Consider the following 456,585-nt stretch of genomic DNA (forward strand, 5'->3'; position numbering starts at 1 on the left):
CGGCGACCTCTACACGGCCTACACGTTCGTGGCCGTGCCCGCGCTGGTGTTCGGGGCCGGGGCGCTGGGCTTCTACGCCCTGCCGTACACGGTGGTGGTCTATCCGCTGGTCTTCCTGGTGCTGGCCCGGATGTGGTCGGTGTCGCACGTGCACGGGTTCGTCACTCCGGCCGACTTCGTCCGGGCCCGGTTCGGGTCGCCGACGCTGGCGCTGATCATCGCGATCACCGGTCTGGTGGCGACCATGCCGTACATCGCGCTGCAGCTCGTCGGCATCGAGGCGGTGCTGAAGACGATGGGCGTCACCGGGCACCTGCCGATCATCATCGCCTTCGCCATCCTGGCGGCCTACACCTACCAGTCGGGGCTGCGGGCGCCGGCGCTGATCGCGTTCGTCAAGGACACGCTGATCTACATCGTCATCCTGGCGGCGGTCATCTACATCCCGGCCAAGCTGGGCGGCTGGGGGTCGATCTTCGACGCGGCCAAGGCCAAGTTCGACGCGACCCCCGCGCCCGGCGACGGCATCACGCTCAACGCCAACAACCAGCTCCAGTACGTGACGCTGGCGTTCGGCTCGGCGCTCGCGCTGTTCCTCTACCCGCACAGTCTCACCGGCGTGCTGGCCTCGAAGAACCGCGGCGTCATCAAGCGGAACATGGCGGCGCTGCCCGCCTACAGCTTCCTGCTCGGCCTGATCGCGCTGCTCGGCTTCATGGCGATCGCGGCGGGCACCAAGGGGGTCGTGGGCGCCAACGGCAAGGTGGACAACAACACGATCATCCCGGCGCTGTTCGACCAGATGTTCCCCGACTGGTTCGCGGGCGTGGCCTACGCGGCCATCGGCATCGGCGCGCTCGTCCCCGCGGCCATCATGTCGATCGCGGCGGCGAACCTGTTCACCCGCAACATCTACCGCGAGTACCTGCGCAAGGACGCGACGGACGCGCAGGAGGCCAAGGTCTCCAAGCTGGTGTCCCTGGTGGTCAAGGTGGGGGCGGTGCTCTGCATCCTGCTGCTCGACCCGCAGTTCTCCATCGACCTGCAGCTCATCGGCGGCGTGATCATCCTGCAGACGCTGCCGTCCGTGGGGCTGGGCCTCTACACACGCTGGTTCCACAAGGGCGGCCTGATCGCGGGCTGGGCGCTGGGCATGAGCGCGGGCATCTGGATGCTGTACATGGTCCCGAACCCGGCGACCGGCAAGGCCCACTTCGGCGGGTCGGCGTTCGGGCTGTCGAACCTCGGCCTAGACACCAAGATGACGATCTACGCGGGCTTCGTGGCGCTGGCCGTCAACCTGATCGGGGCGGTGCTCGGCACGCTGCTGTTCCGGGCGCTGAAGGTGGCCGACGGAGAGGACGCGACGTCTCGGGAGGACTACTTCGCCGACGAGGGCGACCCCAAGGTCAAGGACGTGGACCTGGCGGCCACGCACTGACCGCCTTCCAGGCCGGCTCTGGCCGATTCCCCACCGGGAACCGGCCAGGGCCGGTCAGGCGCCTACGTGGTGGATGAGGGTGCCCGGCGCAGCCGGGCCGGGTCGACTTCGGTCACGGCCGTCTTCCCGTCCAGCTCCCAGCCCTTCCCGTACGCCGCGGCGAAGGCTTCCTCGCCCAGCGCGGCCCGCCCTCGGCGGGTGAGCTCGCGAACCTGCTGATCGGTGCGGTCGTGAGTGCCGCGCAGCCGGGAGGCGGCGCCGAGCAGGACGGCCGACTCGTGATGCCGCCCGTGCGCCTGGGCGAGCGCGGCCACGGTCACCGCCCCCATCGACAGGATGGGCAGGTCCCGGGTCTCCAGCGCCGCCGCGTACGCCTTCTCCATCATCTTCTCCGCGCCGGCCAGGTCGCCCAGCTCCAGGCAGAGCGCGGCCCGCACGTTGCCGGCCAGCGCCCGCGCGTGGTGACCGGGGAACGTGGTGTGGCCGCGCAGAGCTCGTTCGGCGTCGTCGAGCAGTGCCCGCGCCCGGTCCAGGTCGCCGAGCCGCACCCGGAAGGCGGCCTCCCACGCGTCGACCAGGGCCGGCATCTCCGGCGAGTTGGTGCGCAGCGCCCGCTCCTGGGCCGAGTCGATCATCGCGATCGCCGAGTCGGTGTCGCCGCGCCGCAGGTGCAGGTCGATCCAGCGCAGGTCGCTGAACACCTCGTCGCTGAGGCTGAGCGAGCCGAACTCGCCGGCCAGCGACCGGGCCTCGCGCAGGTCGGCCAGCGCGCCGTCGAGGTCGTCGTCGTACTGCCGCTGCTGGGCGCGCATCGGCAGCGCGGTGGCCTGGCCCCAGCGGTCGCCGGCCTGCCGGAAGCAGGCCAGGGCCGCCTCAACGTCGGTGCGCATCTTGTCGAGCTCGCCGGCGTTCTCGGCGACCTGGGCCCGGAACATGCGGGCCAGCCCGGACAGCCACACGTCGTCGCCGGCGGCCAGGTGCTCGAAGATCGCGAGCGCGGTCTCCTCCTCCCGCAGGAACGCGAGCGTGAGCGCGATGAGCGCGCCGTACGGGCCCGGGAGCCGCGGGTTCGCCAGCAGCCGGCCGGCCAGCTCGCGTAGCCGCGTCTGGTCGTCCGCGGTCTCCTCGGCGGTCATCCCTGGCCGGGTGTCGACCCGGTTGATCAGGTAGATCGCGTGGGCGTGGTCGCGGTCGGGCGTCGGCTCGCCGCCGGGCACCGCCAGTGCCTCGCCCAGCCAGTAGGCCGCGTCGGGGTCCCGGCCGAACATGTGCCAGTACCAGGTCAGGTTCAGGGCGAGAGCGACCGCGCCGGGGGCGTCGCCGGTGTCGCACCGCCGGCGCAGGGCGGCCAGCGTGTTGTCGTACTCGGCGCTGATGACTCGCATGGCCGCCAGCTGGCCGGGTCCACGCAGCAGCGGGTCGTGCCGGGCCATCAGCTCGGCGAAGTAGCCGGCGGCCAGGTCGCGGACGGTGCCGAGGTCGCCCGCCTCGGCCAGGCGACCGGTGCCGTACTCGCGTAGCGTCTCCAGCATGCGGTAGCGGCCCGGGTCGGGCGCGAGCTGCAGCAGCGACCGGTCGACCAGGCCCGCGAGCAGCTCGGGGAGCTCGGCGGCCGGCACCGCGGTGCCGGCGCACAGCGCGGTGGCCGAGGCCGGCGTGACGCCGCCGGGCAGGATCGAGACGCGTTCGGCGACCGTACGTTCGTGCTCGCTCAGCAGCTCCCAGCTCCAGGCGATGACCGCGCGCAGCGTGCGGTGCCGGGGCAGCGCGGTGCGGCTGCCGGTGGTGAGCAGCCGGAACCGGTCGGACAGCCCGTCGGCCAGCTCGGGCAGCGACAGCGTCCGCAGCCGGGCTGCGGCCAGCTCCAGCGCCAGCGGCATCCCGTCCAGGCCGCGGACCACCCGCCGGACCTCGGGCAGCGTCGTCTCGTCCACATCGAAGCCGGGGCGTACGGCTGCGGCCCGCTCGGTGAACAGGCGTACCGACGCCGCCCGCCGGGCCTGCTCGACGCCGTCGTCCGGCCCGGGCAGCGCGAGCGGGCCGAGTGGCACCAGCGCCTCGCCGTCGACCGCGAGGGGTTCGCGGCTGGTGGCGAGCACGCGCAGCCCGGAGCAGCGGGGCAGCAGTGCCGCGACCAGGTGGGCCACGGCGTCGATCAGGTGCTCGCAGTTGTCGACCAGCAGCAGGCTCTCCCGGCCGCCGAGCCGGTCGGCGAGTACGTCCAGCTCGTCGCCCTCGGCCCGCGTCCGGGCCTCGAACATCGCGCCGCCGCGCAGCCCGATCCCGGCGAGCACGGCCGCACCGACCTTGGCCGGCTCGGTGACCGAGGCGAGGTCGATCATCCAGGCGCCGTCGCGGTAGTCGTGGCGGTGGCGGCGGGCGGCCTCGACGGCCAGGCGCGTCTTGCCGGCGCCGCCGGGACCGAGCACGGTGACCAGGCGCCCGGCGGCGAGCAGCGTGTCGATCCGGGCGAGGTCGTCATCGCGCCCGATGAAGCTGGTCAACGGCGCGGGCAGGTTACTCGGCCTGGGCTTCGCCACGTCGGCGGCGGGCCGCTCGGCGCGCAGCAGGCGCAGGTGGCGCTCGTGCAGGGCGGTGCCCGGGTCGGTGCCGAGGACGTCGGCCAGGGTTTCGCGGACCCGCTCGTACAGGGCCAGGGCCTCGGCCTGGCGGCCCTGGGCGGCGAGCGCGTCCATGAGCAGCGCGGCCGCCCGCTCGTGGACGGGGTGCTCGGCGAGCAGGGCGGTCAGGCGGTCGGCGGCCGCGTCGGCACGGCCCAGGGACAGCTCGGCGACGGCGAGGTCGGCGACGGCCTCGACCGAGGCGTGGGCCAGCCGGGTCGCGGCGGCGGGCGCCACCGCGGCGACGACCGCGGGCTCGGCGCCGGGACGGTCGCCCCACAGCGCCACGGCCTCGCCGAGCACGGCCGCCGCGGCATTCGGGTCACCGGCGCGCAGGTGGTCACGGCCGGCGGCGGCGAGCCGCTCGAACCGCAGCGCGTCCACGTCGGCCGCGTCCACGGCCAGCCGGTAGCCGCCCGCGACCTGCGCGACGTCGCCGGCCGAGCCGAGGGTCCTGCGCAGCCGCGAGACGAGGGCCTGGAGGGCGTGGGCGGGGCCGGTCGGCGGGTCCTCGGCCCAGATCGCGTCGACCAGGACGTTCGGCTCGACCGCGCGCCCGCCGGCGAGCGCCAGGCGGACGACCAGACCCTGCGAGCGCGCACCCGGAACGGGCAGAGCGGTGTCACCGCGAGACACCTGGAAGGCGCCGAGCAGCGTGACGCGAAGCCGCGCATCCCCGTCCATCTCCCGATCTTCGCGCACGCACCCTCGAGTCCCCAAATCACGGCAGGTCACGGACGCTACCTCCGCTCCCGTCACGCCGCCATGAGAAGCCTGCCGGGGGCTCGAACGCGTCGCAGGACGGAAATGTCAGCGCCATGTGTGCCCCTGTGAGTGCCGTGTGTGCCCCGTGTGAGCGGCCCGGTTCAGGCTTTGCATGCCTGAAGAGGCGAGCTTTTGAAGGGGGTTCTTGTGCATGACGTAGTGATCGTGGGCGCCGGCCCGGTTGGTCTGTTCCTTGCCTGTGAGCTTGGCCTAGCGGGCTGCTCCGTCCTGGTGCTCGAGCGGGAGCCGGAGCCGCGCTCCCCGTGGAAGGCGGACCCGCTCGGGATGCGGGGCCTGTCCGCCGCGTCGGTCGAGGCGTTCTACCGCCGCGGGATGCTGCACCCGCTGCTGAAGGCGTCGGGCGTCAACGACTACCCCGGCGCGGAGGAGCCGGCCCGCCCTCGTGGCGCGGGCCACTTCGCCGGCATGATGCTCGATCCGGCCAAGGTCGACGTCGCCGCCCTGCCGTTCCGGCTGCCCAGCCCGGCGATGGAGGGCGTGATGACGAACCTCGAAGCGGTCGAGACGGTGCTGTCCGAGCGGGCGTTCACGCTCGGCGTGGAGGTCAGGCGCGGCGTCACGGTCTCCGCCATCGCGCAGCACGACGAGATCGTGGTCGCGCGAGCCGGCGAGCACGAGTACGCGGCGCGCTGGCTCGTCGGCTGCGACGGCGGACGCAGCGCGGTGCGCGGGCTCGCGGGCTTCGACTTCGCCGGCACCGAGCCGCAGCTCACCGGCTATGTCGTGCTCGCCACCATCGCCGATCCCGAGAAGCTGCGCCCCGGGTTCAATCTGACGCCGACCGGCATGTACCTCCGGACGCCCGCGAAGGGCTACATCGGCATGCTGGACTTCGACGGCGGCGCGTTCGATCGCTCGCGGCGGCCGACTCGCGAACATCTCCAGGCGGTTCTGCGCCGGGTATCCGGCACCGACGTGACGCTGAGCGACGTCCATCTCGCCTCGAGCTTCACCGATCGGGCGATGCAGCCGACGACCTACCGGCAGGGGCGCGTCCTGCTCGCGGGCGACGCCGCGCACATCCACTCTCCCCTCGGGGCGCAGGGACTCAACCTCGGCATCGGCGACGCCATGAACCTGGGATGGAAGCTCGCGGCGACCGTACGTGGGGACGCGCCGGACGGCCTTGTCGACACCTACACCCGCGAGCGCCATCCGATCGGCGCATGGGTGCTCGACTGGACGCGCGCCCAGGCGGCGGCCATGAAGCCGGATCCGCATGCCCAGGCGGTCCAGGCAGTGATCCGCGACCTGATCGGGACCCGTGACGGAACGACCTACGTGTTCGAGAAGGTATCGGGATCGTCGATCCGCTACGACCTCGGCAGCGAGCAGCCGCTGGTCGGCCGGAACGCCCCGGACCTTCGTCTTGAGGACGGCACTCGCCTCGGCGACCTGATGCGGGACGGACGAGGCGTCGCGCTCGATTTCAGCATCGGCCGAGGCCTCCACGGTTCGGCGACGGGCTGGGAGAGCCGGGTTCGGTATGCGGCCGGGCCGGCGAGAAACGACCTCGGATCGGGTGCCGTGCTCGTCCGGCCTGACGGCGTGGTCGCCTGGGCCGGCGATCGTGACCCTGATCGTGCGGCTTTCGAGCGGGCCGCCGGCCAGTGGTTCGGTCGTCCGGAAATCTAGCCCCGCCCAAGATCGACACCTTCCTTTCCACAACCGAGTTCTAGGAGCGCACATGACCATCAACCTCCGACCGGGAAGCACCGTGATGTTCACCGGCGATTCGATCACCGACTGCCAACGACTGGAGAGCGAGGACCGTCTCGGGTTCGGCTACCCGCTGCGCGTCGCGGGCGAGTGGGGCCTCCGACACCCGAACCGGCCCGTGACCTGGCTGAACACCGCCATCGCCGGCGAGAAGGTGATGGACCTCGAAGCCCGATGGCAGGCCGACGTGCTCGACGCGCGCCCGGACGTGGTGTCGATCCTCGTCGGCGGCAACGACGTGGCCTGGCACTCCTACGACCCGGACGGCTACGTGATCACCGCGGAGGAGTACGCGGCGGGCTACGACCGCCTGCTCGCGCCCCTCGCCGAGGCCGGCGCCGACCTGATCCTCATCGAGACGTTCCTCCTGCCGATCAGCGGCCTCGTCGAGGTCGGCGATGTGCACCTCGGCGAAGAGGTCCGGAAGGAGTGGCGGGCCGACCTGGACCCGAAGATCCAGGTCGTGCGCGAGCTCGCCCGCAAGTACGGCGCGCACCTGCTCGCCGCCGACGGCATGTTCGCCGGGCTCGCCGCGACGACCGGGCCGGAGTACTGGGCCGCGGACGGCGTACACCCGACGCCGGCCGGTCACGCCGCACTCGCGGCGGCCTGGCTGCGCCTGGTCGCGTGAGCGAGCCTCGCGAGCGGGCGTCCTAGACGGGGTTCTTCGCCCGGCGACTCACTCCGCTAGCCGTCGCCGAGATATCCGGGGTTGGCCACCTCCAGCTTGGCCCGTACGGCGGCCCTGAGCGCCTCGACCAGAGCCGAGTCGTCGAGGCGGCCCTCACGCACCGCCGCCGCCAGCTCCGCGTCGTCGGCCACCCCCAGCCCGGCCAGCCGCCGCTCATGCTCCTCCGCCTGGGCCGGGCCCAGCTCGATCTCCCGCTCGACCATGCCGAGCACGTTGATCGCCACGCGGGTGTGGAACCGCACCCGGCCCTCGACCGCCGGCAGCACGTCGTCGGCCAGGAAGTCGCGGACGGCCGCCACCAACCGGGCCGCCGAGGGAACGTCGTGCGGGGCTGCCATGAGGAACTCCTTTGTGCGTTGGTCGCCTGCTCATTCGCTCGGGGGGTGCCCTCATCGACCACGACCGAGGCGGATTTCTCAGGATCCCACGTGCCACGTAGGCCGCCCGGAAGATCGGAAACCCCGGGCGGCGGTTGCGCAGTGAACGCACGGCGAGGTGCGGCGCGGTGGCCGCCGTGTAGGGGTGCGGCGCGGTGGCCGCCGCGTCGAGGGGGTGCGGCGGCTCGCGGGTGCCGGTGCTTGTTCCGGGTGACCCGCGGTGTCCGCTCGGCCAGGTCGAAAACGGTTCACCTGTACCGGCGCCCCGGCCTCTGATGAGACCGGGGCGTCATCGCGTGCGGGCTTTGGTGCCTCAGGGCCCCCGACTGAGGCGTGTCGAGATTATTCCTGTTAGTCCGTTTTGTATAGCTTTTGTAGATGACGTCCCGATTCAGGGACGGGCCAGTCGCGAACTATGTCGCCCCTGCCCGCGTCCAACCCTTCATGATCCATGTGGCCCTCTCCCTGACGCTGGCCCTGTCCCCGGCGACAGTGACCGAGATTCCGAAGAACTTCCTGCTCATGGAGCGCGCCGCGCGCACGCCTCTGAGCTCCACCGATGCCGCTGAACTGAGTTACGAGATCAGCGACAAACTCACCACGCCGTTGGAGCTGAACCCGTGTGAGCACCGGCGCGCCGTCGATGGCGGCCGGCTGGCGGCCCGCACGATCACGCTCGGGACCAGCGCCCCCAGCTACTCCTCCGAACAGCTCATCGTCTACAAGAGCCCACGCGCCGCCCACGCCGCGCTCACTCGTCTGCGCGCCGAGGTGAAGCGATGCGGGCGCAAGCGCGACCCGTCGTCGCGCGAACTCTCGATCCAGTGGCGGACGAACAAGGTCAAGGTGGGCGATGAGGCCCTGGGCATGGGGTACCAGACCCGGCAGGACGGCTACGAGGACCCGAAGGGCACCGGTCTCGTCGCGCGCAAGGGCAGCGCACTGATGATCTACACGACCGACGAGGGAGACTACTTCCCCGGCGGCCTGACCAAGCAGGCCAGGAAGATGGCGGCCAAGGTGTGCAAGTTGCCCGGCGTGTGCTGAACGCGACCGAATCCGTTGACCGGGCAACGATTATCGGTTGAGATCCTGTCATGAGCTTCGCCGTCCCTGACAGCGTTCGTCCCATCCGCGATGCCGTACACGCCTTCATGACCGAGCGGGTCGAGCCCGCCGAGAACGTGCTCCACCAGGGCGGGCCCGCGGCCGGGGCGGCGCTCGACGAGCTGCGCGCCGAGGCCAAGAAGGAGGGCTTGTGGGCGCTCGGCCACCCGCGCGAGCTGGGCGGGGGCGGGCTGCCCTTCCTCGACTACGTGTACGTCAACGAGGTGCAGGGGCGTAGCGAGTTCGGGCAGATCGCGCTGGGCACGTACACGCTGCAGGACTCGCTGATGCTGTACGAGCACGCCTCCGCCGAGCAGCGCGAACGCTACCTGGATCCGCTGGTGCGGGGCGACATCTCGCCGAGCTTCGCGATGACCGAGCCCTCCGTGTCGAGCAGCGACCCGACGCAGATCAGGACGGCCGCCGTTCTCGACGGGGACGAATGGGTGATCAACGGGCACAAGTGGTTCACGACCGGCGCGTCCCGGGCCGCGTACACCACCGTGATGTGCCGGACCGAGGACGGCGCGGCGCCGCACCTGGCCTTCTCCATGATCCTGGTGCCGACCGACACGCCGGGCTACGACATCATCCGTGAGACGCCGGTGCTGGGGCTGGACGGGGCGCACTGCGAGGTCCGCTACGACAACGTCCGGGTGCCCGCCTCGAACCTCCTGGGGCGGCGCGGCCACGGGTTCGTCATCGCGCAGAAGCGCCTGGGCCCCGGGCGGATCTTCCACTGCATGCGCTGGCTCGGCCAGGCGCAGCGGGCCTTCGACCTGATGTGCCGCCGGATGCACGAGCGGACCGCGTTCGGTGAGCCGCTGGCGGCCAAACAGCTCATGCGGCAGCACGTGTTCGACTCCTACGCCGAGATCCAGGCCGCGCGGCTGCTCACGCTCGACGCCGCGCGGGCCATCGACTCCGGCTCCGACGCCAGGGTCGAGATCGGCGCGGTCAAGGTGGTGGGCTCGCGCATGCTGCACAACGTGATCGACCGGGCCATTCAGGTGTACGGCGCGGCGGGGCTGACGTCGGACACCCCGCTGGACCGGATGTACCGGCACGCCAGGGCCGGGCGGATCTACGACGGACCGGACGAGGTGCACATCGACTCCGTGGGACGGCGGATACTCGGCACCTACGCGGCCGGCGGGAACTGGGAGTTCGGGCTGCGATGACGCGAGCGGTCCACTCGATCGTCGGTGAGGTCTTCGGGCCCGGCGCGTCGGTGCCCTTCAGCGCGCGGCTCCCCGGCGGGGCCTCGCGCGAGACGTGGGCGCTCGACGTGCTCGACGGGGACGAACGGCACGAGCTGATCCTGCGCCTCGACTCCCCCGGCGCGGCCCTGGAGGCCGGTGGCAGCCTGGCGAGCGAGGCCACGCTGATGCGGGCCGCCGCCGGGGCCGGGGTGCCCGTGCCGCGGATCGTGGCGGCCGCTCCGTCGTACATCCTCATGACCCGGGTGGCGGGTGAGACGATCCCGCGCAGGATCCTGCGCGACGAGGCGTACGCGGACGCCCGGCCGCGGCTGGCCGCCCAGTGCGGCGAGGCGCTCGCGGCGATCCACCGGATGCCGCTGTCCGCGCTGCCACCCGCCGCGGACGATCCGCTGCGGCAGTGGCGGGAGGTGCTCGATCAGGCCGGGGAGCCGCATCCCGTGTTCGAGCTGGCGTTCCGGCGGCTGGCGGCGACCCGGCCGCCGGGGGCGCGGCGGAGCGTGGTGCACGGCGACTTCCGCAACGGCAACCTGATCGTCGGCCCCGAGGGCATCCGGGCGGTGCTCGACTGGGAGCTGGCCCACGCGGGCGATCCGGTCGAGGACCTCGGCTGGCTGTGCGTGAAGGCGTGGCGGTTCGGCTCGCCGCTGCCGGTCGGCGGGTTCGGCGGCTACGACGACCTGGTCACCGCGTACGAGAAGGCCGGTGGGCAGCCCGTCGACCGTGACGCGCTGCGCTGGTGGGAGACGTTCGGCGTACTCAAGTGGGGCGTCATCTGCGTCATGCAGACGATGCGCCACCTGCGCGGCGGCGCGCGTTCCGTCGAGCTGGCCGCGATCGGGCGCCGGGTGTGCGAGAACGAGTGGGACCTGCTGCGGCTGCTCGGCTGAAAACCCGTTGCGAGCGCCCGTGTACCGAACGCACCCTGGTCGGGTGGCCATCCTGGAGGCGACTCATCTGGTCAAGCGGTTCGGGCCCGTGACGGCGGTCCGTGACCTGAGCCTCACCGTCGGCGAAGGAGAGGTGACCGGGCTGCTCGGGCTCAACGGCGCGGGCAAGTCGACGACACTCCACATGGTGCTCGGCCTGATCACGCCCGATTCGGGGAGCGTCCGCCTGTTCGGCCAGGACCTGGCGCGGCACCGGATCGAGGTGCTGAGCCGGGTCAACTTCGCCGCCAGTTACGTGGACCTGCCCGGGCCGCTGCTGGTGCGGGAGGTGCTCGACGCGTTCGCCCGCCTCTACGCGCTGCGGCGGCCGGCGGCACGGGTCGACGAGATGGTCGAGCTGTTCGAGCTGGAGCCGCTGCGCGGGCGCCGGATGATGGATCTGTCCTCCGGGCAGCGCACCCGGGTGCAGCTGGCCAAGGCTCTGCTCAACGCGCCCCGGCTGCTGGTGCTCGACGAGCCCACGGCCAACCTCGACCCCGACGTCGGCGACCGGATCCGCGGCCTGCTGTCGCGCGTGGCCGAGGAGAGCGGCAGCGCCATGCTGATCACCTCGCACAACATGCGCGAGGTCGAGCGGATGTGCGACCGGATCCACTTCATGGCCGGCGGCCGGATCGTGGCCACCGGCACCGCCGGCGAGCTGGCCAGCCGCTACGGGGTCGACGACCTGGAAGAGGTGTTCCTGAAGGTGGCCCGCGGATGACGGCCCTCACCCTGCCCCCGCTCAGCCTCGCCGCCCGGCGCAGCCGGATCTCCGGCGTGATCCGGCGTGACTTCGCCGCCCTGCGGCGCAGCCCGATCAGGATGTTCGAGATCCTGTTCTGGCCGACCATCGAGCTGCTGCTGTGGGGGTTCGTCACACTGTTCCTCAGGACGCAGCAGGTGCCTTTCGTGGTGGCGTTCCTGATCGGCGCGGTGCTGCTCTGGCAGGTGCTGCAGAAGGCGAGCAACGAGATCTCGCTGGCCTTCCTGGAGGACATCTGGGCGCGCAACCTGCTCAACGTGCAGGTCAGCCCGCTGTCCAGCGTCGAATACCTGATCGGGCTGATGCTGTTCTCGCTGGGCAAGGTGGTGTTCGCGGTCGCCGTGATGGCGGGGCTCGCGCTGGCGCTCTACGGGTTCGGGGTGACGAGCCTGGGCGTGGGGCTGGTGCCGTTCATGGGCATCCTGCTCCTGCTCGGCTGGTCGCTCGGGCTGATCGGCATCGCGGCGGTGCTCCGCTTCGGGGAGAACGCTCAGGTCATCGCCTGGTCGTTGGTCTTCTTCGTCCAGCCGCTGGCCGGGATCTTCTACCCGCTGTCGGTGCTGCCCGAGCCGGTGCGGGCCGTGGCGTGGTTCCTGCCCGCCTCGCATGTCTTCGAGGGGATGCGGACGGTCATGGCGGGCGGTGCGCTGCCGTGGGACCGGATGGTGTGGGCGATGGGGCTCAACGCCGTCTATCTGGCCGGGGCGCTGGGGGTGTTCGGGTGGGCGCTCAACTACGCCCGGCGGCATGGGAGGCTTTCCCGCTTCGGTGACTGACCGCCGCGACGATCACGTCCACCAGGCCCTCGACGACCTCCGCCCGATCCACCTCGGGATGCTCCAGCCACCAGTCGCCCGTGGTCTGCACCATGCCGACGAACGCGTGGCCGAGCACCTGGGCGCGTACCGGCTCCGGCACCACCCGCTCGGCGGCCAGCACCCCGCCCAGCTCCTCGCCGAGACTGCGCACGAGCGCGGTCATGTGGGAGCGCATCCGGGTGTCCTCGGCGCTGGCCCGGTGGAACAGGAACCGGTAGAGGTTGAGGTTGGCCGAGATCAGGTCCAGGTAGACGGTGATCGTCGTCCTGGCCCGGCCGCGCAGGTCGGTCGCGACCTCGGTGAAGGCCGGGCGCAACTGCGCGATGACCGTGCGCACGTGGCGGTCGGCCAGCGCCTCGTAGAGGCCGCTCTTGTCGCCGAAGTGGCGGTAGAGGATCGGCTTGGTGATGCCGGCCTCGGCGGCGATCGCGGCCATGGACGCCTCGGGGCCCTCGCGCAGGATGACCCGGTCCGCCGCGTCCAGCAGCGCCTTGCGCCGATCCGGGTCCCGTCCGCTCATCCGCCCAGGATAGATCGCCGCCTGTGTGGCGGCGGTCATCCGGTCGGGGCGGATCGCCGGGTACGCGGCAGCAGCGCCGACAGCACCAGCAGGACGCCGATGACGGCGTACAGGCCGGTGACGCCGGCCAGGGTGCCCGGCGGCTCACCGGCGGGCACCGCGAAGCTCGGCAGTCTGCCCGCCAGGTCCAGCGCCACGTCGAGGTCGAAGGCGAACAGCGCGGCGACGGCGGTGAGCGGCAGCCCGCAGGCCAGCGCGGCCAGCGGCGACAGCCACGACCAGGCGGCGAGCAGCACCACGATGGCCGCCACGGCCGTCAGGTAGCCGAGGCCGACCGGCGCGGGCCGGAAGGCGGCGTACGCCGCCCGCAGGGCCCTGGCCCCCGCCTCGGTCAGGTAGTACACGAGGGGCAGCGCGGCCAGGCCCGCCACGACGCCGATCAGATGACGCACCTCACGGGACACAGCAGCATCGTCCCCCGGCCGCCCGCCTCCCATGTCGGCCCGCACCGACTATTCCGCGCCGGACGGGCTCGTGGAACGGCCGCGCGGCCTCTCCAGGAGTTAGGTTCGAAAACATGACGATCTCCCCCCAGTCCGGCACCGGACCCGGCTCGATCACCCCCGACGGCTCCCCCGTCGAGTTCTACACGTTGTTAAGGCCCCGAGGGGAGGCGGAGATCGTCGGACAGGTGACACCGTCCGGCGGGTCCGTCCTGGAACTGGGGTCGGGCGTCGGCCGGGTCACGCACGCACTGCTGGAGCACGGCTTCGAGGTGGTGGCCGTGAACGAGTCTGCGGAGATGCTGGCCCGCATAACAGGCGCGCAGACCGTACGGTCCCGGATCCAGGACCTGCGACTGGAGCGGAGATTCGACGCGGTCATGCTGGCGTCGTTCCTGGTGCACACGACCGACGAGGACGGCGCGCGGGCGCTGCTGTCGGCCTGCGCGCGGCACGTGGCACCCGGCGGGGCGGTGCTGATCGAGTGGACGCCGCCCGAGACGCACGACGCGCAGCAGGTCGGCAGGGGCAGGACCGACGGCGACATCACGATCACGCTGGTGGCGCGGGAGGAGGTCGGGCCGGGGCTGTTCAGCGCGACCATGCGGTACGCGCACGGGGATCGGGTGTGGACACAGTCGTTCACGTCCCGGCGGCTCAGCGACGACGACCTCCGCGCGGCCCTCACCGAGTCCGGTCTCCATCTGGACCGCTTCCTCACCGACGACCGCAGGTGGGTGCTGGCCGTCCCCGCCGCATAGCCGGGCCAAACGTCCGGCAAATTCTCGCAGGCGTTCCGGCAATTATGCGCGGCACAACGTTAAAGGTCTGACCACGTTTATCGCCTCCGCGAGCACCGTCCTGCTATTCTTGCTCCCTTTTGCGCTCAGAGCCGGTTTTCCGGTGAAATTGCAACAGTATTTGACGGCCTTGACATGGGGTGGCGCCAGAGGTTGTCTGAAGTGTGCCTAGATTGCCGTGGGCCGGCACATTCTGGGACGCCAAAGGCCGGAGTAGATCGAGGTAGATCTCTGCGAAGGGGACGCCTATGGCAACGTATGAGTATCGCTGCCCCGATTGCGGAAGATTCGACGTGCACCTACCGATCGGGAGCGCCACGGCGGCATACGAATGCCCCGCATGTCACCGCCCATCGCATCGAGTCTTCTCCTCGCCGTACCTCAGCCGGGTGCCCTCGGTGGTCGCTGCCGCGCTCACCCGCGAGGAGCGGAGCCGGGAAGTACCCGAGGTTGTCACGAGCACGCCTCCCAAGCGGCGCGAACAGCCGCCGCACCCGGCGCTGCCACGTCTGCCCCGGACTTGAACAACAGAACCAACGCGGCCACGTGCGTGTGAACCGATCACACACGCGGCTCCGCCGATCCGGGCGCGGCGACCGTCACACGGGCGTCCGGCGTGAATGATGCCGCCGCACCACAACACCAGGAGGTGCGTGGCTCATGGGAGCCGTCGGACTTCTCTATGTGGGCGCAGTGCTCTTCATCAACGGGATGATGCTGCTGAAGAAGATCGATCCACGCGCGGCAGGCATCTTCAACCTCTTCGTCGGAGGCCTGCAGGTGATCACGCCCACCGTGCTGATCATCACCAATCCCGGGAACCCCGCCCAGATCCTCGGCGCGTCCGGGATCTATCTGTTCGGTTTCACCTACCTGTACGTCGGGATCAACCTGCTGGGCGGTTTCGACTCCACGGGAGTCGGCTACTTCTCCCTGTTCGTGGCCATCATGGCGCTGGGATACGCGTACGCGAACTTCCGGCTCCTGGGCGATCCGGCGTTCGGGGTCATCTGGCTCTACTGGGGGTTCCTGTGGTTCCTCTTCTTTGTGCTGCTGGGTTTGAAACACGAGCAGATCACCAGGTACACGGGCTGGGTCACGGCGATCCAGGGATGGGTCACGGCGGCGATCCCCGCCTTCATGATCCTGACGGGGTACTGGCGGAACACGAACCTCATCGCCTTCATCCTCGCCGTGTTCGGCGTGGTGGTCTTCATCGGGCTGTGGCCGCTGACACGAGGGCGTGAACCCGCCGCGGCGGCACCGAGCTCGAGCGATGAGGCGATGGGCGCCGGTGACCGGAGGCACCGCCCTCGCTGGACCTGACGAGAAGGCCCGCGACGTCTGCAAGGAGGTGGTCGATGCGCGCATCCCTGACGGCACCCGTATCCAAAGAAAGGCATTCATCATGCCGAACGTCGTATTCAGCATCGATCAATCGATGTCCATGCGCGACCAGAAAATTCCGGGACACAATCGATGGCACCCAGATATTCCGGTGGCCGACATGGTCCGCCCCGGAGATGAGTTCCGAGTCGAATGCCGGGAATGGACCGACGCCCAGATAGGTAACAACGATTCCGCGAACGACGTACGGGACGTCGACCTGAGCGTCGCGCACGTGCTGAGCGGACCCATCGGGGTGGACGGAGCCGAGCCGGGCGATCTCCTGATCGTCGACATCATGGACCTCGGCGCGGTTCCGCAGCAGGTGGGGAACGCACCAGGACAGGGCTGGGGGTACACCGGTGTGTTCGCCAAGGCGAACGGCGGCGGATTCCTGACCGACTACTTCCCCGACGCCTACAAGGCGATCTGGGATTTCCACGGCCAGGTGGCCACATCCCGTCACCTGCCAGGTGTCCGGTTCACCGGCATCACCCACCCCGGGCTGTTCGGCACCGCGCCGTCGGCCGAGCTGCTCGCCTCCTGGAACCGCAGGGAGCAGGCGCTCATCGACACCGATCCGCGACGGGTCCCGCCGCTCGGCCTGCCACCGCTGGCCGACAACGCCATCGCCGGTACGGCGAGCGGCGAGGTGGCGCGGCGGGTCGCCGCCGAGGGCGCGCGTACCGTGCCGGCGCGGGAGAACGGCGGCAACCACGACATCAAGAACTTCACCCGCGGCGCCAGGGTCTTCTACCCGGTCCTCGTGAAGGACGCGAAACTATCCGGAGGCGACCTGCACTTCAGCCAGGGCGACGGCGAGATCACCTTCTGCGGCGCGATCGAGATGGGCGGTTTCATCGACTTCCACGTCGACCTCATCAAGGGCGGCATGGAGAAGTACGGTGTCACCACCAATCCGGTCTTCCAGCCCGGAAACGTCGAGCCGCGCTACTCCGAGTTCCTCTCGTTCATCGGGATCTCGGTCGACCACGACACCGACACCAACTACTACCTCGACGCGACGGTGGCCTACCGCAGGGCCTGCCTCAATGCCGTCGAGTATCTCAAGAAGTGGGGCTACACCGGCGAACAGGCCTACCTGATCCTCGGCTCGGCCCCGATCGAAGGACGGGTCAGCGGAATCGTCGACATTCCCAACGCCTGCTGCTCGCTCTACCTGCCCACCGCGATCTTCGACTTCGACATAACCCCGAACGCCGAGGGACCGGCCAGGAAGAAGCGCGGGCAGTGCGCCGTGACGAGCTGACCGCCACCGCATGCGACGGCCTTGAGGGGTGATCTTCCTGATCGAGCGACGCCTGAAAACGAGAACGGCCACCACGCGTGTGGGGACGAACACCGATCGCGCGGTGGCCGCGATCCACGGCACATCGCCGCCGAACCCCTGCGGCGATTAATATCTTGCCCTATTTATCCCCAAGAGTCGTTTACCGCGCCAGAGTGCGATCCGATCGACCAGCGCGCCTTCCACCCCAGGCCAGAGGCCGTTTTGCCCCCGCCTACCCAGGGTTGTCCAACCGCCGCCATCGCTCTGCCAAGAGTCAACCCAGGGTGCCCAGCCCGAAAAATACGCAAAAATCTGGCTATCATCACGTGTATTCGCAAACCCCGACATGTCTACCGAAACGGGGCAATTCCACACAGGTGCGCGCGCCTGCCGCTCCGAAGGATTGATCAATGAACAACGACGCCGTGTGGGTCCGAAGCGTGACCGGCATCCAATTGCACCACACCACCGACCTCCAGGACGCCAGCCGATTCCTGGGCAACGCGGTGATGGCGCTGCGGGCCGCGCACGTACGAACCGGCGATGACCGGTACGTCGACCTCGCCGCCCAGCTCAAGACCATGGTGGCGGAGACGCGAACCCTGGAGACCCAGGCCAGGGACCGCATGCACGGGCTGCACTCGGCAGACCCCGAGCAGTTCGTCCGCTGCCGCGAAGGCGAAGACCCGTGGCCCGACGAGATCCAGGCGGGATTCGTTCCGCGCCACACCTGCAACGATCAGTGCCTGTATCACGACCACGACGTTCTCAACGCCATCATGCAGTGCATCTGCGGGCGCCCCCCGTGCCGGGCATGCGCCATCGCCGGCATGCCGTAAGGCGAACCGCATTCATTTTGCCCGCCCCATAAGCGGCGGTGATTGAGCGCGCGTACGGCGGCGCCTAGATTCCCAGTGCTCTTTAGGAATCTCCTCTGGCGGTCCACCGTGAAACACAACCGTTCCAGCCTGGCCTACCAAGCCCGTTACGCGCTCACGCACCCGCACCGGGTCCTGCCGCATCTGCGCCGGCTGACCCGCGACACCTGGCTGCGGTTGCGCAACCGCGACCACGTCTCCTACTACCGGGCGGTCATGAAGTCCGACGCCGCCTGCAGCCCCGAGGGTGCGGTCGGCTCCCACACGCACAGGCGCTGGCTGGCGCTGGGGCGCATGCAGTTCGATTATCTGAAGAAGCACGGCCTCAAGCCCGGCTTCACGATGCTGGAGATCGGCTGCGGCAATCTGCGGGCCGGCCGGCTGTTCATCGACTACCTGGACACGGGCAACTACTACGGCCTCGACATCTCGCCCGACATCCTCTTCTCCGCGCAGGAGACGGTCGTCGCGAACGGCCTGCGCGACAAGCTGCCGCACCTGACCCCGGTCCGCGATCTGCGCTTCGCGTTCCTGCCCAACGGCCACTTCGACGTGGTGCACGCCCACAGCGTCTTCTCGCACTCACCACTGAACGTCATCGAGGAGTGCTTCGCCCACGTGAGCCGGGTCATGAAGCCGGACGGGTGGTTCGACTTCACCTTCGACCGCGCCGACGGCAAGGAGCACCACGTGCTGCGCGAGGACTTCTACTACCGCACCGAGACCCTCGTGGCTCTGGCGGACCGGTACAGCCTGGACGCGACCTTCATGGACGACTGGGAACAGCTCCGGCACAAGCAGTCGAAGATCCGTATCACCAGGAGGACGTAGGCGGCATCGCCTGGGCGCTCAGACCCGCGCCCTTTACAACGTAGATTAAGTAGCGGCCGGCCACGACCTGGCCGGCCTTTGGGGCATCGCCGTCGGCGGCCTGCGCGGCCGCGAGGGTCCTTGTGCCCTGTGCGCAGCATCCGGTGGCAGGCGATGCCTGCCACCGGATGATGTTCTTCGCCCACCTGATCGCGCTCACCGTCCACCGCCTGGCCTGCCAGAACCCGGCCTGTCCGGTACGAACGTTCGCCCCGCGCGTCGCAATATGCGGTGTTCCATGTGTCGTTCACGTCCCGGCGGCTCAGCGACGACGACCTCCGCGCCGCCCTCACCGAGTCCGGTCTCCATCTGGACCGCTTCCTCACCGACGACCGCCGGTGGGTACTGGCCGCACCCGACGCCTTTACAAAGTAGATTTCATGCGGCGTGACAAGCCGGTCACTCAGATGCGCGAACATCCATCGTGAGTTGGGACGCACCGAGTTGCCGGTATCGGCGGCGACGTCGGCGCAGCCGCTCGGCTGGCTCCTGGCGGAGCAATGTCGCAAGCTCCTCGCGTATCACTCCCCCGACTCGTCGGCAGAACTCCTCCGGCGCGTCAGCGGCGTCGGGTGATTCCGGCACGACCCGGTCGACGATTCCGTCTTCGTGAAGGTCCATGGAACGGACCCGTTGGGCCTGAGCGATCTCCGGAGCGCGGCGCTTTGTGCGATGCATGATGATGCTGGCGCCCTCGGGCGGCAGCGGGGCCAGCCAGCCATGCTCAGCTGCCACGACTCGGTCGGCGGGGAGCAGGGCGAGTGCCGCCCCGCCGGATCCCTGCCCCAGTAGGAGGGCGAGGGTCGGGGCTCTTAGCATGATCATGTCGGACAGGCAACGAGCGATCTCTCCAGCGAGGCCGCCTTGCTCCGCCGCAACGGACAAGGCCGCACCCGGGGTGTCGATGACGGTCAGCACGGGCAGGTTGAGATCTTCGGCCAGCCGCATTCCACGGCGCGCTTCACGCAGGGCCTCAGGGCCCAATGCGTGTTCCGCGTTCTGCATGCTCCGGTCCTGCCCGAGCAGGACGCACCGCGCCGGCCCGAACCGTGCGAGCGCAACGAGGAGTCCTGGATCCGCCTCCCCCTGACCGGTGCCGTTCAGCGACACGACATCGGTAGCGGCGTACCGGAGAAGTTGTCGTACACCTGGACGTCCGGTCATCCGTGACCGCAGAACCGACTCCCACGCCGGCGTGTCAGGCAGGTCGACAGAGACCTGCGGTGGCGCCGGGTACGGCTCCACCCGAGCCCCGTCGCCGCGCAGCACGGTGAGGACGCGAACCACGATGTCCGCGATCTGCTCCGGCTCGGCAACCGCGTCGATGAGGCCGCATTTGACCAGGTTCTCCGCGACCTGCACCCCTGAGGGGAATGGCCTGCCGTACAGCCCCTCGTAGACCCGCGGCCCGAGGAATCCGACGAGTGCTCCCGGCTCCGCCACGGTGAGGTGCCCCAGCGATCCCCACGAAGCGAAGGCACCACCGGTGGTGGGATTCCGTAGGTATACCAGGTACGGCAAGCCGGCAGCCTTGTGCTCGGAGATTGTCGCTGTGATCTTCACCATCTGGACGAAGGCGATGGTTCCCTCTTGCATGCGGGTGCCGCCCGACGCTGGGGCGGCGAACAGCGGCAGCTTCTCCGCAGTCGCCCGCTCAATGGCATTGACCAGGCACTCAGCGGTGGCCACGCCGATGGAGCCGCCGAGAAATGAGAACTCACCAGCGACGACCGCGACCTTGTGCCCGCGGATGGTGCCTGAGCCGGTATGAACTGCCTCCTCAAGGCCGGTTCGGCGACGCGCCTTGGCCAGTTCCGCACCGTAGGCACCCGATGCCGCGAACGTGGTCCGAACCGGCTGGTCCCACGACGTGAAGGAGTCTTCGTCGAACACGAGGTCGATGAGTTGCCGGGCACCCAGCGCCCTGGTCATGCGGAGCTCCTGGTCGTGGCGCGGTGGTCGAGATCGTCCAGCCATCCGCGGACGATCTCGTCGTGTTGCCCCAATAGCGGCGGGGCATCGTGGTGTTCGCGCGCGCCGGCATGCGCGTTGTCGTCGAAGCGCAACGGGGGGCCGGGGAGCTGGATACGGCCGACCAGTGGATGATCGACGTCGATCAGCAACCCTTGGGAGGACGTCTGCTCCCAGGCGAACACGTCGTCGAGGGATCGGACCTTGCCGGCCGGGATACCGGCACTTGTCAGCAGGCCCAACCAGTACTCGGCGGGTGCGGTGGCAAAGACCTCTTCGATCTTCGCCACGAGCCTGTCGTGGTGGGCGAGACGGTCCGCGTTGGTGGCGAAGCGCGGGTCGAACGGATCGAGCCCGGCGATGGGCGCGAACCGCTGCCACAAGGATTCATTGCCGACGGCCACTTGAACCGGCGCGTCAGCAGTGTGGAAAAGCCCGTACGGGGCGATCACGGGATGATGATTGCCGTTCGGTGTCGGCACCTCGCCAGCCACGGTGTAGCCAGTGCCCTGAAACGCGTGCACTCCCACTATTGCGGCGAGGAGACTGGTGCGCACGACCCGCCCTCTACCGGTTTTGGTGCGTTCGTGGAGGGCTGCGAGTACACCGTACGCACCGTACATCCCAGCGAGTAGATCGCCGATCGGGACGCCGACCTTCGTCGGCTCCCCGGCGGCCGGGCCTGTCAGGCTCATCAGCCCCGCCTCGCCTTGTGCGATCTGGTCGTAGCCCGCGCGCCCGCCTTCGGGCCCGTCGTGGCCGAACCCAGTGATCGACAAGAGGACCAGCCCGGGGTTGATCTCCTGTAGCTGATCGATCGAGAACCCGAGCCGATCCATCACGCCCGGCCGGAAGTTCTCGCACAGTACGTCGGCGTGCTTCACCAGACGGCGCAGCAAGGTCTGGCCTGTTTCGGTCTTGAGGTCGGCGGTGACCGATTCCTTGTTACGGTTGCACGACAGGAAATAGGTCGATTCACGGTGATCATCGTCGCCGACGAACGGCGGACCCCAGCCCCGGCTGTCGTCACCGCCGTGTGGTGACTCCACCTTGATCACACGCGCCCCGAGATCGGCGAGCATCATCGTCGCATGCGGACCGGCCAACGCGCGGCTGAGGTCGATCACGGTTATGTCGGCGAGAAGATCCGCCACTATCAGCTCCTCGTTGTGCGGTAGAGGGATCGCCGCTCGCCGGAACGGCGTGGGCGCGGCCGACCCGGGACGAAGCCCAGAGCCGACCCATCCCACTGCGCCCGGTCTGGCGGGTCAGGCCAGACCGAGCTTGTCCGCCAGCGTCGGTCCGACGTAGGTGACTTCGTACTTCGCGTTGATCCGATCCTGTTCGGCAGGGTCGGCATCCTCTGCGAGGTGCTCGTTCTCCGCGAAGAGCCCGTCGTAGCCACCCGGGGTCATAAGGTTGATCACCCTTACGGGCGGCTGGTTCTTGCGGATGTTGTCGAAGGTGTGCGGCACGTGGGGCGGGATGGAGATGAAGTCGCCTGGATAAAGCTCATGAATCTCGTCACCGCATTGAACTGCCAGGACGCCGTCCAGGACATAGAAGGTGTCGTCCTGGTTGGCGTGCCAGTGCAGCCCCGGACCGGTCAGATATTCGATGGTCATCTCGAAGAAGTCGAATCGCCCCCCGGTTTGGTCGCCGGTCGCCTTGAACAAGGACGGTCCTTGCTTGTAGCCCGTGCCTTCTGAACTTCGGACAATGAGGGCTTTCGCGGTCTGTGACATGATCGACACCTTTCTGGGTGATCGGTGGCACTGCGTTCAGGTCGTTTGGACCGCTGCCGTCGTGGAGATCGGTAGGGGGGTTCTGGGCTGTGGCAGCGGTGGATGCCGGCGGTGCCATTCGGTGATCTGCTGGAATTGGTGGGCCAGTGCGAGCAGAGTTCCCTCTTCCCAAGCGCGCCCGACAAGCTGAAGGCCGACCGGCAACCCGTTGTCGTCGAAACCGCAGGGAATGGTGAGGGCGGGCAGACCGGCGATGTTGACGGGCGCCGCATATCGCGGCCCTGCCTCGGGATCATGTCTGTGTCCCGCGGCGTCCATCAGAGGCGCCGTGCGTTCGCGGGCAGGCAGCGCCAGAACATCGACTTGCTTGAACAGCTCCCGCAGTTCAAGGCGCAGTCGGCGGCCGACGCGCTGAGCGTCGAGATAGTCCGGCGCGGGTGTGGCGAGTCCGGCCTCCAGCCGTTCACGCACCTGAGGAAGGAAATCGGCGCCACGCTCCTTCAGAAGGTCCCGGTACTGCGCCGCCGCCTCGCAGCGCACCAACACGTGACTGGCCTCCGCTGCGGCGTCCCAGGCGGCGACCGTGGCGTCCATGGAACGAACACCGAGACTTCCGAGCACTCGCAACCCGTTGTCGAGGACTCTCGACAGGTCGTCCGGCAGCGGCGACCACAGATCCCTCAGGATGCCCAGCCGCACAGAACGAACGGAACGCTCCAGCCCGGCGACGTAGCGGCCCACGCCCCGGTCGACCGAGGTCGGATCCAAGCGGTCGTATCCCGCTATCGCCTCGAGCAGCAACGCGCAGTCCTGCGCCGAGCGAGCGATGGGGCCGACGTGGTCAAGCGAGGTCGCCAAAGGCGTCACCCCGCGCAGCGGCACCAGTCCGTACGTCGGCTTGAGCCCGACAACGCCTGCCCAAGTCGAGGGGTTGCGAATCGATCCAGTCGTATCGCTGCCTATCGCGCCCGGCACAACTCCGGCGGCCACCGCTGCCCCTGAACCCATGCTTGAGCCGCCCGCGAACCGCTCCAGGTCCCACGGGTTGCGTGTAGGACCAAAGTGATAGGAGTTCACTGGTCCATACGCGAATTCGGGCAGATTGGTCTTGCCGAAGATAATCGCGCCTGCCGCGCGGAGCCGGGCGACGACGGTCGCGTCGCGGTCGGGCACGAAGTCGCTCATGACCATCGCACCTGCGGTTGTCCGCTCTCCCTTGGTCCAGCAGGAGTCTTTCACCGCGATCGGAACGCCGTGCAGTGGGCCCCGGACCGTCCCGCGAGCCAGCTCGGTTTCGGCCGCTCGCGCGTCGGACAGGATCCGTTCGGGCGACAGGCTGATGAACGCGTTGAGCTGTGGTTCGAGCCGCTCGTAGCGCGCGAGCAGCGACTGGCACAGTTCGACGGACGACACCCGGCGATCGGCCAGCAACTCGCCGATCTGCGAGATGCCCAGATAGGCGGGTTCGCGCGCGCGTTGCGCGGCACGCGCGCCGTCGGTGTCGTTCATGTGATGACCGCTATCGCGTTGATCTCGATCAGCATGTCCGGCGACACCATCTTGGTGATTTCGAGCAACGTCGAAGCCGGCGGCGGGTCACCGAAGTACTCACGCCTGACCTTGTGGATCTGCTCGAAGTGCTCGATGTTGCGCACGTAGACGTCCACGCGGACGATGTCGGCCAAGCTGCCGCCGGCCGCTCGCATCGCCTCGGTGAGGTTGTCGCACACCTGCCGCGTCTGCGTCTCGATATCGCCGACCCCGACGACGGATCCATCGGCTCCGCGAGCGGTCATGCCCGAAATGAAGACGAGTCGGCCGCGGGCCTCAACCGTGATGGCTTGGGAGAAATGGCCGCTTGGCCGGCTCAAAGCGCTGCTGTGCACCTGTTCACGTGTCATCCCGTTTTCCTCGTTCTCTTCCGGCACTGTTTCGTACTGCGGACTTCGGTATCAGTCGTCAGTGATCGTGTTTTCAAGGACGCCCACCTTGTCGATCTCTACTTCGACCTTGTCGCCGGGCTTCATCCAGATCGCGGGAGTGCGCCGCGAGCCCACGCCCGCAGGAGTGCCGGTGACGATCACATCGCCTGGCAGCAACGTGGTGATCGTGGAGATGTACTCGATCAGGCGTGGCAGCGTGAAGATCATCTGCTCTGTTGTCGCATGTTGCACGACCTCGCCGTTCAACCGGCACGACAGTGTCATGACCGTGTCGGGGGGCACCTCGTCGGTAGTCACCAGCCACGGGCCGAAGCCACCTGTGGATGAGAAGTTCTTTCCCGCGGTGTACTGCTGTGTGTGGCGCTGCCACTCGCGTACCGAGCCGTCGTTGTAGCAGCTGTAGCCGGCGATATGGCGCCATGCCTCCGCCTGTGGGATACGACGGCCCATCTTGCCGATGACCACGGCGATCTCGGCCTCGTAGTCCAAGGTGGCGGACTCCCGTGGCCGCACGATTGCGGCCTTGTGGCCGACCTGGGACTCGCAGGTACGCAGGAACAGCGCGGGGTTGGCGTTCCTGTCGAGTCCTGCTTCGATCCTGTGGTCCTCGTAGTTGAGCCCTACGCAGACAATCTTGCTGGGATTGGGGATCACGGGCAGCCAGGACACCTCAGACTCCTGGTAGTCGGGCGGGCCGTCCAGGTGAGCCATCGCGTCCACCACTCCGTTTCCCGCGAGCAGTGCCTTGAGATCTGGGTATTGCCTGGAGTAGCGGCGTCCGAGATCGACGATGCCTGCCGGGGTGACGGCCCCGTAGGTGACCGTATCGGCGATCCTGAACGTGGTGAGCCTCATGCCAATCAGTCCTTCATTTCTCACTTGACGCGTAACTTGACTTGGTCGCGGTGCGTCACCGCACCATGTCGCAGAGCACCGAATGCGCGTCCATCTCGAACTCGCAGTCCGCGACCGGTGGGCTGGCCACATGCCAGGTGAGGCCGTGGACGCCGACCCCATGGGAGACCAGGTCGTCATAGATCAGTGGGCCGATGTCGTGGACGGAATAGGCCTGCACGCTCCGGACATCACGCCAGGAGAAGCCCAGCGCACTAAGGCGTCGTTCCTGCTCCGTCCTGACGTAGCAGAGCTTCTCCCGCATCGCGTCCAGCGAAGTGTCGTTACGCCGCACGATGTTGTCGTGGTATTCGCCGCCGTCCTCTGGCGCCTCAGCACCGCCGGCGACCACGAAACTGCCGCTGGTTCTGGCAGCCGCGGGCACGGTGTAGGAGAAGGCGTAAAGAGAGGGCGATTCGGGTTTGCCGACAGCAGGACATACGTTGGTGCGCGCCACGGGATTCACGCCATGGGCGTACAGGCCCCAGCGCTCCAAGGTCTCCACATACCTGCGATTGAATTCGACGAAGGCCTGCTCATCGAACTGACCAGGTGATCGCAGTTCGCATGCGCAGAACGCCGTCGTGGGACGGCCGATCGACCGGAGGTGCGCCTCAGCCGCGGCGAGCCCTTCGAAAAGCGGCAACGGGCGTTGGAGGCGTACTCGCTCGATCTCGAAACCGGGCTCTGGCGCGACGCCGCCCGAGAACTGGAAGACAGACGGGAGATACCGATATCCCCCGGGTGCGAATACGGGCAGCTTGGTGGTGGTGGGCATGGTGGATCAGTTCCTTCTGCTTGGTGATGGATCCGCATTACTGCCCCACGGCTTGTGGCGACCTCGACACCCGGCCTCCACATGCACGGGCTGCTGACCTCGCTACCGGGTCCGTGCCGGCCCTGGGTCATCCGCCGCCAACTCGTCGCCGGCTCCCTCGCCGACGTGGATCCGTCGACGCCTGCGCCGGTCGAGGAAGAAGAAGACGGCGAAGACCGAACCCGCCGCGAGCAGGAAGACGTACGACATAGCGTCCACGGGCGGCGCCGGCGCATTCACCAGGCCGTTGATGTAGACCCATGACACCCCCACGGCCCCCAGCACGGCCAGCGCGACCAGCGCGAAACGCGCCCTGTTCTCGCGAACGACCAGCACGATCGCCCCGACGCACACGAGGACCCAGGGGATGACCCACATGTAGACGGTCACGGTTGAGAGCGCGGGGAACACTTTGGCCAGCAGTTCGTGGGGGTACCGCCACACCAGGGCAAGGAGGAAGCCCATCGACAGGAGCGACAGGCCGATGATGGCCATGCTGGGGGTCTTGAAGCGCGGGTGGATGCGCGCCGCCACACCCGGGAGCAGCCCGTCGGTCGCCAGTGTCGCGACGAAGCGCGACCCGTAGTTCACAAAGGCGATCAGTGAGGCCAGGTTGGCGATCGCGAGAACAAGGTCGGTCGCCGTGGCGAAGGGTGTGCCGAGACCGGCCTGTTGCGCCAGGGCACCCGCGGGCGATCCACCCGCGCTGATCGCATCCGCCGCCGCGATCAGACCTGGCACCTGCAGGACAGTGGTGATCAGGTAGATAGCACCGAGTACGACGGGAATGCTCATGACCGCCACCGGTACGTTGCGTTTGGCGTCGCGGGTTTCGGCCGCCAACGCGGCAGAGCTCTCAAAGGCCACCAAGAACACCGCGCCTGCCGCGACGCCCTGGAAAATGCCGCTCAACGAGGCTCCCTTGAGCGAGAGCTGGGCTCCCAGGTCCAGGCCGGTATGGACGGCGGAGGCGATCGTTATCAACAGCACGATCGGCACCGTGGCCACCGTGAGAATCACCGCGCTGCGAATAGAGGCGTCGAGCCCTCGATAAGCGAGCGCCGCCGCGGCGAGCATCGCCACGCTCGTGAGCGCGGTCATGACGGGAGCATCGAGTCCCGACTCGACGCCAACAGCAATGAGGAAGCTCCCCGCGTAAATCCCGGTGAGCATCAGAACGCCGGCGATGAGCGTGACGTAGCCGAGCAGTAGCGTCGCGCCCACCAGCAATCGCGCCCACGCGCCGAACACGTGGGACATATAGGAATACAGCGAACCCGTAACCACGAATCGACGGGCGAACGTGATGACGGCTATCCCCACGCAGCCCGTCGCCGCCGCCGCCAGCAGCGCGCCCAGCCAGCTACCGTTGCCGGCCGTAACGACCAGCAGGAAGGGAACGGTCGCCAACGCCACCGCCGGGGTCTGCGAGGCAAGAGCGAAAGCGACGATCTTACCGGGGCTCAGAGAGCCTTTCGCGAGCCCCTGCGCCTCGTGATGTACTTCGTCGACGACTGGCTGCGAATTGCTCTTTCTCTCATGACCTGACATATCTCCTCCTCAGGCTGGGCACACGAGATCGCGACCTGCGATGTCAATGCTGTGGCTGATCACCGCGTCGACCAAGGATTCGATCTTGGCGAGTGCTGTGGGATCGGTGAGCTCGCCGGAGGGATCGATTAGCTCGAAAACGTTCGGCAGAGCAACAAGATCGTCGTTGATGAGCTTCGCCCCGCTCCGGGTAGTAACGAAACGAAGATTCTCTTGCGCCCAGACGGCACCAAAAGCTGCCGGCGACGCACTCACGGTCGCGACCCACTTGTTCTGGAGGCTGCCGTTCCCGTCCGGTCGGGACAGCCAATCAAGGGCATTTTTCAGCACACCCGGTATGCCGCCATTGTATTCAGGCGTCGAGATCAGAATCGCGTCGGCGGACTCGATGTGGGAGCGCAGCTCCTGCACCGTCGCAGGCCACCCCTCTTCTTCGACATCTTCCGAGTAATGCGGGAGCTCACCGATGGAACAGATCTGGACCTCGACCTGTGTTCTCGCGCAAGCGGCGGCGAACCGTGCCGCCGCGCGAATCGCAGCGCTGTTGGTGGAACTCGCCCGCAGGCTTCCGGACAACATCGCGATCTTGAGCATCTTCTCAGCTCCCTACAAGCTTGCAGCTCACCTGCGCGGCCCGCCCTGAGCGAGGACGGGGCCTGTGGCCGCATCGACTGCGGATACAGGTCCTACGATGCGGAATGGCCGCTCGGCTCGGCATCTGGAAGATGCCGTATTTTTGGCGGTTATCCACGCGCTGGTTTCCCGTCGAACGTCCAGAAGGTGCCGTATCCGTTGGGTCGACCTCTACGGCGGGAGAGCACTTCGTCGTAGTGCGACAGGGACGAAGAACAGGCCCGGCTGCAGTACGCGCATGCCCGCTCACTTTGTGCGACGCCGCAGGACTACGCCGGATAAGGTGCGGGGTCAGTGCCGATAAGGCTTTCTCCAGATGCGCCCGGCTGCGCCCTAACGGCGTGAACTCCATCGTCGGCGTCGACGTGACGCCGGAGACGCTCGTGCCCGGCCGAGCCAGGGCGCTATTCGTGCAGGGTGAACCTACTGGTAGTCGCGGCCCTGCGGTTCCGTCGACCATCGGTCAGCGGTACGGCGGGCGTTCAGCGGAGTCGGCGATGAGAGTCACGCCAGCCGCAGTGAGCGAGTGGCGGCATCGCGTTGGCGTCGGGATGGCTGGAGGTCAGTCCGCTGTCCCGAGAGGCCGTCCCTACGCGACCGTGGGCAGCCGGAGCACGAAGCGGGCGCCGCCGATGGGCGAGTCCTCGACGCGGAGGGTCCCATGGTGGGCCAAGGCGATGTCGCGGGCGATCGCCAGGCCGAGACCGCTGCCGCCACGGTCGCGGCTGCGCGCGGCGTCCAGCCGAACGAACCGTTCGAAGATCCGTTCGCGGTCGGTCTCCGCGATGCCCGTTCCGTCGTCGGCGACGGCCAGTTCGACGCCATCGCCATCGCTGCGTACCTGGATGTGCACCGCTTGCTGGGCGTGCCTGAGAGCGTTGTCGAGCAGATTGGCCAGCAGGCGGTTGACGTGGCTGCGGACGGCACTGACCGTCACCCCGTGTTGGAGTTCCAGGCGGATCTCGACACCGTACGACCGCCGGGAGATCTCGGCCCGGACCAGCTCGGCCAGGTCCAGCGCCTCCCGCTCGATGGGCGCGGTCGCCTCCACCTGGGCTAGCAGCAGCAGGTCAGTGACGATCGCCTCGATCCTGTCGACGCCCCGCAGGGCGTGCTTCAGCAGGTCAGAGAGGTCGGTCTGCTGAGGATGCAGCATGGCCTCCTCCAGCTCCACCCGCAGTCCGGCGAGCGGTGTGCGCATCTCGTGGGAAGCGTCCGCAGCGAACTGCCGTGTCCGCTCAAGTGCACGGTCCGCGTATTCCTTGGCCCGTTCCGCGCTTCCCCAAGAGCCGGCGACCGTCCGCACGAACTGGCCTGGCGTCTTGGCCGTGTTCGCCCAGGAGGCGTTCACCGGTCGGGGAAGAACCCAGCAGGTCATGTGATCGGAGTAATGGACTCCCTCGACCGTGACTGCCTGACATGCGTGCTTGTCCATCTCGCCGTTCCTCCTTCAGATTCTTGCGGGCCTTCTCCGGTCACCATCCACGCTCCGGAACGGCTTGTCGGGCTACCGTCGGATTGGGCGCGATCTGTATCGGTTGGCTGCCGATCACCGCAATAATCTGGACATCTGCGCTTCAAGGCTCTTGAGCTGATGTCAATGGCCAGGTGCGTGTGACTCTGATCCACTCTCCACGTGGACGGGCATGGTCCGCATCGGCACGATGCCTTACCTTCTGGAGTCGGCTGTCACTGTGAGTAAGCGTCGGACGTCTGCAAAGTGCCGTATATAGGAGCTGATCACCTTGTCTACGCTGGTAAGAGGGTCACCGTGACCCGCTCCTGGATCGGCCGGCGACATGGGCGCTAGGTTATGATGTGGACCGAAATGTAGGTTTTCGTCTACACCTTGGCCGCCCCTAGGGCCCAGGCGCGTGATCAGAGGGCGATCTGTGACAACGACAGAAGCGACCGATCAGCGATTGCCCTTCGTCGGCCGCCGCGAGGCGCTCGAGCGCCTCGTCACTGCCCTGTCGCGGGCGCGAGAAGGGCGACCCACCACGGCTCTGGTAAGCGGCGAGCCTGGCATCGGCAAGTCAACCCTTATCGAGCAGTTCCGCCGCCTGACCCCCAATGCGACATTCATCATCGGCAACTGCCTCAATCTTGGTGATGCCCCTTCCTACGCGCCCTTCGTCGGCATCCTTCGATCGTTGGTCCGGCGCATCGGTCTGGACCACCTGCGCGCGTCGCTTCCTGCGAACATCGTGAGCGCGCTCGCCTGGCTCCTGCCGGATTTCGCCGATCCGTTGCCTACTTATGAAGGCACTCGCGCACGGATGTTCGACGCGTTCCTCACGCTGCTTGAGTCCTTGACGCAAGACATGCCCCTGGTCCTGATGATCGAGGATGTGCACTGGGCGGACCAGTCGACCTGGGACCTCCTCACGTACGTGGTCAACAACGCGGACGACACGCGCCTTCTCACCATCATCACCTACCGTGATCTTCCCATTGGCCACCCCCTTCGGGGTCCTGTGTCCGAGCTGGGACGCCACCACCACGTCGTCAAGGTTGAGTTGCGAGGGCTGGGCCGCGCGGATGTCGCACTTCAGAGCACGACGATCCTGGGTCGACCACCCGATTCCGCGCTGCTCAACGACATCATGCGCCGCAGTGGTGGGAACCCCTTCTTCGTCGAGGCGATTCTCGATCACTCCGGTGCGGGCGAGCCCAGCGGCTCGATTCGTGACCTGCTGATCGCGCCGATAGAACGGCTACCAGGCCCGACCCAGCGCGTCCTGCATATTGTGGCCGTAGGCGGCTCAGAGGTCGGGCACACCGTACTGGGCAAGGTGGCGGGCATCTCCGACGAAGACCTGGACGAGGCATTGCGCCCCGCGGTCCATGAGGGCGTCTTGTTGACGACTCAGGACGGGTACCGGTTCAGGCATGCCCTCATCGCGGAGGCCGTCCATGACGTGCTTCTGCTGCCCGGCGAAAGAAGACGACTGCACCGTCGGTACGCCGAGGCGATCGATGAGGACCCGCGACTCGCTCCACCCGTGATGTGTCACGCGGCCGGCGAGGTCGCTCGGCACTGGGCGGCGGCCGGCGAACCGATCCCGGCGCTCGTCGCGACATGGCGAGCGGCGCAGGAGGGGCGTGATCTGCTGGCGCACCCTGAGCGACTCCAGATGCTTCGGCGGGTTCTTGAACTGTGGTGTCTGGTCGACCATCCCTCCGAGATCATCGGCGTATCACGCGCCGCGGTCCTTCGCGACATCGTCGAGGCCGCGGATGAGAGCGGTGACATCGAACTTGGCATGTCCATCGCGTCGGCGGCGCTGGAGGCCGCCAAGTCCGAGGACACCCCAGAGCTCGCCGCTCAGATCCTTGAGCGACGGGCGCGCATCCGCTCGCGCCTCGCCATGGGAGGCGCGACAGGCGACCTCGAGGACGCCCTGCGGTTGCTTCCCGAGGACTCTCTCACTCCGCTGAGAGCGCGTCTGCTCGGTCACCTCGCACACCGCCTCTGGGTGGAGGGCAAGAACCAGGCGGCTCGGTCACTCGCCGAGAACGCGCTCAAGGTAGCCAGCGACGTTGGCGACGCGTACAGCGAAGCGCACGCCACGATCACACTGGCCGGTCTCGCCGCTCAGGACGGCGCCACTTGGGACGGGGCCGCTCAGGACAGCGCCACCAAGACGGCCATGGCCGACTTCGCTACGGCCAGAAGGCTCGCGGAGCAGCACGCGGTCCCGATGCTCGTCGTGACATCCCACATCTCCGAGTCGTGGGTTCTGGAGACCATCGGCGAATCCGCTCGGGCCGCCGACAGCGCGCGCGCCGGTGTACGGCGAGCGGGGGAAGCCGGTCTGGCTCGAACCCTCGGGGTCCGTTTGGCGGGAACCCTGTCCGAGTCACTGCTGTCGCTGGGCGAGTGGGATGAGGCCCTGGAGGTGCTCGCACATGCGATCGACCTGGAGCCGCCAAAGGGGTACCGCGCCACGATCCTCGCGATTCACGGCGAGATTCTGGCTGCTCGCGGCAATCTGGCGTCGGCGGAACAGGTACTCGACGAGATCCGGGGTCTGTCCAGCGGCAGGTTCGAAACGGCGGCGAGCCAGTTCACTCAGGCGACATTCGAGGCGCGGCTCCGGCTGGCACAGGACGACCCGGGCGCCGCCCTGACAGCGGTGTTGGACGCGATCGAGGCCTTCCCCGTCCATAGAGCGCCTGCGCGTGCCTGGCCTTTGCTGGTCACTGGCGCACGCGCGTACACAAAGTCAGAGGTTCAAGCACGGCCGCTTACGCAATCCCAACTCCACACGACTCCTTGGGAGGACACCTTCGCGGCCCTGCGGACCGCCGCTGCGGCGACCGCCGTCAAAACCGACGTAGATCGTGCGTGGAGCGCGTCGTTCGCGGCGGAGACGGCCCCGCGATCGAGACGGTGCGAGGTACGAGAGGCGGAATTGGCGGCTTGGGAGCGCCTCGGCCGACCGTACCAGCTCGCTTGGGCATTGGTGAGGTACTCCGAGGCCCTCCTCGGCAAGCGCAATCAGACAGCGGCCGCCGAGCTCCTGCACAGGGCGATCGGCATCGCCGAAGCCCTCGGCGCCGCCCCCCTCATCGCAGCGGCCGGTTCGATGGCGGCTCGGGCGCACCTCTCCTTGGCGGAGGAACCCACCGTACGCACCCCCGCCCCTGCCAGATCGGAGCTGGGCCTGACGCCACGAGAGGTGGAGGTGCTCCGCTTGGTGACGGAGGGGCGTACCAACCGGCAGATCGCCAGCGAACTATTCATTTCCGTCAAGACGGCGGGTGTGCACGTCTCCCGAATATTGATGAAAACGGACGCCGCCACCAGGGGAGAAGCGGCGGCCAAGGCACACCGGCTCCACCTCTTCGACGACCCGATCTAGTGGATCACAGAGCCACTACGTGCGCCGCAAACGCGAATCCTTCATCTGAGATCCCAAAATTACTGGGAAATACTGGAACTCTTGCTACGCTCGCGCCATGAGTGACCGGCTGGACGATCTCGAGAAGCGGATCGACGAGCTCCGAGCCGGTGTGCGCAGGGCCATGCGGGTCAAGGACACGGCGACGGCCAGGACCCTGCGCGCCGAGCTCCGCGGCGTGGAGCGTACGTGGGACGCCCTGGTGAGCGCGGGCCCGGCCAGTGAGCCGGACCCCGAACCCGTGGCGCCGCGGCTGGTGACCGTGCGCCAGCAGGTGCACCAGGGCCTCACCCTGCTGGGCGCCTGCGCGCAGCCGAGGCTGATCGTCGCCGTGGGCATCGCGTTCTGCGGCGGCACGCTGCGCAGCAACCAGCTCACCAGCCTGCGCCGCGACGAGGAGCGCTCGTTCAAGGCCTCCCCGTACGGCAGGCCGTACTACTTATGCGCGGCGCTGACGGATCGCCTCTCCCCCGCCCGGGGCCTGCTGACGGTCAGCACCTGGCCACGGGCTCAACGGATGGTGGGCCCGCTCAGCCCCCGCGTCGACTTCCTGACCTGCGCCATCGCGGTGGCCGGGCAGCTCGATCCCGATCACGCGGAGCTCGGGGATATCCAGCCGGGGGCGGCGCGGCTGCTGTCCAGGATGGCGCGCAACATCCCCGGCGCCGCCGACGGCGATCTGGGGCCGCCCGACCCCGGCCGGGTGATCGAGGCGGCGCGGGCAGAGCTCGCGGTGCACGCGGAGCGCGACACGCACGACCGGGCTGAGCTGGCCGAACGCGCGGCATCGCAGCTAGGTGACGCCGCCGGGCTGTTCGGCGCCGCTACGCTGAGCACGGTCGCGAAGAAAAGGATCACCGGGTGAGAGCGATGGGGCAGCAGGCCGGCACCGGCCGCTCACGCGCAACAGCGAGCGCGACGGCGAGCACGAAGCCAACCGCGACAGCGAGCGCGGCGGCAAGCATGACGCCAACCGCGACAGCGCGCACATCACGTGAGCGCACCAGCGATACGAGAGGCGGCCGATGAACCGGCTTGACGCGCTGCGAGGCACGACGCCACCGAAGCCGCACGACGCCCGCGCCATCGCCGCGCTCGCGGCGAACCCCGGCTGTTCGCGCAGAGCGCTCATGGACGGCGCCGGGATCGACAAGGACGCCGCCGCCCGGCACCTGGGCTTCCCCGCGCCGTTCGGCCAGTCGCCGTTCGCGATCACCCGCGGGAACATGTTCGAGGCGCTGGTGAAGGCTGACGGATGCGCCGAGCTGCTGCGCATGCTGCGGGAGCAGCTCGGGCTGCCGATCGCCGAGGTGGCCTACCACGACGTGGAGAACGTCGGCGCGCACCTGCGCCACGCCCACACCAGGGCGCTGTTCGACCGGGCGGTGACCGAGGGGCAGGACGCGGGGACGGTCTACGACCATCCGCTGCTCAGCCTGGAGATCGCCGGGCACGCCGCCTACCTGGAGCCGGACGTGGTGGCCTTCCAGCTCGGCGGGCGCTTCCACATCGTGGAGATCAAGTCGTTCGCGGTGATCGACGGGCAGGCCGACCCGGCTGCGGTGGCCGCGGCGGCCCGGCAGGCGGCGGTGTACGTGCTGGCGCTGCGCCGGCTGCTCGGCGAGCTGGGCCACGACCCGCTGCGGGTCTCGCACGAGGTGGTGCTGGTCTGCCCGGAGAACTTCGCCAACCGGCCGGTCGGGTCGCTGGTGGACGTACGCCCGCAGCTCGCCGTGCTGGAACGCCAGCTCGACCGGATGACGGGCCTCGACCGGCTGCTCGACGCGCTGCCCGAGGACCTCACGTTCGACCTGGTGCCGGGCGAGGACGGGCTGCCGACCCGGTCGGCCGCCGAGCTGGCCGACGCGCTGCGCGGGGCCGACGCCCGGTACGCGCCCGACTGCCTGTCGACCTGCGACCTGTGTTTCTTCTGCCGCGACGAGGCCCGGCAGGAGGGCGCCTCCGACCTGCTGGGCCGCCACGTACGCGACGAGCTGGGCGGCGTCGCCTCCGTCGGCGAGGCGCTCGGGCTGGCCGACGGCTCCCGCGACCCGGCTCCGGGCCAGGAGGAGATCGCCCGGCTGCTGCGCAACGCCGAACGCCTGCGCAGAGAGTGCCTGACGTGAGCCTGCTCACCTCGCTCGCCCGGCTGCGGGCCCTCGACGAGGGCATCGCGCAGCCCATCGCGACCGTCCGGCACTGCCATCTGTCGGCGCGGCCGATGGTGTTCATCCCGCTCAAGCTCTCCGGCGAGGCCGCCGCGCCGCTGGCCGCCATGCTCGGCACCGACCGCGCCGAGCCCCGGCTGCTGGTGGTGACCCAGCCGCGCAACCGCGATCTGCGCTTCGCCTGGACCGCCGAGCTGGCCGGGCTGCTGGTGCCGTACGTCCAGAGTTTCCTGGTCGAGACGGAGACGGTGGAGCGGAAGAACGCCGATCCGTACGAGCGGGCGCTCGACGCGCCACAGTTGATCATGCCGAACCAGGCGGGCGTGGCGTTCACCCGGCTGCTCGGCAGGTCCACCCGGTTCCGCCGGGCCGACGGGCCCTACCCGGTGCCCACGGGGGTTCCGCTGCTCGGCAGGTGGCTGACCTGGTTCGCCGAGCGTGCCGGATATCCGGGGTCGTCGCTGACGATCGCCGCGACCGAGGAGCTGGGCCGGCACTGGGCCAGCGGGCAGAGCGGCCTCGAGGACGCCAACCTGGCCGCGCTGCTCGCCTGGATCACCGACGGGCCGAGCGACGACGCCGAGGACCCGCTGATCTGGCCGCCCGCGGGACCCGTCACCGATCCGGGGTTCGACGCCGAGGTGCTGGCGCCGGCGATCGAGAAGGGCTCGGCCGAACGCGTCACCGAGGCCCTGCGCACCCAGCTCGAACCCACCTGGCGGCTCATGTGGCAGGCGATCGACCTGCTCGGCGGCCTGCCCGAGGGGGCCGGCGTGGCGCAGCGGTGGGAGCAGGACCGAGCCTCGTTCAGCGGTCTGGCCGCGCAGATCGAGGACGGCTCGCCGCCGCAGGCCAGGCATGACGGCGCGATCGCCGCCGCCGGGCGGCTGGCGCGCATGGAACGCGCCCAGGCCGCCTACGAGGTGCAGCGCGCCTATGACGACCCGCTGGTCATGGCCGAGTACCGGCTGACCGGCGAGGCGTTCGCGGGCGAGGTCGTGGAGACCGAGCCGGAGAACTTCGAGGGCGAGGGCCGCTCGCGCAAGCTGCGCCCGCTCGTGGTGGTCAAGACCGACGATCCCGTACGGCTGGCACCCGGCGCCGCGCTCGGCACCCCGCAGCGGCGCGGTCAGGGCGCCCAGCTCGTGGAGGCGAGCGACGGCCTGGTCACCCTGAAGATCACCAAGGGCATGGGCCGCGGCAAGACGCCCACTCCCGGCGCGGTGCCCGAGGTGGGTGAGCGGGTCTGCTACACCTCGCTCACCGACGACTTCCAGGGCGCGCCGAGCCTGCCCGACGCGGAGGCGACGCCGTGGACGCACGGCGGCCCGCCGCAGGAATACCGCCCCACCGACGAGGACGCCCGGGAGGAATGGTCGTGACCGCGGACGAGGCCAGTCCGGAGCAGGTCATCAGGAACGTGCTCGCCGACCTGCCGAGGCATCGCGGCGTGGTGGTCGACTCGCCGCCGGGGGCGGGCAAGTCCACGCTCGTGGTCCGGGCCGCGGCCCACCTGGCCGAGACCGGCGAGCCGCTGATGATCGTCGCCCAGACCAACGAGCAGGTCGACGACCTGGTGGCGCGGATCTCCGAGCGGCATCCGCATCTGACGGTCGGGCGGCTGTCGGCCAGCGGCTACGTGCCGCCGCTGCGCCTGCTGGAGCTGCCCGGCGTCATGGTCGGCACGAGGATCCAGGATCTCGGCGACCCCGACATCATGATCGCCACATCGGACAAGTGGGCGTGGATCTCCGGCCGCACGTGGCCGTGGGCGATCGTGGACGAGGCGTACCAGATGCGCTCGGACAAGCTGCTGCGCATCGCCGGGCTGTTCGAGCGGGCGCTGTTCGTGGGCGATCCCGGCCAGCTCGACCCGTTCTCGATCGTGGACGGCGACCGCTGGTCCGGCCTGTCGTGGGACCCGCTGCAGAGCGCGGTCTCGGTGCTGCTGCGGCACAATCCCGACCTGCCGGTGCACCGGCTGCCGGTGTCGTGGCGGCTGCCCGCCTCGGCAGCGCCGGTGGTGTCGCGGGCGTTCTACCCGTTCACCGGGTTCCGGTCGGGCACCGGGGCCGGCGAGCGGCGGCTGGAGCTGACCACCGGCGGCATGGGCACCGTGCACGACCGGGCGCTGGAGGAGGCGGCCCGCTCCGGCTGGGCGCTGCTGGAGCTGCCCAACCGCCACACCGTGCGCACCGACGGCGAAGCCGTGCAGGCGGTCGCGCTGCTGGCCGAGCGGCTGCTGCAGCGCGGCGCGGTGGCGGGCTCGGAGCAGGGCGAGCGGCCGGTGACCGCCGACCGGATCGCGGTCGGCGCGGCGCACCGCGACCAGGTGGCGGCGATCAGGAACGCGGGACTGCCGCCGGAGATCACCGTCGACACCGCCAACCGGCTGCAGGGCCGCGAGTACGACGTGACGATCGTGCTGCACCCGCTGTCGGGCCGCCGGGACGCCACCGCGTTCCACCTGGAGTCGGGGCGGCTGTGCGTGCTGGCCTCGCGGCACCGGCACGCGTGCGTGGTGGTGGCCAGGGCGGGCATCGCCGAGCTGCTCGACGCCCATCCCTCGGCGGAGCCGGTCCGGCTGGGCGTGCCGGTGAAGTTCCCCGACGGCTGGGAGGCCAACCAGTCGGTCCTGGAGCACCTGGCCCGCCACCGGGTGTAGTGACGACCACGAAGTGAGGCATGTGTGACATCCGTCTACGTTCTCAACGGCCCGAACCTCAACCTGCTCGGCACCCGCAAGCCGGAGGTGTACGGCACCACGACGCTGGCCGACGTCGAGGAGATGTGCCGCGAGGAGGCCGCCGGGCTCGGCCTCGACCTCCGCTTCCACCAGTCGAACCACGAGGGGCAGCTGATCGACTGGATCCACGAGGCCGGGGCCGAGGTCAAGGCCGGGCGGTGCGTCGGCGCGGTGTTCAACCCCGGCGCCTACACGCACACGTCCGTCGCCCTGCACGACGCCATCGAGGGCGTGGAGCTGCCGGTGATCGAGCTGCACATCTCCAACGTGCACGCGCGCGAGCCGTTCCGGCACCACTCCTACATCTCACCGGTCGCGCGGAGCATCGTGGTCGGGTTCGGCGTGTACGGCTACGTGCTGGCCCTGCGCGGCCTGCACCACGTGGCCACCCAGAAGTGATCAGCGACAAAAGTGATCAGCGGCAGAAGGGCGCCATGCCCATCGCCGACTTGACGCCGCCGGTCAGGTGGCCGAGGAAGCGCTGGTCGCCGGTCCACGCCTGCACCTCGTGGCCGAGCGTGGTGACCCATGACCGCCCGCCGTCGTAGTACTGGCACCAGGAGACCGGATGGTCCCTGCCGTGCCCGGGATGGCCGAGGTTGCCGCCTGCGGGTGCCCAAGGGGACGGCCGTCACGTTCGCCAATCCGGCGGACAACGCCTTCACGCACGCCGCCGTCTCGTTCTTCGAGTACGAGTTCGACAGCGGCATGCTGATGCCGGGGCAGTCGTTCACCCACACGTTCGCCACGCCCGGCGAGTACTTCTACCGAGATGCGGGCCAGTGCTCCCGCCTTCAGGCGGGATGGTGTAGGCCCGCGGGTGAGTGCCCTCTGGGGCGCGAGCGTGCAGCGACCGGAACTGCTTGCGATGTCTCAATCACGTACAGTAAGGTTTTCGTGATCGAACTGGCAAGCGACAACCAAGCTGGCCGTGAGATCACTTCCTGGATTCATCGGTACAACGAGGCCGCCGGACGGGCGGTGACAGGACGTGGAGACTTACCGGTAGGCGGGTCGGTGAAGCGTCAAGCATCCTGTTCCACAGCTCGTGCTGCTTACGCGGCATGGACTGCTGCGTAAGTAGCACGGGAATCCTCGCTTCTTCAGGGCGAGGAGCACGTCAAAACGACGCGATCTTCCCGCAGAGCACCGGGAAGATCATCGCCTACTGACCGAGATACGTCGGCCGGATCGAGGGGGGCAGCGGGCCCTTGTTGCGCCGCCCCTGCCCCGCCTCCTCCCAGGCGTGCGCGAGGATGCCGACGCTGCGGCCCAGCACGAACAGCCCCCTGGCCAGCGGCGCGGGGAAGCCGAGCTCGGCGTAGACGACGGCGGTCGCGCCGTCGATGTTCATCGGGACCGGGCTGATCAGCTCCTCCACCTCCTTGGCCACCCGCAGGTGGTCGCCCGCGACGACACCGTCCGCCACCGCCTGCTCCACCAGGCCGAGCAGCGGGTCCCGGCGCGGGTCGCGGGTGTGGAAGCGGTGCCCGAACCCGGGCAGGTATTTGTCGCGGGCCCGCCAGTGGGCCACCGTGGCCGCGGTGTCGCCGTCGGCCAGCGCCTCCTCCAGCAGTTCCACGCACTGCTCCCCCGCGCCGCCGTGGACGTCGCCCAGCAGGTTGACGCCGGTGGCGACGGCGTTGTTCAGCCCGACGCCGCAGGTGATCGCCATCCGCGCGACGGCGATGGACGGCGCGTGCGGGCCGTGGTCGACCGAGGAGACGAGCGCGGCCTCCAGCAGCGCCGCCCGCCGCGGGTCGGGCAGGTCGCCACGGAGCATGAGCCAGATCATCTCCGCGAACCCCACCCGGCCGATCAGCTCCTGGACCGGCCGGCCGCGCAGCTCGATGACGTCCGGCTCGATCCTGGAGACGGCGGTGCCCCACCAGTCGGCGGCCTCACTCATGGGCGTACTCCTCGTTGTGGGAGCCGAGCAGCGGCGGGGCGGCCGGGGGACGCAGCGGTTCGTCGTCCACGAGCACGCCGTTACCGGTGACGGTCAGGCGGCGGTCGCTCCCGTCGGGGAACCTCAGGTCGGTGAGGAAGCCGCGGTGCCGTAGCTGGTCGAGGGCCAGCGCCTGCGGGACGGTGAGGACGCGGGCGGCGGGCACCCCGTGACCGGACAGCAGTTCCTCCCACTCCCGCGCGGTCCTGGCCCGCAGCGCGCCGTTGAGCTCGGCGTTCAGCGCCTTCCGGTGGAGTTTGCGCGCCTCGGGGACGGCGAAGCGCGCATCGGCCACGAGGCCGGGGCGCCCGATCAGCCGGCAGAGCGTCTCGAACTGCGTCTGCTGGTTGGCGGCGATGTTGAGCGGCCCGTCGGCGGTCTCGAACGTGCCCGACGGCGCCGCGGTGGCGTTCTGGTCGCCCATCGGCTCCGGTTCGACGCCGCTGACCAGGTAGTTGGACACGGTCCAGCCCATGGCGGAGATCGACGCCTCCAGCATGGACAGATCCAGGAAGCTGCCCCGCCCGGTGCGGTGCCGTCCGGCCAGCGAGGCGCAGATCGCCATGGCGGCCATCAGCCCGCCGACCGTGTCGCAGACCGGGAAGCCGACGCGCATCGGCACTGTGTCGGGGGTGCCGGTGACGCTCATCATGCCCGACAGCCCCTGGATGATCTGGTCGTAAGCGGGCGCCCCGCTCATCGGGCCGCTCTGCCCGAAGCCGGAGATCGCGCAGTAGATCAGCCGCGGGTTGAGCTCACGCAGCCGGTCCCGGTCGTAGCCGAGCCTGGCCAGCACCCCGGCCCGGAAGTTCTCCAGCAGGACGTCGGCGCCGGTGACCATCGCCTCGAACGCCACCCGCCCCGCCGGGCTCTTCAGGTCGAGCTCCACCGACTTCTTGCCCGCGTTCTGGGCCAGGAAGGAGGCGCCGAGCCGGTCCCGGTTGAGCTCGTCGTCAGGGCCGAGGCGCCGGGCCAGGTCCCCGCTGCCGGGCAGCTCGACCTTGACGACCTCGGCGCCGAACAGCATCAACTGGTAGCTGCAGTAGGGTCCGGCGAGCACGCTGGTCAGATCGACGACCTTGACACCGTCCAGTGGCAACTGCTGCATTCACGATCTCCCTTTAGGTCAGGGGATGGTCGAACCCGCGCTCCGACATGCGCCCCGCCACCTCGCCCAGATCCGCGACGAACTCCGCCACCCGCTCGTCCGTGAAACGCACGGTCGGGCCGCTGAGCGTGAGCGCCGCCACGATCGCCGCCGAGCCGCCGGTCACGGGCACCGCGACGGCGGACAGACCGGGCTCGCGCTCGCCGTGGCTGACCGCGTGACCGTCGGCCGCCGCCTGGGCGACCCACTGCCGCAGCGTCTCCAGGTGCGCCTCGCCGTGCGGAGAGGAGCGGGCGATCCGCGTCAGGAGCCGCACCGGCGCGTCCCTGAGCAGGACCTTCGATGAGGCGCCCGCCCACATCGGCAGCTCGTCGCCGACCCGCACCACGTGGCGCAGCGGCTGCGGGCTCTCCTGCTGGGCGATGCAGACGCGGTGGACGTCCCTGGCGACGTAGAGGTTGACGGTCTCGCGTTGCCGGGCCGCCAGGTCGCGCATGAGCTTGACGGTCTCCGGCGGCAGCTCCCACGCGCTTCGGGCCAGGTGCGCCCAGCGCCACAGGGCGGGCCCCGCGGTGTAGCCCTTGGGCGCGGCCCACAGCAGGCCCATGTGCTCCAGGGTCTGCAGCAGGCGCAGCGCCGTCGTCTTGGCCAGGCCGGTCTCGTCGACGACCTCGCGGATCGTCAGGATCCGCCGATCCTCGCCGAGCAGGGACAGGATGTCGAACGCTCGCTGGACGCTGCGCACGCCACCGGACTCGCCGGATTCTGCCGGGAAGTTCGCAGGCACGGGTCCTCACTTGTCGGTCGAAGGTGAACTCCTGCTCACCCTCTCATGCGGTCCGTACGCTAACACTCGGTCCATTATACGGTCCAGACGTTCCACTACGCGGCTCCTCTTGCGCGGACCGGAATGTCCTCATACTTTGAGCAAGTCCACAGTGCGGTTCTGATGCACCACCTAGTGGAGTCGAGATGGATGCGATCTACCAAGCGGGCTGCCTGGTCGCCGGGACGTGGCTGACCGACGGCCCGTCGGCCGAGCGGGCCGGCCCCTACCTGCGGCGGACGGTCAGCCGGGCCCGCGCGGCGACGCCGGACGACATCACGCGGGCCCTGGCCTACGCCGGGCGGGCGGCCGGGTCGGTGGCGCGGTTGGCCCCCGCGACCAGGGCCGCGATCCTCGAACGCGGCGCGGCCGAGGTCACCGCCCGTAGCACGGAGCTGGCCCGGCTGCTGGCCGTCGAGCTCGGCAAGCCGCTGAAGGACGGGCGTGGCGAGGTGCTGCGGGTGGCCGACACGCTGGCGGTGTCGGCGGCCGAGGCCAGGGCGCTGGGCGGCGAGGTGCTGCCGGTGGCGGGCTGGGCCCGCGGCGTGGGCAACACCGCGCTGACCTGCCGCGCCCCCGCCGGTCCCGTGCTGGCCATCACCCCGTTCAACGCCCCGGCGAACCTGCTGGCGCACAAGCTCGGCGCCTCCTTCGCCGCGGGCAACACCACGATCGTCAAGCCGCCCCCGCAGGCGCCCGGGGTCTCGACGGAGCTGGTGCGGATCCTGCTCGACGCCGGGATGCCGGTCGAGGCCGTACAGGTGCTGCACGGCGGCGCCGACGTGGGCGCGCGGCTGTGCGCCGCGCCCGAGATCGCCGTGATCAGCTTCACCGGCGGGGTGACGGCGGGCGCCGCCGTCGCCCGCGCCGCCGGGCCCAAGCGGGTGCTGCTGGAGCTGGGCGGCAACGCCGCCACGATCGTGTGCGAGGACGCCGACGTGGCCGAGGCGGCGCGGGTCTGCGCGCGCACCGGCTACAGCAACTCGGGGCAGAGCTGCATCTCGGTGCAGCGGGTCTACGTCCAGCGCGGCAGGTTCGAGGAGTTCGTGGCCGCCCTGACTGCCGAGGTGAAGGCCCTGGTCGTGGGTGATCCACTGGACCCGGCGACGGACGTCGGCTCGATGGTGGACGACGACGCCGCCGAGCGGGTGGCCCGCTGGGCCGGCGAGGCGGCTGCTCAGGGCGCCGTCATCACGACCGGCGGCGGCCGGTCGGGGGCGGTGATGGAGCCGACGGTGGTCGCCGCGCCGCCCGCCGACGCCAGGCTGGTGCGCGAGGAGGTGTTCGGCGCGCTGGTCGCCGTGCTCCCCTACGACGGCTTCGAGGAGGTCATCGAGGCGTGCAACAGCAGCAGGTACGGCCTGCAGGCCGGTCTGTTCACGCATGACGTGCGGCGGATCGTCCAGGCGTGGCGGGAGCTGGAGGTCGGCGGGCTGGTGGTCAACGGCTCGTCGAACTTCCGCCTCGACCACGTCCCGTTCGGCGGCGTCAAGGACTCCGGCATCGGCCGGGAGTCGCCGCGCTGGATGATCGAGGACTTCACCGTGACCAAGACCCTCCTGCTGCGGGGCCTGACCATCTGGGGAGAAGAATGACCGCCACCTCCGCGCACGCGCTCGTCGCGCAGTTAGAGGACCTCGGCGTCTCGCACGTCTTCGGAACCTGCGGCCACACCAACATCGCCGTGCTGGACGCGCTCGCCGACAGCCGGATCCGGTTCGTCATCGCCCGGCACGAGCAGGCCGCCGCGCACGCCGCCGACGGCTACGCCCGCGTGTCGGGCGAGCCGGGCGTGCTGCTCGTCCACGTCGGGCCCGGCCTGACCAACGCCACCACCGGGGTGCTGACCGCGGCGCTCGACTCGGTGCCGATGGTGGTGATCTCCGGCGACGTCCCCTCCTACTACCACGGGCGGCACCCGCACCAGGAGATCAACCTGCACGCCGACGCCGACCAGGCGGCCGTCTTCCGGCCGTTCGTCAAGCGGGCGTGGAACGTGCACCGCGCCCAGGACCTCGGCCGCGCCGTGGAGCGCGCCTTCTGGACGGCGACGACGGGACGGCCGGGGGCGGTGCTGGTCAACGTGCCCATGGACGTCTTCTCGCGGGCCGCCGAGCCGTACCCGCCCGTCAGCCGCGCCGAGCCGCCCGGCCTGCCGGCGGAGGTCGCCGAACGGATCGCCGCCGCGCTCGCCGGGGCCGAACGGCCGCTGATCTACGCGGGCGGCGGGCTGCGCGACGACGCCGAGGCGCTGCTCCGCCTGGCCGAGCACCTCGACATCCCGATCGCCCACTCGCTGATGGCCAAGGGGACCGTGCCCGACGCGCACCCGCTGGTCCTCGGCATGACCGGGTTCTGGGGGCTGGAGCTCACCAACGACTACGCCCGGGACGCCGACGTGGTGCTGGCGCTGGGCACCCGCTTCGCCGAGACCGACTCCAGCTCCTGGGATCCCCGCTTCACCTGGACGCTCGGCGAGCGGAGCAGGCTGCTCCAGATCGACATCGACCCGGCCGAGATCGGCCGCAACTACCCGGCGGAGATCGGCGCGGTCGCCGACGCCGGCCTGGCCATCAGGGCGATCGCCGGAGCGGCCACGTCGCATCCCGCGGCGAGCCGTCCCGCGCTGCGGGAACGGATCCGCGCGGCCAGGTCGGAGCTGTTCGGCGCGAGCAGGGAACGCGGGCGCGCCGACGACTTCCCGCTGCGGCCCGAGCGCATCCTGGCCGACCTGCGCGACTCGGTGCCGCCGGACACGATCCTCGTCACCGACGTCGGCTGGAACAAGAACGGCGTGGCGCAGTGCTACGAGCTGCCGCCCGAGGGCCGGTTCATCACCCCCGGCGGCGCGTCCACCATGGGCTTCGGCCCCGCCGCGGCCGTCGGCGCGCAGCTCGCCGCGCCGGGCCGGACCGTGGTCGCGCTGATCGGCGACGGCGGCATGGGCGCCCAGCTCCCGGCCGTGCCGCTGGCGGTGGAGCTGGGCGCGCCGGTGATCTTCGTGGTGATGAACAACCGGTCCCACGGCACGATCTCCGACCTGCAGTCCGCGCACTTCGGCCGCAGCCACGGCTGCGACTTCACCGACCCCTCCGGGCGGCCCTACAGCCCGGACTTCGCCGCCCTCGCGCGGGCCTGCGGGGCCGACGGGCACACGGTCACCGCGCCCGAGGACCTGCGTACGGCCCTGCGCAAGGCGGTGGCCGACCGGCGGCCGGCGGTGATCGACGTGCCCATGGTCAACGAGCCCGTCCCCACCCCCGGCCACTGGAACATCAAGGACATCTACCGAGGCGTCTTCCCCGTCTGAAACCGTTGCCCGTTCGCTCTTTCCTCTGGTGACCCCTGGCCGTATAACTAACGTACTAGTTCGTGCATTACGCGGTCGTATCCCGAAAAATCCCCCCAAAACGAGGTGAACCGTGTTGTCCGCGAGATTCCCCGTCGCCGCCGTGTCGCTCATCATCACGCTGGCCGCCTGCTCGGCGCCTGGACAGCAGCCCGGCACGAAGACCGATGCCACAGGCCCCATCAAGGTCGCCAACATCAACGCGCAGAGCGGCCAGCTCAGCTCGCTCGGCAAATGGGAGAGCAAGGGCGTCAAACTGGCCGTCGACGAGGCCAACAAGGCCGGCGGCGTCAACGGGCGGCAGATCCAGCTCGACCTGTTCGACGACCAGGGCGACCCCACGGTCGGCACGAACCTGGCCAGGAAGATCGCCGGCGGGGGCTACGTCGCCATGCTCGGCACCGCCGAGAGCGCCGTCACCCTGGCCATGGCGCCCATCCTCAAGGACGCCGGGATCCCGAACATCACCTCGGGACAGTCGCCCAAGCTCGCCGCGCTCAAGAGCCCGTTCCTGTTCCTCAACGCGCCGACCAGCGTGACCTACGACGAGACGCTGGCCAAGTACCTGGTCGACGGCAAGGGCCACAAGAAGATCGCGCTGATCAGCAACAACGGCACGTACGGTGCGGGCGAGCACGACGCCTTCCTGGCCGCGCTCAAGACCAGGAACGTCACCCCCGTGGCCGACGAGGCCGTCACCCCCGACCAGAAGGACTTCAGCGCCTCCCTCACCACGATCCGGCAGAAGGACCCCGACGTGCTGTTCATCGGCGCCGAGGAGGTCGAGTCAGGGCTGATCGCCAAGCAGGCCCGCGAGCTGGGGCTGAAGGCGGTCCTGGCGGGCGGCGCGCCGATGGGCACCGACGTGTACGTCACCACCGCGGGCGCGGACAACGCCGAGGGCTCGGTCATCAGCTCGCCGTACCTCAGCAACGACACGAGCGAGGCGAGCAAGACCTTCGCGGCCGCCTACCAGGCCGCGTTCGGCGAGGCCGCCGAGCTGCACGGCGCCAAGGCCTACGACGGCGCCAAGATCCTCATCGAGGCGCTCAAGCAGACCAAGGGCGCCGGCGGCCGGCCGCTCGCCGACGCGATCCGCGCGGTCAAGCGTGACGGCCTGCTCGGCGACTTCGCCTACGACGACTCCGGGGTGGGCATCCACGCCACCCAGATCGGCCTCATCAAGGCCGGGAAGATCATCGCCGAGTCGGCCGGCTAGGAGAACCGTGCAGGTCTTTCTGCAGACCCTCATCGGCGGCGTGACGTTCGGCGCTGTGTACGCGCTGGTCGCCATGGGCTTCTCGATCGTCTACCGCACCATGGGCCTGGTGAACTTCGCCCACGGCAACGTGGTGATGATCGGCGCCTACGCCGCCTCCAACCTGTACATGTTCGCCAAGCTGCCCTTCCCCGTCGCGGTCGCGGTGGCGATCGCGGTGACCGGGCTGATCGGCCTGGTCATCGAGCGGGTGCTGCGCCCGCTGGAGAACAAGGACTTCGACCTGATGCTGATCGGCACGATCGGCTTCGGCACCGTGCTGGAGGCCGGGGCGATCCGGGTGTTCGGCGCGACCGGCCACGCGGTGCCGTCGCCGGTGGCGACCGCGCCGCTGGACGTCGCCGGGATCAAGATCCCGACCTACAGCCTGGTGGTCATCGGCGTGGCGGCCGCGGCCACCGTGCTGCTGGGGATGTTCCTGCAGCGCACCAAGCGGGGCGCGGCCATGCAGGCGGTCGCGATGGACCACGAGGCGGCCACCGCCGTCGGCATCCACGTCGGCCGCAGCAACGCCATGGCCTTCGCCATCGGCGCGGGCCTGGCGGCGCTGGCCGGCGGGCTCATCGGGCCGATGCTCTACGTCAGCCCCACGATGGGCGGCTCGCTGGGCATCAAGGGCTTCGCCGCCGCGATCTTCGGCGGCTTCGGCAGCATGCGGGGCGCGATCGCCGGCGGCATGGCGTTCGGGCTGCTCGACTCGTTCGCGGCCGGCCATTTCCAGGAGTACTCGGAGCTGGTGACATTCCTGGTCTTCGCCGCCATCGTTATGGTCCGCCCCACCGGCATCTTCGGAGAGACGACGGTGAACCGAGCGTGAAACGGCTGATCCCCCTCATCGCCGCCGCCGTGGCGGCCTGGCTGCTGCCGTACGGGCTGGGCGGCTACGCGATCCACGTCGTCGACGTGGCGATCATCTTCGCGGTCCTCGGCATCGGCCTCGGGCTGGCCATGGGCGTGGCCGGGCAGATCAACCTGGCGCAGATCGCCTTCTTCGGCGTCGGCGCCTACGCCGTCGCCATCCTCACCACCCGCGCCGGGCTCGGCTTCTGGACCGCCGCCGCGCTGGCCCTGCTGGCCGCCGTCCTCGTCGGGCTGCTGGTGGGCCTGCCCGCGCTGCGGATGCAGTCGCACTACCTGGGCATCGTCACGCTCGGGCTGGCGCTGGCCTTCGTCAACTGGATCACCAACGCGACCGTCGCCGGGCGGGCCGAGGGCATCAGCGACATTCCGGTGCCGCCGCTGTTCGGGGTGGACCTGTCCAGCGAGTACCTCTTCTACTACGTCGAGCTGGTGGTGTTCGCGCTCGCGCTGGCGTTCGCGCTGTTCCTGACCCACTCGCCGCTCGGCCGCAGGCTGCGCGCCATGCGCGACGACGACCTGGCCGCGGGCGCGCTCGGCGCGGAGATCCCGCTGCTGCGCATGACCGCCTTCGTGCTGTCCGGCCTGTACGGCGGCATCGCCGGAGTCCTGTACGCCGGGCTGATCCGCTTCGTGGCACCGGAGACGTTCAGCATCGCCAACATGTTCCTGCTGCTGGCCATGGTGATCATCGGCGGCCGGCGGAGCATCCTCGGCTGCGTCGTCGGGGCGGTGGCGCTGTCGCTGGTCAGAGAGGCGCTGCTGGACGTGTCGGCCTACGCCCAGCTCGGCTACGGGACCGTGGTCGTCCTCGTGGTGGTCTTCGCCCCCACCGGCCTGGCCGGGCTGCCCGCCCGGCTCCGCCGCCGCCGGGCCGCCGGGGCCAGAGCCACCTTGGGACCCTTCCAGGCGTACGAGCGGGCCGACACGGATGCGAGCACGGGCACAGACGCGGGTGCGGATGCGAGCACGGGCACGGGCGGCGACCTGCTGGAGATCGACGGGGTGACCATGCGGTTCAAGGGTCTGACCGCGCTCGACCAGGTGTCGCTCACGATCACGGCCGGCGAGATCCGCGGCGTGGTGGGGCCCAACGGGTCGGGCAAGACGACCCTGTTCAACGTCGTGAGCGGCTTCTACACGCCGACGTCGGGCCGGATCCTGTTCCGGGGGCGGGAGGTCACCGGCGCGGCCCCGTACCGGCTGTCGCTGCTGGGAGTGGCCCGCACGTTCCAGAACCTGCGGCTGTTCGGCGACCTGACCGTCCGCGAGAACGTCCTGGTCGGCCTGGACCGCACGCGGACCCGCTGGGTCTGGCGCTATGTCGCGCTTCCCTGGAGCGTGCTCGGGTTCGAACGTTCGCTGCGGGAGCGGGCCGGGGAGCTGATCGACCGGTTCGGGCTGCGGGACTTCGCCGACGCCGCGCCGCGCGCGCTGCCGTACGGGATCCAGCGGCGCATCGAGATGGCCCGCGCGATGGCGATGGCGCCCACGCTGCTGCTGCTCGACGAGCCGGCGGCCGGGCTCAACGGCGAGGAGGTACGGCAGCTCGCCGAGATCGTCCGTTCGATCAGGGACTCCGGCGTGACGGTCGTGGTGATCGAGCACAACATGGGCCTGGTCATGTCGCTGTGCGACCGGGTCACCGTGCTGTCCGGCGGGAAGGTCATCGCCGACGGCGCCCCCGCGGACGTCGCCGTCCAGCCCGACGTGGTCGCGGCCTACCTGGGCGACTCGATGGCCGCCCCGTCCGAGTCCGCCGTCGAGGAGGCCACCAGATGAGCACGCTGATCGTCGAGGGACTGTCGGTGCACTACGGCGGGGTGCGGGCCGCCCACGACGTGAGCTTCACGGTGGAGCCCGGCCAGTCGCTGGGCATCATCGGCGCCAACGGGGCGGGCAAGACCTCCACGCTCAAGGCCATCATGGGCCTGGCGCCCCGGCAGGCCAGGCGCATCGGCTTCGGCGAGCACGACCTGCTCCGCGCGCCCGCGCACACCCTGGTCCGCCACGGCATCGGCTACGTCCCCGAGGGACGGCACGTCTTCCCGGGGCTCTCCGTGGAGAAGAACCTGCTGCTGGGCGCCTACACCGGAAACTGGAAGCGGACGCCGATCGGCGAGGTCTTCGACCTGTTCTCGGTGCTCGGCGAGATGCGGCACCGCCTGGCCGGGGCGCTGTCCGGGGGTCAGCAGCAGATGCTGGCCATCGGCCGCGCGCTCATGTGCCGCCCCCGGGTGATGCTGCTCGACGAACCGTCGATGGGACTGTCGCCGATCCTGGTCGAGGAGATCGTGACCGCGCTGAAACGGCTGAACGGCGACGGGCTGAGCATCGTGCTGGTCGAGCAGAACGCCAAGCTCACCTTCGACGTCACCGCCACCTGCCTGGTCATGGAGAACGGGGAGATCGCGGCCACCGGCACCTCGGCCGCCCTGCGGGTCGATCCCCAGGTCCGGCGCATCTACCTCGGCTTGTGAGCTTGTGAGCGCTGGTCGGCGATCACGGCGACCCGGCCGCTCAGGGCCTCGGTGAGCGGCGGGAAGCGGGTGAGCACCTCGGGGTCGTGACCCGCCACCACCAGGTGCGGCCCGTCGGCGAGCTCGTTGATCCGGTCGAAGGCGCCGTACATGCCGGTCATGCTGTGCAGGATCGGGAACGGCCGGTCGTCCTCGATGTTCTCGAAGAAGTGGCTCGCGTCCGAGGCGATCACCACGTGGCCGCGCGCGGTCCGGATCCGCACCACCTGCATGCCGGCCGTGTGGCCGCCGACGAGGTGGACGCTCAGCCCGGGGACCACCTCGGCGTCGCCGTCGAGCAGGTCCATCCTGCCGTCCTTCTCCGCGGCCCGCAGGTGCGCCACGTCGTCCTCGTCCATCAGCCAGCGCTCCCTGGCGACGCGCCGGGCCCAGGGGCCGGTCCAGTAGTCGAGCTCGGCGCGCTGCAGGACGTATCGGGCGGTGCCGAACTCGCGGGCCGTGCCGGTGTGGTCGTAGTGCAGGTGGGTGAGCACCACGTGATCGACCGCGCCGGCGGGCACGCCCAGCTCGGCCATCGTCTCGGCGGGCGCGGCCAGGTAGTCGAGGCCGTCGATCTTGGCGGCGCGGGCGCGGCTGATGCCGGTGTCGACGACGACGGTGTGCCGGTCGGAGACGGCCAGCCAGGTGTAGTAGGCCGTCGGGTGCGGCTCACCCGCCCGCCCGTCGTGGCCGAGGAAGTGCTCGCCGCGCCGGGCGTCGCGCCGCGCGTACTGGATGGCGTAAACGCGGAACTCACCGCCCGAGGACGCACCCGCGCCGCCGCCCTGTCCCCCGCTCACGCCCTGCCCGCCGCTCACGCCGCGCCCGCCGCTCATGCCTGCCCGCCCCTCACGCCCTGCTCGCCGTCGGCGCGGGGGTGGCGGGCCTGGCGCCGAGCTGGTCGGTGGGGATCCGGTACGTCTCCCGCGCCGTGGCCACCGCGGCCACATTGATCAGGCACACCACCGCGGTGAGCACCGAGACGCCCAGCCAGCTACCCCGGCCCGTGCCGGCCACCGCCGTGGCGACCGTGGGCGCGAACCCGGCGATGGCGAAGCCGATCTGCGTGCCGATCGCCATCCCGGACAGCCGCACCCGGGTGCTGAACATCTCCCCGTAGAACGACGGCCAGACCCCGCTGGTCGCGCTGTGCACGACGCCGAACATCAGGATCCCCACCACGAAGATCAGCGGATAGCCACCGGCCGAGATCGCCCAGAGATAGGCGAAGATCAGCACCGCGCACCCCAGCGAGCCGCCGATGAACACCGGCTTGCGCCCCACCCGGTCCGACAGCGCCCCCCACAGCGGGATCGTGATCACCGCCGCGACATTGGCCAGCACGCCGACCCACAGCATGGGCGCCCGCTCCAGCCCCACCGTGTTGACCGCGTACGACAGCGCGTGCACGGTGAAGATCGTGCTCACCGACGCGATGACCGCGGCCACGACCACCCGCAGCACGTCCGCCCGGTGCTCGCGGAACAGCACGGCCAGCGGCATCTTGGCGACACCGTTCTCGGCGACCTCGCGCTCGAAGGCGGGCGTCTCCTCCAGCGTGCGCCGGATCACGAACCCCACCGCCGCCACCACGATGCTCAGCCAGAACGGCACCCGCCAGCCCCAGCTCAGCAGCTGGTCCTCGGGCAGCGCGGCGATCGGCAGGAAGATCGCGGTCGCGATGATCTGCCCGGCCTGGGTGCCGTTGAGCGTGAAGCTGGTGTAGAACGCACGCCGTCCGGCCGGGGCGTGTTCGAGCGTCATGGAGTTGGCGCCCGCCTGCTCACCCGAGACCGAGAACCCCTGCATCAGGCGCAGCACCACCAGCAGCACCGGGGCCAGCACCCCGACCTGGTCGTAGGTGGGCAGGCAGCCGACCAGGAACGTCGACAGGCCCATCAGCACCAGCGTGGAGACCAGCACCTTCTTGCGCCCGAACTTGTCCCCTATGTGGCCGAGCACGAACGCGCCGACGGGCCTGGCGAGGTAGCCGACGCCGAATGTGGCCAGGGCCAGCAGCGTTCCGGTGCCCGGAGCGGACGTGGGAAAGAAGATCTTGCTGAAGACCAGGGCGGCGGCGGTGCCGTAGATGAAGAAGTCGTAGTACTCCAGGGCGCTGCCGATCCAGGCGGCGATCGCGGCCTTGCGCGGCTTGCCCTGGGGGGTGGGTGCGTCGGTCACGGGGGCTCCTCCCGGGTGAGAATAGCCCCGAAACTAACTCACTGGTTCGTACATTACAAGGGTGTGAACGACCCTTCTCCAGAGCGGCCGTGATCGTGTGCGGCGGTTCGGCCGCAGGTCACGTGGACGCGCCCGCACCGCGCAGGTAGGCGACGGTCAGCTCGCCGACCATCGCGCGCAGCCGGGCACGGTGCTCGGGCGCGGTCATGTCGCGGCCGAACAGTGCCCCGAACGTGTGCTGGTTGGCGACCCTGAAGAAGCAGAACGCGCTGATCATCATGTGCACGTCGATGGCGTCGGCCTCGGTGACGAAGTCGCCGGACTCCTGCCCCGCGTCGAGGATGCGGGAGATGAGGTCGAGGACGGGCGCGCCCAGGTTGGCCAGCAGCTCGGACTTGCGGATGTGCTCGGCCTCGTGGATGTTCTCGATGCCGACCAGCTTGATGAAGTCGCGGTGCGCGTCGTGGTGGTCGAAGGTCAGCTCCGCCAGCGTACGGATGGCCTCCACCGGCGCCAGGTGCGCCACGTCGACGGTCCGCTCGGCGGCCCGCACCTCGGTGTAGGCCTTCTCCAGGACGGCGATGTAGAGCTGCTCCTTGCCGCCGAAATAGTAGTAGATCATGCGCTTGGTGGTGCGCGTCCGCTCGGCGATCTCGTCCACCCTGGCCCCGGCGTATCCGTGCCGCGCGAACTCCCGCTGCGCCACCTGGAGGATCTCCGCCTTGGTCCGGTCGGCGTCACGCTGGCGTTCGCCGCCGGCGCGGGCGAGTGGCTGCGAGGTCATGGGGCTCCATGGTCAGGCCGACGGGGTCACGTTCATGGTAGATGACCCTTGTCCTCCCCAGGCGTGCTGTGCGGCCAGGCGTACGGGTGCGTTGGCGGCGCCGTAGCCCTGGTAGCCGCCGACGCGCTGGACGATCTCGAAGAACACCCGTCCGGCCGTGATCGTGTACAGGTGGAGGAACTCCCCGTGCTCGTCCCTGTCGTACAGCAGGCCGAGCTCCCTCAGCTCGGGTGGCGCGTCGTACCGGGCGGCCAGATCGTCGTAGTAGTTGGCGGGGACGGGGAGCAGCAGGCCGGGGTGCGCGGCGCGCAGCCGGCGGGCGGTGGCCACGATGTCGTCGCAGGCCAGGGCGATGTGCTGCCAGGGGATGTGCTGGGCGCCGACCTGGTTGATGTTGAGCACCATCCGCAGGGCGCCGTCCTCGCTGGACATCGCCTTGCTGCGCAGCAGGCCGTAGGGGTCGGGGACCTCCAGGCTCTCCTGGGGGCGCAGGCCGAGGACGCCGCGGTAGAACAGCGCGGCCTCGTCGAAGTGGTGCCTCGGCTGGGTGAGCGCCACGTGGTCGATGTGCGTGATGCCCCCGGCGGCCGGTGCACGGGCGGCTCCCTCGGCGCGGGTTCTGAAGTCGTCGGTCCAGCTCGAATGGTCAGGATGGTCGGTGCGGCAGAAGAAGAGCTCGGTCCCGTCCGGTGCGGCGATCGCGTCCAGCCTGGCGTCTCGCGGGGCGCGGTGGCGGGGCAGCACCGGCGACAGCAGCGACTCGGCGCGCTTCACGGAACCGGCCGGGTCGGGGCTCTCCAGGCCGATCGCGGCGAGCGCGGGCCCGTCTCCGGTGGCGTTGAGCAGGATCCGGGCCTCCCCTTGTTCCCACAGCTCGACCGGCTTTCCGGCGTGCGTCCCGGTGCGTACGAACCCGAGAGCGGCCAGCAGCCCGCGCAGCTCGGGGGCACGGCCGGGCAGCTCACCAACCGGGACAGACGGCCCGAAGTCATGGCCGGACGCCCCGCCGACTGGGACGGGCGGCTCACCGACTGCGACGGGCGGCTCGCCAACTGGGACGGGTGGCTCGGCTGTGGGGACGGACAACTCGGCGAACGCGAAGCCCGCCGGGATGACCGGGGGCGGGATCGGCGGGGTCGCGCCGCACCGCCGGGCGGCGGCCTCCTCCAGGGCGATGAGCGACCGCATGGCGTCCAGGGACGTACGGCCCGCGTCGGCCTGCCGGAAGCCGTCGTTGAACACCTCCAGCGACAGCGGCCCGGCGTACCCGGTCTCCAGCACGTGCGTCACCAGCCCCGCCAGGTCGAAGGTCCCCTGGCCGGGGAAGCAGCGGTAGTGCCTGCTCCACTGCAGCACGTCCATCGCCAGCAGCGGCGCGTCGGCCAACTGGAGGAAGAACACCTTCTCGCCCGGGATCGCCTCGATGCCGATCGGGTCGGAGCCACGCGACAGGATGTGGAAGCTGTCGAGACAGGTGCCGAGGTTCGGGTGGTCGGCCATGCGCACGATCCGCCAGGCGTGCAGGTACTCGTTGACGTGCCTGCCCCAGGCCAGCGCCTCGTAGGCGATCCTGATGCCGTGCCCGGCCGCGCGTTCGGCGAGCAGGCGCAGTTGTTCGGCGGCCAGCTTGTCGTCGTCGATCGCGTCGGGCGACACGCTGGAGCAGACCAGCAGCAGGGTGGCGCCGAGGCGTTCCATCACCTCGAACTTGCGCTCGGCGCGGCGCAGGTTACCGGCCAGCACGTCGACCGGAACCGCCTCGAAGTCGCGGAAGGGCTGGTAGAGATCGATGCCGAGGCCGAGGTCATGGGCCCGCGCGCGTACCTCCTCCGGGCTCAGCGGGGAGACGAGCAGGTCGTTCTCGAAGATCTCCACGCCGTCGAAGCCCGCGGCGGAGATGGCGGTCAGCTTCTCCGCCAGCGTGCCGCTGACCGAGACGGTGGCGATGGACTTACGCATGTGCGCGACCTCCGGTCAGGCGTCGATCAGGGCGGTGAGGTGGGTGAGCATCCGTTCGGGGTCGGGCTCGCGGCCGGTGAACAGGCGGAAGGCGTGCGCGGCCTGGAAGACCACCATGCCGCCGCCGTGCATGGTGCGGCAGCCGAGCGCCCCGGCCCGGCGCAGCAGTTCGGTCTCCAGGGGCCGGTAGACGATGTCGGCCACCCACAGCTCCGGGCGCAGCAGCTCCACGGGGAGCGGCAGCCCGGGGTGCTGCGCCATCCCGGTGGGGGTCGCGTGCACCAGCCCGTCCGCCGCGGCGAGCAGCCCGCCCAGCTCGCGCTGGGCCGCGGCGCGGATCCGGTCCGGCCCGAACCGGCCGGCCAGGTCGGCGGCGAGCGAGGCCGCCCGGTCCTCGGCGGCGTCGACCAGCACTACCTGGTCGGCGCCGAGGGTCAGCAGGGCGTGCGCCACCGCCGCCCCCGCCCCGCCCGCGCCCAGCTGCACCACCTGCCGGGTTGGCGCGTCGGGCAGTCCCCGGGCGAACGACTCCGCGAACCCGGTCCAGTCGGTGTTGTGCCCCACGGCCCGCCGCCCCTCGAACACGACGGTGTTGACCGCGCCGAGCATCGCCGCGTCCGCGGACAGCTCGTCCAGGAAGGGGATCACGGTCTGCTTGCACGGGTGGGTGATGTTGAGGCCGTCGAACCCGAGCCGCCGCGCCGTGCGGATCAGCTCCCCCGCGGCGTCGGCGCCCAGCCCCAGCTCGCCGATGTCGAGCAGCCGGTAGACGTAGCGCACGCCGTGCGCGTCCGCCTCGCGCTCGTGCAGCGCGGGGCTGAACGACGGGCCGATCCCGGCGCCGATCAGGCCGATCAGATAGGAGCTCATCCGCTCTCACTCTCCTCCGGTGTCCTTCAAATGTACGAACTAGTACGTTCGTACGCTAGACCGGAAGGAGTACCACCCGTGAGAGCCGGGTCACTCAGGAAGCCCGGACGGGCCGGATCAGGCGGCGCCAGACGTCGATCACCAGGACCGGCCGCATGCCCGCCGACAGGTAGAGGTCGAGCGCGGGCGTGGTGTTGTTGGAATCGACGTGCAGCAGAGTCCCCCGCCGCCCACGCGCCGCGTCGGCGGCGAAGGCGTGCCGGAGCAGGAAGCGCCCCAGTCCCTTGCCCCGATGCTCGGGCAGGACGGCCAGCGTGGCGACATAGCCGCAGTCCTCGTCCGGCACGAACTGGTTGTTGCCGACCACCAGCGCCGCCGGCCGGCCGTCGATCCTGGCGACCGCGAGCTGGCTCCAGTCGGTGACGCTCTGCGCCTGCCGGCGCTCGAGCCAGTGCTCGTAGTCGACCTTGACGAAGCCGAAGTGGTCGGCGAACGCCTCCTGCTGGACCTGGTGCGCCTGCCTGCGGACGGCGTCCGTCTCCCCGCTGTGGAGGGTGAGCCCCGAGATCGGGGCGGGCGGCTCGACCGGGCCTTCGTGGTCGATGCGCATGCGGTGGAAGCTGGTGCCGGGCGCGAAGCCGTAGGCCTTGGCGAGCGCCTGCTTGCCGGTGTCGGCCCGGTAGATGCCGATGTCGACGGTGGCGGCGTCGTGGCCTCGGGCCAGCGCCAGCTCCCCGGCGCGGTCGAGCACGAGGCGCCACAGCTCGTCCGCGAGCCCCTCGACGCCGGGACGCACCAGGATCTCCGTGTCGATCATGTCGCTGTCGCCCTTGGCGCATACCCAGGCCCAGCCGACGAGCGTGCCGCCGGCGTCGTGGACGAGCCAGCCGTCCGTGTCGAGGTCGAAACCCGGCTCCGCCAGCTCGTCGGCGATGTCGTCGACCGTGGCGTCGGGAACGCCGATGACGGCGAGGTCGCAGGCCGCGACGAGCTCGTGGATGGCGGGCGCGTCTTCGGCCCGTGGACGGCTGAACCTGTGGGCAGCGGACGGCTTCATGGCAGCGATTTTCCCGAATCCGGACGCCCCGCGCCTCCTATTTTCGGTGCGGTGGATAAGCTGAGGCCGTGCTCGACAAGACGCCGTTGCGCATCGACGTCGCCACACCGGACGCGACGACGATCCGGCTGGCACTCAGCGGCGACCTCGATTTCGACACCGCCGCCGATCTGACGGGGCTGACGTTGGACGCCGGATACCGCCGGCTCGACGTGGATCTGTCGGAGCTGGCCTTCATCGACTCCTCCGGCCTGGCCGCTCTCGTACGGCTCCAGCGGCAGGTCGAGGGCGCCGACGCCGTGCTGCGCGTGGTGGCGTTGACGCCCTATCTGCGTAACCTGATGCGGATGACCGGGCTCGACAAGCTGTTCAGCCTGCCGCCGGGCTGACCGCCTCCTCCTGCGCGGCGGCCCCGGCTGACGGGCCACCGCGCAGCGGGATCTCCTTGACGAAGACCGCCAGCACCGGCACGACCACGGCGAACACGATGGCCCACCAGAAGACGCCGGAGATCGACACGGCGAGCGACTCCAGCAGGCCGGTGCGCATCCGCGGCGGCATCTGGCCGAGCGCCGCCGGATCCAGCCGGCCGCCGCCCTTGGCGATCCTGTCCGCCGCCTGCGCGCCGAACCTGCCGGTCAGCTCCGAGGAGAAGTGGTTGTTGAAGACGGCGCCGAACAGCGAGACACCGAACGAGCCGCCGATCGACCGGAAGAACGTGGCGGCGCTGCTGGAGACGCCGAGGTCCTTCTGCTCGACGCTGTTCTGCGCGATCAGCATCGTGGTCTGCATGAGGAAGCCCATGCCGAGGCCGAGGACGGCGATATAGATCCCCGTCTCCCAGCTGGGCGTGGTGACGTCCATGGTCGACAGCAGCCACATGGCCACGGCCATGCCGACGCCGCCGAGCACCGGGTAGATCTTGTACTTGCCCGTGGCGGTGATGGCCCGGCCGACGAACAGCGAGACGACCATGGCCGAGGCCATCATCGGCAGCAACAGCAGGCCCGAGTTGGTGGCCGACGCGCCCTGGACGGTCTGCTGGAACAGCGGCAGGAAGTTGATGGCGCCGAACATGGCGAAGCCGAGCAGGAAGCCGACGCCCGAGATCAGGGCGAAGTTGCGGTTGCGGAACAACTGGAGCGGCATGATCGGCTCGGCCGCCCGGCCTTCGACGAAGATGAACACCGCCAGCGAGACCACGGCGGTCGCGGCCAGGGCGAGGATCTGCCAGGAGCCCCAGGTGTACTGGTTGCCGCCCCAGGTCGTGATGAGGACCATCGCGGTGATGCCGATCGACAGCAGGATCGCGCCCAGCCAGTCGATCCGCACCTGGTTGTGCAGCTTGGGCAGCTTCAGCTTCAGTGCCAGCAAGGTCAGCGCGATGGCGCCGACCGGGAGGTTCACGTAGAAGGCCCAGCGCCAGTCGAGGTTGTCGGTGATGAAACCGCCCACCAGCGGGCCGGCGATCATGGCCAGCGACATGACGGCCGCCATGATGCCCTGGTACTGGCCGCGCTCGCGGGGCGGCACCAGGTCGCCGATGATGGCCATCACGTTGACGATCAGGCCGCCCGCGCCCAGCCCCTGCAGCGCGCGGAACCCGATCAGCTCGGCCATGCCGCCGTCGGTGCCGCCGAGCAGGGAGGAGCCCGCCATGCCGCAGAGCGCGGAACCGATCATGAAGACCACGATCGAGATCATGAAGATGGTCTTGCGGCCGTACAGGTCGCCGATCTTGCCCCAAATGGGGGTGGAGACGGTCGTCCCCAGAACATAAGCTGTGACGACCCATGACAGATGTGTCAGGCCCCCGAGCTCGCCGACGATGCGCGGCATCGCCGTACCCACGATCATGTTGTCGAGCATGGCCAGGACCATCGCGAGCATCAGCCCGGGCAGGACGACCATCACCTCACGCCGTCGTCCGACTGCCTCCGCCACCACGCACCCCCTGGTGAGAGCTTGCTTACTTGCCGACCGGCAAGCATAGAATAAGCTAGATACCCTCTCTGCCGGCCGTCAAGTCGAAATTGGTGCACATTGCGGGAAGACACCCGGAGCAGGATCCAGGAGATCGCGCTCAAGCTCTTCACCGAGCAGGGTTACGAGGCGACTTCGCTGCGAGAGATCGCGGAGGAGCTCGGCGTGACGAAGGCCGCGCTCTACTACCACTTCAAGACCAAGGAAGACATCGTCGCCAGCCTGGCCGACATGCGCGTGGCCGACATCGAGGAGCTCCAGACCTGGTTCAGGAGCCTGCCGAAGACGCCGGAGACGCGCCGCGAGCTCGTCCTGCGTTACGCCGCCAAGCTGACGAACCCCCGCTATCTGGAGGTCGCCCGCTTCATGGAGCGCAACCAGACGGCCATGCGCGACCATCCGAAGATCCATCGGATGCGCGAGGTGATGCTGGAGCTGACCGACGAGCTCAACGACCCCGGCGACCCGCTGGCCGTCCGCATCAGCCGCTCGATGGCGCTGTTCACGCTGCACGCCGGCAAGTGGATGTCGCAGGACAAGAAGCTCACCGACGAGGAGATCAACGAGGCCGCCATCGAGGTCGCGCTCCGCCTGATGGAACCCTAGAGACGATTGGGGCGGGCCGGATCGGGCAGGAGGCATTGACGCGTCCGGACGGAGACGGAGGAGGTGCGGTGGAGGCCACGATAGCGCTCCGGCTGCCCAGGGATGCGGCGAGCGTCCCTCTTATCAGGCAGATGTTCGACGGCACGCTCAGGTCGCTGGGAGTGGAGCCGCAGATCCGCGACGACATCGAGCTCATGCTCACCGAGGCGTGCGCCAACGTCGTCAGACACGCGGGCCCGAGTGACGAGTTCATGGTGTGCGCGGGGGTGTACGACAAGCTCTGCGTCATCCGGGTGATCGACATGGGCGGCGGCTTCGACCCGCCCAACATCAGCGAGGCACCCCTCGGCGCCGAGTCCGGCCGGGGGATCCAGATCATGCGCGCGCTGGCCGACGACATCCGCTTCACCAACCGGCACGAGAACGGGTCGGTGGTGTGCCTGGAGAAGCGCCTGCGCTTCGCCCCGGGCGCGGCCGGCCCGCACTTCATGGCGAACTGAACTCCCTCGATCCCCCAGACGGGCGTACGGGCTCATGCTTGCGGTGAGACCGCGCCAGAACCGGCTCCGCCTCGGACCGCCGGGCGGTCGATCCCGCCAGCAGCCCCAGCGTGATCAGGACGACCACGGAGATGAGGAAAACGGCCACGAACCCCAGGATGAGGACGATCACCAGCGAAGCGATCGTGCTGAGCGCTGCCAACATCCGCCGGAGATGCCCCGAGAACCGGATCTTATGCGGGAGAATCGGGTAGATCGCGGTTACCGCGGCGTCACATCCAGCCGCCCCGGCAGCATGTCGAGGCGGCGCAGGATGACGCCCTCACGCAGCGCCCACGGGCAGACCTCCAGCCGATCGACCTCGAACAGGTCCATGGTCGCGTGGGCCACGATGGCTCCGGCTGCCAGTTGGAGGGCCCGCCCGTCGGACACGCCGGACAGCCCGGCCCGCTCGGCCGAGCTCATGGTGGTCAGCTTGACGGCCCAGTCGGCCATGTCCTGCCGCGACAGCGACCGGGAGACGTAGAGGCCGTCGTTGGTGGGCGCGGCCCCGGCGATCCTGGCCAGTTGCTTGAAGGTCTTGGAGGTGGCCACGACCCGGTTGGGCTCGCCGTGTCTGACGATGCCGCCGACCGTGCGAGCGATCTCGGCGCGTACGTGCCGGCGCAGCTTGCGCACCTCGTCGGCGGTCGGCGGGTCGGCGCCGAACCAGTCGCGGGTGAGCCGCCCCGCGCCGAGCGGCAGCGAGACGGCGACGTCGGGCTCCTCGTCGACCCCGGCGGCGATCTCCAGCGAGCCGCCCCCGATGTCGAAGGCGAGCAGCCGCCCCGACGACCAGCCGAACCAGCGCCGCACGGCCAGGAACGTCAGCCTGGCCTCGTCGCTGCCGGACAGGACCTCGATGTGCACGCCGCAGCGGTCGTTGATCTGGTCGAGCACGTGCTCGCCGTTGGCGGCCTCGCGCACGGCCGAGGTGGCGAAGGCCAGGAAGTTCTCGACGCCCTTGTCCTCGGCGATGCGCAGCGCCTCCTCCACGAACTCACCGAGCCGCTCGATGCCGTCCGCGGACAGCTCGTTGTGCTCGTCGAGGTGCTCGGTCAGCCGCAGCTCCTCCTTGTGCGAGTAGGCGGGGAGGGGCCGCGCGCCGCGGTGAGCGTCGACGACGAGTAGATGGACGGTGTTCGAGCCGATGTCCAGCACGCCGAGTCGCATGGGCAAACGCTACCGGTCAACGGTCTGTACGGCGAAGCCGAGTCCCAAGTGGCCGTGCGGCGCGACTGTCCTGCCCGCCGGGGCCATAGTCTGATCGCATGTCACGAACCCTGCGACTGTTGATCACCGGCGGCGGCACCGGTGGTCACACCTATCCGGCCCTGACGACCCTGTCGGCCGTCCAGCGACGTCAGGTGCCGCACGACGTGCTCTGGGTAGGCACCGCGAACGGCCTGGAAGCCAGGATCACCGCCGAGAACGGCATCCCGTTCAAGGCCATCACCACCGGCAAGCTGCGCCGCCGGCCCAATGTCAGGGAGCTCGGCACCAACATCGTGGACGTGTTCCGCATCCCGGTGGGCGTGGTCCAGGCGATCGGGCACGCCGCCCGCTACCTGCCCGACGTGGTGCTGTCGACCGGGGGTTACGTGGCGGTGCCGATCGGGGTGGCGGCCAAGCTGATCCGCCGGCCGCTGGTCATGCACGAGCAGACCACGGTGGTGGGGCTGGCCAACCGGATCCTGGCCCGGCTGGCGACGCGGATCGCGCTCTCGCACGAGTCGTCCCTCGCCTACCTGCCGCCGTCGGCGCGCGCGAAGGCCCTGGTGACCGGCAACCCGATCAGGCCGGAGCTGCTGCAGGGCAATCGGGCCGCGGCCTACGACCTGTTCGGGCTGACGTTCGAGGTGCCGCTGATCTACGTGACGGGCGGCGCGACCGGCAGCAAGCAGATCAACACGCTGATCGCGGAGATCCTGCCGCGGCTGCTGCCGCACGCCCAGATCGTGCACCAGTGCGGGCCCGCCTGGATCGACCAGATGCGCGCCATCGAGCTGCCGCCGGACCTGGCCGATCGCTACCACCCGGTGCCGTACGTGGGCGCGGAGCTGCCCGACCTGTTCGCCGCGGCCGACGTGGTGATCTCGCGCAGCGGCGCGGGCACGGTGTCCGAGCTGACCGCGATCGGCAAGCCCTCGGTGCTCATCCCGCTGATCCCGACCGGCGGCGACGAGCAGCGCAAGAACGCGGGCTACCTGGCCTCCGCAGGCGGGGCCCGCGCGCTGCTGGAGCCGCACCCGACAGGTGACCAGTTGCTGGCCGAGCTGATGCCGCTGCTGGCCGACCCGGGCCTGCGCGCGACGATGGCCGAGGCGGCCCGCGAACTGGGCCGGATCGACGCGGCCGACGCTCTGTGCGACGTGCTCCTGGAGGCCGCGAACCAGCGCCGGCTCGGGGATCCGGCCTGACCGGCCGGGCTCAGGGCTCCAGGTAGCGGAACGCCTCGTGGGCGGAGCTCACGCTCCGCCGCAGCGCCCGCTCCAGCTGGTCGGCGTCCTCCGCGAGCCGGGCGATCTCCGGTACGGCGAAGCCGTCGGCGCCCGACTCGGAGACCAGTTCCTCATACTGGTGGAGCCGGCCCCGCAGCTCCTCGATCTGGTGGTGGGCCCGGTAGGCGAGCTCGGCTTCGGCCACGTTGACGGCGTACCGTTCCAGCGCCTCCACCCGGGCCACCACGGCGTCCTCGCTGCTGTCGAGCGCCCGCGCGAGCGGCTCGGCCACGGCGGCGACCTCCGGCGTGATCCCCTCCGACATGGTCTCGCGGTGCTTGGTCCGCAGCGCCGACAGCTTGGCCAGCAGCCGGGCGATCTCCCACTCCTGCGCGGGCAGCATCACGGCGTTGCGCACGTCGTCCAGCAGCCCTTCGACGTTGACCGCCGAGTGCGTCACCGTGGCCACGGCCCGCCGGGCCCGGGCGAGCAGCCTGCGGGAGGACTCGTCGAGGTCGACGGGGAGCACGTACCGGCCCTCGTACCAGCGCAGTTGCTCGTAGACCTCCCGGTCGACGGTCATCTCCTCGTCCTCGTCGAGGTCCCCGCGCAGGAAGGCCACGAGCAGGATGGGAACGGCGATGAGGCCGAGCACCAGCAGGCCGCCCGTTCGGGGGCCACCGGCTCCGACCAGCAACAGGGTCAGCGCGATCAGGGTGATCACCGTCATGGCCACGCGCCCGGTCTTGCCGGAGACCCTGGAAGGCTGAGGGTCGGGCACCCAGCCGCGGCGCATCCTGATCAGGAGACGCTCGCTTTCCTTGATCAGCTGGGCGTCATCCTCCGGGACACCTGGATCGACTACCACATCCGCCACAAAGTCGGATTTTATGGGATGTCACCCATTCAAGTGCCGGAATGCCTCGTGTGCCGAGGTCACGCTGTCGCGCAGCGTCTCCTCCAGCCGGTCGGCGTCCTCGGTGAGCCGGCTCAGCTCGGGCACCGCTGAGCGGTCGGCACCCGACTCGGCCAGCAGTTCCTCATAGCGCGGCAGCTTGGCGCCGAACCGCTCGATCTGGTGCCGGGCCCGGAAGGCGCGCTCGGCCTCGGCCACGTGCCCGGCGTAACGTTCCAGCGCCTCGACGCGGGCGAGCACCGCCTGCTCGCTGCTCGCCAGCGCCTCCCCCAGCGGCTCGGCGACGGCGGCGACCTCGGGCGTGAGCCCCTCGGCGACGACCTCCTCGTGCTCGCTCCGCAGCGCCGACAGCTTGGCCAGCAGCCGGGCGATCTCCCACTCCTGCTCCGGCAGCATCACCGCGTTGCGCACGCCGTCCAGCAGGCCCTCGGCGTTGACGCGCGACTCCATGACCGCCTCGACGGCGGCGCGGGCGCGGGCCAGCAGCGCGCGGGCGCCCTCGTCGAGATCCTCGCCGAGCACGAACCGCCCCTCGTACAGGAGGGCGTTCTCGTAGACGTCCAGCTCCCGCGCGCGCCGCCGCGCGGTCTCCGTGTCGGTGCGCGGCCTGAGCAGCACGCCGACCACGAGCAGCGCGGCCACGGTCATGACGACCACGAAGGAGGTGTACCGTCCCTCCAGGAAGAAGCCGAACCCGGTGGCGACCGCCCACAGCGCGGCCACTCCGGCCGCCGCGCTCGCCACGATGCCGAGCGTCGGGTCATACCGCCTCTTGCGGACCGGCGCCCACCCCGTCCGCATGCCCAGCAGCAGCTCGCGGTGGCCGCGCAGCAGCTGCGCGATCTCGTCTGGCACCGCCGGATCCACCATGACCTTCGGACAGGGCACGTAAGGGATCCTATGTGGCGGTCTGTCAGAGTGTCAGCTTTCCAGGTAGCGGAACGCCTCGTGCGCCGAGCTCACGCTCTTGCGCAGCAGCCGTTCCAGGGCGTCGGCGTCCTGGGCGAGCTTCTCGATCTCCGGTACGGCCAGCGCGTCGGCCCCCGACTCGGCCAGGAGCTCCTCGTAGCGCGGCAGCCGGGCCCGCAGCTCCTCGATCTGGCTGCGGGCGTGGTAGGCGCGCTCGGCCTCGGCCACGTGCCCGGCGTAACGTTCCAGCGCCTCGACACGCGCGACGACCGCGGCCTCGCTGTTGGCCAGGGCGCGGTCCAGCGGCTCGACCACGGCCGCCACCTCCGGCGCGATGCCGCGGGACAGCAGCGCCTTGTGCTCGCCGCGCAGGGCCGCGAGCTTGGCCAGCAGCCTGGCTATCTCCCACTCCTGCTCCGGCAGCATCACGGCGTTGCGCGCGTCGTCCAGCAGGCCCTCGGCGTTGACGTGGGAACGCAGCACGCCGCCGATCGCCCGCTGCGCTCTGGCCAGCACCAGTCTGGCCTCAGCGTCGAAGTCGTCGGGCAGCAGGTAGCGCCCGTCGTACCAGCGGGCCTGCTCGTAGACGCCGCGCTCCCGCGGCCGGCCGTGCTGCGGCACCTCGTTGATGGAGGCGATCTTGACGAGCACGATGAAGACGAAGGAGCCCAGCAGCACGAACCCGATCGGCGCCGCATGCGAGGCCAGCAGCAGGGACATCAGTGCGACGACCACGGGCGTGGCGGCCAGCAGCATCATGCTCGACGGCCGCCGCCGCTCGGGCGGCGGGGCGGCGGGGGGTACCCATCCTGCTCTGATCCTGGACAGCAGCGGGGCGTTGGCACGCAACATTCCGGCGACCTCCGGGGGTACTCCCGGATCGACGACCACACCCACGCTCTGTCCTGGCACCCTGGCGCCCCCAACGCTCGTGATGTCCGGATACTACGGAACATTTCCCATGAGCGGCAGCCTCGCCGAGGACAGTCGGGGGAACCACCTGGTGCGCCCGCCGAGCACTTCCATGATCGACGGCACCAGGACGAGATGGACCACTGTGGCGTCTACCAGCACCGCAGCGGTCAATCCCAGGCTCATGACCTGCAGTGCGCGATCATGGAACGTGCCGAGCGCGGCGAAGACGCCGAACATGATCGTAGCCGCGGCGGTAATAGCCTGAGCGCTCCCGGTCGGCATCCGAGCGGCGTAGGGCCAGTGCGGCGGCGACGCAGGCGACCGGGATGGCGGGCAGCACATAGCGGTGGTCGAAGTCCAGTGCCGCCACCGGCGCGACGAGCAGGAACATCGCGAACGCCCACGGCAGCAGGGCCGGGCGGCGGCGGCCTATCGCCCCGGCCGTGCCCGCCAGGAGGATCACGCCGAACAGCGTGCCGTGCAGGAACCACGGGTACGGGTAGGCGGCGAGGACCGACCCGAACGGCTCGACCGAGCTCATGCCGCGGATGGCCGGGTCGTACTCCTTGCGTACCTGGCCGATGAGGCCGTGCTCCTCCGGCAGCCGCCACGAGCCGTGCGGGAAGGTCGACATCGCGGTCACCCGCTTGGGGTGCTGCACCGGCTCCCAGGTGAAGGCCAGCGAGGTGTCCTCGACGATCTCGCGCAGGTAGTCGAGCGGCTGGGCGGCGATGGCCTTGACGGCGAACGACCGCGCCAGGTCGTTGTAGGCGAACCGATCGCCGGGCAGCCGGTTGAGGGAGGCGCCGGGCGCCCAGACGTACTCGGAGGCGGCGTCGACGACGGTGCCGTTCGGGCAGAGCCTGGCCTCCGCCGCCGGCGGTTTGATGATCGAGCAGTCGGCGAACGTCATCGTCCGGGCCCAGAGGGCGACGCCGTCGCCGCCGCTCAGCGCGAACCTGCCGTGATACTGGGCGTACCAGCCCGCGTAGGCGAGCAGCGGCAACGCCCCGGCGAGCACCAGGGCGACGACCCGCCGCCACGGGGTGCGGCGCAGCAGCAGGTAGAGCGCGGCCAGGCCGAGCAGCGGCACGGCGGCCGTGCGGGTCAGTCCGGCCAGCGCGAGCAGCGCCCCGGCGAACGCGGCGGCCCGGGGCGACACCTCCTGGCGCCACATCAGCACCGTGAGCGCGGCCATGACGAGGAAGATCACCTGGAGGTCCGAGAGCACCGCGTGCTCCAGCCGCAGGAACGCCGGATCGAACAGCACCGGCCCCGCGGCCAGCGCGGCCCCCCAGCCGGGTAATGACCAGCGGCGCAGCAGCACGTAGATCAGCACGCCGACGCCCAGGCCCATCGCGTGCTGCACGCCGACGACCAGCTCGACGCTGTGGAAGGGCCGCAGCAGCCACAGGAACCACGAGTAGCCCGCCGGGTGGAAGGCCCCCTGCGGGCGCATGTGCACGGCCGTGTTCAGGTAGGTGAACGAGTCGTACCAGTAGACCTGCGCGGTGTCGTACCCGAGCATGACCAGCACGCGCAGCGCCGCGGCCAGCACCAGGACGATCCCGAACAGGCGGTGACCCGCCCTCCCCAGGACGGGATCGGCCAGGCGGGGCCGCGCGGGCGCCACAAGAGCGGCAACCATGACATCTCTCCCCCGTGAGAGGCCGGGCGAGTCCCGGCCACAGGGAGGGCAGTCCACCGAGTCGGCGCTAACCTGAGCGTCACCAAAAGTGGTTATGTCCGCGTTATGCCGGCTGGAGCAGACTGTCGGGACTTTCGATCTTCACAGGGGATCTTCACAGGGGGCGACATTGCGGGTGCTGGTCGCGGAGGACGAGCGCATGCTGGCCGACTCGATCGCCGAGGGGCTGCGGGGCGAGGCGCTGGCCGTCGATGTGGCCTACGACGGCGACGGGGCGCTGGAACGGCTCGGCGTGCACGACTACGACGTGCTGATCCTGGACCGGGACCTGCCGCTGCTGCACGGCGACGAGGTGTGCCGGGCGGTGGTCGAGCGGGGGTTGCCGGTCAGGGTCCTGATGCTGACCGCCGCCGGGGATGTGCGGTCGAGGGTGGCGGGGCTGTCGCTGGGGGCCGACGACTATCTGCCCAAGCCGTTCGCGTTCGAGGAGCTGGTGGCGCGGGTGCACGCGCTCGGCCGCCGGGCCAGGCGGGCCGACCCGCCGATGCTGGAACGCGCCGGGGTACGGCTGGACTGGGCGCACCGGCAGGTGTTCCGCGAGGGCCGCTACGTGCCGCTGGCGCGTAAGGAGTTCGGGGTGCTGGCCGAGCTGCTGCGGGCGCAGGGCGCGGTGGTCTCGGCCGAGGAGCTGCTGGAGAAGGTGTGGGACGAGCACATCGACCCGTTCACGAACACGGTGCGGACCACGATGATGAAGCTGCGCAAGAAGCTCGGCGACCCGCAGGTCATCGAGACCGTGCCGGGATCGGGGTATCGCATCGTATGAGCGTCCGTCTCCGCTTCGCCCTGGCCTGTGCTGGGGTGTTCTTCGTTCTCGGCAGCCTGCTGTTGACGGGCGTCTACTTCCTTGTGCGGCAGAACCTCGAGTACCGCGCCGGCCTCATCACCCCGACATACTTCACCGCGGGTAACGGCTGGTACATACACAGGTACGACGACTATTACGAGATCACGCGGAATCGGGTGCTCCACGTCCGCACCGTCTACCAGCGCGACACGCTGTCCAACCTGCGCACCATCGGCGCGCTGGCGGTGCTGGCCGCCACGGGCGGGGCGTTCGGCGTGGGCTGGCGGGCGGCCGGATGGGTGCTGCGCCCGGTCAAGTCGGTCACCGAGACCGCGCGCCGGGTCGCCCAGAGCCACGACCTGACCGACCGGATCGACTACGAGGGGCCGAACGACGAGCTGAAGGAGCTGACCGGCACCTTCGACACCATGCTCGGCCGCCTCGCCCGCTCCTTCGACAGCCAGCGGCGCTTCGTCGCCAATGCCTCCCATGAGCTGCGCACCCCGCTGACCATCAACAGGACGCTGGTCGACGTGGCCGTGCGGCGGCCCGACGCGACCGACGACGTCAAGCGGCTCGGTGAGTCGCTGCTGCTGGTCAACGCCCGCAACGAGCGGCTCATCGACGGCCTGCTGGCGCTGGCCGAAGGCGAGCAGGCGATGCTGGACCGGCGCCCGTTCGACCTGACGGATGTGGCCGAGCACGTGCTGGACCAGGCGGCGGAGGAGGCGGCCGGGCGGGAGGTGACGATCCACCGGCTGCTGGACTCCGCGCCGACGACCGGCGAGGCGGTGCTGGTGGAGCGGCTCGTCCAGAACCTGGTGGAGAACGCGATCAGGCACAACCAGCCCAAGGGCGAGGTGTGGGTGACCACCCGGCGGCGCGCCGAGCAGGTGGAGCTGGTCGTGGCCAACACCGGCCTGCACGTGCCGCCGTACGAGATCGAGACGATCTTCGAGCCGTTCCGGCGGCTGCACGGTGACCGGCTGCGCTCCGACCGGGGCAGCGGCCTCGGCCTGTCGATCGTGCGCGTCATCACCGAGGCCCACCGCGGCACGGTCGTCGCCCGGCCGCGCGACGAGGGCGGCCTGACGATCACGATCGAGCTGCCGGTGGACCGGTCGGCCGCCTGAGAGCTGTTTCTAGGGCGTGCGTACCTCGCGCATGACCGCTTCCGGGACGCCCGCCCGCAGGAGGATCTCCCAGCTGTCGGACCGCTCGAAGAACATCGACTCCAGCAACGGCCGCCACAGCGCCGGATCGACGCCGTCCTCGGCCAGCCCGCCGACTATCCCGGCCCGGTCCTGGAAGGGCATGGCCGGGCCCTCCAAGGTGAGGGCCCGCAGCACCAGGTCGAGCAGCCGCCGGCTCCTGAGCGTCTGGAAGGCGGTGACCGCGGCGATCGCGTCGGCGTAGAGCGCGACGCGCGCCTCAGCGCTCGAGGGGCGGTTCATCAGCACCTCCTCGACCAGGCGGGTGCAGCTCACCACCTGGCCGGACGTCCGCTGCACGACGATCAGGCCCGGGTGCGCCTCGTCGTCGGCGTGCAGGGAGTCGGTCAGCAGGTCGGCGTCGACGTTGAGCAGGTAGGGCCGTTCCTCCAGGGCGTAGGACCTGTAGCGGCCCAGCGTCCTGGTGCGCCTCACGGGCTTCGCCTGGCCGAACCACCAGCCCGCGCCCTCGAACCCCCACGACTCGGCGCTCCCGCCGAGCCGGATGTCCCGCTTGCCGCCGTCCACCACCCTGCGCGCGGGCAGGGCACCGATGAGGCCGGTCCAGCCCTCCCCGCCGAGCTGGCTCTTCCACAGATGCGCGTACGAGCTCCACCGGGCGAAGTCCCCCGAGTCCTGGAGCAGCTCCGAGACGCTGACCGGTTTGTCCGACGCGGCCACCACCAGGAGGGTGAGGTTGGCCGCATAGGCGGCCAGGCGGCGCGGCACGGGATGCCGCACCGGGCGGAAGGCGAGGAAGGAGCGGCGCGGGCGCTCGTGGAGCGACTCGCGCAGCAGCGCGCTGAGCAGCGTCACGCTCCTGGCCCGGACCTCGGCCGGCAGCGCGCCCAGCAGCTCCATGGCGAAGCCGACCGTCGGCCCCCGCTCGGCCAGGCAGGAGAACGACGTGACGGCGTAGAGCAGGTCGTCGTCGACCAGCTGGCCGGCCAGATCCTCGTCGCGGCCGTGCCGCCTGACCAGGTCACGCAGCGCGTACACGGCCAGCCAGGCCACCAGGAACTCACCGAACGTGGCGTGCAGGAACTCGTAGTCCCGCGTGTGGTTCGCGTGCACGAAGAAGAACCGCTCGATCGCCCGCCGCGCCCAGCCACCCTCGTCCTGCTGTTCCTCGCCTGGCGCCCCGCACAGGGCGGGCAGGTCCCGGTCGAGGGCGGCCTCCGAGACGACCGCCCGGCCGCGCACGAACATCGACAGCGCCACGGCCCCGAGCCGCACCAGCTCCCGGTCCACCAGCCCGCGCCGGCGGGCGGGCGGCAGCGCCCGCGTCTCGGGGTTCTTGCCGATCTCGCGGTCGGCGACGCCCCTGATCAGCGACTCGTAGAGCTGACCGCGGCCGAGAACCGCCTCGTCGCGCTGCACCGCGTTGTCGGCGGCGTCGTGGATGGCCAGCAGCAGCAGGAGCAGCGGCTGCCTGGCCAGCTCACCCTGGGCCAGCGCGACGTCGGCGGGCAGCGGCGTCCTGCCGCGTCTGGACAGGACGGGGCGGTTGGTCTCCGCCCAGATCTCCAGCCACTGGCGGACCTGCTCTTTCTCGAACGGCTGGAGCTCGAGCGTGAGCACGCCCTGGGGGAACCTGACCCGGTCGGCCACGACGGTCCGGCTGGTCACGATCACCGCGACGGGCCGGCCGAGCCTGGACTGCTCGTCCTGGAACTCCTGGACCTGCTCCAGGTAGTCGTAGCGGTTGGTGTCGGCGGCCTGGAGCAGCTCGTCGAACCCGTCGAGCATGACGACGGGCAGCATCCCCTCCGCCGCCTCCACCAGCTCCTGATATTTCACCTTCTCTGGGAGTACGGGGGAAATGCCCTGCTCGATCTGCGAGATCACGGACGACTCGGCGGCGACGTCGCGCAGCTCCACCTTGATCGGCAGGAACTCCGAGGAGGCCAGCCGGGCCGCGAGCACCTCGGTCAGCTTGGTCTTCCCCGACCCCGGCTCGCCCAGCACGACCAGGGGCGCCTGGGTGGCGTGCGGCGAGGTGAGGTGCCCCACCAGGAACGCCTCCGCGTCGCTCAGTTCCAGCCGGCTCTTCCACCAGCTCTTCACGGCCGGCGCGCACTCGCCCGTCATCTCCGCGACCTTGCACCGGGGGCTGATGTACCCCTCGCCGAGCAGCGGCAGCGTGACGTCGTCCGGCGCCCTGCCGACGGCCATGAGCGACTGGTCGAGCGCGGCGGCGGCCAGCCTGACCAGATGGATCATCGGCCGGTCGCCCACGCGGGGCGGCGCCAGCTCCGCCAGCAGCCGCGCCACGCGCGACAGTCCCGGGGCGAACGTCTGCGTCTCGGTGACCAGGCTCCACATGCGGAACTCAGGGCTGTCGAGCGTGAGCGAGCGGTAGTCCTCGTCGTAGATCCGCAGGGCGTGCGCCGACGGCCCCTCCACGAGCAGCACGGGGACGCGGAGGCGTTCGTCGGCCGAGAGCTCGTCCCACACCGCCACCTCCCGCACGTACACCGCCACGGCCTCCGACATCCGCCGGTAGTGGTGTTCGACCGCCTCGCGGGTCTCGGCGTAGGGGCGGTGCGGCTCGGGCCTGGGCAGCGGTTCGGTGAGTAATTTCGCCACCAGTTCGGCGAACGCCGCCGCGCGGGTGCCGCCGGCCGCGCGGTCCCGGTCGAGCCGGTCCAGCCGGAACGGCAGGCCGGCCCGGCCGAGCGCCTCGAAGTAGGACGAGACGATCACCACGGCGTGGACGGCGGCCAGCCGCTGGGTTCGGGCGAACCGGCCGGCGCCGCTGCGCCATTCGGGCACGCGCCGCACCACGTCGTTGCCGTAGCGGACGGCGTCCTCCTGCAGATCGCGCAGGCCCAGCGCCAGGTCGGCGCCGCCGGCGAGCGCCCATCCGGTCAGAGCGGCCGTCGCGGCGAAGTCGACCACCTTGACGAGCCTGCTGTCCTTGCAGCCGAGGATCTTCAGTGCGTCGGCGTAGCTCAGGGTCTCCGTCATCACGGTCTCCGAAGAGCGTGGGAATTCCCATCATGTCGCGTTCCATCGCCCTCAGGGAGGGTTTAGCCGGATCGGGCTCAGAGGGCGTCGGCGATCTCCGTCAGGGCCGCCGGGTCCTCGATCGTGGAGGGGGCGCGGTAGTCGCGTCCGGCCGCGATGTCCCGCATGGTGGCGCGCAGGATCTTGCCGGACCGGGTCTTGGGCAGGCGGGACACGACCACTGCGCGGCGGAAGGCGGCGACCGGGCCGATGCGGTCGCGGACCATGGCCGAAAGCTCGCGCTCGATGTCGGCGGGGTCACGGTCGGCGCCGGCCTTGAGCACCACGAAGCCGACCGGGAGCTGCCCCTTCAGCTCGTCGTCGACGCCGATCACCGCGCACTCGGCCACGTCCGGGTGGGCCGCGATGACCTCCTCCATCGCGCCCGTGGACAGCCGGTGGCCCGCGACGTTGATGACGTCGTCGATGCGCCCCATGACGAACAGGTAGCCGTCGCCGTCGATGAAGCCGCCGTCGCCGGTCAGGTAGTGGCCGGGATAGCGGGTCAGGTACGACTCGGTGAAGCGGGCGTCGTCGCGGTAGAGCGTCGGCAGCGCGCCGGGCGGCAGCGGCAGCCTGATCGCCACCGCGCCCTCCACTCCGGGCTGGCACTCCTCGCCCTCCGGGTCCAGCACGCGCACGTCCCAGCCGGGTACGGGCTTGGTCGGCGAGCCCGGCTTGATCGGCAGCGGCTCGATGCCGACGCAGTTGGCCGCGATCGGCCAGCCGGTCTCGGTCTGCCACCAGTGGTCGATGACCGGGATCCCGAGCAGCTCGGAGGCCCAGTGGTAGGTGTCGGGATCGAGCCGCTCCCCGGCCATGAAGAGGTACCGCAGTCCCGACAAATCCCATTTTTGCGCGAAATTTCCGGATGGGTCGTCTTTTTTGATGGCTCGGAGCGCGGTCGGCGCGGTGAACAGGGTCCGTACCCCGTGCGTGGCCACGACCCGCCAGAACGCCCCCGGGTCGGGTGTCCCGACCGGCTTTCCCTCGTACAGGACGGTCGTGCACCCGGCCAGCAGCGGCGCGTAGACGATGTAGGAGTGGCCGACCACCCAGCCCACGTCGGAGGCCGCCCAGTAGACCTCGCCCGGCGCCGCGCCATAGACGTGGGACATGCTCCAGTGCAGCGCGACGGCATGCCCGCCGTTGTCCCGCACGACCCCCTTGGGCACACCGGTGGTGCCGGAGGTATAGAGGATGTAGAGCGGATCGGTGGCGGCCACGCTCACGCACCCGGCCGGCGCCGCGTCGCGCACGGCCTCGGCCCAGTCCAGATCCCGCCCCTCGACGAGGCCGGCGGGCGACTCGGGCCGCTGAAGGATCACGCAGCGCGCCGGCCGATGCCCGGCCTGCTCGAGGGCGGCGTCGAGCAGCGGCTTGTACGGCACGATCCGGGTCGGCTCGATCCCGCAGGAGGCGGAGAGCACCACCTTGGGCTTGGCGTGATCGATCCGTATGGCCAGCTCGTTGGCGGCGAACCCGCCGAACACCACGGAGTGCACGGCGCCGAGCCGGGCGCAGGCCAGCATCCCGATCACCGCCTCGGGCACCATCGGCATGTAGATCACCACGGTGTCCCCGGCGACGACGCCGAGATCCCGCAGCATCCCGGCGGTCCGGGCCACGGAGTCGAGCAGCTCGGCGTAGCTGTAGCGCCGCACGACCCCGGTCACCGGACTGTCGTAGATCAAGGCGGTCTGCTCACCCCGCCCGCCGGCCACGTGCCGATCGACGGCGTTGTGGCAGGTATTCAGCCGCCCGCCGACGAACCAGCGCCCGTTGTCGAACACGGTCGTGGGGGCCACATCCCACTCGATGCCCTGGGCCGCCTCCCCCCAGAACGCCTCGGGCTCCACGATGCTCCGCTGGTAGACCGCATCATAAGCACTCATCATCCGATCAGATCAGCGCCTCACCCCCAGGCGCAAGCCCATCGCCTATCCGACGTGCACCTGAGGCCGGCGGCCGGGCTCCTGCTCGGCCAGGCGCAGGACCTCACGCGTGAGCGGCGGCACGTCTCCCCCGCCGAACAGCAGGTATCTCAGCAGCGCCCAGACCGGATTGCCCTCCGCCCAGTGGAAGTACACATGGGGACGGCGGCCGGTCGTGTCGCGCAGATGCAGCAGGATCGCGGCGATCGTGTTGGCCACCGCCGCGCTCCGCACGGTCAGCACCCTGTAGCCGTGACGCTCCTCGCCCCGCACGACCACCTCGGACTCGAACTCCGAGGTGTCGCCGAGCGTGACCTCCAGGAACAGCATCGGCTCGTCGTCGGGCAGGTGGTGGTACTGGCGCGTCTCGCGGTCCTTCTCGGCGTACTCGGCCTCGTCGCGCGCGTCGGGCTCGTTGGCGATGATGCGCAGATCGCCCCGCGGCAGCCCGTCGATGAGCCGCTTGGCCTCCTCGTCGAGGGTCAGCCCCGTCACCCGCAGCTCGGTGGAGCGCGTGGCGCGGGAGATGATCGAGGTGACGATGATCGCGACGACGAAGAACACCGCGATCGACAGGCCGTCGGGGCGTTCGATCACGTTGGCGGCGAAGGTGTAGGCGAGGATGACCGAGATGAGGCCGAACGCCGCCGCCCTGCCCCGCCGCCCGGCGCGCGCGACCGAGATGGTGACGGCGACCGCGGCCGACAGGATCAGCGCGAGCACGCCGGTGGCGTAGGCGCCGCCCTGCGACTCGACGTTCGCGCCGAACACGATGGTGATGACGAACGAGATCGCGGTGAACACCAGCACCAGCGGTCGTACGGCCCGCGCCCAGTCGGGTGCCATACCGTAGCGGGGCAGGTAACGCGGCACGATGTTGAGCAGGCCCGTCAGCGCCGACGCACCGGCGAACCAGAGGATGGCGATGGTGCTGATGTCGTAGAGGGTGCCGAACCAGTCACCCAGGTAGGTATGCGCCAGGTACGCCAGGGCGCGCCCGGCCGCCTGCCCGCCCTCCTCGAACTCCTTGTGCGGGATCAGCACGGCCGTCGCGAACCCGCTGAACATCAGGAACACGCTCATGATCAACGCGGCCGTGGTGAGCAGCCGCTTGGCGCCCTTGACGCGCTGTTCGAGCTCGCCCTCGATCTGCGGCATCACGGCGACGCCCGTCTCGAACCCGGACAGGCCGAGCGCCAGCTTGGGCAGCGCGAACGCGGACAGCGCGATCATCGCGAGCGGGCTGGAGTGCCCGGCGGTGAGGGCGTCCTGCCAGTCGCCCACCAGCTCCGGGTGGGCCATCACCTGGGCGACGGCGGTGCCGATGACGACCACGTTCAGCACCAGATAGACGGCCACCAGCGCGATGGCCAGGCCGATGGCCTCGCTGAACCCGCGCAGGAAGATCGCGCCGAGCGCGGCGATGAGCAGCAGCGTGATGGGCACCTGCTGGCCGGCGAGCGCGCGCGGAAAGAACGGGTTCTGCAGGATGTGGGCGGTCGCGTCGGAGGCCGACAGCGTGATCGTGAAGATGAACGCCGTCGCCACGAACCCGAGCAGCACCAGCACCAGCAGCTTGCCCCACCAGCTCGGCAGCAGCCGCTCGAGCATGGCGATGGAGCCCATGCCGTTGGGACTCTCGGCCGCCACCACACGGTAGGTGGGCAGCGCGCCGAACAGCGTCAGCGCCACCAGCATGAGCGTGGCGATCGGCGACAGCGCGCCCGCCGCCAGCGCGGCGATGCCCGGCTGGTAGCCGAGGGTGGAGAAGTAGTCGACACCTGTGAGGCACATGACCTGCCACCAGGAGTGACGTTTGCCGGGATGTTCGTCGTGCATCCCGGACGTCGGCTGCAGCCCGTGTAGCAGCCAGCTCCGCATGGTCACCGGTCGGCCCCTTCTCTCCTGGTCAGATCCGGAGACCCTATCCATCGGAGCGGCTCTCGCGCATGCCGGGCCCTACCAGACCGGAAAATCGGGGGACATTTCTTGATTCATCCCGGTACGGTGATTCACCAGGGTGGCTCTTTGGGTGTGCTTCCTTCTCATTCTTTCAAAATGAAATCAGCGTGCCCGCTCTCCACCTCAAAGAGGTCGCGCGGTGTCGCCGCGCGACCTCTCATCAGTTCGGGGGGTTGGCTTGATGAACGGTTCCGGCGAGATCCTGCTCCGCCGTACGCGACTGGTCGCGCCCGCGCTGCTGGCCGCCGATCCGCGCACGCCCGAACCCATGGGCAAGCTGCCCAAGCGCCTGACCATGAGGCGGGCCGACGTGCCGTCCGGGATGGCGGCGCTGGAGTTCGAGCTGCTACAGCTCGGCTTCCTGGTGTCGGCGGACCTGTATCGGGCCCTGGCGGCGCTGTCCATGGAGGAGCTGGTACGGGCCGGGCGGCGGCTGCTGCACCTCCTGCGGGCCGAGGTGGGCGCGGCCGTCACGCACATACCCCTTTTCCGGGGATTTCCGAACACCGTCCCCGCCGACACCCTCGACTTCTACGTGCGGCGGGTGTTCTCCCTGCTGGTGCAGGAGCCGCAGCGGCCGTGCGTCCTGTGCGGGGACGTCGGCACCGTCCACGCCGTGTCGCCGTGCGCGCACCTGGTGTGCCGTTCGTGCTGGGACGGGGCCGACTTCAGTGCCTGCCCCATCTGCCACCGCCGCATCGACCTGGACGACCCGTTCCTGCTCCCGTCGGAGGGGGACGCGATCGTCGACCGCGGCGCCGTCACGGCGACCGGGCTGCTGCGTCTCGCGGACGACCCCGCGGCGAGCTGCCGTGACCTGGCCGTGGACCTGATGAACCGCCGCACCCCCATGCCGCCGCACGACCGGGCCGACCTGGAGGCGCTGCTGGAGGGGTTCTGGCCGGCGTCGGGCGCGTGGGTGCCGGAGACCGTCCCGGTCAAGGAGACGCGGGCCGTCGTGCTCGCCATCGCGCTCCGCCGAGGCGCCCCCGAGCTGCTGCGGAGCCATCTGGAGACGGCCACGGACGTGCTGCGCCTGCTGTACGTGCTGATGGACGCCGACCCCGGGCTGCGGATCCGCCCGCGGCGCCGCCTGTCGCTGCCGCGCGCCGTCCGCCGGATGCTGCTGTCGTGCCTGGACGCCATGCCGTACGCGATCGAGGACCTGTTCCGCTACGGCGAGCAGTGGAAGCGCATGGCCGAGGTGCTGCACCCCCACGAGCACCACGCCCGCTACCCGAACGCCGCGCTGGCGTTCGCCGCGCTGCGCGGCACCCGGCTCGACCCGGAGACGGCGTTCGGCCGGACCCTGCTGGATCGGGCCGCGCGTCGGCCGGAGCTGCGGGTGCGTGACGGGCTGGTGCGGGCGACGTCGTTCGCCGGCCGTGTGGAGACGGCCCTGACCGACGGCCGCCACTCCGACGCGGTCGACCTGCTGGCCCACCGGCCCGGCGACCTGATGCGGCGGCTGTCGCACCTGCTCCGCCTCTCCCCGGACCTGCTGGAGACCTTGGTCCCCGCCGACCTGGAGACCTTGGCATCCGCCGACCCGGACCTGCCGGCGACCAGGGTGCCCGTCGGCGCCCCGATCGAGGCGGGCGGGTTGGCGCGGGTGGCGGCGCAGGTCGCGCCCGGCGTGCTCATCGCCACGCTGGGGCAGCTGCGCACGCCGCCCGGCGGGCTGCGGCTGTTCCTGCCGCGCGGTGGCACGGCGCGCTTCCACACCCGGCCCGACGACCGGCCGCCCCTGCCGGACGAGGTCGTGCTGACGGCCGAGCGGACGCTGGCCGCCGAGCTGCTGCGCCGTACCGGCGAGCTCTCTCCGCTGCGCCGGGTGCTGCTGGACGAAGGACTGGCCGACCTGATCGCGCCGACGTCCGAGCGGACGGCGGTCAAGGCACTGGTCCGGCTGCCGCGCGGCAGCACTCAGCCCATCCCCCGCGGCGACCGGCTCCGGTTCTTCCTCCACTGGGCCCAGCCGAAGGGCACCCGGGTGGACCTCGACCTGTCCGTGGCGGTCTTCGACGAGCGCTGGGAGTTCGTCGGGCTGTGCGACTACACGCACCTGCGGCTGGGCAAGGCCGTCACGCACTCCGGCGACCTGACGTCGGCGCCCGAGCCGCTGGGGGCCTCGGAGTTCATCGACGTGCACGTGCGGGCGTTGCGCGGCCGCTACCTGGTGCCGATCGTGTTCAGCTACAACGACGTGCCGTTCGAGGAGCTGGCACGCGGGTTCGCCGGGTTCATGGAGCAGCCGGAGGGGCTGTTCGACCCGCTGGCCGTGCGGCAGCGCTTCGACCTGACGGGGCAGGCCAAGATCCTGGTCCCGCTGGTGGCCGACCTGTGGACGCGGACGATGCGGTGGGCGGACTTCAACCTGTCCGCCGCCGGCTACGGGCACCGCGTGGCCGACAGCGCCGGCGAGCTGAGCCTGCTGGGCGCGGCGCTCGAGCAGGCGTTCACGCACCGGGTGACGCTGTGGGAGGTGGGCTGCTGGCACGCCGCCGCGCGAGCGGCCGAGGTGCTGGTGCGGCGCCACGACGGCTCGCTGGTCCGCTACGAGCGGCGGCCGGGCGAGGACGCGGCCGCGTTCGCCGACCGCCTGATCGCCCGCGCCGACGCCCCCGCCGTCGCGCGGCCCGCGTCGTTCGACGGGGTGGAGCTCGCCCTGCTCATCCACGGCGACCTGCCCCTGCCCAGCGGCTGCGCGACGTACGCGCTGCACCCGGACGGCCTCGGCGATGTGCGGCTGCTCGGGGCGGCCTACCTGCTGAGCGAACTGTCCCCCGATCCTGGGAAAGTGTCCGCGTGAGCGATGATCTGATCCTTTCGGTGGTGGTGGGGTCGCGGGCCTACGGTCTGGACACCGACGACTCCGACACCGACCGGCGCGGCGTGTTCGTGGCGCCGACGGAGGAGTTCTGGCGGCTGACCAAGCCGGTGACGCACCGCGACGGGCCACTGCCGGAGCAGTTCTCGTGGGAGGTCGAGCGGTTCTGCGGCCTCGCCCTCGACGCGAACCCCACGGTCCTGGAGTGCCTGTGGTCTCCCCTCACGGAGGTGCTCGCGCCGGAGGGCGAGCGGCTGCGCGACCTGCGCGGGGCGTTCCTGTCCCAGCGGGCGCACCAGACGTTCATCGGTTACGCCGACGCCCAGTTCCGCCGCCTCGACCCGGTCGCGCCGAAGTGGAAGCAGGCGATGCACATGATCAGGCTGCTGCTGAGCGGCCTGCATCTGGTACGCCACGGCGAGCCCCTGGTCCAGATGGGCGCCTACCGCGACCGGCTGCTGGCGATCAAGCGGGGCGAGGTGGCGTGGGCCGAGGTGGCCGCCTGGCGGGCCGAGCTGACCACCGACCTGGCCGAGGCGCCGAGCGTCCTGCCGGCGGCGCCGGACCGGGAGTCCGTCGAGAAGTACCTCGTGGCCGTACGGAGGGCCCATCTACAGTGAACCTTCCTGCCTGGCTGCCGGAGATCCCCGGCGAGCAGCCGTACCCCCTGGTGTTCGCCACGGTGAGCGGCGCGCACCTCTACGGCTTCCCCTCGGCCGACTCGGACGTGGACCTGCGGGGCGTGCATGTGCTGCCGCTGCGTGAGATCGTCGGCCTGCGCACCGGCCCGGCGACCCTGGACCGGACCTGGACGCGCGACGGCGTCGAAGTGGACCTGGTCACGCACGACCTGGCCAAGTTCTGCGGGCTGCTGCTGAACCGCAACGGCTACGTCCTGGAGCAGCTCCTGTCCCCCTTGGTCGTGTCCTCCTCCGAGCTGCACGAGGAGCTGACGGCGCTCGCGCCCGGCTGCCTGACGCGGCACCACGCCCATCACTATCTGGGGTTCGCGCGCACGCAGTGGCGGCTGTTCGAGAAGAACGGGGAGCTCAAGCCGCTGCTCTACACCTTCCGTGTCCTGGCAACCGGTATCCACCTGATACGCACCGGGGAGCTGGACGCCGATCTGACGCACCTGTTCGGGTACGTCCCGGCGTACGTGCCGGACCTGGTGGCCGCCAAGCGGGACGCCGAACACGGCCGCGCGCCCGCGATCGACGCGACGGGCGACGACGTGGCCTCCCTGACCGCCTCGCTGGAGGCGGCCAGGGACTCCTCACCGCTGCCGGAGGCCGCCACGGTCAGGGACGCCATGCACGACCTGGTGGTCCGGGCCCGCCTCGCCACCGTGTGAGCGGGACACCGGACCGGGGTCAGGCGTTCGCGGGCGGCGCCGACAGGACGAGTCTGACGGCGAAGTTCCGGTAGCCGGCCCGCTCGAAGGCCCTGGCCATCGGGACGTTCCCGGCGTCAGTGTCGGCGACGATCCGGTCGGCGCCGCGTTCGGCGTGCGTCCGGGTGATCTCACCGAGCAGGTCGTCGGCGTAGCCGTGGCCGCGGTGCTCGGGCACCACGCCGAGATAGCCGACGACAGGCCCGCCGCCGTTGGCCGACGGCAGCGCCACGCCGGCGAGGTCGCCGTCCGGCGTGTACGCCAGGCGCCACCAGTCCCGCTCGCCCGGCATGCTCCGGTAGTCGGCTATGTCCTCGCGGGCCTGCGCCTCGGGGCTGGTCGTGGCCAGGGCCTGCTGGGTTTGGTGGTCGAGCGTGCCGACCGCCACGCGGCAGAACGCCTCGACGAACGCCTCGTCGTCGGCCTCCGCCCGGAACACCAGCCGGCCCGAAGCCGCCGGTACCGGCGTGCCGCGGGTCCATTCATACCGGAGCCGTTCGAGCTCGTCGGTCAGTCCGGCTCCCGCCCCGGCCTGCCACCGCCAGGCGATGGCGGCGGTGATGTCCGGGTCGTCCCGCCAGCCGTTCACCACGAACACGTGATAGGCGGGCGCGTCGCCGTACTTCTCGTGGGCGTGCCGCAGCAGTTCGGCGGCCAGTCCCACACGGTCGGGCACCGACGGGTGGACCCAAAGGCAGTCGAGCGCGAGTGGGCGGTCGCCGTCGGGGAAGCCCCACCAGACGGCGCGGGCGAGGATCTGGCCGTCCTGTTCGGCGACCCAGATGCGGTCGTGGTGGTACTGGCCGTTCTTGAGGAAGGGGAGCAGCCGGTCGGGGTCGGCCCAGCTGATGGGCTCGTCGACGGCGCAGTCGAGCAGCAGGTCGAGGTCAGTCTCGACCGTGGAGCGGAAAAGCACGGTTCCTCCGAAGAGTTGAAGCGGACGCGTGGAGCGCCCGGAAAACGCGGACCATCTCAACGCCTCCCTTCTTCCGGACTTTTCGCGGTCGGTGGGACTTTATCGCAAATGTGGTGCGAGTTCCGACAGGATAAGGACGTGGGCTCCAACGAAGAAGACACGCTTCCGCTCCAGCCTCCCATCCGGCTGCCGTCCGACGGCGAACTGGTGGCGGCCGTACGAGAGGCTCCCCTGGCGACCGGCCTGCTGGCCGGTGAAGCCGCCGACGCGGCGTTCCCGCCGGACACGGTAGAGGTCCTGCGGGACGGTTCCGACGACAAGGTGCTCCAGGTATGGGCGGAGGACTGCCGCCTCACGCTGGGCACCGACGAGGCGCTGTTCATGGAGGTGGTACGCCTCTTCCTGGGCGGCGGCCCGCTGACCGACGACGTGCCCGCCGCCCTGACGGACCTCGGCCTGGTATCCCAGGTGCCGCCGCACACCCTGACCCCGCTCGGCCTCTGGGCGGCCGGGCAGGTGATCGGCACGGCGACCGGCCAGGACATCCCGGTCATGGGCGCGCTGGCCGGCCAGGACGCCGGCGCGCTGCTGCACGGCCTGCGCTCCTACCCCGAACCGGAACGCGACGAGGAGCTCGCCGGCTGGCTGGCCGATCGGGATCGGGACGAGGCGGCGGCCGAGATCGCGGCCGCGCTCGCCGAGGCGAGCCCGCTGAGCCGGGCGGTCGGCGTGGAACTGCTCGCCACGGGACTCGGCGACGAGGGCACGCGGGTGCTCGACGGGCTGCTAGGCGAGCCGAAGCTGGGCGCCGTCGTGGCCGCCCGGCTGGGCCGCGAGGAACGGCCCCCGACGCCCGAGGAGATCGCGTGGGCGTTCGTGGACATGGCCGCGGCGCTGCTGGAGTTCGGCGGGGAGACGGCCGAGGTCATCAAGTCGGTCTCCCAGGGCATGGAGAAGGACGAGCAGGCGAGCACGATCGCCCTGCTGGCCCTCGGCGACCATCCTTGGACGGAACGGGTGCTGCTGGTGTTCATCGACCACCATCCGGACGAGCGCGTGGTGGCGGCGGCCCGCAAGGCGCTGCGCCGGCACGGCCTGATGGACGCCCGCGGGTAGAGTCTCCCAAGATGACGAATCACACGATCACCCCGCGGCTCGGCACGCTCGGCGCGTACTCCTGTGACTGCGACGCCGACCTGCCTGACCTCATGTCCGCCGAGCTGCACGCCTCGGAGACCAACCAGTGCACCGCCTGCCTCGGCTCGGCCGAGCAGCCGGTGCTGCCCGGCCTGGCGCCCGGCATCCTGCCCGGCCTCTCGCCCGGCCTGATGCGCTCCTGCACGGCCTGCGTGGCCACGGGCCGCCGCAAGGAGCAGATCGTCTGGGAGCTGGCCCACGCCGAGGCCGAACAGGTGATCACCATGAACCTGGTGCGGGGTGTGGTGGCGGAGTTCGCCGGTCCGTTCCACCTGTCGGAGGTCGCGGACACGGTCAGGTCGGGCCTCGGCCTCCCGCCCGGCCGGCTGCCGGTGGGGCCACGGGTCCGCGACCTGCTCCTGCAACTCCAGGCGGCAGGCGAGATCACCATGCTCTCGGCTCCGGACGAGCTGCTGGACGGCGCCGACGTGGTTCTCTACCGCGATCCCCAGTGGGCCCGCACCTCCGGCCTTTAGCCCGGCACCTCCGGCTTGTAGCCCGCGCCTCCGGCCCTTGGGACGCACCTCCGGCCTGAAGACCTCACACGCGGCAGAGGATCTCGCCGTGGGTGATCGACAACCAGCCGTCGTCCGCCGCGGCCCACTTCAGCCAGCCCTCGGAGATGCGCCGCAGGTCGTCCTGTGTGGCGGCGCCCGTGGCGAGCGCCTGCTCGGCCAGGGCTGACCGCCTGATCCGGTCGGCCCACATCCCGCCCCACCAGGCCCGGTCTTCCGGCGTGGCGAAACACCAGGTGGACGAGGTGGCGGTGACGTCGTCGAAGCCCGCGGCCCTGGCCCACGACAGCAGGCGCCGCCCGGCGTCCGGCTCGCCGCCGTTGCTCCGCGCGATCCGCTGATACAGCGCCAGCCACTCGTCGAGCTCCGGCAGCAGCGGGTACCAGGCGAACGCGGCGTAGTCACTGTCACGCGCCGCCACCAGTCCGCCCGGCTTGGTCACCCGCCGCATCTCACGCAGCGCCCGTACGGGGTCGCCGACGTGCTGGAGCACCTGGTGGGCGTGGACGACGCAGAACGTGGCGTCGGGATGGTCCAGCGCGTGCACGTCGGCGACGGCGAACTCCACGTTGCCCGCGGCTCCCACTCCGGCCCTGGTCAGCTCCAGCGCCTCCGCGGTCACCTCGGACGCCGTCACGTGCCCGACCCGGCCCGCCAGGTCGGCCGTGATGGTGCCGGGCCCGGCACCCACGTCCAGCAGCTTCATGTGCGGCTTGAGGTGGGGCAGCAGGTAGGCGGCCGAGTTCTCGGCGGTGCGCCACCGGTGGGAGCGCAGCACGGACTCGTGATGGCCATGGGTGTAGACGGCGTCCATCGAAACTCCTTCGTCTCGCGTCAATGAGACCGACATTAGCTCTAATCTCATCATGCAAGAAGATATGTCTCATTATATGAGCATGATCTGGTACTGATCATGCCGTTGACACTCGTAGACTTTGTCGCGACACATTGCGCATCCGGAGAGGGCACTGGTCGTGGGAGAGGTCCGGCCGATCGTTCAGGTGGGAGATCCGGTGCTGCACGCACCCTGCGAGCCGGTCACCCGGTTCGACGGGGCACTGGCGGCGCTGGTGGACGACATGTTCGCGAGCATGTACGCGGCCGAGGGCGTGGGCCTGGCCGCCAACCAGATCGGCGTGCCGCTGCGGGTGTTCGTGTACGACTGCCCCGACGAGAACGGCGACCGGCACAAGGGCGTCGTGGTCAACCCGACGCTCGACCTGCCCGGACTCGGCGAACGGCACCTCGACGCGGGCGAAGAGGGCTGCCTGTCGGTCCTGGGCCAGTACGCCCCGCTCCCCCGCCCCGACCACGCCACCGTGCACGGCTTCGACGCCGACGGCGCGCCGGTCACCGTCGAGGGCACCGGCATGCTGTCCCGCTGCCTCCAGCACGAGACGGACCACCTCGACGGCTACCTCTACATCGACCGTCTGCCGGCCAAGCGCCGCAAGCAGGTCCTGGCGGCGTACGAGCAGTCCCGCCCCGTGGGGCTGGGCTCGTCAACGGCCCACCAGACGCCGTAACGGCGCCCGCCCCCGTACGGTCGGACCAGACGCCCAAGATTCTGGACACTTCACTCGAAGGATCTCGATACCCACTGGCCGCCCGGCCAGAGTCGAGGTCATGACAGACGTCTCCTTTCCTGCTGCTGGCCTGACCACACGCCCTCCCCTGACCGAGAGAGCTACGTCGGAAGGCGTACCGCCCGCGTCGCCCATGAGACGACGACAATCTCCTCGTCGTGCCTGAACCTGCTCAAGTAGGAAGCACGTCGCGCCCAGGCCCGGCCGAGCAGCCGCGGATCACGCCATACGGTCCAGCGCGCAGCGAATCGCCGCGGGACATCACTCGGGCGCACGCATTGACGACACAGAGGAGACAGGTGCTGTGACCGCTGTACGGTTCTCGGTGCTGGGCCCCTTACGGGTGGAGCGCGACGGGAGGACGATCTCCGTCCCGGGCGGCAAGGTCCGGACTCTGCTCGCGACGCTCCTGCTCCGGCCCAACCAGATCGTCCCGCTCGACCTCCTCACCGAACGGCTGTGGGGCCACCGGCCGCCGAAGCAGCCGCTCCGGGCCCTGCGGACCGACCTCGCGCGCCTGCGCCGGAGCCTGGACCTGGGCCCGTTGATCCTGACCGAGCCGGGTGGCTATGTCGCCCGGCTGCGGCCCGAGCAGCTCGATCTCCTCGAATTCCAGGAGTTGGTGCGGGCGGCCGACCAGGCGAAGGCGGCCACGCTGAAAAGCCGGCTCCTCCGCGACGCCCTGCGGCTGTGGCGCGGCCCGGTGTGCGCCGACGTGGAATCCGAGGCGTTCCACCGGATCGACGTCCCGCCCCTCGCCGAGCAACGCCTTCATGTCCTGGAACGCCGCATCGACCTCGACGCCCAGCTGGGCAAGGCCGCCGAGCTGACCGTGGAACTGCGGGCCTTGACCGCCGAGCATCCCTTGCGGGAGCGGTTCTGGGCCCAGTTGATGACCGCCCTCTGCCGGAGCGGGCGGCAAGCCGAGGCCCTCGAGACGTACCGCACCGTTTCCCGCCTCCTCAAGGAGGAGCTCGGCATCGGCCCCAACGCCGAGCTGCGCCGGCTCCACCAGGCCATGCTCACGGGCCACTACCAGAACGAAGAGCACCCCGGCGCCTCGCGAGCCGGAGCCGGCCGGCAAGGCCGCGAAGACCCGGCCGAGCCAGCCGAACCGGCTGAGCCGTCCGAGCCGTCCGCGGCCCAAGAGCCCCGTCGAGAGCAGGGGAACCTGCCGGAGGACGCGCCCGCGTTCGGGGCGCTGTTGCGGGCATGGCGGAAGCGGGCGCGGCTGACGCAGGAGCAGTTGGCCGAACGTGCCGGCCTGAATGCCCGGACGGTACGCCGCTGGGAGCGCGGCGCCGCGCCCCGCGACTCCTCCGTCCAGCTCCTGGCGGAGGCGCTGGAACTGGACGGCGCGGAACAGGCCGTGCTGGCCCGGGCCGCCGACGCCCTCGCGGCGGAGACGGCGCAGGTCGTACCGGACAAGGACCATGAAAGGCCCGCGCCCCCGCGGCAGTTACCCGCCGACGTACCCGTGTTCGTCGGGCGCGCGGGCGATCTGGCCGCTTTGTCCGCCGAGGCGGAGACGACCGCGGTGGTGATCATCGCAGTCTGCTGGCCGACCGCAGGGTGCTGGTCGTGCTGGACAACGCGGTCAGCGAGGCCCAGATACGACCGTTGCTGCCCGGCAGCGCGGGGTGCCACGTGCTGATCACCAGCCGGCGCAGCCTGACCGGGCTGGACGCCACGCCTGCGCTGTCGCTGGACGTGCTGCCGGTGGCCGACGCGATCGCCCTGTTCACCCGGGTCGCGGGCAAGGATCGGGTGGCTGGCACGCCGGCTCCAGGTCGCCGACGGCCTGAGGCAGCGAGCGCACGGACCCACTACCGTGGGGGTGTGATCACAGTGGAGGACGTGCGGCGGCTGGCGAGCACGCTCCCGCGCTCGTCGGAGCATCTCATCAGGGACCGCGTCAAGTTCCGCGTCGGCTCGATCGTCTACGTGGCCTTCTCGCATGACGAGACCCTCATGGGCTTCGGCTTCCCCAAGGAGGAGCGGGCCGCCCTGGTGGCGGCCGAGCCGGACAAGTTCCAGTTGCCGCGCGAGTCCGATATGCGGTTCAACTGGGTCGTCGCGCGGATGGCCGCCATCGACGCCGACGAGATGCGTGAGCTGGTCATCGAGGCGTGGCGGCTGGCGGTCCCGAAGAAGGTCTACGCCGCCTACGTCAGCTCAGCCGGTCCACACCGAGTGCGCTGATCAGCAGGCGTTCCTTGCGGTTGCCGAGCAGGCGGGCCGTCCAGTCGACGAAGCCCCCGTCGCCCAGTTCCACGCCGTCGGCGTAGATCTTGAAGCACAGCCCCGAGTAGTAGCCGCGCCCGGACTCCCGTCCCGGGTCGTCCGTCGCGTCCAGCCCGGCCGTCACGTGCGCGAAGCGGGGGTCGAGGACGGTGACGCGGACCTCCGGCTCGGCGATGCCGCAGGCCCGGACGGCGTCCGTCAGCAGGCGCAGGTGCTCGGCCAGGTGACGGCGTTCGAACGCCAGATTCCCGGTGTCGCGATCGGCCGACACCAGCGCGAACAGGCCGAAGTGCGCGTACGCGCCCGCGCCCGCGAAGTGCTGCGCCCGCACCACGCGCTGGAAGGCGGCCAGCCGGACCGGGCCGGGCGAGCCGCGCCGCCGGACGGCCGCCTCCAGGGCAAGGGCGTTCGTCGGGTCGGCCGCGACCTCGGTGTTCCTGATCGTGCTGATCACCTTGTTCTGGTCCACAGTGGCCAGCGCCGAGTGCGCGCCGAGCGGCGCGACGGGTGCCGGCGTGACCAGCTCGAAGTCGGCCGGTACGACCGACAGCACCGCGTCCTCGGCCCGGCGCAGGCGCTCGAACGGCACCACGGACGGCCCCACGAACCGATCACTGGTGTAGCGGCGGAACACGTCGGCCGGCGCCAGACCACGCGCCCTGACCCGCATGACTTCGAGCAGCAGCGTGGTGAGGTCGGCGCCGGAGAGCCGCTCGGCCAGCACATCGAGGATCTCGGGACCGCCCGCCTGCCGCAGCACCCGCCCCAAAGCTGTTGAATCATCGCCCATTGGACAAGCATGATCGTGATCATGGCCGAACGCGACTGGAATACCTGGCACGACGCCCGGCGCGACCGTGATCTGGACCAGGGGGCGGGACGCGCCCGATCTGGTGCCGGCGATCTGCGAGTGGTTCGAGGAGGACGGGTTCGAGCGGGTCAGCCTGGACAGCGACGGCCGCTACGGCGTCGGCGTGCACCGCTACGCCGGCTCGCCCAGGCCGCTGGAGCCGGGCGTGCGGATGTTCACCTTCCGGGCGCCCTGATTCCGTACGTGGACCCCATGGCGTTGCCTTGCCCAAGTCGACTTTCTACGCTATATCGTAATTATGGAAAAGCGTAGGAGGGTGCGATGAGCGAGGAAAGACTCGCCGAGCTCGAGGCCCGGATCGCCCGCCTGGAAGGGCTGGCCGACACCGCCGGCCCACCGCGACGACCACCGGACTCGCCGTCCCTCATGGGGGTGATTCATGAGATGCGCCGCCAGGCGGAGAAGCAGAACGGATCCGGGACGGTCGGCTACGTCGGAGCCGTGCGGTTGCCCGACGGCGAGCGGTTCTGGGCCAGGGAACTCCCTCTCGCCGAGTTGCTGTCGGCCGACTGGGCGCGGGTCGCCGACATCCTGGAGTCTCTCGGCAGCCAGCCGCGGCTGGCGCTGCTCGGCGCGCTCATACGACAGGGCCGGTGCACCCGGGCCGACCTCCAAGAAGCCCTTGGCGGAGACGGCGAGCAGGCCACGAGTGGCCAGCTCTATCACCACCTGCGCGCGCTGCAGAGCGCCAGGCTGATCAGACAACGGCGGCGTGGCGACTACGAGTTCGCGCCCGAGGCCGTGAGCCAGGTCCTGACCATCCTCGCCGCCGCGCTCAACCTGGCCACCGACCCCCCACTCGGCCCCCCTGTCGATCTCCCCGAATCGGAATGACCAACGTCTCTTGCGCCCCATCAAAGATCTAGAGACAGCTCAGGAGACGCTCCGGTAGAGGCCCTGGGTCAGCTGCGTGACGCGCTTGACGGAGGAGCTCCAGGTGCCTCCCGCCGGGTGGGCCGTGAGCACGGCCATGATGAACCGGTCGTCCTTGCCCAGCAGGCCCGTGGTGTGCAGCACGGGACGGCCGTAGTCGGGCACGCCGGACCCGGTGGCCCGCGACGCGACCCCGCTGATCGACAGGTCGGCCCCGGGGGCCCGCAGCGGGACCGGGTTCGCGGCGGCCCCGGTGCCGCACTTGGTGGGCGCCACGTCGCCGAACCCCGACCAGCCCTGCTTGACCGCCCACGGCTTGGGCACCGCGCGCGGGATGCCGAAGTACTGGTCGAATCCGTCGGTGCCGCACGGCGTGGAGTTGCGCAGGTGCCCGAGGATCGTCTCCCGCACCCTGGGCGCCGCCGTGTCGAGCAGGTAGCGGTACGTACGCACGATGTCGTACGCGCTCAGTGACGTGTAGCCCCAGAACCCGGGCTTGGACGCGGGCGGCGGCGCGGTGTCGGGCAGCCCGAGCCGGCGCGCCGTCCGCTCGACGATCGCGCCCTTGCCGCCACGGTTCCAGAACGTGGTGGCCGCGTGGTCGTCGCTGGAGCGCAGCATGACCTTGAGCAGCCGGGCGTCGTTCGCCGGGACGGTCTTGCGCTTCTCCAGGTAGTCGATGGCGATCAGGAGCTTGACGACCGAGGCCGAGCGGAACTTGCGGTGCGCGTTGCGAGTGGCGACGAACTTCCCGGCCTTCCTGTCGTAGACCAGCCACGATGCCGTGGTGCCGGCCGGCACGACCGGGGGCGTGACCGTACGGGGGCCGGACGAGGCGGCGGAGGCCGAGGGCCCGGCGACGCATACGGCTGCGAGGGGTACGGCTGCCGCGACGGCGGCCCAGGGCTTGGTTCGCATCCGACATAACTACCAGAGTCTTGACGTTCCAACAGAATCGGGTATAAACACAGATGAAACCACACTGAAACGGCGGTGAATCAACATCATGTACGCCGAGGAGCGGCAGCAGGAGATCCTTCGCAGGGCCCGGGCCGCGGGCCGTGTCGACGTGGTGTCGCTGGCCGGCGAGCTCGACGTGACCACCGAGACGATCCGCCGCGACCTGACCGTGCTGGAACGGGCGGGCGTGCTGCGCCGGGTGCACGGCGGCGCGATCCCCGTGGAGCGGATGGGGTTCGAGCCCGCGCTCGCCACCCGCGACGAGGTGATGACCGCGGAGAAGGAGCGCATCGCCAAGGCCGCCCTGGCCGAGCTTCCGGAGGACGGCTCGGTCATCATCGACGCGGGCAGCACCACCGGCCGCCTGGTGCAGATCCTGCCCGCCGACCGGGAGCTCACGGTCGTGGTCAACTCGCCGCCGCTGGCGACCGTGCTGGCCACCCGCGCCAACCTGAGCGTCATCATGCTCGGCGGCCGGCTGCGCGGCCGGACGCTGGCCACCGTGGACGACTGGGCGCTGCGGCCGCTGGCACAGCTGCACGTGGACGTGGCGTTCATGGCGACGAACGGCTGCTCGGTCGCCAAGGGCCTGACCACGCCGGATCCGGCCGAGGCGGCGATCAAGCGGGCGATGGTGACGGCCGCGGAGCGCAGCGTGCTGCTGGCCGATCACACCAAGTTCACCAACACCTACCTCGCGAGCTTCGCCGAGCTGAGCGAGATCGACGTGGTGATCACCGACACGGGCCTCGACCTCGCCCTGGCCGCCGAGCTGTCCGGCGCCGGCCCGGAGGTGGTCCGCGCATGATCCTCACACTGACGCTCAACCCCAGCCTGGACCGCACGATCGAGATCGCCTCGCTCGACCGGGGCGCGGTCATCCGGGCCGCCGCCGCCCGCCTGGACCCCGGCGGCAAGGGTGTGAACGTCTCCCGCGCCCTGCTCGCCAACGCGGTCGCCTCGCGGGCCGTGATGCCGTACGGCGGCGACGAGGGCAGGCAGCTCGTCCGCCTGCTCACCCTCGAAGGACTCGACATGGTGACGGTCCCGGTGACCGGCACGACCCGCTCGAACGTCACCCTGGCCGAGCCCGACGGCACCATCACCAAGATCAACGAACCCGGTACCGCCCTGTCCCCCGGCGAGCTCGACACGATCGCCGACACCGTACTGGCCGCCGCGCACGAGGCCGACTGGGTGGTGGCCTCCGGCAGCCTGCCGCCGCAGGTGCCCGCCGACGTCTACGCCAGGCTCTGCCGCCGGTTCGCCGGGGCGGGCATCCACGTCGCCGTCGACACCAGCGGCCCGGCGCTGGCCAGCGCGCTCGCCGCCGGCCCCGCCCTCGTCAAGCCGAACCTGGACGAACTCGCCCACGCCACCGGCATGCCGATCCGCTGTGTCGGCGACGTGGTGGAGGCCGCCGGCAAGCTCCGGGCGGCGGGCGCGCGCACGGTCCTGGCCAGCCTCGGCGCCGACGGCGCGGTGCTCGTCCAGGACAACGGCATCTGGTACGGCCACGCCACGGTGACGGAGCCGCGCAGCTCGGTCGGGGCCGGGGACGCCATGCTGGCGGGCTTCCTCGCCGGTGGCGCGACCGGCGAGGAGGCCCTGGTGGAGGCGCTGGCCTGGGGCGCGGCGGCGGTCTGCCTGCCGGGCAGCCGGATGCCGGGACCGGCCGACATCCGCCGCGACGGGATCCACACCGGCCCACCCCTCCTGACCCGCCCCCTGGAAGCCCCCGCCGACCCCACCTGACTTCGACATACCGGCACCTGCTCATCCCCCCAAAGGAGCACGTCCAATGGCCGAAACCTACACACCCCCGGTCTACGGGACCGGAGCCAAGGCCACCATCCAGCGCATCGGCGGCCACCTGGCCGGCATGATCATGCCGAACATCGGCGCGTTCATCGCCTGGGGGCTGATCACCGCGCTGTTCATCCCCACCGGCTGGCTGCCCAACGCGACGCTGGGCGCGATGGTCGACCCGATCATCAAGACGCTGCTGCCCATCCTCATCGCCTACACCGGCGGCCGGATGGTCCACGGGCAACGCGGCGCGGTGGTGGGCGCGGTCGCGGCGATGGGCGTCATCGTGGGGTCGGACATCCCGATGTTCCTCGGCGCCATGATCATCGGCCCGCTCACCGCCTTGATCCTGAAATATGTGGACAAGTTCACGGAGGATCGCACCAAGTCCGGCTTCGAGATGCTCGTCGACAACTTCACCGCGGGCATCGTCGGCGCGGTCATGGCCATCGTGGGGATGTGGGCCATCGGCCCGGTCGTCCGCGTCGTGACCACAGCCGCGGGCAACGCGGTCGAGTGGCTCATCGTCAACAACCTGCTGCCCATCGCCTCGGTCCTGATCGAGCCGGCCAAGGTGCTGTTCCTGAACAACGCGGTCAACCACGGCGTGCTCGGGCCGCTCGGCGTCGCCGAGTCCGTCAAGGCCGGCAAGTCGATCCTGTTCATGCTGGAGTCGAACCCGGGCCCAGGGCTCGGCCTGCTCATCGCGTACCTGCTGTTCGGCCCGCGCCCGCTGCGTCCGAGCACGCCCGCCGCGATGATCATCCACTTCTTCGGCGGGATCCACGAGATCTACTTCCCGTACGTCCTGATGAAGCCGCGTCTCATCCTCGGGGTCATCGCGGGCGGCGCGGCCGGCGTGTTCACGTTCATGATCACCGGCGCCGGACTGGTGGCGACGCCTTCGCCGGGCAGCATCTTCGCCTACATGGCGGTGACGCCGAAGGGCGGCTGGCTCGGCGTGATCGCCGGCATCGTCGTCGCCACGGCCGTGTCGTTCGCGGCCTCCTCGCTCCTGCTCGGCTTCGGCCGCGGCGAGAAGGAGGAGCCACCGGAGGACACCCCGCAGGCCGCCGCCGACGCCCCGGAACCCCCGGCGGACCGCATCGAGGAAACCGGCGCGAACGACCACGAGACCCAGGCCCAGCCCGTCGCCAAGGAGGCGTGAACCATGGCCAGCATCGACAGCAAGGACATTCACAAGATCATCGTGGCCTGCGACGCGGGCATGGGCAGCAGCGTCATGCTCGCCAGCCAGCTACGCAAGCAGCTCAAGAACACCGGCGTCGCCGTGGAGCACACCCCGGTCAACGAGATCCCGGCCGACGCCGACGTGGTGGTCTGCCACGCCGGACTGGCCGCCAGGGCTCGGGCCTCGGCGCCGGACAAGGTGCTGGTGCCGTTCCAGATCTTCCTCGGCGACCCGGCCGTGACGAAACTGGTCGCCACCATCAAGAACGGCGGCACGGTCGATGCGTGACGACCTGCTCGATCCGCGCGCCGTACTCCTGCACGAAAGCGCGGCCGACCGGGAAGAGGCGATCAGGAGGTGCGGGCGCGCCCTGGTGGACGTGGGCGCGGTCGCCGAGCCGTACATCGACGCCATGCTCGAACGCGAACAGTCGATCTCCACGTACGTCGGCGAGGGCGTGGCCATCCCGCACGGCACCGCGGCGGCCAAGGAGGTCGTCCGGCACGACGCGATCTGCGTCGTGCGCTTCCCGGACGGCGTCGACTGGGGCGGCGAGCCCGTCACCCTCTGCGTCGGCATCGCCGCGAAGAACGACGGGCACGTGCGGTTGCTGGCGGCGCTCGCCGACATCCTGCTCGATCCCGAACGCGCCAGAACACTCCGCGAGGCGACGGAGGTCGGCCAAGTGATGAAGGAGCTGACGTGAAGGTCGCCCGATTCCACGCCCCAGGGGACATCCGCGTGGAGGACGCGCCGGAGCCGGTCGCCGGTCCCGGCGAACTGAAGATCCGGGTACGCAACTGCTCGACGTGCGGCACCGACGTGAAGATCTTCAAGCACGGCCACCACCACATCCGCCCGCCCCGGGTGATGGGCCACGAGATCGCCGGCGAGGTGGTCGGCACGGGCGAACGCGTACAGGTGATCGCGGCGATCCCGTGCGGCACGTGCGAGGAGTGCCGCCGTGGCCGCCGCACCGTCTGCCCGAACCAGGAGTCCATGGGTTACCACTACGACGGCGGCTTCGCCGAGTACATGGTGATCCCGGCGAAAGTACGGGCCGTGGACGGCGTCAACGCCATCCCGTCCGGCGTCGGGTTCGCCGAGGCGTCGGTGGCCGAGCCGCTCGCGTGCGTGCTGAACGGCCAGTCGCTGGCGCGGGTCGGCGCGGGCGACGACGTGGTCGTCATGGGCGCGGGCCCGATCGGCTGCCTGCACGTGCGGCTGGCCCGGGCACGCGGCGCCGCGCGGGTGTTCCTGGTCGACGTGAACGCCGAGCGGCTCGCGATGGCGGCGGATCTGGTACGCCCGGACGCGGTCGTCGACACCGACGCGGTGGACCAGGTGCTCAAGCTGACCGGTGGCCGCGGCGCCGACGTGGTGATCACGGCGGCGGCGTCCGGCGCGGCCCAGGAACAGGCCCTGCGGATGGCGGCCCGGCAGGCCAGGATCAGCTTCTTCGGCGGCCTGCCCAAGGACGCCCCGATCATCGCCCTGGACTCGAACCTGGTGCACTACCGCGAGCTGACCATCGTCGGCGCGAACGGCTCCAGCCCCGCGCACAACGCCGAGGCGCTCCGGCTGATCGCCGACGGTCTGGTGCCGGTGGCGGACCTGATCACCCACCGGCTGCCGCTCTCCCAGGTGCTCGACGGGATCGACCTCGTCAGCCGGGGCGCGGCCATCAAGGTCACGATCGAGCCCTGAGGGGGTTGTGATGGCACAACGAACGGTGACGGTGGCATCGGCGAGCGGCCTGCACGCGCGGCCCGCGAAGCTGTTCGTCCAGGAGGCGGTGCGGCTGGGGGTGCCGGTGCGGATCCGGGTGGGCGAGAAGTCGGTCCCCGCGAACAGCATGCTGGGCGTCCTGTCGCTCGGCGCCACCAAGGGCACCGAGGTGACGCTGGAGTCGGACGCGCCGGGCGCGGACGCGGCGCTGGACGCGCTGGTGGCCCTGCTCGCCCAGGACCTGGACGCGGAAGAGGCCCTCGATGGCTGACCCCGGCCGGCCGGCGAGTGCGGAGCTGGCAGGGCTGGGGGTCAGTCAGGGGCGGGCCGCGGGGCCGGTCCTGCGCATGGCGCCGCCGCCCGTACTGCCCGGCCCCCGGCAGGTCGCCGACCCGGCCGCGGAGGCCGCGATGGTGGTGAAGGCGCTGGAGTCGGTCACCGCGGACCTGCGGCAACGCGCCGCCACCGCCGCACGGGACGCGAGCAGCGGCGACGCGGCCCCAGCGGGCGGTGGCGGCGCGGCGTCGGCGGGCGGTGGCGAGGCGGCGGAGATTCTCGACGCGCTCGCCATGATCGCCGACGACCCGATGCTGCGTGAGGACGCGGAGGCCGCCGTCCGCGACGGCCTGGACGCCCCCCACGCCCTCGACGCCGCCTTCACCCACCACCGCGAGACGCTGGCCGCGCTGGGCGGCTACCTCGCCGAACGCGCCGCCGACCTGGACGACCTCAAACACCGCGCCATCGCCGCCTGCCTGGGCCTGCCGATGCCCGGCATCCCCGCCCCCGGCCACCCGTACGTCCTGGTGGCCGAGGACCTCTCCCCCGCCGACACCGCGGGCCTCGGCACGGACGTGGTGGCGCTGGTGACCGAGAAGGGCGGCCCGACCAGCCACACCGCGATCCTGGCCCGTGGCCGCGGCCTGCCCGCCGTGGTCGCCTGCGCGGGCATCACCGCCCTGGCCGACGGCACGGTCATCTCGGTCGACGGCAAGACGGGCCGGATCGGCGTCGGCCTGACGGACGAGGCCGTGGCCGAGCTCCGCCGGAACGACCAGGAGGAGCGCGACCGCCTGGCGAAGAGCAGCGGCCCCGGCAGGACGGCCGACGGCCACCCGGTCAAGCTGCTGCTCAACATCGGCTCGGCCGCCGACCTCCGGCCGGGCGCGGAAGGCGTCGGGCTGTTCAGGACCGAGTTCCTGTTCCTGGACCGCAAGCAGGCCCCGTCGTTCGAGGAGCAGGTGGCCGCCTACGCCGAGGTGTTCGCGCGGACCGAGCTGGTCGTGGTGCGCACGCTCGACGCGGGCACGGACAAGCCGCTGCCGTTCCTCGGCCTGCCCTCGGAGCCGAACCCGGCGCTCGGCATCCGGGGTCTGCGCGTGGACCGCGTACTCCCCGACGTCCTGGACACGCAGTTGGACGCGATAGCGGAGGCGGCCCGCGCGACGGGTGCCGACGCGTGGGTGATGGCCCCGATGGTCACCACCCCGGCCGAGGCCGCCGGCTTCGCCCGCCGGGCCCGCGCCCGGGGCCTGACGCGGGTCGGCGCGATGGTCGAGGTGCCCGCCGCCGCCCTGCTGGCCGACCGGCTGCTGGAGGAGGTGGACTTCCTCAGCATCGGCACCAACGACCTCAGCCAGTACACCTTCGCGGCCGACCGTCAGCACCCCGGCCTGGCCGACCTCCTGGACCCGTGGCAACCTGCCCTGTTGAAGCTCATTGCCTCCTGCGCGGACGCGGGCCGCGCCGCCGGCAAGCCGGTCGGCGTCTGCGGCGAGGCCGCCGGTGACCCCCAGCTCGCTCCGGTGCTGGTGGGACTGGGGGTGACGAGCCTGTCCATGGCGGCGGTGTGCCTGCCGTCCGTACGCGACGAGCTGTCCCAGCACACCCTGGAGGGCTGCGGGAAGCTCGCCGCGCGTGTCCGGTGACGGTCAGGGGCGCCGGCGGAGTTGCGCGTCGGACAGCTCCGGGGGCTGCCAGCCCTCGTCGCCGGGGTTGACGGTGACGCCCGGTGACACGATGGCGTCGATCCTGTCGAGCACGTCGTCGCTGAGCCGCACGTCGGTGGCGGTGAGCTGGCTCTCCAGGTGTTCCATCGTGCGCGGGCCGATGATGGCCGAGGTGACCGCCGGGTGCCTGATCGTGAACGCCAGGGCCAGCTCGATGAGCGTGTGCCCGGCCTCCTCGGCCAGCACGGCGAGCTGTTCGACGGCGTCGAGCTTGCGCTGGTTGACCGCCAGCTCCATGTCCCAGCGGGCGGGCAGCAGGCTCGCCCGGCGGCTCTCGGGCAGCTCCTGGCCCTTGCGGTAGCGGCCGCTCAGCCAGCCGCCCGCCAGCGGGCTCCAGACGATCGCGCCCATGCCGTACTTCTGGACGGTGGGCAGCAGGTCGGCCTCGATGCCGCGGGCGAGCAGGGAGTACGGGGGCTGTTCGCAGACGAAACGTTCGAGGTTGCGCCGCTCGGCCGCCCACTGGGCCTCGACCACGCGGTGCGCGGGGAAGGTGGAGCTGCCGATGTAGCGGACCTTGCCCTGCCGGACGAGGTCGGTGAGCGCGCCGAGCGTCTCCTCGATGTCGGTGGCGGGGTCGGGGCGGTGGATCTGGTAGAGATCGATCCAGTCGGTGCCGAGGCGGCGCAGGCTGTTCTCGACGGCCTGGAAGATCCAGCGCCGCGAGTTGCCGCCCTCGTTGGGGCCGTCGCCCATGACGCCGTGGCACTTGGTGGCCAGGACGACGTCGTCGCGCTTGCCCGACTTGGCGAGGGCCTGGCCGACGAACTCCTCCGACTGGCCCCGCGAGTAGACGTCGGCGGTGTCGATGAAGTTGATGCCCGAGTCGAGGGCACGGTCGATGATGCGGGCCGATTCGTCGGCCGACTCCTCGCCGATCCAGCCGAACATCATCGCCCCGAGGCAGAGGGGACTGACCTTGAGACCGGTACGTCCAAGTGTGCGATATTCCGTCATTTCCTCACTCTTGCATGACGGCCTCGTCGATCGGCACATCACCGGAGACGAGTTCCAGCACCTGCCGGACGCGCGCGCCGGTGGCCAGCAGCTCCGCGACGACGGCCGCCACGTCGTCGCGCGGGACGGTGCCGCGAGGTACCGAGGGCGCCAGGCGTACCCGGCCCGTGCCGGGGTCGTCGGTCAGCCCGCCGGGGCGCACGATCGTCCAGTCGAGGTCACGGCGCCGCAGGTCGTTCTCCGCCTCGGTCTTGGCCTGGATGTAGGCCGCCCACACCTCGTCGCCGCCCGGCCTGGGCGGCCGCCCCGCGCCCATCGAGGAGATCTGCACGAACCGCCGTACACCCGCCCGCTCGGCCGCGTCGGCCAGCAGGACGGAGGCGCCCTTGTCGACGGTGTCCTTGCGGGCGACGCCGCTGCCGGGGCCGGCGCCCGCGGCGAACACGACGGCATCGGCGCCTTGGAGAATCTCCGCCACCTCCTCGATCCCGGCCCGTTCCAGGTCGCACAGCACGGCCGCGGCTCCGGTGGCCTCGACGTCGGCGAGGTGCGCGGGGTTGCGTACCAGGCCCACCGATCCGGCGCCGAGCAGCCGCTCCAGCCGCAGTGCGATCTGCCCGTGGCCGCCCGCGATGATGACGTTCATGCCGGTCATGGTGTCATGGAGCCATGACGGAGTTCCCGCACGCACCCACACCGGCGTTTCTCTTCGACCTCGACGGTACCTTGATCGACAGCGTCTACCAGCATGTCATCGCCTGGCGGCAGGCCCTGTCGGGGCTGGGCATCGATCTGTCGGTGTGGCGCATCCACCGCCGCATCGGGATGAGCGGCGGCCTGTTCGTGAGCGCGCTGCTGCGCGAGACCGGGCTGAAGCTGACGGCCGAGCAGATCGACGAGTTGCAGACGATCCACGGCGACGCCTACACCGAGCAGATCGACTCCGTCCGCCCGCTGCCGGGCGCCGCCGAGCTGCTGAGCGAGCTGTCCTCGCGGGGTGTGCCGTGGGCGATCGCGACCAGCGGTTACGCGCGTACGGCCCGGCTGGCGCTGGGCATGCTGGGCCTGCCGGAGGACACTCCGATGGTCACCCGCGACATGGTGCGCAGGGCCAAGCCGGACCCCGACCTGTTCCTGGCGGGTGCGGCGCTGCTGAACGTGGATGTGCGGCATGCGATGGTGGTAGGTGACAGCGTCTGGGACCTGCTCGCCGCCCGCCGCGCGGGCGCGCTCGGGATCGGGGTGCTGTCCGGCGGATACGGCCGGGAAGAGCTGGAGCGCGCGGGTGCCTTCCGCGTCTACTCCGATCCCGCCGACATGCTGCATCGGCTCGACGAGCTGGGCGTACGCCAAAGCGACTGAAAAAAATCGGAATATCCAGCCGAACCTCTACCGCTGGATCATGCGTATCCCCCACAGAGGAGCTTCATATGGACTTGGCAGACATCGGTGTCACCGGCCTTGCGGTTATGGGCAGGAACCTGGCGAGGAACCTGGCGAGACACGGATACGCGGTGGCCGTGCACAATCGCTCGGCCGGCCGTACGCAGCAGCTCGTCAAGGAGTTCGGCGGGGAGGGCACGTTCGTACCGTCGGAGGAGCTGGCGGGCTTCGTGGCCTCGCTGAAGCGGCCGCGACGGGCGATCATCATGGTGAAGGCGGGCGCGGGCACCGACGCGGTGATCGACCAGCTCGCCGAGCTCATGGAGCCGGGCGACATGATCGTCGACGGCGGAAACGCGCACTTCGCCGACACCCGGCGGCGCAAGGCGGCGCTGCGCGACAAGGGGATCCACTTCGTCGGCACCGGCATCTCCGGCGGCGAGGAGGGCGCACTGAACGGCCCGAGCATCATGCCCGGCGGCTCCACGGAGTCTTGGGACGCGCTCGGCCCGATCCTGCAGGACATCTCGGCCAAGGTCGACGGCGTCCCGTGCGCGGTGCACGTGGGCCCCGACGGCGCCGGACATTTCGTCAAGATGGTGCACAACGGCATCGAGTACTCGGACATGCAGCTCATCGCCGAGTCCTACGACCTGCTGCGCCAGGCGCTCGGCGCCACTCCGGCCGAGCTGGCGGAGGTGTTCCGCGAGTGGAACCAGGGCGAGCTGGAGTCCTACCTGATCGAGATCACCGCCGAGGTGCTCGACCAGGTGGACGTGGCCACCGGCAAGCCGTTCATCGACATCGTGGTCGACCAGGCCGAGCAGAAGGGCACTGGCCGCTGGACCGTGCAGAGCGCGCTCGACCTGGGCGTGCCGGTGACGGGCATCGCCGAGGCGGTGTTCGCCCGCGCGCTGTCGGGCCACCCGGAGCAGCGGGCCGCCGCCGCGTCGCTGGAGGGGCCGAAGCTGTCGGGCGTCGGCGGGCGCGAGCTGATCGAGGACGTACGGCAGGCGCTGTATGCCTCCAAGATCGTCGCCTACGCGCAGGGCTTCGACCAGATGGCCGCCGCGTCCAAGGAGTACGGCTGGGACCTGGAGCTGGGCGCCATGGCCACGATCTGGCGGGGCGGCTGCATCATCAGGGCCCGCTTCCTCGACCGGATCCGCGCCGCCTATGACGCCGACCCGGCACTGCCGACGCTGCTGGCCGACCCGACGTTCGCGGCGGCGGTGAACCTGGCGCAGGAGTCGTGGCGGCGCGTGGTGACCACCGCGGTGCAGATCGGCGTGCCGACGCCGGGCTTCTCCTCGGCGCTGGCCTACTACGACGGGCTGCGCCGCGAGCGGCTGCCCGCCGCGCTGATCCAGGGGCTGCGCGACTTCTTCGGCGCGCACACCTACCAGCGGGTGGACCGGGACGGCGCCTACCACACCGACTGGTCCGGCGACCGCGCCGAGCGTCCCGCGTAGTTCTCGTCAGCGGCCGTGCTAGACACGGTCGTGGTTCAGCGACTGTGTTTCAACGGCTGTGTTTCAACGGCCGTGTTTCAACGGCCGTGTTTCAACGGCCGTGTCTTAGCGGCCGTGTCTTAGCGGCTGCGGAAGGTGGCCGGATTGGCCACGGCGGTCACGAGGCAGAAGCCGATCGGCCCGGTGGCGTCGTGCAGGGTGCATTGCCCTGTGGCGACGCCACCGTGGCTGAGATGCCCGGTCGCCTCCACGCCGATCAGCTCCCCCTCGGGGACCCGGCCGAGCGTGAGCGTGTAGTCGGCGTTGATGAAGTGCAGGCCGCCGGTGTCGGCGTTGCTGAGCGGGCTGGCGAAATCAGCCGCGAGCGCCACTCTGGTGAACGGCGTGAGCGGCTCGTCGTCGACGAGCGGATGGGTCTCGCGCAGCCAGACCCGGTTCGGGCCCGGCTCGCTCCAGTCGGTCAGCCGCCACAGCTCGAACGGCGGCTCCCACGCCCCGCCCGTCACCGGCGGCTCCGACGGCGGCGGCTCGTCCCACGCGGGCGTGTCGTTCCGCTCGCCGTCCGGCTGCTCGCCCTTCCTGAGAAGTACGGCACTGGCCCGGCCGATCACGCCCTGGTCGGTGCGGATCGTCACGTCGGCCACCCGGATCCTGCGCCCGTCCCTGACCAGCGCCGTCTCGACGGTGACCGGGAGCAACGGGCTGTTGCGGAACAGATCAACGGTGAGCCGGGCGAACCGCAGGTCCGGCTCACCGTGCTCCTGCTCGACGGCCATGGCCGCCAGGCCGCCGAGCAGGCGGCCGTGGAGCATGTCGGGCGACCAGGGGCCGCGGGCGTGCGGGGCGGGCACGAACTCGCCCCTCTTACGCGTGAAGAACGCTGACGTCACAGAACGAGATTCTAGAGGGTGGTGAGGCGCCGCCCGAGCCTGCGCATCCGTTCCTTGAGCTCGACCGGCTCCAGCACCTCGAAGTCGAGGTCGAGGAAGGCCACGACCACGGCGATCAGATGCAGGTCGTCGCCGCGCAACGTGAGCACGCAGGTGTCGTCGCCGACCGGCTCGACGACGCCCGACGACGTACGGCTCGCGACCTGGCCGGCCGGGGCGTGCAGCAGGACGCGAGCCTGGATCGGCCACATCTCGTGACCCAGTCGGCGCTCGACCCAGGCCGCGACATCGCCGCCCGGCGGCTCACGCGGCGTGAAACGGGGACCGTTCGGCGTGCGGAGGCGCAGGCGGTCGGCGCGGTAGATGCGCCAGTCCTGCCGGTCGACGTCCCAGCCGACCAGGTACCAGCGGCGGGACCAGTTGACCAGCGTGAGCGGCTCGGCCCTGCGCTGCGCGGTGGCGCCGTCGTGGCCGGTGTAGTCGAAGCGGAGCTGCTCGTGGTCGCGGCAGGCGGCGGTCACGGCGCTCAGCACGTCGGAGGCGACGGTCGGGCCCTCGCGGGTGATCGGGACGGTGTGGGTCTGCAGCGCGTTGACCCGGTGGCGCAGCCTGGCGGGCAGCACCTGCTCCAGCTTGGCCAGCGCGCGCAGGGAGGTCTCCTCGATGCCCGTCACCGTGCCGCCCGCGGCCGTGCGCAGGCCCACCGCGACGGCCACCGCCTCGTCGTCGTCCAGCAGCAGCGGCGGCAGCTCGGCGCCCGCGCCCAGCCGGTAGCCGCCGGAGACGCCGGGCGTGGAGTGGACCGGGTAGCCGAGGCTGCGCAGCCGCTCGACGTCGCGGCGTACGGTCCTGACCGCGACGCCGAGCCGTTCGGCCAGGTCGGCGCTGGGCCAGTCGCGCCGCAGTTGCAGCAGGGACAGCAGACGGAGCAGCCTTGCGGAGGTGTCCAACACGTGCGCCATTGTGGCCTGATCCTGGCCACAATGCTGCCTAGCTTCGGGGCATGGAGAAATTCGTCATCGATATCCCGCAGGCCGCGTTGGACGATCTGGCGGAGCGACTGCTCCGTACTCGCTGGCCCGACGCTCTGGAGGGGGTCGGCTGGTCGTACGGGGTGCCGCCGGAAGCGGTCCGCGAGCTGGCCGATCACTGGCTGGACGGCTATTCCTGGCGCGAGCACGAGGCCAGGCTGAACGCCCTGCCGCAGTACACGACCGTGATCGACGGGCAACGCGTGCACTTCGCGCACATCCGCTCCCCACGCGAGGACGCGCTGCCGCTGCTGCTGACGCACGGGTGGCCCAGCTCGTTCGCCGACTTCACCCGCGTCATCGAACCGCTCAGCCGCGACTTCCACCTGGTCGTCCCGTCGATCCCCGGCTTCGCCTTCTCGGGGCCGACGACGGAGACCGGCTGGGGCGTGCGGCGGATCGCCGCCGCCTGGGCGGAGCTGATGAGCAGGCTCGGATATCCGCGGTACGGCACCCAGGGCGGCGACTTCGGCTCGCTGATCTCCCCCGAGGTCGCCCGGCTCGACCCGGAGCACGTCGTCGGGGTGCATCTGAACGCGCTCACGACATTCGCCAACGACGACATGACCGGGCTGACCGAGGCCGAGGTGGAGCGGGCCAAAGGGGTGGAGCGCTGGCACCGCCACTACTCCGGGTACGCCATGATCCAGGGCACCCGCCCGCAGACCCTGGCCTACGGCCTGGCCGACTCGCCCACCGGCCAGCTCGCCTGGAACCTCGACGCCTACGCCTCCTGGGGCCAGGACGTCGGCGGCCTGTCGCGCGACGACATCCTGACCAACGTGACGATCTACTGGCTCACGGACACGGCGGGCTCCTCCGCCCGCCTCTATCGCGAGGGCGCCTCGGCCTGGGAGCAGCCCGCCGAGCCGGGCAAGACGCCGACGGCCGTGGCGGTCTTCCCCGGCGACAGCACGGTGCGCCGCTACGCCGAGGTCGTGCACAACGTGGTGCGCTGGTCGGAGTTCCCCGCCGGCGGCCATTACGCCGCGCTTCAGGCGCCTCTGCTGCTCGCGGCCGACGTGAGGGACTTCTTCACGGCGCTGAGCCCCTGATCCATGCGGCCAGGATTGGATCAACGACGGCCCGGTGGCGTAAGCTCCCACGCGTGCGTGATTCAGCTGAGGACCCCCGGCCCGCCCGTGGCGCGGTGCGGGAGATCCACTCGCTCGACCGGGCCGCGACGCTGTCCTACTCCCCCGACCTCGACGGGCTGGCCGATCCCGGCGAGATCGTCTGGGCCTGGGTGCCGTACGAGGAGGACCCGGAGCGTGGCAAGGACCGGCCGCTGTTGATCGTGGGCCGCACCGGGCGCAGGCTGCTGGGCATGATGCTGTCCAGCCAGGGCGACGACGGCCCCGACTGGCTGGAGATCGGCGTGTGGGGGCGCGACGGCAAGACGTCCTACCTGCGGCTGGACCGCGTCTTCGTCCTGGACGAGGACGACATCAGGCGTGAGGGGGCGGTGCTCGACGGCGGTCGCTTCGCCCGCGTGGCGAGCCATCTCATGAAGGCGCACGGCTGGGCCGCCGGCGGCTGACCGGCCGCCGCGCCCCGAGGCCGGGCGCACTCCTCCTGGCTGCGATCATGAGGTCATGCGTGTTGCGGTGATCGGCAGCGGAATCGTCGGAGCGGCCGCGGCCTGGCGGTTGAGCGGGCGCGGGGTGTCCGTGACGGTGGTGGACGGGGCCTTCAGCGGGCGGGCGACGGAGGCGGGCGCGGGGATCGTGTGCCCGTGGGTGGATCATGCCGACGACGACGCCTGGTACACGCTGGCGCGTGAGGGCGCTCGCCGCTATCCCGAGCTGGTGTCGGAGCTGGGCGAGGACATCGGGTACGCCCGGGTGGGGGCGCTGCTGGTGGCCCAGGACCCGGCCGAGCTGGAGCCGGTGCGCGCCCTTCTGCTGCGCCGCCGTCCGGAGGCACCGGAAATGGGCGACATCACGGACGTGGCGGCTCCGTCGGCGCTGTTTCCGCCGCTCAGCGCGGGTCTGAGCGCGATCCACGTGCCGGGGGCCGCTCGGGTGGACGGGCGGGCGGTACGTGACGCCCTCCTCCGCGCCGCCGTCCGCCGGGGCACCGAGCTCCGTACGGGGACCGCGACCCTCACCCCCGGCGGCGCGGTGCGCCTCCACCCCACCACCGACTCGCCCTGCCCGGAGCCGAGCACGGGGGCGCCGGTCGGAGAGACACCGGCCAAGGGGCTCAGGGCGCCGGCTCGGGGAGACGGGGTGCCGGTGGAGGCCGATGTGGTGATCGTGGCCGCCGGGGCCTGGAGCGGGGAGGTGTGCCGGGCGCTGGGGGTGGAGATCCCGGTGTTCCCCAGGCGCGGGCAGATCGTGCATGCCACCCTCGACGGCGTGGACACCGCCTCCTGGCCGATCGTGCTGCCGCGGAGCGGGCCGTACCTGCTGGGGTTCCCCGGCTCGCGGCTGGTGGTCGGCGCGACCGTGGAGGACGCCGGGTTCTCGCCGTACGTCACCATCGGCGGGATCCACGAGGTCCTGGCGGCGGGCCTGCGGGTGGCGCCCGGTCTGGACGGCGCGAGGGTGGTGGAGACGCGGGTGGGCCTGCGGCCGGTGCACGCGGCGGGCACGGCGCTCATCGAGCGGCTCACCGAGCGGGTGGTGGTGGCGACGGGCCTGGGCGCGTACGGCCTGACGGCGGGGCCGTTCACCGGCGAGATCGCCGCCGCGCTCGCACTGGGCGAGACCCCGCCCATCGACGTCCACCCGTACGCACGCACTCCCGCCTGAGCCCGCCCGACACCGCCCGGCCTGCGGCCGTACCCGAACGTGAGCAAGGCGCCCGCACGCCCGCGGTCCCGTTGTGTGCCCTTTCGGTATTGCCGCGACGGAGAGTCAGCGGACTCTCGGCTCGTACGAACCGAGAGCCGGGTAACCGTCCTCCATCCAGGCGCACATCCGCCAGTTCAGCTGCCACAGTCGCTCGCGGTCGGTCGTGTAGAGGGCGTACGTCTCGGCGAAGAACTCCTTGTTGGAGCTCTGCCCGTACGCGGTGAACGGCACGAAGCCGACTCGACGCGCGTAAGCCGCGAACCTCGCCAGAGTGAATCCAGGCGCTGCCAGCCCGGGAATGAGCGTGTGGCGGCCCAGCAGTACTTCGGTGACCAGGACGACCTTGCGCTCCTGGTCGGGGAGCAGTTTGTCCAGGTCTCGGGCTGCGGTCATCGTGGGCCCCGCCGTGGCGACGGCCGCCTTCTGTGCCTCCGCATAGCGGTTGAGAAGCGTCTCGGCGTTCGGGGGCACGTCCGTTCTGAAGGCCTGCCAGCAGGCGTGCGCCGCGTCGGAGAAGGTGTCGTTGGCGTCGGTGTACGCGCCGTAGGCGAGGGTCCAGGCGGTGAAGGCGGCGACGAACTCGTTGGTGGTCGACAGGGAGCGCAGGTACATGTCGAGCCGCTCGTAGGCGGTCCGCGGCTTGTCGCGGAGCTTGGCCAGCGCCCGAACGGCCTGCTCATGGGGGCACATGGTGACCACGTGGCCGATCTCGTGCAGGACGGTCGCGTCCCCGCCGGGCCCGCTGTCCCCCGGCGGGCCGCATGCCATACGCACCATTTCCTGAAAAATGACGTCATAGCAGTGCAGGTGCGGTGTCGGCTCGGCGGGCGGACCGTCGAGGTCGTCGCCGCCCTCGCCGACGTGGGTCATGCCGCCGTGGAAGCTGGCCACCTGGTCGGAGGTCAACGCGAAGTCGCGGATGAGCGAGGTGCCGGTGAGCGCGTCGCGGTCGCCTGCCGGGATGCGGTCGAGCACGGAGGCGATCTGGCCGAGTTCGGTGGCGGTCCACTTCTTCTCGGCGCGTTTGGCGCCCGGTGGCCGATCGCCCACGCCGCCGAGCTGGAACGCCTGCTTGAGCAATGCCTTGCGGTCGTCCACGGAACGTGCCCGGGACAGCCACCCGGGCAGCGGCCGATCCGCGCCGTCGCCGAGCCGCTCGGCACGCACGCAACCGTTGTGGTCGGTGATCAGCTCGTAGCGCGCGTACCCGCCCGGGACGGGGATGGTCAGCGGCCAGACGGCGCCCCGAAGTTTCAGCGGCGCGCCCTTGAGCATCATCTGAGTCGTCCGCAGGATGGCGTAGTGGACGGCGTCGCGCTCGTGTGCGGGCACGAAGGAGAGGTCTGTCGTGTACCCCTCCCCCTTGATGACCTCGCTCACGTTCGCGTATGTCGCGGGCAGCCCGTACTGCGGCAGGGCGTACCGGTACAACGTCAGCCCCGGCCCGCTGCCGCCCCCGAGCAGCAGATGCACGACCCGGCGCGTCAGCACGGGAAGCGCGACGTCCTGATCCAGGTCCTGGTGAGTGAGCGCGCGTAATCTGATGACGCCGTCCGCGCAGGGGCGAACGGTGACCGCGCAGCGGCGCAGTCCGGCGAGTATGCGATCGCGGACCCGGTTGTCGGTGAGGCTCATGGCGGGCCATCTGTCGAGCAGCGCGCGCAGGTAGGCGCCGAAGACGCGCTCCCAGCCGGCCCCCAGCTCGTCGCCGTCCTCCCCGGTCAGGGCGACACCGGCCAGCTCCGCCGACGTGATCGGGCTGATCTCCAGCCATTGGCTGAGGAAGTCGCCGAACGTGAAGGCGTCTTTGTCGTGGTCGTATGTGGTGCACGCGGCGACGAGCAGCGCGGCCATGGCTTTGAGGCGCTTCGTCCGGGCCTGGCGATCGACAGCCACCCGGCTGTCGGCCAGGGCTTGCCGGACCTCGATCAGCTTACTGAGCACCGCACGCGAATCGGACAGTCCCGGATCCATGGATACCTCCCTCGCTGGAACGTTCCCGACGGTAACCGCCTGGGGCACGGTTTCCTATGCCGTGACCGGAACCGGCCACTGCATGGCGAGGAGTCGTGCTTCGAAGGGTGCGAGGTCGATCGCGCCCATCGCATGCTCTCGCTCATCGACGGTCGCGTGCGACGACCACAGCGCACGCCCGGAACCACAGAAGGCGATCCTCTGATGACGTTCGGAAAGATTCACCGCCACCAGAACCGCGTCTTCTCCGTCGCCGCGGAGGTAGGCGAGATGGTCCGGGTGGGCGGAGAGCACGGTGATGCCACCTCGGCGCAGGGCGGCCAGCTCTCGCCGGAGCGTCAGGAGTTCTTGGACGAGGCGGAGAACCGAGCGGGAGCTGAGTTCCTGGCTCTCGACGCTGAACCGTCCCGCCCACGACGGTATGGGGAGCCATGGCTCGACGTCATCGGGCGTGAATCCGGCGTGCGTTGGCGTCGCGCGCCATGGCATGGGCATCCGCTGGGGGTCCCTGCCGAGCCCGAGGCCGGGCGCGCGTAGTTCGGCGCAGTCGCGGGCATGCCCGCCGTCGACCGGGGCGTCGGGTAGACCGAGTTCGTCGCCGTAGTAGAGCGTCGGCGTTCCCCTGAGCGTGAGCAGCAGGGCCAGTGCGCCGGGGACGCGGTCCGGTCCGATGCGGCTGGCGAGACGAGACCTGTCGTGGTTGCTCAGCACCCAGTTGGGGTGCGAGCCAGGCGGGAGCGCGGCGTAGTAGCGCTGGATGAGGTTCGCCAGGTCGATACCGTTCCAGGGGGTGTCGATGAGCGAGAAGTTCATCGCGATGTCCAGCCCTCGCCCGCCGAGAGCGGCAACGCGTTCTAGTTTGAGATGGAGTTCACCCATCAGCATCCGGTCGTCGTACTCCTCGGTGACCGCGTGCATCCGCGCGAGGAGCCCTGGGAGCTCGGGTTGGTCGGCGGTGTACTTCTGAACCTGCCGGACGGTCGTATGGGCGGCCGCGCCACCGATCTCGAACGACTCTCCGCCGTCATCCATGGGGTTGTCGCGGAGTCGCGCGTCCTTGATGAGCCGCCACACCGCGTCCACGCGGAACCCGTCGACCTCGCGGTCGAGCCAGCACCTCATCACCTCGAACATCGCCTGTTGGACGTCCGGGTTGCGCCAGTTCAGGCTCGGCTGCTCGGGGAGATGCGCGTGATAGTAATACTGTCCGGTCGGCTCGTGGAAGGTCCAGGAGGAGCCGCCGAAGGCGGAGGCCCAGTTGTTGGGCGGGCTGCCGTCCGGTTTCGGGTCGTGCCAGAGATACCAGTCCCGGTGCGCGCTGTCACGACTGGACAGCGCGTCACGGAACCACGGATGTTCGCTGGAGGTGTGTTGCGGCACGTAGTCGAGTACGACACGTAGCCCTCGATCGTGCGCCCCTCGAACGAGCCGATCGAAGACGGCCAGATCGCCGAACGGCGTCCCGACCTCCGTGTGCCCGGACACGTCGTAACCGAAGTCCAGCAGCGGTGAAGCATAGACCGGGCTCAGCCAGATCGCGGTCACGCCGAGCTCCGCGATGTAGTCGAGGCGCCGCTCCACGCCCCACAGGTCGCCGAATCCATCCCCGTTGCCGTCCTGGAAGGACGGCACGTACACCTGGTAGAAGACCCCCTCGCGCCACCACTGTCCCGTTGCGGCCCCGACGTCGTCGCGAGTGCTCATCCTTTCACCGCTCCCGCGGTGAGACCGGACACGATCTTCTTCTGGAAGACCAGGACCAGGAGGACGAGCGGGATCGAGATGATCACGGACGCGGCGCTGATCGTGCCGAGCGGCTGCTCGTACTCGCTCGCGCCGGTGAAGAACGCGATGGCGACAGGGACGGTGCGAGCCGCGGGACTGTAGGTCAACGTGGCCGCGAGCAGGAACTCGTTCCAGGCGAAGATGAACGCGAGGATGCCCACGGTGGCGATGCTGGGCGCGGCGAGCGGAAGAATGACCTTGTAGTACGCCTGGAAAGGGGACGTGCCGTCGATGTAGGCCGCCTCCTCGAGCTCCACGGGGATCTCTTTGAAGAAGGACACAAGGGTGTAGATCGACAACGGCAGCGTGAACGTCAGATACGGGATGATCAGCCCGACGAGCGTGTTGTAGAGCCCGAGATCATTCCACAGGGCGAACATCGGCGCGGCGATCGCGATGCCCGGGAACGTGGTCACGGAAAGCACGATGCTCAGAATGAGGAACTTTCCGCGCATCGTGAGCCGCGCAAGAGGATACGCGGCGAACGACGCGACGGTGAGCGCGAGGATCGTCGTCGTCGTGGCCACGATGATGGAATTGACCAGGGCGCCCAGAAATCGGCTGTCGCCGAGGACCGCCAGGTAATTGTCCAGAGTAGGGCTCGGAGGGGTGAGACTCGCCGTCGAGAGATCGGGCCCGGACTTCAACGACGTGTTGATGAGCCAGTAGAGCGGCACGAGCGAGAAGATCATGACGATGGCGACGGCACACCAGACCAGCGGATTGTGTTCCGCTCCGCGCCGTCGGGGCCGCCGCCGGGTTGACGGCTGCCGGCCAGTGATCGCGTTGGTCATCGCGAACCTCCCTTGACGACCGATCGGATATTGCCGCCGACGAAGCGGATGTAGAGGAAGGACACGAGCATGACGAACGCGAAGGTGAGGATCGACACCGCGGATCCTTCACCGATCAACTGGTTGCCACGCAAGGTCTGGTAGGCCAGGACGGACATCGTCTCCGTGCCGTACGCGCCACGCGTCAGAACGAACGGAAGGTCGAAGACACGCAGAGCGTCGAGGGTCCGGAAGATCATCGCCAGCGCGATCGCGGGCCAGAGCAGGGGCAGGGTGATGTTCCAGAAGTGCCGCAAAGCACCGGCGCCATCGATCTGCGAGGCCTCGCGCAACTCGGCCGGAATGACCTGGAGTCCGGCGAGGACGAGGAGCGCGACGAAGGGCGCGGTCTTCCAGACATCCGCCAAGATCACTACCGTCATCGCGTATCCGCTCTGACCCAGCCAGACCACGCCGGTGTCGGTGAGACCGAGGGCACCGAGCATGGTGGAGACGAGACCCAGGTCCGGGTCGAAGATGGTCCGCCACGTGATGGCGCTCACGACGGTCAGGATCGCGTACGGGAGCAGCACGATACTGCGCAGCAGCGGCCTGAACCGGAAGGCGATGTTCAGCAGGAGCGCCATCCCGATCCCCACGAGCAGCTCGAGCGGGACCGAGATCAAGGTGAAGACGAAGGTGTTGCCCACAGCCGCCCACCACGCGTGCGAGGTGAGCTGCTCGATGTAGTTGCCCAGGCCGACGAACCGTGAGAGCCCAGGGGTGATGACACTGTACTGGTGCAGCGAAAGCCAGATGGCGTAGAGCACGGGATAGCCCGCGACGCCGGCCATGAGGATCAGGGCGGGCGCGACCATCCGCCCTGCGAGGCGCCTCTCATCTGACACCGGGAGGCGCCTCGAGGATCGGAGAAACCGCATCGCTGTCAGAACGTCTTCAGGGCACTGGCGATCTTGTCCGCCATCTGCGGTGCCGCCGCCTGCGGAGTCAGCTCTCCGGAGAGCACCTTCCCCACGTTCTGGTAGATCGCCTGCGAGATCTGCGGGTAGACCGGTGACACCGGCCGGGACTTCGCACTCGTCAGCGCTTTCAGCAACTCCTGCGAGAACGGCAGGGCCTTCTTGACCGGCTCGGAGGTGTAGGCCGCCGCGACGGCGGGAGCGAGCGAGTTGCTGATCGCGATCTGCTCCTGCCACTGGTCACTGGTCATGAAGTCGATCATCGCGAGGGCGCCCGCCTGGTTCTTGGAGAACGTGCTGACGGCGACGTTGCTGCCACCGAGCACGCCGACGCCGCTGCCTGGCGTCTGCCAGCCGGGGAGCGGCGTCACGGCGAACTTGCCGGCGATGGCCGACTTCTGACCGGCGGCGTAGGCGTACGGGTAATTGCGCATCGTCGCGCCGGCGCCGGCCTCGAACGCGAGGCGGGTGGCGTCCTCGTCATACGTCAACACGGTCTTCGGCGCGGCACCTTTACTGATGCCGTTCTGCATGAAGGTCAGCACCTCGACCGTCTTCGGCGAGTTGATGGCGACCTCGCCCTTGTCGTTCAGCACCTCGCCACCCGCGCTGTAGAGCTGCTCGAGGAAACTGATGGTGAGCGACTCGCTTTGCGAGGCCTGGTAGAGGAATCCCTTCTTGGGGTCCTTCTCACCGTAGGAGTAGAGCTGCTGCCAGGTTTGCGGAGCCTGCGTCTTGTCGGTGCGGTAGTAGAGCAGACCCGTGTTCGAGTAGAACGGGACGCCCCAGTATTTGCCCTTGTAGAGCAGGGTGCCGGCAGTGGAGGGGATGAGCTTGTCCAGCTTGGACGCGATGACTTTACTCGTGTCCGCGAGCCACCCCTGAGCGGCCAGCTGCGCCGTCCACACCACATCCAGCCGGAAAACATCGCACTGGGTCGACTTCGTCTGCATTCGCTGAGTAATCTGCTGAAGCTGGTCGTCGGCCGCCGCCCCCAGCTCCGTGTAATTGGCTGACGACTCCGGGTGCGCCTTATTGAAGGCCGCCATCGTCGCCTTCCAAACACCGGACGAGTCCGTCGGCCCGCAAACCGCAATATTCCCCTTCGCCGACTTGGCCAGGGCGGGATCGAGTGGCGCACTCGTGGCGCCCGACTCCTGAGGGGCGGAACACGCTGTGAGCGCTACGGCCAGCGTGGAGACTGCTCCGATCACCGTGACGGCACGGAGCAGACGTCGTTCACCTGTCAACATCATTGCCGCTTTCTCTGGTTGCTTCTGGGGGTTATGTCGTCGTAACGCCACAAAGCGTCATAACGCCACAAAGCGAGTAGGCCGGGGATTTGCCGCTGAACCGGATTATCGCTAGAATCCGATTGATCCTATTTGTAGGATGAATGGAGTAGATCAGATGATCGAACCTCGTGTCAAGGCGACCAGGAGGAACCTGTCGGCCTCGATCGCCGACGACCTGCTGTTCAAGATCAAGAGCGGCCAGCTTCCGCCGGGCTCGAAGGTCCCCGGCGAGAAGGAACTCATGGAGGCCTACGGGGTTGGACGCAACACCGTCCGAGAGGCGGTCCAGTCGCTGGTCACCATGGGTTACCTCGACGTCCGCCCGCGCGTTGGAGCGAGGGTGACCTCCGTGCCGATCGACGAGGCGGTTGAGGCGACGGCCATCTCGGCATTGCTGGCCGGCGAGGCCGTTGGGGACATCTACGAACTGCGACGCGTGTTGGAAACCGAGATCGCCAAGCGCGCGGCAACCGAGGCGACACCCGCCGACCTCGAAGCGATCACCCTCGCGCTCGAGGACTACGAACGCGCTCACCGGGACGGCCATGGCGCCTACCGTGCCGACGTCGCCTTCCACGCGACGCTGGCGGTCGCGAGTCACAACGTGGCGTTCCGCAACGTGCTCGAGGGTGTGGGGGACCTTCTTTTGAACGCGCGCCAGTTGACCGATCATCTTCCTGGCGCGATCTCACTTGCGCTGAAGGAGCATACGGAGATTTTGCGGGCGATCGAACAGCGCGACCCCGAGAAGGCGCACCACGCGATGAAGGTTCACATGGAGACTTCCGTCGAAGCGTGGAAACGTGCTCAACGGCTCTTTGTCGAGGGCTGAGCTGCGAATGAATGGTCATGACAAGCCGACCGAGGAACCACTTTTGCCCGGCCAGAAACGCCTTCGGGTAGCTGTCGCCAACCCCCTTCATGAGGAGTCCTATCAGCGCATCATAGAACGCGAACCGCGCGTGACCCTGCTGAATGATCCCTCGTTGCTTCCGCCGATACGTCACAGGGCGGACTTCTCCGGCGACCCCGGATTTCGGCGGACCCCTGAGCAGCAAGCGGAATTCGAAGCCCTCCTCAATACGGCCGACGCGCTGCTCGGGATCCCCGACGTCGATCCTGCGGCACTTTCCCGGACGGTGCATGCGAATCCGCGTCTTCGCTGGGTGCATGCGACGTCCGCCGGCGGCGGTCAGCAGGTCGGGAGAGCCGGGCTGAGCCCGTCGCACCTCGAAAGAGTTATCTTCACCACCTCCGCCGGTGTACATGGATCGCCGCTTTCCGAATTCGTGGTGCTGGGTATCCTTTGTGGCGCCAAAGACCTTCCCCGGCTGCTGCGGCTGAAAAGCCGGCACCACTGGGGCGACCGGTGGATGTCGCGGCAAATCTCCACGCAAAAGGCGTTGATCCTCGGCTTCGGCGGAATCGGCAAGGCCGTTGCCCGCTCTCTCTCGGCGCTCGGAATGAGTGTTACGGCGACCTCGCGCCATGCCGACGCCAAACACCCGGATGTCGACCGGTTTGTCAGCCTCGACGAGGTGATTGATGTCATCGGCGATATGGATGCGATCGTGTGCGCGCTACCCGGCACGAATCTCACGGAGCGGATCGTCGACGAACGACTGCTCGCACGGGTTAAACGCGGTGTCACGTTCATTAATGTGGGCCGCGGCAGTGTGGTCGATGAATCAGCTCTTATCGCGGCGCTGGAGGACGGGCGGATCGGTTTCGCGGCACTCGATGTGTTCGACGTCGAGCCGTTGCCCCGCACGAGCCCGCTCTGGGCGTTGCCCAACGTCTTGATCAGTCCGCATACCGCGGCCCTCGCGGTCGACGAGGAGGCGGCCGTCGTCGAGCTGTTCGCCGACAATGCCACTCGGCTGCTCGACGGGCATCCGCTCGTGAACGTCGTCGACACGGTTGAGTTCTACTGACCGAGTCCTCCTGACCGAGTTCTGATTACGTCGCCCTCGAGATCGGGCCTGGCCGGGACCGGCGTCGTTCGTCGTTCGTCGTTCGTCGTTCGTCATTCGTCATTCGTCATTCGTCATTCGTCATTCGCGGACCCTCCTCCGGAGGGTCCGCACGGCGTGGCGCTACGCCGCGGGGACGCAGTAGCCACCCTGCCTATCGATCTCGCCGGCCATTCGTTCCAGCTCCTGGGCTCCCTGGGCGAGGCTGGGGATGTCGTACAGGAGACATACGCCCGCTGGTACGACATGTCCTGACAGCAGCATGAGGCCACCCAGTCCCCCGGCGGGTCGCGTTCATCCTGCACGATGTCTTCGCTGCTCCTTCGCCGAAGTGGCGGAGATCGTCGGCCGTACCCCGGTGGCCTGTCGCCCGCCGGCCTCCTCGGCCCGCCGCCGCATCCACGCCCCGCCCGGATCGAGCACATCTGGGCGGTACGCAACCCGAGAAGCTCCGGCCGGCGACGACTCTGCCGGCCGATTCCGGTTGATGATCCCTGGGTTCGCGGGGGAGGCTGGGGGAACCTGGGCCGCAGAGAACACGGGGGAGATTCGTTATGTCCTTACGTCCCCAGCCTGTTCGTGAAGTCTCCGAGGAAACCCATGGGCGACCTTCCCCGATGGCTGCCCGTACCCGCGCCGACGGCCATGCATGGGGCCGCTCCTTGGCCTTGTCACCCACCGCCCAGCACCGGCGTCACCGCCACCGCGCTCAATATGATCCGGCTGGACGCGTGGTGAACCGGCACCCCCATTCGTGGCACCCGCAAGTCGCACCTGGAACGACTCTTGGGATGGCCGCATGAACCGAATCGGGCCAACAGCGTGGTAAATGCCCGGGGTTCCTCGCCAGACAGCGCTGAAGATCAATCGCAATGGAGGGCAATATGACGACGATCTCGTCCGGCGAGATCAGCGGTCTCGATGACGACGGTGTCGCGGTCTTCAAGGGCATCCCGTTCGCGAAGAGCCCGTTCGGCGAGTATCGGTTCGCCGCGCCGGTGCCCCCGGACCCGTGGGACGGCACCTTCGAGGCCACCTCGTACGGCCCGCGCCCGCCGCAGCCCGCGATGTTCCCCGGGCAGGCGCCGTGGAGCTCGGCCGACGGGCTGGACATCCTCACCGTCAACGTCTGGACGCCCGAGCCCGGCGGTTCCGGGCTTCCGGTGATGGTGTGGATCTACGGCGGCGCCTACTGGCTGGGCTCGGCCGACTGGCCCGACTACGACGGGGCGCGGCTGGCCCGAGACGGCGTGGTGGTCGTCACGTTCAACTACCGGGTCGGCATGGAGGGCTTCGGCCACGTCGACGGCGCCCCGCCGAACCGGGCGCTGCTCGACCAGGTGGCGGCGCTGCGATGGGTGCGGGAGAACATCGCGGTGTTCGGCGGTGACCCGGACAACGTCACGATCTTCGGCGAGTCGGCGGGTGGCGGATCGGTGGCGGCGCTGCTGGCGATGCCGCAGGCCGAGGGGCTGTTCAGGCGGGGGATCGCGCAGAGCGTACCGGGGATGTTCTTCTCCCCCGAGTACGCGGCCCGCGTCACCGAGTCGATCATGCGCAGGCTCGGGGGCGGCTCGCCGTACGACAAGACGCCCGAGGAGCTTACGGCGGCGGCGAGCGCGGTCGCGAGCGAGGAGATCGGCGGCAATGCCGAGCTTTGGGGGGCGATGGCGTATTCGGCGATGCCGTTCGCACCGGTGGTCGACGGGGAGGTGCTGCCCGGGACGCCGTGGGAGGTGCCGGCGGGCGGGGCGAGCCGCGACGTCGAGCTGATCGTGGGCTTCAACAGGGACGAATACCGGACGTTCCACGCGATGAACGGGGAGTGGGATCTGGAGGGCGCGCTGAAGGCGCTCGCCCCCGGCGGGGCCGACGCCGCCTACCGGGCCGGGCTGCCGGGGGTGACGGACGAGGAGCTGTACGTCCGGCTGATGTCGGACTGGATCTTCAGGATGCCCAGCGTGCTGCTGGCCGACGCGCACTCCGGGCCGACGTACGCCTATGAGCTGACCTGGGCCCCCGACCCGACGCTGGGGGCCTGCCACGGACTGGACGTGCCGCTCACGTTCGGTTCGACGTCGGGGCCGATCGCGACGATGATGGCCGGAGACTCGCCGGATCTGGAGGGCCTGTCGGAGCAGTTCCGTACGGCCTGGACGCGCTTCGCCGCCACGGGCGATCCGGGCTGGCCGCGCTACGAGGCCGGGACCGGGATCACGCACTTGTTCGACGTGGAGCCGTCGGACGTGGCCGATCCCGAGGCGGTCTCGCACGCGATCTGGTCACCCCGCGACTTCCGACCCCTCGGCACCGGAAAGGACGCCTAACGGGAGCTATCGGGTCGGCCGCCGGGCTGTACGGCGCCTGCCCGGGGAACATCGCGGGCTGCGGCGGGCGCTATCGGGTCAGCCGCCGGCATACTCGGTCTCTGATCTCGGCCGCCTGCAGACTCGCTCTCCGCTCTCCGCTCTCCGCTCTCCGACGGCCGGAGCCCGGTGGCCGACTGCCGAAGCCAGGTGTCCAGAGCCCGATGGCCGACGGCCGGAGCCAGGTGTCCAGAGCCCGATGGCCGGAGCCCGATGGCCGACGGCCAGTAGCCGCAGGCGCGTGAGCGCTCCGGCCGTCTAACTCAGGCCGCGGTCGGTGCCGACGCCGCGGAGCAGGGTGTCGACCAGGAGCGTCGCCAGGGCGTCGGCGTCGTCGCCCTGGCTCTGCGCGGCCTCGTGGATCAGCGCGTAGTAGACGCGCCTGACCCATGCCACATCCACGTCGGCCCGCAGCAGGCCGGTGGCCTGCGCCTTGCGGAACAGCCGGTCGCACTTCTCCTCGACCGCTGAGTGCACCTGGGCCACCGCGGGATCCGCCGACGCGCGGCTCATGGTGAACCCCCAGTCGATCTTCACCCGCAGCACGCTGGCCGTGACCTGGTAGAGCGCGACCAGCGGCGGCATGGTCTCAGAGCTGGCGGAATCGACGGCCGCCGCGAACTGCCGGGCAGCCCACCCCTCCATCGCGCTGACCAGCGCATCGCGGGAGGCGAAACGCCGGTGCACGGTCGTACGGGCGACCCCGGCCGCCTCGGCGATCTGCTCCATGCTGGCCGACGGATTCTTGCTGAGCACACGCTCGGCCGCCTCGAGGATCGTGCGCACGGTCCGTTCGGCGTCCGAACGGAGTGCCCGTCCCTGCTGAATCGCTTCCACAGTGCGACCATACACTCCAGAGTTGCGTCACCATTGTTGCAAGTGCTACGTTCCTGGCATCACCAACGACGCACTTGCAGAAGGGCACCCCGCCATGGACATGAACCTCACCGGCAAGACCGCCGTCGTCACCGGCGCCAGCCGGGGCCTCGGCCTCGCCATCGTCGCCGCGCTGCGGGCGGAGGGGATGCGGGTCGTGGCCGGTTCACGGACGATCTCGCCCGAGCTGAAGGAGACCGGCGCGACGGCGGTCGCCGTCGACCTGTCCGCCGCCGAGGGCCCGGCCGAGCTGATCGGCGCCGCCCTGGCCGAGTTGGGCGAGCTCGACCTGCTGGTCAACAATGTGGGCGGCGGCGACGGCGGCGAGGGACAGCTCGACGGGTTCCTGGGCTTCACCGAGGAGCATTGGCACCAAACCCACGAGCTCAACTTCCTCAGCGCGGTCCGCGCCACCAGAGCGGCCCTGCCCAGCCTGCTGCGCCGGGGCGGAGCCGTGGTCAACATCTCCTCCAACGGCGCCCGCATGCCGCACGCCGGTCCGATCACCTACACCACGGCCAAGGCCGCGCTGACCGCGTTCGGCAAGGCGCTGGCCGAGGAGTTCGGGCCTCAGGGGGTGCGGGTCAACACCATCTCCCCCGGCCCGTCGCTCACCTCGATGTGGGAGGACCCCAACGGCTACGGCGCGGCGCTCGCGGCCAAGATGGGCCTGGAGCACCACCAGCTCCTGGCTGGCCTGCCGTCGAGCGTGGGGATGACGACGGGTAAGTTCGTCGCACCGGAAGAGATCGCCACCTTGGTGACGTATCTGGCCTCGCCGCATGCCGCGAGCGTCAACGGCGCCGACTACGTCATGGATGGCGGGGCGATCAAAACTATCTGAATCTATCGCGATATATCGTCCAAATCGGGAACATCGGAGATGTGGCGATCAGTTGAGGTGGGTGGACCGACTTTCAGGGGAGTGTGAGCGATGGCGGGAATGCGGACGGCACGACGGATCCTCGTAGGCGGGGCGGCCTTGGCCGCGGCGGGCTGGGCCCTCCGCGACGTACCCGCTGAGCTGGGCGTGCGGCCTTTGACCTCGGGACCGGACCGGGTGGCCAGGATGCGGCGCTCGCCGCAGTTTAAGGACGGCACCTTCTACAACCCGATGCCGGAGTCCACCACCCTGATGACCACGCCGCCCGCGGGCCTGCTGCGCGAGCTGGCCAAGGACAGGGACCAGCGCAGACCGGGCGGCCCCATCCCGCTGCGCGTCCCGCCGACGGGCGACCCGTCGCCGACCGGCCTGAACGTGATCTGGTACGGCCACGCGTCCACGCTGGTCGAGATCGAGGGCCGCCGGGTGCTGTTCGACCCGGTGTGGAGCAGGCGGCCGTCACCGTCACAGCTCGTCGGGCCGAAGCGGCACCATCCGCTGCCCGTCCAGCTCAACGCGTTGCCGCCGATCGACGCCATCGCGATCTCGCACGACCACTATGACCACCTCGACATGGCGACCGTGCGCTCGCTCACCGCGACGCAGAAGGCTCCGTTCCTGGTGCCCCTGGGCATCGGCGCCCACCTGGAACGGTGGGGCGTGCCCGCCTACCGGATCATCGAGCTCGACTGGAACGAGGAGGCCGAGGTCGCCGGGCTGCGCTTCGTCGCGACGGCCGCCCGTCACTTCTCCGGCCGCATGTTCACCCGCAACGACACGCTGTGGGGCTCGTGGGTCGTCGCCGGGGCGAGCAAGCGGGTCTTCTACGCGGGCGACTCCGGCTACTTCGAGGGCTATCAGGGCATCGGGTCGGCGCACGGCCCGTTCGACCTGACGCTGATGCCGATCGGCGCCTACAGCCCGGCCTGGCCCGACATCCACATGAACCCAGAAGAGGCGGTCAACGCCCACCTCGACCTGGGCGGCAGGCTGCTGTTGCCGGTGCACTGGGCGACCTTCACGCTCGCGCTGCACCCGTGGGCGGAGCCGGTGCAGCGGCTGTGGCGCGAGGCGAAGGCCCGCGACGTCAAGATCGTGGTGCCGCGTCCCGGCGAGGCCGTGGACACCGACGGCGCCCCGGCCGTCGACGGCTGGTGGGAGACCCTCGGCTGACCACCTTCGAGCACACCCGGCGCGCCTGCTACGCCGGGTACATCACGCAGGCCATCGTCAACAACCTGGCGCCACTGCTGTTCATCGTCTTCCAGACGCGCTACCAGGTGCCGTACGAGATGCTGGGCCGCCTGGTCCTGCTCAACTTCGCCACCCAGCTCGTCACCGACCTGATCGCGGTCAAGGTGGTGGACCGGACGGGCTACCGGGTGCCGCTGGTGCTGGCGCACGTGTTCAGCGTGGCCGGGCTGATGCTGCTGGCGGTGGCCCCGTCGGCGCTGCCGTCCCCCTACTGGGGGCTGGCGGTGGCGGTCGTGGTCTATGGGATCGGCGGCGGGCTGCTGGAGGTCCTGGTCAGCCCGGTGGTGGACGCCCTGCCCGCGCCGAAGGAGCACCGGGCCGCATCGATGAGCCTGCTGCACTCCTTCTACTGCTGGGGTCAGGTCGCCGTCGTGCTGGGCACGACGCTGACGCTGGCCTGGATCGGCGACTCGGCCTGGCAGGTGCTGCCGCTGCTGTGGGCCCTCGTACCACTGGCGAACCTCGTGCTCTTCCTGCGGGTCCCGCTGCCCCCGACGGTGCCCGACGAGCACCGGACCGGGCTCGGGGCGCTGCTGCGGACCCCGTCGTTCGCGGCGGCGCTGCTGCTGATGCTCTGCGCGGGGGCGGCCGAGCTGACCATGTCGCAGTGGTCCTCGCTCTTCGCCGAGCAGGGGCTTGGCGTGGCCAAGGTGTGGGGAGACCTCGCGGGGCCGTGCCTGTTCGCGGTGCTCATGGGGCTCGGCCGGATCGCCTACGGGCTCTGGGGCAGCCGGATCCCCCTGCTGCCCGCCGTGATCGCCTGCGGCGCGCTGGCGACCGCCTGCTACCTCACCGCCGCCCTGGCCCGGGACCCGGTGCTCAGCCTGGTCGGGTGCGCGCTGTGCGGGCTGGCGGTCAGCCTGATGTGGCCGGGGACGTTCAGCCTGACGGCTGCCCGCTTCCCGTTGGGCGGGGCCGCGATGTTCGGGGTCCTGGCGATGTTCGGCGACGCGGGCGCGGCGGCGGGGCCGTGGCTGGCGGGCGCCGTCGCCGACGGGGACCTGCTCGACGACGGCTCTGGACTCCGCGCCGGACTGCTGGTCGGCACGGTCTTTCCGCTCGCGGTCGTCGTGGTCGGGATCACGCAGTCGCTCCTGATCCGCCGCCATGCCGCTGCCCCCGCCGAGAGCTGATCCATGCAGCCGCAACAGTCCCCGCCGAGAGCCGATCCGCGCAGCCGCACGGTCCCTGCTGAGAGCTGATTGATCTGCACAGCCGAATAGTCCCCGCAGAGAGCCGATCTGCACGGCCGCACGGTCCCCGCCGAGAGCCGATCTGCGCAGTCGTACAGTCTTAACGTGAGCAACCTGGAACAGGACCCCCGCGAGATCCGCTGCGGCGCCGAGACCGGTGACGGGAGCGGCGGCGAGACCGGTGGCGGGAGCGGCGGCGGGGAGACCGAGCTGCTTGCCGGGCGTGCGGTGCCGCTGGGCGGTCCGCGTGGCATGACGGTGAGCCGGACGCTGCCCAACGCGCATCGCCGCATGATCGGCGCGTGGTGCTTCGTGGACGCCTACGGCCCCGAGGTGGCGACGATGCGGGTGCCGCCGCACCCGCACACCGGCCTGCAGACCGTGAGCTGGCTGGTCGCGGGTGAGGTGCTGCACCGCGACAGTGTCGGCAGTCTCCAGGAGGTACGGCCCGGCCAGCTGAACCTGATGACCACCGGGCGCGGCATCTCCCACTCCGAGGAGTCGCGCGAGACGCTGCTGCACGGTGTGCAACTGTGGGTTGCGCTGCCCGGCGAGCACCGGCGGACCGGGCCCGGGTTCGAGCACCACGCGTCACTGCCGGTTCTGTCCGGCTCCGGCTTCGACGCCGTGGTGATCATGGGGTCGCTCGGCGGCGTGACCTCGCCGGCGACCACCTACAGCCCCCTGGTGGGCGCCGAGGTGGCCGTCGAAGGGAGCGCCGAGGTGCCGCTCGATGCAGGATTCGAGCACGGTGTGCTGCTGCTCGCCGGAGAGGTCGAGCCGCTGGAGGCCGGACCGCTGCTCTACCTGCCGCCCGGCCGTACCCGGCTGCGGTTGAGTGGGCGCGGACGGGTGCTGCTGATCGGCGGCGAGCCGTTCGGTGAGGAGATCGTGATGTGGTGGAACTTCGTCGGCCGCGACCACGACGAGATCGTCGCGTTCCGCAAGGAGTGGATGGAGGGCGAGGAGTTCGGCGCCGTCGAAGGCTTCGACGGCCGCCCGCTCCCCGCGCCCGTCCTGCCGGGCACCCGGCTGCGGCCCAGGGGTCGCGTCCGTTAGTTCCGGTGCGTGAAGGTGTAGATCACGTCCATGTTCGAGCCGTTCGTCGGCATCTCGGCCAGCAGGCGCACCGCTGCGCCCGTGAAGTCGACCACCTGCACCTGCTGCTTCTCCGCGCTCGCGTCGGGCTTGACCCAGCAGACCAGGTGGCTGTCGTCGTACCAGGTGGCCAGGCCGGAGCAGGGTGATTCGAAACGCTTCAGCTCGGCGCCGGTCTGGGTGTCGTAAACGCAGTTGTTGCCGCTGCTCAGGCCAGGGCAGTTGGTGACGAACTGCTTGCCCGACGGCGAGAACAACGAGTCGGCGATGCCCGGACCCACGTTCGGGATGCGGCGCACCCGAAGTCCGTTCTCGTCGAAGAAACGCAGCGCCTGCTGCTTGGTGTCGTTCGACAGGGCAACCACGCCCGTGTCGGCGTGGTCGAAGCCGTAACGGATGCCGTGCAGCGAGCCCTCTCTGAGGGACGCGATCGTGGCCTGCCTGGTGGCGACGTTCACGATCGCGAACCCGGTCGACTGCCACACGCCCTTCACCGGGTTGCCGACGTTGAACAGCAGCCGGCCGCTGTCACGCGACCAGCCCTGCACGTACGCGCTGAGCGGCTGGCGCGAGGTCTTGACCGTGAACGCCTCACCCGTCACCTTGTCGGTGATCTTGACGCTGTCGTAGCCGTCGGCGAAGTTCTTGCCACGCTGGGCCAGGTACCTGCCGTCGGGCGACAGCATGCTCTCCCACATGTTCGGATATTTCGTGAATGATCCGGTCAGCGTGTCACGGGCGTAGTAGATCCAGTCCCGGGTCTTGGCGTCGCGGACCATGTAGGTGGTGAGCCGGACGGCGTCGCCCGGGTTCTCGTAGATGACCGCGTCGGTGCCGGGGAGCGTCGAGGTGACCAGGTTCGCGGTGGGAATGGCCAGCGGGGCCGGAGACGTGCTCTTCGCGCTCGGGGAGGGGGTGGGGATCGACGGGCCGGGCAGATTGGTCAGAGCGACGGCCACCACGACGATGGTCGCGACGATGGCCACGGCCGCGGCGATCGACGCCACCACGTAGCTCTTCTTGCCGCCCGACCGGGACGGCGGCACCGGCGGGCCGTACTGCGGGGACTGCCCCGGCCCAGTCGGGGGAACCCATTGCGGCTGATGGTGCGCTCCCGACTGTGGCTGCGGCCCTTGGAGCGGCGGCCCATACGGATGCGCCGCCTGCGGGCCCTGCGCGTGCGGTCCCGACTGCGCGTACGGCGGTGCTGCCTGTGGGGGTGGCGGTTGCTGGTGCGGTCCCGATTGTGCGTACGGAGGCTGCCCGTAGGCGGGCTGTGCGTACTGGGGCTGCGGGTACGGGAGCTGAGGCTGGAATCCCTGCTGGGGCGGGAACTGGGGCTGCGGCGGGAGCGGGGGTGCGGGCGAGAAGCCGCTGACCACCGCGGCCGCCTGCTCCAGTTCGGCGGGGTTGGACGTGGGGTGTTCCAGCAGCCGCATGATCACCTGTTCGGCGGTGGGCCGCCGGATGGGGTCCTTCGACAGGCAGGCGGCCACGAGCTCGCGCAGGGGCCCGGTCAGCCGGGACAGATCGGGCTCGTCGTAGAGGACCTGGTTGACGATCACCGGCACCGACTCCGCCTCGAACGGCCCGGTGCCGGTGGCGGCGAACACCATGGTGCTCCCCCACGCGAACATGTCCGCAGGCGGCCCCACCCGGTGCCCCAGGACCTGCTCCGGCGCCATGAACGCGGGCGTCCCCACCGGCGTGGACGTGATCGTCGAAGTGGCGTCGAGCGCCTTCGCGATACCGAAGTCGATCACCCGCGGGCCCTCGCCGGCGAGCAGCACGTTGTTCGGGCTGAAGTCGCGGTGCACGATGCCCGCCTGGTGAATGGCCGCCAGCGCGGTGACGGTCCCGATGGCCAGCCGGTACAGGGAAGCGTCCGCCCGCGGCCCCTCCTCGGACACCACCTGCTGGAGCGGCGGACCTTCGACGTACTCGCTGACGATGAACGGCCGCTCCTCGTGCACCCCGGTCGCCAGCACCTTCGCGGTACAGAACGGCGCCACCCGCTGCGCCACGGCCGCCTCCCGCGCGAACCGCTCGGCCGCGACCGCGTCGCCCGCCAGGTGCGGGCGTAACCACTTGATGGCGGCCTGGCCGCCGTGCTCGTCGACGCCCAGGTACACGACGCCTTGTCCGCCTTCTCCCAGCCGTCCGCGGATCTCGTAACCTCCGAGACCGGCGGGATCTCCTGCTCTCAGCTCACTCATCGACGGCATGACCAAATTATGGACATGCTTCTTGCGAATGACTTAACTGCGCCCGTCGGTAAAATTACCGTTTTGACCTACAAACTCCTCAGTTTCCGCGCGTGAACGACGCGGCGGGGGTCAGCGGACCCGCTGCCTTGACGGTGTGCAGTACGGGGGCCGTTTCGAGTGCGTGAATGGCGTCGAGGCCGCCCAGCCGGTGGGTGAGGTAATCGTGCAGGTCGGCGGGGCTGCGGCAGAGGGCGTTGGCCAGCAGATTGGTCCGGCCGGTGGTGGCGGCCACCAGGGCGAGTTCACGGTGACCGGCCAGGGCGGTCGCGACGCGGTCGAGGTGTCCTGGTTGGACGGTCATCCACAGCAGGGCTTGGGTGGTGGCTCCGAGGAGGGCGGGCGCGATCTCGACGTCGAAGAAGATCGTGCCGTTGGCGCGGAGGTCGGCGAGGCGGCGGGCCACCGTGGCTTGGGATACACCGGTGACCGCGGCGAGGTCGGCGTGCGTGGCCCGGCCGTCCTGGCGCAGAGCGTCGATCAGGTCATGGTCGGCACGCGTCAGCGGCTGCCGGGGAGCCGACGTACTAGGTGTATGAGTCGTGGGTGGTCGAGAAGGCGGCTCATCGGTCGCCGGTGGTCGCCTGGCTGGCGCGTTGGCCTCCGGCGGGCGATCGGCTGGCGCGTCGGCCTCCGGCGGGTGGCTGGCCGGCGCGTCCGTGGCGCGGGCCGGTTCGAGCTGCTGTTGTTGCTGGTCGGTGAGGGCCTCGAGGTGTCCGCGCCACGCGGTCGGCCCGCCCAGGTAGGTGTGCAGCAGGCAGTGGGCGGAGACCGCGGTGATGCCGGCTCTGCGGGGGATGTCGTGCAGCAGCAGTGTGGGTACGGCCTGCGTGTCACTTGACGCGTGAATGACGGCGAAGATCTCCGTGCCTCCGGAGGCCAGTTTGACCCACGAGGTATCGGCTCGCCGGGCCAGCGACTGAGCGAGGTCCTGCACGGTGGACGGGGTGGCGGTGAGCCGGATCATCCACTGGGTCTGGCCGGCCCGGTCCGGGTTCGGGAGCCCGACCACACGAAGGGCGGCCTCGGCGCGCAGTCGCCGGTAGCGGCGGGCCACGGTCTGCGCCGAGGTACCGAGCACCTCGGCGATGCGGCCGAAGGGGGCTCGCCCGTCAATGTGCAGGGCGTGGATCAGACCTCGGTCCACGTCGTCGAGCATGGGGATTTCCCTCATAAGACCGGCAGCCATGGAAGATACTCTCCAACATTACGTTCCAGATGGAACAACTGGCCCAGCCTCTCCAGGCTGGGATCCCCGCCGATCTGACGGCGCGGGTTCGCGCACTGGAGAGGAATGTGAATGTCTGAACGTGTGGCGGCGGCCTACCGGTGGCGGTGGGTGGCGCTGGCGGCGTTGCTGCTGGCCGAGGCGATGAATCTGCTGGACTCGACGATCGTGCAGGTCGCCACCCCGGCGATCCGTGCCGACTTGGGTGGGTCGGCGGCGGACATGCAGTGGTTCAGCACGGCGTACACCTTGCCGTTCGCCCTGCTGCTGATCACCGGCGGCCGGTTGGGCGACATCGCCGGTCGGCGGCGGGTCTTTCGGATCGGTGTCACCGGGTTCCTGAGCGCGTCGGTGGCCTGCGCTCTGGCGCCCTCGGTCGGGATGCTGATCGGCTTCCGCGTCGTGCAGGGCGCCGCGGCCGCGGCGGTCATTCCGCAGACCATCGGGCTGATCCGCGCCATGTTCGATGGGAAGGAGATGTCCAAGGCTCTGGGCAGTATCGGCCCGGTCATGGGTTTGGCCGCTGTCTGCGGGCCCGTTCTCGGGGGCGTGCTGACTCACGCCGATCTGTTCGGCTCGTCATGGCAGGCGGCGTTCCTGGTCAACGTCCCGCTCTGTGCCGCCGTGCTGGCCGTCGCGCCGATCCTGATCGAGGACCACGCGCCGGCGCGACCGAGCCTTGACCCCATCGGCACCGCGCTGGCGATGCTCGGCACCGCCCTGATCGTCTACCCGCTGATCGGGGCTGACACAGCGCACCTGTCGATGGGGGCTTGGGGCGCTATCGGCCTCGGGCTGGCCGTGGTCGCCGGTTTCGGCCTCCATCAGCGGCGCAGTGCCGGGCTTGGCCGCAGCTCGCTGGTGGAGACCAGCCTGTTCGCACACCGCGCTTTCCCGGCCGCGCTGGTGACGTCCACGCTGTTCTTCGCGGTGACGACCGGGCTGATGTTCGTCGTGGTCCTGCACCTGCAACTGGGATTGGGCACCGATGTACGCACCGCGGGCCTGACCATGGTGCCTTGGTCGGTGTGCCTGGCGGTGTCTTCTTGGGTCGCGGGCGCGTACCTGGTTCCTCGCCACGGACGGCGGGTGATGTTGGTCGGACTCGCCACGCTGGCGCTCGGCGTGCTGGCCGCCGTAGCCGTGTACCACGCGGCCGGCCCCACGGGCTATCCCACGCCGCTGCTCGGCGCCCTGGGAGTCGCGGGTCTCGGGGTCGGGATGTTCACCCCGGCGTTCTTCACCACGGCGCTGGAGCCGCTCAAGCCGCAGGAGGTCGGCTCAGCCGCCGGCCTGCTCAACGCCGTCCAGCAACTCGGCGCGACGCTCGGCGTCGCCGTCCTGGGTAGTGTCTACTTCGATGGCTCCCGGTCGGGCTCGCCGGGTGGCGCGGTCCAAGTGACCTTCTGGGTCGCCGGGGGATTGCTCGTGGCGAGTTTCCTCTCCACGGTGCTCATGACAACGGTCAGCCCGCGGTTACAGGATCATCCCTCGGGGGGCAAAGAAGCACTCCTCGACCTGGACTCATAACGGAGCGTACTGGAATGATCACCGCTAGGATTCTCGCCATGACAACCCTCCAAGATCTGGGCGTCCGGGTGGCGCGCCTTGAAGAGCGCGCGGACAACCAGCGAGAAGACATCACGGTCTTCGGCTCAGAGCTGTCGAAGATCATGGAGACGCAGGACAAGCACACGCTGAGACTCGACCTGGTGACGGAGACTCAGCACGAACACACGCTGAGACTCGACCAGGTAACCGAGACTCAGCACGAACACACGCTGAGACTCGACCAGGTAACCGAGACTCAGCACGAACACACGCTGAGACTCGACCAGATGACGGAGACCCAGCACGAACACACGCTGAGACTCGACCGAGTCGACGCGAGACTTGACCAAGTGGACGCGAGGCTCGACCAAGTGGATGCGAGGCTCGACCGAGTGGAGGTGAGGCTCGACGAGCACAGCCGGACGCTGGCCGAGCACCGAGAGATCCTGGACACCCACACAGAGATTCTGGACACCCACACACAGATCCTGGACGGCCACACGCAGACGCTCGACAAGCACACCCGGATGTTCGAGACGATGTTCGCCCACTTCGGCATCCCCCTCCCCGCCGAAAACCACCAGAACAACTAGCGGCCCCCACCGAACCTTGACCGGGCGATCGGTCTCGGGAGGTGAACCCGTCAGGCTGGGTCCCGAAAAAGGAACGGGGACCGTCTCTCGACGATCAGCCGGCGAGTGCGTGAGCACAGCCACCTGATCCCCCAACGGTCCCCGCACAGTAGGGCAGCACCGGCGTGACGTGCCCGCCGCTTCTCGCAAGACACCAGCGATCTGCCGCGCTGCCACCTGACCCCCAGGCACCTCTCCGGCGGTCGACTTGACTCCGTGGAGCCCGGGGCTGGAGTGCCCCGGGCGATCCGACCCTTACTTGTCAGACAGCAGCCGTCCACGGAACTGCGGGTGGTCGGTCTCCCAGTATCGCCAGCCTTCGATCCTCGACGGGATGCTCGCGATGCCGGTACCCACTCTGACCTCGCTGCAGTTGTGGAGCCGTGCCCACTGTCCCCAGTGGACGCGGTAACCGAAGACGCGGTACCACATGTTTCCGTACTTGCCGTCGCTGATCGTCTGCGTGTAGTCGTGGCCCGTGAAGATCATGTGCCTCTTCTCGAGGTGCGGAGTGACCTCCAGATTCACCGCGCGGACGATTTCGTCAGTGGTGACCACGTTGCGGACTGCGGTGTCGTCCGACCTTCTGTGCGAGACGAACCTGTTCTTGTCGGCCTCCACGAACGCGAGCACCTCGAACTCGTGGTGGACCGAGACGGTCATCTCCCCGCCGGGACCGTCGGTGTAGCGGGTGCGCGGAATGAAGAAGTTGTGCGGCCTGAGGGAATGAACCCTGATGAAGGTGCCCGCCTCACAGCCACCCCCGTCTCCGACCAGGACTGGCTCGCGGAGTTTGTGGTCGAGGAAGTGGTGGCGGTCCCTGGGGTCCGGCGTCGGACCATTCGCGAAGGCCGGGTTGGTCGTGGTGCCGGCAAGGGCCACGGACAGGGATCCTGCCACGGCCAGCGTCATCAGCCCTTTTGCCGAGCGCCGCCGCCGCGCCGGCTGGGTCGGTATGGCTGTGGCGTCGGTTTTGGGAGTGTGCGTGAACATAGAGGTACCGTTTCTTTTGGAGCGCGGCCGTGACCGCGGCTAACCCATTGGCCGGAAGACGGCCCATGCCTGCCCGCTGGGCGACCCAGCGTGACAGGAAAAATACTTACAGTCGCCGCTGGGCTATTTCCGCCGCCACGCCGAAAGGGATTTCCCCGGACAGGGAAAGCAAAGGTGAAAAAACATCAGTGAATGACTAACCCGGCCAGTTATCCCGCCGAACCACCAGACACGACAGCCCCCGGGAGATCACCTCCTCAGGGGCCGCGCCGATGTGACAGCTGTCACGACAGTCGTTGCGCCTTGCTCAGCAGTCGCTGCGCCACCACCACCAGTGCCAGGAACGCCCCGCTGACCACCTGCTGGAAGGCCGACGTCAGGCTCCCCACCTGGTTGATCAGGCTTTGGATCACCCCCAGGAGCAGAACCCCCGCCACCGTCCCGGTGATCCCGCCCGCGCCGCCGGTCAGCAGGGTGCCGCCGATGACGACGGCGGCGATCGCGTCCAGTTCCAGCCCGATGCCCAGGATCGTGACCCCGGACGAGAGCCGGGCCGCGTTCAGCGCGCCCGCGAGGCCCGCCAGCAGGGCCGACATCACGTACACGGCCACCTTGGTGCGCGCCACGGGCACGCCCATGAGCGCCGCCGCCTGCTCGTTGCCGCCGATCGCGTAGACGTTCTGCCCGAAGCCGGTCCGCTGCAGCAGCACCATCGCGACCAGCGCCAGCGTCGCGGTGATGTACACGGGGTACGTCAGGCCGAGCAACTCCCCCTGCCCCAATGACGCAAAAGCAGGATTTTTCACCAAATAGGTGGTGGCTCCCTCGTTCGACATGGTGAGCATCAACCCCCGCACACCCAACAAGCCCGCCAATGTCACGATAAAAGGAGCCATACCGGTGCGAGCTATGACGAGGCCCTGCAACAAGCCGACCACCCCGCACGCGCCCAACGGCAACGCCAGCGCCATGAGCAGGCCGTACTGGGACCCGTAGGCCGCCAGCACTCCACCCAGCACGAAGAGCGATCCCACCGACAGGTCGATCCCGCCGCTGATGATCACGAACGTCATCCCGATCGCGATGATCGCCAGGAACGACGACGAGACCACCACGCTGGCCGCGTTCCCCGCCGTGGCGAAGGAGTCGAAGGCCAGGCTGCCCACGATCACCAGCAGCGCCAGCACCATGAGCGCCCCATGCTGCTGGAGCACCCGGCTCGCCTGCTCACGCCGTGAAGAGGCTACGGAGATCATCGGTTCGCACGCTCCCTGGTGGCGTAGACGGCGGCCAGGATGATGACCGCCTGGACCATCTGGGTCCACGACTGCGGCAGATTGTGCTTGATCAGCGTCGCCGCGAGCAGTTGCATGAGCAGCGCGCCCATGACCGTGCTGAGCACCCTGATCCGCCCGCCGGTGAGCGGCGTGCCGCCGACCACGACGGCGGTGATCGCCGACAGCTCGATGAACAGGCCGAGCGACGTCGGGTCGCTGGCCTGCAGGCGGGCCGTCGCCAGCACCCCGGCCAGCGCGGCGAGCAGCCCGGAGATCACGTACACGATCAGCAGCACCCGTTTGACCGGCAGCCCGGACAGCTCGCTGGCCGAGCGGTTGCCGCCGATCGCGACGACCTGCCGGCCGAACGTCGTGCGCCGCACCACGAACAGCATGATCAGCGTCAGCGCCGCCGCGATCAGCACGATGACCGGGATCCCGGCCACCGAACTGCTGCCCAACGCGATCAGGTCCGGGTTGCGGAACTCGACGAGCTGCGGCACCAGGACGTTCGCGATGCCGCGTACGCCGACGAGCAGCGCCAGGGTGGCCACGATCGGCTGGACGCCCACGTAGGCGACCAGGGCTCCGCCCGCCGCGCCGACGACCGCCCCGCCGATCACGGCGACGATCAGCGCGGGCAGCGCGCCGTACCCCAGGTAGAGGGCGACGAGCGCGGCGGCCAGCGCCATGACCGAGCCGACGGACAGGTCGATGCCCTGGGTGCCGATCACCAGCGCCATGCCGAGCGACACGATCACGATGGGCGTGACCTGGACGAACTGGGTGCGGAAGTTCGACGCGTCGAGGAAGTGCGGCGTGAACAGCACGTTGAACAGCAGCAGCGCCAGCACGGCCGCGTACACGCCGTAGTCCTGCACCCAGGCGAAGATCCGTGGCTTGAGGTCGGTCCGGAGCGCCGGTTTCGAGGTGAGCTCAGTCATCGGACCGCTCCGCGATCGTCGCCATGTCATCGGACTGCTCCGCGATCGTCGCCATGATCCTCTCCTCGGTCACCTGGTCACCGGTCAGCTCCCCGACGACCGCGCCCTCGCGCAGCACCAGGATGCGGTCGGCGCCCTCGACCAGCTCCTCCAGGTCGGAGGAGATCAGCAGCACGCCCAGCCCCTCGGCGGCCAGCTCGTCGATCAGCGCCTGCACCTCGGCCTTGGCGCCCACGTCGATGCCGCGGGTGGGCTCGTCGAGCAGCAGCACCTTGGGACGTACGGCCAGCCAGCGGGCCAGCAGCACCTTCTGCTGGTTGCCGCCGGACAGCTCCGACACGAGCTGGTTCGGCGAGGCCGCCTTGATGCGCAGCCGCCGCATGAAGATCTCGACCATCCGGTCGATCTTCGCGTCGGAGACCACGCCCGCCCTGGCCAGGGCGGGCAGGGCGGCCAGCGCGATGTTCTCGCGGACGGACAGGGTCGGGACGATCCCCTCGGCCTTGCGGTCCTCGGGCAGCAGGCTGATGCCCGCCCTGATCGCCGCGGTCGTGGAGCCGCCGCGCAGCGGCAGCCCGGCCACGAGCACCTGCCCGCCGTCGAGGGGCATCGCGCCGACGATCGCCTTGGCGGTCTCGGTACGCCCTGCGCCGAGCAGACCGCCGAGACCCACGACCTCGCCAGGCCGTACGGACACATCGATCCCGTCCAGAACGTGCCGCCGGGTGAGGCCGCGCGCCTCGACGGCCAGTGGCTCCTGGCCGCCCGCGGCGCGGTGGCGATCGCGGGAGAACCTGGTCAGGCCGTCGGCTTTGACCTCGTCCAGGTCGCGGCCCAGCATGAGCGAGATGAGCTTGAGCCGGTCCAGCCCGGCGAGCGGCCCGGTGTGCGCGACGCGGCCGTCGCGGAGCACGGTGACCCGGTCGCACACCTGGTAGAGCTCGTCGAGCCGGTGGCTGACGTACATGACCGCGATGCCCTCGCCGCGCAGCCGCCTGATCACCCCGAACAGCGTCTCGACCTCGCGCGGCTCCAGGGACGAGGTGGGCTCATCCATGATGACCACGCGGGCGTCGACGGCCACGGCCCTGGCCAGGGCGACCATCTGCTGGGCGCCGATGCCGAGTGTGCGCAGCGGCCGCCTGACGTCGGTCTCGACGCCGTAGCCGGACAGGATCCGGGCGGCTTCGGCGTACATCCTCGTGGCGTCGATGACCCCGAAGCGGCCGCGTGGCTCGCGGCCGAGCAGCAGGTTGCGGGCGACGCTCATCATCGGGACGAGGTTGACCTCCTGGTAGATGGTGGAGATCCCGGCGCGCTGCGCGTCGAGCGGCGTGCCGAAGGCGGCGGGCGCGCCAAGGTGGCGCAGTTCGCCGCCGTCGGGATGGTACACGCCGGTGAAGACCTTGATCAGTGTGGACTTGCCCGCGCCGTTCTCCCCCACGAGGGCGTGCACCTCGCCGGGGAGGAGGGCGAGATGCACACCGTCGAGAGCGAGTATGCCGGGGAAGCGCTTGCTGATCCCCTTCGCCTCGAGAACCGCTGCCAAATCAGTACGCCTCACCGAGGGAGTCCTTGGCGTTGGACGTGTCGTAGTCGCGGTCGGAGATGATCACCTTGTCGGGGATGGCCTGGCCGTCGAGGAACTTCCGCGCGGTCTCGAAGGCGAGCGGCCCGAAGCGGGGGTTCGACTCGATGACCGCGTGCAGCCAGCCGTCGGCGATGCCCTGGACGGCGCTGCGGGTGCCGTCGACGGACACGATCTTGATGGTGCCCGCCTCCTTGCCCGCGCCCTTCAGAGCGGTGACCGCGCCGAGCGCCATCTCGTCGTTCTCCGCGTAGATGCCGTTGATGTCGGGGTTGGACTGGATGAGCTGCTCGGTGACCTGCTGGCCCTTCTCGCGGGCGAACTCACCGGTCTGCTCGAAGGAGATCTGGATGCCCGGCGCCTTCTCCGCGATCCGCTCCTTGAAGCCGTCGGTCCGCTCGGTGGTGACGTTGTTGCCAGGCGCGCCGAGCAGGATGGCGACCTTGCCCTTGCCGGACAGGGCGTCGATCATCCGGTCGGCGGCCCGCTTGCCCTGCTCGTGGAAGTCGGAGCCGATGAACGTCAGGTAGTCGCTGCACGCCTTGGCGTTGATCTTCCTGTCGACCGTGATGATCGGCACCTTCTTGGCCGCGGCCTGCTGGAGTACCGGCTCCCAGCCGTCGGAGTTCAGCGGCGCGATGACCAGCAGCTGCACGCCTTGGGCGATGAGCTGCTGCACGTCGGTGATCTGCTTGGAGAACTGCGACTGAGCGTTGGTGACCTTGAGGTTGGCGATGCCGAGCTTGGCCGCCTCGTCCTTGATCGACTTGGTCTCGGCGATCCGGAACGGGTTGGCCTCCTTCTCCGACTGGGAGAAGCCGACGGTGGCCGTCTTGAGGTCGAACTTCTTGCCGCCGAACTGGTCGAGCGTGCACGTCGGTCCCGCCGAACCACTGGGGCTCTGCACGACCTGCTGCCCGGCCGTGCTGGTGGCGGCGGGCGCGCTCTGCGGCTCCTCCGACTTGGCGCACGCCGACGCGGTGAGGAGTACGGCCAGCGCCAGGCAGGTTGTCCGGAGATTCATAGGGGTTCCTTCCTGTCAGCCGCAAGCCGGGGAGATCTGGTCGGTGAGCGCCTTGTTCGCGTCGTGGACCCGGGCGACGTCGGGCTTGGTGACGGCTCTGTCGTAGGTCATGAGGCCGTTGAGCTCGGTCTCGACGTCGGTGGTCTGGGTGTAGATCGCCGCGCTGAGCTGGTCGCAGGCGTGCAGCTTCCGCAACTCCTGGGCCATGCCGACGTAGCGGGTGGTGAGGGCTTCGGCGTCGGGTTCGACCGCATAGCCCCAGCCGCCGCCGGACCAGGTGTGGCCGATGAGCGGGAGGCCGAGGCCGCCGTACTCGCCGATCACGACCGCGCGGATGTCGGTGGGCTTGCCGGGGACGCCCGGACCTGGGTAGATGTGGTAGTCCTTGACGTCGCCGTTGCCGCCGTCGCGGGCGCCGCAGCAGTTGATGCCGCTCATGTTGTTCACCAGGCGGGACGGGTCCCAGCTCTTGACCAGGTCGGCGATGCGGGCCTGGTCGTACTGGCCCCAGCCCTCGTTGAAGGGCACCCACATGATGATCGACGGGCTGCTGCGGTGCTGGTCCACCAGCTCGCGCAGCTCGGTCTCGAACTGCGGCTTGTCGCCGGTCCTGAACATGGCGGGCATGTCCTGCCAGACGAGCAGGCCGAGCTTGTCGGCGTGGTAGTACCAGCGGTCGGACTCGACCTTGGTGTGCTTGCGCACGGTGTTGAAGCCGAGCTTCTTGGTCTGCACGAGGTCGTACTTGAGCGCTTCGTCGGTAGGTGCGGTGTAGATGCCGTCCGGCCAGAAACCCTGGTCGAGCGGGCCCATCTGGAAGACCGGCCGGCCGTTGAGGAGCATCCGGTTGTTCTCCAGCGCGATGGTGCGCATCCCGAAGTAGGACGTGATCTCGTCCTGCTTCACCCGGACCGTGAGGTCGTACAGGAACGGTTTGTCCGGCGACCACAGCTTGGGGTTCGGCACCGGCAGCCGGAGCTCCGTGCCGACGGGCCCGGTGATCGTGCCCACGACCTTGTGGCCGTCCTTGGCCACGACCACGGCGGTGCCGGCCGAGCCCTGGACGGTGACGCGCAGCGCCTTGCCCGCGACGTCGGGCACGGTGTCGACGCGGTCGATGTGCTGCTTGGCGACGGGCTCCATCCAGACGGTCTGCCAGATGCCGGAGACGGCGGTGTACCAGATGCCGCTCGGGTCGAGCCGCTGCTTGCCGATGGGCTGCTGCCCGCTGTCGGTGGGGTCGGTGACGCCGACGACGAGCTCCTGGGATCCGCCGCGCTTGAGCGCGTCGGTCACGTCCACGGTGATCCGGCCGTAGCCGCCCTTGTGCGCGCCGACCTGCTTGCCGTTCACGTAGATCGTGGCGTCCCAGTCGATCGCGTCCAGGTGCAGCAGCAGGCGCTCGCCGCTCCACGAGCGCGGTACCTCGAACGTCCTGCGGTACCACATGCGGTCCTCGTGCCGGCCGATGCCGGACAGCTGCGATTCCACCGGGTACGGGACGACGATGCGTTCGGCCAGGTCACGGCCGGTGGGGGCGGCCTCGCCCGGCTTGGCGGCGGCGAACTGCCAGGTGCCGTTGAGGCTGCGCCACCTGTCCCTGACCAGTTGGGGGCGCGGGTACTCGGGCAGCGGGTTCGCCGGGTTCACGTCCTTGGACCAGCGGGTCTTGAGGATGTAGGCGGACTCGTTGGCGACGAAGGCGTAGGGGAACGCGGCGACGGGGGTGCCGTCGGCGAAGGAGAGGCCGGTGCCGTCGTAGGCGGCGCGCAGTGCGCTCCCCGCCTTAGCCGGAACCGGATATTTCAGCTTAAGCACCACCGTGTCCCGATTTTTCAGGGCTACGGAGGTTACGGGCCATTTGGTGCCGGCGACCGTGAGGACCAGGTGGTCGGTCAGGTCGGCGGGCAGCGGGGCGAGCGGCTTGGCGAACGTCAGCGTGGCCAGGTCACCCGTCGAACCGACCTTCGCCTCGGTGGGCCCGGGCGGGTCGAACCCGTCCGGCGGCGTGAAGGCTTCGGACGGCACGGCCACCTTCGGCCGGCTGGCGCTCTGCCAGCGCAGGTGCAGGTTCGCCCCGCCGAAGTGCTCGAAGTACTCGACCTTGATGTCGTAGTCCTTGCCCGCCTCCAGCGCGATGGGCGTGCCCACCTGCTCCCTGTCCCAGTCGTCCACCCAGTGGTCGATGACGGCCTTGCCGTCCACCCACAGGCGGAAGCCGTTGTCGCCGATGATCGAGAACGTGTACGTCTCGGAGTACTCGGGCCGGATCTTGCCGGTCCACCGGACGGTGACGTCGTCCTCCCTGCCGGTCAGCAGCTTGAACGTCGGGTTGAGGTCGGCCAGTTCCAGGCTCGGGTCCACGACGCTGGCCTTGAGCTCGCCGAAGTCGAACGCGCCGGCCGCCGAGGCGAGGTAGTAGTCGCCGCGCAGCCCGTGCCGTTCGGCCGCGGCGCCCGCCGGGGTGGGAGCCTGCCATAACACGGCCAGCAGCACGGCGATCATTGCCGCGAGTGACTTTCGCACAGAGTGTCCTTTCGCGCTGGGGCATACCCGTCGGTCAGGATCGGACAGGTTATGACCCTGTCTGGCTCCCAAATAAGCATCAGTGGACCGAGCCGGTCAAGATTTCCGATCAAATTCGTTCTCATATGATCAGAGGTGAGCCGGAGTTGAGCATTCGTCTATGATCGGGACGTGAGCGACACGCAGAGCGACGGCCGCAGGCCGGTGTTCGCCGCGGAACGCCGGCAGCGCATCCTCGAGCTGGTGCGTGCCAACGGCGCCGTGTCCCTGCGCGAGCTCGCCCAATCCGTGCGCTCCTCCGAGGTGACCGTCCGCCGCGACCTGCGCGCGCTGGAGTCGGAGGGCCTGCTCAACCGCCATCACGGCGGGGCCACCCTGCCCGGCGAGCTGTCGCGCGAGGCGGGCTACGCGCACAAGGTCTCGCTGGAGTCCGCCGAGAAGGCCGCGATCGCTGACCTCGCCGCGGCGCTGGTCGAGGACGGTGACGCCATAGTCGTCGGGCCCGGCACCACCACGCAGGAGTTCGCCCGCCGCCTGACCAGGCACGCGGAGCTCGCCGTGGTGACCAACTCCCTGCTGGTCGCCCAGGTGCTCGCCGGCTCGCCGCGGATCGAGGTGATGCTGACCGGCGGCACGCTGCGCGGCTCGATCCTGGCCCTGGTGGGCAGCGCGGCCGAGCACTCGCTGTCCGGGCTGCGGGTGCGCCGGGCGTTCGTCTCCGGCAACGGGCTCACCGCCGAACGCGGCCTGTCCACCCCGAACATGCAGGTGGCGGGCGTCGACCGGGCGCTGGCCGCGGCCGCCGAGGAGGTCGTGGTGCTGGCCGACCACACCAAGATCGGCGTCGACACGATGGTGCAGACCGTCGCCGCCGAGCAGATCGGCCACCTGGTCACCGACGAGGGCGCGCCGGGCGACGTGCTCGACGAGCTGAGCGGCAGGGGCGTCAGGCTGCACATCGCCCGTATCTGATCGAATGTGACGTTTCTGTTACTGGATTGTTTCCTTCCGCGACCACGATCGAGGCGGAGGCAAGCGTGCTACAGGTGGCCGGCGTTCTCAAGACGTTCCAGGGCGTGACGGCGCTCGACCACGTCACGCTCTCCGTGCGCCCCGGCGAGGTGCACGCGCTGATCGGCGGTAATGGCGCCGGCAAATCCACCCTGGTCAAGGTGCTGTCCGGCGTCTACCAGCCGGACGCGGGCCAGCTGCGCTACCTGGACGAGCCCGTCAGGTTCGGCAGCCCGGCCGAGGCCAGGCGGGCCGGCTTCGCCACCATCCACCAGGAGACGAACCTCGTCCCGACCATGAGCATCGCCCGCAACCTGCTGCTCGGCAGGGAGCCGCGCAGCCGCCTCGGGCTGATCGACTTCACGGCCGCCAACGCCCGCGCCGAGCAGGTCCTGGCCGAGTACGGCCTGCGTACCGACGTCCGCAAACCCCTGGGCACGCTGGGCGAGGGGGCCAGGCAGCTCGTGGCGCTGGCCAGGGCGGCCACCGCCGACGCCCGGCTGGTCATCATGGACGAGCCCACCTCCGCGCTGGAGCACGCCGAGCTGCAGACGCTGTTCGGCGCGGTGGCCCGGCTGCGTGACGAGGGCCGCTCGGTCGTCTACGTCACCCATCGGCTGGAGGAGCTGTACGAGGTCTGCGACCACGTCACCGTGCTGCGTGACGGCCGCGTCGTGCACACCGGCCCGCTGGCCGGGCTGGATCGCCTCCGGCTGGTGTCGCTCATGCTCGGCCGGCCGTTCCACCCGGTGGAGGAACCGATCGAGCCCGGCGAGCCGGACGAGCCGGGCGACGAGCCGGTCCTGGAGGCGAAGGGGCTCACCCGCCACCACGTGCTCGACGGCGTGTCCTTGGCGGTGCGCGCGGGCGAGGTCGTCGGCCTCGGCGGCCTGCTCGGCGCCGGGCGCAGCGAGACGGCCAGGGCGATCGCCGGTGTCATGCCGGTGGACGCGGGCCAGGTGACCGTGGCCGGGGCGGCGGTCCGCAAGTGGTCGATCAGGAGCGCCATCCGCGCCGGCGTCGGCCTCGTACCCGAGAACAGGAAGACCGAGGGCATCGTCCCCACGCTGTCGGTACGCGACAACATCGCGCTGGCCGCGCTCCCCCGGCTGTCCCGGGCCGGGATCGTCTCCGACACGCAGATCGACGGCATCGTCGACACGTTCATGAAGCGGCTCGGCATCAAGGCCGTCTCGCCGCGCCAGCCCGCGGGCGAGCTGTCGGGCGGCAACCAGCAGAAGGTGCTGCTGGCCCGCTGGCTGGCCATGCACCCCAAGGTGCTGCTGCTCGACGAGCCGACCCGCGGCGTCGACGTGGCCACCAAGCTGGAGATGCAGGCGCTGCTCGACGAACTGGCCGTGGACGGGCTGGCCATCCTGCTGATCTCCTCGGACGTGGCCGAGCTGGCGGGCAACTGCGACAGCGTGGTGGTGCTGCGCGACGGCGCGATCAGCGCGCAGCTCAGTGGCGCCGAGGTGACCGAGGACCGCCTCCTCGCGGCGCTGGCGAAGGGTTAGACCCAGGCGTTCAGGCCAGAATGATCGGATTGCTGAGCGCCGCCATGTGCCCTTCGGAGTGGCGTACTTCGACGCGGACGAACGCCGATTCCGCCGCGCTGGTGCGCCACTCCACGGCGCCTGATCCGTCGCTGGGCACCGGTTCGCGGTGCGCCTTGCCGCGATCGGTGTGAAAGCTGACCGTGCCGGATGGCACACCGCGTACGTCCACCCGTACCAGCGCCGGCTCGTCGCGGGTCTTCAGCCGCTCACCGATCCCGGCGCTGCGATCACCGGCGGAGACCGTGAGCGACAGTTCGATGCCGGCCGACTCGGCGATCCAGCTACGGCCGGCCCGGATGCCGGCGAGGAGCGCGTCCGTGCTCAGTTCCTCGGCCAGCACGACGGTGTGCGGTGTGCCGATCTGGCCTTCCAGATGGGTGTCGCTGTTTCCCATCGCGGGCCGCCATCGCCCGCCGTGGATGTCGGCGGCCAGGCCGCGGCCCCACTCGGCCAGCGCTGCCTCGTTGTCGGCGTTCCAGGGCAGGTCCGAGCTCCACAGCCCGTTCCACACCTCGACCACGTCGAACTTCTCGAATGGATACATGAACACGCCGGAGGGGTACGGCGCGTGCGGGTGGGCCGCCACGCACAGCCCACCGGCTTGACGTACCTGGTCCAGCTGCCGGTCGACCACGTCGTCGCGTAAGCCGTATCGCCAGTCGACCACCTGCCCCGGGTCGATGCCCAGCGCCAGCCAGTGCCCGGTCTGGGTGGTCACCTCCTGGCCCAGGATCACCAGCAGACCGGTGGCGTGCGAACCCCAGGCGGCATGCGCGTCAGACGTGTTGTGCTCGGTGGTCGCGATGAAGTCCAGCCCCGCCTCACGGGCACCGGCCGCGAGCTGCTCCGGCGTCAGCTCTCCGCCGTTCGAACGCACCGAATGCACGTGGCAGTCACCTCGGTACCAGCCACGCCCCCGGCCCGCCACCCGCCTCGGTGGGAAGCGCGACTCCGAAACCCGTTCCGCCCGTTCGTCAGCCTTGGCCATCCCGGCAGCGTAGTTCACGGCGACCAGCGCCCCCATCGTCACGGTCGAGGGGTGTCCAGGTGGTGATGGACGGCCCAGTCGGTGATCGCTTTGGCGATGGTTTCGGGTTGGTCTTCGGGGGCGTGGTGGCCGGCCGGACCGCAGTGCCGGGTCTCCAGAGCGGCGATGTTCGCGGCGCACCACGCGGCCATACGGTCGTCGATGAGCAGGCTCGGCGAGGAGTCGAAGGTGAGCAGGAGCTTGGGGACGTCGGTGCTGGTGGCCAGCCAGGCGTCGTACCGCTCGACGCGTTCGGCGACGTCGGCGGGCTCGCCGTCCAAGGGGAGGGAACGGGCCCATTCCAAAAGGGGGCGACGGCTCTCGCGGGTCGGATAGAACTCCAGATAGGCCTGGATCTCTTCCTCGGGGAGCGGGTTGAGCACGGCCGGCGTGCCGGGCCGCCCAGTCGAAGGCCAGCGATCCGCCCCAATCGTGGCCGACCAGCACCACCTCCTCCAGACCCATCCGGTCGAACCAGGCGTCCAGGTAGCGGGCGTGGTCGCCGAACCGGTATGGCACGTTCGGCCTGCCTGAGCGCCCCATGCCGATGAGGTCGGGGGCCAGCAGCCGGACCTCCGAGCCGACCGCGGGCAGCACCTTGCGCCACAGCCGGGACGAACCAGGATTGCCGTGCAGGAAGACCCAGGCAGCGCCACTGCCGGTCTCCTCGTAGTACATCGTCGAGTCGAGCACATCGATCTGATGCATGTGAACTGTCCTCATATCTCATCGACCGGCTTCCGGGATCTGGCGCGATGACGCCAGACACGACACGTAGCGTGTCGCCTCAGTGAGTATCAGCCCCTCGCGCGCAGCCTGTCAACACGACACGTTCCGTTTCCCTATAGGCTGGGCGCATGCCGAATCCGCCGAATCCGCAACGCCGCAGCGAGAAGAGCCGCCGCGCCACCCTCGACGCGACGCTCGACCTGTGCGCCGAGCAGGGATATGCGCAGGTGACGGTGGAAGGCATAGCCGCCCGTGCGGGCGTGAGCAAGAAAACCGTCTACCGGTGGTGGCCGTCCAAAGGCGCGGTCGTCCTGGAAGCAGTTCACGACGCCGCGGTGCGGCCCACGGTCTTCCCGGACACCGGCGATCTCGCCGCCGACCTGTGTACTCAGCTGTCCGGGGTCATTGACGTGCTGAGCGCGCCGCGCACGCGATCGGCCTTCATCGGGGTGCTCACCGAGGCCCAGCATGACCCCGGCCTCGCCGAGCAACTGCATCACCGGTGGATCGGCCCGCGCATCGATCAGCTCAAGCACCGCCTGCGCAAGGCCCAGGAGCAGGGGCAACTGCCGCCCGGCGCCGATCTGGATGTGATCATGGACCTGGTGTACGGGCCGATCTTCCACCGCCTCATGGTCCATCTCCCGCTGCCCGACGAGGCTTATCTGCGCAAGGTGCTCGACAGCGTTCTTCCTGCGCCCGACCGGCCTTCCCGCGGACGCTGAGCCCAGCGTGGTGGGCTTGCGCGCCTCGCCGGGCCCCATCCGGGAGTCGTCAGGAAGCTGGGCTCATGCCCGTGCTCGCGTAGTGCTCGGCGATTTCGTCGCTCGTCGTCAGCCACACGCCGGGATGGTGGGCGATGTACTCAAGTGCCTGTTCGAGGTACTTCGCGCGGAACGCCTGGCCGATGACGAACGGGTGCAGCGCCAACGCCATGACCCGCCCGCTGTCGGCGGACTCGGCGTAGAGCTGGTCGAACTGGTCCTTGACCAGTTGCACGAAGTCGTCGCCGCTCATGCCGTGCATGGTGAAAATGCCCAGGTCGTTGAGTTCCAGCGAGTACGGCACGCTCAGCATCCCCGGGACGTTCAGCCGGTACGGCTGGTCGTCGTTGGTCCAGTCCAGTACGTAGCTCAGGCCGAGCTCGGCGAGCAGGGACGGCGTCTGGAACGTCTCGGTGAGCGCGGGACCGAGCCAGCCGCGCGGCCGCTGCCCGGTGGCCTTCTGGATGGTTTCGACCACCTCGGTCAGGTAGGCGCGCTCGTCGTCGACGTCGGCCTGGAGCGTGGAGTTGTTCTTGCCGTGGGCGAGCCATGCCCAGCCGCGGGCGTTGCCCGCCTCGATGATCTGGGGGTACTGCTCGCACACGTCGGCGTTGAGCAACGTGCTCGCCCGGAGCCCGTGCCGGTCGAGAATCTCCATCACGCGCCAGATCGCCACCCGCGGCCCGTAGTCCCGCCAGCCGTAGTTCAGCGGATCCGGCACCAGCGCCGCGGTCGCTTCGTTGATGCTGGTGGAGGGGCGGTCGATCGTGAAGTGCTCAACGTTCAGGCCCACGTAGAAGGCGACACGGGCGCCGCCCGGCCAGCGGATCGGTTCGCGTCCGACGATCGGGCTGTAGTCGAACAGGGCGTTCTCCATCGCGTTTCCTCTCGGATTGCGTCACGGCCCCGTCAAGGGCTGCCTGTCCATAAAGGTAGGAATCCGAGCGCTCCGTCAGGAGGGCCGAAGGCGCCACCGAGTGGGCCGAAGGCGCCAACCAAATCGCGACATATCCTCTTTTTCCGGTATGTCACGCTTGGAGGATCGCCGCCCCGGAAGACAGGCCGTTGATGGTGAACAACACGATGCGAGACGGCGTGGTGGCAGACACCGCGAAAGGGACCGTCTCCCCTCATCTGACCCGCCTGCTGCTCCGCGCGGGCATAGCAGCCGGCCTGGATCGGTCTCGCCTGGTCGGCGTTCCCGGCCTCGCCGTGCTGGATGAGAACGGGATCCGCATCCCCACCGCGACCTGTCTGCGGGTCTGGGAACTGATCTCCAGCTCGATGTGGGAAACGGGTGCCAGCAGACGGGTCATGGAGCTGTGGCGGCCGGGCGCGCTGGGTGTGTGGGACTACCTGTTCTCCGTCTCCGGCACCCTCGGCGACGCGCTCGGCGCCTCCAGCCGCCACTTCACGGCCATCGCCGACCCCGCCGACCGGCTCCTCGTGACACGCGACGACGACGGCGGAACGACGGTCAGCTGGCAAGGCCCCTACCGCGACCATCCGGAATACCCGCTGATCGCGGAATTCGTGCCGTACATGCTGCTCACGCTGACGAGCTTGGCAGCCGGGCGACGGCTCACACCGGCGCGCGTACGGCTACCGCACCGCCCGCCCACCGCCGCCAAGCGTCTTGTCGGGCTGTACGACACCAGAAGCATCGAGTTCGAGGCCGACCATCCCTCGATCACGTTCGCCGAGGCGGACATGGACGTTCCCCTGCCTCGCGCCGACCCCGCGCTCGCCGCGATCCTGGACGACCACGCGCGACTGTCCCTTGCGGCCGCCCGGCCGGTGCTGGGCTGGCTCGACCGCTTCCACGCCGTTCTCGAGTCCGCGGTCGCCGACGGCCCGCCGGGCCTGGACCAGGTGGCCGGCCGTCTGGCCATGAGCCCCCGGACCCTCCAGCGCCGCTTGCGCGAGGAGGGCACCGGCTGGCGGGAAGAGCTGGAGAAGCTTCGGCAGCGCCGGGTGGACCGCCTGCTGCGGGAGACCTCGCTCAGCGTGGAGTCCATCGCCGCACGGGTCGGCTTCACCGACTCCCGGGCGCTGCGGCGAGCCATCCACCGCTGGTACGGCCACGGCCCAGCCGCCATCCGCGCGAGCGGCCCGGCCTAGCCACCAGCTCCACGCTGCCCCTCCCCGCCCCAAGACTTTCCCGAGCGATTTGATGAGGTTTGTGTACTTCGGCGATGCGTGAGGTGAGGGTTGATGTCAGGACATAAGAGCCAGAAGCTCTTATATACGCCTCAAAGGAGATGGGGTCGACATCGTGGACATGAAGCTCGAGGTTGTGGTGCTGCCCGTCGCTGATGTGGACCGGGCCAAGAACTTCTACAAAGCACTGGGCTGGCGAGAGGATGCCGACGTCGCCACCGGGGAGGACTTCCGGGTGGTGCAGCTGACCCCGCCGGGGTCAGGGTGCTCGGTCATCTTCGGCGCCGGCGTCACCTCGGCCGCGCCGGGCTCGGCGCAGGGCCTGTACCTGATAGTGACCGACATCGACGCGGCCCGGGCCGAGCTGGCCGACCGCGGCGCCGAGATGAGCGAGGTGTTCCACGACTCGGGTGGCGTGTTCCACCACGCCGGGACCCGGGAACGGGTCTCCGGCCCGGATCCGGACCGTGCCAGCTACGGCTCGTTCGCGTCGTTCAGCGACCCGGACGGCAACGGCTGGCTCCTCCAGGAGGTCACCACACGCCTGCCGGGCCGGTGACCTGGCGAGCTCCGCGATTCTTGACGAGGAGGAGTTCTGGCATGCAAGCGACCTATGCTTCCACGGCCGAGCTGGCCGCCGCGTTGCGCCGTGCGGAGGCCGCGCACGGCAAGCACGAGGAGGAGATCGGGCAGCCCGACCCGGACTGGCCCGACTGGTACGCGCAGTACATGGTGGATGAGCAGACAGGGCACCCCGGCCCGGGGGCGAGCGCATGAGCGACTACGACGTCATCGTCGTGGGCGCCGGCTCGCCGGGCGAGCATTGCGCCGGCGAACTGGCCGACGGCGGCCTGCGCGTCGCGCTGGTCGAGCGCGACCTGGTCGGGGGCGAGTGCTCCTACCGGGCCTGCATCCCGTCCAAGACGCTGCTGCGCCCAGGCGAGGCGGTGCACGACGCGCGCGAGGCGGCGGCCACCGCGCAGGTCGACGTCGGGGCGGCGCTGGCCTGGCGCGACTTCATGGTCTCGGACTACTCCGACGCCGGGCAGGAGCGCTGGCTGGCGGGCAGGGGCATCGCCCTGCTGCGAGGGACCGGCAAGCTCACCGGGATCGGCGAGGTCGAGGTCGATGGCGTACGCCACTCCGCCCGGGATGTCGTCGTGGCGACCGGCTCGGAGCCGGTCGTCCCGCCCGTCCCGGGCCTGCGCGAACTTGACGGCGTGTGGACCAACCGCGAGGTGACCGGCATGAAGGCCGTCCCGCGCCGCCTGATCGTCCTGGGTGGCGGGCCGGTCGGCGTCGAGATGGCCCAGGCCGTACGGCGCTTGGGCGGCGAGGTGGCCCTCGTCGAGGCCGCCGCGCACCTGCTCGCCCACGAGCCCGCGCCGCTGGGCGAGGCGCTCGGCGAGGTGCTGCGCGCCGACGGCATCGAGCTGCGGCTGGGCGTGCACGCGACCGCCGCGCGGCGCGACGGTGAGGACTACGTCCTCGTCCTCGGCAACGGCGGCGAGCTGCGCGGCGACCGCCTGCTCGTGGCCACCGGCCGGCGTCCGCGCGTGGACGGGATCGGCCTGGAAACGGTCGGCGTGAAAGCCGATGGGCGCGGGATCCCGGTGGACGCGCGACTGCGGGCCGGCGAGCGGCTGTGGGCGATCGGCGACGTCACCGGCGTACGGCTGCTGACCCACGTAGGCAAGTACCAGGGCGAAGTCGTCGCCGCCAACATCCTCGGCGAACCCCGCGAGGCCAATTACGCGGCCATACCGGACGTCGTCTACACCGACCCGCAAGCAGCCGCGGTCGGTGCCGCCGAGGCCCGGTTCGCCGCCACCGTCCCGGTGTCCGAGGTGGCCAAAACGGCCACCTACACGCGCGCCTACGCCCAGTCCAACGGATTCCTGACCCTGCTGTCCGACGGCGAGCGGCTGACCGGCGCCTACGCGCTCGGCCCTGAGGCCGGCGAGTGGCTGCAGCAGGCCACCCTGGCCATTCGCGCCGGGGTCCCGCTCGCCGTGCTGCGCGACACCATCCAGCCCTTCCCCACCTTCTCCGAGATCTACGTCTCGGCCCTCAAGGCACTCCACAACGCCATCACCGCCGCGCCGTAGCTTCATGGGTGTGCATCCCTTCCGGCAAGTCTCGTCGCCATGTCCGCCCTCCGGAGGCGACCGGCGCTAAGAACAGGCAGGTGGGATCAACCAAATCGCTTCGTTCGTGGCTGCCGGCCGATCCATGGCGCACGCTGCTGATTCTGGTAGCCGTCTGCTACGGGATCGTCCAGTTGGCCGGAGTCACTCCCAAGATGGGAGTGGGGTGGGACGAGGTCGTCTACGTCAGCCAGGTCGACCCGCGCGTGCCCGCCGCCGAGTTCATCGCGCCCCGCGCTCGGGGAATCACCCTGATCGTCGCCCCGGTGGTGCTGATCACCTCGTCGACGGAGGCGCTGCGGATCTATCTGAGCCTGCTGTCGGCCGTGGCGCTGTACGCGTCGTTCGGAACCTGGCTGCGGGTACGCTCCGGACCGACGGTGCCCCTGGCCGCCCTGCTGTTCGCGTCCCTGTGGCTGTCGTTGTTCTACGGCGGCGCGGCCATGCCGAACATGTGGGTGGCGTTCGGCGCGGTGGCCGCCGTCGGCTGCTTCCTGCGCTGCGCGCGGCCGGACAGCGGGCGGGGCCCGCTGATAGGGCTGGCGGTGAGCGTGGCCGCGGTGGCCCTGCTTCGCCCGCCGGACAGTGTCTGGCTCGTCCTCCCGCTCGCGGTGGCGCTCGCCAAGCCGGGACGGCGGCGGATCGGCGCCGGGGCCGCTCTGATCGTGGGCCTGGTGGCCGGCTGGGCCGACTGGATCATCGAGGCATTCGTCCGCTTCGGCGGGCCGGTCGCTCGATGGCAGGCCGCCGGAGCGGCGAACGAGACCGGCCTGCACTTCTCGCTTTACGAGCACGCTCGAGCGCTCAACGGACCGTTGCTCTGCCGGCCTCCCGCGCACTGCGGGCCCGTCGTGCTGCCCTGGCTGCTCTGGTTGAGCGCGATCCCCATCCTCGTCCTGCTCGGTCTGTACGCGGCGCGGCGCCGTGAACGCCTGCCCGAGTGCGTGATGCCGGCCCTCACCGGCCTGTCGCTGGCCGTGCCGTACATCTTCCTGGTCGGCTACGCGGCGCCCCGCTTTCTGCTGCCCACGTACGCGCTGCTGGTGATCCCGATCGCGCACAGCGCGCTCTGGCCACTGGAAGGGCCGCGCGGGCAAGCGGCTCGCCGTGCCGGTGCCGCTCTCGTGGCCGCCGGTTTCCTCGCCCAGTTCACCCTGCAGGGCCTGACGCTCGACAAGGTCGTCTCACCTCGTCTGTCCAAGCGGCAGGCCGACGTCGAGGTCGCCGGCGCGTTGGCCACGTTCGCCGTCCACCGGCCTTGCCTGGTGTACGGCGAGCACGCGGTGATGATCGCCTACCGGATGGGGTGCGAGGCGCACACCGTCTTGCGCTGGCCGCAGGACAGCGAGGTGCCGGCCCCCGTGCTCAGCGCCCAGAACGCGGGAAAGACCGTGGTCGCCGTCGACAAGGGCCGATCGATCCCGGCGCCGTTCCTGCTGGCGTGGGAGAGGCGGCGGCTGCCAGAAGTGCGGCCCGGCACGTGGTACGCGTACGTTCCCCGCTGACTACAGTCGAAGGTAATCGAGCAAACACCGGCCCACGTCTGAAGCGTCGGCTGCCTCGTATATCCACCCGGCTGCCGGTCGGCTCCATCGGCCCACGGCCCCGGCGGAAAGGACCCGCCACCATGAACCACGAACCGGATACATCCAACGGCCACTCCGGAGACGACAACGGCGCGCGGCGCCCGTCCATGTCCCCGCTCCTCAGGGACCGGCTCGACGCCGCCGCCACCGCGGCCCGCGCCGAGCTGATCAGCGCCATCGAGAAGAGAGCCGGCCTGTTGCTGTCCTGGGCGGGCGTCGCCTACGGCGTGACAGTCACTCTCATCCTCACCGGTCCGGCCCGCTTCCCGGGAATCGCGCGTTTCGGCGTCATCCTGGCGCTGATCCTGCTGTCCGCGGCGGTCCTGCTGATCCTGATCACCATCCGCCCGCTGTCTCCCGAACGCGGCGGAATGAGAATCCTCACCTACGCCGATGAGCCCACGCCCCAAGCCCTGATCGAACGGATGAACGCCGAGACAGAGGACTACGAGCTGTTCCTGGCCACCGACGCCCTCCGGGTCGCCCGGATCGCGCGCGCCAAACACCGCAGTCTGCGCTGGGTCGTCGATCTGATCGTCGCCGGCATCACGGTCATGTCGGTCATGGTCTTCCTGGAGCGCCTGCTCTGACACCGTCCGGAACCGGTGGCTCCACCTGACTCGAACGGCTCGCCTCACGCTCTGCCGGTCGTCACCTCGGCGGCACCACGCATCTCAGGCGCGACCATGCATCTCGGACGGCACCGCTCATCTCAGGCGGTGCCGTCGCCTCGATCGCGGCCGAGCACCGCGGCGATCGCCAGGGCCGCTGCCAGGCCGCTGATCAGCACCGCGGCGAGCGCCCCCAGAACGGCCTGCTCATCGCCGAAGGCGATGCCGATGGCGGCCAGCGGAGGTCCCACGTTGCGCACCGCCGCTATGCCTCCCATGGTGGTACGGCGCATGAGCGGTCCGGTGGCCAGCAGCGTGCCGACGGCGAAAGCGACGACAGACAGGACGAACCCCGCGAGCAGCGTACGCGAGCCGAGCAGCGCGACGACGTCACGCCAACTGCCCAGAAGCATGCCCGCCAGCACCATCATGAACGTCACGTTCGACACCGTGGCGGCGGCCGGATGCCATGAGAGCGCCGTAGGCCGTGCGTAGTGACGCACCATCAGCCCGATGACGAACGGCACGAGCTGCAGGATGGCCATGGTCCGCACCAGCGCGGCGACGTCGAGGGAGAATCCCGCGCCGACCTCGGCCGTGATGAGGATGCCGCTGCTCATGGGGCCGAAGGTCAGGCTGGCCACAGCGGCCAGCAGCACCTGCATCGCCGTGCCCGCGGCCACATCCCCCTTCTGCACCATGCTCAGCTTCGCCCCGAACGGCCCACCCGGTGAGGAGGCGACCAGGACCAGGGCGATGAAACCCGCGGCGGGCAGGCCGAACAGCGCGGCGATGCCCCAGCCGAGCAGCGGGACGACCACCAGATTGGCCAGCACCGCCAGCAGGAGCAGCGGCAGGTCGGTGAAGACGGCACGCAGCGCCGGCAGTGTGGTCGCGAGGCCGGCGGCGAACATGGTGGTCGCTATGAAGATCACGGTGATCGCGTTGAACAGCAGCAGCAATGCGTTCATGAAACCTCCACCCCCAGCGGTGAGCGTGTCCAGGCGGTGCCTGGCGTCGCGCGTCAGTCTGTGAGGTCGCCGAGCCGGCGCAGGGCGGTCAGTCCCGGCATGAAGCAGTATTCGCCGCCGCGCGTGACGACGAACCGCGGCAGCGAGACCAGGCGTCGCCGTGGTGGTGGTACTCCGCATCGCGCACGGCCAGGTCGTCCGACGCCCCCACATCGTGATGCGGCCCGAGGATCAGACAGGTCCCCTCCCAGGCGAGGAACTGCCGCAGCGCCTCGATCTCCTCGGAGGCGGGCTCCTGCCCGGTGATCGCGTGATCCAGCCCGAACAACAGCAGGTGCGCGCCGTTCTGAACTCGCTCATCTCGCCTCCGAGTGGCGCTGGCGGCTCTCACTGCAGTTGGTCGAGCATCTCCGACAGGGCGCTCTTGATCCGCAGAGCCTTTTTGATCTCATCCGCGGTGACGTACGGATACCTTCGCGATGACGGTGAACCCGAAGTACGCGGGTAGACGGGGCCGTACTTCCCCTCCTTGGGAATGACGACCGCCTGGGGCGTGATGTCCATGGCTGCTCCCCTTTCGCCCTGGTCAGGGGGGAACAGCCGAAGCCGCCTGACCCCAGAATTGTCCCACGTCCCCATGCCAGAGGATGTGTGAGGGGACAGCCGGGCCGGCCGCCGGCCCTTTCATTAATCTCACATCAAAAAATACGTGACATTCATCAGGAATCTTTCGCGCGACTCAAACGACAGCAAAGCGATGGTCGGGATATAACAAAATACCAGGCCAGGTGCATCCATCAGGCTTTTCCACACATAGGTGCGCTGGCCACGAGTACCGGTACGCGTATGTACCTCATGAAATTGGTGCGCCTATCACCAGCCCAGGAAAGAGAATCACATGACCACCACCGCAGAACGCACCGAGCGTTCCGAGCACGAGAGAGAGCGAGGGGCCTTCGAGGCGCTCCTGCTCGCCGCACTCGCGGGTCGGTAACCGGCGGCCCGCCGGACCACAAGCAAGGACGCTGTCCCCTGGCCACCGTCAAACCGGCAACCGGAGTGGCGGCTCCCGTGCACCGGACGAGGTCACGCGGAGAGGCCGCCCATCACACGTGCCGCACCAACCAAAGGATCTGCCCATCGGCCTGCACCGGCTCCACCTGGAACCACATCCGCGACGACTTCGACCCGCTCACCGCGGCCACCTCACCGGAGCGACCGGCACCTTCCGCCAGCGCGCCGAGCCGACCAACCCCCAGCGCGACATCCTGGCCAAACCCGACATCCAGCCCCCGAAGAAGATCGTCGAGGCCACGCCCGCCGCAGACGCCTGACCAGGCACAACACCTGCGCCTAGTGACACACCGCATCAGCGTACCCGCATGCGTTTCCGCAGCTCACAACCCAGATCCAGGCATTTTTCTCGCTCCACGTCTGCGGAACGCGGGGCAAACTGCCCCCTTGACATGCGCGCTCCCGATTTCCGCCTGCTTCGGGAGCAACCTCGAGGCCGGATCGCGGATTGACCGGTTCGGCTTCGACACCAAGGACGAAGAGCCGCAAAATTTCATGTCACAGAGATTGATGAAGAGAACTTTCAGAGTTATGTTCATGATCGACCCTCCCTCCCGCGGCCGTCGCCTCCCGTCGAAGTGGATCACCATGCCACCGACGTAGTTCCGTCGCGACAGGACTCATCGGCATCACGGAACTGGGCGCCTAACCACATCCCCCCAACGCACCTGTTCAGAGAGGTGAGCATGCCCACAACCGGCAGGCCGACCTGGCCGAAGACCCTCAGATTCGCGATCACCGCCCTGTTCGTCACTCTCGCGGCGGCGCTGGTCCCCCAGGCCGCCTCAGCGCAGAGCAGCGCCATACTGGCCGTGGCCCACAAGAGCCCGTTCAACTGCGGGAAGACCTTCTACGCCAACAACTGGACCGGGACCCCCGCCCACAACCCATCGGGCTCCATCGACTGGCAGGACTACGGCAGCGATGACATCAACGGTGAGACCGTACGTGCCACCGCCGCGGGCACCGCGTACTTCTATGACGCGGGAAGCACCAGCTACGGCAAGTGGGTACAGGTCAATCACAGTGACGGCACCAGTACCCGTTACGCCCACCTCGCGACCCAGGTGAAGTCGGCCGGCAGCTCCATGACCGTCAGCCAGGGCACCGCGATCGGGACCGTCGGCTCGTCGGGCGGCGCGACCGCCGCGCACCTGCACTACGAACAGCGCACCTCAGGCGGCGCGGTGGACACCAGCCCGACCGTGGACGGCGTGACCGTGTCCTTGGGCACGAAGAAGGCCGTTACGAGCACCAACGCCTGCAGCGGCAACCCTTACAGCCCCGAGGAGGTCTGCGGCAGCGGTTACTCGGAAATCGACTCAGCCGCCCTCACCGGCGGCCGCACCTATCTGCTCTACAACTCGGGTAATGGCTACAACTGCGTCGTGACGCTGAAGACGACGAGCCTCGGCACGGCGTCGGCGGTGTCGGCATTCCTGGAGCCGGAAGGGGAGAGCAGGACGACCGACTCGGGCAGCTACGGCTACTACGCGGGGCCGGTCAAGCGGGACGCGGCCGGACAATGCGTCAAGTGGGGCGGTTCGGTCGGCAGCAGCTCGTACACCAGCGGCTTCGAACACTGCGATTAAGAGCGTTATTCAGTTGGCGATCGGTCGCTGAAGGAGCCATGGCAGGGTTCCTTCAGCGACCGGTTTCTGAGCCGAACAAGACGGCCGGCTTGCGCCAGAGGATGCTGTAACGCAACAGGAGATGCCGGCGATACTGGGAGCCGGGCAGGATCTCTGTTTCGACGCCGCGCGGTACTGCGAGCGAACACCGTCGAGCGGTGCGTGAACAAGCTCAAGGCCTACCGGGCGGTGGCCCTGCGCACCGACAAGCGCGCGATCGTCTATCCGGGAACCATCGACGTTGCCTCAATCAAGGTCTGGCTCCGCGACCCAGCCGTATGACGACGAAGCATCGCCTATTCACCAGCTTCAACGGTGCGCGGCGTTTCCTCGGGCTCATCCAACGACGACGGCTCCAAGGGGCGGACGCTCAGCACCCACGGGCCTGCCACGCACGGAAGGCATGCCTGGACACGCCAATAGGCCGATTCATCGAGCTCGTCCTGGTCGATCGACCAGTCCATGCTCGGCGAACCGTCGCTCATGAAGATCGCTTCCAGGAAGTTGTTCCATCGCCCATATGAGCTGAGTACTACGAACTCGTCGGGCACATCCAGGTCCAGGATGACATAGCGGTCGTACTCCTCTTGACCATCAGGATTGAGGAGCAGTTCCGCCGTCAACGCCACCCGGTCATCGCGGGTATCCGGCCCAGGCCATGCCCACAGCGGCGGTCGGCCCGAGCAGCCGATGCCGCGCCGCGCCATCTCCGCCACCATTTCCTCGTAAGCAGGACGGTATGAGCGGCTCAGCACCCTGGCCCAGTCCCCAACTAATTCACCGCCGTCCTCCAACGACTCGAGAACCATTCGATGCTGGACCGTCCACAAACGCACCGGACAAATTATGTCAGCACAGGGCAGATGATCTACGGGACACGCCCTACTTAGCTAGCTGACGTCGACGGACCATGCTCAGCCGGTGGAACGGAACAGGTCAAGGAACATCTCGTCGACGCCGTTGAGGGCACGGTGACCGAGCTGAGCGAGCGCCACGGAATCGCCGAAGATCTCCTGGCCTGTACCTGAGCAACAGCGCGACGATGGACCTTCGCGCAGGAACAGGGCCTCGTTCGGCCACACGGGCGGCGCGCGGCGAAACCATCCGGGTCGGGGGCTTGCGACCAGACCTTGAGCAGTCCGTCGGTGGAGGGGCTTCGCGATCTCAGCGAGCTCGACGGCCAAGGCGGGGCATCACCCCGGGTGTCAAGGACGAGCTCCCAGACAGATTCCCAGGCGCGCTCAGGGAACGCGGATGTCCGCTTTGCTGACCCTGCTCAGTGATCATCCTGCCGAACATGGGCCCCGCCGGCCGGGTGGTCGGTGGAACCGGCAGGCCAGGACCCGTCGTCACCGAGCGATGGCGTTCCGGAGGAACTCGACGATCTCCGCCCGCGCGGCCTTCGCCTGCGGCACCACGCCCGGCATGCTGAGGAACGCGTGCGTCGCCCCGGGATATTCGGTGAGCCGCGCGGGCGTCCCGGCCGCTCGCAGTCGTTCGGCGTAACAGCGGCCGTGATCGGCCACCGGATCAATGGTGGGCACCAGTAGGAGCGCTGGGGCCAGCCCGCTCAGGTCGTCGGCGTACAGCGGCGACACCGTACGAGGATCCGTTCCCGGCGGAACGGCGAGCCGCTCGAACAGCCGCATCTGCGTCATGGTGAGGGTCGGGCTGTGGGCGTGCCGGCTCATCGAGGCGTGCTCGAACCCCGTCGAGGTCAGGTCGACCGGGGCGTTGGCCAGTACCTGCGCTCGCAGGGGCAGGCCGGAATCTCTGGCCCGGATCGCGGCCAGGGCGGTGACCATCGCGCCGGTGCTCTCACCGAAGACGGCGGTCCGTGCCGGGTCGACTCCCCACTGCGCGGCGTGCCGCACCACGTGCTGGAGCACGTCCCAGCCGTCGTCGACGGCCGCCGACATCGGAGTCTCCGCGTCGAGGAGGCGGTGCTCGACCGAGACGACGACCGCGGGCAGCCGCGTGGCGAGGTGGCTGTTCACCCAGTCGCTCTGCACCGCCGTGCCCACGAACCCGCCTCCGTGCACGTGGAGCACGAGTGGCAGGCCGGCCCGGTCGGCGCCTTCGCGCCCGGGCGAGGGCCGGGACACCCGGACCTTGAGCCTGCGGCCGGGCAGCGCCACTTCCTGCCACTCGATCGTGGCGCCACGGTCCGGGAACCCGAGGATCAGCCGCGCCAGACGGGAGGCCCGCTTGCGGTTCACCGTGTCGCGCAAGGTGACCAGTTCCTCGGCCGTCATCGCCAACCAGTCCGGCTCCTTTCCCAGGGCACTCATCAACCGGATGCCCAGCGGCGGCCGCTCTGTTACCTCGCTCATGTGTCCTCCTCAGCCCAAGAGTTTCGATACCTCAAGTATCGATACCGATGGTAGCGCAAGAGGTTATGGTGTGAGCATGATCCGAGCGACCACATCCGCCAGACCACCCGGTCGCCCGCGCTCCGGCGTCCACGCCGTGGTCTTCGCCGCGACGCTGAGCACGGTCCACGAGCTCGGCTACGCGCGTGCCACCGTCGAACGCATCGCCGCGGTGGCCGGTGTCGCGAAGACGACGATCTATCGTCGCTGGCCGTCGAAGGGCGCGTTGATCGTGGACTGCCTCCTTGACGCGTTCGGCCCGGTGCCGCTGGAGGGCACCGGTCGAGCCGAGCTCATGGCCTCGGCCGTCCGCTGGATCGCGGCGAAGATCGGCGAGCCCGGGGTCGGTGACGCGTTCGCAGGCGTGTTCAGTGACGCCGTCAGCGATCCGGCCCTGCGTGAGGTCCTGTCCGCGCGGTTGCAGGACCCGTACCGGCTCGCGCTCCAGGACGCGCTCGGCGAGCCGGAGAACCGGGTCCTGTTCTTCATCGACGTCGTCGTCGGCACCTTGCTCCACCGGATGGGCATGACCGGCCGGCCGATGGTCGACGCCGACGTCGCCGCGCTGGTCGAGATGGTTCTGCCGCACTTCGGCGAGAGTGCCGGTCCGACCTAGGCCCGCTGTCGAACCGGCGATCGGCGCCGGCGGCGACGCGGCCAGAACCCGGGCACTACGGCTCCTGGGGTTCACCTTCAGCGGCGTGGCCCGCCGACCCCTTTCCGAGACGGACGGTGGCCGATCAGGCGGACGGGGTCTGGAAGTAGTGGCCCTGTCCCAGATCGTCGAGGAGATCGGCGTGCGTCGGCTGCCATCCCAGAAGTTCGCGGGTCAGCGCGCTCGAAACCGGGACGTCCATCCCGAGGAAGCCGGCCAGCCAGCCGAAGTGCTCGCCGGCCTCGTCCTGGGAGATCGAGGCCACCGGCAGGTCCAGATGGCGGCCGATCACCTGGGCGATGTCGCGGATCAGCACGCCCTGCTCAGCGACCCCGTGCAGGATGGTGCCCGCCGGGGCCTTCTCGAGCGCGAGCCGGAAGAGGCGGGCGGCGTCCAGCCGGTGCACCGCCGGCCAGTGATTGGCCCCGTCGCCGAGATAGCCCGAAACGCCCTTGCCGCGGGCGATGCCGATCAGGGCCGGCATGAAGCCGTGGTCTCCTTCGCCGTGCACGGTCGGGGACAGGCGCACGACTGACGAGCGCACGCCGCCGGCGGCCAGGGAGAGCGCCACCTGCTCATTGGGGAGGCGGGCCGCTACCGGCGAGTCGGGAGGCAGCGCGAGCGGGTCGCGTTCGGTCCCGACAGTCCCCGGCTTGAGCCCCAGCGTGCCGGAGGTCACGACCAGCGGCCGGCCGGAACCCTCGAGAGCGGCGCCGAGGGTCTCGATGGCACGCCGATCGGTGTGCGCCGCGTACTCGTACTGCGACAGTGTCGTCTCCTCGTGCCGCGGGGCGTCGCGGGTGTACGCGGTGTGGATGACGCCGTCGGACGCGGTGGCGGCGTCACGCAAGCCGTCGAGGTCGTCGAGAGCGGCGCGGTGCGCCTGGGCGCCGACAGCCGTCAACGCCGCGGCGGCCGCGTCCGAGCGGGCGAGGCCGACGACCTTGTGCCCTGCTTCGAGGAGTTCGCGGACGACGGCAGAGCCGACGAAGCCGGTTGCGCCGGTGACGAAGACATGCATCAGGAGATCCTCTTCCAAAAGAATTCAGTTGCTCTATCTGTGGTTGCTGACAGACGGACCTTCTGCTGACTGCATCGGGCAGCGAGCCGCGGCCACGTCGGTCGGCGGTCGGCGGTCGGCGGTCGGCGGTCGGCGGTCGGCGGTCGGCGGTCGATTGGAGTTTGTGCTGTCCGTCCCGGGTCAGCCAGATCCCTGCCGGGGGTGGCCCTGATGGGGCCACGTCCGAGCTGCCCGCGCGTCGTAGGCTCTGCGCATGGCCGAGGGCAATGCGATAGGTGAGTTCCTGCGCGCACGCCGCGAGTTGGTGCGGCCGGAGGACGTCGGCATCCCCGAGCTGGACCGTCGCCGCGTGCCGGGACTGCGCCGCTCGGAGCTGGCGATGCTCGCTGGGATCAGTACCGAGTACTACGTCCGTTTGGAGCAGGGCCGCGACCGGCACCCGTCGACCATGGTCCTGGAAGCGCTCGCGCGAGCGCTTCAGCTCGATGAGCACGCGACCGCGCACCTGCACCGGCTCCTGGCGCCTGTGCCCCGCCGCGCACCACGGCGCAGGGCCGAGAAGGTCTCACCGCAGATCGACGTACTGCTGCGGTCCCTCGACCCGACCACGCCCGCCTACGTCACCGGCCGGCTCACCAACGTGCTGGCCGCGAACTCGCTGGCCACGGCTGTGCTTCCACTGCTGGTGCCGGGCACCAACTTCGTCCGCGCCACCTTCCTGGATCCGATCGCCGATCAGCTCTACGACGACCTCGAGGCCCGCCGGGCCGCCGCCGCGGCCGGCCTGCGCGCCTTCGCCGGCCCCCACGTCGATGACCCCGAGCTGACCGAGCTCGTCGGGGAGCTGTCAGTCAAGAGCCCGGACTTCCGCCGCCTCTGGTCCCGACACGACGTCAAGCCCATGCACGGCGCCCTGCCCCGGCTCGGCATCCGCCACCCCCAGCTCGGCCCGATCGACCTCTACCACCAGAAGCTCCAGATCCCTGGTAGCGGCGGGCAGGTCCTCGGACTCCTCTACGCGGAGCCCGGCAGCAGGAGCGAACAGGCCGTGGCCATGCTCGCCGCGATGATGACGAAACCAGAGGGTCATCGAGTGGCTCGGCGCGCGCAACACGTAAGTCCCACAGATGCGGCCGATGCCTCCGCGTCCTGAAGCGCGGAGTAGCTCCGGAGCCCTTCTCGGTCCGCGCTGTGATCCTAAAAAAGAGGACATCGTCGGTTGTCATGGCCAGACCTATTGTGGGTCCACGATGGAGCCCTTGCCTGGTTTGGTGGTGATCAGCCGGCGTTCCCTGAGGGCTTCCATCGCTTTGCGGACCGTCACGCGTGCAACGTCAAACTCCTCTTGCGGTTTCACCTCGGAGATGAGGGCGAGGGGCGCATATGTGCCGTCTTCGATGCGCTCGGCTACCACGTTTGCTATCTGCTCCCACTTGTAGAGCCGTGGGTCCCATTCGATCACAGGACGACTCCAGGTATCCCTGGACAGCAGTGGACTACATGCCCGCAACGGCTTGATGCCCCAAGATCGTGAGCTCGCACCTGCCATCCATCCATGGGCCCGCCAAAGGTCACCAAGGTCCTCGCAGGCGAAGCCTGCTTGAGGGGGAACGCCCGAGCGAAGCGAGGTCCTTCAGGGGTCGGGGCTTTGGCCCGACTGGAAGCAACGTCTGAGTCCCCAAAGCGCGAAGCGCCCGGAAAGCGAAGCCCGTTGTGCGCCGCAGGCGCTCCCAAGGAAGAACAGCCCGGAGCGAAGCGGAGGCCCTTTGGAGGGTCTCCCACCGGCTCAGTAGACCGAGATGTGTGGGTGGTCGTAGTGGTTCGCTGTGGTGCCGCCGCGGTCTGACATCGTGCGCCAGGCGCCGCGGCTGGCGTGCCAGATTCGCTGCCGGTAGATGATGTACATGATGCCCAGCCGCTTGGAGTTCTTGATCGCCCAGGCGGCGATCTCGTTGCCGCGGGCCACCTCGGCGGCCGTCGGCATCGAGCCGCCGCGGCTCAGCATGAAGTCGCACGCCCGCCCGAGCGGGTGCTCGCCGCCGTCCTGGATCGCCCGGTAGCAGCCGATCCCGTTCGGTACGTTGAACCGCTCCTGCACGAGGGTCTTGACCAGGCGCATCCGGGGCGTGATGTTGTCGGAGCCCCCGGGTAGCTGCGGGACCCAGGTGCCGTCCGAACGCCGTACGCCCGGCGCCTTGAACAGCTTGTCGATCTTGTCCTTGATCTTCTTGATCAGGCTCTCGGCTTTGTCCTTGCGCTTGCCGAGGTCGGCGACCTGGGTGCCGAGTTCCTCGGCGCGGGCGGCCGCCTCCTCCTCGGCCTGCTTGCGGCCGTCCCTGACCTGGGCGAAGCCGCTGAGCCGGGCGTTCTGCCGGTCTATGAGGTGATTGGAGAGCGCCAGGCCGCCCAAGAGCGCCGACGGGTCGGCCCCCGAGAGCATGGTGGCCGCGCTCGGGGGGCCGCCGTTGGTGTATTGGGCGATGGCCATCAGCCTGAGTTCGGCCGACTCGCGGTCGTAGATCTCCTGGGCCGCGGCCAGCTTCTCCTTGGCGGCCCGCTCCGCCTTCTCGGCCTTCTGGTGGGCGATGCGGCCGTTGTAGTAGTCGGTGATCAGCTTGTCCGACTGCTTCCGCAGGGCGGCCAGTTCCTTCTTGAGCTGCTTGATCGTCGGCTTGGGGGCCGCGTGCGCGGGGGTGGCCGGTCCCGCTATCAGGAGCACCGCTGTGAGCAGCGCGGAGAGCGCTTGGGTGAGGGTTCGGATGGGACGGCGCCGCCGGTCTGCGGGGGATGCAACCGCCACACTTCTCCTTCGCCTGAGCTGTGGGGCTCCGAAGTACGCCCCCTATCCGAGGCTAGATAGTAGGGGATCACCTGTATCGGACGGCAAATTAGCAGATTTCGGTATGACCGTCATTGGGGGTGCCCACCCGGCGCAGGTCACAGGTCAGTCCTCGGGGTTCGGAGGGCAGGACGGGTGCGGGGGCCGGGCCCGTCTGGCTCTGCGGGCCGCCCAGTGGCGGCCGAGCAGGGCCGAGCCGGGGACCAGCACGAAGCCGAGCAGGCCGCTCCCGATCCCGAGATCGACGTCCGCGTCGAGCAGGCCGTCCTTGCCCTCGAGCAGCGGCAGGCCGACCGACACCTTGACCGACACCGAGACCAGCGGCTGCGCGGCCGTGGCCGGGGCGGGAGCATGAGTGGTCGCGGGCTGGGTGGTGGCCGGGCGTTCGGACGGCTTGGGCTCACTGGTGGCGGGCTTCGTCGTGGCCGCCTGCTTGGTGGCCGGCCCGCCGGTCGGCTTGATGGTCGGTTGCGAGGTGGCGGGGTGAGTGGTCCGCGTCGGCTCCGGCCCACGGGTGGGCTCGTGCGAGCGGGCGGGCTCGCGCGATCCGGTGGGGTCGGCGTGATCCCTGGTGACCGTCGGAACCACGGCGTCAGTGGTGCTCGGGCCGGCGGTGGAGATGGGCGGCTCCGCCGTACCCGATCGGCTGGGGACAACGGGGGCGGACGTGGTGACGGGCGGGAGCGCGGCGACGCCGTCCGGCGGTGAATCGTTCCAGATCACGAACGCCGACACCACCGCAGCGGCGGTCGCGACCACCAGGCCGCTCGTCACCGCGAACTTGGCCACCGGCGCGAGCGCGTTCTCGAACAGGCTCGTGCCGCCCCCCTGCGCCGGCAGCGGCTTCGACAGGGGAAGGAGCGCGGTGAGCGGCACGGTCAGCAGGCCGAGGCCGGCCCGGCCGCGTACCTCCCAGCCGGTGCCGTAGGCGAGGTCGGCGACCTCCTCCAACTCCTCCAGGAACGCCTCGGCCGACTCTGGCCGGTCGGCGGGGTCCTTGGCCAGGCCGTGCCCGACCAGTGCCCGCATCGGCTCCTCGATGTCCTCCAGCGGGGGTTCGGCGTGCTGGTGCTGGTAGGCGAGGGCGGCGTAGTTCTCGCCGGTGAAGGGCCGGTGCCCGGTGAGGCACTCGAAGAACACCACGGCCGCCGCGTACACGTCCGACGCCGGCCCGGCCGGGGCGTCCGCCCACTGCTCGGGCGCCATGTAGGAGGGGGTTCCGGCGAGCGGGGCGTTCTCGCCGGAGTGCGCGGCGACGCCGAAGTCGACGAGCCTGCTCCGTCCGTCCGGCGAGACGATCACGTTCTCGGGCTTGAAGTCACGGTGTACGACGCCGCGCCGGTGCGCCTCGGCCAGCCCGAGCAGGGCGCCCTTCAGTACGGTCAGCGCCGCCTCGGGGCCGGTGGCGCCCGCGTGCCGCAGCAGGCGGCGCAGGGTGATGCCGTCCACCAGTTCCATCACGATGCAGGTGTCGTCCTGGCCTTCGACGTAGTCGAGCAGGCGGGCCGTGTGCGGGCTGTCGAGTTCGCGGATCAGCCCGGCCTCCGCGCGGAACCGTTCGACGAACAGTTCGTCGTCGCGTAATCGCGCGGACAGGTGCTTGATCGCCACGGGCATTCCGTCGGACGCCCGTAATGCGAGCATGACCCGGCCGGTCGCGCCATGTCCAAGTTCCCGGACTTCGGTGTAGCCGGGAACGCCCATCGGCGGGACCTCCAAAGACGGATAAAGATCCTTATACATGGACGCTAACCCGTGGTAACGCCCCGTGTCGAGGGTTATTGCCCGCGTCACCGAACCCTTGCGGCAATCGGTATTTTTACTACGCCTTATAGTAGATTCAGGCGGCTGGGGCCACGGCGAGGAGCCGGCGGATGTTCCCGGCGGCGGTCCGGCCCGCGCGGTTGGCGCCGATCGTGCTCGCCGACGGGCCGTATCCCACAAGCTGCAGCAGCGGCTCGGCGATCACCGCGGTGCCGTCCACCCGGATCCCGCCTCCGGGCTCGCGCAGCCTCAGCGGGGCGAGGTGGTCGAGCGCCGAACGGAACCCGGTGGCCCAGACGATCGTGTCGGCTTCCGCGTATCGCCCATCATCCCAGCTCACCCCATCGGCCGTGATCCGGCTGAACATCGGCAGCCGCTCCAGCGCCCCCTTGGCCAGCGCCTCCCGGACGATCGGCGTGTACCCGAGCCCCGTCACGGCGACCACGCTCTGCGGCGGCAACCCGGCGCGTACCCGCTCCTCGACCATGGCGACCACGTCGCGGCGCGCGTCCTCGCCGAAGTCGTCCAGAGGGCGGAACACCGGCGGCCGGCGAGTGACCCACAGGGTGCTCGCGGCCACGCCGGCGATCTCGGAGAGCACGTGCGCGGCCGAGTTCCCGCCGCCCACGACGACCACCCGCCGCCCCGCGAACTCCTCCGGTCCCCGGTACGTCGCGTAGTGCAGCTGACGACCGCGGAAGGAGCGCGTGCCCGGATAGTACGGCCAGTACGGGCGGGTCCAGGCGCCGGTGGCGTTGACGACGGCCCGCGCCGCCCACTCCCCCGCGCCGGAGGTGACGACGAGCCGCCCGCCCCCGCCACGCGCCACCGCCGTCACCCTGACCGGCCGCCGCACGGCGAGCCCGAGCTCTCGTTCGTAGTCCGCGAAGTACGCGGGCACCACCACGGCGGCGGGCCGCCACCCGTCGACCTCGCGCGGAGCGCCGGGCGAGCCGCCCACCGGCAGATCGGCGCGCCGCACGCCGGGGAGGTCGAAGAGGCCGTGCACCTTGTCCATGGTCAGCGACGGCGACCGGTGCCGCCACGCGCCACCCGGCCCGTCAGCCGCGTCCAGCACCAGCGGCTCGAAGCCGAACCGGCGCAGGAAGTAAGCACTCGACAGCCCGGCCTGCCCGGCCCCGATCACCACGACGTCGATCTCGTCCACGTACGGATGCAACCAGCGCGACCCCACGGCTCTTCCCGGCTGGTGCGGCAAGCGAGCGAAAACGGGCGGGCCATGAAAGCCCGCCCGTCGATCGCGGCAGGTCAGCTGACGGAGCCGGCCACCGCGGCCCGCGCACTGGACGCGACCGCCGCCCGGCCGGGAATGGACCGGGTGTTGAACGCGTACCTGGCCATGGAGTCGGCGATCGCGTCGGCGTCCACGTCCAGCGCGGTCGCGTTGATGTTCGCGCTCGTGTCGCACGCCTGGTGGTAGCAGACGTCATACGCGACGCCCGCCGTACCGCCGAACAGGGCCGCCTCCGCGGCCGTCTTGATCCCCTCGGCACCGGTGAAGATGCCGCCGGACGGGATGCCGACCGCGATGAACGGCCCGTAGTCGGAGCGGCCGTCGAAGTCGGTGCCGTTGTGGCCCAGGCCGCGGCTGTCGTAGAAGGCCTCGAGCTGCTTCTCGATCTGCGCGGATCCGGGCGGGCCGGCGGGCGAGCCGACGGCGTCGGAGTTGTCGCCGTCGTAGAGCTTGTAGGCGTAGTTGGGCGAGGCGACCATGTCGAAGTTCAGGTACAGCCTGATGCGGTCCCGCTGTGCCTGGGTCAGCTTCTCGACGTACTGGTCGGAGCCGAGCAGGCCGATCTCCTCGCCGGCCCAGAACGCGAACCGCACCTTGTTCTTGACCGGGAAGCCCGCCATCTCCTCGGCGACCTCCAGGATGGAGGCCGTGCCGGAGCCGTTGTCGTTGATGCCGGGCCCGGCGTGGACGGAGTCGAGGTGCGCTCCGGTCATGACGACGTTGCGCGGGTCGCCGCCGCGGCTCTCGGCGATCACGTTGTCGTTGGTGCCCAGCACGAGCGTGGAGTCGACCTTGAGGTGCACGCTCGCGCCCGGCGTGGCGGCCAGCGCGTTGCCGACGGCGAAGTCGGCGAAGACCATCGGGACGCCGGCCCGCCACTCGCCGATGTCCAGCGGGAACGCCTCGGTCCTGCCTGGCTGGCCCTCGTTGAAGACGATGATGCCGGAGGCGCCCGCCGCTCCCGCGTTGCGGATCTTCAGGGCGAAGGCGCAGGTACCGCGCTGGATGAGCGCGATGTTGCCGGGCGTGAAGCCGGCGAAGTCCGCCGCCTCGCAGCCGCTGTTGGAGGTCGGGGTGGGCGTCGGCGGCAGGATGAGGTCCACGCCCTGTACCGGCGCGGTCACCTCGCCCGCCGGGGAGGGCTGGAAGCTGAAGAAGTCCTCGTTCGGGACGTAGCCGTTGAGGACGGGCGGGCTGTTCTCGGTCCAGCTCTCGACGAAGTTGATCGGCTGGAGCGTGACCTTGTAGCCGGCCTTGCGCAGCTTGCCGGCGACGTAGTCGCGGGAGGCGTCGTAGCCGGGTGTCCCCGCCGCCCGCGTGCCGCCGTTGGCGTCGGCTATCGCCTGTAACGCGTCCAGGTGCTTCTTGACGTTCGCGCCTTTGACCTGCTTCACCAGCAGTTTGGCGAAGAGGTCGTCGAGCCCGCCGGCCTGCGCCGGGACGGTCATGGCGAGAGGCAGGGAGAGCGCCGTGATGAGGATGAGGACCGTTCTGCGGATACTGCGCATGCGGATTCCCCCAGTAGGGACGAGGCCCGAGAGCTACTGAACCGGAACGTAAACCGCTTGAAGCCCGCTGAGAAGGCCCAGCAGGGCCGCGGCGGCCGCCCCCGCGACGCCGCCGCGGCCCTCGCCGGTCTGACCTGCCCTTCGGGCGGGCCGGCCTACCGGCAGTCACGTGGCCCGTCAGACGGGCGGTGGGACGGTGTGCAGGTTGCGTGGTGTGACCGAGCGCGCCAGCCGGTACGCCGCCGCGGCGTCGACGAGCCCCGCGCCCGTCGCCCCGTCGAAGCCCTCCCCCGCGAGCTCGCCCGTCCCGCTCTTGCCGTCGACGACGTCCCGCGCCGACGCCCTGAGCAGCGCCTTCACCAGGTCGGGCGACAGCCCCGGCTGGACCTGCTTCAGCAGCGCGCACACCCCGGCGATCTGCGGCGCCGCCGCGCTGGTACCGCTGATCACGCTCCAGCCGTCGCCGGGCGCGGTGCCGTCCTTGACCGGGTAACCGGGACCGGCCAGCGAGGAGTCGATGACGTCACCGGGCTCGGTCGGCAGCATGATGTACAGCGCCCTGGGCTGCCGTCCCACCAGCCCGCAGACGTCGGGCACGTGCCGCCCGGGATAGATGAGGCTGTCGAAGCTGCTCGCGTAGTCGGACGCCTCCATCTTGAACTCCCCGTTGACCTGCGTCTCGGCCACGTACACGCCGCCCGCGGCGATGACGTCGGGCATCATCGCGGGAAAGGAGATGTGGCCGTTGCCCGCCGAGAAGCAGACCGTGATGCCGCGCACCCGTACGGCCTCCAGCACGGCCAACTCCAGCGGCCGCAGATGGTTGGGCAGCCCGGTGAGCCCGTTGAGGTCGTAGCCCCAGCTGTTGGTCAGGACCGCGGGCGACAGGTCGGCGGCGGTCTTGAACGCGAGCGTGGCGTTGCCGCCCATCTTCACGCCGACGAAGTCCACGTCGCGCGCGCAGGCGAAGATGTTGGCCGCCTCGGCCGTGCCGTGGCCGTACTCGTCGTGGTCCACGCGGGCGGCGTCGGGCGCGAGGGTGGCGTTGTAGTTGTAGCCGTGATGCGGGTAGAAGGGATGTTTGTAGAAACCCGTGTCGACCATGGCGACGAACACACCCCGGCCGGTCACCCCCTGCTCGTGCACATGGCAGGCGCGCAGGAGCAGCCCGACGTCGTCCGGCACCCGCAGATGGTGATAGGCCACCCGGGGCGGCAGCGGCGAGCCGTAGAACTGCGGCGGCGCCTGCGGGTAGGCCCGCTCGACCAGCGGATCCAGGTCGGCCGGCAGCGTGAACGGGACCCCGGATACGTGCGACAAATAGGAGACCTCGTCCTCCACGGTGGCGACCGGCGCGCCGCGCAGGCTGTGCGGCCTGGCTTCCACGCGGGTGTTGAACGTCTCCTCCCAGAGCCGGCGCGGGCCCTCCGCACTGATGGAGAACGTCCCGATGTGCCGGATGGTGAACCCCCTGCGCTGCAAGGCGAGCGCGGCCTGCGCGGCCCGCTCCGGCGGGGGTCTGAGGTCGTCAAGACCCGCCGCCTGTACGGCCGACGACTCGGCGAACATGGAGACCCGGCCCGATGGCCGCACCACCGCCTCGAAGTGGACGGTGGACTCGCGCCGTTCGGTGATCGTGGTCATGCTTCCCCCAGGACGCGTCCGTGAAATCCGGCATGTCCCCAGAGTCACGTTTCCGGGCGGATCCGGCCTCGGGGGCCGGCTGAGGGCTAACCCTGAATGGGGCTCCTGCCACGTGCCAGAATCCGCTCGGCCCTGGAGCGGCAGTCGTCGGCGGACTCCTGCTCCTCCAGCCGCTCGTACGCCTGCGCGAGGTCGAGCAGGGTGTACGCCACGTCGGGGTGACCGCTCCCCAGCACGCGCTCGGTGCCCGCCAGCGCGCTGCGCAGCAGGTCCCGCGCCTCGGCGGCCCGGCCGTCGGCCAGCAGGGCCTGGCCCAGCCGCCGCACGCCCAGGTGGACGTGGGCGTGGTCGTCGCCGTAGGCGTTCCTGAACACCTGGATCGCCCGCTCCTGGTGGTCCCTGGCCAGCTTCGGCTCGCCGGTGTCCAGGTCCACCAGGCCGAGGTTGGTCAGCGGCATGCCGACCTCGCCGTGGCCGGGGCCGTAGCAGAACTCCAGGATCGACAGCGCCCGCTCGTGGCTGGCCCTGGCCTCCTCGAAGCGGCCCGTGAGGCGCAGCGCGTACCCGAGCTTGTCGAGCGTGTGGGCGACGTCGGGATGCTCGTCCCCGTACACGGCGGCGAGCATCGACGCCGCCTGCTCCTGCAGCTTGACGGCCCGCTGCGGGCGGCCCGTGTCCTGGACGACCAGGCCCAGCCCGGACAGGGTGTGCGCGACGTCGGGGTGGTCGGGGCCGAGGATCGTGCGCGCCGTGGCCAGTGCCCTGGTCAGCCATTCCTGGGCGGCGCGCAGGTCGCCGGCCGTCCACGCGGCGAAGCCCAGGTCCCGGCTGACGCGGGCGATCTCCCTGCGGTCCGGCTCGTGCCAGGCCGTCAGGATGGCCAGGGCGCGTTCGAGGGTACGCCTGGCCTCGGGCAGGCGGCGCTGGCAGACGAGCACGTCGCCGAGCCGTTGCAGGACCCGCGCCACGGCGGGGTGGTCGCCGCCCATGGCCCGTTCGGCCAGCACCAGCGCCTGCTCCTGGGCGGCGCGGGCGCCGTTGATGTCCCCGGTGAGCTCCAGCAGGTTGCCGTGGTCGGACAGTACGGCCGCCAGGTCGCCGTCGGCGCCCGGCTGCCGCCTGACCAGCCGCAGCGCCAGCTCGAACAGCTCCTGCGCCCGCTCGAACGCCGCCCGGACCGTGAGGTAGTGGCCGGAGCCGCAGAGCATGCGGGGCAGGCCCGGCACGACGAGGCCCGCGCTGTCGGCCTCCTGGCCGAGGTGGATGACGTCGGGGATGACGCTGTCCCAGGTCCGCCAGGTGGTGGGGTTCTCGGCGTCGGCGGGCACGACCGAGCTCAGGATGCTGACGGCGCAGGTCACCCAGGTGCGCCGCTCCTCGCCGGGCAGCCTGGCCCAGACCGCGGCCTTGACGAGCGGGTGCATGCGCAGCCGCCCCCTGTCCCGCTCGACGAGCGAGTGGCGCAGTAAGTGGGCGATGGCGTCGTGCAGGGCCAGCTCGTCCTCGACCGCGTCCCTGAGCGCGGGCGGCAGTACGCCGGGCATGGAGTGCAGCAGGTCGAGCGAGACGCCGCCGGGGCCCAGCGTCGCGCAGAGGTGCAGCAGCTCGATGGCGACGGGCGACGCCTGCGCGACCCGCTCGAAGGCGAGCTGCCAGACCGTGGCGAACGCCTTGTCCCGGGTGAGCAGCTGGTCCGCGCGGCGCCGGAACAGGTCGCCGTACTCGTCGAGCTTCATGCCGGTCTGCTCGCTGTAGGCGGCGGCCTGCTCCAGCGCGAAGGGCAGGTCACCGAGCTGGTCGGCGAGCGCCCAGGCGCCGCCGGTCCTGGCCACCCGCTTGGACAGGAAGTCGACGGACTCGGACCGGGAGAAGGGGCCCACACGTATGCCCACGGCCAGCTGGCCCCAGGCGGGGTTGCGCGAGGTCACGATGACCTGCCCGGCCCGCAGCGACGACAGGAACCCCTCGATCAGCGTGCCGTCCTCGACGTCGTCGAGGATCAGCAGCCAGCGGTCCATTCCGGCCAGGCGCTCGGTCAGCGCGGCGAGGATCTCGCCGCGGTCGGCCTGCTGGCGTACGCCCAGGCGCAGCGCCAGCTCCGCCAGTACGCTCCAGAAGGCGACGGGTTCGACGGCCGAGGCCTCCCAGACCACGTCGTAGTCGGCGGCGTGCCGGTGCGCGTACTCCAGGGCGGCCTGCGTCTTGCCGGTGCCGCCGAGCCCGTGCAGCGCCACCACCCGGGGCGGCGGGCGCGTCGTCGGCTCGGTCAGCGCGGCCTCGATCTCCTCCAGGATCTCCTCGCGGCCGGAGAACACCTGGTTGCGCGAGGGCAGATTGACGATCCGCCGCGGCGGCGCGTCCTGGCGCGCCGGTGGGGCCGGGCTGCCGTCGAGCCCCGGATCGTGCCGCAGGATGGCCTGGTGGGTGGCCTGCAACGCCGGGGCGGGGTCCACGCCCAGCTCCTCGGCGAGGATCCGGCGGACCCGGTCGTACACGTTCAGCGCGTCACCCTGCCGCCCGCACCGGTAGAGCGAGCGCATGAGCTGGGCGACGGACCGCTCGCGCAGCGGATGCTCTCTGACGCGCTGCTCCAGGCGCGGCAGCGCCTCGGCGTGACGTCCCAGGGCCAGCTCCGCGTCGGTCCTGCCCTCCTCGGCGCTGAAGCGCAGCTCCTCGAGCCTGATGGCGTCGCACTGCGCCCACGGCTCGGTGGCGAACTCGGTCAGCGCCGGTCCGCGCCACAGGCCGAGCCCCTGGCTGTACAGTGCCACGGCCGCCGCCCAGTCCCGCCGGGCCAGCGCCTGGCCGCCCTGCTCGACCAGCCGCTCGAAGCGGAGGGCGTCGACCGTCTCCGGGGCGACGGCGACCCGGTAGCCCGAGCCGTGCGACTGCAGGATGTCCGCGCCGTTCAGCGCCTTGCGCAGCCGGGACACGTGGGCGTGCAGCGCGCTCAGCGCGCTCTTGGGCGGTGACCCGCCCCAGACGTGCTCGATGAGCTGGTCAGAGGTGAGAACCTCGCCCTGATGCAGAAGCAGAACTACCAGGATGGCCATCCGCTGCGGTCCGCCGAGCGCGACGGAGTCGCCATCGATCAGGACGTCGAACGTGCCCAGGATCCGGATGTCCACGCGTCTCCTCTCCTCTTGCCTGCGACTGTAACGCGGTTCAGATTGGGCAGACAGGGACGAATCCAAGGCCGAGGAGCCGGCACCATGGCGAACATCGACGAGATCATCGGCCAAGCCCCGCCCCGGAGCATCTGGGAGGCCGTCTGGCCCCAGCGTGAGAGCTTTCACCCCTCGCCGTCCGACTGGCGGGACGAGGTGATCTACTTCCTGCTGCCCGACAGGTTCAGCGACGGCCGCGAGGTCGAGCGCGACCCCGTCGACCGGGCCCGTCCGGCGAACTCGCGCCCCGCTGGGTGGATGTGGAACCGGTGGGCGGCCTCCGGCCGGGACCGCTTCCAGGGCGGCACCCTGCGGGGGGTCATCTCCAAGCTCGACTACCTGCGCGACCTCGGCGTGAGCGCGCTGTGGATCGCTCCGGTGTGGAAGCAGCGGCCCGTCACGTCCGTGGACGGCGTCCCCGCGCCGGACGACCCCCATGGCTACTCCATCCAGCACTTCCTGGACATCGACCGCAGGTTCGGCACCCGCGAGGACCTGGTGGAGCTGGTGCGGGAGGCCCACGAGCGCGGTATCCGCATCATCCTCGACATCCTCATCAACCACACCGGCGAGAACTGGGACTACGACCTCGGCACCCCCGGCCATCCTCAGTACGTGGTCCGGCCGCCGTACGCCGGCCGGGACGGAAGGCTGCCGTTCGGCGCTTGGCGTGACGGCACCGGGCAGCGCCTGCCGCTCGGCACCGCGCCGACCGAGCCCGACCACGGCGTGTGGCCGAGCGAGCTGCACGACCCCGACGCGTACACCAGGGCGGGCGGCGACGGAGGCGGCTGGGGCGCGGGCGGCGACGAGGAGCCGGACGCGCCCTACCGGCGGGCCGACTGGTTCAGCCGCGACCTCGACCAGTCCAGGGAGCTGCAGACGATCATCCGCATCTGGAGCTACTGGGTGGCGCTCACCGACATCGACGGCGTGCGCATCGACACGCTCAAGCACGTGCCGCCCCGCGACGCCACGCTGTTCTGCGGCGCGCTCAAGGAGTTCGCCGACGGGCTGGGGAAGGCGAACTTCCTCATCGTGGGCGAGGTCGGCGGCGGCGACACGATCGAGGAGCGATACCTGAGCCTGATCGGGCGCAATCTGAGCGCCGTCCTGGAGACCGGCGAGACGCGGCGGCTCATGCGCGAGGTGGCGCTCGGGCGGGAGGGTTTCCCCTTCCCCGACGCCGTCGAGGAGTTCTTCAGCAGGTTCGCCACGCAGGGGGTGACTCATCGTTCTCTCGGATCCGCCTATGTCTCGTCGCTGGACGATCACGACGACCTCTGGATCGACCCTCAGCTCCGGTTCGGCGCGCTGACGCCGCCGGGCCGGAGCGAGCCCGATCCCCGTCAGGTCACGGTCGGGGTCGCGCTGTTGCTGTACTCGCTGGGCATCCCGTGCCTCTACTACGGCACCGAGCAGGGGCTCACCGGTCCCGAGGAGGGTGAGCGCGGGTGGCTCAGGGGCAAGGACGAGGGCTGGGGGGTCCGCGACCTGTCGGGTGACCGGTATCTGAGGGAGGCCATGTTCGGGCCGGAGCATCCGCGCAAGGCGGGAGCCGCCGGCCGTCCCGCCGACGACGAGTCGCCGACCGCGGCGCACCTGTTCGACACGGAGCTCCCCGGTTTCGGTCCCTTCGGCACCGCGAACCACCACGTCTTCGACCAGGACAACGAGATCTACCAGCGGGTCAGGATGCTGCTGGCCACGCGGGCGGCCCATCGGGCGCTGCGCGTCGGCCGGCAGTACCTGCGCAGGCTCGGCCGGGCCGACGGCGGCTACGCGCTCCCCCGGCCCGGCGAGGTGCTGTGCTGGTCGCGCGTACTGGCCGGGACCGAGGTGGTCTGCGTGGTCAACCCGAGCCTGACCGAGACGCGTGGCGCCCTCGTCGAGATCGACGGCGCCCTCAACGCCCGTACGCAGGCGCTCACCGTGGTGGCCAACACGGCCGAGGTCGGCGGGGTGACGAAGCACCCGCTCAAGTCGGCCGCGACCGTGCTGCCCGGCCCGGGCGCCTCGCGCCACATCGAGCTGCAGGATCTGCCTCCCGCGTCCGTGCTGGTTTTGACGAACCAATCCGTCGGCTAGACCGAGCCCTCAAGGAGGTGGTCCGCCAGCCGCATCGCCAGAGCCGTGAGCGTCAGCGAGGGGTTCGCGGCCGGCGATGTCGGGAAGACCGACAGGTCGCAGACGTAGAGGTTGTCGTGCCCCCACACCTTCAGGTCGGGGTCGACCACGCCCATACCGGGGTCCTCGCTCATCCGCAGTGTGCCGACCTCGTGGCCGACCGCGCCGAGATCGGCGTCGAACGGCTCCGAGGCGGCCGGGTCGCCGCCCATGATGCGGATGATCCGGCTGCCGATCTCCCGCAGCGCCGCGAAGTAGCCGGGGATCTCGACCGGCTTCATCGTGATCACCGGCCGGCCGGTGACCGGGTCCAGCTCGACGGTGTTGCCGTCGAGCAGCGACACCGCCGGGAAGAAGACGATCTCGCAGTCCATGCGGGAGACGTCCGCGGCCGCCGGGACGGCGTCCTCGTCCACCCGGTACTGGTTGAGCCCGATGCCCATCTCCACCACCACGTTGATCGGCATCGAACCGACCGAGCCGCGCAGCAGGATCTTGACCGAGTCGTGCGCGGCGTATCCGGGCGCGTCGCTCGGCAACCTGAACTTCCAGACGTAGGTCGGGTGGTCGGTGATCCCCTTGCCGACCCACTCGTTGCCGATCTGCGCGCGGCGGGCCAGCACGGCGCTGCCCACGGTGCCGGCCGCCATGATCACGCGTCCGCCGTCCGCCAGGCGGAACTCCCGGTCCTTCCCGGCGATCAGGTCGCGCGCCCGTACGGCCGCCACCCTGGGCCTGCCGCCCGACCGGTCCCATTGGAACGCGACGACCTCGTGGTTGAGGTTGACGTGCAGGTACTTGTTCCACCCGTCGCGCAGGCGGTCCTCCATCAGCAGCGCCGCCGTCGAGAAGATCCCCGAGGGGATGCCCAGCCGGTGCGCCACCGAGCTCTCGGCCGCCACCTGCACCTCGTGCTGGCGGAAGCGCTTCAGCTGGGTGCGGAGCAGTTCCTTGACCGTCCTGCGGTAGTCGCTGAGTGCCGGGGGCGTGCCGTGCATCAGGTCGGTCGCCTCGTCGTACCACTGGGTACGCAGCTCGTCGCGGACGCCGCGCGGCCACGACTCGAACTCCCGCCCGGCCATCGGCGGGATCAGCGCCCCCCAGAAGACCGACTTCCCGCCCAGGCAGAACGCCTCGGCGACCTGCATCCGGGCGGAGTTCGTCCGGTAGCGCTCCGACCGGTACTGGTACCACAGACCCCAGACGGTCCGGTTCGCCTCGGCGCCGGTGCTCTGCAGCCTGGGCATGTTGCCGACGTGGGTGGAGAACAGGTAGCCGCCGGCCTCCAGCACGAGGACCTGCGGCATCCGCCCGCCCTTGGCCGCGGCGATCCTCGTCAGCTCGTGGGCCAGGACGCCGCCGCCCATGCCGCTGCCGACGATGATGTAGTCGAACACCGCCCCCTCGTCCAGCTTGGGGGCGAAGTGCCGGCGGGCCGGCAGCGGGTTGGTGACGATGATGTCGTCCCGGGTCGGGAACAGCTCCGACTGGCTGCCGGTCATCGTCTCGATCCGCTCGCCCGCCGCGATGTCCGCGGGCGAGGCGAGGCGGTTGCCGTTCAGCGCCTCCCAGGCCCCGTCACAGTGGAACTTGAACTCCACGGCCGTCCCCGCCGGCGGCTTGACGAGCTCCACCCGCCACTCGTCCGCTCCCTCCACGTAGCGGCAGGGCACGCGGACCCGCCACTCGTCGATACTGCTGAACACCCCCAGCCGAGCGTCGGGACGGATCGCCCCGCCTCTCAGCACGATCGTGAACGTCTCCCCAGCCATGCAAGCCCCCTCGCATGTCTCGCTAAATCTCCCGATGCTGGTATATCTCGCTCCGCTTAACCTCCGCTTGCAGCCGACGACAAGGTGCGTGCGAGGACACGAGAGCACTGTGTGCGCATGCGAGAACGAGAGCTGGAGTCGCTGGCGGACCGCTTCGAGCTGGCCCGCAGGGGTGAGGCCGGGCTGGTCCTGATCCACGGCCCCGCCGGCATCGGCAAGAGCACCCTGCTGCGCCGGTTCCTGGCCACCCTCGACGGCCAGGCGCACGTACTCGCCACCGACGCCGTGGAGAGCGAGTCGGTTCTGCCCTACGGCGTGCTCACCAGGATCGCCGGGCTGCAGCCCGCGGACCCGTTCGAAGCGGGGGCACGGCTCCGCGACCGGCTCGACGAACTCCAGGCGGCGCGGCCGGTGGTGATCGCCATCGACGACGCGCACTGGGCCGACTCGGTCTCGCTCACCGCGCTCGCGTTCGCCTGGCGACGGCTGCGGCCCGCGCGCGTCCTGACCGTGCTGACCAGCCCGGACCCCTACCAGCCCGCCTCGCTCCAGCCACTGCTCACCCGCGAGATGTCGGTACGCCTGGCGCTGACCGGCATCGGCGCCCGGCAGGTACGCGCGCTGACCCACCTGCCCCTGACCGAGCAGGCGGCCGGACGGCTGTGCGAGCACACCGGCGGCAACCCGCGGCACATCCTGCAAGTTCTGGAGGAGACCGACCTCGACGAGCTGGCCGATCCGCAGATCCCGCTGCCGGTGCCGGGGCAGCACGCGCGCGACGCCCTGGCCCGGCTGGCCTGGTGCAGCGAGCCCGCCCGGTCCCTGGTGGAGGCGGCGGCGGTCCTGGCCTGCGACATCGCCGTGGTCGGCGAAGGGCCCCCCACCGTGCCCGCCAAGCTGGCCGGCGAGGTTCCGCTCGGCGCGGCCGCCCAGCTGGCGGGTGTCCGCGCGCCGCTCTCGACGCTGGAGGAGGCGCTGGGGGCCGGGTTGCTCGTGGAGCGGCCGACGGGTGCCGGGATCCTGATCCGCTTCTCGTACCCGCTGCTCAAGGGGGCGGTGTACCAGCACATGGGCCCCACCAAGCGGCTGCGGCTGCACGCCGCGGCGGCGACGCTGGCCCAGGACGAGACCACCCGGCTGGAGCACCTGCTCCGGGCCGCCGAACGTCCCGACCCGCCACTCGTCCAGCAGATCGCCGCGGCAGGGCGGCGCAGGGCGGCGGCGGGCGACTGGGGGCAGGCGGCACGACTGCTCACGCAGGCGGCCAGACTGGACCCAGAGCCGGGCGCCGACGCCGTCGAGGCCCTCCTGTTCGACGGCCGCCCAGCCGAGGCCCACGCCCTGGCAGCCCGACTCGGCGCGCGCAAGACGGACGCCGAGACCGCTTTGGAGGCCGGTGCGCACGAGATGGGAGCCGGGGCCGGTGTGGCGGACGGTCGTTTCGCCCGAGGGGTGCTGGCCCACTACGCGGGCCGGGCCGAGGGGGCGGTGGTGGCGCTCGCCGAGGCGCGGGCTCTGTGCGCGCGGCCCGCGCTGCTGGCCAGGATCGACGCCTGGAGCTGCCGCCCCGAGCCCGGCAACTATCTGCGCCTGATGCGTCACTCCGGCGGGCTGGGGGGCTCGCCACCGGCCAGGCTGCTCACCGCCGCGATGAGCAGCCTGGCCGACTACCGGCTGGGCCGCTGGGACGACGCCGCGGCCCGGGGGCAGGTCGCCGCCGCGATCGCCGACGAGCTCGGCCCCTGCTGGATGTCCGCGCACGCCCACGCGGTGGCGTCACTCGTCCCCGCGGCCAGGGGCGACTGGCGGCGCGCCGGACAGCATGCCGACGCGGCCCGGCGGCTGGCCAGGGACGCGACGGCGCCGGTGGCGGTCATCGGGCCCGCGTTCGCCGCAGCCCACCTGGCCGCGGCCCGGAACCGGTCAGACGAGGTGATCACCTTGCTGACTCCGCTACTTGACCTGCTCACCCGCCCTACACCCGCTCCCTCATCACCTGACCCGACCGCGTACGCCCCGATCGCTCCCTCATCGCCCGACCTGACCGTCCACGCCCAGCCCGCTCCGCTGGACGGGATGGCGTATGCCGAGCGCGGGTTGCTGCCATGGGCCGATCTGCTGCTGGACGCGCTCATCACGGAGGGCGACCTGCGCAGGGCCGATGACGTACCGGCCGGCTCTCCTGGTGTCCGGGCTCGGCTGCTGGCGGCGGGGCATGAGACCGAGATGGCCCGGGTGGCGTTCGAAGCGGCGTGCGCGGAGACCGAGGAGCCGTTCGACCGGGCGCGGACTCTGCTGGCGTACGGCTCGTTCCTGCGCAGGCTCGGTCGCCGGGCCGCGGCGGCCGAACAGCTCAAGGAGGCGCTGCGGGAGCTGGAACGCCTGGAGGCGGTGCCGTACGCGCAACGCTGCGAGATCGAGCTGGCGGCGTGCGGCCAGCAGCACGCGGTCTCCGCCCTCGGCCTGACCCCGCAGCAGGACGCCGTGGCCCAACTGGTCGCCAACGGGCTGACCAACCGGCAGATCGCCCGCGAGCTGCTGCTGAGCGTCAAGACGGTGGAGTATCACATCAGCCAGGTGTACGCCCGGCTGGGCGTGTCGTCCCGCGTCGCCCTGGCCAACGGCGTCCGAGCCCGCGCGGGCACGTCGCTCTGAGGCGTCCGGTCGGAACGCGGCATGCCGAGGTTCGTTCGGGACGAAGAGGCCGTGGGTTCAAATCCCGCCACCCCGACAGGTTTCCCGAGGTAGGGGCCTGGTTCTCTAGACTGAGAACCGGGCCCTTGATCGTTTGACCGTCAATTGACCGTCTGTCTGAACGCCTCCAGAGGTCACTGACGGGTTCAAATGAGTTTTCCTGAACACCTTGATCCATCAGCTACGGATCACGGACCGCACGCTTGTTCAAATGACAAGCACGGCTCAAACGCCCCTCCGGTCACACTTCAGCAGGCGCAGACCTCAATCCAGAGGCGAGGACACCGGCCCGACTACAACTCACAGTGTCCGCCTCGATCACAGTCTGCTGACCGTCCTACGGGACGCACCCGCGCCATTGCTGCCCCGGATCAGTTCATGGCTCTACTGCCCGCACCTCGGCCAGGTGCGCACTGATCTCGCCGTGCATCAGCCCCATGGCCGACAGCGACAGCACCATCTCATCCACCCCCGGCAGCCGGCGCTGCCGCTGCTTGACCAACTGCGGCTCGAACGAGGCGTCCCGGTCCCGCGGCACCTCGATCTGCACCGGCCCGACCTCGGTCAGCACCGTCTTGGACCGGACACCGTTCCGCGAGTTCTCCGACATCAGTCCCTCACATCATTGGAGTTGCACCTTTTTAACGTACAGACCCGCCCTCAGCACGCTCGGCGCCCATGACGATTGCCGCCGCCGATCCCGTCGGATCGCTGGAGGACACGACGGCCACCCGCGCGTTCGGTATCTGGCGAGCGCCGGCGTCACCACGGAGCTGGAGGACGGCCTCGAACAGCTGGCCGTAGCCACCGGCATGTCCGCCGGCGAGCTGCCCGCCGTGGCCGCTCGGCCCGGTACGGACGGCGTGCCTCACCGACTCCGCCGCGCGTCCTGCCGCACACAAGCCCAGCGCCTCGACTCCGTGGAGCACATCGAACGTGCACCGGTCGTCCAGTAGCACCATGTCGACATCCCGTGGAGTGACCGATGCCCGGCGCCACATGTGTTCCGCCGACGCCCGTACACTCGCCAGGTGTCCGGTGACGCTCGCGGAACCATCCCCGGTCTTGGCCTGTCGGGTGCCCAGCGCATCGATCCACACGGCTCTGCGCGGCTCGTGTTCAACGAGTCGCGCCGCGGAGATCACCAAGGCAGGGCTCCGGTGTCGACTCTGTCGGCCGACTCTGCGGAGCCTTATGATCATCGGGTTCTTGATCGTTTCGGGGCTTGTTCAAGACCCTGCTGGTCATCCTCGATGACTCACGCCTTGACGGTGTCGGCTGAGTCAATCGGCACGGCGGAAGTTTCCGCCTGATCATCCTTTTCTGTGCGTCCGGCTGGGTAGCGGAGCCGCCCGAAACGCTCGGCTGGGCGGCGGCTTCCACCGGACCGCAGGGGTATGTGGAATGGCTCCTTCCGGGTTGCCGTGGCGGGTTGGTGCTGGTCAGGGTGGTGCAGGCAGAGCGCACAGCCGCTGCCAGCAGGTGAGGAACGCGTTCTTCCATGGCCAGGTGGCGCTGATGTTCAGCGTTCGCCCCCGACAAAGGTGAGTCCGTGAACACACTCATCGCCGACCCGCCGCCGGGCGCGCCGGTGCCGCCGATCCTGCCCCCGGTCGACGGGTTCCTCTTTCTCGACCGGGACAAGTTCCACGCCTCCTTCGCGGGCGACCTGCCGGCCGCGCAGGCCGAGTTCCTCGCCGACTCGCAGGTGCCGTGGAGCGTCGACGCGCTCGGCGGCACCATCACCGAACCCGCCTGGCGCGCCAAGCCCAGCTGGTACCTGGTCGCCACCGAGGACCGGATGATCCCGCCACCAGCTCAGCGGGCCATGTCCGAGCGTGCGGGCGCCACCGTGGTGGAAGTCGTCGGCAGCCATGCCATCTACATCTCCCATCCGGAGGCCGTCGCCGCACTGATCAAGAAGGCTGCTGCCGGCGGCTGAGCGAACGGCCCGCAGATCCGGTGGACACCCCCGCCCGTGTCCACCGGCTGTCGGGCTCCGGACTTCGACGATCTCCACGTCGATGCCGACACCCGGTCAGAGCGCGCACGGCAGGACGGGTCGGCCGCGTACGCCGGGGTCGGCCGCGAAAAGTGCGCCCGCGGCCGGCTGTTCCATCCGGTCGACGTCGAGGGCCGAGGTGGTGATGAACAGCAGGTCGAGGTTCTCGCCGCCGAAGGTGACCGCGGTGACCTTGCGCACCGGAAGCCGGATGACGGCGTCGAGACCGCCCTCCGGGCTGTAGCGGTGCACCGCGGCGCCTCCCCACAGAGCCACCCACACCCCGCCCTCGGCGTCGACCGTGAGCCCGTCGGGAGCGCCGTCGGCCGGGTCCACGGACACGAACGGCCGCCGCCCGGTCAGCCCCTGCTCACGGTCGTAGTCCAGAACGTCGATCCGGCCGGTGGTCGTGTCGGCGTAGTAGGCGAGGTCACCGCCGGGACTGAAGTCCAGGCCGTTGGAGATCGTGACCTCCGGCAGCACCACGCGCAGCCCGCCGCCGGGCTCGGCCACGTACAGTGAGCCGCGGCCGGGGGTCTCGTCGTAGGCCATGCTGCCGATGTAGAAGCGGCCGTCGGGGTCGCAGCCGCCGTCGTTCATGCGTACCGACGGATCGCTCCACGCCTCGCCCAGCGAGCGCAGCGGGGCGTCCAGCTCGTCGGAGTCGGACAGCAGCAGCTCCCGCTCGGCCGCGACCACGTAACCCTCGCACACGTAACTCTCGGACACGGAGCCCCCGGACACGGAGCCCGCGGCGCGCGGGCGGATGGTCGCCGCGACCGCGCCGACGTGCCGGCGGCGGACCGTGCCGTCCGGCTGGAGCGCCAGCACGTCACCGGCCAGCATGTCGACGAACCGGAGCCCGCCCCAGCTCTCGGACCATACGGGGCCCTCCCCGTGCTCGGCGACGGGTGCGGTCACGGTGTACGCGGCGATGGTCATGCCGTTCTCCTCTTACTGGGCTCAGACCTCCCTATTGTCGATCACGACCGGTCGGCCGCACGGTAGGCCGCTACGAGACCGCTCGAACCGAGTGGTCAATCCGGGCAGGTGCCGAGCATCTCGATCAGCGCGGCCTTCTCCTCCTTCGTGATGCGCAGCGCGTAGTGGCGCTTGACGGTGATCCACGACCGGGCGTACGTGCACCAGAAGCCGGTGAGCGGCGGGCGCCAGGTGACCGGGGTGCTGCCGCCCTTGGCGATGTTGACGGTGGCGCTGACAGTGATCAGTTCGGGGCGGGTCAGGTCGTTGGCGAAGGCCTGGCGGCGGGCGTCGCTCCAGGTGTTGGCCCCCGAACGCCAGGCGTTGGCCAGGGGGACGAGGTGGTCGACGTCGATCTTGGCCTCGCTGGTGAGCACCTTGCCGTCGTACTGGCTGTACCAGGTGCCGGCGACGACCCGGCAGGACCCGTCACGCTCGACGGACTCGCCATCACGGTTCAGGACGATCTCTCGGGTGTCGCACATGCCCCACTGCGGGGCCCATTCGGGCATGAAGCGGTCGTGGCTGTAGCCGTCGAGCGTGCCCCTCTCGGCGACGGTCAGCCCATCGAGTGCCGTACGGGCGACGTCTTCCGACATCGGGTGGGGCAGCGCGGCCGCGGAGGCGCTGATCGGCGGGACAAGCGGGAGAGCCGCGAGAAGAGGGACCACGAACCGCCCTGAGAAGATGGTCATGGATTAGCAGTAACAGCCGCCCCCGATCATGTCACGAGAAGTAATTGAGATGACACCTAAAGTGACTCCATCAAGTGATTGACGGAGCGGCTTCGGCCGAACTAGGTTCGCTCACATGACGGAAAACGGCCAGGTCGCCGTGATCTTGAAAGTCGCGACGCAGCTCTTCGCGGCGCTCGGTTACGACGGCACCTCCACCCGGCAGATCGCCGACGCGGCGGGCCTGAACATCGCCACTGTCAGCTACCACGTGGGCGGCAAGCGGGAGCTCTACCTCGCCGTGATGGAACGCGCCCACCAGGCCGAACGCGCGGCCCTGGAAGGAGCGCTGGCCCACCTCCTGGGCGACGACCCGGTCACCGGGATCCACCGGCTGATCGACGACTACGTCGACTTCTGCGTGGACCATCCCGAGGTGCCGGCGCTGTGGATGCACCGCTGGCTCTCCGACGCCAGCGACCTCACCGAGCTGGAACGCCACTACGTCCAGCCGCTGGTGGCCATGGTGATCGATGCTCTGCGTCCCGCGGTCGCGGCCGGGGTGATCGACGACGCGATCGACCTGGAGTACACCATGTGGTCGGTGATCTGGTGCGTGCACGGGTTCGCCAAGGGCGGCGTGCTGGACGAGGAGGGCCACCGCAGGGGCGGCAGCGACCGGGTGGCGCTGCGGCGCTTCCGCGCCCACCTGCACCTGACCCTGCACCGCGCGCTCGCGCTCCCCGGCGAACTCCCGTGACCACCGCGCCGGCGGGTGAGCGGCTCGCCCGGAGCCGGTTACTCGGCTACGGCGCGGGCTCCGTGGGCACCGGGGTGTTCTCGGCCGTACCCGGGCTGCTGCTGCTCTACTACCTGACCGACATGCTGGGCGTGCCGGCCGCCGCCGCGGGTGCCGTGCTGGTCGCGCCGAAGATCTGGGACGTGCTGCTCAACCCGCTCGTCGGCGCCGCCAGTGACCGCGAGGCCGTGCGGACCGGCCGGCGCACGCGGCTGCTGCTGACCGGGGCGGCCACGCTGCCCGTGGCGTTCGCGTTGATGTTCGCCGTACCGGACGCCGCGCCCGGCGCGCTCTGGGCGGGGGTGGCGTTCCTGGTGGCCGCGACCGCGTTCGCCCTGTTCCAGGTGCCGTACGTGGCGCTGCCCGCCGAGATGTCGGCGAGCCGGGCCGAGCGGACCAGGATCATGTCGTGGCGGGTCGTCTGCCTGACCGTCGGCATCCTTGTCGCGGGCGGGCTGGCCCCCGCGGTGGTGGACCTGGCCGGTGGCGGCCGGCCCGGCTACGCGGTCATGGGCGTCACGATCGGCGCGGTCATGGCCGCCGCGCTGGTCACCGCGACGCTGGCCACCCGCTGGGTGACCTCGCGGCCGGGTCCGCGGCAGCTCGGCCCGGTGGCCGCGTTCCGCATGACGCGGGGCAACACGCCGTTCTTCGCGCTGCTGGCGGCGTTCGTCACGCAGGCGCTGGGGGTCGCGGTGATGCTGGCGGGCGCGCCGTACGTGGCCTCCTACCGGCTCGGTGACTACGGCCTGACCTCGGTGATGTTCGTCTGCCTGGTCGCCCCGAGCATGCCGGCCGTACCCCTGTGGGCGCGGCTGGCCCGTACCCACGGGCCCGTGCGCTGCTACCTGGCCGCGACGCTGGGCTTCGGGCTCGCGGCGCTGGCGCTCGTCCCGGCGATCGCCGCGCGGTCCCTGGTGGCGACGCTGGCGCTGACCGCGCTGGCCGGGGCCTGTTACGCGGGGCTGCAACTGCTGCCGCTGTCGCTGCTGCCCGACACCGTGCACGCCGACACGGCCCGTACGGGGCACGCGCAGGCGGGCGCGTTCACCGGGTTGTGGACGGCGGGCGAGACGGCCGGGCTAGCGCTCGGTCCTGGCCTGTTCGCGCTGGTGCTGGCGGTGTCGGGGTTCGTGTCCGCGCCGGTCGAGGCGCCTGTCGCGCAGCCGCCCGCCGCCCTGACCGGGCTGCTGACGGGCTTCACCGCGCTGCCCGCCGCGCTGATGCTGATCAGCCTGCCGTTCATCGTCTGGTACGGCCGGGTCGCCCTGAAAGAGGACCGACACGAGGAGAACCCGTGAACCTGCCCGACACCGGGAGGACCACCGAGGAGCTGCTGGCCGAGGTGGCCAGGCTCAAGGAGCATGACCTGCCGGTGAGGGGCGGCCAGGTGACCGCCTACGTCTACGACACCGGACGCGACGAGGTGCACGAGGCGGCGGCCCGCGCCTACGCGGAGATGCTGGAGGTCAACAGCCTCGACCCGACGGCGTTCCCCAGCGTGGTGGAGATGGAGAAGCAGGTCGTCGGCGCGGTCGCCGACCTGCTGGGCGGCGGCCACGGCATCTTCACCAGCGGCGGCACCGAGTCCATCATGCTGGCGGTGAAGGCCGCCCGTGACGCGGCCGGGCGGGCCCGGCCCAACCTGGTGCTCCCCGTCACCGCGCATCCGGCCTTCCACAAGGCGGCGCACTACCTCGGCCTCGAGGTCAGGCCGGTGCCGGTCGATCCGGCCACGTTCAAGGCCGACGCGCGGGCCGTGGCGGCGGCCATGGACGATGACACCGTCCTGGTCGTCGCCTCGGCGCCGTCGTACCCGCAGGGCGTGATCGACCCGATCGGGGAGATCGCCGCCGTGGCCGCGGCGGCGGGCGTCTGCTGCCATGTGGACGCGTGCGTGGGCGGGTGGCTGCTGCCGTGGCTGCGGGCGGCGGGCGCGGCGATCCCGGCGTTCGACCTGTCGGTGCCGGGGGTCACGTCGCTCTCCTGTGACCTGCACAAGTTCGGCTACGCGCCGAAGGGCGCCTCGGTCGTGCTGTTCGCCGACCCGGCGATGCGCCGCGGGGCGTACTTCGCCTCGGCCGCCTGGCCCGGCTACACGGTCATCAACGCCACCGTGCAGAGCTCCAGGTCGGCGGGGTCGCTCGGCGGGGCATGGGCCACGCTCCAGGCTCTGGGCCGGGACGGCTACCTGGCGCTGGGCCGGGCCACGCTGGAGGCGACGGACCGGTTGCGCGCGGGCATCGCGGCGGTCCCGGGCCTGCGGGTGCTGGGCGACCCGGAGACCTCGCTGGTGGCGTTCACGTCGTCGGAACTCGACGTGTTCGTCCTGGCCGACGAGGCCCGGCGGCGCGGCTGGTTCCTCCAGCCGCAACTGTCCTACGCGGGCATCCCGGCCAACCTGCACATCACGGTCACCGGGGTGACACTCTCGGGGATCGAGGCGCTGCTGAAGGTCATCGGAGAGTCGGCGGCGGCCGCCCGGGTGCGCGGCCCCGCCGTACTCCCCGACGGGCTGATCGATCTGGTCGTGAACCTGGATCTGGCGGAACTGGACGACGCGGCCTTCGCCGAGCTGGCCGCGGCGGTCGGGGTGGACCTGCGGCCCGGCGCGGGGCAGCCGGAGATGGCGCTGGTCAACGCCGTCCTGGACGCGCTGCCCGCGGCCACGCGGGAGGCGGTGCTGGTGCGCTTCCTGTCGGTGATCTACAGCTGAGGCTGGGTGAGCTACCGCCGTTCCGTGTCGAGCAGCAGGTCCGCCTCCCGTTGCAACGCGTCACGGTCCCAGGTGACCACCGCTCCGGGGACGGCGTCCGGCAGGACGTCCTCCATGTAGCGCAGCTTGCGCCACCGCAGGCCGTACACCGCCAGCGCGATCTGGGCGACGCCCAGGACGACGATCATGAGCGCCATGCCCCGGCCGGGCCCGGTGCCCAGCACGGCGCCCGCGGTCCCGCTCAGCCAGCCGCCCTCGCGCATCGCCGGTTCGAAGAACGCGTCGGCGAGCCGACCGGCGCAGAGGTAGCCGAGCGGTTCCGTGAGGTTCGCGATCATGCGGTTGCTGGCCAGGATCCGGCCCTGGAGCTCCATCCCGACCTTCGTCTGGATCATGGTCTGCCAGTGGCCGTTGAGCAGCGCGAGCGAGGCGGCGATGGCCGCCAGTCCCACGGCCAGGAACAACGCCGAGGGCAGCAGACCCACCAGGATCATGCCGGCACCCGTCAGCAGGGTGAACCCCACCATCCCCGTGGCCCGCCGTTCGAACCCGCCCCAGAACGCCATGGCCACGCCCCCCGCGATCCCGCCCACGGCGCCGACCACGGAGGCGAGAGTCAGCGTTCCGGCGGACGCGAACGACAGCACCAGCGGCGGGGTGAGGGCGATGGCGAAACCGAGCATGAGGTTGAACGCCAGGAAGAAGGCGATCATCGCCACGAAGCTGGGACGCCGGGCGATGTAGCGGACGCCGTTGGAGATCTCCTTCCAGATCGTCTCCTCCCGCCTGCGGAACAGCGTGTCGGGGAACCGGACGACGAACAGCGTGAGCAGCGAGACGAACACCGTCGCCAGGTCCACCCAGAGCACGCCGCCGAGCCCGATCAGCACGATCAGCGCGCCGCCGAGCAGCGGTCCCCCGGCCTGGCTCAGCGCGACCAGGGCCTGGGTGACGCCGTTGGTCCGGCCGAGGTACTGCTTGGGGACCAGTTGCGTGGTCGCCGCCAGGTAGGCCGGCTGCTGGAAGGACCCCGCGATCGAGCTGAGACCCGTGGCGATGTAGAGATGCCACACCTCCAGCGACCCCGTGGCGTACATGACCAGGCAGAACCCGGTCCCGCAGACGGCCACCAGATCACCGGCGATCATCACCAGACGGCGGTTCCATCGATCCGCCGCCGCGCCCGCGAACGGCAGCACCAGCAGCGCGGGCAGCAGCCCGCAGACCAGGATGACGGAGAACTGCGTCGCGCTGCCCGTCTCCAGATACACCCACACCCCGAGGCCGAACGCCAGGGCCCTGGTGCCGAGCATGGAGACGAGCTGGCCGAGCGTGACGAGCAGGAATCCCCACAGGCCCGAAGCGGCCGACGGGACACTCGGCTTCTTCTCGGCGGGCGGCCGCTGTCGGCGCTCGAACCAGCGGGTGAGGATGGCGGCGAGCTCGGCGGCCTGGTGCTTGAGAAAGAAGTGCCCGGCGTCCGGGATCACCTCCAGCTCGGTGTCGGCGCACAGCAGATCCCACTCGCGGTGCCGTTCCTCATGGAACTCGGTGAGCCGGTCCCGCTCGCCGACCACGCTCAGCGCGTGCAGCGTGCGGGGACGGTCCGTCGCGTGGCAGTGCTCGGTGTAGAACTGTTCGGCCTGCCGGGAGTCGTGCCTGAGGGCGCGCAGGATGAACGCCTGCTCCTCCGGGTCCAGGCTGTCGGTGAGCCCGCCGATGCCGCGCAGCGTGTCGCGATAGAGGCGGTCGGATCGCCAGCGGTCGCTGGGCAGGAGCCTGGCCCACAGGTCGAAGAGCCGTCCCGGCAGGCGCGGCGCCGGGAACGCGCCCCCGAACACCACGCCGACGACGTCCCCGCCCCCTGCCTCCAGCCGCTGGGCGATGTCGAAGGCCAGCGCGGCGCCGAGGCAGTGGCCGTACACGATGACGGGGCCCTGGACGGTCGCGCGGATCTCGGCGACGCACCGGGCCGCCAGCGTGTCGAGCGGCTCCATCGGGGCCGACGGGTCGCCGAAGTCGTGTCCTGGCAGGTCGACGGCGAGCAGGGGGAACTCGGGCGGCAGGGCCCGGGCGAGTTCGCCGTAGGCGGCCGCGTTCCCGCCGCCGAAGGGCACCGCGACCACGGTGGCCGCCGTCGCCCTCGCCGGGGTCGCGCCTGGCAGCCGTACGAGGAGCCCGCCTCTGGGGTTTTCGCCCTTGAGCAGGTCCGCCAGCTCGCGGATCGTCGGGTGCTGGAAGATCGCCGCGACCCGCAACCCGTCCCCGATCTGCCGGGCCAGCCGCATGGCCGAGAAGGAGTCGCCGCCGAGCGCGAAGAAGTCGTCGTCGATCCCCACCTCCGCCAGTCCGAGCACCTCGCACCAGATCCCGGCCAGGCGCTCGTCGGCCCCGTCACGCGGTGGCGCCGACGGCCGGTCGCCCGCGATGCCGGGTCCCGGCTCGGGGAGCGCGCGCCAGTCGAGCTTCCCGTTCGGGGTGATCGGCAGCCGGTCCATCTCCACGAAGGCCGCGGGCACCATGTACGGCGGCAGCTTCGCGCGGGCGTACTCGTGCGGCGCCGCACCGTCCCCGCGCATGACGTAGTACGCCACCAGCCGGGCCCGCCCCTCCTCGTCGTGCCGGACCACGACGGCGGCGTCCCCGATGCCCGGATGCCCCCGCAGCACGGCCTCGACGTAGCCCGGCTCGACCCGGTACCCGCGGATCTTCACCTGCCGGTCCAGCCGCCCGAGGAACTCGAACACCCCGCTGGGCAGCAGCCGCCCCCGATCACCCGACCGGTACGCCAGGGCGCCCGCGTCGTACGGATCCCGGATGAACCCCTCCCCCTCGGACAGATACCCCCGGGCGACACCCGCGCCGCTGATCAGCAACTCCCCCGCCGCCCCCACGGGCACCGGGCGCAGCCGCGCGTCCACCACGCGCACCCGGACATTGTCGAGCGGACTCCCCAGAGGCACGACCGGCCCGCCACGACCGTCGCGCCCGGCCGGGACGCGGTGGGCGAGCACCGCGACCGTGGTCTCCGATGGCCCGTAGTTGTTCCAGATCGAACAGTCCGGCCGGACCTCGCGGACGGCGTCCACGAGCTCCCACGGGCACGCCTCCCCCGCGAGGACGAGGTAACGCGCCGGGACGACCGCCGCCAGCAGCCCCGCGTCGCGGACGGCCTGGAGGTGGCTCGGCACGAGCTTCATGAAGTCGATCGGATGTCGCCGGAAATATCCGGCCAACTGCTCGGGATCGACCGCCCACTCGTACGGCAGCACGTGCACGGTCCCGCCGGTGGCCAGCGCCCCGTACAGGTTCGTCAGCCCGAGATCGGCGGCGAGCGTGGACACGAGCGCGAAGTGCAGCTTCTCCGGCACCTCGAGGCGGGTGAGGATCGCGGTGAGGTAGTTGGTGAAGCTGCCGTGCTCGACCACGACCCCCTTCGGCCGCCCGGTGGATCCCGAGGTGAACACCACGTACATGGCCTCATCCCGGGCGATCCGCCGCCCCAGGTCCGTCCCGGGATGACCGGCCAGGATCGCGCCGATCTCCTCCAGCACCACGACCCGGACCGGCCCGTCAACCGAACCGGCCGTCTCGATCGCCGCGTGGTCGACTTCGGCGTGGGTCAGCAGCACCTTCGCGCCTGACTCGGCGATGACCGCCGTGAGGTGACTCGCGGGCGCCGCCGGATCGAGCGGCACGTACGCCGCCCCCGCCTTCTGCGCGGCCAGCATCGCGACGACATGGTCCACGGAGCGCTCGAACAGCAGGGCCACCAGGTCGCCGGGCCCCACCCCCTCGGCCACCAGGTGCCTGGCCAGCCGGTTCGCCCGCTCGTTCAGCTCGCCGTAGCCGGCCACGTCGTCGCGGCACCGGACCGCGTCCCGTCCGGGCTCGAGCGCCGCGTACGCCTCGAACCGGGCCAGCAGGGTCGCGGCCTCGTCGAAGTGCGGCAGGCCGACCGGCGCCGGCCGTACCGTCTCCAGATCCCCGGCCGGTGCGGCGGGCAGCGCGGCCATCGGCGCGTCCAGCCCGGTCAGGGGCGGACCGGCGAGCAGGGCGTCGACGACCTCGGCGAAGTGACCGCCGAGGCGCTCCACCAGCTCGCGCGACAGCAGCTCCGCCGCGTACGTCAGCGTGACCCGCAGCTCCCCCTCCGTCTCGACCACGGCGCAGGACAGGTCGAACCGGGCCCGCGCGTTCCCTGCCCGCAGCGGGGTCACGGCGAGGCCGGGCAGGTTCTCACCGAGGTCGGTGGCGGTGTGGTAGTTGAACATCACCTGGACGAGCTGACCCGCGCCGAGGTCCCGCTCAGGCGCCAGCTCCGCCACCAGCCGCTCGAACGGCAGCTCCTGATGGTCGTAGGCGTCCAGCGCCCGCTCGCCGACCCGCCGCACGAGTTCGCGGCAGGTCGGCGCCGGGCCCAGGTCGAGCCGGAGCGGCAGGGTGTTGATGAAGCAGCCCACCAGTTGCTCGGCCTCGGGGCGGTCCCGGCCGGAGACGGGCACGCCGACCACGACGTCCTCCGTGGCGCAGTGCCGGTGCAGGACGTACCCGAAGGCGGTGAGCAGGAGCACGAACGGGGTCACGGACGCTTCCCGCGCCACCTCGCGCAGGCGGCGGCAGGTCCGGCGGTCGAGCGTGAAGTCGAGCTCGGCGCCGCGGTCGGAGCGGATCGCGGGGCGGGGCCGGTCCAGCGGGAGTTCCAGGATGGGCGGCATGTCGGCCAGCCGCTCACGCCAGTGGTGGAGGTGGTCGCGTACGACGTCGTCGGTCAGGCGGTCGCGCTGCCAGGCGGCCACGTCGGCGTACTGGACCGGGAGCGGGGCGAGCTCGTGGCCGGCGTAGGCGTCGAAGAGGTCGCGGACGAGCTGCCGCGACGACCACGCGTCCGTCGCGATGTGGTGCGTGACGAGCAGCAACGCGTGGTCGTCGTCGGCCAGCCGGACGAGCGTGGCCCGCAGCGGGAACTCGCTGTCCAGACGAAAGGGGCATTCCGCCTGCGCGGCGAACACCTCCCGCACGGCGCCGGGCAACTCGGCCCGACCGGCGTCAGACGGCTCCACCCGGCCTACTTCGGACGACTCCGCCCGGGCCGCCGTGTCGGACGGCTCCACCCAGGGCGCCGTGTCGGACGGCTCCACCCGGGCCGTGTCGGACGGCTCGGCGGCCGCGTCAGGCCGGACGGCGGCGGTCAGGTCGATGACGTCGAGGGACGGGCCGTGGCCGGGTGGGGCCAGGACCAGTTCGGGTTCCGCGCCGTCGGATGAGCAGGTGGTGCGCAGGACCTCATGACGGTCCACCACCGTCGCCAGGGCTTCGCGCAGGGCCCCGGTATCCAGCGGACCGGTCAGCCGCATGGCCTGGACGACGTTGTAGGCAGGGCTGGCCGGGTCGAGGTTCTGCAGGAAGTGCAGGCGTCGCTGCGCGAACGACATGGGCAGCCGGCCGGTGGTCCGGTTCAGGCGCGGGATGGGGGCGGGCACGGCAGCGGTAAGGGTGGCCGCCAGGCGGCTCAGCCTGGCCCGCTGTTCGGGTGAGAGACGTGCCAGCCGTTCGGCCAGCGCGGTGGGCGTCATGCGGCGCCCCTCTCGTATCCATCCGTCAGGCTTCCCCGTCTATCCGGCATGCCGGAGACGTCCTGCTCGCCCACGTCGGAGAGGCCCTGAACGACCGCGACGGAGGGGTCCTCCATGACCGCGTCCAAGGCGTCCTGCTCGACGCTTTCCAGCAAGGCCAGCAGCTCGTCGGCGTCCATCGCCAGCAGTCGCCGGTCGGCTATCTCCCGGGCGATGGCGGTGACGGTGGCCGCGGCGAAGATGTCGCGCACCGACAGCGTGACGCCGAGGTCACGGCGGATGCGGGAGACGAGCTGCATCGCCGAGATGGAGTCGCCGCCGAGCGCGAAGAAGTCGTCGCCCGCGGAGACCGCGCCGGTCTCGAACAGCTCGGCCCACCGATCGGCCAGCCACCGCTCCACGTCACCGTCCGGAACGACAGGCCGTCGGTTGGGCTCCGGCGTCGTGATGGGTCGCGCGGCCGGCTCCATCGTGGGGGTTCCCGGAGACGCGCCGGGCCGGGCGAGCAGGCGCAGGGCCGTACGGTCGATCTTGCCGTTGGGGAGGGACGGGAGCTCGGCCAGCTCGACCAGTGCGGTGGGGATCATGGCGAGGGGAAGCATCGTGGTCAGGTCGCGCCGCAACGCGAGCAGGTCGAGGTCCCGGCCCTTCGCGGGGACGACGTACGCCGTCAGGCGGGCCCGCCCGGCCGACCGCTCCGCGGTCACGTGGACGTCGCTGACCGGCCCGCAGGCGCGGATCGCCGCGGCCACTTCGGCGGGGTGGATGCGTACGCCGTTCACCTTCAGCTCGTCGTCGGCCCGGCCGAGGACGACGAGTTCCCCGCCGTCGGACACGCGGCCGAGATCACCTGTGCGGTAGGCGGTGACGCCGCCGAGGTCGGCGAAGCGGGCCGCCGTCTGCTCGGGCATCCCCACGTAGCCGTGACCGGTGTGCGGGCTCACCAGGACGATCTCGCCCTCGGCCACCGGGTTCCGCAGCGCCGCGCGGACGAGAGGGGCGTCGAACGGCCCGGCCGGGTCGATGAGGCAGAAGCGCGTCTGCGGGACGGGCCCGCCCGCCGGGAGATCGCCGGTGAACCGCTCGGAGACGGGCAGCCGCTTCCAGATCTTGGGCAGCGTGGTCTCGGTGGTGCCGTACAGGTTGACGCGGGTGCGGGTGCCGGGGAACACGAGCTGCCACTCCTCCAGCAGGGCGGCGTCCAGCGGCTCCCCGGCGAAGAACACCGTCCGCACGGACTCGCACCGGGTACGGCCATGCCGCAGCCAGCCGCGGGCCACCGACGGCACCGCGTTGACGACGCTGACGCGGCTGTGCCGCAGCCAGGCCACGGTCGCCTCCGGCGAGTCGGCCTCGCGCAGGGCCGGGATGACCAGCGTCGCGCCGGCCCACAGCGGCAAGAAGACGTCGCGGACCGCAACGTCGAAGCTCAGCGCGGTCAGGAACGCGACCCGGTCCCCCGGCTCGACGCCGAACTCGGCGCACTGCCAGGCGAGGAACGAGGTCAGCGCGGCGGCCGAGCCCAGCACCGGCTTCGGCCGTCCGGTGGAACCGGAGGTGAAGAACACGTACGCCCCGTCGGCGACCGCAGCCGGGCCGGGCTCGCCGGAGCCGGGCTCGCCAGGGCTGGGCGGCTCCGCCGCGTCACGCGAGACCGCCCTGGGAATCGCCGCCGCGGGACGTGACAGCGTCCCGGGGATCGCCGCCGCGGAACGTGACAGCGCCCCGGGGATCGCCGCCGCGGAACGTGACAGCGCCCCCGGGATCGCCGCCACGTCACGCAGCACGATACCGGGCCTGATCAGGCCGAGCAGGGTCTCCTTGCGGCGGGCGGGCAGGTCGGGGTCGATGGGCACGGGAACGCCGTCGAGCGCCAGGACCGCCAGGAAGTCCACCACGAACTCGATGGACCTGCGCCGTTCGATCGCCGTGAACCGGCCCGGCCCCACCGCGCCGGACAGCGTTCCGCCGCGTTCCGCCATCTTCCCGGCGAGGGCCGCGTAGGTGAGTGATCGCGTGCCGCATTCCACTGCGACCTGCGTGGGCCTGGTTACGGCGTGCAGGTATATCCGATCGACAAGCCTGCGCTTCTCGGTCGAGGGCGTATATGCCCTGGTGTGCTCCGTCACCGCTCTCCTCAGGTGTCACGAGATATCTGGCCGCGCCATCGCGACCTCACCTGACAAGGCGTTCCAGGGTGTTCCAAGGCGGAGAGAGACTGTCATACCAGGGGATGATGAAGAGCGGCCTCAGGGTGGATGTTCGCCGGCGGCATCCGCGAGACCGTGGGAGCATGATTCGACTAGCCCGGACTGCCGCCGCGTTCGCCCTGATCGCTCTGCTCGCTTCGTGCGGGACAGCCACGACGGTCACCCCGGCGGTCCAGACGAGCCATGCTGGGGGGCATGGGGCCAAGGTCGCGCCGGTGGCCGCCCCGTTACGAAGCGACGAGCGCTTCGAGTCCCTGAAGATGGCCGAGCCCTACACGCCGAGCGGCCCCAACGGCGGCACCGACGACTACAGGTGCTTCATTATCGACCCCAAGCTGACCAAGCAGGCGTTCCTGACCGGAGCCCAGTTCCAGCCGCAAAACCCCGACATCGTGCACCACGCGATCTTCTTCAGGCTCGACCCCAAGCAGGCCGCGCAGGCCAAGGCGCTCGACGACAGCACCCCCGGTCAGGGCTGGACGTGCTTCGGCGACGCCAGCGTCGACGACGCCTCCTGGGTGGCGCACTGGGCGCCGGGCACCAACGAAAAGCTGCTGGATCCGCGCTACGGCTACGCGCTGCCGCCCGGCAGCAAGCTCGTCATGCAGATCCACTACAACACCCTGAACGCGGAGGGCCGCCCTGGCTCCGACCAGTCGAGCATCCGGCTACGGCTCACCGACAAGACCTTGGAGCCGCTGGAGACCGCGCTGTTCCCGGCACCGATCGAGCTGCCGTGCACACCGCAGGAGACCGGCCCCCTGTGTGACCGGGCCGCCGCCGTCAAGGACGTGGTGCGCAGGTTCGGTCCCGGGGCCGACGGGGAGGCGAATGGGCTGGCCAAGATGTGCGGGCCGCTCAAGCCGGGGCCGACGCAGCACTGCGACATCCCCATCCCGGGCAACGTGACGCTGCACGCGCTGGCCGGGCACATGCACCTGCTCGGGCGCTCCATCAAGGTCGAGCTCAATCCCGGCACGCCCAAGGCGCAGACGCTCCTGGACGTCCCGAAGTACGACTTCGACGACCAGGCGCTGCGTCTGCTCGCCAAGCCCGTCACGGTCAAGAAGGGCGACGTGGTGCGGGTGACCTGCACGCATGACGCCGCACTGCGCGCACAACTGCCGCAGTTGCAGAAGCTGCAGCCGCGCTACGTGGTCTGGGGCGCGGGGACCAGCGACGAGATGTGCCTGGGCATCGCCATCTGGTCGAAGGCCGCATAAGGGACCAAGGGCCGCGCAAGAGCGGGCCGCACGAGAGAAGGCCGCGCAAGAGCGGGCCTCGTAAGGCTCGAGGGCCGCACAAGGGGTGCAGGGCGCACGCATACCGCCAGGCCGGTGTGCGTGCGCCCTTGATCGGGGTCCGGGTCGGGGTCGGGGTCGGTCCGGGTCCGGGTCCGGGTCCGGGTCCGGGTCCGGGTCAGCCGAGCGTGATGCGGTCCACGTTGGGGCCGCCGCCTGCGGTCGTGGCGGTCAGGCGGATCGTGTTGGCCCCGGCCTGGAGGTTCACCGCGACCGTGCCGTCCGTCCAGGTGTCCCAGTTCGCCGTGGCCGGGAACGACTGGGTGGTCACCGCCGTGCCGTTCACCGCGACCTCCATCGGCCGGTCCACCGCCGTTCCGTTGGCGTACCGGATCGTCAGGGTGCCGGCGCCCGCGGCGGCGGCGGTGACGGCGAACTCGACGTACGAACCCACGAGGTTGTCGTAGTTGACGAAGCCGGTCCCGGTGAAGCCGGTGTGGTTGGACTCGGCCACGCCCTGCGAGATCGTCGCGTTCTCCGCTTGGTACTCGGTGCCGGCCGGGGTGGGGGCCGACACGTCGACGTAGTCCGCGTTCGGGCCGCCGTTGGCGGTGGTGGCCGTCATGCGGATGGTGTTGGATCCGGCGACCAGCGGCAGCGTGAACGTGGCCGTCGCCCAGGTGTCCCAGTTACCGGTGCCGGGGAAGTCGCGGGTCAGCGTGGTGCCGTTCGCGGTGATGGTCATCGGGCGGTTCACCGTCGTGCCGTTGGCGTACCTCAGGGTGACGTTGGCGTTGCCCGCCGCGGTGGCGTTGACGCCGAACTCGACGTACGAGCCGACGACGTTGTCGTAGTTGACGAAGCCGGTGCCCGAGTAGCCCGTGTGGTTGGACTCGACCACGCCCTGCGAGATCGTCGCGTCCTCCGCCTCGTAGTGGGGGCTCGCCGTGGTGGGCCGGGCGCGGATGAGGCGGGTCTCACCGGGGCGCAGGGTGGCGCTGTAGGAGGAGGCGACGGTGCCCTCGGAGCCGCCGGACCACAGGTTCGTGACGTCGGCGGGGCCGGTGAAGCCCACTTGCGACCAGGTGACGCTGACCGTGGAGTTGCCGGACGTGCCGGTGTTGTAGAGGGCGACGATGTAGTCGCCGTTCGACTCCCGTTTACGCCAGACCTGGTTGACACCACTGTTCACAACGCGCTGGGCGGCGACGCCGTCCTGGTCGACGGCGATGAGCCGGTCGTTGGTCAGCATGGCCAGGTCGGTCGAGGTGAGGGCGGTCAGGTCGGTGCCGAGCAGCAGCGGGCTGGAGATCATGGCCCAGTGCGTCATGTGGGTGCGCCGCTGGTCGGCGGTGAGGCCGACCTGGTCGCCGTTGCCGACCTCCAGCGAGTCGTAGTCGTTCCAGCCGCCGGGCCCGGCGTACTGCTGCCAGGAGGCCGCGGAGGTGAACCGGCTGGACACGTGCGACCAGTCGGTGAGCGGGAACCCGCTCCCGTTCGCCCCGGGACCGCAGTAGCACTCGACGTCGCCCTGGGTGCGCCAGCTGTTGGCCAGCCGCTTCCAGGTGGTGGCCTGGGCGATGGGCAGGTTGTTGGACAGGGCGAAGTTGATCGGCCGGCCGGTCTGGCGCAGCGCCTTGTCCCAGGCTTCGACGTCGGCGACCGTCGTCGCGTCCACGCCGTCGATCTTCAGGTAGTCGACGCCCCAGGAGGCCATCTGGTTCGCCCACGAGTTGATGAACAGCTGCGCGCCGGGGTGGGAGTAGTCGAGCCGGTACATGTTCTTGCAGTTGTAGTTCTTGTGCGTCTGCGAGGTGTCGGCGATGTCCTGCGCGTGGTAGGAGGTGCCCTCGATGGGCTTGTTGGCGGTGACGGCGTTCTTGGCGATGCCGGGCGTGACGTAGAAGCCGAACTTCAGGCCCTTGGCGTGTACGTAGTCGGCCAGCGCCTTGATCCCGCTGGGGAACTTGGCGGTGTCGACGGCCCACCGCCCGAAGCCGTCGACCTGGAAGCCGTTGGAGTCGCACTTCTGGAAGAAGTCGTCGAGGTTGATGTAGACGTAGCCGTGCGCGGCCAGGCCGCTGCTGACGAGCGCGTCGGCCTGGGCCTTCATTTTCGCCTCGTCGGGCCAGCGCCGCACGAAGCTCCAACTGCTCCATCCCATGGCGGGCCTGATCGACAGGCCGTTGTCGGACGCGACCGCGGGCTGAATATTCATGAATAAGCCCGCTAAAAGCACCGCGACCGCCGCGATTATCCCTCTCCGTCTCACGGGGTTTTTCTCCTTTGTTTTACGGCCGGCCCGGTGGGCGCCAAGCGCCGTGCGGGGCCGGGGTCTGTCCAGGGGAACGCTCCTCCGGTGGAGCCGGCGCGCCGCCGTTACGTGCGCCTTCTTGACCGTGGCTTCCGTTGGTGGCTTCCGTTGGTGCCGGCCACCGTGCGGTTGGTGCCAGCCACCTTGCCGTTGGTGCCGGCCACCGTGCGGGCGGTGCGCGTCCGCACGGCGGCCGGAGTTCAACCGATCGTGATCCGATCGAGGTTCGGGCCGCCGCCGGCCGTCGTGGCGGTGGCGCGGATGGTGTTGGCGCCCGCGTTCAGCGGCACCGTGATCGACTTGGTGACCCAGGTGTCCCAGTTGGTCGTCGCGTCGAAGGCGAGTTCGTCCGAGACGAGCGCGCCGTTGACCGTGATGTCCATCGGGCGGTTGGCCGTGGTGCCGTTGGCGAACCTCAGCGTCAGCGTGGCCTCCCCCGCCGACTCGGCGTTGGCCGTGAACTCGACGTACGAGCCGACCAGGTTGTCGTAGTTGACGAAGCCGGTGCCGGTGAAGCCGGTGTGGTTGGACTCGGCCACGCCCTGCGAGATCGTGGCGTCCTCGGCCTGGTAGTCGGTGGTGCCGCCACCGCCGCCAGGTGTCACGTCCACGTCGATGTAGTCGAGGTTGGGGTTGCCGTTGGCCGTGGTGGCGGTGGCCCGTAGCGTGTTGGCGCCCGCGGTGACCGGCACGGTGAAGGTGTCGACGGCCCAGGTGTCCCAGGTGCCGGTGCTGCCGTAGTCACGGCTGGCGAACACCGTCGTGCCGTTGACCGCGATCGCCGACGGGCGGTTCGTCGTCGTCCCGTTGGCGTACCCCATCTTGATCGTCGCCGTGCCGGCGGTGGCGGCGGTGAGAGACCACTGCAGATAGGAGCCGGCGGCGTTGTCGCCGTTGACGTAGCCCGTGCCGCTGTAACCCGGGTGCGAGTTCTCGAAGATGCCCTGCGAGATCGTCGCGTCCTCCGCCTCGTAGCGGCCGGGTGGCGGCGTCGTGCCGCCGCCGCCCGCGTAGTCGCCGCCGACCCAGGCCTCGTCCACCCGCCACCGCGAGACGCCGTGGTGGCCGGTCTTGGTGAGCCGCACGTACCGGTGGGTCGAGGCGGTCAGGTCGATGACCTGCACGCCGCGCGCGTTCGGCACGGTGCCGGTCTTGACCGCGCTGCCCCAGCTCGTCCCGTTGTCGCTGACGTACACCTGGTAACCGGAGATCCGCGCGGACCCGGACGACGGGTAGACCGTCGAGTCCTCACGCTGGTTGAACGCCAGGTACTGGATCCGCTTGGCCGAGCCGAGGTCGAAGGTCAGCGTCGCGGGTTCGGCGGCGTTGCTGTCCCAGTAGGTGAGGTAGTCGCCGTCACCGGCGGCCGAGGCGGCGTGCCCGCTGGTGGACGAGCCGGCCGACAGGGTGACGCCGCTGTGGATCCCCTCACGGCCGGAGGAGATGACCTTGAAGACCGTGTCGTACTGGTCCCACGAGGAGATGCCGCTCAGCGTCAGCGTGCCGCCCGCCTGCGTGAAGGTGACGGGGGCACCGGTGCGCAGGTTCGTCACCGAGCTGATCCGGTAGCCGTTGTCACGCAGCGACAGCGTGCTGCCGGACGGCGGCGTGACGACGTGGACGTAGTGCCGGTTGGGATCGTTCTTGGCGATCGTGGTCACGCCGTGGGCGCCGTTGTTCCAGAAGCCCGGTTTGAGCCCGCCGAACATGTAGCCGCCGCCCTCGGTGCCGCCGAGCGACTCCCAGATCTCCCCCAGATAGGTGTCGGCGAAGTTGTTGAAGCTCACCTGCTGGGCGGGGAACTTGCCGTTGACCATCGCGGTCTCGGCCATCAGCGCCTTCACCGACGATCCGGCGTTGGTGATGAGCCGGCCCAGCGTGAGCTTGCGGTCCACCGCCTGGTCCGACCCGCCGTACCACCAGGGGCCGCCGGTCGGCAGCTTGAAGTCGGCCTCGATCAGCCTCGGCAGCGCCGTGTAGACCGCCTGCGGGTAGTCGTAGGACGGCGTCATGCCGGTCTTCTGCTCGTTGCTGATCATGTCCATGATCGGCGTGTCTTCGTTGTTGTTCGAGATCGTCATGTCGGGGCGCTGCTGGTAGATCTTGGCGTAGAGGTTGTTGCTCTCCCAGTAGGCGTTGTCGTTGTCGATCCAGAACCCCGCCAGCTTCGGATAGCGCTGCATCTGCTCGAAGAACTGCAGGTAGCTGAACTCGCCGAACCCGTCACGCGTGGTCAGGTCCACGGTGTGGCCGACGTAGCTGGAGAAGGCCGAGGAGTTGAGCCAGTCGCCGGAGCTGAGCCCTTCGTTGTGCCACTGCGGGTCGTCGGTCATGTAGTTGATGACCTTCAGCCCCTGCGCGTCGGCCGCGTCGATCAGCTCGCCGAGGAAGTCCCGCGTCGTGCGGCACGAACCCGGGATCGACGACGGGTACGGCCTGGCGTAGCCGAGCCGGCTGTGGAAGGTGGCCAGCACGATGTACTGGGCGTGCAGCTTCTTGGCCTCGTTCACCCAGTAGGAGGCGCTCCAGCCGCCGTTGGTGACGTCGGCCTCCCAGCCGCTGCAACTGGTGTGCTGCGGCGAGGTGCGCTCGCCCCAGTGCAGGAAGACTCCGGAGATCGAGTTGCGCAGGAACGCCTGCCGCGGGTTCTGCAGGTCGGCCTGGGCGGGCAGAGCGGTGGGCAGGTCCGTGAGCAGGCCGAGCAGGAGAGCGAGTACGGCGAGCACCGCCGTACGCGACACACGCGGCTTCATACCAGGACCTCCAGGTAGTCGAGGTTGGGGCAGCCGTTCGCGGTGGCGCCGGTGACCCTGACGGTGTTCGCGCCCGCGACCAGGGTGGCGTTGACGCTCTTGCTCGCCCACGTGGTCCAGGCGCCGGTGCCGCCGAAGCTCAGCCCCGAGGCGACGACGACGCCGTTGACCGTGATGTCCATGGGGCGGTCGGCCGTGGTGCCATTGGCGTACCGGATGGTGAGGGTCGCGGGGCCGGCGGCGGACGCGGTGTGCGTCCACTGGACGTAACACCCGGCGGCGTTGTCGGTGTTGACGAAGCCGGTGCCGGAGAAGCCCGCGTGGTTGGACTCGACCACGCCCTGCGAGATCGTCGCGTTCTCCGCCTCCAAGCGGGTCGCGACGGCCGCCACCTGCTTGTACGCCCGCATGTTGGTCAGCAGCATGTAGCAGTTCTGCAGCGAGCCCGAGGTGTCGCCGAGCGAGCGGTAGATGCCCCACTTGGGACGGACCCGGTCACCGAGGAACGTGTCGCCGGTCTTGGTCGCGTCGACCAGCGTGGTGGCCCCGTCGCGCAGCACCCAGCGGACCGAGCCCGCGCCGCCGTCGCCGATCTTGATCTCGTACTCGGCGTCGATCCACTTGTTCTGCAGCGGCTCCAGGTTGGTCCGTCCGACCAGGATGTCCGGCTCGAAGATCTTGTGTTCGATGGTCTGCACCCCGTCCACCCGGCGCAGCGAGGTGACCGTGATGGGCAGAGTGCCGGTGCCCGGCATCTTGGTCTGGCTGATGTGGGTGAAGGTCGTGGTGGCCTTCAGCGAGCTCGGGATGAACATCGAGTACGTGACCCGCCACGTCTCGCCCTTCAGCCACTGCAGGTAGCCGCTCGGGTTACGGGTGCCGGTCACCTCCTGTCGCTGCCGGTCGGTCATCGAGTCGCGATCGACCGTGTGCATGTTGAAGCGGAAGTTGTTGCCCTCCGCGAAGATGTGCGGCTGACCCGCGGGGTGCGAGTCGGCGCGGTCGTCCTCGATGGTCTCGAACGCGCCGAGCCCGGCGGACGACGCTTCGGGGGCCCACATGAGCTGCCAGGCGGTCGCCGCCGAAGCCGGGCGGGCAGGCAGGTACGGGGTGAGAAGCGCGGCGCCCACGAGGGTCCCCAGCTGGCGTCGGGTGAGTTCCATGGCTTCCTATCCAATAGTGATCTTGTCGAGGTTGGGGCCCCCGTTGGCCGTCGTGGCGGTCGTCCTGATCGTGTTGGCCCCCGCGGTGAGCTGGACGGTGAGCGCGGCGGTCTGCCAGGTGTCCCAGTTCCCGGTGCCGGTGAAGTCGCGGGTCACGCCGGTGCCGTTGACCGCGATGGTCATCGGCCGGTTGACCGTGGTGCCGTTGGCGTAGCGGAGCGTCAGCGTGGCGCTGCCCGCCTGGGCGGCGGTCACGGCGAACTCCACGTACGAACCGGCGACGTTGTCGAAGTTGACGAAGCCGGTGCCGGTGAAGCCGGTGTGGTTCGACTCCACGACGCCCTGCGAGATCGTGGCGTCCTCGGCCTGGTAGTCGGTGCCTCCCCCCGAAGCGGTCGCCACGTCGATGTAGTCGATGTTCGGGTTGCCGCCCGCGGTCGTGGAGGTGGCCCGCAGCGTGTTGGCCCCGGCGTTGACCGGGACCGTGAAGGTGTCCGTGGCCCAGGTGTCCCACGTGCCGGTGCTCGCGTAGTCCCGGGCGGCGAACACCGTGTTGCCGTTGACCGCGATCGCCGACGGCCGGTTGGTCGTGGTGCCGTTGGCGTACCGCAGCTTGATCGTCGCCGTCCCCGCCGTGGTGATCGGGAAGGCCCACTCCACGTACGAACCGGACACGTTGTCGCCGTTGACGTAGCCCGTACCGCTGTAGCCGGTGTGGGAGTTCTCGAAGATGCCCTGCGAGATCGTCGCGTCCTCCGCCTCGTAGCGGCCCGGCGGCGGTGGCGTGTCCGTGCCCGGCAGGCCCCAGGCGGCGCCCGGCGTGGCGATCGGCACCGGCGCGATCACCAGGTCGGGGACCGCGCCCGCGTAGACGAGCACCTCGCGGTCCTTGGGCAGGGTGATGCCCAGCACGCCGCCACCCAGGTCCTGGACCGTGGCGGGAGCGCCGTCGTCGAGCACGGCGGTGACCGTGCCGCTCAGCCCGTGGTCGAGCTTGAGCGGCTCACCGGCCAGGCTCCTGACCCGGATGAAGCGGGTCGTGCCCGCCTGCCGTACCGCGGAGACGAGGAAGGCGCCCTGCGTACGGAAGTCGTGCAGCGTGACGTCCGGCCACGCCCCCGGGACGGCGGGGAAGACGCGGACGACGCCGCCCCAGCTCTGGCAGAGCAGGTCGTGGATCGACTGCGAGGCCGACAGCGGCGTCTCGATGACCGGCCCGGCCTCGGTGTAGTGGGTGTTGGCCCGGCACGGGTAGGAGGTCGAGGGGTCGAAGAACCTCAGCAGGTAGGACAGCGCCGTGTCGCCGCGCCGCATCATGGCGTACATGGAGGCGGCGCCGGTGTAGCTGTAGCCGCGGTGGGCGCCGGTCAGGGCGTGCCACCGGACGATCGACTTCTCGATCAGCGCGCGGTTCCCCGTCTGATCCCAGTTGACCAGGTAGAGGGGATAAATCATCAATAGGTGGGAGTAGTGGCGGTGGGACTGCGCGTACGGCGTGCTGCCGCCGATCATGTAGCCGTTCGTGTCCGTCGGGTACGCCACCAGCGTGCTGAGCACCTGCTGCCACCTGGTCTTCAGCGGATCATCGATGCCCAGGCGGGTCGCCGAGTCGAGCAGCGTCTGACAGCCCCACCTGATGAGGGCCAGGTCGTAGTTGGTGTCCTGCGGCGGGACCACGGGGTACTCGGGCGACAGCGTGCTCGGCAGGTGCAGCTTGCCGTCACTGCCGCTGGCCAGGAAGCGCAGGTAGTAGTTGATCGCCCGGCGCAGCAGCGGGAACAGCGTGTCCCGCAGCAGCGCGTCGTCCATCGTGTGCCGGTAGGACAGCCACACGTTGTGCAGCGCCCACGTCAGGTCGCCGACCTCGGCGCCGCTGCCCGGCGTGCCGACGCTCCGGTTGGCGAACATGTCAGAGCTGCGGCCCACGCCCGAGGAGTCACTCCGGTACGCGCTGGCCACGTTGGCGGTGAGCTGCGCCCGGTTCTGGTCCAGCGTGCTCGTGACCGAGTCGAGCTCCAGGTGGTTGGAGCCGTGGATGAGCCAGTACTCCAGTTGCACGTTGAGGTTCCACCACACGCCGGGCCACGGGGTGGGCTCCAGCCACGGCCCGGTCGTCGCCATCACCGGCGCGCCCGCGCGGGTGGCGGAGGCCACCTTGTAGAGCTGGATCCAGTGGAAGCTCTGCAGCCGCTGGTCCGGGATGGACACAAAGCTCTTGCGGTAGAAGGCGTGCCACCAGGTCCGGTGCGCCGCCCGCAGCGTGTCGTACGTGCCCGCGTTCTGGACCTTGCCGAGCGAGGTCGTCTCCGCCGCCGTGGTGGACGGGAAGCTGTGGGCGACCGACAGCAGCAGGAGGTTGCCGCTCTGCCGGTAGGCGGTGGCGGTCTGCCCTCCCCCGGCCAGCGCCTGGAGCACCTGCTTGACGTCGCCGGTGGTCTTGGTCGTCGAGGCCGGGTTGTGCGTGTAGCCGGACGGCGGGTCCTCCGACGCCTGCCTGGGGCTGTCGGCCACCTCCGGGTGGAACGTCCATCGGACCTGCTCACTGCCCGTGACCGAGGCGCTGGCCACGAACAGCTCGTCATGGATGAACGCGGTGAACGTGATCTTCCCCGAAGAGGTGGTGACGGTGCCGGTCAGCTCGGCGTCCCACAGGCTCAGCCGCCAGTCGACGGCGGTGATCGTACCGACGGGGTCGAGCGTGAGATGGCCGACCGGCAGCCTGCACGTGCCGAACCCGCTCCCGAACTCCGGCCGATGGTCCTGCACCCGGCCGTGCTGGGTGGTGAAGCGGATCTTGTTGGCGTCCGGCTCCTTGTAGATCATGCTGCCGAGCAGGCCGTCGCCCAGGAACGGGCCCTCGTGCCAGAGCGTGGGCAGCTTGGCCCACCGCAGGTCCTGCTCGCGCAGGAACGCGGCCCACTGGGCGTCCGAGGACATCCGGACGTCCAGCGTCCAGGGCGCCTCGGCATGAGCGGGGGCGGCGAGCGGGCCGGTCAGCGCCGCCACGGCCAGGGTGCCGAACGCGCCGCCCAGCACCGCCCGGCGCGTCGGCCCGCTCTCACCGCCGTCAGGTTCCATCACGCGAAATCTCCAGGTGGCTCGGGGGGGTGACAGGCGGCCGCGCCGAAGCGCGGCCGCCTGGTGAGGGGGCGTGCGTCACTGGATGTTGGAGCGCCTGATCACGTCGGCGCTACCGTCGCCGTTGTTGTCGGAGTTGGTGGAGCCGAACCAGATGGCGCTGGCGTTCGGCACCTTCTCCACCGCGCGGAGCCGGCCGTACGTCCCGTTGAAGTAGGAGTTGACCGTCGAGACGTTCTCGCCGTTGAGCACGATCCGCCACAGCCGCTCGCCGCGCAGCGCCGCCATGAACACGGTGTTGTTCACGATGGCGATGCCGCTCGGCGACGCCTCCGAGACGCTCCACGTGTACTTGGGGTTGGTCATGCCGGAGGTGCTGCAGGTGCCCTCACAGGTGGGCCAGCCGTAGTTCTTGCCCGGCTGGATCAGGTTGAGCTCGTCCCTGGAGGAGTTGCCCAGCTCCGACTCCCACAGCCGTCCGGCCGAGTCCCACGCGATGCCCTGCGGGTTGCGGTGGCCGTAGCTGTAGACGCGGGTGCTGAACGGGTTGCCCGGCGCGGCCGCGCCCGTCTTGGTGATGCGCAGGATCTTGCCGTTGAGCGAGCCGAGGTCCTGCGCGTTGCTGCTGGCCTGCGCGTCGCCCGCGGTGACGTACAGGTAGCCGTCAGGGCCGAACCTGATGCGGCCGCCGTTGTGGTAGCGGTTCTTGTCGATCATGCCCTGGAGGATCGCGCTGTAGCCGCTGAGCGTGGTGCCGTTGAAGTTCATCTTCGCGACGCGGTTGCCCTCGGAGGCGGTGTGCATGAAGAACACCTCCTGGTCGGTCGTGCCGTTCCAGGTGGGCGAGAAGTCGAGGCCCATCAGGCCGCCCTCGCCGTCGGTGGTCACGACGTTGGGCACGGTGCCGACCTGCGTCTTGGTGCCCGACGGGGTGATCTTGAACACCTTGAACGAGTCCCGCTCGGTGACCAGCGCGTACGAGCCGTCGGGCGCCCAGGAGATGTCCCAGGGGATGTCCCAGCCGCCGGCGATCGTGGTCGGCGTCTGCGGCACGGTGCCACAGCTACCGGTCGTGAACGACGCCGACGCCGTGCTCGGGGTGGAGAGCTGGTTGGCCGAGTCACGCGCGACGACGTCGAGCTGGTAGGTGTGCGCGCACTCCAGCGGCACGCTGGTGCTGGTCGCGGGCGGCGTACCGGTGACCGTCTGCAGCACGGTGCCGGTGGCGTGGTCGCGGACCAGGTAGGCGCGCACGCCGTTGTCGTCGGTCGAGGCGGTCCAGGTCGCGGTCGCCGAGGTGGGCTGCACGCCGGTCACCGTGGGCTGGCCGGGCTGCGACGGCGGGTCGTCCGCGGGCGCGGGCAGCGTGCGGCAGTTGGCCTCAGGGCTGCTCAGCGACACGTTCCCGGACGCGTCACGGGCGAACACCGAGATCTGGTACGCGAAGTCGGAGTTCAGCCCCGTCACCGTGTACGGCGTCGCGGGCGCGGTGGCGATCTGCGTGCCCTGATGGAAGATGTCGTACGCCACGACACCGACGTTGTCGGTCGACGTCGGCCAGGTCAGCCGGATGCTGTTGTAGGTGATGTCACTGCAGACCGGCTGACCCGGGGCGGTCGGCTTCTCGGTGTCACCAGGGCCGCTGACGCGCAGCCGGTCGAGGTTCGGCCCGCCGTTCGCGGTGGTCCCGGCGGCTCTGATCGTGTTGCCGCCGGCGTTCAGCGTGGCGTTGACGCTGATCTCCTGCCAGGTGGTCCACGCCCCGGTGCCGGGGAAGGACTGGCTGGCCACGACGGCCGTGCCGTTGACCGCGATGCTCATCGGCCGGTCGGTGGTCGTGCCGTTGGCGAAGCGGAACGTCAGGGTCTGCGGCCCGGTGGTCGCGGCGCTCACCGCGAACTCGACGTAGGAGCCGGCCACGTTGTCGTAGTTCACGAAGCCGGAGCCGGTGTACCCGGCGTGGTTGGACTCCACGACGCCCTGCGAGATCGTGCCGCTCTCCGCCTGGTAGTCGGTGAAGTTCGTGGAGGCGACCTCGGCCTCCAGGTAGTCCCAGTTCGGGTTCCCGCCCGCGCCGCTGGCGGTCGCCTTGATCGTGTTGTTGCCCGCGACGACCGGCGCGGTCAGCGTGACCGTCGCCCAGGTGTCCCAGTTCGTGGTGGCGTTGAACGCCCGGGCCGCGGCGACGACGGTGCCGTTGACCGCGATGTCGCTCGGCCGGTTGGCACTGGTGCCGTTGGCATAGCGGAAGGCCAGCGTGGCGGTGCCCGCGCTGGGCGCGTTGATCGTCCATTCGGTCGAGGATCCGGCGACGTTGTCGCCGTTGACGAAACCGGTGCCGGAGTAGCCGGTGTGGTTCGACTCCACGACACCTTGCGAGATCGTGGCGTTCTCCGCCTCGTATCGGATGGGCGCCGCGGCGGCCGGAGGGGCCACGACCGTCAGCGCACCGGCGAAGAGCGCGAGGACACCGGCGAGGACGCGGTACCTGCGTAAGTTCATCGATTCAACTCCTGCGGGGGGTGGTATCTCGGGCGAGAGATTGGAGCTTTTCATCGTGTTCCCACAAATAGTCACAACCGTCAACAGATTCTTGATCTTGGAACGCTCCAATCTTTAGGAAACTTTCCTAACGCCGCCCTCTTGCCGATCGGGCAAAGATCGGATGTCATACAGCCTGGACAGGCAGATATTCCGAATGTTTCGCTATGCATCAGGCGAAAGGTTGGATCTGTCGCTCGACCTATTCGGCGGTGCTCCCCGCATGAGGAGTGGTCGAGCGATATCACAGGTCAGAAGCCCACAGGTGAGACATAGGATGTCTTACCTGTGGTGCTCACCAGCGTCAGGAGAGTCGCGTGCCCCTCAGAAACCGACATCGAGTCATCGCCATAGTCGCCCTCGGTGCCTTGCTGGTCCAGCCCGTGCCCGCGGCCGTCGCCGCGGCCACACTCCACGAAGCCGAGAACGCCACCATCTCGCAAGGCGTCGTGGAGTCCAACCATGCCGGGTTCACCGGCACCGGTTTCGTCAACTATGACAACGTGACCGGCTCGTCGGTCGAATGGACGACCGACTCGCCCCAGGCCCGCCAGGTGCGGCTGGTCCTCCGCTACGCCAACGGCACCACCGCCGACCGGCCGATGAGCATCACGCTCAACGGCACGGCCATCGCGGCGAACCTGTCCTTCCCCGGCACCGGGGCGTGGACCACCTGGCGGACGGTGACGCTGCAGGCCTCGCTGGTCACCGGCCCGAACACCGTCAAGGCCACCGCCACGACCGCCAACGGCGGCCCGAACGTCGACTCGCTCACCGTCGACGACGGCACCTCGAGCGCGACCGACTGGTCCAAGGCCGTCATCGACTCCACGATGGCCCGCTTCACCCCCAGCTCACTGGGCGGCTGGGGCTACACGCAGGGGTTGTACCTGTGGGGGCAGTATCTGGTCTGGCAGCGCACCGGCGACGCCCGCTACCTCCAGTACATCAAGGACTGGGCCGACCGGTTCGTCGACAGCTCCGGCAACATCTCCAACAGCTTCGGCAACCTCGACAGCATGCAGTCGGGCAACGTCCTGCTCGCCCTGTACAAGGAGACGGGCCAGGCCCGTTACCGTACGGCCGCCACCAAGATCAGGAACCGGCTGAACACCTACCCGCGCACCTCCGACGGCGGCTGGTGGCACTCCACCTCCGACTCCCGGCAGGGCCAGCTCTGGGGCGACGGCGTCTACATGGTGGATCCGTTCCTGGCCCGCTACGGCGCCTGGGTCACGGCTGACACCTTCACCCGCACCGAGCCGGCCAAGCAGATCGAGGTCTACCACAGTCACCTGCGCCGCCCCTCGGGCACGGCCGCCGGGCTGCTGTACCACGCCTACGACGAGCCCGGCGGCCTGACCGCCTCCTGGGTGAAGCCGTCGCTGGGCAACACGAACGGGATCTCGTGGTGCCGGGCGATGGGCTGGTTCGGCATGGCCACCATCGACATCCTGGACCTCCTCCCGGCCGACCACCCGCGCCGGGCCGCGCTGATCGACATCCTGCGCGATCTGGTGCCCGCCTACGCCCGCTGGCAGGACCCGGCGACCGGCCGATGGTTCCAGGTGGTCACCGAGACGTCGAACTCCGCCAACTGGACCGAGACATCATGCTCGGCCATGTACACGTACACGATCTCGCGCGCCGTCGAACTCGGCTACGTCGACGCCTCGTACCGCGTCAACGCCGACCGGGGCTACCAGGGAGTACTGGACAAGGTGTCCCTCGGCCAGGACGGGCGGACGAACATCGTGGACATCAGCGAGGGCACGAACGCGAGCGACTCGCTGAGCTACTACTTCAACCGGGGGCGGCCGGTGAACGACTTCCACGGCCTGGGCGCCTTCTTGATCATGAACGAGCAGCTGATGCGAGTCGGCCCCGGCAACTGACTCTCGCGGCTCCACCTGGGACCGACGCAGCGCATGCGTCGGCCCCAGGGACCGGTCAGGCCTTGCCGCTCCTCTGAAGCGCCTTGGTGAGCTCTTCCTTGGTCATGGATGAGCGGCCCGGGACCTTGGCTTCCTGGGCTCGGTGGTACAGCTCCTCCTTGCTCAGTCCTCTGCGCTTCCGCGATTTGTTACCGTTCCCCACCGGAAGGCCGTGCTGGATCTCCTGTGCCTTGCGCTCGCTGAAGGCCCGGCCGAGCTCCTCCAGGCGCTCGCGAGGCACCGCCTTCTTGAGCGCCGGCAGGAGCTCGCTCTCCTCCTCCTGTACGTGGTGATCGACCGCCTGAACGAGCTCGGCCAGCAGGGTGTCGAACCGCGCCGTGTCGGGCTCGACGTCCAGGAGGTCGAGCAGCATCCGCTCGGCCTGGTGGTGTTCCTCCGCCCCTTCTCGGACCTGGTTCTTCTCGCTGGGGACGGTCTTGGCGATCTCCGGGTAGACCAGTTCCTCCTCTCCCCTGGAGTGGGCGACGAATTTGGCGGCCAGTTCGGCCAGGAGTGCGGGACGATCCTCGGTGTCCTTCTTGAGCCGGGCGAAAAGCCGCTCCACGTCGCGATGGTCTGCGGTGATCATGCTGATGACATCCAATGTCATGGCTCCCCCTCTTCTGGCTGCCCCCGGTACCCGGCGAGGACGGCCGTACGCGGAGTTGAAGGACAACGGAACAGCTGTTTGCGTTTCTTGGACACTGGCGGCGTCTGATAGATCCAGGCTTGTCGGGGTAGCGGGATGACTGCCGAGCAGTAGACGGGAGTCGCACATGAGCACAGTGGTGGGAAACTGGAAGATGGCGATCACCGACGGGTGCATGCCCGGCGACCAGCTCTATCTGTTCAACATCAGTCCCGGCAACGCCCACATCGAGCTCACGTTCTGCGCGGAGGGCGGGCAGCCGCTGGGCCCGTTCCGCCTACCCGTCCCCGCACACCGTACGCAGGCTCTGGCCCTGGAGGACCTGGTCGATCCTGACGCCCTGCCCCCGAGCCAGGTGTACTCCGTCGTGGTGGTCTCGGACATGCCGGTACTCGTTCAGCCGGACCCGGCGCGCCCGGACGTGCCGAAGCCTCGGCGAACAGCGGCCTGACAGATCGTCAAAGGCATGGCGGCGGGTACTGCTGGAACTCCAGAGGGACCACAGCCAACGCACCCCCCGATTCGCGGCAGATCTGGCCAACCGGATCAGAAGCGAGCGCAGTACGCCACACATGCGCATAGCCCACCGCAAAGGTGCTACCGACCAGCAGCGCGCCGTCGGCGCTGAATGACAGGTCCGGCGGAGAGGCCGCGGTCATCGAGTCGCCGATCTGGCGCCCGGTGCGGGTGTTCCAGAACCGGACGGTCTCGTCGCCTCCGGCGCTGGCGATGGTCCGGCCGTCGGGGGTGAAGGCCAGCGCGGTGATGGCGTCCCGGTGCCCGACCATCGGCGCGCCTTTCGGCGTCGCCGTGCGCACGTCCCACAGCCGGATCGTCCCGTCGAATCCTCCGCTGGCCAAGGTGGCGCCGTCCGGGCTGAAGGCGAGGGCGTCCACCAGACCGGTGTGACCGCGCAGGAGATCGGGCAGAGGCGCGCCGGCTCCGGCGGTCCAGAGCCGGATGGCCGAGCCCGTCGCCATGGCGATGGCCGTGGCGTCCGCGTTGACCGCCATGGCCGTCACGTTCTGTCCCAGGTGGTAATCGGTCGAGCGGCCGGAGCGCAGGTCCAGCACCCCCGCACCTTGCAAGTCCGTGGTGACGTAAGCGAAGAAGCTCCCGCCGGGGGTGAAGGCGGCCGGCGTGGTCGACAGGGTGTAATCCGCCTGATGCTCGGCGAGCACCTGGTGGGTGGCGGCGTCCCAGAGGCGGACCTTCGCATCCGCCGACGCCGTGGCCAGGCGCCGCCCGTCGGCGGACAGCCACACGCGAGCGACGTCCTTCAGCCTGATGTGCGAGCCGATCCGCTTGCCGCTCCGGGTGTCCCACAGCTGCGCTCCCAGGGAGGAACTCGCGGTGAGCAGACGGCTCCCGTCACCGCTCAGGGCGACCTGACCAACGCCGCCTCCCTCGATGCCGAGGCCGTCGATCACGGGTGGGATCACCGTCTGCCGTACGGTGAGATCCCAGCGGCGCAGGGTGCCATCGAGGCTGGAGCTGAGCAGCGTCCGGCCGTCCGGGCTGAAGGTCATGGCGCTGACGCCGGCGGTGAGGCCGGTGAGTGGCTGCCCGAGTTGCTCGGCCGACACGGGATCCCACAGCCGGATGACACCTTGCAGGTCTCCGACGGCGAGGATCGTCCCGTCACGGCTGAAGGCCAGGCTCGACGCCTGCGCGTCCTGGCGGGTGTAGGAGAGCTGGAATCGCCTGGTGGCGACGTCCCAGCTACGGACCTGGCCACGGGTCGTCGTGGTGACCAGGTATCGGCCGTTCGGGGTGAAGGCCAAGGCGTCGACCGAGGCCAGCGGCCCTTCGGTCTTGATCGGGGAGCCGCGCGAGCGCCCGGTCCGGGCGTTGAAGAACCGGATGTCGCCGTTTCGCCCGCCTGCCGCGATCATCTCGCCGTCCGGGCTGACGCCGATCGCCTTGACCTCGATCATCCCAGCCTCGGTGGGCGAACCGATCTTCTGGCCAGTACGGGCGTCCCAGCGCTGGATCTGATCGTCGGAGCTCCCGGTCACCAAGAGGTCGCCGTCGCGGCTGAGATCGGCAGCGGTGATACCGAAAGACCGGATGGCGACGTCGGGCGCGATGCCACGCCAGAGCTGGACGCTGTGGGGTCCCATTCCCGCGACCAATCGGCCGTCGCCGCTGATGGCGATCTTCTCGACGCCGTCCTGGACGCGCAGCGTCTGGATCCGGGCCAGCGTAGGCGCGTCCCGGATCTCCACTCCGTCGCTCACCCCGACGAGCACCGTACGGCCGTCGGGCGCGTAGAGCACGGAGGAGGGGCCCGACTCGACGTGCACGCTCGCCCGGCCGGGTCTGGAGACCGCGGCCCGCAGGGCGTGCTCGGCCTCGGCCGTGTCCGCGATCCGCCGCGCCATCACCGCCAGGCGTCGCGATCGCTCCGGATCGGCGTCCGCGATCCGCTCGCTGTCAGCCGCCCACTGCTTCGACAGCGCCAGATTCCGCTCGCTGGTCGCCCGGCCGGCCGACACGAACGCGACGCCTGCCGCCACCACGGAGATCGCCGCCAGCACCGCGAGCGCGCCCACGACCCGGCGCCGTACCCGGGCCCGTCTGGACTCCCACCGCAGCGACGTCTCGAGGAACTCCCGGGCGATGCCGGAGGCGGGCGGGTGGCGGCCCGGGTCGGCCGACCAGCTCTGGCTGGCCGCTTGCACGGTCGCCAGCTTGGTTCCCTGGTACAGCAGCGAGCTGTCCCGCTCGTACCGCTCCCACTCCTCCGCGCTCCTGGTGAGCTCGCCGAGCAGGATCCGGCCCGCGACGTCGTCCTCCAGCCACGACCGCAGGCGCGGCCATGCGTGCAACAGGACATCGTGCGAGAGCTCAAGGTCGTCCTCGGTGAGCACGAGCAGGCGTTTGCCGGTGAAGGCGGCCAGCGCAGGCGCCAGGTCCGTGCCCACCTCCGAGCGGCGCACCCTGCGCCGCGACAGCCTGCCGTCCGGCTGGACGGCGACCGCGCGCCTGACCAGGGCGCGGGCGAGAACCTGCTGATCGGGCGACAGCGCCGCGAAGGCGGCCTCCGCACTCGACTCGACCGCCGCCAGCACGCCGCCGCTCGTACCGTAGCCGCGCATGGTCAGCCGCTCGCCCTCGCGTGCCTCCCAGGCCAGCAACATCGCCTGCGACAACAAGGGCAGCGCGCCCACCTCATAGGCACCCGCCGCGGACGGCGTGCCGAGATCCTGCAACAGCAGATCGACCAGACCCGGCTCGATGTCCAGCCCCGCCGCGACCGCGGGCGCCGTGACGGCCCTGCGGAGCTCGGACTCGCGCATCGGACCGACGATGAACTGGGCGTCCGCCAGGATCTCCGCCAGCTCCGGATAGGCGGCGCAGTGCCCCCAGTAGTCACCGCGCACACCGAGGACGACCAGCACCTGCGGATCGGGATCGGTGACCGCGGCCAGGAGCGCGGTGACGAACGCCTGCCCCTGCTCGACGTCGCCGGCGAAGATCTCCTCGAACTGGTCGACCACCAGCACCAGCCGCGAGCCGGGCAGCCCGTACTCGCGCCGGTGAGCCAGCACCACCTGCCGGAAGATCAGGCCGGGCGAGCTCCGCAGCCCTTCGCGGACGGTCGAGGAGTCGCCACGGCCCAGCGCCGCCAGGTGGACGGCCAGCTCATCCAGGGGTGTCGACGTCGGCGTCAACATGAGCTGTGGCCACTCGTGTGAGCCCCGCACCGGCAGCAGCCCCCGGTCGATCGCCGGCAGCAACCCGGCGCGCAGCAGCGACGACTTGCCCGCCCCCGAAGCCCCCGTCACCGCCAGCAACGCCACTCCGGACAGCCGCTCGCCCAGCTTGGCGACCAGCGCCATGGTCATCCGCTCGCGGCCGTAGAAGATGTCGGCGTGCTCCTGCTGGAAGGGCCACAGCCCCCGGTACGGGCAGCCGCCGCTCCACCTCCCCGGCCCGCGAGGGGCTGGATCGGCATCGGCCAACCGGGCCAGGTCCTCCCGGATCCGCAGCAACTGGACCGCCGCTGCCCGCACCCGCGACCCGCGCCCGCACCCGCCCACCACCCGCCACATCCAGATATCGCCAAAGGAACGACCTTCGTTCCCACAGCGCTCAGTCCCTTGCGGGTGATCCTGGCGATACGGTTGGGCATCATGAGATCGGTCAACGTCATGATCGCGGCATCCCTCGTAGCCGTCCTCACAGGATGTGCCGGTGAAGCGGACGGATCAGCGACACCGCAGCGCCCCGCCCCGAGCGCCACCCAGACGCCCTCCCCGCAGGCGGCGGCCATGGGGGTGCCCGCGCCTGATGTCCGCATCCCCACCGACCCCGTCAAGCTGGCCAGTGCTCTGAAGGAGACGTCCACCGCGCTGAACGAGGCGATCGACGGCTGGACCAAGGGCTCACAGGAGCATCCGCCGCAGGACCTCGTACTGCTCTCTCTTCATCAGCAGCGCATCTACCGGGCGATGGCCAGGAACACGACCCTGACCCAGGGCGTCGTGAGGCGGCTGCCCAAGGGACTGGCCGCTGAGGCGCGCGACAACACCACGGCCATCGCGAAGCTGCTGTCCCTGGCCCATCCGATCAGCGCGGCGCAGCGCAAGCGGATGCGCCTGGCGGAGCCGCCACCCGCCAAGCCCTTGCGCGGCTACATGACGCGGGCCGAGAAGCGGTTCGGCGTCGAGTGGGAGGTCCTCGCGGCGATCATGCTCGTCGAGACGAAGTTCGGACGCGTCAGGTCGGCGAGCTCCAGCGGGGCACAAGGGCCCATGCAGTTCATGCCGGGCACGTGGCGGCAGTACGGGCTGGGCGGCGACGTCCACAACGCGCGTGACGCGGTGCTCGCCGCGGCCAACTACCTCAAGGCGTCGGGGGCGCCGCGAGACTACCGGCGTGCGGTGTTCGCCTACAACCACGACGCCCGGTACGTGGATGCCGTCCTCGCGCACGCCCGCCAGATCAAACGCGACTCGCGCAGCTTCTACGCCTACTACAACTGGCAGGTCTTCGTCCTGTCCGCCCAGGGCGACGTCCGCCTCACCGGCCCCCGCTGACCTTTTTCGGCTCTGGCCGCGACGCAGTTACTACGCCTGATCTCGGCGTACGTTTCTGCTCTCCAACATACAAGATCAGGATTCACCAAAGACAAGCGCGTGTCTGCGCGCCCCTTTGACCTCAGGCGTCGGCGATCCGCGCCGCCGAACGAAAAGCATGCCGACGAGTAATCACTGGCCGGAGACGCGCCCCATCTTGCCGCTGTAGACCAGTGCGAACCGGTCTGCCGGTACCACGATGTCTGCCGTCTCTACCTGCGTCTCCCCCGCGTAATACGTGCGCTGGATCGCCACCATAGAGCTATCCACCTCATCGACGACGTGCGCACGATGGCGCACTCAGCCGCGCCTGACCCGGACCTGCTGGACGCGTTCAGATGCTTCTACGTCTGGCGTGACCCTCTCGGCGGTTGGCGAGCAAGGCCGCTGCCCAAACTGGCCACCGAGGAGATCGCCTTAGCCTCACGGAGACCTCATGCTGCGGAGCGTACGAATTGGCCTGTCTCGCAGTTCATCCCGGGCTGGTTGTAGTCGCCCGCAGCCCCAGATGCGCATCGCCGGAGGGATGTGACAGGTCAGGCGGAAGGCCGAAGCCACCGCCCAGCTCGCCGTCACGCTCCCGTCCTGTGCCCATAGCTGCTCTACGTGATGAGCGCTGCACCACGCCAACGTCGGCCGCGTCGTGACCATCCGCCCTCACCACGACCTGCGGGCGGCCGCCGCCGACGGCCAAGACATTGTCAGAAGCGGGCGACATCCTCGACGTATCTGAGAATTTCCAACGCGACGACCCATACGATCACGACCACCGAGAAGGCCAGAACCTGGACCCGGAACTGCCTGCCGACCATTCCCGTCCGGGAGAACAAGCAGAAGCAGGCGAAGAGCAAAGCGGTGAAGGGAGGCAGAACGAGCGTCGCCTTCAAAAGATCGACGTACCACCCATCAGCACAAGTGCCACCACCGCATAACCCGGACAACACGACCTCGCTACAGCCGAAGAGCATGAGCAGGAGCATCATGCAAGAACCCGCCCCGGCCACGGCGATCCGCACACGGCGCTGCCGCCACCTGATCGAGAGCCGCCGACTGGGAGTACTCTTTGCTGTCATTCGCCGCCTCCGATGAACTCGTGGTTGTTACGCCGTCGTTCTGACACCGTCGCGACTACGGGCTCGAGCTTTCGAGGCTCATAAATAGCTGAACTCGAATTCCCAGGTGGGCACCCCGGAACCGCCGGACACAGGGGCGCCGTCCGACATCACCTCAACGACCGCATCGACGGTGCCGTGCGCGAACTTCTTCGTCAGCTCCGGAATCTGGCCGAACGGATCGAGTTCCTCGAAGGGCTCATCAAATCGCCAGCCTTCCCGCTGCATCACCGCCAGCGCATCCCGCACGTGCTGGACACCCGCCACTGTTACGACCACGCTGGCGCTCGGCGAGGGAATCAAGTCAGGGTCCGGTTCGAACTGGCAGTTATCCTCACGGTCGATGGCTGCGACCGAGTCCGCGGGGAACAACCGGGTCACGTCCCGCTCCAGCACAGGACGCTGCTGCGCCACGCGTATCTTGCACATTGTCAGATCCACCGCCGCGTACCCGTAGGCCAGGGTGAAGAACAGCGCCGCGACCGCTAAGACCGCGACCGCTATTTTGATCATGCTCACCGGCCTCAGCATGTCACCCCCGCCCCGGCCTCACCATCCAGTCAGGTCGAGTGGTGCAACTGCAGGCCCACCTATGTCCCGTGTCGCTCCCTTACAGCTTCAGGGGACTCGACAGCGTCGCCAGGCGGACGCCGTGCAGGCCACGGAGCGCGGGGAACGCAGGAACTCGGTCCAGAACGCCTGCTCGCCGACGGTCAGGCCGAGGACCTCGCGGTGGTCGCCGAACTCGTCCCTTCGGCCCGCAGAAGGCGACAACACTCAGGATGATGCTCCGTAGCGGGTGGCGATCGCGGCGGCGCGGTTGCGCAGGGAGTCGCGCAACCACTGCGGGGCCAGGGCTTCCGCGTTCGTGCTGAGCTGCCACAGCGCCCATTCGGCGTGTCTCGGATCTTGGAAGGTCACCTCCAGCCGCAGCCAGCCGTCTGAGTCGGCTTCTTCGGCCAGGACGGCCAGCGCGGTGCCCACCAGGTCCTCCCGCCGCACCGGGTTCACCCGTACCAGCACGGCAACTTGGTCACCGCCGGCCCGAAACCGCGTGCTGCGTTCCTGCCAGGCCCGGTCCAGATCGACCCGGTCTGGTCGCTGCGCGGGTTCGGCGAGTTCCTGGGCGGCCAAGACCCGGGACAGCCGGTAGGTGCGGTCCGCGCCAGACCTCATGGCCAGCAAGTAGCCCCGGTCTCGTATGGTGACCAGGCCGATCGGGTCCACCGTGCGCCACTTCGGGGTCTGGTCCATAGCCGCGTAGTGGATGCGTAGCTTGTGTCCGGCGAACACCGCGCGCAGGACCTCGGCCGCTATGGCGTCAGGCACCTCCTCAGCGGCCAGCCGACGCGAGAGGAGGTCGGTCTCCGGATCGATGAGCAATCGCTCGGCCGCGCCGGCCGCGGTGTCCCGATAGCTTTCGGGTAGCGCGTCAACCACCTTGAGCATCGCCGAAGCGAGCGCCGAGCCGAGGCCGAACGCCTGCGCGCCGCGCCGCGATCCGGCGACCAGCAGGGCAAGGGCCTCGTCGTGGTTCAGTCCGGTGAGCTCGGTCCGGAAACCGGGCAGCAACGCGAAACCACCGTGCCGGCCGCGTTCGGCGTAGACCGGGACTCCGGCCGCGGACAGCGCCTCGATGTCGCGCAGCACGGTGCGGGTGGATACCTCCAGCTCGCGGGCCAGCGCGGCCGCGGACAGCCGACCGTGCTGCCGCAGCAGCAGCACCAGCGAGACCAACCGGTCGGCGCGCATACGAGAACGTTACCGAAATACACGACACAGGATGTCGTGATTTGTTGGGAGGCTCATCGACGCAACCCAAAAAGATGGCGGCTACCGAGCCGATGGACGTACGTAATGTCGACGAATCGAATGGAGCTGATGTGGCGATGGAGCGAACAGCGGTCAACCCGTGGGCGTGGTCGGTGGAGATGGGGTACAACCAGGGTGAGATCGTCTCCGGGCACACCCGGACCCTGTACTGCGCCGGGCAGACCGCGATGAGCGGCGACGGCAAGCCCCAGCATGCCGATGACATGGCGGCGCAGTTGGCGCTGAGCCTCGACAACCTGGAGGCCGTGCTCGGCGAGGCCGGCATGTCCCTCGCGGACCTCGTCCGGCTCAACGTCTACACCACCGACGTCGATCGGCTCTTCGAGCACTACGGCGTGCTGGCTTCGCGGTTGGGCGCCGCCGGGGTGGCACCGTCCACCACGATGCTCGGGGTGACACGGCTGGCGATCCCCGACCTGATGGTCGAGCTTGAGGGGACCGCCGTCGCGTGATGCGACCTCGTGCCGCCTCCGGCAGGGCTGCCGGAGGCGGCACGAGTCTCGGCAAGTGGGTGATTTCCAGTGCTCAGAATGGTGACAATCGGCGTCTATGGCTTCGGCGGCGAGTCCTTCTTGCAACGACTGCGGCACGCGGACGTTCGTCTGCTGCTCGACGTACGCCAGCGCCGCGGCGCCCCGACCACCGAGTTGCGCCGGCTCCAGTACGCCGAGGATGACCGCCAAGGGGTCGGCAGGCGCTCGCGCCGCGAACTCGCCGCCGAGTACACCCGCCGCTACACCACCGAGATCCTCGACCACGCCGACCTCACGCCGATCGTGTCGGAACTGCCGAGCAGTGGGACCGCAGCGCTGCTCTGTGTCGAGCGCGACCCCGAGGCCTGCCACCGCTCGTTGCTCGCCCAGCGGCTGACCGAGCAGCACCACGTCACGATCGAACACCTGCGTCCGTGGACGACGGTCATCGATTTCTCGCAGGACGACCCCGAGATCCGCGAACGGCACTGCCCGGCGGCGGCAGGGCCGAGCAGCGCCGCCGGCCACCTGATCGGTTCGTCAACCGTGACGGCCTGACTGGCCTGTGACGGTCCGGTCCTGCTGTCGCCGCGCCACAGCACGGTGTAGGTGTACTCACCCGCCGGCGGTCTGTCCACGAAGGTGTACGAGCCCTTGCTGTCGATCCGCGCCGACCACCCGACGAAGCCGCTGCCATCGGCGGTGAGGATGCGCTGCACGGTGACCCGGGAGCCGCTCGGCACAGTGGTGCCCTCGACCTGAAACACGCCGCTGAACACCAGCGTCTCGCCTACGACCGCGCTCGTCGGCCCCGTCAGTGTCAGCGCTGTCCCGTACCTGACCGCGATTACAGAGACCGATGGAAGTCTTGAAGGGGTATGTATGTGACGAGGCGTCGCAGGCAGTTCTCGCCCGAGTTCGCGGAGAAGCCGTCCGCATCGACGTCGGGACGGACGCTCCCTCCTGACCCGCAGCCAGTAAGCGTCAACGAGAACGGGCGGGACTCCGTGAGGCTGGAGGCCCGCCCGTTACTACGATGTGTTCGGAGGCCGGTCCCAAATGCCGGTTTTATCGGACGGCTGCGAACGCCACAGCAGTGGTGGAGGCGATGGCCGTCGTCAGGACCACCATCAAGAGCACCGTGCCCAGCGGATTCTTCCTTGGGCGCGGCGGCTGGACGCGCTTGGCGCGGACGTAGGTCGCCGTGGGCTTGGGGGTTGGCTTGATCGTCGGTTCGGGTTTCGGTTTTGGGGTCGGCTTGGCGTGGACGGGCGGAGGTATGACGGTGGACACCCGGACGCGGTTAGGGGTCGGACGGGAGGTTGGCCGGGGAGTCGGCTTGGGTTTCGCGGGGCGGGGAGTGATCACGATCCGGACCCTGGGTGTCGCCTTTGGAGTGGCGACGGGTTGCGGGTTCAGGGTGACGCGGGGTTGTGGGTTCGGGATGGCTTGGGGCGGTGGGTTCACGGCCGGCGGCCCGCATCGTCCGATGTGTACGCTCACCAGCGGCACGTCCACACAGACGGCCACGTCGGCGCTCACGCTCACGGTCGAGTCGCCGGGCTCCGGGTCGGCCGCGGCGGGAGCGCCGGCGGACAGCGCCAGCAGCGTGCCCGCGAGGAGCAGCGGCATGCGCCAGGCTCCCACGGTCAGACGCCTCCGGATATCCGCGCGAACTCCTGCAGCGCGCTCTTGTACGCCTCAGGCTCCACGGCCAGCGGTCCGTTGAAGGCGTGGGAGATGTCCCAGGTGAGGTAGATGCCGAAGCCGAGCATCGCGGCCATCGCCACCACCGGCAGGATCGCCAGGCCGCGCGGCCGGGCCCCGGCCAGGAACGGGAACAGGACGACCAGCAGGCCGGTGATGATCGTCAGGGCCAGCAGTCCGTCAGGGGGCGCCGCGCCGGCGTCGGCGGTGCGCTGGGCGCGGGCGGCGGCGATCGCCGCGATGTGGTCGAGCACCGCGGTCCTGGCCTCCTTCTGATCCGTGGTCACCTGCAGCGCGTCGACGCGGGCCCGGAGCGCGTCGAGCCGCTCCGTGCCGACCGGGTCCATCGAGCCACGCTGCATGACGGGCCACTCGTCCTTGACGATGAACGTGACGTAGTCGCGCAGCCCTGCGCGCACCAAGGCGGGGGCGGTGCCGGGCAGGCCGGAGGCCGACCAGTAGGCCTCTATCGCGGCTTGGCTCTCTGTCTGCGTGTTCTGGGCGGCGGTGTCGGCGGTGGTCCATGGCACGATGATCGCGATGGCGAAGACCAGCAGGAACATGGCGGACAGCATCGCGCCCGCGTGCCCCGCCGACGGTCCGCCGGCGTCGTTGTCGTCGCTGCCCTTTTTCGCGAGCCTGAACAGCGTGGCGGCGACAGCTACCACGCCTACCGCGGCCATGGCCGCGATGATGTATTGCAGCATAAGGATCTCCCCAATCCCCACCAGACACTGAGCGTGACATTACTATCACAGATAGCACGGATACTCAGGGGATACATTGCGGTACAGGACGTCACCGATGGGTGTTGGCCGGGCGCGAAGGTGAGGTCACCGGTCAGTTCAGCACTGGAGAGCCGGATTCCTGATAAGTCCCGACTCGTAGGCTCTGCGGCTGGACGGATCGCCGATGAGATCATGGTGTGGGGAGAGAAATGTCCAGCCTGACTCTCCGTGTCATGAAATATCGGGACCATGGGCGGCGTGAACCTTCTCAACGGCCGCAGATTCGTGATGGTGAGTTCGACGGCGAGCGTGGTGGACCTGGAGCGGCCCACCGAGTTCGCCTACTGGGAGGCCGATGGGGTGGTGTGGGGCAGCTACACCGGCGACACCGTCACGCACGGCCGTTTCGTCGGCACCAGGGACGGCGACGTCGTCTCCATCGCCTACGCGCACGCGCTCAAGGCCGGCGGCAAGGCGGGCGGCCAGAGCAACAGCCGCATCGAGACCGACGCCGACGGCCGGCTGCGCCTCATAGAGGAGTTCCAGTTCGAGGGCGACGACACCCGGCACGTCAGCGTGTGCACGGAGGTCGTCACCACCTGACCAGCGCAAAAGACTGCCCGACCAACACGAAGGACCGCTCGGCCGGGCCGTCGGTGAAGCCGCCCGATGCCGGTCAGCCGTCTTTCCGCAGGGCGGCCCTGCCCTCCGCGGCGCCGACGAAGCGCATCTTGCCGAGCGGCACGTCGCCGGGGGCCTCCTGGGCCGCCCGCCGTACCGGACGGGCCTTGTCACGATCGCTGGGCAGCACGTACGGCCGCCTGAGCACCTCGTCCAGGATGAAGACCGTCTCGGTCGCCTTCACGGCCGGGATGTTGGCCAGCCGGTCGGTCACCATGGCGTGCACCTCGGCCACGTCCGACATCCGCACCTGGATCATCGCGTCGTGCTGGCCGGTGGTGATCGCGCAGTACTCGACCTCGGGCATCCTGGCCAGCTCCGCCCTGAACTGCTTCCACATCTGCTGCCGCACGGTCACGAAGATCAGCGCGGTGATGCCGAGCCCGGTCCTGACGTGGTCGATCTCGGCGGTGAACCGCTTGATCGCGCCGTCGGCGCGCAGCGCCTCGAAGCGGGTGTAGGCGTTGGCCCGGGAGATGCCCACCCGCTCGGCCAGTGCCGAGACCGAGATCCTGCCGTTCTCCCGCAGGACCTCGAGGATCTTCATATGCACGTCGTCGAGCTCGAGGCCGATGCCGATCCGTCCAGGTTGACCGCTAGCACTGGCACCATTTCTGGAAATTTCACTCATAGTTACCCCCGGCCCATTTATATACGTCTCAGCGACCGCACAGTGCCTGGACGTTCTGCCGGACAATCCTCGACATCTTTCGGCCAATCGTCCAACTGGAGGACTCAATGGCGACCCGCTCGCAGACGGCGGCTGTGCTGCTCGCCGGTGCACTTGCCCTAGCCGCCTGCGGAAGCGGCGGTTCCCAGACCCCCGCCGCCCAGGGTGGCGGCGGCAAGACCCTGGTGATCGACACGTCCTTCGACCTCAAGACGGCCGACCCCGGGCGCACGTACGAGCCGACGGGCCTTTTCGTGGAGAAGGCGATCTACGAGACGCTGCTCACCTTCGAGGGCGCCGACGTGACCAAGCCGGTCCCGGCGCTGGCCGAGTCGTACGAGCTGTCCAAGGACGGCAAGGTGCTCACGCTCAAGCTCAAGCAGGGCGCGACGTTCGCCGACGGCTCCCCCGTCACCGCGGACGACGTGGTGTTCTCGCTGACCCGGGTGCGTGACATGAAGGGCACCCCGTCGTTCCTGCTCGACGGCGTCGAGGTGGCCAAGGCCGACGACTCGACGGTCACGCTGACCTCCAAGGCGGCCAACCCCGCGCTGCCGTTCATCCTGCCCAACCCGGCGCTCGGCATCATCAACAGCAAGCTCGCCAAGCAGCACGGCGCGACCGCGGACCCGCAGGACAAGGCCGAGCAGTACCTGAACTCGGCGGCCGCCGGGTCGGGCCCGTACACGATCGAGTCGTTCAACGTGAGCAGCCAGGTCGTGCTGAAGGCGAACGCCAAGTACTACGGCACCAAGCCCGCCTACGACAAGGTCGTCATCCGCAACGTCGAGGCCGCCACCCAGAAGCTGAACGTCCAGCGTGGCGACAGCCAGGTGGCGCTCAACCTCTCGGGCGACCAGGTGACCGGCATGCCGGCGAACCTCCAGGTCAAGAAGACCGCCTCGGCCAACGTGATCTTCCTGCTGGCCAACCAGGACGACAAGGTCAGCAAGACCACGCCGAACGCCAAGTTCGTCGAGGCCGTGCGCAAGGGCGTCGACTACACGGGCCTGCTCGAACTGGCCGGTGAGGGCTCCACGCAGGCGCCCGGCGTGATCCCGTCGCAGCTGCTGGGCGCGCTGCCCGCCGACCAGGCGGCCAAGCGCGACGTCGAGGGCGCCAAGGCGGCCCTGGCCGCGAGCGGCGTGGCCAACCCCACGGTGAAGCTGGAGTACCCGAGCGAGCTGACCGTGAACGGCCTGTCGTTCCAGCCGCTGGCCGAGCGGATCCAGGCCAACCTCAAGGAGGTCGGCATCACGGTGGACCTGCAGCCCGCGCCGGTCACCACCGCGCTGGACAACTACCGCAACGGCAAGGAGGAGCTGGGCCTGTGGTACTGGGGCCCGGACTACCCGGACCCCAGCGACTACCTGGCCTTCCTGCCGGGCAAGACGGTGGGCCTGCGGGCCGGCTGGAAGGCCGGCGCGGCCAAGGAGATCGAGGCCGCGGGTGAGAAGGCCGCGATCGCGATCGGCGACGACGCGCGCAAGCAGGCGTACGCCGACGTGCAGACGAAGCTGAACGCCTCGGGCCCGTTCATCCCGCTGATCCAGCCGGGCCAGAACATCGTGACGGCCGCCTCGGTGACCGGCCTCGAGTACCACCCGGTCTGGACCGTCGACGTCGCCCGCCTGGGCGCGAAGTAAGCATGCCCGCCACGGACGACACGCCCCGCGCGCCCCGGCGGCGCGGGGCGCACCCCCTCGCCAGGTTCCTGATCCGGCGCATCCTCCTGGCGCTTCTGCTGGCCTGGGGCATCACGCTGGTGACGTTCGTGCTGACGAACCTGGTGCCCGGTGACCCGGTGGCCGCGAACCTGGGCCAGCGGGCCCTGGGCGACCCCGCCATCGTCGCGCAGTGGCGCTCCCAGCACGGTCTGGACAAGCCGCTGTGGGAGCAGTATCTGCTGCACCTCCAAGGCGTCGTCCACGGCGACCTCGGCACCAGCCAGCAGAGCCACCGGCCGGTGAGCCAGGACCTGGCCGAGTTCGTGCCGGCGACGCTGGAGCTGGCCGGGGCGGCGATCGTGGTCTCGCTCGTGCTCGGCGTGGCGTTCGGCGTGATCGCCGCGCTGCGCAGGGACCGGCTGTCGGACCACTTGCTGCGGGTGCTGAGCCTGATCGGCATCTCGGTGCCGACGTTCTGGCTGGCGCTGGTGGCGTTCTACGTGTTCTTCTACCGATTGCAGATCACCCCGGGCAGCGGCAGGGTCGACGCGGCGCTGGGCTCGGCCCCGGCCGTCACCGGTCTGCAGACCGTGGACGCGCTGCTCGCGGGCCGGTGGGACATCTTCGGCTCGGCCGTCGGCCACCTGATCACGCCCGCCCTCGTGCTGGCCCTGTACACGATCGGGCTGCTCACCCGCTTCACCCGCTCCGCCGTGCTGGAGGTGCTCGGCCAGGACTACGTGCGGGCCGCCAGGGCCAAGGGATTGCCCGGCCGGACGATCCTGTTCAGGTACGTGCTGCGCTCGGCGCTGGTGCCGATCATCACGGTCGCCGGCCTGGCGTTCGGCAGCCTGCTGTCCGGCACGGTCCTGGTCGAGGCGATCTTCGCCTGGCCGGGCGTCGGCCAGTACGCCTACAAGAGCGCCACCACCCTCGACCTGCCCGCCGTCATGGGCGTCGGGCTCGTGGTCGGCGTCGTGTACCTCGTCATCAACCTGATCGTGGACGTGCTGTACGGCGTCATCGATCCCCGAGTGAGGCTTCAGTGAAACGGGATCCCCTGGCCCGCAAGGGCCTGACCGGGCGGCTCCCCGAGGCGTGGCGGCAGCCGCTGGCCGTCGTCGGCGGCGTGATCGCGATCGTCTGGCTGGTGGTCGCGCTGGCCGCGCCGGTGCTCGCGCCGCACGACCCGCTGGCCCAGGACCTGCCGCGGCTGGCGGCCCCCGGGCCCGGTCACTGGTTCGGTACGGACCAGCTCGGCCGCGACATCCTCAGCCGGGTCATGCACGGCGCGCGGGTGTCGATCCCGCTGACGCTGATGCTGGTGGCGCTGTCGGTGCTGGTCGGCGGCCTGCTCGGCGCCTGCGCCGGATATTTCGGTCGATGGGTGGATGAGACGATCATGCGGGTGGCGGACCTGGTGTTCGCCTTCCCAACGGTCATCCTGGCCATGGTGGTGGCCGCGGCGCTCGGGGCCAGCCTGACCAACGCGGTGCTGGCCGTGCTCGTCGTGGCCTGGCCCGCCTACGCCCGCGTCACCCGCGGGCTGGTGCTGGGCGTGCGGGAGCGGGAGTTCGTCCTGAGCGGGCGGCTGCTGGGCTTCTCGGCCTGGCGCTCGCTGCGCGTGGACGTGCTGCCGAACGTGACGGGCCCGGTGCTCGTCCTGGCCACGCTCGACATCGGCACCGCGCTGCTGCTGCTGTCGGGGCTGTCGTTCCTCGGCCTCGGGGCCAAGCCGCCGTCCCCGGAGTGGGGCGCGATGGTGGCCTCCGGCGTGGAGGTCTTCGACAGCTGGTGGGTGGCCACCTTCCCCGGCCTGGCGATCCTGACCGTGGTGCTGGCCTTCAACTTCCTCGGCGACACGCTGCGGGACGCCCTCGATCCCCGTACGGCCCGCGCCATCAAGGAGCGTGCGCTGTGACCCTGGACATCACCGATCTGAAGGTGAGCATCGGCGGCAAGGAGATCCTGCGCGGCGTGGACCTGTCGCTCCAGGAGGGCCGGGTGCACGGGCTTGCGGGAGAGAGCGGGTCCGGCAAGACCATGACCGGGCTGGCCGTCCTGGGCCTGCTGCCGCACGGCTCACGGACCACGGGCAGCATCGCGCTCGGCGACCGTGAGCTGCTCACGCTGCGGCCGAAGGAGCTGAACCGGGTGCGTGGCGGCGAGGTGGCCATGGTCTTCCAGGACCCGGCAACGAGCCTGCACCCGATGCTGACCATCGGCAAGCAGCTCACCGAGCACATGCGCCACCACCTCGGCCTCGACAGGCGGGAGGCCCGGCGGCGGGCCGTCGAACTGCTCGGCAAGGTACGCATCCCCGGGGCCGAGGAGGCGTACGGGCGCTTCCCGCACCAGTTCTCCGGCGGCATGCGGCAGCGCATCGCGATCGCCATCGCGCTGGCCTGCTCGCCCAAGGTGCTGATCGCCGACGAGCCGACGACCGCACTGGACGTGACCGTGCAGGCGGGTGTGCTGCGGCTGCTGCGCGGGCTCTGCGACGAGCTGGGGCTGGCCGTGCTGCTCGTCACCCACGACCTGGGCGTCATGTCGGCGGTGGCGGACGAGGTCAGCGTGATGAAGGACGGCCTGGTCGTGGAGACGGGGCCACGCGGCCAGGTCCTGCGCGAGCCCGCCCACCCCTACACCCGCTCCCTGCTCGACTCACTGCCCGACGCAGAGCCCTCTCCTGGCCCCCGTTCGGAGGATTCATGACCCTGCTGGCGATCGACGATCTGGTCGTCGAGCACCGCTCCCCCGGGCGCCCGATCGTCCGGGCGGTCGCGGGGGCGAGCCTGGCCGTCGGCCCCGGCGAGGTCGTCGGCCTGGTCGGCGAGTCCGGCTGCGGCAAGTCGACGCTGGCCCGCGCCGTCTGCGGGCTCAACCCGGTCACCGAGGGCTCGATCACCTTCGACGGGCAACCGGTCACGCCGCTCGGGCTGCGCAAGCGGAAGCTGACGGGCATCCAGATGGTGTTCCAGGACCCGTACGCGTCGCTGAACCCGCGCCGCCGCGTGGGCGACCAGATCGCCGACGGCCTCCGTACGTCAGGCGACACCGCCACCGCGCCCGCCGACCTGCTGGAACGCGTCGGGCTGCCGCGCGACTTCGCGGGCCGGCACCCGCACGAGTTCTCGGGCGGCCAGCGGCAGCGCATCGCGATCGCCAGGGCGCTGGCGGCCAGGCCCCGGCTGCTGATCGGCGACGAGCCCATCTCGGCGCTGGACGCGTCGGCCCAGTCGCAGGTCGCCACCCTGATGCGCGACCTGGCCGTGGACTCGGGGGCGGGGCTGCTGTTCATCAGCCACGACCTGTCAGTGGTGCGGCTGATCGCCGACCGGATCGCGGTCATGTACCTCGGCAAGATCGTCGAGGTCGGGAACACGGCCGAGGTGTGGGCGAACCCCCGGCACCCGTACACGCAGGCGCTGCTGCGCGCCATCCCCAAGCCCGACGGGCTGGGCGTGCTGCCCGCCGAGCTGCCCGGCGACGTGCCGGACCCGGCGCACCCGCCGCGGGGCTGCCGGTTCAACCCGCGCTGCCCGCTGGTCATGGACGTGTGCCGGGACAAGGAGCCCGACTTCGGACCGGTCGCCTGCTGGCTGCACGAGCCCGCGACGTGACCGAGCCCATCCTGGACGCCGTGCGGGCGGCCATGGTCGAGGCCGAGGTCGACGCCCTGGTGCTGCGGCCCTCCCCCGACTTCAGGTTCCTGGGCGGGCGGGGCGAGGGGTTCCTCGTCGTCACCCTGGACACGGCCGCCGAGACCGCCGATCCCGGCCCGCTCGTGCCCCGCGCGGCACGGCGGGTCGGCGTGGACCCCGAGATGCGGGTCCGCGAGCTGTTCGGGCTCACGATCGAGGCCGAGCTGGTACCGGCTACGGCCGTACTGGCCCCGCTGCGGCTGCGTAAGCGGCCGCACGAGATCGAAGCGGTCCAGCGTGCCGTCGTGGCCGCGGAATCGGTGCTCGGCCAGGCCCGCGAGCTGGCCTGGTTCGGCGCCACCGAGCGCGCGATGGCCGCTCGGCTGCGGCTGCTGCTGCTGGAGACCGGCTGCGAGGAGGTCCTGTCGCTGCGGATCGCGGCGGGCGAGCACACCGCCCGTCCCGCGCACCAGCCCGGCGGCCGGGTGATCAATCCCGGTGACGCGCTGCTGGTGTCGCTCTGCGGCCGATGGAACGGCTACTGCGCGGAGGTGGCGCGGGTGTTCGCCGTCGCCGAGCCGCCGGAGGACTTCGAGGCCATGTACTCGGTGGTACTCGCCGCGCGGGCCACCGCCCTCCGCTCGGCACGGCCGGCGGCCGCCGCCGAGAGCGTGGCCGGGGCGGTCAGGGACGTGATCGACGGCAGCGGGTACGGCCGGTTCGCCGCCGCCCACTTCGGCCGGGGCGTGGGGCTGGGCCACGATGAGGGCCCGCGCGTCGTGCCCGGTGACGACACTCCGCTGGAACCGGGGATGACCCTGTGCCTGGAGCCCGCGATCTACGTGCCGGACCTGTTCGGCGCCCGGGTGGCCGACGTGGTCGCCATGACGGCGGAGGGCCCGGTCTCCCTCGGCTCCGGCCACCACACCCTGCACGTCCTCGACCGCTGACGCCCCACACCGTGCACGCCGACCGCTGACGCCCTCCCGAGCCATCGGGCCTCGCACGTCCTCGGCGGCGAACGCGCAGGTAAGGGCCGTCCGTGAGCTCCGCCGGCCGCCCGTCTAGGCTGATTCCGGGGATCATCGGAGGGCGTCTTGGACCAGTTCGTGCTGCTCATGCTCATCGTGCTGGGCGCGCTGATCACGGTGCCGCTCGGCGACCGGCTCGGGTTGCCGCCGCCGGTTCTGATGACGCTGTTCGGCATCGTCCTGGCCCTGCTGCCGTTCGTGCCGGACGTGGACGTACCGCCCGACATCGTGCTGCCGTTGCTGCTGCCTCCCCTGCTGTACGCGGCGGTGCGGCGGACGTCGTGGCGGCAGTTCGCGGCGAACTGGCGGCCGATCTTCCTGCTCGCCGTGGCGCTGGTGTTCGTGACGACGGCGGTCGTGGCGGTGACGGCGCACGCGCTCATCCCGGGCCTGCCGATCGCGGCCGCGGCGGCGCTCGGCGCGCTGGTGGCGCCGCCCGACCCGGTGGCGGCCACGGCGGTGGCGGGCCGGCTGGGGCTGCCCAGACGGCTGGTGTCGCTGCTGGAGGGCGAGGGCCTGTTCAACGACGTGACGGCGATCGTGCTCTACAAGGTGGCGATCACGGCGGCGGTCACCGGCGTCTTCTGGTGGCCGGGCGCGCTGGGCGAGTTCGTGCTGTCGGCGGTGGTGGCGGTCGCGGTGGGTCTGGCGCTCGGCTGGCTGGCCGGCCGGCTGATGGCCGTGCTCGGCGACGCCACGCTACAGGTGGGGCTGTCGCTGCTGGTGCCGTTCGTCAGCTACGCGCTGGCCGACCGGTGGCACGGCTCGGGGGTGCTGGCCGTCCTGACCACGGCGTTCTACCTGAGCGAGCACATGTCGGACGCCGACGACGTGAAAGGCAGGTTCGCTTCGGCGACGTTCTGGCAGATCGTCGACACGCTCGTCACGGGGGTGGCGTTCGGGCTGATCGGGCTGGAGCTGCACACCGTGTTCGGCACGCTCGGCGGGCGGCTGGGCGAGGCGCTCGGCTGGAGCGCCGCCGTGGTGGGCGTCGTGGTGGTGGTACGGCTGCTCTGGCTGCTGCCCGCCTCCTGGGTGGCCAGGAAGACCCGCCGGGCCGGGGACGACGACTCGGAGGTGCCGGTGACCTGGCGCGAGACGGTCGTCATGTGGTGGGCGGGCATGCGCGGCGTCGCCACGGTGGCGCTCGCCCTGGCGCTCCCGCTGAAGACGGCCGACGGGTCGCCGTTCCCGCAGCGGCCGGTGCTGGTGATCATCGCGTTCGCGGTGATCCTGGCCACGCTGGTCGTCCAGGGGCTGACGCTGCCCTGGCTGGTGTCCAAGCTGGGCGTCAAGAGCGACACCGCGGCCGAGCGGGACCTGGAGCGGCGGCTGGCCATCAGCGCGGCGACCGCGGCCAGGCGGCGGCTCAAGGAGATCGACGAGGCCGAGGACCTGCCCGAGGAGGTGGTGGAGCTGCTCACCAGGCGGATGACGGACCTCGGCATGCGGATCAGCGCCGAGGCCGCCGACGCCGAGCGGCGCGCGGCCTACGAGAAACGCGCCGAGCGGGTCCGGACGGTCCGGCGGGTCGAGTCGGAGATGCTGTCGGCCGCCCGCCAGGCGGTGCTCGACGCGCGACGTGACCCGAGCGCCGACCCGGAGGTGGTCATCCGGGTGCTGCGCCTGCTCGACGCGCGGAGCCTGCGCTGACCCGCGCTCAGCCGCCGCCGGTTGGGCCCACGTGGGAAACCCGCTACGGCTGACCGTAGGGCTCGGCGACGAAGAACCCTCGCCTCTTGGTGGGCCGGCACGAATCCGGCCGCCCTCACTCTGGCGTACGGTCGCGGGTGACATCGACGACTCGGAGGGCCGGCAGGTTGATCGCGGTCAGGGAACTACAGGAGATCGCGGAGTTCGAGGGACTGTTCGCGCTGTTCGACGGCATCTGGCGGTTCGACCAAGGCGGGCAGCCGATCACGGTCGAGCTGATGCGGGCGCTGTCGCACGCGGGTGGCTACGTCGCGGGCGCCTTCGACGGCGACCGGCTGGCCGGCGGGTCCGTCGGGTTCCTGGCGGCGGGCAACGCGCTGCACTCCCACATCACCGGAGCGTCCGCCGGACGCGGGATCGGGTTCGAGCTCAAGCTGCACCAGCGCCGGTGGGCGCTGGAGCGCGGGCTGGAACGGGTCACCTGGACGTACGATCCACTGGTGCGCCGCAACGCCCATTTCAACCTGGCCAAGCTGGGCGCCCGGCCGCACGAGTACCTGCCCGGCTTCTACGGGACCATGGGGGACGAGATCAACCAGGGGGACGAGTCCGACCGGATGCTGGCCGTCTGGGATCTGTCCGCGCCGCATGTCGAGGTCCTGGCCAGGCGGCGGCCGCACCCCGTCCACGTGCCGCAGGACGCGGTGGTCGGCCTGGCCGACGACGGGGGCCGGCCGGTGCCGGGCCGTACGGACGCCGCGGTGGTGCTGGTGGCCGTGCCCGAGGACATCGAGGGGTTGCGCCGGGCCGACCCGGGAACGGCCAAGGCATGGCGTCATGCCGTACGGGACGTGCTGGGCGGTCTGATGGCCGAAGACCGTGTCGTCACCGGATTTCACCAGAAGTCCTCTTATGTAGTGGAGACATCGTGAAGATCACAGGAGTTGAGCTGCGGCGGATCGCGATGCCGCTGGTGGCGCCGTTCCGCACCTCGTTCGGCACCGAGACGGCCCGTGACGTGCTGCTGGTCCGGGTGGTGACGCCCGATGCCGAGGGCTGGGGTGAGTGTGTGGCCATGTCGGAGCCGCACTACTCCAGCGAGTACGTCGACGGCGCGGCCGAGGTGATCCGGCGCTTCATGCTGCCCGCCCTGCCCCGCACCCTCGACGCGAACGCCGTCGGCCGGGCCCTGGAGCCGATCAAGGGGCACCGGATGGCCAAGGCCGCCCTGGAGACGGCCGTGCTCGACGCCCAGCTCAGGGCGGCGGGCGAGTCGTTCGGCCGGTTCCTCGGCGCGGCCCGCGACCGGGTGCCGTGCGGCGTCTCCGTCGGCATCATGGACTCGATCCCGGAGCTGCTCGACGCCGTCGAGGGCTACCTCGACGAGGGCTACGTGCGGATCAAGCTGAAGATCGAGCCGGGCTGGGACGTGGCGCCGGTCAGGGCGGTGCGCGAGCGGTTCGGCGACGACGTGCTGCTCCAGGTGGACGCGAACGCCGCCTACACGCTCGTGGACGCCCGCCAGCTCGCCAAGCTCGACGACTTCGGCCTGCTGCTCATCGAGCAGCCCCTGGCCAACGACGACTTCGTCCAGCACGCCAAGCTGGCCACGCAGTTGAAGACGCCGATCTGCCTGGACGAGTCGATCGAGTCGGTCGAGCACGCCGCGGCCGCGATCGCGCTGGGCTCGTGCTCGATCGTCAACATCAAGCCCGGCCGGATCGGCGGCTACCTGGAGGCCCGCCGCATCCACGACCTGTGCCGGGCGAACGGGATCGCGGTGTGGTGCGGCGGCATGCTGGAGACCGGACTCGGCCGGGCCGCGAACGTGGCGCTGGCCGCGCTGCCCGGGTTCACGCTGCCGGGCGACACCTCGGGGTCGCGCCGCTACTTCGCCACCGACATCACCGAGCCGTTCGAGCTGAGCGACGGCCACCTGGCGGTGCCGACCGGGCCGGGGCTGGGCGTCGCGCCCATCCCGGCCGTGCTGGACGAGGTCACCACCGCCACCGAGTGGATCACCCTGTAAGCCTGGGTACCGCCTCCAGCAGGGCGCGCGTGTAGTCGTGGGCAGGCTCGCCGACGACCTGCTCGGTGGGTCCGGCCTCGACGACGCGGCCCTGGTGCATGACCGCGACGACGTCGGAGACGTACCGTACGACGGCCAGGTTGTGCGAGATGAACAGCATCGACAGCCCCAGCTCGTCGCGGAGTGAGCGCACCAGGTTGAGCACCGCGCCCTGGACGGACACGTCGAGCGCGCTGGTGATCTCGTCGGCGACGAGCAGATCGGGCGCGGCGCCGAGCGCCCTGGCGACGGCGACCCGCTGCCGCTGTCCGCCGGACAGCTCGCGCGGGTAGCGTCCGGCCAGGTTCGCGGGGAGCGAGACGAGCTCCAGCAGCCGCTCCACCTCGGCCCGCCGCCCCGCGCGGTCGCGTCCGCCTGGCCAACCAGCGCGGTCACGCCTGCCCGACCATCCCGTGCGGTCGCGTCCGCCCGTCCCTCCCGCGCGGTCCGGCCGCACCCCCTCCCCCACCGAGTCGCCGACCGTCATGCGCGGGTCCAGCGAGGCGTACGGGTCCTGGAACACCATCTGGACCTTCCGTGCCCCGTCGATCCGGCCCGTGTACGGCACCAGGCCGCTCACCGCTCTGGCCAGGGACGACTTGCCCGACCCCGACTCGCCGACCAGCCCGACGATCCGGCCAGGGGGGATCTCCAGCGTGACCCGGTCGACCGCGGTGAAGGCGCCGAAGCGCACGGTCAGGTCTTCGATGATCACTTGACCTCCCAGCAGGCCACGCGGCCCGCCTCGCCGTACGGGATGAGCGGGGGACGTTCGGCGGCGCAGCGAGCGGTCGCCAGGGCGCACCTGTCCGCGAAGGCGCAGCCGGGGCCCACGTCCGAGGGGGCGGGCTGGCGGCCGGGGATGCTCGCGAGGGGCCGGTCCCGGTCGGTGTCCATGTCGGGCAGGGAGGCGATGAGCGCCCGCGTGTACGGGTGCGCGGCCTCGGCGGCGAGCCGGGCGACGGGCAGTTCCTCCACGACCCGGCCCGCGTACATGACCATGACCCGGTCGCACAGCTCGCCCACCACGGCGATGTCGTGCGAGATGAACAGCGCGGCCGCGCCGCTCTCCTCGGTGACCTCGCGCAGCAGCCGCAGGATCTGCCGCTGTACGGTCACGTCGAGCGCGGTGGTCGGCTCGTCGGCGATGATCAGCCGCGGGGTGGCCATGAGGCCCATCGCGATCACCGCGCGCTGCCGCATGCCCCCGGACAGCTCGTGCGGGTGCTGCCGGGCACGCGCGGCCGGGTCGGGCAGGTGAACGTGCCCGAGCCGGTCCACGGCCCGCCGGTTCGCCTCGGCACGGCCGGCGCCCTGGTGCACGATGGCCACCTCGGCGAGCTGCCCGCCCACCCGGAGCGCCGGGTTGAGCGAGGCCATGGGGTCCTGGAACACCATGGCCAGCGCGGTGCCGAGCTCCTTGCCCGACAGCGTGGCGACGTCCCGGCCGCCGAGCAGCAGCCGCCCGTAGGTGACCGTGCCCGGGTAGGGGACGAGCCCGCCGATGGCCGCGGCGGTCAGGCTCTTGCCGCTGCCCGACTCCCCCACCAGGCCGACGATCTCGCCGGGCGCGATGCTCAGCGACAGCTCGCGTACGGGTGTCGCGCCGCCGGGGAACGCGATGGTCAGGCCCCTGACCTCCAGCACCGCGCCGGGGTCCGGCTCGCCGGGGTCGGGCGGCACCGCCGAAGTCCGCTTCTTCCCGGCCGGGGCGGTACGGGCGGCGGCCTTGGCCATGGCGTCGCCGAGCAGGTTGAACCCGATGCCCGCGAGCGCGACGGCCGCCGCCGGTCCGAGCGCGACCTCAGGCGTCACGTAGATGCGGGCGAACCCGTCGAACAGCAGCCTGCCCCAGTCGAAGGACGGCGGCTGCACGCCCAGGCCGAGGAACGACATCCCGGCCAGGCCGAGCAGGGCGCCGCCGAGCGACTGGGTGAGCTGCAGGATGAGCGGCTCGGCGATGTTGGGCAGCACGTGCCCGGTCAGGACGCGGCGGCGGGACACCCCGAGCATGCGGGCGGCCGAGACGTAGTCCGATCCGGCGACGGTGGCGGCCAGCGTCTGGGTGAGTCGGGCGAAACCGGGCGCGATGGCGACCCCGATGCCCAGGACCGCGCCGCGGGCGCCCAGTCCGCTGACGACCGCGGTGAACATGGCCAGCAGCAGCCCGGGGAAGGCGACCAGGGCGTTGACCGCGCCGGTGATCAGCCGTGCGGCCCGGCCGGGCAGCACGGACGGCAGGGCGCCGAGCACGATCCCGGCCAGGCCGCCGATGAGCGTGGCGGCCAGCGCCAGCGCCAGGGAGAACCGCCCGGCCACCAGCACCCTGGCGAGCAGGTCGCGGCCCAGGCTGTCGGTGCCGAGCGGATGGGCGGCGGACGCGCCCTGGAGGATGGCCGCCGCGTCGATGCGCTCGGCGGTGGCGCCCCAGAGGGGCGGGCCGACGACGGCCAGGGCGACCATGGCCGCGACCAGTGCGGCTCCGGCGACCGCGGCGGGCGTGCGGGGCAGGCGAGGCTTCACTCACGCCTCTCTGATCTTGGAGGTGGGGTCGAGCGCGGCCAGGGCCAGGTCGACGGCGAGGTTCACGACGAGCACGATCGCGCCGTAGACGAGGATGACGCCCTGGGCGACCGGATAGTCCTTCTGCGTGATCGACTCGACGATCTTCAGGCCGAGCCCCGGCCAGGCGAAGACGTACTCGACCAGCACGCTGCCCGCGATCAGCGCCGAGAGCAGCAGGCCGCCCAGCGTTAGGGTGGCGGTGAGCGTGTTGGGCAGCACGTGCCGGAGATAGAGGCGGGCGGCGGGCAGGCGTTTGGCGCGCGCCAGCCGTACGTAGTCGGAGCCCAGCTCGCGCAGCGTCTCCGCGCGGGAGATGCGGGCGATCATCGCGACCGGGCCGATCGCCAGGGCGAGAACGGGCAGCACGTACGAGGCCGCGCCCGCCCTGCCCGCGGGCGGGAACGCGCCCAGCCCGATGGCGAAGACGGTCACCAGCGCGATCGAGTACAGGAACTCGGGCACGGCGACGGCGGCGCCGGTCACGGTGGTGAAGGCGTACTCGGTGCCACGGTTCCGGCCGTTCTCGGTGCGGACCGCCGCCCACATGCCGAGCGGCACCGCCATCAGCAGCGCCACCGCGGTCGCCAGCAGGGCCAGGGCCAGCGTGTTGGGGAGCCGTCCGGCGACGATCTCACCGACCGGCTCACCCGACAGGAACGAGGTCCCGAAATTTCCGGACAGCACGTTGCCCGCGTAGGTGAGGAACTGCTCGGGGATCGAACGATCGAGCCCCAGCGCCGCCGTACGCGCCTGGACGAGCTCGATCGGCGCGGCCGGCCCGAGCGACGCCCGTACCGGGTCGCCCGGAATGAGGTGGATCATCGCGAAGGACGCGACGAGCAGCGCGGCGAGCGAGACGGCGAACCGCACGGCCTGCCGCACCACCCATCGCGGCCCGGACCCGCGTGACCGCACCCGGCGCGCGGGCCCGGCCTTGTGGAGATCGCGCACTCAGCCCCCCTGCGTGAGGCGGATCGAGGTCGGCACGACGTCCCCGGCCCTCATGGTGAACGTGGCGCCCTTGCCGGCGGCCAGGACGGTGTTCTCCACGACCGGCACCAGATCGCCGTTCTCGAACAGCGCCGACTCGGCCTCCAGCCACAGCTTGCAGCCTTCGGCCGACGGCATTCCCGAGGCTTGCGCGATGAGCGACTCGTAACGGGTGTTGGCCAGGTGGGCGAAGTTGGCGCCCTTGGGCGCGGCCGGTCCCGACAGGAAGCCGACGAGCTGGGTCGGCAGGGTGACGGCGATCGGCAGCCAGATGGCCTCCCAGTCCTGGGTGACGTTGAGCGACTCCGCCAGCTTGGCGTCGATGATGCCGTTCAGCTTCACCTCGACGCCGGCCTTCTTCCAGGCGGCGGCCAGGTACTCGGCCGCGGCCTGGATCCCGGGTCCCCTGGTGGTGGTGTAGACGTAGCGCAGCGTCAGCCGCTTGCCGTCCTTGACCCGGATGCCGTCGGCGCCCGCTCTCCACCCCGCCGCGTCCAGCGCCGCGCCGGCCGCGGCCTGGTCGTAGGCGGGCAGGTGGCCCGCGACCGTGTCGCCCTGGCAGGGCCGCGGGTCGAGGATGAGCCCGGTGGCGGGCCGGCCGGTGCCGCTGGCGGCGATCCCGGCCAGTTCCGTGAGGTTGACGGCCTGGGTGAGCGCCTTGCGTACGGCCGGGTCGTGGGTGGGCCGGTCGTCGCCCTGATGGTAGAAGAACTGGCCGTTCCCGAAGGGCAGGATGTTCTTGACGACTCCCGGGGTGGCCGCGACGCGGGCGCGGTCGGGGCCGTAGAAGGTGGCGCCGTTGAGCGTGCCGGAGACGAGCAGGTTGGCGGCGGTCTGCTCGTTGGGCACGATCTTCAGCGTGACCGTCTCGGGCAGGTCCTTGGCCGTGGTGCCGCCGGGACCCCAGACGTACTCCCTGCGGACCTTGAAGGTGTAGTGGTCGCCCGAGACCACCTCGGTGAGCCGGTAGGGGCCGGAGCCGGAGGTGCCGTGGGCGAGCACCGAGCGGTCCTTGACGCCCTTGCCGCACACGATGAACATCGTCTGGGTGCTCTCCAGGATGAAGCTGAAGGGCTTGGGCGTGGACAGGGTCACGGTGCCGGCCGCGTCGTCCGCCTTGGCCTTCATCCCGGTGGGCACGATAACGCCGTAGATGGGCGACTTGGTGGCGGGGTCGGCTACGTGGTTGAAGTTGTCGGCCACGTCGGAGGGGGTGAGCTTGGCGCCGTCGGAGCAGGTGGCGTCCCGGCGCAGCGTGAAGGTCACCGAGTCGGGCTTGACCTGCCACTTCTCGGCGAGCCCCGGGACGAGCTTACCGTCGGCGCCGGTGCCGACGAGCGTGTCGTACGCGAACGCGAGCACCTGGTTGGTGACCGACAGCAGGCCCATGGCGGGGTCGAGCACGCCGGGATCGGCGCTGATGGCGAAGGTGAACGTGCCGCCGGTGACGGGCGCGCCCGTCGTTGTGCCCGCCGTGCCGCCGCAGGCCGCGGCGAGCAGGGCCAGCGCGACAAGCGCCGCTGGTGTTCTCATGTGGGGCGCTCCAGGGGAGTGTGGTCCGGGGCACCACCCTCGCCGCTGGCCGTAGATCGTTCTTCGTGCCCGGCCACGAAAAGCGCGGCGGGCATGGTGCTAACGCCCGAAGATGCGCATCTGGAGCATGACGGTGAGCCGGGCGTCGGCGTCGGACAGGTCCAGTCCGCTGATCTCGGTGAGCCGCTTGAGCCGGTACCTGAACGTGTTGGCGTGCACGTGCACCTTCGCCGAGGCGGCGTTGACGTCGCCGAACGCGTCGAGGTAGGCCCGCAGCGTGGCGACCAGCTCGCTGCCGTGCTCGGCGTCGTGCTCGAGCAGCCGCTGGTAGGGGCCGGTCGGCGCCTGGTCCTCGGCGGCCGCCACGTCGGCGACCTGGAGCAGCAGCGACTCGAAGTGCACGGCCGTGTAACCGGCGACCTGGCCTGCCGCGCCCCGGGCGAGCAGCACGCGGAGCGCCCTGTCGGCGTCCGCACGCGACCTGGCGACCTGGGCGAGGCTGGCGGCCAGGCAGCCGACACCGATGCCGGCGGAGTGCCGCGGCCCGACCCTGGTCAGGAAGCTCTCGGCGACGCGTACGGCCCGCGCCTCCTCCTCACCGCCCGCCTGCAGCGGCAGCACGGCGTAGGCCACCGAGCCGACGAGCGCGGCGGCCGCCTTGGGATGGATGGCGCCGACGTGCAGCGCGAGCGCGTCGGCGAAGCGCTGCCGGTCACTCTCGCCACGCGCCGGGTCGTCGTCGGCGCCGTGCGCGAGCTGGGCGGCGAGCACGCACAGCCGGGCGGTGGCGATGCCGAGCCGCGCGGCGGCCTCGGGCGCGTCGGCCCCGCCCGCGAGCACAGTGGACAGCAGGTCGGTACGGAGCCGCCGCTGGGTGTCGGCCCCGGCCCGCTCACGCAGCAGTTGCAGCGCGACGATCTTGGCCGCGTCGGCGAGGGCGCGCTGCCGCTGGGCGGTGAGCGGCTCGCGGACGGCGACCCAGATCGAGCCGAGGATCTCGTCGCCCGTCCGCACGGCGATGGCCACCCGGTTGATGCTGCCGTCGTGGAGTTCGAGGTAAACGGGCCCGCGGCTCTGGTAGAGCTGCTTGAAGAAGCCGAGCTCGTCGAGCATCCGCTGGTAGCGCTCGGGCACCTGGCGGCCGAGCACGGTCTCGATCCGGCCCGGGTCGGCCTCGTGCTGCCGTTCGGAGTAGGCCAGCACCCGCGAGGATCTGTCCTCGATCGTGACGGGCGCGTCGAGCAGCGCGCAGACGGCGTTGGCCAGCGAGAACAGATCGCCCTGCGGCCCCTCCCCCGGCCCGGCCAGGTCGCCCTCCGCCAGCAGGGAGCGCACCAGTGCGGCGACCTGGGCCCAGGAGGCCGCCCTGGTGAGGCCGAGTACGGCCACGCCGGTCTCCAGCACGGTCGCGCGTACCTGCTCGTCCACGTCCACGGGCAGCTTGACCACCACGCCGGCCGCCCCCGGAGCCCGCGTCAGCAGCTCGCGGATCTCCGCCGTGCCGTGCACGCCGACCGCCAGCAGGATGCCTCCCGGCGGGACGATCAGCTCGTCGAGCGGGTCGAAGATGTGCACCCCGGTCACCTCGACGTCGAGGTCGCCCGGCGAGGCGGCCACGTCGATCACCGTGCTGCCCAGGTCGTGCAGGATCCGTCCGAGGCTGGCGCGTGGGCGGTCGTTCATCCACTCACCGTAGTCGGGTCCGGGATCGGCGTGCGGGCGGCCGTTCGCCCGCATGATCAGCTGATCTTCGGAGTGGCGCGCGCTCCCACATGGATGTACGGCGAGCCGTCCGCGAGCCGGTAGAACACGGCGGACATCCACTGCGGGTCCCCGTCCTGGCGGCCGACGAAGGTCACCTCGTCCACGGGGATCAGCTTCATCTCCATGGGGTCCTGGAGCGCCGCGAGAGCGCCGGTGGCCTCGCTGTATATCCACAGGTCGCCGTCGCGGACGGTCAGCGTGGCCCGGAACCCGGCCCGCTCGTACACGCCTGTGTACCCGTCCACCTCGACCTGGACGGGCGTCTCCGGCGGGCCGAGCCTGGGCGGCACGGTCAGTCCGTCGAGCTCGGCGAACAGCTCGGTGGCGACGGCGTGCGTGAACGCGCCGCTGTGCCCGCCGTTGGCGGTGACGCACACGATCGTGCCGGTGTCCGGTACGGCCCAGAGCATGGCGTGCTGGCCGATGGTGTTGCCGCCGTGGGAGATGACCTGGTGACCGTCCCACTCGTCGAGGATCCAGCCGATGCCCCACTGCTTGCCCAGCGCGTACGGGTTGGGGATGTCGACCTGCGGCTCCCACATGGCGCGCGGGCCGTCCAGGAGGCCGCCTTCGAGGTGGGCGCGGGCGAACGCGACCACGTCGGCGGGCCGCGAGCAGATGAGCCCGGCGGGCCCGGCCGAGCGCATGAGACCCCAGACGGAGGCGGTCTTGCCGTCGGCGTGGCCCATGGCGGCGCGGAAGCGCAGCACGTCCTCCGGCAGGGTCCAGGTGTGGGTGAGGCCGAGCGGTTCGACGATCTGCTCGCGCAGCACGTCGTCCCAGCGCTTGCCCTCCAGCTTCTCCAGGATGCGGCCGGCGATGCTGAAGCCGGAGTTGCAGTAGGACTGGGTGCCGCCGAGCGGGTGATTCTGGGCCAGGTCGGCGCAGGCCTGGACGTACTTCTCCACGCAGTCGTCGCCGCGGCCGGTGTCGAGGAACAGGTCGCCGTCGATGCCGCTGGTGTGGGAGAGCAGGTGCCTGACCGTGACGGCCTTGGTGACCTCCGGGTCCGCCACCCTGAACTCGGGCAGCACCTCGGCCACCGGCGTGTCGAGCGTCAGCCTGCCGCGCTCGATCTGCCGCATGAGCAGGGTCGCGGTCCACACCTTGGTGACGGAGCCGATCTGGAACAGCGAGTCGGGAGTCGCCTCGACACCGGTGTCCAGGTTGAGCGTCCCCGCGGCGAACTCGTGCACCTCGCCCCGGTGCAGGTAGGCCAGCGCGGCCCCCGGCACCTCGTGCTCGGCGATCAGCTCGGCGAGCCGGTGACCCATTGCTCCAGCCACGTGATGATCCTTTCGTTGAGGTCGTACCGGTGTGAGGGGCGTCCGTTGAGGAGGAACAGATGTGAGGCGTCCGGATAACGCACCAGCCGCACGGGTACGCCCTGCTCGCGCAGCGCGGCGAACCACTGCTCGGCCTGGCCCACGGGACAGCGGTCGTCGGCGTCGCCGTGCAGGAGCAGGGTGGGGGTGGTGACGCGGGCCACCTGGGCGATCGGCGACTGGGCCTGGAGGTCGCCCCGGCACTCGTACGCCTTGATCAGCGACCCGAAGTCGGACGTGCCCGCCATGCCGGCGAGGTCGCTCACGCAGCCGCCGGGGATCGCCGCCTTGAATCTGTCCGTCCTGGTCGACAGCCAGCACGCCATGTAGCCACCGTAGCTGTAACCGGCGACGGCCAGCCGATCAGGGTCGGCGACGCCGTCCGCCACCAGATCGTCGACGGCCGCGAGGAAGTCCTGCTCGTCGGCCAGCCCCCACGCTCCGACCGTGGCGGTGTAGAAGTCCTCGCCGTACCCGTCGCTGGCGCGCGGGTTGACCAGCAGGACGGTCCAGCCGTCGGCGGCGAGCCGCTGGTGGTAGAGGTGGGCGCCGTCGAAGGCGGGCGACCACGCGTTGTGCGGGCCGCCGTGCACGTCGAGCAGCAGCGGGCCGGGGCCGGTACGCCTCTCGTCACGCAGCACGAAGCCCTCGATGGTGGTGCCGTCGGGGGCGGTGAAGGTGCGGGGGCGCGGGGTGAACAGGTCCACGTCCGGGAGGGCGTGGTGGGTGAGGGGCTCGCCATCGAGGTAGACGTCGCCCGCACTTGCCGGGGAGGAGGCGATCCAGGCGACCCGGCCCGCGGCTGTGGAGATGCCGGACACCGTGAAGTCGCCATCGACGATCTTCTCGGCGGGCCCGCCCGGCGGCCCGACAGTCGGCTTATCGGTGGACCCGACCGCAGGCCCGACCTCGGGGCCGACCGCCAGCTTGCCGATAGGCCCGCTCATGGGTCGACCGACCGGGAGGCGGTACAGGTGCGTGCGGCCTTGGTCGCGGGCGCAGAACAGCAGGTCGTCGCCGAGCATCGCGGGGACGGCGCCGGGGTAGCCGGGGGCGCCGATCATGACGTTACGGTCGAGCCCGGTCACCACCTCGTCGAGCCCGCCGGGGCCGAGCGTGTACAGGCGAGTGTGGCCGACGACTTCACGCAGCCCGGCCACCATCAGCCGGTCGCCACCGCCACCGCCATCACCACCGACGCCACCGTGGCTGTCGCTGAGCCACCATGCGCCGGTGCAGATGACGTCTGGCCCGGTGAGCCGTTCCGGCTTGCCCGGTGCGGGGCCGGTGGCGTCGACCGCGTACACCGCGCTCTCCACCACCAGATCCCGGTCGGGCGCCATACTCGCCACGAACGCCAGCCGCCGCCCATCCGGCGACCACGACGGCTCCCCGGCGTGGAAGCCGCCCTCGGTCACCTGGACGGTTTCGCCCGTCGCCACGTCCGCCACGAACAGGTGCGTGGTCAGGCCGCGCAACAACCCGGTGCCGTCGGCCTTGTACTCCAGGGTGTCGGCGACCACCGGCGCGTTCGGGTCGAGCTCACCGTGCGGCCCTCCGTACGCGATGCGAGTGCCGTCGGGCGACCACACGGGCGCACCGGCACCGAGCGGCGCCGAGGTGAGCCGGCGCGGCTCGCCACCCTCCATCGGCAGCAGATGGATCTGAGCGCACCCATCGACGGGGCGCAGGAAGGCGAGCAGACGACCGTCGGGCGACCAGCGCGGCGTGCTGCCGGCGGCGAGGCGGCGCGGCTCGGCACCGGGGACGGCGAGCCAGATCTCGGCCCGGTTCTCGTCGGAGTCACGGTCGGCGGTGGTGAGCGTGTAGGCGACGGCGCCGCCATCGGGGCGCAGCCTCGGGTCGGATGGGACCGCGATGCGGTAGAGGTCGTCGAGGACGAGGCGTGGCATGACCGAACCGTAGGCCGGTCCAGGCCACGGCATCTTCGGCACATCCGACGAACGCCACCGCTCCCGTTGTGCGGAAGACCAAAGCTCACGTCGCACGCCCGTCTGGGCGCGAGATAAGAATCATTGACACCATGTCTGCTTTGTTTTACATTGACCAGTGTTAGCTTTTCTTTACATCTGATCCTTCGGGTTCGCGCACCAAGCGATGACGCAGGCGGCCCGCGCTCAACCACTGAGAAACATCACCATGCGCGCGAGGACACCGCCTCGCGGGCTCTGTTCCCTACGCCTGAAATCAGGGAGAAGTCATGCGCCTCGCCAGAACCGCCGGACTGTTCTATCTGATCGTCGCCGTCTTCGGCGGCTTCGCTCACCTCTATGTGCGCGCCAAGGTCTACGTGCCCGGCGACGCCACCACCACCGCGCACAACACCGTGGCGAACGCCGGCCTGGTCCGCGTCGGCTTCGTGGCCGATCTCGTGCAGGCCCCGTTCTTCCTGTTCGTGGCCATGACCCTGTACCTGCTCCTCAAGCACGTGAACAAGGACGTGGCCCGCGCGATGGTGACCTTCGTGGCCATCGCCGTGGCCATCACCTGCCTGAACATGGTTCATCAACTCGCGGCGCTCATCGTCGCCACCGAGGCCCCGTACGCGACCGCCCTCAGCCCTCAGGGGTCCGACGCGCTGGTGCTGCTCATGTTCGACCTCCATCACTACGGTTACCTCATCGCGCAGATCTTCTTCGGCCTGTGGCTGCTGCCGCTGGGCTATCTCGCCTACCGGTCGCGCATGTTCCCGCGCACGCTGGGAGTCCTCCTCGTCGCCGGGTGCGGCGGCTATCTCGTGGACGCGTTCGCGCTCTTCCTGACCCCGGATCTGGGAGCGGCTCTGAACCCGTTCGTCGTCGCACCGGCCGGAATCGCGGAGATCGTGATGCTTTTCTGGCTGCTGGTGAAGGGCGTGAAGACCCCGCCCTATCGCTCATCGGTACGTGTTCCGCGCGGGTCAGCCGCCTGAACGGGCCCGGCCCCCGGGTGTGGGCGACGGGCGCGTCGTGCGGCCTGGCTCACCCGCCCTTCGCAACGGCGTTCATGAGGTCTGCCGGGCGTGTGATCATCTTGTAGGCGCGGGCCAGATCGGCGACCCGCTGGAGTTCTGTCAGGTCCAGCCGGGCGGGATAGGAGCCGAGCGGGACGTCTGCCGCCATTGCCTTGGAGATCTTCGTGTAGCCGGGCAGCACGTTGCGCACCTGCTGGGGGTTGCTCGCGATCAGGCGCTGCGCCTTGACCAGCGCGCGCTGGAAGGCTGCCAGCGTGCGAGGGTGTCCGCGAATCCACTTGTCGGTAGCCATCATGCCCGCGCTGTACAGGTTCGCGGCCTCCCGGGGCATCGCGTCACTCACAATCCGCGTGATCCCGACCTCGCGGCCCAGAGTGATGAGAGGTTCGGTCATCAGGGCAGCGTCAACCTGCCCCTTGTCCATCGCGACGATCATGTCGGTATAGGGCACCTCGACCAGCAAGACGTCCCTCCACGATATTCCGGCCTGCTTCAGCATGGCTGCCAACACCAATGCCCCGAGCCCCGTGCGGCCCGCGATCGCGATCTTCTTGTGTTTGAGGTCGGCCACCGTCCTGATCTTCGATTTCGTCTTCACGGTGACCGCGAAGCTTCCTTGCGCGGCCTGGTGCAGGCTGGAGACGATCTTGAACTCTCCCACGCCTAACTCGTTCATCTTGAAGACTGTGGCGTAGTCGGTCTGCGCCAGATCCAGCGCGCCGCCTTCGACCTGGGGCACTGCGGCCGCCACGCTGGAGATGGGCCTCGGCTCCACCGTCAGCCCTTCCTCCTTGAAGTAGCCCTTGGCCAGGGCCACGTACACGGGCGCCGACTCCACGCTCTGTACCACGCCGACCCTGATGGTGGACTTCTCAGGCGGGCTGGACGGGCGGGCGGCGGCGCGCGGCTCCGCGGGCAGCGCACGTACCCCGACGGTGGCGGCGAGCACGGTGATCACGACCACCACGGCGGCGGTGAGCGCCATGAAGTTGCGCCGCCTGCGCTGATGGGCCTCGATCGCCCTGGCGCCCAGGTCGCGCTCCGGCATGTCGTCCGCGATGCGGCCGAGTTGCTCTCCGAGCCAGGTCATCGGCGTGCCTCCTCACTTTGGGCGTCCAGAACGGGCAGTTTCGGCGCCAGTTCTGGCGCCAGCACACGCAGGCGGGCCAGGGCGTGGTGCGCCTGGCTCTTCACGGTGCCGACGGAGCAGCCCATCAGGTCGGCGACGTCACGTTCTGTTCGATCCTCGTAGAAGCGCAGGACGACTACCGTGCGCTGCTTGGGCGTCAGCCGCATGAGCGCCTGACGCAGGACGATCCGCAGGACTGCGGAGTCCTCGGACGAGTAGGCGCGGTCGGGCGGCTCGGCGCTCGGCACCTCGTCGGAACCACGGCGCCGCCGCCACGAGATGTACTGGTTCACCATGGTCTTGCGCGCGTACGCGTCGAGGTGGTCGATGTGGCCTAACTTCGCCCACCGCCCGATCATGCGGACCAGCACACTCTGTACGAGGTCCTCTGCGAGGTGGACCTCTCCGGTGAGTAGGTAGGCCAGGCGCATCAACGGGCGTTGGTGGTCATCCACGAACGCCTGGAAACTGGCATCGCGATCCAACGTCTCTCCTCATGTCGATACCCCCCAGACGCTGTGGGCGCGGCGAAAGGTTGGCACTCCTGAGGTCGGATGGCCCGGAGGGGTCTCGCTCCTTCGCGACCTGGACCGTCAGGATGGAACGAACTGGAGTTCGGGCGGAGGAAAGGATCGTCCGCGCTGTGGGCAGGCCTTTACTCGGGTGCATGACCAGTACATCCGGCAGTTGGTCGCGGTTTCGGGCAAGTAGATCTCGGTACGGCCCATTCCTTGGCTTCGCTGCCAGGAACCTCCTGTCCGCGGCCTCTCGACCGTCTCGTGCCGTTACGCGGTCAGACCGTCTGGGCGCCCGGCTCGACGTGGGCATCCGGCCCTGGATAGACCAGCGTTTCGTGCTTCTCGTCGAGCCAGCGCACGTCATAGGGCGGCGAGCCGTCATCGTGGTGCAGAGCGACGATGACGCCGATGCGGCGTGCCTCCCCCAGGTGGGCGCTCTCGATGACCAACCGGTCCCCGACTGCTGCCTTCATGACTGCTCCCTTTCCGTCCTCGGCGGGTGTCGCGTCGCTGCCTGTGCCGTTCCAGCCATGCGACCCCCGTCTTTCCCCCTCACATCCAGTTGACCGACGCGCGCCCTTGGCTGCTAGAGGCCAACGTCCTCTCATTGCCAGGGGCCGAAGTCCTGTTTCACGGAACCGGGTACAACCGTGGCCAAGGACGGTTACCGGAGGAGATCGGGTCGGGTGGATGTCCGCAGGGCTTGCGGCGACGAGGCCCGGCGTGCCTTCACCGGCCGGCCGGAGTGGATGGGTCCTGGGCGCGCACCACCGCGACAGCGCACTGTGCGTGGTGCAAGACGCCACGGCTGACCGAGCCGAGGACGATCGACCTGATCGCGCTCCTGCCATGCGAGCCGATGACCAGCAGATCGGCCCGGTCGCCGGCGGCGGCGAGCGTCTTGACGGGGTGGGCGCACCGTACGTCCGTGATTACCTTGACCTGCGGGTATTTCTCTCGCCAGGAGGCCAGTTGATCGTCGGCGACGCGCTGATTGGTCTCACGCAGCGCTTCGAAGTCGCAAGAGAAGCCGGCGGCGAAGGCGAACGGCAGCGACCAGGCGTATACCGCCCGCAATGTGCTTCCGCGCAGCTCGGCCTGCCGGAAGGCGTAGGCCAGGGCGGGCTCGCACGCCGGGGAGCCATCGAGGCCGACGACGATCTCACCGTGCACCGCGGCGGGCCCGGGCCGGACGACGACCACCGGAACCGGCACCTGGCCTGCGACGTTCGTGCTGACAGAGCCGAGCACGGCCCCTGCGAAGCCACCCAGCCCTCTGCTACCGACCACCAGTTCGGTCGCGTCCCCGGCCTGCTCGCGGAGGGCGGCCGCCGGTGTTCCCCTGATCAGCTCGGTGCCCACCTCGACAGTAGGCTGCCGTCCGCGCGCGATCTCCTCGGCTTCCGCCAGGACCTTTCGCGCGTTCTCGATCAGCGCCTCGTCCCACTCAGGTGCGGGAATCTGCGGGACCTCGTGGGGCCACCCCTCCACCACAAAGACGCCACGCAGCGGCGCACGCATGCGAAAGGCGTCGTCGGCCGCCCATTCCACAGCATGGAATCCGGATGCCGAACCATCGACACCCACCACGATCAGATCAGACATCGCACATCCCCCTTATCCCATTTCAGCCCCTCTGCGGGTGGCCGAGCAGGGCCAGAAGTCCCAAAACTTGGAGATGATCGGCGGCTGGAAAAGATGGAGTCGGCGGCGAGCCCGGGCTGAATCAGCGGAGGGTCGCGTCGGCGAGGAACTGGGCGAAGCGCTGTGGCGTGCCGGCCTGGGCCCACATCGCGTGCTGCCGGTCGGCGCCCGTACCGCGACGGGCGAGGCAGTGGAGCAGCCGGGCGATCGGTTCGGGCTCCGGCAGGCGGTTCAGTACACCGTCCAGAAGGAGGCGGTGCGGCACCGTGCGCCCGGAGTACGGGTCGACAGCGTGCGCGTCGAGGCCGTGCCAGGCGGCGGCGCGCAGCTCCGCCGCGATCCGCCGGCTGCTGATGGCCTTGATCGGCACCCCACGTCTGTCGTCATCGATGGCCAGCGCGACCAAGGCCCGCGCCAGCCCGGCGATCAGGAGGGTGTCCTCGACCGTGAGGCAGGCGTCCATGATCCGCAACTCCACCGTGGGGTAGCGCGGCGACAGGCGCGCGTGGAAGTAGACACCGCGCTCGTCCAACGCGTCCCCCCGTAGGATCACGCGGCGTACGGCGGCGTCGTAGTCGCCCGCGGATCGCCACACCTGAGGGGGAACCGCCGAGGGCCAGCGGATCCACCGCAGATAGCGGCAGCTCGCCCAGCCGGTATCGCGGCCGTCGGCGACGGGGGAGTTCGCGCTGAGCGCCAACAGCGTCGCCAGGTAGGGCCGGAGCCGCGCCAGGACCCGTACGCCAAGTTCCCGTGAAGAGATACCGACATGCACATGGCAGGCGCAGGTGCCAGGGCCCGCGGCCAGGGAACCATAACGGGCGACCAATTGCAGATAGCGGGGATCGGCGGTGACCGGGCACAGGCCAGGGCCGTCCTGCAGCGCCATACCGGTGGCGACCAGGTGGCAGTCCAGCCTCGTCGCCGCGTCGGCGACCAGCCGCCGCGTCCACGCGAGTTCCTGCCCGACCTGCTCCAGATCCGTGCACACGCCGGTGACGGTCTCCAGTTGGCACCGCAGGAACTCGTACTTGACCCTCGGGTCGCCGCCGAGCAGCGTCAGGACCGCCTGCGCCCGGTCGACCGGGTGCCCGTCGGAGCGGTCCAGCAGGAGAAACTCCTCCTCGACCCCCAAGGTCAGTGTCGGGTTTCCGGAACGCTCCGCGGCCGTGGTGGACGTGCCGCCCGTTCTCATCGCAGCCTCCTGAAGATCAGGCCACTTGGGCTGACACTGGTCACTACCCCCGCCGACACTTGGGGTATCCCCTGTTCACAGGCGGACGACGAGCAGGGCGATGTCATCGCTGGCGCCGCTGCTGACGTGCAGGTCTGCCAGCAGGGTGTCGGCGAGGCGTTCGGGGTCGAGCCAGCCGGATCGGACGAGTGCGTCGGTCAGGAGTGCCAAGCCGACGTCGATGTCCCGGTCGCGGCGTTCGATGAGACCGTCGGTGTACAGGACGAGGGTGTCGCCGGGCGTGTAGGGCAGTTCGGCCTGAGGACGGGTGACATGTTCGGGACGAGCACCCAGCGGAGGGTCGGTGGCCTGGTCCAGCAGCGCACAGGAGCCGTCCAGGTGGTGGAGCAGGACGGGTGGCGGGTGGCCGGCGCTGCTGTAGGTGATGCGGCGCCTTCTGGTGTCGATCACGGCCTTGATCGCGGTGGTGGCCAGCGCCCCTTCGAGCGAACGGGCGTACAAGCCGAGCACTTCCAGTGCCGGGGCCGGCTCCTTCATGGCGCGGATCGCGGCGCTCAGCGCGCTGCGCAGCATCCCCATGGATGTGGCGGCTTCCAGGCCGTGACCCACGACGTCGCCGACCGCGACGGCAAAGCAGCCGTCTGGCAGGTCGACGACGTCATACCAGTCGCCGCAGACGTTCAAGGTTCCCACTGCGGGCAGGTAGCGCACCGCGATGTTGGGGTGAAGGTCCAGATCGGGACAGCGAAGCATGGCCTCCTGCAGGACGAGCGCGACCTGACGCTCAGTGGCGTGGGCCTGGCGGAGTTCCTCGTTCAGCTGTTGCAGTTCCTGTGCCCTGGAATAAAGTTCGGCCTTCATCTCCGCCTCCCGCCTCGTTGAGCGGCGGGCGGTGGTCCGCTGAGGACCGTAGGAATGGACGAACTCCGTCATGTCTTCGACCCGGTGGATGATCCACAACAGCGTCCCGTCCGGTGCCAGGACGGGGGTGTTGATCGGGGACCACCAGCGCTCCTCGAACGCTCCAGGACAACCGGCGAGGGGGATGTCGTACTTTTGCAGCGCCATCGTGTCCGGTTCGCGGTAGGCCAGCACCCGCTGCAGCGAGGCGTTCAAGTTCGTCACTCCGCTGGCGTTGGAATCCTCGGGGTTGTCAGGGAAGGCGTCGAAGATGTACTGCCCGATCAGGTTTTCGGCGGTGCGGCCGGTCGCGCGCAGGTAGGCCCCGTTCACATCGACGATCATCAGATCCGGGTCCAGCACCAGGCATGGTGACGGCGCGGCGGCGAACAGCGCCGCATGGTCGACCTGCGGCGTGGTCGGCTTTCGCATGCCCAGCCGACGAAAACTGGCGAGCCTACTCACGCTATCCACTCTATGAGGTGTTTTGCCTGGTCACCACGGGCAAGGTCCCTTGACGGCACTTCGGGCGTCGGGTGAAGCTAGTGGTCCGGTGGGATGCGGTAGACGGACACGTGGGAACGCGATTCGGCGGTGAAGTCGGCTCCGGCCCAGGCTGCGGAACAGCTCAGCCCGTCTGCTGTCATCGAACCTGAAGTGGTGCGAGACGACGTGCTGGCGCAGAACATCGTAGGTGTCCAGGCCGATGTAGCCGGGCTCGCAGTGGTAGACCGTGGCCTGCTGACCCGGTGGCAGCTTGCGCAATTCGGGCACCCAGAGCTCGATCACGAACCGGCCGCCCGGTGTGAGGTGGCGGGCGACGTTGCGGAAGCACGCAACCTGCTCGGCCTGGGTGAGCAGGTTGGAGATCGTGTTGAAGACCAAGTAGACGAGCGTGTACTTCCCCGGGGCGACGGCGGTCGCCATGTCGCCGACGATTCCGATCGCGAACTCGAGTGCCTGTCCGTCGCCCGCGAGCTCGGCGAGGCGGCCGACGGTCGGCTCCAAGACCTCGGACACGAACATCCCGGTGCCCGGCGTGTCGTAGCGCTGGGCGTGGCGCACGTCAAAGAGCGAGCGCGCGGACCACCTCCTCGTCCACGCCGATCCCCAGGCCGGGGCCGGTGGGCACGTGGGCGACGCCGTCGGCGATGGTGATGACCGGATCCGTGGCGTAAGGGCTGGTGATGAACTGCCGGCCGTTGAGGTCCACGGGCGTGTCCACGCCGAACGCGGCGAACAGGTGGAGTGAGGCGGCCAGCCCGATGTCGGACTCGGTGAGGCCGGAGCCCATGATCGCCAGGCCGCTGTCCTCTGCGAGCTGACACTGGCGCAGCGCCAGGGTCAGCCCGCCGCAGCGTTGCACCTTGGCGACGGCGATGTCGATGGCGTCGAGCCGGACGAACGTCGCCAGGTCGCTCGGGTGGCGCAGGCTCTCGTCCACGGCCACCGGGATGGGGCTGGCGTCACGCAGGCGGCGCAGGCCGACGATGTCGTTGGACGGAAGCGGCTGCTCGAAGACGGCGACGTCCAGGTCGGCCAGGCGCCTGGCCACCCGGAGCGCGGCGGCGGCCGTGTAACCCTGGTTGGCGTCCACCCAGAGAATGGCATCGGGGGCGGCGGCGCGCACCGCGGCCACGATGGCCACGTCCTCGTCCTCGGTGTGCAGGCCGAGCTTGACCTTGACGTGGCGATAGCCGTGCGCACGGCCCTCGGCCACCGAGTCCGCGGCCTCGGACGCCGACGCACCCGCCACGATCCAGGCCAGCTCGATGGTGTCGCGCCTGCGCCGGCCCCACAGCTCACCGAGGGACAGGCCCACGCTGCGGGCGAAGGCGTCGTGGCAGGCCACGTCGACCGCCGCGCGCGCCAGCGGCATGCCGATCGAGAAGCCCTTGCTGATGGTGCGGTCGAAGGTGCGGCAGAGCCCGTCCAGGTCCCACAGCGGGCGGCCGACGGCCGCCGGGGCCAGGTAGCCCTCGATGGTGGAGACGATGGACTCGGTGGTCTCGTACGTCCAGGAGGGGATCGGGGTGGCCTCGCCCCACCCGGTGGCGCCGTCGTCGGCCGTGACCTTCACCAGGACTCTGACTGCCGGGCGGCCGCCCTGGACGACGGACCCGCCCGCGACGGCGAAGTCGCGCAGCGAGGGCAGGCCCACGGTGAAGGTCTCGACGTGTGCTATCCGGTTCACGTGGCACGAACCCCTTCAGTACCATTCGGATTTGTCGACCAGATTGATCAGTTCTCGCCCGCTCACGAAGCGCCGGGCGTTCTCCAGCAGTACGGCGAAGCGTCGCTCGTCGGCGTGCGGCCCCACGCCGCCCACGTGCGGGGTGATGAGCACGTCGGGACGCCGCCAGAGCGGGTGATCGGCGGGAAGCGGTTCGGTCTCGAAGACGTCCAGGGCCGCGCCGGCCAGGTGCCCCGCGGACAGGGCGGCGGCGAGGTCGTCGAGCCGGACGGTGGGCCCGCGGCCGATGTTGACGATGTACGCGCCGGGCTTGGCCAGTGCCAGCCTCCGCGCGTCCAGCAGGCCCTCGGTGGCGGGGGTGTGCGGGATCGTCAGGATGACCAGGTCCGCCTCGGGAAGCAGCCGGTCGAGGGCGTCGGCCGGCAGTACCTCGGCGTAGCCCGGCACGGGGCCGCCGCGCCGGGCGTCCACGCCCACGACCCTGGTGCCGAACGCCGCCAGCAGCCTGCCGACCTCGGCCCCGACCGCGCCCACCCCCACCACCAGGGCGGTCGCCTCGCTCAGGGGGAGCACGGCGCCGGGGTCCCAGTCGGGTGCCCAGCGCGCGCGGGCCTGTTCGCGGACGTACCTGGGCAGGCCCCTGGCCAGCGCGAGCACCAGCGCCAGCGTGTGCGCGGCCACGTGATCGGTGTAGGTGTCACGCATGTTGGTGACCCGCACGGGGTGCGCGACGAGGGCCGGATGGTAGAACCCCGGAGGCGGCGCGGCCTGCGGGACCTGCAGCCAGCGCAGCCGCCCGGCGTGCGCCAGCAGGTCCGCGGGCAGGGTGCCGTAGGCGGCGTCGGCCTCCGCCAGCGCGTGCGCCGCCTCCTCGCGGGTCCGCGGCCGGAGCACGACGAGCTCCGGCACCGCCTCCCCCAGCCGATCCGGCCAGCCGTCGGTGGCCGGATCATGCGGCGGGAGCAGCACCAGGGTGGTGCTCACGCCCTTCTCGCCAGGCCGGACTCGCTGATCTCGTACAGCAGCGGCTCCCCCGCGACGTAGCGGGCGAGCTCTTCGGCCATGGTCTGCCCGTGGCGGCGCCGCTCGTGACCCAGGCTGCCCGCCACGTGCGGGGTGACGACGATGTTGGGCATCGTGAACAGCGGCGACCCGGCGACGGGCGGTTCCGGGTCGGTGACGTCGAGGACGGCGAACAGGTCGGTCCGCCGGCTCAGCACGTCCACGAGCGCGGCCTCGTCGACGAGGCCGCCGCGCGCCGAGTTGATCAGTGTGGCGTCGTGCTTCATCGACTCCAGCAGCTCGGTGCCGACCAGGCGCTCGGTCTCAGGGGTGAGCGGCGAGTGCAGGCTGACCACGTCGGATGTGGCGAACAGCTCCGCCAGGCCGACGAGACGCACGCCGAGTTCCTTGGCCTGTGCCGGGTCGGCGTACGGATCGTAGGCCTGTACGTCGAGGCGGTGGTGGGCGAGCAGCCGCGCCGTGGCCCGGCCCGTGGCGCCGAGCGAGACCAGGCCGACCGTCGCGCCGTAGGCCCCGATCTCGGGTCCGCGCGGAGCGGAGGCGGCGGCGGCGCGCGCGGCCAGCACGTAGCGCCAGCCGTGCTTGAGCGCGTAAAGGATCTGCGAGAGAACGAACTCGGCGACCGGCTCGGCGTTGGCGGCGGCCGCCGAGGTGACGCGCACTCCCGTGGCCCACATCTCCGGGGTGACCATCGGCTTGATGGAGCCCGCCCCGTACAGCACCAGCGACAGTTTGGGCGCGGCGGCAAGGAACTCGGCGTCCAGCTTGGGCGCCCCCCACCCGGTCACCAGCACCTCCAGGCCGGCCAGCACGTCAGGAGTGAGCCGGTCGCGGGTGAGCAGAGGCGAGTCGATGGCCAGGTGCCGCTCGATCGCGGCCCGGGCCTCCGGGCCGTAGACGTCGTCAAAACGGTTCGGGTCCATCACATACAGGCCGTTCAACATTGCTTCTCCTTCAAGCGAGCCGCCGCTCGCACGCTGGCCAGGCGGGCTGGTGAGCCGAGCCCGGCGTGGTAGTAACGTAGCTGCCGCGCGCCCGCGGCGATGAGGTCGGCGGCCAGGACCGGGGTCCGGGCGTGGCCGTCTTCCAGCACGGTGAGGTTGGCGACGAGGGGGGTTCCGGTGCGGCTCGCCGCGGCCTTCATCTGGGCCAGGGCCGCCTCTTCCTGGCCCCAGCACTTGAGCACGTACGCGTCGACCGGCGCGTCGAAGCCGGACAGGTCGATCCCCACGTCGGGGCCGGTGACCTGCGGGTCGTCGGTGGCCATGAGCAGCAGTTCGCGGCCGCCGGCCAGCGCCGCCACGGCGCGGACCAGGTCGGCGATGACCTGGCCGCGGTGATCGTAGAGGGCTTGGGCGCGCTCGCGGCCGAGTGCTTCGTCCAGGCTCGTCCCGGCCGGGACGCCCTGCTGGAGCTCTCCGTCCACGGCGGCGCGCACGTCGCGCGCCAGCTCCTCGACGTCCAGGCCGCGCCCGGCCAGCCCGGTCCGGCAGGCCGGGCAGAGGCAGAGGGACAGCAGCGCCCTGCCGCAGGCCGACAGGTAGGCGCCGGAGGTCTTCTCGTGGTGGCCGGCGTGCTCCATGCCCAGCCAGCCGCACGCCTCCAGCATCAGCGCGGGCACGTCGTACTGCTCGCAGACCTCGCGCACGAGGGTGAGCGCGTAGTCGTGCACGGCGGGCTGGGCGGGGCAGAGCGCGTGGGGGAAGGTCTCGCCGTAGGCGTTCGTGACGGTCAGGTCGGGCGCTTCGCGGCCCAGCACCGTGGAGTGCGTGAGCACCAGCCAGGCCTCGGCCCGCAGCCCGGCCCCGGCCAGCGCGGCCAGCGCCGTGCCGAACCTGTCCTCGTCGGGCACCCCCCAGCTCGGCGGGTGCGGCCGAAGCCGCCCGCGCCAGCGCTCGGGGCGCAGCCGGAAGTAGGCCGCCGCGTGGTCGGCCCGCACGATGCGGTGGCGCGGATGCCACGGGGTGGTGGCCCGGACCGAGTGGTAGGCGGCTTGCAGGGTCACCGTGCTCACGCCGAGATCGGCGATGCGCTCGGCCCCCGCCGGGTCGCCCACGATGTCCCAGGTATAGGCGAACACGCCGTGCCTCAATGTCACCCCTTGGTGGCGCCGGCCAGGCCGCGCGTGAAGTAGTTCTGGAAGAAAAGGAAGATCATCAGCATCGGCAGGAACGAGATCGTCATCCCGGCGGCGAACCCGGTCCAGTCGGTGGCGTGCTCGCCCTGGAAGGACAGCATCCCGACGGCGAGGTTCTGCAGGTCGGGCTGGCCGAGCGTGAACACCAGCGGGATGTTGAACTCGTTCCAGCTACTGATGAACTGGAAGATGACCACCACCGCGATGACCGGTTTGGCCAGCGGGAGAATGAGGCGGAACGTCTTGAGGAAGCCGGCCCCGTCGAGCTTGGCCGCCTCGAACAGATCGGTCGGGACGCTGGAGAAGAACCCGACGAACAGCAGCACGTACAGGGCGCCGGCGCCGCCGGACATGGCCAGGATGACCCCGGCCCGGGTGTTCAGCAGGCCGAGCTGCTCGATCAGCACGAACTGCGGGACGATGATCGAGGCGACCGGGATGAACAGCGTCCCCACGATCATCCGGTAGAGCAGGGTGCGGCCGGGGAACTCGTACCTGGCCAGCACGTAGCCGCACAGAGCGGCCTTGATCAGCTCGACGAGGGTCGAGGCGGCCGAGTAGAGCACCGTGTTGACGAAGTATCCGGAGAACCCGGCGTTGACCCAGGCCCGGACGAAGTTGTCGAAGTTCCACTGGTCGGGCACGAGGCTCGCGCCGCTGGTGAACATCCCGGCCTGGGTCTTGAACGCGGCCGAGATCGTCCACAGGAAGGGATAGACCCACACGAGCCCGACGACCAGCAGGATCGGCAGGGCGATGAGGTTGGCCCGCACGGCCTGGCTGCGCCCAGTGGGCTTGGTGGGCTTGGCGGGGTTGGTGATCGGCTTGGTGATCGTCGCCATCAGACGCCGTACTCCTTCCTGAGCCGCTGGGCCCGGCGGACCGCGACACCCTGGGCGGAGACCAGGACGAAGGCGATGACGGAGAACAGCAGCGCCGCGGCCGAGGCGTAGCCGTAGGCGAACGGCACCGTGCCGAAGGCGTTCTGGTAGATGAAGTAGGACACCATGTAGGTGCTGGTGCCGGGCCCGCCCGCGGTGAGCGTGACGACCAGGCCGAAGACGTGCATGGCGTTCACCAGGCCGAGCAGGGTGATGATCACCGCGACCGGCCTGATCATCGGCAGCGTGATGCGGGTGAGCTTCTTCCACTCGCTCGCGCCGTCGATGGCGGCCGCCTCGTAGACCTCCTCCGGCACGTTCTGCAGCGCCGCGATCCAGTAGATCATGTACTGGCCGAAGATCTGCCAGACGGAGACGAGCACCAGCACGAGCAGCGCGCTCCACCGGTTGGCGAACACGTCGAACCCCTCGTCGACCAGCCCGAGGTCGCGCAGGATCGCGTTCAGCGCGCCGTTGGACGGGTTGAGCAGGTACGTGAAGACCAGGCCCGCCATGGCGACGGGGATGATGAGCGGCGCGAAGAACATGGTCCGGAAGAACCGCTTGGCGCGCAGCCACTTGCGGGTGAGCAGGATCGCCGCCAGCAGCGAGATCGGCAGCTTGATGACGGTCGTCAGCAGAGCGAAGACCAGGGTGTTGACCACCGAGAGCCAGAACAGCGGATCGACCAGGATCGAGCCGTAGTTGCCGGCCCCGACGAACTGGTCGATCGGGCCGATGCCCGACCAGTCGAAGAAGGAGTAGTAGATGGTCGCGACCAGCGGCCAGATGGTGAAGCCGAGGTAGAGCAGGAGAAAGGGGGCCAGGAAGACGATCAGCCAGACCCTGTCGAGGCCGCGGACGCGCTCGCGGGAGTGATCGACGCGCTCGGGCGCACGCTTGGCGGGCGACCGGTCCCTGTCCGTCACCCTCTCCCTGCCGGGGGCGGGAGCGGTGGTTGTCATGGATGTCCTCACGAGGGAGCTTCACGAATAGGAGCTTCACGAAAAGGAGAAGGGGGCGCCGCCGGTTCGCGCGGCCGGCGGCGCCGTCCGGTCAGTTGCGGTACTTGTCGGAGGTGTAGTCCTTCATGTAGTCCCAGTCGGCGAAGGTGTAGCAGTCCATCGACACCTTCAGACCGCTGGCCGCCTCCTGTTTGAGCCCTTCCTCGAGGGCGGCCTGCCGCTGCTTGACGATGTCGGCGCCCACGGTCGCCAGCGACTGGCCGCTGTTCAGCGCCTCACCCATGGCCGCCCACTCCCCGTCGGGGTTCTTGGCCAGCGCGTTGACGTACGCCTTGGACTTGGCGATGTCGGGGCACTTGAGCAGGGGCACGGGAAGCTGGACCCGGTAGCCCGGCTGCCCGCCGATCTGCATGATCTGCTTGAGCGCCGGGTCGGTGACCATCTTCTGGTTGTCGACGTAGGCCAGCGTGCCGAAGGCGCTCTTGTAGTACTGCTTGACGAAGTAGCCGTTGGGGTCGGTCATCCACTGGACGAACGTCCACATGGCGTCGGGATGCTTGGTCTGCGAGCTGACCCAGTACTTGTTGCCGTCGTACTTACGGCCGGCCGCGCCGGTCGGCCCCTCGTCCGGGTTGACCCGCGGCGCCACCACGTACTTGTCGCTGCTGAAGCCCTGGCTGGCCCACACGCTCGGCACCCAGGTGCCGTCGAAGAAGATGCCGGACTGCCCGGCGGCGAACTGCTGGCGGGAGAAGTTCTTGTCGTTGGTGCCCGGCGCCAGGTACCCGGCCTTCTTGAGTTCCTGGAGGAAGGCGAAGGTCTTGACCTGCCCGGGCTCGGTCAGATCGAACTTGCCCGTCTTGTAGTCGAAGAACTCGTCCGTCGAGACGCTGCCGATCAGCCCGAACCAGGGCCGCTGCATGTCCACGCCCTTGGTGGGGGCGCCGATGCACTGCGCCTTGGTCTTGGCCTTGATCTGCGCGCAGGTGTTCTTGAGGTCGGTCCAGGTCTTGGGCGGGTTGTTGATGTCCAGCCCGGCCTCCTGGAAGACCTGCTTGTTGAGGAACATGTAGCCGGGGCCCCAGTACAGGTTCTCCGAGAACGGGAAACCGTACGTCTTCCCGTCCTGCACGTTGATGCCTTCCAGGAAGGACCCGTCCGGCCAGCGCTTGGTGAAGTCGGCTGGGACGGTCCCGCTCGGGTTGAGCGGGCGGATCCACTTCTGGTCAAGCAGCTGGGACAGCCCGGTCGCGTTCCAGTAGAACATGTCCGGCGCCTGGTTGCTCTGGAAGGCCAGCGGCAGGGTCTGCATGTAGTCGGCCTGGGTGATCGAGCGCCACTCGATCGTGATGTCGGGATGTTCCTTGGTGAACTGCTTGGCGATGTCCTTGTGGAAGTTCACCTGTTCGGCGGAGAAGTCCCAGATCTGGAGCTTGGTCTGCGAACCACCTCCGCTTCCGTTGCTCGAGGTGCCGCACGCCGTCACGAGCAGTGACGCCATGGATACGGCGATCATCGCGGCGGTCCAACGCCGATGAGAATTCATGGACCCTCCAAAGGAGGCGGAGGTCAGGGGTGCACGGGCGGCGGGTAAGCGCTTACCCGAGGGTGGGTCCGAGGGTAGCCCGCCTCATTACCGGATTCAAGGCTTGTGAGAAAGCGGTTTCAGGTCGATGCTCGGCTGTGAGGATCTGCCGACCGACAGCCTCCATGGCCAACCGACGCCCGACGCATGCGGGTTATCCAGGCATTTCTCAGCCGCATCGCATCGGGGAGGCCGCGAAGGGGTCGGCGCCTTGGAAGAAGTTCAACAAGCGCTTTCTGATTTTGGGAGTACGTGTGCGTCTGCTCGCCTTCACCAAGCCCTTCGGCTCCATCGACGCTGCCCGGCTGGCCGAGGCCGTGGCCTCGGTCGGCGCCGAGGGGGCGGACCTCCTCGTGCGCGACGGGCAGACGGTCGGCCCCGCCGACCCCGACGGCATCGCCGTCGTCGCCAAGGAGCTCGAGCGCCGCGGGCTCACCCTCGACATCGTCACCACCGACCTGCTCGACACCGGCGCCGACGCCGAACAGATCATCGCGGCCTGCGGCGAGAGCGGCGTCCCCCTCGTGCGGACGGGTTTCTACCGCTACGACCCCGCCGTCGGGTATGGCCGGGGGCTGGAGGAGTCCAAGGCCGCGCTGGCCCGCCTGGCCGACCTCGCCGCCCGGCACGGCGTGCGGCTGGCGCTCCAACTGCATCAGGGTACGATCCACCCATCCGCCGCGCTCGCCCTCGCACTCGCGGGCGACCGCGACGACGTGCGCGTCTACGCCGACCCCGGCAATCAGGTCAAGGAGGGCAGCGAGGCATGGGCGCTCAACTTCGATCTGCTGGGCGATCGGATGGCCTGCATGGGAGTGAAGAACGCCGTCTGGCGATCCACCGCGGACGGCTGGGTGTGCGAGTGGCAACCGTTCGCGGACGGGGGCGTGGTCCGCTGGCCGGAGATCATCTCTGGGTTGCGCGCACGCGACTACACCGGGCTGCTGTCGCTGCACGTCCACTACCCGGCGGCCGACCCGGTGGCGGCCGTACGGAGAGATCTGGATCATTTGCGCGGGCTGCTCGGCTGACGGGCATGCCACGGGGCTAGGAGGAGCGGGTGCGCAGTCTGCGGCAGGGTCGCCCGGCCCGGGTGACGATCAGCGACGTCGGGGCGGCGGCGGGGGTGTCGGCCTCGACGGTCTCCCGCGTGCTCAACGGCACGGCCAAGGTCGACCCCTCGCTGGCGGCGCGCGTCCACGACGCGGTCAGGCAACTGGGCTACCGGCCCAACGCCGCGGCGCAGGGGCTGGCCCGCGGGGAGTGGGGCACCATCGGCGTACTGGTCCCCGACCTGGCCAACCCCTACTTTCCCGAGGTGCTCAAGGCCGTCTCGGCCGTCGCCCACTCCCACGGGCGACGGGTCATGGTCATGGAGTCGGACGAGGACCCCTCGATCGAGCACGACCTGGTCGAGGACCTGATGCGCAGTTGCGACGGGGTGCTGCTCTGCTCCCCCCGCATGGAGCGCGCCGACCTGGTCGTCCTGACCGCCCGGGACCACCCGCTCGTCCTGCTCGACCGGATAGTCCCCGGCCTGGCCGCGCCCGCGGTCTCCGCCGACTTCTTCGGCGGGATGATGCTGATCTGCGGCCACCTGGCACAACTGGGCCACCGCCAGGTCGCCTACCTGAGCGGGCCCGAGGCGTCCTGGGCCAACGCCGAGCGGATCAGGGCGCTGGAGGCGGCCAAGGCGTTCGGCCTCTCCGTCACGATCCTGCCGTGCGGGTCCACCAGCAGCTGCGGGTACGCGGCCGCCGCCGAGGTGGCCGGCACCGGCGCCACCGCGCTCACCGCCTACAACGACCTGGTGGCTCTGGGGGCGGTGACCCGGATGCGCGAGCTCGGGGTGCGGGTTCCCGAGGAGCTGTCGGTGGTCGGGTTCGACGACATCGCGCTGGATCACGTGGCGCACACGGGCCTGACCACGGTGTCGACACCCCGGGGACAGCTCGGCAGGCAGGCGGCCGAGATGCTGGAGACCCTCATGACCGAGCGGCACGACGGGGAGCCGGTGTACCTGCCGATGGAACTGCACGTCCGCGACAGCACCGCGCCGCCCCGCGTGACGCGGGAACCGGCCGGGTGACCGTACGGCCAGGCGAAACCGGGCCGGGTGACCGTACGGTCGTGCGGGATCTGGCCGGGTGACCGTACGGTCGCACATTCCGCGGCCGGACAGCCGGGCTGTTGACAATCGAGGGCGGCGGCGGCAACCCTGTCTGTGAAAGCGCTTTCCCAGCAGAGGAGCTAGCCTGTGGACACCGACCACCGCGCAGGACAGCCTGGCAGCGACCGAGACGACCTGCGGCATCAGGTCCTGGACCTGGTAGCGCCGTTGATCTCCCGGTTCAGCCCGGGCAGGGGGCGGCTGCGGCTGGGGTTCAGCACGGCGCACTACGACCCGGCGGCCGCCGAGCTGGAAGCGTTTGCACGCCCGCTGTGGGGGCTGGCGCCGCTGGCGGCCGGCGGCGGGGCGTTCGATCACTGGGAGCTCTGGAGCGCCGGCCTCGCCGCCGGGACCGACCCCGAACACCCCGACTACTGGGGCGCGGCCTTCGACCGGAACCAGCGGCTGGTCGAGACCGCCGCCCTCGGCCTGGCGCTCGCCCTGGCCCCCGAGCAGATCTGGGACCCGCTGACCGGCCGGCAACGCGACACGGTGGCCGCCTGGCTGCGGCACGCGGTCACTGTTGAGCCGAACGACAACAACTGGCTGTTCTTCCCGGTCATGGTGGGCCTCGGGCTCGACCGCGTCGGGGTCTCCCACGACCACGACGCCAACAGGGCCAGGCTCGACCGGCTGGAGCAGTTCGACCTCGGACGCGGGTGGTACTCCGACGGGCCCAAGTGGCAGCGCGACTACTACATCCCGTTCGCCATGCACTACTACGGCCTCATCTACGCGGCGCTGGGCGACGACCCGGCCAGGGCCGAGCGCTTCCGCGAGCGGGCGGCGGCGTTCGCCCAGGACTTCCAGCACTGGTTCACCAGCGAGGGGGTCGCCGTCCCGTTCGGCAGGAGCCTGACCTACCGCTTCGCACAGTCGGCGTTCTGGGGGGCGCTGGCCTTCGCCGGGGTCGAGGCGCTGCCCTGGGAGGTGACCAAGGGACACCTGCTGCGGAACCTGCGCTGGTGGTCCCACCGGCCCATCCGCGATGCCTCCGGGCTGCTCACCATCGGTTACGGCTACCCCCAGCCGCACATGGCCGAGCAGTACAACGCGCCCGGCTCGCCGTACTGGGCCATGAAGGCGTTCCTGCCGCTCGCCCTGCCCGCGGAGCACCCGTTCTGGGCCGCCAAGGAGGCCGACGCTCCCCCGCTGCCCGAGGTCAGCACCCAGCCGGAGGCGGGCGTGGCGCTGCTGCGCTGCGAGGAGGGGCGGCACGTGGTGATGCTGAGCGCGGGGCAGCACGCCCCGTGGGCACGGCACGGCGCGGCCAAGTACGCCAAGTTCGCCTACTCCACGCGGTTCGGCTTCAGCGTGCCGGCCGGGACGCTGAAGCTGGAGCAGGGGGCCTTCGACAGCACGCTGGCGCTCAGCGAGGACGGCGAGCACTGGAGGCCGTGCGAGCTGCCGTACGACGTCTCCGCCTCGGACGGTGTCCTGTACGCGCGCTGGACTCCCTGGGACGACGTGGAGATCGAGACCTGGCTGGTGGCGCTGCCCCCGTGGCACGTGCGGGTGCACCGGATCAGAACCGGGCGGGCGCTGCGCACGGCCGAGGGCGCCTTCGCGGTCGACCGGGATTCGCCGCCCACCCGGGTCGACACCGGTCCCGGCCGGGCCAGGCTCGACTCGCCGCACGGCCTGTGCGCGATCGAGGACCTGCACGGCCGGCGGGAGGGGGAGCTGGTCGTGGCCCTGCCCGGCACCAATGTGTTCGCCCCGCGCACCACGATCCCCACGCTGAGGGGCGACCTGCCGCCCGGCGAACACCTGCTGGTCTGCGCGGTCATCGGCCTGGAGGGAGCGGGCTCGGCTTCGGCGGACGAAGACGGGTGGCCGGAGCCTCCCGCGTGGGATTCCATCGAGCCCATGCTCAGCCCGGCGCCCACACCATGAGGCCGGCTGCCGAAAGGATCCGGGAATATTGCGTTGCGTGGCGGCGCTGAGGGTCCCACTATGTTCCTCATGTTCAGGCACGATCACCTCGCGACGCCCGCCAACGCGGGCGCGTTCGAGCGTGCCTGCGACGGCCTGGAGCGCTGACCTCTTCCCGTAAGTCCTGTGGTGACCCGGCGGGGGGAGGTAGTCGGCCCGTGCGGGTCACAGCACATCCAGGACTTCAAGAGGAAGAACATCATGGCCAAGCAGGCCTATGTCCGCAGCAAGCCGCATCTCAACATCGGCACGATGGGCCACGTCGACCACGGCAAGACCACGCTGACCGCCGCGATCACCAAGGTGCTCGCGCAGCGGGGCCAGGCGACGTACACGCCGTTCGAGCGGATCGACCGCACGCCCGAGGAGGCCGTGCGCGGCATCACGATCAACATCTCGCATGTCGAGTACGAGACCGACACCAGGCACTACGCCCACGTGGACATGCCGGGCCACGCCGACTACGTGAAGAACATGATCACGGGGGCGGCGCAGCTCGACGGCGCGATCCTCGTCGTGTCCGCCCAGGACGGCATCATGCCGCAGACCAGGGAGCACGTGCTGCTCGCCCGGCGCGTCGGCGTCGAGCACCTGGTCGTCGCGGTCAACAAGGCCGACGGCGCCGACCCGGAGCTGACCGACCTGGTCGAACTGGAGCTGCACGACCTGCTCGCCGAGCACGGCTACCGGGACGTCCCGATGGTCCGGGTCTCCGGGCTGCGGGCGCTGGACGGCGACCCCGAATGGACGGCGTCGATCGGCGCGCTGCTCCAGGCGGTCGACGACCACATCCCGGTGCCGGTGCGATACGTGGACGCGCCGTTCCTGATGCCGGTGGAGAACGTGCTCACGGTCACCGGCCGGGGCACGGTCGTCACGGGCGCCATCGAGCGCGGCACGGTCCGCGTGGGCGACTCGGTGGGCGTCGTCGGGTTCGACGACGCCCCCGGGACTGATGTCGGGTTCACCGCGGTGGTGACCGGGGTGGAGACGTTCGGCAAGACGATGGAGCGGGGTGAGGCGGGTGACAACGCCGCCGTACTGCTGCGCGGTGTCCGCCGCGACCAGGTGCGGCGGGGCATGGTGCTGGCCGCGCCCGGCAGCCAGCGGGCCCGCCGGTCGTTCACGGCCCGGATCTACCTCCTCACGCCCGAGGAGGGCGGCCGGCGCCGGCCGGTCGCGTCCGGTTACCGGCCGCAGTTCTACCTGCGCACCACCGACGTACCCGGCGAGCTGGTCCTGGACGACCCCGCCCAGCCGGGCGACACGGTCGAGGTGCGGGTCGAGCTGGGCAAGGCCGTCGCTCTGGAGCCGGGCCTCGGCTTCGCGATCCGCGAGGGCGGCCTGACGGTCGGCGCGGGCACGGTACTCGACGTACCCGCTTGACGCCGGTCGCGAGGTAGCCGCTCTTTGTGGCCTGCCCACAGTCGCTGTGGGCAGGCCATCTTGGCTTGATCGTTCCGTCAGTGGGGTTGGACGGGCGGCGAAGCCCACGCGTCAGCCCAAAATGACCGTGAGGTCGAACGTGCCCTGGTGAGGGATGCGAAGGGCATGGAAGCGGCGGCTGCCGTCGCGGAAGTAGCGCACGGTGCCGGCCGCGACGGTCGCCTGCAGAGGGGTGCCCCAGCGGAAACGGATCGTGGTGCGGCCCCGGCGCACGTCGAAGCCGTCGGCGGTGGCGGTGGTGGAGCCGCCGAACGTGGCCGGCGTGCCGTCGGTGAAGGTGAGGACGTCCTCGGGCTGGAGGACGAGGGGGATCTGCTCGGTGGCCGCGGCGTTCGCCGTGACCGTACGCCGGATCGTCCGGTGGGTGACCAGGACGTCCGTGGTGACGTTCGCGTTGCCGTACCGGATGCCGAGGGCGGCGGGGGCCCGGCCGCCGGTCCACTCGCTGCCGCCGGGGGCGCCACGGAAGTAGGCGGCCGGGAGGGGGCCGTTGGAGTCGGGCGCCTGGCCGGGGAAGACGGTGGACCAGCAGGCGTAGTTGTTGTCGTTGAGCCCGCAGATGATCGTGCCGGCCTCGGGATGCCACAGGAAGGTCAGGCCGGTGCGGGCGCGGGAGGCGCGGTCGCCGAAGTAGCCGCCCAGGTACAGGCCGGGCTTGCGGACGTACAGGAAGTCCTGGCCGCGGTCCCTGCGCAGCTCGACGAAGTCGTTCGAGCGCAGGTAGGGCAGGTCCGCGATGGCGGCGGCCCGCTGCCGCCGGGTGGGGAAGCGCTCGCCGTACAGGCCATGGGTGAGGATGCGCGGTGAGGTGTCCTGCTTGGCGAGCGGTGTCACCGGTTCGGTGGAGGCGGCCCAGGTGGCGCGGGCGTCGGCGAGGTCCTCGCGGGCGGTCATGAACGCCGACAGCAGCGGCACCTGGCGGGTGAACGTCCAGTTGAGCGCGGTCCTGTCGGGATCGGGCCGGACCTCGTCGTACCAGCGCGCGCTGGTGCGGGTGGACGGCGCGACGTTGACCAGGTACCCGGCGCCGTCGGGCTCGCGCAGCAGGTTGTAGGACAGGAAGCCGGTGAACTTGCGGGCCATGTCCACCAGGTGCGGGTCCTGGCTGTGGAGATAGGCGTCGGCCAGCTCGGGCAGCATGACCTCGAAGTTGTAGTTCATGTCGTGGCCGCCCTCCTCGTGGAAGAAGCCCGCGGAGCTCACGCCGGTCGCGGCGATCCTGGCGAACGCCTCGCGCAGGCTCGTGGCGAGCGCGGGATCGGGGTCGAGGCTGAGCGCGTGCGTGGCCCCGGCCAGGCCGGAGGCGGTCTGGTTGGCGTAGTTGAGGGGCTCCTGCCAGACGGTGCGGTTGGCGGGGTCGAGGAACCACGTCATCGTCGTCCGTAAGGCGGCGCTGATCTGGGTCTGCCGGGTGGGCAGCGCCCCGGTCGCGCGCAGGATCCGCAGCGTCTTGGCGAGGTAGCCGAGGCCGAACCCGGTGGGGGCCAGGCCGTGCTCGTTGCGGTTGTACTCGGGGAAGGAGCCGTCGGCGTGCTGGAGCGACAGGTAGTGGCCGAGCGCCGCGTCGAGCGCGGCCAGCAGGTTCGGGTCTCCGGAGTACGGGTTCCACGGGCGGGCGTTGGCGTAGAACCAGGCCAGCGTGAAGACGTGCTCCTGCACGCGGGCGTTGTACGGCGCCGCCGGCGAGCGCCACCAGCCGCCGGCGAAGAAGCCGGTGTCGTCCATGTCGTTGACCATGGGCGTGAGGGTGGCCAGGTACGGCGCGAAACGCTGCTCGTGGGGGGCGAACAACCTGCGGTCCAGACCTGGCAATGGCGCCACATCGGCGTAGGCGGTGCCGGGCATGAGCACGGGGACGGCCGGGAGCAGGGCGGCGGCGCGGAGGAGGGTGCGGCGAGAGAGCATTCGGCGAGAGAGCATGGTCAGCCTTTCAGACCGGTGTGCGCGAGCCCCTCGATGAACTGCCGCTGGGCCAGCACGAAGACGACCAGGATGGGCAGGGCGGTCATCGTCGCGGCCGAGAGCTGTACGTTCCACAGGGGCGAGCCGTAGGCGTCGACGAACTGGGTGAGCGCCTGCGGCAGGGTGAACTTCGACGGGGTGGACAGGAACACGATGGGTTCGAGGTAGAGGTTCCACGAGTGCAGGAACGTGAAGATGGCGACGGCGCCGAGCGCGGGCCTGGCCAGCGGCAACGCCACCCGGTAGAAGGTGCCGAAGCGGCCGAGCCCGTCGACCCTGGCGGCCTCCTCCAGCTCGCCGGGCAGCGTGATGAAGAACTGCCGCATGATGAACGTCGCCAGCACGCCGGGCGCGCCCAGGATCGGCACCAGGATCAGCGGCCAGTGCGTGTCGGTCAGCCCCGCCGTGTGGAACATCTGGAACAGCGGGACGATCGTCACCTCGCTGGGGATCAGCAGGCCGACGAGCACGACCAGGAAGAGCGCGTTCTGACCGGGGAAGCGGATGCGGGCGAAGGCGTAGCCGGCCATCGCGGCCACCGCCATCGTGCCGGCGGTCACCACCGCCGCGATGTAGAGGCTGTTGAGATACTGCTGCCCGAACGGCTGCAGCTCGAAGACCCGGCCGTAGGTGGAGAAGTCGAACCTGGAGGGCACCAGCGCGGGCGGGAAGGCGAAGATGTCGCTGATCGGCTTCACCGACGAGGTGACCATCCACCAGGTCGGGAACACGAACGGCACGCACAACACGCACATCAGCCCGTACAGCGCGAGCTTGACCCTACGACTCATGGAAGACCCACTTCCGGCGCAGCCGCCACTGCAGCAGTGTCAGCGCCGCGACGATCAGGAACAGCAGGACCGACAGGGTGGCGCCGTAGCCGAGGTGCCGGAACTGGAAGGCCTGCTGGTACAGGTAGTAGACGAGGACCGTGGTGGACATGCCGGGCCCGCCCTGGGTGAGCACGGCGATCTGGGCGAACACCTGCAGCGACCCGACCACGGTGATGATCGAGGTGAGCAGGATCGTCGGGCTGATCTGCGGCACCGTGATGCGCCGGAAGCGGGTCCAGGCGCCGGCGCCGTCGAGCTGCGCGGCCTCGTAGAGCTGGCGCGGCACGCCCTGGAGCGCCGCCAGGAACAGGACCATGTTGAGCCCCACGTTCTTGACGACCTGGACGACGATGACCGACAGCAGGGCGGTGGTCTCGCCGCGCAGCCAGTTGGGGCCCTCGACGCCCGCCAGGCCGAGCACGCCGTTGACGCCGCCGTCCTGCTGGAGCAGGAACTGCCAGACGATCGTCCAGGCGACCAGCGACACCAGCACCGGCGAGAAGAACAGCGTGCGGAAGAACGTGGTGCCGCGTAGCCGCTGGTTGAGCAGGATGGCCAGGGTGAGGGCGAGGGTGAGGTTGAGCACGACCAGACCGGCCGAGAAGAGCGCGGTGCTGGTCAGCACCTGCCCCATCTTCGGGTCGGCGAGCAGCTTGGCGTAGTTCTCGGCGCCGGCGTACTCGAACGTGCCCGCCAGCACGTTCCACTCCTGGAAGCTGTAGTAGACGACCAGGCCGAGCGGCAGCAGGACGAACAGCACGCTGCCCACGAGTTGCGGGGAGATCAGCAGGTAGCCGACGAGGGCGTCGCGCCGGGGGACGGTCCAGAAGGTGCGGGGCCGGGTGGCGGCGCGCACGGCCACCCGGTCGCGGAGGTCCGTCGCCGCCATGTCATCCGCCCAGCAGTGGCTGGATCTTCGCGCACACGCCGTCCAGCACCGCCTTGACGTCGGCGTCCGGCTTCCACAGCGGGTCGAGGGCGGCCCTGGCGGTCTGCGCGAGCTCGGCCTGACCGGCGTGGCTGGGCTTGACCACGCCCTTCTGGATGCCGTCGATCACCACTTCCTGGAGCTGCTCGCCGTTCAGCATGGGGCTGGTCTTGGCCATGGTGTCGGCGGTCAGCAGCGAGCCGCGCGCGGGTGGGAAGTACGCGGCGAGCTTGGCGGCGTTGGCGGCGTTGGCGAAGTAGGCGAGGAAGTCGGTGGCCTGCTGGGCCCGGGGCGACTTCTTCAGCACGCCGATCCCGGCCTGGCCGATGACCGCGTACTTGCCCTTCGGCCCGGCGGGCAGCGGCACCAGGTCCCACTTGAACGTCGCGTCCTTCAGCATGGCGGCGCGGGAGATCTGGGCGACGGCCATCGCGGTGTCGCCGGAGAAGAAGTCGACGGCGGTGCCCGGCCCCGGCATGGACTTGTCGGTGAAGATCGCCTTGTGCACGAACGTCATGGCCTCGACCATCTCGGGCGCGTTGAACTGGCAGGTGCCGCCGTCGTCGCTCCACGCCTTGGCGCCCCAGCCCTGCCAGACGGTGGCGAGGTTGTCCCAGGCCTTGTAGTCGAAGTTGAGGATGGTCAGGCCGTTCTTGCCCTTCGCCGCGATGGCCTTGTTGATCTCGTTGGCGTGCTCCCAGTCCCACTGGCCGGCCTTCATCAGCTCGCGCGGCGGCTTCTGGCCCGCGGCCTTGACCAGGTCGGTGTTGACGAAGACGCCGAAGGGCGAGGTGGAGAACGGGTAGGCGTACAGCTCTCCGTCACGCTCCCACAGCCGGGTGGCGGCCGGGACCAGCTCGCCCACGTTCTCGATCTTGCTCTTGAGCGGGACGAGGGCGCCGGAGCCGACGAAGTCCGGGGCGGAGTTCTCCAGGATCCACGCCAGGTCGGGGGGGTTGCCGCCGGCGATCTGCGTGGTCAGCGTGGTCGTGTAGTTCTCGAACGGGATGGGGTCGAAGGTGATCTTCCCGACCTGCGGGTGGGACTTGCGGTACTCGGCGGCGATCTCGTTGAACAGCTTCAGGTGGGCCTCGTTGGAGGTCCAGATCGACATGCGCAGCGGCTGCGGGCCCTGCGCGGCCGGCGCGGTGCCGCCGCCGCAGGCGGTGGTCACGAGGAGGGCGGTCAGCGAGAGGGCCGCCAGTTTCCCGGGTGCTTTCATGGGGGTTTCTCCTTTTGCCGTCGATGACGCTTCAGTAACCGGTGACGTCGGGCCAGCGCAGCTCCACGCCGTCGCGGACGAGCCGGTGCTGGAAGTCGGCCAGGAGCCGGTCGTCAGCGCGCACGGCGTGCGGCGTGGTGGCGCGGTCCAGGCAGAAGGCGGCGAGCGCGCCGGCCGCCTCGCCGACGTTCCACTCCACCGGATGCAGGCGGTAGGCGCCGTTGGTGATGTGGGTGGTGCCGATGTTCTTGCCGGCTGGCAGCAGGTTGGTCATCCGCTGCGGGATCAGCGCCCCGAGGGGGATCTCGAACGGGGAGCAGGCGACGTCGATGTAGTTGTCGCCGCCGGTCGACGGGTGCAGGTCGATGCGGTACATGCCCACGCCCACGGAGTCGTGATAGGAGACGGCGCCCTTGTCGCCGCGTATCGCCACCGACAGGTCCTGTTCGGCGACGGTGGTCAGGGCCCGGATGCGCCGGGACTCGCGGATGTAGGGGGCCTGGGCGAGTCCGTCGGCGCTGCCGGTGACGTCGCCGCGCGGCCGCAGGCCCGGGTATCCGGTGCCGCCGTCGTGGCGGGGGGCCTCGGTCTGCAGCCAGTACAGCACCGACAGGGACAGCTCGCGGGCGGCCGCCAGGTGCCGGTCGGCGTCCGGCACGTCGATGACCGGACCCTCCAGGTAGTCGATCATCGGCCAGTTGACCAGGGTGATGTCGCTGGCGTAGGCGCCCTGCGTGAAGTTGCGGCGCGCGGCGATCCTGCGGAAGGTCCACAGGTTGGCGTCGCCCGGGTTGACGCGCTGGTCGGCCTCGACGAGCTGGGGGTCGTCGTCGGGATTGGGGGTGAAGGAACGTTCCATGATCGCGAGAGTGCGCGGGTTGGGGCACCGCCACGACAGCAGCTTGTCGCCCCAGAAGGGCGGCTCGTACGCTCGCCAGAAGTCGTAGGAGGCGGGCCGGTCGATCGTGTGGTCACCGTCGACGTGGTCGACCGCGAAGCAGACGGAGACGGCCTGCATGTTCAGCGGCTGCGCCTCGGCGGGCGCGCTCGGCTCGCCTGTTTCGGACTGCGACTCGAATCCGGTGACGTACTCGGTGCCCGTCAGGGGCAGCAGTTCGCCGGTCTCGGTCGCGTCCAGCACGTACGGCGCGCGCAGCACGATCTGCTCGGCGTCATTGTCACGATGTGCCAGCCGTACCGAAGTGACGCGGTCGCCATCCACCTCCGCGCCCACCGGCCGGTACGGCTGCAGCACCCGTAACCGGCCCGAGCCCCGGTAGGGGGCGAGCATCGCCTCGATCACCGCGACCGCGACCCTGGGCTCGTGGCACAGGCGGCTCACGTGACCGGCTCCCGGGTTGAACTCCCGCTGCGCCCGCGCCCGTTCGGTGAGCGGGTAGTGGTCGCGGTAGTACTGCCGGATGCCTTCGCGCAGGGTCCGATAGCTCGCCGTGACACCGAACCGCTCCACCCAGGAGTGCTCGTCGGGCGGGACGGCCTGACTGGTGAGCTGGCCGCCGAGCCAGTCGTGTTCCTCCGTGAGGACCACCGTGCGGCCGGCCCGCAGCAGGGCCAGCGCGGCGGCGACGCCACCCAGCCCGCCGCCGACGATGACCGCGTCTGCCGATATCTCAACCACGTAGGGATCTCCTGTCATATTCCGGATGCCGGAGCCAGCGTGCTGCCGGCGATCAGCTCGCAGGGCAGCAGTTCTTGTGGGGTCCCGCCGGTCTCCAGCACTCCGGCCAGCAGTTGTACGGCTCTGTGGCCCATCTCGCGCCTGGGGATGCGGAATCCCGTGAAGTCGGTGTCGGCCTCGACGGGCCGGGTGAACGCGCCCAGGGTGAGGATGGACAGGTCGCGGGGAATCTCCATGTCGCGCTCCCTGGCCGCTCTGGCGAGCGCGACGCAGTCGGCGTGCTCCTCGACGAAGACCGCCGTCACCCCGGCCGCGACCAGGTCCTCCAGAGGTGCCTCGGGCGGGAGGTGGCGGCCGTCGGCGCCGTTGGCCGCCACACCCTCCTGGAACCCGCGCAGGCGGTCGGCCCTGGACTCGCCGCCCGTGCCCGCCCCGACATAGGCCAGCCGCCGATGGCCGAGGGCCACCGCCCGCTCGACCAGTGCCCGGACCGCCGGTGGGTAGTCGGCTCCCACGTACGGCACCGGCCCGCCCGCGTCGTCGCGGCGGCCGACGGAGACGAACGGGATCCCTTCCGCCAGCAGCCGGGCCAGGTCGTCACGGTCGACCGTACGGCCCAGCAGCAGGCAGCCGTCGGCCAGCCGCACGCGGCTCTCCTCGTTGAAGATCTGCCGTCGCGCCCCCGAGACCGCCCTGGCGCTGGTGAACAGCAGCAGGTCGCAGCCGATCTCCTCGGCGCACTCCTCGATGCCGACCAGGAACGGGTGGTAGAAGTCGGCGCTCTCGGTGGGGAAGACCGCCTCGTAGGTGAACACGCCGAGGATGCGGTTGCGGCCGTCGGCGAGCCGCCGCGCGGCGGGATCGGCCACGTAGCCGGTCTCCTTGATCACCCGCAGGACCCTTTCGCGGGTCTCGGGGGCGATCCGCACCTCGGCGTCGCCGCGCTTGTTGAGCACGAGGGACACCGTTGTCTGGCTCACGCCGGCCATCTTGGCGATGTCCTGCTGCGTGAGACGTCGGCCCGGGCCGGTCACCGTCTGTGTTCTCCCATGATTCGGCAATGCGCATTAGCAAGTTGGTAGGGCCTTATCTTTCGCACGGCACCCCGTGCTGTCAAGAGTGGATTTCCCGGTGATAATTCGCATTAGCATCTTGACACGGCGTTCCGCCTGGGGAGAGCGTGTGAATCCGCACCGCGACGCAGCGTGAAGGAGTCGAAGTGGACACTCCCCAGCCATTGATCCGACGGCGGACCGTGTTACTGGGCGCGGCGGCGGGCGTGGCCGCAGGCCTGAGCCTCGGACCGGCCGCGAGCGCGGCGGCGGGCCCGGCCGGGATGCCGACCTACCGGTACCTGCGCGACGCGCTGGCCCTGCCGCTCAGCCACAACCCGACGGGGGAGTTCATCTTCCCCTGCATCAGAGGGGTGTACGACAAGCTCAGCGATCCCCGAGCGCGCTACTACCTCTACTACGCCCCGCATGAGGAGCCGGGCGGCATCTGCGTGGCCTTCGCCAACTCCCTGACCGGCCCCTTCAACGACTACTCGGGCAACCCGCTCATCGACAACCACCTGCCGACCGCCACGGTCTCACACGTGTCCTCACCTCACGTGACCTGGGACGCCGCCACCCGGCAGTTCTTCTGCTACTTCCACGGCGAGAACTACACCACGCGCGTGGCCCGCTCCACCGACGGCGTCACCTTCACCGACGAGACCCCGATCCTGAGCACCCGCCTGGTGCCCGGCACCTCCGAGACCTCCTACGCGCGGGTCTTCGAGCATGCGCTGCCCGGCCGGAACAACAAGTACGTGATGACCTTCATGGGGGTGCGCAACGGCCGCCGCATCTTCTACGGCTGGTCGCCCAACGGCTGGGACGGCTGGCAGTTCAGCGCGACCCCGCTGGTGAACCCCGAACCCGACGGCCTGACCGACATCTCCGGCGCCACCCTCGTCAAACGCAACGGAACCACCTACGTGGCCTACCACGGAAACGACGGCATGATGCGGATCACCGAGGTCGGCAACGCGTTCGACAAGGAGACGCACCTCGGCGTCTTCCACTCCCCGATCGCCTCGGACAACGGCAGGGTGGCGGCGCCGTCGTTCGGCACCCAGGACGGTGTGTCGTACATGTTCTACGAGGCGGGGCCGCGACTGAACGCACGCATCTGCATCGCCCGGGCTGTCTGACATTCGCGATTCACACTCTGAGTACTTGCCGTCACCGCCGGTATACGTGATGCTTACTGACCTCTTGAGCTAATCGGCGGAAAGCTCCCAGAACGCGTCATTCGTGCGGAGGGAGCGGCAACCAGAGAGGTAGTACGTCCCCGTGACCCGTGGCACGTGGCCCCAGCAGCCCACCGAAGTACCAGCGCCGACGTCCATAGAACCGCTGCTGACCAGGGACTACGACGCCGATCCCGCGCTCGTGCACGAACGCCTGCGCGCCAAGTACGGACCGGTCGCCCCGGTCGATCTCCTCGGGGTGCCGGTCTGGTTCGTCCTCGGCTATGAGGACGTGCTGCGCGTCCTGCAGAACTCGGGCGGCATCTGGAGCAAGCATGTGGACCGGTGGCACGCCTACGTGGAGGGCCGGGTACCGGCGGACTGGCCCCTGCTCCCCGTCTTCCAGGTCAACAGCTCGGCATTCCAGGAGGGCACCGCGCAGCACGAGTTGCGGGCCGCGTGGACCAGCGCGCTCGTACCGTTCCAGGAACCGTCCCAAGCGCAGGCGAAGAAGTTGGAACACGCCATCGTGCGCTACGCCGACGACCTCCTCGACGTGCTGGCGGAAGGCGGCTCCACCGGATGGGCGGACCTGGCCGCGCAGTACGCGCGGCCGCTCCCGCTGATGGTCGCCAACCGCCTGCTCGGCTTCACCGCGGCGCGCGGCGAGGACGTGGTGATGGACATCTGGCGGATGATCGACGCCGGGCCCGACGCGCCCGCGGCGTTCGAGCGCCTGTACGCCGCCATGAGGGAACTCGCGGCCACCAAGCGCGACCATCCCGGAGACGACCTGCCCTCCTACATGATCCAGGCCAAGCCGGACTTCACCCTGGACGAGCTGGCCCGCGAGCTCCTCATGCTGCCCGGCCTGCTGGACTTCACCGCCAGCCTCGTCTGCAACGTGGTCGTCGAGGTCATCTCCAACCCGGATGTCCGCGAGAGCCTGTCGGTGGGATCCATCGACGAGACGGTGAACCGGGTCGCCCTGCTCAATCCGCCGATGGCCAACCTGACCTTCCGCTTCCCGATGACGGACGTGAAACTGGGCAACTACACGATCGCCGCCGGCGATCCGGTGATGCTCTCCGTCGCGGCCGCCCACGCCGACCCACGGTTCGCCGGGGCGATCGATCGCCAGGCCATCCGCAGCACCCGCGCACACATGGCATGGGGAGCGGGACCACACAGCTGCCTGGGCCAACGGCTGGCGACCCAGATCACCATCATCGCCGTACGCCGACTCTTCGACCGATTCTCCAAGATCAAGCTCGCACTTCCAGCCGACCAGCTGCCCTGGCGCCCATCCCCCTTCATGCGAGCGCTGCGGTCCCTGCCCGTCCAGTACCAACTCGCCGCCGACCACATCCACGCACCTACCACCGGTCCCGCCGACGCGCAGCCGTCCCCAGCGGACGAGGCCGCCGGACAACCGGCACCCCGTTCCCCACTATGGAACTTCCTGCGCGGGCTGCGTCGCCCACGATAAGGAGCCGAGCCGAGTCACCTCATCTGCGGGGCCCGGTGAACGCGACCCGCACGGACCGCAGCATCTGCGCCACGGTCCGGCACAGGCCGACCGCGTAAGGCCTCGACGACCACCTCGAACACCACGTCCTCGCAGCGGACAACGGTGCGACGCCCGAGTAGTGGCTGCAGTGCCTCAGCCTGTCGGCGAAGCGTCATCTTCGATACGTTCAAAAATATCCGCGTCGGTCTCACGCTGCCACTCGGGAAGATACTCCCAATCGGCCACATAAGACGGCTTTGGAGTTTCAATGTGCTTATAGATTTGAGCGATCCAGCACAGGGCCACGAAACGGCCTCTCTGTTCGCGGGTCAGCTTCGCGGTGCTGCCAGCGCTGATCTCGACGAAGGTCCGCACTTGGCTGTAGACGGCGGCAGCAGCTTCACGTTCCCATTCGGGCGTCTCCTCCCAAGGAGTGACGTAGGACGGCTTGGGTTCGCCAGGGTAGTGCTTGTTCACCCCGGCGATCCAGGCCTCGCGGAAAGTGCGACCCGGCTCGTCTGCCGCAGACTGCATCATGATCCTCTCGATGGTGGGCGGGAGCCGACAGGCGGGTGATACATTCGCTGTTCAGCTCTCTTTGTACGCCCGCACGCCGACCGATCAAGCTCTATGGGCATCCGTTAGCCTAATAGCTCCCGGCGCAGGGACATACGCGTTCAGCCTTCTCGGCCCGGTTTTGCTGAGTACAGATGTACACCGTCCTCAACCTGCGGTCGGACGTTCTCCCCCTTTTTGATGCATTCACCGACGCCTACGAGCTTGCTCCAGCAGGTGTTGTATCGGGCCTACCTGTCGCCGCTTACTCCGGCACCGGGTCGCGGCCCGCATCATCCCATGCCCAAAAGCCTTGCGGAAGGCACGGGAGCCTGATCGACGTCCGGCAAACGTCATTTCGTTCACGCGGCGGCGAGGGCGCCTGGGACGGGATGGGGAGTTCGAACCACACCGCGCGCCCGAACCACCGCCGTCTGACGCCCCATGTCGCGGCCAGGGCCTCCACGATGTGCAGGCCACGGCCGCTGGTCTCGCTGAGGTCGTTGCGGAGGCGTGGCCTCGACCACCATCCCTGGTCCATCACCTCGACGCGGACCCGTCGGGGGTCCAGCCGCATGCGGACCCGGAACGATCCGCGTCTCCATCGGCCGGAGATCGTGTGCTTTATGGCATTGGCCGAAAGTTCGGTGGCCAGGAGGCGCAGATTATCCAGGAGATCTTCGTCCTCGGCGGTCTCGGGACGTTCGACAACGAGCCACCGCGTCGCATAAATCCGTACATCACTCATAATGTCCGGACGACCGGGAAACCTCATATCGCCGACCATCCGCATGTCAAGCGCTGCCATTTTTCGCCACCTTTTGTCCCAAACATCCACTTCCCCGCATATGCCAGCAAAGATCTCGCCAGCCCCTGCCATATAGACGGCGGCCTACTATCTGCCGCCAACCACTTCACAACGCTGCTCGCAACGAGCTACTTGTGTGCGAGAAAAGTCCCAGAGCGGTCCCAGACTTTCACTGGCACTAAACCAGAAAGCTGGAATGGACCTGGCGCAGGGAGCAGTGATGCCACCACTTAAAGAGCTGGACCCGACCGCCAGCCCAACAGCGCGTTTCGGCGCGGAACTACGTAAATACCGACTCGCCGCAAATTTGACTCAGAGCCAGCTCGCCGACCGCATTGGCTACAGCAAAAGCCGCATCGGCAACGTGGAGCGCGGCGACGAGAATCCCACACGCGAATTGATAGAGCTCTGCGAAAAGGCGCTCGGCCTGGAGGGTGCGTTGCTCACCTACTGGCCGGCCATCAGCGGCAAGGGCATGCCTGACTGGTATCGGCAGTGGCCGCCGATCGAGCGGAAGGCAGATCAGATCATCAGCGTCGCCCCGCTGATCGTGCCAGGGCTGGCGCAGACCGAGGAGTACGCTCGCGCGATCTTCTCCGGGGAACCGGACGCGACGCCTCAACAGGTGGAGGAGGCAGTCCACGCCCGCTTGGAACGGCAGGCCATCTTTGTCCGGCCCGAGCCGCCCCAATACCTCGCCGTCATCGACGAAAGCATCCTGTATCGTCCGATTGGAGACGGTTCTGTGACCCGTCGCCAGCTGGAACATCTGATCGTCATGGCCGAGAACAACTGGTTCAGCGTCCAACTCGTCCCGTACGAGGCCTCGTGTACGGCAGTGCTGGTGGGCCCGGTTGTCTTGGCGCAGGAGAACGGAGTGCCGATCGCCGCGTACGTCGAATCAGCCCTTCACGGTCGCGTCGTCGACAAACCCGAAGAGATCAAACGGCTCGTGGCCAGGCTCGAATGCGTGCGTAAGGCGGCGCTCCCCGAGTACCTCTCAATGCAGCGCATCAAGGGGAGAGTTGCAGCGTGGAGCTGAGCGAAAGAATCACCAGGGAGATCGCGGATCCAGCAGGATGGATCACCGCATCAAGTGGCCAGGGCGGCGAGTGCCTGGAGGCCAAGCACCTGTCCGACGGCCGCGTCGCCCTGCGCGACACGGAGCAGCCCGACATCCAGCCGTGGGTCCTCCGCCGGGCCGTCTGGGACAAGTTCATAAACGGCGCGAAGAACGGCCTGTTCGACTGACCACGAGGCCCCGGCGCTCCGCCCGGGGCCGTCGTGTCCCGTCAGGTGCGGGTTCCGGTGGCGAATCGGACCGTGCGGGGTAGCACGAACGTCTTGTACGCCAGGGCGTCTTCCAGGGCCGCCCTGGCCTCCCGGTGCAGGTATTCGGGGATGGTCTCCAGGGAGGCGCGGCGGGCGGCCGACCACAGCCAGTCCCATACCTGCCCGGCCTCGACGATCACCTCGAACACCACGTCCTCGCAGCGGACCCCGTCCAGGCCGCCCTCTGTTAGCAGCTCGGTCAGTTCCTCGGCCGTGCTGAGGGTGCGGTGGAAGGGGGCGGTGCCCGCGGCTGTGGTGAACGGGGCCAGGGCCCGCGCCACCAGGCCGAGCAGCTCGGTTTCGGCCGGGCTCGCCTGGGCCAGCAGGCTGGCGGCCAGCCGGCCGCCGGGCCGGAGCAGGCCGGTCATGGAGCGTACGGCGGTCAGCGGGTCGGGCAGGAAGTACAGCATCATCCCGGCCAGGACGACGTCGAACCGCTCCCCGGGCAGGAGTTGCTCGGCCCGTTCGGCGTCACCCTGGAGGACTGTGGCGTGGGTCAGGCCGTGCCGTTCGATCTCGGCGGCGGTGGCGGCGACCATCCCCGGCGCGAGGTCCAGCCCGACCACCCGGCCGGTCGGCCCGACCGCTCCGGCCGCCGGGACGAGCGAGGCGCCGGTGCCGCATCCGGCGTCCAGTACCCGGTCGCCCGGCTCCGGGGCGGCCTGTCGTACCAGCTCGGCGGCCACGGGGGCGAAGAACGGCACGCCGACCTGTTCGTAGGTGCCGGACGCGCGGTCGAACACACCGGCCATGTACTGCTTGGCATCCAAGACGTCTCCTTGCGGCAGCGGGGGGTTGTGGCAGAGCAGAAAGGGATTCGCGGTGGGCTGGGGGCTGGCGGTGGCGGGGAACGGCAGGCGCGCGGGACCAGCCCGGGGACTCGGCACACGACCGTCCCGGGCCCTCGGCCCCGGCCCATCAGACCCCGGCCCGTCGGGCTGATGGCCGTCAGACCCCGGGCCATCCAACCCGGGGCCGTCAAACCGACGGCTATCAGGCCCCGGGCCGTCAGACGTTGGATGGTCCAGCGGGGTCGAAGCGGAGGCGGAAGGTGACCGGCCGCGCCTGGAGCTCGTACTGCGGCAGAGTGGCCGGGCCGCACGACGCGGTGCCCACCCCGTGCTGGGCGAGGTCCAGGTTGACGTGCACCCGGTCACCCGGCTTCAGGTCGGGCCGGTGGCGGGCCGCCTCCAGTTCCGCGGTGGTCCAGCGGCGGGCGGTCAGGCCGAAGACCGGGTCGCCCGTCACCCTGATGCCCCCGGACGGGCTGGTCAGCTCGGCCCACCGGACATCTGCCCGGTGCCCGTTCTCCTGCGGGTAGACGTACGGCGTCTGCAGGTCCTCCACGGTGGCGGACCAGCGGCCGACCCTGGCGGCCATGCCGGTGTCGGGGTACGCCTCGCCGGGGCCCCTGCCGAACCAGGTGACGTCGCCGAACGCAGCAGGCAGCGCCATGACGACGCCGAGCCTCGGGAGGGGTTCGGTCCAGTCGCCGTCCGGCTCGACGTCCACCGTCAGCTCCAGCCCGCCGTCTGTCGCCACCCATCGGTAGACGACGTGCAGGCCCAGGTCGGTGGCCGCCGGTGCGACCCTGGCGCGTACGGTGAGCCCGTCGCCGGTCTCTATGGCGTCCACCCGGTGGGTGAGCCGGTGCAGGCCGAGGTTCCGCCACCGGTCCGCCAGACCGCCGTAGGTGTCGTTGTCGATCGGCGCCCGCCACAGATCCAGCCGCGGCCCCTCGACCTCGATCCCGAACAGGCGGGTGAGCCGCCCGGTAGCGGGGTCGAAGTCCAAGCCCGCCACAGCTCCGGAGCCCGAGCTCGCCGTAGCTCCGGAGCCCGAGTCCGCCACAGCCCCCGCGCCTCCGGCCTCGGATGCCGGGCGAGCCTGTTCCTGGACGCCAGATGCCAGGCTCTCCCCGGATTCAGGTGACAGACGGGTCTGGCCCCAGGCCACCTCGTGGCCCGCATCGGCCCATGGCTGGTCGGCGGCGAGCACGGCCCGTACCGTCAGCCAGCGCTCCCCCTCCCCGGCAGGCAGGTCGGGCAGCTTGACCTCGCCCCCCGCCGCGGGCACGTCGAGCGGGAACTCGGCGACCGGCACGCCCTCCTCCTCGACCACCGCGACGAATCCCAGGTGCGACAGGTCGCGGTATCCGTGGTGGTTCGCCACCCGCACGACCTGCTCCGCGAACTCGAACCGGACCGGCTCGAACACCTTCTTCAGGTCCAGCAGCCCCGGCGAGGGCGTCCGGTCGGGGAACAGCAGCCCGTCGATCACGAAGTTCCCGTCGTGCACCGGCTCGCCGTAGTCGCCGCCGTACGCGTACTCGAACGACGGGTGGGCCAGCCCGTGATCGATCCACTCCCAGATGAACCCGCCGGCCAGCCGCGGGTACCGCTCGAACAGCTCCTGGTAGTCGGCCAGGCCGCCGGGCCCGTTACCCATCGCGTGGGCGTACTCGCACTGCAGGAACGGCATCGCCCGCCGCCGCGCGTCCAGTTCGGGGTCGGACAGCGGCTCCTCCACCCCCTGCCCGATGGCCTCAACCTCGGCATGCGAGGCGTACATCCGCGAGTACACGTCGGTGTCGGCGCAGGAACGGTCGCCCTCGTAGTGGATCGGCCGCGACGGGTCGCGCTGCCGGGTCCAGTCGGCCATGACGGCCAGGTTGCGGCCGACTCCGGCCTCGTTGCCGAGGGACCACATGATCACGCTCGGGTGGTTCTTGTCGCGTTCGACCGTGCGGCGCATCCGGTCCAGCAACGCCTCGGCCCAGCGCGGGTCGTCCGTGGGGTTGGCGCGCCAGCCGACCTCGCCGAAGCCGTGCGTCTCCAGGTCGCACTCGTCGATCACCCAGAGACCCAGCTCGTCGCAGAGGTCGAGGAAGTCGGGGTGCGGCGGGTAGTGGCTGGTCCTGACCGCGTTGACGTTGTGGCGCTTCATCAGCAGGACGTCGGCGCGCATGGTCTCGTACGGTACGGCGCGGCCGTGCTCGGGGTGGAACTCGTGCCGGTTCACGCCCTTGAACAGCAGGGGACGGCCGTTGGCCAGCAGCACCCCGTCCTCGATGGAGATCGTCCGGAACCCGACGCGCACCCGTACGGACTCGTCGGGCAGCGTGACGACTGCCTCGTACAGGCGGGGCGTCTCAGCCGTCCACGGCTCGGCGTCGACGGTGATCTCGGTGCCGGGCGCCAGGTCGGCGATGCCGAGCTCCGCGATGGCGAGCCGTCCGGGGCCGTCGAAGCTCAGCGTGCCGTGACCGTCGGCATAGGAGGCGTGGACGAAGACGTCGGCGGCCGAGCGGGTCAGCGACACGTCCCGGAAGATGCCGGGCAGCCACCACATGTCCTGGTCTTCCAGGTAGGAGGCGGCCGACCACTGGTGAACGCGGACGGCGAGCACGTTGCGGCCCGGCACCAGCCACGGTCCGGCGTCGAACTCGACCGGCAGGCGGCTGCCGGTCGAGAAGCCCAGCTCGTGGCCGTTCAGCCAGACCCTGGCGAAGGACTCCACGCCCTCGAACCGCAGCCGCCCGCCGGTCCAGCCCTCGGGCAGGTCGAAGGTGCGGCGGTGGTCGCCGGTCGGGTTCTCGTTCGGCACGTGCGGCGGGTCGACGGGGAAGGGGTAGACGACGTTGGTGTAGGCGGGCGAGCCGTGCCCGTGCAGTTGCCAGTGCGACGGCACCGGCAGGGAGTCCCAGGCCGAGTCGTCGTAGCCGGGGTCGGCGAAGTCGTCGGGCAGGTTCGCGCTCGGCGAGAGGCGGAAGCGCCAGTCGCCGTTCAGGTCGAAGGAACGGGCGTCAGAACGGAGTGCGGCCCTGGGGTCGAGGCGACCCGAACCAGGGGCGAAGTTTTCGAGATCCATCGTCGATGAGCCTAAAGGTTCTGGGCGGTTTCGTCAGCGATGAGTTTCGTGTCCGTACTGCTCAGCCCGAGTCTGCGCCGGTTCACCTGCTTGTTCTCCTGCCGGAGCTCGCGGACGGTCCTGGCCACGAACCGCAGCAGTGCCGGGCGATCGGTGCCGGGGCGCAGCAGCGCTCGGGCCGTCCAACCGGCGAGGCGCGGCGTGGTGAGCGCCTCGGCCGGGCGGATGATCCGGGAGTAGACGTCGAGGAAACGGGTCATCAGGGCGGGGTCGGCGCGCAGGGCGCGATGCATCTCGACGTCGAGCGGGCCGACCGGGTCCGCGCGGCCGGTGCGGTCGGTCCAGTAGAACGCCTCCAGGCACTCCCGGTCCCGCCGCCGCTCCCACTCCGCGAGCACCGCATCCGTACCGCCCATACCACCAGAAACGCCGGTATTGACAGGACCCGAACCGTCGGGCAGGCCCGCGAGCGACTCCCCCAGGAGGCGGCCGAAACGGAGGGCGTCGCGAATGCCCTGCGCGGTGACCGGGTCCTTGAAGTGCCCGGCGTCTCCGACCAGCGCCCATCCCGGCCCCGCCGACACCCGGAAGTACGACTCCAGCCCCGCCGCGCCGAACACGCGAGACCGCCGCGCACACCCCCGCAACCGCTCCCCCAAACCCGGCAACAGCTCATCGATCGTCCTGTCGTACTCCTTCTCGGGATATTTCCGGAAATTGGCGGCGCGTGCGTCCGGCGGCATCAGCAGCACCAACGTCAGCCCACCGTCGCACGGAAAGGCGGTCCCCAGCTCCGCCCCCTGCCGCCACTGCGACGCGACCGCCCGCAGCGCCTCGTGCGGATCATCGAAGTAGGCGTAGTAGCAGGCCCGTCCGTCCCTCCGGCTCAGGTACGGGTCAGCCGCCCCGACGAGACGGGCCACCGTGGACCGCCGGCCGTCGGCCCCGACGACGACCGGCGCGCGCAGCGCGTAGGAGCGCCCGCCTCGCTCGTTCACCTCGACCCCGGCGACCCGCCCCTCGGCGGAGAGCAGCCCGGTCACCCGGGTCCCCTCACGCACCTCCGCCCCCGCCGACCGGGCGGTCTCCACGAGCGCCAGATCCAGCCCGGCCCGCCGGACGCACATCGCGTACGAGATACCGTCGACGGCGCTGTACCCGCCGGCGGCCCGCACGCCCGGGATATCGACGGAGGCCAGCGGCAGCCGGGGCGCCCCCAGCGCCGCCACCCGGTCCAGCGCGCCGAGCCGGGCGAGCTCGGCCAGGCCGCCCGGCCACATGAGGTGGGTGGAGATCGTCGGCGAGGGGAAACGCGCGGAGTCGACCGCGATGACCTTTCGCCCCGCCTTCGCCAGGGCGATGGCGGCGGCCGACCCCGCACACCTGGCGCCGACGATCACGACGTCAGCGTCCGTCGCGGCCACCGAGCGCCGCGCACGTCCCTCGGTCGCGGCCACCGGACGTGGCGAAAGCCCCTCCGTCATGGCCATCGGGTGTCGCGGATGTCCCACTTGTTGGGCAGGCCGAGCCGGTACCGCAGCTTGTCCTCGGCCTTGTCCAGCTCGAACAGCGGCGAGCGGTAGAGCTGATGCACCGAACACCGCGCCGCGCTGGACCCGGCGGCGTCCAGCAGGGCGTTGACCGCCTGGCGGGCCCCCTGGTTCGCGCCTTCCATGGTGGTGACGTTGATCGGCGTGCGGACCCAGTCCCCGGCCAGGAACAGGTTCGGGATGGCGGTCCTGGAGTCGGGCCGGTCGCTCCAGGAGCCGGGGTGCTGGATGAACAGCGGCTCGTCGTTCGTGCCGCTCTGGATCGCCGGGTCGAGGAACCAGGAGTGGAGCAGGTCGTCGGTGACCTCGGGGATGTGGGCCTTGATCTCGCTCCAGGCCTCGGTGGCGATCTCCTGCGGCGTGCAGTCCTTGGCCTGCTTGCCGTTGAACGTGCCCGGCGTGAACCAGTCGGAGATGATCGTGGACAGGCAGTCCTTGACGGTGCCGTCGCCGTACGTCGAGAAGTCGCGGTTCCAGAACTGGGCCTGGCTGATCGAGGTGACGGCCCAGGCGGAGTCGACGTAGTTGACGTGGCCGGGGGTCAGCGGCAGCTCCTTCTTGAGGTAGAACATCAGGCCGTTCATCCAGTCCTGCCGCAGCCGGGCGATCCCGGCCAGCCTGGGGTCGGCGGCGACCAGCGCGGGCGTGATGAGCCGGGTGGCGCGCTCCGACGGCATGGCGACGATGAACCAGTCGGCGCTGATCGTCCCCGCGGCCCCGGCCGTCGCCCCGATGATCCGCCCGCCGGACAGGGTGAGGCCGTCCACGGTCCAGCCGACGTTGAACTGGACGCCCTTCGAGCGGAGGTAGGCCACCCACGGGTCGATCCACATCTCGCTGGTGGCACCGTCGAGCACCCGGTCGATCGATCCGCCGGGCTCGTTGCCGAGGCCGAGGGCGCTCCACAGCGTCGCCTCGCCGACCAGGCCGATCGAGTGGGTGCTGGCGTCCTTGGACTTGGTGGCCGCGAGGTTGCGTACGGTGCCGTCGGCGACGATCTTGTTGTACTCGTCGGAGAACCAGTCGGCCCGGATGAAGTCGGCCCAGGTGATGCGGTCCCACTGGCCGAGGCGCCGTTCGTCGCTGCTGGTGGCGTACACGGCGATCTTCTGCGCGAAGAACGACGCCTCGGTCAGCGAGATCTTGTAGACGGTCTGCAGACCGGAGATCAGCGTCGAGATGAGGCTGCCGAGCGAGTAGATGCTGGGGTTGGTCGGCAGGGGGAACGGGAAGGGCGCGGTCAGGTCAGGGCGGTCCTGGCGGGCCAGCAGGTAGGAGGTGGCGCGGGTCAGGTTGCCCCAGCAGCCCTGGGCGTTGCCGGGGAACGGAATGCGCCGCATCGTGTCGGTGAGGTCGAAGTAGAAGCCGGGGAAGAAGCGGAAGCCGTGCTCGCCGGGTAACCCGCCGGGCGCCTCGATGCTGCGGGCCTTGCCGCCCAGGGCCTTGCGCTCGTACACGGTGACCTCGAAGCCGCGTTCGATCAGCTCGTGCGCGGCCGACAGCCCGGCCACACCGCCGCCCAGGACGGCCACCCGCTTCCCCGGCGCCTGCGCGGCGCCCAGGACGCCGACGGTCGCGGCCGCTGCGGTGATCTTGAAGAAGTCTCTGCGCGTCCCCTCACTCATGTCGCCTCCAAGGCGTGAGGTGGCTTTGCAGAGATTCGTAACACGTTGTTGGCGCTCCGCCAATAGGGATTGACGGAGCGCCAACCGGGAAAAAATCCGGCGTGGAACGGATGGACCCCGACGACCGCCGGCAGCAGATCCTGGACCGCGCGCGGACGATGTTCCGCGAGCGTCCCTACGGGGAGGTGTCCAACACCGAGATCGCGGCCGCGGCCGGGGTCAGCCGGGGGCTGCTCAACCACTACTTCGGCACCAAGCGCGAGCTCTATCTGGCGGCGGTGGCCGAGCTGCTGAGCGTGCCGCCGGTGCCGGTGCCCGAGTACGTCGAGGGCGCGAGCGTGCGCGACCGGGTCTGCGAGAGCGTCCACGGCTGGCTGGAGCTGCTCGAACGCAACCAGGAGACCTGGCTGGCCGCCCTGGGCACGGGCGGCGACCCCGAGCTGGAGCGGATCGTCGACGCGGCCAGGGAGCGGGTGGTGGACCACATCATCGAGGTGGTCGGCCTCGGGCCGGTGGCCCGGTCACGGCCGGAGGTGCGCGGGATGCTGCGCGGGTTCAGCGGCATGGCGGAGGCCACCTCGTCGGAGTGGCTCAGGCGCGGGCGGCTGACCCGGCGTCAGGTGCACGTGTTCCTGGAGGAGGCGCTGGTCGGGCTGCTCGTCGACATCATCCCGCGCGTGCTGGACGACCCCCCGCCGTGAGATATCCGGCCAGCAGCGCCTCGGCCGTGGCCGCCACGGCGTCCTCGCGCGGCAGGAAGTCCGGGCTGTGCAACCCGGCGCCGGTGTCGACGCCGACGAACATCATCAACGACGGCATCACCGACGCGTAGGCCGCGAAGTCGTCCGCGCCGCACGAGCGCAGCTCCTCGGTGACCGTCCAGCCCTGGTGCCGCAGCAGTTCCCCGCTCTGTACGGCCAGCGCGGGGTCGTTGGCGAGCACCGGCTCGCCCAGCAGCACGCGCACCTCGCCGTGGCAGCCGTGCGCCCTGGCCACGTCCTCGGCCACCTGGGTGAACCGGTCGTGCAGGCCGCGGCGCCACGACTCGGACATGGTCCGCAGCGTCCCCCTGGCCACGGCCTCGCCGGGGATGGCGTTCGGCGCCGTACCGGCGTTGACCATGCCGAACGTGACCACGGTGGGCACCATCGGGTCGGCGGCCCGGCTGACCAGTTGCTGGGCGGCCACGATGATCTGGGACATGGCGACGACCGGGTCGCGGGCCAGGTGGGGGTAGGCGGCGTGGCCCTCGGCACCCCTGACGGTCAGCTCGAACTCGTCGGCCGAGGCGTTGACCGCGCCCGGCGTGCAGGACATCACGCCGGAGGCGAGCACGGGCTGGACGTGCGCACCGATCATGGCCCGTACCTGGTGGCGGTCGAGCACGCCGGACTCGACCACGTCGAAGGCGCCGGAGGGGTTCGTCTCCTCGCGCGGCTGCAGCACCACGACCAGCGGCGCGACGGCGTCCCAGCTCCAGTAGGCCGTCTTCTCGGGGGAATCCACGCCCTCGTCCACAGCGGCGCGGACCTTCGAGACCGCGCGGGCCAGGGCGACGACGGCGGCCAGGTGCACGTCGTGGCCGCAGGCGTGCATGGCGCCGTTCGTGGCGGCCCAGCGGACGCTGGTGCGCTCGGCGATCGGCAGCGCGTCGAGCTCCCCGCGCACGCCGACCGCGGGGCCGGGGCCGCCGATCCTGATCACGGCGCCGGTGCCGGCCACGTACTCCACGAGGCCGCCCGACAGCGCGTCGAGCACCCGCTTGAGCGTCGGCCCCTCCTTGCCCGACACGCACGGCTGCGCGTGCAGCTCCCGTCTGAGCTCCGCGGCCGCGGGCAGCTCGGCCCGCAGCGCCTCGCGCAGCAGTTCCCCCGGACTCACTCACGTACTCCCCTCGTCACTCCTGTCTCCCCCGCCTGCCCATTCCTCCGCGTTCCTCACGTTCCCGGGCCCAGGTCGTACACGCGGCGGGCGTTCTCGGCCCCCACCATGGTCGCCACCCGCACCGCCTGCGCGGCCGACCACTCGCCGTCGGCCACGAGGCCGCCGAGCACCCGCCCCATCGCCCGCCGCCACAGCTCGGCCCCGAGATGGTGCAGCTCGGCGGGCCCCCAGGCGTCGGAGGAGAAGAGGATCTTGGCGAACGGCGCCAGCTCCAGGCTCTCCGCCACCAGCCCGGCGCTGCGCGCGCCGGTGTAGGTGACGCCCAGGCCCACGTCGAAGTACACGTTCGGATAGGCCTGGGCGAGGAACCCGGCCTGCCGCTGGTACGGGTAGCAGTGCAGCAACAGCAGCGGCACCCCCGTCGGCTCCGCCAGCTCGATCAGCCCGCGCAGCAGCAGCGGATCCGACCGGCGCAGGTCGACGTCGGGATCGCCGAAGCCGGTGTGGAACTGCAGGGGCAGCCCGAGCTCGAGACCGGCCCAGATGATGTGGCGCAGCAGCACCGGGTCCCGGAGCCGGCCGCCCTCCGCCAGCCACCGGCCCGCCGCCTCGGCCACCTCGTCCGGGCCCGGCGGCGCGGGGTCGAAGTCGAGGCCGTGGCGGTAGGCGGCGATGGTCTTCAGGCCGCGGGCCGTGCGGGCGCGTTCGTGCAGCGCCTCGGCGAACCGTCCGGCGAACCCGGCCGCGTCACCGCCGGCGACCTGCTCGGCCACCGACTCCAGACGGACGATCTCGTCGGCGGGCTTGCCGCTGGCCTCGGCCATGCCCGCCGGGCTGAGGATCTCCTCGCCCCGGTAGCCGGTCTCGACGAGGAAGTGGCCCACCCCACCGGCCGCCAGCAGCCGCCTGTTGACCTCGGCCGCGCCCAGCCTGGCCCGCCTGGCCAGGTATTCCTCGGGCGTGGCGTACGGGTCGAGGCCGAGTACCGGCGCGCAGTGGCGCAGGATCGCGTGGCCGCTCTGGGAGTCGAACTGGGTCATCCAGTGCGGCACCGGCCGGTCCGACTCGGTGATCAGCTCCTCGAACGCGGTGCGCGTCAGGTCGCGCGCGGTGGCTCCATGCACGTGGTGGTCGACCAGGGCGAGCCGTTCGATGGTCTCCACGAGGTCGGTCATTCCCCCATTGTGGGGGTCACCCTTCTGAGGTGACCCCCACCGCCTGAGGTCAGGCGGCCGCGGTGGCCGTCAGGCCGCCGCGTTGGCCGTCAGCGCGACCGTCGCCTGGCGGGTGACGCCGCTGACCGTCAGCGCGACCGTCACCTGCCCCTTCCGCAGCGCCGTGAGCGTCCCCGTCGCGGGGTCGAACACGGCGACGTCCCAGGGCTTGGCGCTCTGCCGCGAGCCGATGTGCAGGTTCGGCGAGCCCGACCACGCCACGGACACCGGGTAGGCGGCGGGCACCACCCGGGTGCCCTGCGTGAGCGTGGCCGTCACGGCCGCCGCCTTGCCGACCTGCACGCTCGTGGGGGCCGTGAGCGTGAGGTCGTCCACGTGCGGCCGGACCTGGGCGCCGAGCCAGTCGGGCGCGTCGGCGAACCAGTTGCGCTTGACGTGCTCGGCCTCCTTGGCGCTCACCGGGTCCACGCCCCACAGCGACCAGCCGGTGAAGCCGCCGTCGTCGGCCGCGGTAGCCGGGTTCTTGCCGGAGTTGCCGTTGATGAAGTACGGCACCGCGTCGACGTGCGCGGCGTTGAACGTGCCGACGTGGGCCCCGATGTAGGCGGCGCCCTTGCCGGTGCTCCGCTGGAAGTCGGCCAGCCAGCCCTCGACCAGCGCGGCCTCCTTGCGGTCGCCGAGCTGGCTGCCCTTGCCGGGCGTGGGGTCACGCGGCGGCACGTGGAACAGCACCGCCACCGAGCCGACCGCCGCGTCACGGGCCGCCGCGTCGAGCTGGGCACGGAGCAGGGCGACCTGGTCGAAGCCGCCGCCCCGGAGGTTCAGCCGGGAGGTGTCGAGCGTGACGAACCGCGTGCCCTTGTGGTCGAACGTCTGGTAGGTGTCGCCGAAGACGGCCTTGAAGTTGTCGATCTTGCCGCCCATCACCTCGTGGTTGCCCGGGATGTAGTGGTACGGCAGCGTCCCGCCGAGCTCCTCGTCGAGGATCTTCTTGGCCAGCGCGAAGTCCTCGGGTGACGCCTCGTCCACCAGGTCACCGTTGATCAGCAGGAAGTCCGGCTTGGCGGCCTTGATCTCCCGCAGCGTACGGCGGGCGTTCTTGACGATGTCGCTGTCCGGGTCGCGGGCGACGAACTGGGCGTCCGACATGACGGCGAACCGCCACGGCATCCTGGCCACGTCGGGCTTGACGACCGGGTCGGCGACCTTCTCGGCGGGCGGCGCCGTCACCGACGGCGGCACCTTGGCCACCAGGCCGTCGATGAGGATCTCGTTGGTGTACTTCTGGTCGGCCTTGGTCTCGGCCACGTAGAAGCGCCGCAGCTTGAGCGGGTAGCTGATGCCGGGCGGCACGGCGAACTCGACGTACTTCCAGCCGGTCCAGGTCATGTACGGGCCGCGCAGGATCTGCGACTGCCCCTGGCCGTCGTAGAACTCCAGGCTGGGCCACTCGCCCTTGCCGGTGGAGTTGATCCACAGGCCGAACGCCTGCGGCTGCCCCGCCACCTCGATCTGCTGCGGCGGGCCGGCGTAGGCGGCGCGGGTCGCGGTGGACTGGGTGAAGTCGTAGGACAGCTTGAGCCCGCCCCCGCTCTGGCCGGGCGCGGCCGACAGCGAGCCGGTGGCCCGGGCGGCGGCGAAGTTCCACTGGGCCGCGTCCTCGAAGTCGGCGACCGGCCTGTCCTCGAAACCCACGGTGACCGGCACGGCGGTGCTGATCTTGCCGACCTTGGCGGTGATCAGCCCGGCCGTGGTCGCCTTCTTGGACTTGACGGTGAAGTAGCCCTGGTCGGCGGGCGTCACCTCGAAGGCGTCGTGGTCGTAGTCGAGGGTGAGGTCGGCCGGTTCGATGGGCGCGGTGTTGCCGTTGTGGTCGTAGCCGACGACGCCGAACGTGGCCGTGCCGTCCGTGCCGGCCAGGCCGACCCGGTCCACGGTGGTGCCGAGGCGCCGCAGCGGCTGCAGCACGGTGAGCTCCAGCGTGCCCTTGGCGCCGCCGCGGGAGGCGGTGACCGTCGTCTGGCCGGGGAGCAGGGCATGGAATCTGCCGTCGCGGATGACTCCGTGGACCGCCGGCTCGGCGCGCCAGGACGGGGTCCCGGCCGCCGGGCCGTACGTCTCGTCGTAGCCGGCGGCGGTCAGCCGCCGCGTGAGGCCGGGGAAGACGCGGTCGGGGCGGCCACCGGCGACGGGGGCGGCGCCGGGCGCCTTGGCGGGGTCGCCGGCCGTCTCCAGCCAGAAGCCCTTGAGCCTTCCGCTGCCCTCGGGGGCGAACAGGGCCAGCCCGTTCGGCACGTGGCGCTCGCCACCGTCGGACGGGCTGTTCTCGACCTGGACGTCGGCGGAGCCGGGCTCGCGGGCGAGCATGGTGGAGGAGCCGCCGCCGTCGAGGTTGAGCGCGTTCGCGGCGCCGAGCTCGACCATCATCGCGGCCAGCTCGTTGAGCGTGACGCCGCGGCTGTCGGCCTGGCGGCCGTCCACGGTCAGCAGGTACATCTTCCTGCCGTCGGCGGAGAAGCCGACCGCGGTGCGCGGGTGCGCGGCCGGGTCGGTGGAGTTCTGCGCGGCGCCGTCCTTGACCAGGACGTAGTTGCCGCCGACCGCGGCCTTGACCGCCTTGCCGTCCGACGCCTTCGGCTGGTACTTCACGTCGACCTTGTCGCCGGACTTCAATCCGGCCAGGGCCGCGGCTCCGGCGTCGCGGCCGAGCAGGATCGTGGTGCCCGCCGGGATCGGGCCGGTGCCGGGCGCCTGCCGTACCGCCGAGACCACCCCGTCCACCAGCTCGACCTCGGTCACGGCGGTGGCGCCCTCGACGGCGCGGGCCCGGTTGTAGGAGCCCCACAGCGGCGTGAACTGGCCGATGCCGCCCGCCTGGACGATCTGGTTGAACTGGGTGAGCGTGATCGGCGCGCCGCCCGCGGGGGTGGCGGTGCCCTCGAAGTACATGTTCAGCACCCGTCCGAGGCCGTCGCCGGTGATCGCGACGGCCTTGTCATGGCCGGAGGCGGGCGACTGGACGAGCGCGCCGTTCTGGATGCCGATGCCCAGGGCGGCGCCGGAGCTGTTGATGTCGAAGAAGTCGCCGTTGACGGCGGCGACGGCGTGGGCCCGTTTGGCGGGCCCGGACAACGGCTCGGTCTTGGACACCTCGCCGGAGTAGACGTAGTCGGCCTTCGCGGCGCCCAGATCGGCGGTGACGGCGTCGGCCCGCAGCCAGCCGAGCTCGTCGTAGCGGTCGAACGAGGTCAGCGAGATGCCGGGGGCCACCGGCCGGGTCTTCTTGGCCGTCTCCAGCTGCTTGCCGGTGACGGCCTGGGTCAGCAGCGTGGAGGGGGGCGGGTAGGACGACGCCTTGAGCGCGTCCTCGACGGGGGGTTGGGGATCTGCCTGCGCGGGCGCGGCGATCCCTAAGACGAGCGCGGCCGCGGCGGCCGCGTAGCGGAGGGTGTGCACGACCGAACTCAATCGTTCGTGGTTATAACTTTCAAGACTTGACGGTGAACTAAAGAAAAATTTCAGCCTGTACGCACTGTGGGGCCTCTGTTATCCGAGGTGCGTCTGCGGCGGCAGGGTAGTCACATAGAGCTCCAAAACCACCCATCACTGGCGTTGCGCCTCTCATCGGCGCAGACTGGAAAGACGGCGATCCCGTAGAGCAGCACCTGTGGAGCAGTGGAGCACCCGTGGACAATCAGCTTGATCACATGCCGGTTCTGTCACGCGGCAGGCATCGCAACCCGAAGCGCGGCGCCTGTTTCATGGAACTGGCGTCCTACCTAGCCGGAGAGCGGTGGAGTGACCACCCGGCCTGCACGCACCCTCTGCTGGCCGCACTCGCCCGCTTGGTCAACGACAACACCAGCGACGCGAACCGGGGCCGGCTCGTGCGCCTCGTCCCCTCGATCATCGACCTGGCCTCCGACGACCTCCGGGTGGACGCCCGCATCGCGCTGCGGTGCGCGACGACCGCGCTGCCGGTCTCCGCGGCCGAACGTCAGCTCGCGCTCGCGGTGTCGGTCCTGGCGGCCGAGGAGATGCTGGCCCGGCTCGACGGCGGCCCGTCGGATCAGCAGAGCTCGGGCCGGTTCGGCTCGATCCCGTTCGGCTCCGGCCCGTTCAGCTCGGTCCCGTTGAGCGAGGAGAGCCAGCTCGCGATGGCGCAGGTCCCGCACGCGGCGGAGCAGGCCAGGCGCTTCAGCCGCGCCGCCCGGATCACGGAGAAGGGTTTCCGCAGGTACGCCGCCCCGAACGCGGTGCAGCTCTCGGTGGTGGGCATCGTCCAGGCGTGCATCTCCGACCCGGACACCCTGCTGCGCAACCTGCTGACGGGCGTCATCGCCGACTGCACGGCCCTGATCCGCGGCACGGCCGCCGAGACCCCGCGCCTCGCCACCCCCACCCGCGTCTGACCGCCCGCTGGGGAGGCGCCCCGCCTCCCCACCGGCTCAGGCGTCGAGCAGCTCGGCCGGATCGAACGACGCGGCGAACGGCTCCGAGATCGTCAACCCCTCCCCCGCCCCGGCCCGAGCGGTCACCTCGTAGTCGCGCTCACGACGAAGCTCCCGTCGATCAACTCGATGCGCTCCCCGGAGTCGGGCAGCTTGAGCCAGTCATCGACGGTGTAACCGGCAGCGTGGGCCAGCGGGACCCTGGGTCAAGCGCCGCCGGTCGCCGCGCCACCCTCACCGATGTGGATCCGCGCTGAGCTCGGCTCCCGGAGCGGGGTGGAGCGGCGGGGTGGCGCGGGCGTAGGCGGTGGTCGACTCGGCCGGGGTCATGTAGGAGCGGAACAGTCCGGCGGGGTCGTAGACGGCGCGGATCTTCTCCAGACGGATGGCGTTCTCCGGGCTGAGGCCGTGGTCGAAGCGGTCGGCCACGTTGTTGTCGGAGAACTGCAGGCCCTGGGACAGGTGCTGGATCTCGCTGAGTGTGCCGTGAACCCACCGCTCGCGGCCGAGGTCGTCCGCCGGGTCGGTCCAGCCGGAGTTCGGGGAGAGATACACCTTGGCCTGGGAGGACCAGCACGCGCGAGGGGTGGTGGGGTGGTGTCCCCAGAGCATCCACAGGACGAAGTCGTTGTCTCCGGGGATCGTGTCGAGCATCCGGCGGGCGGCGCCGAGGATCTCGCTCGCCGGTCCGCCCGCCCAAATGCCGTCGAGCGCCCAGCGCAGCCCGGCGGGGGTGAGGCGGTCGGCGATGTCGTACAGCTCCACGATCGAGGTTTCCCGGTTGACCGTCGCGCGGATGGCCCGGTCGCGGAAGGGGATCTGTTCGAGAGACTCAAGGAGGTCCTCGCCCGTCTCCTCAGTGCAGAACGCGGTCGCGGTCAGGGACGCGGCGTGCACGCCGAGACCCGGTGTGAAGCCGACCTTCGCCGAGATCTCCACGGCCGGTGACAGCGTCTCCAGATTGTCGTACGACCACCGCAGCAGCTCGTCCCGCAGCTCCAGCGGATAGGTGTGCACGGTCCGGAGGATCTTGGTGGCGCGCGGATGGACGTCGAGGTAGAACCGGGTGACGACGCCGAAGAAACCGGGGCCGCTGCCGCGCGCCGCCCAGAGCAGGTCGGGGTGGTTGTCGTCGTCGGCGTGCACGAGTTCGCCGTCGGCGAGGACCACGTCGATCGCCCGGATGCTCAGGCAGGCGGGGCCCCAATAGCGGGAGTTCCAGCCATACCCGCCGCCGAGGATGAAGCCGCCGATGCCCACGGTGGGCGCGTGCCCGGTGGGGAAGAACAGGCCGTGCTCGTACAGGAGGTCGTTGAGTGCCGGCCCCTTGACCGCCGGCCCCACCGCGGCGACTCGACCGGGGACGTCCAGCTCGATGTCCTGGAGGCGCGACAGGTCGATCAGCAGCCCGCCATCACGCACGCCGTTGCCGACCCAGCTGTGGCCGCCCGACCGGATGCCGACCCGCAGCCCTTCGGCCAGGGCCAGCCGGACCGCCCGGACCACGTCGTCCTCGGTTTCGGCCATGACGATGACGTCAGGGTAACGGTCGGGCTTGCGGGCGTTCCATACCGCGTCGAGCCGCGCCTGCTCGTAACCGATCTCGCCCCGCCGCAGTACGCTGCCCGGAGCATGGTCGGTCATCGGATCGGACAAGGCGCCTCCTTGGTTGAAGACGGACATAGCGCATGATGAGTACCGGAACCTGGACTGTACTGTCGACACTAAGCCGCGTCAACGTTGGTAAAGCCGCCTCTCTCCTGTTTGACCGTAAGATGCTGTCGACAGTAGGTTCAGCTCGTATCGGTGGAGAGTTGTGAGCTCACGTACGCGCGCGGTCGTGCGTAAGCTCCGATGTGACGGCGCGAGCGCGATGGCGGGGAGACGGCGATGGGGCAGAGGCTGAGCCAGATCGACGACGTGCGCGAGCCGGACGCGGAGCAATCGGGAGAGCCGGTCTCCGGGCAGACGGCGGAGCCCGTCCCCAATCGGGCCACCGAGCTGGTCCGCCTGCTGAAACTGACCGAGCGGCGCGAGCCCGCGGTGATCGAGGTGGCCACCTGGGTGGGGCTGGGCATCATCGAGGGCCGCCTGCGGCCCGGCGAGGATCTCAACAGCGTCGAGTTGTCGCATCGCTTCAACAGCAGCCGGACCCCGGTCCGCGAGGCGCTCATGCTGCTGGAGCAGGAGGGCCTCGTCGAGATACGGGCCCGCCGCAGGCCGCGCGTGGCCGCCTTCACGCCGCAGCGGGTGCGGGAGATCTATTACGTGCGCGGGCATCTGCTGGGGCTGGTCGGCCAGTTGGTGGCCGAGCATGCCTCCGACGACGACCTTGCCGACCTGCGCGAGCGCCTCGGCGAGATGCAGGAGCGTGCGGATGCCGGCGACATCGACGACTACTTCTGGCGACATGTCGCGCTACAGGAGCGGATGACGGATATCGGCGGCAACGAGACCTTGAAGGGCATTCTCGACTCGCTGGCCCTGCGCACCCTCATCCTGCGCCACGCCAGCCTCGCCCAGCCGGGCCGCCTGCGGGCCAGCGTCGCCGACCAGGTGCGCATCATCGAGGCGATCGAGCAGCGCGACGGCGAACTGGCCGCCATGCTGCTCCTGCGGGCGACGCACGCGGCACTCGCCGCCATCGAGGCGGGCGGCTGGTCGGAGCGGAGCACGAGCGACGAGGACGGCTGACCCTCCAAGCGATCGGCGAACGGGGACCGCGGTCAGAAGCCGAAGAATTCGGCAGGGTTGTCCACGAGCAGCCGGGTGAGCAGGTCACGCCCGGGAGCGATCTCGGCGAGCAGGTCGACGAGCAGTCCGTCGTCGGGGGCGTCGCCGGCGATGTTGGGATGGGGGAAGTCCGTGCCCCACAGCACCCGTTCGGGGCAGTGCCGCACCAGCAGAGCGGCGAGGGCGACCGCGTCGGCGTACGGGGGGCCCTGCATGGAGACTCGGTCGATACCGCTGACCTTGACCCACACGTTGCCCGAGTCGAGGAGCGCGCGCAGCGTGCGGACCGCATGGCCGTCGAGGCCCTCGGAGATGTCGACACGGCCCATGTGGTCGATGACGACCGGGGCGGAGAACGACTCGATCAGCGCGCGATGCTCGACGACGCCGCTGCCTTGGACGTGGATCTCGGCGTGCCAGCCGAAGTCCGCGACCCGGCCCGCCACCCGTGCGATCTCGTCCGTGGTGGGCGGCCGGCGCAGGTGGGGCAGGAAGTTCAGCCGGAAGCCGCGGACCCCGGCCTGGTGCAGCCGCTCGATCTCCGCGGCGGCCGTCGTCTCTCCGATCAGGGCGACTCCCCGCAACCGGCCGCCGCCCGCGGCGAGCGTGTCGAGCAGCACGGTATGGTCCGAGCCGTTGCACGCCGACTGCACGACCACCGCCCGGGTCAGGCCGAGATGCTCGTGGAGCGCCGCGACCTTCTCCTTGGGGACGTCCACGGGGGTGAACGCGCGATCAGGGGCGTAGGGGAAGACGTCGCCGGGGCCGAAGACATGGCAGTGCGCGTCGCAACTGTCCGGTGGGAGCACGATGGACGGCTTCCGCGGCGCGGGATGTGGCGGCGGGTTGCCGGGCGAAGGCGTGAAGACCGGCGCGGACAGCTCGGTGGCCGCCAAGGCCCGCTGCGTGGACGCGGTCGGGCGCTCAGTCACAGCGGGCCGTCATTCCGCCGTCGACCACGATCTCCGTGCCCGTGACGAAGCGGGCCTCGTCGGAGGCCAGGAAGAGCGCGGCGAACGCGGTGTCGCGGCCGTCGCCCATGAAGCCGAGCGGGATGCGTGCCTGCCGTTGCGCCAGCAGTTTCCCGACGTCGCCCCCAGCCCGCTGGCCCGCCAGCCGCGCTTCGACCATCGGCGTGTGCAACTGGCCGGGCACCACCGTGTTGACCCGGATGCCGGCCGGGGCGTACTGCACCGCCGTCACTCGCGAGAACTGGATGATCCCCGCCTTCGCCGCGGCGTACCCCACCTGCGCCGCGCCGGTCCACCGCAGGCCGGAGGCCGAGGCCGTGTTGACGATCGCCCCGCCTCCGCCTGCCGCCATGACCGGGATGACATGACGGCACGCGAGGAAGACGCTGGTCAGGTTGACGTCGAGCTGCGACTGCCAGTCTTCCGGGCTCAGCTCGGCCGCACCGCCCGGTCTCGACCCGCCGATGTTGTTGATCAGGATGTCGACCCGGCCCGCCTGCTCGACGACGGCGGCGACCAGCGCGGCGATGTCGGCCTCGGCGGTGAGGTCGGCCAGGCGGGTCACGGCGGTGCCGCCCTCGTCACGGATCTGCCGCGCGGTGACGTCGAGCGACTCCTCGTCGCGGTCGGCGAGGAAGACGGTCGCCCCCTCCCGCGCGAAGATCACGGCGGTGGCCCTGCCGTTGCCCCAGCCGGGCCCGGCGCTGCCCGCACCACCGATGATCGCGATCTTGCCCGCCAGCCGGCCGCTCATCGGGGCATCCGCGCGGACGCCGGAGATCCGACCCGCAGGGCGACCAGAAACCTGGACACCATGTTGTACGCCGCGACCGTGGCTGTCAGCTCGACCAACTCCTTCTCGGTGAAGTGGGGACGTAGCGCGTCGAAAACCTCATCCGAGACGTGCACGTTGATCGTCACGGCGTCGGCGTAGGCGATCGCCAAGCGCTGGGCCTCGCTGAAGACCGAATCGAGGACCCGATCGCGGAGCGGACCGGATACCGAGCCGGGGATGGGGACGGCCATCCGCTTGACGGCATCGAGTTGCGCGTCGTTCAGACCGGCACGGCGCGCGTCGGGCTCGTGCGCCTCCCACTCGTAGTCCGCCCGGTTGAGCACCGCGATCCGCAGGATCACCAGCTCGCGGATCATGTCCGGCAGACTCATACGCCGCCGGACGGCCCCGAGAAAGCTGTTCCAGCCGTCGGCGAGCTGCGGGCTGTGCAGGAGCATCTCGTCCAGCGGGTGAAGGGGGCCGCCGCGTCGCGCCCGTATCCGCGCGGCGATCTCGTCGGTCCCTTCCGTGCCGGGAAGGCGTGCCACTCGGATTCCTCTCGTTCGATTCTCGGCTTGCGCCGATAGTTCTAGCCTAGTGTCGACAGAATGTAAATCTTTCTCGCCGATCCGGGCTAGTACTCCCCTCCTTCGTGGCTACAGTTGCTGATAGTGTCGACATACCAACGTGGAGGGCAGAGGCAGTCATGCCAGATCGACTCACCGGAAAGATCGCGCTCGTGACCGGTATCGGGGCCGGGATCGGGCGTGGGATAGCGCTCCGGTTCGCGGCGGAGGGCGCCACCGTCATCGGCTGCGACATCGACCCCGAATCGGCCGAGGCGACAGTCGAGAAGGCGCGCGCGGACGGCTTGGAGATCACCTCGATCCACCCGATCGACCTGACCAGGCCCGCCGACGCCACCCGGTTCGCCGGCGCCGCCGCCGTGTACGGCCGGGCCGACGTCCTCGTCAACGCCGGGGCGATCGCACCCCACATGGCGCCGATCGACGAGATGGACTTCGAGACCCAGTGGCGGCCGACCATCGCCGGTGAGGTCGACCTGGTGTTCCTCGCCTGCCAGGCCGCGTGGCCACACCTCGTCGCCGGCGGACGGGCGTCGATCATCAACTTCGCCTCGGTCAACTCCTTCCGTGGCAGCCGCCAGCTGGCGATGGTCGCGCACTGCGCGGGCAAGGGCGCCGTGCTGGCCATGACCCGGCAACTCGCCGTCGAAGGCGGGCCGTATGGGATCAGGGCCAACACGATCGCGCCCGGCCTGGTACGAACCTCCGCCACCGCGGCGGCCGGGGCCACCACGGGCGGACTGTCGGAGACGATCGTCTCCCGGACCCTGCTCGGCCGGCTCGGCACGCCCGACGACATCGCCTGGCTCGCGGTGTACCTGGCATCCGACGAGTCGGGCTGGGTGACCGGGTCCAACTTCACCGTTGACGGCGGCGTCACCGCCGCCTGACACGCCCCGTCTTTGGAGGACGTCTGTGGATAAACCACCCGTTTTCACCGCCGACGAGATCGCCCGCTTCCGGGCCGAGCTTGCCGACAAGCGCGTGCCCGGGGCGTACGAACCAGGCCGCTGGTCGGTGAGCCCGCTCAATCGCGACCCAGCCGTCGCCGGGCCGCTCCCTGGCGAGATCCGGCTGCGGGACGCGACGCTGCGCTCGGTCGAGACGCTGCCCGGGGTGGTGGCCACTGACGAGGCCAAGGCGGACTACCTGCGACGACTCGTCCGGGCCGGCGTGGGCGAGGTGGTCACGGCCGGGGTCGCCGGGCGGGCCGACGACGCGCTGAAAGCCGAGGTCGGCGTGCTGAAGGAGGAGAACCCGGATTGCCGGGCGGTCTGCCCGCTGCTGTTCACCCCGGCCGACATCGACCGCGCCTGGCGGGCCGGATACGACGCCGCGCAGATCTGGGTGCAGGGATTCGGCGAGATGTCGCTCATCTACCAGCGCGTCTACGGCCAGGCGTGGAACGGCGAGGAGTGGCGCACCGACAAGACCCCGCGCGACCGGGCCGCCGTGCTGCGCCGCGCCGTCCCGCTGATCGAGCACGCACGGTCACGAGGTCTGGACGTCGCCGCGCCCATGTTGATGGTGTCCTATCTGACCGACGAGATGCTTCAGGAGTCCGCCGAGGTCCTCACCGGCGCGGGCGCCACCGAGCTGACGCTCTTCGACGGGCCGGGCGCGATGAGCCCTGAGGCGTTCGCCCATCTCGTCCGCCGCACGAAGGAGCTCGCCCCCGGGACGCGGGTGGGCCTGCACCCGCACAACACCTTCGGCCTCGCCGTCGCCTGCGCCGTGTCGGCGGCCCGGGCCGGCGCCGACGTCATCGAGCTGTCGGTGAACGGCTACTGCGGCGGCCCCGGCAACGCCGACCTCGCCGCCACCGCCGTCGCGTTCGAGGTCCTGTACGGCGTGCGCACCGGGATCCGTACCGAGCACCTCACGGCCCTGGCCCGGGCGGGCGAGGCCCTCACCGGCTACCGTGTCGCCTGGAACCATCCCGTGACCGGCACCGACGCGTTCAGCTGGGGCGGCATGGACCTCATCACGCAGGAGACGACCGTCGACCCGCTGCTGCACAACTGCCTGGAGCCGGCCCTGGTCGGCAACGAGCGCAAGGTCCCCTTCACCTTGGACAGCGGCGGCTACACTCTCGTCGACAAGCTCGAACGCCTCGGCGTCGAGGTCACCCACGAGCAGGCCGACCGGGTCCTGGCGGCCGCCCGGCAGACCATGATCGCGGAGGGTCGTCTCCTGACCGACGCCGAGCTCGCCGCCATCGCCAAGACGATCATCTCCTGACCGGCCTGGCCTGCCCCGTGCCGAGTCAGCCCGTGCCGAGTCAGATGGGGCGGGGCAGGTCGTCGAGAAGGCGCATCGCGTCGAGACGGTCGGTCGTGCCACGGGAGATCCCGGTGTCGCCGAAGACGAGCACCGGCGACGTGTCGCCCCCGGTGAAGACGTCCCAGACGGGCAGCGTGCCGCCGTTCGGGTCGGCGTGCGTCGCGAAGCGCGCCCAGGCGTCGCCCATCGCCGCGGCCAGCTCACGGTCGGCGTCCTGCCAGGGCCACGCCAGCCGGTGCAGGTTGTCCCCGGTGTACGGCAGCTCGGCCGTGTGGAAGACGCCGTAGCCCGGCCTGCCGTCGGGGGGCGAGGCCAGGTCGAGACCGGCGGGCAGCGGAGGCGTGCGGGCGAAGCGGTACACCCAGGTGGGCGCGCCCGTGGTCGCGGCGTGCGTCGTGGCCCAGCGCCAGACGGGGTACACGAACCGGCTCTCCCCCGTGAACAGCCGCGCCGACCGGGCGGCCTCGACCGGGTCGCCGGTGGGATAGACCCCGGCGAAGCCCGCGGCGGGGCGGGCGGCCACGTCGGCGGCGGCGAGGTCCGCGGCGAGCCGGGCGGCCACGTCGGTGGCGGCGCCGGGACGGGTGTAGACGCTGCCCTCGTCGGTGTTGGAGCCGACCAGCAGGGGCACCGGGTGCTGGCCGCCCGCCTCGAACACGTGCTGGGTGTCGCGGACCAGCACCCGCCCGTCGACGACCGGGCCGAAGTGGCCCTTGAGGATCAGCTCCACACCGGAAACACGGCGCAGCCCCGCCAGGTCGCGTCCGCCGAACTCGGCGGCGTACCGCATCCCTTGCTCCTGCGCCGCGGCCTGGTCCGGCATCGGGCCTTCGGCCCGGTAGATCCCGGCGGCGCTCTGCCCGATCGCGGCGCGGAACAGCGAGCGGGTCCCCGGCGCGGCCATCAGGTGGCAGATGTGGGCCGCTCCGGCGGAGTTTCCCGCGACCGTGACCTTCGCCGGGTCGCCGCCGAAGGCCGCGATGTTGTCGCGCACCCAGGTCAGGGCGGCGACGATGTCGAGCAGGCCGTAGTTTCCCGAGGCGCCGTGCTCGTCCTCCGCGGCGAGTTCCGGGTGGGCCAGGAAGCCCAGGGCGCCCAGCCGATAGTTGAGCGTCACGACGACGACGCCGCGACCGGCGATCGCCCGTCCGTCGTGGATGTCCTGCGACCCGTGGCCGTAGCGGTTGCCGCCGCCGTGGAGCCATACCATCACCGGCAGCGCGGCGGATCGGGACGGCTCCGGTGTCCACACGTTGGCGTACAGGCAGTCCTCGCTGATCATCAAGGGCCGGCGGTCGTTGAAGTTGACCTGGTAGATGATCGAGTCGCGGGGCGGCTGGGACTGGAGGGGGGCCGGGCCGAACTCCAGCGCCGGACGCTCCCCGTCCCAGGGATCCGGCCGCCGCGGTGGCCGCCATCGCCAGGATCCGACCGGGGGCGCGCCGAACGGGACGCCGCGGAAGATCGCGACCCCGTCCTCCCACCGTCCGAGCAGCCGCCCGGTCTCGATCGAGGCGCGGGGCCCCGCGCCGGCACCGCCGTCGCCGGTCATGCGCCCTCGAAGATCTGGGCATGGGTGGTGCGCCCGGTCGGGGCCTTGTGGAAGCGGCCGTCCTTCATGATGGCGACGAGGCGGTCACGGTCTTGCAGGATGCCGATGTCGTCGAGGGGGTCGCCGTCGACGAGCACGAGGTCGGCCAGGTAGCCCTCACGGATCAGGCCCAGTTCGCCGGCCATGCCCATGATCTGCCCGCCGTACAGGGTGGCCGCCCGCAACGCCTCGGCGGGGGTGAATCCGAACCACTCGACGAACAGCCGCAGGTCACGGGTGTTGCGTCCGACCGGGTTCCAAGGGAAGCCGTAGTCACCGCCGGGCAGCACCCGCACGCCCCTGCGGACCAGTTCGGGGACGACCTCCTTGATCGCGCTCGCGGTCGGCTCGACTTCCATGCCCTCCTCGGGCTCGGCGCCGCTCTCGTACAGGTTGGCGTAGACGATCCCCGGGGTGGGAGCGACGAAGATCCGGTCGCGGGCTGCCTCCAGGAGGTCGAGCGCCTCCTCGTCGGCGAACGTGCAGTGGTAGACCGCCCGGATTCCGTGCCGGACCGCCATCTTGATCGACTCGGCGGCATGGGCATGGGCGGTGAGCCAGATCCCGCGGTCGCGGGCGACCTCGGCGGCGACGGCCACCTCCTCCTCGGTGAACTGCACGATCCGGGAGGTGCCCGCGACCACCGCGCTCTCGCCGGAGAGCGACAGCTTGACGATGTCGACCCCGAGGTCGGCCATCTGGCCGACGAACCGGCGGATCGACTCGGGGTCGGACGCGCGGTGTTCGACGCCGGGGAAGTCGTACACCCCGGGAGCGACCATGCCGGCGCTGCCCTCCCACGACGCCGCCCTGAGGCGCGGTCCGGGCATCCAGCCCTCGCCGAAGGCCTTGCGCGCGGCGATCTCGGTGCGCGGCAGCCGGTTGCCACCGGAGTAGGCGCTGGTGATCCCCGAGTCCAGCAGCACCCGCCCGGCGTGCGCCACCAGCAGTGCCTTCTCCTCGTCGGGCTCGTCACGCCTGGGCGAACGGTGCTCGATCGTCGAGCCGAACCCGAGGTGTGCGTGGGCGTCGACGAGCCCGGGGATCAGTGTGGCACCGGCCCCGTCGACCACCCGGGCACCGGCCCGCCGACCGGCCGGCACGTGGCCGGCGACGACGGCGACGCGATTGCCGGTGACGAGCACCTCGCCGGGGAAGGGATCGCGCCCCGTACCGTCGAAGATCTGTACGTCGGTGAAGAGGGTGTCGTCGGGCACCGGCATCGCTGTCTGCTCCTGGTGTGTGTGCGTCATCGGTGGGCGGAGGCTCCGGACGCGGCCCGGAAGGTGTGCCGCATCTCCCCGAGGCCCTCGATCCTGCTGACCAGTACGTCGCCGGGCGCGAGGAACCGTTGCGGGGTGCGCCGGTTGCCGACGCCGGCGGGCGTACCGGTGAAGATCAGATCACCGGGGAACAGCGGGCAGATCGCGCTGAGGAAGGCCACCAGCCTGGGCACCGGGAAGATCATGTTCGACGTGCGGTCGTGCTGGACGACCATGTCCGACAGCTCGCAGGTGAGCTCCAGGTCGTCGCGGTCGGCCACCTCGTCGAGGCTGACGAGGGCCGGGCCGACCGGGCCGAACCCGGGAAAGGACTTGCCGAGGGAGAACTGCGGGGGCCGGCCGGCGAGCTGGACGATCCGCTCGGACAGGTCCTGCCCGACGCTCAGCGCCACGACGGGATCCCATCCGTTCTCCACGGGCACTCGGTAGGCGGTCCGGCCGACGACGGCGACCATCTCCAGTTCCCAGTCGACGTTGCCCTCCGGCAGCCCGATCGTGATGGCCGGCCCGGTGAGGCAGCTCGGGAACTTGGTGAACACCAGCGGCTCGGCAGGCTCGGCGTACCCCGCCTCGGCGGTGTGCGGGCGGTAGTTCAGCGCGATCGCGAAGACCTGCCTGGGGTTCGGCACCGGGGTGAGCAGGTCGGCTTCGTCGTAGGGCCGCGCGGCTGCCGGATCCAGGCTCGCCGACCATTCGAGCAGGTCGTCCCACTGGTCGAACAACCTGTCCGGGTCGGCGGCGAAACGGCCGCCGCTGACGGCCGCCACGTCCGCGGCCCGGCCGTCCGCGGTCAGCAGCACCAGGCGGCCGGCCAGGTTCGCGATCCTCACCCGCGGATCACACCCACTGCTCGGCGGGCGGAGCGTCGGTGCCGTGAGCTTCTCGCCACGACACCACCCGGTTGCGCAGCACGCCCAGGCCTTCGATCTCGGCCTCCACCACGTCGCCGGGCTTGAGATAGTTGGCGAAGGGATCGTCCGTACTGGCTGCCACACCGGCGATGGTACCGGTGGTGATGAGGTCACCGGCGCTGTAGACCTGCGGCGAGTGGTAGGCCACCAGCTGCGGGATCGACACCGACAGCCGCGAGGTGCTCGACTTCTGCCGCACATCGCCGTTGACCCGCAGCTCCATGTCCAGATTGTGCGGGTCGCCGATTTCGTCGGCGGTGACGATGTACGGCCCGATGGGACAGAAGGTGTCGATGGCCTTGGAGAAGGAGAACACCCCCGACTGCATCTCCCTGCGCTGGATGTCCCGCGCGGTGATGTCGTTGAAGATCAGGTAGCCGGCGATGTGCTCGACGGCCTGCTCGGCGGTGAAGAACCTGCCCGGACGGCCGATCACCACGGCCAGCTCCAGCTCGTAGTCCAGCTCGCGGGTCAGATTGTCCGGGTAGACGATCGCGTCCTCCGGCCCGATGATCGCATCGACGTTCTGGAAGAACACGATGCCCTTGTTGACCGGATGCGACCAGTCGACCCGGACCAGGTCCTCATGATGCTCACGGAAGTTGCCCGCAGTGTGGAAGAACTTCTTGGGCACGATCGGCGCGCGCAACCGCACCTCGGACAGCCGGAACCGGCGCCCGGTCTCCTCGACCGCACCATCACGTTCGAAGTACTCGCGCATCGACGCGACATCGAACTCGACGACGTCCTCTTCGGCGATCCGGCCGACGAGACCATCGTCGAACGTCACCAGCTTCATCTGTCCTCCGTTAGTAAATGTCGACACTTATCCTCTCTAGGGCCCTCCGGCCATGTCAAGCCAGGACCCGTACGCGAGCGTAAGATGAGGACCGAAGACCGCTATGGACATCGCCAATCGGGTGGACTAGCGTCCCTTTCGCTCTCATGACACCAATTTTCACATTCCCGCAGGCGAAGCGGCGAGGAGGTCTTAGTGTCGACATGGCTGGGGCTCGGCGGACGGCACGCAGTGGTCGCCGGGGCGGGCGGGATCGGGGGCGCGGTCGCCCTCGCGCTGGCGGACGCCGGGGCGGAGGTGGTCGTCCTCGACATCGACGAGACAGGGCTCGCGAAGATCGAGCGCCCGTCGGCGGAAGGGTCGGGGGGGATCTCCGGGCTGGCCGCCGACCTCACCTCTCCCGCCGCCTGCCGTGCCGCGCTCGGCGAGGCGGCCGGGCGTCTGGGTGGCCTCGAGGTGTTCGTGCACGCCGTCGGGGCGAACGATCGCCGGCCGGTCCTCGACGTCACCGACGAGACCTGGGAGAAGATCGTCACGATCAATCTCAGCAGCGGCTTCTGGCTCGGCCAGGCCGCGGGCGCCCTGATGGTGCCACGCGGCTACGGCCGGATCGTCTTCCTCTCCTCGGTCTCGGGACTGCTGGCGCACAAGGATCACTCCCCCTACGCCGCCACGAAGGGCGGGATCAATCAGCTGATGCGCGTCATGGCACGCGAGTGGGCCGCCTCCGGTGTCACCGTCAACGCCGTCGCCCCGGGCTACGTCGAGACCGACCTGACCCGGGCGTACCTCGCCAAGCCCGGAATGCGCGAGTCGATGGAGTCCCTCGTGCCCGCCGGGCACCTCGGCACCCCCGAGGACCTCACCGGGCCCGTGCTGTTCCTCGCCTCCCAGCAGGCATCCTTCGTCACCGGCCACGTCCTGTACGTCGACGGCGGCCGCACCCTCGTCTGACCAGACCACCCACTGCCATCCAGGAGACAGCATGACCACCCCCGTATCTGGGCGTTTCGCCGGCAAGACCGTGCTCGTCACCGGCGCCGGCACCGGCTTCGGCGCGGAGATCGCCGTACGCGCCGCCCAGGAGGGCGCCGACGTCGCCATCCATTACCGCAGCTCGCGCGTGGGCGCGGAGGCCACCGCCGAACGCGTGACCGCGCTCGGACGCAAGGCGATCATCGTCCAGGCCGACATCGCCGAGCGCGACCAGATCACCAGGATGGCCGACGAGGTGTGGTCGCACTTCGGCCGCGTCGACGCCGCCTTCAACAACGTCGGAGACGTCGCCCGCGACCAGATGTCCTGGCGCGACATCACCGAGGAGTCGATCGACCATGTCCTGGCCGTGGACATCAAGGGCACCCTGCTCTGCACCCACGAGTTCGGCGCCCGCATGCTGGACCAGGGCGGCGGCTCCATCGTCAACATCGGCTCGACCGTGGTGGCCCGCGGCAGCGCCCGCGCCCCGCAGTACGCCGCCGCCAAGTACGGCATCATCGGCCTGACCAAGTCCTACGCGCACGCCTTCGCGCCGCTGGTCCGGGTCAACGTCTTCGCCCCCGGCTTCATCGAGACCGAGGCGACCCTCGGCCGTGAGGACTGGAAGAACGGGCGCGGCGACCAGCTCCGCAAGGCCACCCCGATGGGACGCATCCCCGGTCCCGCCGAACTCGCCGGCACCGCCCTGTTCCTGGCCACCGAGGATGCCGGGCACATCACCGGCGGCTTCCTCGTCGCCGACGGCGGCTACAACATGATCGGCGCCTGACCCGCTCAGCATGGAGGACCCGGTGACACGACTGACCGTCGAAGACCGCATCGAGATCGAAGAGCTGATCTCACGACTCTGTCACGCCCTCGACTTCAGCAGGCCAGAGGACTTCGTGGCCGTCTTCGTGCCGCACGGCGCGTTCCAGGCGAGGACCTCGGCCAGGTCGGGCGGTGCGGTCCGGTTCCGCCACGAGGGCCACGACCGGCTCCGGGCCTTCGCCGATGCCGCCGCCGCCAAGCGCGGCGGCCTCGGCCGGCACTGGACCGGCAACCTCGTCGTGCGGGGCGTTCCCGGCGGCGCCGAGGCCACGTCGTACGTCATGTTCCTGGAGATCGACCCCGGGACCGGACAGCGGACGATCCCGCTCTCCGGCGTCCACCACGACGTCTTCAGCCGTACGGAGGCGGGCTGGCGCTTCGTCGAACGCACCATCGTCGCCGACTTCTGAGCGGCGGCGTGCGGGGCTGCGTCACTTACGGTCGATCAGCTCGATGAGGTTGCCGTAGGGGTCGGCGACGAAGCAGACACGGGCGCCCGGGCGGGGAGAGGGGCCGGGTTCCATCCGGACGGTGGCACCGGCGCCGAGGAGGCGGGCGAACTCGGCGTCGACGTCTTCGACGCACAGGCAGATGTGCCCATAGCCGAGCGTGCCCGCGGCGGCGAGGGCGCTGTCCGGGGCGGGACCGGGCCCGGCGCCGGGGCGATGCAGCAGCTCGATGCGGTAGCCGCTCTCGTGCAGGAGCATCACGCCGCGCAGGTCGGTGCCCGCGACCGCGAAGGCGGGGGCCGGGGTGAGGTCGAGGGTGTCGCAGTACCACTCGGTCGCGGCTTCGAGGTCGGGTACGGAAATCCCGACATGGTCGAAACGAATCTTCTGCCTGCTCATGGTGAACCACCTGTCGTCTGATCAGAAGGAGTACATGTCATGGTGGCCGCGGAACGTACCCGTAGCGTCGTCAGGTACGACGGCGTCGCCATCGACGTGATCTCGCAGGGACGGGGACCGGTCGTGCTGCTGGCGCCGTCACTCGGGCGGGGGGCGGAGGACTTCGACGCCGTGGCGGCGGAGCTGGCGGCGCGGGGATTCCGGGTCCTCCGACCGCAGCCGCGCGGCGCCGGGGCCTCGGCCGGGCCCATGACGGGGCTGAGCTACCGAGACTGGGCGGCCGACCTCGCCGCCGTGATCGCGGCCGAGCGGGCCGGTCCGGCCGTCCTGGTCGGGCACGCGGCGGGCAGCCGGTACGCCCGAGCGGCGGCGGCCTACCACCCGGAACTCGTCCGCGGCGTGGTGGTCGCCGCGGCGTCGGCCGATCGGCCTCCCCCCGCGGACCTCGCGGCGGCACTCACCGACAGCGCGGACGCCTGCCTGGCGGACGACCGGCGGCTGGCGGCGCTCCGCGTCGCCTTCTTCGCGACGGGAAGCGACCCATCGCCATGGTTGCGGGGCTGGTTTCCCACGACCCATCGGGCGCAGCGTGCGAGCGTCGAAAGCGACGGCTGGCACTCCGGCGGCCGGGTGCCCCTGCTGGACCTCATCGCCGGGCGCGACCCCTGGCGGCCGCCCGCCACCTGGTCCGAGCTCCAGGAGACGCTGGGCGACCGGGTCTCCACGGCCGTGATTCCCCAGGCCGCCCACGCGCTCTTCCCCGAGAGGCCCCGGCAGGTCGTCCAGGCCGTGGCCGCCTGGATTCGCACGCTCTGACAGACCTGGTAGCGGCCGCCCGCACGAAGCCCCCACGGGTAGCGGCCGCCCGAACAGCGCCCTCATGGGTAGCGGCCGCCCGCACGGCGCTTTCATGGGTAACGGCCGCCCGCACGGCGCGCTCATGGGCGGACCGGTGACGCCACTCCCGGCCGTACGGACGAATCGTTCCGGCCGCGAATGCGGGTCAGGACGCGCGTGCGCAGCTCGGCGAATCGGGGGTCGGCGCGGGTTTCGATCTGGTCGCGTCTGGCGCCGAGGTCCACGTCGAGGTCGTCGACGACGGTCGCGGGCTTACCGCCGAGGACGATCACGCGGTCACCGAGGTAGACGGCCTCGTCGATGTCGTGGGTGACGACGACGATCGAGATGCCCAGTTGCTCGCGCAGGGTCAGCGCGAGGTCCTCCAGGTCGAACCTCGCCTGGGCGTCGACCGAGCCGAAGGGCTCGTCCATGAGCAGTACCGGCGACTCGTAGGCGATGGCCCGGGCGATGGCCACCCGCTGCTGCATGCCGCCCGACAACTGCCAGGGGTACTTGTCGCCCACATCCGCCAGCCCCACCGCGTCGAGGCTCTCGTCGGCGCGGCGACGCCGGACGTCCCGCTTGACGCCAAGGCCCTGGAGAGGGAAGGCGACGTTGTCCCGGACCCTCATCCACGGCATCAACGAGCCCCGGTAGTCCTGGAACACGACGGCGATCTCGGCCAGGGGTTCGGTGACGGCCCGGTCGCCGTATCGGACGGTGCCCGATGTCGGCCGCATCAGGCCCGACAGGCAGCGCAACAGCGTCGTCTTGCCCGCGCCGGAGGGGCCCACGATGCACACGAACTCGCCCGGTTCGACACGGAGGGACAGCCCGGCCAGCACGTGATGCGCGGCGCCGGCGTGGCCGTAGGACTTGGAGACGTCCTCGACGATCAGTGCGGCGCGCTCGTGGCCGACGGCGGAGCTGCTGGGACGCAGGTTCATGAGACCTCGTTCTGGTCGGCGTTCTGGTCGGCATGCTGTGCGGCGTCGTGGCCGGAGCTGTGGTCGGCGCGCGGGCGGGCGGCCCGCCGGGCCCGTGGTGGGCGCTGGAAGTACCAGCCGAGCAGTGCGTGCTCGCAGACGAGGAGGAGCAGGCTCAGGCTGTAGCCGAGGATGCCGATCAGGATCGTACCGGCCCAGGTGTCGGTCACCTGGAAGCTCGACCCGCTGCGCAGGATGAAGTTGCCGAGCCCGACCGGCGAACCGTAGATCTCGCTGACCACCATCAGGACGACCGCCACCGACAGCGCGATCCGCACGCCGGCGAAGATCTGCGGCAGCGCTCCGGGCAGCACGACCTTCAGCAGGCGCAGCCGCCAGGGGATGCGGTAGCTCCGCGCGCTCTCCCGTACGGCGGGGTTGATGCCGTGCACGCCGCTGATGGTGTTGAGCAGGATCGGCCACACCGAGCCGATGAAGATCAGTAGTACCTTCGGCGCCGCGCCGATGCCGAGGGTCAGGATGATGACGGGCACGAAGGCGACGGTGGGGGTGGCCCGGGCGAAGTCGAGCAACGGAGCGGTCGCCCGCCGCAGACGGTCGTACTCGCCGATCACCGCGCCCAGGCCGACGCCGACCACGGTCGCGATGACGGTCCCGAGGGCGATGTTGCGCAGGCTGAAGACGAGGTCGCCCTTGAGGTCCCCCTCCGTGAGGCCCGTCCAGAGCGCTCCGGCCATCTCCGAAAGCGGCGGGAAGTAGAAGCTGCCGCTCCTCGCTGTGGCCACCCACAGGACGGCGACCACCATCACCGGCAGCCAGAGCTGCTTGAGGAAGGACCTGACGAGGCCGCTGGACACGATATGCATTCTCCTCACCTCGGTTTACCCGCCTCAGCCCGCCTGCGCCGGGGGGCGCCAGCGCAGCAGCCTGGCCTCCACGGCACCTGACAGCCGATTGATGGAGTACCCGATCACGGCCGCCGTGATGATGTAGCCGTAGGCGGCGGGCGAGTTGCCGCTCTGCTGTTCCTCGGTGACCATGTGGCCGATGCCGGGCAGGATGGTCAGGATCTCCACACCGATCGCCACCAGCACCGAGGTCGTCGCGGCCAGCCGCAGACCGGTCATGATCGAGGGGAGGGCGCTCGGCAGGATCACGCGGCGGAAGCGGAGCAGCCGCGGAATCCGGTAGCCGCGGACGGTCTCCTGGATCATCGGCTCCACGCCGCGAGCGCCGTACTGCGCCTGCAGGAAGATCGGGAAGACACAGGCGATGAACACGACCGTGGCCTTCATCCCCGATGTCGACCCGAGCACCAGCAGGAAGACCGGTAGCAGAGCGATGACGGGGAACGACCTGAGCACGTCCACCAGCAGCCGTGACGACTGCTCGACGGCGGCGTAGGTCCCGGTCACCAGGCCGAGCGGGACGCCGATCACGACGGCCGCCGCGAGCCCGGCCACCGCGCCGCGCAGAGTGTCGCCGAGCGCGCCCCAGAACTCGCCCGTGCCCGCCATGGCGACCAGTTCTCCCGCCACCGCGCGCGGGCCGGGCAGCGCGCTCGCGCTCACCATGCCCACGGCGCTGACCAGGGTCCAGACCGCGAGTACGAGCAGGAAACAGAGAAGCTGAAGCCATCTGGTCTTGTCACGGCCGTCGCCGGCCTTCGAGCCCCGCACGGACTCGTAGGCCGGCGCGGATCCTCGGCCGGTTGATGTCGCCATCAGTCGCCGCCTTGATATCGATGTCGGTGTGCCGTGCTGACGCCGTTGTGCCGTCGGCTCAACTGGAGGTCGTGGTGGTCGGGGCCTTTTCCCAGTAGAGGGAATCCTCAGCGGGTGCCGACTTGATCAGGCCGAAGGCGACCATCGAGGTGATGACCGTCGAGAAGGCCTTCGTGTTGATCTCTTTGCTGAAGATCTGGATGGTCCGCTTGGCGATGTAGTCGGCGGGCAGCTTGGTGTACTTGGTGTCGACCGCGCGCACGGCGTCGGGGTGGGAGTTGGCGTAGTCGATTCCCTTGGCCACCGCGCCGATGAACTTCTCCGCCACGGCGGGGTTCTTGGCCAGGAATTCGGTGCTGGAGAAGATCAGCGACTGGGGCAGGCCCGGCAGCGCGTTCGTCCCCTCGCCGAGGGCGCGCATGCCGGCGGCCTTGCCCGCGTCGTAGAACGTGGCGAAGGTGTAGGCGGCGTCGACCTTGCCCGACGCCACGGCGTCGATCAGGGACGTCGTCGGCAGCGCGACGAACTTGATCGTGCCGGGGTCGGCGCCCGCCTCCTTGGCCGAGTACTCGCAGATGAACTGGAGCGTGCCCCCCAGGGCGGGCAGGCCGATGGTCTTGCCGCCGACGTCGGCGAAGGTCTTGATCGGGCTGTCGGCCTTGACCAGCAGGCCGTCGGAGGGCGGGGTCTTGGTCGTGGAAGCCTGAAGCTGGGTGACGATCCTGACCGGCAGCTTCTGGGCTGCCGCCTTGAGGAATCCGGAGCCGTCGGTCATCGCGAACTGGGCCTCGCCGTTGGCCACCGAGGGCGCGTTCTGCGAGGTGTCCGCGGCCCCTGGCTTGATCGTGACGTTGAGGCCGGCCTCCTTGAAGAAGTTCTGGTCCTGCGCGATGAAGAGCGGCTCGAAGGTCGATCCGGTCGAGCGCAGGACCGTGACCGACGTCAGCCCGCCCGCGTCGGTCTTCACCTCGGAGCCGGCCGCGCCGCAGGCGGCGAGGACGGTGACCGCTGCGAGGACCGCCGCAGCAGGGCGGAGGCTACCGAGGATGGGGCGGAGGACAATGCTCCGTGACGACATTTGTGCTCCCTTGTCAACGCGTTGTCGCGGTGGTTCGGCGAGGGCTTCGACCGTGGCGAGTAACCAGCGGCAACGTGGCCGAAACATACTGTCGACATTTGCCCCCGTCAAGGCTTTGGCGGCAATCGACCCGAATCCTGTCGACACTCCCCTTGCGAGCGAGCGGTCGAACGGCCTCGGGATCGCGGCCCACCTCTGTCCCGATCCCCCTCAGATAGCCCTCTGCCATCGCCTTTAGAGTAAGAGCGAAGGTTTCGGCGAAGGCCGCGATCCGTCGGCCGACATGTGGTGAGCGGACCCTCGGTTTCTCTTCCACTTCGAAGGGTTGACCCGCATTACTGTCGACACTATGTTGCGAAGGGCGATGCAAGGGAGATCCTCCATGACCACCAAGGCCGGCGCCCCGACGCTCCCCCCGCAGGCATGGGCCCACCGCCAGGGGAAAATCGACATGCGACCGCTCGAACCCGGCGACTGGAGTGCCGGAGCACTCGCCGCTCGGGCCCAGATCACCGAGGCGTTCAACCGATTCGCCACCGCGCACGACGAGGCCCGGGTCGACGTGGTCGTCTCGTGCTTCACCGAGGACACCGTCTTCGAGGTCGCCCAGGGCAGTGCGGAGCCGTTCACCCGCTTCACCGGCCGGGCCGAGCTGTTCGACCGGCTCACCCGGATCATCGCCGAGCAGAGCGACCAGCGCAGGCATGTGATGGGCAACATCCTCGTCGAACGGCTCGACCTGGCCGAGGGCACCGCCGCCGCGCTCGCCTTCAGCGTGGTGACCGTGGCGGCCGACGGGCTCACCCTCGGCGCGAGCGTGATCTACACGGCCGAGCTGCGGCGGGAGGACGACGGCTGCTGGCGTTTCGGGTACTTCTTCATCGGCATGGACTCCTACTCCGGTGAGCGGCCGAAAGCCGGCGAGAAGTGACCACGGGCACCGCGGGGATCGGGAGGAGCGAGTTCACCGGCCGCCTGGTGGGCCGCGACGACCCCGGCTACGAGCGAGTGCGCCGTGCCGCCATCTGGAACGCCCGGCGCCCGGACCGCTTTCCCGACCTCATCCTGCTCGCCGCCGACGAGGCCGACGTCGCCAGGGGCGTACGGCTGGCGGCGGAGCGCGGGATGCGGGTGGGCATCCGCTCCGGCGGGCACAGCTGGATCGCCAACGGCGTACGGAACGGTGGCCTGCTCATCGACCTGTCCCGGCTGACGGAGATCAGGTTCGACGAGGCGACCGGGCTCGTCGCGCTGGGACCCGCCGCTCGCGGTGCCGCCGTCGACGCCGCCCTCGCGCCATTCGGCCGTTTCTTCCCCACCGGGCACGCGCCGAGCGTCGGCGTCGGCGGATTCCTCCTCGGCGGCGGGTACGGCTGGAACTCCCGCGTGCACGGGCCGGCCTGCCTCAGCATCGAGGCGGTCGACGTGGTCACCGCGGCCGGTGAGATCGTGCGCGCTGACGCCGACGAGCACCCGGGCCTGCTGTGGGCCGCCAGAGGCTGCGGACCCGGCTTCTTCGGCGTGGCCACCCGCTTCCATGTCCGTACGTACCGGCGACCGCCGATCCATCGGGCGGTCCGGACCTACCCGCTCGATCGGCTCGACGAGGTGGTGACCTGGTCGCAGGACACGGCCCCGTGGCTGCCCGCGCCGCTGGAGATCGCCATCAAGATCGGCGCCCCACCCGGGGAAGCGGAGAAAGTGATCACGATCGTCGGCACCGCGTTCGGCGAGGACGGCGCGGCACTGCTCGGCGCCCTCGCCGACGCTCCCTTCGCCGCGCGTACCGGCGACGGGTCACCGTCCTCGCCCATCACCATGGCGGAGCTCTACGAGGAGTCGGGAAGGTGGTCGGAGGCCGGCCTGCGCTGGGCGGTCGACGGGATCTGGACCGACGGCCCGACCGACGGCGTGGTCGCGGGTACGCGGGCGATGGTCGAGGCGATCCCCGGCTCCGGCTCATTCGTGTTCATCCTGCCCTGGGGCGCCTACCGGGCAGGTGTCCCGGCCGCCTGGTCGGTGCAGGCGGCCAATTATGTCTCCCCGGTGGCGGCATGGACGGACCCGGCCCTCGACGACCAGCACCGCGCGTGGGTGACGGACACCACCAAGGCGATGGAGCCGGTGTCGCGCGGCGTCCAGTTCAGCGACGCCGATCCCGCCTCCCGCCCCGGCCCGGGCCTGTCAGCGCGATCCCAGACCCGGTTGGCCGCCCTTCGCCGCCGTTACGACCCCAACCGCGTCTTCACCTCGTACTTGACCGCCGCCGACCTGTGACCGGCCTCCGCCGAAGCATCCCGCACACATGTTCGCACCCCGCTGCTCCGCCGCAGGTCAGGGAAGCCTCCCCTTCGTTGCGGATCATCGTGACTTCTGCCTAAATTTCGTACTAAGGCGTTATTGAAGCGGAGGACTTTCATGACCATCGAGCTCGACCGGCCGTACTCTCCCGAGAGGCACCACAGCCACCGAGACGTGACCGGCGGCTGGCTGCGGCCGGCGGTGTTCGGGGCGATGGACGGACTCGTGTCCAATTTCGCATTGATCGCCGGAGTTGTTGGGGCGGCGGGCGCGGGACGGGGCGCGGTGCTCGCCGGGTGCGCCGGGTTGATCGCGGGGGCGTGTTCGATGGCCGCCGGCGAGTACACGTCCGTGAAGTCGCAGACGGAGCTGATGCGGGCCGAGATCGCCGTGGAGCGTCGTGAGCTGGCCCGCGACCCCGGGGGGGAGCTGGCGGAGCTGACCGCGATCTACCGGGCCCGCGGGCTGGACGCCGAGCTGGCGGGGCGGGTGGCGGCGGGGCTGTCGGCCGACCCCGAGCAGGCGTTGCGCGTGCATGTGCGTGAAGAGCTGGGCGTCGATCCCGACGACCTGCCGTCGCCGTACGTCGCGGCCGGGTCGTCGTTCGGCGCGTTCGCGGCCGGGGCGCTGGTGCCGCTGGTGCCGTTCCTGTTCGGGGCGTCGGGGTTGGCGGTGGCGCTGGTGCTGAGCCTGGTGGCGCTGTTCGGGTTCGGTGCGGCGGTGGCGCGGATGACGGCCCGCCCGTGGTGGCTGGGCGGCCTGCGCCAGCTCGCGCTGGGCGTCGGGGCCGCCGCCGTGACGTTCGGCCTGGGCCACCTGCTCGGCGTCACCGTCTCATAAGCGGCCCCGACGACCGAAGATCAGCGCTTGCGGCTTTTCTTGAGGATCGCCCGGATGGTCAGCAGCAGCACGACGGCCACGATCTGGCCGCCGATGACGATGCGAGTGACGTCGACCGCCGGCTGCCAGCGGACGTCGCCGTCCTTGACCACGTACACCCCGGCGGGGATGGCGCCATAGCCGAATCCGCCACCGCTGCCTTCGCCGCCGGGCATGGCGTCCGGCCCCGAGGAGGCCTCCTGTCTGCCCATGCCGCCGCCACCGCCCTGGACGATCCGGGCGACGGGGATGACCGTGACGTCTCCCTGTTGGATCGGGTCGCCGAAGACCCGCTTGACGGTCACGGCGTCCTTCGAGCGCTCCACTAATTCCATGAAGTTCATTCCCACATGCTGGCCCTAGACCCGGCGCAGCACCACCATCTCGCTGCGATAGTCGGGGCCGGAGTGGAACCACGTGGACAGGGTGAGCCCGTGGTGCATCAGCGTGGCCCCGTGCCAGGAGCCGTCGGAGCCCGCGTAGACGGCCGACGGGTCGAGCCCGGCCAGCCGCAGCCGCCGGGGCGGCTGCTTGTCCAGCGCGAACGGGTTGTAGGCGAGCACGACCACCTGGTCGCCGAGCGTGTACTGGACGGCGGAGGCGCTCTCGCCCGGCGTCCCGGCCAGCCGGTGCAGCGTTCCGTGCTGGATCACCGGCCGGACCGCCTTGTAGTCGGCGATGAGCCGCCTGGCCTCGTCGAGCTCCGCGGCGCTCCATCGGGTGAGGTCGCCGCCGACGCCGAGCGTGCCCGCCATGGCCACGTGGAAGCGGTAGCGCAGCGGCACCTCCCGGTGGGTGATCGGGTTGGGGCTGTCGGTCACCCAGCACGACATGGCGCTCGCCGGGTAGAGGTAGGAGAAGCCCCGCTGGATCACCTGCCGGTCGCGGGCGTCGGTGTTGTCGGAGGTCCACACCTGGTCCGTACGGTGCAGCATGCCGAAGTCGGCCCGGCCGCCACCGCCCGAGCAGGATTCGATCCGGAGCCCCGGATGGCGCCTGCGCAGCTCGTCCATGATCGCGTAGACGCCTCGGGTGTGCTCGATCCAGAGCAGGTCGCCGCCCTCGGCCCAGCCCGCCTGGCTGAAGCTGCGGTTCATGTCCCACTTGAGGTAGTCCAGGCCGTACTCGCGGACGAGCTGGTCGAGCCAGCCGAGCGCCCACTGACGTACGTCGTCGCGGGCGTAGTTGAGCACGAGCTGGTTGCGCATGGTGTCGCGGCGGCGTTCCGGGTAGTGCAGCACCCAGTCGGGGTTCTTCCGGTACAGGTCGCTGTCGGGGTTGACCATCTCGGGCTCGACCCAGAGCCCGGCGCGCAGGCCGAGGTCGTGCACGCCCTGGAAGAGGGGGCGCAGGCCGTCCGGGAAGCGCTCGGGGTTGGGCCACCAGTCGCCGAGCCCGCGCGTGTCGTCGGTGCGGGCGCCGAACCAGCCGTCGTCCACCACGAACAGCTCCACGCCGAGATCGGCGGCGCGCTGGGCCAGATCGAGCTGGCCCAGCTCGGTGACGTCGAACCCGGTGGCCTCCCACGAGTTGTACAGGACGGGCCGTTCCTCGCCGGGCGTGGGCAGGACGTGCTTGCGGGCGTAGTCGTGCCAGGCCCGGCTGGCGGCGCCGTACCCGCCGGCCGTGTGCAGGCCGAGCGCGGACGGGGTGCGCAGCGACGCGCCGGGGCCGAGCGGCCAGGTGAGGCCCTCGTGGCCGAATCCGGCGCTCACCGCCACGTCGCCTTCGGGGCGGCGCTGCGTGGTGAGCCGCCACGAGCCGCTCCAGGCGAGCGCGATGCTCCAGAGGTCGCCGGTGTCCTCGGTGGCGTCGCCGAGCATGATCCACGGGTTGGCCTTGTGCGAGGTGGTGCCGGTCCTGCTGCCGAACGTGGTCTCCCCCGCCGGCAGCTCGCCGCTCTGGAGGTGCGTCTCGCGGCCCCATCCGCCGGCGGCGCCGGTGTAGCGGAAGCCCGCCTGTTCGGGGATCACCCAGCTGCCCGAGTCGAGCCGGCGCAGGCGTACGGGCGCCGCCGACTCGTTGGTGACGCTCACCCAGCGCTCGACGACGTCGCAGTCGTCGTGGACCCGCACGTGCAGGCCCACCCGGAGGCCGTAGGCGTGGTCGCGCAGGACCACCTCCATCTCGTTCTCCCCGAGGACGGCGTCGTCGAAGCCGAGCTCGACGGAGCGGATCTCGCCCTCGTAGACGGCCTGGAGCGAGGGCACGCCCCAGCGCCGGCCGCCGTCGACGGGCAGCAGCTCCGACGCGTCGTCGGGGTCGAGGAAGCCGGTGACGATCCAGCCGGGGACATGCTCGGCGACCTGGCCGAAGGCCGCGGCGGGTAGCCGCGGCCCCCAGTACCACTGCACGACGCGGGTGTCCTCGCCGGATTCGACGCCGAAGACATAGGAGGTATTACGGGTGAGTGCCGCCCAAGTGTGCTCGTGGGCCGGAACAGGGATGAGGGGCATGCCTGTGATCGTCGGACCTATCGGCCCCGCCGTCAATGCCACCCACCGGTCCCGGCCCGCGCGGGATCAGTCGAAGGAGGTCGAGATCTCGTGCCACCCGCCGGGCGCGATCTTCTCGGCCTCCTTGGGCCCCCAGCTGCCCTTCGGGTACGGCAGCGGCCGGTCCGGCAGGTCGAGGATCGGCTGGACGATCCGCCACGACTCCTCCACCAGGTCGAACCGGGCGAACCGCCGGGGATCGCCACTCACCGCGTCGGTCAGGATCCGCTGGTAGGCGGCCTCCAGCGGCCCGAACACCTTGGTGAAGTCGACGCTCACCGGCACCACCCGGGTCCGTTGCTGGCCGGGCTCCTTGGCCAGCACGTCGAACGTCACCCCGGCGTCCGGCTGCAGCCGGAACCTGACCAGGTTGGGGCTCAGGTGCGGGTCGTCCTCGAACAGCGTGACCGGCGGCTTGCGCAGCTCGGCGACGATCTCCAGGTCGGTCACCGGCAGCGCCTTGCCGGAGCGGATGCAGAACGGCACCCCGGCCCACCGCCAGTTGTCGATGTAGGCGCGCAGCGCGACGAACGTCTCGGTCGTCGAGTCCTTCTTGACGCCCTTGGTGTCGAGGTAGCCCTCGTACTGGCCGCGGACCACGTCGGCGGGCGTGACGGCCTGGACGGCGCGCAGCACCCGCCACTTCTCGTCCAACTGGGCGCGGGCGTCCTTGGACGGCGGCGGGTCCATGGCCAGGATGGCGAGGAGTTGCATCAGGTGGTTCTGGACGACGTCGCGGATCGCGCCGTTGGCGTCGTAGAAGGCGCCCCGGTCGGCCACGTCGAAGTCCTCGGCCATGGTGATCTGGATGCTGCGGATGTAGTTGCGGTTCCAGATGGGTTCGAGCAGCATGTTGGCGAACCTGAACACCATGAGGTCCTCGACCGGCTCCTTGCCCAGGAAGTGGTCGACCCGGCGCAGGTGGTCCTCGTCGAAATACTTCAGCAGCTCGGCGTTGAGCGCCCGGGCCGACTCCAGGTCGCTGCCGAACGGCTTCTCCACGACGAGCCTGGCGTCTCTGTTGAGGCCCTCCCCGGCCAGGCCCTCGGCCACGGCCGTGAAGAACGCGGGCGGCACCGCCAGGTAGTGGACCAGGAACCCCTTGCCCGCCACCTCCTCGCGCAGCCGGGCGAACGTGGCGGAGTCGCGGTAGTCGCCCGCCACCAGCCGCAGGTTGCCCGCCAGCTTCTCGAACGCCGCGTCGCGCGCGCCGCCGCACGCCGCGCGGGCGTGCTCGCGCAGCCCGTCGAGGTCCAGGTCGGTCTTGGCCACCCCGATGATCGGCAGATCGAGCTCGCCTCTGGCGGTGAGCTGGTAGAGGGCGGGCAGGAGCATCTTGCGCGCGAGGTCGCCGGTGATGCCGAACAGGACGAGCGCACCCGCGCCCTTGATCACCTTCACCTCAGACGCGCCTTCCGCGCAGCTCGCGGTAGCGCCGGACGAGCCGTTCGGTGGAGGCGTCCGGGAAGTCGCCCGGCGGTTCCTCCGAGGTGAGCGCGGGCGCCAGGTCGAGCGCCATCTTCTTGCCCAGCTCGACGCCCCACTGGTCGAAGGAGTCGATGCCCCAGATGGTGCCCTCGACGAACGTCATGTGCTCGTACAACGCGACGAGCTGGCCGAGCGTGGAGGGGGTGAGCTTGGTGGCCAGGATCGTGGAGGTGGGCCGGTTGCCGGGCATCACCTTGTGCGGCACGACCTCGGCGGGCGTGCCCTCGCCGGCGATCTCCTCGGCCGTCTTGCCGAACGCCAGCGCCGAGGTCTGCGCGAGCAGGTTCGCGGTGAGCAGGTCGTGCATGCCCTCCCGGTCCTCGTACGGCTCGGCGAACCCGATGAAGTCGGCGGGCACCAGCCGGGTGCCCTGGTGCAGCAGCTGGTAGAAGGCGTGCTGGCCGTTGGTGCCCGGCTCGCCCCAGAAGATCTCGCCCGTGTCGGTCGTGACGGGCGTGCCGTCGGCGCGGACGGACTTGCCGTTGGACTCCATGGTGAGCTGCTGCAGGTAGGCGGGGAAGCGGTGCAGCCGCTGGCTGTAGGGCAGGACGGCCCGGGTCTGGGCGCCGAAGAAGTCGGTGTACCAGACACCGAGCAGCCCGAGCAGCACCGGCATGTTGGCCTTGAACGGCGCGGTGCGGAAGTGCTGGTCCATGCTGTGGAACCCGGCGAGCATCTCGCGGAACCGCTCGGGCCCGATCGCGATCATCAGCGACAGGCCGATGGCGCCGTCGTAGGAGTAGCGCCCGCCGACCCAGTCCCAGAAGCCGAACATGTTCGCGGTGTCGATGCCGAAGCCGGCGACCTTCTCGGCGTTGGTCGAGACGGCCACGAAGTGCTGGGACACGGCGTCCTCGCCGAGCGCGCCGACCAGCCACTGGCGGGCGACCTTGGCGTTGGTGAGCGTCTCCAGGGTGGTGAATGTCTTGGAGCTGACCACGAACAGCGTGCTCGCCGGGTCCAGCCCGGCCAGGTTGCCGGCGATGTCGGCCGGGTCGATGTTGGACACGAACCTGGCCGCGATGCCGGCGTCGGCGTAGTCGCGCAGCGCCTCATAAGCCATGGCCGGGCCGAGGTCGGAGCCGCCGATGCCGATGTTGACCACGGTGGTGATCGGCCGGCCGGTGGCGCCCGTCCAGTCCCGCGAGCGGACCCGGTCGGCGAAGGCGCTCATCTTGTCGAGCACGGCGTGCACGTCGGCGACGACGTCCTGGCCGTCGACCTCCAGCTTGGCGTCCCGGCCCATGCGCAGTGCGGTGTGCAGGACGGCCCGGTCCTCGCTGACGTTGATGTGCTCGCCCCGGAACATCGCGTCGATCCGGTCGCGCAGCCCGGCTCGCTCCGCCAACTGGACGAGGAGGTCGATCGTCTCGTCCGTGGCGCGATGCTTGGCGTAGTCGAGGTAGAGATCACCGGCGGTCAGCGTCATCCGCTCGGCGCGGCCGGGATCCTCCGCGAACAGCTCGCGCAAATGCTTGCCCGCCAGCTCCCCGTGGTGCTTGTCCAGTGCCGCCCACTCCTGGCTCTGGGTGATGTCGCCGCCCACTCTTCCTCCTGATGCCGTCAAGCCGATCACATTAGTCCCGTACCCGGGAAGATATCGCGCGGGACTCCAGGTCAGTGGGATTCCCTGCCCACGGCGTCCCCACTCGAACCTGTGAGGAAGTCCAGGTCGACGCCCTTGTCGGCCTGCATGACGTGGTCGATGTACAGGCGCTCCCAGCCGCGCGGGGGCGCCGCGTATCCGTTCACGACCGGCTCCCTGGCGGCCAGCTCGGCGGCGGGGATGTCCACGTCGAGGCGCCTGGCCGCGACGTCGAGGACGATCGGGTCGCCGGTCCGCACCCGGGCGAGCGGCCCGCCGGCCGCCGCCTCCGGCGCGGTGTGCAGCACGACCGTGCCGTACGCGGTGCCGCTCATCCGGGCGTCGCTGATGCGGACCATGTCGCGCACGCCCTTGGCCAGCAGTTTCGCGGGCAGCGGCAGGTTGCCGACCTCGGGCATGCCCGGGTAGCCCTTGGGCCCGCAGCCGCGCAGCACCAGCACCGACGTCTCGTCGACGTCCAGGTCCGGCGAGTCGAGCCGGGCCTTGAGGTCCTCGACGCTGTCGAACACGACCGCCCGGCCGCGGTGGCTCAGCAGTTCGGGCGAGGCGGCGGCGGGCTTGATCACCGCGCCGTCCGGCGCGAGGTTGCCGCGCAGCACCGCGATCCCGGCATCGGGCAGCAGCGGGTCGGCGCGCCGGCGGATGACGGTCTCGTCCCAGATCTCCGCGCCAGCGAGGTGCGTCACGAGCGGCCGGCCGCTGACGGTCAGCGCCGCCGGGTCGAGCAGGTCCTCGACCTCCTTCAGTACGGCCGCCAGCCCGCCCGCCCTGAACAGGTCGTCCATCAGGTGCCGCCCCGCGGGCTGGAGGTCGGCCAGCAGCGGCACCCCGCGGCCGGTCCGGTCGAAGTCGTCCAGCTCCAGCTCGACGCCGAGGCGCCCGGCGATGGCCAGCAGGTGCACGACGGCGTTCGTGGAGCCGCCGATCGCGGCCAGCGTCACGATCGCGTTGAGGAACGATCCCCTGGTCATCACCTGGCTCGGCCGGCGCTCCTCCTTCACCAGCTCGACTGCGAGGCCGCCGGTCTCGTGGGCGCGTTCGAGCAGCCTGCTGTCGGGGGCGGGCGTGCCCGCCGTGCCGGGGAGCGTCATGCCGAGGGCCTCGGCCATGCAGGCCATGGTGGAGGCGGTGCCCATCGTGTTGCAGTGGCCGCGGCTGCGGATCATCGACGACTCCGAGCGCAGGAACGCCTCGCCGGAGAGCGTCCCCGCGCGTACCTCCTCGCTGAGCCGCCACACGTCGGTGCCGCAGCCGAGGGGGACGCCGCGGAAGTGGCCGGTCAGCATCGGGCCGCCGGGCACCACCACGGCGGGCAGGTCCACCGAGGCGGCGGCCATCAGCAGCGCCGGGATGGTCTTGTCGCAGCCGCCGAGCAGGACAACGCCGTCGATCGGGTTGGCGCGCAGCATCTCCTCGGTGGCCATGGCGGCCAGGTTGCGCCAGAGCATCGCGGTGGGCCGGACGTTCGTCTCGCCGAGGGAGACGACGGGCAGGTTGAGCGGGACGCCACCGGCCGCCCACACACCCTGTTTGACGCTGTCGGCCACCTCGTCGAGGTGGGAGTTGCACGGGGTGAGGTCGGAGGCGGTGTTCGCGATCGCGATGTGCGGACGGTCCCCGTCGAACGCGGCGTCCGGCAGGCCGCGGCGCATCCAGGCGCGATGGATATAGGAGTTGCGGTCATTGCCCGAGTACCAGCGCGAGCTGCGGAGCGACATGCCCTCATCCTGGCATCCCGCCATTTGACCATGAAACCGGCGGCCCGTGCAGGGGCACGGGCCGCCGGGGGCGTGATCTCACCGGCCGCCGGAGCGTGAGATCACGATCCAGGGTGGATACATCTCTAAAGGCGTTCCATCCTGTTCCATCCCGTTCCATTCACGCCGGGTGATAGCTACATCGCACCCCCGTCTGTACGGCGGCGCGCAGCCGCTCCTCGATGACCGGATCGGCCTCGCCGATGCGCACCAGGGCCCGCCTGATGGCCTTGCCCACGGCGATCCTGGCCCGCTCCTCGCTGCCCGCGAACTGGCGCGCCCGCCCGGCCAGCCCGGTGGCGGCGGCCAGCTCGTCGATCAGCCAGTCGCGCTCGGCCCGCAGCGTGGCGGCCCGCTGCAGATCGTTCATCGCCTCCAGTTCGTCGATCTCGGCCTGCAGCCCGGCCAGCCGCCGCTTGTAGGTCTGCCTGGCCTGCTCGTCCAGCACCGGCTGGGCGGACTCGGCGGCGTCGCTCGCCGCCGCGCCCGCGGCCAGGTCCACGGCCGGGATCTCGCGACCGGGGTTGGCCAGCAGGGTCGCCAGGTGGGCCATCCCGACGACGTGCTCGACGAGCACGGACCGGCCGTCCAGCTCGATCCGCCACTTGCGGCCGCGCCGTACGCAGACGACCTCCGCCGGTGGCATCGGACAGTCGGCGGGCAGCGCCATGCCCATCGACGCGGCCTCCTGCCGGGCCAGCGCCAGGATCCTGCGCGACTCCTCGGTCCCGCGCAGGGCCTGGCCGAGCCGCAGGCGGGAGAGCGCGACGGCGGGCCAGTGCCCCAGCGCGAGGTTCTCGTGCACGGCGGCCCGCAGGTGGGCGATCGCCTTGTCGGTCTCGCCGCAGGTCAGCATGGCCACGCCGAGAGGATGGTGAACCGAGCCGAGGCAGGTGACACCCAGGCTGACGACGACGGGCAGCCGCTCGAAGGGGCGGAGCACGTCGTAGATCTCGGCCGCCGTGGCGGCGTCGCCGAGCAGGTACGCCGCCTCGATCCCGCCGTACATCGAGATGAGCCAGGTACTGGAGCGCGGCAGCACCGTGAGGTCCTGACCGCGCAGCCGGGCCAGCGCGCCCGCCGCCAGCCGCCGCTCCCCCGCGGTGGCCGCGGACACCGCGAGCACCGCCAGCAACGACCTGTCCACCTCACTGAGATCCGGCGAGTTGACCATGTCCGTCACCATCGGGACGAGTTCGGCGACACGTCCCTGGAACCAGCGGATGGCCGCGATCTGACCCGCGTACCAGCCCGCGCTGTCGATGTCACCTGCGGCCGCTCCCCGATCGGCGCAGGTGCCGGCCATCGCCTCGGCCTCGGACAGCCGGCCGCCCCTGATGCTGAGCATGACCTCCATCGCGTCCACGACGAACCCGACCGCCAGGTGGTCCTCCTTGGACAGCAGCCCGCGTAGTTCCACCAGCGCCCGCTCGGCGTGCGGGTCGGCGGCCAGCACCAGGTCCACGGTCCGCCAGAGCAGGCCCATCAGCAGATCGCCGCGGCGCCCGGTCCTCTGCGCCTCCTCGATCAGCTCCTGGGCCAGCGCCAGGCGTAAGGCGCCGTGCTCGGGCCCCAGAACGCAGTGGTGGGCCAGGCTCAGCGCCTCGGCCAGCGCGACGGGGTCGCCGGCCCGCCTGGCCTCCTCGACCATGGCCAGGATCCTGTCGTACCCGCCACTGCGGTAGTCGTCCTCGCCGGCCAGCCGTACCCGCAGCCGTAACGCCAGCGAGGACTTTGGTCCGACCAGCGCCAGAGCCTGGCGCTGACGGGTGCGCACCACGGCCGCCTCGGCCGCGGTCCGATGCTCGTGCACCCACAGGCCGCCCAGCCCGAGCGCGGCCCGCGCCATTCCGTCCGTGTCACCCTGCTGTTCGGCCTCCTGATAAGCGACGTCGAACCACCGGCGGGCCGCCCGCAGGCTGCCCTCCACATACAGTGCGTGCTCTCCTGACAGCAACGACATCTCGATGCCGTCGTGTACGGCCAATCCCCGCGATCCGCCCATAGGCGTCCTCCGCACCCCGTTGTGGCAGCACGCGTTCCATGCGTACTTCCAGCGACTGCGGCCCCCCATCGCTATGACGGATGCTAACCGAATGAGGTTCAACTAGGTGACATCAAATTCAACTAAATTAGCTCAGGAGATTTTCATGGCGATCCGTACGGCGGTGCCGCCCGGTCCGGTGGTGATGGCCACGCGGTCGGCCAGGCGGCGCATCACCCATATTCCCCAGCCGCCGGGCGTCGCGGGCACGGGCGGATCGGGCTTCGCGAGATAGCGGGACGGCAGGCCGGGGCCGGAGTCGCGGACCTCGCAGAGCAGGGTCACGCCCTCGCGCCACAGGCGGAGCCGCCCACGGCCGCCTCCGTGGAGGAGCACGTTGGCCACCGCCTCGTTCACCACGATCACCAGGTCGGCGGCACGTTCACCGCGCAGGCCGTGCTCGTCCGCGAGCCTGAGCGCGGCCAGGCGCGCCCGCGCCAAGTCGCTCTCGGTGAAATCCATCGCGAACGCGTCCATCGTGCGGAGCCCCCTTGACCTCTCGGTCCGCCGGCACAACCTCACTTCTGCCACAGGAAGCGACTTCTAATCTGGTTGAGCGGCGTTTCTGGAGGAATCAGCAAAGACATGGACCGAATAGACGCTTACTGGCGCGCGGCGAACTATCTGTCGGTGGGCCAGATATATCTGCTGGACAATCCACTACTAACGACGCCATTGACCCCAGAGCACATCAAACCCCGTCTTCTGGGCCATTGGGGCACCACACCTGGACTGAACTTCTGCTTCGCCCATCTGAACCGGGTCATCCGCGAACGCGACCAGGACCTCATCTACATCGCCGGCCCAGGCCACGGCGGTCCCGCCGCGGTGGCGCACGCCTGGCTGGAGGGCACCTACTCCGAGCGCTATCCGGACGTCTCTCAGGACGCGGCCGGGATGCGGCGGCTGTTCCGGCAGTTCTCCTTCCCGGGCGGCATCCCGAGCCATGTCGCCCCGGAGACGCCCGGCTCCATCCACGAGGGCGGCGAGCTGGGCTACTCCCTCGCGCACGCCTACGGCGCCGCCTTCGACAACCCCGGCCTGGTCGTGGCCTGCGTCGTGGGCGACGGCGAGGCCGAGACCGGCCCCCTGGCCGCGAGCTGGCACTCCAACAAGCTCCTCGACCCGGCCCGCGACGGCGCGGTGCTGCCGATCCTGCACCTGAACGGCTACAAGATCGCCAACCCGACCGTGCTGGCCAGGATCCCGGAGAAGGACCTGATCGCCCTGATGGAGGGGTACGGCCACCGCCCCCACCTGGTCGGCCCCGACCACCAGGAGATGGCCGACACGCTCGACACCGTCTTCGACCAGATCACCGACTACCAGCAGGGCCGCTCCGACCGGCTCCCCATGATCATCCTGCGCACGCCGAAGGGCTGGACCGGGCCCGGCGTCGTGGACGGGCTGCCGGTGGAGGGCACCTGGCGGGCCCACCAGGTGCCGCTGGCCAACGTGCGGGAGAACCCCGAGCACCTGGCGATGCTGGAAGAGTGGATGCGCTCCTACCGTCCCGGGGAGCTGTTCGACGGCGACGGCCGCCCGGTGGCGTCGATCCTGGAGACGGTGCCGCCGGGCATCCGCAGGATGAGCGCCAACCCGCACACCAACGGCGGCGAACTGCTCGAACCGCTGCGGCTGCCCGACTTCCGCGAGTCGGCCATCGACGTCAAGTCGCCCGCCACCCAGTTCAGCGAGCCCACCCGGGTGCTCGGCAGGCTGCTGCGCGACGTGATCGTCGCCAACCCGCGTACGTTCCGCCTGATGGGGCCGGACGAGACCGCGTCCAACCGGCTGTCGGCCGTGTTCGAGGTCACCGACCGGGCCTGGAACGCCCGCCTCGAACCGACCGACGAGAACCTGGCCCCCGGCGGCCGGGTGATGGAAGTGCTGAGCGAGCACCTGTGCCAGGGCTGGCTGGAGGGCTACCTGCTGACCGGCCGGCACGGGCTGTTCAACTGCTACGAGGCGTTCATCCACATCATCGACGCCATGTTCAACCAGCACGCCAAGTGGCTGGAGTCCGCCCAGAAGATCCCCTGGCGCCTGCCGGTGGCCTCTCTGAACTACCTGCTGTCCTCGCACGTCTGGCGGCAGGACCACAACGGCTTCTCCCACCAGGACCCCGGCTTCCTGGACGTCGTGGTCAACAAGAAGGCGTCCGTGGTGCGCGTCTACCTGCCGCCGGACGCCAACACGCTGCTGTCGGTCGGCGACCACTGCCTGCGCTCGCGCGACTACATCAACGTCATCGTGGCCGGAAAACAGCCGGTGCTCGACCTGTTCACCATGGACCAGGCCGTCGCCCACTGCACCCGCGGCCTCGGTATCCTGCCCTGGGCCTCCAACGACCAGGGCGACGACCCCGACGTGGTGCTCGCCTGCGCCGGCGACGTCCCCACCCTGGAGACCCTGGCCGCCGCCGCCCTGCTCCACGAGCACCTGCCCGAGCTACGCGTACGCGTCATCAACGTCGTCGACCTGATGCGCCTGCAACCGCCGTCAGAACACCCGCACGGCCTGCCTGACGCCGAATACGACGCCCTGTTCACCACCGACAAACCGGTCATCTTCAACTTCCACGGCTACCCCTCCCTCATCCACCGGCTCACCTACCGCCGCAACGGCCACGCCAACCTGCACGTCCGCGGCTACAAGGAGGAAGGCACCACCACCACGCCCTTCGACATGGCCATGCTCAACGACATCGACCGCTTCCACCTGGTCATGGACGTCATCGACCGGGTGCCGGGGCTCGGCAGCAGCGCGGCTCACCTCCGCCAGTCGATGACGGACACGCGCCTGCGCGCCCGTGCCCACACCCGTGAGCACGGCGAGGACGCGCCCGACATCCGGGAGTGGACATGGCCGGACAGATTCTCGTCCTGAACACCGGCTCCTCCTCCATCAAGTACGAGCTGGTGGACGTGGAGTCGCGGGCCCGCCCGGCCAGGGGGCTGGTGGAGCGGATCGGCGAGGAGGAGGGGCGGCTGACGCATCACGCCGGGGACGGCCCGCCGTACGAGCGGAAGGAGCGGTTCGGCGATCACGCGCAGGGGCTGGCCGCCATGCTGGCGGCCTTCGCCGACGCGGGGCCCGCGCTCGATCCGGTGGCGGTGGGGCATCGGGTGGTGCACGGAGGGACCCGTTTCCGGGAGGCGGTCCTGGTGGACGACGGCGTGATCAGCGCCATCGGCGACCTGTCGCCGCTCGCGCCGCTGCACAATCCGGTGAACCTCACCGGCATCCGGGTGGCCCGCGAGGCCTTTCCCGGGGTGCCGCAGGTGGCCGTGTTCGACACCGCCTTCCACCGGACGCTGCCGCCCGAGGCGTACACCTACGCCGTCCCGCTCGACTGGCGTGACCGGCTCGGCGTGCGGCGGTACGGCTTCCACGGCACCTCCTGCGCCTACGTGTCGGCGCGGGCGGCGGCGCTGCTGGAGCGCGATCCGGCGCGGACGAACCTGATCGTGCTGCACCTCGGCAACGGCGCGAGCGCCACCGCGATCGAGGGCGGCCGCAGCGTCGACACCTCCATGGGGCTGACGCCGCTGGAGGGGCTGGTCATGGGCACCCGGTCCGGCGACGTGGACCCCGCGCTGCCCGGCTACCTGGCCCGCGCGGGCGGCATGGACGTCGCGCGGACGGAGGAGGACCTGTCGCGCCGCAGCGGCCTGCTCGCGCTCGCCGGCACCGGCGACATGCGAGAGGCCCGGCACCGCGCCGGCGAGGGCGACGAGCGGGCGCGGCTCGCGCTGGACATCTACGGCCGCCGGATCAGGAAGTACATCGGGGCCTACTACGCGCTGCTCGGCCGGGTGGACGCGATCGTGTTCACGGGCGGCGTCGGCGAGCACGACCCGGCCACCCGCGCCTCGGCGCTGGCCGGGCTGCATCGCCTCGGCATCACCCTGGACCCCACGCGCAACGAAGCCGCCGAGACGGGCGAGCGGTGGGTGTCCACGCCGGAGTCGGAGGTGGCGGTGCTGGTCGTGCCCACGGACGAGGAATGGGAGATCGCCCGCGAGGCGCTCGCACTGATCCGTCTGTGATCTGTTCCGCCGCCGGAGGACGGCCGGACGCTCTTGACGGTGGGCTCGAACGACTCGGCGCTCTCCTGCGTGGACCAGCCGAGCAGATCGCATAGGATCGGCAGCGCCCGCTGCCGCGGCGGCAGATGCTGGATCGCCCCTATGACGGCCAGCTCGATTGTCTCGCACTCGATGACCTGTTCCGCCGCATCCAGCAGCTGATCGGGCACGGCTGCACCGTCGAGGTGGGCGGGAAATCCCGGCCCGCTCGCCGAAGTCCTGGAGCCCCAAACCCGTCATGTCCCGCGGAACGTATCTCCTGACCTCGGCGAGTCGCGGAGGTAGGGCCAGCCCTACCTCCAAGACGGGTGACAGCAGGACTTCGCGATCTCGGTTATCCCGAAATGCTAATAGTGAACGATCAGCAATCGAGTCTGGAGCATCGGAGAATCTGTGACTGACGTGAGCACTACTCGCGCCGCCACGGCCTCGGAAGAGAGGGGGAGCGACTTCGCCCGCCTGTCACGCCGGGTCGCCCAGGCGGGCCTCATGGAACGACGACCCGTCTACTACGCCGCGCGGATCAGCGTGGTGACAGGCCTCTTCGCGGCGGGCTGGGTGGCGTTCGCCCTGGTAGGCGACTCCTGGTGGCAGCTTCTGGTCGCGGTGTTCCTCGCGGCGACGTTCGGCCAGGTGGCCCTGCTGGCGCACGACCTGGCCCACGGGCAGGTGTTCCCGTCCCGGCGCCACAGCGCGATCGCGGGCCTGCTGGTCGGCAACCTCGGCATCGGGCTCAGCTACGGGTGGTGGCAGGACAAGCACACCCGCCATCACACCAACCCCAACCACGAAGACCACGACCCCGATGTCGCGCCCGACATCCTGCTCTGGTCGGAGAAGCAGGCCGAGGCCAGCCGGGGACTGCCGAGGCTCGTCGGCCGCTACCAGGCGTTCCTGTTCTTCCCGTTGCTGACCCTGGAGGGCCTCAACCTGCACATCTCCAGCGTCCGGGGACTGCGCCGCGAGGGACTCAAGAACCGGACGGCCGAAGGGTTGCTGCTGCTCGCGCACTTCGTCGTCTACCTGGGTGGCGTGTTCGCGGTCCTGCCTTTCGGGAAGGCGCTGCTGTTCCTGGTCGTGCACCAGGCTTGTTTCGGCGTTTACCTGGGGTGCACGTTCGCCCCCAACCACAAGGGCATGCCGGTGCTCACCGCCGAGGACGAGCTGGACTTCCTCCGCCGTCAGGTGATCACCTCCCGCAACGTACGCGGGGGCCGGGTGGTCAACACGGCGCTGGGCGGGCTCAACTACCAGATCGAGCACCACCTGTTCCCCGGCATGCCGACCCCCAACCTGCGCAAGGCGCAACCGCTGGTGCGGGAGCACTGCGAGTCGCTGGGGGTGGCCTACGTCGAGTGCGGCCTGCTGGCCTCCTGGGGGCAGGCGATGCGGCACCTCCACGAGGTCGGCGCGTCTCTACGGACTCGCCCCTAAAGAAGGCGCGGGCCGGACGCCGCCACCTCTCGCAGCGCCCGGCCCGTACGGACGCCGCCCGGCGCCCGAGCGCCGGGCGGGCTCACCGTGCGTCCGGCTCTCAAGGCCCGTCGCCGTAGCGCCGGAGCTCGTGGAAGAAGCCGTCCACGAAGAGCGCCGTGCCGTCGTGTACGGCGCGCTCGTACACGTACGCGGCGGTCAGACGACCAGGAGTGCCTTGCTGGGGTCCATGCGGGCCGCGCGGAGCGCGGGCAGCAGCCCGGCGGCGGCGCCGATGAGGACGGTGACCCCCAGCCCGCCGCTCCAGGCGAGCGCCGGGATGACGACGGCCCAGTCCTGCGTCGTCGCGTACACGGCGGTGGCGATCACCCCCGCACCGATGCCGACCACCCCGCCGATCAGCGAGAGGAAGACCGACTCGGACAGGAACTGGGCGCGGATGCTGCCCTTGGTGGCGCCCAGCGCCCGGCGCAGCCCGATCTCGCTCCGCCGTTCGAGCACCGAGATGACCATGATGTTGGCCACCCCGACGGCGCCGACGAGCAGAGCGACCGCGCCGAGACCCAGGAACAGGACGTTGAACGCGGACTCGGCCGCGGCCTGGGCGACGAGGGCAGCCGACGGCTGGCTGACCGAGACCTCGTTCGGAGCCTGCGGGTTGGCGGTGCCGGCGAGCTTGCTCCACACCGAGGTGACCTGGATGGTCTCGGCCCGGAGATAGACGGTGGAAGGATGGCCGTCGAAGCCGAAATACTGCTGCGCCACCGGGTAGCCGACGAACACCGAGGCGTCGATGCTCGGGGTGAGCACGGCGGAGTTGAGGACCCCGGCCACGTAGAACCACTGACCGCCGGATCCGGTCTGGTTGAGCCAGATCCGTTCGGTCGGCCAGATGCGATCGATGCCCAGATACCGCGCGGCGGCGGCGCCGAGCACCACGACCGGCTGGGACTCCGTGGCGGCGTTGAGGAAGCGGCCCCGCGCGAGGGTGACGCCCAGGGTGGCCGGCATGTCGAGGCTCGCCGCGTTCACCGACAGGCCGTTGGTGTCGACGGAGGGGATGTCGGGGTGACGGTAGACGTTGACGTCCTTCACCTGGCCGATGTGCCCGACGGACTCGACGTGCGCCATCCGCCTGATCATCCCGGGCGCCGTCGTGGGCAGTTCGGCGTCGTGATCCTGACCGCCCTCGCGACCTCGCTGATGGCGCCGCACATGCTGCGGTACGCCGTCCGGCACAGCGCCGTCACCGCCCGGGAGAAGGAGCGGAAGCGCCTCATCGTGGCCGGATGACCGGCCGCCGGTAAGGTTGGCGCGGGCGGGCGGCAGAGGCGGTCGGGTGATGCGGGTCGGGGTGGCCAGGGAGGTCGCGCGGCGGTGGGTGGCCGAGGTCGGGGCCGGGCTGCCGGGGTTCGGTGGGGCCTTTCTGACCGGCTCGGTGTTGTGGTCGCCGGAGGACGCGGTTCTGGCCGCCAGCTCCGATGTGGACGTGATGGTGGTGCTGGACGTCGCGGAGCCGCCGGTCAAGCCCGGCAAGATGCGATATAGCGGCGTGTTGTTGGAAATTTCGTTCATGTCGGCCGAGCGGGTGGCGTCGGCGGACGGTGTCCTGGGCGACTACCACCTGGCGGGCAGCTTCCACCTGCCCGGGGTGCTGGCCGATCCGAGCGGGCGGCTGGCCGCTCTGCATGAGGTGGTGGCCCGCGAGTTCGCCGACCGGCGGCGGGTGCTCCAGCGGTGTGGCGCCGCGATGGACGGCGTGCGTCGCGCGATCGCCGCCATGGACGAGGCGGCGCCGCCGGCCGACCAGGTGATGTCATGGCTGTTCGGCACGGGGATCACGACCCATGTGCTGCTCGTCGCCGGGCTGCGGAACCCCACGGTGCGCCGACGGTATGAGGCCGTACGGGAGCTGCTGGCCGTACGAGGGATGCTTGATCACCACGAGGCGCTGCTGGAGCTGCTCGGATGCGCGGGGATGGGGGCGGCGCGCGTGGAGCGGCACCTGGGGGTGCTGGAGAAGGTGTTCGACGCGGCCAAGGACGTCCGGGTGCCGTCGTACCCGTTCTCGTCGGACATCAGCCAGGCGGCCCGGCCGCTGTCGATCGACGGCAGCCGGGAGCTCATCGCGCGCGGGTCGCCTCGGGAGGCGGTCTTCTGGCTGGTGGCGACGTACGCGCGGTGCCTGAAGAAGCTGTCACTGGCGGGGGTGTCCGGTGAGCCGTACGAGGAGGGGTTCCGGGAGTTGCTCGCGGATCTCGGCGCCGAGACGTTCGCGGACCGGCGGCGGCGCGGGCAGCGCGTACTGGACGCCCTGCCCGGCCTGTGGCACACCGCCGAGACCCTCGCACCCGCCTGAACCTCACCAGCCGAAGCGTGCGACCGCCTGCCACCGGCTCGGTCGCCCGCATGGTGGTGCGCGCGTCAGAGGCCGTACTCCTCCAGGAGGCGCAGCCAGATCTCACTGACCGTGGGGAAGGACGGGACCGCGTGCCAGAGCCGGTCGAGTGGCACCTCGGCGGTGACCGCGATCGTCGCCGCGTGCAGCAGCTCCGCCGCGCCGGGGCCGGCCAGCGTGACGCCCAGCAGCACCCGCCGCTCCTCGTCCACGACCGCCTTGGCCCGGCCGCGGTAGCCGTCACCCAGGAGGTAGGCCCCCGAGACCTTGCCCAGGTCGTATTCGACCACCCGCACCGGGAACCCGGCCTCGCGGGCGGCGGCCTCGGTGCGGCCGACCGCGCAGATCTGCGGGTCCGTGAACACCACCTGCGGCGCCCCGTACCCGTCCGCTATGTCGCGCATCGCGGGGCGAGTGTCGTCGCCGCCCTTGGCGCGCGCCGCGATGACGTCGCCGCAGGCCCGCGCCTGGTACTTGCCCATGTGCGTGAGCAGCGCGCGGCCGTTGACGTCGCCGACCGCGTACAGCCAGCCGCCCTCGACGGCCGTCGCCCGCATGCTGTCGTCGACCTCGACGGAGCGGCCGCCCGGCAGGCCGACGGTGTCGAGCCCGAGGCCGGCGGTGGCGGGCACCCGGCCGGTGGCCACCAGCAGTTCGTCGGCCTCCAGCGGCGGGCCCTCGGACAGGTGCACGGTGACCTTGCCGCCGGGCTCCGGCCGCTCGACGCGTACGACGCCCGTGTGGGTCCGCACGTCGATCCCCGCGCCGGCGAACGACTCGGCCAGCAGCTCACCGGCGAACGGCTCCAGCTTGGAGAGCAGCGACCCGCCGCGTATCACGACCGTGGTCTGCCGCGCGCCGAGCCCGTGCATGGCCTGCGCCATCTCACAGGCGACGACTCCGCCACCGAGCACGACCAGCCGCTCCGGCACCGCCTTGGTGGCCGTGACCTCGTGGCTGGTCCAGGGCTTCGCCTCGGCCAGCCCCGGAATCGGGGGGATCATGGCGGTGCTGCCGGTGGCCAGCACGACGGCGTGCCGCGCGGTCAGCACGCGTTCTGGGCCGCCGTCTCGCATGGTCACCCGCACCCGCTTGACACCGTCGAGCCGCCCCCTGCCCCGTACGAACTCGATGGGCACGCCCTCGATCCACCCGACCTGCCCCGAGTCGTCGAAATGCGACACCGCCTCGTCGCGCCGGGCGAGCACCTCGCTCACCTCGATCGGGCCGAGCGACAGGCCCGGCACCCGGCTCACCTCGGCCGCCAGATCCACCGGGCGCAGCAGGGCCTTGCTCGGGATGCAGGCCCAGTAGGAGCATTCGCCGCCGGCCAGGCGGTCCTCCACGATGGCGGCGGTCAGGCCGCCGCGCACGGCTCTGGCAGCGGCGTTCTCGCCGGCAGGACCGGCGCCGATCACTATGACGTCGAACTCGTCGGTCATGCCTACCTCTCCCATAACGCCCGCCACGCTGTCGCGGCTCTTCCCAGCAGTCTCCCACCGGTGCCCTTCGAACGTCGCTGAGGGAGGTTGGCCCGGCTCAGTTCTGCTCGGGTACCGCTCCGGGCTGCCGGTCATGTATCGCTCCGGGCGGCCAGTTCTGCTCGGACGCCGTACCGGGCGGGTTGGCGATGACGAGCATCTCGCTGCCGCCGAAGTCGCCGACCACCCGGAACCCGGTCTGTACGAGGATCGTGCGCAGGGCGAGTTGTACGGCGGTACGGATGGTCTCGTACTTCACCGTGTCGGCTTTGGCGAGATCGGGAGAGGCCTCCCACGAGACGACCACACCGCGACCGGGCTCGTGCCGGAGGCTGAGACCGCCGTCACCCGGCGTCCCGGACGGCCCGTTCGATCCGGACGGCTTCGGTGGCTCGACGGTGAATCCCGCGTTCGTTAACTCTTGCCGGATGAGATGTTCCAGGTTCGCTGGGTCGTACCGTGCGGGGTTCACCTCGTCCTGCTGCCCTCACACCGCCCTCTCATGCGGACTCCCAGCTCGGGGTCACGGACGTAGTCCGGCCAGGGTGACGGCGACCAGGCGGCCCATCGCGTCGTGACCGGGGGCGGCGCCGGCCGCCGTGAGGGCGTGCAGGCAGTAGTCGGCCAGTTCATCGGCCGGTACGTCGTCGCGCACGTCACCCGCCTGAGCGGCCTCGGTGAGCAGGTCTTGGATGAAGTCGCGTAGCCGTCGCCGCGCCCGGTCGACGTGTTCGTCGCGGTGCAGCAGTGTGGCGAGTTCGCCGCCGTGGTGGGCCGCCGCTGAGTGGTGCTGGATCCGCGCGTAGGTCCGCAGGACGGCTCGCAGGCGTACGAGGGCCGGGTCGGCGGGGTCGGCGGCGGCGGCGAGCTGGTCGAGGTGCGTGGTGATCTGACGTTCGTGCCAGGCGGTGAGGACGGCGTGGGCGTCGGGGAAGTACTTGTACAGCGTCGCCCGGCCGATACCGGCCCGCTCGGCGATCTGCGACATCGTCAACGCGACCAGCCCGTGCTCCGCCACCAGCTTGGCCATGGCGTCCAAGGCCGCGTCCCGCACCGCGGCGCGATGCTTGTCGATCGTCTCGTTCCACAACTTGGGCACGCCGTCGATCGTACATCCCGTTAATGTCCGATACATAGTGACATTGACAGAGACAGGATGTATCGATAAATCTGATGTCGGCAGAACGCCACCCCGGCGACCAGAAGGAATCAGATGCCGACCCTGAAAGCCCAGATCGAGACCGAGCGTGCCGGCCGGTATCTCGTCCAGTTCTGCAAGCACGCCGCCGCCATGGGCCGTGGCGGCGGCCACACGCCGCGCATGCACCTGCGCGGCATGATGGACCGCCGCGAGTTGCAGGTAACCGCCGAATGGTCCGACACCGACGGGACCGTCACCTTCACCCCGTGGGGCCGGTGCACGCTCGCCGCCGAGGCCGGCGCCCTTACGCTGCTCGTCGAGGCGGCCGACGAAGACGGCCTACGTCAGATCCAGGACATCGTCAGCCGGGACTTCGAGCGCTTCAGCCGCCGCGACCCGCTGACCGTGACCTGGCATCGGCCCGAGACCTCCGACGCCGCTCCGGAGATCGGCGCGCCGACACCCACACGCCGGCGAGGCCCGCTGCGCGCCAACCTCCAGGCGATCCTGCTCGCGGCGGCCGTGGTCGTGATCATCGGCCTGCATGTCGGGCTGGCCGGCACCGTCGTGGCGAACTCGGCGTGGACCGGCATGGCCGCCAACGTCGTCGTGGCGCTCGTCGTACTGAAGGTCGCGTTCATCGCCCTGGCCCGCTTCGGCCTCCGGCGCCGCAAGGCCGCCAAGACGCGCGACGGCAACTGAAGGGAGGCCACGTCACGCGGTCACCATCGGGGCGGTCAGCCTGCGGAGCGCGGTGGCCGGTGATCACCTCAGTGTGGACACGCCCCACAGTTCGGCGATGCGTCCGTCTCGCACCCGGAAGATCTCCAACATCGTCGGGGGACCCTGCGCGACGGCGTCGGCCGGGATCCCGCGCAGGGTCGTGCGGACGGCGACCTTGTCCCCGTCGATGAGCATGTCCTCGACGACCACCTGGACGTCGGGGAACCTCTCGTGGAACCGTGTCCACGCTCGGGTGACGCTTCCGGCGCCGGTGGTGCCCAGCGGATGGCTGATGAAATCCGCCGAGAAGATCTCCTCGGCGGCCCCGAAGTCCTGGGTGTTGAACGCCTCGTACATGCGCCGCCCAACGGCTCTTACGTCGTCGATCATGTGCTCTTTCCTGTCTCAGAGCGGGCTGTCGGCCCGCCGGCCGGGTCGATGCCGGCCATGGTGGCGCGCAGGCGCTCCAGGGCACTCAGGACGATCTCCCGCTCGTGCGCGGAGATGCCGTCGAGCAGCCGCACCTGGTAGTCCTGATGAGAACGCTCGAGGTCGGCGGCCGCTCGTTCGCCGGCGGATGTCAGGCTGGCCAGGGTGTAACGGTTGTCCGCCGGATCGATGCGCCGGCCGACCATCCCCTCGGCCTCGAACTCCTTGATCAGCCGGGTGACACTCGCCCCGTCGAGAGACAGAGCCTGACGCAGATCGCTGTGACTGGTCTCCCCGTTCCTCCACAGCCGCATCAGCAGCTGGAGCCTGGACGAACTCATCCCCACATGCCGCGCGAACGCCTGGCGCATCTCGGCGCAGGCACCGCCCAACTCACGGAAGAACCGATCCTCAGAAGTCTCCACGCCTGATCTTTCTGCCGTCGGAGCGATAACTCCTACTCTTTCTACCAACAACTCTTGATGCCATCAAGAGTATGCGCCGTCAAGAATTCCGACACTCAGGAGGCCACCGACACGGCATGGCGCACCGACGCGGGATCCGCGGCCAGCGCGAGCAGGCAGTGGGCCACATCGGCGCGGGTCGTACTGAGGCCGCCCCTGAGGTTGATGTCCCACGCCGTGCGGTAACGGCCCCGTCGCCCGCAGCCGCCGCTCGGCTTCGCGCAGGTCGGCGTAGGAGTGCCTGAAGAGCCGCTGCACGATGAGCGGCTTGACCACATACCGGACGAACATCCCGTCGCCGGATTCTCAGAGCGGCGAGACCCAGATCGGGACGGGAGTTCGTGGCGGCGGGAGACCGCGACAAGGCGAGGCACCGAGGGTGGGCACAGCCTCCTACGCGCGGACGTCGAAGCCCAGTGCGGTGGCCACCACGGTCGCCTGGAAGGAGTCGATGATCGCCTTCTTCAGCGTGACCGTCGACGGATCCAGGTCGGACAGGTCGCTGCCCCGCAGGTCGCAGCCCGTGAGGTCGGCGCCGTTGAGCCACGCCCCCGAAAGGTCGCACCGTAACACCTCGGCCTTCTCCAGCCGGGCGCCCGTCAGGTCGGCCTCGCGGAGGCGTACCCCGTGAAAAGCGCTGCCCCGCAGGTCGGCGCCGGGCAGGCCGGTGAACGACCAGTCGCCGCCCTCGACCTTCAGCAGCCCGTAGGAGCAGCCGTCGAACATGCTGCCCGTCAGCTTGCACGCCTTGAACGTCGCGTCGAAGAACGAGCAGCGCGAGAACGTGCAGTTGAGGAACATCGCGTCCTCGTGCACGGACACGTTGAAACGGACGTTGCTGAACGTGCACTCCTCGAAGACGGAGCCGCTGTTCGTCAACTCCGTCATGTCCACATCGACGAACAGGACCTGATGGTAGGTCTCCTGCGCCAGGTCGCGGCCGTCCCAGTCGGCCGATCGGATCGCCGTGCCGGTCGGGGACGCGGGACGGCCGCGTTTGCGGTCGGCCATCATCCGGCGACCCCCGTTCGCTCGTTGACGACCACGGGCAGCTCCCTCTGTGCCTTGCGCGGTCGCTCCTCCCGCGTCCTCGCGAGCCTCCCACGCGCCACCGACAGAATCCGTCCCGGCCCGCGTACGGGCGTGGCCGGTCACCCTCAGGTAGTCAGCTCTCAGGTGATCAGCGCTTCTCCAGGGACTGGTCCCGGCAGCCGGTCGGTGCGTTCACCGGGTTGCAGCGGGCGACCGCCCCACCGGGCAGTTCGGCCGTGTAGTCGCTGCCGTGCCTCGCCGACAGGCCGACCACGGGGAAGTCGGTGCTGACCATCTGCGCCCCGCTGTCGAGGGCGGCTCGCAGGCGGCTCGTGTCGCCCGAGCGGGCCTCGGTGAACGGTACGTCGGAGCGGGTGCGGACGTAGTAGCCGCGCCGGACGAGGTCCTGGATCTGGGCGGTGTTGTCGCCCTGCGGCTCGTTCCAGCCGACGAACGCGGCGTCGGCGCGGCCGGGGCGGGAGTTGGTGAACAGCACCCTGCCCTCCAGGCTGGGCCGGTCGGTCAGGTACGGGCCCTGGATCTCCGTCGCCTGGTTGTCCATGAAGAACATCACCTTGCCGCGTGACGACGACAGCTCGGGCCAGCCGTACTGGAGCACCGATTGTTCCAGCGTCTTGCCGGGGCGGCGCACGTTGTCCGGGGCGATGAGGCGGCCGGCCGGGAAGATGGAGCGGATCTCGGCGTCGAGCGCGTCCAGCAGGGCGGTGTCCCACTTCGGGCTCTTGGCGCCGCCGAGGGCCTCCTTGGCCGGGTCCGTGCTCTTCAGTTCGGTCAGGATCGTCAGCGGTACGTGTCCGGGGTGCGCGTCGGACCACTCCCGCACCTGGCGCAGGCAGGTGACCAGGGTGGAGCAGTTGGTGCCGTAGTCGTGGTCGGCCCAGTGGAGCACCTTGAAGCCGGGTTCCCGCAGCGCGGGGTCGGCCAGCGGCGGGAGGCCGGCGTCGCGGCGGACGAGCGGGGCGGTGTAGAGGCCGCCCTTCGGGTCGGGGAACACATCGAGTTCGATGCCGCGCACGTGCTGGTCCTGGAACTGGCGCGGGAGCGCGGGGTGGGAGAACTGGAGGTTCCACCAGTTGGCATCGGTTTTGCGCTGGACATCCTTCTCGGCGTCGGTCAGTTCCCGGTGGTAGCTGTTGTGCGTGGCCATGGTCTGGATGTGGTTGATCCGCAGCGGCCCGCGACCCGCCGCCGCTGCGGCGGCGGTTGCGGCAGTCTGCCCAGCATGAACCGCAGTATCAGCGGCGGGTACGGCGGAGGCGGCGGGCGGTCCGGCCAGGGAGGTGGCGGCCAGCAGACCGGCGGTGATCAGGGCGGGGGCGCGGCGCATGGGGCTCCTAGTGTTCGTGATGTGACGGGAGAGACCGTCTGAGGGCCGGGTTAACTCCCGATCATGAAATATCCGAACAAGCCAAGAAAAATGCGTAAACGTCGTGATTTGCCGCTTATATCGCGCAGATTTACCCTGCGAAGTCACGGGGCGCAACGAGAGGAGCGACCGCGGTTCACGCTTCCTGATCGGTGGGCCGTTCCCGGCGGCAACGCTCCTGCGACGCCCGGGTCTTGGGGTGGTTCTCGCCCAGTACTCGCAGGCGGCGCTGCCACGTGTCCTCGTCCAGGGCCCTCGCCGCCTCGTGCTCGCCCAGTCCGTCCAGGCTGAAGGCGAGGGCGGCGGCCTCTTGCAGGGTGTCGGGGTGGTCCTCGCCGAGCGTCCGCCGGTACCGCAGGAGGGTGTCCTCCCGAAGAGCCCGCGCCCCCTCGTAGTCCCGGGCGTCGTACATGCTGATCGCGAGATTCCCGGCCGCGCGCAGAGTGACCGGGTGGTCGTGGCCGAGCGCCTCCCGGTTCAGCCGCAGCGTCTCCTCCATCAGATCCCGGGCCGCCTCGGGCTCCCCGACGCTTTTGAGGGTCGCGGCCAGGTTGCCGGCGACGTTCCGGGTGTCAGGGTGGGCCTCGCCCAGTGTCCTGCGGAGCCGGGGCAGGATGTCCTCCCACAGGGTCCGGGCCTCCTCGGACCGGCCGCCGCCGAAGAGACAGCCGGCAAGCCTGTTGGCCATGGCCAGGGTGTCCCGGTGGTCCTCACCGAGAGCGGCGGCCCAGTCGCGGTGGATCGGGCGCGCGATGTTCACCCCGAGTTGGTGCTGCTCCGACAGGTAGAAGAAGCGCACGACGCGCACGAGGAGCGCCCGGAACCGTTCGGACTCGTAGCTCGTGAAGTCCGGTCGGCTGAGGAGGGTCCGCACTTGAGGGACGAGCCTTCGGTAGTCGTCCCAGGAGCCCGGGCCATCGGGATCGGTCACCCGCATGGCGGCGTCCAGAGCCAGTACGGCGCGGTAGAGATCCCCGGAACCGCCGGCCCAAGGGCCGTCCTGGCGTGCGGCCGGTCCGGCGTCACCGGCCGGGATCCGGGCCGGGGCTTCGAAGGGTCGGGGCCGCGCGGGCATCTGGGACGGCTGGGTCTGCTCGGATTCGAGGCGGAGTGCCGGGCAACCGGGCTGGTGGCCGATGAATCCGCAGCCCGAATGGAGGGGGGACGGATCGTGGCCGGAATAGAGCGCGGCGATGGGATACGCCTCGAACGGCCGGCCGTTGTCGTTGATGACGAGAGTGCCGTCGTATTCCGCGCACTCCCAGTCGAGTTCGATCTGCCAGCGGACCTCGTCGGTTCTCACAACGGCTTCGAAGCGGAACTGCTCCACGTCGGTGGCGCTGATCGTGAACGGAAAGTCCTCGCCTTCGGCATTCAGCCGCGGCGGATCGACGTCCAGCTCGGTCTTGAAGTACCGGGGCACGATGGTCTGGCCCAGCCGGGGTATGAGACAGGCCGGCCGGGGATGCCGACGGGACAGCACGACGACCCGGGCAGCGTGCAGAACCACCGCCCGCGCCGTGCGAGCCTGCAGCGTGACGACATAGAGCGTCCCACTGGGCGCCATGGCCTTCGGCGGGTCGGCATCCACCACCAGGTCCGCCAAGGTCGAACCGGGTCCGCGCCGCACCCGGACGATGACCGGGTTCTGCAGATCGCTCGGCGCGTCGCGCGTGCCCTGGTGGAAGTGCACGCCGTCGTGGATGACACCCGCCTGGACGACATTGCCGTAGTACCCGTCACAGATCGCGTTGCTGAAAGGAATGGGTTCGCTCTTGCCGCCCATGACATCACCCATCTCCCGCGGCCCACGGAGTGCTTCACGGAGGAGCATAAGCGGGCCACGCGTTTCCATGGGTCGGTCACTTCGCTACTCAGGTAGCGAGACAAGGGTCAGTGCCCGGCGTGCTCCTGGGGCTTGGCCACCACCCAGGCCCGGGCGGAGCCCACCTGACGCTCCAGGTCGGTGAGGAGGGCGGCCAGGTTCTCGTGGTCCATGTACGCGGTCTGCTCGATGCTCGATCGGTGTGTCTCCACCTGCCCCGCCAGGCTGTTGATCTTGCTCAGGGTGTCGCTGAGGTCCCGACTTTCCTGCTGGTTCAGATCGCACATGCCTTAACAGTAAATTCAGCCCCTCAGGCCGTACATATGTCCGGCAAGTAGGTTGTGCGTGCCCGAAGGCTGGAAGGATGGGCGCATGCGCCTCGCCCGAGCCATCGTCTTCGCGGTGGTGTGTGCCGCCGTTTCGGCGGCTGGGCATGCCTTCGCGGGTGGCGGGGCGGTCGCGCCCGGCGTCATGGTGGCGGGCGGGTTCGGCGCGCTCGCCCTGGCGTACGTTCTGAGCGGGCGCGAGCGTGGCCCCGAGGTGGTGCTCGGCGCCACGGTGGGGACGCAGGCAGCGCTGCACAAGCTGTTCGAGCTGACCGCGCCCGGCACCGGGCACGCGCATTTCGCCGTGGGCATGGCGCTGGTCCATCTGACGATCGCCGTGCTGACGGGCTGGTGGCTGCATCGGGGCGAGAGCGCGCTCTGGCTCATGCTGCGCCTGTCGGGGCGGCCCCGGCTCGCCCTGCCGCGGCCGTTCCGCGCGATTCCCGCGATCGCCCCGGCTCCGGTACGGCCGGCGCCGGCTCGGCGGGCGCCGCTCAGGCCGTCGATCACCGGCCGGATCGCGACCGCGGAGCCACGGAGAGGACCTCCCACGAGGGGAGACACCGAATCGCCAACAAAGCTTCCCTCGTCATGGAGTCCATTTTGTCTTCCCTTTTTCGCAGAACCCTTGTGGCGGTGATCGGGTGCGGGCTGTTCCTGACCGTCACCGCGCCCGCCGCCCTTGCCCACGACAGCCTCAAGAGCAGTTCACCCGCCAAGGGCGCCACCGTGTCCGGCGTCGAGACGATCGAGCTGGAGTACTCCTCCCGCGTCCGCTTCCCGCTGGTGGTGCTGCGCACCGCCGCCGGCCAGACGATCAAGCTCGGCGAGCCGCAGGCCGACGGCCCCAAGGTGCGGACCGCCGTGCCCGGCCCGCTGGCGGGCGGCTCGTACGTCATCGCCTGGCGGGTGGTCTCGTCCGACGGCCACCCGATCGAGGGCGAGATCCCCTTCACCGTGAAGGGCACCTCGTCCAGCTCGACGACGCCCGAGACGGCGGCTGCCACGACGGCACCCGCCGTCTCGGCGCAGACCTCCCGACCTGCCGCTGCGGCGCAGGGCGGGGGCGGCATCCCCGGCTGGCTCTGGGCCGGACTCGCCGCGCTGGTCGTACTCGGCCTGGCGATCTGGCTGCTGTCCAGACGGACGGCCGGCCCCGACGAACCCGCCGGGCAGCCGGACGCTCCAAGGGCTCCGTAGCCGGATCGCCCGGCATCAGGGCACCAGCCACCCCAGCACGGGCGTCGACTGCAGGAACACCAGCACGCACAGGATGAGCAGCAACACGGCGCTCCAGCCGATCACCCGGCGGAACAGGTTGCCCTCCTCCCCCACCAGGCCGACCGCGGCGGTGCCGATGGCCAGGTTCTGCGGCGAGATCATCTTGCCCATCACCCCGCCGGAGCTGTTGGCCGCGCCGAACAGCTCCGGCGGGATGTTCAGCTGGCCCGCCGCGGTGGTCTGGAGCTTGGCGAACAGGGCGTTGGCGCCCGCGTCCGTACCGGTGATCGCGACGCCGAACCAGCCGACGACCGGTGACAGGAAGGCGAACAACGCGCCCGCGCCCGCCAGGAACAGTCCGAGCGTCTGGATCTGCCCCGAGAACTGCATCACGAAGGCCAGGGCGAAGACCGACAGGATGGTGACGATGGCCCAGCCGAACTGCCGGATCGTCGCCCCATAGGTGGCCAGCGCCGAGGCCGGGCTGATCCGCAGCACCAGGAGCGTGAGCAGCCCGGAGACGAACAGCAGCGTCCCTGGGTGCGCGGCCCACGGCAGTTCGTAGACCACCGGCACCGCCTTGCCCGCCGGGTTCACCAGGTCGAACCCGGGCCAGGCCGGCTTGACGGTGAAACCGGCGAGGTAGGCCTTGATCGCGGGGATCTGCGCGATGGAGAACAGCGCGATGATGATCGCGTACGGGGCGAAGGCCGCGAGCTTGTCGCCGGTGGTGTCGCCGCCGGGGCGGCCGTGGACGCGGACGAACACGGGGTCGTCCACGGACCCGCCCGCGATCGGCGTGGGGCGCGGCGCGAACCCGACCGTCTCGGCCGGCTTCCAGATCTTGCCGAACGCGACCAGCACGATCGCCGAGACCAGGGCCGCCGCGATGTCCGTGAGCAGGTAGTTGACCTGCGACATCAGGATCTGTGTGGCGCCGAAGCTGAGCCCGGCGACGAGCGCGGCGGGCCACGCCTGGCGCAGGCCGCGCCGCCCGTCGGCGACGTAGACCAGAATGAACGGCACGAGCAGCGCGATGAACGCGGTCTGCCGGCCCGCCATCGCGCCGAACGGCTCGGGCGGCAGCTCGGTGACGCTGCCCAGGATCGTGATCGGGTTGCCCATGCCGCCGAAGGCGACGGGCGCGGTGTTGGCGATGAGCGCGATGACCGCGGCGCGCATCGGCTCGAAGCCGAGCGCGATGAGCATGACCGCGCAGATGGCGATCGGCGAGCCACCGCCGGCCAGAGCCTCGATGAGCGCGCCGAAGGAGAACGCGATGACGATCGCGGTGATCCGCTTGTCGTCGCTGATGCCCTGGAAGGCCCGGCGCAGTACGGCGAAATGGCCGCTGCGCTCGGTCATCTTGTAGATCCAGATGGCGTTGAAGGTGATCCACAGGATCAGCAACACCGCCCTGGCCGCGCCGTACACGGCGGAGTCGAGTGCCTGGGCGATCGGCATGCCGTACGCGAACGGCAGGACCGCGATCAGGAAGCCGACGACCAGGCCGGAGATGCCCGCCCAGTGCGCCTTCCACTTGAAGACGCCCAGCAACACCAGCACCGCGAGCAGGGGCAGGGCGGCCAGGAGGGCGGACAGCCATAAGGAGCCGGTGGGGTTGAAGTTCTGCTGGTACACCGAGCGCCTCCGGGGGTTAGGCGTTCCATTGGATAGAACAGTGTTCCGTGTCTAGGATCGTAGGACGCGGAACAACCGGAGGGAAGAGATGGAAATACGGCATGCCACCGCACCCGACCAGATCCGCCACTTCGGCACTGCGGAGCTCCGCGCCCGCTACCTCGTCGAGGGCCTGTTCGGGCCGGAGGTGGACGGCGTCTACACGCATCAGGACCGGATGGTCGTCGCCGGGGTGCGGCCGAGCGGGAAGGCGCGGCTGACGGCGTTCGACGCGCTGCGGTCGGAGCACTTCCTGGAGCGCCGCGAGCTGGGTGTGATCAACATCGGGGAGACGGGCACCGTGGAGGTCGACGGCGTGCCGTACGAGCTGGACCCCAAGGACTGCCTGTACGTCGGCAGGGGCGCGCGCGAGGTGACGTTCGAGCGCGGCACGTTCTACCTGGTCTCCGCCCCCGCGCACGAGACGTTCCCGACCACGCACGCGCGGCTGAAGGACGTGGATCCGGTACGGCTCGGCAGCGCCGGCGGCTCGAACGACCGGACCATCTACAAGTACATCCACCTCGACGGCATCCGCAGCTGCCAGCTCGTCATGGGCGTGACCGTGCTGGAGCCCGGCAGCATGTGGAACACCATGCCGTGCCACACCCACGACCGCCGTACCGAGGTCTACCTGTACTTCGACCTGCCGCGCGACGAGCGGGTCGTGCACCTGATGGGCCGCCCCGACGAGACCCGCAACCTGGTCGTGGCCAACGAGCAGGCGGTGATCTCGCCGAGCTGGTCGGTGCACTGCGGGTTCGGCACCCGCAGCTACGCGTTCGTGTGGGCGATGGCCGGGGAGAACCAGGCGTTCGACGACATGGACCAGGTCGCGATCACCGAGATGCGGTGACGGATGGAGCTGTTCTCTTTGACCGGCCGGACTGCGCTGGTCACCGGGGCGCGGTCGGGGATCGGCCGGGCGATCGCGGTCGGCCTCGCGCGGGCCGGGGCCGACCTGATCCTGCACGGCCACCGCGACGACCTCGACGAGACCGAGCGCCAGGTGAAGCTGCTCGGGAGCGACGTACGCAAGCTCGTCCTCGATCTGAGCGACCCGGCCGCGATCAGGCCCGCGCTGGAGCCGATCCTGGCCCGGAGCGAGGTGGACATCCTGGTCAACAACGCGGGCACGATCAGCCGGGGCTCGACCAGCCTGGACGACTGGCGCCGGGTGATGGCGATCAACCTCGACGCCGGGTACGTGTTCGGCCAGGCGCTGCTGGAGCACGGCGCCACGAAGGTCATCTCGATCGCGTCGCTGCTGTCGTTCCAGGGCGGCATCAACGTGGCCTCCTACGCGGCGGCCAAGCACGCGGTGGCCGGGCTGACCAAGGCGCTGTCCAACGAGTGGGCGCCGCGTGGCGCGCAGGTCAACGCCATCGCCCCCGGCTACATCGCCACCGACAACACCACGGCCCTGCGGCAGGACGCGCGGCGCGAGCAGGAGATCAGGTCGCGGATCCCGGCCGGGCGCTGGGGCGAGCCCGCGGACCTGGCGGGCGCGGCCGTCTTCCTCGCCTCGCGCGCCTCCGACTACGTCACGGGCCACATACTGGTCGTGGACGGCGGCTGGCTGGCCCGCTGAGTATGCTTGATCGGGTGGACCACCGGCCGAGCACCGCTATCGACAAGGCGCTCTGGGTGCTGGAGGCCCTCGCCGAGCACGAGAGCGTGACCAAGATCGCGACGGCGACGGGCCTGCCCAAGTCGACGACCCACCGCATCCTGCAGTCGCTGGCCGAGCACGGCTTCGCCCGGCCCGACGGCACCGGCGGCTACCTGCCGGGCCCCAAGATCCTCACGCTGGCCGGCCGGATGCTGGCCCGCTTCGATCCGGTACGCCAGGCCTCGCCGGTGCTGCAGCGCCTGCACGACCAGACCGGCTACACCGTGCACCTGGCCGTGCTCAACGGCGACGAGGCCGTCTACGCCGCCAAGCTGGAGGGGCGCAAGCCCTACCAGATGCCCTCGCGTGTCGGCATGTCGCTGTGGCTGCACACCAGCGCGATCGGCAAGGCGATGCTCGCGGCCATGTCCGACGACGAGGTGGCGGGCATCACCACCCGCACCGGGCTGACCAGGCGCACGCCCGCCACGATCACCACCCAGGCCGCGCTCCGCCGCCACCTGGCGCGGGTGCGCGAGTGCGGCTTCGCGATCGACGACGAGGAGAACGAGGCGGGCATCCGCTGCGTCGGCGCGGCCGTGTTCGACCACACCGGGCACGTGGTGGCCGGGGTGAGCATCTCGACGCTGACCCACGAGCTGTCGGTCGACGACGCGCAGGAGCTGGGACCGCTGGTCGCGGGCACCGCCCACGAGGTCTCCCGCACCCTCGGCGCGCCGCTGGAGCTGCCTACCGCCTAAGCGGCCCGGTGCTGCCCGTACAACCGGCCCCTAAGCGGCCCGGTGCTGCTCGTACAACTGGCCGAGGCGATCGATGCGCCAGAGCTGGCCGAGCACGACCAGCGTCGCGCCGAACACGGCGGGCCACACCGCCAGTGCGACCAGCCCCCAGGCCAGCAGCGCGAACCCGGCCGAGCCCACCGCGATGAGCAGGCGCTGCACCTTACGGTGGTCGCCGGTCACCAGCGACCGATCCTGCAGCCACATCTTCTCGCCGTAGATGCCTTTGGCCGCCCAGCTCGACGGCCGTTCGATCGCCGGGAAGGCGTGCGGGTTGACGATCAGCCAGACGACGACCAGCGCCACGGGCACCAGCGACCACCAGCCGATCCACGTCCGGCTCCAGATGGCCAGCATCATCAGCGGGATCGCGGCGAACCTGGTCCAGACGCTCCACGGGTTGGCGTGCCGCTTCCACGCCTCGTCGGTCATGCCCGCGGCCTGCGCGTATCTCTTCAGCACACTCATACGATGAGCCCCCTTGCCAGCGCGTTGATGGTGGCGTCGAGCACCTGCTCGAAGTCGGGTCCGTACCTGTCGCGGTTGACCACCAGCAGGCCCGCGGTGCGCAGCACGCCCATCAGCACCTCGGGCGGGACGTCCGCGACGATCACGCCGTCGCTCTGCCCCTGGGCCAGGTAGTCGATCAGCGGCGTCATCAGGTGCGGGGTGACCCGGGCGAGCTCCTCGGGGCCGACCCTGCGGGCCACCGCCTCCAGCTCGTCGGGGCGGGTGAGCAGCCGCCGGTAGAACGGGTCGGTGGTGAGCGCCTCGACCATGCCCCGCATGAGGCCGGCCAGCGCCTGCACGCTGGGCGGCCGGTCGAGCGCGGCGGCGAGCAGCTTGCCCATCAGCGGCGCCCGGCGGACCATGACCTCCTTGTAGAGCTCCTCCTTCGACTCGAAGAACGCGTAGAAGCTGCCTTTCGCGATGCCCGAGGGGGCGACCAGCTCGTCGAGCGAGGTCTTCTTCAGCCCCTGGGCCGCGAAGAGCTCTTCGGCGGTGTCGAGCAGCCGCGCGGTGATGCGCGCCCGGTCGTCCGCCGTGAACGCCACGGCCATGTGAATCCCTATGACTGGTTCGGATATTCAGTCATAGCTTAGCACCAGGCGGGTGTGCCGCTTGGCGATGACGGCCACCCCGTCCGGCGCGGGGCCCGGGTAGGCGTCTATGCGCAGGTCGCCGGCCTCCGGGCGGCCCGCCGCGTCCCACGCCTGGACGTGCGCGGCCAGCTGCGCCGCCAGCGCGGCCCCGTCTGGCCCGTATCCGCGGACCAGCAGTTCCTGCCCTGCCCCGCCGGGCCCGTATCCGCGGGTGAGCAGCTCCGTCCCTGCCGCCAGTACGGCCAGGCCGTCCGGGTCGGCGAGGCCCACCGTCATGCCGTACCCCTGGGTGGTCACCGGGGCCCACGGCAGCCGCCCGGTCAACGCGCACCAGCGGGGCTCGTGCGTCGCCAGCCACAAGCTGATCCCGCTGCCTATCAGCGACAGCCGCGACAGCGGCGGCACGCCGGCGGCCACCTCGGCGGCGGGGCCGTCCAGCATCGCCACGACGTCGCCCACCTCGCGCGGTTCCGGCAGCGTGAGCACCAGGTCGGCCTCGCCGTCCAGCATCAGCATGACCTCGGGCCCGGCGGAGGGCCCGCGCATGCGCATGAAGCCGCACGGCTCCACCGACCGGCTGGACCAGTGGTCACCTGCGTACTCCATGGCCACCGACACCTGCACGCCGCGCAGGTCGAGCGGCACCACGAGCCTGCCGCCCGGCGCCAGCTGCGCCAGCCAGGCCGGGGAAAGGTCCCACACGCCGACGGTGGCGATCACCCGGTCGTACGGCGCCGCCTCCGGGAAGCCGGCCGCGCCGTCGGCGCACGCGACCACCACCTCGGGGTACCCGGCGTCGTCGAGATGCCGCCGGGCCGCCGCGGCCACGTCGGCGTCGATGTCGAGGCTGACCACGCGGCCCTGCGGCCCGGCCAGGTGCGCGAGCAGGGCGGCGTTGTAGCCGGTGCCCGCGCCGATCTCCAGCACCCGCCCGCCGGGCCGGACGTCGAGCTGGTCGAGCATGATGCCCATGATCGCGGGCTGCGAGGAGGAGCTGATCGGCCGGCCCTCCTCGTCGCGTTTGGTGACGATGGGCTCATCCCGGTAGGCCGCCGCCGGGTCTGATTCCGGCACGAAGAGATGGCGCGGGACCAGGCGGAAGGCCTCCGCCACCCGCCCGCTCATCTCCCCGCGTTCCAGCAGCTGGGCGACCATGGCCGCGCGGTGCTCGTCGAACTCCATATCCGACATGATCCCCGCGACCCCCGCAGAATGCCGGTAAAGAATTCAAGTCAGGGGGTTTGACCCGCTCGATGAGGGAAGGGCAGGCAGTTCATGTACGTCGATCGTGAGGAGGAGCCGTAGTGCTCACCCTGACAACTAACGCAGCTCAGGCGATTCGTGACTTGACCGCGTCCGCCCCTGAGCCCGCTCAGAGCGGCATCCGCATCTCGTCCCAGGGCGAGGGCGCGAACTCGCTGACCCTGTCTCTGGCGACCGCGCCGGAGCCGGCCGACGAGGTCGTCGAGGCCGAGGGCGCGCGTGTGTACCTCGACCCGGTGGCCGCCACCGTCCTGGAGGACAAGTCTCTGGACGCGGGAGCGGACGACCAGGGCTCCGTGTCCTTCCTGGTGACCGACCAGCCCGTCTAGACGGGCCCTGTCGGCCTGGCGGCCGGCCAGGCCGGCCCGAACGGACCATCACTGGTCCGGTACGACCGGATGTATCGGACGTACCGGACCAGCGGTCTGTCAGCCGTCGGCGAGCAGCTTGTGCAGGTAGCGGATCTGCTCCTCGCTCTGGAAGCCGCCGCCGCCCTCGTGCCCGTTCCACGGCCAGACGCTGATCTCCTTGGGCCCGCGCCAGTGGTTGTAGGCCGCGAAGACCGTGGACGGCGGGCAGATCTGGTCCATCAGCGCCACCGAGTAGAGCGCGGGCACCTGTCCGCGGGCGGCGAAGTTCAGGCCGTCGAAGTACGACAGCGTCCGGAAAACCTGCTCGGCGCTCTCCCGCCGGGTGGACAGGAAGCGGACGATCTCCTGGTACGGGTCCTTGTCGGTGATCTCCACGGCCCGGCGGAAGTGCGTCAGGAACGGCACGTCGATCAGCGCCGCCTTGATCGACGGGTGCAGCGCGGCGGCCGCCTGGGCGATGCCGCCACCCTGGCTGCCGCCCGAGGCGACGATCCGCGAGGCATCCACAGCCGGGTGCGCGGCGGCCACGTCGACCGCCCGGACCGCGTCGGTGAAGACCCGACGGTAGTAGTACTGGTCGGGGTCGAGGATGCCGCGGGTCATCATGCCGGGGGCCTGGGCGTTGTCGCCGCCGTACGGGTCGCCGGTGACTCCGGGGCTACCCGGGTTCGCACCGCCGTGACCCCGGGTCTCCATCACGAACACCGCGTAACCCACGGCGGGCCAGACCAGGTGATCCTTCGGGAAGCCGCGGCCGCCGCTGTAGCCGATGTAGTGCATCACGCACGGCACCGGCCCCTCCACGCCACGCGGCACCAGGAACCAGCCATTGATCCGATGACCGCCCCAGCCCGCGAAGGAGACGTCGTACACGTCGACCGAGGCGAGCGGCAGGTCGTAGCGGGTGAACTCGGCCGCCGAGTCGAACTCGCGCGCCTCCGCCAGCGTGCGCGTCCAGAACTCGTCGAAGTCGGCGGGCTCGTCACGGTCGGGGAGGTAGGAGTTGAGCTGCTCAAGCGGCAGATCGAACAGGGCCACGTAGGTCTCCAGCCTTGTAGAGGTTGGAGCTATTTCATCGTATTGATAGGTGTTCGCGCTATTTTGGGCCCCTCTACGGGGTTGACTGTGCTTTGACGGAGTGGTCCCATCTCCAGTTGTTAGGAAGCCTTCCTAACGAATTCGGCAGAAGGGCCAGCCGTGCACTTTCCAGCTCGGGCTCGCTTACGCCCGCTGATCCTGCTTCCCCTCCTCACCCTCCTCGCCGCCGGCCTGACCGCGCTGCCCGCGCGGGCGGCCACGGTCCGCTACGAGGCCGAGAACGCCACCATCAGTCAGGGCGTGGTCGAGGCCAACCACACCGGCTTCTCCGGCACCGGCTTCGTCAACGGCGACAACGTCGTGGGCCCCTACACCGAGTGGACGGTCAACGCCCCCTCGGCGGGCACCGCGACACTGGCCATCCGCTACTCCAACGGCACCACCTCGGCCCGCACCGCGGACGTCTCGGTGAACGGCACCGTCGTCTCGGCCGGCCGCTCCTTCGGCACCACCGCCAACTGGAACACCTGGGCCACCTCCACGCTGACCGCGACACTCACCGCGGGTGACAACAAGATCCGCGTCACCTCGGCGAACGCCGGCGGCAACCCGAACCTCGACTACCTGGAGGCCACGGTCGCCGACGCCCCCGCCACCGAGTACCAGGCGGAGGCGGCCACCCTGTCGGAGGCCAGCGTGGCGACCAACCACACCGGCTACACCGGCACCGGCTTCGTCGACTACGTCAACGCCGTCGGCGGGTACATCGAGTGGAGCGTCAGCGTGGCCGACGCGGGCACCCACACCCTGACCTTCCGGTACGCCAACGGCACCACGGTGACGCGGCCGATGGACATCGCCGTCAACGGCTCCGTGGCCGCCACCGGCGTGAATTTCGCCAGTACCACCAACTGGGACACCTGGGCCGACGGCCAGGTCACGGTCACCCTGAACGCCGGAGTCAACACGATCCGCGCGACCGGCACCTCCGCCAACGGCGGCCCGAACGTGGACCGGCTGTCCGTCAGCGGCTCCGGCGGCCCGGACGGGCAGGCGCCCAGTGTGCCCGCGAGTCCCCGCGTGACCGGCACCTCGGCCGGCAGCATCTCGCTGGCCTGGAACGACTCCTCCGACAACGTCGGCGTGACCGGCTACAAGGTCTACGAGGGCACCACCGTGGTGGCCACCTCACCGACGGCCAGCGCCACGATCAACGGCCTGACCTCCGGCTCCACGCACAGCTACACGGTCACCGCCGTGGACGCGGCCGGCAACGAGTCCGGCCACAGCGCCACGGTCACCGGCACCGCCACCGGCGGCACCACCGGGCCCACGGCCGACCAGCTCCTGGCCAAGGTCACGGCGTGCAGCCAGATCTCCAACGGCAAGTACAAGACCGACTCCGACGTCAGCACGGCGACGGTGGCGGTGTGCGAGAAGACCGGCGCGGTGTTCTGGAAGGGGGACATGGACATCGACTGCGACGGCGTCCGTACGACGCAGTGCAACGAGGACACCGACTGCTGCTTCCTGCCAGAGACGTTCTGCGAGACCAGCGCCGGCGGCCCGCTCAACGCGGCGCAGCTCGCCTACATGGTGGTGCCCAGCCCCAGCAGCACGTGGGACTACCGGACCAAGGGCATCGGCTGCGGGACGGTGGTGGCGATCGTCTACAACGGCCAAGTGGAGTACGCCGTCATGGGTGATACCGGGCCGACGGGCATCATCGGCGAGGCGTCGTACCGTACGGCCGCCGACCTGGGCATCAACCCGGACCCGAGCAACGGCGGCACCGACAGCGGTGTCACCTACATCGTGTTCACCGGGTCGGGCACCAAGGTGTCGACGGTCGAGAACCACACCCAGGCCGTGAACCTGGGCAGGACGCTCGCCCAGCAGTTCCTCAGCAACAACTGAACCCGCCCGGCCGGGGTGGGGCGTCCGGGTGATCCGGACCTCCATCCCGGCCTCCTGGCCGCCGCTCGCCGATTCACCCTCCCGTACAGGTGGTTTGAGCTAGTTTCGGCCTGTGCGTTCTTTTGCCAGACGAGCCGGTCGGCTGCTGACCGGGCTCGGGATCCTGGCACTCTCCCCGATCCCGGGCCTGGCGGCGCTGGCCGGCATGGCGATGCTCGGCGCCAGGCCGGACGTCTTCACCGTGACGGGGCTCGCGGTGTTCGCGTCGGTGTTCTTCCTCGGCCTGCTGCTGTGCGTGCCGAGACCGCGCCCGGTCTGGGGGCGCTGGCTGCGGGCCCTGGTCGTCCTGTCGGTGGAGGCCGCCGTGGTCTGGCAGGTCGCGGCCGCCACCCTGCACGCGCCGCCGGGCGGGCCCGCGCCGCTGGAGCCGGTGGCCGGTCAGCGGGAATGGCGGCTGGCGACCGGCTCTGAGCTGGCCTACGTACGGCTGGCGCCCAAGCGGGTCACGCGGCCGGAGCCGGTGGTGTTCCTGCACGGCGGGCCCGGACTGGCCGACCTCGCGGGCGACTCGGCGTTCTTCGCCGGGCTGGCCGCCGACGGCTACACGGTGTACGTCTACGACCAGCTCGGCGCGGGCCGGTCCGCCCGGCTGGCGGACCCGCGCGGGTACGGCCTGCCCCGCGACGTGGCCGACCTGGAGGCGGTACGGCAGGAGATCGGCGCCCAGCGGCTCATCCTCATCGGCCAGGACTACGGCGCCCGGCTGGCCGCGGCCTACCTGGCGGAGCATCCCGACCAGGTCGCCAAGGCCGTCTTCGCCGCCCCCGCCGCCCTCGACCGCCCGCGGGCCGCCGCCCCCTTCACCGGCCCGGAGGTTCTCTCACCCCGTCTGCTCGCGGTCTACACACTCCTGAGATCGAATCCCCAGGCCGCCCATGCCTTCGCCGGAGACCGCGAACTCGAGCACGACCACGCCGGCGGCTACGCCCGGCTGGCCGAGCGCACCGCCCCCACCGGCCTGCGGCAGAGCCTGGCCGCCTCGCCGGTCCCGGCCCTGATCGTCAAAGGCGCCCGCGACCGGCAGGAGTGGTCGACCGTGGACGGCTACCGCGCCGCCCTCCCCCGGGCGGGGGTCGCCTACCTGGCGGACGGCTCGTACCGGGGCAAGCCCTACCTGAGCACCCTGCGCACCTTCCTGGCCGGCCGCCCGGTGCGTACGTACGACGGCGGCGGCCCGCCACCCGGCTACCTGGGCCCCCGCTGACGGCTCAGGCTCGGGGATCGCCCGTGGCGCAGTGTCCGGCCTTGGCACTCGCCACCTTCCACTCGGCGCCGGGGAACGGCGACATGAAGTGCGTCAGCAGGTCCACCGCGTAGTCGGGCACCTGCCCGCCGGGGTCGAGCAGCGACACCATCTGCGGGCCGTCCGCGCCGCGCAGCGTGATCGAGTTCGTGCCCTTGCCCGCGACGAAGCCCGGCTTCGCGTCGAGGGTCAGGCAGGCCAGCTGCACGCCCGCCGCGCTGATCGCCTGCTTGGCGCCGATCCGGCGCATCCGCTGGTCGTAGCGGCGCATGGCGAGCGAGGTGGCCGGGCCGATGCGGACCGTGTCGCGGAAGATGTCGCTGCCGAGCTTCCTGCTCAGCTTGACGTTCAGGTGGACGTCGGGGCGCAGGTTCACCCCGCTCGCGGCGAGGGCGAGGCGTCCGTAGTCGCCCTCGAAGCCGGGGGCGACGTAGCCCAGCGCGGGCGGCGCCTTCATGCCGAACGGGATCTTGCCCGGCCTGACGCGCAGCCACGCCATCCGGCGGACGTCCAGCGACACGTCCTTGATCGTGCTCCTGCCGAGCCCGAAGTCGCCACCGACCTGGTAGGACAGGAAGCCCGTGGTGTACGGGATCTCCTTGCTGACCGCGATGCGCTGGCGCGCGACCGGGTCGATGGCGAGCCCGGCGCGCACCTGGATCCGCCCCGTCGGCACCGGCCTGGACACCAGGTCGAGCGACTGGTCGGGGTTGAGCCGCACGGTGGTGTCGGCGGCCAGGTCGGTGACGGCGAGCGACACGTCGCCCAGCTTCCCCTTCGGGTCGATCAGCCCGCCCTCCACGCCGAGGTAGCCGTCGAGCGTGTTGACGCCGCCCAGCGCCTTGTAGGTGACGGCGGGCATCCGCAGGTTCGCGCCGGACGCGTCCGCGTCCACGCCGAACCTGGCGGGCACGTCGCCGAAGCGCAGCTCGCCGGTGCCCGCCCCGTCCACGGTGACCTTCGCGCTGAGGCGCTTGACGGCCGCGGAGTTCGTCACCCGGATGCGGGTCTGCGCGCCATAACTGCCCTGTACGGCGACGGCGGCCGGGACCGGTTCGATGGCCACGTGCGCGCGGAGGTTGCCCGCCTCGGCCAGCAGGTCCAGCGAGCCGAGCGTGGCGGCCGGCTCGATCCGGTAGTTCGCCTGCACGGCGTTGCCCTGCGTCACGTCGAACGGGCCGACGGACATGCTGGTGATCTTGGAGGGCAGCCCGGTGAGCGTGGCCCGCGCCTTGATCGGCACCGGTGCCAGGATCGTGCTGGCCAGGTAGACGCCCAGCGAGCGGCGCTCGGGCGCGAATCCGGCGAACGTGAACGACTTCCTGGCCAGGTCCACCGTGACCTGGTCCGGCAGCCCCCGCACGTCGAGGTAGCCCTGGACGCCGAAGCAGCCGCGGTCCGTGCAGAAGGCACCCGGCGGGCAGCCGGGAGATCCGGCGACACAGCCGCCGTCCACCAGCGAGATGCCGCCGGGCACGGCCGGTGCGGCGGCCATGTTCTTGAGCGCGCCCGCCTTGCCGAGCCAGGCGCGGGCCGTCATGTCGAGCCGGGACCCCGAGTACGTCAGCGCGCCGCCGGCCGCCGAGACCGCGAAGCGGCCGGGCAGCGGTCCGAGCCTGCCGAGCAGCCCGAAGCGCAGGTCGCCCCGGGTGACGTCGGTGTCGAGGGCGAGCGTCTGCCGGGCCGCCTTGAAGTCGGCGGTGAACCCCTGCTCCCCCGGGCTGAACTCGACCGCCGACAGGCCCTTGACCCGCACACTCGCGTCGAGGTCGCCGGTGGCCTGGTCGTAGTGGGCGGCCAGGTGCGGTCCGGCGGGCGCCCTGGCGCCGTCGTGGTTGGTGAACGCCACGGCCGCCGAGCCGACCGGGCCCGACAGGCCGCGGAAGCGGTAGGCGTCGCCGTTCCAGGAGGCGTCGAAGCGGGCGGGCACGCCGGTCACCTCGGCGGCGGCGGTGATGTAGCGGCCCTGCGAGTTCGCGCGGGCCAGCGCGGAGACCGAGCGCACCGGGCCGTCCGAGGTCCAGGTCAGCGTCTTGGCGGCGGTGTCGGCCACCAGTTCGACGTGCTTGCGCACGCCGGACACCTCGGCCTGGACGTCCTCGCCCTGGGGCCTGGTGACGTACGCCTTGTTCGCGTAGATCCGCACCTTGCCCAGCGTGGAGGAGGAGGTGATGTCGACCGTCGAGCGCTCCCCCAGCTCCCAGGCGGCCTTGACGTCGTCGTGCACGCCCAGGATGGTGCCGTCGATCGTGGGCCCCGACCTGGTGTCGGCGTAGGCGGCCCTGACCTTGTCGATCACGCCGCTGGCCTGGTAGACGGCCTTCCGCGCGGCCGGGTCGAGCGTCACGTCGACCTTGGCGGGCGTGTTGGAGATCTCCAGCCTGGCCAGGCGGGTGCCGTCGATGCTGGCCGCGCCGAGGAAGGACCGGCCGCCGGCGTCGACCTCCAGGTGAGCGTGGGGCACCGAGCCGTACGTGACGTCGAAGCCGGACAGGCCCGTCAGCAGCCCGGACACGCCGACGGCGTCCCCGTTCTTGATCATCGTGACGTGGCCGCCACGCGGGCTGGAGATGGCGCCCTCGTCGCGCTGCAGCACGACCGCGAACCGGCCGATCTTCGAGCTGGAGGTGTGCGTCACGCGGTGCTCGGCCAGGTCGTTCACCAGGCGGACCTTGGCGGGCAGGCCGCTGATCTCGGCCCGCAGCACGGTCTTGGCGGCGGCCCGGTCGAAGTAGAGCAGCTTGGCCGAACCGGCCCGCGGGCGGCCCGAGTCGATGGTGAGGATCTGCTTGCCGTTCGCGGCGGTGTACGCGGCGGTCATGGACGGCGGGACGTCGCGGGCCTCGACGCTCGCCGCCCTGGCGAGAGCGCCGTCGCTGTAGACGTAGCTGTGCAGCTCGGCGTGGCGGATCGAGCTCGGGCTGCTGAAGCGAATCCGGGCGCCGTCCTTGCCCCGGGTCAGCGCGATCTTGGCCCTGGTCGGCATCTTGTCCAGCAGCGCCTGGGTGTAGCGGCTGCCGCTGACCGCCAGCGCGTCGAGCTTGGCGGGGGCCGAGCTGGTGACGTCCAGGGTGGTCGAGTCAAGGTTCACGTCCACCGAGAGCTTCTCGGTGGCCGGCGTCTGGCGCAGGCTCACCACGCTGCGGCCGGTCAGCCCGGCCACGATCGCGGCCGACGCGCCGGGGTCGGTACGCTCGACGCTCGCCTTCACCCGCTTGCCCGTGAGGTCGACGGTGAAGGTGCCCCAGTCGGAGCCGGACAGCGACGCGCCCCGGTGCAACCCGTCGAAGCCGACCGACACGCGGCCGTCATACTCCGCCCAGACCTGCGCCTTGAGGTTGGTGTCGGCGCCGGGCAGCCGCCTGACCGCGAAGCCGAGCCCGGCGGCCGAGTCCTGGGGACTGGCCGTGGGCACCAGGTCGGCGGCCAGGTCGGGCATGCCGTCGCCGGTCACATCGGCGGCGGCGGGCACCCCCACGGGCCGGGAGACCGAGCAGGAGACCGGTACGGCCTCGCTCTCCACGCAGAGCCGGTAGGACAGCGCGGACGCGACCTTCTGGGCGCCGAGCTTGTCGAACAGCCCCGCGGCCGGATTCTTCACCGCCAGCGTGGCCGCCTGACCGGTATCGGGCAGCAGCCGCTTCGGATCGGGCCGCCGCGCGCCGACGCGCTCGGCCGCCTCCGCGGTGATCTCGTTGACCAGCGTGGGCCCGGCGGGCGTCGTCACCTCCGGCGCCTGCGGGCCGACGCTCTCGGCGCTCGCGTCCCTGCGGGCCAGCGACGGCTCCAGCGGCACGGTCACGACCGCGGGCGCCGGTTGCCGCATGGCGGGCACGGGGCGGATCTTGGGCTTGGCCGCCTGTCTTTCCGACGGCTGCTCGTACGACGGCGTGGCCGCCTGCGCGGCGACGGGCACGGCCACCAGGGCCGCGCTGGTCATGGAAGCGGAAATGAGCACGCGCATGAGGGCGTGCCATGGATACCGCACGGAACACTTACCCCCGAAGCGGTGCGATTTATCCCAACAGCAACATAGGTCACAACCCGACCACACTTCATCACTTACCGTCAAACTGGGATTCGACATGGAACCCCAACCTCAGGAAATGTCCGGACGGATGTTCTGGTTCGGGCCAGGACTTCTCGGCGACGCAGGGGTGCAGACGGGCCACCGACACGTAGGCCGGCCAATCGGCGCCGGCGGCGGCGGCGGCGGCGATGAAGGCTCGCTCTCAGGGTGGTCTACAGGTCCGAGATGTCGTGGTGACGCCGGATGTGCGCCGCAAAGGCCCGCATGTATCCGGTCAGAAATTCGGCGGTGGACCGCACCTGGATGGCTCCCTCGTCGTCGATCAGTCCCTTGGTGAACTGGATGTAGGCCTCGGGCTGACCCAGCACCGGGGAGTTGGTGAAGGACAGGATGGTCTTGAGGTGCTGCTGTGCGACCGCGGTGGAGATCGGTCCGGGTGAGGTTCCGATGATCGCGGCCGGCTTGCCGTTCAGCACGTTGGCTCCATAGGGCCGGGTCGCCCAGTCGATGGCGTTCTTCAGCGCGCCCGGGATGGACCGGTTGTACTCCGGGGTGATGAACAGGAGAGCGTCGGAGGCTTTGATCGCGTCCTTGAACTCCTGGGCCACGACGGGGTAGTCCGCGTCGTGGTCGTGGCTGTACAAGGGCAGTTCGCCGATGGGGATCTCCGTGAGGCGGAGTTCCGGCGGCGCGAGACGGGTCAAAGCCAGAGCGAGCTTCCTGTTGATCGACTTCCGGGACAGGCTCCCGACGATGTAACCAACGGTGTAAGTCATTGCATTTTCCTCTCAAGGTATGAACTTGCCGCCGTCGACGTCGACGGTCTGGCCGGTGATGAAGTCGGCGTTGGAAGAGTCGAGAAAGACAACCGTGCCGACGAGGTCTTCGGGCTTCTGCTCGCGTCGCAGGGCGCGGGCGTTGCGCCGCGCTTCCGGGGGTTCAAGATCCTTCCCCTGTGGGCTAACCCTCGACGAACGTGACCGTCTCGTCGAGCGGCGCCCGGCCCGTACGGGCGTAACTCACCGTGGTGTCCTCGAACCCGATCGACATGCCACAGAAGAGGATGAGCTCGTCCGGGGGTGACAGGACCTCCGCGACGGTCTTGCGATACATCGACCACGCCATCTGCGGGCAACTGTGCAGCCCTTCGGCGCGGAGCAGCAGCATGACGGTCTGCAGATACATGCCGACGTCGGACCATTGGGGCAAGCCCAGGTCGCGGTCGATGTAGCAGAACAGGGCGGCGGGCGCGCCGTAACAGTTCCAGTTCGCGGAAGCGGCCCGCTGGCGCGCCTCCAAGTCGTCACGCGAAACACCGAGTGCGCCGTAGTGCTCCTGGCCGAAGGCGAACCGCCGCTCGCGGTACGGGGACTTCAGTGCGTGCGGGTACGTCTTGTACTCCCGCTCGTCCCAGGGGTCGCCCGCCGCCAGGCGCTCGCCGGCGCGCTTCTTGAGCTCGGCCAGCGGCTCGCCGGTCAGCACGTAGGCGCGCCATGGCTGGAGGTTCGATCCGGACGGCGACCACGCCGCGGCGGACAGCACGCGCTCCAGCACCTCCTTCGGGACCGGCCGGTCAGTGAATCCACGCACCGCCCGTCGGCTCGTGACCGCCTCATAGACGTCCAAGATCGCTAGCTCCTCACCTGCTCATCGCTCCTAATCTCGTTACGTTTACGACGGTATCATTTGCGATCGTATCATTCAATACAATCTGGCGAGATGCGCGTCACGTACATCGTGAGGAAGCTGAATCGCAAAGGAACCGACCACGAACGTCGCCGTCGTCTACTACCGCGCTACGGGAACAACTTCACGCCGGCCGACGCGGTACGCGCCGCCACAAGGGCCGGAGCCAGGTCCGCCTGTCTTCACCCTCGCCATCTCATGGGCGCGCGCTTACGCCCCACCGTCTGCGGGATAGGCGAACCGGGTCAACAGATCTCTCAGTTGCTCGAGCCCGCCGGGTTCCAGCCCGGCAACCAGGCGCTCAGCCAGCGGCTCCGCCGCCACATGGGCTGCATCGAAAAGCTCAACGCCCTTGGGCGTGATCTCCACCGCCCGCGCCCGCCGGTCCCCCGGAACGGGCTTGCGTACGGCCAGCCCCTTACGCTCCAGGTCGTCCACGACCCGCATGATTCCCGCCTTGTCCGACCCCGTCGCGGCCGCCAAGTCCCGCTGCACCGTCGGCCCGCGGTCGACCAGCACGATCAGCACGGCAAAATGCCGCAACTCAATGCCGAGCGGCCGAAGCGCGTCTGCCATCACCGTGGCCGCGCGCCAGTGCGCCTGGCGCAGCAGCAAGCCGAGAGCGAAAGGCGAGGCATCCCCGGGGCGGTCGGTCGCACGCGAGACGGTGGTTGCGTGAGGAACGTCGGCGCTCATGAACCTATGCTACCAGGCATAATTTCATTCGATACGGTATCAATTGAAATCAAATGCGGCTCGGCGGCCGGCCGCGACCCACGAACATTGATCGACCCCGATCAGTCACAGATGCTCGTCGTACGTCGCGTACCGGAGTGGATGTCACAAACAACGCCGCTGCCCGGTCTTGCTGCCGTAATGGTTTTTCGCGATGCGGCCAAAGGAGCACCATGCACTCAGCGGAGCGGCGGATCGCCACATCCGTCCTGGTCATCGGCACGGGAGGAGCCGGGCTGCGGGCCGCCATCGAACTGGCCGAGCGTGGGGTCGACGTTCTCGCGGTGGGTAAGCGGCCGAAGGCGGACGCGCACACTTCGCTCGCGGCGGGCGGCATCAATGCGGCGCTCGCCACGATGGACCCCAAGGACAGCTGGCAACAGCACGCGGCAGACACCCTCAAAGAGAGCTACCTCCTGGCCAACCCGCACACGGTGCGAATCGTCGCCGAGGGGGCCGCACACGGTATCGAAGACCTCCAGCGCTGGGGCATGCCGTTCGCCCGCGAAGAGGATGGGCGCATCTCGCAGCGCTTCTTCGGCGCCCACACCTACCGGCGCACCGCCTACGCAGGCGACTACACCGGACTCGAGATCCAGCGCACCCTGATCAACCGCGCGGCGCAGCTCAATGTCCCCATCCTCGACACCGTGTACATCACGCGCCTTCTTGAGCGCGACAACGCGGTCTTCGGCGCGTACGGGTTCGACCTGACCGATGGCAGCCGCTACGTCATCCATGCCGACGCGGTGATCCTGGCCGCCGGCGGCCACACCCGGATCTGGCGGCGCACCTCCTCCCGGCGTGATGAGAACACCGGCGACTCCTTCCGCCTCGCCGTCCTGGCCGGCTGCCGCATTCGCGACGCCGAGCTGGTGCAGTTCCACCCATCCGGTCTCATCGCACCCGAGAACGCGGCCGGCACCCTCGTTTCCGAAGCGGCACGAGGCGAGGGCGGAGTCCTGCGCAACCAGCTCGGCGAGCGATTCATGTCACGGTACGACCCAGAACGGATGGAGTTGTCCACGCGCGACCGCGTCTCGCTGGCCGCCTACACCGAGATCAAAGAAGGCCGCGGCACCCCGAACGGCGGCGTCTGGCTGGATGTGTCGCAGCTGCCGCGCGAGACGATCATGACGCGGTTGCCACGCGTCTACCAGACGCTCCTGGAACTGCAGATGCTCGACATCACCAAGGAACCGATCGAAGTCGCGCCGACCGCGCACTACTCGATGGGCGGGGTCTGGGTACGACCCGAGGACCACGGCACGGGGGTCGACGGCCTGTACGCGATCGGGGAGGCGGCCAGCGGCCTGCACGGCGCCAACCGTCTCGGCGGCAACTCACTCATCGAACTCCTCGTCTTCGGCCGCATCGTCGGGCAGGCGGCGGCCGAGTACTCGGCGGGCCTCGACGCCCAGCGCCGCTCGGCCGATGCGCTCGACGCGGCGCGGGCGGAGGTGAACGAACTCCTCGCCGCCGACGGCCCGGAGAATGTCCGTTCACTGCAGCGAGCCATCCGCGACATCATGACGGAGAATGCCGGCGTGGTGCGCGATGAGAGCGGCCTGCGCAACGGCCTGGCCGAACTCACCGCGGTAGAGGCGCGCATCGCCGACGCCGGCGTGCATCCGGACCTCGCCGGATTCCAGGACCTGGCCCACGCCTTCGACCTGAAGTCCGCGATGCTCGCCGCCCGCGCGACGGTCGAGACGGCACTTGAGCGTCGCGAGACCCGCGGCTGCCACAACCGTTCCGACTACCCCACGCTCGACCCCGCTCTGCAGGTCAACCTGGTGTGGTCCGGTCCCGGCTCGGTGGAGAAGGAGGCCATCCCCCCGATTCCGGTCGAGATCGCGGCGCTCATGCGCGAGGTCTCAACCGTCGGAAAACTCGTCGAGTAGCCGTCCCTGCCGAACAGCCGCTCAGGACTCCTTCGCGACGTAGGGGTGCAGGCGGGGCCACCAGCCCGGCACGGCCGCGCGGTATCTGTCGTACTCGGCGCCGAACAGCCTGTGCAGCGTCGGCTCCTCGTACCAGCGGACGAACGACACCACGGGAACCAGCACGACCAGGGCGTACACCAGCAACGACGGCTGCGCCAGCAGCAGCGCCTGCCCCAGGACGGCGACGAGGACGGCCACGTACATCGGGTTGCGCACGTGCCGGTAGAGGCCGCCGACGACCAGCCGCTCGGGCGGCGCGGCGGGCAAGGGGGTGCCCAGCCCCTCGACCACGAACCGGGTGAAGGCGTGGATCAGCACCGCGAGCCCGGCGAGCGCGAGCAGGCCGCCCGCCACCCTGATCGGGATCATGATCCCGCCGGGGAACGGGGTGTGCGCCTCCCAATGGGTGATCCACCACGGGACAAGGACGGCGACGGTGCCCGGAACGGCGGCGAAGAAGATCGCGCTTCCGACGGCCGCCGGTGTTCTGCGCATGGCTCACCTTCCATGCCGACAATTCACTATCTGATGAGTTTAGGACCGCCCCGGCGAGCCGTCAACGGGCCGGCACGCTAGATGCGGGATGGATCGTCACCCATGCCCCTTGGGCCCGCCATCGGCAACCCGCCGACCGACACGGAGCGGTCGTGGTTCGAGAAGCTCTGCAACGACGGCTACAGCGAGCGTTATCCGCAGACGACCACGATCAAGCTCGCTGCGACCGACTCGCCGGCCGTGACCGGCGAGCGCACCGCGGACAAGGTGTGTGCTTGCCTGGCCGGCGACCCGGGCCACATAGTGTCCTCCCACCTGGTCAACACCGAGTGGATCGAGGAGGCGATCCGCGACCACGGCAAGAAGTCGCCGTACGTCATCGCCAAGGTGCACGCGAAGTTCCCCAAGGGCGCCAAGGACCAGATCATCCCGTCCGACTGGGTGGACGCGGCTGCGGAGCAGGAGGAGCCGGAAGGGCCCGGCTGCGCGACTTGGGCCTGCCGGACGAGACCGACGAGTGGATGGTACGGCTCGGCGGCCCGCCATGGGCCCCACTCAAGCGATGATAGGGAATGATCCATTCCCTATCACATCTGCCCCCGCCTGTGTGCAGCCCATGGATCAACGATGAAAACAGCATCGGAGACCGGGTAACCCCGAGTTCGAGGGCGGCGATCGTCCAGGACGGGGATGTAGCCGAACTCCTCTTCCAGCGTTTCAGGCCCGGGTGATGCCTGGATCGCCTGACTGACCGGAGTTGTCACGGACCGCCGCCATCGGTGTGTGGCGGCGGTGCGGACGGTCAGCGCAGGGAGCGGAAGAACTCGCGCACGTCGGCGACGAACGGGCCGGGCTGTTCCAGGGCCAGGAAGTGCCCGCCGCGCTCGAATTCGGTCCAGTGCACGATGGTGTGATCGCGTTCGGCGAAGCGACGGATGGCGACATCCTGGGTAAGGGAGACCGCTACGCCGGTGGGCACGGTCCCGGGTTCGCGCGGCGCCCACGCCGATGGGTCATGGTGGGCCTCGTAGTAGTTGTGGGCCGAGGAGGCCCCGGTCTGTGTGAACCAGTAGATGCTGACGTCGGTGAGGAGGGCGTCACGGTCGACGGCGTCTTCGGGCAGGTCGGCGGCGCTGTCGGTCCATTCCTTGAACTTCTCCACGATCCAGGCGAGCTGGCCGGCCGGGGAGTCGTTCAGGCCGTGTCCCAAGGTCTGCGGACGGGTGCCCTGGATCTTGTCGTAGCCGCTCTGTTCCTGCTGCCAGTGCTCCAGGCGCGCCAGCCGCTCCTGTTCGGCCACGGTCAGGCCGTCCATCTCACCGTCGGCCCCGATCGGGAAGGTGACCAGGGCGTTGACGTGCACGCCGAGGACGTGCTCGGAATCTTGGCGACCCATGGCCGGAGCCACGAAGGCGCCGACGTCGCCGCCCTGCACACCGTAGCGGGAGTAGCCGAGCCGGTGCATCAGCTCGGCGAAAGCGTCGGCGATGCGACCCTGCGTCCAGCCCGCCTCGCGCAGCGGAGCGGAGAACCCAAACCCGGGCAGAGAAGGGATCACCAGGTCGAAGGCGTCGGCAGGGTTGCCGCCGTAGGAGCGCGGGTCGGTCAGGGGGCCGACGACGTCCAGGAACTCGGCGATCGAGCCGGGCCAGCCGTGGATCAGCATCAGCGGTGTCGCCTCGGCCTCGGCAGAGCGAATGTGCGCGAAGTGAATGGTCTGCCCGTCGATGTCGGTGGTGAACTGGGGCAACTCGTTCAGCCTGGCCTCGTGCTTGCGCCAGTCGTAGCCGTCGGCCCAGTAAGCGGCGAGTTGCCGCAGGTAACCGGTCGGGACGCCGCGGCTCCATCCCTGGCCACCGATCTCGCCGCTCCAGCGGGTACGGGCGAGTCGGTCTCGCAGGTCATCCAGCTCATCCTGCGGGATGTCGATGCGGAACGGGTTGATCATCGAACCATTCCTTCCAGAACAGAATATTTATATGAAGCTGGTGATCCGTTTTGTTTGCGATTCACCGCCCGTCTCAGAGGACGGGCTGACCTTTGGTTGCGAGGCATCAGTCATTTCATGCAGGTTGGTACCAAGACCCAAGCCGAGGCAGACCCCTTCCCGTGCGGGCGACGCCTGATGACCAGAAAGCGGAGAGCGAGTGAGTCTTTGGAAGCCGGGAGCTTTCGGGATGTTCGCCTGGTGTGCTTGAGAGTGGAGATTATGAGGATTCCACGACGTCGGCTATCCATGTAGCGCAGCACCACGTGCGCTCTTCGGATGGCGTGCTGAGGGAGATCTCACCTCCTGCGGTCACGAACGAAGCGCATGACCTGGCCGATCGGCTGGTGCCGCGGCGAATCTACGGTCTCCATGTCGTCGGCTCGACCGCAGCGGGCGCCTGACGAGGGAGGAAGCAGCGATATCGACTTCGTCGCTGCGGCGGACGGCGGCCCTGGCCAGTCCGGAGACACGCCCGCTCGCGCTCCCGCACAAGGTCGGCAACGTGCCGACGGCCTGGCGACCCTCATCGGGCCTGGCAGGCCACCCGGGGCACGATGAACGGCGTCTTCGTCGCGGCGAGCGATTTGGCGGCAAGCCAGCTCTTGAAGTGTTCGCTTTCCGTGCGGTTAGTCATCTGCGCGAACGCGGTGACGTGTCCGGACAGCGCGACCAGGCGCGGGCTGTGCTTAAGGATCTTCTTGATCGTTCAGCCTTCGCGCAGCGTCCCGTCGCCCTTGATGATCAGCTCGACATTGGGGCCACCCTGGCCGCATTGAGGGCCGTTGGGAAAGCGCCCTTGAGGGGTGACCTTGATCGCACGCTGGAGCACTGAACGGGATGCGGTGTCACGCAGGTCGAGCCGTACCTCCACAGGCTGCTTGGGTAAGCCTTCGACCGTGCCGAATCCGTTCTTGCCGCCGGTCGGGACCAGGCCTACCGAACAGGTGTCGCCCGAGCAGGTCTCCTCTCCGGCACGCGAGGACGGGTTGAGGGTGACGACGGCGGATTTGCAGCCTCCGTTCCAGCACACCTCCATCGAGACGGATTTGGCGTCGGCGGCAAACGGCGCTTCGACGGTCACGCCCACGCCGACAGGGGTACCTATCAGCGTGCAGTCCGCACCGGCTGAACAGCCCACGGAGAAACAGGTGAGCAGGATGGCGAGTAGCGAGAGTCGGCGCACACCCGCTAAGACGTGTGGTCGCCGCATCGGGTTCGAAGGCGGCGGCTTCTGCGCTCGATCTGCTTCCCTGCAGTGCCGGATCTCGCTCCTGAACGTAGCAGTGCCACGGTGACGGCGCTCAGCATGACAATGACGTGATCTCAGGCGGCCCACGCCAGCCCCCCACAGGGTCGGAGGTCTTCTCCCGCCGGTTTCACTATCGTCCTCGCCGTGCGACGGAGGGGGCGTAACCGTAGGTCTGACGGTAGAAGGCGGCGAACCGGCTCAGATGCACGAAACCCCAACGAAGCGCCACCTCTGTAACAGTTGTCCGGCTGCCTGTCTCCGCGATGTGGAGAAGATCGGCGTGAGCCCGGGCCAGCCGTACATTGCGCAGATAGGCCATGGGCGTCGTCTGCAAGTGTTCGCGGAAGCCCGATTGAAGGGTGCGGACGCTCACCCTGGCCGCAGCGGCGATATCTCTTACGGTGATCGGTTCAGCGGCGTGTTCTTCGCAGAAGCGGAGCGCGCGTCGAAGTGCCGCGGAGGTCGATGGGGCACTGGGCTCACCGAGGTCGGCAGAGTAGGTATGGGGCTGTGAGCCGAGCAGAGTGTGCAGCAAAAACTGCTCGAAATGGTGTTCGGCCAGAGATGAGGCCGCAAAGGGGAACGTTTCTCCTGCCGTAGCCGGGAGGGCAAGTGCGGTGAGTACTCGACTCAGAGGGCTCTCATCGATGACTTGCGGCTCGAAGTACATATCCCTTTTCGGAGCTTCACCGAGCTGATCCTCAAGGACCCGATCGATGAGCGCGTCAGGAACCTGGATGATCATGACATCGTGGTCGACGCTCCAGTTCATGTCGATGCGCTGCCGAGGGCCGATGATGGTAAGCGGTGCAGCGATATCCTGGCCACCGACCATTAGTCGTCCACCACCGGTCAACGGCACGTGAATGTTGTAGAAGTCGGGCAGCTCCGGTACTTCGACACGGATTTCCGCCCCGTACGCCAGCGTGTGCATGACGATGTTCCCGCGGTGTAGGAGTCTGTACCGGCCACCGTTTGGATGGGCGTTGATGACCTTGATGCCGTGCGGCGAAAAGTTCTGCGAGACCTGTGCTCGCATTTCCTCCACGCCGCCTTTGAACATCGAGGCCTGCGCGGATGGACTTGGAAGGTTTCCCAAGCTCTGTGATCTCAATTCATTCATGGCCTGGATCCTCCTGCTCCCGTAGGCTGGGCCTAGCCGATTGGCCGGACAAAGGTCTGTCAAAGCGATCTGGCTTGTGGAGCAGATCACTCCGGATCAGGATGTGGAATTGCGCGCCCGTCTACCCCGTAGGATCAGCACATCGTCTGCAGCGTCTTTCCACAGTACGGACTGGAGGGACGGATATGGAATATAAATCATTCGCCGCGACCGATATCAGGCGCGTATCGGGCAGGGCAGCTGACCTGATGGACCCAGCGTCCTTCGTCAAATACATGAGCACAACCCGGCGGATGGGACGGAGAATACGGATGTCTTCGTCTTCTCGCCCGTCAGGCCCGGATCGACGTTGCCGCAGTCCCAGGCCGAGGCGGCCGACACCCGCATAGCGCTCAACGCGCCGCACCACCGTTGATCACGGGTGACGATAAAGCCAACCACCAATGTCGTGACACCGGAATGTATGACCGGCCATAACTCCACAGATAAATCGTACGTTGTCCAGAACGCGCCGCCGGCCGCGCGGCACTCGGCGAGTGGCCATAGGCCCCATGACAACTATCCGTTGCAGACGATCCGGAATTTCTTCTATTCGCGCACCGTCGTCGCATCCGGGTGGATGGTGTCGGTGACGCGACCGCCTCCCCTATAGCGGTTGGGTAGCGCCCGGTGCTGATCCTGGTCCCGTAGCGGATTCTCTTGCCTGCCCTGTCTCCCGAGTCGAGGAGCGTGCATTTCTCCAGGTCCTGATCTGTGTCGCGTCGGCGTGGAGCACGTTTGTCGTGCGCCCACCGGCGTCAGGTAGTTGCTGGTCTCGACGATTGTGAAGGCGCAGGCATCCCCTGGCTCCGGTGGGCGTCACTCCGCCGCGCCCGCCGCAGGCTGGGCGGTTTCGCCGACGCCACGCCGGGCAGGCTCAGCCCGACGATTCCGGCGGTCGCGGCCATCATGCCCGCGGCCCAGCCGAGCGTGTTCGTGATGGTCATACTCTTCCCGTGTTTCTGAGTGTGCCCTGGACGGCGCGGATCACCGGCTATATCACCGCAACGCCCATTCCATCTTTGTTGAAGATATCGCAACAAATGATGTTATAAGGAGATGGCTCAAGGGTAAGGGTCTTCATCTCCGCAGCGCAATAAGTAAAGAGCCACTTCGAAAATGTCGAAAACGTTCATGCGGGGCTTGGCCCTGCTGGAGGTACACAGATTGAATGCGTAGAGTCTTAACCTCGTGACGGATAGCGCTCGGTGCGGTACGACCGTGGTATGCGGTATGGGCAGAGGGGTGGGTACACGCCCGCCGAGCAGGAACGGCGGGAGCGTGTACGGCTGCAGGCGGCCGAGTGGTTCGAGGCCGGGGAGTCGACCAAGACGGTCGCCGCGCGATTACGGGTGCACGAGCGGTCGGTGACGCGCTGGCGTAAGGCCTGGTTGAAGGGCGGGACGCAGGCGCTGCGCGCCAAAGGGCCGGCGTCGAAGGAGAAACTGTCGGCGCGGCAGTGGCAGCGACTGGAGGCCGAGCTGCGACGTGGACCGCTGGCCTGGGGGTGGAGGCAGCGGGCAGGCCGCCCGCCACCCGGGACGGCGGCGAAGAAGATCGCGCTTCCGACAGCCGCCGGTGTTCTGCGCATGGCTCACCTTCCATGCCATCAATTCACTAACTGATGAGTTAAGGACCGCCCCGGCGAGCCGTCAACGGGCCGGCACGCTAGATGAGCGCGTCTAGAAGGTGTTCGGCCTGGGCGAGGACGGCGGCGAGCGTCGCGGCCGGGTCGCCGGCGCGGGCGATGAGCATCCCGCCCTCGCACAAGGCCCCGAAGATCAGGTGCGCCCGGACCGTCACGTCGCCGGGCGCGATGCCACCTTGCTCGGCCGCCACCTCCAGGCCGGCGCGCAGCAGCTTGAGCGTGTGCTCGTACTCGATCTCCCGCACCCCGTCCCACCCCAGAACGGCGGGCCCGTCGAGCAGGACGATCCGCCGCACCTCCGGCCCGGCGCAGGCCCGCAGGAAGGCCAGCACGCCCAGCCGGACCGCCTCCCGGGGATCGCCGGCCCCGGCGGAGGCGGCGGCGATCAGCTCGGCCAGCCGCTCCTCCTGCCGCACGAACACAGCCCTGAACACATCGGCCTTCCCGGCGAAGTGGTGGTAGACCGCGCCCTTGGTCATACCGCTCTCGCGCGCGATGTCGTCGATCGAGGTCGCCGCGTAACCGTCCCTGCCGAACAGCCGCAGCGCGGTCTCGATCAGCTCGCCGGTCGTCACCCTGGTCCGCTCGGCCTGCGTCCGCCGCCCCACGCCCACGCCCACCTCTTTCGCCGCTCACCGCACTCAATCACACGGAAAACGCGTCGAGGAGCGGCGGGCCCGCTGGCTAGCGTGGGCGCGTGCACAGCTACCTGGAGACCGGCCGCCTGACCCTGCGCCCCCTCACCGAGGCCGACGCCGACGACCTCGTCGAGCTGCACAACGACCCTGACGTGATGCGCTACCTCAACGGCGGCAAGCCCACCCCGCGCGCGGTGATCGTCGGCGAGACCCTGCCCGCCTTCATCCGCGACGGCTACCTCTCCGCCGTCGAGCGGGAGACGGGCGAGTTCGTGGGCTGGTTCCACCTGCGGGCACCCAAGGGCGGCGCCGAGGACGAGCCCGAGCTGGGCTACCGGCTGCGCAAGATGTGCTGGGGCAAGGGATACGCCACGGAGGGCTCGCTGGCCCTCATCGACAAGGCGTTCGCCGAGCTGGGCACCCGCCGGGTCTTCGCCCGGACGATGACGGTGAACCGCGGCTCCCGGCGGGTGATGGAGAAGTGCGGGCTGCGCTTCGTCCGCACGTTCTTCGAGGACTGGCCGGACGTCATCGACGGCTCCGACCAGGGCGACGTGGAGTACGAGCTGGTCAGGCCGGATTGGGCGGCCCAGGCGAAGCGCTAAGCGCTAAGCGCTAAGCGCTAAGCGCTAAGCGCTAAGCGCTGAGGGCGCCCGCGGCCGGGCCCCGGCCGAGCAGCAGCGCGCCCAGCCACAGCACCGCCATCCCCACCGCGACCAGCGCCGAGTCGCGGCCGACGCCGAACATCGCCACGGCCATCACCACGACCCCGGCCGCGAGCACCACAGCGCTGAGCGAGGTGGCCCGCCGCAGCACCGCCATGATCCCGGCCAGCACCAGCAGCGCCACGAAGAACAGCTGGGCGCCCACCGAGTACACGACCAGGTCCACCCCCGGGTAACCCCGCACCTGGTCGAACACCGCCCGCATCGCCGCCCCGTCCGCCGAGGTGAACCCGGCCACCAGGTCGATGACGAGCTGGGCCACATTGGCCAGGACGCTGAACAGCGCCACCCCGGTCACCGCCCACACCGCCGCCTTCTGCCGGCGGGTCGCGGGCGCCGCCATCCGCCGCAGCTCCAGCACCATGACGCCGAACAGCAGGAATCCCAGCAGCCACACGGCATGCGCGGCCGTCCACCACGGACCGGGGACGAGGTCGCCGTCGATGGGACGCATGAGGAGCCAGCCGCCGAGGAACGCGGCGGGCCCGGCCGTGAAGGAGGCCCGGGCGAGGTTGTTGGTGGGGGTCATGACACCACGATCCCGCGCCGGCCCCACCCGCCTCATCGGTGATCACCCCTGACCTGTCCCTGGGAATCGCCGACGCCACCTCAGGGCAGACCTGGTGTACTGGTCAGACCAGTAGATAGGCTGGGTGGCATGACGGCATACGACGCGTTGTTCCGCCTCGATGGGCGGCGCGCTGTGGTGATCGGGTCCGGAAGCGGGATCGGGCGGGAGTCGGCGCTGGCGCTGGCCGCGCACGGAGCCGAGGTGGTCTGCGCGGACCTTGACCTCGCCGCCGCCGAGGAGACCGCGCGACGGTGCGGCGGGGCGGCGCGCGGAGTGGACGTCCTCGACGCCGAAGCCGTGCGGGCGCTCGCCGCCGAGGTGCCCGCCGACGTGGTGGTCTTCACCGCCGCCACGAACGTCCGCAAGCGGCTGCTCGACTACTCCGGCGAGGAGTTCGAGCGCGTCGTACGGCTGAACCTGCGGGCCTCCTTCGACGTGATCCGGGCGTTCGGGGCGGGCATGGTGGAACGCGGGCGCGGGTCGATCATCGGCTTCGCGTCGATCCGGGCGTCGGTGACGGAGCCCGGCCAGGGCGTCTACTCCGCCACCAAGGCGGGGCTGGTGCAGTTGCTGCGCACCGCCGCCGCCGAGTTCGGCCCGCATGGCGTGCGGGTCAACGCGGTCGCGCCCGGCGTGGTCGAGACGCCGCTGACCAGGCAGATCAAGGACAACCCCGCCTGGTACGACGCGTACGCCGCCAAGAGCGCCCTCGGCCGGTGGGCCCAGGCGGAGGAGATGGCGGGCGCCGTGGTCTACCTGGCGAGCGACGCGGCCAGCTTCGTCACCGGCTCCGTCCTGTACGTGGACGGCGGCTGGACCGCCGTGGACGGCCGCTTCGACCCGCCCAACTAACGTCCATCAAGGGCGGATGATCGCCATCCGGGTGACGGTGAGCTCCTCGATGGCGAACCGGGGCCCTTCCCGGCCGGCGCCCGAGTCCTTGACGCCGCCATAGGGCATGTTGTCCGCCCGGAACCCCGGCACCTCGTTGACCACCACTCCACCGGCCTCGATCCGGTCGATCGCGGCGAAGGCCGTGGCCAGCGAGCGGGTGAACACCGCGGCGTGCAGGCCATACCGGGAAGCGTTGACGGCGGCGAACGCGGCGTCCATGCCGGGCACCGAGCGTACGCACACCACCGGGCCGAAGATCTCCTCGTCCCAGGCGACGGCCCCGTCGGGCACGTCGGCGAGCACGGTGGGCGCGATGGCCCTCCCGTCGAGTTCGCCGCCGGTGACGAGCGTGGCGCCCGAGTCGCGTACCCAGCCGAGCACCCGCTCGGTCGCGGCCGGGTCGATCAGCGGCGCGACCCTGGTCCGAGGGTCGCGCGGATCGCCCACCACCACGTCCTTCATCCGCCCGGCCAGCAGCGACAGGAACTCCTCGCGCACCGGCTCCTCCACCAGCACCCGCTGCACCGAGATGCACGCCTGCCCGGAGGCGTAGTAGCCGCCCCGCACCACCGCCGCGGCGGCGGCCTCCAGGTCGGCGTCGGCCGCCACCACGAGGGCGGCGTTCGAGCCCAGCTCCAGCAGCACCTTGGTGGGCGCCGCGCTCCTCGCGATGGCGTGCCCGGCCGCCGCCGAGCCGGTGAACGACACGGCCCCGATCCGCCGGTCCTCGACCAGCGTCCTGCCCACCTCGACGTCGCCGGTGACGAGCTGCACCCCTGCCGGGGGCAGCGCGCCCGATTCGCGGAGCAGGTGCACGAGCCAGAGCGTCGCCAGGGGGGTCGCGGGCGCGGGCTTGACGATGACCGGGCAGCCCGCGGCCACCGCCGGGGCGATCTTGTGCGCGGCCAGCAGCAGCGGGTAGTTGAAGCCGGTGATCCCGACCACGACCCCGATCGGCCGCCGCGTCCAGAATCCGATCAGCCCCTCCCCCGACGGCAGCAGGTCCAGCGGCACGGTCTCACCGTGCAGCCGGGCCACCTCCTCGGCGGCGGTGAGGAGTGTGACGAGCGTCCGCGCCACCTCGACCTGGCAGTCGACCAGCGGTTTGCCGGTCTCCAGTACGAGCAGGCGCTCGAACTCCGCGCGCCGCGCGGCCAGGGCGTCGTGGGCGGCCATGAGCGCGGCGCGGCGGGCGTGCGAGGGGAGCGCGGCCATGCCGGGGGCGGCCTCCAGCGCGGCCTCTACGGCCTGCCTGGCCAGCGCGACCGTGCCGACGGGCGCGGCCGTCACCACCGAGCCGTCGTACGGGAAGATCACGTCGGTGGTGTCCGCGACCTCGACCCACCCGTCACCCACGGGCAGCCCGTCGGGCCAGTCCCCGGACCAGTCCTGAAATGTCACGCTACTTCCCCCAGGCGCTTGGAAACACATCTCGATAGGCGGGCGCGCCGTCGCGACCGGTGGCGGCGAGCATGGCGTGCGCCACGGCCCGGCTGAACACATCGGCCCCGGCGGCCAGCACGTCATGCAGCCCAGCGGCCCCAGGCGCGTTCCGCCCCGCGCCAACGGGCGCCGGGGCGCTCCCCGTGCCCGTGGGTGCCGAGGTGCTCCCCGCGCCCGTGGGTGCCGAAGTGCTCCCGGCGGCGCCTGCGAAGGCGGGGGCGCCGGGTGCGGTGGTCTCGGGGAAGGGGAGTGCGCAGGTGGACAGGCCGAAGATGGTGTCGCCGTCGACCATGGTGTGGGCGGGTCTGATCGCCCGGGCCAGCCCGTCGTGCGCCACACCGGCCAGTTTGCCGCACTGCGCCTTGGTGAGCGCCAGATCGGTGGCCACCACGCCGATCGTCGTGTTGAACGAGGTCACCGTGGCGCCCTGCCAGGCCGCCACCTCGTCCTCGCGGGGCTCGCGGAGGTGGTCGAACTCGCCGGGCAGCCCGTACCGGGTGCCGGACAGCCGCCCGCCCACCGGGTCGAGCACGGATCCGACGGCGTTGACGACGGCCATCGCCGCCACGGTGACCCCCGAGGGCAGGACGACACTGGCCGTACCGATGCCGCCGGCCAGCCCGCCCGCCACGGCGCCGGTACCCGCCCCGACCGACCCGCTCACCCACGGATCCGGGCCGTCCGACCCGCGCGCCCGCGGGTCCGGGCCGTGCGACCGGACGGCGGCGTCGTACGCCTCGGCGCCCAGCGAGCCGTCCGGGACCGCCCGGAACGCGCCGCCGCGTCCCAGGTCGTAGATGACGGCGGCGGGCACGATCGGCACCACGCCGCCCTCCACCGGGAAGCCGATCCCGGCGTCCGCCAGCCGCTCCATGACCCCGCAGGCCGCGCTGAGCCCGTACGCGCTGCCGCCGGTCAGGACGATGGCGTGCACCCGCTCCACCAGGTTGCGCGGATCGAGCAGCTCGGTCTCCCGGGTGCCGGGCGCGGCTCCCCGCACGTCCACCCCGGCCACCATGCCGCCGGGCGGCGCGAGCACGACGGTGGTCCCTGTGCGGTAGCCGCCGCCCACCCGCTGGGCATGCCCGACCCGCAGCCCGGCGACGTCGACCAGCGAGTTCGTCGCTCCGGCCGTCATGACGCGGACCGGGTGAGGAAGAGCCGGGCCGCCTCGGCGAACACGCGGGTGCAGCGCACGATCTCCGCCACCTCGACGTACTCGTCCGACTGGTGCGCGATCCACTTGCCGCCGGGCCCGTACACGACCGACGGGATCCCGCCCCAGTGCGTCAGCACGGTGCCGTCGGTGGAGCCGGGCACGCCGCCGTAGACGGGCGCGGAGCCCGTCACGTGCTGGTGCGCGGCGGCGAGCGCCACGACCACGGGGTCGGAGACGGGCACGTCCACCGGCGGCCGGTCCACCAGGATCGACACCTCGGCGGAGATCCCGTCGGAGGCGGCCAGCGCGGCCACCCGCTCGGCCACCACCTTGTGCTCCAGGCCGGGGATCGTCCGCACGTCGATGAACACCGATGCCGTCGCCGGGATGACGTTCACCTGCTCCTCGGTCCCGGCTCGCAGCACTGTCGGCGTCACGTACACCTCGCCGAGGTGCTCGTGCGCGGGGTGCAGCCCCTGCAGCTCCGTTTCCAGCGCCCGCAGCGCCACCAGCAGCGCTCCCACCGCCTGGATGGGGTTGCGGCCGTGCTGCGGCATCGCGCCGTGCGCCATCTTGCCGGTGAAGTCGACCCGTAGCCGCAGTGCGCCCTTGGCGACCGCGCAGATCTCCCCGGCCTCGGGCTCGGCGACGATGGCGCCGTCCACATCGGCGGCCAGGCCGGAGGCGACGAAGTGGTGGGCGCCGAGCATCAGCCCCTCCTCGTCGGCCAGCGCGCACACCTTGATCCGGCCGGGGAACGGGCCGGCGAGCTGCAGGGCGCGGGTGGCGTAGAGGGTGGCGGCCAGCCCCGACTTCATGTCCGCGCTGCCGCGCCCCCACAGCCGCCCGTCGCGGATCTCGCCGCCGAACGGGTCCACGGTCCACGTCGACAGGTCGCCCTCGGTGACCACGTCGGTGTGTCCCTCGAACATCAGCGTCGGCCCGTCGCCCCCGCCGCCCTCGACCACGGCCACCACGTTGGGCCGGCCGGGCGCGGCCTCGTCCACCACCGGCTCCCAGCCCCACTCGCGCATCTTGGCCGCGACCAGCTCGGCGGCGGGCCGCTCGGCCCGGCCGCGCGCCGGGTCGTTGGTGCTCGGGATGCGCACCAGCGCCTGGGTGAACTCCACGACCCCCTGCTCGTCGACCTCGATCACAGCAACCCCTCCAATGTCGGTACGGCCTGCAGCAGCGTCCGCGTGTAGGGATGCCGCGGCGCGGCCCAGACGTCGTCCACGGGCCCGGTCTCCACGATCGAGCCGTTGTTCATGACCGCGACGGTCTCGCAGACGTGCCGTACGACGGACAGATCGTGCGAGACGAAGACCAGCGTGAGGCCGAGCTCGTCGACCAGGTCGGCCAGCAGGTTGAGGATCTGGCCGCGGACCGACACGTCGAGGGCGCTGACCGGCTCGTCGGCGACCAGCACCTTGGGCCGGGGCGCGAGCGCGCGGGCGATGGCGATGCGCTGCCGCTGCCCGCCGGAGAACTGGTGCGGGTAGCGGTCGGCGGCCGAGGCGGGCAGGCCGACCGCGTCGAGCAGCTCGGTCACCCGGCCGCCGACCGGCTCGCCGAGCGCGACCAGGGGCTCGGCGACGAGGTCGCGCACCCGCATGCGAGGGTCGAGCGAGCTCATCGGGTCCTGGAAGACGATCTGGAGGCTGCGCCGCAGGAACTTCAGCGCCCGCTCCGGCCGGCCGGTGATCTCCTGGCCGTCGAAGCGGATCGACCCGCTGGTGGGCTGGTCGAGCGCGCACAGCAGGCGCAGCAGCGTCGACTTGCCGGAGCCCGACTCGCCGACGATGCCGAACCGCTCGCCCCGCCGTACGGTGAGCGACACCTCGCGCAGCGCGTGCACGGCCTCGCCCTGCCGGGCGAGCGAGGCGCGGGGACGGCGGTAGACGCGGGTGAGGTCGCGGGCCTCAATCAGCGGGGTGCCAGCATGCGTGGGCATGGCCGTCTCCTGTCAGGGCCGGTTCGGTCTCGCACTTCTCCGAGGCGTACGGGCAGCGGTTCCTGAACACGCACCCGTCGGGGAACCGCCCGGCGGCCGGGACGCTGCCCTTGATGGTGGGCAGCCGGGTGCCGCGCGGCGTCAGCTTGGAGGCGGCCAGCAGGCCCTCGGTGTAGCGGTGGCGGGGCCGGGCGAAGACCTCGCGGATCGGGCCGCTCTCGACGACCCGCCCGCCGTACATGACCAGGACCCGCTCGCACACGGCGGCGACCACGGCGAGGTCGTGGGTGATGAACAGCAGCGCGGGGGCGACCTCGGCGATGAGCTCCAGCATCTGCTTCTGCACGGTGACGTCGAGCGCGGTGGTGGGCTCGTCGCAGATGAGCAGGCCGGGCTCGTTGGCCAGGGCGATGGCGAGCATGACGCGCTGCCGCTGGCCGCCGGAGAGCTGGTGGGGGTAGGAGCGGGCGAGCTGTTCGGGGCGCGGGAGGCGGACCCGGTCGAGGAGTTCGACCGCGCGGGTGCGGGCCTCGGCGCGTGATCTGCCGTGCAGCGTCATGACCTCGGCGACCTGCGCGCCGACGCGCATGAGCGGGTTGAGCGCGGTCATCGGCTCTTGGAAGACCATCGACACCTCGCGCCCGCGCAGGTCCTTGATCCGCCCTTCCGGCACGCCGACCAGGTCGCGCTCGCCCAGCCGGGCCACACCGGAGGCACGCACGCCTTCGGGCAGCAGTCCCATCAGCGACAGCGCGGTCAGCGACTTGCCCGAGCCGGACTCCCCGATCAGGCCGACCCGCTCGCCGGGCGCGATGGCGAAGGACACCTCGCGGACCAGCTCCACCGCGTCGGCGCGGACGGTGAGCCCCTCAACGCTCAGCACGGATCCTCCTGAGCTTGGGGTCGAGATAGTCACGCAGCCCGTCGCCGAGGAGGTTGAACCCGAGTACGGCCAGCGCGATCGCCAGGCCCGGCCACAGGGCCAGGCGCGGGGTGGAGAAGAGCAGTTCCTGCGACTCCTGCAGCATGCGGCCCCACGACGGGATCGGCGGCCGGGTGCCGAAGCCGAGGAACGACAGCGCGGCCTCGGCCAGGATCGCGATGGCGAACGACACCGACGCCTGCACGATCAGCATCGAGCCGATGTTGGGCAGCACGTGCCGTACGGCTATCGCGGCGCGACGGCGCCCGGCGGCCCGGGCGGCGAGGATGTAGTCGGTCACCATGACCTGCATCGTGGCAGCCCTGGCCACGCGCGCGAAGGCAGGCACGGTGGCCACGCCGATGGCGATCATGGCGGTGAGCGTCCCGGCCCCGTAGACGGCGCCGAGCATGACGGCCAGCAGCAGCGCCGGGAAGGCGAACACGAGGTCGTTGACCCGCATGATCAGCTCAGACAACCAGCCGCGCGGCGTCATCCCGGCGATCACGCCGAGGGGTGTGCCGATCAGCGCCGCGATGCCGACGGCGACGATGCCCACGTAGAGCGTGGTGCGGGCGCCGACCATGAGCTGGCTGAGGGTGTCGCGGCCGAACTTGTCGGCGCCGAGGAGGTAGCCGCCGCCGGGTTCGCGCAGTTTGTTCGAAGCGTCGACGAGCGTGGGGTCGTGCGGCGTCCACACGAACGACACCAGCGCCGCCAGGACGACGATCCCGACCAGCACGGCCCCGGTGACCAGCCCGCCGTTGACCCGGCCCCTCATCGCAGCCTCGGATCGAGTACGGCGTAGGTCACGTCGACCACGAAGTTGATCAGCAGTACGGCCACCACCAGCACCATCACCACACCTTGGACGAGCAGCAGGTCACGCCCGGCGACCCCGTTCAGCAGCAGGTCGCCCAGCCCCGGGATGACGAACACCCGCTCGACCACGACCGCGCCGACGAGCAGCGTGGCCAGTTGCAGGCCGAGCACGGTGACCACGGGGATGGAGGCGTTGCGCAGGCCGTGCCGCCACAGGGCGCCCATCCGGCCCCGGCCCTTGGCGCGGGCGGTGCGCAGGTAGTCCTCGCGCATCACGTCGAGCACGGCGCTGCGGATGTACCTGGTCAGGACCGCGCCCTGCACCAGGCCGAGCGAGAGCCAGGGCAGCAGCAGGCCGAGCAGCCACGCGCGGGGGTCCTCGGTGATCGGCACGTAGCCGCCCGACGGCAGCGCCTGCGCCTTCACCGCGAAGACGAACACCAGCAGGATGCCGGCCAGGAACGCCGGGATCGCGATGCCGACCTGGCTGGCCGCGCTGATGGCCACGCCGAGGGGGTTGCGGTGGTGGACGGCGGCGAACGTGCCCGCGGGCACCGCGATGAGCAGCGCGATGACCATGCCGCCGAGCACCAGGACCGCCGTCACGCCCAAGCGGTCACCGATCTGCGGGCCGATGGGCGAGCTCGTCACATAGGAGGTGCCGAAGTCGCCCTGGATCAGCCCGCCGAACCAGTCGCCGAACTGGGCCAGCGGCGGCCGGTCGGTGCCGAACCGCGCGCGCAGCGCGGCCACCGCCTCGGGCGTCGCGTTGACGCCCAGCGCGATCTCGGCCGGGTCGCCGGGCAGCAGCGCCATGAAGGCGAAGACGGCCACCCCGGCGACGGCGGTGCTCGCGACGAGCACCGCCAGCCGCTTCAGCAGGTAAAGGATCACTGCTTGGCGAGGGCCGTGAAGTCGAAGGCCTCCGCGATACCGTTCTTCGGCAGCCCGGTGACGCCCTTCTTCGCCACGATCAGGTTGGGGAAGAGGAACAACCAGTCGGCCGCGGCGTCGTCGGACAGCAGCTTGGCGGCCTGCTTGAGGTCGTCGATCTGCTGCTGCTCGGTGCCCTCGTCGGCGGCGGCGAGCAGTTTGCCGTACTCCGGATTGTCGTAACGGAAGTAGTACGACTTGTCCGCAAAAATCCCCATATCGCGGGGCTCGACGTGGTTGATTATGGACATGTCGTAGTCGCCCTGCTTGAACACCACGTCCAGCCACCGGGCCGGGAACTCCAGCGGCTCGATGTCGGCCGTGATGCCCACCTGGGCGAGCTGGGACTTGACCACCTGCGCGCTCGCGACCGCGTAGGGAAGGTTCGGGATGCGCATCTTGACGTTGTACGTCTTGCCGCCGAGCAGCGCCTTGGCCTTGGCGGTGTCAAAGGGGAAGTCGCCGGTGCGGTCCTCGTACCAGGGGTCGGTGGGCGGCACCATCGAGCCGATCAGCTGGCCGCGGCCCGCCCAGGCGGTGTCGAGCAGCGCCTTGTGGTCGATGGCGTAGCGGACGGCCTGCCGCACCTTCTTGTCGTTGAACGGCGGGCGGCCGTTGTTCATCGACAGCACCACCTCGCCGTTCGTGGTGCCCTCGACCGTCTCGAAGCGGTTGGGGTCGGCGAACTGCTGGAGCGACTCGGGCGCCTGGACGCTGGAGATGACGTCGATGCCGCCGGTCAGCAGCGCGTTGTTCATCGCCGTGGCGTCCTTGAAGTACTTCAGCGTGACGGCCGAGAGCGTCGGCTTGGTGCCCCAGTACTTGGCGTTGGCGCCGAGCTGGATGGAGTCGCCGCGCTTCCACGAGCCGAGCTGGTAGGGGCCGGTGCCGACGGGCTTGTTGGCCAGGTCGGCGACGCCGGTGCGGCTGAACATCGCGCCGAGCCTGGTCGCCATCGAGTAGAGGAAGCCGTTGCTCGGGTGCTTGAGCGTCACGATGACGGTGGACTCGTCCTCCTTCTCGACCCTGTCCACCACGTCGAGCTGCGCCTTGATCTTGAGCTGCCAGTCCTTCTTCACCCGGTCCAGCGAGAAGATCACGTCGTCGGCGGTGAACGGGGCGCCGTTGGTGAACGTGACGCCCTTGCGCAGGGTGAAGGTATAGGTCTTGCGGTCGGCCGAGACATCCCACTTCTCGGCCAGCAGCGGCTGGATCTTGCCGTCCTGGTCCAGCTTGACCAGGCCCTCGTAGACGTTGACCAGCAGGGCCTGCGGGATCGCGGCGCCCTCGGTGGCGGTGAAGTCGAGGTTGGCCGGCTCGGCCACGAACCCGACCGCCAGTGAGTCGCTCTTGGCGGCCTGCCCGCCGGTGCCGCCCTTCGATCCGCCACTGCCGCCGCACGCGGCCGTGGCCAGCAGGAGACCGCCCACGGCGATCCAGGTGCCGATTCGCCTCATGTCTTACAGCCTCCTGGCTAGTGCACTGGTCGGACCAGTAGGCTACGCAGATTGCCAGTCCACGACGGCTCAGGTCAAGGGGGCTTCATGAGTGGTCCGCGGTTCGAGCCGGTGCGCACCGTACGTGCCTACGAGCGCATCGTGGAGCAGGTCGAGGAGGCCATCGAGAGCGGCGCGCTGTGTCCCGGCGAGCGGCTGCCGAGCGAGCGTGACCTCATGGGCCAGTTCTCGGTGAGCCGCTCGACCGTCCGCGAGGCGCTGCGGGTGCTGCAGGCACGCGGCCTGGTCAGGTCGCGGCCCGGCGACCCGCACGGCGCCGAGGTGCAGCCCTTCTCGCCCGCCGCACTGCACAAGTCGATGACCACACTGGCCCGGGTGGACGAGCTGTCACTCGGGGAGCTGGTGCAGTTCCGCATGGTGCTCGACGCCTCGGCCAACCTGCTGGCGGCCCGGCTGCGTACCGACGAGCAGCTCGCGGAGATGGACGCCGCCATCGCGGGCATGCGCGCGGCGGCGGAGGTGGGCTACGACGCCTTCAGCGCCGCCGACATCGCCTTCCACGACGCGGTGGCGCGGGCCAGCCGTAACAAGCTCATCCAGATCTGCACGGACGTGGTCCGCTCGATCGTCCTCGGCCTGGTCTCCGGCAAGATCGCCGCCGCCGCCGACCGGGAGGCGCTGATGCGGCAGAGCATCGGGCATCACGAGGAGGTGCTGGCCGCCGTCCGCGCCGGCGACGGCCTGCTGGCCGCCCGGCTGTCCCGGCAGACGATGTACGACTATTACGTGGGATACGTCCCGGTAGACGAGCGGCCCGCGCTGCGCGCACTACTGGAGTAGCCGGGGGTATCCAACCGTTCCTCTCAAACATCGATGGTGCAGGCGTCAGTGCGATCGAGCGAGTCCTATGGTCATGGGGCGAAGGCCTCGGAAGCCGGCGGCGGTGACGTGTGCCCGCCCGGTGTGGGCGACGCGTAAGCGGGAGTTGACGCCGGACGCGTCGTCGCAGTGGGCGGGGGCAATCACGAACACTGCGGCAGGCGGGAACGGCATTGCCAAGGCCCGCCGTCTGGCCAATGCTGGCCGGGCGGTCGGAGCGGGAGCGTGCACTGATCGGCGGCGTGCCGCCACCCTTACGGAACCACCGCAGCCCTAACGGCATCGACACGCCGCACGCGACAGCGGCCTCCTCGCTCGACAGCCCTTCAGCGATCAGCCGCCAGAACCGCTGCCGCTCCTCGCGCCGGCTTTCGGATCCGCCCTATTGACCTCAAGTCGCCTTGAGATTCTATCGTTCAGTTCCTGGCCGAGCGGAGCCTCCAGCCAACGAAAAGCCTGGTGAGGCACGAGAGGACGACGTCGATGGCACGACGAAGAACGACACTCAACAATCAAGATCCCCATTTCCGGCGGAGCCCTTTCGCGGGCGCCATGAAGGCGGCCCGGTCCACATCCCGACTTGGCGTCGCGGCCGTCACCGCTTCAATTCTCACCGCCTGCGGCGGCGCCACCGGCGTCGGCGACGCCGACAGGACGGAGCCTGGCGGGGTATCTCAGGACCTGACCAAGAAGGTGGCGGCCGATCCCTCGCTCGTCTCGCTCGTGCCCGACGTGGTCAAGTCCCGTGGCTCGCTGATCATGGTGACCGACGCGGAGTATGCGCCCAACGAGTTCGTCGACGCCGATGGCAAGACGCTCATCGGCTGGGACGTGGAGCTGGGCACGGCGATCGCGCGGAAGCTCGGCCTCCAACCGCAGTGGATAAACGGCCGATTCGATGGCATAATCCCCGGCCTGCAGGCCGGGAAGTTCGACCTGGGTATTTCTTCGTTCTCCGTTACCGCGGAGCGTGAAAAGGTGGTCGACTTCGTGACCTATTACCGCGCGCCGGGCACGGCGATGCTGGTGAAGAAAGGAAATCCCAAGGGGCTGGCGTTCGACGGCGACAAGGCGTGCGGAATCCGACTGTCCGCTTCGCAGGGCTCGATTCAGGTGGACGAGATAAAGAAGTATTCGGCCGCCTGCAAGGCCCACGGCAAGCCGGGGGTGCCCGGTGACGGCCAAGTGTACGTCGCCCAGAACGACGCCGTACTGGCACTGCAGAGCGACCGGACCGATGCGGTGCTGTCCGACACTCCGGTGGCTGCCTACTCGGCCAAGCAGGCGAACGACGCCTTTGAGATCGCCGCATACAACCACCAGGACTCGGCATACGGCATCGCTTTGGCCAAGAACGGACTCGCCAAGGCCGTGCAGGGCGCGATGAGGTCCCTGATCGCGGACGGCACTTACCGGAAACTGCTCGACAAGTGGGGGCAGTCCGGCGGCGCGATCACCGATCCGACGATCAACGGAATGAAGAGCTGATGTCGGTCACCTCCTCAGAGCGGATCGGGACGCCGCTGAAGACGATACCCGACCGGAACTTCGGACGTTGGGGCGCAGGCCTCGTCGTCGTCGGCGTCGCCATACTGGCCGGCTACTCTGTCATTACCAACCCGCGGTTCCGCTGGGACGTGGTCGGTGACTACTTCACCGCCGCGCAGATACTGGCCGGAATGCGCAACACCTTGCAGCTCACTGTCATCGCGATGGCGATCGGTGTCGCACTGGGAGTGGCACTCGCGATCATGCGGCAGTCCGGCAATCCATTCGTGTCAGGTGCAGCCTGGCTCTACGTGTGGTTCTTCCGGGGCACGCCACTGCTGGTGCAGCTCATTTTCTGGTACAACATCAGCGCGTTGTACCCGACGGTCTTCGGGTTGAACACCAACGACTTCATCAGCCCGCTGCTCGCGGCCATATTGGGGCTCGGCCTGAATGAAGCCGCGTACATGGCCGAGATCGTGCGCGGCGGCATTCTCTCGGTCGACCATGGTCAGACCGAGGCAGCGCAGGCACTCGGGATGTCTCGCCTCAAGATCTTGCGCCGGATCGTATTGCCCCAGGCGATGCGGGTCATCGTGCCGCCGACCGGTAACGAGGCGATCTCGATGCTCAAAACGACGTCCCTCGTCAGCGTGCTGGCCTACACGGAGCTACTCTACGCTACGCAGTTGATCTACTCGCGTACGTTCCAGACGATTCCCATGCTCATCGTCGCGAGCATTTGGTACATCATCGTCACATCTGTATTTACCACAGGCCAGTATTACCTGGAGCGGTACTTCGGACGCGGAGCCTCGTATCAGCCACGACAGACCCCAATGCAGCGTTTCGTACGCGCCTTCGGAGCCGCCCGATGATTCCTATGGTCAAGGCCGAACAGGTGTACAAGCACTTCGGCCGCTCGCCGGTCCTGAAGGGGATCGATCTGGCGGTCCGGAACGGCGAAGTGGTGTGCATCATCGGGCCGTCAGGATCCGGAAAGTCGACTTTTCTCCGGTGTATCAATCACCTCGAGAAGATCGATGGTGGCCAGTTGTGGGTCGACGGTGACCTGGTCGGCTACCGGCGGCGCGGCGCCGACCGGCGCCAGGTGATGCGCGAGAAGGAGGTCGCAGCCCAGCGCCGCCAGATCGGCATGGTGTTCCAGCGTTTCAACCTGTTTCCGCACATGACCGCCCTGGAGAACATCGCGGAAGCCCCGGTCCAGGTCAAGAGGGAATCCCGCGTTGCGGCACGCGATCGGGCGTTCGAGCTCCTGGAGCGTGTCGGACTCGCCGCCAAGGCGAAGAGCTACCCGGCACAGCTCTCCGGTGGGCAGCAACAGCGAGTGGCCATCGCCCGAGCACTGGCGATGGAACCCAAACTCATGCTCTTCGACGAGCCGACCTCTGCCCTCGACCCCGAGCTGGTAGGCGAGGTGCTCGACGTCATGCGCCAACTGGCGGCCGACGGCCTGACCATGGTCATCGTCACCCATGAGATCGGGTTCGCTCGCGAGGTATGCGACTCCATCGTATTCATGGACGACGGGGTGATCGTCGAGCAGGGAACTCCCGGCAAGGTGCTGAGCGATCCAACCTACGGGCGCACCCGGGAGTTCTTGTCCAAAGTCCTCTAGCGTCGCGCATTCGCAGGACGGCGATTCAGCTGGCCACCTGCCTGAAAGCACTTGGGGGAAATCGTCGCCGTCATCCTACGGCGAGTCCGCCGATGTCGGCGGCCGACTGCGAATTCATGATGCTGCAGCTCTTCTCTGAGAGACAGCCACATCCGATGCAGGAGGCCAGGTCGTCACGCAGCTTCTCCAGGAGCGAGATCCGCTTCTGGATCTGCAGGTGCCATTCCCGGCCCATTCGGTCCCAGTCACGTTTATTCGGCACCCGATTGTCCGGAAGGATGGCCAGCGCATCACGAATCTCTGACAGAGAGATACCCACCGCTCGGCCCGCCTGAATCACCGCAAGCCTACGCAACACGGTCCGTTCATAACGTCGCTGGTTGCCCGGAGTCCGCTGGGAGTCGATCAGACCCTGGGCTTCATAATAATGCAGCGTAGAGATAGGAAGGCCGCTCCGAGCGGAAACATCCCCGACCGCCAGCAGGGCTTTACGAACAGCCATCGACTTGACCTCAAGTTCACTCAAGGTTTTAACGTATAGGAACTCGGCAGCGGGAATCGATCTCAAAGTCGACACTGCACTAACAGGAGAAGCAATGACACAACGCGTGGTACGCCTGAACGATCAGGCGGCACCTAGGCCGACAACGAATCCGCTCAGCGAAACATCGACCCCTCCTGAAGCCGATCATGTCGGCGAGGAAGTGGACCTGGTCATCGTCGGAGCGGGACTCAGTGGGCTGGCGACAGCATACTACTACCAGCACCGATTCGGACCAACCGCCAGAATTCTCCTCCTCGACACCGCGGAGCACGTTGGAGGTATGACGAGGCGTATTGAGCTTGAGGTCGACGGCCATCGCCTCGTGACATACGGTGGCGCGGCAGCACTGAACGGGACGCGAAGCTGGGCAAGCCACGTCAGCAGGCGGTTTTTCGCCGATCTTGGTATCGATCTGTCGTCGGCACGACCAGATGATCAGGATCAAGCTTCGCCCTTCGCACTCCGGTCAAGTATTTTCTTCGATCGCGAGACTTACGGTGAATCGCGACTGGTCGTCGGTGATTGGCCGGCCGGTAACGTCGGCCCGTCGGACCGGGACCAAATCCTGAGGTGGGTCGGTCAGTTCCCCTATGCCCCGGAGCAAAAGGCCGCGATAGCCGATCTATGGCTCAGCGACCGGGTGACTCTAGGCCACCTCAATCCGGACACGAGACGTAACTACCTCGAACGGACCAGCTACCGTTCGTTCCTACGGAACGACTGGGGTCTCGACGCGGGAGCGGTAGATCTTTTCACACGGAGAACAATTGGAATCTTCGGTTCGCCGGCCGCGTGTGTTCCCGCACTCGAGTGCATGCGGGTAGGCCTCCCCGGCTTCAACGCCGTGGGGGTCGACGGACTCGACCGTTACCGCTGGCTCGACGAACCCGAGATCCGTTTCCCCGATGGGCTGGCGACGGTCGCGCGCTTGGCGCTCGAACGCATCGAGCCTGCAACCACAGGGGGGAGACTGGACGCCGAGACTCTCGACAGCCCTCGCAACAAGGTTCGTGTCCGACTGGCCAGCACCGTCGTACGCATTCAGAATGTCGACGACGGAGTCGAGGTCGACTATCTCCGGGACGGAGAGGTGTATCGAGTCCGGAGCGAGCACTGTGTCTACGCTGGCGCAGCACGCACACTTCCGGACATCCTGCCGGAGGTCGGCGACGAGCAGCGCCATTCGCTGTCACGTGTGGTCAAGCCGCCGATGTGCTACGTGAAGGTCGCTCTTCGAAACTGGCGAGCGTTCGCCGAACTAGGGATACGCGACGCCTCGTCCCCGGGAGCGTTCTTCTACAAGCTCGAACTCGACCAGACGATCGTCGGCGGCGGACAACGATCCGATCCGGACGAACCGGCTGTGGTGCTTCTCTGCCACCGTCCGGTGGTGGATCCGAACGAGCAGGATTACCGCCGGGAGGCCGCTGCGGCGCAGGAGGCCATGTTCGCGACGTCAGCGGAGGATTACCGCGATGCCGTCGAGGACCAACTCGGCCGCATCCTTGGATCGACTGGGTTCGACCCGGAAGAGACCATCGCCGCCGTCAGCGTGAACCGGTGGCCACACACCTACTCTCCGACGGTGAACACCTTGACCGATGAGCCGGCGGCCTACGCGCGTGAGATGCTTGTGTCGAGGCGGCCGGTCGGCCGGATGACGATCGCCGGCGTCGACTCGCACCGCTTCGGCTGGGCGCAGGCCGCGGTGGACGCCGCCGAACGAGCCGTCAACGAACTCCCGAGTGGGGGACCGGAACTGCTCTTCGATGCGATCATGTCGGCTCGGTGAGCCGCTGGACGACCTTGGCCAGCGCGACCCGGAGATAGCGGCGTTCTTCGGCGGTGAGGGCGGCGGTCGCGCGCTCCTCCAGCGCGCGACGTGCCTCCTGAATCGGGCGCTGGGCGGCGCGGTCGGTGAGGTAGAGGCGGACGAGGCGGGCGCGGACGACGATCTCGCCGGGCGTCATCGGAGCGTCCAGGCCGGCCGGAGGCCCTGGGCCGTGCGGAACCCCGCCCCCGCACACCCGGACCACGGACACGATCCGCGCCGCCCGGACGCGGCCAGAACGCGGGCAACCAGCACGCCCACCACCGTCCGGAGCGCTCGGCTGAGCACGAGTCCGGGCAACAGGACCCACTCCCGCTCAGTCTTCAGGAACGGTGTTATGTTGCAGCCGTGGCGCGCGAGGATCCGGACGGGCTGATGGAGGCGTTCCTCCGCGAGCCCCGTCGCTACACCAGCCACCAGGTCGCCGACATGGCCGGCGTCCCCGTTTACCGTGCCCGCAGGTTCTGGCGCGCGCTGGGTTTCGCGAACGTCGCCGACGACGCCGTCGAGTTCACCGACTCCGACGTGGCGGCCCTGCGGACGCTGCTCGGCATGGTGAGCGACGGCGTCTACGACGAGGAGCACGTGCTCCTGATGGCCAGGTCCCTGGGCAGGGCGACGGCCCGGCTCGCCGAGTCGCAGGCCGAGCTGGGCGCCGAGGCGCTCGACCAGGCGGGCGTGCCGCTGAACGAGCGGCCCAGGGCATGGCGCAGGCGGGCGGACCGGGTCATGCCCGACCTGGCCCGGCTGCTGGTCTACTCGTGGCGGCGCCAGTTGGCGGCCTCCGCCCACCGGCTGGTCGAGCAGGAGACGAGCGCGGCCCGGCTGGCGGTGGGGTTCGCCGATCTGGTCGGGTTCACCAGGCTGAGCAGGCAGATCTCCGAGACGGAGCTGGCCGGGCTGGTCGACAGGTTCGAGGGCCGCTCGGCCGACGTGGTGACCTCGGGCGGCGGGCGGATCGTCAAGACGCTGGGTGACTCGGTGCTGTTCGTGTCGGGCAAGGCGCACGAGGCGGCGGAGATCGGCCTGCGCCTGATCGAGACCCACGCCAAGGACAAGGGCATGCCGCAGTTGCGCGTGGGCCTGGCCGTGGGGCCGGTGCTCGGCCGGATGGGCGACGTGTTCGGCACCCCCGTCAACCTGGCCAGCAGGCTGACCGCGCTGGCCCATCCGGGAACGATCCTGGCCGGCCCGGAGATGGCCGAGGAGCTGGAGGGCGACCGGGCCTTCGAGCTGCGCCCGGTCGACCGGCTGTCCGTACGGGGGCTGGGCGAGCTGGTCCCGTTCACGCTCATCCGCCACACACACCGGGCAACCTGAGCCCGCACTGGATGCGTCCCTATCGTCGACAGACGACGACAGGAGGCGGTCCGTGGCGGACCGAGGGATATATCAGGACTTTGTGGTCACTCGGTCGGATCGGCTGTTACGCACCGCGTACCTGCTGACCCGCGACTGGGCGACCGCGGAGGACCTGCTGCAGGAGTCGCTGGCCAAGGCGTGGTTCGCCTGGCCCGGCGTGGACGAGCCCGAGGCGTACGTGCGCCGGATCCTGGTGACCACCTACACCTCGTGGTGGCGCAGGAGATGGCGCCGTGAGCTGCCGAGCGACGATCTGCCCGACACTCCGACCAGCGACACGGTCTCCGACGAGCGCGACACGCTCTGGCGAGCCCTCGGCCGGCTGCCGGCCAGGCAGCGGGCGGTGGTCGTGCTGCGCTTCTACGAGGACCTGCCGGTGACGGAGGTGGCCCGCCTGCTGGGCTGCGAGCCCGGCACGGTCAAGAGCCAGAGCGCCAAGGCGCTGGCCAAGCTGCGCGTGGACGAGTCGATCGTGAAGGAGCTGTACCGATGACCCTGCCCGACCTGCGGGACGTCCTGCGCGAGCACGGCGACGGCCCCTCCCCCGCCAACCCGGCCCGGCACGAGCAGGTGCGGGCCCGCATCCGCCGGATCCGCCTGCGCAGGAGCGCGCTGGGCGGCGGCGCGGTGGTCGCAGTCGCGGCGGCTGTCGCGCTGGTCGTCTCCCTCCTCCCCGGTACGGCGGAGCCGCGGCGCGAGGCCGCCGGCGAGACCACCACTGTCGCCACGCAGCCCGCAGCCGAGCTGCCGGAGCGGTTCACCGCCGCGGACGGCACGGAGTACCGGCGGATCGCCACCATGTCGATCAAGAAGACGGGACCGACCAAGGTCTCCGTGACCATCCCGGTCTCCGGCAAGCCGCTCGACCTCGGAGCGGTCTGCGCGGGGCCGCACAGCGGCGCCGCCAGGGCATCAACGGGTGCCGGTGGGCCTCCGTCTACCGTCTTCACGGTGTGCTCGAAGCGCATGGAACTGCGGCCGCTACAGGTGCCGCCCTCCACGAGCGACACGAAGCTCACGGTCACGTTCGACACGACCACGACCGGCTGGGGTTGTACGGTGCGGAACGGCAAGTGCGTTCCGCAGAAGGAGACCCGCGGCGTCTGGGCACTGGCCGTGTACGAGTGGACGCCGCCCACGCAGCCGGTCGAGCCGCCGCCGCTCAAAGACCTGCCGGACCACTCGGGGAAGGCGCGGCTCACGGAGACGAAAACCGGCGTCTGGCCGCAGGACACCTCCGCCACGTTCAAGGTGCGGGGCAAGGTCGGCTTCGACTCCCTGTGCACCGGCGACCTGGCGGACCGCCTGTGGTACAGCTTCGAGGTGAACGGCCGCGTGCAGCCCAGCAGCAGCGCCTGCGCCGTGTGGAAGGGAAACGCCTTCCGCTCGGCGGCGACAGAGTTCACCTATCCCACGGACCGGACGACCACCGTCAAGGTCACGTGGAAGCTGCTGGGCGGCGGCACCAACCGCCCGGTCCGCTGGTCAGTCGGCCATTACCGGAAATAGTCAGCTCGGATAGCTCGGTGAGTACGAATTCGTTGATGCTTTGTTGGCACTTGACTTACTTGCGCGCCTATCCCTTGATCAGATAGTCACATTTTGTCACCCTCACTGACCACTCTTAGGGGGCTCCATGGCGCGCAACCGATTCATCGGAATCGTGGCCGCTATCCTCGCATTACCCCTTTTGTCCGCTATCCCGGCGCACGCCGATCCGAAGGCTCCGCCGTCCAGCGACATCCGAGAGCTTTCTCGCAAGGACTTCACACTCGACGGCAAGGCCGTCAAGGTGCCCGCCAAATACGAGGCCAAGGCGCAGGCCAGGGCGAAGGCCGCCGCCGACACGCCGCCGGTCGGCACCGTCCGGCAGTGGCTGGGCCTGGACGACTTCAACGGCAGGCTCTACCGCAAGGACTACACGCTGCGCGGCGTGGGCAACAACATCGAGGTCTGGGTCGCCAACGACCTGGCCTTCCCCGCCGGTGACTGCCGGGCGCAGATCCCCACGTCCACGCAGGTCACCGACGCGCAGGTGACGGACCTGGTCACCCAGTTCGACACGAACATGTACCCGAAGGAGACCGCGGCCTTCAGCACGCCGCCGGACCGCGACGGCACCAACGCCATCCTCGGCCCCGACGCCAACGGCAACGGCGGCGTCTACACCGGCGGCGGCAGCAAGACCGTCACCCTGGTCGACAACGTCAGGGACGACAACTACTACAGCTTCCCGGCAGCTCCGACGTACATCGCGGGCTTCTTCTCCAGCCAGTTCAACGAGCTGCTCGACCGCAACGTCATGACGATCGACGCGTTCGACTGGACGCACCGCACCGGCGCGAACCCGCCCGACGAGCCGACCGCCGACCTGTGCACCTCGCGCCCGGCCAGGCCACGCCAGTACGAGGGCACGTTCGCGCACGAGTGGCAGCACCTGGCGCACTACTACACCGACCCGCTCGAGACCACCTGGATGAACGAGGGCCTGTCGGACCTCGCGATGACGCTGACCGGCTACTCCAACCCCAAGGCCACCGTCTCCGAACGCGGCACCGACAGCCACATCTACTGCTTCCAGGGCTTCGGCATCGTCCAGACGCCGTACAACACCAACCCGCGCGACTGCGGCGGCCCCGAGAACTCGCTCAACATCTGGGGGGAGGGCGCCAACGCCAACGGCGTGCTGGCCGACTACGGCAACGCGTACTCGTTCATGCTGTTCCTGTACGACAGGTACGGCACGGCGTTCATGTCCACGCTGCACCGTGACGGCGCGCTGCAGGGCCTGGCCAGCTTGAAGGCGGCGCTGGCGGCGCAGGGCGCCAAGAACATGTACCAGGTGATCCACGACTTCCAGACCTCCACCCTGGTCGACCGGATCGTCGGCGGGACCAAGGGCATCATGCTGGGCGTGCCCAAGAAGCGGGTCACGAGCGCCAGCCTGAACGCGACCGTCAACCTGGCGAACCCGGCCACCTACAAGACCGCCGGTGCCGCCCCCAACGGCGCCGACTACGTGCCGCTGCAGAAGGCGGACGGCACGTTCCTGCGCGGGGTGGACCTGCGCTCGCTGTCGTTCGAGGGCTCCAAGACGCTGCCCGCCCTCCCGCTGGCCTGGACCGTCGTCTCCGACGACCCGGACCGCGCGGGCAACCCGGTGCTGTTCTCCGGCAACGCCAGCAACACCAACGCCGCCGCCGTCACCAAGGTGACCGTCCCGGCCGCCGACCCGACGCTGCGCTTCCTCGCCAAGTACGGCGCGGAGCAGGGCTTCGACTACGGCTACGTGATCGTCTCCACGGACGGCGGCAAGACCTACACCTCGATCGCCGGCGACAAGACGATCGCGGGCCCGCTCGGCCCCGCGATCAACGGCACCACGACCGGCTTCGAGCCGCACACCTACAGCCTGTCGGCCTACGCCGGCCAGGAGATCCTCCTCGGCTTCCGCTACGTCAGCGACGCGGGGGTCAACGAGGGCGGCTGGAAGATCGACGACATCACGGTCGGCGCCACCGCGGTCAGCGACGGCTCGTCGCTCGACCCGTTCGACTCGCCGACCGAGGTCTTCCCGACCCCGGTCGAGAACTGGAACGTCCGGCTGATCGGCCTCGACGAGAAGCACTCGGTGGCGCTGCAGCTGGAGTCCAACGGCAAGACCAGCATCAGCCTCAACCGGCTGCAGCTGGCCACCATGCTGCCGTTCTCGAAGGTGGTAGCGATCGTGGCCTACGACGAATCGACGGAGCAGGTCGGCCAGTACGCGCCGTACACGCTCAAGGTCAACGGCGTCACCCAGCCGGGAGGTCGCCCGCAGACCTGACGGTGCTGATCTGAGGGCGCCCGCCGCATCTGCGGCGGGCGCCTTTTGTGTTCGCTAGGATCACCGAACATAATTCGGGAGGATGTGCGCATGACGACTCGCCAGCATGCCATCGGCGACCTGCTGCGGCGCTCGGCCGCGCGGTCTCCCGCCAAGACCTCGATCGTGTACGGCGAGGCGCGATGGACCTACGCCGAGCTGGACCGCGCGGCGAACCGCATGGCCAACGCGCTGGCCGCCCGGGGCGTGGGCAAGGGCGACAGGTTCGCCGTGTTCAGCCACAACAACGACGCCTTCGTGGTGGCCTACTTCGCGCTGGCCCGGCTGGGCGCGATCTCCGTGCCGATCAACTTCATGCTGGGGGCCGAGGAGGTCTCCTACATCCTCGGGCACGCGGGTGCGACGGGCCTGCTGGTGGAGGAGGCGCTCCTGCCCGTGGCCGAGCGGGCCGTCTCCGACGGGGTCGCGGTGCGCGGGGTGATCGGGCACGCCGAAGGGTGGGAGCCGGTCACCGACTGGATGGCGTACGGCGACGACTCCGAGCCGCGGGTGGAGATCGCCGACGACGACCCGATCCAGCTCATGTACACCAGCGGCACCGAATCCAGGCCCAAGGGCGCCACCCTGTCGAGCCGCGGCCTGATCGCCCAGTACACCTCGTGCGTGATCGACGGCGAGATGAGCGCCGCCGACGTGGAGGTGCACGCGCTGCCGCTCTACCACTGCGCGCAACTGCACTGCTTCCTCACGCCCGGCCTCTACCTCGGCGCCACCAACGTGATCCTGCCCGGCGCCGACCCGGCGGCGATCCTGGCGGCGATCGAGGCGGAGGGCGCCAGCAAGCTGTTCTGCCCGCCGACCGTCTGGATCGGGCTGCTGCGCCATCCCGACTTCGACCGCCGCGACCTGTCGTCCCTGCGCAAGGGCTACTACGGCGCGTCGATCATGCCGGTCGAGGTGCTGAAGGAGATCGCCGCGCGGCTACCGGGGGTGCGGCTGTTCAACTTCTACGGCCAGACCGAGATGGCGCCCGTGGCCACCATCCTGGGCCCGGACGAGCAGCTGACCAGGCTCGGCTCGGCGGGCCGGCCCGCCCTGAACGTCGAGACCCGGATCGTCGACGCCGACGACGAGCCGGTGCCGCGCGGCGTGGTCGGCGAGATCGTGCACCGCAGTCCGCACGCCATGCTCGGCTACTGGAACGACCCGGACAAGACCGCCGAGGCGTTCCGCGGCGGCTGGTTCCACAGCGGCGACCTGGGCGTGCTGGACGCCGACGGCTACCTGTCGATCGTCGACCGCAAGAAGGACATGATCAAGTCCGGCGGCGAGAACGTGGCCAGCCGGGAGGTCGAGGAGGCCATCTACCAGCACCCGGCCGTCGCGGAGGCGGCCGTGTTCGGGGTGCCCGATCCGCGATGGATCGAGGCGGTGACGGCCGCCGTGGTCCTGCGCGCGGGCGCCGCCCTGACCGCCGGCGAGCTGACCTCCTTCCTGCGGGAACGACTGGCGGCCTTCAAGACACCGAAGACGGTGGTCTTCGTGCGGTCACTGCCCAAGAACGCCAGCGGAAAGGTGCTGAAAAGGGAGCTGCGTGACGCGTTCTGACATCCGGGGCGGGCTGCCCCAACGCGGAGTCTGAGCGGTCACTTGCCGAGCAGGTCGGTGGCGATCTGGCGGATGATCACGCGCTGGATCTTGCCGGTGGCGGTCTTGGGGAGTTCCTCCAGTACCAGCACCTCGCGCGGCCGTTTGAAGGCCGCCAGCCCGTCGCGGCAGAACGCGATGAGCTCCGCCGCGTCCACCGTCTTCCCGGCGGCGGGGACCACGCAGGCGACCGGCTTCTCCAGCCCGTGCACGTCGGTGTAGGCGACGACCGCGGCCTCTCCGACCGACTCGTGCAGCAGCAGCCGGGACTCGACCTCCATGGGCGACACCCAGATGCCACCCGCCTTGATCATGTCGTTCGAGCGGCCGAGGCACTGGTAGACACCGTCGGCGTCACGCAGGTAGGTGTCGCCGGTGCGTAGCCACTCCCCCTGGAACACCTGCCGGGTGGTCTCGGTCCGGCACCAGTAGCCGGTGGCGATGGAGTCACCGCGCACGTACAGGTGGCCCGGCTGCCCGTCGGCCACGGGGTCGCCGGAGTCGTCGAGCAGCTTGCCCTCATACCCGGGCACGACGGTCCCCGAGGTGCCCGGTCTGACCTGGCCGGGCCGGTTGGAGATGAAGATGTGCAGGGCCTCGGTCGAGCCGAGGCCGTCGATGATGTCGACGCCGAACCTCTCGGTGAAGCGCCGGTAGATCTCCGCGGGTAACGCCTCGCCCGCTGAGACCGCCAGCCGTACCGAGGAAAAGGTGTCGTCGGGGGCGTCGGAGGCGAGCAGGCTCGCGTAGAACGTCGGCCCGGCGAAGAACAGCGTCGGCCGCTCGGCCACCACCCGCGCGACCACCCCCGGCGGGGTGGGCCTGAAGGGGTCGAGCACCGTGGTCGCGCCCACCGACAGCGGGAAGAACAGCGAGTTGCCGATGCCGTAGGCGAAGAACAACCGGGCGACCGAGAAGCACCGGTCGTCCGGCGTGATGCCGAGAACCTCACGGCCGTAGGTCTCGCAGACGTCCCTGATGGCGCCGTGCCGGTGCATGGCGGCCTTCGGCGCGCCGGTCGTGCCCGAGGTGTAGAGCCACAACGCTGGCGATTCCGTCCAGCTCTGGTACGGCTCGGCCACTGTACGGCCGGCGTCCACCACGTCCGCCAGCGAGCACACCGGAACCCCGACGTCCGCGTCGGAGCCGGGGATGACGTTGGCGGCCCGGTGGCCCATGTTGCCGGTGAGGACGAGCAGGGCGACCTCGGGGGCGTTCGCCAGTGCCACCCGGACCGTCGGCTCGTATTCGGGCGTCGCCACCACCACGCGGGCCCGCGAGTCGCGGATGAGCGCGCCCAGCTCCACGCCGGTGTACATGGTCGACAGCGGCACGGCGACCCCGCCCATGCGCATGACGGCCAGGATGGTGACGAGCGTTTCCGGGCGGTCGGACATGACGAGCACGACCCGTTCCTCGGGCCTGACACCGAGCACCCGCAGCCCGGAGGATAGCTCGCCGACACGGGCCGCGAGCTGGGCGTATGTGAGGGTCCCGGCCGGGCCCGCGACCGCGGTGCAGCCGCCGCGACCGGCTTCGACCTGACGATCCACGAGATAGAGACTGGCGTTGAACGACTCGGATGACATGGTCGTCCTTACGGGGAGGGAGACTCCGTACGAGAATCTTCTATAGAGAATTGATGCATCGTCAACTACTTGTAGCATTGAATCAGACTCCCGCCGCGAAAGGAGCGTTAATGGCCAGGCCGCCCCGCCGCCACCAGTCGAGCGCCAGGTCGATGCTGCTGACCGTGCTGGGCGAGCATGTGCTGCCGTCCGGCGAGCCCGCGTGGACGTCCGCGCTGCTGCACGTGATGGGCGGGCTCGGGGTGGAGGAGAAGTCGGCCAGGCAGGCGCTGGCGCGGATGGCCGCCGACGGGTGGATCGTGTCGGCGCGCTCCGGGCGGCGGGTGCGCTGGTCGCTGACGCGGCGCGGCCGCGAGCTGCTGACCGAGGGGGCCGAGCGGATCTACGCGTTCGGCCGCGACCGCGAGCCGTGGGACGGGCGCTGGGTGGTGCTGATCGCGACCGTGCCCGAGTCCCGGCGCGAGCTGCGTCACCAGCTACGTACCGGCCTGACCTGGGCAGGGTTCGGCAGTCCTGTGCCCGGCGTGTGGGTCAGCCCGCACGCCACCCGCGAGGCCGAGGCCAAGCAGGTGGTCGAGGGGCTGGGGCTCGACGTGGCGGTGTTCTCGTTCAACGGCCCCTACGCGGGGATCGGCTCCGAGCGGACGCTGGTGGAGCAGGCCTGGCATCTGGGGGAGCTGGCGGCGCACTACCAGGAGTTCATCCAGGAGTTCGCCGGCATGCGGCCGGAGCCGGGCGATGCGGTGCTGCTGGCGCAGGTCCGGCTCGTCCACGAATGGCGGCGCTTCCCGATGCTCGACCCGCGGCTGCCGCTGGAGCTGCTGCCACCGAACTGGATCGGGGTGCGCGCGGCCAACGTCTTCAACGACCTGCACGGCACCTGGCTGGCGGGCGCGCGCCAGCAGTGGGACGAGCTGCGGGACATGTGACACCTATATTGCGGGGCGTCACAACGCTGTCAAGCGATGCCTGTGGACCATCCGTACAGCGCGAACGGCTCCTCCGCCAGCACCCTGGCGATGGCGGCGGCCGGGTAGCCGATCGTGTCGTCGGGCAGTTCGCCGAGCGGCCGCCAGGCGAGCTCGGCGCACTTGTGCGGCTCGGCGTTGTACGGCTCGCCGTCCCACTTCCTGGCGACGAAGAACAGGCCCACACGGTCGGGGACGCGGTGCATGACGTGGGCGAACTCCAGGTCCTCCGGCCGGATGCCGACGCCGACCTCCTCGCGGGCCTCCCTGACGGCCGCGCCGACCACCGACTCACCGGGCTCCAGATGGCCCGAGGGCAGGTGCCACTGGCCGTCGCCGTAGCCGGTGTTGGCCCGTTTGCCGAGAAGTACGGTGCCGTCACGGACGAGCATCACGTGCACGTCGACGATGGCCCGGAACCTGTCGGGCCGCGGCTCCCCAGCGGCGCCGGTACCTGACCGCTCAGCGTCGGCGCGCGGCTCCACGCCGACCTTCGCCGCCGTCTCCTCCGCGCCTGGCCGCCCGGCGTCTCCAGTGCGGCGGTCCAGTGCCTGGGCCCATTTGACGGCGACCGCGGCCACCTGGATCAGCTCGGTCCGCAACAGCTCGGGGTCCGACTCGGCGAACGCCTCCAAGACCTCCTCACGCAGGATGTGCCGCCAGGTCAGCTCCCCGTGCCGGCCCGCCTCGTCGGTCTCCCGCCTCGCCCGATCGGCCTCGGCCACCGCGCCCTCGGCCCCGGTGCCGTCGGGCACGGCCTGCATGCCCCACTTGGCGTCCTGCGCCGCCCGTTCGGCCGCGACATCGCCGAGCACCCTGGCCAGCGACCCCGGCACCCCCGCGTCGCCGTCGCGCGCCACTCCTTCGCCGTCCTTCGTCATGAACGACGAGTATGCCCGATCTTGCGGGAAGTCAGGCCGGGCGCTCGTCAGCCTCCTCCGCCGACAGGTCCACCCCCGGCAGGAGCCGCCGCCAGCTCTCCCCGGAGTCCCGCTCCAGCACGGCCAGCAGGTCGCAGAACGCCTTGAACGTCGTCCGCGGCCGGCGAAAATACGCCTCCCCCACCCGCCCGAAGCAGTGATGCATGAAGGCCACCAGCGCGTCGTCGTCCACGAGGTACCGCCCACCCTCGCCGGAGGCGTACACGAACCGGATCTTGGCCAGCACCACGTACACCTCCTCGGCCGTCAGCGCGGCCAGCCGGAGCACCGGCCCCGAGCGATCCACCGGCCCGACCGCGGCGAAGGCGGCGGCGCCCAGCCGCCTCCGCAGCGCGGGGTGGCTGAAAAGCCCGCTGTGCCCGTCTCTGAGGAAGTCGGGGGTGCCCCCGAACACGAACCCCAGATGCGGGACCCCACTGCTGACGATGCCCAGGATCTGGTCGTAGTTGGCGTCCCGGGCCAGGGCATCGGCCAGCGTGTACAGGTTGTACATATCGTCCAGGCAGACGAGCAGCCCGCCGTACCCGGCCAGGCGTACGAACCGGCTCATCAGCGCGAGGTGATCGTGCACGGTGGCGTCGTCGATGATCGACCGTACGCCGAGCGCCGACCTGGCCTCCGCCGCGGTCGGGTACTCGGCGCGCAGCCAGCGCAGCGCGGCCGACTTGAGGTGGTCGTCGCCCGTGTCGTGGCCGCGCCAGTACGCGCCGATGACCTCGGCGAAGTCGTGGCCGCCCGGCCGCGTCGCCAGATGCGCCAGGCGTTCCCCGATCGCCAGGGCCGGGTCGGTGCCCGCCTGGCGGGCCTCGTCGAGCGCGGTGGACAGGAAGCGTTCGACGACGCCGGCGAGCGCGCCGCCGGTGGGCCTGGCCCGGGTGGACATGCTACGCGCCAGCTCGGTGTAGAGGGCGCGGGCCCGGCCCTCGCTCGAGTGCAGCCGGTGCTCGGCGGTGATGTCGGCGTGCATGGTGACCAGCCGCTTCTCCAGCGCCAGCGTCCGCGCCCGGCGCAGCAGGAACGTCTTGCCCGCACCGTGCTCACCGATGACGAACCGGACGGCCGAGCCGCCGACCGCGACGCGTTCGACGTCGGCGGTCAGCGCCGCCAGCTCGGCGGTACGGCCGGCCTGGATGTGGTGCTGGCCGATCAGCGGGACTCCCCCTGCCCGCAGCGCCTTGAGGAGGGCGTCGCGTTCGCGGGCGCGAACGGTCACTTCAGCATCTCCCCCAGCACTCGCCGGTCGACCAGGATCGGGTCGTCGCCGTCGAGCAGCGGATCGCCCACGGTCTCGTAGGCGGCCTCGTTGACGCGGTCTATCGCGCCTTCCGGCAGCAGGTTCCAGGCGTCCGCGAGGATCTCGAACTGGCCCCGGCCGATGTGCGGCTCATCGACGGCGGCCAGGGCGCGGACCAGGCCGGAGTGGCGGCCGTCCAGCCCCGCCACCGGGGTGACCTCGGGCGGTGGGGCGGGCACGGGGAGCGGCTCTTCGCCGGCGAGCAGCGAATCGAGCATTATCCCCACCTGGGCCGTCTCGGCCAGCCTGGCGACCGCCCCCCAGACGGGCACCGTCGGGGCACCGAAGACGGACCCCATGGGCACGGCCTGCGGCACGGACGCGTGCGGCACCGGCGACGACCCGGCGAGGTCCTGCTGAATGGGGTGCTCCTGCCCGGATGAGTAAGACCCGGGCCCAAACGGCGTGAAGGCGCTGGGCACAGACCCGTCAGGCGTGGAGGCATAAGGCCCGGGCCCATCAGGCGTGGAGGCATAAGGCCCAGGCCCGTACGGCGTGGAGGTGTAGGGCGCGGACCCATACGGCGTGGAGCTGTTGGGCACCGGCCCGAAGGGCGGAGAGGTGAAGGGCCCGGAGGGGTGGTGCGGCATGATGACGCGTGGCGGGGGCACCGGCTGGGCGGGGCCGTGGGGCACGTACGCCAGCTGGATCGGCGCCTGCCGCACGGCGGCGTACGACGCGAGCCCCATCTGCTCAGCCCCCGCCGTATCGCGGTCGAGCCCGAGCAGCCAGTGGATCCGGGCCAGGATGTCGGCCTCCTCCGGCGTGATGTGCCCGTCGGCGGCGGCCACGTCCCTCAGGAACTCCGCCACGTGAGCACGCTGAGTCGCGCCGATCGCCTGAACATGGTCGATCAGGTCGATCAGCGTCACCTCCCCCGCGAGCAGCCACTCCAGATGCGCCCGCAAGCGGGCCTGCTCGCCGGGCGTCAGATGCAGCGCCCGCTCAAGGTGCTCGCTCAGCCGGCGGTAGGCGACCTCGGGCGTCTGGCCGTCCGCCGTGCTCGCGGCGCCCAGGTGCAGCAGTACGGTGGCCGCCCGGTACGCGTCGGACGCCGCGGCCGTCGGCCCGTCCGGCGCGGCGAACAAGGCCATCATCCCCGCGGTCGGCACCGGACCCCCCAGACGCGGGTCCGGTTCGATCCCGACCCCGGCCCGGCCGAGGATCTGGGCGAGCGCGATGACGTCCTTCCTCGCGGGAACGGGCGTGGACAGCAGGGCGACGAAATCCTCGGCGGGCACGAGCGCGGTCTGCTGCGGCCCGAGCCGGCGCAGCGCCCACCGCACCGCCCCGCCCGCCCCGCCGGAGTCCAGATCGAGCAGCTCCGCGGGCAGCAGCGCCTGGGCGCGCACGCTCTGCCTGGCACCGGGCAGCCGGCCGAGGAAGCGGCTGTACGCCTCCAGCTCGGACCCGCACTCCTCGGCCAGCCCGAACAGCTCCCGGGTGGGCGCCGCGAGCGTCAGCACATCGGGTATGCCCGGCAGCACCGGCGGGGCCCCGGCGAACCCGGAGCTCGCGGGCCGGTAGTCGAAGACCAGTTCTTTACCGCCGGGCTGTACGACGAGCCCTTCGCCGTGCCGTGCCGCGTACCTCCGCTGGAACAGCGCGCCGAACTCCTCCGGGCAGCGCGTAGCGGGCGTGCCCGGCCGGTAGGCGGGGTGGGAGTGCAGCCAGGCCAGCGCCCAATCGGCGGGCACCGGCTGGCCCTGCGCCGCGAGCTCCCCCAGCCGGGCCCGCAACGCGAACGCCGCGCCGGTCACCTCGGGCTCGCAGAGGGCGGCCAGCAGCGCCTCGAACGGCGCCGCGTGCCGCTGGAAGGCGTCGTGCCCGGCGTAGAGGCCGATGAGGCGCTGTACCTCCTCGTGGATCACCGGCAGTTCCTCTTGGGCCGTGAAGCTGTCCAAGTGCAGGTCGTGCAGCACACGACGTTCGAGGCCGTAGAAATAGAGGAGGACGTAGCCCAGGGGCGTTCGCGGATAACAGCGCCCGTCGGCGAGCCAGCTCAGATAGGCCGCCCGCGACGGCGCCGGGAGGGCGGCATAGCTCGGCCAGCGGTCGAGCCCCTGACCGTCCCAGTCTGGCTGTGTCATGTCCACAGGCAGTTCGGGATCGATCAACGCCGGCTCCACCGACATCCCGGACGCGGAAGGCAGCTCGGAGCCCACGTAGAGCAGACCACCGACGATGGTCAGCCCGGCGATGTGGATACCGCTGCCCGGGGGCAGCCACGGCCCTTCCGGAGATGCAGACAGGGCGGGCTTGGCCTGGCCGGATGACGCATGACGGCCACGCGCGCGGTACACCAGTGGCCCTCCCTCCGCCTCACCAGGAAGTTGATGAGGATTGCACCCTAGCGCCCCGCCGATTGCCCGACATATCGCTCAACCTGCTCGTTACAATCTTGAATCCCGACCCTGCCTACCGTTTAGCGGACCGCCCGAAAATCTTTTTCTTACCGTCCGGATGACCGGGGCCCGCCGCCCTTGGTGATGCAGCCGCAATGACCAGGCGCATCCCCCGCCGAACCGTCTTACACCCTAAGGCAGCCGGACCCGCATGGAGGGCGGCACTCCCCCAGCTCGTGCCGTACGGCCTCCTTTTATAGTGGCTGAGTGACCGACGACCAGCACGGACTGGCGATGAGCGGCGCGGGTGGTGCCGCCGCCCGCCACTACGACCAGGCGATCGACGAGCTGCTGCACTTGCGTGTGGAGGTCGACGCCGAGACCGCGGCCGCCCTGTCCGAGGCGCCCGACTTCCCGATGGGCCAGGTCCTGACCGCCTACCTCGGGCTCCTGACCACGGAGGTGGAGGACGCGCGCACGGCCAGGCAGCGGTTCGCGGCCTGGCGGGCCCGCATGGGCGGCTCCGGAGGACTGCTGCCCCGCGAACGCGCGCACGTCGAGGCCGTCCAGGCACTGCTCGACGGTGACTTCCTGACCTGCGGCAGACTCCTCGGCGCGATCACCGAGCAGTACCCCCGCGACGCCCTGGCGCTGGCGGCCGGGCACCAGGTCGACTTCTTCACCGGCGACGCCCGCTCGCTGCGCGACAGGATCGGCGGCGCGCTCAACGCCTGGCACGAGGACGACCGGCATTACGGCCACGTGCTGGGGATGTACGCGTTCGGGCTGGAGGAGTCCGGCCACTACGACCGGTCGGAGGACGTGGGGCTGCGCGCGGTCGAACTGAACGCGCGTGACGTCTGGGGCATCCACGCGGTCGTGCACACCTACGAGATGCAGGGCCGCTTCGGCGACGGCATCCGCTACCTCGACGCCCGGCTCGGCGACTGGTCGACCGGCACGTTCTTCAACGTGCACACCTGGTGGCACTACGCCCTGTACGCGCTGGAGTCCGGCGACACCGGCCGCGCCCTGGCCATCTACGACGCGGCGCTGGCGGGCGGCCAGGGCTCGATGGAGCTGCTCGACGCCGCCGCGCTGCTCTGGCGGCTCCTCCTGGAGGGCTCCAGCCAGGACGAACGCTGGCGGGCGCTCGCCGACGCGTGGCCGGCCAAGATCGCGGAGCCGTTCTACGCCTTCAACGACATGCACGCCGTCATGTCGTACGTGGGCGCGGGCCGCGTCGCGGAGGCCGAGAAGCTCATCGCGAGTCGCGAGTCGTACCTCACCGAACCCCACCCGGACATCACCAACCACGCCATGACCGCCCGCGTCGGCCTGCCGGTCTGCCGGTCGCTGGTGGCCTTCGGCCGGGGCGACTTCGACGCGGTCGTGGACCTGCTGTATCCGATCCGGCATCGGATCAACGAGTTCGGCGGCAGCCACGCGCAACGCGACGCCGTGCAGAAGACGCTCCTGGAGGCCGCCCTGCGCGGCGGCCGCCGGGACCTGGCACGAGTGCTGATCAGCGAGCGGATCAGCGTACGGCCGTGCAGCCCGTTCAACTGGCTCAAGCAGGGCGCCCTCGCCGAGGCCCTGGGCGACCGCGCGGCGGCCGCGACGGCCCGCCTCCGAGCCGACCGGCTGGCCCGCCAGACCTGACCGCCGCCCAAAAGCCCCCGCCCAAAGGTCCCCGTCCGGAAGTGTCGGTTGCGCCCAGTAGGGTCTGCAGCATGGATCGGCAACTCACCCTGATGGCGGTGCACGCCCACCCCGACGACGAATGCCTGAGCACCGGCGGCATCCTCGCCCGCTACTCCGACGAGGGCATCCGCACGGTCCTGGTCACCTGCACCAACGGCGAGCAGGGCGACGGACCGGGCGGCGTCAAGCCCGGCGACCCCGGCCACGACGACGCCGAGGTGGCGGAGCGGAGGCTGGCGGAGCTGCGCGAGTCGGTGCAGCACCTGGGCATCGACCACCTGGAGCTGCTCGGCTACCGCGACTCCGGCATGGACGGCTGGGACACCAACACCCACCCCGACGCCTTCGCCAACGTAGCCGTCGACGTGGCCGCCACCCGCCTCGGCGAGCTGATCAAGCGCTACCAGCCGCAGGTCGTGGTCACCTACGACGAAACAGGCGGCAGCGGCTACAACCACCCCGACCACGTCCAGGCCCACCGCATCACGGTCGCGGCCATCGAGGCGACCGGCATCGCCGACAAGTTCTACTACACGGCCATCCCCCGCGCCGCGATCAAGCGCATGTTCGAGTTCATGCGCACCAGCGGTGTCGACCTGGGCGACTTCCAGCCCTCCGACGACTTCGGCACCCCCGACGAGCTGGTGACCACCGTCGTCGATGTCACCCCCTACGTCGAGCGCAAGTTCAAGGCCCTGCAGTCACACGAGAGCCAGGGCGAGAACATCTTCCTGCTCCGTATGCCCGAGGAGGCCCAGCACCAGGCGTTCTCCACCGAGTCCTTCACGCGGGTGGTCAACCGTGTGACCGCACCGGACCACGAGGACGACCTGTTCGCGGGACTACGCTGACAGACCGGCCCCGCGCATGCGCGGGGCCTTCCCAGCTCACCGAGAAACCGGCGACAGTTCCCCCGACCCCCTGACGATCAAGCGCGTGGGCACCAGGGTGCGCCGGGCCCGGGAGCGGTCGCCGTCCAGCCGGGACAGCACCAGCTCCGCCGCCACCTCCCCGATGGCCGCCGGATCCTGCGCCACGACGGTCAGCGGCGGATCCAGCACCTCCGCCAGCGGCAGGTCGTCGAAGCCCACCAGCGCCACATCCCGCCGCCCCGCCCGGGCCAGCGCCACCACCGCCCCCATGGAGGCCAGGTTGTTGGCCGCGAACAGCGCGGTGGGCGGGTGCTCCAGAGCCAGCAGCCGCAGGGTGGCCGCGCGGGCCGCCTCCTGGTCGTGGCCCGTCTCCACGAGGGCACGGTCGAAGGGCAGGCCCGCCTCCTCCAGGGCGTCACGGTAGCCCTGGAAACGTTCGCGGCGGGTGTAGAGGGTGGCGGGCAGGTCGCCGATGAAGCCGATCCGGCGGTGGCCGTACCCGATCAGGTGGGCGATGCCAGCCTGAGCGCCGGAACGGTTGCCGCTGACCACGCTGTCGGCGGTCAGGCCGACGGCGGGGCGGTCGAGGAAGACGATGGGCAGGCCGGCGACGCGTTCCGAACGCAGGTAGCGGTGGTCTCCGGTGGCCGAGGGGACCACGATGAGGGCGCTGACCCGGCGGGCCAGGAAGGTGGCGATCAGGGACTGCTCCAGGTCGGCGGTCTCGCTGGAGGAGCCGACGATGAGGGTCAGGCCGCGGGCCCGCACCGCGCTCTCGATGCCGCCCGCCACCGTGCCGAAGAACGGGTTGCCCATTTCGGGGATGACCAGCCCGATCGCGGCGTCCCTGGCCCCGACCCGCATGTTGCGGGCCATCAGGTTGGGTTGGTAGCCCAGTTTGCGGACCGCGGCCATGACGCGTTCGCGCGTCTCGATGGCCACGGGTCCGTCGTCGTTGAGCACCCGTGAGACGGTCTTGGCGGTGACACCCACCTCACGGGCCACGTCTGTCATGGTGGGACGCCGCATTTCGACCATGCTAGAGGCCGATCGCCTCCGCCGCGTCCTTGTCCGTCACGACCGACTTGCCTTCCGAAACCTGGATAGCACCGGTCATGATGGCGACGACCTCGGCCATGCTGTGGTCGCCCGGCTTGATCTGGGCGACGCGGCGGCCGAGCCGCTGGACGTGGATCCGGTCGGCGATCTCGAAGACGTGGGGCATGTTGTGACTGATCAGGACGACGGGCATGCCGCGGTCGCGGACCCGCCTGATCATGTCGAGCACCTGTCCCGACTCCTTGACCCCGAGAGCGGCGGTCGGCTCGTCCATCACGACGACGTGCCGGGCCCATGCCACGGCCCTGGCCACGGCCACACCCTGCCGCTGGCCGCCGGACAGCGACTCGACGGGCTGGGTGAGCGAGCGCAGGCCGATCTTCAGGTCGGCCATGTGCTTGGCCGACTCCTCGCGCATCCGCTTCTTGTCGAGCTTGCGGAAGATCGTGCCGAGCAGTCCCGGCTTGCGGAGCTCGCGGCCGAGGAACATGTTCGTCGCGATGTCGAGCGAGGCGGCGACGGCCAGCTCCTGGTAGACGGTCTCGATGCCGAGCCTGCGCGCTTCCAGGGGGTCGCGGATGCGCACGGGCTTGCCGTCGAGCAGGATCTGGCCCTCGTCCGGCTGCAGCGCGCCGGTCAGCGCCTTGATCAGGCTGGTCTTGCCGGCGCCGTTGTCGCCGATGACGGCGAGCACCTCGCCGGGCATCAGGTCGAAGTCGGCGCCGTCGAGCGCGACCACGTGGCCGTATCGCTTCACCAGGCCACGGGCCTGGAGTACGGGGGTCATCGGGTCCTCCTCCGGGAGAGCTGATCGACGGTGACGGCGAGGATCACCAGGATGCCCGTGATGAGCGTCTGATAAATCGACGGTACGCCCATGAGTTGCAGGCCGTTACGGAAGACCCCCACGATGAGCGCGCCGATCAGCGTGCCGAGCACCAGTCCGCGGCCGCCGAACAGGCTGGTCCCGCCGAGGACGACGGCGGTGATGCTGTCGAGGTTGTCGGTCTGCCCGGCCTGCGGGTCGCCCACGCCGGTCCTGGAGACGAGCAGCAGGGCGGCGAGGCCGTACACGAGGCCCGCGATGGTGTACACGCTGATCGTCAGCCGCTGCGTGCGGATGCCGGTCAGCCGCGCGACCTCCTGGCTGTTGCCCAGCGCGTACACGTGGCGGCCCCAGGCGGTCTGCCCGAGCACGTACGCGAAGAGCAGGAACAGCAGGATCGTGAGCAGCGAGCCGTAGGTGACGTTCGTCCCGCCGAGCTTGAAGGTCTGCCCGAGGAAGGTCAGCGCGGCCGGCAGGTCGGTGACCGTCTGGTCCTCGGAGTAGATGTGGGTCAGCGCGAACACCACGTTCAGCATGCCGAGCGTGACGATGAACGGCGGCAGCGAGATCTTCGTCACCAGCATGCCGTTCGCCAGCCCGAACGCCGCGCAGACGGCGATTCCGGCGGCGATCGCGAGCAACGGCGGCAGGCCGCTGGTGACGGCCAGCTTGGTCATCACGATGCCGCCGAACGCCATGATCGCGCCGTTGGACAGGTCGATGCCGCCGGTCAGGATGATGAGCGTCTGCCCGATGGCGAGCGTGCCGACGACCATCACCTGCTGGATGATCAGCGAGAAGTTGCCGCCGGTGAGGAACTGGTCGCTGTTGACCGCGAAGAACGCGCAGGCCAGCACGAGCGCGCCCAGCGGTCCCGCCGTCGGAGTGCTGATGATGCGGCGCGGCAGCGTCGCTTCCATGACGGCCATGTCAGCCCCAGCAGTTCGCCAGGCCGAAGGCGGTGTCCTTGGCCTCGACGCCCGGGACGGCCTTGTCGGTGATCAGGGTGACGCCGGTGTCGGTGTACCCCTTGGGCTTGGCGCCGCCCTTGGCGAAGGCGGCGACGGCCTTGACGCCGTCCTCGGCCATCTTCAGCGGGTACTGCTGCGAGGTCGCGGCGATCTCGCCGCTCTTCACGGCCTTGACGCCGGTGCAGCCGCCGTCGACCGAGACGATCACCACGTCCTTCTCGCGGCCCTTGGCCTTGAGCGCGGTGTAGGCGCCGAGGGCGGCGGGCTCGTTGATGGTGTAGACGAGGTTGATGTCGGGCGCCTTCTGCAGGCAGTTCTCCATCGCCTCCTGGCCCTTGGCCTGGTCGCCGCGCGTGTCCTGGGAGCAGGCGATCGACGGGTCGCCCTCGGCGATGCCGAAGCCCTTCAGGAAGCCGTCGTGGCGGAGCTGCCCGACCGTGATGCCGGGGGCCAGGTCGAGCGTGGCGATCTTCGCGGTCTTGCCGGCCATCGCGCCCTTGGCGTACTGGCCGATCAGCTCGCCCGCCTTGAGGTTGTCGGTGGCGAACAGCGCGTCGGTGGCGTCCTGCGGGTCCGTGGGCGTGTCCAGCGCGATCACCACGACGCCGGCGTCCCTGGCCTTCTTGATCGCGGGCACGATCGCCTTGGTGTCGTTGGGTGTGATGAGGATGCCCTTCACCCCGGCCGCGACCATGTTCTCGATGGCGGTGAGCTGGGAGGCGTTGTCCCCGTCGAACTTGCCGGCGGCGGTGAGCAACTCCATTCCGGCCGCCTTGGCGGCGGTCTGCGCGCCCTCCTTCATCTTGACGAAGAACGGGTTGGTCTCCGTCTTCGTGATCAGCCCGACCTTGGCGGCGGAGCTGGTGGTGGAGGCCTTTTGCTCGCCACCGCCGCAGCCGGTGACGAGGAGAGCGGCGGCCAGCAGTCCGGCCGAGAGCCTAGCAATCATGATGGCTTCCTATCAGGGATGATTCAATGTCATCGTTGACATATGTCAACGTTGACATTCGCCGTGCTGCGATGATGGACTCCGTTTCTAGAAACGTCAATGCCCCCGCGACGTAACAAATCTGCAAACATGGCAGAAAGGTTGACCCTGATGATCGCTGTCCTGGGCGAATGCGTCGCTGACGCCTTCGCTGACCGGCGTCCCGGTGAGCTGGAGCTCCGGGTGTTGCCGGGCGGGGGGCCCGCGAACACGGCAGTGGCTCTGGCCCGCCTCGGCACCTCGACCCGGTTCCTGGGGCGGGTGTCCGGGGACGTGTTCGGGGAGCTGTTCCGCGAGCACCTCGCCTCCTCAGGGGTGGACCTGTCGGCCTGCGTACCCGCCGCCGAGCCGAGCACGCTGGCGGTGGCCTCGCTCGACGAGCGGGGCCAGGCGGCCTACAGCTTCCACGCCGAGGGCACCGCCGACTGGCAGTGGACGCCCGAGGAGCTCGCCGCCGTCGACCCGCGCGGCTGGTCCTGCCTGCACACGGGGTCTCTCGCGCTGGTCAGGCGGCCGGGCGGCGCCGCCGTGGAGGCGTTCGCGGCGGACGCCCGCGAGCACGCGACGGTCTCGATCGATCCCAACGTACGGCCCAGCCTGGCGAGCCGGGAGGACTATCCGATGGCGCGCTGGTGCGCGGTGGCCGACATTCTCAAGCTCAGCGAGGACGACCTGTCCTTCCTGATGCCGGACGAGCCGGTGGAACGTGCCTGCGACGCCTGGCACGCGGCGGGGGCCCGGCTCATCGTGATCACCCAGGGCGCGGCGGGCGCGCTGGTGTCACTGGACGGGAAACGGACGTCGGTGCCGGCGCCGCGGATCAAGGTCGTCGACACCGTGGGGGCCGGTGACTCCTTCACCGCCGGGCTGCTGCACCGGCTGGGCGTACGGGGGCTGCTCGGGGGCCGCCTAGAGGGGCTCGACCTGGAGACGGCCGCCGACGCCGCCGCCTTCGCCGCCCGGGCGGCGGCGCTGACGTGCTCGGTCGCGGGGGCCAACCCGCCGTGGGCGCACCAGCTCAACGAGCCCGCGGGACTGTGACGCGGCACGGAACCCAGCGCTACCGAACCGAAGCCCCGCCCAGGAGCCGGGCCTGCTCCTCCTCGACGATCTGGCGGGCCAGCGTCTGCTCGGACACGTCGATCGCGTCGGGCGCGGACTCGGCCAGGTCGCTGCGCCTGGCGTACGCGTCGAACAGCACCGTCTTGGCGTGCAGGATCTTCAGCATCCGCTCATCCACGCCGCCGGGCGAGAGCAGCCGGTGCACCTGGACCCTGCGCACCTGCCCCATGCGGTGCGCGCGGGCCACGGCCTGGCTCTCCATGGTGGGCTTGACCTGCGGTTCGCAGATGATCACGACGGAGGCGGCCTGGAGGTTGAGCCCGACCCCGCCGGCCTGGATCTGGGCGAGCAGCACGGCGTGCCCCGGCACCATACCGAACGCGTCCACGGTCTCCTGGCGGCGCTCCGGCCGCAGGTCACCGGAGAGCGGCCCGTGGACCGCCGGGCCGAGGGCGTCCCGCACCGCGGTCAGGACGTCGCGGAAGTAGGAGAAGACCACCACCTTCAGCCCGCTGCCCGCCGCCTCGTCGACCAGTTCGCGCAGCCGTTCGAGCTTGGCCGACTTGTCCGGCACCGCGTAGGCGGCGCGGCGCATGGCCATGAAGTTGCCCGCCGCGACCGCCTCCCGGTAGGCGTCGGCGTCCGCGGCGCTGAGCTCCTCCCACTCGTCGACGTGCACGAGATCGGGCAGTTCGGTGAGCACGTCTTCCTGGTTGCGGCGCAGGTAGACGGACGCCACCGCGCGCCGGAACGCCTGCGCTCCGGCCGCGGCGTCGCTGCCGCGCACCTGGGCGAGCAGGGCGGGCTGGAGGTGGCGAACCAGGTTGCGGAACTCCTCCACCCGGTTCTCCATCGGCGTGCCCGTCATGAACAGCACCCGCTCGACCCGCCCGCACCACGCGGCGACGGCCCTGGACCGGCGGGCCTCGGGGTTCTTGACGTAGTGGGCCTCGTCGACCACCATCATGCCCACCTCAGCGGGCACGTCGTCGAGCCGGTGCAGCCCGTCGAAGGTGGTCACGGCCACGCCGCCGCGGTCCAGCCACTCCGCCAGGGCGGTGTCGCGCTCGCCGCCGTGCAGCCGGTAGGCGCGCAGCGTGCTGCGGGTCTCGATCTCGCGGGTCCAGTTGATCAGTACGCTGGCCGGGCAGACCACCAGGAAGTGGCCCATACCGCGCGCTTTGAGGTGCGCGAACGCGGCGATGGCCTGCACGGTCTTGCCGAGCCCCATCTCGTCGCCGAGGATCACCCGGCGCTGCGCCAGCGCGAACCGGGCCCCGAACGCCTGGTAGCCACGGAGCGAGACCCGGCGGTGGGTGTCGTCGAGCTCCTGGTTCCTGACCCGCTCGGCCAGGTCGTCGGGCAGGAACCCCTCGGCGGCGACCCGGTCGCCCGGCTCCAGGGCGGCGATCTCGGCCAGCAGGTTGTAGTAGTCGGCCGCGCGGATCTCGAAGTCGATCCACACCTCCGCCCCGGAGGGCGCCGGCCGCAGCAGGTCCACGGTCGCCTGCGTGATGAGCAGCCGCGTCTCGGTCTGCCCGGCGAGGATCTCGGAGATCCCGGCGACGGCCTCCTCCGCCCGCCGCCGCTTCTCCTCGCCGGACAGCAGCCGGCGCCACCAGCCGCTCATCACCCGCGCCACCGGGATCAACGCGGCGAGCCGCTCATCGACCGCGTCGCCCGTCCGGCGGGCGCGCGGCAACTCGGCTCCCGCGGCCACCAACGGGTACAGGGCGGCGAGCAGCGCCGTGGTCTCCTCGTCCTGGCGCTCGACGTCGATCTGGACGGCGGTGACCTCCCGCGCGGCGCGCTCGATCTGCTTGGCCGCCGCGTGCACCTGCCGCTGCGTCTGCGGCCCGATCCCCGGCAACCGCTGCAGCTCGTACGGCGTGGCGTCCAGCACGTCGAGCACCGTCGTGTAGCCCATGCGCTCCAGCATCCCGAGCCGCAGCCGCCCGCCGGTCACGTCCTTGAGCCGGGCCACCGGGATGCCCGCGAGCTCGGCCCTGGCCTGCGGCTTGCGCAGCGCGGACATCGCCGCCACGACCCGGGCCAGCGCGCGCTCGTGCTCCGCACGCAACTCCCGCGCCTCGGCGAGCAGCCGCGCCGCCTGCCGCAGCACGTCCCGCACTTCCCTGGCACCGCCCACGACCTTGAACGCTACAGTCCCGGCGGCGCGGTCAGCTCAGGAACCGGCAGGCCAGGCAATCTGCCCCGAGTGGTAGTAATTCACGCCCATGACGCGCCACCGCGGCCCCTGCGCCCCGAGGCGCTTCTTGAAGGCGGTCCAGTCGTGCTTGCCGTACGGGGACCAGGCCAGTTCGGCGAGGGCGGGCAGGCGCGGGAAGGCCATGTAGTCGATGTCGGCCGACGTCCTGATCGTCTCGGTCCATAGCGGCGCCTCCACGCCCAGGACCTGCTGGGACGGCAGGCCGGTCAGGTAGGTGCCCGGGTTCCAGCCGTAGGCGTCCTTGACCTCGATCAGCCCGGCCCAGTCCTGGCCGAGCGGGGTGCGCGAGTTGTACTTCATGTCGAGGTAGGCGCGGCTGGCCGGGGACATGATGACCTTCCGCCCGGCGCCGGCGACGGCGCTGTCGTCCGGCGTGGTGCCCCAGTACTGGGCGACCGTGGAGGGCAGCGGCGTGGCCTTGACGATGTCGTGCCAGCCGATGATGGTCTTGCCGTGCGCGGCGGCGATGGCCTGCGCCCGGTTCATGAACGCGGTGTAGTCGGCCGGCTTGGTGGAGGTGGCCTCGTCGCCGCCGAGGTGCAGGTAGGGGCCGGGGGTGATCGCGGCCAGCTCACCGAGCACCTGGTCGATGAAGGTGTAGGTGATCTCCTTCGACGTGCACAGCGAGCTGAACCCGACGTCGGTCCCGGTGTAGAGGGGCGGCGCGACGCCGCCGCAGTTCAGCTCGGCGTATGAGGCCAGGGCGGCGTTCGTGTGCCCGGGCAGGTCGATCTCAGGCACGACGGTGATGTTGCGGGCCGCGGCGTAGGCGACGAGCTCCCGGTACTGGGCCTTGGTGTAGTAACCGCCCGGGTCGCCGTCGACGGCGGTGCTGCCGCCGTACGTGGCCAGCCTGGGCCAGGAGTCGATGGCGATGCGCCAGCCCTGGTCGTCGGAGAGGTGGAGGTGCAGGTAATTGATCTTGTACAGGGCGATCTGGTCGATGTAGCGCTGGACGGCCGCCACGGGGAAGAAGTGGCGAGCGACGTCGAGCATGGCGCCCCGGTAGGCGTAGCGCGGCGCGTCGGTGATCCGCCCGCCCTGCACGGGCCACGGTCCCGGCTGGACGGTCGCGCTGTCGGCCGCGTACGGCAGGAGCTGGCGCAGCGTCTGCACCCCGTTGAACAGCCCGGCGGCCCGGTTGGCCAGCACGGTGATCCCGGTGGCGGTCACGTCGAGCTGGTAGGCCTCGTCCCCGCCGCTCACGCTGCCCAGCCGCAGCGAGATGCCGCCGGCGGCCGGCGCCGCGACGATGGGCACGGGGTAGCCGGTCGAGCGCCGCAACTGCCGCGCGAGCTGGTCGCCCACGGCCGGGACGTCGGTGTAGAGACTCGTGGACGAGGTGATCCGGTACGTGACCCCGGCCGCGGGCGTCGCGCTGACCGGCACGGGGACCACGCCACCGAACCCCAGGGGCGCGGCGACGCGCGCGCCGGGGGACGCCGACACCGAAGTGGCCACGAGGGCCGCCACCAGGACCAACACTGTGCGCAAGCTCATGGGATCACCATACGGATGCGATCCGCACTAGTAAAGAAACTTTCCAAATACGCTTGCACGCCGCTTGGCCAGTGGCCTTAAAGAGGCTCGCAAGCAGTAGCCCCAACCATCGGAGAGTCAGCTAAGCGATATCCACTCGGCCGCCAGACGAGGACAGAGATATGCGACGCCTTCTCGGGATCATCACCCCGTTAGTCATCGGCCTGCTGTCAGCAGGTTTCGTCACCGCCGAGCCGGCGGCGGCACAGCCCGCGCGGGCGTCCGACGGCGGCCTGAACGCCTACTACGGCCAGCGGCTTGCGTGGACCCCCTGCAAGGGCGGTTTCCAGTGCGCGAAGCTCAAGGTTCCGCTCGACTACACCAAGCCGTCGGGCAAGCGGATCGAGATCGCGGTGATCAGGCTGCCGGCCAAGGGCGGCAAGCGGCTCGGCTCCGTGGTGACCAACTTCGGCGGCCCCGGCGGGTCGGGCATCGACCTCCTGAGAGCCACCTCGAAGACGAAGTTCACCGCCACTCTCCGCTCGCGGTTCGACCTGGTCAGCTTCGATCCGCGTGGTGTGGGCGCCTCCGCCCCCGTGCGGTGCATGCCCACCGCGGTGGCCGACTGGTACCACTCCGTCGACGACACCCCGGACTCGCGGACCGAGGTGAAGATGTACAACTACGCGCAGCTGCGGCTCGCGCAGGCCTGCCAGGCCAACTCCGGCGCGCTCCTGCCGTTCGTGGGCACACCGAACGCCGCGCGGGACATGGACGTGCTCAGGGCCGCTCTCGGCGAGTCGCGCCTGACCTACATCGGCTTCTCGTACGGCACCCTCCTCGGCGCCACCTACGCGAACCTGTTCCCGGCCAGGGTGCGCGCGCTGGTGCTCGACGGCGCGGAGGACCCCTCCGTGAACGCGGGCGACTTCGGCGCCGACCAGGGTGTCGGCTTCGGGGTGGCGTTCGACTCGTTCGCAGGTGACTGCTTCAAGCACAAGGACTGCCCCTTCACCAAGCGCACGGCCGTCAAGCGGATGCGGGCCCTGCACGACCGGACCGAGAAGGCACCGCTGGTCAACACCTACGACGGCAGGCAGGCCACCCAGGCCATCGTGTACACCGGCATCCAGGGTCTCCTGTACGACCAGCGGTCGTGGCCGGCCCTCCGGCAGGCGCTCGGCCGGGCCTTCAAGGGCGACGGCACGCTCCTGTTGCAGTACGCCGACCAGTACAACGCGCGGGGCGCCGACGCGACCTACGCCAACCTGATGGAGGCGCACACGGCCATCGACTGCCTCGACCACCCGACCTGGAGGCAGGCGGTGCGCCACGCCAAGGCGATCAGCTCCGGCAAGCGCATGGCCAGCCCGTGCGACTTCTGGCCGGTCAGGAGCAAGACCGTCAACAAGGCGATCCACGCCAAGGGCGCGCCGCCCATCCTGGTGGTCGGCACCCTGCGCGACCCCGCCACGCCGTACAAGTGGGCGAAAGCACTGGCTTCCCAGCTCTCGTCGGGCGTGCTGCTCAGCTTCGACGGCGACGGCCACACCGCCTACAGCACCGGCTCGGCCTGCGTCGACAAGACGGTGGACCGCTACCTGATCACCCGGGTCCCGCCCCGTGACGGGAAGATGTGCCCGAAGATCTGACCCCAGGCTCCACCTGACCCCGGTCGCCCGTGCGCCCGGGGTCAGCCGCTGCCACCGTCCCCGTTGGCCGAGCGGTCGATCACCGGTTGCACGAACCAGCTCCACACGGCCAGCAGGGCGACGAAGGCGGCCGTGATCACCGCCACCGTGTTGTGGAACAGGTAGTCGACCACCAGCAGGGTGGCCGCGGTCATCGAGACGGCCAGGGCCAGCGCCCCCGCGATGCCGTACAGGTTGGACCGGCGGACCAGCGTCTCCTTCAGCCCCTGCCGGAAGAGCACCCGGTGCTGGGCGGCCGGGGCGATGTAGCAGATCGACGCGATCGCGGCGCTGACCAGCGCCACGTAGAACAGCCGCCGATCGGCCAGGCCCAGCTTGTCGAACCCCTGCGAGAACGGGACCGTCAGCAGGAACGCGAACAGCACCTGAACCCCGGTCACCGCCACACGGGCGCTCTGCAGCAGCTCCACGAAGTTGCGGTCGGCCCGCTCGTTGCGGGTCTCCTTGTCCGGTTCCATACGCCTTCATCTACCGAAGCCAGAGCACTTCACACTGAAAGCACGATCTATCAGCGCATTCCGAACAGGAAACGGGTCAGGCGAGCAGGCGGGCGGGGGTGATGGGCAGGTCCCGGACGCGGATGCCGGTGGCGTGGTAGACGGCGTTGCCGATGGCCGCGGCGGTGCCGACGATGCCGATCTCGCCGATTCCCTTGGCGCCCATCGGGTTGAGATGCGGGTCGTCCTCCTCGATCCAGGCCGCGTCGATCCGCTCGATGTCCGCGCACACCGGGACGTGGTACTGGGCCAGGTCGTGGTTGCTGAACCCGCCGAACTCCTCGTCGGTGACGGTCGCCTCCATGAGCGCCATGCCCAGGCCCATCGTCATACCGCCGACGAACTGCGACCTGGCCAGCTCCTCGTCGATGATCCGCCCGGCGGCGAAGATGCCCAGCAGGTGCGACACGCGTACCTCGCCGGTGTCCATGTCCACCCGGACCCGGGCGAACTGGGCGCCGAAGGCGTGCCTGGCCAGGTTCTCCTGCGCCTTGATGGCGTCGGCGGTGTCGGCGGCCCCGTGCTTGCCGTCGCGCAGCGCCTCCTCGCAGGCGGCCACGACGGCCGAACCCCAGGAGGCGGTGCCCATGGAGCCACCGGCCAGCGGGGCGGCGGGCAGGTCGCTGTCGCCCAGCTCGACACGTACCTGTTCGGGCGGGACGCCGAGCGCGGTCGCGGCGATCCTGGTCAGCGCGGTGCGGGCGCCGGTGCCGAGATCGACGGCGGCCACGCGGACGACGTAGCCGCCGTTCTCGACGGTGGCGGTGGCCTGGGACGGGCGCCGCATGGCCGGGTAGGTCGAGGAGGCGACGCCGGTGCCGATGAGCCAGCGCCCCTGGCGGCGGACGCCGGGGGTGGGATCGCGTCCCTCCCAGCCGAACCGGCGGGCGCCCTCCAGCAGGCAGGCCACCAGGTTGCGGGAGCTGAACGGCCGGCCGCCCGCCGGCTCGGCCTCCGGGTCGTTGAGCACCCGCAGCTCGACGGGGTCCAGGCCGGCCGCGATGGCCAGCTCGTCCATGGCCGACTCCAGCGCGTACATGCCGGGGCATTCGCCCGGGGCGCGCATCCACGACGGGGTGGCGACGTCCAGCCGGACCAGCCGGTGGGCCGTGCGCAGCGCGGGCGTCTCGTACATGGTGCGGGCCGGGGTGGCGGTCTGCTCGGCGAACTCGATCAGCGTCGAGCTCTGCTCGGCGACCTCGTGTTCGACGGCGGTCAGGCGCCCGTCGGCGTCGGCGCCGAGCCGCAGCCGCTGGATCGTCGGCGTGCGGTAGCCGGTGACGTCGAACAGTTGCTGTCGGGTCAGCGCCACCTTCACCGGCCGCCCGGTGGCGCGCGCCGCGAGGACGGCGAGCACGGTGCCGGGCCGGATGACGCCCTTGGCCCCGAAACCGCCGCCGACGTGCCGGCACACCACGCGCACCCGCTCGGCGGGCAGGCCGAGTATCTTGGCGATCATGTCGCGGGCGGTGGACACGCCCTGCGTCGCGTCGTAGACGGTCAGGTCACCGTCACCGTTCCAGACGGCGAGCGTGGCGTGCGGCTCCATCGCGTTGTTGTGCATGGCCGGCGTCGTGTACGTCACGTCCACGGTGAAGGCCGCCGCGGCCAGCCCGGCCGCCACGTCGCCCTTCTCGGTGTCGGCGGGATAGAACGGGTTCACCTTCTCCGGCCGGTAGAGCCCAGGATGATCGCTACGCAGCCGTACGTCGTGCGGGTCCTCCTGGTAGGTGACCCGCACCGCCCGCGCGGCCGCGCGGGCGTTCTCGTAGGTGTCGGCGACCACGGCGGCGACGATCTGCCCCCGGTAGGCGACCTCGCGGCGCTGGAACAGCCCGAGCTCGGGGTCCGCGCCGGGCGCCAGCTCGGGGGGATCCTCGCTGGACAGTACGGTCAGCACGCCCGGCATGGCGAGCGCCCCGGCCGCGTCGATCGAGGTGATGCGGCCCCTGGCGATCTCGGCCTGGACCGGGTAGGCGTAGGTGACGCCCTCGACAGGGTATTCGGCCGCGTAGGTCGCGCGGCCGGTGACCTTGTCGTGCCCCTCGATCCGGTTCATGGCGCCAGCTCCAGCAGGGTGCGGACGATGAGGTTGCGGGCCAGCTGCACCTTGTGCGCGTTGCGCGGCAGCGGGCGGGCCCGCGTGAGCTCGGCGTCGGCGGCCCGGCCGAAGCTCTCCTCGCCCGCCCGGGCGCCGCGCAGCGCCTGCTCGGCGCGCTCGCACCGCCACGGAGCGTGCGCCACTCCCCCGAGCGCGATCCGGCACTCGCGCACGGTCCCGTCCCCGGCGACGTCGAGGGCGGCGGCGATGGACACCAGCGCGAACGCGAACGAGGCACGCTCGCGGACCTTGCGGTAGCGGGAGGCGCCCGGCGGCGGGGCCGGCAGGTGCACGGCGGTGACCAGCTCGCCGGGCTCCAGCACGGTGTCCCTGCCGGGCTCGTCGCCGGGCAGCCGGTGCAGCCCCGGCATCGGGATCACCCGGTCGCCGCCGGGCCCCGTGACGTGGACGCGGGCGTCGAGCGCGGCCAGCGCCACCGCCATGTCGGACGGATGGGTCGCCACGCAGGCGGCGGTATGCCCCAGGACCGCCAGGTTGCTGTGGTCGCCGTCGATCGCCGGGCAGCCGGATCCGGGCAGCCGCTTGTTGCACGGCTTGGAGACGTCCTGGAAGTACGGGCAGCGGGTGCGTTGCAGCAGGTTGCCGCCGACGGTCGCCATGTTGCGGATCTGCCCCGACGCCCCGGACAGCACCGCCCGCGCCAGCATCGGGTAGCGCTCGCGGACCAGCGGGTGGGCGCCGAGGTCGCTGTTGCGCACGGCGGCGCCGATGCGCAGCCCGTCGCCGTCGGGCTCGACGCGGTCGAGCGGCAGCCGGCTCACGTCCACCAGGAACTCGGGCTCGGCCACGCCCAGGCGCATGAGGTCGACGAGGTTGGTGCCACCGCCCAGGTACATCGTGCCCGGCCGGAACCTGGCCACGGCGTCGGCGGGGTCGGCGGCCCGCGCGTACTCGAAGGATCTCATCGCGCCACCTCCACGATCGCGGTGACGATGTTCGGGTAGGCGCCGCACCGGCACAGGTTGCCGCTCATCCGCTCGCGGATCTCCTCGGCCGTCAGCGCCGGGTCAGTGGCCAGGTCGTCGGTGATGGCGCTCGGGCCGCCCTCGGCCAGCATCCCGGCGGCCGAGCAGAGCTGGCCGGGGGTGCAGTAGCCGCACTGGAAGGCGTCGTGCTCGATGAAGGCCGTCTGGAGCGGGTGCGGCCGGTCACCGTCCGCCAGTCCCTCGACGGTCGTGATGTCCGAACCGTCCTGCGCCACGGCCAGCGCCAGGCAGGCGTTGGCCCGCCGGCCGTCGATCAGCACCGTGCAGGCGCCGCACTGACCGTGGTCGCAGCCCTTCTTCGAGCCGGTCAGCCCGAGCCGTTCGCGCAGCAGATCCAGCAGCGAGACACGCGGGTCCACGTCCACGGTCCGCCGCGCGCCGTTGACCTGCAGGGTGACCTCCATGGCGCTCGCCTACCCGGTGCGCGAACGGCTCAACCCGCCTCCGCCTTGTACGGAGGAATGGGCGGTGAAAGACTTAACTGTGACGAAGGGGGATCGTCATGATAGAAGTCAAGAGCATCGACAAGCCCGACGAACGCCGCGACTTCCCGATGGGGCATCTCGAGGTGTGCAACCTGACGGGCCTGGCCTTCGGTGTGGCCACGTTCGAACCCGGATGGCGCTGGTCGGCGTCCGTCAAGCCGATCGTGGGCACCGATTCGTGCCAGGTCCACCACAACGGGTTCGTCGTACGCGGCCGGCTCCGCATCCGGATGGACGACGGCACCGAGGCCGAGATCGGACCGGGAGAGGTCTTCGTCGCCCCGCCCGGACACGATGCCTGGGTGGTCGGGAACGAGCAGGTCGAGGTGTACGACTTCGCTGGTGGCGCCGCGGAATACGCCAAGGCACGGACCGCCTAGACGGTGGCTTGCCGCGGGGGTGACACTTCGCGGCGAGCCCACTTAATCCCGTTGCCGGGCCCGGACCCTGTTCGCCAGGCTGAACGGCATGAACGTGCCCTACCGCCAGATCCGCGCCGCCTACACCGAGGAGTCGATCACCGTCTACCAGGCGTACGACCCGGCCATCGCCGCTCCCGCGGTAACCGCGCAGCGGTTCGTGGCGCCCTTCAAACGGGACCGGATGACCTGGATCAAGCCGTCGTTCCTGTGGATGATGTACCGCTGCGGCTACGCGACCAAGCCCGGCCAGACCCGTGTGCTGGCCATCGACCTCACCCGCGACGGTTTCGCCTGGGCGCTGGCCCACGCCTGCCTCAGCCACCCTGACCGCGACGGCGATCAGGAGAGCTGGAAGGAACGCCTGAGGCACAGCCCGGTGCGCATCCAATGGGATCCCGAGCGCGGCCCGCGCCACAACGCCCTCCCTCACCGATCCATCCAGATCGGCCTGTCGGGCCGGGCCGTCGACCACTACCTCGACGACTGGACGATCGCGATCACCGACATCACCGACCGAGTCCGCGAGCTGCACACCGCGCTCCGCGACCGCCGTGACGTGACCGGCCTGCTCCCGTTGGAACGCCCCTACCCGGTGCCGGAAGATCTCGCCCAGACCATCGGCGCGACCACCACCTGATCCACGCGGCCCGCGATCGCCCGTGGATCACGTGAGCCCCGCGATCGGCCCGCACCGCTCACGTGATGCGACCGCGGCCCCGGATGGCCCGTGGAGACGCGCCGAGCTCGCGACGGCAGGCCTTGTTGAACGCCTGAAGGTCGGGGATCCCGACTACCGCGGCGATGGCCGAGATCGACAGCGTCGACTCCCGGAGCAGGTGGCGGGCCCGTTCCATGCGGCGGCGCCGGATGTAGGCGACCACCGTGTCTCCGGTCTCGGCGCGGAGCAGCCGGGTGAGATGGTTGTGCGACATCCCGGCCGCGGCGGCGATCTCCGGAACCGTCAGCGGCCCGGCCAGGTTGGCCTCGATGTGGGCGACGGCGGCCGAGACGGCGGCGTGCGACCGGCCGCTGTCCAGGGCGGGAGAGAGCTGGACGATGCGCCAGAGCACCGCCCACACTTCGGCCACGGCCCGCGACGGCGTTCCCGGCGAAGCCGAAACGGCCTGCCGGAGCATCCCGGCCAGCAGCGGCGCCTCGGCACCGGCGTCCTGCATCACCGGCACCGTGTGCGCCTGGCCCACCTCCGCCGGGCGCAGGTGCGCGTACAGGTGCTCCGAGCGGCCCCGATAGCGGTAACGCACCTGCGTGCCCGGCGGGATCAGGCTCACGCGGCCCGGCCTGATCGGATACGTCACGCCTTCGATCTCCAGCTCGGCCGGGTAGCCGTACAGGTGCAGCTGCCACAGGTCGGGCAGCCGGAACACGTCCGTCAGGCTGCGGATCCCGTGCACGCCCACCCCGACGTTCGCCACCGACGGCGGCTCGTCCAGCCTGATGAGCGACCGCTCCATGGTGAAATTTAACCACAAGTCGGTGAATGCATCCCATTACATCGATATGTAGTGTCTTTAGGTTCGACGTATGCAAACCACTTTACTGACCTCAGTACAGATGGCCGGCTTCGTGGCGCAGGGCTCCCTGCGGATGGACGCGGTCGTGCCCGCGGAGATGAACGAGCAGGCGATCGACGTGCTCAAGGCCGGAATCCCGGCGGTGCCGTACGGCACGCCCGTGGCCGAAGCCTTTCCAGCGGGCTCCTTCGCCCGCCGCCTCGTCGACCTGCCCGCCGTCGCGGGCGCGCTGCACAGCCTGGTCGGGCCGGACCCGACCGTCGACCATCACGCCGTGCACATCCGTGAGCCGCAGGGCGGAAGCGCCCAGCCGCTGCACGGCGACGCGATCATCGACACCCGGATGGACGCCTTCGACGTGCAGCTCATGTACTACCCGCACGAGGTGACCGCCGACATGGGCGGCACGCTGAGCGTGCCGGGCAGCCATCTGCGCCGCACCAACGAGAGCGACACCGGCCGCTACCAGAACCTGCGCGGCCAGACCCGGCTGACCTGCCCCGCGGGCACCGTCGTCATCCTGCACCACGGCCTCTGGCACGGCGGGCGGCGCAACGACGGTGACGTCCGCAGGTACATGTTCAAGATCCGGTTCAATCCCACCGTGCCGCAGGTCCGCCTGTGGGACACCTCCGACCTCGACGATCCGGCCGTTATCGCCGAGCTGAGCCGTCGCTTCCCTTGGTACGAGCCGGCCACCGGACGCCTGGAGGTCTACAACCGGGCCAAGCTCTGGCGGGCGCTGACCGGCGACGCCAGCTTCGACATCGACTACTTTCTGACCCGCGTCAGCAACCGCCCTGGGAGGGTCGCGTGAAGCAGCAGGTTCTCGTTCTCTACCTGGCCACTTCGGCACTGGACGCCGCTGTCGTCGGCTGGTCCCGCTACGACGGCACCGGTGCGACCAACCCCACGACGGGCGACGGCGACGAGCCGCCCTACGAGACGGGCGTCGAGGCGCTGCGTGACGGCTGGCGGCTGTTCCAGGCCTCCCAGCTCATCCCGCCGTACCCGGGCCACGAGTACGACACGTCGTTCCTCAAGCACGAGTTCTTCTTCGAGAAGCTGTCCTGAGCCCGCTCAGACCGCGATGACGACCTTGCCCGGGACGTGGCCTTCTTCCTGGTACTTGACGGCCGCGGGGATCTCCTCGAACGGGTAACTGCGGTCGATGACCGGAGTGATCTTGCCGTCCTCGATGAACCGGGCCAGCGTCATCAGGTTCTGTCGGTTCTCGGTGCACCTGACCACGTCTGTCATGACCATTCTCTGGGACACGAACGGGGACACCGCCAGCGCCGCGAACACGTGCCCAGCGGGCTGGAGCCATCGGCTGGGCGCCCCGCCGATGGCGACGTAGGTCCCCTTGGGCGTCAGCACCCGCCGGCAGGCCGACCCCGAGCGGCCTCCGGCGATGTCCAGCAGGAGATCGTAACGCCGGCCGTTCCGCGTGAAGTCCTCTTTGGTGTAGTCGATGACCTCGTCCGCGCCGATCGAGCGGACCAGGTCCACGTTCCGGGTACTGCAGACGCCGGTGACCTCCGCGCCGAACGCCTTGGCGAGCTGCACGGCGAACGTCCCCACACCGCCCGAAGCCCCGTTGATCAGGACCTTCTGCCCCGGCTGGACGCGTCCCTGGTCGCGCAGGCCCAGCAGGGCGGTGTTGGCCGCCATCGGCACCGCCGCCGCCTGCTCGAACGTGAGGTTCTTCGGCTTCGGCGCCAGCTCGCCCTCCCGTACGCATACGTACTCGGCGAAGCCGCCCTGGTTGACCTGCGCGAACACCTCATCGCCCGGGCTGAACCCGGTCACGTCCGCGCCGACCGCCTCGACCTGTCCCGCCATGTCGGCGCCCAGGATGCTGATCTTCGGCCCGCGTAGCCCGAGGCTGCCGGGCATGAGGCGCGCGATGTACGGCTCGCCTCTGAGGTGGTGCCAGTCGTAGGGCTGGACGGAGGTGGCGCGCACCCGGACCAGTACCTCGTCGCCGCGGGGCACGGGCTTGTCGATCTCGGTGACGGCCAGGTCATCGGGTGAGCCGTACGAGCGTAAGACGACCGCCTTCATCATGTCTCCTTGGTTTCGTACAACGTAAGTCGTACGTCGTAAGGTACTCTTACGGCGTAAGGCAGTCAAGGAGGGTGGTTCATGAGAGGTACCGGCGATCGGTGTCGCGAAGGTCAGGCGGTCTCGCGCATCCTGTCGAGACCGTCGAGGATCAGATCGAGCCCGAACTCGAACTCGGACTGGTCGTCGCACCAGCCCAACGTGGAGTCGGGGTCGTCGTGGGCGATCTCCCGCAGCATGCCGACGAGGTGGGGCAGGTGCTCGGCCATGCTCTCGAGCATGGCCGTGGATTCCTCGTCAATGGCTCCGTCGCCCGGATCGAACATCTCCTGGGTGAACCCCAGCGCCCGGCTCCCCAGGGCGTGCAGCGCGTGGTGGGCCAGGTCGTAGGAGAAGCCGCCGTCTCGCATGAGCCCGATCAGGGCATCGAAATACTGCACGACGGGTGGACTCACGTCGGCACGGGTCTCGAAGACGCGCGGCGCCCAGGGGTGGCGCAGGAAGACCTCGCGGGCGGCCAGGATCCTCTGACGCATGGCCGTCTTCCAGGCCGCGCCCTTGGAAGGCACATCGATCCGGCCGACGACCTCGTTGATCTCCCCCGCGATCACCTCGACGACGCCGTCCAGCACGTCTTCCTTCTTGGCCACGTGGTAGTAGAGCGACATCGCCTCGGCGCCGACCTCCTCCGCGAGACGGCGCATCGTGAGCGACTCGATGCCGCTTTCGTCGGCGAGCTTGACCGCGGCCCGTAACACCCGATCTCTGCTCAACGGGATGCGGGGCTCGGTCCTTGGTCCGTTCCGGGTGGCCACCTAGATCAACCCTCCTCCGCGGCCCATCGTACAAGGTAAGTTCGCGCCCCGAACTGCTGTCGGATCAGCGCTCGCCGGCGTAGCGGCCGGTCAGCTCGGCGCCGATCCGCGCCAGCTCGGCCTGGACGGATCGCGGCTCGACCACCTCGACCGTCGCACCCCAGCCGGCTAGGTTCCGGGCGATGTCCAGCGGGGTCGGTGCGGCGAGGCGGACCCGGACCCGGCCGTCATCGAGCTCGCCGTCGGTGTGGCAGTGGCGCCCGAAGTGGGTGCGCAGTATCGGCACGAACCGGGCCTCGATGAGCACGGTCGCCCAGGTACGTGACCGCCGCTGCTCCACCTCGCCGACGACCTGCTGCCACGCGGTGTCGAGCGCGAAGTCGTCCGGGCGCTCGGCGGGCTGGCCGGTCGGCTCGGCCTCGATGATCCGGTCGACACGGAAGGTGCGCTGCCCGCGTTCGGTCCCGGCGATCAGGTACCAGATGTCGTCCTTGTCGACCAGGCCCCACGGGTCGATCAGCCGTTCGGTCCGCTCGCGGGCGCTGTTGGCGTAGCTCAGGCGGACTTTCCGCCGGCGGATCACGGCGGCCTGCAGCAGGTCGACCATCTCGGGCCGGCGACGATCACGCTCGCCCCACCGGGTGGGGTCGATCATCGTGGCACTGGCTGCGGCCTCGGCGTCGGCCCGGAAGGTCTGCGGCAGCGCCCGTACGAGCTTGCGCAGCGCCGCCTTGGCCTCGCCCGAGACCGCCGCGGCCGGGCCGACGAGCAGGAACAGCGCCTGCGCCTCGGTCGCCGACAGGCCGCTGAGATCGGTACGGGCGCCGCCGACGAGCGACCAGCCGCCACCGCGTCCGGCCTGCGGGTATACCGGGATGCCCGCCGCGGACAGCGCCTCCAGATCGCGGCGCGCGGTGGCGACGGACACCTCGAGCTCGTCGGCCAGCTCGGCGGCGGTCACCCGGCCACGGCTCTGCATGAGCAGGAGGGTGGCGACGAGTCGATCAGCGCGCATATCCCTCCAAGAAAGTGCTCAATTGGTGAGCACTTTAGCTTGGAAGATAGTCATTGTCACCGACCGAAAGAAGGAACCACCGATGTTGCGAGGACTCACCACCGTCAGCTTCTTCGCCGACGACATCAAGGCCGCCCAGGAGTGGTACACCGAACTGCTCGGCATCGAGCCGTACTTCGTCCGCCCGATCGAGGGGCCGCCCGCGTACCTGGAGTTCCGCATCGGCGACTACCAGCACGAGCTCGGCATCGTCGACAGCCGATTCGCCCCTCACGGCCGTTCGGGCCAGGCCGGCGGCGCGGTGACCTACTGGCACGTGGACGATGTCCAGGCCGCCTTCGAGCGGCTGCTGTCCTTGGGCGCCACAGAACACGACAAGCCGGTCGAGCGCGGCCCCGGATTCGTCACCGCGTCCGTGGTCGATCCCTTCGGGAACATCCTCGGCGTGATGTACAACCAGCACTACCTGGACGTTCTCGGATCGCGGACGGGGGCGTGACGTGACCACCTTTTACCCGAGCTCCACCGCCGCGTGGCGGGCCTGGCTGGCCGGGAATTGCCAGTCCGAGAAGGAGATATGGCTGGTCATCTATCACAAGGACAGCGGCATGCCGAGCATGCGGTACCACGAGGCGATCGAACACGCGCTCTGCTACGGCTGGATCGACAGCCAGGCCCGCAAAGGCGACGCGAACAGCTCCCTCCTCCGCTTCACCCCCCGCAACCCGCGCAGCACGTGGAGCCGGGTGAACCGGCAGCGCGCCGCGAAGATGACCGAGCTGGGCCTGATGACCGAGCCCGGTCAAACCCTGATCGACCTGGCCAGAGCCAAGGGGACCTGGCAGGTCCTGCCCGACACGGACGCCCTGCCCGATGATCTGCAGGAGTCACTTGACCGCGACGAGGCCGCCCGCCGGAACTTCCAGAATTTCCCGCCCTCCTCGAAACGGCTGATCCTGGAGTGGGTGGCGAAGGCGAAACGGCCGGACACCCGGCAGCGCCGGATCAGCCAGACGGTCAGCCTCGCGGCGGTGAACATCCGCGCCCATCACCCCGGCATCCGGGCGCGTTCCGCGCTCGCTACGGGGTCCACCTGATGCTCGGGTTGATGGAGCCGGTCCAGTTGAAGGTGGCCATGTTGTCCCACTGATCGCCGGTGCCGTTGATGTTGGCCGGGTCCCAGCCGTTGCCGGAGATGGCGTACCAGGTCGGTTCCCAGTAGAAGACGCCGATCGCGCCCGCGCTGCGGGCGGTGTTCTGGACCGCGGTGAACTCGCTCGCCTGCCCCGCCCAGGTGGCCGGATAGCCGGAGCACGGCGCCGAGCCGTTGATCGCATTCCCCTCGCTGTCGGCGTTGGCCGCGGTGAACGGGTAGGCGGTCTCCGCCACGATGACCGGCTTGCCGTACCGGGATCTCGCGTCGGTGATCACGGTGGACAGGGTGGACAGCGAGCCGTGCCACATGCAGTAGTACGACAGGGCGGTGATGTCCCACGGCACGCCCTTGGCCTTGATGCCGTCGTAGAACCAGCGCGCGTTCGCCAGGCTGTCGGCGTCCGCGGTGTGGATGATCACCTGGGTGCCGCTGTTGCAGGCCTTGGTCGCGTTGTAGCCGGCCTTCAGCAGCAGGCTCAGGTTGGTGAAATCGTTGTTGATGACCTTGCCGTCGTTCCAGAGCATCCCGACGTTGATCTCGTTGCCGATCTGCACGCTGTCCGGCGTGGTGCCCTGCGCCTTCAGGCTGTTGCAGATGTCGTAGGTGTAGTTGTAGACGTCGGTCTGGAGCTGGCTGATGCCGTGACTGGCCCACGCCGCCGGCTTGAACTGCTTGCCCGGGTCGGCCCAGGTGTCCGAATAGTGGAAGTCGATCATCAGGCCGAGCCCCCTGGCCTTGACCGTCTTGGCGTAGGCCAGGACCTTCGCCTTGTTGTTGTAGCCGCTTGCCGGGTTGTTCCAGATGCGCAGGCGGACGTAGTTGACTCCGACGCCGGCGAGGATGTCCAGCGGGTCGGCTGCCGTACCGGCGGCGTTGTAGTACTTGGCCCCCAGGTCCAGGCTCCGCTGGACCGACGAGATGTCGGCGCCGCGCATGGTCAGCGTGGCGGCCGAGGCGGGCGTGGGGTTCACCAGGACGACCGCGAGCAGCGTCGCCAGTGCCACCAGCAGCGCGCCCCCGATCCTCCGAACGCGGTACGCGGTCATGGGCTCTCCTTTGGGTGGAGGTGGTCTTGGCATGGTGCCGCCAGGCCCGCGACTACTGTGAACGTTCACGGACTTACTACCAGCTACAGACCTGGACAATTCGCTCTTTGGCCCCGATTTAGCCTCCTTATCTGCTGTGAACGTTCACAGACGCTCTTGAGGTTGAGGATAAAGAAGGACTCCGCACTCGGGAAGAGCGAGTTTCGACTTCGTTTTCCAGAGATGGCCACGGGATTTCCGCGCATGGCCGGCCGTCTCGTTCAGCCGATCATGATCCGGCCGTTTCTCAGCCCTCGAAGTAGGCCATCTGCACCCCGGAGACGGTGCGCCGGACGGCGGCGAACCCGTCCAGATGGACGTGCTCGCGCAGAGCCTCACTCAGATAGACGCGACCGGGCGCGCCGAGATCCTGCGCCATCTTGGAGGCGAGATTCACCGGCGCACCGGCGATGTCCCAGCCGCCACCAGGCGTCTCTCCGGCCAGCACCGGCCCGTCGGCCACCCCGATCCGGCAACTGATCTCGTGCTCGGCCAGTCCGGCGCGCAGGCTCTGCGCGAACCGTACGGCCGGCCCCGGACGCTCGAACAAGTAGATGGCCAGCGGACCGGCGATCTTGATCTCCACGGCGCCCCGCGCGGGCATGAGCCGGAGCCCCGTCTCCTTCATCACGGCCGACAGGGCCAGCCCGCGCAGCAACCCGAGCTCGGGCGTCTCGGCCGGGGCGACGCTCCGCTCGACCAGGACCACGGTCCGGTGCTGAAGGTGCTCGGCGGTGAGCCGTTCGGCCAGCTCGACGTCTTCGGGGCTGTGCTCCAGCCGCAGCAGGTCGGCGTAGAAGGCCGCGGAGTAGGGGATGGGGTAGCGCTGATCCTCGACCGGTCGCACATCATCCAGGCGAGGACCGTCGAGCACCTGGTACACGGCGCCGACCGGACTCTCGGGGCCGTCCTTGCGCCGTATGACGAAGGAATGGTCACGGGGCAGCCGGTCGACGACTGCCGCCGTAACCGCGATCTCCCCGCCTTCGGTGTGGTTCTCCGCGATGTCCTCGATCGCGTCCGCCTCCGCGCCGTACAGCCCACCGGCCAGGTCGTAGAAGCTTCCGTGATGCACGCCGATGCCGACCCGGGCCTGGCAACAGCGTTCGATCTCGTCCTGAACCTTCAGCAGGGCCGACAGCAGCACCCGCGCGTCCGTCGTGTCTGTCGCGTCCGGGTGGAACATCTGGGCGTTGTCGGCCGCCCACACGCCCACCGCCTCGCCGCCGATCGCCCTGGTGTAGGCGTACAGGATCCGCTTGGGCCGGTCGATGACCGCCAGCACCTCCAGCAGGCCCAGCCGCTGACTGAGCTTCGTCAGCCCGGCCGAGTCGGACACCACGTTGTATCCGCGAGTCACATGGCGGCTCAGGAGACGCCGCGCGTCCGTGGAGCTCTGACCGGTGCTCCGCCACCGCTCGATCACCGCCAGCGGCAGGCCGGTGGCAGCGCCTTGTGCGGTGTCGAAGCGGCCTGGGATGTACGCGCCCGTGGGGGGTTCGGAAGCCACCCGACCAGCGTATATCACTCAGTGAAATCGCATACATGCATTCTGTGACCGGCCTTTCTGTCGGAGGGTCTCGGCAAGATCCAGACATGCGCGAATTCACCGTGGATGAGACGGTCACGGCCGCCTTCGCCTCCGCGAGCTGGGTCATGGAGACGATCGACCGGGAACGTGAATCCCACTCCTCGCTCAAGCAGGATGACCGAGACGAGCAGCGGGCCATGAAGCTACGGCGCGAGGCCGAGCAGGTCCGGCGGGAACTGGTGCGGCGGCTGCGCCGCGTGGAGGGCGCCGAGCGCCGGGCCGTCGCGATCTGCCTGGCGCGACCCGAACTGGACGACTACTCCCGGGAACTGGAGCTGGCCCTGTCCGGCTCCAGCGGCTGGACCGCCACCGACGTGGCCGCGCTGCTCTCGGTCGTGCACCGCCGGGAGCCCTACGCCTGGGACTCCACCTGGGTGTTCCAGGTCGTGGACCTGGCACTGGAATTCGACATCACCGAGCGGCATCCCCTGCGGGAACCGCTCACCCGGCTGATCGAAGGCATGGCCGACAGCTCCCTGCCCGCTGACGACCGACGACGCCTGCAGCGCCGGATCGCGCTGGCCCTGCGCGACGATCCGGCGGCACTGCCGCTGTCTGCGCTGGTACGCGCCGACGCCTGGGCCTCGTCCGTGCGCGACTACCTCGGTGACACGCCCGCGCCCCACCTGGTCGAGCTGGTCGATCATCTGTGCGAGCTGCGGACGCCGCGGCCCGGTCAGAAGTGGCGCGCCCGGTGCCTGACCCTGCTGGAGCCCGCCGGTGCGCGTGAGCTCGTGCGGTTCGCGCTGGCGGCGTTCGTCTGCGAGCCGTCCTTCGACCGGTATCGGCGCGTGGTGTCCGATTCGAACACGGAGGTGGCCCGCGGGGCCATCTGGGCGGCGACGCTGGCCCGCGTAGACGGTCTGGTGGCCGGTTTGACCTGGTTGGCCGGCCAGTTGGGTGGTGACCGCACCGGATTCGTGCAGGACCTGGCGGTCGCGGGTGCCGCGATCAACGCGCTCGGCGAGTGCGAAGACCCACAGCCGCTCTGGCGGCTGCGGACCTCGCTCAAGAACCGGGCGCTGCGCAAGCAGGTCGACGCCGCGCTCGCCACGGCCGCCGAACACGTCGGGACGACACCGGCCCAACTGCTGGAGCGGGGCGTGCCGACACACGGACTCGCCGCCGACGGGACCCGGTCGTGGCGCCTGGGCGACCACACCGCGGTGCTGACCGTCCAGGACGCAGTCACCGTGCGGCTCAGCTTCACCGCCCCCGATGACACCTCGATCCGTGCTCTGCCCCCGGCGGTCGGCGAAACCCATGCCGAGGAGCTCAAGGCCATCAGGTCCGTACAGAAAGAGGTCCGCCAGACGCTGGCCGCCGAGCGCGCCCGCTTGGAGGACCTGTTCACCGTCGAACGGACCTGGTCCCATGAGGACTGGGTCCGTCACTACCTGGACCATCCGATCACCGCGGTGGTGGCGCGCGGGCTGATCTGGGAGGCGGGTGGGAAGACCTTCCTTCCCGGCGACGCCCCGCCCGGGGCCGAGGTCCGGCTGTGGCATCCCGCGCGTGCCCCGCTGGAAGAAGTGGCGGCCTGGCGGGAGACGATGATCAGGCGACGGCTGCGCCAGCCGTACAAGCAGGCTTTTCGGGAGGTCTACCTGCTCACCCCCGCCGAGGAGACCACCGGGGTCTACTCCAACCGGTTCGCCGCCCACATAGTCGACCACCCGCGGTTGTACGCGCTGCTCAAGAAGCGCGGCTGGCAGACCACCTGGCTGCGGGCCTCCGGCGGCGGCAACGATGCCGTGGCCAAGAAGGAACTGGCCGAGGGCGCCTGGCGGGCCCGCTTCCGGTACCAGACCGCCGCCATGGCCGACCACGCGGTGACTCTGGCCGCCACCGACCAGGTCCGCTTCGACCGGCGCCACGGGCGTGCCTGGCGGGAGACGCCACTGGCGCAGGTGCCGCCGCTGGTGTTCAGCGAGGCGATGCGGGACGTGGACCTGTTCGTCGCGGTCACCTCGATCGCCGCCGACCCGGACTGGATCGACCGGGGCGAGGAGCGTTTCGGCAGCTATTGGCGTGAAGTCTCCGTCAGTGCGCTGTCTCCGTCGGCCGAGGTCCGCCGCGACGCGCTGGCCCGGATCCTCCCCCGTACGGCGATCGCCGACCGCTGCACGCTCACCGACCGCTACCTGGTCGTCCGCGGCGACCTGCGCACCTACAGGATTCACCTGGGCAGCGGCAACATCCTCATGAGCCCCGGCGACGTCTACCTCTGCATCGTCACCGCTCGCAAGCGCGACGCCGGACTGTTCCTGCCCTTCGAGGAGGACGGCCAGCTGGCTCTCATCCTCAGCAAAGCGTTGCTCCTCGCCCGCGACAACAAGATCACCGATGAGACCATCCTCCGGCAGATCCACCGGCGGTGATGATCATGGGTTCACGAGGTCTCGAACGTCGAACGGAGCGCTCGGGACAGGCGCTCCAGCCATGCGTCCGCCTCCCCTTCGACGTCAGGGTATTCCGCCTTGAAGTCAGCCCAGTCGTTCATCTCCCACGATCGCACCGTCTCGGCGTCGAACGTGACCGTGTCCCGTACGCCCAGAGCCTCGACCAGCACGTACCGAAGCAGGTCGCGTGGGAGCGTAATCATCGGCTGGACCGGACCAGCCAGCGGAGCACACGCGTGGTCTCCCGCCCTACGGCATACTCCGCCGCAGCAAGCAGATCCGCCAGCTCACCACGGAGTTCGGCCGGGCACCCTTGGTAGATGTACGCCGAGTCGCGCCCGCACAAGGCGGCCAGGTCGGCGCGGGCGCGGCTGCTCAACAGCGCATCCGGATCGTCGCTCAGCAGGAGATCGGCCTTGATCCGGGTCCAGGCATCACGGTCGGCGAGCAACAGGCGGGCGGCCTCCCGTACATGACGAGGCCGGTCGGCATCCCCGAGCAGTGCCCACAGCCGCTCGACCGGCGCCTTCGAACCAGACGCCCGCAGGAGGCCGACCACGTTGCGGACCACCACCGGCGCCGGGTCCTCCAGCAGCGCGACGACGTCGGCCTTCGCTTCCAGGCGGCGCAGCGTCCGTACCGCCTCCGCCCGGACGCGTGACCTCGGGTCACGCAGATATGGAAGAACCAGGGCGGCGTCGGCGCTGGTGGCGCAGTCGCCGAGTCCGGCGAGCAGCCCGCGCCGCCGTCCCCGGCCGGCGGGGAACTGGAGGCGTTGCCGGTAGAGCTCGGCCGGGTCACCGCCCGCGCGCCGGACCGCCCACTGCGCGGTCAGCCGGACCATGGAGGCGTCGTCGTCCAGGAAGCGCGGGCCGTGCCGCGGATGGCCGAGGCGTACCAAGGTCGTCAACGCCGTTACCCGGACCCGCGACGACGTGCCGGCCAGGAGCTCCTCCATGAGTTCGGGCTGGTCGCCGGCGATCGCCCGGGCGGCGAGGGCTTCAGCGCAGCGCGTACGGGAAATGATGTCGGATTCGTGGAGCGACGCGGCGGCAAGCTGCCGCGGGTCCATCCGGCCGGCCTCCAGCGAGACGTCGAAGACGAATCGCCGCCCGCGCAGGTCCGCGCACCCGCGGACGATGCCCAGTGTGCTGTCGTCGGCGCGGCGGAGAGCATCGCGGACCGTCTCGACGGTCCGGTGCCCGCGGCTGCGGTCGCCGAGACGCGCCACCACCGGCATGACAGCCAGCAGCGCCGCTGCGTCCGCGTCCGTGAGCACGTCGCCAAGGACACGCAGCGCCCGATCCTGTACGGTTTGCGCCCAGTCAGTGGTCCGGATGGCCAGCACTGGAAAAAGGCGTACATCGGTGCGCATGGCCGGATGTCCGATGGCTCGGTGTCGCTCGCGGCCGTTCCGCCCGCACGCGGCCAACACGACGGCGAGAGGGTTGCTCGTCTCGTGTACAGCGGGCGGCAGCGTGATGCGCGGGTCGCGGTAGCCATATCGCCCGGGTCTCAGTACGGCGTCGAGCTCGATCCAGATCTTCGGCCCCGCCGCGGCCAGGACCTCCAGGGCCGAGTCCGCGAGGTCGGCGTCTGAGACGACGGTGAACAGGGCGCCGGCGAGATCGCCGAAAGCGTCGCGGCGCCCGTCAACCGCCTCGGCTGTCAGCCGATGAATCGAGTCCACGATTGGCTCATCGGGCATGCCGTTACGTCCGATGAACTGCCGGAAGCGATACATGATGCCCGTCATCCGGATATCATGCCATTCCCCAAATTCCCTTTCGACGCAATATCTGCGCTGTTCGACTTCGATATCACGCGCACCGATCCGGCCGAATCCGTAACCAGCGGAATTGGCCATTGAGGGGCGTGTCCTTCCGACGGGCCCGTACGAACTGGCGCGGGGTCAGCCTGCGGGCTCGTCTCCTTCGATCAGGATGCCGGCCGGCCGTACGGGCAGGAGTGAGACCGTGCCCAGCAGCCAGTCCGCCAGCCGATCGCGTTCGACCAGGATCAACGGCTCCCGGGCGCCGAGCGCTTCCAGCCGGGCCTGCCGGGTCAGCCGCCCCGAGGTGACCAGGACTCCGGTGTGCCCGGCGAAGGTGTTGGCGAGCGCTCCCAGGAAGTTGCGGACCTCGGGCGCACCCACGGTCTTGCTGTAGCGCTTGCACTGGATGGCGTACTTCCCGCGTCCCGAAGCGATGGCGGTGATGTCCACCCCGCCGTCGCCGCTGCGGCCTCGTTCCCGGACCTGGCGAAAGCCGTCGGCGATCATCCGCTCGGCGACCAGGTGTTCGAACTGCGTTCCGGACATCCGGTCGACCTTCTCCAACTCGACGTTGGCCGCCAGGAACTGCCGTCTCCGTGCCTCGATGACCCGGTATCGGAGGAAGAACACGCCGCCGAGCACCACCAGGGCCAGGCAGGCGATCGCCGCCGCCCACCCCGGGTAGTCGCGGACGAACTGCACCACAACCGCCCCCGCGATGGCCACACCCACGGCTCCCAGGACCCATTTGTCCGGTATTCTCCGTGGCCTTTTTCGTGGTTTTCTCCTACCGGTTCCCCGCCTGGATCCCCTCGCCATGGGTTCCTCCTGAATGGGTGACGTAATGGCGAGTGTGAGCCAACGGTCCGACAAATTGAAGCGCTGCGCTTCCGGGCCGTGCGACGTCGCTCGAACAGCGCACTCCTAGGTGCCGGAACTCACCCGCCCGCCTCCAGCGCGTCGCGGGCGGCCATCAGGGCGAAGCCCAGCAGGTTCAGGCCCCGCCAGGTTGCCGGGGAGGCGGCGCGCTCGTCGTGGGCGGTCAGGCCGATGCCCCAGACGCGGTCCACCGGGCTGGCCTCGACCAGGACCCGGTTGCGGGTGGCCAGCAGGAACTCCCGCAGTTCGGGGTGCTGCCCGAACTTGGCGGAGTTGCCGCGGACCACGATGTCGAACCGGCGAGCATCCCATACCGCTTCGTCGAAGCCGCCCACGGTCCGGCCGAGCGCCTTGGCCTCCCCCGGGTGACCCGCGGCGAGGATCTGGGCGGCGGTGGCGTGGTCGTCGAACAGCCAGGCCTTGTGCGCCATCATGTAGTGCTCGGCCGAGGCGAAGATGTGCCCGGCCTCGGTGAAGGAGACCGGCCACCACTGCGACAGGCACCCGGGACCGACGCTCCCATCACGGGTGGGCCGGTGTCCCCAGAAGGACAGGTAGCGCAGGATCTGACCCGCCTGCTCGGCGGCGATCGCCTCGTCCACGGTGTACGGGAGTTGCTTGACCACGCCGACACCGTCCCACAGACACCCTGACCTCGGCCAACCGGTTTCGGCTGGATCGGCGACCACACCTGATCGATGATGGTTGAACACCACCGATACGCCTCCGTTCGATGCCTGAAGAAGGGGGAACGGCATGGCTGCCACGGACCCCGACAGCGACCAGGACGACTCGCGACCGGCACGCCAAAGGACGGCGAGCGTGGCCTTCCGCCGCGCCAGTGCGGTCTGCGCGGTGGTGCTGGTGATCGCGTATCTCGCCTATCTGGTATTGATTCCCTTCGGGCTGGTGGACGGTGATAACCGGCTCGAGCTTCCAGAGATCGCACTGGCCATCGCGTTGCTCGTCGGTGCGAGTTTCTCGGCTTCCTCCTACTCCATCACCGACTTCACGATCGGACCGGGCGGATTCAGCGCAAGACTCGCCCAATATGAGAAGCGCCAGAACTCACTCGAAGCCGACGTGAACGCGTTACGGATCGCGCTGACCGGCTTGGTGACCAAATACGAGTGGGATCATCTGCGGCGGCTGACGGAACAGCCGATGGTGATGGTCAAGTTCCGCGAGGACCGGAAACTCCAACTGGAACTCGAGCGGCTCGACGCGATGGGCTTCATCAGCCCCAGGGACGAGCTACGCGGCCTCAACGCCATAGTGGACGACCACGCGGGTGATCCCGAAGAATTCGACCTGAAGAACTACGTTGAGATCACCGATGACGGCGCGGACTATCTGGAACTGCGCAAGCGCCTGAAGGTCGGCGAAAGCGGCTCCACCGCCAATTGACGCTCAGCCGGCCGGGGGCGGATCGACTTGGCCGCCGACGCCGGAACGTCCTGCGGGAACGCCGACGACGTACACGGTCACATGCTGTCGGACGGACTCGCCGAAGACCTCGGCCACGGCATCGGTGATGGACGTGATCAGCCGCGCGGGGGCGTTGTCGACGCCCGGAAGGTTCAACGCCACTTCACGTAGGTTCAGCGAGACGATCGGGGCGTTCACCGTGGCGGGTACGCCGCCGATGCCCCAGCGGTGGCGCGGGATGCCGAACAGCTCGACGACCGCCATGGAGCGTGCTCTCTCCCCGAACACCTTGACCAGCGCGTCGGTCAGGGCACCGACGAGTTTCGGCTCGACTTTTCCGTCAAGCTCTTCTTCGTGGATCCGTACCTCGAAGTGCGGCATCACAGCTCCGTTCGCTACGATGAAACCAGTTTGGCTTTGCAAGCCAAATATATTTGCTACCAAAGCTAAATGGAAGAGTGGTCGATGTCAACCGAGGGCCAGGATCGCCGCGAGACCGACCGGGGCGGACCCGAGCCGGGAGTCGACGAGGCGATCAGGGCGCTGCTGCTGCTCATGCCCCGCATGGTCGGGCGGGCGAAGCGGATCCGGGTGCCCGAAGAGCTCCAGTCGCTCGCGCTGGCGCCGCGGCACCTGTCGCTGCTGTCCTATCTGCTGTTCGACGGCCCGATGACCGTGAACGAGCTGGCCGCCCGGTTGGAGGTCGCCCCGACCACCGTCAGCCTCATGGTCGGCGAGCTGAGCCGGAAGGGCATTCTTGAGCGGCGCGAGGACGAATCGGACCGGCGTCGGCGCATCATCAGCATCACCGACAGCAAACGACCGTCCATCGACGGCTGGCTGGCACGGGGAGCACATGCCTGGCGTCAGGCACTGAGTCCACTTGCCCCTGAAGAGCGGCAGATGTTCGTCCAGACTCTGCGGGCATTTGAGGCGGCCATGACCAGCGACGAAGACGACTGATGACGCCTCAGAGGCCGGCGCGGCGATGCGCGGTCATGCCTCGCCGAGGTCGGTGCAGTGGGCGATCGTCGCATCGTCCGCCGCCACCGCGTGGCGCGCCTCCGTCTGCCGGACACGACGGATGATCTCGGCGGGTCCGCTCGACGCCAGGACGGCCATGACCCCTGGCCAGTCGGCGAGCCCGAACCGGTCCACGATGCGGCTGGCTCCGTTGCTGAGCAGGACGGCACCGGTCAGCTCGGAGATCGGGCAGCTTCCGGTGATCGCCTCGTCCGCCGCCCGCGGGTCGTCCTTGGCCAGCCAGAAGCCGCCCGGCTGGTTCCGGTTGGCGCGCAGGTCCCGGAGGAGCCGGTGGTACTCCTCGCTACCCGCCGCGGCGGCCTCGATCGCGGGCTGGTACGACCGGCTGATGATCACCTCTCGGGGATCGGAGACGACGAGCGGCGCACCGTCCGCTCTGTCGAGCGCGAGGAAGGAGTCACCGAGCACCAGGTATTCGATGAGACCGCCGGACAGGCGCAGCATGGCCACGGTCGCCGACGGGCTGATGGGGTCGGCTACGTCGCAGGTGTCCCGGTGATCGTCGGTCACCTGCTCGATCGCCTCGGCGAGCACCGCAGGAAGGCCGCGGTCCCGCTCCAGTGGCAAGAGGCCGAGGAGGCTGCCTCCCAGGCGCCTGGCGTACCAGGCCACGCCGTGCCGGCAGATCGATTCGGTGCCGGAGATGCCGGCGCCGTCGATCAGCACCGCCGCCGTCGGCACGGCACCGGTGAAGTCCTCGTTCGCGCGGCCGGTCCGCGCTGCGGCGCTCGTCATCGTCACCCGCATGTCCTGCCGCCACTCTCTCGCCGATCAAGGCGTCGACTCTGACAACCGCCGACGAGCTAGGGGCGCACAAAGCAGCCGCGTCGGACCACGGTCTGGGCTCTTGATCATAATCCGATGCGCCCTCAGCCAAGACCAACGCCGATCGCGCCAGGATGAGTCACCGCAGCGGTACCGGAACGCGGCGCTGTGGGATGCTGGTCGCGTGACGTTGGAGGACCTCGTACGGCTGCGCCGGGCCCGTGACCTGATGGACCGCGAGTACGCGCAGCCGCTCGACGTTCCAGCGCTGGCACGCGGCGCCTTCATGTCGCCGGGCCATTTCTCCCGCAGCTTCCGCGCCGCCTTCGGGGAGACGCCGTACAGCTACCTGATGACGCGCCGGATTGAACGGGCCAAGGCGCTGCTGCGGCGGGGTGACCTGACGGTGACGGAGGTCTGCTTCGCGGTCGGATGTACATCGCTGGGGTCGTTCAGCTCGCGGTTCACCGAGCTGGTCGGTGAGAGCCCGAGCGCATACCGGGGCCGCCGCCACGACGAGGGCGCCGCCATCCCGGCCTGCATCGCCAAGATCCACACGCGACCGGTCAGGAATGGAGAAACGAAACCCGCTCCCCGCTCCGTATCGTGAAACGCATGGACATCAAGCTTTCACAGTGCTTCATCGCAGTCGACGATCATGACAAGGCGCTCGCCTTTTACCGTGACGTTCTCGGCCTCGAAGTGCGCAACGATGTCGGGTTCGAGGGGATGCGCTGGGTGACCGTCGGGGCGCCGTCGCAGCCCGACGTAGACATCGTCCTCGAACCGCCCGCCGCGAACCCGAACGCCTCACCCGCCGACAAGCAGGCCATGGCCGAACTCCTGGCGAAGGGCCTGCTGCGCGGGGTCATCTTCAGGACCGACGACTGCGACGCCACCTTCGAACGCATCCGCGCCGCGGGTGCCGAGGTGCTGCAGGAGCCGATCGACCAGCCGTACGGCGTCCGCGACTGCGCCTTCCGTGATCCCTCCGGGAATATGCTGCGCTTCAACCAGCCCCAGGGGCGGTGAAGGCGCCTGCCACAAAACTGCCGAGCCCGGACCCACCCGTCTCTGACAAAACGGGTGGGTGACACGGGGACGGTCAGGTGCCGACATACTCCGCGAGGTGCTCGCCGGTGAGGGTGGAGCGGGCGGCGACGAGGTCGGCGGGGGTGCCTTCGAAGACGATCCGGCCGCCGTCGTGGCCGGCGCCGGGGCCCAGGTCGATGATCCAGTCGGCGTGCGCCATGACCGCCTGGTGGTGTTCGATGACGATGACCGACTTGCCGGCGTCGACGAGCCGGTCGAGCAGGCCGAGCAGTTGCTCGACGTCGGCCAGGTGCAGGCCGGTGGTCGGCTCGTCCAGGACGTAGACGCCGCCCTTGGCGGCCATGTGGGTGGCCAGCTTGAGGCGCTGCCGCTCGCCGCCGGACAGCGTGGTCAGCGGCTGGCCGAGGCTGAGATAGCCGAGCCCGACGTCGGCGAGCCGGCCGAGGATGGCGTGCGCGGCCGGCGTGCGCGCCTCGCCGGCGCCGAAGAAGTCCCGGGCCTCGCTCACCGACATCGCGAGCACCTCGCTGATGTCACGGCCGCCGAGGTGGTATTCGAGCACCGAGGCCTGGAACCGCTTCCCCTCGCAGTCCTCGCAGGTGCTGGCCACGCCGGCCATCATCGCCAGGTCGGTGTAGATGACGCCGGCGCCGTTGCAGGTGGGGCAGGCGCCCTCGGAGTTGGCGCTGAACAGCGCCGGCTTCACCCCGTTGGCCTTCGCGAACGCCTTGCGGATCGGTTCGAGCAGCCCGGTGTAGGTCGCCGGGTTGCTCCGTCGCGAGCCGCGGATCGCGCCCTGGTCGACCGACACCACACCCGCGCCGCCGGGGATAGATCCGTGGATCAGCGAGCTCTTGCCCGAGCCGGCGACCCCGGTGACGACGACCAGCACCCCGAGCGGGATGTCGACGTCGACGTCCCGCAGGTTGTTGGCGGTGGCGCCGCGGATGTCCAGCGTGCCGGTGGACTTCCGCACCGTCTCCTTCAGGGCGGCCCGGTCGTCGAAATGGCGGCCGGTGATGGTGCCGCTGGCTCTCAGCCCCTCGACGGTGCCCTCGTAGCAGACGGTGCCACCCCCCGTACCGGCGCCGGGGCCGAGGTCGACGACGTGGTCGGCGATCCCGATCGTCTCCGGCTTGTGCTCCACGACGAGCACCGTGTTGCCCTTGTCCCGCAGCCGCAGCAGCAGGTCGTTCATCCGCTGGATGTCATGCGGGTGCAGGCCCGCGGTGGGCTCGTCGAAGACGTAGGTCGTGTCGGTGAGCGAGGAGCCGAGGTGGCGGATCATCTTGACGCGCTGCGCCTCGCCGCCCGACAGCGTGCCCGCCGGCCGTTCGAGCGAGAGGTAGCCGAGCCCGATCTCCACGAACGAGCCGAGAGTCCGCTGCAGCGTCGTGAGCAGCGGCGCCACCGACGGCTCGTCGAGGCCGAGGACCCATTCGGCCAGGTCGCTGATCTGCATCGCGCAGGCGTCCGCGATGTTGATCCCCTTGATCTTCGACGACCGGGTCGCCTCGGCGAGCCGGGTGCCCTCGCACTCGGGACAGGTCGTGAACGTCACCGCCCGCTCCACGAAGGCGCGGATGTGCGGCTGCAGCGCGTCGACGTCCTTCGACAGGATCGACTTCTGGATCTTCGGGATCAGCCCCTCGTACGTCAGGTTGATCCCGTCGACCTTGATCTTGGTCGGCTCCTTGTGGAGCAGGTCGTACTGTTCCTGCTTGGTGTACTTATGGAGTGGCTTGTCCGGGTCGAAGAAGCCGCTGCCTCGGTAGATGCGGCCGTACCAGCCGTCCATGCTGTAGCCGGGGATCGTGAGCGCGCCCTCGTTGAGGGACAGGCTGCCGTCGTACAGCGCGGTCAGGTCGAAGTCGGTGACCGAGCCCATGCCCTCGCAGCGCGGGCACATGCCGCCGAGACGGTTGAAGGTCGTCTTCTCGGTCTTCGTCTTGCCGTCGCCGCGCTCGATGGTGATCCCGCCGCTGGCCCGCACCGAGGGGACGTTGAAGGAGTACGCGTTGGGCGAGCCGATGTGCGGCTGCCCGAGCCGGCTGAAGAGGATGCGCAGCATCGCGTTGGCGTCGGTGGCGGTGCCGACCGTGGAGCGGACATTGGCCCCCATCCGCTCCTGGTCGACGAGGATCGCGGTCGTCAGCCCTTCGAGGACGTCGACCTCGGGCCGCGCCAGCGTCGGCATGAAACCCTGGACGAAAGCGCTGTAGGTCTCGTTGATCAGCCGCTGCGACTCCGCGGCGATCGTGCCGAACACCAGCGAGCTCTTGCCCGAGCCGGAGACGCCGGTGAACACCGTCAGCCGGCGCTTGGGGATCTCGACGCTGACGTCCTTGAGGTTGTTCACGCGCGCGCCATGCACGCGGATCAAGTCGTGACTGTCGGCAATGTGCGGCGCAGGCGACTGCGTGTCCGTCCTCGTGGTCGTGCTCATCGTGTCTCCATATCTGTTTACGCGGGGGCCGCTGTCACGACGTCGTCTGGGTCGATCTAACCAGCTTTGAGCAGTACGTCCGCTTCGCCCCTGAAGCCTCTGGGCCTCGGATCATTGGTCCTGAAGCAGCCCGAGGACGTTCCCGTCGGGGTCGGTGACGGTGGCCACCAGACGGCCGCCGCCGACGTCGTGCGCGGGCTCCTTCACGGTGGCGCCCGCGGCGGTCACCTCGGCCAGCTTCGCCTCGATGTCCGGCACGTGCCAGTAGGCCACCGGCGAGGTCATGCCCTGCGGTCCACCGCTCGGCACCAGCCCGATGTGCTGGCCCGCGGCCTCGAAGCCGACGTAGTAGGGCCCGTCGGCCTGCGGCTGTACGCCGAGCAGGGCGGCGTACACCTCTTTGGCCGCCGCCAGGTCGGAAACGGGATGCAGGACGGTCTTGATTCCCTGGGTGGCAGAGTCGGTCATGGTCACTCCTGAAGTCGTGGTGGTGATGTCCGTGGCAGTCACGTTAGGTGCGGCTCGAGGGTGCTCGCTTCTCGATTCCTGACCGGTTGACTTGGAGCGCGCTCTAACGCCTAGCGTCAGAGGCGGAGATCGCCCCGGTCTGCCGCGAGCTCGGCATCGGCCTGGTCCCGTTCTCCCCGCTCGGGCGCGGCTTCCTGACCGGCCGGTACAGCTCGGTCGAGGGGCTGGCGGAGACGGACATGCGGCGCGGCCAGCCGCGTTTCGCCGACGGCAATCTCGCACGGAACCTGGCGATCGTCGCGAAGCTGAACGAGCTGGCGGCGGCGAAGGGAGTCACCGCCGGCCAGCTCGCTCTGGCCTGGGTACAGCACCGGGGCGACGACGTGGTGCCGATCCCCGGCACCCGGCGGCAGCGCTACCTGGAGGAGAACCTCGCGGCACTGACCGTCGAGCTGTCCACCGAGGACCTCGCCGCCATCGAGGCCGCCGCCCCGCCCGAGCAGGTCGCGGGCACCCGCTACGACGCGACCAGCCTCACCTTCGTCAACGGCTGAGAATGCCGTCAGGCGAGCTGGATGTAGTCCAGTTCGGCGTATCCGGTGCCGCCCGCGAAGTACGGCGAGCCCTTGGCCAGGCGGATCACGTTGTACCCGGCCGCGAGCGTGACGGTGGTGCCGATCGTGGCGCCGAACTGCCCCCAGGCCGGGGTGGGCGGGTAACTGACCGTGCTCCAGGCTCCGCCGTTGTAGGCCAGGCCCTGGGTGGCGGTGGCGCCGGTGGCGTTGGCGTAGCCGATGGTCATCGTGTACGCGCGGGCGGCCGGCACGTTCACCACGAAGTCGACGTAGCTGTCGGTACGCGGTGTGCCCGAGTTGTCGATCCGGCCCACGTAACCGCCGCCCGACGCGCTGGAGCCGCTCAGCCGCTGGGCGCGGAACACCGAGGCGTTCTCGGCCTCGTACCGCTGCTGGTAGGCGGGCACTCCGCTGACCGGTTCGACGACGAGCTGGTAGGCGCTGGTGACGGCCATGTTGGGCACCGACACGCTGAGCTGCCCGCCGCTGACCGTCCGGGTCGTCGTGGAGATCGTGGTGGGCGCGGTCACGGCGGTGAAGCGGCCGCCGGCCGGGGTGGACAGCAGCGTGACGCGGACGCTGGAGCCCAGCGCGCCGATGCCGGTCAGGTTGACGGTGTTGGTGCCCGCCTCGTTGCCGAACACCACGTTGACGATCTTGCGGGTACCGTCGTAGGAGGCGAATCCGTCCAGGCCGGTCTGCGTGGCCGGGGTCGTCGTGACCATGGTGCCGGCCATGTCGCCGTACCACTTGTACAGCCACCAGGTGCCGGTGGGCTGGTTGTTGTTGACGACCAGGCCGTTCAGGGTGCCGTACTCGTACCAGAAGGCCCGGTGCGCGGACTCCACGCCGCCGCGCTCGAACTTGGCCACGTAGCTGGCGATCCGGCCGGGGACGTCCACCTCGCCGGTGGCGGCGTACTCGTTGATGGAGACGCGGCGCGGGCTGATGCCCAGCGAGGACTCCAGGTTGCGGTAGTCGGCGAGGTCGGCGGCGATCCGGTCGGGGTTCACCAGCTCGTGCCAGCAGATGATGTCGGGCAGCGTGCCGGTGTCCCGGGCCCGGGTCAGGAACGACTGCATCCAGGAGCGGTTGTACGTGGCGGTGCTCGGGCCGACGATCGGCGTCGGCGCGTCGAGCGCGCGCACGGCCCGGAAAGTGCGTACCCAGCCGTCGTTGAAGCTGCCCGCGGCGGCAGTGTTCCAGGTCCAGTCGGGTTCGTTCCAGAGCTCCCAGCCGATCACGTTCGTGACCGTCGAGGCCGAGAGCCGGGCGTTGACCATGGTGGTCACCTTGGCCAGCCAGTCGTCCCAGCTCACCCATCGATAGGGGAAGTCCGGGTAGATGTCGGGCATCCGGATGAACTCGCCCGCGCCGACGCGGGTGGCCTGCGGGGCCACCAGCAGGGAGTCGCCGCCGGGCGGCTGGCCGTTGGGGCGCTGGCCCACGCCGGGCGCGGGCTGGGTCAGCGAGTTCACCTTGATCGGCAACAGGGTGGAGTCGGCCGGCCGGCCGTTCTCCGCCAGGCCGTACAGGCCGCCCGAGGCGAGGTGGGTCACCGGCCGGAACGGCTGGGCGACGTTGACGGTCAGTGTCGCGCCCGCCGCCGCGGCCGGGGGCGCGAAGGTCGCCAGGGTCGCGACCGCGGTGATCACGGCTAAGAGGGGTTTACGCACGTTGCTCTCCTTCGGGGGGTAGGGATGCGGGCAACCAGATGCGCATGCTCGACGGGCCGCGATGAGCCCATGAGTGGTAGGGCCGCAGCGGCACGTCGAACCATTCGGTGGCGTCAAGGGAATCGGTGGCGGAGGGATAGGGCCAGGTCCGGTCGGGGTGCCCGGGCAGCCGGCCGCGGACCCGGACGCCGCCGGCGTCCGTACGCGGGCCGGACAGCGGGTCGATCGCCAGAGCGTCGAGCCCGCCGGGGTGTGGGAGGTCGCGGGACTCGGCGCACAGGACCTCCGGGCCGCGCTCGACGGCGACGCAGCCGCGCACGGCGTCGATGCGGGGGTCCGGCCACGTGAAGCGCGGCGCCATCGGCAGTTCGAGGGTGATGACGTCGCCCACGCGGAAGGCTCTCCGCACCTCGACCATGCCGGGCTCGACGGGCCGGGCCCACCCGTCGGTGCTCAGCGTGGCTCCGGCCGCCCATGCCGGAACCCGCAGCGCGAGCGTCCAGGGCGACGGCTCGTCGGCCGTTATCCGGACGCGGATGGTCCCGGTCTCGGGGTAGCCGGTCCCGACGTCCACGGCCACCCGCCTGCCGTCCGGCAGTTCGGTGCTGATGGCGCACGGCGCGTACTGGTGGATCTGGAGGCCGTCGCCGTCCGCGGTGGCGAGGTAGCCACCGAGGCTCGCCAGCGTCCGCGCGACGTTGGTGGGGCAGCAGGAGACGTCGAACCAGGCCGCCCGGCTGCCGCCCTCGGCACGCGGGCTCACCTCGGTCCCGTCGGCCGGCTTGCCCGGCGCCCGCTGGTGCAGGGGGTTGGCGTAGAAGAAGGCCCGGCCGTCGGGGCTCGGGGAGGTCGCGATGATGTTGTAGAGCGTGCGCTCGATCAGGTCGGTGTAGCGGACGTCGGCGGTGGCCAGGTAGAGCCGCCACGAGACCATGATCGAGGCGACGCCCGCGCACGTCTCGCAGTAGGCCCGGTCCGGCGGCAGCTCCCAGTCCTCGCCGAACCCCTCGTCCTGGTGGCGCGAGCCCATGCCGCCCGTGATGTACGTCCGGCGCGCGACCGAGCGCTCCCATTGCCGTTCCACGGCGCGCAGCAGCTCGTCGTCGCCGCGTTCGACGGCGACGTCCACGGCCGCGGCGGTGAGGTAGAGCGCGCGGACCGCGTGGCCGCGCCACACCTCGGCCTCCCGGATCGGGAGGTCGTCCTGGAAGTAGGCGCGTCCCAGCGGGATGTCCCGCAGCGTGCCGTGCCCGCGGCGGTCGAGGAACAGGCGGGCCTGCTCGACGTAGCGCTCCTCGCCCAGGGCCCGGCCGAACTCCGCCAGGCCGACCTCGATCTCCGGGTGCCCGCAGATCTTGGGCAGGCCGTTCGCGCCGAAGGTCCGGCACACGTGGTCCGCGGCCCGTCGCGCGACCCGTACCAGGTCGTCCTCCCCTGCCGTGCGCAGCCGCGCGACCGCGGCCTGCAGGAGGTGACCGAGGTTGTAGAGCTCGTGGCCGCCTTCGAGGTCGCTGTAGCGCGGCCGCTGCTCGCCGTGCCCGAAGCAGGTGTTGAGGTATCCGTCCGGGTCCTGCGCCCGGGCGACGCGCGCGGTGAGCCGCTTGATCGCGACCTCCGCCTCCGGGTCGCCGGTACGGCCCGTCTCCCAGGCCAGAGCCTCCAGGAGCTTGTAGACCTCCGAGTCGGAGAACGGCCAGCCGGGCCGGTCGGGCGCGGTCGTCCCGTCGGCGACACGATCGAAGTTCGACAGCCAGCCGAGGCGCTCCATCCACGACTCGCAGTGGGCCAGTGTCGCCGTGGCGTTGACGGCCTGGCGGGTGGCCCAGAAGCCGCCGGTGATGGCGACCTGCGCGAGAGGGCGTACCCGGCCGTGGGACGGCAGCACGGGACAGGCGCCGTCCGGCGTGCCTTCGGTCATGTCGTGAGCCTTTCGGTCAGTCTTTCACGGCCCCCGCGGTGACCCCGGCGGCGATGTAGCGCTGCGCGAGGACCAGCAGGAAGGCCGCCGGGATGGACGCGATCACGGCGGTCGCCATGATCGAGTTCCACTGCGTGGTGTTGTTGCCGATGTAGCGGTAGATGCCGAGGGTGATCGGGATGGTGTCGCTGTTGCGGTTGAGGGTGGAGGCGAAGATGAAGTCCGACCATGCCCACAGGAAGGCGAACAGCGAGACCGTGATCACCGAGTTGCGGCTCAGCGGCAGGATGATGGAGCGGAACGTGCGCCAGGTGCTCGCCCCGTCGATCTGGGCCGCGGCCATGAGCTCGCGGGGGATGCTCGCCATGAACGCCCGGAAGAGCAGGACCGCGAACGGCACGGCCAGCGTCGAGTCGGCGACGATCAGGCCCGCCACGGTGTTCAGCATCCCGAGCCTGATGTAGATCGTGTAGAAGCCCATGGCCATGACGACGGCGGGGATCATCTGCGCGACGAGGAGCACGAAGTCGATCCCGCGGGCGCCGCGCGGCCGCAGTTTCGCCAGCGAGTAGCCGGCGGGCAGGGCCACGACCAGCGTGAGCGCGACGGTGCCGAGGCCGATGAAGAGGCTGGTGGCGAGGGCGGGAAGCTGCTGGCCGAGCGCCGCGGTGTAGCCCTCGAACGTGGGGTTCCAGGGGAACCAGTGGGGCGGATCGGCCCGCATGTCGCTCGTCTTGGTGAGCGAGACGTTGAACATCCAGTAGACCGGGAAAAGCATCACCCCCACCAGGACGACCCCGACCGCGCTTTTCATGGTTCCTCCTTGCGCTGCAGCCGTACGTACGCGAGTCCGGCGGTGAACGCGATGAGGATGAGCAGGTTGCCGACGGCCGCCGCCGGGGAGAAGTCGGGCTGGCCGGTGCCGAACGCCTCCCGGTAGGACCAGGTGGCCAGCGTCGTGGACGCGTCCGCCGGACCTCCCTTCGTCATGATCCAGATGATGTCGACGACCTTGAGCGTGTAGATCAGGCCGAGCAGCAGGGTGATCGCCGACACCGGGCGCAGCAGGGGGAAGGTGATGCGCCAGAACCGCTGCCACGAGTCCGCCCCGTCCAGGCCGGCGGCCTCGTACAGGTCGGCCGGGATGTTCTGCAGCCCGGCGTAGAGGATCACCAGGTTGAAGGGGATCCCGAGCCAGATGTTGGCGACCGTGACGGACAGCAGCGAGGTGCCGGGGGACGTCAGCCAGTTGATCTGGCCGATCCCGAACGCCTGGAGGACCGTGTTGACGATGCCGCTGTCGCTGTTGAGCATCCACGACCAGGTCGAGGCGGAGACGATCAGCGGCAGCAGCCACGGCACGAGGAACATCGCCCGCAGCACCACGGACAGGCGGAAGTTGCGGTGGAAGAAGACCGCGAGGGCCAGGCCGAGGGCGTACTGGACGGCGATGGACCCCAGGGTGAACAGCGCCGTGTTGCGCAGGGCGGCCAGGAACGTGTCGTCGGAGACGACGTCCAGGTAATTGTCCAGCCCGGTGAACTCGGGATCGCCCCGCACGAAGGCGCGCGGCGTGTAGTCGTGGACGCTGAGGTCGATGTTGCGGTAGAGCGGATAGGCGTAGAAGAGGGCCAGGTAGACGACGAGCGGCGCGAGGAAGGCGAAGGCGGTCCACTGCCGCGAGCGGCGCCGGACGGTGGGGGCCGCCGCCCGGCTCACCGCGCTGTCGTCGACGGCCGCCACCGCCTGGGTGCGAGTCCGCGTGAGCACCGCTCAGCCGCCGATCGCCTGCTTGGCCTGGGCCTGTGCGGCCTTGAGCGCGTCAGCCGGGCTCGCCGTGCCGCTCAGCGCCTTCTGCACCGCCGTCCACATGGCCTCGGAGATCTTCGGGTATTTGGTGCCGAGGTTGTCGCTCGTCCGGCCCTTGGCCGACCGCACCGCTTCGACCCACGGCTGCAGGCCGGGTTCCTTCGCCAGGATCGCCTTCTGCCCGTCCGCGGTGGAGGGGATGTAGTACGCGAACGTCGTACCGGTCTCCACCAGGCCCTCGGGCGTCGTCATGCATTCGAGGATCTTCTTGGTGGTGCTGTAGCGCTGGGTGTCCTTCTGCACCGGGACCGTGATGAACTCGCCGCCCGTGGGTGTGGGGGCGGCCCCGCCGTCCTTGCCCGGGATCTGCACGATGCCGGTGGGGAAGCCGGCCTTCGCGGCGCTGTTGATCTGCCAGGTGCCGTTCTCGGCGAAGGCGAACTCGCCGGTGAGGAACTCCTCCCACGTGGTGTTCTGGGAGTTGCTGATGACCGAGTTGGGTGCGGTGCCGTCCTTGATCCACGTGTTCCACAGGGTGAGCGCCTCGATGGCCTGGGGCGAGTCGAGCTGGGTGAGCTGCGCGCCGGCGCCCCAGAACCACGGCAGGAACTGGAACGAGCCCTCCTCCGTGCCGATGGCCGAGAACGTGATCGGCTTCTTGCCCGCGGCCTTGACCTTCTTCAGCGCCGCGTTGAGCGAGGCCCAGTCCTTGATCGACTTCGGGTCGACACCGGCGGCGTCGAGGAGCTTCTTGTTGTAGTACAGCGCGAGGGTGTTCGCGCCGATGGGGATGCCGTACGTCTTGCCGTCCAGCTCTCCGGCGGCGATGAGGTTCTTGTCGAATTTCGTGGTGTCGAGGCCGAAGTCGCCCATCGAGGTGAGCATCCCCGCGTCCGCCAGGGTGGAGACGGCGGGGTTGTCGAGGAGGATGACGTCGGGCGCGTTGCCTTCCTGGCCCGCGAGCAGGGCCTGGTTCGTCAGCGCGGTCGTGTCGTACGCGGTGCGCTGGATGGTGACGCCGGCCTGCTGCCCGCAGGTGTTCACCCGCTTGGCCCAGGCGGAGGCCGGGTCGTGCTGCGGGTACGGGTCCCACCACGTGTAGGCGGCGCCGGCGGACGCGCTGCTGGTGGCGGCGCCGCTCTGGGGAGCCGATGAGCAGGCTGCCAGAGCGGACAGTGCCAGGACGGCGGCACCGACCTTCGTGGACGTGGATGGACGGGGCATTGGATTCCTCCAATGTTAGCGCTCACATTTTACTGTGGCCGGACGGTCGTTGGGGCTGTGGCCCGCGCTCAGCGGGCGGGCGGGGCTTTCGGGGGTGCGGTGCTTCCCCGGGACACCAGTTCGGGGGAGATGAAGCGCACGACGAACGGCTCGCTGCGGGCCGCCGCCGATTCCACGCGGCGGACGAGCTGGCGTACCGCCATGGCGCCCAACCGGTCGGGTGCGCTCTCGATGAACGAATAGGGCAGGGAGAAGGTGGCGGCGAACTCGGCGGAGTAGCGCCCGATGACCGACAGGTCCGTGGGCACCCGGAGTCCCCGCTCGTAGGTGACGGAGGGCAGCGCCGCGGCGGCCGCCTCGTTGTTGATCAGCAGGCCCGTCGCCGAGGGGTGCGCGTCGAGCAAGGCGTTGAGCAGGCGTCCGACGGCCGGCTGCCGGGACTCGCCGTACACCGCGTGCAGCGTGACACCGAGCTGCCGCGCGCGTTCGAGGGCGGCGTCCCTCAGCCGCCACACGTACGCGCCGCCGCGCTCGACGACGTGTTCCGGCTGCGAGACCAGGATGAGCTCGCGGTGGCCGAGCCGGTGGAGGTGGTCCACCATGCCCCTTCCGGCCTCCTCGAAGTCGAGGTCGAACACGTCGAGTCCCGAGCAGTCGCCCGGCAGGCCGACCAGCGCGCCCGGCTGCGGCGCCGCACGCAGGATGGGCAGCCGTGAGTCCTCCTGCGCGATGTTCATCAGGACGACGCCGTCCACCATGCGGGAATCGGTGATGCGCCGCAGCGCCCGCGCGCCGTCGGCCTCGGTGACCAGCAGCGTGTCGTAGCCCAGGTCGCGGGCGGTGTCCGTGACGCCCAGGATGTACTGCATCATCGCGGGCGCGAACTCGTCCTCGTGGAACTGGGCGAGCAGACCGAGGACCTTGGTCTGGGATGTGGCCAGGGCGCGAGCACCCGCGTTCGGCGTGTACGCGAGCGCCTCGGCCGCCGCCAGCACGCGCAGGCGGACCTCTTCCGAGATGGGCCGCTTGCCCGACAGCGCGTAAGACGCCGTGCTGCGGCTCACCCCGGCCTCCCGGGCCACGTCTCCGATCGTCGCCACACTCACCTCCCATATCTGTCGAACCGGTTCGACGATGACGTTGCGGACTCCCTGCATCGAAGACCGGAAAGCCGGGCAGAAACCGCCATTTTCCTGGGGATTTCCAGACTGACGTCTCCCGCGACTCGGCACCGGCACAGAAGCGTCCGCCGACGGCTCCTCGGAATCGAGCGAACCGGTTCAACGATGTGGCTCGACTGTTACCCACGAGACGGCGGACGTCAAGGGCGCGATATCGAATCGTGACATGCCGGAAACAGCGAGGCGCGGATGCGGCCAGCGCATTGACGGGCGACAGCGCGGCTACGTAACCTACGCGAAACCCTCGTTGCACTGCGGATCGACTCCCTGAGACGTGTTAGCGCTCACATCACTGGTGAACCGGGACCGGCACTCCCCCACCAGCACCCCCGACCCTTTGAGGGAAGTCGTGATGACATTGACGAGCATCACCAAGGTCATGCGTGCCGGGCTCCTTCCGGCCGCGCTCACCATCGCGTTAACCACTGGCGTCCCGATGGCCGCCGCGACCGCCGACCCGCCCGCTCCCGAGCTCGTCTACGAGTTCGACACCGACGACATCAGCACCGCTTCCATCACCGACTCCTCCGGCAACGGCCTGAACGGGACGCTGGTCAACGGCTCCACGGCGGCGCTGGTGGCCGGGGCGTCCGATGGCCACGCCCTGAGCCTGCCCGGCGGCTCCCCGAACTCCGACGGCGCCTACGTACAGGTGCCGCTGGCCGCGATCAAGGGCAAGACCGACCTGACGGTGTCGGCGCGGGTCAAGTGGGACGGCACCGCCGCTCCCTGGCAATGGATCTACGCGCTGGGCAAGGACACCGGCCGCTACCTGTTCAGCACGCCGTCCAACAACGACGGCCGCCTGCGTACGGCGATCACCTCCTCCTATGGTGGCGGTGAGGCCCAGGTCACCGGCTCGGCCCCGCTGCCGGCCGGTGCCTGGAAGACGCTGACGGTCACCCTCGACACCGCCGCGAAGCGCATCACCACCTACCTCGACGGGGCCGCCGTCGACTCCGCCGCCACCACCGTGACCGCCGCGGACCTGATCGACGCCACCACGACGTCCGCCGGGTTCATCGGTCGTTCGTTCTATCCGGATCCGCTGTTCGACGGCGCGATCGACGATTTCCGCGTCTACGGCGCCGCGCTGTCGGCCGAACAGGTGGCCGCCGTCGTCGGCGGTGAGGTGCCCACATCCACCGGACTGGCCGAGAACGCCTTCGCCGTCCGCACGATCATCGGCACCGCGCCGGCGCTGCCCGCCACGGTCCGCGCCACCTTCTCCGACGGCTACGAGCGTGAGCTGCCCATCACCTGGTCACCGGTGAACCCCGCCGACTACGCCACCGCCGGATCCTTCTCCGTGACCGGCACGGCCGGCGGCCGGCCCGTCACCGCCACCGTCACCGTGATCCGCGAAGGCCAGCTCGCCATCGACCTCGGCAAGGACACCGGTCCCTTCCACGGCGGCGCGTCCGGCACGCTCTACGGCCTCTATGGCCCGGGGGTGCCGACGAACAACCTGATCGAGGGCATGCGCCTGCGTACCGTCTCGACCAAGGCCCAGGACGGCGCGCAGCACCCCGGCGCCGACGCGCTCGAGGTGGTCAAGCCGCTCGCCGACAGCACCGACGGCGACGTGTACATCTACATGACCGACATCCACCGCGGCTTCCCCTACCAGTGGCCGGGGAGCACTCCGCGGGAGAAGCTCGACCTGTTCAAGGAGAAGATCGCCAAGCAGGTCGACCAGGCCCTCCAGCTTGACCCGAAATATCAGGACAACATCGTCTTCGTGCCGTTCAACGAGCCCGAAGGCAACATGTTCGGCACGGGCGAGTGGAGCTACAACGGGGTGAGCTGGCTCAGCGACCCGCGCGACTACTTCCAGGCGTGGGACGACGTGTACGCGCTCATCAAGGGCAGGATGCCGGCCGCGCGGATCGCCGGACCCAACACCAGCGTGCTGTACGCCCAGGTGAAGGGCTACCTCGAGCACACCGCCAAGGCGGGCACCGTGCCCGACGTGCTGACCTGGCACGAGCTCAGCCACCCCGAGCAGGTGCGGGAGAGCGTCAAGCGCTACCGCGAGATGGAGGCCGCGGTCTTCGCCGGCACGAAGTACGCCGGGAAGAAGCTGCCCGTCAACGTCAACGAGTACGCCTTCAACTACCACACCTCGGTTCCCGGCCAGATGATCCAGTGGGTGTCGGCCATCGAGGAGTCGAAGATCGACGCCGACATCGCGTACTGGAACATCGACGGCAACCTGTCCGACTCCGCCGTCCAGGCCAACCGGGGCAACGGCCAGTGGTGGCTGTTCAACGCCTACGGCAGCATGAGCGGTCACACGGTGCCGGTCACGCCGCCGTACCCGGGCCAGAACTACACCCTGCAGGGCGTCGCGACGCTCGATCCCGGAAAGAGGCAGGCCCGCGCGATCTTCGGCGGCGCCGGCAGCGCCGGGCACATCCGCTTCGAGAACGTCCCCGCCGGCCTCTTCGGCCGCACCGTGCACGCCTGGGTGCGGGAGATCCCGTGGACGGGCCAGCTCGGCGACTCGGCCCAGCCGGAGATCGTCGCCGAACGCGACGTCGCCGTCAAGGACGGGACCGTGGTGTTCGACTTCGGCGGCGGCGACCTGCCCAGGCTGACGGAGTCGTCGGCGTACGAGATCGTGCTCACCCCCGCCGGCTCGGGGACCGCGACGTCGCCCGCGCCGAAGCTGTGGGAGCGGTCGTACGAGGCCGAGGACGCCAAGTACACCGGCACCGGCTACAGCCGCAACGGCCCCGAGGGCTCTCCCTCGGACGTGTCGAAGTTCTACACCTCCGGCCGCTACAACGTCGGCGGGCTGCGTACCGGCTCGGACGGGGTGCTCGACTTCACGGTCGAGGTCCCGCGCGCCGACCGCTACGACCTCGGCGTCTTCGCCAACTCGCTCAACACCTTCGACCGGGTACGCGAGCAGGGGCCGACCAACGTCTTCGTCCGCGTCGACGGGGCCGCCGAGCAGGAGCTGTTCCTGCCGCTCGGCTACAAGTGGGTCGTGTGGGACCACGCGGACACCACCGTCGAGCTCACCGCGGGCACGCACGTGATCTCCCTGGCGGCGCGGAGCCTCGACGGCGCCAAGGCCACCCAGGGGGACGCGATCGTCGACCGGATCCTGCTGTCGCAGCCGAACCCGGCGGCGGCGACCTCGATCTACGAGGCCGAGCTCGCCGACCTGCGCGGCGCCCGCACGTCCTACTCCGTGAAGGGCGGCGCGGTCTCCGGCTCCGGGGGCGTCGAGGCCGGCCGTGGCCAGTCGGCCACCTTCTGGGTCTACTCCGCCAAGGACGCCGCGGCCGCACTCGACCTCAGGATGTCCGGCTCCGGCCGGGCCTCGGTGACCGTCAACGGCCTGGAGGTGATGGACGCCCGGCGCGGCGCCGCCACCGCGGCGGTATCCCTGTCCGGCGGCGTCAACAAGGTCACGGTCACCGGAAAGTCCGGCACGTCGCTCATCGACCGCCTCGACGTACGGCGGGCCGCCGGCGCGCTGCCGGCCACCGTGTACGAGGCGGAGGCCGCCCAGCTCGCCGGGACCGCGAAGGTCGCACAGCTCTCCCTGGCGAGCGGCCAGGCCGCGGTCACCGATGTCGGGGGCGCGCCCGGAAATGACAGCACGCTCACCTTCAAGGTGCGGGCGGCCGGCTCCGGCACGTACGCCATGCGCATCCGCTATTCCAACCCCGAGCAGTCGGCCGCCACGCACTACAACCCGGACCCGCTCACCAGGCACGCCGACGTCTCGGTGAACGGCGGCGCCCCGCAGCGCGTGCTGTTCCCGCACAGCTTCCACGCGAACAACTTCTGGGAACTCACCGTCCCGGTGAAACTGAAGAAGGGAGAGAACACGCTGCGGTTCTCCTCAGCGGAACTCCCGAACTTCGACGGCACCACCTACGCCTCGCAGACCTTCCCCGGGGTGCTCCTTCGCTCGTCATACGCCCCGGTGATCGACAAGATCACGGTCGCGCCCTTCAACGAAAGGTAGACCCTTCCATGTCCGCCCGTGTCTCGCCCGCTGCGAGGCACGGGCACCCGGGGTGGGAACTAACGCCCCTGATAGCTCTCGCGGGCGGAGGTCACCTGGGGCATGCGGTCCTCCAGCCAGGAAATGAGGGGGACCAGGTGCTCGGCGGCTTCGCGGCCGAGCGGGGTGAGGCTGTATTCGACCCGGGGCGGGATCGTGTGCTCGGCCACGCGCAGCACCATGCCGTCGCGTTCGAGGGCCTGGAGGGTCTGGGACAGCATCTTCTCGCTCACCCCGTCGACGCGGCGGCGCAGCGCGTTGAAGCGGTAGGGCCCCTCGTGCAGGGCCGTCAGCGCCAGAATCGCCCAGCGGCCGGTGATGGTCTCCAGCACCGCGCGGGAGGTGCACTTGCGTGAGAAGACATCGGCCACCAGGTTCTCGAACTCCTCCATACGTGCTACCTTACGCCCTAGCAAGCACTTACGTTTCGAAAGTACTAACTTATAGGGGAGTACAGCATCATGATCGTGGTGACCGGAGCCAGCGGACATCTGGGCCGACTGGTGATCGAGGACCTGAAGCAGCGCGTGGCGGCATCGGAGATCGTCGCGGCCGCACGCACCCCGGAGAAGGCCGCCGACCTGGGCGTCGAGGTCCGGGAAGCCGACTACGACCGGCCGGAGACGATCAAGAGCGCGCTGCAGGGCGCCACCAAGGTGCTGCTCATCTCGGGCATCGACCCCCACCGGGCGCAGCAGCACGCCGCGATCGTGGACGCGGCCAAGGAGGTCGGCGCCACGCTCGTCTACACCAGCGCGCCCAAGGCCGACACCACCGAGGCCGGGCTCGCCGCCGATCACCGGGCCACCGAGGAGTACATCAAGGCGTCCGGCGTGACGTACACGATCCTGCGCAACAACTGGTACCACGAGAACTACGAGCAGTCGATCACGGTGGCCCCCCAGCTCGGCGCCGTCTACGGCGCCGCCGGCGACGGCCGGATCGCCTCGGCCTCCCGCGCGGACTACGCCGCGGGAACGGCCGCCGTGCTAGCCGAAACGGGCCACGACGGCAAGGTGTACGAGCTGGCGGGTGACACCGCCTGGACCCTCGCCGACCTGGCCGCCGAGATCGCCGAGGTCACCGGCAAGGAGGTCGCCTATCAGAACCTGCCGAAGGACGACTACGCGGGCGTCCTGGCCGGCGCCGGCGTCCCGGCTCCGTTCGCGGAAACCCTGGCCGACGTGGACGTCAACATCTCCCGTGGCTGGCTCGCCGACACCCCCGGCACGCTGACCGACCTCATCGGCCGCCCGACCAGGACGGTCGGCGAGTACGTCCGCTCCCTGCTCGGCTGACCACCTAAGGGCATACCTGCCGGAATTCCTCGCCGGACACGTAGCGCTGCCATTCGGCGCAGGTGAAGGAGCGGCCCGCGTTGGCGCATACCGTGGCGGCGGGGTCGGCGGGGGCGGCGACGTTCCACAGCCGCAGGGTCCGGTCGGCGCTCACCGTGGCGAGCGTGGTCCCGTCCGGGCTGTAGGCGACCCCGACCACGGTCTTCGCATGACCGGTCAGCGGGGGGCCGATCTGACGGAGGGTCGGCACATCCCAGAGCCGTACGGTGCTGTCCGCGGAGCCGGTGACAAGAGTCCTGCCGTCGGGACTGAACGCCATCGCGGCGACGACGTCGGTGTGACCGGTCAGGATGGCTCCGATCTCGCGCTGCCCCGCCACGTTCCACAGTCGTACGGTGCCGTCCTCCGCCGTGGTGGCGAGGGTCTCGCCGTCGAGGCTGAACGCCAGAGCGGTGTGGAAGCTCGTGACACCGGCGGGCAGCGGGGCGCCGATCTGGCGGTGCGTGGCCACGTCGAAAAGCCGCACGGTACGGTCGTTGCCCGCCAGGGCAAGGGTGGCGCCGCCGGGGCTGAACGCCATCGCCGGAACGAGGTCGGTGTGGCCGGGGACGGTGATGCGGGGCCCGACCTCGCGGTGGCCCACGACGTCCCAGAACCCGATGGAGCCGCCACGTACCCAGGTGGCGAGCAGCCTGCCGTCGGGACTCAACTCCGCGTTGGGCCCCAGAAGGGCGGCGGCGCCGATCTGACGGCGGGTCGCGGTGTCCCACAGTCGTACGGTGCCGTCGGTGCTCGCCGTGCTGAGTGTCCTCCCGTCGCGGCTGAATCTGATCGAGTGGACGACGGCGTTGGCGTCGGGCGCGGGGTCGCCTTCGGGGCGCGGGCGAGGGCCGGCTTCGCGCTGGGTGGCCACGTCGTAGAACCGGACGCCGCGATCGGCCTCGCCGGTGCCCAGGGCGACCACGGGGTCGGAGGCGGCCAGGGTCTTTCCGTCCGGGCTGAAGACGACGTCCAACGTGGCGGGCATCCCGGCGCCGAGCTGTCGGTGCACCCTCGGGTCCCACAACCACACCTTGCCGTCCCCGCCGGCGGCCGCGAGGGTTCGCCCGTCCGGGCTGAAGGCCACTCTCGCGACGTTCGACCGCCTGCCGGTCAGCGGCGGGCCCACCGGTTGGCGGGCGGCGGTGTCCCACAGCCTGGTCAAACCGTCCGCCCCGGTGGTGGCGAGCCTCTTCCCGTCCGGGCTGAAGGCCACCCCTCGGAAGCCGAGGCCGCTGCCGGGTTCGCGCAGGGCGCCGCCGATCTGCTTGCGGGTGGCGAGGTTCCACAGCCGGAGGGTCCGGTCCACGCTGATCGTCGCGAGGGTGGACCCGTCCGGGCTGAGGGACATGCCGGTGATGTCGCCGGTGTGCCCGGTGAGCGCCTTGCCGACCTGGCGGCGGGTGGCGACGTCCCAGATCCGCGCGGTGTCGTCGGCCCCGGCGGTGATCAGGCGTTTCCCGTCCGGGCTGAAGGCCACCTCCTTGACGGCCTTGCGGACGGACCCGTGGCCGGCGGGTCCGATGTCGGCTCCGATCTGGCGGCGGGCGGCCATGTCCCACAACCGGACGGCGCCCTCAGGGGTCGAGGTCGCGAGGGTCCTGCCGTCCGGACTGAACGTCATCGCCGACACCCCGTCCTTGGCGTCCAGCGGGCCGCCCAGCGGCCGGCGCGTGGACACGTCCCAGAACAGGACACCGGTGAAGCATGCCGTGGCCAGAACCTTCCCGTCCGGGCTGAAGGCCGCCTGGAAGGCCAGGACGCATAACTTCTCCTTGTGGACGATCTGGGCGCCGAGCTGCCGGTGTGACGCCGTGTCCCACAGCCGCACGACGCCGTCGTCGCCTCCGGTCGCGATGATCGAGCCGTCGGGGTCGAACAGCAGCTCGGTGACGGATCCGCGTTGCGCGGAGAAGACCCCCCGGTCCCCACGCGCCGCCGCGTCCAGCATGCGGTGGCGGGCCTCGGGAGTGCGGTCGATCCGCCACGCCGTCACGGCCAGCAGCGCGGACGTCACCGGGTCATCGGCGATCTCGCTCTCCGCGGCCAGTTGGCGCGAGAGCGCCAGCCGTCGCTGCCGGTCGGCGTTGTCCGCCTGCCGGTCGGCGTTGTTCGCCGCGTTGACGGCGGCGCCGGCGGCGACCAGGGCGAGCACCGACAGCGCCGCGAGACCGGCCATGACGAGGCGTCGGCGGCGGCCCGCCTGCCGCGCCGCCCCCGTGGATGCCGTGATGAAGCGCTCCACCGTGGGTCCGGGCGGCGGGAAACTGTCGGGGTCGCGATCCCAGCGGGGCCGGCTGTCCTGGACCGCCAGCAACCGGGCGCCCCGGTAGAGGAAGGCAGGGTCGCGGTGGTGCCCGGCCCACCGCGTGGCGTCCTCGACGAGCTGGTCGTACACCGCCTGCGCGGTCATGTCGGGTTCGAGCCACTGCCGCAGCGTGGGCCAGGCGGTCAGCAGGGCGTCGTGGGCGATCTCGGCGCTGTCCTCGTGCAGCGTGAGAAGGCGCCGGTCGGCGAACGCCGAGAGCAACTCCTCGACCTGGGCACGCCGCTGCGCCGATTGCGCGGACCCGGCGGCGTGGATCTCGGCCAGCGTCACCCGGCGCCGCGCCAGCCGCCCGCCCGTGGTGATCAGCGCCATCCGCCGGAAGATCCGCAGCGCGGCCTTGCGGTCCTCCGCCGGCAGCCGGCCGAGGACCTCGTCGGCCGTACGCCGCACGGAGTCGCGGACCCGGCCGGACTCCTCATAGCCCCGGGTGGTCAGCCTGCCGTTCTCGCGCCTCTCCCAGGTGTTGAGCAGGGCCTGCGACAGCAGCGGCAGGGAGGCGGCCTCGAACCCGTCGACGTACCCGTTCCCCGGCCCATCCCCCTGCACGCCGCCGACGCGCAGCTCACTCAGGATGATGTCCACCAGGCCGGGCTCGATCTCCAGGCCCACCGCGGCCGCGGGGCCGGTGATCGCCAGCCGCAGATCCGGCTCCGCCATCGGCTCGACGATGACCTGGCCGTCCTGGATGGCCTCGGCGAACTGCGGGTAGGCCGCACAACGGTCCCAGTAGTCCGCGCGCACCCCGATGATCACCCCTGCGCGCGGCGGGCCTTCGGCCATCGCCTGCAGGGCCCGTACGTACGCCTGGCGCTCCTGCTCGTCGGTCACCAGGGTGAACAGTTCCTCGAACTGGTCGACGACCAGGACGAAGCGGCCGGCCTCCGCGAGAGCCGCCCGCGGGTCGTCCCGGAGCGTCTCGTACACCGTCTCGACGTGCCCGCCATGCGTCTCCGTCCACGCCTGGGCCAGCGCGCGCAAGGGGTTCGCGGTGGGTGTGAGCAGCAGCCGGGGCCACTCCCCCGAGCCGGGCACCGGCAACATCCCCTCGCCCAGCGCCGGCATCAGACCGGCCCGCAACAGCGACGACTTGCCCACACCCGAGGCACCCGACACCAGCAGGACGCACCCGTGCTCCGCCAGCCTCGGCCCGAGCCGCCGCAGCAGGTTGTGGATCGCCCGCCGGCGCCCGAAGAACAGCTCGCTCCTGTCGCTCTCGAACGGCGCCAGCCCTTGGTACGGGCACTCCCCGTCCCATTCTCGGGACGACCGCCGCCGGGCGCCAGGCGGCTCCCGACGCCCGGCGCCAGGGGTCTCCCGCCGCCGAAGCGTTTCCCCTACCCGCGCACGCACCCATGCCAGCGCTTGACGGAGGCCACCCGCATCCCCTGTCCCCATGATCTCATTCTGGCCACGCACGGCCACACCGATCAACGTCGCTCACAGGTACGGGAGGCAGGCTCGCGCGCACATGAGATCCCCCGCCCGGATCGGACCTCACTCTGATTCCCGCAGCGAGCACATTTCCGATCCAGAGCGGAGACTGCTTTCCTCTTTCGACGCGTCCAGCCCGCCGCTACGTCCTGTATCGGAAGAGGATCCGGCCGCGGGTGAGGTCGTATGGGCTGAGCTCCACTAGCACCCGGTCATACGGCAAGATCTTGATGTAGTTCTTCCGTATCTTCCCGCTGATGTGCGCCAGCACTTTGTGCCCGTTCTCGAGCTCCACCCTGAAGTTGGCGTTGCGGAGGCACTCGACGACAGTGCCCTCGACTTCGATGCCGCCTGCTGTTCTTGTCATGTTTCTCGCACTTCTCCGGTCGGTGACTGTGAGGTCCGCGTGTGCTTCGAGCCCGGCCCCCTGGCGCGGTGATGCGGGGGGTGGGGGCGTCAGCGGAGCACGAACTCCAGGTTGCTGCTCGCCCGCCGGGCGCCGATGCCCTCGAACAGCGCCATGGCCGCCCCGTTGGATTCGTTCACTTCGGCCGATGCCGTTTCGATCCGGCAGCGGTGCAGCGAACCCAGCACGTGGGCGAGCAGCGCCCGAGCGATACCGCGGCGGTGCTGGTCGTGCCGGACCGCGATCAGCCCGATCCGTGGCTGCCGGGTCACCGGCGCCACCCGGATCAGTCCCACATATTCATCGGACTGTGCGGCCACCGCGTACTTCGACGGGTCCACCACGGTATCGCCGTCCGGGCGGGGCAACACCTCAGCCGGCATCTCCTGCCATCCGACGGTGGCCTCGACTTCGTCGCGAATCACGCGGTCCAACGCGCGCAGAGGACTTTCCTCCGCCTCGCCGACGGCCACTATCGTCACGCCCGACGGCGGCAGGACTGAGCCGAGCCCCGTGACCCGCGGGTCGGTGGGCACGAGGTACTCCCACTCGCGGCGTCGGGTCGTGAAGCCGGCTCGCTCCCAATGGGAGGCCAGGTCGAGGTCAGCCTCGTCAACCACCGTGTACAGCGGCTTGGGCAGGTCCGCCAGCATGGCATCGGCGAGTTGGTCGAAGACCGTGCCGTGCCACGCGTCGATGCTGAGGAAGATCCGCCCGTCGGGCCTGCGCGAAACATAGCCTCGGCCGACCATCCGGTCGTCCTCCACAGCGTGCCATTGCTTGTCCGCGACCCGCGTGACCACTACGGCATGCTCGCCCATGCCCGAAGTGAAATGCACAGAATTCATAGGTTGTTGCCTTTCGGGATTGCCTTGTCGAGGCGCTCCCGGCGACGCCTACGTCAATCGCCCGACCGTGACGGCAAGGGGGAGCACCCACATCGATACAGCGTTCATGGGTCTCACCTCCTGGTGCGATTTCACGGTCTGCGGGACGCTATCAGCCCTAGTGTCGTCCCGTCCAACCATTTTCCGCCGATGTGCTCATCTGCCGTGATCTGCTCGGCAGCACCGAATCGCGGGCGCTTGCGAGTACGTCGTCGCAGTTGCATGGCGCCGGGGCAGGCTCGCCACTGCCGCTCCCCCGCTTCGCTGGCGTCGTCCACTCGTGCTCACGTGAGCCACGCTCATCGCGGCAGATGAGTACGGCGTGGGATAGTGAGGTGCACACGAGATGATCGCGTCGGCCGCCCAGGGGAGGTCCGCCATGCGTCAGCCCGCGGTGCCGCGGACGGTCGACCGATTACCGCCTCACGACCTGCGTTTCCTCCCGCTGCCCACCGGAGGCCGGCTGGCCTATGCGACGATCGGTCACGGCCCGCCGCTGGTGGTACCCGCCGCCTGGATCGGCCACCTTGAGCTGATGTGGCAGGACCCGGCGGTGCGCGGCTTCTACGCGCCCCTCGCCCGGCGGCGGACCGTGGTGCTGTACGACAAGCCAGGCTGCGGGCTGAGCGACCCCCCACCGGGCCGCCAGACCCTCGACACCGATCTGGACGTGCTCGCGACGCTTGCCGACCATCTCGCACTGGAACGATTCGACCTGCTCGGTATCTCCATGGGCGCCCCGGTGTCGGTCGCCTTCGCGGCGCGCTGGGGCGCCCGGGTCGAGCGCCTCGTCCTGTACGGCGGCTACGCCGTCGGCGGCCGGATAGCCTCGCCCGAGCTCCGCGCGGCGGTGATGGACCTGGTGCGCGCGCACTGGGGACTCGGCTCGGACGTTCTGGCGGACATCTTCCTGCCTGACGGCAGCGCCGAGACCAAGGCGTGGTTCGCCGAGTTGCAGCGCGGCGCGACGTCCGCCGAGGTCGCCTGCCAACTGCTCGACCAGTGCTACCGGAACGACGTGGACGACCTGGTCGAAGGGGTTCTCACGCCGACGCTGGTGCTGCACCGCCGCGACGACCGGGCCATCCCGTACCGGCTGGGGCGCGAGCTGGCCGCCCGCATACCGTCCGCGCGGCTGGTCACGCTCAGCGGACGCAGCCACTTCCCGCACGCGGGCGACGCCCAGGCTCTCGTCCACGCGATCCTGGACTTCCTCGGCGAGCCGGGGGAGGCCCCACGCCCCTCGCCGGGGCACCCGCTCACCCCCCGGCAGGCGCAGGTCGCGGCGCTGGTCGCCGAGGGCCTGACGAACCGGCAGATCGCCGGTCGGCTGGGCATCCAGGAACGCTCCGCGGAGGGGCACGTGGAGCGGATCCGCGTGCGGCTGGGATTCCGCTCGCGCGCGCAGGTCGCCGTCTGGTGGGCGCAGGCCGACGGTGAGGTACCACTGAGGTAGCGGCGCGGGTGATTTCCCGCCTGACGGTGGGGCGGGGTCCCGCCTAGCCTCGGCACGACATCGACCACCGCCGAGGGGGAATCCGCCGATGACCGGTCCAACCCATGTCATCCACTTCGAATCGCGGTTCTGCGGACCGCCGGGCGTGGCCAACGGCGGCTTCGCCTGCGGCTCGCTGGCGGCACTCGCCGATGGGCCCGCCGAGGTCACCCTGCATCGCCCGCCGCCCCTGGACCGGCCGCTGGAGGTACGCGGCGACGCCGACGGCGGGCTGCTGATGGAGGACCGCGACGGCATGCTGCTGGCGACAGTGCGACGGAACACGGCCGAGATCGACCTGGAGGCGCCGGCCGCCATCACGCTCGCGCAGGCGCGGGCCGCGGCCGACCGAGCCACCTACTACGGCGACCCGGTGTTCCCGGGCTGTTTCGTCTGCGGCCCGGACCGCGCGGCGGGCGACGGCCTGGGGATCCTTTCCGGGCCTGTGAACGGCACCGGGACGTGCGCCGCGCCGTGGACGCCCGACTCCTCGGTCGCCGGCGACGACGGCCGGGTCCGGGCCGCCGTCGTGTGGGCCGCGCTGGACTGCCCCAGCGGGCTGGCCGCCCTGGAGGCGGCCGGCTTGCCCGGCGGCACCGCGATCGTCCTCGGGCGCATGAGGGCGCGGATCGACGCGCTCCCGCACGCGGGCGAGGCGTGCCACGTGGTCGGCTGGCCCTTGCGGCGCTCCGGCCGCACGCTGTCCGCCGCGTCGGTGCTGGTCGGCCCCGGCGGCCGGGTCATGGCGGCGGCCAGGACGGTATGGGTCACGGTGACGCGCGGCTTCGGCGTGGGCGGGGAGGGATGACGGCCCGGCGTCGCGGGGTGCAGCTGACCCCGATGGAGACCCGGCGCGAGGTGATTCTGGCGACCGCGCGGCTGGCCGACGAACTGGGGTACGAGGTGTTCGCCATGCCCGAGGGCTGGGGGCTCGACTCCACCGCGGTGCTCGCCGAGATCGCGCTGGCCACCAGGCGCATCGCCATCGCCTCGGGGGTCCTGTCGGTATGGGGACGCACCCCGGCCACGCTGGCGATGACCGCGGCCACCCTGCACGACATCTCCCGCGGCCGGTACGTCCTCGGGCTCGGCGCCGGCACCAAGGCGCTCGCGGAGGGCTTCCACGACGTGCCCTTCACCCGCCCGGCCGCCAAGCTGCGCGACAGCACCACGAAAGTGCGCGCACTGCTGGCCGGCGAACGCGCCCGGCTCACGGGGGCGACCGCGACCCGGCCCCTTCCCCTGGGCCGGCCGCCGATCCCGGACCTGCCGATCTGGCTCGCCGCGATGGGCTCGCGCACTCTCGCCGTGACCGCCGAGCTCGCCGACGGCTGGCTGCCCGTCTTCGTCGCCGCCGAACGCCTCGCCGGCTGGGCCGAGGACCTCCGCCGGACTCGCCGGCCCGTGGGTGACCGGCCGCTCACGGTCGCGGCCGGGCCGATGGCGATCGCCGACCGGGACGCCGGTGCCGCCCGGCAGGTGGCCGCGACGTACGCCGCCTGGTACCTGTGTGCCATGGGCGACGTCTACCCCCGCCTGGTCACCCGCCAGGGGTACGGCGCCGCCCTCCAGGCCGTCCGCGCCGCCAACCCGAAGCCCTCGCCGCGGCACGGCGACGTCCCCGCCGAGGCGCAGGTGGTCCTGGACCAGTTCACCGCCTATGGCGCGCCGGGCCGGATCGGCGAGCAGCTCGAGCGGTGGTCGCCGGCGGCCGACATCGTGATGATCGGACTGGCGCCGGGCCTGCCCTGGAACGCCATCGAGGCGACACTCCGGGCGGCGGCGCCGTGACCCGCCCGCTGCGAAGTCTGGTTCGGCGCGGCGGAGTTCTCCAGGTCAGTCGCTGCCGAGCGCCACGAACACCGACGTGGGCGGCTCCCAGTAGGTGATGCGGACCTGCCGCAGCCATTCCTCCACCACGGCGCGGTGGGGCTGGGCCGGCAGCGGTGTGTGCGCGGTGTCGAAGGCCTCCTCCGTGGTCGCCAGTAGCGTGCGCGCTTCCTCGGTCTCGCCGGCGGCGACCCGCTCACCGAACGCGCGGATGGCGTCGGGGTCGGGCAGCTGGATCGGCAGGTGGCCGGTCTCGTACAGTTCGCGGCCCTGGTGCAGGAGCCGGGCGAGATGGCGGGCGTGCTTCGCGGTGCGCTTACGGGTGTCGGCCGAGAACGAGCCGTCGCCGCGCTGTTCGAGGCGACGGAACTGCTGAGTGGCGTAGCCCAGGTAGGCGTCGCGGACGCGCGGCGCCGACAGGAACGCATCCCTGATCGCTATGAGCCGGTCACCGAGCAGGGTGCGTGTCTCGTACAGGTCGTCCGGCAGCCACAGCAGCTCCATCACGGTCGGGTTGCCGCCCAAGGTGAGCGAGCACCACTTGGCCGCCTCGTGCAGCGTCCGGTCCGGGTCGGTGGAGACGATGCTCTCCTTGGGGCGGGCCAGGCCGACCAGGTCGAAGGTGGGGGCGGCGTAGATGCCGAGCCGGTCAACGTCGCTGTCGGGCCCGGCCAGGCCGTACGCGGTCGATCCGACAACACCGGCGAGCAGCACGTTCGCGGGGGTGGCGGTCATGGTGTGTCCTCTGGGGGGTTGTAGCCGGGAAGTCCGGACAGGATGGTGGGCGGGTCTTCAGGTCTGGTCAGCGCTTCGCGGATCGGCTGGAGACAGCGAAAGCCAGGCGTGACGGGACGTCGGTCTTCCGTTTGGGGGTAACCAGCACCATGCGCACCTCCTCGGGGTGGCTATCAGGATGGACGTGATCACCCCGTTGACGCACACGGATTTTCCGCACGCTGGTCAGCGCGCCGGCCTCCCTGAGGATCTGCGGGACGCGGTGGGGCGGTATACGGGTGATGAGCAGCAGCCCGAACACAGCGAAAAATCGTCGGAGCGCGGCAGGAGGCCGAGTTTCGCCATGGCGCGGTTGAGGTGGGTCTTGACGGTGGCCTCGCTGACGCACAGGCGGGTGGCGCAGTTCGCGGGCGATGCGCACCCGTTCCTCAGTGACGGCGCGGCGCGCGTTGTCGTCCTGCTCGCGATGCGGGCGTTCGGTGAGGTGGGCGAGCCGCCTGTTGCGCTCGACCAGCGAGACGGCTACGGGCAGCACGCACAGGACGGACACGGCCGGCTAGCCACGGTGTAGAGCGCCAGAAGGGTCGACGCCCCGTTGAGCCTGGTGTCGTAGCCGGCCGCGAGCTGTCCGCTCCTAACCGCGCAGCCGGGTCATCGCCGGGTCGAACAGGGGCTCCTCGGCCACGACGGCGTCCACCCGCCGGTCGAAGTAGCCGACGTGGACGGTCTGGCCGGGGTTCGCGAGCGAGGCGGGCAGCCACGCGTAGGCGATCCCCTTGCCGATCGTGTATCCGTGAGCGGCGCTGGTGACGTAGCCGACCGGCCGCTCGCCGTCGTACACCGGCTCCCTGCCCATGACGACCTCGTCGGTGAGCAGGCAGGTCAGGCGGCGGCCGACCGACTCCTTGCGGGCGAGCAGCGCCTCGCGGCCGATGAAGTCGCCCTTGCCCAGCTTGACGGCGAACCCGAGGCCCGCCTCGTACGGGTCGTGCTCGAAGGTCATGTCGGTGCCGAAGGAGCGGTAGCCCTTCTCCAGGCGCAGGCTGGTGAAGGCGCCCCGGCCGGCGGCGATGACGCCGTGGTCCTGGCCGGCCTCCCACAGGGTGTCCCACAGCTTGAGGCCCATGTCCGCGGTGGTGTAGATCTCCCAGCCGAGCTCGCCGACGTAGGACAGGCGCAGCATGGTGACCGGCACGTTGCCGAGGTAGGCGTGGGTGCCGCGGAAGTAGCGCAGCGCGGTCAGGTCGGCGGTGGCCAGCGGCTGGACGAGGTCGCGGGCCCTGGGCCCCCAGAGGCCGATGCAGCAGGTCCCCGGGGTGAGGTCGCGGAGGTACACGTCGGCGGGCCGGTGCCGGTCGAACCAGTCGAGGTCGAGGTTGCCGTTGGCGCCGACCTGGAACTCCTGCGGGCCGAGGCGGGCCACGGTGACATCGCTGCGGATGCCGCCGTCGGCGTTGAGCAGCAGGCAGTACGTCACGGAGCCGACTGACTTGTCCACGTCGCCGGTGGTGAGGCGCTGCAGGAAGGCGACGGCTCCCGGGCCGCTGACCTCCAGGCGCTTGAGCGCGGTCATGTCGTACATGGCGACCGTCTCGCGGGTGGCCTGGGCCTCCGCGCCGACGATGGGCGACCAGTACCGCGCCGCCCAGTCTCCCGGCGTGGGGATGTCGCGGCCCCGCAGCAGCGGGGCGTTGGCGTCGTACCACTGCGGGCGCTCCCAGCCCGACGCCTCCAGGAAGGCCGCGCCGAGCTCCCGCTGCCGGGGGTGGAACGGGCTGGTACGCAGCGGACGGGGGTCCTCCATCGGCTGGAGGGGGTGGATGATGTCGTAGACCTCGACGTAGTTCTGGCAACCGCGGGCCCGCACGTAGTCGGGCGCGAGCTGGTGCGGCTCGAACCGGTTGACGTCACATTCGTGCAGGTCGAACGTCGTGCAGTGGCCGTCGACGAGCCACTCGGCCATCGCCCGGCCGACTCCGGCGGAGTGGGTGACCCAGACGGCCTCGGCCACCCAGAAGCCCTCGACCTCGCGCGACTCGCCCATCAGCGGCAGGTGGTCGCTGGTGAAGGAGAACAGCCCGTTGATGCCGTCCTCCACCTTGGCGGAGCGCGTGGACGGGAGCAGTTTCTGGGTCTGTGTCCAGGCTTCGGCGAAGTCGTCGGGGGTGAAGGTGAGCACGGACGGCATCACCTCGGCGGCGTCGACGGACACGATGTCGTCGGAGCTGATCGGCATGGGCCGGTGACCGTAGTAGCCGATGCCGAGCGTGTCGTAGCGCTCGCGGTAGTACAGGTCGGCGTCCTGGTGGCGGAGGATCGGCCGCGACGCCTCGACGGTCTGGCCCGCCAGGTCGGGCACCTGCCCGGTCCAGGCGAGCTGGTGGGCGAGAGGGGTGAGCGGCAGCTCCATCCCGACCATGCGGGCGACCCGCGGGCCCCAGATCCCGGCGCAGCACACCACGATGTCGGCGGGGATCTCGCCCTGGTCGGTCACCACCGCGGTGACCCGGCCGCCCTCGCTCCTGATGTCCAGCACCTCGTGCCTGGCCAGCACGCGCACGCCGCGCTCCTGTGCCCGCGCGAGCTGCGCGTCGACCGCCTTGACCGCCTTGGCCAGCCCGTCGGTGGGGATGAACAGGCCGCCGAGCACCTTGTCGCGGTCGAGGAGGGAGTGCTTGGCCACACTCTCCTCCGGCGAGAGCAGGTGGCTCTCGATCCCCCAGGAGGTGGCCCAGCCGTGGCGGCGCCGCAGCTCGGCGAGCCGCTCGGGGGTGGTGGCC

General features: G+C 70.2%; 398 protein-coding genes and 3 pseudogenes (2 of these 401 running past the window's edge). 174 read left to right on the forward strand and 227 right to left on the reverse strand.

Going from position 1 to position 456,585, the window contains the following annotated elements; translation table 11 throughout:
* On the forward strand, positions 1-1,441 hold the 3' portion of the coding sequence (mctP, locus tag AB0F17_RS01345) for a monocarboxylate uptake permease MctP (RefSeq protein WP_358014286.1). It extends 170 nt beyond the left edge of the window; only the last 1,441 of its 1,611 coding nucleotides appear in the window; its start codon lies off the left edge, out of view; its stop codon occupies positions 1,439-1,441.
* A 62-nt stretch (positions 1,442-1,503) separates the two neighbouring features.
* Here mctP and AB0F17_RS01350 read toward each other — a convergent pair whose 3' ends face one another.
* The gene (locus AB0F17_RS01350) at positions 1,504-4,746 is read right to left on the reverse strand and encodes a BTAD domain-containing putative transcriptional regulator (RefSeq protein ID WP_358014289.1); all 3,243 of its coding nucleotides are present in this window, start codon (positions 4,744-4,746) and stop codon (positions 1,504-1,506) included.
* A 228-nt stretch (positions 4,747-4,974) separates the two neighbouring features.
* Here AB0F17_RS01350 and AB0F17_RS01355 point away from each other — a divergent pair, with 228 nt between their 5' ends.
* A complete protein-coding gene (locus AB0F17_RS01355) occupies positions 4,975-6,483 on the forward strand; it encodes an FAD-dependent monooxygenase (protein ID WP_358014292.1) in 1,509 nt (502 codons plus the stop codon).
* 52 nt (positions 6,484-6,535) lie between these two features.
* Positions 6,536-7,198, forward strand: coding sequence for a GDSL-type esterase/lipase family protein (locus AB0F17_RS01360; protein WP_358014295.1), 663 nt, complete (start codon positions 6,536-6,538; stop codon positions 7,196-7,198).
* Positions 7,199-7,254: 56 nt separating this feature from the next.
* On the opposite strand, the gene AB0F17_RS01365 is transcribed toward AB0F17_RS01360, so the two are convergent.
* Positions 7,255-7,596 (reverse strand): DUF6285 domain-containing protein, encoded by a 342-nt coding sequence (locus AB0F17_RS01365; protein WP_358014298.1) that lies wholly within the window; start codon positions 7,594-7,596, stop codon positions 7,255-7,257.
* 417 nt (positions 7,597-8,013) lie between these two features.
* Here AB0F17_RS01365 and AB0F17_RS01370 point away from each other — a divergent pair, with 417 nt between their 5' ends.
* Genes AB0F17_RS01370 through AB0F17_RS01390 form a run of 5 tightly spaced genes read left to right on the forward strand, consistent with a single transcriptional unit; the run spans position 8,014 to position 12,433 of the window.
* Positions 8,014-8,682, forward strand: coding sequence for a hypothetical protein (locus AB0F17_RS01370; protein ID WP_358014301.1), 669 nt, complete (start codon positions 8,014-8,016; stop codon positions 8,680-8,682).
* Between the two features lie 50 nt (positions 8,683-8,732).
* Positions 8,733-9,923: an acyl-CoA dehydrogenase family protein gene (locus AB0F17_RS01375; protein WP_358014304.1), complete on the forward strand. Its 1,191-nt coding sequence runs from the start codon at positions 8,733-8,735 to the stop codon at positions 9,921-9,923.
* Entirely contained in the window at positions 9,920-10,852 is a 933-nt protein-coding gene (locus AB0F17_RS01380; RefSeq protein WP_358014307.1) for a phosphotransferase family protein, read from the forward strand. Before AB0F17_RS01375 ends, AB0F17_RS01380 begins: the two co-directional genes overlap by 4 nt.
* 43 nt (positions 10,853-10,895) lie before the next feature.
* The gene (locus tag AB0F17_RS01385; protein WP_358014310.1) at positions 10,896-11,615 is read left to right on the forward strand and encodes an ABC transporter ATP-binding protein; all 720 of its coding nucleotides are present in this window, start codon (positions 10,896-10,898) and stop codon (positions 11,613-11,615) included.
* Positions 11,612-12,433 (forward strand): ABC transporter permease, encoded by an 822-nt coding sequence (locus AB0F17_RS01390; protein WP_358014313.1) that lies wholly within the window; start codon positions 11,612-11,614, stop codon positions 12,431-12,433. Before AB0F17_RS01385 ends, AB0F17_RS01390 begins: the two co-directional genes overlap by 4 nt.
* On the opposite strand, the gene AB0F17_RS01395 is transcribed toward AB0F17_RS01390, so the two are convergent.
* Positions 12,387-12,995 carry a TetR family transcriptional regulator gene (locus AB0F17_RS01395; RefSeq protein ID WP_358014316.1) on the reverse strand — a complete coding sequence of 203 codons (609 nt, stop codon included), beginning with the start codon at positions 12,993-12,995 and terminating at the stop codon, positions 12,387-12,389. The two genes, AB0F17_RS01390 and AB0F17_RS01395, sit on opposite strands and share 47 nt — an antisense overlap.
* A 35-nt stretch (positions 12,996-13,030) precedes the next feature.
* Complete coding sequence (locus AB0F17_RS01400) at positions 13,031-13,459, reverse strand: hypothetical protein (RefSeq protein ID WP_358014319.1); 429 nt, start codon at positions 13,457-13,459, stop codon at positions 13,031-13,033.
* A gap of 113 nt (positions 13,460-13,572) precedes the next feature.
* Between AB0F17_RS01400 and AB0F17_RS01405 the strand changes: the two genes are divergently transcribed.
* The 7 genes from AB0F17_RS01405 (at position 13,573) to AB0F17_RS01435 (ending at position 19,098) form a co-directional block, all read left to right on the forward strand.
* Positions 13,573-14,259, forward strand: a complete 687-nt coding sequence (locus AB0F17_RS01405; protein ID WP_358014322.1) for a class I SAM-dependent methyltransferase — start codon at positions 13,573-13,575, stop codon at positions 14,257-14,259.
* Between the two features lie 287 nt (positions 14,260-14,546).
* Positions 14,547-14,822, forward strand: coding sequence for a zinc ribbon domain-containing protein (locus AB0F17_RS01410; RefSeq protein WP_358014325.1), 276 nt, complete (start codon positions 14,547-14,549; stop codon positions 14,820-14,822).
* A gap of 136 nt (positions 14,823-14,958) precedes the next feature.
* On the forward strand, positions 14,959-15,624 hold the full coding sequence (locus AB0F17_RS01415) for an AmiS/UreI family transporter (RefSeq protein ID WP_358014328.1): 666 nt from the start codon (positions 14,959-14,961) through the stop codon (positions 15,622-15,624).
* 82 nt (positions 15,625-15,706) lie between these two features.
* Positions 15,707-16,954: a formamidase gene (gene fmdA / locus AB0F17_RS01420; protein ID WP_358014331.1), complete on the forward strand. Its 1,248-nt coding sequence runs from the start codon at positions 15,707-15,709 to the stop codon at positions 16,952-16,954.
* Between the two features lie 431 nt (positions 16,955-17,385).
* Positions 17,386-17,814 carry a hypothetical protein gene (locus AB0F17_RS01425; protein ID WP_358014334.1) on the forward strand — a complete coding sequence of 143 codons (429 nt, stop codon included), beginning with the start codon at positions 17,386-17,388 and terminating at the stop codon, positions 17,812-17,814.
* Between the two features lie 108 nt (positions 17,815-17,922).
* Positions 17,923-18,684, forward strand: a complete 762-nt coding sequence (locus AB0F17_RS01430) for a class I SAM-dependent methyltransferase (protein ID WP_358014337.1) — start codon at positions 17,923-17,925, stop codon at positions 18,682-18,684.
* Positions 18,685-18,963: 279 nt separating this feature from the next.
* On the forward strand, positions 18,964-19,098 hold the full coding sequence (locus AB0F17_RS01435; protein WP_358014340.1) for a hypothetical protein: 135 nt from the start codon (positions 18,964-18,966) through the stop codon (positions 19,096-19,098).
* A gap of 24 nt (positions 19,099-19,122) precedes the next feature.
* On the opposite strand, the gene AB0F17_RS01440 is transcribed toward AB0F17_RS01435, so the two are convergent.
* The 10 genes from AB0F17_RS01440 to AB0F17_RS01485 all read right to left on the reverse strand — a co-directional run bounded on the left by AB0F17_RS01440 (position 19,123) and on the right by AB0F17_RS01485 (position 29,712).
* Positions 19,123-20,655 carry a carboxyl transferase domain-containing protein gene (locus tag AB0F17_RS01440; RefSeq protein WP_358014343.1) on the reverse strand — a complete coding sequence of 511 codons (1,533 nt, stop codon included), beginning with the start codon at positions 20,653-20,655 and terminating at the stop codon, positions 19,123-19,125.
* Positions 20,652-21,848, reverse strand: a complete 1,197-nt coding sequence (locus AB0F17_RS01445; RefSeq protein ID WP_358014346.1) for a CoA transferase — start codon at positions 21,846-21,848, stop codon at positions 20,652-20,654. The genes AB0F17_RS01440 and AB0F17_RS01445 overlap by 4 nt, the downstream gene beginning before the upstream one ends.
* Positions 21,849-21,962: 114 nt before the next feature.
* Positions 21,963-22,439, reverse strand: coding sequence for a cupin domain-containing protein (locus AB0F17_RS01450; RefSeq protein WP_358014349.1), 477 nt, complete (start codon positions 22,437-22,439; stop codon positions 21,963-21,965).
* 36 nt (positions 22,440-22,475) lie between these two features.
* Entirely contained in the window at positions 22,476-23,948 is a 1,473-nt protein-coding gene (locus AB0F17_RS01455) for an amidase (RefSeq protein WP_358014352.1), read from the reverse strand.
* A complete protein-coding gene (locus AB0F17_RS01460) occupies positions 23,945-24,367 on the reverse strand; it encodes a RidA family protein (protein WP_358014355.1) in 423 nt (140 codons plus the stop codon). Before AB0F17_RS01460 ends, AB0F17_RS01455 begins: the two co-directional genes overlap by 4 nt.
* A 24-nt stretch (positions 24,368-24,391) precedes the next feature.
* Positions 24,392-25,237: a fumarylacetoacetate hydrolase family protein gene (locus AB0F17_RS01465; RefSeq protein ID WP_358014358.1), complete on the reverse strand. Its 846-nt coding sequence runs from the start codon at positions 25,235-25,237 to the stop codon at positions 24,392-24,394.
* A 55-nt stretch (positions 25,238-25,292) separates the two neighbouring features.
* Complete coding sequence (locus tag AB0F17_RS01470; protein WP_358014361.1) at positions 25,293-26,054, reverse strand: hypothetical protein; 762 nt, start codon at positions 26,052-26,054, stop codon at positions 25,293-25,295.
* Between the two features lie 102 nt (positions 26,055-26,156).
* On the reverse strand, positions 26,157-27,644 hold the full coding sequence (locus AB0F17_RS01475; protein WP_358014364.1) for an APC family permease: 1,488 nt from the start codon (positions 27,642-27,644) through the stop codon (positions 26,157-26,159).
* A gap of 9 nt (positions 27,645-27,653) precedes the next feature.
* A complete protein-coding gene (locus AB0F17_RS01480) occupies positions 27,654-28,238 on the reverse strand; it encodes an NAD(P)H-dependent oxidoreductase (protein WP_358014366.1) in 585 nt (194 codons plus the stop codon).
* Between the two features lie 628 nt (positions 28,239-28,866).
* Positions 28,867-29,712: a HAMP domain-containing sensor histidine kinase gene (locus AB0F17_RS01485; protein WP_358014369.1), complete on the reverse strand. Its 846-nt coding sequence runs from the start codon at positions 29,710-29,712 to the stop codon at positions 28,867-28,869.
* 457 nt (positions 29,713-30,169) lie between these two features.
* Between AB0F17_RS01485 and AB0F17_RS01490 the strand changes: the two genes are divergently transcribed.
* From AB0F17_RS01490 to aroQ, 6 genes are all read left to right on the forward strand, one after another.
* Entirely contained in the window at positions 30,170-33,145 is a 2,976-nt protein-coding gene (locus tag AB0F17_RS01490) for an AAA family ATPase (RefSeq protein WP_358014372.1), read from the forward strand.
* A gap of 97 nt (positions 33,146-33,242) precedes the next feature.
* A complete protein-coding gene (locus AB0F17_RS01495) occupies positions 33,243-34,049 on the forward strand; it encodes a hypothetical protein (protein WP_358014375.1) in 807 nt (268 codons plus the stop codon).
* A gap of 160 nt (positions 34,050-34,209) precedes the next feature.
* On the forward strand, positions 34,210-35,310 hold the full coding sequence (locus tag AB0F17_RS01500; protein ID WP_358014378.1) for a hypothetical protein: 1,101 nt from the start codon (positions 34,210-34,212) through the stop codon (positions 35,308-35,310).
* Positions 35,307-36,734, forward strand: a complete 1,428-nt coding sequence (locus AB0F17_RS01505) for a hypothetical protein (protein ID WP_358014381.1) — start codon at positions 35,307-35,309, stop codon at positions 36,732-36,734. The genes AB0F17_RS01500 and AB0F17_RS01505 overlap by 4 nt, the downstream gene beginning before the upstream one ends.
* Entirely contained in the window at positions 36,725-38,017 is a 1,293-nt protein-coding gene (locus tag AB0F17_RS01510; protein WP_358014383.1) for an AAA family ATPase, read from the forward strand. Before AB0F17_RS01505 ends, AB0F17_RS01510 begins: the two co-directional genes overlap by 10 nt.
* A 24-nt stretch (positions 38,018-38,041) precedes the next feature.
* The gene (gene aroQ / locus AB0F17_RS01515) at positions 38,042-38,497 is read left to right on the forward strand and encodes a type II 3-dehydroquinate dehydratase (protein WP_358014385.1); all 456 of its coding nucleotides are present in this window, start codon (positions 38,042-38,044) and stop codon (positions 38,495-38,497) included.
* 16 nt (positions 38,498-38,513) lie between these two features.
* On the opposite strand, the pseudogene AB0F17_RS01520 reads toward aroQ, so the two are convergent.
* The 4 genes and pseudogenes from AB0F17_RS01520 to AB0F17_RS01535 form a co-directional block, all read right to left on the reverse strand.
* Positions 38,514-38,672 (reverse strand): annotated as a pseudogene (locus AB0F17_RS01520) (ThuA domain-containing protein); the annotation flags it as partial.
* Positions 38,673-39,263: 591 nt separating this feature from the next.
* On the reverse strand, positions 39,264-40,007 hold the full coding sequence (locus tag AB0F17_RS01525) for a citryl-CoA lyase (RefSeq protein WP_358014388.1): 744 nt from the start codon (positions 40,005-40,007) through the stop codon (positions 39,264-39,266).
* On the reverse strand, positions 40,000-41,154 hold the full coding sequence (locus tag AB0F17_RS01530) for a CoA transferase (RefSeq protein WP_358014391.1): 1,155 nt from the start codon (positions 41,152-41,154) through the stop codon (positions 40,000-40,002). Before AB0F17_RS01530 ends, AB0F17_RS01525 begins: the two co-directional genes overlap by 8 nt.
* A 13-nt stretch (positions 41,155-41,167) precedes the next feature.
* The gene (locus AB0F17_RS01535; RefSeq protein ID WP_358014394.1) at positions 41,168-41,941 is read right to left on the reverse strand and encodes an IclR family transcriptional regulator; all 774 of its coding nucleotides are present in this window, start codon (positions 41,939-41,941) and stop codon (positions 41,168-41,170) included.
* Between the two features lie 185 nt (positions 41,942-42,126).
* Between AB0F17_RS01535 and AB0F17_RS01540 the strand changes: the two genes are divergently transcribed.
* The 6 genes from AB0F17_RS01540 to AB0F17_RS01565 all read left to right on the forward strand — a co-directional run bounded on the left by AB0F17_RS01540 (position 42,127) and on the right by AB0F17_RS01565 (position 49,946).
* Positions 42,127-43,575 (forward strand): aldehyde dehydrogenase family protein, encoded by a 1,449-nt coding sequence (locus tag AB0F17_RS01540; protein ID WP_358014397.1) that lies wholly within the window; start codon positions 42,127-42,129, stop codon positions 43,573-43,575.
* Complete coding sequence (locus AB0F17_RS01545; protein WP_358014401.1) at positions 43,572-45,290, forward strand: thiamine pyrophosphate-binding protein; 1,719 nt, start codon at positions 43,572-43,574, stop codon at positions 45,288-45,290. The genes AB0F17_RS01540 and AB0F17_RS01545 overlap by 4 nt, the downstream gene beginning before the upstream one ends.
* A 115-nt stretch (positions 45,291-45,405) precedes the next feature.
* On the forward strand, positions 45,406-46,548 hold the full coding sequence (locus AB0F17_RS01550) for an ABC transporter substrate-binding protein (RefSeq protein ID WP_358014404.1): 1,143 nt from the start codon (positions 45,406-45,408) through the stop codon (positions 46,546-46,548).
* A 7-nt stretch (positions 46,549-46,555) separates the two neighbouring features.
* Positions 46,556-47,425: a branched-chain amino acid ABC transporter permease gene (locus AB0F17_RS01555; RefSeq protein ID WP_219535855.1), complete on the forward strand. Its 870-nt coding sequence runs from the start codon at positions 46,556-46,558 to the stop codon at positions 47,423-47,425.
* Positions 47,422-49,248, forward strand: coding sequence for a branched-chain amino acid ABC transporter ATP-binding protein/permease (locus tag AB0F17_RS01560; RefSeq protein WP_358014407.1), 1,827 nt, complete (start codon positions 47,422-47,424; stop codon positions 49,246-49,248). Before AB0F17_RS01555 ends, AB0F17_RS01560 begins: the two co-directional genes overlap by 4 nt.
* On the forward strand, positions 49,245-49,946 hold the full coding sequence (locus AB0F17_RS01565; RefSeq protein ID WP_358014409.1) for an ABC transporter ATP-binding protein: 702 nt from the start codon (positions 49,245-49,247) through the stop codon (positions 49,944-49,946). Before AB0F17_RS01560 ends, AB0F17_RS01565 begins: the two co-directional genes overlap by 4 nt.
* Here AB0F17_RS01565 and AB0F17_RS01570 read toward each other — a convergent pair.
* From AB0F17_RS01570 to AB0F17_RS01595, 6 genes are all read right to left on the reverse strand, one after another.
* Positions 49,931-50,821, reverse strand: coding sequence for an N-acyl homoserine lactonase family protein (locus AB0F17_RS01570; RefSeq protein ID WP_358014412.1), 891 nt, complete (start codon positions 50,819-50,821; stop codon positions 49,931-49,933). The two genes, AB0F17_RS01565 and AB0F17_RS01570, sit on opposite strands and share 16 nt — an antisense overlap.
* 13 nt (positions 50,822-50,834) lie before the next feature.
* Positions 50,835-52,166: an MFS transporter gene (locus AB0F17_RS01575; protein ID WP_358014415.1), complete on the reverse strand. Its 1,332-nt coding sequence runs from the start codon at positions 52,164-52,166 to the stop codon at positions 50,835-50,837.
* 118 nt (positions 52,167-52,284) lie between these two features.
* Positions 52,285-52,950: a TetR/AcrR family transcriptional regulator gene (locus AB0F17_RS01580; RefSeq protein WP_358014418.1), complete on the reverse strand. Its 666-nt coding sequence runs from the start codon at positions 52,948-52,950 to the stop codon at positions 52,285-52,287.
* A 12-nt stretch (positions 52,951-52,962) separates the two neighbouring features.
* Positions 52,963-54,909 carry a TIM barrel protein gene (locus AB0F17_RS01585; RefSeq protein ID WP_358014421.1) on the reverse strand — a complete coding sequence of 649 codons (1,947 nt, stop codon included), beginning with the start codon at positions 54,907-54,909 and terminating at the stop codon, positions 52,963-52,965.
* Positions 54,910-54,924: 15 nt separating this feature from the next.
* Positions 54,925-55,779: a shikimate dehydrogenase gene (locus AB0F17_RS01590; RefSeq protein ID WP_358014424.1), complete on the reverse strand. Its 855-nt coding sequence runs from the start codon at positions 55,777-55,779 to the stop codon at positions 54,925-54,927.
* Between the two features lie 94 nt (positions 55,780-55,873).
* Entirely contained in the window at positions 55,874-56,836 is a 963-nt protein-coding gene (locus AB0F17_RS01595) for a GNAT family N-acetyltransferase (RefSeq protein ID WP_358014427.1), read from the reverse strand.
* A gap of 68 nt (positions 56,837-56,904) precedes the next feature.
* Here AB0F17_RS01595 and AB0F17_RS01600 point away from each other — a divergent pair, with 68 nt between their 5' ends.
* The gene (locus tag AB0F17_RS01600; RefSeq protein WP_358014430.1) at positions 56,905-57,225 is read left to right on the forward strand and encodes an STAS domain-containing protein; all 321 of its coding nucleotides are present in this window, start codon (positions 56,905-56,907) and stop codon (positions 57,223-57,225) included.
* Here the strand turns inward: AB0F17_RS01600 and AB0F17_RS01605 are convergent.
* A complete protein-coding gene (locus tag AB0F17_RS01605) occupies positions 57,206-58,780 on the reverse strand; it encodes an MDR family MFS transporter (RefSeq protein ID WP_358014433.1) in 1,575 nt (524 codons plus the stop codon). The genes AB0F17_RS01600 and AB0F17_RS01605 overlap by 20 nt on opposite strands.
* Before the next feature lie 99 nt (positions 58,781-58,879).
* Between AB0F17_RS01605 and AB0F17_RS01610 the strand changes: the two genes are divergently transcribed.
* Together AB0F17_RS01610 and AB0F17_RS01615 are read left to right on the forward strand one after the other, a co-directional pair.
* Entirely contained in the window at positions 58,880-59,425 is a 546-nt protein-coding gene (locus tag AB0F17_RS01610; RefSeq protein ID WP_358014436.1) for a helix-turn-helix domain-containing protein, read from the forward strand.
* Between the two features lie 68 nt (positions 59,426-59,493).
* Positions 59,494-59,925, forward strand: a complete 432-nt coding sequence (locus AB0F17_RS01615) for an ATP-binding protein (protein ID WP_358014439.1) — start codon at positions 59,494-59,496, stop codon at positions 59,923-59,925.
* Here the strand turns inward: AB0F17_RS01615 and AB0F17_RS01620 are convergent.
* Positions 59,912-60,130 carry a hypothetical protein gene (locus AB0F17_RS01620; RefSeq protein WP_358014441.1) on the reverse strand — a complete coding sequence of 73 codons (219 nt, stop codon included), beginning with the start codon at positions 60,128-60,130 and terminating at the stop codon, positions 59,912-59,914. The two genes, AB0F17_RS01615 and AB0F17_RS01620, sit on opposite strands and share 14 nt — an antisense overlap.
* Before the next feature lie 56 nt (positions 60,131-60,186).
* On the reverse strand, positions 60,187-61,137 hold the full coding sequence (locus tag AB0F17_RS01625; protein ID WP_358014444.1) for a Ppx/GppA phosphatase family protein: 951 nt from the start codon (positions 61,135-61,137) through the stop codon (positions 60,187-60,189).
* 98 nt (positions 61,138-61,235) lie between these two features.
* Between AB0F17_RS01625 and AB0F17_RS01630 the strand changes: the two genes are divergently transcribed.
* Positions 61,236-62,384: a UDP-N-acetylglucosamine--N-acetylmuramyl-(pentapeptide) pyrophosphoryl-undecaprenol N-acetylglucosamine transferase gene (locus tag AB0F17_RS01630; protein WP_358014447.1), complete on the forward strand. Its 1,149-nt coding sequence runs from the start codon at positions 61,236-61,238 to the stop codon at positions 62,382-62,384.
* Between the two features lie 10 nt (positions 62,385-62,394).
* On the opposite strand, the gene AB0F17_RS01635 is transcribed toward AB0F17_RS01630, so the two are convergent.
* From AB0F17_RS01635 to AB0F17_RS01655, 5 genes are read right to left on the reverse strand one after another with little or no spacing between them, the layout of a single operon-like run.
* On the reverse strand, positions 62,395-63,282 hold the full coding sequence (locus tag AB0F17_RS01635) for a hypothetical protein (RefSeq protein WP_358014450.1): 888 nt from the start codon (positions 63,280-63,282) through the stop codon (positions 62,395-62,397).
* A gap of 21 nt (positions 63,283-63,303) precedes the next feature.
* Positions 63,304-64,209 carry a hypothetical protein gene (locus tag AB0F17_RS01640; RefSeq protein WP_358014453.1) on the reverse strand — a complete coding sequence of 302 codons (906 nt, stop codon included), beginning with the start codon at positions 64,207-64,209 and terminating at the stop codon, positions 63,304-63,306.
* Between the two features lie 33 nt (positions 64,210-64,242).
* Complete coding sequence (locus AB0F17_RS01645) at positions 64,243-65,127, reverse strand: hypothetical protein (protein ID WP_358014456.1); 885 nt, start codon at positions 65,125-65,127, stop codon at positions 64,243-64,245.
* 48 nt (positions 65,128-65,175) lie between these two features.
* Positions 65,176-65,328, reverse strand: coding sequence for a hypothetical protein (locus tag AB0F17_RS01650; protein ID WP_358014459.1), 153 nt, complete (start codon positions 65,326-65,328; stop codon positions 65,176-65,178).
* Between the two features lie 16 nt (positions 65,329-65,344).
* Positions 65,345-66,793 carry a hypothetical protein gene (locus AB0F17_RS01655; RefSeq protein WP_358014463.1) on the reverse strand — a complete coding sequence of 483 codons (1,449 nt, stop codon included), beginning with the start codon at positions 66,791-66,793 and terminating at the stop codon, positions 65,345-65,347.
* Between the two features lie 169 nt (positions 66,794-66,962).
* Between AB0F17_RS01655 and AB0F17_RS01660 the strand changes: the two genes are divergently transcribed.
* The gene (locus AB0F17_RS01660; protein ID WP_358014466.1) at positions 66,963-67,619 is read left to right on the forward strand and encodes a response regulator transcription factor; all 657 of its coding nucleotides are present in this window, start codon (positions 66,963-66,965) and stop codon (positions 67,617-67,619) included.
* Positions 67,616-68,773: a HAMP domain-containing sensor histidine kinase gene (locus AB0F17_RS01665; RefSeq protein ID WP_358014469.1), complete on the forward strand. Its 1,158-nt coding sequence runs from the start codon at positions 67,616-67,618 to the stop codon at positions 68,771-68,773. Before AB0F17_RS01660 ends, AB0F17_RS01665 begins: the two co-directional genes overlap by 4 nt.
* 9 nt (positions 68,774-68,782) lie before the next feature.
* Here AB0F17_RS01665 and AB0F17_RS01670 read toward each other — a convergent pair whose 3' ends face one another.
* The 3 genes from AB0F17_RS01670 to AB0F17_RS01680 all read right to left on the reverse strand — a co-directional run bounded on the left by AB0F17_RS01670 (position 68,783) and on the right by AB0F17_RS01680 (position 75,675).
* On the reverse strand, positions 68,783-71,821 hold the full coding sequence (locus tag AB0F17_RS01670) for an AAA family ATPase (protein WP_358014472.1): 3,039 nt from the start codon (positions 71,819-71,821) through the stop codon (positions 68,783-68,785).
* A 77-nt stretch (positions 71,822-71,898) separates the two neighbouring features.
* The gene (locus tag AB0F17_RS01675) at positions 71,899-73,755 is read right to left on the reverse strand and encodes a propionyl-CoA synthetase (protein ID WP_358014475.1); all 1,857 of its coding nucleotides are present in this window, start codon (positions 73,753-73,755) and stop codon (positions 71,899-71,901) included.
* A 45-nt stretch (positions 73,756-73,800) separates the two neighbouring features.
* Positions 73,801-75,675 carry an amino acid transporter gene (locus tag AB0F17_RS01680; RefSeq protein ID WP_358015647.1) on the reverse strand — a complete coding sequence of 625 codons (1,875 nt, stop codon included), beginning with the start codon at positions 75,673-75,675 and terminating at the stop codon, positions 73,801-73,803.
* A gap of 262 nt (positions 75,676-75,937) precedes the next feature.
* Here AB0F17_RS01680 and AB0F17_RS01685 point away from each other — a divergent pair, with 262 nt between their 5' ends.
* Genes AB0F17_RS01685 through AB0F17_RS01695 form a run of 3 tightly spaced genes read left to right on the forward strand, consistent with a single transcriptional unit; the run spans position 75,938 to position 79,940 of the window.
* Entirely contained in the window at positions 75,938-78,568 is a 2,631-nt protein-coding gene (locus AB0F17_RS01685) for an MXAN_6230/SCO0854 family RING domain-containing protein (protein WP_358014477.1), read from the forward strand.
* Positions 78,565-79,206 (forward strand): nucleotidyltransferase domain-containing protein, encoded by a 642-nt coding sequence (locus AB0F17_RS01690; RefSeq protein WP_358014480.1) that lies wholly within the window; start codon positions 78,565-78,567, stop codon positions 79,204-79,206. Before AB0F17_RS01685 ends, AB0F17_RS01690 begins: the two co-directional genes overlap by 4 nt.
* Positions 79,203-79,940: a nucleotidyltransferase domain-containing protein gene (locus AB0F17_RS01695; RefSeq protein WP_358014482.1), complete on the forward strand. Its 738-nt coding sequence runs from the start codon at positions 79,203-79,205 to the stop codon at positions 79,938-79,940. Before AB0F17_RS01690 ends, AB0F17_RS01695 begins: the two co-directional genes overlap by 4 nt.
* Positions 79,941-79,959: 19 nt before the next feature.
* On the opposite strand, the gene AB0F17_RS01700 is transcribed toward AB0F17_RS01695, so the two are convergent.
* Positions 79,960-80,895 (reverse strand): GNAT family N-acetyltransferase, encoded by a 936-nt coding sequence (locus tag AB0F17_RS01700; RefSeq protein WP_358014485.1) that lies wholly within the window; start codon positions 80,893-80,895, stop codon positions 79,960-79,962.
* A gap of 138 nt (positions 80,896-81,033) precedes the next feature.
* Between AB0F17_RS01700 and AB0F17_RS01705 the strand changes: the two genes are divergently transcribed.
* Both AB0F17_RS01705 and AB0F17_RS01710 read left to right on the forward strand, forming a co-directional pair.
* Complete coding sequence (locus AB0F17_RS01705) at positions 81,034-82,011, forward strand: hypothetical protein (protein ID WP_358014488.1); 978 nt, start codon at positions 81,034-81,036, stop codon at positions 82,009-82,011.
* An 11-nt stretch (positions 82,012-82,022) separates the two neighbouring features.
* Positions 82,023-82,568, forward strand: coding sequence for a hypothetical protein (locus tag AB0F17_RS01710; RefSeq protein WP_358014491.1), 546 nt, complete (start codon positions 82,023-82,025; stop codon positions 82,566-82,568).
* A gap of 64 nt (positions 82,569-82,632) precedes the next feature.
* On the opposite strand, the gene AB0F17_RS01715 is transcribed toward AB0F17_RS01710, so the two are convergent.
* Positions 82,633-83,421, reverse strand: coding sequence for a methyltransferase domain-containing protein (locus AB0F17_RS01715; protein WP_358014494.1), 789 nt, complete (start codon positions 83,419-83,421; stop codon positions 82,633-82,635).
* Between the two features lie 160 nt (positions 83,422-83,581).
* On the opposite strand from AB0F17_RS01715, the gene def reads away from it, so the two are divergent.
* The 3 genes from def (at position 83,582) to AB0F17_RS01730 (ending at position 86,395) form a co-directional block, all read left to right on the forward strand.
* Positions 83,582-84,133: a peptide deformylase gene (gene def, locus AB0F17_RS01720; RefSeq protein ID WP_358015650.1), complete on the forward strand. Its 552-nt coding sequence runs from the start codon at positions 83,582-83,584 to the stop codon at positions 84,131-84,133.
* Between the two features lie 364 nt (positions 84,134-84,497).
* On the forward strand, positions 84,498-85,847 hold the full coding sequence (locus tag AB0F17_RS01725; protein ID WP_358014497.1) for a BTAD domain-containing putative transcriptional regulator: 1,350 nt from the start codon (positions 84,498-84,500) through the stop codon (positions 85,845-85,847).
* Positions 85,775-86,395: a hypothetical protein gene (locus AB0F17_RS01730; RefSeq protein ID WP_358014500.1), complete on the forward strand. Its 621-nt coding sequence runs from the start codon at positions 85,775-85,777 to the stop codon at positions 86,393-86,395. Before AB0F17_RS01725 ends, AB0F17_RS01730 begins: the two co-directional genes overlap by 73 nt.
* Here AB0F17_RS01730 and AB0F17_RS01735 read toward each other — a convergent pair.
* Positions 86,364-87,227 carry a hypothetical protein gene (locus tag AB0F17_RS01735; RefSeq protein WP_358014503.1) on the reverse strand — a complete coding sequence of 288 codons (864 nt, stop codon included), beginning with the start codon at positions 87,225-87,227 and terminating at the stop codon, positions 86,364-86,366. The genes AB0F17_RS01730 and AB0F17_RS01735 overlap by 32 nt on opposite strands.
* A 67-nt stretch (positions 87,228-87,294) precedes the next feature.
* On the opposite strand from AB0F17_RS01735, the gene AB0F17_RS01740 reads away from it, so the two are divergent.
* Both AB0F17_RS01740 and AB0F17_RS01745 read left to right on the forward strand, forming a co-directional pair.
* Complete coding sequence (locus tag AB0F17_RS01740; protein WP_358014506.1) at positions 87,295-87,483, forward strand: hypothetical protein; 189 nt, start codon at positions 87,295-87,297, stop codon at positions 87,481-87,483.
* 86 nt (positions 87,484-87,569) lie between these two features.
* Positions 87,570-88,142 (forward strand): ArsR family transcriptional regulator, encoded by a 573-nt coding sequence (locus AB0F17_RS01745; RefSeq protein ID WP_358014509.1) that lies wholly within the window; start codon positions 87,570-87,572, stop codon positions 88,140-88,142.
* A gap of 39 nt (positions 88,143-88,181) precedes the next feature.
* On the opposite strand, the gene AB0F17_RS01750 is transcribed toward AB0F17_RS01745, so the two are convergent.
* Positions 88,182-89,099, reverse strand: a complete 918-nt coding sequence (locus AB0F17_RS01750; protein WP_358014512.1) for a hypothetical protein — start codon at positions 89,097-89,099, stop codon at positions 88,182-88,184.
* Between the two features lie 88 nt (positions 89,100-89,187).
* Here AB0F17_RS01750 and AB0F17_RS01755 point away from each other — a divergent pair, with 88 nt between their 5' ends.
* The 8 genes from AB0F17_RS01755 to ptsP are packed head-to-tail and all read left to right on the forward strand — an operon-like array spanning position 89,188 to position 95,798.
* The gene (locus AB0F17_RS01755) at positions 89,188-89,949 is read left to right on the forward strand and encodes a DeoR/GlpR family DNA-binding transcription regulator (RefSeq protein WP_358014515.1); all 762 of its coding nucleotides are present in this window, start codon (positions 89,188-89,190) and stop codon (positions 89,947-89,949) included.
* On the forward strand, positions 89,946-90,896 hold the full coding sequence (gene pfkB / locus AB0F17_RS01760; protein WP_358014518.1) for a 1-phosphofructokinase: 951 nt from the start codon (positions 89,946-89,948) through the stop codon (positions 90,894-90,896). The genes AB0F17_RS01755 and pfkB overlap by 4 nt, the downstream gene beginning before the upstream one ends.
* 46 nt (positions 90,897-90,942) lie before the next feature.
* Positions 90,943-92,118 carry a PTS mannitol transporter subunit IICB gene (locus AB0F17_RS01765; protein ID WP_358014521.1) on the forward strand — a complete coding sequence of 392 codons (1,176 nt, stop codon included), beginning with the start codon at positions 90,943-90,945 and terminating at the stop codon, positions 92,116-92,118.
* Positions 92,119-92,121: 3 nt separating this feature from the next.
* Entirely contained in the window at positions 92,122-92,430 is a 309-nt protein-coding gene (locus AB0F17_RS01770; protein ID WP_358014524.1) for a PTS lactose transporter subunit IIB, read from the forward strand.
* Positions 92,423-92,848 (forward strand): PTS sugar transporter subunit IIA, encoded by a 426-nt coding sequence (locus AB0F17_RS01775; RefSeq protein WP_358014527.1) that lies wholly within the window; start codon positions 92,423-92,425, stop codon positions 92,846-92,848. The genes AB0F17_RS01770 and AB0F17_RS01775 overlap by 8 nt, the downstream gene beginning before the upstream one ends.
* A complete protein-coding gene (locus AB0F17_RS01780) occupies positions 92,845-93,849 on the forward strand; it encodes a zinc-dependent dehydrogenase (protein WP_358014530.1) in 1,005 nt (334 codons plus the stop codon). Before AB0F17_RS01775 ends, AB0F17_RS01780 begins: the two co-directional genes overlap by 4 nt.
* A 10-nt stretch (positions 93,850-93,859) precedes the next feature.
* The gene (locus AB0F17_RS01785; RefSeq protein ID WP_358014533.1) at positions 93,860-94,141 is read left to right on the forward strand and encodes an HPr family phosphocarrier protein; all 282 of its coding nucleotides are present in this window, start codon (positions 93,860-93,862) and stop codon (positions 94,139-94,141) included.
* Positions 94,134-95,798, forward strand: coding sequence for a phosphoenolpyruvate--protein phosphotransferase (gene ptsP / locus AB0F17_RS01790; protein WP_358014537.1), 1,665 nt, complete (start codon positions 94,134-94,136; stop codon positions 95,796-95,798). Before AB0F17_RS01785 ends, ptsP begins: the two co-directional genes overlap by 8 nt.
* 3 nt (positions 95,799-95,801) lie before the next feature.
* Here the strand turns inward: ptsP and AB0F17_RS01795 are convergent, their stop codons facing one another.
* Together AB0F17_RS01795 and AB0F17_RS01800 are read right to left on the reverse strand one after the other, a co-directional pair.
* Positions 95,802-96,836: an aldo/keto reductase gene (locus tag AB0F17_RS01795; protein WP_358014540.1), complete on the reverse strand. Its 1,035-nt coding sequence runs from the start codon at positions 96,834-96,836 to the stop codon at positions 95,802-95,804.
* A 4-nt stretch (positions 96,837-96,840) separates the two neighbouring features.
* The gene (locus AB0F17_RS01800; protein WP_358014542.1) at positions 96,841-97,482 is read right to left on the reverse strand and encodes an SDR family oxidoreductase; all 642 of its coding nucleotides are present in this window, start codon (positions 97,480-97,482) and stop codon (positions 96,841-96,843) included.
* Between the two features lie 23 nt (positions 97,483-97,505).
* On the opposite strand from AB0F17_RS01800, the gene AB0F17_RS01805 reads away from it, so the two are divergent.
* Entirely contained in the window at positions 97,506-98,198 is a 693-nt protein-coding gene (locus tag AB0F17_RS01805; protein ID WP_358014545.1) for an HAD family hydrolase, read from the forward strand.
* Between the two features lie 68 nt (positions 98,199-98,266).
* A complete protein-coding gene (gene gndA / locus AB0F17_RS01810) occupies positions 98,267-99,691 on the forward strand; it encodes an NADP-dependent phosphogluconate dehydrogenase (RefSeq protein WP_358014548.1) in 1,425 nt (474 codons plus the stop codon).
* Between the two features lie 119 nt (positions 99,692-99,810).
* On the opposite strand, the gene AB0F17_RS01815 is transcribed toward gndA, so the two are convergent.
* Positions 99,811-100,581: a thioesterase family protein gene (locus tag AB0F17_RS01815; RefSeq protein WP_358014551.1), complete on the reverse strand. Its 771-nt coding sequence runs from the start codon at positions 100,579-100,581 to the stop codon at positions 99,811-99,813.
* 11 nt (positions 100,582-100,592) lie between these two features.
* Complete coding sequence (locus AB0F17_RS01820) at positions 100,593-101,534, reverse strand: YafY family protein (RefSeq protein WP_358014554.1); 942 nt, start codon at positions 101,532-101,534, stop codon at positions 100,593-100,595.
* Between the two features lie 50 nt (positions 101,535-101,584).
* Here AB0F17_RS01820 and AB0F17_RS01825 point away from each other — a divergent pair, with 50 nt between their 5' ends.
* The 3 genes from AB0F17_RS01825 to AB0F17_RS01835 are packed head-to-tail and all read left to right on the forward strand — an operon-like array spanning position 101,585 to position 104,368.
* Positions 101,585-102,667, forward strand: coding sequence for an epoxide hydrolase (locus tag AB0F17_RS01825; RefSeq protein WP_358014557.1), 1,083 nt, complete (start codon positions 101,585-101,587; stop codon positions 102,665-102,667).
* 53 nt (positions 102,668-102,720) lie between these two features.
* The gene (locus AB0F17_RS01830) at positions 102,721-103,152 is read left to right on the forward strand and encodes a type II toxin-antitoxin system PemK/MazF family toxin (RefSeq protein WP_358014560.1); all 432 of its coding nucleotides are present in this window, start codon (positions 102,721-102,723) and stop codon (positions 103,150-103,152) included.
* A gap of 55 nt (positions 103,153-103,207) precedes the next feature.
* Positions 103,208-104,368, forward strand: a complete 1,161-nt coding sequence (locus AB0F17_RS01835; protein ID WP_358014563.1) for an FAD-dependent oxidoreductase — start codon at positions 103,208-103,210, stop codon at positions 104,366-104,368.
* Positions 104,369-104,473: 105 nt separating this feature from the next.
* On the opposite strand, the gene AB0F17_RS01840 is transcribed toward AB0F17_RS01835, so the two are convergent.
* From AB0F17_RS01840 to AB0F17_RS01860, 5 genes are read right to left on the reverse strand one after another with little or no spacing between them, the layout of a single operon-like run.
* On the reverse strand, positions 104,474-106,384 hold the full coding sequence (locus tag AB0F17_RS01840) for a hypothetical protein (protein ID WP_358014565.1): 1,911 nt from the start codon (positions 106,382-106,384) through the stop codon (positions 104,474-104,476).
* A gap of 54 nt (positions 106,385-106,438) precedes the next feature.
* Positions 106,439-108,088: an alpha-amylase family glycosyl hydrolase gene (locus tag AB0F17_RS01845; RefSeq protein WP_358014568.1), complete on the reverse strand. Its 1,650-nt coding sequence runs from the start codon at positions 108,086-108,088 to the stop codon at positions 106,439-106,441.
* On the reverse strand, positions 108,085-108,963 hold the full coding sequence (locus AB0F17_RS01850; RefSeq protein ID WP_358014570.1) for a carbohydrate ABC transporter permease: 879 nt from the start codon (positions 108,961-108,963) through the stop codon (positions 108,085-108,087). Before AB0F17_RS01850 ends, AB0F17_RS01845 begins: the two co-directional genes overlap by 4 nt.
* Positions 108,960-109,850, reverse strand: a complete 891-nt coding sequence (locus tag AB0F17_RS01855; protein WP_358014574.1) for a sugar ABC transporter permease — start codon at positions 109,848-109,850, stop codon at positions 108,960-108,962. Before AB0F17_RS01855 ends, AB0F17_RS01850 begins: the two co-directional genes overlap by 4 nt.
* Positions 109,851-109,888: 38 nt before the next feature.
* Positions 109,889-111,178 carry an ABC transporter substrate-binding protein gene (locus AB0F17_RS01860; RefSeq protein WP_358015653.1) on the reverse strand — a complete coding sequence of 430 codons (1,290 nt, stop codon included), beginning with the start codon at positions 111,176-111,178 and terminating at the stop codon, positions 109,889-109,891.
* Between the two features lie 154 nt (positions 111,179-111,332).
* Here AB0F17_RS01860 and AB0F17_RS01865 point away from each other — a divergent pair, with 154 nt between their 5' ends.
* The 3 genes from AB0F17_RS01865 to AB0F17_RS01875 all read left to right on the forward strand — a co-directional run bounded on the left by AB0F17_RS01865 (position 111,333) and on the right by AB0F17_RS01875 (position 115,517).
* The gene (locus AB0F17_RS01865) at positions 111,333-112,049 is read left to right on the forward strand and encodes a FadR/GntR family transcriptional regulator (RefSeq protein ID WP_358014577.1); all 717 of its coding nucleotides are present in this window, start codon (positions 111,333-111,335) and stop codon (positions 112,047-112,049) included.
* Positions 112,021-113,151 (forward strand): D-2-hydroxyacid dehydrogenase, encoded by a 1,131-nt coding sequence (locus tag AB0F17_RS01870; RefSeq protein WP_358014580.1) that lies wholly within the window; start codon positions 112,021-112,023, stop codon positions 113,149-113,151. The genes AB0F17_RS01865 and AB0F17_RS01870 overlap by 29 nt, the downstream gene beginning before the upstream one ends.
* Before the next feature lie 923 nt (positions 113,152-114,074).
* Positions 114,075-115,517: a carboxylesterase family protein gene (locus tag AB0F17_RS01875; protein WP_358014583.1), complete on the forward strand. Its 1,443-nt coding sequence runs from the start codon at positions 114,075-114,077 to the stop codon at positions 115,515-115,517.
* Between the two features lie 297 nt (positions 115,518-115,814).
* Here the strand turns inward: AB0F17_RS01875 and AB0F17_RS01880 are convergent, their stop codons facing one another.
* Positions 115,815-116,393, reverse strand: coding sequence for a helix-turn-helix domain-containing protein (locus AB0F17_RS01880; protein WP_358014585.1), 579 nt, complete (start codon positions 116,391-116,393; stop codon positions 115,815-115,817).
* A gap of 94 nt (positions 116,394-116,487) precedes the next feature.
* On the opposite strand from AB0F17_RS01880, the gene AB0F17_RS01885 reads away from it, so the two are divergent.
* From AB0F17_RS01885 to AB0F17_RS01900, 4 genes are all read left to right on the forward strand, one after another.
* Positions 116,488-117,276 (forward strand): SDR family oxidoreductase, encoded by a 789-nt coding sequence (locus tag AB0F17_RS01885; RefSeq protein WP_358014588.1) that lies wholly within the window; start codon positions 116,488-116,490, stop codon positions 117,274-117,276.
* A gap of 90 nt (positions 117,277-117,366) precedes the next feature.
* The gene (locus AB0F17_RS01890; RefSeq protein WP_358014591.1) at positions 117,367-118,488 is read left to right on the forward strand and encodes an MBL fold metallo-hydrolase; all 1,122 of its coding nucleotides are present in this window, start codon (positions 117,367-117,369) and stop codon (positions 118,486-118,488) included.
* Complete coding sequence (locus AB0F17_RS01895; RefSeq protein ID WP_358014594.1) at positions 118,470-119,702, forward strand: MFS transporter; 1,233 nt, start codon at positions 118,470-118,472, stop codon at positions 119,700-119,702. Before AB0F17_RS01890 ends, AB0F17_RS01895 begins: the two co-directional genes overlap by 19 nt.
* Positions 119,703-119,867: 165 nt before the next feature.
* On the forward strand, positions 119,868-120,821 hold the full coding sequence (locus AB0F17_RS01900) for a pirin family protein (protein WP_358014597.1): 954 nt from the start codon (positions 119,868-119,870) through the stop codon (positions 120,819-120,821).
* On the opposite strand, the gene AB0F17_RS01905 is transcribed toward AB0F17_RS01900, so the two are convergent.
* Positions 120,818-123,085, reverse strand: coding sequence for a protein kinase (locus tag AB0F17_RS01905; protein ID WP_358014600.1), 2,268 nt, complete (start codon positions 123,083-123,085; stop codon positions 120,818-120,820). The genes AB0F17_RS01900 and AB0F17_RS01905 overlap by 4 nt on opposite strands.
* 79 nt (positions 123,086-123,164) lie before the next feature.
* Entirely contained in the window at positions 123,165-124,283 is a 1,119-nt protein-coding gene (locus tag AB0F17_RS01910; protein ID WP_358014603.1) for an AsnC family transcriptional regulator, read from the reverse strand.
* Between the two features lie 141 nt (positions 124,284-124,424).
* Between AB0F17_RS01910 and AB0F17_RS01915 the strand changes: the two genes are divergently transcribed.
* Both AB0F17_RS01915 and AB0F17_RS01920 read left to right on the forward strand, forming a co-directional pair.
* Positions 124,425-125,882 (forward strand): MFS transporter, encoded by a 1,458-nt coding sequence (locus AB0F17_RS01915; RefSeq protein WP_358014606.1) that lies wholly within the window; start codon positions 124,425-124,427, stop codon positions 125,880-125,882.
* Between the two features lie 14 nt (positions 125,883-125,896).
* Positions 125,897-126,496 (forward strand): hypothetical protein, encoded by a 600-nt coding sequence (locus tag AB0F17_RS01920; RefSeq protein WP_358014610.1) that lies wholly within the window; start codon positions 125,897-125,899, stop codon positions 126,494-126,496.
* A 294-nt stretch (positions 126,497-126,790) separates the two neighbouring features.
* Here AB0F17_RS01920 and AB0F17_RS01925 read toward each other — a convergent pair whose 3' ends face one another.
* From AB0F17_RS01925 to AB0F17_RS01950, 6 genes are all read right to left on the reverse strand, one after another.
* Positions 126,791-127,528, reverse strand: coding sequence for a hypothetical protein (locus AB0F17_RS01925; protein WP_358014613.1), 738 nt, complete (start codon positions 127,526-127,528; stop codon positions 126,791-126,793).
* Positions 127,529-127,812: 284 nt separating this feature from the next.
* Entirely contained in the window at positions 127,813-128,784 is a 972-nt protein-coding gene (locus tag AB0F17_RS01930) for an ABC transporter permease (protein WP_358014616.1), read from the reverse strand.
* Complete coding sequence (locus AB0F17_RS01935) at positions 128,781-129,749, reverse strand: ABC transporter permease (RefSeq protein ID WP_358014618.1); 969 nt, start codon at positions 129,747-129,749, stop codon at positions 128,781-128,783. Before AB0F17_RS01935 ends, AB0F17_RS01930 begins: the two co-directional genes overlap by 4 nt.
* On the reverse strand, positions 129,742-131,313 hold the full coding sequence (locus tag AB0F17_RS01940; protein ID WP_358014620.1) for a sugar ABC transporter ATP-binding protein: 1,572 nt from the start codon (positions 131,311-131,313) through the stop codon (positions 129,742-129,744). The genes AB0F17_RS01935 and AB0F17_RS01940 overlap by 8 nt, the downstream gene beginning before the upstream one ends.
* A complete protein-coding gene (locus tag AB0F17_RS01945) occupies positions 131,300-132,361 on the reverse strand; it encodes an ABC transporter substrate-binding protein (RefSeq protein WP_358014622.1) in 1,062 nt (353 codons plus the stop codon). Before AB0F17_RS01945 ends, AB0F17_RS01940 begins: the two co-directional genes overlap by 14 nt.
* 15 nt (positions 132,362-132,376) lie before the next feature.
* On the reverse strand, positions 132,377-134,887 hold the full coding sequence (locus AB0F17_RS01950; protein ID WP_358014624.1) for a PA14 domain-containing protein: 2,511 nt from the start codon (positions 134,885-134,887) through the stop codon (positions 132,377-132,379).
* Between the two features lie 171 nt (positions 134,888-135,058).
* On the opposite strand from AB0F17_RS01950, the gene AB0F17_RS01955 reads away from it, so the two are divergent.
* On the forward strand, positions 135,059-135,859 hold the full coding sequence (locus AB0F17_RS01955; RefSeq protein ID WP_358014626.1) for a DeoR/GlpR family DNA-binding transcription regulator: 801 nt from the start codon (positions 135,059-135,061) through the stop codon (positions 135,857-135,859).
* A gap of 74 nt (positions 135,860-135,933) precedes the next feature.
* Complete coding sequence (locus AB0F17_RS01960) at positions 135,934-137,415, forward strand: sugar ABC transporter ATP-binding protein (protein ID WP_358014629.1); 1,482 nt, start codon at positions 135,934-135,936, stop codon at positions 137,413-137,415.
* 10 nt (positions 137,416-137,425) lie between these two features.
* On the opposite strand, the gene AB0F17_RS01965 is transcribed toward AB0F17_RS01960, so the two are convergent.
* Entirely contained in the window at positions 137,426-139,207 is a 1,782-nt protein-coding gene (locus AB0F17_RS01965; protein WP_358014631.1) for an alpha/beta fold hydrolase, read from the reverse strand.
* A gap of 134 nt (positions 139,208-139,341) precedes the next feature.
* On the opposite strand from AB0F17_RS01965, the gene AB0F17_RS01970 reads away from it, so the two are divergent.
* On the forward strand, positions 139,342-139,938 hold the full coding sequence (locus AB0F17_RS01970) for a TetR/AcrR family transcriptional regulator (RefSeq protein ID WP_358014633.1): 597 nt from the start codon (positions 139,342-139,344) through the stop codon (positions 139,936-139,938).
* 49 nt (positions 139,939-139,987) lie between these two features.
* On the opposite strand, the gene AB0F17_RS01975 is transcribed toward AB0F17_RS01970, so the two are convergent.
* Positions 139,988-140,854 (reverse strand): polysaccharide deacetylase family protein, encoded by an 867-nt coding sequence (locus AB0F17_RS01975; protein WP_358014636.1) that lies wholly within the window; start codon positions 140,852-140,854, stop codon positions 139,988-139,990.
* 191 nt (positions 140,855-141,045) lie between these two features.
* Between AB0F17_RS01975 and AB0F17_RS01980 the strand changes: the two genes are divergently transcribed.
* The 6 genes from AB0F17_RS01980 to AB0F17_RS02005 all read left to right on the forward strand — a co-directional run bounded on the left by AB0F17_RS01980 (position 141,046) and on the right by AB0F17_RS02005 (position 146,460).
* The gene (locus tag AB0F17_RS01980) at positions 141,046-142,098 is read left to right on the forward strand and encodes an AraC family transcriptional regulator ligand-binding domain-containing protein (RefSeq protein WP_358014639.1); all 1,053 of its coding nucleotides are present in this window, start codon (positions 141,046-141,048) and stop codon (positions 142,096-142,098) included.
* Positions 142,099-142,258: 160 nt separating this feature from the next.
* Complete coding sequence (locus AB0F17_RS01985) at positions 142,259-142,696, forward strand: VOC family protein (protein ID WP_358015656.1); 438 nt, start codon at positions 142,259-142,261, stop codon at positions 142,694-142,696.
* A 41-nt stretch (positions 142,697-142,737) separates the two neighbouring features.
* Positions 142,738-142,914 (forward strand): hypothetical protein, encoded by a 177-nt coding sequence (locus AB0F17_RS01990; RefSeq protein WP_358014642.1) that lies wholly within the window; start codon positions 142,738-142,740, stop codon positions 142,912-142,914.
* On the forward strand, positions 142,911-144,245 hold the full coding sequence (locus tag AB0F17_RS01995) for an NAD(P)/FAD-dependent oxidoreductase (RefSeq protein WP_358014645.1): 1,335 nt from the start codon (positions 142,911-142,913) through the stop codon (positions 144,243-144,245). Before AB0F17_RS01990 ends, AB0F17_RS01995 begins: the two co-directional genes overlap by 4 nt.
* 80 nt (positions 144,246-144,325) lie before the next feature.
* On the forward strand, positions 144,326-145,789 hold the full coding sequence (locus tag AB0F17_RS02000; RefSeq protein WP_358014647.1) for a hypothetical protein: 1,464 nt from the start codon (positions 144,326-144,328) through the stop codon (positions 145,787-145,789).
* A gap of 122 nt (positions 145,790-145,911) precedes the next feature.
* Complete coding sequence (locus AB0F17_RS02005; RefSeq protein WP_358014650.1) at positions 145,912-146,460, forward strand: Pycsar system effector family protein; 549 nt, start codon at positions 145,912-145,914, stop codon at positions 146,458-146,460.
* 122 nt (positions 146,461-146,582) lie between these two features.
* On the opposite strand, the gene AB0F17_RS02010 is transcribed toward AB0F17_RS02005, so the two are convergent.
* The 3 genes from AB0F17_RS02010 to AB0F17_RS02020 all read right to left on the reverse strand — a co-directional run bounded on the left by AB0F17_RS02010 (position 146,583) and on the right by AB0F17_RS02020 (position 148,016).
* Positions 146,583-147,452 carry a bile acid:sodium symporter gene (locus tag AB0F17_RS02010; RefSeq protein WP_358014654.1) on the reverse strand — a complete coding sequence of 290 codons (870 nt, stop codon included), beginning with the start codon at positions 147,450-147,452 and terminating at the stop codon, positions 146,583-146,585.
* Between the two features lie 88 nt (positions 147,453-147,540).
* Positions 147,541-147,843: a hypothetical protein gene (locus tag AB0F17_RS02015; protein ID WP_358014657.1), complete on the reverse strand. Its 303-nt coding sequence runs from the start codon at positions 147,841-147,843 to the stop codon at positions 147,541-147,543.
* Entirely contained in the window at positions 147,840-148,016 is a 177-nt protein-coding gene (locus tag AB0F17_RS02020; RefSeq protein ID WP_358014660.1) for a hypothetical protein, read from the reverse strand. The genes AB0F17_RS02015 and AB0F17_RS02020 overlap by 4 nt, the downstream gene beginning before the upstream one ends.
* 548 nt (positions 148,017-148,564) lie before the next feature.
* Here AB0F17_RS02020 and AB0F17_RS02025 point away from each other — a divergent pair.
* On the forward strand, positions 148,565-148,786 hold the full coding sequence (locus AB0F17_RS02025) for a hypothetical protein (protein ID WP_358014663.1): 222 nt from the start codon (positions 148,565-148,567) through the stop codon (positions 148,784-148,786).
* 426 nt (positions 148,787-149,212) lie between these two features.
* Entirely contained in the window at positions 149,213-150,118 is a 906-nt protein-coding gene (locus AB0F17_RS02030; RefSeq protein ID WP_358014666.1) for a M23 family metallopeptidase, read from the forward strand.
* A 335-nt stretch (positions 150,119-150,453) separates the two neighbouring features.
* On the opposite strand, the gene AB0F17_RS02035 is transcribed toward AB0F17_RS02030, so the two are convergent.
* The 3 genes from AB0F17_RS02035 to AB0F17_RS02045 all read right to left on the reverse strand — a co-directional run bounded on the left by AB0F17_RS02035 (position 150,454) and on the right by AB0F17_RS02045 (position 152,490).
* A complete protein-coding gene (locus AB0F17_RS02035; RefSeq protein WP_358014669.1) occupies positions 150,454-150,993 on the reverse strand; it encodes a DUF3841 domain-containing protein in 540 nt (179 codons plus the stop codon).
* 78 nt (positions 150,994-151,071) lie between these two features.
* Positions 151,072-151,341, reverse strand: a complete 270-nt coding sequence (locus AB0F17_RS02040) for a hypothetical protein (protein ID WP_358014672.1) — start codon at positions 151,339-151,341, stop codon at positions 151,072-151,074.
* 165 nt (positions 151,342-151,506) lie between these two features.
* Positions 151,507-152,490 carry an alpha/beta hydrolase gene (locus tag AB0F17_RS02045; RefSeq protein ID WP_358014675.1) on the reverse strand — a complete coding sequence of 328 codons (984 nt, stop codon included), beginning with the start codon at positions 152,488-152,490 and terminating at the stop codon, positions 151,507-151,509.
* A 76-nt stretch (positions 152,491-152,566) separates the two neighbouring features.
* Between AB0F17_RS02045 and AB0F17_RS02050 the strand changes: the two genes are divergently transcribed.
* A complete protein-coding gene (locus AB0F17_RS02050; RefSeq protein WP_358014678.1) occupies positions 152,567-153,145 on the forward strand; it encodes a TetR/AcrR family transcriptional regulator in 579 nt (192 codons plus the stop codon).
* Between the two features lie 124 nt (positions 153,146-153,269).
* Here AB0F17_RS02050 and AB0F17_RS02055 read toward each other — a convergent pair whose 3' ends face one another.
* Positions 153,270-154,205 (reverse strand): SDR family oxidoreductase, encoded by a 936-nt coding sequence (locus tag AB0F17_RS02055; RefSeq protein ID WP_358014681.1) that lies wholly within the window; start codon positions 154,203-154,205, stop codon positions 153,270-153,272.
* A 253-nt stretch (positions 154,206-154,458) separates the two neighbouring features.
* Here AB0F17_RS02055 and AB0F17_RS02060 point away from each other — a divergent pair, with 253 nt between their 5' ends.
* Positions 154,459-155,358, forward strand: a complete 900-nt coding sequence (locus AB0F17_RS02060; protein WP_358014684.1) for a helix-turn-helix transcriptional regulator — start codon at positions 154,459-154,461, stop codon at positions 155,356-155,358.
* Positions 155,359-155,439: 81 nt separating this feature from the next.
* Here AB0F17_RS02060 and AB0F17_RS02065 read toward each other — a convergent pair whose 3' ends face one another.
* The 7 genes from AB0F17_RS02065 to fxsT form a co-directional block, all read right to left on the reverse strand.
* Entirely contained in the window at positions 155,440-155,667 is a 228-nt protein-coding gene (locus AB0F17_RS02065) for a winged helix-turn-helix domain-containing protein (RefSeq protein ID WP_358014687.1), read from the reverse strand.
* Between the two features lie 324 nt (positions 155,668-155,991).
* The gene (locus AB0F17_RS02070) at positions 155,992-157,005 is read right to left on the reverse strand and encodes a hypothetical protein (RefSeq protein ID WP_358014689.1); all 1,014 of its coding nucleotides are present in this window, start codon (positions 157,003-157,005) and stop codon (positions 155,992-155,994) included.
* Positions 157,006-157,149: 144 nt separating this feature from the next.
* Positions 157,150-158,787 carry a protein kinase gene (locus AB0F17_RS02075; protein WP_358014693.1) on the reverse strand — a complete coding sequence of 546 codons (1,638 nt, stop codon included), beginning with the start codon at positions 158,785-158,787 and terminating at the stop codon, positions 157,150-157,152.
* A 97-nt stretch (positions 158,788-158,884) separates the two neighbouring features.
* Entirely contained in the window at positions 158,885-159,976 is a 1,092-nt protein-coding gene (locus AB0F17_RS02080; protein ID WP_358014697.1) for an FAD-dependent oxidoreductase, read from the reverse strand.
* Between the two features lie 101 nt (positions 159,977-160,077).
* The gene (locus tag AB0F17_RS02085) at positions 160,078-161,571 is read right to left on the reverse strand and encodes a M28 family metallopeptidase (RefSeq protein ID WP_358014700.1); all 1,494 of its coding nucleotides are present in this window, start codon (positions 161,569-161,571) and stop codon (positions 160,078-160,080) included.
* Positions 161,572-161,748: 177 nt separating this feature from the next.
* Positions 161,749-163,215 (reverse strand): S8 family serine peptidase, encoded by a 1,467-nt coding sequence (locus AB0F17_RS02090; RefSeq protein WP_358014703.1) that lies wholly within the window; start codon positions 163,213-163,215, stop codon positions 161,749-161,751.
* Between the two features lie 86 nt (positions 163,216-163,301).
* Complete coding sequence (gene fxsT, locus AB0F17_RS02095; RefSeq protein WP_358014706.1) at positions 163,302-166,343, reverse strand: FxSxx-COOH system tetratricopeptide repeat protein; 3,042 nt, start codon at positions 166,341-166,343, stop codon at positions 163,302-163,304.
* Positions 166,344-166,427: 84 nt separating this feature from the next.
* On the opposite strand from fxsT, the gene AB0F17_RS02100 reads away from it, so the two are divergent.
* Positions 166,428-168,470 carry an alpha-amylase family glycosyl hydrolase gene (locus AB0F17_RS02100; protein WP_358014709.1) on the forward strand — a complete coding sequence of 681 codons (2,043 nt, stop codon included), beginning with the start codon at positions 166,428-166,430 and terminating at the stop codon, positions 168,468-168,470.
* Here the strand turns inward: AB0F17_RS02100 and AB0F17_RS02105 are convergent.
* Complete coding sequence (locus AB0F17_RS02105; RefSeq protein ID WP_358014712.1) at positions 168,467-170,281, reverse strand: GMC oxidoreductase; 1,815 nt, start codon at positions 170,279-170,281, stop codon at positions 168,467-168,469. The two genes, AB0F17_RS02100 and AB0F17_RS02105, sit on opposite strands and share 4 nt — an antisense overlap.
* A gap of 117 nt (positions 170,282-170,398) precedes the next feature.
* Between AB0F17_RS02105 and AB0F17_RS02110 the strand changes: the two genes are divergently transcribed.
* Positions 170,399-172,936, forward strand: a complete 2,538-nt coding sequence (locus AB0F17_RS02110; RefSeq protein ID WP_358014715.1) for an AAA family ATPase — start codon at positions 170,399-170,401, stop codon at positions 172,934-172,936.
* A gap of 433 nt (positions 172,937-173,369) precedes the next feature.
* On the opposite strand, the pseudogene AB0F17_RS02115 reads toward AB0F17_RS02110, so the two are convergent.
* Together AB0F17_RS02115 and AB0F17_RS02120 are read right to left on the reverse strand one after the other, a co-directional pair.
* A pseudogene (locus tag AB0F17_RS02115) lies at positions 173,370-173,582 on the reverse strand (transposase); the annotation flags it as partial.
* A gap of 34 nt (positions 173,583-173,616) precedes the next feature.
* Positions 173,617-173,937, reverse strand: coding sequence for a hypothetical protein (locus tag AB0F17_RS02120; protein ID WP_358014717.1), 321 nt, complete (start codon positions 173,935-173,937; stop codon positions 173,617-173,619).
* Between the two features lie 590 nt (positions 173,938-174,527).
* Here AB0F17_RS02120 and AB0F17_RS02125 point away from each other — a divergent pair.
* Positions 174,528-174,917 (forward strand): alpha/beta hydrolase, encoded by a 390-nt coding sequence (locus AB0F17_RS02125; RefSeq protein ID WP_358014720.1) that lies wholly within the window; start codon positions 174,528-174,530, stop codon positions 174,915-174,917.
* 96 nt (positions 174,918-175,013) lie between these two features.
* Here the strand turns inward: AB0F17_RS02125 and AB0F17_RS02130 are convergent, their stop codons facing one another.
* Entirely contained in the window at positions 175,014-175,919 is a 906-nt protein-coding gene (locus tag AB0F17_RS02130) for an SMP-30/gluconolactonase/LRE family protein (RefSeq protein WP_358014723.1), read from the reverse strand.
* Between the two features lie 95 nt (positions 175,920-176,014).
* Positions 176,015-176,653 carry an HNH endonuclease family protein gene (locus tag AB0F17_RS02135; protein WP_358014726.1) on the reverse strand — a complete coding sequence of 213 codons (639 nt, stop codon included), beginning with the start codon at positions 176,651-176,653 and terminating at the stop codon, positions 176,015-176,017.
* A gap of 115 nt (positions 176,654-176,768) precedes the next feature.
* Between AB0F17_RS02135 and AB0F17_RS02140 the strand changes: the two genes are divergently transcribed.
* From AB0F17_RS02140 to AB0F17_RS02150, 3 genes are read left to right on the forward strand one after another with little or no spacing between them, the layout of a single operon-like run.
* The gene (locus AB0F17_RS02140; protein ID WP_358014729.1) at positions 176,769-177,392 is read left to right on the forward strand and encodes a TetR family transcriptional regulator; all 624 of its coding nucleotides are present in this window, start codon (positions 176,769-176,771) and stop codon (positions 177,390-177,392) included.
* Complete coding sequence (locus AB0F17_RS02145; protein WP_358014732.1) at positions 177,389-178,732, forward strand: MFS transporter; 1,344 nt, start codon at positions 177,389-177,391, stop codon at positions 178,730-178,732. Before AB0F17_RS02140 ends, AB0F17_RS02145 begins: the two co-directional genes overlap by 4 nt.
* Entirely contained in the window at positions 178,729-180,147 is a 1,419-nt protein-coding gene (locus AB0F17_RS02150) for an aspartate aminotransferase family protein (RefSeq protein WP_358014735.1), read from the forward strand. Before AB0F17_RS02145 ends, AB0F17_RS02150 begins: the two co-directional genes overlap by 4 nt.
* An 11-nt stretch (positions 180,148-180,158) precedes the next feature.
* Here the strand turns inward: AB0F17_RS02150 and AB0F17_RS02155 are convergent, their stop codons facing one another.
* Both AB0F17_RS02155 and AB0F17_RS02160 read right to left on the reverse strand, forming a co-directional pair.
* Positions 180,159-185,723 carry an amino acid adenylation domain-containing protein gene (locus tag AB0F17_RS02155; protein ID WP_358014738.1) on the reverse strand — a complete coding sequence of 1,855 codons (5,565 nt, stop codon included), beginning with the start codon at positions 185,721-185,723 and terminating at the stop codon, positions 180,159-180,161.
* On the reverse strand, positions 185,720-187,852 hold the full coding sequence (locus AB0F17_RS02160) for a non-ribosomal peptide synthetase (protein ID WP_358014741.1): 2,133 nt from the start codon (positions 187,850-187,852) through the stop codon (positions 185,720-185,722). Before AB0F17_RS02160 ends, AB0F17_RS02155 begins: the two co-directional genes overlap by 4 nt.
* 164 nt (positions 187,853-188,016) lie before the next feature.
* Here AB0F17_RS02160 and AB0F17_RS02165 point away from each other — a divergent pair, with 164 nt between their 5' ends.
* Positions 188,017-189,156 (forward strand): monooxygenase, encoded by a 1,140-nt coding sequence (locus tag AB0F17_RS02165; protein WP_358014744.1) that lies wholly within the window; start codon positions 188,017-188,019, stop codon positions 189,154-189,156.
* Between the two features lie 196 nt (positions 189,157-189,352).
* Here AB0F17_RS02165 and AB0F17_RS02170 read toward each other — a convergent pair whose 3' ends face one another.
* From AB0F17_RS02170 to AB0F17_RS02190, 5 genes are all read right to left on the reverse strand, one after another.
* Positions 189,353-191,392, reverse strand: coding sequence for a carbohydrate-binding protein (locus AB0F17_RS02170; RefSeq protein ID WP_358014747.1), 2,040 nt, complete (start codon positions 191,390-191,392; stop codon positions 189,353-189,355).
* Between the two features lie 296 nt (positions 191,393-191,688).
* On the reverse strand, positions 191,689-194,241 hold the full coding sequence (locus AB0F17_RS02175; protein ID WP_358014750.1) for a carbohydrate-binding protein: 2,553 nt from the start codon (positions 194,239-194,241) through the stop codon (positions 191,689-191,691).
* A complete protein-coding gene (locus AB0F17_RS02180) occupies positions 194,238-195,404 on the reverse strand; it encodes a carbohydrate-binding domain-containing protein (RefSeq protein ID WP_358014753.1) in 1,167 nt (388 codons plus the stop codon). Before AB0F17_RS02180 ends, AB0F17_RS02175 begins: the two co-directional genes overlap by 4 nt.
* Positions 195,405-195,410: 6 nt before the next feature.
* On the reverse strand, positions 195,411-198,482 hold the full coding sequence (locus tag AB0F17_RS02185; RefSeq protein WP_358015659.1) for a carbohydrate-binding protein: 3,072 nt from the start codon (positions 198,480-198,482) through the stop codon (positions 195,411-195,413).
* Positions 198,483-198,560: 78 nt separating this feature from the next.
* Entirely contained in the window at positions 198,561-200,984 is a 2,424-nt protein-coding gene (locus AB0F17_RS02190; RefSeq protein ID WP_358014756.1) for a PQQ-dependent sugar dehydrogenase, read from the reverse strand.
* Positions 200,985-201,340: 356 nt separating this feature from the next.
* Between AB0F17_RS02190 and AB0F17_RS02195 the strand changes: the two genes are divergently transcribed.
* Positions 201,341-202,918 carry a glycoside hydrolase family 88 protein gene (locus AB0F17_RS02195; RefSeq protein ID WP_358014759.1) on the forward strand — a complete coding sequence of 526 codons (1,578 nt, stop codon included), beginning with the start codon at positions 201,341-201,343 and terminating at the stop codon, positions 202,916-202,918.
* 55 nt (positions 202,919-202,973) lie between these two features.
* Here the strand turns inward: AB0F17_RS02195 and AB0F17_RS02200 are convergent, their stop codons facing one another.
* Positions 202,974-203,567 (reverse strand): hemerythrin domain-containing protein, encoded by a 594-nt coding sequence (locus AB0F17_RS02200; protein WP_358014762.1) that lies wholly within the window; start codon positions 203,565-203,567, stop codon positions 202,974-202,976.
* A 166-nt stretch (positions 203,568-203,733) separates the two neighbouring features.
* Between AB0F17_RS02200 and AB0F17_RS02205 the strand changes: the two genes are divergently transcribed.
* Positions 203,734-204,057: a sensory rhodopsin transducer gene (locus AB0F17_RS02205; protein WP_358014765.1), complete on the forward strand. Its 324-nt coding sequence runs from the start codon at positions 203,734-203,736 to the stop codon at positions 204,055-204,057.
* A 7-nt stretch (positions 204,058-204,064) separates the two neighbouring features.
* Here the strand turns inward: AB0F17_RS02205 and AB0F17_RS02210 are convergent, their stop codons facing one another.
* Positions 204,065-207,664 (reverse strand): WD40 repeat domain-containing protein, encoded by a 3,600-nt coding sequence (locus tag AB0F17_RS02210; RefSeq protein ID WP_358014768.1) that lies wholly within the window; start codon positions 207,662-207,664, stop codon positions 204,065-204,067.
* 81 nt (positions 207,665-207,745) lie between these two features.
* Between AB0F17_RS02210 and AB0F17_RS02215 the strand changes: the two genes are divergently transcribed.
* A complete protein-coding gene (locus AB0F17_RS02215; protein WP_358014771.1) occupies positions 207,746-208,651 on the forward strand; it encodes a lytic transglycosylase domain-containing protein in 906 nt (301 codons plus the stop codon).
* A 171-nt stretch (positions 208,652-208,822) separates the two neighbouring features.
* On the opposite strand, the gene AB0F17_RS02220 is transcribed toward AB0F17_RS02215, so the two are convergent.
* The 5 genes from AB0F17_RS02220 to AB0F17_RS02240 form a co-directional block, all read right to left on the reverse strand.
* Entirely contained in the window at positions 208,823-208,948 is a 126-nt protein-coding gene (locus AB0F17_RS02220; protein ID WP_358014774.1) for a hypothetical protein, read from the reverse strand.
* Between the two features lie 443 nt (positions 208,949-209,391).
* The gene (locus AB0F17_RS02225) at positions 209,392-209,673 is read right to left on the reverse strand and encodes a hypothetical protein (protein ID WP_358014777.1); all 282 of its coding nucleotides are present in this window, start codon (positions 209,671-209,673) and stop codon (positions 209,392-209,394) included.
* 168 nt (positions 209,674-209,841) lie between these two features.
* A complete protein-coding gene (locus tag AB0F17_RS02230) occupies positions 209,842-210,321 on the reverse strand; it encodes a hypothetical protein (RefSeq protein WP_358014780.1) in 480 nt (159 codons plus the stop codon).
* A gap of 99 nt (positions 210,322-210,420) precedes the next feature.
* Positions 210,421-210,576: a hypothetical protein gene (locus AB0F17_RS02235; protein WP_358014783.1), complete on the reverse strand. Its 156-nt coding sequence runs from the start codon at positions 210,574-210,576 to the stop codon at positions 210,421-210,423.
* A 3-nt stretch (positions 210,577-210,579) separates the two neighbouring features.
* Positions 210,580-211,554, reverse strand: a complete 975-nt coding sequence (locus tag AB0F17_RS02240; RefSeq protein ID WP_358014786.1) for a WYL domain-containing protein — start codon at positions 211,552-211,554, stop codon at positions 210,580-210,582.
* Positions 211,555-211,691: 137 nt separating this feature from the next.
* Here AB0F17_RS02240 and AB0F17_RS02245 point away from each other — a divergent pair, with 137 nt between their 5' ends.
* The 3 genes from AB0F17_RS02245 to AB0F17_RS02255 all read left to right on the forward strand — a co-directional run bounded on the left by AB0F17_RS02245 (position 211,692) and on the right by AB0F17_RS02255 (position 212,870).
* Complete coding sequence (locus tag AB0F17_RS02245; protein ID WP_358014789.1) at positions 211,692-212,087, forward strand: RidA family protein; 396 nt, start codon at positions 211,692-211,694, stop codon at positions 212,085-212,087.
* Positions 212,088-212,165: 78 nt separating this feature from the next.
* The gene (locus tag AB0F17_RS02250; protein ID WP_358014791.1) at positions 212,166-212,666 is read left to right on the forward strand and encodes a DUF488 domain-containing protein; all 501 of its coding nucleotides are present in this window, start codon (positions 212,166-212,168) and stop codon (positions 212,664-212,666) included.
* A gap of 51 nt (positions 212,667-212,717) precedes the next feature.
* A complete protein-coding gene (locus tag AB0F17_RS02255) occupies positions 212,718-212,870 on the forward strand; it encodes a hypothetical protein (protein ID WP_358014794.1) in 153 nt (50 codons plus the stop codon).
* A gap of 306 nt (positions 212,871-213,176) precedes the next feature.
* Here the strand turns inward: AB0F17_RS02255 and AB0F17_RS02260 are convergent, their stop codons facing one another.
* Both AB0F17_RS02260 and AB0F17_RS02265 read right to left on the reverse strand, forming a co-directional pair.
* A complete protein-coding gene (locus AB0F17_RS02260) occupies positions 213,177-213,740 on the reverse strand; it encodes a hypothetical protein (RefSeq protein ID WP_358014797.1) in 564 nt (187 codons plus the stop codon).
* Between the two features lie 17 nt (positions 213,741-213,757).
* Positions 213,758-214,522 (reverse strand): hypothetical protein, encoded by a 765-nt coding sequence (locus tag AB0F17_RS02265; RefSeq protein ID WP_358014800.1) that lies wholly within the window; start codon positions 214,520-214,522, stop codon positions 213,758-213,760.
* Between the two features lie 279 nt (positions 214,523-214,801).
* Here AB0F17_RS02265 and AB0F17_RS02270 point away from each other — a divergent pair, with 279 nt between their 5' ends.
* A complete protein-coding gene (locus AB0F17_RS02270) occupies positions 214,802-215,146 on the forward strand; it encodes a hypothetical protein (RefSeq protein ID WP_358014803.1) in 345 nt (114 codons plus the stop codon).
* A 73-nt stretch (positions 215,147-215,219) separates the two neighbouring features.
* On the opposite strand, the gene AB0F17_RS02275 is transcribed toward AB0F17_RS02270, so the two are convergent.
* Positions 215,220-215,855 carry an Lrp/AsnC family transcriptional regulator gene (locus AB0F17_RS02275; protein ID WP_358014806.1) on the reverse strand — a complete coding sequence of 212 codons (636 nt, stop codon included), beginning with the start codon at positions 215,853-215,855 and terminating at the stop codon, positions 215,220-215,222.
* 107 nt (positions 215,856-215,962) lie between these two features.
* Here AB0F17_RS02275 and AB0F17_RS02280 point away from each other — a divergent pair, with 107 nt between their 5' ends.
* From AB0F17_RS02280 to menC, 9 genes are all read left to right on the forward strand, one after another.
* Positions 215,963-217,540: an ABC transporter substrate-binding protein gene (locus AB0F17_RS02280; protein ID WP_358014809.1), complete on the forward strand. Its 1,578-nt coding sequence runs from the start codon at positions 215,963-215,965 to the stop codon at positions 217,538-217,540.
* A gap of 2 nt (positions 217,541-217,542) precedes the next feature.
* Positions 217,543-218,610: an ABC transporter permease gene (locus tag AB0F17_RS02285; protein ID WP_358014812.1), complete on the forward strand. Its 1,068-nt coding sequence runs from the start codon at positions 217,543-217,545 to the stop codon at positions 218,608-218,610.
* Positions 218,607-219,482, forward strand: a complete 876-nt coding sequence (locus tag AB0F17_RS02290; RefSeq protein ID WP_358014815.1) for an ABC transporter permease — start codon at positions 218,607-218,609, stop codon at positions 219,480-219,482. Before AB0F17_RS02285 ends, AB0F17_RS02290 begins: the two co-directional genes overlap by 4 nt.
* Positions 219,479-220,276 carry an ABC transporter ATP-binding protein gene (locus AB0F17_RS02295; RefSeq protein ID WP_358014818.1) on the forward strand — a complete coding sequence of 266 codons (798 nt, stop codon included), beginning with the start codon at positions 219,479-219,481 and terminating at the stop codon, positions 220,274-220,276. Before AB0F17_RS02290 ends, AB0F17_RS02295 begins: the two co-directional genes overlap by 4 nt.
* Positions 220,273-221,184, forward strand: a complete 912-nt coding sequence (locus AB0F17_RS02300) for an ABC transporter ATP-binding protein (RefSeq protein ID WP_358014821.1) — start codon at positions 220,273-220,275, stop codon at positions 221,182-221,184. The genes AB0F17_RS02295 and AB0F17_RS02300 overlap by 4 nt, the downstream gene beginning before the upstream one ends.
* Positions 221,181-222,155, forward strand: a complete 975-nt coding sequence (locus AB0F17_RS02305) for a M24 family metallopeptidase (RefSeq protein WP_358014824.1) — start codon at positions 221,181-221,183, stop codon at positions 222,153-222,155. Before AB0F17_RS02300 ends, AB0F17_RS02305 begins: the two co-directional genes overlap by 4 nt.
* Positions 222,156-222,302: 147 nt before the next feature.
* On the forward strand, positions 222,303-223,889 hold the full coding sequence (locus tag AB0F17_RS02310) for a Na+/H+ antiporter (protein ID WP_358014827.1): 1,587 nt from the start codon (positions 222,303-222,305) through the stop codon (positions 223,887-223,889).
* Positions 223,890-224,026: 137 nt separating this feature from the next.
* Positions 224,027-224,821, forward strand: coding sequence for a GNAT family N-acetyltransferase (locus AB0F17_RS02315; protein WP_358014830.1), 795 nt, complete (start codon positions 224,027-224,029; stop codon positions 224,819-224,821).
* On the forward strand, positions 224,818-225,918 hold the full coding sequence (gene menC, locus AB0F17_RS02320; RefSeq protein ID WP_358014833.1) for an o-succinylbenzoate synthase: 1,101 nt from the start codon (positions 224,818-224,820) through the stop codon (positions 225,916-225,918). Before AB0F17_RS02315 ends, menC begins: the two co-directional genes overlap by 4 nt.
* On the opposite strand, the gene AB0F17_RS02325 is transcribed toward menC, so the two are convergent.
* The 7 genes from AB0F17_RS02325 to AB0F17_RS02355 form a co-directional block, all read right to left on the reverse strand.
* Positions 225,908-226,672 (reverse strand): ATP-binding cassette domain-containing protein, encoded by a 765-nt coding sequence (locus AB0F17_RS02325; protein ID WP_358014836.1) that lies wholly within the window; start codon positions 226,670-226,672, stop codon positions 225,908-225,910. The genes menC and AB0F17_RS02325 overlap by 11 nt on opposite strands.
* Complete coding sequence (locus tag AB0F17_RS02330) at positions 226,669-228,480, reverse strand: dipeptide/oligopeptide/nickel ABC transporter permease/ATP-binding protein (protein WP_358014839.1); 1,812 nt, start codon at positions 228,478-228,480, stop codon at positions 226,669-226,671. Before AB0F17_RS02330 ends, AB0F17_RS02325 begins: the two co-directional genes overlap by 4 nt.
* Positions 228,481-229,473, reverse strand: coding sequence for an ABC transporter permease (locus tag AB0F17_RS02335; protein WP_358014842.1), 993 nt, complete (start codon positions 229,471-229,473; stop codon positions 228,481-228,483). It abuts the gene before it with no gap.
* Complete coding sequence (locus AB0F17_RS02340) at positions 229,474-231,045, reverse strand: ABC transporter substrate-binding protein (protein WP_358014845.1); 1,572 nt, start codon at positions 231,043-231,045, stop codon at positions 229,474-229,476.
* 99 nt (positions 231,046-231,144) lie between these two features.
* Positions 231,145-232,728, reverse strand: coding sequence for a helix-turn-helix domain-containing protein (locus AB0F17_RS02345; RefSeq protein WP_358014848.1), 1,584 nt, complete (start codon positions 232,726-232,728; stop codon positions 231,145-231,147).
* Positions 232,729-232,784: 56 nt separating this feature from the next.
* On the reverse strand, positions 232,785-234,095 hold the full coding sequence (locus AB0F17_RS02350; RefSeq protein WP_358014851.1) for a serine hydrolase domain-containing protein: 1,311 nt from the start codon (positions 234,093-234,095) through the stop codon (positions 232,785-232,787).
* Positions 234,059-236,047 (reverse strand): S9 family peptidase, encoded by a 1,989-nt coding sequence (locus AB0F17_RS02355; RefSeq protein WP_358014854.1) that lies wholly within the window; start codon positions 236,045-236,047, stop codon positions 234,059-234,061. The genes AB0F17_RS02350 and AB0F17_RS02355 overlap by 37 nt, the downstream gene beginning before the upstream one ends.
* A gap of 308 nt (positions 236,048-236,355) precedes the next feature.
* Here AB0F17_RS02355 and AB0F17_RS02360 point away from each other — a divergent pair, with 308 nt between their 5' ends.
* On the forward strand, positions 236,356-237,066 hold the full coding sequence (locus tag AB0F17_RS02360) for a DUF4386 domain-containing protein (protein WP_358014857.1): 711 nt from the start codon (positions 236,356-236,358) through the stop codon (positions 237,064-237,066).
* 49 nt (positions 237,067-237,115) lie between these two features.
* On the opposite strand, the gene AB0F17_RS02365 is transcribed toward AB0F17_RS02360, so the two are convergent.
* The 14 genes from AB0F17_RS02365 to AB0F17_RS02430 all read right to left on the reverse strand — a co-directional run bounded on the left by AB0F17_RS02365 (position 237,116) and on the right by AB0F17_RS02430 (position 251,240).
* Complete coding sequence (locus tag AB0F17_RS02365; protein WP_358014860.1) at positions 237,116-238,198, reverse strand: ABC transporter substrate-binding protein; 1,083 nt, start codon at positions 238,196-238,198, stop codon at positions 237,116-237,118.
* Positions 238,195-238,722: a SigE family RNA polymerase sigma factor gene (locus AB0F17_RS02370; RefSeq protein ID WP_358014863.1), complete on the reverse strand. Its 528-nt coding sequence runs from the start codon at positions 238,720-238,722 to the stop codon at positions 238,195-238,197. Before AB0F17_RS02370 ends, AB0F17_RS02365 begins: the two co-directional genes overlap by 4 nt.
* A gap of 308 nt (positions 238,723-239,030) precedes the next feature.
* Positions 239,031-239,228, reverse strand: coding sequence for a DUF1918 domain-containing protein (locus tag AB0F17_RS02375; protein ID WP_358014866.1), 198 nt, complete (start codon positions 239,226-239,228; stop codon positions 239,031-239,033).
* Between the two features lie 256 nt (positions 239,229-239,484).
* The gene (locus AB0F17_RS02380; protein ID WP_358014869.1) at positions 239,485-240,360 is read right to left on the reverse strand and encodes a universal stress protein; all 876 of its coding nucleotides are present in this window, start codon (positions 240,358-240,360) and stop codon (positions 239,485-239,487) included.
* A 121-nt stretch (positions 240,361-240,481) separates the two neighbouring features.
* Positions 240,482-241,594, reverse strand: a complete 1,113-nt coding sequence (locus tag AB0F17_RS02385; RefSeq protein ID WP_358014873.1) for a YbdK family carboxylate-amine ligase — start codon at positions 241,592-241,594, stop codon at positions 240,482-240,484.
* Positions 241,595-241,669: 75 nt separating this feature from the next.
* Positions 241,670-242,959, reverse strand: coding sequence for a SpoIIE family protein phosphatase (locus tag AB0F17_RS02390; protein WP_358014876.1), 1,290 nt, complete (start codon positions 242,957-242,959; stop codon positions 241,670-241,672).
* A 30-nt stretch (positions 242,960-242,989) separates the two neighbouring features.
* Positions 242,990-243,559: a hypothetical protein gene (locus AB0F17_RS02395; RefSeq protein ID WP_358014879.1), complete on the reverse strand. Its 570-nt coding sequence runs from the start codon at positions 243,557-243,559 to the stop codon at positions 242,990-242,992.
* A gap of 1 nt (position 243,560) precedes the next feature.
* Positions 243,561-244,688, reverse strand: a complete 1,128-nt coding sequence (locus AB0F17_RS02400; RefSeq protein WP_358014882.1) for an enolase C-terminal domain-like protein — start codon at positions 244,686-244,688, stop codon at positions 243,561-243,563.
* Between the two features lie 15 nt (positions 244,689-244,703).
* A complete protein-coding gene (locus AB0F17_RS02405; RefSeq protein WP_358014885.1) occupies positions 244,704-245,672 on the reverse strand; it encodes a D-2-hydroxyacid dehydrogenase in 969 nt (322 codons plus the stop codon).
* Positions 245,669-246,655, reverse strand: coding sequence for a hydroxyacid dehydrogenase (locus AB0F17_RS02410; protein WP_358014888.1), 987 nt, complete (start codon positions 246,653-246,655; stop codon positions 245,669-245,671). Before AB0F17_RS02410 ends, AB0F17_RS02405 begins: the two co-directional genes overlap by 4 nt.
* Positions 246,649-247,803 (reverse strand): hypothetical protein, encoded by a 1,155-nt coding sequence (locus tag AB0F17_RS02415; protein ID WP_358014891.1) that lies wholly within the window; start codon positions 247,801-247,803, stop codon positions 246,649-246,651. The genes AB0F17_RS02410 and AB0F17_RS02415 overlap by 7 nt, the downstream gene beginning before the upstream one ends.
* 2 nt (positions 247,804-247,805) lie before the next feature.
* Positions 247,806-248,690: a carbohydrate ABC transporter permease gene (locus tag AB0F17_RS02420; protein ID WP_358014894.1), complete on the reverse strand. Its 885-nt coding sequence runs from the start codon at positions 248,688-248,690 to the stop codon at positions 247,806-247,808.
* Entirely contained in the window at positions 248,690-249,694 is a 1,005-nt protein-coding gene (locus AB0F17_RS02425) for a sugar ABC transporter permease (RefSeq protein WP_358014897.1), read from the reverse strand. Before AB0F17_RS02425 ends, AB0F17_RS02420 begins: the two co-directional genes overlap by 1 nt.
* 91 nt (positions 249,695-249,785) lie before the next feature.
* Positions 249,786-251,240, reverse strand: coding sequence for an extracellular solute-binding protein (locus tag AB0F17_RS02430; protein ID WP_358014900.1), 1,455 nt, complete (start codon positions 251,238-251,240; stop codon positions 249,786-249,788).
* A 293-nt stretch (positions 251,241-251,533) separates the two neighbouring features.
* Between AB0F17_RS02430 and AB0F17_RS02435 the strand changes: the two genes are divergently transcribed.
* The 4 genes from AB0F17_RS02435 (at position 251,534) to tuf (ending at position 256,770) form a co-directional block, all read left to right on the forward strand.
* Positions 251,534-252,310, forward strand: coding sequence for a TIM barrel protein (locus AB0F17_RS02435; protein ID WP_358014903.1), 777 nt, complete (start codon positions 251,534-251,536; stop codon positions 252,308-252,310).
* 29 nt (positions 252,311-252,339) lie between these two features.
* Positions 252,340-253,368, forward strand: coding sequence for a LacI family DNA-binding transcriptional regulator (locus AB0F17_RS02440; protein ID WP_358014906.1), 1,029 nt, complete (start codon positions 252,340-252,342; stop codon positions 253,366-253,368).
* A 168-nt stretch (positions 253,369-253,536) separates the two neighbouring features.
* Positions 253,537-255,345: a DUF2264 domain-containing protein gene (locus tag AB0F17_RS02445; protein ID WP_358014909.1), complete on the forward strand. Its 1,809-nt coding sequence runs from the start codon at positions 253,537-253,539 to the stop codon at positions 255,343-255,345.
* A 240-nt stretch (positions 255,346-255,585) separates the two neighbouring features.
* Positions 255,586-256,770 (forward strand): elongation factor Tu, encoded by a 1,185-nt coding sequence (gene tuf, locus AB0F17_RS02450; protein WP_358014913.1) that lies wholly within the window; start codon positions 255,586-255,588, stop codon positions 256,768-256,770.
* A 111-nt stretch (positions 256,771-256,881) separates the two neighbouring features.
* Here tuf and AB0F17_RS02455 read toward each other — a convergent pair whose 3' ends face one another.
* Genes AB0F17_RS02455 through AB0F17_RS02480 form a run of 6 tightly spaced genes read right to left on the reverse strand, consistent with a single transcriptional unit; the run spans position 256,882 to position 264,448 of the window.
* Entirely contained in the window at positions 256,882-258,735 is a 1,854-nt protein-coding gene (locus AB0F17_RS02455; RefSeq protein WP_358014916.1) for a hypothetical protein, read from the reverse strand.
* A gap of 17 nt (positions 258,736-258,752) precedes the next feature.
* Positions 258,753-259,583 carry a carbohydrate ABC transporter permease gene (locus AB0F17_RS02460; protein ID WP_358014919.1) on the reverse strand — a complete coding sequence of 277 codons (831 nt, stop codon included), beginning with the start codon at positions 259,581-259,583 and terminating at the stop codon, positions 258,753-258,755.
* Positions 259,573-260,514, reverse strand: a complete 942-nt coding sequence (locus AB0F17_RS02465; protein WP_358014922.1) for a sugar ABC transporter permease — start codon at positions 260,512-260,514, stop codon at positions 259,573-259,575. The genes AB0F17_RS02460 and AB0F17_RS02465 overlap by 11 nt, the downstream gene beginning before the upstream one ends.
* Position 260,515: 1 nt before the next feature.
* Positions 260,516-261,775 carry an extracellular solute-binding protein gene (locus AB0F17_RS02470; protein WP_358014925.1) on the reverse strand — a complete coding sequence of 420 codons (1,260 nt, stop codon included), beginning with the start codon at positions 261,773-261,775 and terminating at the stop codon, positions 260,516-260,518.
* Between the two features lie 31 nt (positions 261,776-261,806).
* On the reverse strand, positions 261,807-263,414 hold the full coding sequence (locus AB0F17_RS02475) for an FAD-dependent oxidoreductase (protein WP_358014928.1): 1,608 nt from the start codon (positions 263,412-263,414) through the stop codon (positions 261,807-261,809).
* Positions 263,415-263,428: 14 nt separating this feature from the next.
* Entirely contained in the window at positions 263,429-264,448 is a 1,020-nt protein-coding gene (locus AB0F17_RS02480) for a LacI family DNA-binding transcriptional regulator (RefSeq protein WP_358014931.1), read from the reverse strand.
* Between the two features lie 185 nt (positions 264,449-264,633).
* Here AB0F17_RS02480 and AB0F17_RS02485 point away from each other — a divergent pair, with 185 nt between their 5' ends.
* Positions 264,634-265,611 carry a hypothetical protein gene (locus AB0F17_RS02485; RefSeq protein ID WP_358014934.1) on the forward strand — a complete coding sequence of 326 codons (978 nt, stop codon included), beginning with the start codon at positions 264,634-264,636 and terminating at the stop codon, positions 265,609-265,611.
* Positions 265,612-265,753: 142 nt separating this feature from the next.
* On the forward strand, positions 265,754-267,139 hold the full coding sequence (locus tag AB0F17_RS02490) for a cytochrome P450 (RefSeq protein ID WP_358014937.1): 1,386 nt from the start codon (positions 265,754-265,756) through the stop codon (positions 267,137-267,139).
* Between the two features lie 174 nt (positions 267,140-267,313).
* On the opposite strand, the gene AB0F17_RS02495 is transcribed toward AB0F17_RS02490, so the two are convergent.
* Both AB0F17_RS02495 and AB0F17_RS02500 read right to left on the reverse strand, forming a co-directional pair.
* Positions 267,314-267,697 carry a hypothetical protein gene (locus AB0F17_RS02495; RefSeq protein ID WP_358014940.1) on the reverse strand — a complete coding sequence of 128 codons (384 nt, stop codon included), beginning with the start codon at positions 267,695-267,697 and terminating at the stop codon, positions 267,314-267,316.
* A 283-nt stretch (positions 267,698-267,980) separates the two neighbouring features.
* Positions 267,981-268,523, reverse strand: coding sequence for an ATP-binding protein (locus AB0F17_RS02500; RefSeq protein WP_358014943.1), 543 nt, complete (start codon positions 268,521-268,523; stop codon positions 267,981-267,983).
* A 196-nt stretch (positions 268,524-268,719) separates the two neighbouring features.
* Between AB0F17_RS02500 and AB0F17_RS02505 the strand changes: the two genes are divergently transcribed.
* Positions 268,720-269,565: a helix-turn-helix transcriptional regulator gene (locus AB0F17_RS02505; protein ID WP_358014946.1), complete on the forward strand. Its 846-nt coding sequence runs from the start codon at positions 268,720-268,722 to the stop codon at positions 269,563-269,565.
* Entirely contained in the window at positions 269,556-269,774 is a 219-nt protein-coding gene (locus tag AB0F17_RS02510) for a DUF397 domain-containing protein (RefSeq protein ID WP_358014949.1), read from the forward strand. Before AB0F17_RS02505 ends, AB0F17_RS02510 begins: the two co-directional genes overlap by 10 nt.
* Before the next feature lie 41 nt (positions 269,775-269,815).
* On the opposite strand, the gene AB0F17_RS02515 is transcribed toward AB0F17_RS02510, so the two are convergent.
* From AB0F17_RS02515 to AB0F17_RS02530, 4 genes are all read right to left on the reverse strand, one after another.
* Positions 269,816-270,625: a methyltransferase domain-containing protein gene (locus tag AB0F17_RS02515; protein WP_358014951.1), complete on the reverse strand. Its 810-nt coding sequence runs from the start codon at positions 270,623-270,625 to the stop codon at positions 269,816-269,818.
* A gap of 238 nt (positions 270,626-270,863) precedes the next feature.
* A complete protein-coding gene (locus tag AB0F17_RS02520; protein ID WP_358014954.1) occupies positions 270,864-273,725 on the reverse strand; it encodes a glycoside hydrolase family 2 TIM barrel-domain containing protein in 2,862 nt (953 codons plus the stop codon).
* 11 nt (positions 273,726-273,736) lie between these two features.
* Entirely contained in the window at positions 273,737-275,209 is a 1,473-nt protein-coding gene (locus AB0F17_RS02525) for an FAD-dependent monooxygenase (RefSeq protein ID WP_358014956.1), read from the reverse strand.
* Positions 275,206-276,900, reverse strand: a complete 1,695-nt coding sequence (locus tag AB0F17_RS02530) for an FAD-dependent oxidoreductase (protein WP_358014958.1) — start codon at positions 276,898-276,900, stop codon at positions 275,206-275,208. The genes AB0F17_RS02525 and AB0F17_RS02530 overlap by 4 nt, the downstream gene beginning before the upstream one ends.
* Positions 276,901-277,010: 110 nt before the next feature.
* On the opposite strand from AB0F17_RS02530, the gene AB0F17_RS02535 reads away from it, so the two are divergent.
* Positions 277,011-277,601 (forward strand): TetR/AcrR family transcriptional regulator, encoded by a 591-nt coding sequence (locus AB0F17_RS02535; protein ID WP_358015662.1) that lies wholly within the window; start codon positions 277,011-277,013, stop codon positions 277,599-277,601.
* Here the strand turns inward: AB0F17_RS02535 and AB0F17_RS02540 are convergent.
* The 3 genes from AB0F17_RS02540 to AB0F17_RS02550 form a co-directional block, all read right to left on the reverse strand.
* Positions 277,567-278,781 (reverse strand): M20 family metallopeptidase, encoded by a 1,215-nt coding sequence (locus tag AB0F17_RS02540; protein WP_358014961.1) that lies wholly within the window; start codon positions 278,779-278,781, stop codon positions 277,567-277,569. The two genes, AB0F17_RS02535 and AB0F17_RS02540, sit on opposite strands and share 35 nt — an antisense overlap.
* Positions 278,782-278,837: 56 nt before the next feature.
* The gene (locus AB0F17_RS02545) at positions 278,838-279,959 is read right to left on the reverse strand and encodes an amidohydrolase family protein (RefSeq protein ID WP_358014964.1); all 1,122 of its coding nucleotides are present in this window, start codon (positions 279,957-279,959) and stop codon (positions 278,838-278,840) included.
* A gap of 69 nt (positions 279,960-280,028) precedes the next feature.
* Complete coding sequence (locus tag AB0F17_RS02550; protein WP_358014967.1) at positions 280,029-283,415, reverse strand: phosphodiester glycosidase family protein; 3,387 nt, start codon at positions 283,413-283,415, stop codon at positions 280,029-280,031.
* Positions 283,416-283,645: 230 nt separating this feature from the next.
* Here AB0F17_RS02550 and AB0F17_RS02555 point away from each other — a divergent pair, with 230 nt between their 5' ends.
* Positions 283,646-284,371: a hypothetical protein gene (locus AB0F17_RS02555; protein ID WP_358014970.1), complete on the forward strand. Its 726-nt coding sequence runs from the start codon at positions 283,646-283,648 to the stop codon at positions 284,369-284,371.
* A gap of 273 nt (positions 284,372-284,644) precedes the next feature.
* Here AB0F17_RS02555 and AB0F17_RS02560 read toward each other — a convergent pair whose 3' ends face one another.
* Entirely contained in the window at positions 284,645-286,066 is a 1,422-nt protein-coding gene (locus AB0F17_RS02560; protein ID WP_358014973.1) for an FAD-binding oxidoreductase, read from the reverse strand.
* Positions 286,067-286,300: 234 nt separating this feature from the next.
* On the opposite strand from AB0F17_RS02560, the gene AB0F17_RS02565 reads away from it, so the two are divergent.
* Entirely contained in the window at positions 286,301-287,104 is an 804-nt protein-coding gene (locus AB0F17_RS02565; RefSeq protein ID WP_358014976.1) for a GntR family transcriptional regulator, read from the forward strand.
* Positions 287,105-287,136: 32 nt separating this feature from the next.
* Here AB0F17_RS02565 and AB0F17_RS02570 read toward each other — a convergent pair whose 3' ends face one another.
* From AB0F17_RS02570 to AB0F17_RS02580, 3 genes are read right to left on the reverse strand one after another with little or no spacing between them, the layout of a single operon-like run.
* Entirely contained in the window at positions 287,137-288,075 is a 939-nt protein-coding gene (locus tag AB0F17_RS02570) for an amidohydrolase family protein (protein ID WP_358014979.1), read from the reverse strand.
* Positions 288,068-288,868 carry an SDR family NAD(P)-dependent oxidoreductase gene (locus AB0F17_RS02575; RefSeq protein ID WP_358014982.1) on the reverse strand — a complete coding sequence of 267 codons (801 nt, stop codon included), beginning with the start codon at positions 288,866-288,868 and terminating at the stop codon, positions 288,068-288,070. Before AB0F17_RS02575 ends, AB0F17_RS02570 begins: the two co-directional genes overlap by 8 nt.
* Complete coding sequence (locus tag AB0F17_RS02580) at positions 288,865-289,437, reverse strand: carboxymuconolactone decarboxylase family protein (RefSeq protein WP_358014985.1); 573 nt, start codon at positions 289,435-289,437, stop codon at positions 288,865-288,867. The genes AB0F17_RS02575 and AB0F17_RS02580 overlap by 4 nt, the downstream gene beginning before the upstream one ends.
* Positions 289,438-289,595: 158 nt before the next feature.
* Here AB0F17_RS02580 and AB0F17_RS02585 point away from each other — a divergent pair, with 158 nt between their 5' ends.
* Both AB0F17_RS02585 and AB0F17_RS02590 read left to right on the forward strand, forming a co-directional pair.
* Positions 289,596-290,366, forward strand: coding sequence for an SDR family oxidoreductase (locus AB0F17_RS02585; RefSeq protein ID WP_358014988.1), 771 nt, complete (start codon positions 289,596-289,598; stop codon positions 290,364-290,366).
* Between the two features lie 25 nt (positions 290,367-290,391).
* Positions 290,392-291,717, forward strand: a complete 1,326-nt coding sequence (locus tag AB0F17_RS02590; protein WP_358014991.1) for a hypothetical protein — start codon at positions 290,392-290,394, stop codon at positions 291,715-291,717.
* A gap of 40 nt (positions 291,718-291,757) precedes the next feature.
* Here the strand turns inward: AB0F17_RS02590 and AB0F17_RS02595 are convergent, their stop codons facing one another.
* From AB0F17_RS02595 to AB0F17_RS02610, 4 genes are read right to left on the reverse strand one after another with little or no spacing between them, the layout of a single operon-like run.
* Positions 291,758-293,311, reverse strand: coding sequence for a carboxylesterase family protein (locus tag AB0F17_RS02595; protein ID WP_358014994.1), 1,554 nt, complete (start codon positions 293,309-293,311; stop codon positions 291,758-291,760).
* Positions 293,308-294,603 carry an amidohydrolase family protein gene (locus AB0F17_RS02600; protein ID WP_358014997.1) on the reverse strand — a complete coding sequence of 432 codons (1,296 nt, stop codon included), beginning with the start codon at positions 294,601-294,603 and terminating at the stop codon, positions 293,308-293,310. Before AB0F17_RS02600 ends, AB0F17_RS02595 begins: the two co-directional genes overlap by 4 nt.
* On the reverse strand, positions 294,600-295,463 hold the full coding sequence (locus AB0F17_RS02605) for a fumarylacetoacetate hydrolase family protein (protein WP_358015000.1): 864 nt from the start codon (positions 295,461-295,463) through the stop codon (positions 294,600-294,602). Before AB0F17_RS02605 ends, AB0F17_RS02600 begins: the two co-directional genes overlap by 4 nt.
* A gap of 7 nt (positions 295,464-295,470) precedes the next feature.
* Positions 295,471-296,343: a fumarylacetoacetate hydrolase family protein gene (locus AB0F17_RS02610; RefSeq protein ID WP_358015004.1), complete on the reverse strand. Its 873-nt coding sequence runs from the start codon at positions 296,341-296,343 to the stop codon at positions 295,471-295,473.
* 195 nt (positions 296,344-296,538) lie between these two features.
* On the opposite strand from AB0F17_RS02610, the gene AB0F17_RS02615 reads away from it, so the two are divergent.
* Genes AB0F17_RS02615 through AB0F17_RS02625 form a run of 3 tightly spaced genes read left to right on the forward strand, consistent with a single transcriptional unit; the run spans position 296,539 to position 298,562 of the window.
* A complete protein-coding gene (locus AB0F17_RS02615; RefSeq protein WP_358015007.1) occupies positions 296,539-297,297 on the forward strand; it encodes an SDR family oxidoreductase in 759 nt (252 codons plus the stop codon).
* Between the two features lie 31 nt (positions 297,298-297,328).
* Positions 297,329-298,111, forward strand: a complete 783-nt coding sequence (locus AB0F17_RS02620; RefSeq protein WP_358015010.1) for an SDR family oxidoreductase — start codon at positions 297,329-297,331, stop codon at positions 298,109-298,111.
* Positions 298,112-298,133: 22 nt separating this feature from the next.
* A complete protein-coding gene (locus AB0F17_RS02625) occupies positions 298,134-298,562 on the forward strand; it encodes a nuclear transport factor 2 family protein (RefSeq protein ID WP_358015013.1) in 429 nt (142 codons plus the stop codon).
* A 21-nt stretch (positions 298,563-298,583) separates the two neighbouring features.
* On the opposite strand, the gene AB0F17_RS02630 is transcribed toward AB0F17_RS02625, so the two are convergent.
* Positions 298,584-299,000 (reverse strand): VOC family protein, encoded by a 417-nt coding sequence (locus AB0F17_RS02630; protein ID WP_358015016.1) that lies wholly within the window; start codon positions 298,998-299,000, stop codon positions 298,584-298,586.
* Between the two features lie 39 nt (positions 299,001-299,039).
* On the opposite strand from AB0F17_RS02630, the gene AB0F17_RS02635 reads away from it, so the two are divergent.
* Positions 299,040-299,816 (forward strand): alpha/beta hydrolase, encoded by a 777-nt coding sequence (locus AB0F17_RS02635; protein ID WP_358015019.1) that lies wholly within the window; start codon positions 299,040-299,042, stop codon positions 299,814-299,816.
* 122 nt (positions 299,817-299,938) lie between these two features.
* On the opposite strand, the gene AB0F17_RS02640 is transcribed toward AB0F17_RS02635, so the two are convergent.
* From AB0F17_RS02640 to AB0F17_RS02655, 4 genes are read right to left on the reverse strand one after another with little or no spacing between them, the layout of a single operon-like run.
* The gene (locus AB0F17_RS02640) at positions 299,939-300,787 is read right to left on the reverse strand and encodes an ABC transporter ATP-binding protein (protein WP_358015022.1); all 849 of its coding nucleotides are present in this window, start codon (positions 300,785-300,787) and stop codon (positions 299,939-299,941) included.
* Positions 300,784-301,653, reverse strand: a complete 870-nt coding sequence (locus AB0F17_RS02645; protein ID WP_358015025.1) for an ABC transporter permease — start codon at positions 301,651-301,653, stop codon at positions 300,784-300,786. The genes AB0F17_RS02640 and AB0F17_RS02645 overlap by 4 nt, the downstream gene beginning before the upstream one ends.
* A gap of 24 nt (positions 301,654-301,677) precedes the next feature.
* The gene (locus tag AB0F17_RS02650) at positions 301,678-302,511 is read right to left on the reverse strand and encodes an ABC transporter permease (protein ID WP_358015028.1); all 834 of its coding nucleotides are present in this window, start codon (positions 302,509-302,511) and stop codon (positions 301,678-301,680) included.
* Positions 302,512-302,569: 58 nt separating this feature from the next.
* Entirely contained in the window at positions 302,570-303,589 is a 1,020-nt protein-coding gene (locus AB0F17_RS02655; protein ID WP_358015031.1) for an ABC transporter substrate-binding protein, read from the reverse strand.
* A gap of 382 nt (positions 303,590-303,971) precedes the next feature.
* On the opposite strand from AB0F17_RS02655, the gene AB0F17_RS02660 reads away from it, so the two are divergent.
* The 3 genes from AB0F17_RS02660 (at position 303,972) to AB0F17_RS02670 (ending at position 306,730) form a co-directional block, all read left to right on the forward strand.
* Positions 303,972-304,520, forward strand: coding sequence for a nuclear transport factor 2 family protein (locus AB0F17_RS02660; protein WP_358015034.1), 549 nt, complete (start codon positions 303,972-303,974; stop codon positions 304,518-304,520).
* On the forward strand, positions 304,517-305,866 hold the full coding sequence (locus AB0F17_RS02665; RefSeq protein ID WP_358015037.1) for an FAD-binding oxidoreductase: 1,350 nt from the start codon (positions 304,517-304,519) through the stop codon (positions 305,864-305,866). The genes AB0F17_RS02660 and AB0F17_RS02665 overlap by 4 nt, the downstream gene beginning before the upstream one ends.
* A 141-nt stretch (positions 305,867-306,007) precedes the next feature.
* Positions 306,008-306,730, forward strand: a complete 723-nt coding sequence (locus AB0F17_RS02670; protein WP_358015040.1) for a VIT1/CCC1 transporter family protein — start codon at positions 306,008-306,010, stop codon at positions 306,728-306,730.
* Positions 306,731-306,750: 20 nt separating this feature from the next.
* Here AB0F17_RS02670 and AB0F17_RS02675 read toward each other — a convergent pair whose 3' ends face one another.
* The 7 genes from AB0F17_RS02675 to AB0F17_RS02705 all read right to left on the reverse strand — a co-directional run bounded on the left by AB0F17_RS02675 (position 306,751) and on the right by AB0F17_RS02705 (position 316,636).
* On the reverse strand, positions 306,751-307,104 hold the full coding sequence (locus AB0F17_RS02675) for a spore germination protein GerW family protein (RefSeq protein WP_358015043.1): 354 nt from the start codon (positions 307,102-307,104) through the stop codon (positions 306,751-306,753).
* 24 nt (positions 307,105-307,128) lie between these two features.
* Positions 307,129-309,225, reverse strand: coding sequence for an alpha-galactosidase (locus AB0F17_RS02680; protein WP_358015046.1), 2,097 nt, complete (start codon positions 309,223-309,225; stop codon positions 307,129-307,131).
* Between the two features lie 66 nt (positions 309,226-309,291).
* Positions 309,292-310,665 (reverse strand): glucose-6-phosphate dehydrogenase, encoded by a 1,374-nt coding sequence (gene zwf, locus AB0F17_RS02685; RefSeq protein WP_358015050.1) that lies wholly within the window; start codon positions 310,663-310,665, stop codon positions 309,292-309,294.
* A 1-nt stretch (position 310,666) separates the two neighbouring features.
* Positions 310,667-312,298 carry a glucose-6-phosphate isomerase gene (pgi, locus tag AB0F17_RS02690; RefSeq protein WP_358015053.1) on the reverse strand — a complete coding sequence of 544 codons (1,632 nt, stop codon included), beginning with the start codon at positions 312,296-312,298 and terminating at the stop codon, positions 310,667-310,669.
* Between the two features lie 71 nt (positions 312,299-312,369).
* A complete protein-coding gene (locus tag AB0F17_RS02695) occupies positions 312,370-314,076 on the reverse strand; it encodes an IlvD/Edd family dehydratase (protein ID WP_358015056.1) in 1,707 nt (568 codons plus the stop codon).
* 160 nt (positions 314,077-314,236) lie between these two features.
* Positions 314,237-316,120, reverse strand: a complete 1,884-nt coding sequence (locus tag AB0F17_RS02700; protein WP_358015059.1) for a hypothetical protein — start codon at positions 316,118-316,120, stop codon at positions 314,237-314,239.
* Between the two features lie 132 nt (positions 316,121-316,252).
* Complete coding sequence (locus AB0F17_RS02705; protein ID WP_358015062.1) at positions 316,253-316,636, reverse strand: ATP-binding protein; 384 nt, start codon at positions 316,634-316,636, stop codon at positions 316,253-316,255.
* A 108-nt stretch (positions 316,637-316,744) separates the two neighbouring features.
* Here AB0F17_RS02705 and AB0F17_RS02710 point away from each other — a divergent pair, with 108 nt between their 5' ends.
* From AB0F17_RS02710 to AB0F17_RS02720, 3 genes are all read left to right on the forward strand, one after another.
* Positions 316,745-319,048: a phosphoketolase family protein gene (locus AB0F17_RS02710; RefSeq protein WP_358015065.1), complete on the forward strand. Its 2,304-nt coding sequence runs from the start codon at positions 316,745-316,747 to the stop codon at positions 319,046-319,048.
* Entirely contained in the window at positions 319,024-320,211 is a 1,188-nt protein-coding gene (locus AB0F17_RS02715; protein ID WP_358015068.1) for an acetate kinase, read from the forward strand. Before AB0F17_RS02710 ends, AB0F17_RS02715 begins: the two co-directional genes overlap by 25 nt.
* A gap of 528 nt (positions 320,212-320,739) precedes the next feature.
* The gene (locus AB0F17_RS02720; RefSeq protein WP_358015665.1) at positions 320,740-321,684 is read left to right on the forward strand and encodes an acyl-CoA desaturase; all 945 of its coding nucleotides are present in this window, start codon (positions 320,740-320,742) and stop codon (positions 321,682-321,684) included.
* Between the two features lie 198 nt (positions 321,685-321,882).
* Here the strand turns inward: AB0F17_RS02720 and AB0F17_RS02725 are convergent, their stop codons facing one another.
* Entirely contained in the window at positions 321,883-322,815 is a 933-nt protein-coding gene (locus tag AB0F17_RS02725) for an ABC transporter permease (RefSeq protein ID WP_358015070.1), read from the reverse strand.
* Here AB0F17_RS02725 and AB0F17_RS02730 point away from each other — a divergent pair.
* Positions 322,807-322,977: a hypothetical protein gene (locus AB0F17_RS02730; RefSeq protein ID WP_358015073.1), complete on the forward strand. Its 171-nt coding sequence runs from the start codon at positions 322,807-322,809 to the stop codon at positions 322,975-322,977. The two genes, AB0F17_RS02725 and AB0F17_RS02730, sit on opposite strands and share 9 nt — an antisense overlap.
* A 49-nt stretch (positions 322,978-323,026) precedes the next feature.
* Complete coding sequence (locus tag AB0F17_RS02735) at positions 323,027-324,043, forward strand: hypothetical protein (protein ID WP_358015076.1); 1,017 nt, start codon at positions 323,027-323,029, stop codon at positions 324,041-324,043.
* Between the two features lie 65 nt (positions 324,044-324,108).
* Here the strand turns inward: AB0F17_RS02735 and AB0F17_RS02740 are convergent, their stop codons facing one another.
* From AB0F17_RS02740 to AB0F17_RS02750, 3 genes are all read right to left on the reverse strand, one after another.
* Positions 324,109-325,524 (reverse strand): NAD(P)/FAD-dependent oxidoreductase, encoded by a 1,416-nt coding sequence (locus AB0F17_RS02740; RefSeq protein WP_358015079.1) that lies wholly within the window; start codon positions 325,522-325,524, stop codon positions 324,109-324,111.
* Positions 325,525-325,621: 97 nt separating this feature from the next.
* Positions 325,622-326,035, reverse strand: coding sequence for a hypothetical protein (locus AB0F17_RS02745; RefSeq protein ID WP_358015082.1), 414 nt, complete (start codon positions 326,033-326,035; stop codon positions 325,622-325,624).
* A 51-nt stretch (positions 326,036-326,086) separates the two neighbouring features.
* Entirely contained in the window at positions 326,087-326,662 is a 576-nt protein-coding gene (locus tag AB0F17_RS02750; RefSeq protein WP_358015085.1) for a TetR/AcrR family transcriptional regulator, read from the reverse strand.
* Between the two features lie 114 nt (positions 326,663-326,776).
* Between AB0F17_RS02750 and AB0F17_RS02755 the strand changes: the two genes are divergently transcribed.
* A complete protein-coding gene (locus AB0F17_RS02755; RefSeq protein WP_358015088.1) occupies positions 326,777-327,406 on the forward strand; it encodes a DUF2218 domain-containing protein in 630 nt (209 codons plus the stop codon).
* A gap of 63 nt (positions 327,407-327,469) precedes the next feature.
* Here the strand turns inward: AB0F17_RS02755 and AB0F17_RS02760 are convergent, their stop codons facing one another.
* The 6 genes from AB0F17_RS02760 to AB0F17_RS02785 form a co-directional block, all read right to left on the reverse strand.
* On the reverse strand, positions 327,470-327,817 hold the full coding sequence (locus tag AB0F17_RS02760; protein WP_358015091.1) for a nuclear transport factor 2 family protein: 348 nt from the start codon (positions 327,815-327,817) through the stop codon (positions 327,470-327,472).
* A complete protein-coding gene (locus AB0F17_RS02765) occupies positions 327,814-328,281 on the reverse strand; it encodes a MarR family winged helix-turn-helix transcriptional regulator (protein WP_358015095.1) in 468 nt (155 codons plus the stop codon). Before AB0F17_RS02765 ends, AB0F17_RS02760 begins: the two co-directional genes overlap by 4 nt.
* Before the next feature lie 432 nt (positions 328,282-328,713).
* The gene (locus AB0F17_RS02770) at positions 328,714-329,334 is read right to left on the reverse strand and encodes a pentapeptide repeat-containing protein (protein WP_358015098.1); all 621 of its coding nucleotides are present in this window, start codon (positions 329,332-329,334) and stop codon (positions 328,714-328,716) included.
* A gap of 166 nt (positions 329,335-329,500) precedes the next feature.
* Entirely contained in the window at positions 329,501-330,700 is a 1,200-nt protein-coding gene (locus AB0F17_RS02775; RefSeq protein WP_358015101.1) for a phosphatidylinositol-specific phospholipase C1-like protein, read from the reverse strand.
* Between the two features lie 175 nt (positions 330,701-330,875).
* Positions 330,876-332,537 carry a tetratricopeptide repeat protein gene (locus tag AB0F17_RS02780; protein ID WP_358015104.1) on the reverse strand — a complete coding sequence of 554 codons (1,662 nt, stop codon included), beginning with the start codon at positions 332,535-332,537 and terminating at the stop codon, positions 330,876-330,878.
* 95 nt (positions 332,538-332,632) lie between these two features.
* Positions 332,633-332,851: a hypothetical protein gene (locus AB0F17_RS02785; RefSeq protein ID WP_358015107.1), complete on the reverse strand. Its 219-nt coding sequence runs from the start codon at positions 332,849-332,851 to the stop codon at positions 332,633-332,635.
* A gap of 85 nt (positions 332,852-332,936) precedes the next feature.
* Between AB0F17_RS02785 and AB0F17_RS02790 the strand changes: the two genes are divergently transcribed.
* Both AB0F17_RS02790 and AB0F17_RS02795 read left to right on the forward strand, forming a co-directional pair.
* Complete coding sequence (locus AB0F17_RS02790) at positions 332,937-333,530, forward strand: MFS transporter (RefSeq protein ID WP_358015110.1); 594 nt, start codon at positions 332,937-332,939, stop codon at positions 333,528-333,530.
* A complete protein-coding gene (locus tag AB0F17_RS02795) occupies positions 333,494-334,090 on the forward strand; it encodes a copper resistance protein CopC (protein ID WP_358015113.1) in 597 nt (198 codons plus the stop codon). The genes AB0F17_RS02790 and AB0F17_RS02795 overlap by 37 nt, the downstream gene beginning before the upstream one ends.
* 15 nt (positions 334,091-334,105) lie before the next feature.
* Here the strand turns inward: AB0F17_RS02795 and AB0F17_RS02800 are convergent, their stop codons facing one another.
* Positions 334,106-335,752, reverse strand: coding sequence for an L-lactate permease (locus tag AB0F17_RS02800; protein WP_358015116.1), 1,647 nt, complete (start codon positions 335,750-335,752; stop codon positions 334,106-334,108).
* Positions 335,753-335,840: 88 nt separating this feature from the next.
* On the opposite strand from AB0F17_RS02800, the gene kduI reads away from it, so the two are divergent.
* From kduI to AB0F17_RS02815, 3 genes are read left to right on the forward strand one after another with little or no spacing between them, the layout of a single operon-like run.
* On the forward strand, positions 335,841-336,647 hold the full coding sequence (gene kduI / locus AB0F17_RS02805; protein WP_358015119.1) for a 5-dehydro-4-deoxy-D-glucuronate isomerase: 807 nt from the start codon (positions 335,841-335,843) through the stop codon (positions 336,645-336,647).
* Between the two features lie 18 nt (positions 336,648-336,665).
* The gene (locus AB0F17_RS02810) at positions 336,666-337,382 is read left to right on the forward strand and encodes an SDR family oxidoreductase (RefSeq protein ID WP_358015122.1); all 717 of its coding nucleotides are present in this window, start codon (positions 336,666-336,668) and stop codon (positions 337,380-337,382) included.
* 14 nt (positions 337,383-337,396) lie between these two features.
* Positions 337,397-338,164 (forward strand): IclR family transcriptional regulator, encoded by a 768-nt coding sequence (locus AB0F17_RS02815; RefSeq protein WP_358015125.1) that lies wholly within the window; start codon positions 337,397-337,399, stop codon positions 338,162-338,164.
* A gap of 30 nt (positions 338,165-338,194) precedes the next feature.
* Here AB0F17_RS02815 and AB0F17_RS02820 read toward each other — a convergent pair whose 3' ends face one another.
* The 3 genes from AB0F17_RS02820 to fxlM are packed head-to-tail and all read right to left on the reverse strand — an operon-like array spanning position 338,195 to position 340,488.
* A complete protein-coding gene (locus tag AB0F17_RS02820; protein WP_358015128.1) occupies positions 338,195-338,671 on the reverse strand; it encodes a DUF6653 family protein in 477 nt (158 codons plus the stop codon).
* Positions 338,668-339,264 carry a TetR/AcrR family transcriptional regulator gene (locus AB0F17_RS02825; protein WP_358015131.1) on the reverse strand — a complete coding sequence of 199 codons (597 nt, stop codon included), beginning with the start codon at positions 339,262-339,264 and terminating at the stop codon, positions 338,668-338,670. The genes AB0F17_RS02820 and AB0F17_RS02825 overlap by 4 nt, the downstream gene beginning before the upstream one ends.
* 27 nt (positions 339,265-339,291) lie before the next feature.
* The gene (gene fxlM, locus AB0F17_RS02830) at positions 339,292-340,488 is read right to left on the reverse strand and encodes a methyltransferase, FxLD system (protein ID WP_358015134.1); all 1,197 of its coding nucleotides are present in this window, start codon (positions 340,486-340,488) and stop codon (positions 339,292-339,294) included.
* 164 nt (positions 340,489-340,652) lie between these two features.
* Between fxlM and AB0F17_RS02835 the strand changes: the two genes are divergently transcribed.
* Positions 340,653-340,898 (forward strand): Fe-S cluster assembly protein HesB, encoded by a 246-nt coding sequence (locus AB0F17_RS02835; protein ID WP_358015137.1) that lies wholly within the window; start codon positions 340,653-340,655, stop codon positions 340,896-340,898.
* Positions 340,899-340,997: 99 nt separating this feature from the next.
* On the opposite strand, the gene AB0F17_RS02840 is transcribed toward AB0F17_RS02835, so the two are convergent.
* Positions 340,998-341,978, reverse strand: a complete 981-nt coding sequence (locus AB0F17_RS02840) for an acetylxylan esterase (RefSeq protein ID WP_358015140.1) — start codon at positions 341,976-341,978, stop codon at positions 340,998-341,000.
* A gap of 159 nt (positions 341,979-342,137) precedes the next feature.
* Between AB0F17_RS02840 and AB0F17_RS02845 the strand changes: the two genes are divergently transcribed.
* Together AB0F17_RS02845 and AB0F17_RS02850 are read left to right on the forward strand one after the other, a co-directional pair.
* Positions 342,138-343,895 (forward strand): CBM35 domain-containing protein, encoded by a 1,758-nt coding sequence (locus AB0F17_RS02845; RefSeq protein WP_358015142.1) that lies wholly within the window; start codon positions 342,138-342,140, stop codon positions 343,893-343,895.
* Positions 343,896-344,007: 112 nt separating this feature from the next.
* Entirely contained in the window at positions 344,008-345,159 is a 1,152-nt protein-coding gene (locus AB0F17_RS02850; protein WP_358015145.1) for an alpha/beta hydrolase, read from the forward strand.
* A gap of 4 nt (positions 345,160-345,163) precedes the next feature.
* Here AB0F17_RS02850 and AB0F17_RS02855 read toward each other — a convergent pair whose 3' ends face one another.
* The 5 genes and pseudogenes from AB0F17_RS02855 to AB0F17_RS02875 all read right to left on the reverse strand — a co-directional run bounded on the left by AB0F17_RS02855 (position 345,164) and on the right by AB0F17_RS02875 (position 351,610).
* Complete coding sequence (locus AB0F17_RS02855; protein ID WP_358015148.1) at positions 345,164-349,156, reverse strand: hypothetical protein; 3,993 nt, start codon at positions 349,154-349,156, stop codon at positions 345,164-345,166.
* 284 nt (positions 349,157-349,440) lie between these two features.
* Positions 349,441-350,004 (reverse strand): NADPH-dependent FMN reductase, encoded by a 564-nt coding sequence (locus AB0F17_RS02860; RefSeq protein ID WP_358015151.1) that lies wholly within the window; start codon positions 350,002-350,004, stop codon positions 349,441-349,443.
* Positions 350,005-350,016: 12 nt separating this feature from the next.
* A pseudogene (locus tag AB0F17_RS02865) lies at positions 350,017-350,142 on the reverse strand (SDR family oxidoreductase); the annotation flags it as partial.
* Positions 350,143-350,188: 46 nt separating this feature from the next.
* Entirely contained in the window at positions 350,189-350,854 is a 666-nt protein-coding gene (locus AB0F17_RS02870; RefSeq protein ID WP_358015154.1) for a nitroreductase, read from the reverse strand.
* Positions 350,855-351,124: 270 nt separating this feature from the next.
* On the reverse strand, positions 351,125-351,610 hold the full coding sequence (locus tag AB0F17_RS02875) for a MarR family winged helix-turn-helix transcriptional regulator (RefSeq protein ID WP_358015157.1): 486 nt from the start codon (positions 351,608-351,610) through the stop codon (positions 351,125-351,127).
* A 212-nt stretch (positions 351,611-351,822) separates the two neighbouring features.
* On the opposite strand from AB0F17_RS02875, the gene AB0F17_RS02880 reads away from it, so the two are divergent.
* A complete protein-coding gene (locus AB0F17_RS02880) occupies positions 351,823-353,553 on the forward strand; it encodes an FAD-dependent oxidoreductase (protein ID WP_358015160.1) in 1,731 nt (576 codons plus the stop codon).
* Between the two features lie 21 nt (positions 353,554-353,574).
* Here the strand turns inward: AB0F17_RS02880 and AB0F17_RS02885 are convergent, their stop codons facing one another.
* Complete coding sequence (locus AB0F17_RS02885; RefSeq protein WP_358015163.1) at positions 353,575-354,090, reverse strand: isoprenylcysteine carboxylmethyltransferase family protein; 516 nt, start codon at positions 354,088-354,090, stop codon at positions 353,575-353,577.
* A gap of 102 nt (positions 354,091-354,192) precedes the next feature.
* Here AB0F17_RS02885 and AB0F17_RS02890 point away from each other — a divergent pair, with 102 nt between their 5' ends.
* Positions 354,193-354,666, forward strand: a complete 474-nt coding sequence (locus AB0F17_RS02890; protein WP_358015166.1) for a hypothetical protein — start codon at positions 354,193-354,195, stop codon at positions 354,664-354,666.
* Between the two features lie 226 nt (positions 354,667-354,892).
* Here AB0F17_RS02890 and AB0F17_RS02895 read toward each other — a convergent pair whose 3' ends face one another.
* From AB0F17_RS02895 to AB0F17_RS02905, 3 genes are all read right to left on the reverse strand, one after another.
* Positions 354,893-356,038, reverse strand: a complete 1,146-nt coding sequence (locus tag AB0F17_RS02895) for an epoxide hydrolase family protein (protein ID WP_358015170.1) — start codon at positions 356,036-356,038, stop codon at positions 354,893-354,895.
* Positions 356,039-356,786: 748 nt separating this feature from the next.
* Positions 356,787-357,167 carry a hypothetical protein gene (locus tag AB0F17_RS02900; RefSeq protein WP_358015173.1) on the reverse strand — a complete coding sequence of 127 codons (381 nt, stop codon included), beginning with the start codon at positions 357,165-357,167 and terminating at the stop codon, positions 356,787-356,789.
* 292 nt (positions 357,168-357,459) lie between these two features.
* On the reverse strand, positions 357,460-358,452 hold the full coding sequence (locus AB0F17_RS02905) for an AraC family transcriptional regulator (protein ID WP_358015176.1): 993 nt from the start codon (positions 358,450-358,452) through the stop codon (positions 357,460-357,462).
* A gap of 1,265 nt (positions 358,453-359,717) precedes the next feature.
* Here AB0F17_RS02905 and AB0F17_RS02910 point away from each other — a divergent pair.
* A complete protein-coding gene (locus AB0F17_RS02910; protein ID WP_358015179.1) occupies positions 359,718-360,116 on the forward strand; it encodes a helix-turn-helix domain-containing protein in 399 nt (132 codons plus the stop codon).
* 43 nt (positions 360,117-360,159) lie between these two features.
* On the opposite strand, the gene AB0F17_RS02915 is transcribed toward AB0F17_RS02910, so the two are convergent.
* Positions 360,160-360,753, reverse strand: coding sequence for a TetR/AcrR family transcriptional regulator (locus AB0F17_RS02915; RefSeq protein WP_358015182.1), 594 nt, complete (start codon positions 360,751-360,753; stop codon positions 360,160-360,162).
* An 83-nt stretch (positions 360,754-360,836) separates the two neighbouring features.
* Here AB0F17_RS02915 and AB0F17_RS02920 point away from each other — a divergent pair, with 83 nt between their 5' ends.
* The gene (locus AB0F17_RS02920; RefSeq protein ID WP_358015185.1) at positions 360,837-361,382 is read left to right on the forward strand and encodes a GNAT family N-acetyltransferase; all 546 of its coding nucleotides are present in this window, start codon (positions 360,837-360,839) and stop codon (positions 361,380-361,382) included.
* Positions 361,383-361,413: 31 nt separating this feature from the next.
* On the opposite strand, the gene AB0F17_RS02925 is transcribed toward AB0F17_RS02920, so the two are convergent.
* Positions 361,414-362,031 (reverse strand): hypothetical protein, encoded by a 618-nt coding sequence (locus tag AB0F17_RS02925; RefSeq protein WP_358015188.1) that lies wholly within the window; start codon positions 362,029-362,031, stop codon positions 361,414-361,416.
* A gap of 129 nt (positions 362,032-362,160) precedes the next feature.
* Here AB0F17_RS02925 and AB0F17_RS02930 point away from each other — a divergent pair, with 129 nt between their 5' ends.
* Positions 362,161-362,925 (forward strand): SDR family NAD(P)-dependent oxidoreductase, encoded by a 765-nt coding sequence (locus AB0F17_RS02930; protein ID WP_358015191.1) that lies wholly within the window; start codon positions 362,161-362,163, stop codon positions 362,923-362,925.
* A gap of 6 nt (positions 362,926-362,931) precedes the next feature.
* Here AB0F17_RS02930 and AB0F17_RS02935 read toward each other — a convergent pair whose 3' ends face one another.
* From AB0F17_RS02935 to AB0F17_RS02970, 8 genes are read right to left on the reverse strand one after another with little or no spacing between them, the layout of a single operon-like run.
* Complete coding sequence (locus AB0F17_RS02935) at positions 362,932-364,368, reverse strand: aldehyde dehydrogenase family protein (RefSeq protein ID WP_358015194.1); 1,437 nt, start codon at positions 364,366-364,368, stop codon at positions 362,932-362,934.
* A 1-nt stretch (position 364,369) separates the two neighbouring features.
* The gene (locus AB0F17_RS02940) at positions 364,370-365,548 is read right to left on the reverse strand and encodes a P1 family peptidase (protein WP_358015197.1); all 1,179 of its coding nucleotides are present in this window, start codon (positions 365,546-365,548) and stop codon (positions 364,370-364,372) included.
* Positions 365,545-366,726 (reverse strand): M20 family metallopeptidase, encoded by a 1,182-nt coding sequence (locus AB0F17_RS02945; RefSeq protein ID WP_358015200.1) that lies wholly within the window; start codon positions 366,724-366,726, stop codon positions 365,545-365,547. Before AB0F17_RS02945 ends, AB0F17_RS02940 begins: the two co-directional genes overlap by 4 nt.
* A complete protein-coding gene (locus AB0F17_RS02950; RefSeq protein ID WP_358015203.1) occupies positions 366,723-367,523 on the reverse strand; it encodes an ATP-binding cassette domain-containing protein in 801 nt (266 codons plus the stop codon). The genes AB0F17_RS02945 and AB0F17_RS02950 overlap by 4 nt, the downstream gene beginning before the upstream one ends.
* Positions 367,492-368,406, reverse strand: a complete 915-nt coding sequence (locus AB0F17_RS02955) for an ABC transporter ATP-binding protein (protein WP_358015206.1) — start codon at positions 368,404-368,406, stop codon at positions 367,492-367,494. The genes AB0F17_RS02950 and AB0F17_RS02955 overlap by 32 nt, the downstream gene beginning before the upstream one ends.
* Positions 368,393-369,226 carry an ABC transporter permease gene (locus AB0F17_RS02960; protein WP_358015209.1) on the reverse strand — a complete coding sequence of 278 codons (834 nt, stop codon included), beginning with the start codon at positions 369,224-369,226 and terminating at the stop codon, positions 368,393-368,395. Before AB0F17_RS02960 ends, AB0F17_RS02955 begins: the two co-directional genes overlap by 14 nt.
* The gene (locus tag AB0F17_RS02965) at positions 369,223-370,161 is read right to left on the reverse strand and encodes an ABC transporter permease (RefSeq protein ID WP_358015212.1); all 939 of its coding nucleotides are present in this window, start codon (positions 370,159-370,161) and stop codon (positions 369,223-369,225) included. Before AB0F17_RS02965 ends, AB0F17_RS02960 begins: the two co-directional genes overlap by 4 nt.
* The gene (locus AB0F17_RS02970; RefSeq protein ID WP_358015215.1) at positions 370,158-371,657 is read right to left on the reverse strand and encodes an ABC transporter substrate-binding protein; all 1,500 of its coding nucleotides are present in this window, start codon (positions 371,655-371,657) and stop codon (positions 370,158-370,160) included. The genes AB0F17_RS02965 and AB0F17_RS02970 overlap by 4 nt, the downstream gene beginning before the upstream one ends.
* 87 nt (positions 371,658-371,744) lie before the next feature.
* Here AB0F17_RS02970 and AB0F17_RS02975 point away from each other — a divergent pair, with 87 nt between their 5' ends.
* The 4 genes from AB0F17_RS02975 (at position 371,745) to AB0F17_RS02990 (ending at position 375,663) form a co-directional block, all read left to right on the forward strand.
* Positions 371,745-372,497 (forward strand): GntR family transcriptional regulator, encoded by a 753-nt coding sequence (locus AB0F17_RS02975; RefSeq protein WP_214644182.1) that lies wholly within the window; start codon positions 371,745-371,747, stop codon positions 372,495-372,497.
* Between the two features lie 522 nt (positions 372,498-373,019).
* Positions 373,020-374,024, forward strand: a complete 1,005-nt coding sequence (locus AB0F17_RS02980) for an ABC transporter substrate-binding protein (protein WP_358015218.1) — start codon at positions 373,020-373,022, stop codon at positions 374,022-374,024.
* Complete coding sequence (locus AB0F17_RS02985; protein WP_358015221.1) at positions 374,024-374,902, forward strand: amino acid ABC transporter permease; 879 nt, start codon at positions 374,024-374,026, stop codon at positions 374,900-374,902. Before AB0F17_RS02980 ends, AB0F17_RS02985 begins: the two co-directional genes overlap by 1 nt.
* A complete protein-coding gene (locus tag AB0F17_RS02990; RefSeq protein WP_358015224.1) occupies positions 374,899-375,663 on the forward strand; it encodes an amino acid ABC transporter ATP-binding protein in 765 nt (254 codons plus the stop codon). Before AB0F17_RS02985 ends, AB0F17_RS02990 begins: the two co-directional genes overlap by 4 nt.
* 70 nt (positions 375,664-375,733) lie before the next feature.
* Here the strand turns inward: AB0F17_RS02990 and soxR are convergent, their stop codons facing one another.
* Entirely contained in the window at positions 375,734-376,189 is a 456-nt protein-coding gene (soxR, locus tag AB0F17_RS02995) for a redox-sensitive transcriptional activator SoxR (RefSeq protein ID WP_358015227.1), read from the reverse strand.
* A gap of 70 nt (positions 376,190-376,259) precedes the next feature.
* On the opposite strand from soxR, the gene AB0F17_RS03000 reads away from it, so the two are divergent.
* Positions 376,260-377,999, forward strand: a complete 1,740-nt coding sequence (locus tag AB0F17_RS03000) for an NAD(P)-binding protein (protein WP_358015230.1) — start codon at positions 376,260-376,262, stop codon at positions 377,997-377,999.
* Here the strand turns inward: AB0F17_RS03000 and AB0F17_RS03005 are convergent.
* Complete coding sequence (locus AB0F17_RS03005) at positions 377,983-378,177, reverse strand: hypothetical protein (protein ID WP_358015233.1); 195 nt, start codon at positions 378,175-378,177, stop codon at positions 377,983-377,985. The two genes, AB0F17_RS03000 and AB0F17_RS03005, sit on opposite strands and share 17 nt — an antisense overlap.
* A 209-nt stretch (positions 378,178-378,386) precedes the next feature.
* Between AB0F17_RS03005 and AB0F17_RS03010 the strand changes: the two genes are divergently transcribed.
* The 5 genes from AB0F17_RS03010 (at position 378,387) to AB0F17_RS03030 (ending at position 384,834) form a co-directional block, all read left to right on the forward strand.
* Positions 378,387-379,358, forward strand: coding sequence for an adenylate/guanylate cyclase domain-containing protein (locus tag AB0F17_RS03010; protein ID WP_358015236.1), 972 nt, complete (start codon positions 378,387-378,389; stop codon positions 379,356-379,358).
* Positions 379,359-379,410: 52 nt separating this feature from the next.
* The gene (locus AB0F17_RS03015) at positions 379,411-379,893 is read left to right on the forward strand and encodes a SigE family RNA polymerase sigma factor (RefSeq protein ID WP_358015239.1); all 483 of its coding nucleotides are present in this window, start codon (positions 379,411-379,413) and stop codon (positions 379,891-379,893) included.
* Positions 379,890-380,909, forward strand: a complete 1,020-nt coding sequence (locus AB0F17_RS03020; protein WP_358015242.1) for a hypothetical protein — start codon at positions 379,890-379,892, stop codon at positions 380,907-380,909. The genes AB0F17_RS03015 and AB0F17_RS03020 overlap by 4 nt, the downstream gene beginning before the upstream one ends.
* Positions 380,910-381,090: 181 nt before the next feature.
* Positions 381,091-383,226 (forward strand): choice-of-anchor J domain-containing protein, encoded by a 2,136-nt coding sequence (locus AB0F17_RS03025; protein WP_358015245.1) that lies wholly within the window; start codon positions 381,091-381,093, stop codon positions 383,224-383,226.
* Positions 383,227-383,316: 90 nt separating this feature from the next.
* Positions 383,317-384,834 carry an acyl-CoA synthetase gene (locus AB0F17_RS03030; protein ID WP_358015247.1) on the forward strand — a complete coding sequence of 506 codons (1,518 nt, stop codon included), beginning with the start codon at positions 383,317-383,319 and terminating at the stop codon, positions 384,832-384,834.
* A gap of 38 nt (positions 384,835-384,872) precedes the next feature.
* On the opposite strand, the gene AB0F17_RS03035 is transcribed toward AB0F17_RS03030, so the two are convergent.
* Positions 384,873-386,462, reverse strand: coding sequence for a benzoate-CoA ligase family protein (locus AB0F17_RS03035; RefSeq protein ID WP_358015250.1), 1,590 nt, complete (start codon positions 386,460-386,462; stop codon positions 384,873-384,875).
* A 110-nt stretch (positions 386,463-386,572) separates the two neighbouring features.
* On the opposite strand from AB0F17_RS03035, the gene AB0F17_RS03040 reads away from it, so the two are divergent.
* Complete coding sequence (locus tag AB0F17_RS03040; protein WP_358015252.1) at positions 386,573-387,391, forward strand: PaaX family transcriptional regulator C-terminal domain-containing protein; 819 nt, start codon at positions 386,573-386,575, stop codon at positions 387,389-387,391.
* Between the two features lie 29 nt (positions 387,392-387,420).
* Here AB0F17_RS03040 and AB0F17_RS03045 read toward each other — a convergent pair whose 3' ends face one another.
* From AB0F17_RS03045 to AB0F17_RS03055, 3 genes are read right to left on the reverse strand one after another with little or no spacing between them, the layout of a single operon-like run.
* The gene (locus AB0F17_RS03045) at positions 387,421-388,311 is read right to left on the reverse strand and encodes an NUDIX domain-containing protein (protein ID WP_358015255.1); all 891 of its coding nucleotides are present in this window, start codon (positions 388,309-388,311) and stop codon (positions 387,421-387,423) included.
* Between the two features lie 31 nt (positions 388,312-388,342).
* On the reverse strand, positions 388,343-389,584 hold the full coding sequence (locus AB0F17_RS03050) for an ATP-binding protein (RefSeq protein WP_358015258.1): 1,242 nt from the start codon (positions 389,582-389,584) through the stop codon (positions 388,343-388,345).
* A complete protein-coding gene (locus AB0F17_RS03055) occupies positions 389,581-391,968 on the reverse strand; it encodes a TerB N-terminal domain-containing protein (protein WP_358015261.1) in 2,388 nt (795 codons plus the stop codon). Before AB0F17_RS03055 ends, AB0F17_RS03050 begins: the two co-directional genes overlap by 4 nt.
* A gap of 309 nt (positions 391,969-392,277) precedes the next feature.
* Here AB0F17_RS03055 and AB0F17_RS03060 point away from each other — a divergent pair, with 309 nt between their 5' ends.
* Both AB0F17_RS03060 and AB0F17_RS03065 read left to right on the forward strand, forming a co-directional pair.
* Positions 392,278-393,672, forward strand: coding sequence for a tetratricopeptide repeat protein (locus AB0F17_RS03060; protein WP_358015264.1), 1,395 nt, complete (start codon positions 392,278-392,280; stop codon positions 393,670-393,672).
* Positions 393,673-393,743: 71 nt separating this feature from the next.
* Positions 393,744-394,565, forward strand: coding sequence for a PIG-L family deacetylase (locus AB0F17_RS03065; protein WP_358015266.1), 822 nt, complete (start codon positions 393,744-393,746; stop codon positions 394,563-394,565).
* 36 nt (positions 394,566-394,601) lie between these two features.
* Here AB0F17_RS03065 and AB0F17_RS03070 read toward each other — a convergent pair whose 3' ends face one another.
* Genes AB0F17_RS03070 through AB0F17_RS03085 form a run of 4 tightly spaced genes read right to left on the reverse strand, consistent with a single transcriptional unit; the run spans position 394,602 to position 398,391 of the window.
* Complete coding sequence (locus AB0F17_RS03070) at positions 394,602-395,615, reverse strand: LacI family DNA-binding transcriptional regulator (protein WP_358015269.1); 1,014 nt, start codon at positions 395,613-395,615, stop codon at positions 394,602-394,604.
* Between the two features lie 10 nt (positions 395,616-395,625).
* Positions 395,626-396,432, reverse strand: coding sequence for an ATP-binding cassette domain-containing protein (locus AB0F17_RS03075; protein WP_358015272.1), 807 nt, complete (start codon positions 396,430-396,432; stop codon positions 395,626-395,628).
* On the reverse strand, positions 396,429-397,400 hold the full coding sequence (locus tag AB0F17_RS03080; RefSeq protein WP_358015275.1) for an ABC transporter permease: 972 nt from the start codon (positions 397,398-397,400) through the stop codon (positions 396,429-396,431). Before AB0F17_RS03080 ends, AB0F17_RS03075 begins: the two co-directional genes overlap by 4 nt.
* Before the next feature lies 1 nt (position 397,401).
* A complete protein-coding gene (locus AB0F17_RS03085; protein ID WP_358015278.1) occupies positions 397,402-398,391 on the reverse strand; it encodes a sugar ABC transporter substrate-binding protein in 990 nt (329 codons plus the stop codon).
* Positions 398,392-398,541: 150 nt separating this feature from the next.
* On the opposite strand from AB0F17_RS03085, the gene AB0F17_RS03090 reads away from it, so the two are divergent.
* Positions 398,542-399,471: a carbohydrate kinase gene (locus tag AB0F17_RS03090; RefSeq protein ID WP_358015281.1), complete on the forward strand. Its 930-nt coding sequence runs from the start codon at positions 398,542-398,544 to the stop codon at positions 399,469-399,471.
* A gap of 19 nt (positions 399,472-399,490) precedes the next feature.
* Here the strand turns inward: AB0F17_RS03090 and AB0F17_RS03095 are convergent, their stop codons facing one another.
* Positions 399,491-401,641, reverse strand: coding sequence for a DEAD/DEAH box helicase (locus tag AB0F17_RS03095; RefSeq protein WP_358015284.1), 2,151 nt, complete (start codon positions 401,639-401,641; stop codon positions 399,491-399,493).
* 36 nt (positions 401,642-401,677) lie between these two features.
* Positions 401,678-403,222 (reverse strand): beta-N-acetylhexosaminidase, encoded by a 1,545-nt coding sequence (locus tag AB0F17_RS03100; protein ID WP_358015287.1) that lies wholly within the window; start codon positions 403,220-403,222, stop codon positions 401,678-401,680.
* Positions 403,223-403,383: 161 nt separating this feature from the next.
* Here AB0F17_RS03100 and AB0F17_RS03105 point away from each other — a divergent pair, with 161 nt between their 5' ends.
* Positions 403,384-404,853 carry an alpha/beta hydrolase gene (locus AB0F17_RS03105; protein WP_358015290.1) on the forward strand — a complete coding sequence of 490 codons (1,470 nt, stop codon included), beginning with the start codon at positions 403,384-403,386 and terminating at the stop codon, positions 404,851-404,853.
* Positions 404,854-404,894: 41 nt separating this feature from the next.
* On the opposite strand, the gene AB0F17_RS03110 is transcribed toward AB0F17_RS03105, so the two are convergent.
* The 4 genes from AB0F17_RS03110 to AB0F17_RS03125 form a co-directional block, all read right to left on the reverse strand.
* Positions 404,895-405,371: a DUF6328 family protein gene (locus AB0F17_RS03110; protein ID WP_358015293.1), complete on the reverse strand. Its 477-nt coding sequence runs from the start codon at positions 405,369-405,371 to the stop codon at positions 404,895-404,897.
* Between the two features lie 76 nt (positions 405,372-405,447).
* Positions 405,448-407,469, reverse strand: a complete 2,022-nt coding sequence (locus AB0F17_RS03115) for a xanthine dehydrogenase family protein molybdopterin-binding subunit (RefSeq protein ID WP_358015296.1) — start codon at positions 407,467-407,469, stop codon at positions 405,448-405,450.
* Positions 407,466-408,437, reverse strand: a complete 972-nt coding sequence (locus AB0F17_RS03120; RefSeq protein ID WP_358015299.1) for a xanthine dehydrogenase family protein subunit M — start codon at positions 408,435-408,437, stop codon at positions 407,466-407,468. The genes AB0F17_RS03115 and AB0F17_RS03120 overlap by 4 nt, the downstream gene beginning before the upstream one ends.
* Positions 408,434-408,922 carry a 2Fe-2S iron-sulfur cluster-binding protein gene (locus AB0F17_RS03125; protein ID WP_358015301.1) on the reverse strand — a complete coding sequence of 163 codons (489 nt, stop codon included), beginning with the start codon at positions 408,920-408,922 and terminating at the stop codon, positions 408,434-408,436. The genes AB0F17_RS03120 and AB0F17_RS03125 overlap by 4 nt, the downstream gene beginning before the upstream one ends.
* A gap of 98 nt (positions 408,923-409,020) precedes the next feature.
* Between AB0F17_RS03125 and AB0F17_RS03130 the strand changes: the two genes are divergently transcribed.
* Positions 409,021-409,383: a cupin domain-containing protein gene (locus AB0F17_RS03130; protein ID WP_358015304.1), complete on the forward strand. Its 363-nt coding sequence runs from the start codon at positions 409,021-409,023 to the stop codon at positions 409,381-409,383.
* Positions 409,384-409,471: 88 nt separating this feature from the next.
* Positions 409,472-410,062, forward strand: coding sequence for a DUF4291 domain-containing protein (locus AB0F17_RS03135; RefSeq protein ID WP_358015307.1), 591 nt, complete (start codon positions 409,472-409,474; stop codon positions 410,060-410,062).
* A 58-nt stretch (positions 410,063-410,120) separates the two neighbouring features.
* Here AB0F17_RS03135 and AB0F17_RS03140 read toward each other — a convergent pair whose 3' ends face one another.
* Positions 410,121-410,897, reverse strand: a complete 777-nt coding sequence (locus AB0F17_RS03140; protein WP_358015310.1) for an AraC family transcriptional regulator — start codon at positions 410,895-410,897, stop codon at positions 410,121-410,123.
* Between the two features lie 70 nt (positions 410,898-410,967).
* On the opposite strand from AB0F17_RS03140, the gene AB0F17_RS03145 reads away from it, so the two are divergent.
* Positions 410,968-411,774: a phytanoyl-CoA dioxygenase family protein gene (locus AB0F17_RS03145; RefSeq protein ID WP_358015313.1), complete on the forward strand. Its 807-nt coding sequence runs from the start codon at positions 410,968-410,970 to the stop codon at positions 411,772-411,774.
* Positions 411,771-412,031 (forward strand): hypothetical protein, encoded by a 261-nt coding sequence (locus AB0F17_RS03150; RefSeq protein WP_219539448.1) that lies wholly within the window; start codon positions 411,771-411,773, stop codon positions 412,029-412,031. Before AB0F17_RS03145 ends, AB0F17_RS03150 begins: the two co-directional genes overlap by 4 nt.
* 6 nt (positions 412,032-412,037) lie before the next feature.
* On the opposite strand, the gene AB0F17_RS03155 is transcribed toward AB0F17_RS03150, so the two are convergent.
* The 3 genes from AB0F17_RS03155 to AB0F17_RS03165 all read right to left on the reverse strand — a co-directional run bounded on the left by AB0F17_RS03155 (position 412,038) and on the right by AB0F17_RS03165 (position 414,854).
* A complete protein-coding gene (locus AB0F17_RS03155) occupies positions 412,038-413,024 on the reverse strand; it encodes an NAD(P)-dependent alcohol dehydrogenase (protein WP_358015316.1) in 987 nt (328 codons plus the stop codon).
* A 113-nt stretch (positions 413,025-413,137) separates the two neighbouring features.
* Positions 413,138-413,839 carry a TetR/AcrR family transcriptional regulator C-terminal domain-containing protein gene (locus AB0F17_RS03160; RefSeq protein WP_358015319.1) on the reverse strand — a complete coding sequence of 234 codons (702 nt, stop codon included), beginning with the start codon at positions 413,837-413,839 and terminating at the stop codon, positions 413,138-413,140.
* A gap of 64 nt (positions 413,840-413,903) precedes the next feature.
* The gene (locus AB0F17_RS03165; RefSeq protein WP_358015322.1) at positions 413,904-414,854 is read right to left on the reverse strand and encodes a YafY family protein; all 951 of its coding nucleotides are present in this window, start codon (positions 414,852-414,854) and stop codon (positions 413,904-413,906) included.
* Between the two features lie 82 nt (positions 414,855-414,936).
* On the opposite strand from AB0F17_RS03165, the gene AB0F17_RS03170 reads away from it, so the two are divergent.
* Both AB0F17_RS03170 and AB0F17_RS03175 read left to right on the forward strand, forming a co-directional pair.
* On the forward strand, positions 414,937-415,353 hold the full coding sequence (locus AB0F17_RS03170) for a VOC family protein (RefSeq protein ID WP_358015325.1): 417 nt from the start codon (positions 414,937-414,939) through the stop codon (positions 415,351-415,353).
* A 1-nt stretch (position 415,354) separates the two neighbouring features.
* Positions 415,355-415,951: a YdeI/OmpD-associated family protein gene (locus AB0F17_RS03175; RefSeq protein WP_358015328.1), complete on the forward strand. Its 597-nt coding sequence runs from the start codon at positions 415,355-415,357 to the stop codon at positions 415,949-415,951.
* On the opposite strand, the gene AB0F17_RS03180 is transcribed toward AB0F17_RS03175, so the two are convergent.
* Together AB0F17_RS03180 and AB0F17_RS03185 are read right to left on the reverse strand one after the other, a co-directional pair.
* The gene (locus AB0F17_RS03180; RefSeq protein ID WP_358015331.1) at positions 415,935-417,056 is read right to left on the reverse strand and encodes a glycosyl hydrolase 53 family protein; all 1,122 of its coding nucleotides are present in this window, start codon (positions 417,054-417,056) and stop codon (positions 415,935-415,937) included. The two genes, AB0F17_RS03175 and AB0F17_RS03180, sit on opposite strands and share 17 nt — an antisense overlap.
* A 286-nt stretch (positions 417,057-417,342) precedes the next feature.
* Entirely contained in the window at positions 417,343-418,605 is a 1,263-nt protein-coding gene (locus AB0F17_RS03185; RefSeq protein ID WP_358015334.1) for an adenylate/guanylate cyclase domain-containing protein, read from the reverse strand.
* Positions 418,606-418,691: 86 nt separating this feature from the next.
* Between AB0F17_RS03185 and AB0F17_RS03190 the strand changes: the two genes are divergently transcribed.
* Positions 418,692-421,067: a DUF4132 domain-containing protein gene (locus AB0F17_RS03190; RefSeq protein ID WP_358015337.1), complete on the forward strand. Its 2,376-nt coding sequence runs from the start codon at positions 418,692-418,694 to the stop codon at positions 421,065-421,067.
* An 11-nt stretch (positions 421,068-421,078) separates the two neighbouring features.
* Here the strand turns inward: AB0F17_RS03190 and AB0F17_RS03195 are convergent, their stop codons facing one another.
* The 4 genes from AB0F17_RS03195 to AB0F17_RS03210 all read right to left on the reverse strand — a co-directional run bounded on the left by AB0F17_RS03195 (position 421,079) and on the right by AB0F17_RS03210 (position 424,367).
* A complete protein-coding gene (locus AB0F17_RS03195; RefSeq protein ID WP_358015340.1) occupies positions 421,079-421,291 on the reverse strand; it encodes a hypothetical protein in 213 nt (70 codons plus the stop codon).
* A complete protein-coding gene (locus tag AB0F17_RS03200; protein ID WP_358015343.1) occupies positions 421,288-422,844 on the reverse strand; it encodes a hypothetical protein in 1,557 nt (518 codons plus the stop codon). Before AB0F17_RS03200 ends, AB0F17_RS03195 begins: the two co-directional genes overlap by 4 nt.
* A 156-nt stretch (positions 422,845-423,000) precedes the next feature.
* Entirely contained in the window at positions 423,001-423,594 is a 594-nt protein-coding gene (locus AB0F17_RS03205; RefSeq protein ID WP_358015346.1) for a restriction endonuclease, read from the reverse strand.
* A gap of 206 nt (positions 423,595-423,800) precedes the next feature.
* A complete protein-coding gene (locus AB0F17_RS03210; RefSeq protein WP_358015349.1) occupies positions 423,801-424,367 on the reverse strand; it encodes an NADAR family protein in 567 nt (188 codons plus the stop codon).
* 130 nt (positions 424,368-424,497) lie between these two features.
* On the opposite strand from AB0F17_RS03210, the gene AB0F17_RS03215 reads away from it, so the two are divergent.
* On the forward strand, positions 424,498-425,148 hold the full coding sequence (locus AB0F17_RS03215; protein ID WP_358015352.1) for a hypothetical protein: 651 nt from the start codon (positions 424,498-424,500) through the stop codon (positions 425,146-425,148).
* A gap of 3 nt (positions 425,149-425,151) precedes the next feature.
* On the opposite strand, the gene AB0F17_RS03220 is transcribed toward AB0F17_RS03215, so the two are convergent.
* Entirely contained in the window at positions 425,152-425,550 is a 399-nt protein-coding gene (locus AB0F17_RS03220) for a hypothetical protein (RefSeq protein WP_358015355.1), read from the reverse strand.
* A gap of 84 nt (positions 425,551-425,634) precedes the next feature.
* Between AB0F17_RS03220 and AB0F17_RS03225 the strand changes: the two genes are divergently transcribed.
* Positions 425,635-426,132 (forward strand): MarR family winged helix-turn-helix transcriptional regulator, encoded by a 498-nt coding sequence (locus tag AB0F17_RS03225; protein WP_358015358.1) that lies wholly within the window; start codon positions 425,635-425,637, stop codon positions 426,130-426,132.
* Between the two features lie 33 nt (positions 426,133-426,165).
* Here the strand turns inward: AB0F17_RS03225 and AB0F17_RS03230 are convergent, their stop codons facing one another.
* Complete coding sequence (locus AB0F17_RS03230; protein WP_358015361.1) at positions 426,166-426,954, reverse strand: integrase; 789 nt, start codon at positions 426,952-426,954, stop codon at positions 426,166-426,168.
* Positions 426,955-427,207: 253 nt separating this feature from the next.
* Here AB0F17_RS03230 and AB0F17_RS03235 point away from each other — a divergent pair, with 253 nt between their 5' ends.
* Both AB0F17_RS03235 and AB0F17_RS03240 read left to right on the forward strand, forming a co-directional pair.
* The gene (locus AB0F17_RS03235; RefSeq protein ID WP_358015668.1) at positions 427,208-427,588 is read left to right on the forward strand and encodes a helix-turn-helix transcriptional regulator; all 381 of its coding nucleotides are present in this window, start codon (positions 427,208-427,210) and stop codon (positions 427,586-427,588) included.
* A 5-nt stretch (positions 427,589-427,593) separates the two neighbouring features.
* Complete coding sequence (locus AB0F17_RS03240; protein WP_358015363.1) at positions 427,594-428,010, forward strand: VOC family protein; 417 nt, start codon at positions 427,594-427,596, stop codon at positions 428,008-428,010.
* Between the two features lie 73 nt (positions 428,011-428,083).
* Here the strand turns inward: AB0F17_RS03240 and AB0F17_RS03245 are convergent, their stop codons facing one another.
* Together AB0F17_RS03245 and AB0F17_RS03250 are read right to left on the reverse strand one after the other, a co-directional pair.
* Positions 428,084-430,477 (reverse strand): excinuclease ABC subunit UvrA, encoded by a 2,394-nt coding sequence (locus tag AB0F17_RS03245; RefSeq protein ID WP_358015366.1) that lies wholly within the window; start codon positions 430,475-430,477, stop codon positions 428,084-428,086.
* A 111-nt stretch (positions 430,478-430,588) separates the two neighbouring features.
* On the reverse strand, positions 430,589-430,945 hold the full coding sequence (locus AB0F17_RS03250) for a VOC family protein (RefSeq protein ID WP_358015369.1): 357 nt from the start codon (positions 430,943-430,945) through the stop codon (positions 430,589-430,591).
* A gap of 128 nt (positions 430,946-431,073) precedes the next feature.
* Here AB0F17_RS03250 and AB0F17_RS03255 point away from each other — a divergent pair, with 128 nt between their 5' ends.
* Positions 431,074-431,499: an aldo/keto reductase gene (locus tag AB0F17_RS03255; protein WP_358015671.1), complete on the forward strand. Its 426-nt coding sequence runs from the start codon at positions 431,074-431,076 to the stop codon at positions 431,497-431,499.
* An 8-nt stretch (positions 431,500-431,507) separates the two neighbouring features.
* On the opposite strand, the gene AB0F17_RS03260 is transcribed toward AB0F17_RS03255, so the two are convergent.
* From AB0F17_RS03260 to AB0F17_RS03285, 6 genes are all read right to left on the reverse strand, one after another.
* Positions 431,508-433,196 carry a CBM35 domain-containing protein gene (locus AB0F17_RS03260; RefSeq protein ID WP_358015372.1) on the reverse strand — a complete coding sequence of 563 codons (1,689 nt, stop codon included), beginning with the start codon at positions 433,194-433,196 and terminating at the stop codon, positions 431,508-431,510.
* On the reverse strand, positions 433,189-435,114 hold the full coding sequence (locus AB0F17_RS03265; RefSeq protein ID WP_358015375.1) for a beta-L-arabinofuranosidase domain-containing protein: 1,926 nt from the start codon (positions 435,112-435,114) through the stop codon (positions 433,189-433,191). The genes AB0F17_RS03260 and AB0F17_RS03265 overlap by 8 nt, the downstream gene beginning before the upstream one ends.
* Before the next feature lie 16 nt (positions 435,115-435,130).
* Positions 435,131-435,928 (reverse strand): carbohydrate ABC transporter permease, encoded by a 798-nt coding sequence (locus tag AB0F17_RS03270; RefSeq protein WP_358015378.1) that lies wholly within the window; start codon positions 435,926-435,928, stop codon positions 435,131-435,133.
* Entirely contained in the window at positions 435,925-436,884 is a 960-nt protein-coding gene (locus tag AB0F17_RS03275) for a sugar ABC transporter permease (protein WP_358015381.1), read from the reverse strand. The genes AB0F17_RS03270 and AB0F17_RS03275 overlap by 4 nt, the downstream gene beginning before the upstream one ends.
* Before the next feature lie 3 nt (positions 436,885-436,887).
* Positions 436,888-438,147, reverse strand: a complete 1,260-nt coding sequence (locus AB0F17_RS03280; protein WP_358015384.1) for an extracellular solute-binding protein — start codon at positions 438,145-438,147, stop codon at positions 436,888-436,890.
* A gap of 68 nt (positions 438,148-438,215) precedes the next feature.
* Positions 438,216-439,247: a LacI family DNA-binding transcriptional regulator gene (locus AB0F17_RS03285; RefSeq protein WP_358015387.1), complete on the reverse strand. Its 1,032-nt coding sequence runs from the start codon at positions 439,245-439,247 to the stop codon at positions 438,216-438,218.
* Between the two features lie 433 nt (positions 439,248-439,680).
* Here AB0F17_RS03285 and AB0F17_RS03290 point away from each other — a divergent pair, with 433 nt between their 5' ends.
* On the forward strand, positions 439,681-443,316 hold the full coding sequence (locus AB0F17_RS03290) for a LamG-like jellyroll fold domain-containing protein (RefSeq protein ID WP_358015390.1): 3,636 nt from the start codon (positions 439,681-439,683) through the stop codon (positions 443,314-443,316).
* A gap of 59 nt (positions 443,317-443,375) precedes the next feature.
* Here AB0F17_RS03290 and AB0F17_RS03295 read toward each other — a convergent pair whose 3' ends face one another.
* Positions 443,376-443,747 carry a helix-turn-helix domain-containing protein gene (locus tag AB0F17_RS03295; protein ID WP_358015393.1) on the reverse strand — a complete coding sequence of 124 codons (372 nt, stop codon included), beginning with the start codon at positions 443,745-443,747 and terminating at the stop codon, positions 443,376-443,378.
* Positions 443,748-443,816: 69 nt separating this feature from the next.
* Between AB0F17_RS03295 and AB0F17_RS03300 the strand changes: the two genes are divergently transcribed.
* On the forward strand, positions 443,817-444,653 hold the full coding sequence (locus AB0F17_RS03300) for an SDR family oxidoreductase (RefSeq protein ID WP_358015396.1): 837 nt from the start codon (positions 443,817-443,819) through the stop codon (positions 444,651-444,653).
* A gap of 4 nt (positions 444,654-444,657) precedes the next feature.
* On the opposite strand, the gene AB0F17_RS03305 is transcribed toward AB0F17_RS03300, so the two are convergent.
* From AB0F17_RS03305 to AB0F17_RS03315, 3 genes are all read right to left on the reverse strand, one after another.
* Entirely contained in the window at positions 444,658-448,416 is a 3,759-nt protein-coding gene (locus AB0F17_RS03305) for a hypothetical protein (protein WP_358015399.1), read from the reverse strand.
* A 178-nt stretch (positions 448,417-448,594) separates the two neighbouring features.
* Complete coding sequence (gene infA, locus AB0F17_RS03310; protein ID WP_358015402.1) at positions 448,595-448,819, reverse strand: translation initiation factor IF-1; 225 nt, start codon at positions 448,817-448,819, stop codon at positions 448,595-448,597.
* Between the two features lie 89 nt (positions 448,820-448,908).
* A complete protein-coding gene (locus tag AB0F17_RS03315; RefSeq protein WP_358015405.1) occupies positions 448,909-449,679 on the reverse strand; it encodes a GNAT family N-acetyltransferase in 771 nt (256 codons plus the stop codon).
* Between the two features lie 445 nt (positions 449,680-450,124).
* Between AB0F17_RS03315 and AB0F17_RS03320 the strand changes: the two genes are divergently transcribed.
* The 3 genes from AB0F17_RS03320 to AB0F17_RS03330 all read left to right on the forward strand — a co-directional run bounded on the left by AB0F17_RS03320 (position 450,125) and on the right by AB0F17_RS03330 (position 453,031).
* Positions 450,125-451,201, forward strand: a complete 1,077-nt coding sequence (locus tag AB0F17_RS03320; RefSeq protein ID WP_358015408.1) for an alpha/beta fold hydrolase — start codon at positions 450,125-450,127, stop codon at positions 451,199-451,201.
* An 88-nt stretch (positions 451,202-451,289) separates the two neighbouring features.
* On the forward strand, positions 451,290-452,048 hold the full coding sequence (locus AB0F17_RS03325; protein ID WP_358015411.1) for a hypothetical protein: 759 nt from the start codon (positions 451,290-451,292) through the stop codon (positions 452,046-452,048).
* Complete coding sequence (locus AB0F17_RS03330; RefSeq protein WP_358015414.1) at positions 452,045-453,031, forward strand: LLM class flavin-dependent oxidoreductase; 987 nt, start codon at positions 452,045-452,047, stop codon at positions 453,029-453,031. The genes AB0F17_RS03325 and AB0F17_RS03330 overlap by 4 nt, the downstream gene beginning before the upstream one ends.
* Before the next feature lie 45 nt (positions 453,032-453,076).
* Here AB0F17_RS03330 and AB0F17_RS03335 read toward each other — a convergent pair whose 3' ends face one another.
* Complete coding sequence (locus AB0F17_RS03335; RefSeq protein ID WP_358015417.1) at positions 453,077-453,805, reverse strand: nucleotidyltransferase domain-containing protein; 729 nt, start codon at positions 453,803-453,805, stop codon at positions 453,077-453,079.
* Positions 453,806-453,983: 178 nt separating this feature from the next.
* On the opposite strand from AB0F17_RS03335, the gene AB0F17_RS03340 reads away from it, so the two are divergent.
* Positions 453,984-454,376, forward strand: a complete 393-nt coding sequence (locus tag AB0F17_RS03340; RefSeq protein WP_358015420.1) for a hypothetical protein — start codon at positions 453,984-453,986, stop codon at positions 454,374-454,376.
* A gap of 63 nt (positions 454,377-454,439) precedes the next feature.
* Here AB0F17_RS03340 and AB0F17_RS03345 read toward each other — a convergent pair whose 3' ends face one another.
* A protein-coding gene (locus AB0F17_RS03345) for an FAD-dependent oxidoreductase (RefSeq protein WP_358015423.1) crosses the window boundary here: on the reverse strand, positions 454,440-456,585 show its 3' portion. 257 nt of this gene lie beyond the right edge of the window; only the last 2,146 of its 2,403 coding nucleotides appear in the window; its start codon lies off the right edge, out of view — the gene reads right to left on this strand; it ends in the stop codon at positions 454,440-454,442.

The sequence above is a fragment of the Nonomuraea sp. NPDC026600 genome, assembly GCF_040638335.1.
GTDB lineage: Bacteria > Actinomycetota > Actinomycetes > Streptosporangiales > Streptosporangiaceae > Nonomuraea.

Excerpts from the sequence above, each read along its gene's own strand:
- AB0F17_RS01865 (WP_358014577.1), top strand. The coding sequence starts at position 111,333 with ATGATCGAACCTCGTGTCAAGGCGACCAGGAGGAACCTGTCGGCCTCG.
- AB0F17_RS01565 (WP_358014409.1), top strand. The coding sequence starts at position 49,245 with ATGAGCACGCTGATCGTCGAGGGACTGTCGGTGCACTACGGCGGGGTG.
- AB0F17_RS02460 (WP_358014919.1), bottom strand. The coding sequence starts at position 259,583 with ATGAGTCGTAGGGTCAAGCTCGCGCTGTACGGGCTGATGTGCGTGTTG.
- AB0F17_RS03130 (WP_358015304.1), top strand. The coding sequence starts at position 409,021 with ATGATAGAAGTCAAGAGCATCGACAAGCCCGACGAACGCCGCGACTTC.
- AB0F17_RS03000 (WP_358015230.1), top strand. The coding sequence starts at position 376,260 with ATGACACAACGCGTGGTACGCCTGAACGATCAGGCGGCACCTAGGCCG.
- AB0F17_RS03340 (WP_358015420.1), top strand. The coding sequence starts at position 453,984 with ATGGACGTGATCACCCCGTTGACGCACACGGATTTTCCGCACGCTGGT.
- AB0F17_RS01665 (WP_358014469.1), top strand. The coding sequence starts at position 67,616 with ATGAGCGTCCGTCTCCGCTTCGCCCTGGCCTGTGCTGGGGTGTTCTTC.
- AB0F17_RS02520 (WP_358014954.1), bottom strand. The coding sequence starts at position 273,725 with ATGGATCTCGAAAACTTCGCCCCTGGTTCGGGTCGCCTCGACCCCAGG.
- AB0F17_RS01650 (WP_358014459.1), bottom strand. The coding sequence starts at position 65,328 with ATGAGCCTGGGATTGACCGCTGCGGTGCTGGTAGACGCCACAGTGGTC.
- AB0F17_RS03110 (WP_358015293.1), bottom strand. The coding sequence starts at position 405,371 with ATGGAACCGGACAAGGAGACCCGCAACGAGCGGGCCGACCGCAACTTC.
- AB0F17_RS01710 (WP_358014491.1), top strand. The coding sequence starts at position 82,023 with ATGACGAATCACACGATCACCCCGCGGCTCGGCACGCTCGGCGCGTAC.
- AB0F17_RS03240 (WP_358015363.1), top strand. The coding sequence starts at position 427,594 with ATGGACATCAAGCTTTCACAGTGCTTCATCGCAGTCGACGATCATGAC.
- AB0F17_RS03075 (WP_358015272.1), bottom strand. The coding sequence starts at position 396,432 with ATGACCCCCGTACTCCAGGCCCGTGGCCTGGTGAAGCGATACGGCCAC.
- AB0F17_RS02165 (WP_358014744.1), top strand. The coding sequence starts at position 188,017 with ATGATTCGACTAGCCCGGACTGCCGCCGCGTTCGCCCTGATCGCTCTG.
- AB0F17_RS03300 (WP_358015396.1), top strand. The coding sequence starts at position 443,817 with ATGATCGTGGTGACCGGAGCCAGCGGACATCTGGGCCGACTGGTGATC.
- AB0F17_RS02455 (WP_358014916.1), bottom strand. The coding sequence starts at position 258,735 with ATGCTCTCTCGCCGCACCCTCCTCCGCGCCGCCGCCCTGCTCCCGGCC.
- AB0F17_RS02030 (WP_358014666.1), top strand. The coding sequence starts at position 149,213 with ATGCCCACAACCGGCAGGCCGACCTGGCCGAAGACCCTCAGATTCGCG.
- AB0F17_RS02635 (WP_358015019.1), top strand. The coding sequence starts at position 299,040 with ATGGTGGCCGCGGAACGTACCCGTAGCGTCGTCAGGTACGACGGCGTC.
- AB0F17_RS02355 (WP_358014854.1), bottom strand. The coding sequence starts at position 236,047 with ATGCCACGCCTCGTCCTCGACGACCTCTACCGCATCGCGGTCCCATCC.
- AB0F17_RS01735 (WP_358014503.1), bottom strand. The coding sequence starts at position 87,227 with ATGGGCGATGATTCAACAGCTTTGGGGCGGGTGCTGCGGCAGGCGGGC.
- AB0F17_RS02630 (WP_358015016.1), bottom strand. The coding sequence starts at position 299,000 with ATGAGCAGGCAGAAGATTCGTTTCGACCATGTCGGGATTTCCGTACCC.
- AB0F17_RS02130 (WP_358014723.1), bottom strand. The coding sequence starts at position 175,919 with ATGACCATCGCCGCGTACACCGTGACCGCACCCGTCGCCGAGCACGGG.
- AB0F17_RS03215 (WP_358015352.1), top strand. The coding sequence starts at position 424,498 with ATGGCTGCCACGGACCCCGACAGCGACCAGGACGACTCGCGACCGGCA.
- AB0F17_RS02700 (WP_358015059.1), bottom strand. The coding sequence starts at position 316,120 with ATGGGCGGATCGCGGGGATTGGCCGTACACGACGGCATCGAGATGTCG.
- AB0F17_RS03070 (WP_358015269.1), bottom strand. The coding sequence starts at position 395,615 with ATGCGGCGTCCCACCATGACAGACGTGGCCCGTGAGGTGGGTGTCACC.
- AB0F17_RS02985 (WP_358015221.1), top strand. The coding sequence starts at position 374,024 with ATGTCGGTCACCTCCTCAGAGCGGATCGGGACGCCGCTGAAGACGATA.
- AB0F17_RS02075 (WP_358014693.1), bottom strand. The coding sequence starts at position 158,787 with ATGTATAAGGATCTTTATCCGTCTTTGGAGGTCCCGCCGATGGGCGTT.
- AB0F17_RS02695 (WP_358015056.1), bottom strand. The coding sequence starts at position 314,076 with ATGTCGCTCCGCAGCTCGCGCTGGTACTCGGGCAATGACCGCAACTCC.
- AB0F17_RS02470 (WP_358014925.1), bottom strand. The coding sequence starts at position 261,775 with ATGAAAGCACCCGGGAAACTGGCGGCCCTCTCGCTGACCGCCCTCCTC.
- AB0F17_RS01985 (WP_358015656.1), top strand. The coding sequence starts at position 142,259 with ATGAAGCTCGAGGTTGTGGTGCTGCCCGTCGCTGATGTGGACCGGGCC.
- AB0F17_RS01925 (WP_358014613.1), bottom strand. The coding sequence starts at position 127,528 with ATGTTCACGCACACTCCCAAAACCGACGCCACAGCCATACCGACCCAG.
- AB0F17_RS02265 (WP_358014800.1), bottom strand. The coding sequence starts at position 214,522 with ATGCTGCAATACATCATCGCGGCCATGGCCGCGGTAGGCGTGGTAGCT.
- AB0F17_RS02090 (WP_358014703.1), bottom strand. The coding sequence starts at position 163,215 with ATGACCACGATCACCGAACGGCGCGAGTCCACCGTCCACTTCGAGGCG.
- AB0F17_RS02425 (WP_358014897.1), bottom strand. The coding sequence starts at position 249,694 with ATGACAACCACCGCTCCCGCCCCCGGCAGGGAGAGGGTGACGGACAGG.
- AB0F17_RS02950 (WP_358015203.1), bottom strand. The coding sequence starts at position 367,523 with ATGCCCACGCATGCTGGCACCCCGCTGATTGAGGCCCGCGACCTCACC.
- AB0F17_RS03100 (WP_358015287.1), bottom strand. The coding sequence starts at position 403,222 with ATGAGCTTGCGCACAGTGTTGGTCCTGGTGGCGGCCCTCGTGGCCACT.
- AB0F17_RS01475 (WP_358014364.1), bottom strand. The coding sequence starts at position 27,644 with ATGTCAGGTCATGAGAGAAAGAGCAATTCGCAGCCAGTCGTCGACGAA.
- AB0F17_RS02240 (WP_358014786.1), bottom strand. The coding sequence starts at position 211,554 with ATGCGCGCCGACCGGTTGGTCTCGCTGGTGCTGCTGCTGCGGCAGCAC.
- AB0F17_RS01365 (WP_358014298.1), bottom strand. The coding sequence starts at position 7,596 with ATGGCAGCCCCGCACGACGTTCCCTCGGCGGCCCGGTTGGTGGCGGCC.
- AB0F17_RS01500 (WP_358014378.1), top strand. The coding sequence starts at position 34,210 with ATGAACCGGCTTGACGCGCTGCGAGGCACGACGCCACCGAAGCCGCAC.
- AB0F17_RS02755 (WP_358015088.1), top strand. The coding sequence starts at position 326,777 with ATGCCGACCCTGAAAGCCCAGATCGAGACCGAGCGTGCCGGCCGGTAT.
- AB0F17_RS01905 (WP_358014600.1), bottom strand. The coding sequence starts at position 123,085 with ATGCCGTCGATGAGTGAGCTGAGAGCAGGAGATCCCGCCGGTCTCGGA.
- AB0F17_RS03250 (WP_358015369.1), bottom strand. The coding sequence starts at position 430,945 with ATGACCGACTCTGCCACCCAGGGAATCAAGACCGTCCTGCATCCCGTT.
- AB0F17_RS03320 (WP_358015408.1), top strand. The coding sequence starts at position 450,125 with ATGCGTCAGCCCGCGGTGCCGCGGACGGTCGACCGATTACCGCCTCAC.
- AB0F17_RS02535 (WP_358015662.1), top strand. The coding sequence starts at position 277,011 with ATGGACCCCGACGACCGCCGGCAGCAGATCCTGGACCGCGCGCGGACG.
- AB0F17_RS01350 (WP_358014289.1), bottom strand. The coding sequence starts at position 4,746 with ATGGACGGGGATGCGCGGCTTCGCGTCACGCTGCTCGGCGCCTTCCAG.
- AB0F17_RS01910 (WP_358014603.1), bottom strand. The coding sequence starts at position 124,283 with ATGCTCGACGACGTGGACCGAGGTCTGATCCACGCCCTGCACATTGAC.
- AB0F17_RS02280 (WP_358014809.1), top strand. The coding sequence starts at position 215,963 with ATGGCGACCCGCTCGCAGACGGCGGCTGTGCTGCTCGCCGGTGCACTT.
- AB0F17_RS03125 (WP_358015301.1), bottom strand. The coding sequence starts at position 408,922 with ATGGAGGTCACCCTGCAGGTCAACGGCGCGCGGCGGACCGTGGACGTG.
- AB0F17_RS01945 (WP_358014622.1), bottom strand. The coding sequence starts at position 132,361 with ATGAATCTCCGGACAACCTGCCTGGCGCTGGCCGTACTCCTCACCGCG.
- AB0F17_RS02715 (WP_358015068.1), top strand. The coding sequence starts at position 319,024 with ATGGCCGGACAGATTCTCGTCCTGAACACCGGCTCCTCCTCCATCAAG.
- AB0F17_RS03120 (WP_358015299.1), bottom strand. The coding sequence starts at position 408,437 with ATGAGATCCTTCGAGTACGCGCGGGCCGCCGACCCCGCCGACGCCGTG.
- AB0F17_RS01625 (WP_358014444.1), bottom strand. The coding sequence starts at position 61,137 with ATGCGACTCGGCGTGCTGGACATCGGCTCGAACACCGTCCATCTACTC.
- AB0F17_RS02705 (WP_358015062.1), bottom strand. The coding sequence starts at position 316,636 with ATGGACGCGTTCGCGATGGATTTCACCGAGAGCGACTTGGCGCGGGCG.
- AB0F17_RS02010 (WP_358014654.1), bottom strand. The coding sequence starts at position 147,452 with ATGAACGCATTGCTGCTGCTGTTCAACGCGATCACCGTGATCTTCATA.
- AB0F17_RS02860 (WP_358015151.1), bottom strand. The coding sequence starts at position 350,004 with ATGACTTACACCGTTGGTTACATCGTCGGGAGCCTGTCCCGGAAGTCG.
- AB0F17_RS02650 (WP_358015028.1), bottom strand. The coding sequence starts at position 302,511 with ATGGCGACATCAACCGGCCGAGGATCCGCGCCGGCCTACGAGTCCGTG.
- AB0F17_RS03090 (WP_358015281.1), top strand. The coding sequence starts at position 398,542 with ATGATCGCTGTCCTGGGCGAATGCGTCGCTGACGCCTTCGCTGACCGG.
- AB0F17_RS01495 (WP_358014375.1), top strand. The coding sequence starts at position 33,243 with ATGAGTGACCGGCTGGACGATCTCGAGAAGCGGATCGACGAGCTCCGA.
- pfkB (WP_358014518.1), top strand. The coding sequence starts at position 89,946 with ATGATCCTCACACTGACGCTCAACCCCAGCCTGGACCGCACGATCGAG.
- AB0F17_RS02585 (WP_358014988.1), top strand. The coding sequence starts at position 289,596 with ATGCCAGATCGACTCACCGGAAAGATCGCGCTCGTGACCGGTATCGGG.
- AB0F17_RS02185 (WP_358015659.1), bottom strand. The coding sequence starts at position 198,482 with ATGGAACCTGACGGCGGTGAGAGCGGGCCGACGCGCCGGGCGGTGCTG.
- AB0F17_RS02505 (WP_358014946.1), top strand. The coding sequence starts at position 268,720 with ATGGACCTGGCGCAGGGAGCAGTGATGCCACCACTTAAAGAGCTGGAC.
- AB0F17_RS02105 (WP_358014712.1), bottom strand. The coding sequence starts at position 170,281 with ATGGCTGGGGAGACGTTCACGATCGTGCTGAGAGGCGGGGCGATCCGT.
- AB0F17_RS03295 (WP_358015393.1), bottom strand. The coding sequence starts at position 443,747 with ATGGAGGAGTTCGAGAACCTGGTGGCCGATGTCTTCTCACGCAAGTGC.
- AB0F17_RS01890 (WP_358014591.1), top strand. The coding sequence starts at position 117,367 with ATGGCGGGAATGCGGACGGCACGACGGATCCTCGTAGGCGGGGCGGCC.
- AB0F17_RS02210 (WP_358014768.1), bottom strand. The coding sequence starts at position 207,664 with ATGTGGCGGGTGGTGGGCGGGTGCGGGCGCGGGTCGCGGGTGCGGGCA.
- AB0F17_RS03270 (WP_358015378.1), bottom strand. The coding sequence starts at position 435,928 with ATGAAAAGCGCGGTCGGGGTCGTCCTGGTGGGGGTGATGCTTTTCCCG.
- AB0F17_RS01375 (WP_358014304.1), top strand. The coding sequence starts at position 8,733 with ATGAGCTTCGCCGTCCCTGACAGCGTTCGTCCCATCCGCGATGCCGTA.
- AB0F17_RS01970 (WP_358014633.1), top strand. The coding sequence starts at position 139,342 with ATGCCGAATCCGCCGAATCCGCAACGCCGCAGCGAGAAGAGCCGCCGC.
- AB0F17_RS01860 (WP_358015653.1), bottom strand. The coding sequence starts at position 111,178 with ATGATGTTGACAGGTGAACGACGTCTGCTCCGTGCCGTCACGGTGATC.
- AB0F17_RS02885 (WP_358015163.1), bottom strand. The coding sequence starts at position 354,090 with ATGCGCAGAACACCGGCGGCCGTCGGAAGCGCGATCTTCTTCGCCGCC.
- tuf (WP_358014913.1), top strand. The coding sequence starts at position 255,586 with ATGGCCAAGCAGGCCTATGTCCGCAGCAAGCCGCATCTCAACATCGGC.
- AB0F17_RS02640 (WP_358015022.1), bottom strand. The coding sequence starts at position 300,787 with ATGAACCTGCGTCCCAGCAGCTCCGCCGTCGGCCACGAGCGCGCCGCA.
- AB0F17_RS01410 (WP_358014325.1), top strand. The coding sequence starts at position 14,547 with ATGGCAACGTATGAGTATCGCTGCCCCGATTGCGGAAGATTCGACGTG.
- AB0F17_RS02020 (WP_358014660.1), bottom strand. The coding sequence starts at position 148,016 with ATGGACATCACGCCCCAGGCGGTCGTCATTCCCAAGGAGGGGAAGTAC.
- AB0F17_RS02725 (WP_358015070.1), bottom strand. The coding sequence starts at position 322,815 with ATGGCGCACGTCGAGTCCGTCGGGCACATCGGCCAGGTGAAGGACGTC.
- AB0F17_RS02170 (WP_358014747.1), bottom strand. The coding sequence starts at position 191,392 with ATGAATATTCAGCCCGCGGTCGCGTCCGACAACGGCCTGTCGATCAGG.
- infA (WP_358015402.1), bottom strand. The coding sequence starts at position 448,819 with ATGACAAGAACAGCAGGCGGCATCGAAGTCGAGGGCACTGTCGTCGAG.
- AB0F17_RS02820 (WP_358015128.1), bottom strand. The coding sequence starts at position 338,671 with ATGAGTGTGCTGAAGAGATACGCGCAGGCCGCGGGCATGACCGACGAG.
- AB0F17_RS02910 (WP_358015179.1), top strand. The coding sequence starts at position 359,718 with ATGCGGTATGGGCAGAGGGGTGGGTACACGCCCGCCGAGCAGGAACGG.
- AB0F17_RS02220 (WP_358014774.1), bottom strand. The coding sequence starts at position 208,948 with ATGGTGGCGATCCAGCGCACGTATTACGCGGGGGAGACGCAGGTAGAG.
- AB0F17_RS02735 (WP_358015076.1), top strand. The coding sequence starts at position 323,027 with ATGCGGGTCGGGGTGGCCAGGGAGGTCGCGCGGCGGTGGGTGGCCGAG.
- AB0F17_RS02975 (WP_214644182.1), top strand. The coding sequence starts at position 371,745 with ATGAGTGGTCCGCGGTTCGAGCCGGTGCGCACCGTACGTGCCTACGAG.
- AB0F17_RS02205 (WP_358014765.1), top strand. The coding sequence starts at position 203,734 with ATGAGCACAGTGGTGGGAAACTGGAAGATGGCGATCACCGACGGGTGC.
- AB0F17_RS02140 (WP_358014729.1), top strand. The coding sequence starts at position 176,769 with ATGACGGAAAACGGCCAGGTCGCCGTGATCTTGAAAGTCGCGACGCAG.
- AB0F17_RS03035 (WP_358015250.1), bottom strand. The coding sequence starts at position 386,462 with ATGTCATCCGAGTCGTTCAACGCCAGTCTCTATCTCGTGGATCGTCAG.
- AB0F17_RS02495 (WP_358014940.1), bottom strand. The coding sequence starts at position 267,697 with ATGATGCAGTCTGCGGCAGACGAGCCGGGTCGCACTTTCCGCGAGGCC.
- AB0F17_RS02525 (WP_358014956.1), bottom strand. The coding sequence starts at position 275,209 with ATGACGGAGGGGCTTTCGCCACGTCCGGTGGCCGCGACCGAGGGACGT.
- AB0F17_RS01920 (WP_358014610.1), top strand. The coding sequence starts at position 125,897 with ATGATCACCGCTAGGATTCTCGCCATGACAACCCTCCAAGATCTGGGC.
- AB0F17_RS01990 (WP_358014642.1), top strand. The coding sequence starts at position 142,738 with ATGCAAGCGACCTATGCTTCCACGGCCGAGCTGGCCGCCGCGTTGCGC.
- AB0F17_RS02155 (WP_358014738.1), bottom strand. The coding sequence starts at position 185,723 with ATGACGCCCACCGCGCTGGCCGAACGGCTGGCACGTCTCTCACCCGAA.
- AB0F17_RS01805 (WP_358014545.1), top strand. The coding sequence starts at position 97,506 with ATGACGGAGTTCCCGCACGCACCCACACCGGCGTTTCTCTTCGACCTC.
- AB0F17_RS01875 (WP_358014583.1), top strand. The coding sequence starts at position 114,075 with ATGACGACGATCTCGTCCGGCGAGATCAGCGGTCTCGATGACGACGGT.
- AB0F17_RS02770 (WP_358015098.1), bottom strand. The coding sequence starts at position 329,334 with ATGATGGCCGACCGCAAACGCGGCCGTCCCGCGTCCCCGACCGGCACG.
- AB0F17_RS02110 (WP_358014715.1), top strand. The coding sequence starts at position 170,399 with ATGCGAGAACGAGAGCTGGAGTCGCTGGCGGACCGCTTCGAGCTGGCC.
- AB0F17_RS02545 (WP_358014964.1), bottom strand. The coding sequence starts at position 279,959 with ATGACCGACCTCGTGGAGACCATCGAACGGCTCGCCCTGGTCGACCAC.
- AB0F17_RS02360 (WP_358014857.1), top strand. The coding sequence starts at position 236,356 with ATGCGCCTCGCCAGAACCGCCGGACTGTTCTATCTGATCGTCGCCGTC.
- AB0F17_RS01715 (WP_358014494.1), bottom strand. The coding sequence starts at position 83,421 with ATGGACGCCGTCTACACCCATGGCCATCACGAGTCCGTGCTGCGCTCC.
- AB0F17_RS02720 (WP_358015665.1), top strand. The coding sequence starts at position 320,740 with ATGGAACGACGACCCGTCTACTACGCCGCGCGGATCAGCGTGGTGACA.
- AB0F17_RS03030 (WP_358015247.1), top strand. The coding sequence starts at position 383,317 with ATGACGACTCGCCAGCATGCCATCGGCGACCTGCTGCGGCGCTCGGCC.
- AB0F17_RS03235 (WP_358015668.1), top strand. The coding sequence starts at position 427,208 with ATGGACCGCGAGTACGCGCAGCCGCTCGACGTTCCAGCGCTGGCACGC.
- AB0F17_RS01570 (WP_358014412.1), bottom strand. The coding sequence starts at position 50,821 with ATGAGCGGCGGGCGCGGCGTGAGCGGCGGGCAGGGCGTGAGCGGGGGA.
- AB0F17_RS01425 (WP_358014334.1), top strand. The coding sequence starts at position 17,386 with ATGAACAACGACGCCGTGTGGGTCCGAAGCGTGACCGGCATCCAATTG.
- AB0F17_RS01450 (WP_358014349.1), bottom strand. The coding sequence starts at position 22,439 with ATGTCACAGACCGCGAAAGCCCTCATTGTCCGAAGTTCAGAAGGCACG.
- AB0F17_RS02180 (WP_358014753.1), bottom strand. The coding sequence starts at position 195,404 with ATGGAACTCACCCGACGCCAGCTGGGGACCCTCGTGGGCGCCGCGCTT.
- AB0F17_RS01975 (WP_358014636.1), bottom strand. The coding sequence starts at position 140,854 with ATGGAGAACGCCCTGTTCGACTACAGCCCGATCGTCGGACGCGAACCG.
- AB0F17_RS02895 (WP_358015170.1), bottom strand. The coding sequence starts at position 356,038 with ATGATCAACCCGTTCCGCATCGACATCCCGCAGGATGAGCTGGATGAC.
- AB0F17_RS02275 (WP_358014806.1), bottom strand. The coding sequence starts at position 215,855 with ATGAGTGAAATTTCCAGAAATGGTGCCAGTGCTAGCGGTCAACCTGGA.
- AB0F17_RS01415 (WP_358014328.1), top strand. The coding sequence starts at position 14,959 with ATGGGAGCCGTCGGACTTCTCTATGTGGGCGCAGTGCTCTTCATCAAC.
- AB0F17_RS01680 (WP_358015647.1), bottom strand. The coding sequence starts at position 75,675 with ATGCGGAGCTGGCTGCTACACGGGCTGCAGCCGACGTCCGGGATGCAC.
- AB0F17_RS02990 (WP_358015224.1), top strand. The coding sequence starts at position 374,899 with ATGATTCCTATGGTCAAGGCCGAACAGGTGTACAAGCACTTCGGCCGC.
- AB0F17_RS01935 (WP_358014618.1), bottom strand. The coding sequence starts at position 129,749 with ATGACTGAGCTCACCTCGAAACCGGCGCTCCGGACCGACCTCAAGCCA.
- AB0F17_RS02530 (WP_358014958.1), bottom strand. The coding sequence starts at position 276,900 with ATGAGTGAGGGGACGCGCAGAGACTTCTTCAAGATCACCGCAGCGGCC.
- AB0F17_RS02875 (WP_358015157.1), bottom strand. The coding sequence starts at position 351,610 with ATGAGCGCCGACGTTCCTCACGCAACCACCGTCTCGCGTGCGACCGAC.
- AB0F17_RS02710 (WP_358015065.1), top strand. The coding sequence starts at position 316,745 with ATGGACCGAATAGACGCTTACTGGCGCGCGGCGAACTATCTGTCGGTG.
- AB0F17_RS02785 (WP_358015107.1), bottom strand. The coding sequence starts at position 332,851 with ATGTGCGATCTGAACCAGCAGGAAAGTCGGGACCTCAGCGACACCCTG.
- AB0F17_RS03140 (WP_358015310.1), bottom strand. The coding sequence starts at position 410,897 with ATGGAGCGGTCGCTCATCAGGCTGGACGAGCCGCCGTCGGTGGCGAAC.
- AB0F17_RS01835 (WP_358014563.1), top strand. The coding sequence starts at position 103,208 with ATGCGTGTTGCGGTGATCGGCAGCGGAATCGTCGGAGCGGCCGCGGCC.
- AB0F17_RS01440 (WP_358014343.1), bottom strand. The coding sequence starts at position 20,655 with ATGACCAGGGCGCTGGGTGCCCGGCAACTCATCGACCTCGTGTTCGAC.
- AB0F17_RS01675 (WP_358014475.1), bottom strand. The coding sequence starts at position 73,755 with ATGAGTGCTTATGATGCGGTCTACCAGCGGAGCATCGTGGAGCCCGAG.
- AB0F17_RS02890 (WP_358015166.1), top strand. The coding sequence starts at position 354,193 with ATGCCCCTTGGGCCCGCCATCGGCAACCCGCCGACCGACACGGAGCGG.
- AB0F17_RS03165 (WP_358015322.1), bottom strand. The coding sequence starts at position 414,854 with ATGCGCGCTGATCGACTCGTCGCCACCCTCCTGCTCATGCAGAGCCGT.
- AB0F17_RS01825 (WP_358014557.1), top strand. The coding sequence starts at position 101,585 with ATGGAGAAATTCGTCATCGATATCCCGCAGGCCGCGTTGGACGATCTG.
- AB0F17_RS01980 (WP_358014639.1), top strand. The coding sequence starts at position 141,046 with ATGGTGAACAACACGATGCGAGACGGCGTGGTGGCAGACACCGCGAAA.
- AB0F17_RS01480 (WP_358014366.1), bottom strand. The coding sequence starts at position 28,238 with ATGCTCAAGATCGCGATGTTGTCCGGAAGCCTGCGGGCGAGTTCCACC.
- AB0F17_RS03020 (WP_358015242.1), top strand. The coding sequence starts at position 379,890 with ATGACCCTGCCCGACCTGCGGGACGTCCTGCGCGAGCACGGCGACGGC.
- AB0F17_RS01850 (WP_358014570.1), bottom strand. The coding sequence starts at position 108,963 with ATGACCAACGCGATCACTGGCCGGCAGCCGTCAACCCGGCGGCGGCCC.
- AB0F17_RS02245 (WP_358014789.1), top strand. The coding sequence starts at position 211,692 with ATGGAGCGAACAGCGGTCAACCCGTGGGCGTGGTCGGTGGAGATGGGG.
- AB0F17_RS01580 (WP_358014418.1), bottom strand. The coding sequence starts at position 52,950 with ATGACCTCGCAGCCACTCGCCCGCGCCGGCGGCGAACGCCAGCGTGAC.
- AB0F17_RS01775 (WP_358014527.1), top strand. The coding sequence starts at position 92,423 with ATGCGTGACGACCTGCTCGATCCGCGCGCCGTACTCCTGCACGAAAGC.
- AB0F17_RS02465 (WP_358014922.1), bottom strand. The coding sequence starts at position 260,514 with ATGGCGGCGACGGACCTCCGCGACCGGGTGGCCGTGCGCGCCGCCACC.
- AB0F17_RS02200 (WP_358014762.1), bottom strand. The coding sequence starts at position 203,567 with ATGACATTGGATGTCATCAGCATGATCACCGCAGACCATCGCGACGTG.
- AB0F17_RS02375 (WP_358014866.1), bottom strand. The coding sequence starts at position 239,228 with ATGAAGGCAGCAGTCGGGGACCGGTTGGTCATCGAGAGCGCCCACCTG.
- AB0F17_RS03045 (WP_358015255.1), bottom strand. The coding sequence starts at position 388,311 with ATGACGAAGGACGGCGAAGGAGTGGCGCGCGACGGCGACGCGGGGGTG.
- kduI (WP_358015119.1), top strand. The coding sequence starts at position 335,841 with ATGGAAATACGGCATGCCACCGCACCCGACCAGATCCGCCACTTCGGC.
- AB0F17_RS02595 (WP_358014994.1), bottom strand. The coding sequence starts at position 293,311 with ATGACCGGCGACGGCGGTGCCGGCGCGGGGCCCCGCGCCTCGATCGAG.
- AB0F17_RS02420 (WP_358014894.1), bottom strand. The coding sequence starts at position 248,690 with ATGGCGACGATCACCAAGCCGATCACCAACCCCGCCAAGCCCACCAAG.
- AB0F17_RS02365 (WP_358014860.1), bottom strand. The coding sequence starts at position 238,198 with ATGACCTGGCTCGGAGAGCAACTCGGCCGCATCGCGGACGACATGCCG.
- AB0F17_RS01395 (WP_358014316.1), bottom strand. The coding sequence starts at position 12,995 with ATGAGCGGACGGGACCCGGATCGGCGCAAGGCGCTGCTGGACGCGGCG.
- AB0F17_RS01530 (WP_358014391.1), bottom strand. The coding sequence starts at position 41,154 with ATGCAGCAGTTGCCACTGGACGGTGTCAAGGTCGTCGATCTGACCAGC.
- ptsP (WP_358014537.1), top strand. The coding sequence starts at position 94,134 with ATGGCTGACCCCGGCCGGCCGGCGAGTGCGGAGCTGGCAGGGCTGGGG.
- AB0F17_RS01590 (WP_358014424.1), bottom strand. The coding sequence starts at position 55,779 with ATGAGCTCCTATCTGATCGGCCTGATCGGCGCCGGGATCGGCCCGTCG.
- AB0F17_RS02190 (WP_358014756.1), bottom strand. The coding sequence starts at position 200,984 with ATGAACTTACGCAGGTACCGCGTCCTCGCCGGTGTCCTCGCGCTCTTC.
- AB0F17_RS02345 (WP_358014848.1), bottom strand. The coding sequence starts at position 232,728 with ATGAACGACCGCCCACGCGCCAGCCTCGGACGGATCCTGCACGACCTG.
- AB0F17_RS02675 (WP_358015043.1), bottom strand. The coding sequence starts at position 307,104 with ATGGAATTAGTGGAGCGCTCGAAGGACGCCGTGACCGTCAAGCGGGTC.
- AB0F17_RS02260 (WP_358014797.1), bottom strand. The coding sequence starts at position 213,740 with ATGCCGCTGCTCCTCGCGGGCACGCTGCTGGCGCTGTCCGCCGGCGCT.
- AB0F17_RS02970 (WP_358015215.1), bottom strand. The coding sequence starts at position 371,657 with ATGAGGCGAATCGGCACCTGGATCGCCGTGGGCGGTCTCCTGCTGGCC.
- AB0F17_RS02925 (WP_358015188.1), bottom strand. The coding sequence starts at position 362,031 with ATGACCCCCACCAACAACCTCGCCCGGGCCTCCTTCACGGCCGGGCCC.
- AB0F17_RS01485 (WP_358014369.1), bottom strand. The coding sequence starts at position 29,712 with ATGGACAAGCACGCATGTCAGGCAGTCACGGTCGAGGGAGTCCATTAC.
- AB0F17_RS02285 (WP_358014812.1), top strand. The coding sequence starts at position 217,543 with ATGCCCGCCACGGACGACACGCCCCGCGCGCCCCGGCGGCGCGGGGCG.
- AB0F17_RS03305 (WP_358015399.1), bottom strand. The coding sequence starts at position 448,416 with ATGGGGACAGGGGATGCGGGTGGCCTCCGTCAAGCGCTGGCATGGGTG.
- AB0F17_RS02120 (WP_358014717.1), bottom strand. The coding sequence starts at position 173,937 with ATGGTGCTACTGGACGACCGGTGCACGTTCGATGTGCTCCACGGAGTC.
- AB0F17_RS01525 (WP_358014388.1), bottom strand. The coding sequence starts at position 40,007 with ATGAGTGAGGCCGCCGACTGGTGGGGCACCGCCGTCTCCAGGATCGAG.
- AB0F17_RS01995 (WP_358014645.1), top strand. The coding sequence starts at position 142,911 with ATGAGCGACTACGACGTCATCGTCGTGGGCGCCGGCTCGCCGGGCGAG.
- AB0F17_RS02940 (WP_358015197.1), bottom strand. The coding sequence starts at position 365,548 with ATGACGGCCGGAGCGACGAACTCGCTGGTCGACGTCGCCGGGCTGCGG.
- AB0F17_RS03190 (WP_358015337.1), top strand. The coding sequence starts at position 418,692 with ATGCGCGAATTCACCGTGGATGAGACGGTCACGGCCGCCTTCGCCTCC.
- AB0F17_RS02135 (WP_358014726.1), bottom strand. The coding sequence starts at position 176,653 with ATGACCATCTTCTCAGGGCGGTTCGTGGTCCCTCTTCTCGCGGCTCTC.
- AB0F17_RS03115 (WP_358015296.1), bottom strand. The coding sequence starts at position 407,469 with ATGAACCGGATCGAGGGGCACGACAAGGTCACCGGCCGCGCGACCTAC.
- AB0F17_RS03265 (WP_358015375.1), bottom strand. The coding sequence starts at position 435,114 with ATGACCGAAGGCACGCCGGACGGCGCCTGTCCCGTGCTGCCGTCCCAC.
- AB0F17_RS03040 (WP_358015252.1), top strand. The coding sequence starts at position 386,573 with ATGGCCAGGCCGCCCCGCCGCCACCAGTCGAGCGCCAGGTCGATGCTG.
- AB0F17_RS02980 (WP_358015218.1), top strand. The coding sequence starts at position 373,020 with ATGGCACGACGAAGAACGACACTCAACAATCAAGATCCCCATTTCCGG.
- AB0F17_RS01540 (WP_358014397.1), top strand. The coding sequence starts at position 42,127 with ATGGATGCGATCTACCAAGCGGGCTGCCTGGTCGCCGGGACGTGGCTG.
- AB0F17_RS02960 (WP_358015209.1), bottom strand. The coding sequence starts at position 369,226 with ATGAGGGGCCGGGTCAACGGCGGGCTGGTCACCGGGGCCGTGCTGGTC.
- AB0F17_RS01595 (WP_358014427.1), bottom strand. The coding sequence starts at position 56,836 with ATGAAGCCGTCCGCTGCCCACAGGTTCAGCCGTCCACGGGCCGAAGAC.
- AB0F17_RS01620 (WP_358014441.1), bottom strand. The coding sequence starts at position 60,130 with ATGTTGGCAGCGCTCAGCACGATCGCTTCGCTGGTGATCGTCCTCATC.
- AB0F17_RS02045 (WP_358014675.1), bottom strand. The coding sequence starts at position 152,490 with ATGAGCGAGGTAACAGAGCGGCCGCCGCTGGGCATCCGGTTGATGAGT.
- AB0F17_RS03155 (WP_358015316.1), bottom strand. The coding sequence starts at position 413,024 with ATGAAGGCGGTCGTCTTACGCTCGTACGGCTCACCCGATGACCTGGCC.
- fmdA (WP_358014331.1), top strand. The coding sequence starts at position 15,707 with ATGCCGAACGTCGTATTCAGCATCGATCAATCGATGTCCATGCGCGAC.
- AB0F17_RS03180 (WP_358015331.1), bottom strand. The coding sequence starts at position 417,056 with ATGACCGCGTACCGCGTTCGGAGGATCGGGGGCGCGCTGCTGGTGGCA.
- AB0F17_RS02610 (WP_358015004.1), bottom strand. The coding sequence starts at position 296,343 with ATGAAGCTGGTGACGTTCGACGATGGTCTCGTCGGCCGGATCGCCGAA.
- AB0F17_RS01405 (WP_358014322.1), top strand. The coding sequence starts at position 13,573 with ATGACGATCTCCCCCCAGTCCGGCACCGGACCCGGCTCGATCACCCCC.
- AB0F17_RS01750 (WP_358014512.1), bottom strand. The coding sequence starts at position 89,099 with ATGCGAACCAAGCCCTGGGCCGCCGTCGCGGCAGCCGTACCCCTCGCA.
- AB0F17_RS01685 (WP_358014477.1), top strand. The coding sequence starts at position 75,938 with ATGAACGGTTCCGGCGAGATCCTGCTCCGCCGTACGCGACTGGTCGCG.
- AB0F17_RS02340 (WP_358014845.1), bottom strand. The coding sequence starts at position 231,045 with ATGAGAACACCAGCGGCGCTTGTCGCGCTGGCCCTGCTCGCCGCGGCC.
- AB0F17_RS02930 (WP_358015191.1), top strand. The coding sequence starts at position 362,161 with ATGACGGCATACGACGCGTTGTTCCGCCTCGATGGGCGGCGCGCTGTG.
- AB0F17_RS01840 (WP_358014565.1), bottom strand. The coding sequence starts at position 106,384 with ATGGATCCGGGACTGTCCGATTCGCGTGCGGTGCTCAGTAAGCTGATC.
- AB0F17_RS01455 (WP_358014352.1), bottom strand. The coding sequence starts at position 23,948 with ATGAACGACACCGACGGCGCGCGTGCCGCGCAACGCGCGCGCGAACCC.
- AB0F17_RS01965 (WP_358014631.1), bottom strand. The coding sequence starts at position 139,207 with ATGAGGACAGTTCACATGCATCAGATCGATGTGCTCGACTCGACGATG.
- AB0F17_RS02380 (WP_358014869.1), bottom strand. The coding sequence starts at position 240,360 with ATGTCTGATCTGATCGTGGTGGGTGTCGATGGTTCGGCATCCGGATTC.
- AB0F17_RS02005 (WP_358014650.1), top strand. The coding sequence starts at position 145,912 with ATGAACCACGAACCGGATACATCCAACGGCCACTCCGGAGACGACAAC.
- AB0F17_RS03280 (WP_358015384.1), bottom strand. The coding sequence starts at position 438,147 with ATGCCCCGTCCATCCACGTCCACGAAGGTCGGTGCCGCCGTCCTGGCA.
- AB0F17_RS01370 (WP_358014301.1), top strand. The coding sequence starts at position 8,014 with ATGACGTCCCGATTCAGGGACGGGCCAGTCGCGAACTATGTCGCCCCT.
- AB0F17_RS02430 (WP_358014900.1), bottom strand. The coding sequence starts at position 251,240 with ATGAATTCTCATCGGCGTTGGACCGCCGCGATGATCGCCGTATCCATG.
- AB0F17_RS03085 (WP_358015278.1), bottom strand. The coding sequence starts at position 398,391 with ATGATTGCTAGGCTCTCGGCCGGACTGCTGGCCGCCGCTCTCCTCGTC.
- AB0F17_RS02060 (WP_358014684.1), top strand. The coding sequence starts at position 154,459 with ATGGCCGAGGGCAATGCGATAGGTGAGTTCCTGCGCGCACGCCGCGAG.
- AB0F17_RS02050 (WP_358014678.1), top strand. The coding sequence starts at position 152,567 with ATGATCCGAGCGACCACATCCGCCAGACCACCCGGTCGCCCGCGCTCC.
- AB0F17_RS02880 (WP_358015160.1), top strand. The coding sequence starts at position 351,823 with ATGCACTCAGCGGAGCGGCGGATCGCCACATCCGTCCTGGTCATCGGC.
- AB0F17_RS01630 (WP_358014447.1), top strand. The coding sequence starts at position 61,236 with ATGTCACGAACCCTGCGACTGTTGATCACCGGCGGCGGCACCGGTGGT.
- AB0F17_RS01545 (WP_358014401.1), top strand. The coding sequence starts at position 43,572 with ATGACCGCCACCTCCGCGCACGCGCTCGTCGCGCAGTTAGAGGACCTC.
- AB0F17_RS02500 (WP_358014943.1), bottom strand. The coding sequence starts at position 268,523 with ATGGCAGCGCTTGACATGCGGATGGTCGGCGATATGAGGTTTCCCGGT.
- AB0F17_RS02085 (WP_358014700.1), bottom strand. The coding sequence starts at position 161,571 with ATGCGCAGTATCCGCAGAACGGTCCTCATCCTCATCACGGCGCTCTCC.
- AB0F17_RS01510 (WP_358014383.1), top strand. The coding sequence starts at position 36,725 with ATGGTCGTGACCGCGGACGAGGCCAGTCCGGAGCAGGTCATCAGGAAC.
- AB0F17_RS02660 (WP_358015034.1), top strand. The coding sequence starts at position 303,972 with ATGACCACCAAGGCCGGCGCCCCGACGCTCCCCCCGCAGGCATGGGCC.
- AB0F17_RS01915 (WP_358014606.1), top strand. The coding sequence starts at position 124,425 with ATGTCTGAACGTGTGGCGGCGGCCTACCGGTGGCGGTGGGTGGCGCTG.
- AB0F17_RS03065 (WP_358015266.1), top strand. The coding sequence starts at position 393,744 with ATGGATCGGCAACTCACCCTGATGGCGGTGCACGCCCACCCCGACGAC.
- AB0F17_RS03080 (WP_358015275.1), bottom strand. The coding sequence starts at position 397,400 with ATGGCCGTCATGGAAGCGACGCTGCCGCGCCGCATCATCAGCACTCCG.
- AB0F17_RS01930 (WP_358014616.1), bottom strand. The coding sequence starts at position 128,784 with ATGATCTCCGTAGCCTCTTCACGGCGTGAGCAGGCGAGCCGGGTGCTC.
- AB0F17_RS03105 (WP_358015290.1), top strand. The coding sequence starts at position 403,384 with ATGCGACGCCTTCTCGGGATCATCACCCCGTTAGTCATCGGCCTGCTG.
- AB0F17_RS02655 (WP_358015031.1), bottom strand. The coding sequence starts at position 303,589 with ATGTCGTCACGGAGCATTGTCCTCCGCCCCATCCTCGGTAGCCTCCGC.
- AB0F17_RS02215 (WP_358014771.1), top strand. The coding sequence starts at position 207,746 with ATGAGATCGGTCAACGTCATGATCGCGGCATCCCTCGTAGCCGTCCTC.
- AB0F17_RS02100 (WP_358014709.1), top strand. The coding sequence starts at position 166,428 with ATGGCGAACATCGACGAGATCATCGGCCAAGCCCCGCCCCGGAGCATC.
- AB0F17_RS02905 (WP_358015176.1), bottom strand. The coding sequence starts at position 358,452 with ATGAATGAATTGAGATCACAGAGCTTGGGAAACCTTCCAAGTCCATCC.
- AB0F17_RS03330 (WP_358015414.1), top strand. The coding sequence starts at position 452,045 with ATGACGGCCCGGCGTCGCGGGGTGCAGCTGACCCCGATGGAGACCCGG.
- AB0F17_RS01785 (WP_358014533.1), top strand. The coding sequence starts at position 93,860 with ATGGCACAACGAACGGTGACGGTGGCATCGGCGAGCGGCCTGCACGCG.
- AB0F17_RS02565 (WP_358014976.1), top strand. The coding sequence starts at position 286,301 with ATGGGGCAGAGGCTGAGCCAGATCGACGACGTGCGCGAGCCGGACGCG.
- AB0F17_RS03245 (WP_358015366.1), bottom strand. The coding sequence starts at position 430,477 with ATGAGCACGACCACGAGGACGGACACGCAGTCGCCTGCGCCGCACATT.
- AB0F17_RS01585 (WP_358014421.1), bottom strand. The coding sequence starts at position 54,909 with ATGCGTAAGTCCATCGCCACCGTCTCGGTCAGCGGCACGCTGGCGGAG.
- AB0F17_RS01360 (WP_358014295.1), top strand. The coding sequence starts at position 6,536 with ATGACCATCAACCTCCGACCGGGAAGCACCGTGATGTTCACCGGCGAT.
- AB0F17_RS02385 (WP_358014873.1), bottom strand. The coding sequence starts at position 241,594 with ATGAGAACGGGCGGCACGTCCACCACGGCCGCGGAGCGTTCCGGAAAC.
- AB0F17_RS02175 (WP_358014750.1), bottom strand. The coding sequence starts at position 194,241 with ATGAAGCCGCGTGTGTCGCGTACGGCGGTGCTCGCCGTACTCGCTCTC.
- AB0F17_RS03335 (WP_358015417.1), bottom strand. The coding sequence starts at position 453,805 with ATGACCGCCACCCCCGCGAACGTGCTGCTCGCCGGTGTTGTCGGATCG.
- AB0F17_RS02410 (WP_358014888.1), bottom strand. The coding sequence starts at position 246,655 with ATGTTGAACGGCCTGTATGTGATGGACCCGAACCGTTTTGACGACGTC.
- AB0F17_RS01800 (WP_358014542.1), bottom strand. The coding sequence starts at position 97,482 with ATGAACGTCATCATCGCGGGCGGCCACGGGCAGATCGCACTGCGGCTG.
- AB0F17_RS02740 (WP_358015079.1), bottom strand. The coding sequence starts at position 325,524 with ATGACCGACGAGTTCGACGTCATAGTGATCGGCGCCGGTCCTGCCGGC.
- AB0F17_RS02250 (WP_358014791.1), top strand. The coding sequence starts at position 212,166 with ATGGTGACAATCGGCGTCTATGGCTTCGGCGGCGAGTCCTTCTTGCAA.
- AB0F17_RS03200 (WP_358015343.1), bottom strand. The coding sequence starts at position 422,844 with ATGACGGGCATCATGTATCGCTTCCGGCAGTTCATCGGACGTAACGGC.
- AB0F17_RS02600 (WP_358014997.1), bottom strand. The coding sequence starts at position 294,603 with ATGACGCACACACACCAGGAGCAGACAGCGATGCCGGTGCCCGACGAC.
- gndA (WP_358014548.1), top strand. The coding sequence starts at position 98,267 with ATGGACTTGGCAGACATCGGTGTCACCGGCCTTGCGGTTATGGGCAGG.
- AB0F17_RS01770 (WP_358014524.1), top strand. The coding sequence starts at position 92,122 with ATGGCCAGCATCGACAGCAAGGACATTCACAAGATCATCGTGGCCTGC.
- AB0F17_RS03290 (WP_358015390.1), top strand. The coding sequence starts at position 439,681 with ATGACATTGACGAGCATCACCAAGGTCATGCGTGCCGGGCTCCTTCCG.
- fxlM (WP_358015134.1), bottom strand. The coding sequence starts at position 340,488 with ATGGAGTTCGACGAGCACCGCGCGGCCATGGTCGCCCAGCTGCTGGAA.
- AB0F17_RS03220 (WP_358015355.1), bottom strand. The coding sequence starts at position 425,550 with ATGCCGCACTTCGAGGTACGGATCCACGAAGAAGAGCTTGACGGAAAA.
- AB0F17_RS02300 (WP_358014821.1), top strand. The coding sequence starts at position 220,273 with ATGACCCTGCTGGCGATCGACGATCTGGTCGTCGAGCACCGCTCCCCC.
- AB0F17_RS02780 (WP_358015104.1), bottom strand. The coding sequence starts at position 332,537 with ATGGGTGATGTCATGGGCGGCAAGAGCGAACCCATTCCTTTCAGCAAC.
- AB0F17_RS01390 (WP_358014313.1), top strand. The coding sequence starts at position 11,612 with ATGACGGCCCTCACCCTGCCCCCGCTCAGCCTCGCCGCCCGGCGCAGC.
- AB0F17_RS02760 (WP_358015091.1), bottom strand. The coding sequence starts at position 327,817 with ATGATCGACGACGTAAGAGCCGTTGGGCGGCGCATGTACGAGGCGTTC.
- AB0F17_RS02825 (WP_358015131.1), bottom strand. The coding sequence starts at position 339,264 with ATGGCCGTGGCGTTCACGGCGGACGACCGGGCGCGCATCACCGCGCGG.
- AB0F17_RS03145 (WP_358015313.1), top strand. The coding sequence starts at position 410,968 with ATGCAAACCACTTTACTGACCTCAGTACAGATGGCCGGCTTCGTGGCG.
- AB0F17_RS02645 (WP_358015025.1), bottom strand. The coding sequence starts at position 301,653 with ATGCATATCGTGTCCAGCGGCCTCGTCAGGTCCTTCCTCAAGCAGCTC.
- AB0F17_RS01885 (WP_358014588.1), top strand. The coding sequence starts at position 116,488 with ATGGACATGAACCTCACCGGCAAGACCGCCGTCGTCACCGGCGCCAGC.
- AB0F17_RS02055 (WP_358014681.1), bottom strand. The coding sequence starts at position 154,205 with ATGCATGTCTTCGTCACCGGCGCAACCGGCTTCGTCGGCTCTGCCGTC.
- AB0F17_RS02225 (WP_358014777.1), bottom strand. The coding sequence starts at position 209,673 with ATGATGCTCCTGCTCATGCTCTTCGGCTGTAGCGAGGTCGTGTTGTCC.
- AB0F17_RS03135 (WP_358015307.1), top strand. The coding sequence starts at position 409,472 with ATGAACGTGCCCTACCGCCAGATCCGCGCCGCCTACACCGAGGAGTCG.
- AB0F17_RS03005 (WP_358015233.1), bottom strand. The coding sequence starts at position 378,177 with ATGACGCCCGGCGAGATCGTCGTCCGCGCCCGCCTCGTCCGCCTCTAC.
- AB0F17_RS01465 (WP_358014358.1), bottom strand. The coding sequence starts at position 25,237 with ATGAGGCTCACCACGTTCAGGATCGCCGATACGGTCACCTACGGGGCC.
- AB0F17_RS01755 (WP_358014515.1), top strand. The coding sequence starts at position 89,188 with ATGTACGCCGAGGAGCGGCAGCAGGAGATCCTTCGCAGGGCCCGGGCC.
- AB0F17_RS01380 (WP_358014307.1), top strand. The coding sequence starts at position 9,920 with ATGACGCGAGCGGTCCACTCGATCGTCGGTGAGGTCTTCGGGCCCGGC.
- AB0F17_RS02620 (WP_358015010.1), top strand. The coding sequence starts at position 297,329 with ATGACCACCCCCGTATCTGGGCGTTTCGCCGGCAAGACCGTGCTCGTC.
- AB0F17_RS02670 (WP_358015040.1), top strand. The coding sequence starts at position 306,008 with ATGACCATCGAGCTCGACCGGCCGTACTCTCCCGAGAGGCACCACAGC.
- AB0F17_RS03170 (WP_358015325.1), top strand. The coding sequence starts at position 414,937 with ATGTTGCGAGGACTCACCACCGTCAGCTTCTTCGCCGACGACATCAAG.
- AB0F17_RS02575 (WP_358014982.1), bottom strand. The coding sequence starts at position 288,868 with ATGAGCGGCCGGCTGGCGGGCAAGATCGCGATCATCGGTGGTGCGGGC.
- AB0F17_RS03315 (WP_358015405.1), bottom strand. The coding sequence starts at position 449,679 with ATGGGCGAGCATGCCGTAGTGGTCACGCGGGTCGCGGACAAGCAATGG.
- AB0F17_RS02790 (WP_358015110.1), top strand. The coding sequence starts at position 332,937 with ATGCGCCTCGCCCGAGCCATCGTCTTCGCGGTGGTGTGTGCCGCCGTT.
- AB0F17_RS01745 (WP_358014509.1), top strand. The coding sequence starts at position 87,570 with ATGAGCGAGGAAAGACTCGCCGAGCTCGAGGCCCGGATCGCCCGCCTG.
- AB0F17_RS02680 (WP_358015046.1), bottom strand. The coding sequence starts at position 309,225 with ATGCCCCTCATCCCTGTTCCGGCCCACGAGCACACTTGGGCGGCACTC.
- AB0F17_RS01670 (WP_358014472.1), bottom strand. The coding sequence starts at position 71,821 with ATGACGGAGACCCTGAGCTACGCCGACGCACTGAAGATCCTCGGCTGC.
- AB0F17_RS02775 (WP_358015101.1), bottom strand. The coding sequence starts at position 330,700 with ATGCGCCGCGCCCCCGCCCTGATCACCGCCGGTCTGCTGGCCGCCACC.
- AB0F17_RS03225 (WP_358015358.1), top strand. The coding sequence starts at position 425,635 with ATGTCAACCGAGGGCCAGGATCGCCGCGAGACCGACCGGGGCGGACCC.
- AB0F17_RS01765 (WP_358014521.1), top strand. The coding sequence starts at position 90,943 with ATGGCCGAAACCTACACACCCCCGGTCTACGGGACCGGAGCCAAGGCC.
- AB0F17_RS03325 (WP_358015411.1), top strand. The coding sequence starts at position 451,290 with ATGACCGGTCCAACCCATGTCATCCACTTCGAATCGCGGTTCTGCGGA.
- AB0F17_RS01655 (WP_358014463.1), bottom strand. The coding sequence starts at position 66,793 with ATGGTTGCCGCTCTTGTGGCGCCCGCGCGGCCCCGCCTGGCCGATCCC.
- AB0F17_RS01470 (WP_358014361.1), bottom strand. The coding sequence starts at position 26,054 with ATGCCCACCACCACCAAGCTGCCCGTATTCGCACCCGGGGGATATCGG.
- AB0F17_RS01795 (WP_358014540.1), bottom strand. The coding sequence starts at position 96,836 with ATGACGGAATATCGCACACTTGGACGTACCGGTCTCAAGGTCAGTCCC.
- AB0F17_RS03195 (WP_358015340.1), bottom strand. The coding sequence starts at position 421,291 with ATGATTACGCTCCCACGCGACCTGCTTCGGTACGTGCTGGTCGAGGCT.
- AB0F17_RS01845 (WP_358014568.1), bottom strand. The coding sequence starts at position 108,088 with ATGAGCACTCGCGACGACGTCGGGGCCGCAACGGGACAGTGGTGGCGC.